The organism is Blastococcus sp. HT6-30, assembly GCF_039729015.1.
In the GTDB taxonomy this organism is placed as follows: Bacteria; Actinomycetota; Actinomycetes; order Mycobacteriales; family Geodermatophilaceae; genus Blastococcus.
On sequence record NZ_CP155792.1, the window covers coordinates 915,342 to 1,369,948 of the forward strand.

Sequence of the window (454,607 nt, forward strand, 5' to 3'; positions counted from 1 at the left end):
CCCGCGGGGCGTCGGTGGACAGGCCGAGCAGCCGCCCGGAGGTGGCCGAGGTGGTGATGACCGTGTCGGCGCCGGACTGCCGCAGGAGGTTGGCGTTCTCCTCCTCCCGGACACTGGTGGTGATCGGCACGCTCGGGTTGAGCTGCCGCACCGTCAGGGTGATGAGCACCGACGCGTCGTCGCGGTTGGCGGCGACGATCACCGACCGGGCCCGCTCCACGGCTGCCCGGCGCAGCACGTCCGTGCGGCCGGCGTCGCCGACGATGCCGGTGAGCCCGGCGGCGTTGGCCTCGTCGATCGCCCGGGGCTCCGGATCGACGACGACGATCTTCTCCAGCGGCGTGCCGTTGGCCTGCAGCGAGCGGATCGCGCTCCGGCCTTTGGTGCCGTAGCCGCACACGATGACGTGCTGGCGCACGCGGGACCTCCAGCGGTGGATGCGGAACTCCTCGCGCGAGCGCGCGGTGAGGGCCTCGAGCGTCGTTCCGATGAGGACGATCAGGAACATGATGCGCAGCGGCGTGATCAGCAGGACGTTGATCAGCCGGGCCTGCTCGGTGACCGGGGTGATGTCGCCGTAGCCGGTGGTGGAGAGGCTGACCGTCGCGTAGTAGGTCGCGTCGAGGAGCGAGATCTCGTCGCCGCGGCTGTCGGCGTAGCCGTCCCGGTCCAGGTAGACCACGAGCACGACGACGAGCAGGACGACCGCGGCGATGAGCACGCGCCGCCACACCTGGCGGACCGGTGACTGCTCGACGTGGGCGATCCGCACCCCGGTGTGCTCGGTCTCCAGACCGTTCCGCTCTTCAGCCACGCCGCGGACGATAGTGAGCGGACACGCCGGTCGCGCGCCGCCGCACCCGAACGGGTGCCGCGGCGCCCGGCCGGTCAGCCCCCGACGGCCTCCCGCTCGCGCGCGGCGAGCTCACGCTTGAGCACCTTGCCGGCCGCCGACACCGGGATCGCATCGATGAACCGGACGTCGCGGAGCCGCTTGTACGGCGTCACCTTGCCGTTGACCGCCGCCATGACCGACTCGACGGTGAGGGCGGCGCCGTCGGCGTCGTCCTTGCGCACGACGTAGGCCACCGGCAGCTCGCCGGCCTCTGGATCGGGCCGCCCCACCACCGCCGCGCCACCGACGCCGGGGACGCCGAACAGGACCTCCTCCAGCTCGCGCGGGAACACGTTGTAGCCCTTGTAGAGCAGCATGTCCTTGGTGCGGTCGACGATCGCCAGGTAACCGTCCTCGTCGAGGATGCCCACGTCGCCGGAGTGGAACCAGCCGTCGACGTCGATGGCGTCGGCGGTGGCGTCGGGGCGGTGCGCGTACCCGCGCATCACCTGAGGTCCCCGGATGCACACCTCGCCGCGCTCACCGGGGGGCAGCGGGTCGCCGCCACCGATCGGCCGGATGCTGATCTCGGTGTCGAAGATCGGCACGCCGACCGTGCCCGGCTTGCGGGTGCCGGACCGGAAGGACGGGTTGCCGGTCGCCATCATCGTGACCTCGGTGAGCCCGTAGCCCTCGCCGATGGTGGCGTTGGGCATCAGCGCGCCCATCTTCTCGATCAGCGTGACCGGGAGCGGTGCGGCGCCGCTGCTGACCCCGCGCACGTGCGAGAGGTCGGCCTCGGCGAACCCGGGCACCTGCAGCAGGGCGACGAAGACCGGCGGGGCGCCGCCGATGGCGGTCACCTGGTGCCTGACCATGTCCTCGACGTACTGCACCGGGTCGAAGCGCATGTGGATGACGGTCATGGTGCCGCCCATGACCATGCCGTTGAGGTAGCCGATCGCGCCCATGGCGTGGAACCACGGCGTCAGGTTGATGATCCGCGCCTCCCCGAGCCGGGTGGGGCACTCGTCGGCACCCAGCACCTGCTCCAGGGTCACGTCACCGTGCTCGTCGAGCACCGGCACCGAGCCCGACGTCCAGCAGGCCGACTGCACCACGTTCGTCACGACCTGGCGGTGCGGCAGCTCCACGCCCTTGCTGACACCGGTCGTCCCGCCGGTGTAGGCCAGGTGTGCCAGGTCGGCGTGGACGTCGATGCCGGCGTCGAGGTGCCGGTCGGTGGGGTCGCCCGCGAGCAGCTCGGCGAGGTCGACGTCGGCGTCCTCCAATCCGTCGATCCGGGCGGCGAAGTCGAGGATGTGCGCCTCACCGGTGACGACGACGGTCTGCACCGGCGTCTGCACCAGCGCGCCCCGCACGAACGGCAGGACCTGGTCCCAGGTGATGAGCACCGTCGCGCCGGCGTCGCTGAGCTGGGCGGCGAGGTCGGCGGCCGGGAGCAGCGGGTTCGTGGGGGAGAAGGTGGCGCCGGACAGCAGGATGCCGTAGTAGATCGGGGGGTACTGGCGGCAGTTCGGGATGTGGACGGCGACGACGTCGCCCCGCCCGATGCCGTGGTCGGCCAGCCAGCCGGCGACGGCGTGCGCGCGGGCGCCCAGCTCGGTGAAGGTCAGCGGCACGTCGTGGTCGAGGAACGCCGTCCGGTCGCCCCAGCGACGCACGGCGGCGCGCAGGATCGATCCCACCGGCACCCGCGGGTAGTCCAGCGAGCGGGGCAGGCCGGGCGGCCAGCCGACCGTCGCGGTTGCCGGGGCGGACTGCACGGTGGTCATGCGTTTCCTCTCGTCGGTGACCTGGCACAGGGTGGCCCAGCTCACAGCCCGTGTCGAGGTCTCTGTGAGGATGTCGCCCATGAGCGACCAGCGCACCGCCCTCGTCCTGGGCGGCGGAGGCATCACCGGCATCGCGTGGGAGATCGGCGTGCTCGCCGGCCTGGCCGAGGCGGGGGTCGACCTCACCGATGCCGATCTGGTCGTCGGCACGTCGGCCGGCTCGGTGGTCGGGGCGCAGATCACCAGCGGGGCGCCGCTGGAGGAGATGTTCGCCCGCCAGCTCGAGCCGCCCACGCAGGAGAAGGTTGCCCGGATGACCCGCGGCAACCTCGCCCGGTACGCCTGGGCGATGCTCGTCAGCCGCGGCCGCGACGTCGAGTTCCGTCGTCGCGTGGGCACGCTGGCCCTGGCGGCGGAGAAGGCGGGGCTGACGCCCACCGAGGAGGAGCGGCTGGAGGTGATCGGCTCCCGGCTGGTCTCCCGCGAATGGCCCGACCGGCCGCTGACCGTGACCGCCGTCGACGCCGCCACCGGCGAGTTCCGCCCCTTCGACCGCGACTCGGGCGTGCCGCTGCTGCAGGCGGTGGCCGCCAGCTGCGCGGTGCCCGGCGTCTTCCCGCCGGTCACCATCGACGGTCGCCGGTACGTCGACGGCGGCATGCGCTCGGCGGCCAATGCGGACCTCGCGCAGGCGTACGACCGGCTGGTCGTCCTCGCGCCGATCCCGCGCGGCGTCGGGCCGATGGCCAGCGTCGACGCCCAGGTGAGCGGAATGCTGGCGCGGGTCGTCGTCGTCGCCCCGGACGAAGGTAGCCGGACGGCGATCGGCCGCAACGTCCTCGACCCCGCGGCCCGGGAACCCGCTGCGCGGGCCGGTCGCGCTCAGGCGGCGGCGGTCGCGCAGCGGGTCACCGAGGCATGGAACGACTGACCGGCCTTCGCGGGAGCGCTCAGCCGCGGCGCCACAGCCACAGGCCGACCCCGGCGAACCAGAAGGCCATCAGGTAGGTGACCGCCCAGCCCACCGGGGGGAGCGCCAGGCCGAGGGCGAACACCGCGCTGATGCCGACCAGCACCCGGGAGACCCGGGCGGTCCAGGCGGCGACCGCGACGGCGACGAGGAAGCCGATGCCCACCCAGGCGGCCATCGGGTGGGCCACGTTCATGAGCAGGAGGGCGAACTCCGCGCCGGTCGGCGTCACCCCGTCGCCGAAGGTCAGGGTGCCGACCGTCACCGCCGCGGCCGGAGCCGCCGTCGCCGCGGTCATCAGGAGCACGTGACCGGCGCCGAGCAGCGGCAGCAGCCGGACGGCGGCGCCGTCCCGCCCGCGGCCCAGGTGCACGGCCAGCAGCCCGGCGACGGCGGTGGCCAGCAGGGCATAGAGGCCCATGAGCACCGCGGCGAGCATCACGTCGGCGCCCGCCAGGGCGGACGCCGCCTCGGCGGGTGTGGCGGCGCCCCCCATCGGGTCACCGAAGGTGACGGCCGCAGCCGCGAACGCGAGCAGCGCGCCGACGCCGGCGAGCGCGGGCAGGGGGCTGCGCCGGCCGGTGGCGTGGGGCGCCGAGACGCCGGAGCTCGTGGTGGTGGTCATGTGTGTGTCCTCCTCGGGCCGGCGCGTCCTTCGCGCCGTGCGCCCTCCACGCAACCGCTGGGCCGGCCGCCGGTCGTCTGCCCTCCGGCCGAGATGCCGACGGTGTCCGCCCGGGCCAGATCTCCCGCACGGCGGATGCGGGATCGCCCGCGGGGTGGATCCGCACCGGTCCCCGCGGTCCTACGCTGCGGCCATGTCCGGACCGGGAGCCCGCTGGCGAGAGCTGCCGCTGTGGGTGCGCGACGGGGCGCTGGCCCTCGTGCTCACCCTCGCCGGCCAGGCCGAGCTGCTGCTCGCCGGCAGTGCGGTCGCGCGGCTGCCCCTGCAGATGGTGGCCTTCGCGGTGATGACCGGCAGCTTGGCGCTCCGCCGGTTGCGGCCGCTGACCGCGGCCGTGGCAGTCGCTGCGGGGCTGGCGTTCCAGACCCTCCTCGGCGACGCCCCGGCCGTCTCCGGCTTCGTCGCCGTCCTGGTGGTGACCTACTCGGTCGCCCAGTACGCGGACCGGCGGCGCGAAGCGCTGCTCGGTCTGCTCGCGGTGCTGGCCGCGATCGAGCTGTACGCGTTCGTCGGCGAGGACGTCATCGTCGCCGACGAGATCGGCAACGCAGCGATCCCGATCGTGGTGTGGGTCCTCGCCCGGCTCGCCCGGGAGCGCCTCGACCGGGCGGTGGCCGCCGAGCACGAGGTCATGGCGGCCCGGGAACGCGCCCGCGAGGTGGACCTCGCGCGGGCGTCGGCGCTGGCTGCGGAACGCCGGCGCATCGCCCGGGAGATGCACGACGTCGTCGGGCACGCGGTGACGTTGATGCTGCTGCACGCCGATGCCGCACAGGCGGGCCTCGGCGGGCGGGAGCCGGCAGCGGAGCGCGCGCTGGACGTCGTGCTCACCTCCGGGCGGGCGGCGCTGGAGGATCTGCGGCGGCTTCTCCGGGTGCTGCGCGACGACGGCGGTGGCGGGGCCGGGGACGGGCAGCCCGGTTCACTGGCCGAGGTCGAGGAGCTGGTGGCGGCGGCGCGGTCGGCCGGTCGGCCCGCCGGGCTCGCGGTGGACGGCTGCCCCCGCCCGCTGCCGGCAGCCGTCGAGGCGACCGCCTACCGAATCGTGCAGGAGTCGGTCACCAACGCGATCCGGCACGCGCCCGGCGCCCGGATCGACGTCCGGGTGCACTACACCGACCAGACCCTGGAGGTGGAGGTCGCCGACGACGGCGGTGTCGCGCCGACCCCGCCGACGGGCGCGGGCTTCGGGCTGGCCGGCATCCGCGAACGGGTCGCACTGTTCGACGGCCGCGTGGAGGCCGGCCCACGGGAGGACGGCCGGGGGTGGCGGACCCGCGCCGTGCTGCCGGTCCCCGCCGCGGAGCACGCGCCGGCATGACCGTCCGCATCCTGCTGGCCGACGACGAGGCGCTGGTCCGGACCGGGCTGCGGATGATCCTTGAGGCCGAGACCGACCTGGAGGTGGTGGGCGAGTCCGCCGACGGGGTCGAGGCGGTGACCCTGTGCCGGCAGCTGCGCCCGGACGTGGCGCTGGTCGACATCCGGATGCCGCGGCTGGACGGCATCCAGGCGGCCCGGCGGATCACCGCGGAGCCGGGGAACGGCACGGCCGTCGTCATGCTGACGACCTTCGACGCCGACGAGCACCTGGTCGAGGCGATCCAGGCCGGTGCCACCGGGTTCCTGCTCAAGTCCATGCCGCGCGAGCAGCTGGTCACCGCCGTCCGGTCGGCGGTGAACGGCGACTCGCTGCTGGCGCCCGCGCTGCTGCGCCGCCTGCTCGACGACTTCGTCGGCCGCGCCGGGACGCCGGCCGCCGCCCCCGGCCTCGTCCTGCTGACGCCGCGCGAGGAGGAGGTGCTCCGGCTGGTCGCGCGCGGCCTGTCCAACGCCGAGATCGCCGCCGCCCTCGTGCTCGGCGAGGGGACGGTGAAGACGCACGTCGCCCGGGTGCTGGCGAAGCTGGGCGTCCGGGACCGGGTGCAGGCGGTGGTGCTCGCCTACGAGTCCGGCCTGGTGCGCCCCGGCGGCGGGTGAGCGGCATCGGCTCCGCCTGGGCACATGACGCGCACGTGTTCCGGCGGCGCGCGAAGGTGGACCGGTCGCTGCTGGGCGAGGAGGCCGAACACCTCGACGCCGTCGCCCGGCTCGCGGTCGCCGGCGCCCTCGGCGCCTGACCGACCCGTCCAGGCGCTCCGGTACCGGAGCGCCGCCCGTTGACAGGAGGAAGACCACGGACCTCACCGAGCTCCGCTACGAGGTGGCCGACGGCGTCGCGACGGTGACGCTGCACCGGCCGGACAGGCTCAACGCGTTCACCCTGACGATGGCCGACGAGCTGGCCCGCGTGGCCGCGGCCGCGGACGCCGACGAGGACGTGCGGGTCGTCGTGGTGACCGGTTCCGGACGGGCCTTCTGCGCCGGCGCCGACCTGGGCGGCGGACCCGGCACGTTCGGTGGCCGGCGCACCCGCGAGCGACCGCCGGGCCCGCTGAGCGAGGACATCGCCGGCTTCCCGCGGGACGCAGGCGGCGTGGCCGCGCTGCCCTTCGCCGAGCTGCGCAAGCCGGTGATCGCCGCGGTGAACGGGCCGGCGGTCGGCATCGGGGCCACCCTCACGCTGCCCATGGACATCCGCATCGCGGCGAAGTCCGCCCGCTTCGGCTTCGTGTTCGGCCGGGTCGGGATCGTGCCCGAGGCGGCGTCGTCCTGGTTCCTGCCCCGGGTGGTCGGCATCAGCCAGGCGATGGAGTGGGTGGCCACCGGGCGGGTGTTCGACGCAGCGGAGGCGCTGCGCGGCCGGCTGGTCTCCCGCGTCGTCCCCGACGACGAGCTGCTCCCGGCGGCCTACGGGCTCGCCCACGAGATCGTCGAGAACACCAGCGCGGTCGCCGTCGGTGCCGCCCGGCAGCTGCTGTGGTCGATGCTCGGCGCGGCCTCGCCGTGGGACGCGCACCGCGCGGAGTCCCGGGCGCTGGTGGAGCTGGGGGACGGGCCCGACCCGGCGGAGGGCGTGGCCGCCTTCCTGGAGAAGCGGCCACCGCGTTTCCCTTCGAGGCTGCCCGACGGCGCTGTCGCCGGGGTGCCGCGCTGGCCCGCCCCGCCGGACGACGTCACCGGCTGACACCGTGGCGTCCGGCGGGGCCGGACGGGGTCAGGGCATGCGCGTGGGGTCGAGGTGGCGCAGCAGCGTCTCCCCGAAGTCCCGCATCGCCGCCACCTGCTCGGGGGAGAGCTGGTCGAACAGCTCCCGACGGACGCCCTCGACGTGGATGGGCGCCGCACCCTCCAGGGCGGCGAACCCCTCGTCGGTGAGCACGGCCAGCTGCCCGCGGCCGTCATCGGGGCACACCTGCCGGCGCACCCAGCCGCGCTCCTCCAGCCGGGACACCGCGTGCGAGAGCCGGCTGCGCGAGGACAGGCACCGGTCGGCGAGCTCACTCATCCGCATCCTCCGCTCCGGTTCCTCGGAGAGGGCGACAAGGATCTCGTAGTAGGCGTGCGAGATGCCGGTGCGGCGGGTGAGCTCCCGGTCGAGCCGGTCCTGCAGCAGCTGCGAGCTGTAGAGCCAGGCGCGCCATGCCTTCTGCTCCTCGGCGTCGAGCCAGCGGGGCTCACCCGTCGGGAGGGACTGCGGCGACACCGGTGCGGTCATGCGGACAGAATACTGGCGGAATAGTCAAACGCTCAACTACGCTACGGACGACGGCACGCCTGACCGCCCAGAACCACCAGGGAGACACCATGACCAGCAGCACCAGCGTCCAGATCCCCGGCTACGTCGCCGGCACGTGGGACATCGACGCCAGCCACTCCACCGTCGGCTTCTCCGTCCGTCACATGATGGTGAGCAAGGTCCGCGGGTACTTCCGCGAGTTCTCCGGCGAGATCGTCACCGCCGAGGACCCGGCGCAGTCCGTCGTCACCGCCACGGTGGACATGGACTCGATCGACACCCGCCAGGAGCAGCGCGACGCCCACATCAAGTCCGCTGACTTCTTCGACGTGGGCAACCACACCACGATGGACTTCCGCTCCACCGCCGTGACGACCGACGGCGCCGACTGGACCGTCGAGGGCGACCTCACCATCAAGGGCATCACCAAGCCCGTCGTCCTGGCGCTCGAGCTCAACGGCTTCGGCCCGGACGCCTACGGCGGCACCCGCGCCGGCTTCAGCGCCAAGACCGAGATCTCCCGCAAGGAGTACGGCGTCGACATCGACATGCCGATGGACGGCGGCGGCGTGGTCGTCGGCGACAAGATCACCGTCGAGCTCGAGATCGAGGCCGTGCTCCGCACCGCCTGATCTGGTCGAAGGTGTGCGCCGATGCGCAGTTCTGAGCCGAACTCTCGCTCGTCAGCGCACACCGTCGGGCGGTGAGCCCACCCAAGAGGACCCCGGACGGTTCACCGTCCGGGGTCCTCTGCGTCGGTCGGGGGCTATGCCGTCGCAGGGTTCAGCACTTGGAACAACACGTGGTCCTGCCAGCGCCCGGCGATCCGGAGGTAGTGCGGTGCCAGCCCGTACCGCTCGAACCCGTTGCGATCGAGCACCCGCTGGGACGCCGCGTTGTGCAGCAGTGTCCCGGCCTCCACCCGGTGCAGCCCCAGGTCGCCGAAGGCCAGGCGGAGCATCTCCCCGACGGCGGCGGTGGCCAGCCCGCGTCCGTTGCTCGCCGAGCGCACCCAGTAGCCGAGGCTGCACGACTGGAAGGCCCCGCGGACGACGTTGTTCAGCGTGATCCGCCCGACCACGTCGCCGGCGTCGTCGAGGACGACGTGTGGCAGCGAGAGGCCCAGCCGGTGCCGGTCCAGCGCCCGGTGGACGTCCTCGCGCTGGCCCTCGTCCGTGAACCAGCCCTCCTCGCGCAGCGGCTCCCACGGCGCGAGGAAGTCCCGGTCCGCGCGCGCGATCCGGGCCAGGGTCGGGGCGTCGTCGACGGTCAGCAGCCGGGTCCGCGAGGTCATGCGCTGACCCTGCCCCACCCCCGGCGCATCGACCGGGAGCCGTCCCCGCTGGGAGACTGGTCGGCATGTCGACGCCGTCCCTGTCCCGGATCCCCGCCTCGCTCCTGGTCGCCGTCGGGCTGGCTGCCGGCTTCGGCATCGCGCAGGGAACCGGCGTCCGGGCGCTCGGCGGCGCGGTGTTCGCCCTCTGCGGAGTCGGCGCGGCCTGGATCGCCGCCCGCCGGCGCGGGCCGGCCGTCACCGCCGGGCTCGCCGCCCTCTACGTCGGGGCGTTCGTGCTGGCCCACGTCCTGGCTCTCGGAGCCGGCTTCCCGGCCTGGTTCGCGGTGAGTCTGGTCACTGTCGCCGCGGCCGGGGCCACCTACGGGGTGGTCGACCGGCAGCGAGAAACGGTGTCCGCGCGCTGAGCACCTAGAGTGGAGGGAAGGTCGCGGCCTCGGAGGTCGTTGTCCTGATGCCCGCGCGCGTCCGCGCGGCGCGCCCCCGAGCTGCCCGAGGTGCCCTTCCGCATGCCCACCCGCAACGACCTGCGCAACGTGGCGATCGTCGCCCACGTCGACCACGGCAAGACCACCCTGGTCGACGCTCTCCTCCGCCAGGCCGGCGCACTCGGCCGCGCCAAGGGCGAGGGTACCGACAACGACTCCACGCAGGACCGCGTGATGGACTCGATGGATCTCGAGCGCGAGCGCGGCATCACCATCCTCGCCAAGAACACCGCCATCCGGCTGGCCGACTCCGACGGCAACCCCGTCGTCGTCAACATCGTCGACACCCCCGGCCACGCCGACTTCGGCGGTGAGGTCGAGCGCGGCCTGTCGATGGTCGACGGCGTCGTCCTGCTCGTCGACGCCTCCGAGGGTCCCCTGCCGCAGACCCGCTTCGTGCTGCGCAAGGCGCTGGCCAAGGGGATGCCGGTCATCCTCGCGGTGAACAAGACCGACCGCGGCGACGCCCGCATCGAAGAGGTCGTCGACGAGTGCTACGAGCTGTTCATGGAGCTCATGGAGGACGCCGGCCTGGACGCCGACGCCCTCGAGTTCCCGATCGTCTACTGCAACGGCCGCACCGGCCAGGCCTCGCTCAACCGCCCGGAGAACGGCACGGTCCCCGACAGCGACGACCTCGCGCCGCTGGTGAAGACGCTGCTGGACACCATCCCGCCGCCGTCCTACGACGCCGAGGAGCCGCTGCGCGCGCAGGTCACCAACCTCGACGCCTCACCGTTCCTCGGCCGGCTGGCGCTGCTGCGCATCCACTCCGGTGAGATGAAGCGGGGTCAGCAGGTGGCCTGGTGCAAGGTCGACGGCACCATCAAGAACGTCAAGATCACCGAGCTGCTGGTCACCGAGGGCCTGACCCGCACCCCGGCCGAGAGCGCCGGCCCGGGCGACCTCGTCGCCATCGCCGGTATCGAGGACATCATGATCGGCGACACCCTCGCCGACCCGAGCGACCCGCGCCCGCTCCCGCCGCTGACCGTCGACGAGCCGTCCATCTCGATCACCATCGGGATCAACACCTCGCCGCTGTCGGGCAAGTCGGGCAAGAAGCTCACCGCGCGCCTGATCAAGAACCGCCTCGACCAGGAGCTGGTCGGCAACGTGTCGGTGCGCATGCTGCCCACCGACCGCCCCGACACCTGGGAGATGCAGGGCCGTGGGGAGCTGGCGCTGGCCATCCTCGTCGAGCAGCTGCGCCGCGAGGAGTTCGAGCTCACCGTGGGTCGGCCGACCGTCGTCACCAAGATGATCGACGGCGCGCTGCACGAGCCGGTCGAGCGGGTCACCATCGACACCCCGGGCGAGTACGTCGGCACCCTCACCCAGGCCCTGGCCACCCGCCGGGCGCGCCTGGAGAACCTCGTGCACCACGACACCGGCTGGGCGCGGATGGAGTACATCGTCCCGTCCCGCGGCCTGATCGGGTTCCGCACCGAGTTCCTCACCGAGACCCGCGGCACCGGCGTCCTCAACCACAACCTCGAGGGGTACGAGCCGTGGCTGGGCGACATGCGTGCCCGCCCGACCGGCTCGCTGGTCGCCGACCGGTCCGGCGTCGCGACGACGTACTCGATGTTCTCGCTGCAGGAGCGCGGCCAGCTCATGGTGCAGCCGGGCACGGACGTCTACGAGGGCATGATCGTCGGTGAGAACTCCCGTCCGGACGACATGGACGTGAACATCACCAAGGAGAAGAAGCTCACCAACATGCGCAAGTCCACCTCCGAGGAGCTGGAGCGGCTCATCCCGCCGCGGATCCTCAACCTGGAGCAGGCGCTGGAGTTCTGCGCCGAGGACGAGTGCGTGGAGGTCACGCCGGGCAGCGTCCGCATCCGCAAGGTGGTGCTGGACCAGACCGAGCGCGGCAAGGCCAAGAACCGCAAGCCCAAGCCCGCCTGATCGCGAGCCGCCCCAGGAAGGCCCCGTCCGGTCCCCCGGTCGGGGCCTTCCTCGTGTCGGGACCGGCCCGGGCGCCGTGGTCGGTAGGTCACGAATCGTGAAGACCGGCCGTAACGGGGCGACCCGCCCGTCCCCGGCTCACCGGTGACCCCACGCGCCGCGTCCTAGGTTCGTGTCGGGGTCCTCTGTCCGGGCCCGCGGCGAGCGAGTGACGAGAGGCGGCCGAACGCTGATGACGACGATCACCCGCACGGTTCCGGCGACCGAGGGTTTCCGGGGTGGGATCGACGTCCGGGTGAGTCTGCGCGCCGATGCCGGATCGGGGGACTCGGCCTTCGACGGCGCCTGGTTCCCGCGCAGCCGCGACCTCGCGGTGGAGCTGCCCGAGCTGATCGCCGCCCTGGAGCGGCGCGGCGTCCGGGTGGAGCGGTTCACCTACGCCCTCGATGCGTGGCAGCCCGCGCCCCGCAAGCTCGAGGTGCAGGGCCGCACCGTCCGGGCCGGTGGCTTCCGCAGCATGGACCCGCAGGTGGTCTGTCTGACCTGGGCCGGCGGCAACCGCCGGGCCGACCTGCTGGTCGTCCCCCCGGAGACCGACGTGCTCACCGGCGCCCGGGCGCTGCGGCTGTGCACCCGCCGGGGCCTGCCGCCGTCGCCGCAGATGGTGCTGGCCGCGGCCCGCTCGACCCCGCTCCCGCAGGTCCCCGACCTGCCGGCCAGCCGGGCGGTCTGACGGAGGACCCCGCCTCGCAGGCTCAGGGCGTGGTCTGCCGGGAGGTCGCCGGCGGGGATGCCGAGGGGGTGGGCGTCGGTGCCCGGGGTGCTCGCCGCCCGCTGGGACGGTCCTCGGTCAGTCGCGCGGGGCGCTGGGGCGGCCGGCGCCCACGGGCTGGCCCTCGGCCGGGGCGGTGACGTCGGCGAGGACCTCGTGCTCGGAGACCTCGGCGACGGCGTCGGCGGACTCCACCGCCTGGTCCTTGCGGTACTGGCGGTAGGAGTGGACGACGGCCAGCACCCAGATCGCGGCGAGCACGGTGTAGACGGTGCCGCTCGTGACGTCGCCGGCGTCGACCCAGTCGCTGCGCAGCAGGGTGCGGACGTTGGTCAGCACGATCATGCCGCCCACCAGGGAGCCGAGCAGCCGCGGCGGGATGTGCCGCACCAGCCAGGCGGCGATCGGGGCGGCGATCAGGCCGCCGGCGAGCAGCCCGGCCACCCACAGCGGGTCGATGCCCTGCGAGCCCAGCGCCACCAGGAAGCCGAGGCTGGCCGCCAGCGCGACCAGGAACTCCGAGGTGTCGATCGAGCCGATGACCTTGCGCGGCTCCATCCGGCCGCTGGCCAGCAGCGCGGGCGTGCCCACCGGGCCCCAGCCGCCGCCGCCGGTGGCGTCGACGAACCCGGCCACCAGGCCGAGGGGGCCCAGGAAGCGCGCACGGACCGGCTTGCCGAGGTGGCGCCGGTCGATGCCGCGGAGGGTGAAGCGCACCAGGATGTACACCCCCAGCGACACCAGGATCAGCGACATCACCGGCGCGGCGATCTCCGTCGAGAGGCCGGACAGGAAGTGGGCGCCGGCGAAGGCCCCGACCGCACCGGGCACCCCGACCTTGGCGACCACCTTCCAGTCGACGTTGCCGAACTTCCAGTGCGAGAACCCGGACGCCAGCGTCGTCCCGATCTCCGCGAGGTGGATGGTCGCCGACGCCGCCGCGGGGTTCGTGCCGATGGCCAGCAGGAGCGTCGTCGAGGTGACGCCGTAGGCCATGCCGAGGCTGCCGTCGACGAGCTGGGCGCCCAGGCCCGCGAGGGCGAGCAGGATCAAGGTCTTCACGGGGGACGGACTCCGGTCTCACGGATGCCGCAGCAGGCGGCCTGACAGGGGGTCGAACGGGCGCCGGGCAATGGCGCAGCGGATCAGAACCCCGGACAGGCGGCGGTGCAGACGCGCAGCAGGTCGACGTGTCGCCGGCTCACGAGGAGGAGCGCCGTCGTCCGTGTCACGGCGATATGTCTACCAGATCGATGCACTTAGGCGTCAATCGGGTTCACTTGGTGGGACGACCGCCCCGGGGCCGGCGCGAGCCCACGATCAGCCGACCACCAGGTCGATGACGACCTAGGCGATCCCCGCGATCGCGGCGGCCGCGGGCAGCGTGACCACCCAGGCGGTGACGATGCTGCCGGCGACACCCCACCGGACCGCCGACAGCCGCCGGGTGGAACGACGCCCATGATCGACGTGGTGGTGATGTGCGTCGTCGGCACCGGGACGGCGAACACCGTCGCCGTCGTCACCATGACGCTGGAGGCGACCGTCTGCGCGGCGAAGCCACCGGCCGGGGTGAGCTGGATGATCCGCCGGCCCATGGTCCGCATGATGCGGAACCCGCCGGCGTAGGTGCCCGCGCTGATCGCGGCGGCGGCGGCGAGCACCACCCAGAACGGAACCTCGAAGTCGTCGATCTCCCCGGCCGTGTAGAGGGCGAGGGTGATGATGCCCATCGTCTCCTGGGCGTCCTGCATGCCGTGGCCGAGCGCCATCGTCGCGGAGCTGACGATCTGCGCCCGCCTGAAGCCGCGGTTGGCACGGGTGACGTGGGCGTTCCGGTAGGCCCACAGCAGCGCCAGCATGACGAGGTAGCCCAGGCCGGAGCCGACCAGCGGCGAGACGACCATCGGGACGATGACCTTCTCGAACACGCCCATCCACTGCACGGAGTGGGCGGCCGCGAGGGCGGCGCCGACGAGCCCGCCGATCAGCGCGTGCGACGACGAGGACGGCAGCCCGAACCACCAGGTGACGAGGTTCCAGGCGATCGCGCCGATCAGCGCGGCGAAGACGATCTCCAGGCCCTCGCCGCCCTCGGGCGGATCGACGATGCCGGCGCCGACGGTCTTGGCGACCTCGGTGGAGAGCAGGGCCCCGATCAGGTTCATCACCGCGGCCAGCGCCAGGGCCGCCCGGGGGGTCAGCGCCTTGGTGGACACCGCGACGGCGATCGCGTTGGCCGCGTCGTGGAAGCCGTTGGTGTAGTCGAACGCCAGGGCCACCAGGATGATGGCGGTCAGGGCCAGGAAGGCCGCGTCCATCAGCGGAGATCCATAGCAGCCTAGGACTCCTCGACGGCGATCGTCTCGACCACGTCGGCCACGTGCGCGAAGGCGTCGGCCGCCTCCTCGAGCTGGTCGGCGACCTCCGTGAGCTTCAGGACCTCCAGCGCGTCGAACTCCCCGCTGTGGAGCCGGGACAGCAGCCGCCGGTAGAGCTAGTCCGCCTCGTTCTCCAGGCGGTTGACCTCGATCCAGTACTCGGAGAGGTCTTTGAGAGTCCTCAGCTGCGGCATCGCCTCGGCGGTCGTCTGGGCGCAGCGCTGCAGCAGCGAGACCTGCTGGTGCATCTCGGCGGGCAGGGTGCCCAGGCCGGTGAGGATGACCAGGTCGGCGGCGGCCTCGACGAAGTCCATGACGTCGTCGAGATCGCTGGCGAGGCGGTCGATGTCCTCGCGGTCGAACGGGGTCACGAAGCTGGTGTCGAGCGCCCGGAAGATGGCGTGGGTGGACTGGTCGCCGGTGTGCTCCAGGTCGCGCAGCCGGATGGCCAGCTCGCCGCGGCGCGCGTGGTCGTGGACGAACTCACCCGGGACCTCGGTCGCCGTCACCAGGTTCTGCGCGGACGCGGTGAACAGCGGGTGGAAGCTCGAGTCCTTGGGCGTCAGGCTGAAGGGCGCGCGGAGGCTCCGTCTCGGATGTCGGCTCGGTCGCCCTGCCCGCGGCGGACGTACGACCGCCGCGGAGCACAGGTGTCCAGCACGTGGACACAGCCTGTCGCGAGGTCAGCGGTGAGCGGCGTCTCCCCGGTCGCCGTCCTCGCTTCCCCCGGCGAGGGACGCCACCAGGTCGGCGCGCGCCCGCGCGACCCTCGACCGGATCGTGCCGACAGGGCAGCCGATGACGTCCGCGGCCTCCGCGTAGGAGAGCCCGAGCAGCTGGGTCAGCACGAAGGCCTCGCGCCGGTCCACCGCCAGGCGGCCGAGCAGGTCGGTGACGGCGGCGCCCTCGGCGACGGCGTCCCCGGGACCGGGTGCGGCCAGCAGCTCCAGGTCGCTCGCCTCCCGCACCAGGGACAGCCGGCGCCGACCGCGGGAGCGCAGCGAGTCGGCGCAGACGCGACGGGCGATGGCCAGCAGCCAGGTGCGCACCGAGGAGCGGCCCTCGAAGCGGTGCAGCGCCCCGAAGGCCCGTAGGTAGGTCTCCTGGGTGAGGTCGTCGGCCGCCTCGCGGTCGCCCAGTGCGGCACACAGCCGCCAGACGTCGGACTGGGTCTCCCGGACGAGGGTGGCCGCGGCCAGCGGGTCGCCGGCGGCGGCGTCCGCGGCGACGCGGGCCAGGTCGTCCATGTCCTCGTCAGGGTGTTCCGCAGGTCACCCGGAGGGCCGGGAACCGGACGGCGTCCGGCGGCGACTAATCAACCATGTCCTGCCACACCTGCCGAGAGGCTCTCTCCGCGCGCCTGGACGGCGAGCCGCTGGGGCTGCCCGCCGACGAGCTCGACGCGCACCTGGCCGCGTGCCCGGGGTGCGCCGGGTGGGCGGCCGCGGCGGAGCAGGTCACCCGCCGGGCGCGGCTGGCGCTCGCCCCGCCGGTGCCCGATCTCACCGTCGCGGTGCTCGGCGCGCTGCCCCGCGAGCTGCCCGGGGCGCGCGTCGCCGCGCGCGCCCGGCTGGCGGACACGGCGCTGCGGCTGGTCCTGGTCGCGGTCGGCGTCGCCCAGGCGGCGCTGGCCCTGCCGGTGCTGGTCTCCGGCGCCGGCGCGATGAGCGCTCCGGTGCACATGGCGCGCGAGAGCGGCGCCTGGAACCTGGCGGTGGGCGCGGCGTTCCTCGCCGTGGCGGCCGGCCCGCGGCTGGCTGCGGGCGCGCTGCCCTTCCTCGGGTCCTTCACGGCGCTGCTGCTGCCGCTGACGGTCGCCGACCTGCAGGCCGGGCACGTGCACGCCGACCGGGCCCTCGCCCACCTCCTCGTCCTGGCCGGTGTCGCCGTCGTCGCGACCGTGGCGTGGCGGAGCCACCGGCGCCGCCCGGCTCCCGCGGTGGCCGACCGGCGGGTGCTGGCGTGAGGCGCTCGGCGCTCCTGCTCGCCCTGCTGCTCGCCGGCTGGCTGGGCGCGGGCATCGGGACGGCCGGCCCGGCCGCCGCGCACGCCGCGCTGGTCTCGACCGAGCCGGGGGAGGGCGTCCGCCTCGACGCCGCACCCGGGAAGGTCACGCTGCGCTTCAGCGAGGGCGTCTCGCTGGGCGCCGGCTACGCGCGGGTGCTCGGCGCCGACCAGCAGCGGGTCGACGCCGGCGCCGCCTCCGCCGACGGCGGCGTCGTCACCGTCCCGCTGCGCGCAGAACTGCCCGACGGCGGGTACCTCGTCACCTACCGGGTGATCTCCGCCGACTCGCACCCCGTGTCCGGCGCCTTCTCCTTCGCCGTCGGCGACGGCGAGCTCCTGACCGCCGGTGGGCAGGACCAGGCCGGGTCCACCGATCCCGTCGTCGGCGCGCTGCTGCCGGTGGCGCGCTGGGTCGGGTACGCCGGGCTTGCGCTCGCTGTCGGCGTCCCGGTGCTCGTGCTCACCTGCTGGCCGGCCGGCCGGCGCGCGGAACGCCTGCGGCGGATGGCCACCGGCGGAGCCGTCGCGGTGGCACTCTCCGGGCTGGGCGCCTTCCTGCTCCAGGGTCCCTACGCCGCGGGTGCGGGGCTCGGGGCGGTCGCCGACCCGGCCCTGCTCGGCGCCACGCTGGGTGCGGGCGTCGGCTGGTCCGCCCTGGCCCGGGTGCTCCTGGTCCTGGCGCTCCTCCCGGTGCTGCGCCGCGTCTGGCGGGACACCGACGCCCTCGGCCCGGGCTGGACGGCCGCGGGCGCCGTCCTCGTCGGCGGCCTCGTGCTCGCGACCGCCGCGGTCGGGCACCCGGTGGCCGGCCCGTGGCCGGTGCTCGCCGTGCTGGTCGCGGCCGTCCACGTGGGGGCGATGGCGGTGTGGCTGGGTGGGGTCGCCGGGCTGCTGGCCGTGACGCTGCGGCCGGGCACGGCGCCGGGCGAGGTGACCGCCGTGCTGCCGCGGTTCTCCCGGCTGGCGTTCGGCTCGGTGGTGGCGCTCGTGGTGTCCGGCATCGTGCAGTCGGTCCGGGAGGTCGGCTCCCCGACCGCGCTGGTCGCGACGACGTACGGGCAGCTGCTCGCGGCGAAGCTGCTGCTGGTCGTGCTCCTGCTCGCCGCGGCCGGGGTGTCCCGCGTCTGGGTGCAGCAGCGCCTGGGCGTGCGCCGGCCCCGGCGACCCCGCACGATCACCGCGCAGGCGTTCGCGGCGACCGACCGGACCGGCCCCGCCCCCGCGGAGGTCGCCGGCGCCGCGCAGCGCGACCGGGTGCAGGCCGAGAACGCCGCCGAGCACCTGCCCTCGCTGCGCCGCTCGGTGCTCCTGGAGGCGGGCGTGGCCGCGGTCGTGCTGGCGCTGTCGGCGGTGCTGGTGGCCACGCCGCCCGCGCGCACGGCGCTGGCCCAGCCGATGGAGACGGTGCTGCCGCTGCAGGGCGGCACCGGCGCGGCGGCGGGCAGCGTGCAGGTGTCGGTGGAGCCCGCGCGCCCCGGCGAGAACGCGCTGCACGTCTACCTCTTCGACGACCTCGGCCGGCTGACCCAGCCGGCCGAGATCAGGGTGACGCTCACCGAGCGCACCCAGGAGATCGGCCCGCTCGACGTCGGCCTCGCGCCGGCCGGCCCCGGCCACTTCGTCGGCGACGCGATGGCGATCCCCGGCGCCGGCACCTGGACCCTCACGGTGACGGTCCGGCTCGACGAGTTCACCGCGCTCAGCGCCGCCACCGACTTCCCGGTGCGCTGACGCCCCACCGCTCCACCGATGAACAGGAGATCCATGTCCTCGCCCCGCCCGCTGCACCGGCTGGCCGTGCTGCTGCTCGCCGCCCTGACCGCCGGCACGGCGGGCGTGGTGCTCGCCGCGTCCGCCTCCGCGCACGTTACCGTCTCCTCCGGCGACGCCGCGCCCGGCGGCTTCGGCAAGCTCACCTTCCGCGTGCCGAACGAGAGCGACGCCGCCAGCACCGTCGCGCTGCGCATCCAGATCCCGGAGCAGTCCGCCATGGGCTCGCTGCGGGCCCAGCCGGTGCCGGGCTGGACCGTGACCGCCACGACCGCCGACCTGGCCGCGCCGATCGAGGTGCACGGGCAGGAGAAGAGCTCCTACGTCTCGGTGGTGGAGTTCCGCGCCGACGGGGGGAGCGGCATCGCGCCGGGCCAGTTCCAGGAGTTCGCGCTTTCCGGCGGGCCCTTCCCGGATGCCGAGCAGCTCAGCTTCCCGGTGATCCAGACCTACAGCGACGGTAACGAGTCGGCGTGGATCGAGCCGACGATCGCCGGGCAGGACGAGCCCGAGCGCCCCGCCCCGGTGCTGTCCCTGGCCGCCGAGCAGGCCGCCGACGGCGCCGGAACGGCCGACCTCGCGACCGCGGCCGGCGCCCACGACGAGGGCGGGCACGCCGACGACCCGGGCGCCCTCGCGCTCTTCTTCTCCATCCTGGCGCTGCTCGTCGCGCTCGCCGGTGTCGTCCTCGGCGTCCGCGCCGACCGACGTACCGTGTCCTCGTGACCTCCGCCGTCCGCCGCCGTCCCCGCCGGGCCGTCCCGGCACTGCTGCTCACCACGGGTCTCCTGCTGGCCGGCTGCGGGGGCGCGGCGGACGGCGACGCCGGGGAGCACGACCACACCGCGGGCGCACCGGCCGCCGTCGAGGCGCCGGAGGACCGCTACGCCGGTCTGGACCTCAACGAGCCCTACCGCCGGCCGTCGTTCACGCTGACCGACACCACCGGTGCACCGTTCGACTTCGGCGCCGCCACCTCCGGCCGGCCGACGCTGCTGTTCTTCGGCTACACGGAGTGCCCCGACGTCTGCCCCACCACGATGGCCGACGTCGCGGTCGCCCTGCGCGGGTTGGACCGGGAGCTCGCCGAGCAGGTGCAGGTCGTCTTCGTGACCACCGACCCGGCCACCGACACCCCCGAGGTGCTGGGCGAGTACCTCGGCCGGTTCGACGCCGACCTGCCGACGCCGTTCGTCGGCCTCACCGGCGACCAGGAGAGCATCGACCAGGCGCAGCTGGCCGCCGGGGTCCCGCAGGCCGAGGACGAGGGGCGGCTGCACTCGACGTTGCTGCTGCTGTACGGGGCCGACGACGAGGCGCACGTCGCCTTCGACGGCGGGAACACCCACCAGGACATCGCCGACGACCTGCAGGTGGTGGCGGGCGCGTGACCCCGGGCCTCGGCCGGCTGCTCGCCGTCCTGGCCGGTGTCCTCGCGCTGCTGGCGCTGGCCGGGCCGGCCTCGGCGCACGTCGGGGGAGAGGTGGCGGGCAGCGACTTCGACGGCCGCGTGACCTCGGTGACCCCGCAGCTGCCCGGTGTGGCCGTGCGCGTGCTGCAGTTCGGGGACGAGCTGGAGCTGGTCAACCGGTCCGGCACCGAGGTGCTCGTGCCCGGCTACTCCGACGAGCCCTACCTGCGCATCGGCCCCGACGGCGTCTGGCGCAACGCGCACAGCCCGGCCACCTACATCAACCTGGACCGGTACGGGCGCACGACGCTGCCCGACTCCGCCGATCCCGGGGCCGCTCCCGAGTGGGAGCAGATCTCCACGCAGCCGGAGTACGTGTGGCACGACCACCGCACGCACTGGATGAGCCAGGAGCTCCTGCCGCCGCAGGTCACCGCCGACCCGACGCGGGAGCACCTGGTGTCGGAGTGGATCGTGCCGCTGCGGCACGGCAGCACGGAGGCGGAGGTCGCCGGGGTGCTGACCTGGAGCCCGCCGCCCTCGCCGTGGGTCGTGTGGCCGCTCGCGGCCGCCGGGCTGCTCGCCGCGGTCGCCGCCGGGCTGCTGGCCCGGACCCCGCTGCTGCTGGGCGGCCTGCTCGCGGTGGGGGCCCTCGCGGCGCTGTGGCACGCCCTGGCCACCCCGGAGCCGTCGGTCACCGCCGGCTCGCACGTCGGCGCCGTCGTCTCGGCGCTCCTGCCGGCCGCGGCGACCCTGCTCTGCGCCGTCCTCGGGGCGCGCGCCGCGCTGCGCGGCCGGGGGGCCATGACCGGCCTGCTGGCCGTGGTCACCGGCTGGCTGCTGCTGGTGCAGGGCCTGCCCGAGGCCGACGTGCTCTGGTCGGCGAACGCTTCCTCGGCCGGGCCGCAGCCCGTCGCCCGCGTCGCGGTGGGGGTGCTGGCGGCCCTCGGCGTCGGGTTCGTGCTCGGGGGCGTCGCCGCGGTGCGTCGGTTCCGCGAGGTCGACGCCACGCCCGGAGGGACCGCCGCCGGCCATCCGGTGCCGGTGGCCTGACGGCGGTCCCCGGAGGTCAGCCGACCTCGGCGACGACGTTCGGGCCGTCGGACCCGAACAGGGTGTTGGCCCGCTGGAGGTCCCCCTCGAAGTCGACCTCGACCGCGGCGTAGGCGGAGATGTCCACCGGGCGGACCCGCAGGCCGCGCTCGGCGATCGCCGTCTCCAGGCCCCGCTCGAAGTAGTCCTCGTGGGAGCACTCGTCGAGGTGCTCGATGAGCGTGGCCTTGTCGGCGGAGGAGATGTAGTTGATCCCCACCGCCTCGCCCAGGCCGCCGCGGACGATCTTGGACAGCTCGCGGATGTAGCCGTCGCCATCGAGGGTGTACTTGACCTCCTCCTCGGCGACCGTGCTGGTGTCCACGCAGACGAAGCTCTGGTCGGCCGCCATGTAGGGCAGCGCGACCTCGAGCACCGCCGGGTCGAAGACGACGTCACCGTTGAGCCAGAGCACGCCGCCCTCACGGGTGGTCCGCAGACCGCGCAACAGGCTCTTGGACGTGTTCGTCACCGCGAAGTCGGGGTTGTACGTGAACAGCAGGTCGGGGGCGGCCTTCATGATCCGCTTGCTGCGGTAGCCGACGACCGCGGTCACCGACACGTCGGCACCCAGGACGGCGCGCAGGCCGTCGAGCTGCCGCTGCATGATGCTGCGGCCGTCGTCGAGCCGGGTCAGCGGCTTGGGGTCCTGCCGGCCCAGCCGGGTGCCCATGCCCGCGGCCAGGATCACGACCTGCACCGACGGCGTCTGCAGCCGTCGGGGCGTCGTGCGGGCCGGCAGGGGGGATACACCCCGACGGACGGGGTTGAGGACGTGGTCACCGGTCCGCACGGACATCATCTCCTTCAGTGGTCGTGCTGGTGTTCTGCCCGGACGCGGTCGCGGTCGGGAGGATCAGGTCGAGGACGCGCTGCGTGGCGGAGCCGTCCTCGAGGTGGCAGAAGGTCTCGCGGAACCGGGCGTAGCGCTCGGTGTGCTCCACGGTGACCGTACCGATGTCGGCGATCGCCGAGATCAGCTCGTCGCTGGTGGCGATCAGCGGACCGGGCGCGACCTCGGCGAGGTCGAAGTAGAAGCCGCGCAGCTGGTCGCGGTACCGGTCCAGGTCGTAGGTGTAGAAGAGCTGCGGCTTGCCCGTGATGGCGAAGTCGAACATCGTCGACGAGTAGTCGGTGACCATCATGTCGGCAGCCAGGTAGAGGCCGGCGATGTCCGGGTGGTTGCACACGTCCCGGACGGCCGACCCGTCGGTGATCTCGAGCCGGCTCATGACCATGTTGTGCAGCCGCAGCAGCAGCACGTGGTCCTCGCCCAGCCGGGAACCGAACTCGTCGAGGTCGATCGGGAACTCGAAGTCCCGCTCCCCGCTGCCCTGGAACACCAGGTCGTCGCGCCAGGTGGGGGTGTAGAGCACGACCGTCTGGTCCTCGCCGATGCCGAGGTCCGACCGCACCCGGGCGCGGACCTCGTCGCGGCGGGGGCTGCTCAGCAGGTCGTTGCGCGGCAGGCCGGTCTCGTGGATCGGTCCGGTGTAGCCGAACGCCTTGCGCAGCCGCTCGGTGGTGACGGCGTTGGGCGAGAGCAGGAGGTCCCAGCGGGCGATGTCCTGGTCCAGGTAGGCCAGCCGCCCCTCCGGCGCCCACAGCACGTCGTTGTGGATGCGCTTGAGCATCGTCCCGTGCCAGGTCTGCAGGTACGTGGTCCCGGGACGCTTCTCCCAGTCCAGCGCGATGTGGTCGTTGGAGACGACCAGGTCGGCGCCCTCGAGCGCGGCGATCGACTCGGGGCTGCCGAAGGTCAGCGTCTCGACCTCGGACGGGAAGCCGGCCTGGGTGTGCGGCGCCGACAGCCAGGTGTGGGTGGCGTCGACGCCCTGCTCGAGCAGCGCCTCGTAGAGCGCCCGGGGGCTGTCGGAGAAGTGCCCGCGGAAGGCGACGTAGACGATGTTCACCGGGCGGCTCCGGTCAGGGCGTCGTCGGCGTGCGGCCGGCCGGCGAGCACGGCGAGCACCAGGTCGGCGAGCTCCTGCCACGACTCGACGACGGTCAGCGCGCCGGCAGCCAGCAGGGCCTCGGCGCGTGCCGCCCGCTCCTCGGGGAGCACGAACAGCAGGTTGCCGACGGTGGGGCAGCCGGCGCCGACGGCCGAACGCACCCCGGCGACGGCGTCCTCCACCGCGAGCCCTTGCTCGGGTGCGATGCCCAGAGCGGCGCAGGCGTGCCGGTAGACGGCGGGATCGGGCTTGCTGGTCGGCACCGGCAGCGAGTCCTCGGCGCTGTAGCGGCGCGCCGGTGGGATGAGCTCGTCCAGCCCGGTGGCGGTGAAGCAGGCCGCCAGCCGGGACAGCGCGCTGGAGCTCACCGCGGCCAGCTGCAGCGGACCGGCCAGCGCGCCGAGCGCGTCCAGCGTCGGCCCGTGCGGCCGCAGCGTGGTGCCCAGGTGCTCGGTGACCGCGCGACGTTCCTCGGCCACCCACGGCTCGACGTCGACGTCGGGAACGCCGGCCTCGGCGGCCAGGGTGAGGGCCGTGGACCGGAAGTTCCTGCCGGTGGCGGCGTGCCGGAGCTCGTCGGCGGTGTACCGGCGGTCGATGCCGACGGAGGCGAGGAACGCGTTGGTGACCTCGGTGGAGGCGTCGAACGCCGGCTCCTCGGAGGGGAAGAGGTTGCCGTCGGCGTCGCAGAGCAGGTACTGCACCGGCTCGATGAGCGTCGGCGGAACGGTCGGCACCAGGTGGGCTCCCTTCGGGGACGGGGTGGCGGACGGGATGGTCACCGCGGCAGCGCCGCGGGGCCGGGCGTGCGGGCGGCCACGGTGGCCCGGACCCCGTCGCGGTCCAGGGCGGTCAGGGCCGCTGCCAGGTCAGCGACGAACGCCGGGTGCGAGCCGAGGTCCCCGAACACCGACGTCTCGCCGAGCAGGGGCCGCGGGTCGCTCCCGCCGGCGCGGGCCAGCGCCTGGAGCTGCTCGGCGAGGGCGTCCTCGACGGGCAGCCGCCGGCCGGCCTCGTCCGTGCCGCGCAGGTAGCGGAACCATCCGGCGACGGCGAGGGTGAGCAGGCCGTGGGGCCGCCCTTCCTCGATCGCCTGGCGCAGCGACGGCAGCAGGTGGTGGGGCATCTTGGTCGAGCCGCGCCGGCACAGCCGGGGCAGGCCGTCGGCGATCGCCGGGTTGGCGAACCGCTGCAGCAGGGTGCGCTTGTACTCGGCGAGGTCGATGCCGTCGGGCGGTGGTAGCAGCGGGGTGACCTCGACGTCCATGAGCCGGGCCACGTAGCCGGCGAGCACCGGATCGGCCATGACCTGGTCGAGGCTGGCGTAGCCGGCCAGCGAGCCCAGGTAGCCCAGGGCGCAGTGGCTGGCGTTGAGCAGCCGGGTCTTCATCAGCTCGTAGCTGCCGACGTCGGCGACGAACCGGACGCCGACGGCGTCCAGCGGGGGCCGGCCGGCGGAGAAGGTGTCCTCGATCACCCACTGGGAGAACGGCTCGGTGATCACCGGCCACCGGTCGTCGACGCCGTAGCGCTGCGCCACCGCCGCCCGCTCCTCGGGGCTGGTGTGCGGCGTGATCCGGTCGACCATGCTGCTGGGGAAGGCCACGCGGTCGGCGATCCACCGCGCGAGCACCTCGTCGCGCAGCTGCGCGAACCCGACCACGGCGGCGCGGGCCGCGTCGCCGTTGCGGTGCATGTTGTCGCAGGAGACCACCGAGAACGGCTGGATACCGGCTCGGCGGCGTCGGTCGAGCGCCTCCACGAGGTACCCGAACACGGTGCGCGGGGAGGAGGGCTCCCGCACGTCGGCCCGGATGTCGGGGTCGTCGGCGTCGAAGAGCCCGGTCCGCGGGTCGAGCCGGTAGCCGCTGTCGGTGATGGTCAGCGACACCATGCGCGTGCGCTCGTCGGTCAGCAGGTCGAGCACGGCCGCAGGATTCTCGGGCGCGAAGTGGTAGCCCACCATGACGCCGACGACGCGGGCGCGCTCGCCGTCGGGGCTGCGCTCGACCACCGTGTAGAGGTGGTCCTGCGGGGCGAGCGCTTCCTTCATGGTCCGGCTGTGCAGCCCGACACCGACGACCCCCCAGCCGTCGCTGATCCGGCGCTCGGCCAGCTCGTCGAAGTAGAGGAGCTGGTGGGCGCGGTGGAACCCGCCGACGCTGAAGTGCACGACCGCCGGGGTCAGGGCCGACCGGTCGTAGGTGGGCACGCTGAGCTGCGCCTCGTGCAGCGGCAGGGTCGCATCGGTCAGCGGGTGGACATCGGCGGCGGCAACCACGTTGCGCGCGGGGGAGACCCCGCCCGGAGGAACCGGGACCGCCGGATGCCCGGCCGGAGCCGTCCCGGCAGGCGCCCGCAGGGGCAGGAGCTCGGCCTGTGACATCGCGTCCCTCCTTCTCTGTCCTGAGCACGGCGCACCGGACCGACGGGTCCCGGGTCTCCGGGGTCAGCAGTACACGGGTGGTGCCGGGTGCCGCAAAACAAGGTCCGGCACCGCTTCGCGGACGCGGAGGCGCCGGGCCGGCGCGGATGTTTCACGCCGGAGGAGCAGGAGTGCCCGTTGCGGGGCCCTTGAAACGCCCCGCACCCACCTGCCGGGCGTGTCCATGATCACCGACGCCCCTCGGCCGCCGCGCACCGGGTCCGGGTTCCACCGCTGTCAGTGACGCATGGGACTCGTGGGTCCAGTGGTGACGCCCGCACGGCGTGTCCCGAGCGACGCGCCGGGCGCCAGGTCACGACCTCGTCACGCAATGTTTCGATGATCCCTCGCCCGCTCGGGCCACCCCCACCACCCAGGCGAGACGGACAGGTGCATGGACGCAGGGATCGGCCAGGAGGCCCGCACGGAGGTGCTGAGCGCGGTGCACCCCTCCGCCGGTCGGTCCGCCGGGCGGCGGGCTCGTCGTCGTCCTACCCCCCGGGCGCGGCGGAGCCCAGCGATGCTGCTCGGCGCCCTGCTGCTCGGCGGTGTCGTCGCGGCGGGGGTGAGCCTGCACGGTGCGCCCGCCGCCTCGGCCGATGCCACGTCCGTGCTCGAGGCCTCGGACGCGCTGCTGACCACCGAGGAGGGTGCGGAGGTCCTGCCGCAGGCGTCGATCTCGGTCGCCGAGGCCGAGGCCCGGTTGGAGCAGGTGGCCGCCTCCCGCGCCGAGCGCCAGGCCGCGGCTGCCGCGGCCGCCGAGGCCGCCGCGGAGGCCGCCCGTCCCAAGGCCGTCCTCCCCGTGGCCGGGGCCCGGCTGACCAGTGGCTACGGCAGCCGGTGGGGCACCTTCCACTACGGCATCGACCTGGCTGCTCCTATGCGCACGCCCGAGTACGCGGCGGTCGACGGCGTGGTGCTCCGGGCCGGCTCGGCCAGCGGCTTCGGTCTGGCCGTGTACATCCTCCACGAGAACGGCGACGTCACCGTCTACGGCCACATGGACAAGATCCTGGTCCGGCCCGGCCAGTACGTGGAGGCGGGGGAGACGATCGCCCTGCTGGGCAACCGCGGCCAGTCGACGGGCCCGCACCTGCACTTCGAGGTGCACAAGGGCGGGATCGACGGCAAGCGGGTCGACCCGCTCTCATGGTTGGCCGCCCGGGGCGTCGACGTCTGAGGTCCGGCGCGCCGCGTGGCGTGATCGCCGCGTGGCCGGCGCCGTCGAGGAGAGCGACCGGCGGCTGCTGCGCGCCCGGGGACGCCAGGGAACGCAGCTACGCCGAGCCGCTCGACGTCCCGACCCTCGCCCGCATCGCCGTCGTCCCACCCGCGGCAGCGGACCGCGCCGCCGGTACGGGCTCGTCGGCTCGCCGACGACGTCGCGGAACACGCGCTGAACCTGCCCAGGTTGCTGAAGTCGACGTCCAGGTCGCCGCCGAGCTGCGCGAGCGAGGTGACCGAGGAGTCGGTCGACCGGGGCTGCGGCATCGACTTCGGCCTGCGCGACCCGTTCGGCGCCACATCCGCGCGGCGCCGACGACGCACGGCTGAGTCCGTCCCGCCACGCCTGAGCGCCGCCGACCCCCTCCGTGGGTCCCGCGACGGGGGGTTGTACAGTTACTCCCGGCTCGGACGCACCGCACCGGGTCGGATCGGGGCTGTGGCGCAGCTGGTAGCGCACCACACTGGCAGTGTGGGGGTCAGGGGTTCGAGTCCCCTCAGCTCCACCCCGATGACCAGGCCGTTCTCCTTCAGGAGAGCGGCCTGAGTCGTCTCTGGTTGCAGTTGTGGTTGCAGTTTCCCCACCCTGACCTGGCAGCAGCAGGGCGCTCATCCGGTCGGCGGCTTCGCGAGCCAGGGCAGGCATGACGTGGCTGTAGACGTCCATCGTCGTGCGCATCTGGCTGTGGCCGAGCAGCTCCATGACCACCCGCGGGTGCACGTTCTCGCTGAGCAGCAAGGTGGCCGCGGTGTGCCGGCCGTCGTGCAGCCGGACGTGTCGGACGCCGGCTTTGTGGAGCAGGCGGGTCCAGTCGTCGTGGTCGGACTTCTTGTCGATCGGCCGGCCGTTGGGCTGAGCGAAGATCAGGTCCTCGTCGTGCCACTCGGAGCCGGCCAGCATCCGCTCGCCGAGCTGAGCGGCCTTGTGCCGGTGCAGCTCGGCGACGAGAGGCATCGGCAGGGCGAGCGTGCGCTGGCTGCGGCGGGTCTTGGGCTCCTCGTAGATCAGCCCGCCGCCGCGGACGCGGTGGATGCTGCGTCGCACGGTCAGCGTGTTGTTGAGCAGGTCGACGTCCTTCCACTGCAGCGCCAGGGCCTCGGACTGCCGTAGGCCGAGGGCGAGGGCGACGGTCCAGCGGGCGGAGTTGCGCACATGAGCCGCGGCTTCGAGGACGGCGTGGGCCTCGCCGAGGTCGAGGGCGGTGGCGACGTCGCTCTGCTTCTGGGCGGGCGGATCGACCAGGCTGGCCACGTTGCGGGGAACGTGCCCGCGCTGGACGGCGACGGTGAGCGCTCGGGACAGGATGCGGTGATGGCGCAGCACGGTGGCGGGGGAGTAGCCGGCATCGAGGAGCGCGGTGTAGAGCTGGTCGAGGTGCTCGGGGCGCAGCCGGTCGAGGCGGTGCCGTCCGAGTCCGGGGACCAGGTGCTTGCGGACGGCGGACTCGTAGCTCTCCAGGGTCCGCTGCCGCACCCGGCGCGGGGCGATGGTGCTGAGCCAGTGCTCCAGCCAGTCGGCGACGGTCGGGGTGGAGACGGCGCTGAGCGTGCCGGCGTCGCGCTTGCGCTCAAGGTCGCGGACCTTCGCGACCACCACGGCCCGGGTCTTGCCGGTGACGTGCCGGCGGTCGGGCTTGCCGGTGAGGGTGAAGCCGACGGAGACGTAGCCGTGCCACCGCCCGTCGGCGTCCTGGTAGATCGTCGACTCACCGTTCGCTGAGCGCCCTGCCATCGGTCACCCCTGGGTCGTGGGCTGGAGTATCAGTCTGGCCGAGCGGTCCGACACCGGCGGAGCGCTTGTGGACTCACGCGGCATCGGGCGACGTCGGGCCCAGTTCGACGAGTCCGCGCTGGTCCGTGGTGGTGCCGGACCGGCGCAGCCCGCGAGGAGCGGTGCGGGGAGCTTCCAGGCCGCGAACGTAACGTTCGAGCTCGCTGCGGGAGAGACGGCAGCTCCGGCCGATGTGGACGGGGTGCAGGTCGCCGGCCTTCATCAATGCGTAGACCGTCGTGCGCCCGAGGCGGAGCACCGTGGCGACCTCCTCGGGTGTGAGCAGCAGCGGGTCGACGGAGACCGGCTCCCGAGGTGGCTGCGCGTCGCTCATCTCGCCCTCCTCATCGCGTGGCCTCGTGCGCCGGCGACGGCCGGCGCCGCACGCCTACCTGGAGAAGGCGCCATTCCCAGCCCGTTGGTGACAGTGCCGGGCCAAGTTCCTGTTTTCCTCCAGTCCCTGCTGTCCGAGCTCCTGATCTCCTGGGTCCGACGTCCGTCGGCTTGCTGAATCTCCTGACCTGCTCCGGCGCGTCTCCGGTTTTCCTCCAGTACGTAAAGCGGTTCGCGCGGCGTCATGCGGTCGCAGCGCAGTCATCGAGGGTCCCGCTCCACGAGGTCCGCACGGTCCGGGCTCGGCGTGCTGGGTGTAGATCGCCGGCGCGAGCCCTGGGCGCATGAGCTCCGACCGCCTGGTGTTGGTCACCACCGATCCGGCCGTGCTGAGCGGCCAGGCGGTGATCGCCGGCACCCGCGTGCCGGTCAGCGTGGTGCTCGACTGCCTGGTCGCCGGAATGAGCCCCGAAGGGATCGTTGCGGAGTATCCGACCCTGACCTCGGAAGGCGTGCAGGCGGCCGCCGCCTACGGGGGCGTTGCTGGCCCGTGAGGAACTGGTGCCGCTAACGCCTGAGTGAAGGTCCATCCCCACGTCCTCGGCAGGTCGCCGCCGCGTGCGGCGCCATGTCACCCCGCGAGCAGACCTCCGCACCGTCGACGCGATCGGCTACGTACGCGCGTCCTCGTCTGTGCGCTCTCCGCGGCCATCTCGACTGCGGAACCGGACAAGATCACGAGCCGACACACCTTATGCATCCAGGACTGCGCAACCCGTTGTGACGAGTAGTCGGCGACGGGGTGACAGAGGTGCGGTCAGGTGTCCAAACGGCATGCTGCGCGGGCATCACCGGCGCGCGCTACCAGTCGCACCGGATCGGTGCGCCCCTCGGCGGGGCGTGCTGCGCGGCCAGGGAACACTGCCGTCCCGCAGGGCCGGAAGTCATGCGGCCAACGAGGGCCAGTGGCGCGCCGGTCGGGGTGACGTCGGGCCGGTCGGGTCGTCGCCGCCCCCGTCACCTATGTCACCCCCGTCGGCCGCCCGCTCCACGACAACTATTCCGAGGTCACCGTCGGCGCCGGTGCACAACAGGAGCAAAAAGGGAGCTCCGCCTCCGGGCGCTCAAGGGAGGTCAGGTGCGCCGCTCAAGCGCGCCCGCCGCCGATAGGACCGCAGGACCGGGTCCAGTGCCCGGCCGAGGGCAGGCAGGTCCCGGTCGTAGACGCGGCCGTTCTCCAGTTGACCGGCGAGCTCGCCGAGCAACCGCGGCCAGTCTCGACGGGTCGGCTCGAGGGGTACACGGATCTCGACCCGCCGCTCGACCACCTGCACTGCCGTCCGACCGGAGTTCGCCGCGCGGCTCTGCTCCCAGGCCCGGTGCCGGCAGGTGGCCGAGCACCACTTCGGGATCGGTCCGCGGCTGCGCGGGGTGATCGGTCCGCCGCACCATCCGCAGGTCGTCGCGGCAGTGCGTCGTTCCGGCCCGTCCGCGGCGCGGGCGGCCCGGTCCGGACGGGTGCGTTCTACCGGGGCCTGCTGCCGGCGCTCGCGGCGTTGTTGCTCGTGCGCCCGCCGTCGGGCCCGGTAGTCAGGGGTGCCGCTGGTTCCCATGTCCTTATTCTGCTGGCGATCCTCCTGTAACCCGTCACCACGAGTTCCCGACCCTGGATGCAGGAGATGTGTCCCTCTTGATCTTGCGGGTCTCCTGTAGCGACGGGGCAGCCAGACGGTCGCTCGCTGGAGTCGGCGCAGAGGCGAGGACTCGGGTCGCGAGAACTCAATTGACGGGCGAGACGGTGTCTGAAGGCAGCCTCTGGGACGCCGGAGTGGACGATTCGTGTGCTTTGCGGCAGCCCATTCGCGCCGGTCACCAACCCCGCCAGGCCGAGTGATCGACGACGTCGCTCGCCTGCCTCGCCATCGTTGAACGGCGCGCGGCTGTCCAGCAGAACACCGCGCTCAGGTCACCGGTGACAGCACCTCCCAGTCCCGCCCCCTGGCTGCAGCAGTCCCGTTGGCGTGAAGACTGCGGTCTAGAGCCGGGCATCCAAATCGCTACTGCGCAGTCGACCTGACGCGGACGCGGCCGGCAGTCGCGCTTGACTTCGTCGACCCACCCCCTGTCGGCGCGGCGGCGCTTGAGGAAGGCGGATCCGGACGGAAGGACCTCACATCTCATTGAGTCCGCTACATATTCACGCCGCCGGCGGCCTATCTCTTCACACGTCCTCGCAGAGACAGCAGCGCAAGCCCGAGCAGGATCGGAGCAAGAACCCGATGGACTGTCTCCACCAGCACCCCGGCCGTGGTTAGAGCAGTATTGGACGGCCGCAAGAGCGATATGCCACTCTCCAAACTGTAGAGCAGGCCGTCCGGGAGACGGTCGGAGAGAGTGGGTTGGTCTGTCGTGATGCGCGTCGCCTCAACGTACTCGATATCGGGATACTGTCCGACGCGAACAAATCTCGTGGTGGTCTCCGAAGGAAAGCCTATGGCGGCGAAAAGAGTGCCAACGGCGACTAGAAGAACGCCAAGCAAGAGAAACGCCCGAAGAGCCCGGAGTGCGTATCCAGAAGTGAACCAGTAAGTGGACAGGATCAGTCTCTCGGAACTTGCTCTTCGCGCAGCTAGTCGGCGCATCTCCATTTCCCCATAGTAGAAGTCCGCAGCTCCAGGCTCGTCCTTCGAGTCTTCGCGACTTTTCCTCAACGCACGATAAGTTTCGCTGACCTGTCTTGCGCTTATCGCGTGAGGTTTGTCGACCCAAGTGGGGAGCATGTCAACAACAACGCTCCATTGCTTGTCCCCAGCCGCCTCTCTAGCAAGACCCTCTTCTACGATCACGTTACGTTTGGCCCGCCAACGCCGCATTGGCGGCGTAGCGAAAGTCGCGCCTCCGCCAAGCCGAATTTGGTCCAGGTTGAGTGCCCCATCGAACAGGCATGCAGAGAGCGAGACGCCTTCAAGGGTGAGATTGGCAGCGTTCACCCGCTGGATCGAAATGATCATAGGTCGACTTTCAGCGGCATCGCTGCCACTAATTATAACGGGGCTGAGTAGGTCGGCATCTTCCAGGCTGACTGCCGACCCGCCTGCGAGACGTAGTTGGCCCCCCGAAGATAAGCGTGCTCCCGTGAAATCGGCCCGGACGGCTGAAAGTGAGATCTGTAAGCGTTCCTCAAACTTCGTGTAGCTGGCGTCGAATAGGTCGACATCCAAGTGTGAGCCTTCGAACGAAATGCCACCGTCCCACCGGGCCCGAGGCATCGATAGCGTTGACGCAAATACTGCATGATCAAAACGCAGTTCGCGATCCGCGTGCGCGTACCGAAAATTAGAGGGGCCTTCAAAGAGTGCGCCAGTGAAGCGAGATTCCCCTCCGAAGTGAGTCTGAGAGAAGGTAGCGTCGGCGTAAAACTCGACGTTAGCGAAGTCTACTCCTCGCTCAAAGTTGGTCATGTGAAATCCGCTAGGCCCGCGAAAGATAGCCTGGTTGAATTGAGCACCGCCCTGGAATTGGGAGTCAGTGAAAGCCACGTCTTCGACGAATAGTGATCGCTTGAAGTCAACATGCCCCGTCGCAGTGCACGAGAAGTGCGCGCTTCCGAGGAAGCGACTCCCCTGAAAGCTCGTCGGCGATCCGTCGATGAGTCGCCACCCGTCCTTGTCATCACCGAGAAACTTGACACCCGCAAAGTTGGCGTGGCTCGAGAAAGTCGCCCCCGTGAAGTAGGCGGACTCCTCGAACCTGGCTCGGACGAAAACTCCGTCATCTTGAAACGCGCAGTTGACGAAGTTTGCATCACCACCGAAGTGAGTCTGCCTCATCCCTACTGGCCCCAAAAACCGAGATCCAGCGAAGGACGCAGTCGATTCGAACCGCGAGGCGGCTACTTGGCGTGGTACGCGAAAATGCTCGACCTTGCCGCTTTTTCGATCAAGAGTCCGTGCGCTCCCAAAGCTTCCGATGTGGGTAAAATCTACGCCCATCTTCCATATCGCGCGCTGGAAGGAAGCAGGGCCAGAAAATCGAGTCCTGCGCAAGCTTGCATGTTGCACGAACTTGCAGTCGTCGGCGTCTAAACTCTCGAAGGAGACTCGATCGAGGTCTACGTGATCCCAGAACGCAGAACGGCTCAAGGTAACCGGACCGGTGAAATGGACGTCCTTCCATGAAAGCACGCCTAAGACATGCATGTCGGCGAGATTGCATGCGCCACTCACGGTGACGCCGGAGAGGCGGAACTCCGGAACAACGGGTTTTGACTTGCGCTGCGGGAGTTGATGGATCAATTCTCGCAGTTCGGGTCCCGTAATGCGCACCTGAGACAGTGAAATCCGACGCTCTAGTTCAACCGCACGCCTCGCCTCGCTGAGGTCAATCTCAAGGCGGATCGCCTCATGGCTCGCACCAACAGCGTCCTCATCTGACATGCTAAGTACCTTTGCTTGGGAGAGAGCTTAATGTTGTGCGCCAAAGGTGCACGCCAAGCGTTGCACTAGTGTCGCAGCATGCCGGCCAACCTAACAGCGAGCCGGCGGGTAACCGCCCCATGGCGAGGCCTCGGTCCCTGGGACTTCGGGATGCCGAGACCAGCCTTCAGCGCTGACTGAAGGTCGCCGACCGGGACGGCAGCATTACGGGGCCAGCCAGCGGTGACCGCTACGGCGGAGGTTCAGATGCCGAGTTGCCGGAGCTGCGCAGGCGCAACAAGCCACTGGAACGGGAGAACGAGATGCTGCGGCTCGCGACGGCCTCCTTCTCTGGGCGTCGCGGACGTCGGCAACTTGCTGGTACAGGAACGCGGGCGACGGAGGAGTGGCCGAGGGGCGGGGCGAACCGGTTGCAGCGCTTGCTTGCCAATCCGTCACAACGAGTCCCTCCACCTCAGATGCAAGACGTGTGATGCCTCGTGATCTTGTGGTTCTGCAGTACCGATGCCAAGCCTGCTGGTGGCTCGATCCACGCGGTCACGGCCGCCGGCTCGGAGGTCGCTGAGCATGTGTCCTTCGGGGCGCTTCAAGGCAAGCTTCGATTGTGTCGCTTCGCGTGGAGCGTTCACATGTCGGGCTGGCCGGACTTGAGCGCGGCAAGCAGATAGAGGCACTGCTCCGGTGCACCGTGCCGCGGATCCCGCCGAGAGTGTCCACGCGCGACCTGCGGCTTTCCGGCGACGGACGCTGCCCACATCGTCCGGCGACGGACACTGCTAGGGCGAACGGTGCCGCCGAAGGACACCTCGCTCCGTCGAGGGACACTCCCGGCGACGTCCCGCACTGCCCGGTTCTCAGCCGCTACATTTCCACCCGAAGCGCAGTCGGCACGCAAAAGTGTCGGACGGGCGTGGCCTAATCAGCCCATGACCGCGGTGAACCTGGGCGATGACCCGGCATGGCTGTCCGCTCTGGTCGACGCGCTTGCGGCGAAGCGGACAGCTCCGCTTGTCTTGCCGCTGCCCCTGCTCCTGACAGACCTGTCTGCCTGGCTCCGGCATTCGCGGGACGATCCCTTCAACCGGGCCCGCACGCAGTTGGCTCAGGAGGTGGCAGCGACCCGGGCAGCCGTCGGCCCTGCGCTTCAAGCCGCCTTGGGTGGGGAGTTGCGGCAGTTCTACGGTGCCCTCGGAAAGCTACTGAGTACGAAGCTGCCGCCACATGAGGTGCGGCTGGAGCTATCGACCGCGGCAGACGGCCTGCTGCGACGTTGCGGCACGGCTGAGGTGCTCACGGCTGCCTGGGGCGGCCTGGTGGACGACATGCGTACTGACGGACTTCTTTCGCCACCGATGGTCGCGGACCGCGTCGAAGAGTTGGCGTCATTGCTCGACGTCTCAGACCTTGAGGCAGAGGGCACCGTCAGGCGCCTGCGCGGCATCCTCTTGGACTACGGCTACGAAGTGCACGGCGCGCGGTGGTTCATCGGTGAACGCGTACCCGATGACGCTGGGTCACTTCCGTTCCATCAGCCTGCCGGGCTGACGGTGCCCGAGCGCCTCGCCCTCTGTGAGCAAGTGCTGCTGCGCGACCCGCCCGCCCAGCAGTGCACGGTCTGGAGCGCCTTCTCTATGGCGGATATGAACGAGGGGATGGTGTGGTCTGCGGGGCCATTGACCTTCTTCAACGCTTGGTGGGCAGTGCCCAATGCCACCAGGGAGGACGGCTTCGACTTCGAGCACCGAGCCGAGCTTGCCGAGGTTAACTTCAGGCTGCCGGAGTACGAGGCGCCCCACCTGCAGCTCTGGCTGGTCCGGCTGGACATGGGCCACCGAAAGCCGCGCGGTGCCCTCGAACAGGGCGCTGCCGAAATCAGGAACTTCGTCGACATCGCAGCGGTGCGCGGCGGTGGACCGCGGTGGCGGCCGTATGGGTGGGACGCGCTGGTCATCGACGGCACTGAACGGGCGAATCGCTACTTCAACCCGGATACCTCTGCGACCAAAGGGCTGGGGGACGAATATCGGCTCGATTTCACGGCTCGTGAGCTAACAAATCGGGGCCCAGCGCTGGCCGCTGCGGTCACGGGCAATGGCCTGCCGGCCACCTTGAGCGAGGCACTCGCCAGTCTGCTCGAAGCAGATACGGCACAGGAGCGGAGCGCCGTCGTGCTGTATGAACGAACGGTCGAGCTCATCGGGGCGTACGGCGGCTATGGCGATACAAGTGACCTGGAAGGGCAATTGCTCAACGGGTGGCCGGATGACCAAGTCCGACAGGAAATTTTCGCGGCAGCAACCGGCGCGCTGCACAGTGAGAAAATCTACCGAGACCGCGACGCCTATATCGAGCTGACCAATCATATTATGCCAAGCATTCGCGGTAGTCATACCGGGTTCAATATGTACTTCGACCGCATCCCGTCGCGCCGGGAGCAGCTACTTGCCGCGGCGACCAGTCCGGCTGACCGCGCCTGGCTGGCCGGGCGGCTTGACTTGCTGACACACGCGACCGCATACCTGCAGCGCCGACGCGGGTACGCCGAGCAGCTGGAACTGCTGCGCGAGCGCCATCGGCGCATCCGTAATGCCGTGGTGCACGGCAATCCGGTGCATGAACGCATACTGGCGTCCGCCCGACCACTCGGCCACTATTTGGCGCATCTGGCCTTTAGTGCTGCCGTCGATAGCTTCGCCGCAGGGACTGAGCTGCGGGACCGTCTGGCGGAGCATGATCGACGTCTGCAGGCGTTGCAGGAGCACCTGGCTCAGGGGAAGGCGCCAGTCGACTTCTGGTCGTCAACGGGCGAGTAGTCAAACTGCATGTCGCGGCGTGGCCGTGGCGGAAGACCGCTATATGGATCTCCGGAAGACCGGGCGCGACTCCGGCTCGTAGGCCGTATGGGATCGGGCCGCGCCACTTACCTTGAGTTTTGGCCTGCTGATGGGCCCGGCTGACGCGCTCGCCGGTGCGTTCGCTCTCGGCTCGGCTCACGGCCCCGAGCATTCTGGCGACAAGCCGGCCGTGGCTGGTAGAGACGTCCCAGGCGCCAGCTTTGACGGTTCCAACGGTCACGCTGTGCCGCTCGATGAGCTCCAGGAAGTCTTCGAGTTCCCTCGGGGAGCGCGCCCCGTTGCCCATGGCCTTCTCCCTACGTAGTGAGGCGGTCACGGTACCCACGGGATCCGCATCCGGGCCCCCCTCCGCTTGAAGACCCCTTCCGCCACATCCTGTATCGGGGCTACCGCCCGCTCCGCAGGCCAAGCGCAACCATGCGGAGGAGGCTCCGGGTGGTGGCAGTTCTGGTTGCAGTCGCGGTGAATTCGTGGCCATTCACCAAGGTCCGCACTCGTCTCGGACCAGCGTGAATCTCCTGCTCAGGGGCCCGCTGTGCACTTCGGCGGACGCCCGCGAACGCGATCAGGTCGGCCTGGCAGTGTGGGGGTCAGGGGTTCGAGTCCCCTCAGCTCCACTGGGGCCGACCGCGTGCGAAACGCACGCGGTCGGCACTACGAATGACCCACGGATAGTACAGCCAGGCTCGAAGGAGCCTGGCCGTACTTCGTATGGGAGCACCCACTCTCACTCCGTCGAGCGTCTCTTCAGCCCTGGCGGCCCGTGCCGACAGCGCCTCTGTGCGCAGGTGCAAGGTGATTGTGGTGAGCGAGGGTGCAACCAGCGCTGTCGCGGCACCCTCGCTCACCTCGCCTACAGGCGCAGGTCGTCGCCGCCGGTCTTGGCAGCAAGCAGCCGGTGCCAGTCGGTGGAGGCCAGCCAGTCCTTGGTCATGAGGTGGCTGGTCCAGCGCAGCAGCTTGATGGGCGTGTCGATCCGACCGACCTGGATGTTGTACCCGTCGTAGCGGTTGGTGTAGTCGTCCAGGCCCTCCTGCCAGCGCTGGTGCTTGCCGTGGCAGCTGTGGCAGATGACGAGCCAGTGGGCGCGGGACGGCAGGTCGTTGGGGCTGTAAAAGCGAAGGCCGTGCTCCTCCTGGGCCCATCTGCGCTCCCGCGCCTCCTCGAAGGCATCCAGTTCGCGCTTGTACCGCGATAGCTCCGCGCTGGGCATCCGCAGGCCGCCGTCCTCGCCGGTGACGACCGTCTCGCAGAGCTCACACGACCATTCGATCGTCGGCTCCACCGGCTGCGGACTATCCGTGCTCGGCACAGCTGGGGACCTGCGGAGCTGGGCGGGCATCGACGGGCCTGCCGACGTGCTGTCGCAGTCGTGGCCGAGCAGCGTGTTGACCGCCCGCAGCATCCCGTCGGAGTCGAGCGGGCCGGCGAGCTTGCCAGCGTTGGCGGCGTCGGTGACCAGCTGCAGGGCGCGCTGGAGGCCGCTGCCGTTGATCTCCTTGATCGCACGGGCGAGCCGCTGCTGGTGGGTGAGCCGGCTGCTACGACGGCTCAGGTCGTGCTGGTCGTGCTGGGACATGGGTGTGGCCTCTCGGTCCGCCTGCTCGCGCCGTCGAGCGTCCCCGCCTACGCCACGGCTGCGAGCCGGGACGAAAGGATGAAGGTCTACGCATGCTGAGTGCTCTCGTGCTCGGCAGCCGCCGGGTTCGTCGCTGCGGGCGGGGCGTCAGCGACCGGCGTCCACGAGACGCCGTCGAGACAGAATGACATCGACGCCGCGTGGATGCAAGGCGCTTGCAGCGCCGTGTGGCCGTGGAGCACCGCGTGCTCGTCGTGGCGCGTTGGCTCTGGTTCCCCCTGACCGCCATGAAGTCCGGGTGCCCGGCGTGCCGGGGCTTCCAGGTGTCGGTGACCAACAGCCTGATGAACCACCCCGAGCTGGCCGGGCAGTTCGACCGGGAGGCCAACGGCGGGATCACGGCCGACCAGGTGGTCGCCGGCACCAGCCGCAAGCTGTGGTCGGACGCCTACCGGCGCCACGGCGCCGACATTGCCGACCTCGCGCGGTCCCCTGGACACGTACGGGCCCATCGGGGGACGACCTGGACGAGGACCGGGCGTCGCATAGCAGGATCATGCGGACTCCCATCCCTTCGTCGAAGGACGCCCGTGCAGCACCCCCTTCCGAGGATCGACTTCGATCGCATCCGTGAGCACGAGGGCAGCCAGCACCGGGCGTGGGAAGAACTCACGTACCTCCTCGTGCCGGACATCGAGCGCCTGCCCCTCCACACCCGGCTGGAGAGGCGCGCTGCACCTGACGGCGGTATCGAGTTCTCCTGTCCGGCGCCGCCCGGCCGGGGTGACGGCACCTGGGCGTGGCAGGCGAAGTACCTGGACGAGCTGGACGACTCCGCTCTCCAGCAGATGCGCCGGAGCTTCTTCGACGCCTTGGACAACACCCCCACTCTCACCCGGTACGCCTTCCTCCTGCCGATCGACCGGAGCGCCGCGGTGGTGCCCAACCGAATCAGCGCCCTGGAGAAGTGGAACCGCGCCGCGAAGCGGTGGCGCGACGAGGCCGCGACCCGTGGCCGCACGATCGAGATCGTCTACCTCGGACACAGCGACGTGCTGGCGGCGCTGCAGCTCGACCGACACGCGGGCGCCGTCCGCTACTTCTTCGACGAGACCCTGTTCACGGTCGACTTCTTCCGCCACCAGGTCGAGCGGGAGATCGCCAACCTTGGTGAGCGGTACGACCCCGAGGTCCACGTCGACGTCGACCTCGGCGACTACCTGGAGGCGGTGGCTCGCACACCGGCGTTCGCCGCCCGAATCGTCGAGGCGGTCGAGGAGGCCGCGACGGCGGCCCGCCGGCTGGTCGACGCAGGGGCTGCCGCTGACGAGCGCGAGAACGGCGTCGACCAGGCAACAGCGACGGCCACCGCGCTCGCGCAGACCCTGCGGGCATGCTCCCCACGGCTGACCGAGCCCGATGGCACCGTCGTCGCCGATCTGGTCGCCGGTCTCGACGAGATGTCCGGTGGACTCGACGCGCTCGACAAGACGACCGAGGCGGAGCTCACCGCTCTCCCGACGCCTCCGGCGCGGCGCCCCGCCGCCCGCCAGGGGCGGGGCGCCCGGTCGACGGCACATGCCGACGACCCGGACGCCGAGACTCGGCGGCGCCTGTACGAGCTCCGGGCACGCCTTGCCCGAGCCCAGGGCGCCGTCGTCCACGCGCGGACTCTGCTGACCTCCGATGCGGCTCGGGCCGCGGCAGAGGTTGCGTTGCTCTTCACCGGTCCCGCCGGCTGCGGTAAGAGCCACCTGGTCGCCGACGGCGCCCGCCGACGGGTGGACCGCGGACGTCCCACCCTGCTGCTGCTGGGTCAGCATCTGGTAGCCGGGAATGTCTGGCCCCAGCTGGTCGGCCAGCTCGACCTCGCCCTCAGCGGACGCGACCTGCTCGCCACGCTCAGCGTCGCCGCACGGGTGCGTGGAGAGGGCCGCGCACTGCTGATCGTCGACGCGATCAACGAGGGCGCCGGCGCGGACCTGTGGCGGGACCAGTTGGCTGGATTCCTCGCCGACTGCGCCGCCTATCCGTGGGTGGCGGTGGTGCTCACCGTCCGCGACACCTACCGCCGTGAAGTCCTTCCGCCTGCGGAGTTGAGGGTCACCGAGGTGATCCACCGCGGATTGGCCGGCCACGAGGAGGAGGCACTGCACCGGTACGCCGCCCACTACGGGCTGCGCCTGCCGGACTTCCCACCCATGCTGCCCGAGCTGACCAACCCGCTGTTCCTCCGCAGCCTGTGCCGGTCGGTCCGCGCCCGCGGGCACGATGCCATCCCGCGGGAAGCTGTCAGTCTCAGCTGGGTCTTCGACGGGTTGCTGACGGCGGCCAACGAGGCGGTGTCCCGGTCGCAGCGACTCGACCGAGACGTCAGCGATCACATCGTGCAGCGCGCGGTCACGGCGCTCGCCGAGGTACTTCTCGTGGCAGACGACGAGCACCTGCCGTATGAGACGGCTCGGAATCTCTGCCAGACCATCCATCCTGAGCCCCGGGCCAGCCGCTCGCTGCTCAACGCGATGGTGGCCGAGGGCCTCCTGCTGCGGGAACGAGTCAGCCACGGAGCTCAGGCTGAGCCGTCCGATCGGATCCGCTTCACCTACCAGCGCATGGCCGACCACGTCCGGGCCGAAGCCCTGCTCGCGCGGCATCCCGACGACGTCGATCTGCGCGCCGCCGTGCTGGACCTCTGCGCGGGCGGGGTCCCGTGGCGCCGTCGAGGGCTGCTGGAAGCGCTCGTGTTGCTCACCGGGGAGCGACGCGATGTCGAACTGGCGGTGTTGCTGGAGCTGGACCCGTCCCGCGACGCGGGTACGGATGACCAGCAGCGCCTGTCCGGTCTCCTTGCCGACGCCTTCTTCGCCACCCTCGTGTGGCGCGACCCGACCACGCTCGACGACGCCGCCCTCGAGCTGCTGCAGGGATACCTCGACGCCCGCGCCATCGACCCCACCCAGTGGCTGACCCTGTTGCTGACGGTCGCCTGCGTGCCCGGCCATCCGCTCAACGTGCACCGACTCGACAGGGCCCTGCGGGGCATGCGCCTCGCCGAGCGGGACCTGCATTGGTCCCGCGACGTCTTGTTCATCGCCGACGAGGAAGGCAACCCCGTCTCCCGCACGATCGACTGGGCGTGGTCGTCCCCCTCGACGGTGGGGGCCGACGTCGTCGAGCTCACCGCCACGCTCTTGTCCTGGCTGCTGACCAGCCCCAACCGGCGCATCAGGGACACCGCCACGAAGGCGCTGCTGCACGTGACCAGTGGTCACCCGACGGTGCTGACCCGGCTGATCCGCGGCCTCGACGGCGTAGACGACCCGTACGTCGTCGAGCGCGTGGTCGCTGTCGCCTGCGGTCATGCCGTGCGCCAGTCCCACGACCGGCTCGACACCGGGGCCCGGGGCGAACTACTGGAGCTCGGGCGCGCCGTCTTCGACATCGTCTTCGGCGCCGCCGTGCCGACCCACCTGCTGCTGCGGCACTACGCCCGGACCGCCGTCGAAGTCATCGACGCGATGCTGCGCGGCCACGGCGAGACCCTCGACCGGGACCTCAAGGCGGCGCGGCCTCCGTACTCCAGTCCGTGGCCGCTCGTCGCTCCGTCACAACGTGCACTGGCCACCGCATACGAGCGCCGGCCGAGCCGGTACCTGACCGCCGTGAGCGAGTTCGGCATGGACTTCGAGGAGAAGGCGATCCGGCACCTGGTGGACGACTTCGTCCTGCCGGGCCAGAGTCGCTTGCGGGCCGCGCGGAGCGCCGGACTGACCCGTCGCCGCAAGCGCACGTTGGAGCAGCTCAACCCCGTGCTGAGGCAGCACGCGGATCTGGCGCGCCGGGTCGAGGCGGCGCTGGGCGAGGCCGACGCGCGGCGGCGGTTTCGCGGCTGGCAGGAGCTCATCCCGCTGGCCCCCGCGGAACTGCGGCCCCAGCTCGAGGAACTGGAGCGCCTGGCGCGGCAGGCGGCCAACGCCCGGGACCAACCGGTGCGGCCCGATGCCAACCTCGTCGGCCGCTGGATCGCTCGTCGTGTGCTGGAGCTGGGCTGGAACCGGCAGGAGTTCGGCACGATCGACCGGAACCTCGCCCAGGTCGGCAGCAGGCGTGCCGCGGAGGTCGAGCGGTACGCCGAGAAGTACGCGTGGATCGCTCTCTTCGAGGTCGCCGGTCACCTCGCCGACCACTGCACGGTGCAGCAGTTCTGGTCTGACGCCCCTGTTGCGTACGACGGCCCCTGGCAGCTCGGGTACGTCGAGGACCTAGACCCCACCACCACCTTGCGGGGGGATCAGCCGCCGGAGGACAGCGCGGCCGGTCGCCTGCGCGCGCAGCAACTCAGCACGGTCCGGCGCGATGCCTGGTGGCTCGCCGGAGACCGCCACGAACTGCACGTGGGGGGAGCGGACGAGGACTGGCTCCGCGACACCACTGACATGCCGGACCCCATGGCGCTGGCAACGGTCACCGACGGCCAGGGCGATGCCTGGACCGTGCTCGAGTTCGCGAACACCTGGCGGGTACCGGTGCGGCCGGGGGCGGCGGGATCCTCGTGGCAGCAGGACCGCAGGCAGCTGCCCGTCCACTTGAAGTCGATGATGGTGCCTGCGGCCCAGATCGACCTCGTGCTGGGCTGGGCGGCGCGGCAGCGATGGGACCACGTCCGGGAACCGGAGGCGGTTCATCCGCACGCGCCCTTCCTGAAGGGCTATCCCGACTTCGAGCGGTGGCCGCGTCTGCTGCAGCAGGTCTTCGACGAGTACGGCACGCCTGGCGGCTGGACGACGCTGGACGTCGGGGGGCCGACGGTCGAGGTCGCGCCAGCCACGGCGTCCTGCGCCAACCGGGCGGACAAGGACTTCTCCAACCGGGACTACGGAGCCGTGCTCCTACCGGCGCCCCAACTGTGCACGGCGCTGCGGGCGGGATGGTGCGCGACGCACGGTGCCGACGCGGATCGACTGCGTCTCGGCGCCTACGAGGCCGAGCACGCGTGGTGCGCCGATGGGCAGGTCGTGGCCTTCGCCTCCGATTCGCCCAGCTTCAGAGGCACGGCGGGCATCTTCGTCCGGCAGGGCGCGCTGCAGGCTGCGCTGGCCGCCATGGACGCCGCGCTGGTGACAACCATCTACGCCGAGAAGATCTTCTGGCGCGGCCACGACCCGAGCCATGATCGCGGGGAGCTGCACGCCGTTCTTGCGCACACGTCGATGGGACCGCGGGTGGTCTCCGTCGCCCGGGTGGCCCAGCTGTGGCGTGACCACGAACGGGTCGAGGAGCCGATCGGGTAGGGCCTGCGCCGCGGTGCGCATGCACGCGAGCGTGGGGGGAGGAGCTGTCGCTCCTCCCCCCACGTTCTACTTCGTGGGCCGCAGCGCGCGGGCGGCTTCCTGCAGCTGCGCCGCCAGCGCCGCCCGCAGGCTGTCCGCAGTGCTGCGGATCCCGGTCAGCGCGCGCTCGGCGGCACCGGTGTGCTTCGTGACCTCGTCGAAACGGGACAGAAGCTGGACCCCATGACCGATCGCGGTCTGGGCCCGACCCAGATCGACCGCCGGATCACCGTCACTCTGTGCCGTCGCCAGGAGGGTGAGCTCTCGGACGACGGCGAGCACCAGCCGGAGCAGCTCAGGGTCGTCGGCGGAGACGACCCAGGCGTTCGGGTCAACCCGGTGGAATCGGCCTGGCCCCGGAACCTGGTCCGGCGTCGGAACGACCGCCAGGGCGGCCTGCGCACGACGGACTCGCATGGCGTCAGCCAGTTCCTCTCGGTGCTGACGCGCGGTGAGCGCCCTGGCCCGCCGCTTCGCCTCGATGGCGATCGTCGGCTGGTTGGAGCCGGACGACAGCACGCGGACGACGACGTCCCCGGTCTTCCGGGTGGTGCCGGCTCCCGGGTGGGCACCGACGTGCTCGACGCAGTCGCCGGTCGCCTTCGCCCACTCGTCGACGATGTCGGCGACGGCGTCCTCGAAGTCCTTCCCCGCGGCACTGGACTTGCTGCGCGCGGCGGCCTGGGCCTGATCGGCCTGTACCAGCGCGCGCACCGCGGCGAGTCCTTCGACCAGTTCCCGCCGGGTGTTCTCGACGGTCGCGGTGAGATCCCGGCGCAACGCCGCGATCGGCGAGCTGGGGTTCTCGGTGCTGACGACGCTGCGCACCTCGGCGGTGTGCGAACGCAGGACGCGTTCGAGCTGGGCCAGCGCCTCGGCCTGCGCCGTTGCGACGGACTGCCGGACGGCCTCGCGGACGTTCCCCGCGCCGCCGGCGAGTACGGCGGTCAGGCCCTGCTCGATCCGGGTGGGGAGCGCGGCCAGCACGTCCGTGGCGGCCTGCCGGGTGGCGGCTTCGGTAGCGTCCACCCGAGCAAGTAGGCCATCGAGCTGCGCGACGGTGGCCGTCGCGCGTGCCCGCACTGCCTCGTCGAAGCCCGCGAGGGCGCGCTCCATCACCGCGGTGGTGTCGCCGGTGCTGCGCTGCAGCCGGCCGGCGATCATCCCGATGACGACGGCGGTGGCGACGTCGTCGGCCAGCGCCGCGGGCCCGTGCTCGGCGAGCACATGGCGGGCGAGCGCGACCGTCTCCGGATGCGTGACCCGCAGATGCTGGATCTCGAGCACGTCGCCGTGGACCGCGACGCCCCCGGAGCGGGACCGCTGAACGGGCATGGCGGTCATCGCGCCTCCTCCGTCAGCAGAACCAGCTGCCCGATCGAGATGGGCAGGCCGTCCGAGATCCGCCGGCAGACCACACAGTCCGACGACGGTGTGACGGCGTCACCGGAGTGCTCGGCCTCGACCAGGGCGACGTGCAGGTCTCCCTGCAGCGCCTGCCAGGCCGCCGGGTACCGGGCCTCCAGAGCGTGCTCGATGCCGGCGAGCGCGTCGGCGAGCTCCAGCTCATCGGCGCCGCCGTGCGCCTGCGCGGCGATGTACCGGGCGCCGAGGGCTCGCCACACGGCGAGCAGTCGGCGCAGGTCGCGGTCGCGATGGGCGGCGTCTCCGGGGAGCCGCCGCGCCGGGACCGAGCGGATGGATTGGTATGACACGGGACCCTCCATGGGTCGCCGCGGCGCGGAGGACGACCCCCCCGCTGTCCCGCGGGGGTGGCTCACGTCCACCGCGGCGTCACCGTGGGGGCGTGGCGGACGGGCGCAAGCCCTGGTCGTGAGCAGGAGCTCGGGGTGCTGACTGAGCACCCACGTCAGGCCGACCACACCCGCGCCCATCGCGACCGGTGCGTCTAGGTGGCTGGTCTGTCGGTGTCGCGTGCTTCACTCCCGCCCACCACCGCTCCGGAACCGGCCGGGGCCGGAGGCTGCAGCAGCCAGCGATGCAGAAGGCGAGGGATGGTGTGGAGACTGAGGCAGCGGGCGGCGACAGTCCTGACGGCCACCCGAACGGCAACCCTCCAGACGGCGACGAGCTTGATCGGCTCCATCTGTACCGGTATGCGACCGCTGACGACCCGCAAATCCGTGAGCAGTACATCGCCATCATGCGGCTGTTCACTGAGACGCTGCTGACCGACCTGTCCGCCGCCGAGGTTGCTGAGCAGCTCACCGCCCGCGGAACGGCCGTCCCCGCCGACGACGTCGAGGACCGCTGCCGGTCCCTGGAGGCGTGGGGCAACTTGGTGCGGTCGGTACGCGACGCCCGCGTCGCCACCGTCGCCGACTACATGCGCTCCCGCTCCCGGTACCAGGTGTCCAAGCTCGGCGGACGGGTGCACCGGCAGGTCGACGAGCTGCTGCGCGCGACCACCGGCGTCCGCGACGTCGCCCGCGAGATGCTCGGCGGGATGGTCGCCAACCTCGACCGGATCATCGCCCTGACCGAAGGGCCGGCCCCGGTGGCCGCTGACGACCTCGCCGCCGAGGTGTCCGCGCTCTTCGTCGCGCAGCGGCTGTTCAACGAGAGCGCCACCGACTTCTACGCCTACCTCAACGGCGTCCTGTCCCGCTACGACCTCGCCGCCGACGAGTACGCCGGGTTCAAGGAGCTGCTGCTGAACTACGTTGGGCTGATCAGCGCCGACGTCGCCCGGCACGCCCCGGCGGTGACCTCCCGGATGGCCCGCCTCGAGCCCCTGCTGCCCACCGTGCTGGCCGCACTGGACACGCAGCCGACGCTGACCAACGCCGACGGCTCCGCCGCCGAGCGCCTGCCCGGCCGCAGCCGTGAGGACTGGGAGGAGTTCGCCGCCTGGTACGACGGGCGCAGCGGCCGCTCCGGCCCGCACCAGCTGCGTGCCGCCGCCGGACAGGCCCTCGCCCAGCTACTGACCAACGCCCGGCGGATGCTGTCCGCGTCCGGCACCGGGGTGTCTCGGCGCACCGACCTGCTCAAGCTCGCCGGCTGGTTCGCCGAGGCCGACGCCGACACCGCGCACCGTCTCTTCGCCGCCACCTACGGCGCCTACCCCGCCCGGCACCTCGTGCTTGGCCCGGAGGAGAGCAGTGGCCGCGACGGCGCGACCACCTCCTGGTGGGACGCCGACCCGGTTGACGTGCCGGTCGCGCTGCGCGAGCGCGGCGACCGCGCCGCCCGCGGCCGCACCTCGCGCGTCCCGGACATCTCCGCCGACCGGGAGGAGATGCTCGCCGAGGCCCGCGCGGAGGCCGAGCGGCTGCAGGCGGCCGCCGCCGAGCTCACCGCCGCGGGTCGCCTGGACGGCCGCCGGCTGCACCCCGCTGCCCGCGACCTGGTCCTCGACCGGCTCGGGGAGGCGCTGGCCGCCGGGCAGGACGCCGCCGAGCCGGTCGAGTGGACCGACACCGACCTCGGGTTCGTCCTGCACGGCGTGCCCAGTCCAGGCCGGTCGACCCGGATCAGCGCCGAGGACGGTGACCTCGTCGTCGACGGCCTCACGCTCACCGTCGTCCCGCTGGCCGACGCGGCGGGCGCCTACGAGCCGGAGTACGGCGCCGGGGAGGACGGCGCGCAAGGCGACGGGTCGGATGGCACCGAGACCGACGGCGTCGCGGCGGGCGGGCGATGACCGCGCCGATGGCGGCCCGGGATGCCGCCGAACGCCGTGACGCCGCACGGGCGCTGCTGCGCGCTCCGTTCCTCACCAGCGAGTCCGAGGCCCTCCCGCTGGTCCGCCGGCACGCGGCCGCGCTGAAGACCACGTTCGCCACCTGGCTGGGCTACACCCTCTACGTCGAGCCGAGCTTCGCGCGGCTGCTCAAGACCCCCCTGTCCGGCGACGCGCCGCTGCGTCCCGCCCGCCGCTCCTCCGGCGGGGAGTTTGCGCCCCGCACCTACGCCTACCTGGCGCTGCTGTCCGCGGCGTTGCTCGCCCCGGAGACCGGCGACCAGATCCTCATCTCGGCACTCATCGAGCAGGTCCGGGCCGACGCCGCCACCGCGAAGGTCACCCTGGACGACACCTGGTCCGAGCAGCGCAACCTCGTCGCCGCGGTCCGCCAGCTCATCGTCTGGGGCGTGCTGGAGGAGACCGACGGCAGCGTCACCGGCTGGACCGACCGGCACGAGGAGGCGCTGCTCGGCGTCCGCCGGCAGATGCTGCCGCACATGCTCGCTCGGCCGCTGGCCCATGACACCGCCGCCGACCTGCTGGCCGCCGATCCCGACGTCGTGGAGCAGCCCCGCCGCAGCCTGCGGCGCAAGCTGGTGGAGAACCCGCTGGTCCGCCGCGAGGACCTCACCGACGCCGAACGCGACGTGCTGTCCCGCGAACGCACCGAGCTCGCCCGCGTCCTCGACGAGACGTTCGGGCTGGTGCTGGAGGTCCGCGCCGAAGGAGCGCTGGCCTACGACCCCGACCGCGAGGTCACCGACTTGGAGTTCCCCGGCGCGGCCACCGTCCGGCAGGCCGCGCTGCTCACCGTCGACGAGCTGCTCACCCGGCACCGCCCGCGGGCCGGGGTCACCGCGACCGTCGACGGGCGGACCGTGCCCGGCCTGGCCTGCCCGTGGGACGAGGTCGGCGAGGTCGTCGCCACGCTGGCCGAACGGCACAACAAGGCCTGGGGAGCCGACCTCGTCGCCGACCCCGACCGGCTCCGGGACGACGTCGTCGACACGCTCACCGCGATCGGCCTCGCCGTCACCACCGGCGATGCCCTCGTGCTGCACCCCGCCGCCGCCCGGCACCGCGCCACCGTCACGCAGAGCCCGCCGAAGACCCGCGCCCAGACCCGCCTTACCAGCGACCAGCCGGACCTGTTCAGCCAGGAGACGTCATGACCGCCACCCTGCCCCTGCCGGCCGACGACCTCGGCGCGATGCCGATCAAGCGGTACGACAGCCGGTGGCGGCTGCACCGCGGCGGCATCGTCAACGTCTGGTTCTACTACGACGAGCAGTTCACCTGCTCCGGCGGGCGGATCATCTGGCGAGGCACGAACGGCGCCGGCAAGAGCCGCGCGCTGGAGATGCTGCTGCCGTTCCTGCTCGACGCCGACCGGCGCAACATCGACGTGACCGGTGCCAAGAAGGTCCGTCTCGAGGACCTGATGAGCCACGGCGCCGGCGAGCAGACCAACCGCGCCGGCTATGTGTGGCTCGAGCTCGAGGGCGAAGCCGACGGCGGCGGCCGGGAGCACCTCACCCTGGGCGCGTTCCTCCGCTTCTCGAAGGCCACCGCCGAGGCAAAGGCGTGGTACTTCGTCACCCCGCTGCGGGTCGGCACCGACCTGCCGCTGCTCGGTGCCGACCGGGACCCGCTGTCCCGCGAGCGGCTCACCGAGCTCGTCGGCGCCGACCGGATCACCGACAAGGCCGAGACCCACCGGGAGCGGGTCCGCGCCCAGGTGTTCGGCCTGACCGGCGAGTCCGCCCAGGAGCGGTACGCCGGGCTGCTGCAGCTGCTGCACGTCCTGCGCAACCCCAACGTGGGCAACCGCATCGAGGCCGGGCAGCTGCCCGAGCTGATCTCCGACGCGCTGCCGCCGCTGTCGGAGGTCGCCCTCGCCGACGCCGGCCAGCAGCTCGACGGCCTGTCGGAGACCCGCGCCACCCAGCAGGCCCTGGAGCAGGACGAACGGCACGTCGCCGCCTTCTTCGACACCTACCGCCGCTACGGCGCCGGTGTCCTGCTCGGCGCCGGACAGGACGCCCGGCAGGCCGCCGAGAGCGCCCGGGCCGCGACCGCGCACGCCCGCCGCGAGGCCGACACCCACACCCGGCTCCGCGCCTTGCACGCGGAGGCCTCCGCCGAGCTGACCGAGCTGACCGACCGCAAGGACGCGCTCGACGGCACCATCACCGGCATCCGCGGCTCCCAGGCCTACCGGGACGCCGCCGCCCTCGACGCCGTCGAACGGCGGGTGGCCGCCCAGCGGGACGGCGCCGCCGGCCTGCTGCGGTCGGCCGGATCGGCCCGGGACCACGAGACTACCCTCGTCGCCACCGCCGACGGCCGCGCCGAGGAAGCCGCCGCGGCCGCCGGGCACGCCGCGACAGCCCTGGAGGAGGCGCAGGCCGGCCTGCACGCCGCCGGCATGGCCGGCGACGTGCTGCCCGCGGTCGCCGCCGTCCGTATTGACGACGCCCCGGCGGTGACCGACCCGGTGCGCACCGACCCGGACGCCGACCCCGTGCCCACCGCCCGCCCGGTCCCGAGGCGCCTCACCGTCACCCCCACCGATCCGCGCGCCGCCGCGGACGCCACCCGGCGTGTCCAGCAGGCCGCCGACCACCGCGCCGCCCAGGCCGGTGACCGGCTCGACACCGCCCGCCGGCTGCGCACCGACCTGGACCACGCCGAACGTGCCGACACCGCCGCCGAGGACGCCGCCCGGGCCGCAGAGGAGTCCGCGGCCGAGGCCGACACCGCCGCCGACGCCCGGGACGCCGCCGCGACCGCCCTTTCCGACGCCTGGCGGCGGTGGACCACCGACGTCCGGACGACCGACCTGCTCGGCGATGTCGCCTGGGACGCCACTCCCGCCGGGCCGCTGCTGGCCGACCTCGCGGCCCTGACCGGCGACGGCCCGGTCGACGTCGCCGAGCTCGACCGCGCCGCCGACGCCGCCGCCGGACCGGCGCAGCAGCGGCTCGCCGACGCCCGCGCCGACCTGCGCCACCGGCAGGAGGAGGCCGACTGGCTGCGCGCCGACCTCGACGCGCAGGCCGACGAGCTGCGCCGGGAACACGACCCCGAGCCGGCCAACCCGCCGTGGCAGACCGCCGCGCCGGCCGGCGCCGTGCCGATGTGGCGGGCGCTGGACTTCGCCGACCCCGCGCTGCCCGACGACCGCAAGGGAGCACTCGAGGGCGCGCTGCACGCCGCCGGGCTGCTCACCGCGACGCTCACCGCGGACGGCGCGGTCACCGCCGCCGACGGGCAGGTCCTGCTCATCACCGCCGGACCGGTCGCCGACCGGCCGCTGAGCACCCAGCTGGTCGCCGACCCGAGCAGCGCGGCCGATCCGGCCACCGTCACCGCCGTACTCGACCGCATCGCCGTCGGTGACGACGGGCACCCGGTGTGGATCGCCGACGACGGCTCCTGGGGCAACGGGCCACTGTGCGGCCGCCACCCCGCGCCGTCCGCGCGGCACATCGGCGCGGTCGCGCGGGCCGCGCACCGCGCCACGCGGCTGGAGGAGATCGCCGCCGCGCTCGGCGAACTCACCCGCGCCGACGCGGCCCGCGCCGCCGAGTGCACCGAGCTCGACGAGCGCAGGGGGGCCCTGGCTGCCCACCTGCGCACCGCACCGCGCAGCGCCGCCCTGACCCGCGCCCGCGCAGACGCCGCCGCCGCGGACGCCCGCGCCACCCGCGACGAGCGGACCGCGGAGGCGGCCCGCGTCCGCGCCCGGCAGCTGCGCACCGCCTGGACCGCCGCCCACGACCAGCACGTCGAGGCCTGCCGCGCGTTCGGGCTGCCCACCGACGTCGAGGCCCTCGCCGAGGTCCGCACCGACGCCGGGACCGCGGCCCGGGCCTGCCACCGGCTCGCCGGCCGGCTCGCCGAGCTCGCCGCCGCCGCCGACCGGCACGGCGCCGCCCTCGCCGCCGCCGCGGCCACCGGCGACCGGCGGCGCCGCGCCGAGACCGACGCCGAGGACGCGTGGAGCACCTGGCGCGCCGCGGACGCCGAGGTCGCGGCGCTGCGCGCCAGCGTCGGCGCCGAGGCGACCACCATCCGCGACCGGCTGGCCGCGGCCGAGACCGAGCTGAAGGATGTCTGTGCGGCACTGCGCGAAGCCGACCAGGCCGCCGACGACCTCGGCCGCCGCGTGGCGACCGCCCAGGCCAACGCCGAGCACGCCGAGCAGTCCGCAGCGGCCGGGCGCGGCGACATGGCCGCCGCCGTCGCCCGCCTCCGCGGCATCGCCGGCTTGCGGGGGCTGGCCACCGCCGCCCTCGCCGACGGCCGGCCGCTGCCCGACCTGCCGGCCGCCGACCCCGCCGGCACGACCCCGGCGGACGTCGACGCCGCGATCCGCGCCCTGGAGGCCGCGGTCGACAGCAGCGGCGCGGCCGTGGACACCACCGCGGTGCTGCGCGCACAGCAGAACCTCGAACGCGACCTGCAGGGCACCTTCGACGTGTTCGCCACCGACACCGGCGGCGTGTGGCTGTTCGACCTCGTCGACGCCACCGGCACGCACACCGTGGCCTCTGGACACGACATGCTGCGCCGCCGGACCGTCGAAGGCCGCAAGGCGCTGACCGAGCGGGAACGGGCCGTGTTCACCGACTTCGTCCTCGGCGGGGTTGCCGCCGAGCTGCAGCAACGCCTCGCGCTGGCCAGCGGGCTCATCGACGCGATGAACGCCAGCCTGGACACCATCCGCACCTCGCACGGCATCGGCGTACGGATCACGTGGAACCTCGCGGTCGAGCCCGACAGCCCGCTGGCCCGCATCCGCGACCTCGTCACCCTCGCCGGCGAGGTGCGTACCCCCGAGCAGGACGCCGAGCTGATCGAGCTGATCACCGCCCGCGTCGAGGAGTACATCGCCCTCGACCCGACCGCCGGGTACGCCACCCACCTCAAGGCCGCACTGGACTACCGCGCCTGGCACGAGGTCGTGCCGCTGATCCTCGGACCCGCAGCGGGACAGCGCCGCACGATCAGCCGCCGCTCCAAGCTGTCCGAGGGCGAGACGCGGTTCGTCTCTTACGTCACCCTGTTCGCCGCCGTCGACGCCTACCTCTCCGGGCTGCCCGACACCTCCCGGGCGCTGCGGCTGATCGTCCTCGACGACGCCTTCGCGAAGGTCGACAACCGCACCATCGGTGTCCTCATGGGGCTGCTGGTCCGGCTCGACATCGACTTCGCGATGACCGGGCACGGGCTGTGGGGGACGTATCCGCAGGTGCCGGCGCTGGACATCTATGAGGTCCGCCGCCGGGAGGGCAGGCCGGCGGTCACGACCCACGTGTACTGGGACGGGCGCGTCCGGCACCTGCGGCCCGCCGGATGACCGCAGCCGACCTGCCGCCGCAGCTGCGCGACTATCTGGCTCATCCCGCCCTCGCCCCGCTGTGGACCGCAGTCCGCCGCCGGCTGGAGGGCAACCGGCTCGCCGTCACCGGCGCCGTGTCGGTCGACCTGGACGACGCCGCCGCCGGCCGGCTATCCGGGCTGCTCGGCGGGCACCCGGTCCGGCCCGGCCGGCCGCGCATCCGGCTCGAGACCCTCGACGCGGCCTTGCGCCGCTCCATCGCCGGCTCCGGCCTGATCTCGGTGCTGACCGCGCTCGGCGGTCCCCTCACCGACCGCGCCGCCACCCGCGACCGGCGGCAGCAGGCGCAGGCGCAGCTGTGGTCGCAGATGGACGCCGGCCTGGCCGCCGCAGGGCTGGCTGAAGCGGGCTGGGTCCCGGCCTACCTCGAGGGCGTCCGCCGCGCCGGGCTGCTGACCCGCGCTGGCGCCGACGCCGCCACCGCGATCGAGCACGCCGTCCGCGCCCTGCAGCAGTTGGCGCCCGGCACGATCCTCACCGGCGCCGAAGAGCCCACCGAGCCGCGCCGGGAGCTGGCCGAACTCGCTGGCGCGGTGACCGGCGACGCGCACGGGCTGGATGACGACCGAATCGCATCCGCGCTCGTGCTCCGCGCGGCCTCGGCGGCCGCCGGTGACCCGGCGCCGTCGTCGGCCGCCGAGCGCCGCGCCGGGTGGGACCGGTTGGGCGTGACCACAGACCAGGTGTCGGGCACCGTCCTGGTCTGGGGCCTACGGCCCCCCGGGCCGCACCGGTGGGCGGCGCTCATGGGAGAGCGGGCCGATCTGGGCCTGGCGACCCACCTGACCCTGCAGGAGCTCCGCGCGATGGCCGGGCAACCGGTCGCCGTCGCCGGGCAGCGGGTCCACGCCTGCGAGAACCCGCAGGTGCTGCAGGCAGCGGCCCGGGCCGGCGTGCTCGGACCACTGGTCTGCTTCGCCGGGAACCCAGCCGCGGCCGGGCTGCAGATGCTGGGGCGACTCCTCGCCGACGGCGTCGAAGTGGCCTACCACGGCGACTTCGACTGGCCGGGGATCCGCATCACCGGCCGGCTGCTGCAGCGTGGCGCGGTGCCGTGGCGCATGGGCGCCGCCGACTACGACGACGCCATCCGCGGACTCGATCCCGGCACCGGGCTGGCGCTGTCCGGGTCGCCGGCCGACACCCCGTGGGACCCGGCGCTCGGCGCGCGGATGCGCCACGTCGGGGTCGCCGCGCACGAGGAGTCCCTGCTCCCAACGCTGCTCCAGGACCTCCTGTGAAGGCCGCACGCGAAGCGGTCCGACGTTCGGGAGTCACCCTGGTTCTGCTCAGCCCCGCTGATCCCGCACCCACAGGAGGGCCACCACGCCGCCGATCCAGAACTGATCACCCAGAGCCAGCAGCTGCTGCCACCCGGACTCGTCGATGTCCTTGGGGCCGCCGGCGTCCTGGATGGCGGCCAGCGCATCGATCGCCTGCGAGGTCAGCAGCCACGACGGCCGCCTGCAGCTGACCTCCAACGACGCGCATGCGCACCGGCTCCCCGGAACGGTCAGCGAGCAGGCGTAGCAGGTACAGCACACAGCGAGCTCAGACGCGAACATCGGCTCGACGGCGGGAAGTCGGTCGGCCACCGCGACGAAGCAGGTCTCGTCGCACACCATGACCACCGCGCCGCCGTCCGTGGGCAGAAAGAACACAGGAGCCTCCAGGGCTCGGCCGGCCACCCGCCGGCGGGGCGGCGCCGGGACAGCGCCGCGGCCGGACACGTGCCGGCGGCCGGCGCTGCTGCATTCGTTGGCGGCGCCGAGGACCGCGGCGTCGACGTTCGGTTCGGTTCGGTCAGGTGGTTGGCCCTCGCTGCTGCGAGCGCAGCGCCGAGGACCGCGGGCATGGGGCCCGGTAGTTGCCTGATCGGCTGCGCTCGGTCCTCGTTGCTGCCATGGCAGCGGTGAGGACGAGCACGGTGACTGCTCCGGCGCGTCTACCGGTGGGCCGTGGTCCTCCCGATTGCGATGGCAGCGTCGAGGACGGAGGGGATGCTCGTGGGTTCCCCCCTCGGTGGCGCTTGATCCTCGTTGACTGCGATCGCGGCTGATGAACGGACGCGGGTGACTGCGCGAGCGTCTACGCGTTGCCGTCGTCCTCCCGTCTGCGTTGGCAGCGTCGAGGACCACGGAAGTGGCGCCTGGGATGCGCGCAATCGTGGGAACGGGTTCGCTGCGATCGCGTCGATCAGGACCCGGTAGGGGTAAGCGACACCGCGATGCATCGAAATGTCCCTCCCCGCGGCTACGGTGTGCGCTGGCACACGAACGACGGGGGCGACACGCGTGGCAGAGGCTGGTGGGGGAGCGGGTTCGGCACTCCCGGCGGCAGCGAAACGGCTCATCGATCTGATTGCCGAGCACCCCGATGGGCTGACCTCGGCTGAGCTCATCGCTGTCGCGCAGACCCGGTTTCCCCGGCTGGACCCTCGCCGGGTCACCGATCTGGTGGCTCGTGCGCTGGCCGCCGGTGCGGTGCACGAGACCGGAGGGCGGCTGCACGGGTTTACCGCGGCCATGCCGACCGCCACAACCTCAGCCCAGGAGACCGCGCCGGCACCGTCCGGTTCCCGGCCATTGCGTGCGGTTGCGCTCGATCTAGAGTCGGTGGTCAAGACGACCGCGACCGAGCCCTACCTCGACAAACGGATCTTCCAGATCGGTGTCGTCCGGTTCGGCACCGACGCAGACTGGGTGGCCGCCGACCCGCGACGCGACTGGTTCCTCGTCCTGCCTGACCCCAGCTGGGAGATCCGCTCGAGCGACCTGGCAGCCCGGCACGCCAACGGCGCGGTGTCTCCAGCGCAGGCGCTGGAGGAGCTGCACGCATACACAGCCGACGCGGACATGGTCGTCACCTACAACGGCACCGAGGCCGACTTTCGCCTGCTGGCGGCCGCCTACGAGCGTGAGGGACTGCCATCGCTGGCTCCGGCGCTGGTGGATGCGTACTACCTGACGCTGGCGCTGTGGCCGACCCAGCGCTCCCACCGGCTCGCTGAGCTCGCCGACGTCCTCGGGGTGGACCGGTCCGGGTTGGGCTGGCACGACGCCGGTGACGACGCCGAACTGCTGGCCCGGCTGATGCGCCACGCCGGCGACAATCTGACCAGCCGCCCGGCCGGCCTGGTCGACCTGATCGCCGCCGTGTGCGCGGACTCCCCGGCCTGGACGCTCGTGCGGCACCTGGCCGCGGCATCAGCTGGCGCCGCACCGGGGGAGGCGCACGGGACTGTCCGCGTACACGGCGTTGGCGACGTCGCCGCCGTCCTCGGCGGGCTTCTGACCGGTCACCAACCCCGCCGGCTGCCGCCGGGTACGCCGGCCACCGCCGCGCCCGGCCGCCGGTCGCTGACCGTGGATGCTGGTCTGCGCGGCGATGAAGGACGGGTGGATCCGGCGAAGCTGGCCCAGACCGAGCACCAGGGGAAGGCGCGCCGCCGCCCGGCACAGGAGGTGATGACCGCCGCGCTGCACACCTGGGCCGACGCCGGGGTACCGGCGCTGGTGGAAGCGCCGACCGGTACCGGGAAGAGCTATGCGGCGCTGGCCGCAGCGCTGGACTGGCTGGCCGGCGGACCGAATCGGACCGCGATCATCACGACGTTCACCAAGCAGCTGCAGGCGCAGCTGGCCGACGACGTCGCCTCACTCGACGCGCACGTGCCCGGGCTGCTCGCGGTCAGCGACGTGGTGAAGGGGCAGAGCAACCGGCTGTCGCTGCGGGCGCTCAGTGCCGCGCTGGCCGACGCGACCACCTTGGATGCCCGCCGCTCCCGACGGCCCGGGAATCGCAATCGGTTCCTGGAACGTCCGGCGTTCCGGGAACTACTGGCGTTCCTCACGCTGCGGTTGATCGCCTCGACCGACGTGCTTGCCTCGTGGGCGGCGCACTCGGTTGACCCGGTGGACTGCCCGGCGTTCTTCACCGGGTACGCCGGCCCGGTCCTGCCGGTGTGGCTTGAGTCGCTGAGCCAGGCCGCCAACGGGGAGTACGACGCCGGCTCCGGCACACCGGTGGCCGCTCACACCGACGCGGTCGCCGAGGCGCTGGCAACCCACCGGCTGCTGTTGGCCAACCACGCGCTGCTGCTGGCGCACATCGACGATCTGCAGGCCATGGGCTCGGACACGCTGCTCATCGTCGACGAGGCCCACCAGCTCGAGGACGCGGCGACCTCAGCACTGACGAAGACGCTGGACTACCGCGCCGTGGAGGATCTGCTCAGCGAGCTGGCCGCGTGGACTGACGGCGCCCGCCGCAGCCCGGAGCGCGATGCCGTGCTTGAGGCGGTAGGCAACCTGGAGATCCTGCTCGACCACGAGCAGCTGCCGCGGGTGGCCGGGCACGCGTTCGACGCGCGCGGCACCGGCGCCGGGGTGGTAGTTGGCTCCCGGACGGTCACGCTGGCCAGCGCGTACGCCGGCACCAGCGGCATCGGGCAGGTGCGCACGCTGACCTCGCTACTGCTGCGCTTGTCCGGTCAGTGCGAGGCGCTGGTCGGGGCGCTGTCGGCGTACCGGTCGGTGCACGGGCCGTCGCTGGACTTCTTCGAGCACGAGCGGATCGGGTCGCTGCTCGCCCGGTGCGCGCAGGTCGAGGGGGTGGGCCGGACCATCGTCGACGACGTCGACGCCATCATCGGCCCGTCGCTGGCCACCGGCGGGCCCGCGGCCTCCGTCCCCGGCATGGCTGGCCTCGCCAGTGGGCCGGCGAGCACTCCGGCCGCCGGCCCGAGCGGGGCATCAGTGGTGACCCGCGGCCCCGCCGCCGATGGCGGAGATCCCGATGCCGACGGCGGTGACCCCAACGACGACAGCGACGACCTGACCGATCCCGACGACCCCGCCCCTGATGCCGACGGCGATGATCCGGATGCCGACGGCACGGACGACGACGACAGCGCGGATGGCGATGATCGCGACGGCGACGATGACACGGCTGCGGTGCCGCTGGGTCCGCTGCCGCCGGGCACCTCCAACCGGGTCGTGTACGCCGAGGAGCTTGAGGCGCTGCGTGCGGGTCTGCGCCGCTACCGGTTCCGGATCGCGACCAGCCCGGTGGAGCTGGGAGCCGACACCGTCTGGCAGCAGTTCCTTGCCACCTTCGCCCGCACCTACTACGTGTCGGCGACGCTGCGGGTGGCCGGCAGCTGGCAGTTCATCCGCGACCGTCTCGGGTTGTCCCCAGCCATTCCGACGATGCACCTGCCGACCCCGTTCGACTACGCCAACCAGGCCGAGCTCGTCTGCTTCGCCGACTTCCCGTCCTGGGCCGAACAGTCCGACGGGGCCATGCGGACTGTGGCACACCAGCTGGCCGGCTACACCCGCGAGATCGTCACCCCGGTGGACCCTGCCCTTGACGTCGAGGGCAACGTGGTGCCGGGCTCCCGCGGCGGCTACGACGGCGGCGCGCTGGTGCTGACCACCGCCCGCTCGACCGCCGGCGGCATCGCCGAGTACCTCGCCTCCGGGCTGCGCGCCCGCGAGGACCAGACGCCGGTCCTGTCGGCACTCGTGCTGGGCAATCCCCGCGCGGTGCGGCAGTTCACCGACGCCGAGCACGGCGGCGGTGTGCTCGTCGGCACCAAGGGACTGTGGCAGGGCGTCGACGTTGCCGACGAGGAGCGGCTGCGGCTGGTGTGGATCAACAAGCTGCCGTTCGCGCCCTTCGCTGCCCCGGTCATCGAGGCCCGCCGCGCCGCGGTCACCGTCCGCGCCGAGGCGGCGCACGCCGACGACCCGGACGCAGTGGCCACTGAGCACTACTACCTGCCGCTGGCCGCGCTGCAGCTGCGCCAGGCCGCCGGCCGGCTCATCCGGTCCGAACGGCACCGCGGCGTCATCGTGATCAGTGACCGGAAGCTGGCCGGGCAGACCGCCCTGCGCCGTGCCTACCGGCAGACGTTCCTCGGGTCGCTGGACGACGGGCTGCTGCGCGACGATCCGGTCACCGGCGAGCGCGGCGGCGGGAACGTCATGCCGATGGCCGAGGGCTGGGCGCGGATCTGGAACTTCTACGCCCGCCACGGGTTGCTGAGCTCCGAGCGAGCCGATCAGTTGAGCACCCCTGATGCTCTCGATGAGCACACGCTGCTGCCGCAGACCCGCCGCATCCGGCAACTGGCGCTCACACCCACGCAGGTCGCCGAGCACACCGCCGCCGGAACCTTGGAAGCCGAGGTCCTCTCCCGGACGGCGACCGTCGGCGGGCTGCTGAACCTGTCCGACGACCCGGCCACTCTCAAGCCCGCGCAGCAGCAGGTCATCGCCGCCGTCGCCGCTGGCCGCAACGTCCTGGGCCTGCTGCCGACTGGGTTCGGCAAGAGCTTCTGCTTCCAGTTGCCGGCCCTGGTGCTGCCTGGGGTGACGCTGGTGGTGTCCCCGCTGGTCGCGCTCATGCACGACCAGGCCCTCGAGCTCAACCGCAGCATCGGCGGTGCGGTCCGCGCGCTGGTCGCGCCGCTGCGGGAGTCCTCCAGTCGGGCCGGGAAGACGGAGGTCGCCGATCAGCTGCTGGGCCGGGCCGACCACGGCATCCGAATGGTGTATGTGTCCCCGGAGCGGCTGTGCCAGCGCCGGTTCCGGGAGCTGGTCCGGGCCGCGGTCGCCGCCGGCGTGGTCACCCGGATAGCAGTCGACGAGGCCCACACGGTCGTCCAGTGGGACGACTTCCGCCCGTCGATGAGCCGGGTCGAGCAGTTCCTTGCGCAGCTGCGTCGTGACCACGGGCTGCCGGTCACCGCGCTGACGGCGACCGCGAACCGAACCGTGCTGGCCGGGCTACGCGAAGGAGTGTTCGGCCTGGACCCCGAGCCGGCCGGGGGGCCGGCCGGGGAAGCCGCCGAGGCCGCGGCCGGCACACTGCTCACGGTGCGGGAGAACCCGATCCGTCCGGAGCTGGCGATCTTCCGCCGGACCATGCGTCAGCAGAGCCCGGCGATCGTGGCGGGGCTGGCTGAGGAGGTCCTCGACGCGATCGACGACCACGCGATCTTCTACTGCCTGACGGTCAAGGAGGTAGTCGCGCTGCACGCGCACCTGCGCGACTACCTCGGCGAAGGTGGGGTGCGGATCCGCCGGTTCCACGGGCGGCTCACCGAGGCTGAGAAGTCCGCGGTGATGACTGAATTCCGGGAGGCGCCGCGCAGGGGTGAGGAGGGATTCGCGCCGCTGATCATCGTTGCCACGTCGGCGTTCGGGCTCGGCGTGAACCGTCCCGATGTCCGCACCGTGTTCTGCGTCAGCGCACCGACGGACCTGGCCGCGCTTTACCAGCAACTCGGGCGCGCTGGCCGAGACGCCGCCGGAACCGCCATCACCGGCGCCGACCCCGGCGACCCGGACGGCACTGGCGAGGACGCCACCGGACCGGCCGAGGACACTGGCGACGTCCAGACGCCCACCCCGGTGGGGGCCGCCGCGTGCAGCGCGGTCGAACCGCGGCGGGCGAACGTCGGGCTGACGCTGCTGACCACGCGAGGGTTGCGGCTGGTGCAGTTCATGACCGGCAGCGACTTGCGGCCCGGCCTGCTGGAGCAGATGGGCCGGGCGGTCTTGTCCGCGGGCACCGTGGTCGATGCCGCCGCGGTGGCCGACGACCTCATCGGCGCCGATCTCACCGCCGGGCACCTGACCGTCGATGAGGCCCGCAAGCCCCGGACCACCGAGGCGTACACCGCCGGGGTGATGCGTGCGCTGGCCGCGCTCGCCGGCCTGGGTGCGGTCAGCGACCTGGGGGACTTTCCGCCGCTGTGCACGATCAAGCCCGGCGAGCTCCTCAACGCCCCCCGTTCCGGCAGCTCCGCCGGGGGGCGGGGCACGGAGGCCGACGACGTCGTCGATGTCGTGGAGGAGCGGGTCGTGATTGCTGTCCTCGCGCTGCCGGTCCGCCCGACGGCCCCGGGCAAGTTGCACAGGCAGCGGCTGGACGTCGCGGCTCTTGACGGGCACCTGGCCGCGACGGTGGCGCAGTACCGGGCTGTCGCCGACGACGCCGCGGGCACCTGGCAGCTGCTGGCCGACCTGCACGATCGCGGGCTGCTCGACGTCTCCGCCGCCCCCAGCCGCCGCCTGATCACGGGCCTGGCGGTGCACGCCACCGGGCTGCCGGGCCAGTTCCTCACCGCGGTGACCGGCAAGGCCGCCCGGGCGGCGACCGAGATAGCGCTGTTGCGGAGCTTCTTCGCCGACACCGCCACCTGCGCCAACCGGAAGTTCGCCGACTACTTCGGCGTCGTCGACCTGCCCAAGGGGTGCTGTACCACCGCGGCCAACCGGTGTTCGGCCTGCTGGGACGACCCCACCTGGCCCGCAGGGGAGACCAAGCCCGGTGTCGCGGTCGCGCTGGAGACCCCGCGGCCGCGGCCGGCCGGCACACGGACCGATGCCACGTTCGCCCGGCAGCGCCTCGACGAGCAGGTGCACCGGCTGGTGTGGGAGGTGTACCACGGCGTGCGCGCGCGCGACGTGTTCCGTGCGCTGCGCGGAGAGGACTCCTACTACGTGCCGACGACCCGCCGCCGAGTCCGGCTGCGGACCGGACTGGTCAACAGCCGGTACTTCGGGGCGAACCCGGCGATCCGGCTCGACGACATCGAAGACGCCCTGGTTCGGCTGCAGGCCGAGAAGCGGGTCGAACCAGACGGGCCGCGATGGCGAGAAGCCGGCCACCTCCGCCGGGAGCGGGCCCGCGCCATCTCCGCCGCAGCCGCAGGGGGGACCGGGGGCAGGGCTGGTTCTGCAGGGACTGCAGGCGGCACCCCTTGACCAACGTCGACGACCGCACGGTGCCCGCCACCGGCGGCGGGGTGTGGCGGCCCTACGCCGATGAGCCGGTGCTCACCCCGACCATGGTGCTCGGCTGGGAGGCGACCCCGCCCGAGGAGCGGGAACGGTTGGCCCGGTATCTGTCGGCGCTGGTCGCGGCCCGCGGCGGGCCGGTGCACGTGAACGTGGCGTTCAACGGCGCGTACTTCGGCTACGACCTGACCGCCGGCGGCTACGTCGGCGGGCCGTTGGACCTGTTCGCCTTTCCGCAGGTCCGCTTTGGAGAGATCACCGATGCGCTGCCGGTCGGGGCGCTGGTCAACATCGACGCCGGTGAGCAGCCGCTGTTTGCCGAGGTCGTCTACAAGGAGGGCGCACATCCGTCGCTGTCGGACGACGGCGCTGTTCCTGCGTGGCTGTCCGGGGCGCCGGCTGGAGCGACCGGGCCTGGCACCGCTGATGTACCGCCTGGCGGGTCGGAACTGCGGGAGCTGTTGGTCGTCGACGTCGACGCGTTCGGCGCGGACTTCTCCGCCTCCCAGGCCCGCCTGGACCGTCTCCGGCACCGCGGCCGGTGGCTCAACGGCGACGGGCATCTGCTGCTCGACGCCCGCTACGCCTCCCGCCGGGACGCCGACCTGGACGAGGCTGCGTTCTACGCCCGCTACCTGTTGACCCGGGGTCGCGACCAGCTGCTATCGGCTGCGGCGCCGATGCCCCTGTCCACGGTGCTGTCCGACGAGGCCGGCGAGCAGGAGCTGGCCGCAGCGCTGGACGGGTTGCTAGAGACCGTCGCCGCCGCCCTGGCCAGCCTGCCTGAGCTGCGGATGTGGCGCGGGTACGCGTTCACCCGGTCGTCGCTGGCCGCGCGCTTGGATGATCCCGGCCCGCTCGGCGGCGGGGATCTGAGCAGTGTGGCCGTGCAGCTGGCGCGCACCGCGATGCCGTTGCGCGCCGGCCGCGCCCGTCGTGTCGTGACCCGGCCCGATCAGGCGCCCGCGGCCGTCGCCGCGACCGAAGGAGAGGCGCCGTCGACGGTGACGTTCACCGCGGTCGGTCCGCGGCTGCGGATGGTCCGCGACGCCGGCGCACAGTTGATTGGTCTGGGCTACGTGGCGGCGGTCTGCCACGCCAACGCGGTGATCAGCGACTACGCCCGCCGCGAGGTCGACGAGAAGACCGGGCTGCTGCCTGGTGGCGTACACCTGCGGCTAGACGACCCGTGGCAGGGCGGCGGGGTGTGGCGGGCCGAGCATCCGGCCAGTCGGCACTCTCACGTCGATCCGCTGGTCCCGCTGGGCCTGGGTTGGCAGTCGACGCTGCCTGAGCCCGCACCGGCCCCGACCCCGCCGACCTCCTCGGGTGAAGGCACGCCGGCCGAGCCGCCCGCGGAGACCGACGTCCCCGCCGAGCCCGTCTCGGTCTTCACACCCCAGTCGGAGCCGGAACCCGATGTGGAGCCGGAGCCAGCGCCAGAACCCACGCCGGCGCCGGAGCTGGCACCCGAACCCACGCCGGCGCTGACCCCGGTTCTGTCCCCGCCCGTCGATGACGAAAACACCCACGCCGACGACCTGGTGGTCACCGACAGCCAGGTGACCTGGACCCAGGCGCTTCGCCTGTCGCACCTGCTCGAGGGCCGGCTTCCGCTGCCCGACCGCATCGGCACCCAGCTGCGCGACGCGGGACTGTCCGGGGTGCGGCTGCGGCTGCTGCTGACCCATGACGGGAACGAACTCGACAGGGACGAGGCCACCCAGGACGTCGCCAGCGAGCTGTTCCCCCGCCCCCAGCTGCAGGGGGTGGAATGGCCGCTGGACTTCTTCGCCGGCATTCGGCTCACCTGCACCTGGCCGCGCGGAAAGCAGGTGATCCGGGCGATGACGACGCTGCTGGAAATGCCGGTCACCGTCGACGGGATGGAGATCGAGCACCAGTACGACCCGCGGATCCTCACCCACGACACCGCCCCCGGGCAGCCGCGGTACGGCGGCAGTGGGCCGGCTGGCACGCTCACCCTGACCCAGCGGGTCCTGCGGGCGGTCCGCATCCGCGGCTTGCTGGATCCCGACGGCCGTGCGGTGCTGGCTCGGTCGCTGCTGCCGGAGGCGGTGTACGGCAGCGCCGGCCCGGCCGGCGCCGGCGAGCTCGACATCGCCCTTGACGAGCTGGTGGCCGCTGGCGCTCTGCACACCGACGTGGGCAGCGTCGGTACCTCCCGGTGGATCCGCTACCCGGCCCAGCCGGGGGATCCGACCGTGCCGCTGATCGTGTACGAGCCCCGCCCCGTTGCTGGCCCGCCGCGCGCGGTCGCCCGCCGCACCAGCAGCCGCCTGGACGCCCGGTTCGTCCGGCACCACCACGTCGCCGGGCACCTGCGCTGGATCGGCGACCTGGGCCGGGAAGCCGGGGAGGAGGCCCGGGCGGCCTACCGGGAGGACCGGCTCCGCTTCGGTCTCGCCGGACCGGCCGAGCTGCCCGAGGGCTACACGTACGTCAAGCCGTTCGTCCGGGGACGCGCGTGATCGCTTCCGCGGCCATGTCAGTGGCGTCGCGCACACTGACCCCCTTCCTGTTCCAGCTGGTTCATCACGACGTTCTCCGGAGGTCGCATGGCTGCCCGCCACCCTGCCCGTGACTGTGCGCACGGCGACGCGTCCACCCCGTACCCGGTATGGGCCGACGCGGGCTGGCCAGCCGGGGAGGACCCGGAGCTCGACGACGCGCTGGCCGAGCTTTCGGCAGCGTTGATGGCCTGCCCGGAGCCGCTGCAGGGCTCTCTGCTCGAGCTCGCCGCCCAGGACGTTCGAAGGGGCCTGTCGGCGACGCCGGTGCAGCATCGTCAGGCGGTGCTACGCCCGCTCGGCCTGCCGCTGTCTCCGCGAACCATCGGGCAGCAGTTGTGCAAGGACGTCCTGGTGCGGCTCAACCGTGTCGACGACCACGCGGCCCGGCACTCGGCGACGGCACTGACCCGGGCGATGCTCAAGGACTTCCACCCCCACATGTATCCCGAGGAGTTCGCCGAGCGGTTGCCCGGGGTGCCCGCGCGCGATCCGGCCGAGGTCTGGTCCCCGGCGCTGGCCCGAGTCGCGGTGTGGTCGCAGGGCCTTGCCTCGGTCCGCGATGCGCGTCTGTGGCGCTGGGCCACCACGCAGCCGTGGTTCGTCCCGGAAGGGGTTGAGGCCACCCATGTCGCAGCGATCGCCGCGGCCGCCGAGCGGGTGATCGCCGCCTCGGCCGAGTTTCGGTTCTTCCTCCCGGCCGCCCCGCTGAAGACGGCGGCCCCGGTGACCGACAGCGCGCCTCCGGCCGACGCCACGCTTCAGCAGCAGCCTGCCCCGCAGACCGACCTCGTCGAGGAGACACCCCGCATGTCGGCGACCCCCGACACCCGCACGTCCGACCCCGTCGGCGACTTCGAGCCCGGTACCGCCGGCTTCAGGAGGGTGCGGCAGGCGGAGCAGGCGCTGCAGCAGGCATTGGGCGAGGCGCTGCCGGCTGCTCGGCGAGTGCTCGCCGACGTCACCGCGGACCAGCCGCCGGTCGCGGCCGACCTCGACGTCCTGGCGACGGCACGTACCGCGTTCGACGAGGCGGTCGCGGTGCTGGCTGCTGCCGGCTCCGCGGCAGCCCCGAGCACCGGGGCAGGCGTGCGGGCAGCGCTCGACGATCTTGTCGCAGACGCCTCCGACGCTCCGGTCCGGGACCGGCTGGTGCAGCTGGGGGCACTGTGCGCCCCGGAAGGCAACGAGGCCCTGTCCACGATGCTGGCCACCGCGCAGGAGCGTGCCGCGGACCTCGTCGCCGTGGCCCGCTGGAGCGCCGCGCAGCGGAACAGCGCGGTCACCCTGGCCACCCTGGGTGACCTCGCCGACCCGGACACTGCACCCGAGCAGGCGATCGCCCTGCAGCAGCAGCTGGTCGCTGCTCACAGCGACCTCGCGCTGCTGGCGGTCACCGCGGGGCAGCTGATCCAGTCGGGTCTGGCGCCCGCCAGTAGCACCGCGCCAGCGGCGCCCGCGACCGACCAGGCCGGCAACGGCATCGAGACCGTCGATACAAGCAGCTTGGAGATCACCCCTACCGAGCCCCCCGCGGTTGGTCATGGCCTGGCTGACGTGCCGGCCACTGTGGAGGACCGGACGGCCACCCCGGCCGCGACCCCCACTCCGGCCGACCCTGCCGCCGACCCGGCTCTGGCCGCATCCGCCCACGTCGGCTCCGCCCCCGCAGCAGGCATGATTCCGGTCGCGCCCGCCGTGGCCGTCAGCGATGAGATCGCCGCCCACGCCCGCCTCGTCGACGGCGTCGCCGACTTGATCCGCTCCCGCCGCTTCGGCCTGGCCGAAGCAGTGGCCTCGGCCGCGGACTGGGCTGAGGGTCCGCGGGCTGCGCTGCGCTTGGCCGCGCTGGCCGACGCTGTCCGCAGCGAGACGGGGCCGGTCGGTGCCGCCCTGCGCGGCGAAGTTGCCGACGTCGACATCGCGGCCATCGCTGAAGACACCCCCAGCGTGCTGCTCACCGTCGCCGCGATGGTGCGCGCCGCGCTGGTCACCGGTGAGCCGTCCACCGGTGCGGTGCTCACCGAGCTGGCCGGCCGGGTCGAGCCGAACCTCGCCGCGATCGCCGAGCAGGTCGGCAGCCGCGCGCTGCAGGGGGCGCTGGTCAGTGCGCCGCCGCTCACCGTGCTGGCCGACGTGACTGAGGTCGAACGGTCGCTACGTGCACTGGCAGAGGGCGCCCGCACGCTCCTGCGTCCGCGGACGCTGCGGTTCAAGCGGGCCACCGACATCGCCAAGCTGTGGATGGCAGCCGACGGCATTCTCGGCCGGCCGCTGACCCTCGCAGCCGCCGACGACCGCGACGCGGTCGATGAGGTCGTCAGCGCAATCCGGCGGCTGTCGGACAGCTCCACCATCACCCGCGAGATCGATGACCTCGACCGCCGGTTCCGGGGAGTGTCGGGCCGGCCGATCGAGGGCGCCGGCCGGCAGGACCTCGTCACCCTGGCGGCCGAGACCGTCCAGGCGTTGGCCGCATGGGCCGACGCGGTGCTGTCGCTGAAGCGGTCGAGCACCGCGCAGACGTGGAGCACCAGCGTGATCGCCGAGATGCGCCAGGCGGTGCTGGCCTGCCGCGCCCAGGTACTGGCCGCCCTGCACACCCAGGCCGGGCACTCCGACCCCCTGCTGGCTGCCGCGGCCGCCGCCGCCGCGCAGTCCCTCACGCTGACCTTCGCCGTGCTCGATGGGGAGCAGAGCCTGCCGGCCGGTGAACCGACGCCCGGCCTCGCTCTGAGCGTCGAGCTGCTCAAGGTGCCCGGAGCGTCGGCGGGCACCGGCATGGCCCAGGTCCGGCTGCCAGTGGGGATCACCACCGTCGACCTGCTCGCTGCGGCTGACCGCAGCTGGGCCGAGGCGGTCACCGTCCAGGTTGCCGCGGAGAACTTCGACGCCGCCCGACTTCTCCTCACCATGGCCGCCGCGCACCAGCTGCCCGGCGGCGGCGACATGGGCGACGACCTGGCCGACCAGGTGACCGCCGCACAGGAGCAGGTCGCCGCTGACCTGACCGACATCCGCGCGCAGCTGGCTGCCGAGCTGCGGCGGGCGCGGACGAACAACGAGGTCTCCGAGGAGCAGGTGGGAGAGCTGACCGGGATGCTCCGGGATGCAGAGGTCACCGGCAGCGGCGACCTGGCGGCTGTCCGGGTCCGGCTGGCGCGTGTCGCCGAACTCCTTCCGCACTACCGGGAAGAGGCCGCCCGTCGACTCTCCGAGCGACTGGCAGCGATGGCCACCGTGAACCCCGCCACCGCGCAGCGCGTCACGGGCCTGATCGGCGACGGCGAGCTGTCGACCGCCGAGGAGCTGATCTACCACCTCGAGATCGGCCAGGAGGTGCCGCAGGTGAGCGAGCGCCCCGACCTGATGCGGTTCTTCCCGAGCGTGCCCGACGCGCTGCCCGACGGGCTCACCAACGAGGTCATCGCCGCCATCCGCAGCCGGGGCGTCGTGCCCGGCTGCGAGGTGCTGGATTACACCCGGCTGGGTAGCGACCTCGCCGACCTCGCCGCCACGGCGCTGGACGGGTGGCGGCGGTGGTCTGCCGCCGCGCCGGCGGACCGGCAGCGGGTCAGCGAGCGCGACGTGCTGCTCTCCGCGCTGCGGGTGGTCGGCATCGAAGGTCGCGGCATCCGGCAACTGGATCTGCCGCGCGGCCGCGACCGCCGATTCGTTGACGTCGCCGAGGTGACGATCAACGGCAAGGCGCTGGTGCCGGCGTTCGGCAGCAAGCTCGACGGCCGACTGCGGGTGCTCCTGGCCTGGGGGCAGCCCTCGGCGGAGCTGCTGCTCAGCCACGCCGACCAGGACAACGCCGACTCCAGCCTGCTCATCGTCCATTTCGGCACGATGAGCGCCCAGACCCGCCGGGAGCTGGCGGAGCGGGCCGTCGCCGGCACCCGCACCGCCCCGGTCGTTGTCCTCGACGACGCCGCGCTGGCCTACCTGGTCGCGCACGGCGATCGGCAGATGGACGCGACGATGAGCGTGCTGCTGCCGTTCAGCAACACCAACCCGTACGTCAGTCAGAAGCGGGGGTTGGTGGCCGAGGAGATGTTCTACGGTCGCGACGCCGAGCGGAAGAGCGTTCTGGACGCCGATGGCACCCAGCTGATCTACGGCGGCCGCGGGCTGGGCAAGTCCGCGCTGCTGCGCAGCGCCGGTGCCATGTTCGAGTCCCAGGGTGCGCCGGGGGAGCGGATCGGCCTGTACCTGAGCCTGGACACCCTCGGCATCGGTGCCGGGTCGGCGATCGGCCCGGACGCGATCTGGCATGGGCTGCAGCGCGACCTGACCAAGCTGACGGTGCTCACTCCGCCTCGGCGGGCCGCGGTGGCCTCCGGGAAGAAGGCGCATGAGGAGGTCCGCGCCGGTGTGCTCGCGTGGATGGACGCCGACGCGCGGCGGCGGCTGCTGATCCTGCTCGATGAGTCCGACCGGTTCTTCGAGGCCGACGCGCCCGCGTTCCTGGAGACCAACCGGCTCAAGGACCTCGGACTGGCCACCGACGGCCGAATCAAGGTCGTGTTCGCCGGGCTGCACTCTGTCCAGCGGTACGCCAAGACCGCCCGCAACGGCCCGTTCAGCCACCTCGCGCAGCGCCCGACCGTCATCGGGCCCTTGCGACCGCAGTCGGCGGCCAATCTGCTCACCCGCCCGCTGCACGCGCTGGGCTACCGGTTCGCCGATGACGACCTGGTCAACCGGGTGCTCGGGTACTGCTCCTACCAGCCGTTCCTACTGCAGATGTTCGCCCGGCGGCTGGTCACCGCGATGCACGCCGAGCGTGGCGAGCCCGGCGGGTTGGAAGTCGCCGAGCCGCCGTACGTGATCACCCGCGACGACGTCGTGGCCGTCGAGCAGGACGCCGAGCTGAAAGCCAGCATCAGCGCCGCGTTCCACGACACGCTGCACCTGGACCCCCGGTACAACGTGATCGCCAACGTGCTCGCCCACCACGCCCACGAGTCCGGCATCGACGCACGGCTGTCCGACGTCGAGCTGCGGGACGAGTGCCTGGCCTGGTGGCCGGTCGGGTTCGAGCCGCTGGACGTGGAGGGATTCCGCGCCTACCTGCAGGAGATGGTCGGTCTGGGCGTGCTCGCCCGAAACACCGACGGCCGCGGTTGGCACCTGCGCAGCCCGAACGTGCTGACGATGATCGGCACCAAGGACGACGTGATCACCCAGCTGGTCGGTGCGGCAACGTCATCGGTGCCCGATGAGTTCATCGCTCTGGAGAGCCGGTTGGAGCTGCCCGACGGCCGCCGGTCGCCGCTGACCGCCGGACAGAGTGACGATGTCCTGGGCGACCACGCCAACCAGGTGCGGGTCGTGCTCGGCTCGGAGGCCACCGGCATCGGAGACGTGGCGACGGCCATCCGGTGCGTGGCTGACGTCGGTGACCGATTCACCGTGCCGGCGATCGCCAGCCGCCGACAGTTCGAGGAGGCGCTCGTCGCCGGCCTGCCCGGGCAGCGGCGGGTCGTGCTCACCGACCTGCACGCCCGCGGTCCGAAGGACGGGGCCTGCCTGGATGCGCTGACCGCGGCCTTGGACCTGCGTCCCGCACAGCGGGGTGTGACCCGCTCGGCGGTCCTGGTCGCCGGGCCCGAGCAGCTGGGTCTGTGGCGGCGGGTGCTCGCCGACGGTGGCAGGACCCCATCGCTGGGAACGGTGACGCTGCGCCGCTATGACGCACAGACACTGCGGGTGTGGACTTTGGATGCGCAGAAGTTCAGCGCGCCCGAGCGGCTCGACAGGTTGCTGGAGGTCACCGGTGGCTGGCCGATGCTCGTCGAGCGGGCCGGCCAGCTCGTATCCGACGGTGCCGACGAGGCCCGGGTGTTGGACATGATCGCAGCAGAGGTTGCCTCGCCGGCCGGCGCGGCCGCGCTCGTGGAGGCGGTTGGAGTGACCGCCGACCCCGACCTGGACAAGGCGTTCGCCAGCGTGTTGAGCCTGGTAGACGCGGCCGGGGTATCCCGGACGGATCTGGTGGTAGCGGTGGAGATGGCCGTCGGTGACGCCGAGACGGTGGTCGCGTGCCTGCAGGCGCTGGGTGTGTTTGACGTCGACGAGGACGGGATGTACCGGCCCGAGCCGCTACTCGTCCGATCTTGGCCTCACCGCGCCTGATGACCGACCGCGCCGGTCGCTGACAGTCCAGCGGCCGGCGCGGGGTCGAAACCTCCCGAGCGTCCTGTGTCATCGCAACCTGAACACCCATACGTGCAGGCGCACCGACCGTTCTGGAGCACTGAGCGGACTCCGCGGGATGACGAGCTGCCGACGCTGACTGGCCTCGGGCAGCAGGCGTTCACCGCACTGTGCACCGGCGTACACGGCCGTCGGTCCGTCTGGAGCAGGAGTTCATTCGCTTCGACCGAGTATCGGCGGCCTTGAGGCCGAAAGCAGCCATACTGCGATGTACTCCGATTCCGTCGGGGACACCGCACGTCACGACCGGCAGTCTCTCCGGCGGCACCCTGGTCACGCGGCTGCGTTCATCTTGAGCAGCTCTTCGGCCGCCTTCGACGTAGGCGCCGCGACCTGCACCTCGAAGTTCTCACCGTCCGTCGAGTGCACCGCGGCCACGACGCCCTTGATGACTCGCTGTCGGAGGGCAGGGTGGGCGGGGCTGGTCAATGCGAGACGGATGGCCGCCACGACATCAGCGCGAACGGCCGATTCGGGGACCCTGACTTCTCCGCTCTCGAGCTGTTCGACCAGCTGGCGCTCCGTGAACTCGAGCTCACGCTCTCGCGGGCCGTGCTCGGCCACGCCCTGCGACCACTGGTCAGCAGTCAGCTTCTCGCTCTCATAGTCCCGCTTGTAGCGAGCGAGAACGCGGCGGACCTCGTCGAGCTCCTGTCGCACCTGCGCGAGCTGCATGACGGCCTCCGGGCGCGCTTCCTGCTCCCCCTGGCGGTACTCCTCGAAGGCCCGCAGCCAGAGGTCGTCCTGACCGAGGACCTCGAGCACCACATCGACAACCAACTGTTCCAGGCTGTCCGCGGGTACGCGAAGCGGGTCAGCGCAGCCAGTCCCGGTCGGGACTTCACCGCCCGGCTGCAGTAGTAGTAGCGGTACCTCCGCCCTCGGGCATTGGCGCTGGTGCCGACCATGCTGGCGTCGCAGGAATGACACCGGAAGAGACCACTCAGCAGGTAGTCGGTCTGCCCGGCCTGCGCGACGCGTGCGGCACCCTCGGCGGCGTTCTGCTCGAGAATCGTCTGCGCGCGGTCGAACAGCTCCGTGTCGAGAAAGGCTGAATGGGCGCCCGGATACCACTCCCCGTTCCACCAGAGTTCGCCGACGTACGTCCGGTTGTGGAGGATGTCGTGAACGGCCTGGCGCGACCACTCATTACCATTACTGGTTCGGTGTCCCTTGCCCGTCAGCTTCTTGGCGATGCTCTTCGGTGAGAGTCCACGAATGGCGTAGTCGTCGAAGACGGCCTGGACCAGCGGCCACGTGCCACCGACGACAACTCCCTCTTCGTCGGTCACCAGGTCCCTCTCGAGCATTCCTGTCGCGTCATCGACTCGAGTTCCGAAAGGCGCTCTCGAGCGAGACAGTGGGAGCCCCTTCTCGATGACCTTGGTGCGCTGGCCTCCGTGGATGCGCTCGAGTAGTAGGCGACGCTCGAACTCGGCCAGCGCGCCGATGACCTGGATGAGCAGGCGACCGCTCACCGTCTCAGACTCGAAGCGTTCGTGCACGCTGTAAAAGGCGACGCCGGCCTCGTCGAACTGCTTCATGATGTCGAGCAAGTCCAAGAGGCTGCGGGCAAGGCGGTCGATGCGCTGGAAGACGACGATGTCAAAGAGTCCGGCCCGCGCATCGCGGAGCAGTTCCTGCAGCTTTCGGCGATTCTGGTCCTTGCCGCTCGCGTACTCCTCGTAGACGCCTACGAGTTCCCAATCCTCACGTTCTACGAATCGCCTGCCCTCGACGTCCTGGGTCTTGAGGCTGTGCGGCTGATTGCTCTCATTCGTGCTCGCGCGCTTGTAGATGACAGCGCGCTTGCGCGGATTCGGCGCGTCGACCAAAGAGGTCCTCTTGGCCCGCCTGCTCATCGCACACCCCGGGAGTGAGCGCGCTGTGCATCTCGGAAGCTGTCCACGAAGCCGGTGAGCACTGCCATGAAAAGTCGCCCCTGGGACGTCTGCGTGTCCACCTTCTCCGCCGCAGTCACGATGCCCACGCCGCAGTTGTCCAGAACGCGCACGACGTCCGCGAAGGCCTCCATGCTGCGTCCCAGGCGCGGCAGGTCGCGCGCCGCGACGAGGTCGATGACGCCGTTCTTCGCGTCGGCCAGGAGGCGGTCCAGCGCCGGGCGCTTCTTGTGCGGAAGCTCGACTTCCTCGTAGACGGCGACGACCGCCCAGTCCGGACGCTGGGCGATGTGCCGTTCCACGTCTTCACGCTGGCGGCGGAGGCCTTCGTCGTCGCGGGCCCTCGTGTAGATGGCGACGCGCCGAGGGGGGCTGGGCGGCGGCGGGTTAGGGCTCATGCCGCACCCCCCAGCTGTTCGGCGAGGAGGGATGCGCAGTCGCGGAGCCAGCGCTCGAGTTCGAGGTCCTCGAGGTGTCGCGAGACCAGAACGGTCCGCGTGGGGAGGCGGCGGTTGCTGCGGCGGTTGGCGGTCACTGTAGGCGGAGAATCCGCGGTGATCTTCGTAATCACGCCGCGGACCGTGCTGGCGCCGACTTGCCTGACATTCGAATCGACTCACCCTTTCGGGTGCACTTCTCCGAGTCGACCCTGCCATTGCCCTGCAGTACTTCGAAAACGTAGGAGCGTCGGCGGTTGTTCCCCAGGAACTGCACGTTGACCACCCCGGAATGGTGAAGTCGGTGCAGTTGACGCACGATCGCCTGGGGCGTCGCCGGCGGGTCGAGTCGCTCGCCCAGATCCCGACCCGTGATCTCGGTCTGGCCGGCCGCCTGGCAGCGTGCCAGCACCGACACTATGCGCCGTCCGAGGGGAGTGACGGCCCGCTGGGTGTTCACGCCGTCCAACCGGGCATGCCCGACGAACCGGTACCGACCGTGGCCGGCGCGCTTCACGGTCGGCACGGAGTCGCCCATCGCGCGGCGTCCGACGTCGGCGCGAGCGCCGGTGAACATGAAGTGCGACGCGAGGACGCCCTTGACCGTGGCCCGACTGGTCGACATGCCGTACTTCCGGATCCCGGCCGTGGCATCCGCGAGGCCGAACTCGCGAGCGCCGGCGGCGGCGCGCTCCTCCATCCACGACCGGAGGGCGCGGTGAAGGGTCATGCCGCGCTCCGACGCCGGCCGCGGGCTGGCCAGGGGGCCGAACTCTCCTGTGATCCGGTAGCAGTCCATGCGCAGCCGGATGAGTTCCGCGCCAGCGACGCGACGGCCTCCGCGGGCCGCGCCCGAGAGCTCGCTGAGGAGAGGGCGCAGCGACTCGCGCCGGGCGCTCCGCCCCTGCGCTGCCAGTTCGGCCAGGAGGTCGGAGGTGTTCACCTCGACTACGCCGCGGGCGTGCATCGCGGCGATGGTGTCGATCACGGCAGCCTTCAGGCTGCCGGGTGTGGCGTACGGGCGGTCTGACCAGGGCGTTTCCGGCAGTCGCCGTGTGACGGTGATCAGAAGGGGTTTGTTTCGCACCGGGTAGTCCCCACTCCACCCCGACGACACAGGCCGTTCCTCCTTCGGGAGGAGCGGCCTGTGTCGTGTTCGGTCGCCATCGTGGTGGCCATCGAGACCAATGTCGCGCCGAGGAGCCTGCAGGTGTCCGAGCGTCGGGTACAGGTCGGGTGTCGACTGGCTGGCCGCTGAGTCGCATAGCGGACATCTCCCAGGCCGGCGCGGCCGGCGTCACGGAGAGCCGATCACCCGGGCGTCCGACGAGTTGCTCCAGCGCGGCGATGTAGCCGCAGCGCTCGCCGAGGATCTCCGGTGTGTCGATGCGAATCGCCGACCGGCATCCTCCCATCGGTCGGCCGCCGCCTGCTGCAGAACCACGGCCCGGACTCCTGACATGAAAACTGCCCGCCCGACTTCGTAGAGCCGGTTTGGCTCACCGGCTCTGGGCTAGGAGGAGCCGCACACGAGTGGGGGGCGGCACGGATGCAGCTGAACAGTTCGGTGCGGCAGATGACGTCGGCCGCGAGCCGGGTCGTGGCGGCGGCGGCCCCTGCCCTGGACCTGGTCGACAGCAGCGTGAGCCTGCTGTGGGAGGGCTACCAGTTCGGCACGCGCCGATTCGCCCGGGCCGGGGCCGATCTGTTCGACACCAGACTCATGCTGACCCGTGCCACGTTCACCTACGGGGAGGAGGCGGCGCGGCACTTCTACACCCCTGACCGGCTGACCCGGAAGGGCGCGCTGCCGCTCCCCACCCTTGCCCTGCTGCAGGACGTCGGCAGCGTGCAGGTGCTGGATGGCGCGGACCATCGGCACCGGAAGGCCATGTTCCTGTCCATGATGACGCCGACCGCGCTGGACGAGCTGGTTGCCCTGTTCGAGCAGCAGTGGGCCGAAGCCGAGCGGCGCTGGGCCGCCCAGGAGCAGGTTGTGCTCCTCGACGCGGTGCACGAGGTGCTGTGCCGCACGGTGTGCGCGTGGAGCGGAGTGCCACTGGCCGAGGAGGAGGTGCCGAAGCGGACCCGGCAGCTCGTGTCGATGTTCGAGGGCGCCGGTGCCTTCGGCCCGCGCAACTGGCGCGGCCAGCTGCGGCGGCACTCGGCCGAGCAGTGGGTGCGCGACCTCGTGGACCAGGTGCGCGGCGGCCGGCTGGACGTCGCCGAGGGACGGCCCTTGCGCGCCATCGCCACGCACCGCGGCCTGGACAGCGAGCTGCTGAGCACCGCGGTCGCCGCGGTCGAGCTGATTAACGTGCTGCGCCCGACGGTCGCCATCGGCAGGTTCATCGTCTTCGCCGCGCTGGCGCTGCACGAGCATCCGGAGCAGCGCGCCCGGCTGACCGACGACGAGGCGGTGCGTACCTTCGCACAGGAGGTGCGTCGCTTCTATGCCTTCTTCCCCGTGGTGGGCGGCCGGGTGGCGGAGGAGTTCACCTGGCGCGACCGCACGTTCCGGCGCGGCGAGTGGCTGCTGCTCGACCTGTACGCCACCAACCACGATCCGCGGATCTGGGGCGATCCCGAGGTCTTCCGCCCGGAGCGGTTCCGGGAGCGGACGCCGGGGCCGTTCGACCTCGTGCCTCAGGGCGGTGGCGACCACGCCACGGCTCACCGCTGCGCGGGCGAGTGGCCCACGATCCGGCTGCTGGAGCGCGCGGTCGGGTTGCTCGCGGCGCTGCCTCACGACGTCCCGCCGCAGGACCTCACGGTGGACCTGACGCAGATGCCGACCTCTCCGCGCAGCGGGATGGTCGTCCAGGTCCGCGCCTAGATCTGTGAGCCTCCGGCTGCAGTGCGTCCAGAACGTCATATCCACCGGTCGATGGTGCTGCCCGTCCCACTAGCTCGAGCTGCCCACCTGGGCCGTCGATCCGGTGAGCTGGGCGGCGTCGTCGGGGTGGCAGTCGAGGCGAGCCCAACGAAGTGGCGAGTGCGGCTGTCGAAGCGCGTGCGCATCGGCCCGGACGTCGTGCAACGCCGCGCTCAGGTTCCTGGGCCACCACCTCGGCCTCGGGTCGGGCTCGCGGCGCAGCTGGAATACAGGTTCGCTCGTTTCACCACCACGGTGGACCCGCCGACGGCGGAGCACGTGTGTGCTGCGTAACCCTCGGCCGGGTCACGCGTTGTTCCGCGCACAGTGCCCCTCACGTCATCTGGAGGAGACGTGCGCCGTCTCGCTGCCTGCTTCGCCGCCGCCGTCGCCGTCCTGGCCGGCGTCGTGGTCGCCCCCGTCGCGCAGGCGACGCCGTCCCCGCTGAGGTACGTCGCGCTCGGCGACTCCTACAGCGCCGCCTCCGGGGTGCTGCCGCCGGACCTCACGGCACCGCCGCAGTGCCTGCGCTCCGTCCGCAACTACCCGCACGTCGTCGCCGGTGCCATCGGCGCGCAGCTCACCGACGTGACCTGCGGAGGCGCGGCCACCGGCGACTTCTTCGCCGAGCAGCACCCGGGCGTGGCCCCCCAGCTCGATGCTCTGGGCCAGGACACCCAGCTGGTCACCATGACCATCGGCGGCAACGACAGCAGCGTCTTCACCAACTCGATCCTCGCCTGCTCCACCGCGGGGCTGACCACCCTCGGCGCGGGGAGCCCGTGCAAGGACCGCTACGGCTCCTCCTTCGAGGACACCATCCGCTCCACGACTTTCCCGGCGCTGGTGGAGACCCTCCGGGCGGTCCGCCAGGAGGCTTCCCGGGCGAAGGTGGCGATCCTCGGCTACCCGTGGATCATGCCGGCGAGCGGCGGCTGCTTCGACCGCATGACGATCGCCGAGGGTGACGTCCCCTACCTGCGCAGCCTGCAGGCCACCCTCAACGACGCGGTGCGGCGCGCGGCGGGGCAGACCGGCGTCACCTACGTCGACATGAGCCAGGCGTCCGAGGGGCACGACGCCTGCCGGCCGATCGGCGTGCGCTGGGTCGAGCCGGTCCTCCAGGGGACCAACGCGGTGATCGTCCACCCGAACGCGCTCGGGGAGGCGCAGATGGCGGCCCGGACGATCGAGGTGCTGCGGCTGGACCGCGGCCGCTGAGCCGAGCGGCGGCCACCGGGTTCCCACCGGATCACTGCCACGCGGCCTCGCCGGGGGTCACGAGGGTCAGAAGCCGAAGAGCAGACCCAGGCCGCCGACGGTGAACAGCACCATGACGACGACGAGCGGCAGCTGGTCCGACGCTCGGGCGTGCCGCTCGGACAGCAGCGCCCGTTCGTGCGCCAGCGTCACGCCGGTCACGTGCCCGGCGACCACCGCGCCCACCTGCACGTAGGCGATGGCGTCCGGTCCCACGGCGGTCAGGTCGACGACGTTGCCGTAGGTGCCGAGCAGGTCCACGCCCGCGAGGCCGAACGGGTTGCTCGCGAGGATCCACGTCGTCTGCCCGTCGAGCACCAGCAGGCTGAAGTAGTGGGCAACGGTGTAGCCGAGCGCGATCGGGATGACCGTGGCGGCGTACCGGCGCGGCTGGACCCCGGCCGGCTGCCCGGCCAGCCGACCCGACAAGCGGGTGCCCAGCAGGTACAGGACGGCGACGAGCGCGATCCCGGCGAGCAGGCCGAGCGTGCCCGACAGCGAGTCGTTCGCCGCGCCGGGTCCGCTCTGCCACCAGGCGGTGCGGGTGAGCCCGTCGAAGGCGGTGGAGCCCAGCAGCACGACCACCACTGCGGCCAGGCCGGGGACGGCGGGGGTCGCCGTCGCATTCGCCAGCGGGTTGCGCAGCACCAGCCGGCCGTCGGCCCGGCGTCCCCAAGGGGACAGGCGGGCGATGAGGGTGGAGTAGACCTCGAAGCCGTCGCCGCGGGCGAACCAGCCCTCGCCGAACCAGAACGCGAGCCCGGACTGCACCACCGCGTAGCCGACCAGGAAGGCCGCGACCGTGCCCGGGTCGGCGCGTCCCGGATACACCAGCTCGAACCAGAGGAAGACCGTCAGTGAGACGGCGGCCGGCCAGAGCCCGAGGGACGGCAGCCGCGGGACGCCGGGGGCGGACGGGGTGAGCGGGCGCAGGACGCGGTGCACCAGCCTCAGCGGGTTGGCTACCCGCCACACCGGCCCGAGCAGCAGGCTGGCCGGCACCAGCCCTACCCAGAAGGTGACGTAGAGCGCCCACGGCGCGAGGTTCCGCTCGGTCGCCTCCGGCCCGGCGAGCGCGGCCGCGACGACCAGCACCAGCAGCGCGAGCGCCACCGCCTGCACGACCTGCCGCAGGGCCGGGGCGTCCACCACCCGCTGCAGGCCGGTCGGCAGCGGGCACCCGGACGACGGGCCGCCCAGTTTCGGTGACCGCCACAAGAGCAGCAGCGCGGCGAAGCTGATCAGGATGGCCGCGCCGGCTCCGTACAGCGCCAGCCCGAGTGGGATCGGCAGGTCGGTGCGCGACCCGACCCCGTGGGCGAGCAGGGTCACGAGACCTGCAGCGTGAGCAGCACCGTCCCGGCATCGTGCAGCTCCAGCTCGAAAACGCCGGGGATGGTGGCGTCGAACGCGAGCTCGGCCGGCTGCCCCGGGGCCAGGTCGGCGGTCACGTCGTAGCCGTGCAGGTGGGCCTCGTCCGGGGCGTCGCTGGTGACCACGACGCTGACCGGCTCGCCGAGTGCGACGGGCACCCGGCCGTTGTCGCCGGTGACCTGGCCGCCGGCAACCCGGACCTCGAGCCGTTGCCCGGTCGCCTCGGCCGGTCCGGTGGTTGACGGGGCGGAGCCGGCGGTGGCCGGGCTCCCGGTGGAGCCGGGGGTTGCCGTGGCCTCCTCCGCCGGCGCCTCGGTGCCGGTGCAGCCGGTCAGTGCGAGGGCCAGCGGCAGGAGGGCGGCGGCGCAGCGGGCGCACATCAGCGCACCCCGGACGTCGTCGCACCGTCGGCGCGGCCGGCGGCCGGGACGACCGCGGCCGGCTCGCGGACGGCGGCGCGGCGGGCGTAGCGGCCCACGCCCCAGGCCGTCGCCGCGATGAGCGCGAGGGTGCAGGCCAGCACGACCAGGTTCGACAGCAGCCACAGCCCGCCGCCGGAGTCCTTGAGCTCGCGCTGCAGTATCTCGATCTCCGGGAGCGCGCTGCGGGTCATGCCGTCCCTCGCCGGGATCTCGTCGGCCGGGATGGCCTCGTCCTGTGGCAGGTAGATGGGAAAGGCGGTGAGCACGCGGCCGTCGTGGACGCGCAGCAGGGTCTTCCAGGTGCCGTGCAGCGGCACCGGCTCGGTCGTCCGGTACTCGCCCTCGCCGATCCCCTCCAACGGGGTCACGACCAGGCCCTGCCCCTGCCAGGCGGTGATCTGCACCCAGGCGGGGTCGTCGGGGAAGTCGGCCGGCTCCAGCTGCACGGTGATGTCCGCCGTCCGGGGCTCGGTCGAGACGTCCTCGATGGCGAAGGTCGCCTCGACGTCGTCGGGCACGGTGGCGACCAGGCCGTTGGCGACGGCGGCCGCCAGCACGACGAGGCAGGCGAGCAGCACGCCGCGGGCCACGGCGGGCCGCGGCAGCCGGCCGGCCAGGCCGGTGGCGAGGAGTGCGCCGAGCACGGCGCCGGCGACGCCGCCGGCGATCGCCATCAGCGTGCCCTCGACCAGGATGTCGCTGCCCCACGACAGCTCCTGGACCAGGTGGGTCCAGCCGGCCTCGGTCGCATGGCCCACGGTGCCGATGGCGAGGCCCGCGACGGCGCCGAAGAGCAGCGGCCGGCGCGCCGGCGGCAGCGTGATCGCCAGCAGCTCCACGAGGACGGCCGACCCGAGGTAGAGCGGGAAGCTCGGCAGGATCTCGTCGAGGACCGGACCGACGACCAGCGCGATGAGGCTGCGGATCACCAGGAAGAACGCGGTGGCCGCCAGTGCCCCGCCGCGGCCCATGAACATGCGGGCGGCGACCAGCGCGATGCCGGCGGCCCCGGCGATCAGGAGCGGCTCGAGCACCAGCCGGAACTGCGGGACGTCGAAGTCGTACTCGCCCTGGAACACCGACATGCCCAGCAGCAGCCCGCCCATGGCCGAGGCCTGCCGGACGAAGCGCGCGGTGCGGGAGACCTCCCGGTCGCCGTCGTCGGCCGACAGCCCGCCGCGCCCCTCCTGCTCGAGGACCAGCAGCCCGATGATGGACAGGCCGGCGCCGCCGATGAGCATCAGGTGCGTGGGGCCCCAGAGGGTCACGTCCTGGCCGAACATCCGGTGCCAGACGTCGTCCAGCGGGAAGCCGAGCAGGGCGTAGAAGCCGGCCGCGGTCAGGAGGATGCCGCCGACCGGGACGTCCCAGCCCCGGACGAAGCGCACGGCGGCCGGGCCCGGCTCCCCGTCCAGGGGCATGGCGCAGGCCAGCACGCCGCCGGAGAAGACGCCGAAGAGGCCGAAGAGGATGAGGTAGTGCGCCGGGTTGGCCAGCGGTCCTTCGTCCCGGCCGATGCCGATGTGCAGCGAGATGTCCCAGAGCATGCCCAGCAGGGCGGTGAGCAGGGACACCGTGGTGAGGATGGTCGGCAGCGCCACCCAGGCCGGCGCGCCGGTGGTGGCGCCCAGCCGGTCGCCGATGCGGGTGAGGGCCCGCGACCGCCCGGTCCGGTGCAGGTGGACCAGGGCGAGCAGGACGGCCGTCAGCCCCAGGCCGATGGCCGTGGCGAGGACGACCTCGTCGAGCGCGGCACCTCCGGTCGGTCGTGTCTCGGCGGCGATCAGCACGGCGTCCCTTCCAGGCATGTGGCTATGTAACACCAGTAACAGTTACATCGACAACTGTCACATGCAACGAGCGGCTTACCGTGTGGGGACGACGGGAAGGAGGGGCAGGTGAGCGCAGTGCAGTCCGAGCCGCCGGGTGACCGGTCCGACCGCGAGCTGACGGTCGACGAGCTGGCCGCCCGGGTGGGGGTCACGGTGCGCAACGTGCGCGCCTACTCCGCCCGCGGCCTGCTCCCGCCGCCGCGCATGGTCGGTCGCACCGGCTACTACGGCCGGGAGCACGTCGCCCGGCTGCTGCTGGTGCGCGAGATGCTCGCCGAGGGCTACTCGCTGGCGATGATCGAGCGCACGCTGGCCAGCGCGCCCCCGGCCGCGAGCTCGGCCACGCTGGCGCTGCACCGCGCGCTGCTGACGCCGTGGCTGCCCCCGGAGCCGGAGATCACCACGGGGGCCGAGCTGACCGCGCGGACCGGCGTGCCCGCGGATCCCGAGCTGGTCGACCAGCTGGTGCAGCTGGGCATCGTGGAGCGGCTCGAGGGTGGGCGGCTCCGGGTACTGGACCCCGCCCTGCTCATGGCCGGGTTGCAGGTGGTGGGACTGGGGGTGCCGGCGACGGCGTTGATCGCCGCGCAGGCGCAGGTCAACGAGCACGTGCGGGCGATCGCGCACACCTACGTGCAGATGTTCGTCGACACCGTCTGGCGGGCCTTCGTGGAGGCGGGGGCGCCGCGCGAGCAGCTGGAGGAGATCCTGGCGACCGTGAGCCGGCTCCAGCCGGTGGCGGCCCAGGCGATGCTGGCGGCGTTCCGCACCGAGATGGCCGCCGAGGTCGCCGGGGCGGTCGAGGGCGCGCTCGGAGAGCTGGGGGACTAAGAACTGGTTTCAGAATGACCGGCGCGCCTCCTCTGGTTGGCGGGCGACACGCAGAGGCTGTTCTGGTGATCGAGGAACTGGTGCCCGATGGAGTGTGGGAACGGGTTTGGCCGCTGCTGCCGGCGCCGAAGCCGCGCCGGCATCGTCATCCGGGGCGTCGGCCGGTCGATGACCGTGCCGCGCTGGCCGGCATCGTGTTCGTGCTCAAGACCGGAATCTCTTGGAACCAGCTGCCCACCGGGCTCGTCGGTTGCTCGGGTGTCACCTGCTGGCGGCGGCTGCGGGACTGGACCGAGGCCGGCGTCTGGCGGGCGCTGCACCAGGCTCTGCTGGCCGAGCTGCGTGCCAGCGACCATCTGGACCTGGACCGGTGCGCCGTGGACGGCTCTCACGTCCGGGCGCTCAAAGGGGGGACCACGTCGGGCCCTCGCCGGTTGACCGCGGTCGTCCTGGCTCCAAGCACCACCTGATCTGCGACGCCGGCGGCATCCCGCTGGCAGTCACCCTCACCGGCGGCAACCGCAACGACATCACCCAGCTCATCCCGCTGCTGGATGCGGTGCCCCCCATCCGGGGCCGCCGCGGGCGGCCGCGTCGCAGGCCTCCCGAGGTCTACGCCGACCGCGGCTACGACCACGACAAGTACCGGCGGATCCTGCGAGACCGGGGCATCACGCCGCGCATCGCCCGCCGCGGCATCGCGCACGGCTCGGGTCTGGGCCGCACCCGCTGGGTCGTCGAGCGCGGCTTCGCCTGGCTGCACGCCTTCAAGCGGCTACGCACCCGCTACGAACGCGCCGCGCCGACATCCATCTCGGCCTCCTGCACCTGGCCTGTGCCCTGATCTGCTACCGACGACTTCCGTTCCTTGTGGGATGTGACCTGTTGGAAGGGTCAGCTGCCAGAAACTTGGACTCGGCTCGTCCAGTGGTGTGGACGAGCCGTAGGGCTACCCGTGCACGCTGGCAGCCCTACGGCCATCCCTGCTCGAGCAGTGGGGTGACGGTGACCTCGTTGAGCACCACGTCCGGCGGGGCGGCGGCGATCCAGCTGATCAGGCGGGCGACCTGATCGGGAGCCAATGCGTCGGCGGGCAGGGTCGGCTCGGCAGAGCCGGTCCGATCTTCCGGTGACCAAACGCCCCAGCTAGTGTCCATGGCGCCGGGGTAAAGCACGCAGGCGCGGATGCGGTGCGGCTTGCCTTCGGCCGCGAGTGCCTGGGTGAGGCCGGTGAGCCCGAACTTGGCGGAGCAGTAGGCCGCGGCATCCGCCCAGCCGCGCCGACCAGCCACCGAGGACACGTTGAGGATGGTTCCGCGGCCGTTCTCACGCATGTCCGGCCAGACCGCCTTGGCCAGCAAGAACGACGCGCGCAGATTCACCGCGAGCACCCTGTCCCAGGCTGCGACGTCGAGCTCGGCCACCGGACCAGGCACGTCTGTCCCGGCCGCGTTGACCAAGACGTCGACGCGGCCCAGTTCGGCGCGCACCTGGCCTACGGCTCGCTCGATCGCATCGGCATCGGCGAGATCCACCACCGCCGCGCTCGCTCGCACTCCACGGGCCCGGACCTGCTCGGCCGTCTGGTCCAGATCGGTGGATCCGCGGGCCAGTACCGCGACGTCGGCGCCGTCTGCAGCCAGGGCCAGAGCCGTTGCCCGTCCCAGGCCGCTGCTGCCACCGGTCACCAGCGCGATCCGCCCGCGCAGCCCTTCTGACCTGCTCACTTCTGCCTCCGGTCTCGCCGTCACGGCCGCCGGGGACCAGCCTGCCCGCTGCGGTCGACTGCTGCTGGGCAAGGTGGCCGAGAACACGACTCCAAAAGGGCCTGACAAGGCGGCTGCGCACGGCGGGGTGGCGCCCGGTATGTGCATCACCGAGCGGTGTTCACCGTAACTGTCTATGTGCCGTCCACCGGCGGCGCTCGGACAGCATCTACCGGCTGAGTTCGCAATGTCGGAGGCGGCCCCGATCTGCCATGGCTAACTCGCCGTTCTGAAATGAGCTCTAAGCGGCCGACGGCCGGCCCGGGGCGTCGCCGTCGGGGATCTCCTCGCGGGCCGTGCCCTGCCGGTCGGCCTCGCCCGCGGCCTCCCGTGCGCTGAGCCGGCGGTCGCGCACCACGGCGCCCGTGACGAGCGCGACGAGGACGGCGGCGGGCACGAAGAAGCCGACGGTCCCGATGATGCTCAGGCCGTCCATGGCGACGGGGTCGTAGCCGGACACGGCTCCATGTGACACCGATCGATGACACGATGTCAACCGGAGCGCCGTCAGTCGGAGCCGCGGCCTCTCCGCCGGTGGCCCGTGAAGGCCACCGGGCCCGGCTGCAGCTCGACCCGCTCGAGGGCCTCCTGGCCGGCTGACCGCGGACGCAAAGAGGGTCCCTCCCGCGATCGGAAGGGACCCTCGGTGCGCGGGTGCAGCTGCTGTCAGGGCGTCTCGGTGACGATCTGCGCGGCGAGGTACTGCGGCGCGCCCACCCGCTCGATCGCGGCGAGCTGCGCCTCGAACCAGTCGGCGTGCTTCTCCTCGTCGAGCACCATCTCCTCGAAGACCGAGGCCGTGCCGTGGTCGCCGAGGTCGTGGCACTCCTTGGCGGAGGCGTTGAACTGGGCGACGGCGGCCTTCTCGCTGTCGAGGGCCAGGACGAGCATCTCCTCGGCGGTCTCGCCCACCCGGATGGCGCCGAGGCGCTGCAGGTTGGGGTGGCCGTCGAAGAGCAGGATCCGCTGGATCAGGGCGTCGGCGTCGCGCATCTCGTCGATGGAGAGGTCGTAGAAGACCTTGCCGAGCTTCGGCAGGCCCCAGGCGTCGAGCATGCGGGCGTTGAGGAAGTACGTGTTGGTGACCGTCAGTTCGAAGGTCAGCGCGTCGTTCAGCAGTTCGACCACGCGGGGGCTAACGGGCTGCACCGGCTACTCCCAGCTCTCGCTCGGCCGGGCGCTCGGTGGTGCGCCCGGCTCGCACCGGGCAATGCTGACACACCAGGTCGCGGACCGAGTCGACGCAGTTGCCGCAGGTTCGTCCCGCTCCGGTGGCCCGTGCCACGTCGGCGACGCACCTCGCGCCGTTGGCGATCGCCTCGAGGACGTCGCGGTCGGTCACCACGTTGCAGTGGCACACGTACATGCAGTGGTCGCCTAACGGGAGACGGTGGGCGGACGGGCCCTGGTGCGCACACCTGGGCAACGCCTGGAGGTTAGCCTCTCCTAACCGGTTCGCGCCAGACCGCCCGGTCAGGAGCCGCCGACACGCCTGGGTTGCCGGCATCGCCGACCCGGCAGCCCGCGCCCGCACGCTCCTGCAGCTGCCGACCGATCCCCGGATCCCCGTCCTGACCAACGCCGGGGACGCGACCTCGGCCAGGGTCGTGGCCGCCACGGAGAGGACCGGCGCGCGATCCGGGGCAGACCACCCGGTGCTGCCACCGGGCACCCGGATGCTGAGCTGAGCAGCCCGTGCCCGCGTCCGAGCGGCCGGTCCCGATGCCGTCCGCCGCCGACGAGTTGCGCGCCGCGCAGGACGGGTACCGCCGGGAGGCCATCGACGAGAGGACGCGCACATGACCGACGACCTGATCACCGCGGACCTGTACGCCTATGAAGCGCTGCTGTCGGACGAGGAGCGCGAGGAGCTCGCCGGCATCCGCGAGTTCCTGCAGACCGAGGTCAAGCCCGGGGTCAACGATCACTGGGAGGCCGCCACCTTCCCGATGGACCTGATCCCGCGCTTCGCCGAGGCGGGGCTGGTCGGCCGCAGCTACGACACCGAGGGCTCACCCCGGGGCTCGCGGCTGTTCACCGGCTTCATCTCGCTGGAGGCCAGCCGCGTCGATCCGTCGATGGCCACCTTCCTCGGCGTGCACAACGGGCTGGCCATGGGGTCGATCGTCCATCTCGGCTCCGAGGAGCAGAAGCGCCGCTGGCTGCCCGGCATGCTGGCCCTGGAGAAGATCGGCTGCTTCGCGCTCACCGAGCCGCACGGCGGGTCCGACGTCGCGCTCGGTCTGGAGACCACCGCACGGCGGGACGGCGACGAGTGGGTGATCGACGGCGCCAAGCGCTGGATCGGCAACGGCACCTTCGCCGACCTCGTCGTCGTCTTCGCCCGGGACGTCGCCGACGACTCGGTGAAGACGTTCGTCGTGGAGAAGGGAACCCCGGGGTTCACCGCACGGAAGATGGAGGGCAAGTACGCGCTGCGCACGGTGCAGAACGCCGACCTGACCTTCGAGGGGTGCCGGGTCCCGGCCGAGAACAAGCTCGAGGGCGGGAACGCGTTCAAGGACGTCAACCGGGTGCTCAAGCTGACCCGCGGCGGGGTCGCCTGGAACGCCGTCGGCTGCCAGATGGGCGCGTTCGAGGCCGCGCTCGCCTACGCCAAGGAGCGGCAGCAGTTCGGCCGCCCGATCGCCGGCTTCCAGCTGATCCAGGACCTGCTGGCGCGCATGGCCGGCAACGTGACCGCGAGCCTGGGCATGGCCGTCCGGGTGGCGCAGCTCCAGGAGGAGGGCGTCTTCCGCGACGACCACGCCGCGCTGGCCAAGAGCTACGTCACCAACCAGGCCCGGGAGACCGTGGGCTGGGCGCGGGAGCTGCTCGGCGGCAACGGCATCCTCCTCGAGCGCGACGTCGTCCGGTTCTTCAACGACGCCGAGGCCCTCTACTCCTACGAGGGCACCCGGGAGATCAACCAGCTCATCGTCGGGCGCGCGCTGACGGGGGTCAGCGCCTTCGTCTGAGTCGGGCGGGAGCTGCGGCCCGGCCGCCCCGGGGTCAGGGGGACGGCCGGACCGCGGTCTGGGCGGCGGAGCGGACGTCGGTCACCGGGCACCCACCAGCCGGGTCGCCGACGCCGCGTCGGCCACCCACGAGTAGCGGCCCACGGTCGCGGCCGCGTGGCTGTCGGTGGAGCCGACCAGGGTCACTCCGGCGGCGGCCAGGGCCAGCACCACGCGCGGTCCGGGGGAGCGCCACTTCTCGTTGACCTCGACCGTCGTCCCGGTGCGGACGGCGGCGGAGGCGATCGCGGCGATGTGCTCGTCGAGCAGTCCGCTCTCGTGCATGCCGATCTTCGGCAGCAGCGAGAACAGGTGGGCCAGCTGGCCCCGGCCGGCCCGGTCCATCGCCCGGACGGTCGCGTCGACCAGGATCGACAGCGCGTCCTCGGCCGACAGCCCGCCGGCCATCTCCTCGAGCGTGCGGCGCGGGCTCCACGGACCGTCCGGCCCGGGGAACTGGTGATCGGCGATGAGGATGCGGTCCACCCCGCCGGTCCCGACCACCAGGTCCCCGGGGACGTCGAGCCGCCCGGAGGCGTCCAGGATCTCCGCCTCGACGCCGGTCAGCACCTCCAGCCCCTCGACGCGGGGCAGCGCGGCCACCTCGGCGAGGAAGCCGGGCACCCATGCCGTCGTCGTCCGGACGTGGTCGACCATGCGGATGCTGGCCAGCCCGGTCTCGCGGGCGGCGATCAGGTTCTCCATCGGCGCGCTGACCGCGTCGTCGGACCAGGTGGAGTGCACGTGGTGGTCGGTGAGCAGCAGGTCCAGCTCACCCAGGACGGCGGTCATCGTGCCGCCTCGTCGGCGACGACGGCGGCAGGCGGCGCGCCGGTCGGGCGCACGCCGGTGGGGAAGGGAACAGGCACCGAAACTCCGGGTGGTCGAGGTGGCGGGGGAGAGGGTGGGTCTCGAGGGAAGGGAACGGCCGGACCCGCGGGTGCCCTGAGGCGGTCCCCGTCCGTCTCACCACTCCGGGTGACATCACCGGACCGGGCAGTTCCCCCGGCGCTCAAGCGCGGGCTCCCGGCTGCCGATCACCGGGTCAGGTGACGGGACGAGGACCTCTCCCGCATCCCCGTCCGCAGCAGAGGAGAGACGTCGTGCCCGACCAGTCGGTGCTCGTGGTGGAGGACACCCAGGAGATCCGGGAACTCGTGACCACGGTGCTGGAGCGGGCCGGGCTGGCCGTGCGGGCCGTCGGCACCGGCGCTGACGCGCTGGCGGAGGTCCGGCGCGACGCCCCGGACCTCATCGTCCTGGACCTCGGTCTGCCCGACGCCGACGGCACCGAGATCTGCCGCCAGATCCGCACCGAGACCGCCTGCTACGTCCTGATGCTCACCGCGCGCGCCGAGGAGGTCGACCTGCTCATCGGGCTGGCCGTCGGCGCCGACGGGTACATGGTCAAGCCCTTCTCGCCGCGCGAGCTGGTGGCGCGGGTGCAGGCGATGCTGCGGTTCCCCCGCACCGCCGCATCAGCCGCGCCGGCCGCCGCCCCGGCCCAGCAGTTGGTGCGCCGGCTGGCCGAGCTGGAGGTGGACGAGGACAGCCGAGAGGTCCGGGTCGACGGCGCCGTCGTCGACCTCACCCGCACCGAGTTCGACCTGCTCGCCGCGCTGGCGTCCCGCCCCGGCCGCGTCCTGCAGCGGGAGACGTTGCTCCGCGAGGTCTGGGAGACCGACTGGGAGGGCAACCTCCGCCTGGTCGAGGCCCACATGTCGAACCTGCGGCGGAAGCTGGTGGCCGCGGGTCTGCACTCGCCGGAGATCCGTACGGTCCGCGGGGTCGGTTACCGCCTGGTGGCGTAGCGGACGGTCCGTACGCTTCCCCGCCCGGGACGGGTCAGCCGCCGGCCAGGGCCTGCAACTGCTCGACCCGGGAGTGCGCCAGGATCCCGCGGCGCGCGTCTGCGGCGATCGCCTGGCAGAGCGCGGCGACCTCCGGGTGCCCGAGCTGGCCGCTGCTGCCGGCGAGGGTCTGCGCCGCCGCGGCCACCGCCGTCGCGTCTCCCGCCCGGGTGTGCCGGCCGATCGCGGACAGCCGGGCGGGCAGGGCGTCGGCGTAGAGCCGCTGCAGCCGGGGCGTGAGCTCGCCGACGACCAGTTCGGTGTCGTCGGCAGCATCGGCCGGAAGGTCCACCTGCGCAGCCGGCCCCGTGGTCCGGCTGCGCAGGAAGTCGAGGAGGGCCCGTGCGGAGACGGGCTTGGTGAGCGTGGTCAGCGCGCCGGCTGCGGAGGCCTGGAGGCGGACATCCGCGCCCGGCTGGGCGGTGAGCACCACGAACCGGGCGCGTGACCCGTTGCGTCGGATCCGGCGGAGCATCTCCGTACCGCTGCGACCGGTCAGGTCCGAGTCGGTGACGACCAGGTCGACGTCGGTGACCAGGGCGTGGCGGACGGCGTCCTCCGGGCCGTCGGCCTGCTGCACCTGCCATCCCCCCAGGCACAGCAGGTCCGACACCTGGTCGCGGGCCGTGGCGTCGCCGTCGACGACGAGGGCGGTCAGCATCGCACGGTCGGGGAGTGGTCCGACGTGGCCGTCCAGCCGTAGGGCGTCTCGGCGGTGACGGTGAAGGTGTACCGGTGGCCGAGCGTCAGGTAGGTGGCGCTCAGGCTGGTCTGCTGCGGGCCGGTGCGGCCCATCACGAACGTCTCGCCGTCCCCGCGGTGCCCGGTGACGAGGTAGCCGCTGACGTCGGGGGACTCGCTGAGGGTCCAGGAGACATGGGCCTCGAACACCAGCAGGCACCAGCTCCCGGCCGTGTCGACCCCCGTGGGCGGCTGGACGGTCCCCGTCGAGATGCCGGCGGCCACGGTGGTGGAGTCCCCGAACACCGCCCAGGCGGGGAGGGCGCCGCCGGCGGCGAGAGCGAGGACGAGGCCGGCGACGGACAGGGCGCGGCGGGCGGTGTTCATGCTCGGCCGTCCTCCGGCTCGTTCCGGGTGGGACGCCAGATGCTCAGGAGGACCCAGCCGGCGAGCAGGGTGGGAGCCCCGTAGAGGAGCACCTGGTTGACCAGTGGCGTGCGCAGCAGCTGGACCGCGGAGCCGAGCTCGGGGATGACGGCGCGGACCTGGTAGGCCGTGTCGCCCTCCAGGACAGCGGTCCAGGGGTCGATCGCCGCGTTGGCATCTCCCTTGGTCCGGACCTGGACGCGGCCGTCCGGTGTGTGCTCGACCGAGACGACGCGGTGGGTCACGAGGCTGCGGTCGCCGATGGGCACGTGGTAGGCGATGACCATGCCCTCGGTCACGTCGGTGACCCGGAGCGGGGTGACGACGGTGATGTCACCCGGCTCGATGTGCGGGGCCATGCTCCCGGTCAGCATGGTCATCGTGCGGTAGCCGAAGGCGTGCGGCCCGACAGCCAGGAACGCGAAGGCCAGGACGGCGATCCCCATGACTCCGCGGACCAGCCACGGGGCCGTGCGGCCCAGGACGTGGTGGCCCCGGTCGGCGCGGCGGCCGGCCGTGGAGCGCTCGTCCCCGGCCGGGAGCAGCGCTGCGGCTGCCCCCGGGCGACGGACGGGGAGGACGGTGGTCATGGCGGTCTCCGGGTGGTCGTCGGGCGGAGGTCAGTGGGTGGTGCTGTTGCGCTGCGTGCCCGAGAAGGTCAGGCTCAGGGCGGCGGACTCGCCCTGGAAGGTGTTGTCGGCCGTCGTCGGCAGCGAGACCGTGTACGCGAGGAAGGTGGTCTCACCGACGGCCGGCGACGCGGCAGCCGCCAGGTAGATGGTGTCCAGGATCGGCCCGGAACCGACGGGCGCCTCGGCGCTCGCGCAGGTGTAGGTATCGCCGGACTCGGCCCAGGCCACATCGCAGGACCGGACCGACAGCTGCAGGCCGTTCGTGGCATCCGAGGTCAGCACGGTCGGCGTCGCGTCGGTGGTGTGAAGCTGGATGCCGGAGAAGGCGACGTCGCCGTCGTTGTGCAGGTTGATCGGGCGGGTGAGGCTGTCGCCGGGCACGAAGCCGGAGACGTCCAGCGGCAGGGTGCTCTGCTGGGTGGCGCTGAGGGAGAGGGTGCCGGTGGCGACGGTGCTGGTCACCGGGGTGGTGCTGTCGGTGAAGGTGCCGAAGGTCCCCAGGCCGGCGACGGCGGCGGCCGCGGCGAGAACGCCGAGCGAGCCGACGACCTTGCGGGTGTTCGAGGTGGCGGTCTTGGCGGTCATGTCCTGCATCTCCCGGTGTCCGTGTCGGTGCCGCCGTGTCCTCCGGCGACACCAAGGACTCTGGAGGTCGTTCCGCACGCCACCCGCCCGCCTTCCGCAAGGAATCCGCAAGGGATCGGCGGGAACCGCGCAGTCGGGAGTGCGACGGCCCCCGGACGCGGCACGCCCCCCGTCCCGGGCGGGAGCGGGGGGCGCGTGCCGGTCGGGGCGGTCACCGGTCGCCGGGGCACGGCAGCGCCATCGTGAAGGTGGTGCCCACCCCCTCGGTGCTCTCCATGCCCAGCGTCCCGCCGTGGGCCGTGGTGATCGCCTTGGTGATCGCGAGGCCGAGGCCGACGCCCGGGACGGCGTTGCGCTGCGCGGTGGACGAGCGGAAGAACCGGGTGAACAGCTGGCCCTGCTCGCCGGCCGGAATGCCCATCCCGGTGTCGGCCACCGACAGGAGGGCGACGGGGACCGCTCGCCGCTCGCCGCTCGCCGCCGGCTGCCCGTCCGGCTGTCGCCACGCGCGCCGCAGCGTCAGCCGCACCTGCCCGCCCGCGGGGGTGAACTTGACCGCGTTGGAGACGAGGTTGTCGCACGCCTGGCCCAGTCGGACCGGGTCGCCCGAGACGACCAGGGCGTCGGCGGGCACGTCGACGGCGACCTCCACGCCCGCGGCGGCGGCCGCGACCCGTGCATTCTCCTCCGCGGCACGGACCACCGCACCGAGGTCGACGTCGTCCGGCTGCAGGGTGAAGCGGCCGCTCTCGACCTGGGCGGTGAAGAGCAGGTCGCCGACCAGCCGCAGCAGCCGCTGGGCGTTGCGCTCGACGGTGGACAGGTACTGCCGCTGCTCGGCGGTGAGCGGCTGGTCCTCGTCGTCCATGACCAGCTCGAGGTAGCCGAGGATCGAACTGAGCGGCGTGCGCAGCTCGTGGCTGATCAGGCTGACGAACTGGTCCTTCATCCGTTCGGTGGCCCGCACCTCGGTCATGTCGGTGCCCACGAAGTTCCAGCCGGCGTGGGTGCCTCGGTCGTCGGAGCGCGGCGTGATGGCGACCGAGACGGTCCGGTGCCGCCCGTCGGCGGCGACGTAGGTCCAGTCGCGGACGTCGCTGCCCTTCTCCCGCGCGACGTGCACCAGGGCGTCGAACCCGGCGGGCGAACCGCCGTCCTCCGCGGCCGCGGCGAGCTCCTCGGGGAGGTGGAAGTCGAGGACCGAGCGCGTCCGGACCACGTCGGCGCGCGGAACGCCGAGCATCCTCTCCGCGCCGGGGTTCCAGACCCGGATGGTGCCGTCGCGATCGGTTCCGATGATGGATTGCTCGGTGACGGCGTCGATGACGCTGGTCATGGTCTGGGCGCGGGCGGCGAGGATGCGCGACGCGGTGTCCAGCTCGTCGGCGCGGCTCTGCACCTGCTCGAGCAGTGCGGCCTGCTCCCGCTGGAGCTGCGCGATGCGGCGCGCCTGCTCCGCCAGGCGGCGGGTGCTCTCGTTCACCGCGAGGCTGCCGACAGCGACCACCAGCGTCCCGAGCAGCAGGGCTCCGGGCAGGTCGTCGGCCGCGGGGACGGCGCCCACGAGGTGGGGGACCGCCAGCACGGCGGCGGCCCCCGCCACGGCGATAGGGACGCCCCGGCGGGTGGGACGGGTGGAGAGGACCCACAGCGGGCCGAGGAGGAGGAGCAGCACCGTCGGTGACGCGGTGCCGGCGTACAGCAGGCCCACGGCGGTGAGGTGCGCGACCGGCACGGCCAGGGAGCCGAGCCAGGCGGGCGAGCGACGGAAGGACCAGGCTGCCGCCGTGGCGGCGAGGGCGACGGCCAGGCCGGCGTGCCCGGCACCGCGCTCGACGACCGGCAGGGAGCCGGCCAGCGGCACGGCCGCCGCGGTGAACAGGAGGGCGCACCGCACCGGCCCGCTGACGGCGGCCTGCCACGTGCCGACGTCGAGCAGGCGGTGGCGGGCCATGGTGGAGCGCGCCCGGTCGAGGACGGCGACGGTCATGCCACCGGCTCCCCGGCGGTCAGCTCCCGGACCCGGTGCACCAGGCCGGCGACGGTGAAGGGCTTGGCCAGGTAGGCGTCGGCTCCCGCGGAGAGGCCGCGGGCGACCTCGTCGGGGGAGGCGCCCGCCGACAGCAGCAGGATCCGGATGGCGGCGGTGGTCGGGTCGGCGCGCAGGGCGGCGCAGATCTCCAGCCCCGTCATGCCGGGCATCGAGACGTCCAGGACCGCCAGGTCGGGCAGCTGCGCCCGGGCCGCGGCGAGAGCCGCGGTCCCGTCGGGCGCCGACGTGACGACCTGGCAGCCGGCCTTGCGCACGGCGAGGGTCACCAGGTCGCGGATGTCGTCCTCGTCGTCGGCCACGACCACCCGGACGGTCCCGGTCGGGCCGGGCCGGGCGGGGAAGCCGCCAGGGATGTGGTGCTGGGCCGGGTCCACGGATGCTCCCGTCGGTCGAGGTCACGCACCTCGGAGTGGTGGGACCGGTGGCGTCGTCCAGGGGAGGAACGGCGCCCCGACGGGGGGCCTGCAGCGCGGACCAGGGTGGCTCATCCGATCGGGTGGGCACCCCGGACAGCACTGCGCCCCGCCGGGTGGACCCGGCGGGGCGCAGTGCGGACGGTTCGGGTCGGCGGACCCGCAGGTGTCAGGAGCCGGACTGGCTCTGCACCGACTGCTTGGACTGCTGGGCCTGGCCCTGGACCGAGTCCTTGGACTGCTGGGCCTGACCCTGCACGTCCTGAGCCGCGGACTGGCCCTCCTGCTTGACGGTCTCGGTCGCGTCCTGAGCGGTGGACTTGACCTCCTCCATCGCGTGCTGCGCCGCCGGCTTGAGCTGCTCGCCCATCTCCTGCGCGGCTTCCTTGGCCGGCTGGAGCAGCGCGTCCTTGTTCTCGCGCAGCGCGGTCTCGGCCTGCTGGGCCAGCTGCTGCTCCCTCTGCGAGGCGGGCAGCAGGCTGGACACCAGCCACCCCACACCGAAGGCGATCAGGCCGGCGGCCAAGGGGTTGCCCTGGGCCTGGCGGGTGATCGTCTCCGGCGCCTGCTGCACCGCACCGACCGCGGAGGAGGCGGCGTGCTGCACGCTGCCTGCCGCGTTCGAGGCCGCGTCCTGCACGGTTCCGGCCGCGTTCGAGGCCGTGTCCTGCACGGTTCCGGCCGCGTTGGACGCCTTGCCGTGCGCCGCCGAGGTGGTGTCGTGGGCGGTACCCATCACCTTGTCCCGGAGGCTGCTGACGCGGCCCTTGGCCGCGGTCACCCGACGGTCCATGACGCGGGACGGGTTGACCTTCTCGTTGAGGGCATCGACGTCGTAGCTGAGCTCGCGCCGGGTGTCCTCGATCTGCCGCCGGATGACGTCCGGGTCACTGCTGGTCATTGTTGCGACTCCTCGCGGTCGGGTGGTCAGTTGGGCTTCATGGCGCCGGGAACCTGCGACAGGGTCTCGACGGTGCGCTCGGGCTTCGGATTCACCTGGTCGAACTTCTTCTTGCCCATCAGACCCGCCACCGCAGCGACGATGCCCCAGAGGACCGCGACGATCAGCGCGGACCAGCTGTGGCCCACCAGGTGGGACAGCGCCCACCACAGTGCGATGGACAGGAAGAGGATCGTCATGTAGGCGGCGAAACCGGCGGCGCCGAAGAGTCCGGCACCCGTCCCCGCCTTCTTCGCCTCGACCTTGAGCTCCACCTTGGCGAGCTCGAGCTCCTGCCGCATCAGGGTGGACATGTCCTTGGCGACCTCGCCGATCAGGGCACCGACGGAGACGCCCTCGACATCGGGGTGTCCCGCGTCGGTCGTTGGGGTGCCCATGCCGCCGCTGTAGTTCTGACCCTCGGAGTAGTCAGCCGCGTAGTTCTGCGGCGTCGGGTCCGCGTAGCCGTGGGGGGTGGCGCCGGCGGGGGTGGCGCCGGCGGGGGTGGCCCCGGCAGGGGTGGCCCCGGAGTAGGGGGTGCTCATGTCAGCCCACCTCACCGGGCCGGCGAGCCGGGTCGTCCCAGCCAGCGGGCGTGGTCGGGGGCACCGTGCCCCCGGCGGGCGGCACCGTGCCGTACGGCGGCGGGGGCAGCGGCGCCCCCGTGCCCGTGCCGGGGGTGACGCCCGTGCCGGTGGTTGCGCTCGAGTACCCCGAGTACGTCGGCGCGGGGTCGACGTAGTTCGTCGGCGTGCTGCGGTAGCCGTTGCCGTCACCGGACCCCGAGCCGGAGCTCGAGTGCGCGGCCTTCGTGCCACTGGTCAGCCGGCCCGCGAGGACACCGGCGGCCGCGGCGCCGAGCAGGAACAGGCCCGGCTTGCGGCGCGCGAAGTTGCGCACCTCGTCGAGCAGCTCGGCCGGCTCACGGTTCTGCAGCATCGAGGCGAAGTCCTCGACCGTGCCCGACGCCTGCTGGAGCAGGTCGCGCACCGGCCCGGGGGCGCCCTCGCTGCTGCCGTCGGCGAGGCCGCGCATCTGCTGGGCGATGGCGTTGAGGCCCTCGGCCGCCTTCTGCTGCTGCGAGACCGTCTGCTCCTTGAGCTGCGCCCGGCCCTGCTCGACGAGGTCCTTCGCCTGGCGCTGGGTCTCGTGCGCCACGTGCTTGGCCTGGTCGGTGGCGGTCGACGCCACCTCGCTACCGGCCTGCGCGGCGGTCTGCCCGACGTTGCGGGCCTCGTTCTTGGCGACGTCCGTGGTGTGCTTGGCCTCGTCCTTGGCGACGTCCTTGGTCGACGAGCTCTCGGTCGTGGTGGTGCTGGCGCCCGTCGTGGCCGGAACCGGTGGCGGGAACGGGGCATCGATGGAGTGAGTCATCGGTCCTCCTCGGCAAACTGCGTGGTCGGTGGTGGCGCTACCCCGCCGCCGTTGCGGCACACATCCGGCTCGGTCGTTGACCGGGCCGGGTGGCCGTCACGACGACGGGTCAGCGCCGCTGGTGTCGGGCGGGAGAGCTGACCGAAGTCGACCCGGCGCGTCCATGCGTCACGGGGCGGGACCGGGAAGGCGAGGAAAAGCAGCGCCGGCGCTGCGCCGTCCCCCGCGCCGCTCGTGAGAGCACCGTTCCGCGCAGCGGGTGGGGTACCCGCCGCCGGGGGCTGATCAAACTCCGGGGATCAGCCCGACCAGCGGAACCGCGGCGGCCGCCGCTCGGCGAAGGCCGCCACGCCCTCGGCCAGCTCGCCGGCGGCGATGGTCTCGAGGTACCGCGCCGCGGCCCGCGCCTCGCCGTCCCCGCCGCCGCCCAGGTCGGCCACGACCTCCTTGGTGGCGCGCTGGGTCAGCGCCGAGCGGGAGGCGAGCACGGCGGCGAACCGGTGCACCTCGGTCTCCAGGTCGTCGGCCTCGACCAGCCGGTCGACCAGACCGGTGCGCAGCGCGGTGGGTGCGTCGATGAGCTCGCCGCTGTAGAGCAGGTACTTCGTCGTCGCGGGGCCGACGAGGTCGACCAGCGCCTTGGTCGATGACGGGGTGTAGACGATGCCGACCTTGGCCGGGGTCACCCCGAAGACCGCGGAGTGGTCGGCGAAGCGCAGGTCGCAGCAGGTGGCCAGCTCGACCCCGCCCCCGATGCAGTGGCCGCGGACGACCGCCACCGTCGGCTTGGGGAAGGTGCGCAGCGCCGCCTGGGCGGCCAGGTTGTGCCGCCGGACCTCGGCCATCGGGTCCCGGGGGTCGTCGCCGCCGAGCAGGTCGGAGATGTCGGCGCCCGCGCAGAAGCTCGGGCCGGCGCCGGTCACCAGCAGCACCCGGACGCCGGGGTCCTCGGCGAGCGGGGCCAGCACGGCGGGCAGCGCCGCCCACATGCCGACCGTCATGGCGTTGCGCTTCTCGGGCCGGTCGATGGTGAGGACGGCGACGGAGCCGTTCCGGGTCACGCGGAGGTTGGTGGCCCCCATGCAGGGTCCCGGCGCGAGCGTGCGAGTGGTGGGGGGCATGGGGGTCCTTCCATCAGCCCAGGTCGTCGGTGGCGAAGGTGTCGCAGCGACTGGGGTCACCGGTCTCGTACCCGGTGCGTCACCAGCGCTGCCGCTGTTCGGAGGAGCCGTGGGTGAACGCGTCCTGGTCCACCGTGCCGCTGCCCAGGTTTCCCTGGTTGGAGTCGTCGCCGATGCGGGCGGCGGCGTCGAGGGCGCGGGCGATGTCGTCGTCGGTGATCTCGGCGATCAGCGGCTGGCCGGACTCGTCGGGAACGGTCTCGGCGTGGCTGGCCCACGCACCCGCGAAGCAGTCGGCCTGCAGCTCCAGGCGCACGGTGCCGCTGGTGGGCCCGGATTCGCCCGGGGTCACCTGCCGGTTGATGCCGAGCAGGTTCTGCACGCGGTGGGCGTACTCGTGGGCGATGACGTAGGCGTCGACGAACAGCCCGCCCTTCGCGTCGGCGCGGGTGCGGCAGTCCTGCTCGAGCCGGCCGTTGTCGGTCGTCTGCCCCGGGCCGAGCCCGGAGAGCCCGCCGACCCCGGCCCCGGCCCCACCGTCCCCATCCCTGAGGACCTGGAGCAGCACCACGACCAGGAGGCCGACCACGCCGAGCCCGCCGCCGCCCACGGCAAGGCCACGGCCACCCCCGAACCCGCCGCGACCGCGGACGTCCCGGACGCTCGACGTGTCGAGGCCGGCACCTTCGCTGTACCGCATCCCGTGCTGCTCCTCCCGCTGACCGGCCGTCCGAACGGTGCCACCGGATTCCGCGTGCCCGCGACTCGGGTCGCCGGGCACAGCGGCCGTGCCGGCCCTAGATTCGGCGCATGCCGTTGGAGGGTGAGTACGAACCGAGTCCGCAGCAGTGGGTCCGCGATCAGGTCGAGCGCTACGAGGCGACCGGCGGCCGCGAGGCGAACACGCTCCGGGACACCGGGTTGCCGGTGGTCATCTTCAGCACCCGCGGTGCGCGCAGCGGCAAGGTTCGCAAGCAGCCGCTGATGCGGGTCGAGCACGACGGCGTCTACGCGATGGTGGGCTCGCAGGGCGGGGCGCCCACCGACCCCGCGTGGGTCGCCAACCTCCGCGCGCACCCGGACCAGGTGACCGTGCAGGACGGCCCTGAACCGTGGGACGGCGTGGCGCGGGAGATCTCCGGCGCGGAGCGGGACGAGTGGTGGGAGCGAGCCGTGGCCGCCTACCCCGCCTACGCGGAGTACCAGGAGAAGACCGACCGGCAGATCCCGGTCTTCCTCGTCGAGCGCCGCTGAGCCGCACCCGGCCGGCGGCGGTCAGGGCCAGGCGGCGGCGAGCCGGGCGACGGCGGCCTGCACCTCCGCGCCCCACGTGGTGAACGGCTCGGCGTCCGGCGCGCGTGCACTGCCCCGCCGGGGGAGGCGCCACGTACCGGCGATGCGGCCGTCGACGACCACGGTGGGCCGGAAGACGCCGTTGCGACCGGGCACGATGCGCTCGGCGAAGACTGGGTCGAGGATCGCGCCGCGGTCGGCGTAGCCGAGCACGTACTCGTCGAAGCCGGGGAGCAGCAGCGGTTCCCGGACCTGCTCGCGGTGCGCGGCGTACCGGTCGGGGGTCGCGGGGTCGAGGAGGTACTCCGCGCCGTCCACCTCGACGCTGTCCAACCGGTCCCGGACCGCGGCCAGGCCGGTGCGGACGTCGCGCACCGTGGTCCCGGCCCAACGGACCAGGTCGTGGACGGTGGCCGGGCCGTGCCCGCAGAAGTACCGCAGCGCCAGCTCGGCCAGTGCCTCGTCCCGCGCCAGTCGGCGGGGCCGGTGCACCCACTCGTCGAGGAGCACGAACAACTGCTCGCCGTCCTGCGTGGGGCCGAGGCACAGGGTGCCGGTCTGCGCCAGGAACCACAGCAGGAGGTACCCCCGCTGGCCCGTCGTCGCGACACCGCCCGACTCGATGGCCGCCAGCAGCGCACCGCGGGAGAGCCGCCCGCCCCCGGACAGCGCGGCGGCGGTCAATTCCCGCGCGCGCTCCGCGTCGGCCCCGGTGAGCCCCAGGGCGGTGCGCCGCCCGGCCAGCCCGGCGACGGCCCGGGGGCCCAGCAGGTCGAGCATCCAGGGCAGGTCCTCGGCCGGGAGCAGGTGCAGCGTGCCGCGCATCGGCCACGAGCGGACGATCGTCCCCTCGTCCAGTGCGCGGAGCACCGCACCCCGGTCCCGCGCCGCGGTGCGCAGGGCCACCGCGGCGATCGCGCCCGGGAGGTCCTGGCCCTGCAGGGCGGTCAGCCGGGAGACGGCCGCCGCGGCGTCGGGTGCCGGTGGCCCCGCGAGCCGCTGAGCGACCAGGCGCATCAGGGCCACGTCGTGCAGCGTCGTCACGGCGGCCACCGTGGCAGACGGGTCCGACGGTCCGGCGCCCTCGGCGCCGTGCCCGGGCCGGCGCCGGTAGCGTCGGGAGGGTGATGGGGATGGGTGGGGCCGGCGGCCCGGACGCGGAGCGGCGCCGGAGGCTGGTGGCGGCGCTCGTCGTCCTCGCGATGGTGCTCGCGGCAGGCGCGACGGTGCTCTCGATCGCCTTCGGCTGACCTGGTGGGCCTTTGGGCCCTGGCGCGGCGGTAGCCGGAACGACACCGTGTGGAGACGCCGCGACCGCTCCCGGTCGGGCCCCGATCCCGGAACGAAGGACCGCCGATGACCCTGGTCGTCCCGCCGAGCGCCTCCGGATCCGCCGCCGACGAGCCCACCGGGCCGGCCGGCGGGATCCGCCCTTCCCAGCACCTCCCCGGGCCGTCGCAGCGCGTACCCGCTGACGACGCGGTGAGGGCAGCGATCGGTCGGCTCAGCGGCGAGTTCTCCGGCCGGGTGGACCGCCGGCTGCTCGTCCGGGTCGTGCGGGACTGCCGGCGGGAGCTCGGGGGCTCCCCGGTCGGTGCCCTGCCGGAGCTGGTCGAGCGGCTGGCGCGCTACCGGCTGGACCAGCGCATCGGCTGAGCGCCCGGAAACCGGGTTGCCCGGCCGGGCAGGATGACGGCGTGGGATACGTCGACGTGAGCGGGGTCCGGTACACGCTCTCGGACGGGCGGGTGCTCCTGGACGACGTCGCCTTCCGCGTCGGCGAGGGTGCCCGGGCCGCGCTGGTGGGCGAGAACGGCGCCGGCAAGACGACCCTGCTGCGGATCATCTCCGGCGACCTCTCGCCCGAGGCCGGGTCGCTCGCCCGCACCGGCGGGCTGGGCGTGATGCGGCAGTTCATCGGATCGGTCCGGGACGACACCACGGTCCAGCGGATGCTGGTCGATCTCTCGCCCCCCGCCGTCCGCGCCGCCTGGGACGCCGTCGACGCCGCGGAGCTCGCGCTCATGGAGACCGACGACGAGCGCTCGCAGATGGCCTACGCCGACGCGCTGGCGCAGTGGGGGGATGCCGGTGGCTACGAGGCGGAGGTCACCTGGGACACGGTGACGGTGGCGGCGCTGGGTGTTCCGTACGAGCGGTGCAAGTACCGGGAGCTGTCCACGCTGTCCGGCGGTGAGCAGAAGCGGCTGGCGCTGGAGGCGCTGCTGCGGGGCCCGGACGAGGTGCTGCTCCTCGACGAGCCGGACAACTACCTCGACGTCCCCGGCAAGCGCTGGCTGGAGCAGCGGCTGCTCGAGACCCGCAAGACCGTGCTGTTCGTCAGCCACGACCGGGAGCTCCTGGCCCGCGTCGCCGACCGGGTGGTGACCGTCGAGGGCGGGACGGCATGGGTGCACGGCGGGGGATTCGCCAGCTACCACGAGGCCCGGACGGCGCGGCACGAGCGGCTGGCCGAGCTGCGCCGGCGCTGGGACGAGGAGCACCAGCGGCTGGTCGACCTCGTGCGCACGCTCCAGCAGCAGGCCGCCAACTCGCCGGACATGGCCAATCGCTACCACGCCATGCAGACCCGGCTGGCCAAGTTCGAGGCCGCGGGCCCGCCACCGGAGCGCCCGCCGGAGCAGAAGGTCGCGATGCGGCTGCGCGGGGGCCGGACCGGGGTGCGCGCGGTCATGGCCGAGCAGCTGGAGCTCACCGGCCTGATGAAGTCGTTCGACCTGGAGGTCTGGTACGGCGACCGGGTGGGCGTCCTCGGGGCCAACGGCGCGGGGAAGTCGCACTTCCTGCGGCTGCTGGCCGGTCAGGCGGTGGCGCACACCGGGGGGTGGCGGCTGGGCGCCCGGGTCGTCCCCGGGTTCTTCGCGCAGACGCACGCCCATCCCGAGTGGCAGGACCGGACGCCGGTCGACCTGCTGTGGCACGGGGAGCCCGGCCGTCCCGGGGTGGACCGCGGGCCGGCGATGGCCACGCTGCGCCGGTACGGGCTCACCGACTCCGCCGACCAGCCCTTCCGCACGCTGTCGGGTGGGCAGCAGGCGCGGTTCCAGATCCTGCTGCTGGAGCTGTCCGGTGCCACGCTGCTGCTGCTCGACGAGCCGACCGACAACTTGGACGTGCTGTCGGCGGAAGCGCTGGAGGAGGCGCTGGCGGCCTTCGACGGAACGGTTGTCGCCGTCACCCACGACCGCTGGTTCGCGCGCTCTTTCGACCGGTTCCTCGTCTTCGGTGCCGACGGCCGGGTGTACGAGTCCGCCGAGCCGGTGTTCGACGAGACCCGGGTCGTCCGCGCCCGCTGACATCTCGGCGTCCGCACGGGCGGAGGGCGCGTGCGGACGGGGAGGACCGGTCGTGCATGATGGGACTGATAATCATTACCGCTCCCGCATGGAGACCATGATGCGCCGCCGCCCCCGCCCCGCTGCCCTGGCCCTGGCTGGGGCCGCCACCCTCGCCCTCGCCGCCTGCGGGAACGCCGACGCGGGTGGGCCGAGCACCAGCGCCGGCGACACCGACGCCTGCCCGGGTGAGGTCGTCGACGTCGTCGTCTCGGTCGGGCAGTGGGGCGACGTGGTCGAGGCCCTGGGTGGTGACTGCGCGTCCGTGACCACCGTCATCAGCTCGACCGCCGTCGACCCCCACGACTTCGAGCCCACCACCGGCGACATCGCCGCCTTCCAGGAGGCCGAGCTGGTCGTCCTCAACGGCGCCGGCTACGACCACTGGGCGGAGGATGCCGCGACCGGCGTCGACCCCGCGCCCGCCGTGCTCGACCTGGCCGACGTCGTGGGTGTGGAGACGGGCGAGCACGCCGACGAGGAGCACGGGCACGGCGAGGTCAACCCGCACATCTGGTACTCCCCGGAGTACGTGCAGCAGGCCGCCGAGGCGCTCACCGCCGAGCTGAGCGAGCTCTCACCGGACGCCGCGGACCACTTCGCCGAGCGCGCGGCCGCCTGGGAGGAGGAGCTGACGCCCTACCTGACCGAGGTCGAGTCGCTCCAGGCCGGCGCCGACGGGCGCACGTTCGCGGCGACCGAGTCGGTGTTCGAGTACATGGCCGAGGCGATCGGGCTGACCGACGTGACCCCGGAGGGCTACCGGGAGTCCGCCAGCAACGAGGCCGAGCCGGCGCCGGGCGACCTCGCCGCCTTCCAGGCCGCGCTCGAGGCCGGAGAGGCCGACGTGCTGGTCTACAACACCCAGACCGAGGGCGGGGTGCCCGAGCAGCTCCGGGCGGCCGCCGAGTCCGCCGGCGTGCCCGTCGTCGAGGTCGCCGAGTCCGCGCCCGACGACGCCGGCTCGTTCGTCGACTGGCAGGTCGCCCAGCTGCGCGCGCTCTCGGCCGCGCTGCAGGGCTGACCGCGACACCGGACGCGCGCGACGGCGGACCGCCGACGATCGCCCGTCGGAGGACCGTGGCCGGCGTCCGGCGGGGCAGCCCCCGGAGGTCAGCCGGAGACGCGGCAGTCGCCGCAGGTGCCGAAGATCTCCAGCGTGTGGCTGACGTCGGCGAAACCGTGCTCGCCGGCCACTCCCTCGGCCCAGCGTTCGACCGTCGGGCCGGCCACCTCGACGGTCCGCCCGCAGGTGCGGCAGACGAGGTGGTGGTGGTGCTGCGGGCTGCAGCGGCGGTACAGCGCCTCACCGGAGTCGGTGCGGATCGAGTCGAGCTCGCCGTCGTCGGCCAGTGACTGCACGGCCCGGTACACCGTCGACAGACCCACCTTGTCGCCGGCCGCGCGGAGGCGGGCGTGCACGTCCTGGGCGCTGTGAAAACCCTCCAGGTCGGCGAACAGCGTGCGGACAGCATCGCGCTGGGGGGTGGGGCGGGTCACGGGGCCCATCGTGACACGGTGCCGGCGGCCGGCCTGGTCGCCCGCCGGGTGGGCTCACCCGAAGGCGCGGCCCTCGCCCTGGCAGGTGAGCGGGCACGGCACAGGGGTCTCTGCTCAGAGGTCGACGGGGGGCTCGCCGGTGCCACCGATGCGGTCCAGCTCCTCGAGCTCGGCCGGCCCCAGCACGCGGGCGCCGGCCTGCAGGTTCTCCTCCAGGTGGGCCACCGAGGAGGTGCCCGGGATGAGCAGCAGGTTGGGGGAGCGGGCGAGCAGCCAGGCCAGCGCGACCTGCATCGGCGTCGTCTCGAGGCGGCGGGCGACGGTCTCCAGCGCGGCCGACTGCAGCGGGGTGAACCCGCCCAGCGGGAAGAACGGCGTGTAGGCGACGCCCTCGCGGGCCAGGGCGTCGATGAGCGGGTCGTCCGCGCGGTGCACGAGGTTGTAGTGGTTCTGCACGCACACGACGGGCGCGATGGCGCGGGCCTCGGCGAACATCTGCGGCGTCACGTTGCTGACCCCGAGGTGGCGGACGAGCCCCTCCTGCTGCATAGCGGCCAGCGCCTCGAACGGCTCGGCGAGCGAGCGCTGCACCGGTTCGGCGAAGCCGGGCATGCGCAGGTTGACGACGTCGAGCGCCTCGACGCCCAGGTGGTCGATGTTCTCCTGGACGGCGCGCCGCAGGTCGTCGGCGTCCAGCGCCTCGGGCCAGCCGCCGTCGGCGTCCCGCCGGGCGCCCACCTTGGTCACGATGACCAGGTCCTCGGGATAGGGGTGCAGCGCCTCGCGGATCAGCTCGTTGACGACGGTCGGCCCGTAGTAGTCGCTGGTGTCGATGTGGTCGACGCCGAGCTCGAGGGCGCGGCGGAGCACGGCGACGGCGGCGTCCCGGTCGGCCGGCGGCCCCATGACGTGCGGGCCGGCCAGTTGCATGGCGCCGTAACCCAGGCGGTGGACCTCGCGGTCACCGAGGCGGTAGGTGCCGGAGTTCTCGGCAGTGGGGATCGTCATGGGCACTGCCCTACCCGCTGACGGGCGGGCATGCGCGGGCGGGCCGGAGACGATGTCGTCCTGCCGGCCCGCCCCGGCGTCACGGCTGGAGCAGCACCTTGACCGCGCCGTCCTTCTTCTGGCGGAAGTTCGCGTAGGCCTCCGGCGCCTGCTCCAGCGGCAGGCGGTGGGTGGCGAACTCGTCGACGCCCAGCGGGTCGCCGTCGAGCAGCAGCGGCAGGATGTCGGGCACCCAGCGCCACACGTTCGCCTGGCCCATGCGCAGCTGGATCTGCTTGTCGAACATCCGCATCAGCGGCAGCGGGTCGGTGGCCCCGCCGTAGACACCGGACAGCGAGATCGTGCCGCCGCGGCGGACGGCCTCGATGGCGGTGTTCAGCGCGGCCAGCCGGTCGATGCCGACCACGGTCATGACCCGCTCCATGATCGCGTCGGGCACCACGGCGGTGGCCTTCTGGGCGATGGTGGCCAGGGGCGAGCCGTGCGCCTCCATGCCGACGGCGTCGATCACCGCGTCGGGGCCCCGGCCGTCGGTGAGGTCGCGCACCCGAGCCACGACCTCGGCCTGGTCGGTCGAGTCGATGACGGTGATGCCGTTGCGTCGGGCCCGGGCGAGCCGCTCGGGTACGACGTCGGAGGCGATGACCTGCCCGGCGCCGAGGTGCTTGGCGACGCGCGTGGCCATGTCACCGATCGGGCCGAGGCCCAGGACCAGGACACTGCCGCCCTCCGGGATGCCGGCGTACTGCACCGCCTGCCAGGCGGTGGGCAGCACGTCGGAGAGGTAGACGAACCGGTCGTCCAGCGGGGCGTCGGGCACCTTGATCGGCAGCGTGTTGCCGAACGGCACCCGCAGGTACTCGGCCTGGCCGCCGGGCACCTGGCCGTAGAGCTTGGTGTAGCCGAACAGCGAGGCACCCATGCCCTGCTCGCGGTTCTGCGTCGTCTCGCACTGGGACTGCAGACCCTGCGAGCACGTCCAGCAGGTGTTGCAGGAGACGTTGAACGGAACGACGACCCGGTCGCCGGGCTTGACGGAGGTGACGTCGCGGCCGACCTCGCGCACGATGCCCATCGGCTCGTGACCCATGACGTCGCCGACGGTCATGAAGGGCGCCAGCACCTCGATGAGGTGGAGGTCGGAGCCGCAGATGCCGCTCGAGGTGATCTCGACGATGACGTCCGTCTGATCCTGGATGGTCGGGTCGGGAACGGTGTCCACCCGGACGTCTCCTCGTCCGTGCCAGGTCACTGCGCGCATGCGGGAACTCCCTCGATCGGGCCGGTGAACAGGTGGTTTTCCCCTTCGTGCGCCGGATCGCGCCGCTCTCAACCATCTACGGCGTGTTACTCACTCTGCGTCCATCCGCGCTTACGCCCAGGCGAATGACACCGCTGGAGCTCGGTGACCCGGTTCACAGAATTGCAGGTCAATACCCCCTTCCTCAGATCACGAACCCATCACGGCATGTTTACATGGGCCCCGCTCCTCTCCCCGGGAGTCGCAGTGCAATGTCCGCCGACGGAAGTCAGGTGCATGAGCTCGCTCCACCACGACCGCCTCCCCGAGGAGGATGCGGCGCCGGCCGAGACGGCCACCCCGTCGCTCGCCCCGGTCCGCTCCACCAGCGGGGACGTCGAGGAGAAGGCCCCGTCCACGGTTCCGCCGCAGCGCGAGGGGAAGGCGCAGGCGTCCGAGGTCCGTCGGGCCACCGATCCGGCCGCCGGCACCCTGGCGGCTCGCGCCGAGGCCTCCCGCACGGGGAAGGCCGCGGGCGCGAGGGCCGTCCGGGTGACCGTGGCGACCGCCAGGGCCACCATCGCCCGGAAGGCCGCAACCGAGGTCGCGGCGGATCCGGCCCCGGTGCGGCGCCGTCCCACCCCGTACAAGCGGTCCGCGGTCGATCTCACCGCCCTGGCTCCGGTCACCGACATCGCCGCGCTGGTCGACGCGCCCCTCGCCGCACCTGCCGCCGTCGTCGTGGTGAAGGACGCCCCGGCCGCCCTGGCCGGGGCCGGCGGGCGCCGCGGGCTCCTGGCCCGACGCCCGCCGTCGGGGCGTCGGCGTTCCCCGCTCTACCTCGCCGCCGTTCTGGTCGGGGCGCTCGGCGTGAGCGGCGCCTCGGTCGGCGAGCCGGCCGCCGTGGAGACCCACCCGGTCAGCCACTCGGTCAGCGTGGCCGAGCAGCTGGGCATCGAGGGGTCCGCCTCGGCCGAGGTCGTCGACGCCGAGGACACCTCGTTGCTCCGCGAGATGGTGGTCAGCCGCAACGCGCGCGACGCCGAGCGGGCCGCTGCCGCGGACGCACAGGCGGAGGCCGACCGGCTCGCCACCGAGGAGGCCGCGCGCGCCGCCGCCGAGGCGGCCCGCCCGAAGGCCGTCCTGCCCGTCCCCGGGGGCCGGCTCACCAGCGGCTTCGGTCCGCGGTGGGGAACGCTGCACGCCGGCATCGACCTCGCCGCCCCCATGCGCACCCCGGAGTACGCGGCGATGGACGGCGTCGTCCTCGAGGCGGGCGCGGCCAGCGGATACGGGCTGGCCGTGTACATCCAGCACGGCAACGGCGACGTCACCGTCTACGGGCACATGGACGAGATCCTGGTCGAGCCGGGTCAGATCGTCCGCGCCGGCGACACGATCGCGCTGCTCGGCAACCGTGGTCAGTCGACCGGCCCGCACCTGCACTTCGAGGTGCACGTCGGCGGGATCGACGGGCAGCGGATCGACCCGCTCCCGTGGCTGCGGGAGCGCGGCGTCGCGATCTGATCGCCGGCACCACCACGACGACGCCCCCCCCGCCGGACCGTTCCGGCGGGGGGCGTCGGGTGTGGTGGAGACTTCCGGTGTCCGTCCGGAGAGCGGTAGGGGAGAGCACGTCCATGGGGCACGGCCACGCGCACGGAGCGGAAACGGCCGCGGGGCCGCAACGCCGCCGGCTCGCCGTCGTCCTCGCGCTCACGGTGGCGGTGCTCGGCGCCGAGGTCGTCGGCGCGGTGCTCTCCGGGTCGCTCGCCCTGCTGGCCGACGCCGGGCACATGGCCACCGACGCCGCCGGGATCGCGCTCGCCCTGGGTGCGGTGACGCTGGCGCAGCGGCCGGCCCGGGGACGGCGGACCTTCGGCTGGCAGCGCGCGGAGATCCTCGCGGCCGTCGCCAACGGCGTCCTGCTGCTCGGTGTGGCGGGCTACGTGCTCGTCGAGGCGGTGCGGCGGATCGGGAACCCGCCCGAGGTGGGGTCGGGCCTGATGCTCGCCATCGCCGTCGTCGGGCTGGTGGTGAACCTGATCGGCCTCGCGGTGCTGCACCGCGGCCGCGGTGAGTCCCTGAACGTGCGGGGGGCCTACCTGGAGGTCCTCGCCGATGCCCTCGGATCGGTCGCCGTCATCGTCGCCGCCGTGGTCATCGCCACCACCGGCTGGACCCCCGCTGACACCGTCGCCTCCCTGGTCATCGGCTGCCTCGTCCTGCCCCGGGCGTGGCACCTGCTCCGCGACGCCCTCGACGTGCTGCTGGAGGCCGCGCCCCGCGGGGTGGACCTGGACCAGGTCCGCGCGCACATCGTCGCCGTCGACGGGGTCCTCGGTGTGCACGACCTGCACGCCTGGACGATCACCTCCGGGCTGCCGGTGCTGTCCGCGCACGTCGTCGTCTCCGACGAGGCGCTGGCGGTCGGCCACGGCGGCCGGGTGCTCGACGCACTCTGCGCCTGCCTCGGAAGCCACTTCGACATGGAGCACTGCACGTTCCAGCTCGAGGCCGAGACCCACGCCGGCCACGAGGCGCCCGTCCACGACTGACGCCGATGTCGATCCGGTGACCGGATCATCGTGAGCCCGTGCACGCGCGGGGGAGGGGGCGGCCGACCCGCCGCCGGTGGGACAGTGGGGCCGCACGACCGGCCGGCTGGAGGAGATCGCGGTGGAGCACGGGCACCACTCGGGCATGTGGGTCCCCGAGGACCCGCCGACGTGGGGGCGGATGTTCCTGCCGCACCTGGAGGGCTGGTCGGTCCTCGCGGTGCTCAGCGTCGTGGGCCTGGTCGTCTACCTCGCCGCGGTCGTGCGGCTGCGCCGCTCCGGGGTGAGCTGGCCGTGGTGGCGCACCGTCGCCTGGACCGGCGGGGTCGCGTCCCTGTTCGCGGTCACCGGCACCTGGCTCAACGGCTACAGCATGGTGATCTTCAGCGTCCACATGGCGCAGCACATGGTGCTGTCGCTGATCACGCCGCTGCTGCTGCTGCTCGCCGCTCCGGTGACCCTGGCGTTGCGCACGCTGCCGCGCGGACGCGGTGCGGCCGGTGCGCCCCGGGCGCTGCTGCTCAACGCGCTGCACAGCCGGTTCGCGCACTTCGTGGCGCACCCGCTGTTCACCGTGCCGCTGTTCATCGCCAGCCTCTACGGCGTCTACTTCACCCCGCTGTTCGACGCGCTGATGTCCAGCCCGGCCGGGCACCAGTTCATGCTCGCCCACTTCGTCGTCACCGGCCTGCTGTTCTTCGGCCCGATCGTGGCCCAGGACCCGTGGCCGCGGACGCTGAGCCACCCCGGTCGGATGCTGGAGCTGTTCCTGCCGGTGCCCTTCCACGCCTTCTTCGGCGTGGCGATCATGTTGGCCGGGTCGCTGGTGGTGGACACCTTCGCCGTGCCGCCGGCCGGGTGGGGCATCGACCCGCTGTCGGACCAGGGCGCGGCCGGCGGCATCGTCTGGGCCTTCGGCGAGCTGCCCACGGTGCTCGTCCTCGCCGTCGTCTTCTTCTCCTGGGCGCGGTCGGACGACCGGCAGGCCCGCACGATCGATCGCACCGCCGACCGCACCGGCGACGCCGAGCGGGCCGCCTACAACGCGCGGCTGCGCGCTCTCGCCGACCGGCAGGGCTGAGGGAAGGACCCCCGCTGCCCCCGCACTCCTCGCAGGCTCGCTGCGGGGCGCGGTCGCTGGAGCGGCCGCGGCAGGACGGTGGCCGCCTGGGACGATGGTGCCGTGCCGGTCTCCTTGGTGTTCACCGCGGACACCCACGTCCCCAAGCGGGCGCGTGATCTACCTCATCCGCTGTGGTCGGCCATCGACGCGGCCGATGTCGTGGTGCACGCCGGCGACTGGGTCGACGTGCCACTGCTCGACCGGTTCGAGGAGCGGTCCCGGCGGCTGGTCGCGGTGTACGGCAACAACGACCACGGACCGCTGCGGGAGCGGCTGCCCGAGGTCGCTCGCACGGAGATCGAGGGCATCCGCTTCGCCGTCGTGCACGAGACCGGGGACGCGAAGGGTCGTGAGGCGCGGTGCGCCGCACGGTTCCCCGATGTCGACGTGCTCGTCTTCGGGCACAGCCACATCCCGTGGGACACGACCGCGCCGTCCGGCCTGCGCCTGCTCAACCCCGGTTCGCCCACGGACCGGCGCAGACAGCCCCACGGCACGTACGCCACCGCCGTCGCGGACGCCGGCCGGCTGCGCGACGTGACCTTCCACCCGGTGCCGCCGCGCCGGTGAGCGCCCCGCCGCTGGACCCCCGCGCGGTCGCGCTGCTCGCCTGCCCGGTCTGCGCCGCCCCGTTCGCGGCCGGGCCGGGGGACACGGGGCTGCGCTGCGCCGAGGGGCACTCCGTCGACCGTGCCCGGCAGGGCCACCTCACGCTGCTGCCGCCCGGGCGACGCCCGGCGACCGGTGACTCGGCCGAGATGGTCGCCGACCGGGTGGCGTTCCTCGCGGCCGGCCACTACGACGCCGTCACGGCCGCGCTCGCCGACGCGGTGACGGCGCCGGGGGTGCCGGTGACCCTGCTCGACCTCGGTGGCGGCACCGGCCACCACCTGGCCCGGCTGCTCGACGGGCTCCCCGGGGCGGTCGGCGTGGTCCTCGACGCCAGCCGCTACGCGGCCCGCCGGGCGGCGCGGGCGCACCCCCGGGCCATCGCGGTGGTCGCCGACACCTGGGCTCGGCTGCCGGTGCGCGACGGTGTGGTCGACCGGGCGCTGGTCGTCTTCGCCCCGCGCAACGGCCCCGAGATCGCCCGGGTGCTCCGTCCGGAGGGCCGGCTGGTCGTCGTGACCCCGGCGCCGGACCACCTCGGTGAGATCATCGCGCCGCTCGGGCTGCTGCGGGTGGACCCCGGAAAGGCCGGACGGCTGGCCGCAACCCTGGAGCCCCACCTGGTGCGCGAGGGCGCCGAGCGCCACCGCCGCACGCTGCGGCTCGACCACGCTGCGGTGGCGACGCTGGTGGGGATGGGCCCCCATGCACGGCACCTCACGGCCGCCGGGCTGGCGGCGTCGCTGGCGCGGTTGCCGGCCGACGTGCAGGTCACGATCTCCGTCGACGTGACCACCTACCGGCGGGTGCCGTGACCGCTCCGGCGCGCCCAGCCCGCCCGATCTGAGGTGCCGCGCGGCACGGTCTAAGCTGCGAGCCGTGACGATTGCACCGGCGCCCATCGTGAGCCGGCCCAGCCCGGCTCACGTGGTCGACAAGGGCTCGCGGCTCTCGAACCTGCTGCGGACCACCGACCACAAGACCATCGGCCTCATGTACCTGGCCACCTCGTTCGCCTTCTTCATCGGTGGCGGCCTGATGGCCCTGCTGATGCGCGGTGAGCTGGCGCGGCCGGGTCTGCAGTTCCTGTCGCCGGAGCAGTACAACCAGCTCGTCACGATGCACGGCACGGTCATGCTGCTGATGTTCGCGACGCCGCTGTTCTTCGCGTTCTCGAACCTGATCATGCCGCTGCAGATCGGTGCTCCCGACGTCGCCTTCCCGCGGCTGAACGCCTTCTCCTACTGGCTGTTCCTCTTCGGCAGCCTGATCGCGGTCTCGGGCTTCCTGACCCCGGGCGGCGCCGCCGACTTCGGCTGGTACGCCTACACCCCGTTGTCGAACGTGGTGCACTCCCCGGGCCCGGGAGCGAACATGTGGTTCGCCGGCCTGGCGGTCAGCGGTCTGGGCACGATCCTCGGTGCCGTCAACTTCATCACCACGATCGTCTGCCTGCGGGCGCCGGGGATGACGCTGTTCCGGATGCCGATCTTCACCTGGAACACGCTGGTGACCAGCATCCTCGTCCTGTTCGCGTTCCCGATCCTCACCGCGGCGATCATGGGCATGCTGGCTGACCGCAACCTCGGCGCCCTCATCTACTCGGACGAGAACGGTGGGCCCATGCTGTGGCAGCACCTGTTCTGGTTCTTCGGGCACCCCGAGGTCTACATCATCGCCCTGCCGTTCTTCGGCATCGTCACCGAGATCATCCCGGTCTTCGCCCGCAAGCCACTGTTCGGCTACAAGGGCATGGTGTTCGCGACGATGGCGATCGGCGCCCTCTCGCTGGCGGTGTGGGCGCACCACATGTATGCCACCGGCGCGGTGCTGCTGCCGTTCTTCGCCTTCCTGACGTACCTGATCGCCGTGCCGACCGGGATCAAGTTCTTCAACTGGATCGGCACCATGTGGCGCGGTCAGATGACGTTCGAGACGCCGATGCTGTTCTCCATCGGCTTCATGATCACATTCCTCCTCGGTGGCCTGACCGGTGTGCTCCTGGCCAGCCCGCCGCTGGACTGGCACGTCAACGACAGTTACTTCGTCGTCGCCCACTTCCACTACGTCGTCTTCGGCACCGTGGTGTTCGCCGCCTACGCCGGCATCTACTTCTGGTTCCCCAAGATGTGCGGCCGGATGATGGACGAGCGGCTGGGCAAGCTGCAGTTCTGGCTGACCTTCATCGGCTTCCACGCGACGTTCCTCGTCCAGCACTGGCTCGGCAACGAGGGCATGCCCCGCCGGTACGTCGACTACCTGCCCACCGACGCCTTCACGCTGCTGCACACCGTGTCGACGATCGGGTCGTTCATCCTGGGCGCCGCCACCATCCCGTTCGTCTACAACGTGGTGAAGTCCTGGAAGTACGGTGAGCTCGCCCTGCGCGACGACCCGTGGGGCCACGGCAACAGCCTCGAGTGGGCCACCTCCTCCCCGCCGCCGCGGCACAACTTCGTGGAGATCCCGCGGATCCGCTCGGAGCGCCCGGCGTTCGAGGCGCACTACCCGCACCTGGTCGAGCGGCTGCACGCCGAGGCGCACGCCGGTAAGCGGCACGAGCCGTACGGCGGTGTCAGCGAGCTGGTCGGCGACACCGGCCGGCGTCAGGGCGAGAACGACCCCGACCCGACCTGACGAACGCCCTCCCCCGGGGGCGAGCGACCTCGAACGCCCCGCAGGCCCTGCCTGCGGGGCGTTCGGCCGTTCCGGGCGTCGCCCAGGCGGCCACCGGGGGGAGCGGCCGGGCGGCGGAGCGGGTGCGGCACGATGACGGAGTGCCGCTCGATGCCCCGCTGCGCCAGCTCCCGGACACCCCTGCACCGCAGGCGGTGCTCACCATCACGGGCGCCGACCGGCCCGGCGTCACCGCCCGGCTGTTCTCCGCCCTGGCCGGCACGGGCGGGGACGTGCCGGCGGTGGAGGTCCTCGACGTGGAGCAGGTCGTGGTGCACGGGCACCTGGTGCTCGGCGTCGTCGTCGGGGCCCTGCCGGGCGACGGCGCGCCCGTCGTCGACCAGGCAGAGTTCCTGGCCTCCCTGCGCCGCACCGCCGACGTCGTCGCCGCAGCGGTCGGGGTGGACGTCACCGTGGAGCCGGCATCCGGGCCGGCCGCGGTCGGCCCGGACGCCGGCCGGCCGCACCACGTGATCGTGCTGGGTCGCCCGGTGCCGCCCCAGGCGGTGGCCGGCGCCGCGCAGGCCGTGGCGGGCATCGGCGGCAACATCGACGCCATCCGGCGGCTGTCGGACTACCCGGTCACCAGCTTCGAGCTCACCGTCTCGGGGGCCGAGGCCACGGCGCTGCGCACCGCGCTCGCCTCGGTGGCGGCCTCCACCGGAGCGGACATCGCCGTCGAGCAGGTGGGCCTCGCGCGGCGCAGCAAGCGGCTGATCGTGCTCGACGTCGACTCCACCCTGGTCCGGGGCGAGGTGATCGACGAGCTCGCCGCCCGCGCCGGACGGGCCGCGGAGGTCGCCCGCATCACGGCGGCGGCGATGAACGGCGAGCTCGACTTCGCCGAGTCGCTGCGCGCCCGCGTCGCCGTGCTGGCCGGGCTGCCCGAGGAGGTCCTCGACGAGGTGCGTCAGCACCTCGTGCTCACGCCGGGCGCGCGGACGCTCATCCGGACGCTGCAGCGCCTCGGCTTCCGCTGCGGGATCGTCAGCGGCGGCTTCACGCAGATCACCGATCCGCTGGCCGAGAGCCTCGGGCTGGACTTCGCCGCGGCCAACACCCTGGAGGTCGTCGACGGCCGGTTGACCGGCGGGCTGGTCGGGGAGATCGTCGACCGGCCGGGCAAGGCCCGGGCGCTGACCCGGTTCGCCGCGCAGTACGGCATCCCGCTGGACCAGACGGTGGCCGTCGGCGACGGCGCGAACGACCTCGACATGCTGAACACCGCCGGCCTGGGCATCGCCTTCAACGCCAAGCCTTTCGTGCGCGAGCAAGCCCACACCGCGCTGAACCAGCCCTACCTGGACGCCGTCCTGCAGGTGCTCGGGTTCACCCGCGACGAGGTCCTGGACGCGGTGTGATGTCGATCAGTGCCCCGGCCTGATCGACAAGGGTCCTGGCCAGCACCGGTCGTGCGCCAGGACCACGGGTGGTGAGCCAGGACGTCGTCCGGCGCGACCCCGGGCCTCACGAACCGTGGACTGCTCCTGCCAGCTCCACGCCGGCGGTGCGGAGCTGGTCCAAGGCCGCCTCGGTGGTCGCCGGCGAGACCCCGGCGGTGAGCGGGAGCAGCACGCGGGTGGTGAACCCGGCGGCGACGGCGTCCAGCGCGGTGGCGCGGACGCAGTGGTCGGTGGCGATGCCGACGACGTCGACCGACCCGACGCCCCGGCCGCGCAGCCAGTCGGCCAGCCCGACCCCGTCCGCCGTCCCCTCGAAGCCCGAGTAGGCGGCGGCGTACTCGCCCTTGTCGAACACCGCCTCGATCGGGCCGCGATCCAGTGCGGGGTGCAGCTCCACGCCGCCGGTGCCCACGACGCAGTGCCCCGGCCAGGTCTCCACGAAGTCCGGCGCCGCGGCGAAGTGGTGCCCGGGGTCGATGTGGTGGTCGCGCGTCGCCACGACGTGGTCGTAGCCCACCGAGCGGACGTGCTCGGTGATCGCGGCCGCGACCGCGGCGCCGCCGGCCACGGCCAGGCTGCCGCCCTCGCAGAAGTCGTTCTGCACGTCGACGACGATCAGTGCGCGGGTCATGGGCCGATCATGCCGGTTCAGGCGGTCAGCGTCTCCAAGGCGGGCTCGCCACGGGACAGCGCCCAGGCCTCGGCGGGCAGGGCCTCCCGCACCCGCGCGTGGTGCTGCCGGGCGCGCTGCAGCATCTGGCCGGGGGAGGCCGGGTCGCACAGCTCCCCCTCGCGGACGAGGGGCAGCACCAGGTCGCGGTCACCCTCCTGCGGTTCGATCCCCCCACTGCTGACGACCTCGGCGGTGGCCGTGCCGTCGGCCGCGTGCCGGCGGACCGCGGACTTGCGGCCGCCCACGGAGTTCTTGCCCTCGGACCGCTTCGCGACCGGGACGCCGTCCCGCTCCACCAGCTTGTAGACCATGCCGGCCGTGGGCGCACCCGAGCCGGTGACCAGCGACGTCCCCACGCCGTAACCGTCCACGGGTGCGGCCATCAGGCCGGCGATGGCGTACTCGTCGAGGTCGCTGGTGACGATCACCCGGGTGCCGGTGGCGCCGAGCTCGTCGAGCAGCTGGCGGGCGCGGGTCGCGAGCGTCGGGAGGTCGCCGGAGTCCAGCCGGATCGCGCCGAGCTCCGGGCCGGCCACCTCGATCGCCGTCCGGATGCCCTGCTCGACGTCGTAGGTGTCCACCAGCAGCGTGGTGCCCACCCCGAGGGTGTCCACCTGGGCGCGGAAGGCCGCGCGCTCGTCGTCGTGCAGCAGCGTGAAGGCGTGCGCGCTCGTGCCGGTCGTGGGGACGCCGTAACGCCGGCCGGCCTCCAGGTTCGAGCTGGCCCCGAAGCCGACCAGGTGGGCGGCGCGGGCGGCGGCGACCGCGGCCTCCTCGTGGGTGCGCCGCGAGCCCATCTCGATGCACGGCCGCTCGCAGGCGGCGGCCACCATGCGGGCGGCGGCCGAGGCGATGGCGGAGTCGTGGTTGAGGATCGACAGGGCCAGGGTCTCCAGCAGGACGCCCTCGCCGAACGACGCACGGACGGTGAGCACGGGGGAGCCGGGGAAGAACAGCTCTCCCTCGGCGTATCCGTCGACGTCCCCGCTGAAGCGGAAGCCGGCCAGCCAGTCCAGCAGCCGGGTGTCGGTCAGCCCCTGGGCCCGGAGCGTCGCCAGCTCCTCGTCGCCGAAGCGGAACCCCGGCAGGGCCTCGAGCAGCCGCCCGGTGCCGGCGACCACCCCGTACCGGCGGCCGTGGGGGAGCCGGCGGGCGAACACCTCGAACACGCAGTCCCGGTCGGCCGTGCCGTCGGCCAGCGCCGCGGCCAGCATCGTCAGCTCGTAGCGGTCGGTGAGCAGCGCGGTAGCCGTCGGCATGGCTCCGGAGCGTAGGTGGAGCCGGCTCACGGGGCCGAATCACGTCCTAAGGTGGACCCGTGGCCGGACCGATCGCCCCGACCCGGGCCCCCGAGACGACCGAGGAAGAACTCGGTGACCTGGACCGGCCGTGGGTGACCATCGTCTGGAACGACCCGGTCAACCTCATGACGTACGTGACGTTCGTGCTGCAGGAGCTGTTCGGCTACGACGAGCCGACGGCGACCGCGCTCATGCTGCAGGTGCACCACGACGGCCGGGCGATCGTCAGCTCGGGCCCCCGGGAGCGGATGGAGCACGACACCAGCCGGCTGCACGCCTACGGGCTGTGGGCCAGCTACCAGCGCGACTCGTGAGCGGGCGCGTGACGAGCGCCGAGGAGGTCGCGTGAAGCCGTTCCGTTCCCGTGGGGGCCGGCTGGTCGCCCGCCTGGACCCGGCGGAGACCGGCATCATCGGGCTGCTGCTCGACCAGCTGGAGCAGCTGCTCGACGCCGACCCGGCCGACAGCACCGGCGACCCGGTGATCGCCCGGCTGTTCCCGGCGGGGCACCGCTCGGACGCCGCGCTGGCCGAGGACTACCGCGGCCTGACCGAGCAGTCGCTGCGCGGTGGCAAGTCCGACGACCTCGCCACCGTGCGCGCCACGCTGCCCGACGGCGGAGGAGAGGTCCGGCTGGACACCGACCAGGCCGGCGCCTGGCTGCGCACCAGCAACGACCTGCGGCTGGCCCTGGGCACGCGGCTGGACATCAGCGAGGAGTCCGAGCCGCCGGAGGAGATCGTCGACGAGGGCGACCACCAGCTGGCGGTCTACTACTGGCTCACCGCGCTGCAGGGGTCGCTCGTCGACGCGCTGGTCGCCGCTCGCGCCGGCCGAAGGTGAGCAGCACCAGCGCCGCCAGGAGCAGGTCCAGGACGAAGAGCACGCGGACCATGCCGTGCAGCTCGACGTCGACGACCATCGCGCCGATCGTGGCGACCAGCACCACCGCCGAGATGGTGGCCAGCAGGAGCAGGAGCAGAGCGCGCAGCACCACGAGGACGACGACGGGAGCGCGGTCGCCGGGCTGGGCCGCGCTGTAGCCGCGGTGCCGGAACAGCCCCCGGACACCCAGGACCAGCGCCGGCAGGGCCACCAGCACCACACCGGTGATGAGGAGCGACGGGAGCCACACGCCAGCGACCGTATCCGGCCCCGCCGGTCTCCCGGCGCACGCCCGGCCGGAGATGCACGGGGGTGACGCGGAGACGGCGGGGCGGGCAGGCCTAGACTGGCCGCGTGCTGCGCATCGACCGCGCGACCTACGACGCCATCGTGGCCCACGCCCGGAAGGACCATCCGGACGAGGCATGCGGCGTCGTCGCCGGGCCCGAGGGGACCGAGCGTCCCGAGCGCTTCGTCCCGATGCTCAACGCGGCGCGGTCGCCGACGTTCTACGAGTTCGACAGCGCCGACCTGCTGGCCCTGTACCGGGACATGGACGACCGGGACGAGTGGCCCGTCGTCGTCTACCACTCGCACACCGCCACCGAGGCCTACCCGTCGCGCACCGACATCGGGTACGCGTCGGGCCCCGCTGCCGACCCCCGCACGCACTACGTGCTGGTGTCCACCCGCCACCACGGCCCCGAGACCGGCCTGGCCGGTGACGAGGTGGAGTTCCGCAGCTACCGCATCGTCGACGGGGAGGTGTCGGAGGAGGAGGTCGAGATCGTCGAGTCCTACCTCTTCGGGCACTCGCCGACGACGGTCGTCTACGACTGAAAAGCACCCCGTTCCCCCCACGCCTCGCAGGCTCGGCGCGGGTCCCTGAACGGGGCCGGAATCCCGCGCGGCCGTCGGGCGTTGCCCGGATCAGACGCACCACTGCTGCCTCGCGCAGCGCCCCCACATCCACGTCCCGAGGAGAATCACGCCATGGCCATCGAGGTCCGGATCCCGACCATCCTGCGCACCCACACCGGCGGCGACAAGACCGTCGAGGGCAGCGGGGACACCCTGGCCGCACTCATCGACGACCTCGACAGCAAGCACTCGGGTCTGAAGAACCGCCTCGTCACCGAGGAGGGCAAGCTGCACCGCTTCGTCAACGTCTACGTCAACGACGAGGACGTGCGCTTCACCGGCGCCCTGGACACCCAGGTCAAGGACGGCGACTCGGTGACGATCCTCCCGGCGGTCGCGGGCGGCTGCTGAGCGGCTGCTGCGCTCCCCGTTCGCCCGCCCCGCATCCCGGAAGAGTTGCCATGGCCCGCTTCGCCTCCCTCGTCGACTCGCTCGGCGGCACCCCGCTGGTGGGGCTGCCGAACCTCTCGCCGACCTCGGACGTGCGCCTGTGGGCCAAGCTCGAGGACCACAACCCCACCGGCTCCATCAAGGACCGCGCCGCGATCAGGATGATCGAGGCCGCCGAGAAGGAGGGGCTGCTGCGGCCCGGCTCGACGATCCTCGAGCCGACCAGCGGCAACACCGGCATCTCGCTGGCCATGGTGGCCCGCCAGCGCGGCTACGAGCTCATCTGCGTGATGCCGGAGAACACCTCGGTGGAGCGCCGCCAGCTGCTGGAGATGTACGGCGCCCGGATCATCTCCTCTCCGGCCGCCGGCGGCTCCAACCAGGCCGTCGCCGTCGCCAAGGAGCTCGCGGCCGAGCACGACGACTGGGTGATGCTCTACCAGTACGGCAACCCGGCGAACGCGCTCGCGCACTACGAGGGCACCGGCCCGGAGATCCTCGCCGATCTGCCGTCGATCACCCACTTCGTCGCGGGCCTGGGCACCACCGGCACGCTGATGGGCGTCTCCCGGTACCTGCGCGAGCACAAGCCCGGTGTGCAGGTGATCGCCGCGGAGCCGCGCTACGGGGAGCTGGTCTACGGGCTGCGCAACATCGACGAGGGTTTCATCCCCGAGCTCTACGACGCCTCGCTGCTGGACTCGCGGTTCTCCGTGGGCCCGGAGGACGCGATCCACCGCACCCGCCAGCTGGTGGAGCGCGAGGGCGTCTTCGCGGGCATCTCCACCGGCGCGATCCTGCACGCGGCCCTCGGCATCGCCGACAAGGAGGTCGCGGCGGGCCGGTCGGCCGACATCGTCTTCATCGTGTGCGACGGCGGCTGGAAGTACCTCTCCACCGGCGCCTACGCGGGCACCCTCGAGGAGGCCACCTCGGCGCTCGAGGGTCAGCTCTGGGCCTAGCAGGAGGGCCCCGTCTCCTCACCGCCCGCACGCTCGCGGCGAGCCTCGGGACGGGGCCGGCCGCGGGTGTCGGAGTCGCGGGCTAGCCTGACCGGCGTCATGGTGACCCAGCCCGGAGCCGACGCACCGATCGGCATCTTCGACTCAGGGGTCGGCGGGCTCACCGTCGCCCGTGCGGTGCTCGACCAGTTGCCCGGCGAGGCGGTCCGCTACATCGGGGACACCGCGAACGGCCCGTACGGCCCGCTGCCCATCGCCGAGGTGCGCCGGCACTCCCTCGCGGTGATGGACGAACTCGTCGAGAGCGGGGTCAAGATGCTCGTCGTCGCCTGCAACTCGGCCAGCGCCGCCTCGCTGCGTGACGCCCGCGAGCGGTACGACGTCCCGGTCGTGGAGGTGATCCTCCCTGCCGCGCGCCGGGCCATCGCCGCCACCCGCAACGGCCGGATCGGCGTCATCGGCACCCAGGCGACCGTCACCAGCGGCGCCTACGACGATGCGTTCGCCGCCGCGCCGCACGTGTCGGTCACCTCGGCGGCGTGCCCGAGCTTCGTCGACTTCGTCGAGCGGGGGGTCACCAGCGGCCGGCAGCTCCTGGGCCTGGCGCAGTCCTACCTCGACCCGCTGCTGGCAGCCGGCGTGGACACCGTCGTCCTGGGCTGCACCCACTACCCGCTGCTCACCGGCGTGCTGTCGGTCGTCCTGGGCGACGGCGTGACCCTGGTATCCAGCGCCGAGGAGACCGCCAAGGACGTCTACCGGGTGCTCACCCGCGCCGATCTGCTCCGCGACCCCGGCGCCGCGCCGCCGCAGCACGTCTTCCTCGCCACCGGCGACCCCGAGCCCTTCGCCCGGCTGGGGCGCCGGTTCCTCGGCCCCGAGGTCGGTGCGGTCCTCGGTGCCGGACGGGTGGGGGCCGCGTGAGGCTCACCGTCGTGGGCTGCTGCGGAAGCGGCCCCGGGCCCGACTCGCCCGCCTCCTGCTACCTGGTCGAGCACGACGGCTTCCGGTTGGTGGTCGACCTCGGCAACGGCTCCTTCGGCGCCCTGCAGGGGCTGATCGACCCGGGCAGCGTCGACGCGGTCTTCCTCTCGCACCTGCACGCCGACCACTGCCTCGACGTCGCCCCGTTCGTGGTGTGGCACCGCTACTCGGGCCGCTCGCCCGGCTCGCTGGTGCCGCTGTACGCACCGGTGGGCGCCGAACGCCGGCTGGCCCTCGCCTACGACTTCGACGGCGACGGGCTCACCGACGTCTTCGACTTCGTCCCGGTCGGCCCCGGAACGCTCACCATCGGCCCGTTCGAGGTGGCGCTGGCCCGCACGGCCCATCCCATCGAGACCTACGCCATCCGGCTCACCGCCGGCGGTCGCTCGCTGGTCTACACCGGCGACACCGGCCCGTGCGACCGGGTGGTCGGGCTGGCGCGAGGGGCCGACGTGCTGCTCGCCGAGGCGGCCCACCCCGACGACCTCCCGGAGCAGCCGCCGGGCCTGCACCTCACCGGTCGGCAGGCCGCGCAGCACGCCGCCGATGCGGAGGTCGGGCGGCTGCTGCTCACGCACATCCCCGCCTGGGTCGACCACATCGGGCAGCTGTTGGCGGCCAGCTCGGTGTTCCCCGAGACCGAGCTGGTGCGTCCGGGAGCGGTCTACGAGCTGTAGCTGATCGGCGCCCGGCGACCGGTCCTCGCACGAGCAGCCGTCCGGCCGTCCACGGCTCCGCGCCGCCCGGCCGGGCGACGAACGGTTGCCGTGACTTGGGCGGCCGGGCAGCGTGAGCGGCGTGGCCGACGAGGAACGCGACGGTGTGCCGCTGAGCAGCCTGGACTCTCCCCTCGGGGACGGGCTGGGGGTGACCAAACGGGCGCTGGTGGACCACCTGGACGCGGTGGCCGACCGGCTGGTCCCGCTGCTCGCGGGCCGGCCGCTGTCGGTGATGCGCGTCCGCCCGGGCCAGGTGCCGTTCATGCAGCGCAACGTGGCCAGGGCCCCCGATTGGGTGCGGACCGTGCCGGTGTGGGCGGAGTCGGCGCACCGGGAGGTGCACCAGGTGCTCTGCGACGACCGCCGCACCCTGCTCTGGCTGGCCAACCAGCGCGCGGTCGAGTTCCACGTACCCTTCCTCCCGGTCGGCTCGCACGAGCCAACCGGCCTCGTGCTCGACCTCGACCCGCCCGACGGCGCCGACTTCTCCGCCGTCGTGGCGGTCGCCCGGCTGGCGCGGCAGGCGCTCGAGGAGGTCGGCCTGGCCGGCGCGGTGAAGACCAGTGGCTCCTCGGGGCTGCACGTCGTCGTGCCGGTGCACGGCTCGCCGGTGGACGACGTCGCCGCGGCCACGCGGGCGCTGGCCCAGCGGGCGGCGCAGCTGGATGTCGACATCGCGACGACGGCCTTCCTCAAGGAGGAGCGCGGAGGTCGGGTCTTCGTCGACTCCACCCGGTCCGGGACGGGCACGGTCGTCGCCGCCTACAGCCCGCGCGTGCGGCCCGGGCTGCCCGTGTCCGCGCCGGTCGACTGGACCGACCTGGACGCGGTGCGTCCGGGCGACGTCACCGTGACGACGGGAGCGGAGCGGCTGGGGGACTGGTCGGCGCTGCTGCCCGCACCCCAGGAGCTGCCGGCCGACCTGGTCGCCGAGGGCCGTTCGATCCCGGTCGCGCGGGTGCAGGCGATGCACGAGGGCCGACGGCGAGCACGTGCCCGCCGGGCCGCCGGGAGTGGCTGACGGGCCGAGGAACCGGGTTCTGGAAGGCGCGGCGGCGGCCGTACGGGCGCCCGACCTCGAGGCCGCCACCACGGTCCTCGACGCGCTGGTGCTCAGCGTCTTCGGCCTCGAGACGGCCTGACGGTCCTCTCCCCAGCCGGAGGCGTCGTCCACAGGTGGCCCGACTGCGGGGCCGGCTGTCGGTACCCGGCCGCACGCTGTGCGGCATGACGATCGATCCGCAGACCCTCGCGTGGCTGGACCAGGAGGACAGCCGGCTGGCGCAGACGGTCCGCGCCCACCGGGTCGCCGTGCAGTACGTGATGCGCGGCGAGGAGTCCGACGAGCCCCCGTTCGGCTACACCGTCGGCCTGTTCGGGGTCGGCCACCCCGAGCTCGTCGTGGTGGGAGTCGGCCACGGGACCGCCTGCGCCGTCCTGGACGACGTGGCCGGTCTGGTCCTCGGGGGCCGGAACCTGGTGCCCGGCGAGGTGATCACCGACGGCGGGGCGGGGCTGCTCACGGTGGAGGAGCTGCCCAACCCCGGAGAGGTGCTGTTCAGCGCCAACCGCTTCTACCAGCGCCCCGACGAGTACTCGGTGCCCGCCTACCAGCTCACCTGGGCGCACCCGGGTGGCAGCTTCCCGTGGGAGCCGGGCTGGCCCTGCCCGCCGGAGTGCCAGCCGCGGCCGGGCAGCTGGCGCGCGTGAGGCTGCTCAGTCCAGGCCGAGGTCCCGGCGCAGCTTGGCGACGTGCCCGGTCGCCTTGACGTTGTAGGAGGCGCGCTCGACACGGCCCTCGGCGTCGATCACGAAGGTCGACCGGATGACCCCGACGACCTCCTTGCCGTAGAGCTTCTTGGTCCCGTAGGCGCCGTAGGCCTGCATGACCTGCTTGTCGGGGTCGGAGACCAGCGTGATCCGCAGGCCCTCCTTCTCCCGGAACCGGGCCAGCTTCTCCACCGGGTCGGGCGAGATGCCGATGATGTCCAGCCCCGCCTCGGCGAGGTCGCCGGCGGCGGCGGTGAAGTCGACCGCCTGGGTGGTGCAGCCAGGCGTCAGCGCGGCCGGGTAGCAGTAGACGATCACGCGCCGGCCGCGGTAGGAGGCCAGCGACACGGGATTGCCGTCGGCATCGGGCAGCGTGAACTCCGGCGCCGGGTCGCCGACGGTCAGGCGGACGGGGGCGGCGTCGGTCTCGGTCATGCCGCGCATCCTGCCGTGTCCCGGCGCCGCCCTCACAAGGGGGCGGGGGCCTCACCCGGCCACGAACGAGAAGCGCACCTGCCGCTGGTGGTTGTCGGTGTTGGTGTCCACCAGGCAGATCCGCTGCCAGGTGCCGAGCATCAGCCGCCCCTCGAGCACGGGCACGCTGGCGTGCGGCGGCACGAAGGCGGGGAGCACGTGGTCGCGGCCGTGCCCGGGGCTGCCGTGCCGGTGTCGCCAGCGGTCATCCCGGGGCAGCAGCTCGTCCAGCTGGGCCAGCAGGTCGTCGTCGCTGCCCGAGCCGGTCTCCAGGATCGCCAGCCCGGCGGTGGCGTGCGGCACGAACACGTGCAGCAGGCCGTCGCCCTCCGACTGCACGAACTCGGCGCAGTCGTCGGTCAGGTCGACGACGACGGGGACGCCCCCGGTCCGGACGGCGCGCAGCTCCGATCTCATGAGGGTGATCCTGCCCGGTGGACCGGTTCGACGTGCGGTGGACCGGCGCCGGCCGTCGTCGGCGCGGGGCCGTCGCCCGACGACGGACGCCGCGGCGGGGTGACGGCGCGCGAGCACTACCCTCGGTGTCCGTGACCCGCCCCGACGGCCGTGCGGCCGACCAGCTCCGTCCGGTGACCATCACCCGCAACTGGCTCGACCACGCCGAGGGCTCGGTGCTCGTGGAGTTCGGCCGCACCCGGGTGCTGTGCGCCGCCAGCGTCGCCGAGGGCGTGCCGCGCTGGCGCAAGGGCTCGGGTCTTGGGTGGGTGACCGCCGAGTACTCGATGCTGCCGCGCGCCACCCACACCCGCAGCGACCGCGAGTCGGTGCGCGGCAAGATCGGCGGCCGCACGCACGAGATAAGCCGGCTGATCGGCCGCTCGCTGCGCGCCGCCGTCGACCTCGGCGCGCTGGGGGAGAACAGCATCGCCATCGACTGCGACGTCCTGCAGGCCGACGGAGGCACGCGGACGGCGGCCATCACCGGGGCCTACGTGGCCCTGGCCGACGCCGTCTCGTGGCTGGGCGAGCGCAAGAAGCTGGCCCGCCCGAAGGCCATCGTGCAGTCGGTCGCCGCGGTGAGCGTGGGCGTGATCGACGGCGAGCCGCGGCTGGACCTGCCCTACGAGGAGGACGTGCGCGCCGGCACCGACATGAACGTGGTGTGCACCGGCGACGGCGGCTTCGTCGAGGTGCAGGGCACGGCCGAGGGCGCGGTGCTCGACCGGCCGACCCTCGACGCGCTGCTGGACCTCGCGGTGGCCGGCTGCGCCGAGCTCACCCGCATCCAGACCGAGGCGCTGGCCCGGTGAGCACCCGGCTGCTGCTGGCCACCCGCAACGCCGGCAAGCTCGCCGAGCTGCAACGGCTGTTGGAGAGCGCGGTGCCCGGGGTGGAGGTCGTGGGTCTGCGCGACGTCGAGGAGTACCCCGAGGCGCCGGAGACCGGTGCGACGTTCGCCGACAACGCGCTGCTCAAGGCGCGCGAGGCGGTGCGGTACACGGGCCTGCCCGCGGTGGCCGACGACTCGGGGCTCGCCGTCGACGCGCTCAACGGGATGCCAGGGGTGCTCTCGGCGCGCTGGGCCGGCCGGCACGGGGACGACGACGCCAACACCGCTCTCCTGCTGGGGCAGCTGGCCGACGTCCCGGACGAGCGGCGGGGGGCGGCGTTCGTGTGCGCGGCGGCGCTGGTCACCCCGGACGGCACGGAGCACGTGCTCGAGCGGGAGTGGCGCGGCACGGTCGTCCGGGAGAAGCGGGGGAGCAACGGCTTCGGGTACGACCCCGTCTTCGTGCCGGTCGGCCTGGCGCAGACCTCCGCCGAGCTCACGCCGGCGGAGAAGGACGCCCGCAGCCACCGGGGACAGGCGTTCGCCGCGCTCGTGCCCGTCCTCGCCGAGGTGCTGGGCGGGCGCTGACGGTCCCGCTCAGTCGCGTCGCCGGCTGAACCGCGGCCGGTCCGGGGAGTCGGCCTCCTCGGCCTCCTCGGGCTCGGCGTGCCGGCCGCGCCGGTGCAGCTGCTCGTCGTCGGCCACCTGCGCCTCGCTGCCGAGCTCCGGGGCGCGGTGCCGGCCGCGGGAGGCCGCGGTGGCGGGGGAGTGGACGGCGGCGGCGCGCACCATGGCGGCGGGCGGCCGGGTCGTGGTGGGGGTGGCGCTCGAGGTCATGGGTGCCTGATCGGCCGCCGGGGCTCCTGGCTCGAGGGCCGGGGGCCGGCGACACCCGGGTGGGTGTACCGGGGAACCGGGTGCAGCCGAGCTGTGACGCGGTGCACGGCCGGCTGCTCGTTAGCCTGCTGGCCATGGAGCTCGTGCGCCTTCTGCTCGTCGTCGCCCACATCATCGGGCTGTCCCTGATCATCGGCCCGTTCCTGTTCCAGGTGAGCCGGAAGTCGCACTTCGACACGAAGCTCATGCAGATCGGCGCGCTCACCCAGCTGGTCACCGGCCTGGCCCTCGTGGGGGTGCGGGAGGCCGACGACCTCGCGGTCGACCACGTGAAGATCGGCGTCAAGCTCGTCGTCACCGTCCTCGCCGTGGTCACGGTGTTCCTGGCCGCACGCAAGCAGAAGGCCGCCGATGCCGGCCGGGCCGCCCCGAAGTCGCCGCTGCCCTTCTTCCACTCCACTGGTGCGCTGGCGGTCCTGAACGTCTTCATCGCCGTCCTCTGGACCTGACCGCACCGCATCCCGGCTGACGGCCCGGGCCGTTGCTGATGCCGGGGCGTGAGCGGCGGGCGACGCGGGCACACCGCAGCGATGCGGGTCTTCGTGGACGGCACCAGGGCGCTGCGCTTCGACGACGGGACGCCCGTCACCGCGGCCTCCGGGGTGGGGCCGCTCGGCGACGGCTGGCTGGTGGTGCAGGACGACGGCACGTTCGCCGCCTGGTGCCGGCCGGACACGGTCACCCGGCTGCGGGTGCTGCCGCCGGTCGACGGGCTCGACGTGTTCCGGGAGTCCGAGGGCACCAAGCACCTCAAGCCGGATCTGGAGGTCGCCTGCCCCGCCGAGGTGGACGGTGAACCCGCGGCGCTGCTGCTCGGGTCCGGCTCCTCGCCGCGTCGCATGCGCGGGGTGGTCGTGCGGCTGGAGGAGGGGGAGCCGGTCGTCCGGTCCGCCGAGTTGACCGCGCTCTACGAGCGGGTGGCCGAGCGGCTGGGCCTGCCGATGGATGCGGTCAACCTCGAGGGCGCGAGCCGCTCCGGGGACGTGATCCGGTGGTTCAACCGCGGCAACCTGCGGGCGGGCGTCCGCTCGGCCGGCGTGGACGTCCCGCTGGAGGCGCTGGTCGCCGCCATCCTGGGCCGGGGGGAGCCGGCCGACGTGCCGGTGGACCGGCCGCAGGAGTACGAGCTCGGCGAGGTCGAAGGAGTGGGCCTGGCGATCACCGACGCGGTCGCGCTCCCCGACGGCCGGGTGCTGCTCAGCGCCGCCGCCGAGGACACCCCGAACGCCGTGGACGATGGGCCGGTGGTGGCCACCGCGCTGGCCCTCGTGGAGGGGGACACCGTGGTGGCGGTGGCGCAGATCCCGGAGGTCGGCGGGCACGTGCACAAGGTCGAGGGGCTCGCCCTGCGGGACGTCGGGGATGGCGTCGTCCGGCTGCTCGCCGTGGTGGACGACGACGACCCGACCGCGCCGTCGGCCGTGCTGGACCTGCGGGTCGAGCTCGACTGATACCGGGCGCGCAGGGGGAGGTGCCGGGCCGAGGGCTCCTACTGCGACCGGTGGAGCCGGGTGCGCGCGGCGTCGACCAGCGCGCGGGCGACCCGGTCGAGCGGGCCGGCCTCCAGCCGCCACTGCTGCCAGTAGAGGTCGACGTCGACGGCACCGGCCGGGTCGAACGACGGAACCCCGGGGCCGTCCCCAGTGGACGGTGCGGAGCGGTCGTCGGCGCACTGGAGCTCCGGCAGCATGCCCCAGCCGAAGCCGAGCGCGACGGCGGTGACGAAGTCCGCCGAGGAGGGGACGTAGTGGATCGGCGGGTCCGCCGCCGGGAGGTGCCGGCGCAGGTAGGCGTGCTGGAGGTCGTCGCGGCGGTCGAACACGACCACGGGCGCCCGCTGCAGGGCGGCGGCGTCGGGGCCGTCCGGGAACCAGCGGTCGATGAAGACGGGCGCGGCGCAGGGCAGGTAGCTCATCCGGCCGAGCGGCGTCACCCGGCAGCCGGCCACCGGCTCCGCGTCGGAGGTGACCGCCCCCATCACCGTGCCCGCCCGCAGCAGCGCGCTGGTGTGCGTCTGGTCGGAGCTGTGCAGGTCGAAGCGGAGCTCGCCGGCCAGCGGCGCCAGCGCCGGCAGGACCCAGGTGGCCAGCGAGTCGGCGTTGACCGCGATCGGCACCACCGGTGTGCGGCCGGGGGAGACCGGGTCCAGCTGCCGGCTGGTGTCGTCGACGAGCAGCCCCACCTGGCGGGCCAGTCGCAGCACCGGCTCGCCGGCGGCGGTGACGGTGGCCGGCCGTCCGCGCTGCACCAGGACCCGACCGGCAGCCACCTCCAGGGCGCGCAGGCGCTGGGAGACCGCGGACGGGGTGACGTGCAGCCGTCGTGCGGCCGCCTCGAGGGAACCCTCGTCGATCACGGCGACCAGTGTCCGGAGCTGCCCCAGGTCGACGTCCATGAAGCAACGCTAATGCACGATGACAAAGATGAGTTGGACTGTCCGGAGGCCCGCTCCTAGCGTGGGTTCCGTGACGACAGGACTGCTGGCCGCAGTGACCGGGCTCGGGATGGGCCTCTCGCTGATCGTGGCCATCGGGGCGCAGAACGCCTTCGTGCTCCGGCAGGGCCTGCGCATGGAGCACGTGACCGTGGTCGTGGCGGTGTGCGCGGTCTCCGACGCGGTCCTCATCCTCCTCGGGGTGGCCGGCAACTCCTGGCTCAGCGCCCGCCTGCCCGACGCCATCACCGCCATCCGCCTGGGCGGCGCCGCCTTCCTGCTCGGCTACGCCGCGCTGGCGGCCCGCCGGGCGCTGCGCCCGTCCTCGTTCGCCGTCGACGCCGGCGGCGGCACCCGCAACGGGCTGCTGGCCACCGTGCTGACGTGCGTGGCCCTGACCTGGCTCAACCCGCACGTGTACCTGGACACCGTGCTCCTGCTCGGCTCGGTGGCCGACAGCCACGATGGCGGCCGGTGGTGGTTCGCCACGGGCGCCGTCGTCGGCAGCCTGCTGTGGTTCAGCGCGCTCGGCTACGGCGCGCGCCTGCTCCGGCCGCTGTTCGCCCGCCCGGCGGCCTGGCGGGTCCTCGACGCCGCCATCGCCGTCGTCATGGCCGGGCTGGGTCTCGGCCTGCTCCTCAGCGCGTTCTGACGTCCGCGCCGGATCGTGCGGGAGGGGGGAGTCGAACCCCCACGCCCGAAGGCACCAGATCCTAAGTCTGGCGTGGCTGCCGTTACACCACTCCCGCGTGGCTCCGGAGTCTAGGAGCACCCCGGTCGGGTGCCCGGCAGGACCGTCACTGAGCTGACCTGCGTCGCGTCTGGCAGGCTGTCGCCGTGCCCCGCGACCCACGACAGATCCAGCTCGAGATCGATGCGGCCCGCGAGTCGCTGGCCGCCACCCTGGACCAGATCGCCTACCGGAGCAGCCCGACCCGCCTGAAGGCGCAGGGCAGGGATGCCGTGCAGCGGTTCCTGCAGACCCCGGCGGGCAAGGCCACGATCGGCGCCGTCGGGCTGCTGGTCACGCTCGTCCTGGTCCAGAAGGTCCGGCACCGCAAGGACTGACGCGGAGCGCCGCGACCGGGCCGGCGGTATCCGGGGTGGCCTGGTCCTACGGGGACCCGGCGCCGGCCACGAGCACCTGCGCTCGGCCCTCGCGTTCCACCCAGCCGAGGTGGACCGGGCCCGTCAGGGCGGGCCCGGCACCCTCGGCTGGTGAGCGAGGCTCAGGCCTGGGCGCGCACCAGCGGCAGCACGACGGTGTCCAGCACCTCGTCGGCGAAGGCATCGTCGACGGGGCGGTGCGTCAGCAGCCAGCGCTGCACCAGCAGGGCGCTGATCGCCTCGGCGGCCACCGAGGTACGGAAGGACGGGGTGATGTCCCCGCGGGCCTCGGCGTTCTTCCAGACCTGGTCGAAGGACTCCCGCCAGACGGCGAGCGGCCCGTTCTCGAACGCGTCCGCCAGCGCCGGGTGGCGCGGCACGGTGGACAGCAGCGAGAGGGTCGCCGCGCCCGTCGGGCCGTTCACGACACCCACCAGGGTGTGCATGATCTCCCGCAGGTCACCCTCGAGGGAACCGGTGTCGGGGCTGGTCGCCACGTCGCGGTTCAGGTCGGAGATCGTGTCGACGACCAGGTCCTGCTTGGTGCGCCAACGCCGGTAGATCGTCGCCTTGCCGACCCCGGCTTCCGCCGCGACCGCGTCCATGGTCAGCGCCCCGTAGCCCACGTCGGCCAGCAACCGGAGGATCGCGGCGCGGATCACGCCGTCCCGGCTGGGGTCGCGGGGCCGGCCGCCGCGGCTGGGGCGGTCGACGTCAGCGGTGGGGAGAGCGGCCATGGGCAAACCTTAGACACTCAAGTTGTGAACCGGCTGGCGGCCTCCTGGCGCTACCCCCGGAAGTGGGTTGGGATACCGCCGCGCGCCTGTCCCGCGCCTCCGTGCCGGTAGGTCACCCTCGTTCCGTGGGAACCATCTGCGGCGGCGTCTGCGGGTGCCGCCAGAACTGGGACGTGCCCGGCCGGGCGAGCCGCGCCCTGCTGGCCACCTCGATCGGGCATGTCCTCCCGCACGTCGCCCGGACGGCCAAGGCCCTCGGTCTCACCGTCCACTCCGCGCCCCAGCTGGTCGACGTCGTCGACGAACGCGGCGGCCGGGGGCTCGAGCGGCTGTTCCAGCGGCTGGCCCGCGAGCTGACCGCGGCCGAGACCGAGGCGGTCCGGGTGGCCACCGACCCGCCGGTCGACGGGACCACGCGCACCGCCCGCCTGCTCACCGCGCCCACCCTCGCCGTCGAGCTGGCCCGGCGCGGGGTCACCGTCGAGGTCGGCGTCCTGGCCGAGGCCGAGTTCTGGTCGGTCTACCAGCCGATCGTGTCGCTGGCCGACCGCTCGGTCGTCGCCCACGAGGCGCTGCTGCGCGGCCTCGTCGACGGCCGCGAGGTGGGCGGCGGTGACCTGTTCTTCGTGGCCGAGTCCGCGGGGTGGCTGGACCGTCTGGACCGCATCGGCCGCGAGTCGGCCATCACCGGTGCGGTGCCGTGGCTGGGCGACCACGACCTGTTCATCAACTCCGACCCGACCTCGATCTACCGCCCGCAGGTGTGCCTGGCCAGCACCGAGCGGGTCGCCCACGAGACGGGGGTGGAGCCGCACCAGCTGGTGTTCGAGGTGGTGGAGTCGCACGCCATCGCCGACCGCGGGCACCTGGTGTCGGTGCTGGAGCACTACCGCTCGCTGGGGTGGCGGGTGGCGCTGGACGACGTCGGCGCCGGCTGGTCGAGCCTGTCGCTGCTGGGCGCCGTGCGCCCGGAGCTGGTGAAGCTGGACAAGCGGCTGGTGCAGGAGCTGCCCGACGACGGCGCCCGCACCGTGCTGAAGGCGGTCACCGACCTGGCCCACCAGCTCGGCGCGGTGGTCGTCGCCGAGGGCGTCGAGACCGAGCAGCTGGCCGAGGAGGTCACCGCGCTCGGCGCCGATCTGGGGCAGGGCTGGCTGTTCGGCCGGCCGGTCCGGCCCGAGCTGCCGGCGGAGGAGCCCGAGGGCCGCTGGCAGCCGGTGGAACGCGTCCGCTGAGCCGCTGCGGTCAGCCCAGTGCCCAGCCGGTGAGCACCGGGCGTCCGTGCTCGTGGCCGAGGACGCCGTAGCGCCCGGCGGGGAGGGCGAACAGCGCACCGGCCTCGGGGGCGAGCCCCAGCCACCGGGCCGTGAGCACGCGCAGCACGTGCCCGTGCGCGACCAGGGCGACGTCGCCCTCGCCGAGCCGTGCGCGGGCGCGGTCGAGGACCCGGTCGACCCGCCGGCCGACGTCGTCCAGCGCCTCGCCGGGCATCGCCGCGGTGGCGGTGCCGTCCCGCCAGATCGACCACTCGCGGCCCAGCTCCTCGCTGATCTCGGCGGTGGTGCGCCCCTCGTAGCCGCCGTAGTCGATCTCCACCAGGTCGGGGTCGACGTCGGTGGCCGGCAGCCCGGCCAGCTCGGCCGTGCGCCGCGCGCGCACCAGCGGGCTGACCCGGACCTCGACGAACTGCCGCCCGGCGAGGACCGCGCGCAGCCCGCGGGCCTGCTCCTCGCCCTCGGGCAGCAGCGGGAGGTCGGTCGTCCCGGTGTGCTGGCCGGTCCGGCTCCACTCCGTCTGCCCGTGCCGCAGCACCACGATCTCGCCCACCGGTCCATCGAACACGCCTGCCCGGGAACACGCTCGGGGGTGGCCGCGCTGGCCACCGGCATGACCACTGCACAGCTCAGCGACACGTTCAGCATCGGCGGCGACCTCCCCGTCCACCGGCTCGGCTACGGAGCCATGCAGCTGCCCGGCCCGGGCGTCTGGGGCGAGCCGGCCGACCGCGCCGCCGCGATCCGCGTGGTGCAGGCCGCCGTCGAGCAGGGCGTCGACTTCATCGACACCGCCGACTCCTACGGCCCCGAGGTCAGCGAGCAGATCATCGCCGAGGCGCTGCATCCCTATCCGGAGCACCTCGTCATCGCGACCAAGGCCGGGCTGACCCGCCAGGGCCCCGGCATCTGGACGCCGGTCGGCCGCCCGGCCTACCTCAAGCAGCAGGTCGAGCTCTCGCTGCGGCACCTGAAGGTCGACCGCATCGACCTGATCCAGCTGCACCGCATCGACGCCGAGGTTCCGCTGGCCGACCAGCTCGGCGCCTTCGCCGAGCTCAAGGAGCAGGGCAAGGTCCGGCACATCGGCGTCTCCGAGGTGTCGGTCGAGGAGCTGGAGGCAGCCCGCGGCATCACCGAGATCGTCAGCGTGCAGAACCTCTACAACCTCACCAACCGGCAGAGCCAGGACGTCCTGGACTACGCCACCGGCGAGGGAATCGCCTTCATCCCGTGGTTCCCGATCGCCACCGGGGACCTCGCCGCGCCGGACAGCCCGGTCGCCGACATCGCCCGCGAGCTGGATGCCACGCCGTCGCAGGTGGCGCTGGCCTGGCTGCTGCGGAAGTCGCCGGTCATCCTCCCGATCCCGGGCACCAAGTCGGTCGACCACCTCACCGAGAACCTCGGCGCCGCGCGGCTGACGCTCTCCGACGAGGACATGACCCGCCTCGACGCGATCGCATAGTCGTCCGCCGGACGACACCGCCGCCAGGTGCCGTCCCGACGGGCGACGAGCCGTTGCGCGAGCGGCAGCGGGGATCCTCCGGGCCGGCGCTGCAGCCCGCCGAACCCCCGGTCGCGACCGCTGCGACCGGGGGTTCACCATGTCGTCGTGGATGCCGAGGACTTCCGTCAGGTCAAGGACGCCGTTCGCCAGCTGATCCGCGAATCGGTCGTGCCCCGCGAGGAGCAGATCGAGGACGAGGACCGCATCCCCGACGACCTGCGCGCGCAGGCCGCGGAGATGGGCCTGTTCGGCTACGCGCTGCCCGAGGAGCACGGCGGCCTCGGCGTCACCATGAGCGAGGACGTCGAGCTCGCCATGGAGTTCGGCTACACGACGCCGGCGTTCCGCTCCCTGTTCGGCACGAACAACGGCATCTCCGGTCAGGTGATCGCCCGGTTCGGCAGCGACGAGCAGAAGAAGAAGTATCTGCCGGGGCTCTCCGCCGGTGAGCTGATCGGGTCCTTCGCCCTCACCGAGGCCGAGGCCGGCTCCGACCCCTCCGCCCTGCGGACGTCCGCCCGCCGCGACGGCGACGACTGGGTCATCAACGGCAGCAAGCGCTACATCACCAACGCGCCGATCGCCGACCTGTTCGTCGTCTTCGCCCGCACCGACCCGGCGGAGCGGGGCGGCCGCGGCATCTCCAGCTTCGTCGTCGAGACCGCCACGCCCGGCGTCACCGTGGGCCCCAAGGACAAGAAGATGGGCCAGGCCGGCGCCTGGACCAGCGAGGTGTTCTTCGACGACGTGCGGGTGCCCGCCGATGCGCTGGTGGGGGAGGAGGGCCGGGGGTACGCCAAGGCCCTCACCGTGCTCTCCCGCGGCCGGCTGCACATCGCCGCGCTCTGCGTCGGCATGGCCCAGCGGGTGCTCGACGAGTCGGTCGCCTACGCGGCCACCGCCAAGCAGGGTGGCGCGCCGATCGGCCGCTTCCAGCTGGTGCAGGCGATGCTCGCCGACATGCACGCCGAGCTGCTCGCCGGCCGCAGCATGGTGCGCGACGTCGCCGCCCGCTACGACTCCGGCGAGGACACCTCCGTCGGCCCGTCGTCGGCCAAGCTCTTCTGCACCGAGATGGTCGGCCGCGCCGTCGACAAGGCGGTGCAGGTGCACGGCGGCATGGGCTACCTGCGGACGACGCCGGTGGAGCGCTTCTACCGCGACGCCCGCCTCTTCCGCCTCTACGAGGGCACCAGCGAGGTGCAGCGGGTGATCGTCGGCGGTGCGCTGCTGCGTGAGGCCGGCATGGCACGTGGCTGAGCGGCCGGAGCTCTCCACCGCGGAGCGCGACGTCCGGCGGGGCGCCGTCGGGGACCTCGGCTCCGCGCTGCGCGAGCTGGTCGACGCCGCGGTGCTCACCGAGGTGCCGATGGCGGAGCTCGCGGACGTGGCGGGCGCCGTGCGGCAGCTCGCCGGGCGGCTGCGCGCCGACGGCCGGGGGCTGCACGACATCCCCTCGGTCGACGACCCCGCCACCGGGGAGCGCTGGTACAGCCCGGTCTACGGGCCGGGCAACCCCGTGGCCCCGCCGATGGAGGCGTCGAGCACCCCGGACGGCCGGGCGACCGGCCGGGTGACCCTCGGCAAGCCGCACGAGGGGCCGCCCGGGCTCGTGCACGGCGGAGTGGTGGCGACGCTCCTCGACCACGTCCTCGCCCGCGCCGTTCGGGCGGCCGGGCGCGGCGGGCTCACGGCCACGCTGACGGTCACCTACCGGCGTCCGGTGCAGCTGGGCGTGTCGCTGGTGGCGACGGCGGAGCTGGCGACCACCGAGGGCCGGCGGACCACCGCCACCGCGCGCCTGGTCGCCGCCGACGACCCGGCGACGACGCTGGCCGAGGCCGAGGGGCTGTTCGTCGCGCTGCGGCCGGAGCGGGCCGCCGACGTCTTCGCGCCCACCGGGCGCGACGTGGAGGCCTGGACCAGCCGCAGCTGACACCGGTCCGGGCCTGCCGGTGCGCCGCTGGCGTGCGACCTCCGCCGTTCCCGGGAGGTCACGTACGGCGCACCCGGGCCTCGTTCGACGGCTGAGTCAGTTGGCCCGCGGGCCCGGCGCGTTGGCCGGGTCGCCGCCCGGGTCGAGCGAGGCCCCGCCGGCCGGGCGGAGCAGCGCGCCGGGTGCCCCCGTCCCGCTCCCGAGGGCGGCGACGAACTGGCGCAGCACGTCGTCGCCGGTGTGGAACGGGCCCCAGTCCAGCAGCTTGCGCGCCCGCCCGGTGTCCAGCGCCGGTGCCTGCGTGCCGATGTCCAGCCAGCCCGGTTCGGTGGGCACCACGTGGGCGGTGAAGGCGGCGTGCAGCGCGGCGCGCAGGGCGAAGGCCGGGGTGGGCACCCGCACAGTCCCCAGCGCGCGGGCCAGCGCGTCGGCGTCCATCAGCGGTTCGGCGGCGATGTTGAACGGGCCGGGCGCGCGCCGGTCGAGCATCCGCTCGATCGCGTCGGCGACGTCGTCGGCGTGGACGAACGCGACCGCCAGCGCGGGCAGGGGGAGCGGCAGCAATCGCGCGACCGCGCCGGGCAGCATACGCGCGGCGCCGAACAGCAGCGGCCCGAGGAAGTAGCGGCCGATCTCGCTGCTCGCCTCCGGTTGCAGCACCAGCGTGGGGCGGACGACGGTCAGCGTGATGTCCCGGTGCCGGCCGAGGACCTCGCGGACCACCCGCTCGGCGTCGGACTTGTCCCGGCTGTACTGCGCGCTCGGGATGCCCGTGGTCGGCCAGTCCTCGGTGACCCGCTGCCCTCGAGCCCCGCCGGCGTAGGCGCCGATCGAGCTCATGTGCACGAACTGGTCGACGCCGGCCGCGGCAGCCGCGCGGGCCACCCGCCGGGTGCCGTCGACGTTCACCTGGCGCAGCTTGTCGGGCTGCCGCCCCGGCTGCAGCGCCCAGGCGAGGTGGACGACGGCGTCGACGCCGTCGAGGAACTCGGCGAGCTCGGCCTCGGAAGCCGCCTCGCCGAGGTCGGCGAGGTGCCAGCGCACGCCGTCGTAGGGGGCGATCGCCGGCGGCCGCCGCCGGGCCAGCCCGCGCACCTCCGCCAGCCCGGCCTTGGGGTTCGTGAGCCGGCGCAGCAGGGCGGTGCCGACGTTTCCGCTGGCACCGGTGACGGCCACCGTGCGACCGGCGAGGTGACCGGGGGAGAGCTTCGCCATTCCCTGCCGCTACCCGGCCGGCCTGCCGCCAACCCGCCGGTCCAGGCCGGGGCGTCCTACCGGCGCCGCGCCACCGTCGTCGCCGCCTCCGGCGCCGCCTCGAGCGACCGGCCGCGGAGCTCGGGCAGCCCCCAGGTGGCGAGGGCCGCCAGCAGGAAGAAGGCGGCGAAGGTGCCGAAGACCAGGCCGGTGCCTCCGGCGGCGATCAGCGGCGGGACGCTCAGCGGCGCCGCGATCGAGGCCAGCCGGCCGAACCCGGCGGCGGCCCCGGCGCCGGTCGCCCGGAGGGCGGTGGGGTAGATCTCCGGCGTGATCGCGTAGAGGGCACCCCACGCGCCGAGGTTGAAGAACGACAGCACCATGCCGGTGACCAGCACCGCGGTGTCGCCGTCGGCCGTGGCGAACAACCCCGCCCCGACGGCCGAGCCGACGAGGAAGGTGGCCAGCGTCGGCCGCCGGCCCCACTTCTCGATGAGGAAGGCCGCCACGGCGTACCCGGGGAGCTGGGCCAGCGTGATGATCAGCGTGTACTGGAACGACTTCACCAGCGAGAAGCCGTCGTTGAACAGCAGCGTCGGCAGCCAGATGAAGGCGCCGTAGTACGAGAAGTTGATGCTGAACCAGACCACCCACAGGGCGGCGGTGCGCAGCCGCGTCGCGGCGGACCACAGGGCACCGGGTCCCGGCGGCGCGCTCGGCGGCTCGGGTGCCGGGGAGGCGACCGGCTCGACGCCGGCGGCCCGCTCGAAGCGGCGCACCGCGGCCTCGGCCTCCTCGGTGCGGCCGCGCAGCTCCAGGAAGCGCACCGACTCCGGCAGCCCCCGCCGGACCACGACCGCGTACAGCGCCGGCACGGCGCCGATGGCCAGCGCCCACCGCCAGCCGTCGTCGCCGCTGGGGACGACGAAGTAGCCGATGAGGGCGGCCAGCGTCCAGCCCACCGCCCAGAACGCCTCGAGCAGCACGACCACCCGGCCGCGGACCCGCGCGGGAGCGAACTCGCTGACCAGGGTGGAGGCGACCGGGAGCTCCGCGCCGAGCCCCAGGCCGATGAGGAACCGGAACACCAGCAGCGCCCCGACCGACCAGGACAGCGCCGCGGCCCCCGTCGCCACCCCGAAGACCAGCAGCGTCAGGGCGAACACCTGCCGCCGGCCGAACCGGTCGGCCAGCAGACCGCCCAGGGTGGCGCCGATCGCCATGCCGACGAAGCCGATGGAGCCGATCCAGGAGACCTCGGTGGTGGAGAGACCCCACTGCGCGATCAGCGCCGTCATCACGAAGGAGATCAGGCCGACGTCCATCGCGTCGAGAGCCCAGCCCATCCCGGAGCCGACGACCAGCCGACCGTGCTCGTTGGTGAAGGGCAGCCGGTCGAGGCGCTGGGCGCGGGTCAGCGGGGACGTCGGCTCGGTCATGCCGTGCAGTCTCGCAATCGCCCGGGATCAGCCGCGGACGTGGGCGGTGACCAGCTCGGCGGTGCGCTCGGCGGCGAGCTCGGGGATCCAGTGGGTCACGTCGTCGAGGACCTCCAGCCGGTACGCGGCGTCGACGAAGCGCCCGGTGTCCTCCGTGGCCGCGCGGCCGAGGAAGGCGTCACGGGTGCTCCAGACGTGGAGCGTGGGCACCCGGACCTTCCCGACCGGGTCCCGCCCGCTCCACGGCAGGGCGCGGTACCAGTTGATGGCCGCGGTGAGGGCACCCGGCTCGCGCATCCGCCGCACGTAGCGGTCGACGGCGTCGTCGGGGAGACCGCCGTGGGAGAGCATCCGGCGCAGCGCCGCGCCGTTGCCGGCGAGCAGGAGCTGCTCGGGCAGGACGGGCAGCTGGAACAGGCCCATGTAGTACGAGCGCAGCGCCTGGTCGCTGGTGACCATGGCGCGGGCCATGGCGCCGGGGTGCGGCACCGAGAGCGCGGTCAGCGTGCGCACCCGGTCGGGGTGCCAGGCGCCCAGCGCCCAGCCGACGATGCAACCCCAGTCGTGCCCCACGACGTGCGCGGACTCCAGGCCGGCGGCGTCGAGCAGGGCGAGGACGTCGTCCGCCGTCTCGCGCAGCCGGTAGTGCGACCGCCCGCGCGGCCGGGCCATGGGGGAGTAGCCGCGCTGGTCGGGCGCGAGGGTGCGCAGGCCGTGCTGGTGCAGGGCTGGCGCGACCCGGTCCCACGCGGTCGAGTCCTGGGGGAAGCCGTGCAGGAGGACGACGGGCTCGCCGTCGGTCGGTCCGGCGTCCCGGACGTCGAAGGTCAGGCCGTCGCGGCGGAAGCTGTCCACCCGACCTCTCTGCCCCGCCCGGTTCCCGCGCACACGGGGAGGCAGCGCTCGCGCCGATCGGGGACCATGGGCCGGTGACCGCGCCCCCTGTCGAATTCATCGTGCTGGTCGACGACGACGGGCGGGAGATCGGCACCCTACCCAAGCCGCAGGTGCACCACGGTGAGACGCCGCTGCACCGGGCGTTCTCCGCCTACCTGTTCGACGACGGGGGCCGGTTGCTGGTCACCCGCCGGGCCGCGGCCAAGGCGACCTTCCCGGGCATGTGGACCAACACCGTGTGCGGGCATCCGGGCCCGGGTGAGGACGACGGCGCGGCCATCGCGCGGCGGGCCGATTTCGAGCTGGGCCTGCAGGTGGCCGACGTGCGCCCGGCGCTGCCCGGCTACCGGTACCGGGCGGAGTTCCGCGGCGTCGTGGAGAACGAGGTCTGCCCGGTGTACGTCGGTCGCTTCACCGGGGAGCCGGCCCCGGAGCCGAGCGAGGTGGGGGAGTGGGAGCTGCTCGACTGGGCCGCGTTCCGCCGTCGCCAGGAGACCGAGGGGGACGCCTGGTCGCCGTGGTGCCGGGAGCAGGCCCGGCTGATCGAGGAGGCCGGGCTGCACCGGGTCTGATCCGTCCCCGATGGCCCCTCGCGGTCGGTCCTTCCGACCTGCGGCCCCGTCGATCTTCGGAGAGGCTGTCGGCGACGGGCACGCGCGGACGACGGAGGGCTGCATGGAGACGTCGCTGAAGGGCCGGGTCGCACTGGTGACCGGTGCGGCGAGCGGCCTGGGGCGGGCGACCGCGCTGGCGCTGGCAGAGGCAGGTGCGCACGTGGTGATCGCCGACATCGACGCCGCCGGCAGCGAGGAGACCCTGTCCCGGGTGAGCGCCGCCGGTGGCTCGGGCGAGGCGCTCGGCCTGGACGTCACCCGGGACGAGAGCCGGCGCGCGGTCGTCGCCGACCTGTTCGACCGGCACGGTGAGGCGTTCGACGTGCTGGTCAACGTCGCCGGCATCGACCGCCCGGGCTACATCACCGACATCGACCTCGCCGACTACCAGCGGGTGCAGGCGGTCAACTGCGAGGGCCCGATCTTCCTCACCAGCGAGTTCATGAAGCGGGTGCAGCACCTGCCCGAGGGGCGCACCGCCGACGTGGTGCACGTCGTCTCGCTGTCGGCCATCACCTCCGGCAGCGGGGCGATCGCCTACAACGGCTCCAAGGCGGGCTTCCTCAATGCCACCAGATGCATCCAGCGGGAGCTGCGCGAGAAGGCGGCCCGCCAGGAGGACGGCAGCGAGCGGCCGTTCCCGTGCCGCGTGCAGAGCGTCATCCCCGCGGCGATGGACACGCCCATGATGGAGCAGTGGGGCATCCCCGGGCACCTGATGATGCCGCCGTCGGCGGTCGCCGAGGCCATCCGCACGCTGCTGCTCCTGCACCCGGCGGCCTTCATCCCCGAGATGCAGATCGTGCCCCGGCTCGAGCCCAACTTCCCCCGCTGATCGATCGTGAGGAACAGCCGCGTGAACGCCCCGGACGACCCCACCCCGGACACCGCGATGGCCTCCGGGACCGACGCCGGCCGGCCCGGCGGTCACCTCGGCCCGGGTGACCTCGCGCCCGACGAGGAGCGGCTGCTCGCCGCGCTGGAGCGCGACGGCCGGGCGGCGGGTCCGGGTTCCCCGGAGGAGACCACCCCGGTCGTGCGGGCGGCCGAGGACGAGGCGCCCCTGCCGGCCGAGGGCGGTACCCCCGACGACGGTCTGACGCCCCGGTTCGTCGCGCCCGAGCCTGACTGAGCGCGCAGCCGGGTCAGCTCGCCCGGGGGCGCAGGCAGACGGCGACGAGCGCGACGTCGTCCTCCGTGCCCTCGGGCAGCAGCCGGTCGATCAGCCGGTCGCTCGTCGTGCTGACCGGCCCCGCTGCCGCGCGGGGTCCACGCCGGGCAGCAGTTCGGGGAGCAGGAACTCGACGGCGGGTCACCCAGGAGCCACCTGGGCGCGCGCGGCGGGGCGGCACCACGCGGCGAGCGCCCCGAAGGTCTCCCGGGCGGCGGAGACGATGCGCTCGACGTCGCCGCCGGTCGCCACGTGCTCGCGGGTGGCCCGGCGGTAGGCCGCCCACATGGCGCCCGTCTCGGGTCCGTAGGGCGAGAACGCGCGGATGCGTACGCCGGACAGGCGGGGCAGGCCGGCCAGGTGCCGGTCGATGAACGTCCCGCCGAGCGTCGAGCCCTCCAGCACGTAGAGCCGGCCCAGCGCCTCGTCGGTGCCGGCCACGGGGGGCAGCGCGGGCGCGGCAGCCGGAACGGGGGCGCCGAGGGCGGCGAGGTCCGCGGCGAACAACCCGGCCCGGCGCCGGCGGGTCCAGTCGACGGTCCCGGCGTCGGCGGGGCGACGGGCGGCCCACCCGTCCAGCCCCGCCTCGGCCGCGGCCCAGAAGCCGTGCATCAGCCCGAGCACCTGGGCGAGCCGGTCGCGGTCGAGCTCCGGATCGAGCAGGTCCAGGGTGTCCTCGAGGGCCTGGTGCTCCTCCGCCGTGCCGGTGCGCAGCCGGCGCAGCACGTCGTCGGCGCCGCTGCGGTGGTCCTCCTGGTGCGCACCCGTCTCTCCCGCAGCCATCCCGACGAGCGTAGGTGACCGGTGGGGACCAGGGGCGGTGGGCCCGGGGAGCCGGGCTCCAGCCGGTAGTGCAGCGTCCGGCGGTGGATGCGCAGCGCCGTCCGGAAGTCCCGTACATCTGGCCCTGGCCCGGACGGGTGGACGTGCCTAGCGTTCTCAGGTGTCGGCGTCGTCCGCACCTGGGAGGCCCCGTGCTGCTCTCCAAGGCCCTGCTCGCCGCCTCCCGCCGGCCGGCCCTGCGGCGGGCGGTCACCGGCACGCCGACCACCCGCGAGGTGGTCGACCGGTTCGTCGCCGGGGAGACGTTGGACGACGCGCTGGCCGCCGTCCGCTCGCTGACGCCCGACGGGATCGCGGTGACCCTCGACCACCTCGGCGAGGACGTCACCGACCGCGCCCAGGCGCGGCGGACCCGCGACGCCTACCTCGCCGCGCTCGAGGCGCTGGCCCCGCTCGGGCTGGGACCGGCCGCCGAGGTCTCGGTGAAGCTGTCGGCGTTCGGCCAGGCGCTGCCCGACGGGCACGACCTCGCCCTCGAGCTGGTCCGCCCGGTGGTCGAGGCGGCTTCGGCCGGCGGCACGACGGTCACCGTCGACATGGAGGAGTCCCGGACCGTCGACTCCACCCTGGCCACGGTCGCCGAGCTGCGGAAGGAGCATCCGGGAACCGGCGCGGTTCTCCAGTCGATGCTCTTCCGCACCGAGGACGACGCCAAGGCCCTCGCGGTGAGCGGCTCCCGGGTGCGGCTGGTGAAGGGCGCCTACGACGAGCCCGGGACCGTCGCCCACCGGAGCCGCAAGGACGTCGACGCGGCCTACGCCCGGTGCCTGGAGATCCTCATGAGCGGGCCGGGGTACCCCATGGCCGGCTCGCACGACCCGGCGATGGTGCAGCGGGCGCACGAGCTCGCGGCGCAGCACTCGCGCGCCGCGGACAGCTGGGAGGTGCAGATGCTCTACGGCATCCGCCCCGACGAGCAGCGCCGGCTGGCCGCCGCAGGAACCCGCGTCCGGGCCTACGTGCCCTACGGCGCCGACTGGTACGGCTACTTCGTGCGCCGCCTGGCCGAGCGCCCGGCCAACGTCGCCTTCTTCCTCCGCTCGCTGCTCACCCGATCCTGAGAACGAGGTACCCATGGACGCCGTCACCCGTGTCCCGGCACCGCGCAACGAGCCGGTGCTCACCTACGCCCCCGGCGCGCCGGAGCGCGCCGAGCTCCACGCCCGGCTGGGCGAGCTCGCCGCCACTCAGCTGGAGCTGACCAGCACGATCGGCGGCCGGCAGCGCATGGCCGGCGGCGACCCGTTCGACGTCGTGCAGCCGCACCGGCACCGCGCCGTCCTCGGCACGTCGGCCAACGCCACGCACGGCGACGCCCAGGACGCCGTCCGGTGCGCCAAGGAGGCCGCCCCGGCCTGGCAGGAGCTTTCCTTCGACGACCGCGCCGCGGTGTTCCTGCGCGCGGCCGACCTGCTGGCCGACCCCTGGCGGCAGACCCTCAACGCGGCCACGATGCTCGGCCAGAGCAAGACCGCGCAGCAGGCGGAGATCGACAGCGCCTGCGAGCTGATCGACTTCTGGCGCTTCAACGTGCACTTCGCGCGGCGGATCCTCGCCGAGCAGCCCGAGTCCTCGCCCGGTGTCTGGAACCGCACCGACCACCGGCCGCTCGAGGGCTTCGTCTACGCGATCACGCCGTTCAACTTCACCGCGATCGCCGGCAACCTGCCCACCGCGCCGGCGCTGATGGGTAACACCGTCGTCTGGAAGCCGGCCCCCACCCAGCAGTTCGCCGCGCACTTCCTCATGCGGCTGCTGGAGGAGGCCGGCCTCCCGCCGGGCGTCATCAACATGGTCACCGGCGACGGGATCGCCGTCTCCGAGGTGGCGCTGGCCGACCGCGACCTCGCGGGCATCCACTTCACCGGCTCGACCCCGGTGTTCCAGCACCTGTGGCGCACCGTGGGCGACAACATCTCCTCCTACCGCGGCTACCCGCGCATCGTGGGCGAGACCGGCGGCAAGGACTTCGTCGTCGCCCACCCCTCGGCCGACGTCGACGTGCTGCGCACGGCGCTGGTCCGCGGCGCCTTCGAGTACCAGGGCCAGAAGTGCTCGGCGGCCTCCCGGGCCTACGTCCCGCGCAGCGTGTGGTCGCGGCTCCGGGACGACCTCGTCGCCACCACCGAGTCGCTGGAGATGGGCGACGTCACCGACTTCTCGAACTTCATGGGCGCGGTCATCGACCGGAGGTCCTTCTCCAAGCTGGCCGGCGTCCTCGACCGGGTGGACGACGATCCTGCCCTGTCGATCGTCGCCGGCGGCACCGCCGACGACAGCGAGGGCTTCTTCGTCCGCCCGACGATCATCGAGGGCACCGACCCGGGCCACGAGGTCTTCACCACCGAGTACTTCGGGCCGGTGCTGGCGGTGCACGTCTACGACGACGCGGACTACGACACGGTGCTCACGCAGATGGAGTCCGCGGCGCCCTACGCGCTCACCGGCGCCGTCATCGCGCAGGACCGCGTGGCGATCGCGCACGCGCAGGAGTTCCTCCGGCACGCGGCGGGCAACTTCTACGTCAACGACAAGCCGACCGGCGCCGTCGTCGGCCAGCAACCCTTCGGCGGCGGGCGGGCCTCGGGCACCAACGACAAGGCCGGCGCCGCGCAGAACCTCATGCGGTGGACCAGCAGCCGGTCGATCAAGGAGACGTTCGCGCCGGCGACCGACCACCGCTACCCGCACATGGGCTGATCCCGGGGGTGGGCGGGCCAGTAGAGGAGGCCGTCGTCGCCGAGCACCGCCCCGTCAGAGGTGCGGTGCGGGGTGAGCCGGCCGTCGGGCATCAGGTGCAGCACGGGGGTTGCCCGGGCCAGGACGGCGACGTCGGCGACCAGCCGCCGGTGGCACCGCCACCACACGCTCTCGCTGCACATCACCGCCACCGTCGCGCCGGCCGCCTCGGTGAGCACCTCGTCCAGCGCGGCGGCGAAGCCGGGCGTGCGCGTGTGGGCGGCGTAGGCGGCGAACTGGGCGACCGTCCACCAGTCGTCCGGCACCGGCGCGCCGGACGGCAGCCGCCGGCGACCGCCCAGCCGTTCCTCCCACCGGTAGCCGACGCCCGCGGCGGGGAGCCACTGCTCGAGCGCCTCCCGCCGCACGTCGGGGTTGGTCCGGCTGCCGGGGAAGCGGCGCACGTCGACGACCACCTCCACGCCGGCCCCGGCCAGGCGGGCGCCCAGCGCGGTGCGGTCCTCGGGCCCGTGGCCCACGGTCAGCAGCGGCACGTCCTCCTCCCTACCCGGGCGCTGCGGGCCATGCCCCGCCCGGCATGCTCGACGGGCACGACGGACGACGGAGGAGCGGCGTGAGCGGGGGAACGGTGGAGGTGCGGGCACCCTTGTGGCGGTCGCGCGGGGTGCAGGCGCTGGTCGGCGTCACGGCGCTCGGGTTCGTCGGCTTCTACCTCACGCTGGCCTCGCTGCCCACGTACGCGGTGGCCGGCGGCGCCTCGCAGAGCTCCGCCGGGGTGGTGACCGCCGTCTTCCTCGTCGTGACGATCGCCGTGCAGTCGGTCGTGCCGGCGCTGGCCGCGCGGTTCGGCACCGGCCCGGTGTTCGCGGCGGGTCTGCTGGCTCTCGGGCTCCCCTCGCCGTTCTACGTGCTCGACGACGGCCTGGTCTGGATCTCGGCGCTGTCCGCCGTGCGCGGCGCGGGGTTCGCGGTGATCACCGTGCTGGGCGCCACCCTCGCGGCGCGGGTCGCGCCGCCGGAGCGACGCGGGGAGTCGATCGGCCTCTACGGCCTGGCCATCGCGCTGCCCAACATGGTCGCGATCCCCGCCGGCGTGGCGCTGGTGCTCGGCGGTCAGATCGGCTGGCTGGGGTGGCTGTCGGCGGCGCCGGTGCTCGGTCTGCTGGTCCTCCCGCTGCTGCTGCGCTCCGTGCAGACCTCCGAGGAGCGCGGTCCGGCAGGTGACGCGCGCGCGGCGTTGCGCGCCGCCCTGGCGCCGTCGGTGGTGCTCCTGGTCGTGACGACGGCCGGCGGCGGCTTCGTGACGTTCCTGCCGATCGAGCGGCCCGACGGCCGGCTGGCCACGGCCGCCCTCCTGCTGTGGGGGCTGGCGGGTGCGCTGGGGCGCTGGCGCGCGGGTCTGCTGGCCGACCGCGTGGGTTCCGGCCTGCTGCTGCCCCTGTCGCTGCTGACCGGCGCGGCGGGTCTGGCGCTCGCGGGGGCCGGGCTGTGGTGGGGCCCGGCCTGGGTGCTGCTGGGCGCGGCGCTGTTCGGTGCGGCCTTCGGCGCGGTGCAGAACCTCACGCTGCTGCGGGCCTTCGCCCGCGCCGGCGACCGGGGGACGACGACGGCCAGCGCCCTGTGGAACGCCTCGTTCGACGGCGGCACGGCGGCCGGGGCGCTGCTGCTCGGGTTCGCGTTCGGCGCCGTCGGCCTGCCGTGGACGCTGGTGCTGTCGGCCGTCGTACTGAGCGCCGCGATGCCCCTCGCCCTGGTCGCATCCCGCCCGGCGGCGGTCCGGGCCTGAGTCGGTCGCCCGGGATCAGCGGAGGTGGGCGGCCGCGGCGTGCAGCGACCGGATGAAGAGGACCTCCTCGCCCGACCGTCGCAGCCAGGTGCGCAACCCCTCCGGGTCGTCCCGGTTCGCATCCCGGAGCTGGCCGAGCTTCAGCTGCCGGGTGCTGGCCTGCGCCCGCTGAGCGGCGGGCAGGGCGCGCCCCTCGGCCCGGGCGATGGCGGTCAGCCCTGCGCCCACGAAGACGAGGTCGCGGATCTCCGACAGCTCGCCGAGCAGCCGGTCCGCGGCAGCGTCGTCGGACGCGGTCAGCGCGGTGAGCAGTTCCTCGGCGAGGCGGCGGCCCTCGGCGGCCGGGTCGGGCGTGGTCACCCCACTACTGTGCCCGCCCGGGTCGGCCGGGGCACAGCGGGGCGGCTCGGGCGTTCCGGCGCTGCAGCACCAGGTACCCGACGGCGAGCGCGGCGGTCGTCGACGGTGACGCTGCCGGCGGTCGACCGGTCCAGGCCCGAGCGCGTGCGCATCGTCGTCGACCTGCCGCGCCGGTGGGGCCGAGGAAGCCGGTGGCTCCCGGGAGCCGTCGGAGGATCATGCGGCGAGGCTGTCGGCGCCAGGGGTCCCGGCAACGTCGGGGAGCCCCTGACCCGACCCTGGACCGCCCCGAGGGGGTCAGGCGCTGCGGGGCAGGGGAGACCCCGGCCGCAGCTCGCGGCGCAGCGCCCGGGCGGCGGCCTGGCCCGCCCGGTTCGCACCGATCGTGCTGGCCGAGGGGCCGTAGCCGACCAGATGCAGCCGGGGCTCGCCCGCGACCTGTGTGCCCTCCATGCGGAAGCCCCCGCCGGGTCGGCGCAGCCGCAGCGGGGCGAGGTGGCCGACCGCCGCGCGGAACCCGGTGGCCCACAGGATCACGTCGGCCGCGATGAACCGGCCCGCGTCCCCGTCAGCGGCGTCCCAGACCACGCCGTCGGCGGTGATCCGGTCGAACACCGGCAGCCGCTCCAGCACGCCGCGCTCCAGCCCGTCGCGCACGTAGGGCGTGGTCACGAGCAGGCCGGTCACGCCGACGACGCTGCCGGGGCGTCGTCCCTCGCGCACCGCCTCCTCCACCATCGCGACCGCGCGGCGGCCGGCGTCGGCGTCGAACGGCCCGTCGCGCCAGACCGGCGGGCGGCGGGTGACCCACGTCGTGGAGGTGACGCGGGAGATCTCGGCGAGCAGCTGGGTGGCGGAGGCGCCGCCGCCCACGACGACGACGTGCTGGGCGCGGAACTCCTCGGCGGACCGGTAGTCGACGGTGTGCAGCTGCCGGCCGCGGAACAGCTCCTGGCCCGGGTAGCGCGGAACGAAGGGGCGGGTCCAGGTGCCGGTGGCGTTGACGACCGCGCGGGCGGTCCAGGACCCGTGGTCGGTGTCGACCGAGAAGCGGCCGTCGGCGGTGCGCCGCACAGCGGTGACCCGCACCGGACGGGCGACGGGCAGCTCGAACCGGCGCTCGTACTCGGCGAAGTAGGCCGGGACCGTCTCGACGGCCGGCGCCGAGTCGTCGGAGCGGGCGAACGGCAGGCCGGGCAGGTCGTGCACCCGGTGGGCGGTGCCCAGGGTCAGCGAGGGCCAGCGGTGCCGCCACGCCCCGCCGGGAGCGGGCTCCCCGTCGAGGACGACGAAGTCGTTGCGCGGTTCGAACCCCTGCCGGGCGAGCGCCCAGGCCGTCGACAGCCCGGCCTGGCCTGCGCCCACCACGACCACGTCGACGTCGCGGGGAGCTGGTGTGCCGGTCACACGCGCACCAACTCCCCACCCGCGCACGGGCTTCCCGCCGATTCCGCGCCCTATACCGACCGGCCGGTATGGTGCACGTCACATACCGACGACGGGGGACAGCGCACCATGCCGAAGCCCAGCTCCCAGGGGACAGCCGGGCAACTCTCCCGACCGGCTGTGCCGTGGTTCGTGGCGGTCGAGCTCGACGAGCCCCGGGGAGCGGCCCGGCCGGAGTTCGGAGCCGGGGAACGGCTGGACGACCCCGGGGTGGCGCTGCTGGACCGCGCCGGCCGGCGCGGGATGCGGACGGCGGTGCTGACGCGTGACCGGCGTCGGGCCGCAGACGGCACGGACTGGCCGGTGGACCGGTGGGTGCACTGCGAGACCGCGGACCCCGCGGCGATCGCGGCGGCGGTGCGGTCCCTGGGCGGAGAGGTCGCGGCGGTCACCAGCGCCGTCGACGGCTTCGCCGGTCCGGCCGCGGCCGCCGCCCGGGCGCTGGGGCTGCGAGGGCCCACGCCGGGGTCGGTGGCGCTGGGTCACGACGCGGCCGCCGTGCGGACCGCGCTCGCGGCTGCCGGAGCGACCGATGTGGCCTGGTGCGAGGTGGCGGCGGGCGCGGTGTCGACCTCGCCCGTCGGCTACCCGTGCGTGGTGCAGCCGGTCGACGCCGGCGCCGGCTGCGACGTCGGCCGGGTCTCCGACGACCAGGAGCTGCGGGCGCTCGCCGGACGGCACCTGGCCCGCACCTCCTACGGGCGCGGGGTGCGGCCCCGGCACCGGCTGCTCGTGGAGGGGCACGTCCCGGGCCGGCGCTACGCCGCCGACGGCTTCGTCGACGGGCGGGGTCCGTTCGTCCTCGCCTGGTCCGAGCTGATCATGGCGCCGCCGCCGCACGTGACCGAGCTGGCCCTGACGGTGACCACGCGGGCGCCGGGTGCGGACGCTGCCGACCACGTCGGAGGGTGGCTGGCCGCCCTCGGGTACGACTTCGGCCCGTTCCACCTCGAGTTCGTCCTGGGCCCGGCCGGTCCGCGGTTCGCCGCGCTGCACACCCGGCTCGCCGCCGCTGGTCCCCGCGGGTGCGTCGACCAGGTGAGCGGGGTGGACACCGCCGACCTGGTGGTGGCCCGGCTGCTCGGCGCACCCGGACCCCCGGCCGCCTCGCCGGTCGGGGCCGGCGCGCTCATGCACCTGGCGGCCGACGCTGCGGGCCGGGTACGGGCGGTGTCGGGCGTCCGGGAGGCCGCGTGCATTCCCGGCTTGCACGCGGCGGAGGTCTTCGCCGACCTGGGCAGCAGCACCGCACCGCCGACGTGCAGCCGCGAGCAGCTGGGGCACGTCGTCACCGTGGGGGAGACGCCCGAGCAGGCACGGCGGCGCGCCGTGGTCGCCCTCGACCGCATCCGCGTCGAGATCGAGGAGCTCCTGCCGGCCTGACCGGTCCGGGGGCCCCTCGGACGCGGTTCGACCGGACCGACGGCGCCCTCTCCCTCGCAGAGGGGGCGCCGTCGTCGTCCGGGTCAGAGTCGGCCGGCGCGGGCGACGGGCAGCAGGCGCAGGGCGAGCAGGGCGCTGACCGCGGATGCCACGGCCAGCGGCAGGGCCGCCGCCGTCGCCCGTGCGGCCACCGCCATGACGTAGGGCGCGGCGAAGCCGAGGTAGGCGCAGGCCAGGAAGAGGGACGTCAGGGCGCCGAGGCGGGCCGGCGGGGCCAGCCTCGCGCTGAGCGTCAGACCCGCCGCCAGGCAGAGCCCGCCACCGGCGCCCAGCAGCGGGGCGGCGGCGAGGAGCCAGGGCAGCGCACCGGTCACGGCGAAGAGCGCGGCGCAGCCGAACCCGAGCGTGCCGAGCACGGTGCCGACGACGGCGGTCCACCGCCCCAGTCGGCGCTGCAGGCCGGCGACGACCGTGCCGGCGCCCAGCGTCACGCCGGCCAGCACGCCGGTGACCGCCACGCCCGCGTAGGGCAGGTCGGCCAGCAGCGGGACGGCGGAGATGATCGTGGACGGGAACGCGTAGACGCACACCGCCACCGGGGCCAGCACGGTCACCACCAGGAACCCGTCGCCCCGGCGGATCAGCGGCGCGGCCGGCGCCCCGTCGGCCCCGGTGCGGCGGCCGTCGCGCAGGTCGACGGTCTCCGGCAGCCGGAGGGCGAAGGCCAGGCCGACCCCCACGAGCACGGTGTGCAGGAGGTAGGGCAGCACCGTCGGCGCCGGCGCGTACTGGCCGAGCAGGCCACTGGTCAGCGGACCCAGCGAGAACCCGGCCGTCATGGCGAAGGCTGCCCGCCGTCCGCCGGCTCCCTCGCCGGACGCCAGCGAGAGCTCGCCCACCCAGGCGCTGCCGACGCTGAAGACGACGCCGCTGACGACCCCCTGGAGGAACCGGGCGGCGAAGAGCAGGGTCAGCGAGTCGCCGGCCGCAGCGAAGGCGAGCGACGCCAGCCCCGACAGCACGATGCCGGGGATCGCGACCCGGCGGCGGCCGAGCCGGTCGGACAGCGGCCCGGCCATCAGGAGGGCGGGGACGAGCCCGGCCGCGTAGCAGCCGAACAGCGCCGTGAGCACCTCGGCCGAGAGGTTCAGGCGCTCCTGGTAGACCAGCAGCAGCGGGGTCGGGACGTTGGTGCCCGCCGCCACGGCGAACAGCGCGAACACGGCGCGCTTCCAGGTCACCGGCCGACCCTACGACCCGCGACCGGCCGCCCCGCGCGCGCCCGCGCCGGAAGCGGACCGCTCGGTGACCGCCTGCCCCTGCTGGTCGAGCTCCCGGCGTGCGGCCGTGAGCACGGCTTTCCGGACGAGGCGCTGGTGACTCGGAAGGGTCTCGAGCTGGTCAGCGATCGAGTCGCTTCGTAGCGTCGAGACGTGCTCGCCTCCGCTGCCCTGCTCGCCGTCGCTTCCGGGCTCGCGCTCGGCCTGGGGCTCATCGTCGCGATCGGCGCGCAGAACGCCTTCGTCCTGCGCCAGGGCCTCCGCCTCGAGCACGTCGCCGCCGTGGTGGTCGTGTGCGCGGCCTCCGACGTCGCGCTCATCGCCGCCGGGGTGCTGGGGGCCGGCGCCGCGCTGGACGAGGCGCCCTGGCTGCTCACGGTGGTGTGCTTCGCCGGGGCCGCCTTCCTGCTGGCCTACGGTGCGCTGGCCGCGCGCAGAGCCCTGCACCCCGAGGCGCTCGCGCCGGACGCCAGCGGGCACGCGCCGGGCTCGAGGTCACCGTCGGCACTTGCCTGGCGCTCACCTGGCTCAACGCGCACGTCCACCTGGACACGGTGCTCCTGCTGGGCTCCATGGCCTCGACGTACGGCGCTCACCGCTGGCACTTCGCCGGAGGTGCGGCCCTGGGCAGCGTCCTCTGGTTCGCCGTTCTCGGTGACGGCGCCCGGCTGTTGCGGCCGGTGTTCGCCCGCCCGGCGGCGTGGCGGTACCTGGACGGCGCCCTCGCCGTCGTCATGACGGTCCTCGCCGTGTCCCTGGCGCTGCGCGGCGTCGGGGGAGGCTGAGAGCGACGGAGCGGCTCCGCCCGGAGGGCGGAGCCGCTGGTCGATCCTGGTGCGCCATCAGGGACTCGAACCCCGAACCCGCTGATTAAGAGTCAGCTGCTCTGCCAATTGAGCTAATGGCGCGCTGCATCCGGCGTGCCGGGCAACGACAGGGAACGATACCAGCGCCCCCGGCCCGCGCCCGTACCGGGGGCGTGCTCTTCGCCACGGCTCCACGCGTGCGGCCGTCGCCTGCTGCGCCGGGTGGAACGAAGGTGGGTGGGGCCCTCGCAGTCGTGACCCACTGCACTCCCCGGTGTCCCGTCGGCGTGGACACTGGTGGGAACGCCTCCGCCCCGATCCGGGCGGGGTGGGAGAGGAGCCGGAACGGGTGCGACGCGCAGCCGCAGTGATCGCCACCGGGGCGCTGGTTCTCCTGGCCGGGTGCAGCGGGGAGGACGCAGGCGGGTCCGGCGACCGCGAGGCCCTCGCCCCTGCCGCCGCGCCGGCGGTGATCGATCTGGCGGTGGCCCACGGGGCGGCCGACGTCTCACCGGTGGTCCCGCTGGAGATCTCGGTCACCGACGGGCAGCTGGCCGGGGTGACCGTCACCGACGGCGCCGGTGCCGCCGTCCCGGGGGCCGTGGCCGACGAGCAGGCGGCCGGCGCGGACGACGGCGCGCAGGTCTGGACGCCGGAGACCGCGCTGGCCTACGGCACGAGCTACACGGTGACGGCCACCGCCACCAACGAGGACGCCGAGGGGACGACGGCGACGTCGACCTTCACCACGGTGGCCCCCGAGACGCTCTCCACCCCGGGCATCGGCCCCCTCGACGGCCAGACCGTCGGCGTCGGCATGCCGATCCGCGTCTACTTCGACGAGCCGGTGGCCGACAAGGCCGCCGTCGAGAGCCACCTGCAGGTGACCAGCACGACGCCCACCGACGGCGTCTGGAACTGGCTGAGCGACAGCGAGGTGCACTTCCGCCCCTCGACGTACTGGCCGGAGAACATCGAGGTAACCCTCGACGCGGACCTCTACGGCGTCGACTTCGGCGACGGCGTGTGGGGGGAGAAGAACAGGTCGGTGTCCTTCTCCGTCGGCGAGCGGCACGTGTCGGTCGCCGACGCCGCCAGCCACACCATGGAGGTCTACGACGGCGACGAGCTGGTGCGCACCTTCCCGATGAGCGCGGGTGGCCCGGAGTTCCCGAGCCGCAACGGTGCGCACGTGGTCACCGAGCTCAACCGCGACCGGATCATGGACTCGAGCACCTACGGCACCCCGGTGGACAGCCCGAACGGCTACCGCACGCCGGTGGAGTTCGCCGTCCGGCTCTCCGACAACGGCGAGTTCGTGCACGCCGCGCCGTGGTCGGTGGCCCAGCAGGGCCGGGAGAACGTCTCGCACGGCTGCATCAACCTCTCGACCGAGCGCGCCGCCTGGTTCTTCGACTTCTCCAAGCCCGGCGACGTCGTCGAGATCGAGAACTCTCTCGGGCCCACGCTGTCGGCCGCCGACGGCGCCATCTACGACTGGGCGATCCCGTGGGAGGACTGGCAGGCGGGCAGCGCCCTGGAGTGAGCTCCCACCGCGGAGCGGGGCGTTTCCCCCGACCTGACCAGGGGCATTCCCGTCCGCGACACCGAGGAGGGGTTCCGTGGACACCTGGCTGATCGCCCTGATCGTCGTCGCGGTGCTGGTGCTGATCGCACTCGCGGCGTTCGCGTACTCCAAGCGCAGCCGCGTGTCCCGCGTGCGCCGGGCGGCGGAGCAGCGGGAGCAGGCGCGGGAGAACATGCAGGAGGCCCAGGTGCGGGCGGCCCGCGCCGACCGTGAGCAGGCGCTCGCCGAGGAGCAGGCGGCCCAGGCCCGACGCGAGCTGGCCGAGGTGCAGGAGCGCTCTGCGCGCGCCGAGCAGGAGGCCCGCCGCCGCGCCGCCGGTGCGGAGGAGGACCGCACGGCCGCCGAGCGGCTGCGGTCCGAGGCCGAACGGCTCGCGCCCGACGTCGTGTCCGACGAGCAGCACCCCCATCCCGAGGGCGGCGCCACCCGCCGCTGAGCCCACCGCTCAGTTCCCGCTGCGCCGGCGGTCCTACCCCCGAGGACGCCGAACCGGAGGGGTGCAAATGACCGATCTGCTGGCCATCGGGACGCGCAAGGGGCTGTGGCTGGCCCGCAGCGAGGACGACCGCCGGACCTGGACCCTCGACGGCCCGCACCTGCTGGCCCAGGAGGTCGCGGCGGTGTCCGTCGACACCCGCCGGGCGGCGCCGCGGCTGCTCGCCGGGGTGCAGTACGGCCACTGGGGGCCGAGCGTCACCTGGTCCGACGACCTGGGCGGGAGCTGGCACGAGACCGACTCCGGTGCGATCCGCTTCCCGGCCGACACCGGGGCGGCCCTCGGCCGGGTGTGGCAGCTGCGACCCGATACCGCGGACCGGCCCGACGTCGTGTGGGCCGGCTGCGAACCGCAGTCGTTGTGGCGCAGCACCGACGGCGGTTGCAGCTTCTCGCTGGTGCGCGGGCTGTGGGACCACCCGCACCGGCCCACCTGGGCGCCCGGCGCCGGCGGGGGAGCGGTGCACACCGTGCTGCCCGACCCCGACACCGACCGGGTCACCGTGGCCATGAGCACCGGGGGTGTCTACGTCAGCGACGACGGCGCGACCGGGTGGCGGCCGCACAACCGCGGGATCAGCGCGGTTTTCCTCCCCGAGCCGCCGGAGTACGGCCAGTGCGTGCACAAGGTCGCCGCCGACGCCGCGGATCCGCGCCGGATGTATGCGCAGAACCACTTCGGCGTCTTCCGCACCGACGACGGCGGTGCCTCGTGGATGTCGATCGCCGCCGGGTTGCCCGCCGACTTCGGGTTCCCGATCGCCGCCTCGCCGACCACGCCGGGCACCGCCTGGGTCGTCCCGCTGGTCGCCGACGTGCAGCGGGTGCCGCCGGACGGCCGGCTGCGCCTGCACCGCACCCGGGATGCCGGCGGCAGCTGGACCGAGGTCGGGGCCGGGCTGCCTGACGGCTCCTGGACGGCGGTGCTGCGGGACGCCTTCTGCACCGACGACCACCGGACCACCGGCCTCTACGTCGGCACGCGGAACGGCTGCGTCTACGCCAGCGTCGACGAGGGCGACACGTTCACCACCGTGGCCGAGCACCTGCCCGACGTGCTCGTCCTGCGCGCCGCCCGGGTGCCGTGAGGCGGCCGGCATGAGCGTCGAGGTGGTTCTGCCGGGCGTCCTGGCCGACCTGGCCGGGGGCGCCCGGCACCTGGACCTGCAGCCCGACGGCGGGACGTTGGCCGCGGTGCTCGAGGCGCTGGACGCCCGTCACCCGGTACTCGGCCGCCGCATCCGGGACGAGGCGGGGGCGGTGCGCCGGTTCGTGAACCTCTACGTCGACGGGGAGGACGTGCGTTGGCAGGACGGGCTGGGGACAGCGGTGCCCGACGGCGCGGTGGTGCACGTCCTGCCGTCGGTGGCCGGCGGCTGAGCCCGGCACAGGAAGCTGTGCCCACGGTTGTGCCGCCGATCCGACAGGCACGGCTCCCGGTGCCCCGGCGGGCGGGTCAGAGGGCGGCGAGGGTGGCGCAGTTCGGGCAGAGCTGGGTCTCCTCGTAGCCCTCCGGAGGCCACGGCAGCTGCTCGTCGATGGAGACGTAGGCGCCGCACAGCGCCTTGCGGCTCTGCCCGCTCACCCGGCCGATGGTCGCGTGGGCCGGGCCGATCTGCCGGGGCGCCAGGCCTTCGGCCCCGAAGGAACCGACCATGACGACCGCGTGTGCCGTGCCGTACGCGTAGACGCTGGTCATGCGACCAGGGTCCGAGCCTGGCGTCCCCGGCGCCACCACCGCCGGCCACGTGTCGGCCGCATCCGTCACACCGGTCCCACCCGTTCCGGAAAGTGCGCGAAAGCGCCGCGCAACGCCGCGGAACGCACCGGGGAGCCGCCGGCCGAACGGTGCGGGCGGGGGCTCTCCGGGCGCGCGCGGAGCTCAGGCGTAGATCTTCTCCACCTCGCCGGCGGGCAGGGCCTCGGCGTCCAGGGTGATCAGGCAGCCGATGAACAGCCGGTTGTCGCGCACCACGAGGCACTGGCTGACCAGCGGGTGGGCGCGCACCATGTCCTCGAGGACGGCGGGGCGACGTTCTTCCCGCCCGAGGTCACGATCAGGTCCTTGATCCGGCCGGTGATCGTCACGTAGCCCTCGTCGTCGATCTGGCCGATGTCGCCGGTGGCGAACCGTGCGCGGCGTCTGTGACGTGGCGGACAAAGATGTAGAAGGAGCGGTCTGTATGTTCGCGGATCACCCGGCGCGGTGCTCGCCGGGTGATCCGCAGACTTCCGGAGGTTTGCTGTGCAGTCCGCGCTCTACGAGGCCGAGCACGAGGCGTTCCGCGCGACGGTGCGCGAGTTCCTGGCCAAGGAGGTGACCCCGCACCACGACGAGTGGGAGAAGGCCGGGGTCGTCGACCGCTCGGTCTGGCTGCGGGCCGGGGAGCAGGGCCTGCTGGGCATGGATGTGCCCGAGGAGTTCGGTGGCGGCGGGGTCAAGGACTTCCGCTACAACGCGGTCCTCTCCGCGGAGGTCAGCCGGGCGGGGGCCAGCGGCCTCGGGTTCACCCTGCAGAACGACGTCGTCGCTCCGTACCTCACCGCACTGACGACCGACGAGCAGAAGCAGCGCTGGCTGCCCGGGGTCGTCAGCGGCGAGATCATCACCGCGATCGCCATGACCGAGCCGGGCGCGGGCTCGGACCTGCAGGGCCTGAGGACGACGGCCCGCCGCGACGGCGACGAGTGGGTGCTCACCGGTTCGAAGACGTTCATCACCAACGGCATCAACGCCGACCTGGTCATCGTGGTGGCCCGCACCGACCCGGAGGCCGGCGCCCGCGGCTTCTCGCTGCTCGTCGTCGAGCGCGGCATGCCGGGCTTCGAGCGCGGCCGAAACCTGGACAAGGTCGGCCTCAAGGCCCAGGACACCGCCGAGCTCCACTTCTCGGACGTGCGGGTGCCGGGGGCCAACCTGCTCGGCACCGAGGGCCACGGCTTCTTCCACCTGATGGAGAACCTGCCCCAGGAGCGGCTCTCGATCGCCGCGGGCGCCGTCGCCTCCGCCCGGATCGTGCTCGACCTGACGGTCCAGTACTGCAAGGACCGCACCGCCTTCGGCAAGCCCATCGGGTCGTTCCAGAACACCCGCTTCGAGCTCGCCGAGATGCACACCGAGGTGACGGTCGCCGAGACCTACCTGGAGAAGGCGATCGGTGAGCACAACGCGGGGCGGTTCACCGTCGAGGACGCCGCCATGGCCAAGTGGTGGACGACGGAGCTGCAGAAGCGCGTCATCGACCGGTGCCTGCAGCTGCACGGCGGCTACGGCTACATGCTCGAGTACCCGGTCGCCAAGGCCTTCATCGACTCACGCATCCAGACCATCTACGGCGGGACGACCGAGATCATGAAGGAGATCGTCGGCCGCTCGCTCGGCGTCTGAGATCCACCCCTCGGCGCGGAGATCGAGGTGACCACCGTCCCGGTGCGCCGGACCCAGGCCGAGCGCCGAGCGAGCACGCGGCATGCGCTCGTGCGGGCGACGGTCGAGTCACTGGTGGAACTGGGGTGCGCCCGGACGACCACCCAGGGGGTGCAGCGCCGGGCCGGGGTGTCCCGGGGCGCGCTGACCCACCAGTTCACGACGAAATCCGACCTGGTGCTCGCCGCGGTCGACCACCTCTACGAAGAGTTCAGCGCCAGCGTCCGGCAGGCGGCCGCCGACCTCCCCGCCGACTCCGCCGCTCGCGTCCGGCTGGGCGTGGAGCTGGTCTGGAACAGGTTCCACGGCGAGCTCTTCGTCGCCGCCATGGAGCTGTGGGGCGCCGCGCGCACCGACGCCGAGCTGCGGGCCGCGCTGCTGCCGCACGAGCGGCGGCTCGGCGTGCAGCTGCGGTCGCTGGCGACGGAGGTGCTCGGCGAGCGGATGGCGCAGCACCCGCAGGCCGAGGCGGTCTACCAGGTGCTGCTCACCTCGATGCGGGGCCAGGCGCTCACCTACGCGCTGCAGCCAGAGGCCCCGCGCACCGACCCGCACGTCGAGCACTGGCAGTCGATCATCGAGGCCTTCACCCGCTCGCCGTCGTCGCCCGACGCGTAGCCGACCGACTCCGTCCCCGGTTCGCGACGTGGCGGCCGGGCGCGGTGGGCCGGATGGCCGCGCTCATCGCGCGAGGCGACCCTTGGGAGGACCCGCGCGTGCCGCGTCGCGGGTGGTTCAGGTCCGCTCGGCCACCGGCAGGATCTCCCCGCTCTCCACCCGGGCGCGGTAACCGTTGATCTCCCGCTTGACCACCCGGGCCAGGATGTAGAGCCCGATGATGTTCGGCAGCGACATCAGGAAGATCATGCTGTCGGAGAAGCCGATCACCGCATCCAGCGTCGACGACGCCCCGATGATCACGAACAGGCAGAAGATCAGCTTCCAGGTCCGGTCGACGATCATCGACTCGCCGAACAGGTAGGTCGCCGCCTTCAGCCCGTAGTAGCTCCAGGCCAGCATGGTCGAGTACGCGAACAGGATGACCGCGACCGCCAGGACGATGGGGAACCAGTCGACCACGGTCCCGAACGCCGCCGACGTCGTCTCCACGCCCGCGTCGCTGGCGTCGTCGGCGTACGTCCCGGTGATGACGATGGCCAGGGCGGTCATCGTGCAGATGACGACGGTGTCGATGAACGGCTCGAGGACGGCGACGTGCCCCTCGGTCGCCGGCTCGTCCGTCTTGACCGCGGAGTGCGCGATGGCCGCCGAGCCCAAACCCGCCTCGTTGCTGAACGCCGCCCGGCGGAAGCCCTGGATGAGCACCCCGACGATGCCGCCGTAGCCGGCCTCGGGGGTGAACGCCTGGGAGACGATCGCCCAGATGGCTCCCGGGATCGCCGACAGGTTGGCGAACAGCACGGTCAGGCAGGCGATGACGTAGAAGACCGCCATGAACGGCACGAGCTTGTCGGTGACCCGGGCGATGCTGCGGATGCCGCCGATGATGACCGCGCCGACGAGCACGGCCAGCACCAGCCCGAACACCGCGCCGGCGGCGCCGAAGCCGAGCGGGCCGTCCTCCCCGCCGGTGACCGACTGGGCCTGGTTGAAGGCCTGGTTGGCCTGGAACATGTTGCCGCCGCCGACGGCCCCGCCGAGGGTGAAGATGCAGAAGAGGACGGCGAGCACCTTGCCGAAGGTGCCCAGCCGCGGGCTTCTCTCCTTGAGCCCCTTGGTCAGGTAGTACATCGGGCCGCCGGAGACCCGGCCGTCCGGGTACACGTTCCGGTACTTCACCCCGAGCGTGCACTCGACGCCCTTGGTGCACATGCCGAGCAGCCCGGCGATGATCATCCACAGGGTGGCGCCGGGCCCGCCGAGGGAGATGGCGACCGCAACGCCGGCGATGTTGCCCAGCCCGACGGTGCCCGACACAGCGGTGGCCAGCGCCTGGAAGTGCGTGACCTCTCCGGCGTCCCGAGGGTCGTCGTAGCGGCCGCGGATCAGCTGGATCGCGTGCTTGAACGCGCGGAACTGGAAGCCGCGCAGGTAGATCGTGAAGAAGAGGCCGGCGATGACCAGCCACACCACGATGAGCGGGAGCGCCACGCCCTCGTCGATGAATTCCAGCGGCACGGCGAAGAAGACGACCGTGGTGATCCACTCGGACACCGGCGCGAAGAAGCTGTCGACCTGCTCGTCGAAGGTGGCGGCCAGGACCGACCCGGACGGCGCGCCCATCACGGCACCACCAGCACGGGCACGGGGGAGAGCTGGATGAGGCTGCTCGGCGTCGAGCCGAACAGCAGGGTGCGCACCCGGCTCTGGCCGACCCGGCCCACGGTGATCCAGGCGGCGTCGTGCTCCCGGGCCAGGCGCACGAGCGTCTCCGCCGGGTGACCGTGCCGCACGACCCCCTCGACCGCGAGGTCTCCGGGCTCGGACAGCCGGGCGACGACCGGGTCGAGCACGCGTTCGTGCGCGGCGGCGGCCTCCCGCGCCTTCTCCACGGAGCGGCGCTCGTTCTCCTCCGCGGTGGTGAAGGAGTAGGGCGACCACGGGACGACGCAGGCCAGCACCAGGCGCAGGTCGTGGCGGCGGGCTGCGTCGGCGGCGGCGTCGGCGGCGCGGCCGCTCGATTCGCTCCCATCGAGACCCACGACGATCGATTCGGGCACGAGCGCTCCTCCGGCCGGCCGACGACGACGTGGCGCGAACCGTAGCCCCGTTCGCCGGCCCCGGCAGGTCGAGACGGTGGCCTTCCGATCGGCCCGCGGAGCTCCGCCGCGTGCGCCGATCGTCACGGGAGGGTGTCGGTCTCGCAGATCAGGTGATGGTCGGGAGGGAGGGGGTACGCGCCGTGGACGCGCCATTCGACGAGAAGGAGAAGCCCGTGCTCGGTGTCATCGCATTGCTACTGGTCGTCTGGTTGGCGCTCGCCGTCATCGGCGCCGTGGTCGAGGGGCTGTTCTGGCTCCTGGTCATCGGCGTCGTCCTCTTCCTGGCCACCGCCGCCTACGGCTGGATGAAGCGCAACACGAGGGTCTGACCAACGGCATCGCCAGCGGCTCGCGCAGACGCGCGCGATGGTTCTCGGGACGCCGACTGCGCGTCATGCCGCGCAGTCGCGCCGACGAGGGAGGACCCGGTATGGAGATCACCGGCATCATCACTGCACTGGTCATCGGTCTCGTCATCGGTGCGCTCGGTCGCCTCGTCGTGCCCGGCAAGCAGAACATCCCCATCTGGCTGACCCTGCTCATCGGCGTCCTGGCGGCGATCGTCGGCACCCTGGTCGCCGGTGCGCTCGGTGTGTCCGACACGGCGGGCATCGACTGGATCGAGCTGGCCCTGCAGGTCGGCTTCGCCGCGCTCGGTGTGGCGGCCGTGGCCGGCAGGTACGGGCGGCGCAGTCGCGTGTGACGTTCCGGCCGGCCGGAAGCCGGCCCGGGGAAACCCTGGTGGCTTCGCGGCCGGGGCCTCCTGCGTCCGCGCGAGCACCGGGCGCGGGCATCGATCACCGGCTCATGCGCGCCGCGGGGGTCCTGGGCGGCGGCTACACGAGGCTCGCGAGGGTGGCGCGCGCCCCGTGTTCCCGGAGGGAGGTGAGCGCGCTGCGGTAGGCCGCGGTGAAGCGTTCGTCGTCCACCAGGTCGCCGAAGATGCTCCGGTCGGCGATGAAGGCCAGCGGGTCCTCGGCCAGCCGACCGGCGTTCGCCCGCACCCGGTCGGCGCGCCGGTCGACCAGGGGGAGCGGGTTCCCGTGGTCGTCCCGCCCCTCCGCGTACCGCGCCCAGCTGGCGACGACCGCCGCGCCCCTGTGCACCTCCCGGCCCGTCGCCAGGCCGGCGCGGACGACGGGCAGCACGTACTTCGGGATCAACGCCGACGTCTGCGCGCACAAGCGCGCGACCGTGTCGGACACCGCCGCGCTGGCGAGGCGTTCGAGGAGGGTCCGCTTGTAGTCCTCGAGGTCCACCCCCGGCACCGCAGGCAGCATCGGCGTGACCTCCCGGTCCATGTAGTCCCGGAGGAACCGGGACCACAGCGGGTCCTGGCACGCGTCGTGCACGAACTCGTGCCCGGCCAGTGAGGCGAAGTACGCCAGTGCCTGGTGGCTGCCGTTGAGCAGGTGCAGCTTCATGGCCTCGTAGGGGCCGACGTCCCCGACCAGCTGCACACCGGCGGCCTCCCACGGCGGGCGGCCGGTCGGGAAACGGTCCTCCACGACCCACTGCGCGAACGGCTCGCACACCACCGGCCATGCGTCGGTGATGCCGAACCGCTGCTGCAGTTCGGCGACGTCATCGGCGGTGGTCAGCGGCGTGATCCGGTCCACCATGCTGTCGGGGAAGGACACCTCGCGCTCGACCCACGCGCCCAGATCCGCGTCGCGCAAGGTGGCGAAGGCGGTGAACGCCCGCCGGGCGACGTCACCGTTCCCCCGGAGGTTGTCGCAGGACAGCACGGTGAACGGCGGGAGCCCGCGCGCCCGACGGCGCGCCAGCGCCTCGGTGACCAAGCCGAAGGTGGTGCGCAGGACGGCGTCCGGGCGCAGGTCGGCCAGCACGTCGGGAGCGGCGCCGTCGAAGACGCCGGTCGCCGGAGCGGTGTTGTATCCGCGCTCGGTGATCGTCAGGGACACGATGCGGGTGTCGGGGTGTGCCATCTTCTCGACGACGGCGGCCGGATCGTCGGGCGCCAGGAGGTACTCGACGATCGAGCCGATCACCCGCGGCTCCAGCGTGCCGTCGCGATGCTTGACGACGAGGGTGTAGAGGCCGTCCTGCGCGGCCAGGGCATCCCGCATCTGCCGGTCGCCGGGGAGGACGCCCACCCCGCAGATGCCCCAGTCCATGCCCAGGCCTGAGTTCATCAGCCGATCCGCGTACATCGCCTGGTGGGCCCGGTGGAAGCCGCCGACGCCGATGTGCACGATGCCCGTGCGGACCTGGCGACGGTCGTAGCCGGGCACCGGCACGGCGCCGGACAACGAGCTCAGGGAGGCGGCAGTCAGAGCGCGGACGGGTTCGGCCTCGGTGGGAGCTGCGTGGCTGGACACGTCTCCACCGTAACGTGAAGGTAGATTCCGGTATCCGCTCCTGCCGGAGGGGAGCGGTTGTCAGGCGGCGGTGCCCCGTGCCTTCCTGTCCGCGGGCAGGAAGACCTTCTCGGGGTCCCGTTCGACGACGTCCCCGAGGGCATCGTCGACCCGTGCCATGACCTCGTCGTCCAGCCGGACCCCGGCCGCCTTGACGTTGTCGTGGACCTGCTGGGGGCGGCTGGCGCCGATGATCGCCGCGGCGACGTTGGGGTTCTGGAGCACCCACGCCAGGGCCAGCTGCGCCATCGTCAACCCGAGGTCGTCGGCGATGGGCCGCAGTTGTTGCACCCGGGTGAGGACCTCGTCGGCGAGGAAGCCCTCCACCTGGAAGCCCACGCCCGAGTGGCTCGCCCGGCTCCCGGCCGGCGGTTGCTCGCCGGGCAGGTACTTCCCGGTCAGCACCCCCTGGGCGAGCGGTGACCAGACGATCTGGGAGAGCCCCTCCTGCTCCGACGTCGGCACGACCTCGGGTTCGATGACCCGCCACAGCATCGAGTACTGCGGCTGGTTGCTGATCAGCTGGACGCCGAGCTGGCGGGCGAGCGCTGCGCCGGCGGCGATCTGCTCGGCGTTCCACTCGGAGACGCCGATGTAGAGCGCCTTGCCGGAGCGGACGAGGTCGGCGAAGGCGGTCATCGTCTCCTCGAGCGGCACCGTCGGGTCGTACCGGTGGGCCTGGTAGAGGTCGACGTAGTCGGTCTGCAGCCGGCGCAGCGAGGCGTGGCAGCTCTCGATCACGTGCTTCCGGGACAGGCCCCCGTCGTTCGGCCCGGGGCCGGTCGGCCAGTAGACCTTGGTCGCGATCTCCAGGCCCTCGCGGCGCTGTCCGGCCAGCGCTCGGCCGAGGACCGACTCCGCGGCCGTGCCCGCGTAGACGTCGGCGGTGTCGAAGGTCGTGATCCCGACGTCGAGGGCGGCGTGCACGCAGGCCACCGCGGCGTCCTCCTCGACCTGGCTGCCGTGCGTCAGCCAGTTGCCGAACGCGATCTGCGAGACGTTGAGGCCCGATCGGCCCAGTCGACGAAACTCCACGTCGTCCGACCGTAGTCGCAGCGGTGCGACCCGGCCTGTGCGGGACGGAGCACCACCCGGTCCACCGGGGGTCGGGCGGGTGCAGGGAGCGGATGCTGTTGCGCAATCCTCCGTTCCCGGCCAGGGTGCGGCCAACGAGGGCCAGAGAAGGGGTGGTCGATGGCCTACGCAACGGACGAAGCGACCGACGGCCTGCACCACTCGGCAGTGGGGGAATCGGCCCCCACATCCGGGTTCGCGGGGCGGCCTCGCCGCCGGCTGTCCATCTGCCTCTACACCCCGTCGGTCGATCCCTCCGGGATGGGCTCGCACATGCTCGACCTGGCTGCGGAGTTCCGGTCGACCGCCGACGTCTCGGTGCTCTGCTGGGGGACGGCGAGCGGACGCCGGGTCCTCGACCGTGCCAGGGCCCTGGGCGTCGCCACCTGCGCTCTTCCGCCTCCACGCGACCCCACGTTCGGGCGGACCATCGTCGACTTCCTCGCCGCTCACCCGGCGGACGTCTTCCACGTCCACGTCGGTAGCGGGCGGGAGAACTTCGACGGCGCCCGGGCGGCGCGGCGAGCCGGCGTGCGGGCCGTCGTGCAGACCCAGCACCAGCCGTGGCTGCTGAGCCCTCGGAAGCGCGCCGCGTTCTTCCGGGCCATCACCCCGGTGGACCGGCTCATCGCCGTCTCCGAGGGTGTTCGGCTCACCCACGAACGCATCGGCGTGCCCGCCGAGCGGCTGGTGACCGTCCCCAACGGCATCGTCCCCCGAGGGCCGGGTCCCGGCCGGGCGGCCGCGCGGGCAGCGCTGGGCCTGCGCCCCGACCACCTGGTGGTCATGAACGTGGGCCGGCTGTTCGTGCAGAAGGGTCAGCGCTACCTGGTCGCCGCGATGCCCGACCTGGCGGCACGGTTCCCCGACCTGGCCGTGGTCATCGTCGGCGGCGGCTACCTCGGCGACGACCTGGCCCGCCAGGCGGCCGATCTCGGCGTCACCGACTTCCTCCACCTGCCCGGCCACCGGACCGACGCGCGCATGCTCCTGGACGCCGCCGACGTGTTCGTCCTGCCATCCCGCCAGGAGGGCATGCCGCTGGCCGCGCTCGAGGCGATGGACGCCGCCCTCCCCGTGGTCGCCACCGACGTCATCGGAACGGCGGAGGTCGTGACCTCTGGGGTCACCGGGACGCTCGTCCCGCCCGAGGACCCGCGCGCCCTCGCCGAGGCGGTGGCCGAGCTGCTCGCCGACCCCGCCCTGCGGCAGCGGTACGCCCGAGCCGGGCAGCGTCGGTACGTGGACCAGTTCACCGCCCGGCGGATGGCGCAGGACACCCTGCGCGTCTACGAGGACGTGCTGACGTCGCCCCGGACGCCGGGTCGGAGTGTCTGCCGTCGCACCGGGGCGTCGGCCGAACTCTCCGTCCGGTCACTCGACGTGCGCAGCGGTGAGGAACCCGCCCTCCTCGTGCGGGAGGAGGAGGCCACCTTCCACGAGGCCGTGACCGAACCATGTGATCGGAACCGCCAACTGCCCCGGCCACTGATGCGCTGACCACACCCCGTCGCCTCGTTGACCGCAACCGTCGAGGCCCACGGCGCTGGGTCGCCTCTCCGGCGCCGTTCGGTGGGTCAGCCGGGCCCGAAGCGCAGCACAGCCTGCAGCGGTGGGCTGGTCAGCCGCCGACCTGCCAGGTCGGCCAGCAGACGAGGGCCGTCCTCGAACGGGACGACGTCGGTGACCAGCGTGGTGCGGATCTGCTCGCCCCGATCCCGCAGGAGGTCGAGGGTGACCGCCGCCAGCGCTGTGCGCGTCCACGCGGTAGCCATGCCTCGTGGCACGCGGCCGATCTGTGCGCAGACCAGCGCCAGGCCGTTGTGGTGGAACTCCTCGCCCAGCCGGACGGCCTCGGCGCCGGCTTGGTAGAAGCCCAGGTCGACCACGACGCCCCGCGGTCGCAGCGCTTTCAGCGCCGTGGCCAGGGCGACGTCGTGCCCACGGCACTGGAGCACGACGTCGGCGCCGGCGTCCCCGGGGCCGTGCCGCCAGCGGCGTTTCGCCTCGAGCCAGGCACGGCCGTCGGCGTCGTCGACGGCGTCGAGGCCCAGTGACTCCGCAACCGCGCGCCGCTCACCGGACGGCTCGGCGACGGCCACCGCCGCCGCGCCGTGCCGGACGGCGAGCAGAGCGCTGAGGAGCCCGATGACGCCGGCACCCGTGACGAGCACGTGGCGGTCGCGGACGCCGGCGTCGAGCGGAGCCTCGGGCCCGGCGAGAGCTGCGGCGGCATGGAGCAGGCCATTGACGCAGATCGGGCCCATCTGCGCGAGGTAGATGGCGAGGACGGGGTCGAGATCGTCGGGCACCGGGATGACCGTCGTCCGGGTGGGATCGGCGCAGCGGCCGGTGCGGTGGCCGTAGGCCATGGCGACACGAGTTCCCACGGCGAGGGCGTCCGTGTGGCTCTCGGTCACCCGGCCGACCTCCATGTAGCCGAGGCTCCGCTTCGGGTAACCGTCCGGGGCGCCCACCCCGAAGGCCCTCAGGTCCGGATCCCAGCCCAGCCGGTGCTGCGGGTCGGTGCCGCGGACGAGGGCGACCTCGGTTCCGGCGCTGATCCCGGACCACTCCGTGGCCACCCACACCTGCCCCGGTCCCGGCTCGGGCTCCGTGTCGTCCAGCAGCACGGGCCGGCCGGGCGCGGCCACGCCGATGGACCGCACGGCCCGCTCAGCCATCCGCGTCGCCGTCCGTCAGCCGCACGGGAACGCCCTCGCGGGCGGACCGGTCTGCGGCACAGGCCAGGGCGTGCGTGCGCAGCGCCTCCTCGTAGGGGACGCGGACCTGCTGTGCACGACCGAGCAGGACGTCGACGAACTCGCGGTCCTCCGTGGCGATCGGGTTCTGCTCGGACCGCAGGACCTCCTCGCCGTCCGCACTCGTCACCCGGAGTTCGTGGTCGGTCAGCCCGCGCTCCGACAGCTCCAGGAGGCGCCCGCCCGCCACCACCTGGAGAGCGACCCGGTGCCGCCAGCCGAGCACCCGGGTGGAGGAGATGCTGCCCACCACGCCGGAGGTGAACCGCAGCAGCGCGGCGGCCGCGGTGGGGACGTCCTCCGGCCCCTCCGGGCGGGTCCGCTCGACGGCCGTGACCGTCTCGACCTCCCCGGCGAGCCGGCGCGCGAGGTCGAAGATGTGGGTGGTCTGCTCCACCACCTGGCCGCCGGAACGTGCCCGTTGCGACCACCACGGAGCCGGCGGCGTCTTGTCCAACCAGTAGCCGGTGACGAGTTGGACGGGTTCCTCGGTGAGCAGGTCCGCGGCGCGCTGGACGAGATCGAGGTGCCGCCAGTGGTAGCCCACCGCGGTCGTGATCCCCGTCCCGGCCAGCCGGCCGGCGATCGCCTCCGCGGTCGGCAGATCCGGCGCGAGCGGCTTCTCGACGAAGAACGGCAGCCGGCGATCGATCGCCGCGAGCTCGAGGGCACCGTGTGCGAACGGCGGAACGCACAGCCAGACCGCGTCGAGATCCTCGGTCTCCAGCAACGCCAACCCGTCCCCGTAGGCGCGGGCCCCGTGCCGGGTGGCGGTCTCCTCAGCCCGCTGAGGGTCGGTGTCGGCGACCGCCACGATCTCCACTTCGTGCAGGCCGGCGAGAGCCCGCAGGTGTTGGCCGGCGATGAAGCCGCTGCCCACGCAGGCCACCCGCAGCCGCCTCGAGCCGGACCCTCGGCCGTCCATCGCGACCTCCTCGCAACCGACCACTCGCCGGGGTCAGGGGGACAGGCCCCACCGACAGTGCATGCACCGCTGAGTCTGTGCCGTGCAAGCTACCGGCTGAAGCCGTCCGTCGCGCGCTGCGCGCCCCGGTGCACGTGGCAGCGGCCCGTGGTGGGCGGGCTCGGCTCATCTACGCGGCTGCGGACCGGACGATCCCATGTCGACGAGCTCACCGTCGTGTCGGCGGCGGCGTCCCCTCTTCCGGGGGCCGGTGGAGTTCGGTGTCCGGCGTCAGCGGGGCGCCGTCGCCAGGTAGACCGTGTTGGTCGCCACGCGGTCCTGGAGGGGGTTGGGAAATGTGACCACCTCCGCGGCCACGTCCACGAAGACGTGCCGGAGTACGGCCAGGTAGTCGTCATCGGGTGGATCGTTGGACCAGAGCGCGAAGACGCCGCCCGGTCGGATGCGTCCGGCCAGGCGCCGGCTGCCGTCGATGCCGTAGAAGCCCGCCCTGCCGTCGGCGAGCAGGTGCCGGGGTGAGTGGTCGATGTCGACGAGCACGGCGTCGAACACCCGGTCCGGCAGCACCGGATCGAATCCGCCTGCATCGGCCATCGCGAAGAAGTCCCCGTGCACGAATCGGCAGCGGTCGTCGCCGGTGAGGACCGGACCCAGCGGGACCAGGCCTCGCTCGTGCCAGCGGATCACCGGCTCGAGCGCATCGACGACCACCAGGTTCCGCACGCGTTCGTCGGCGAGCACGGCCTGGGCGGTGAAGCCGAGCCCCAGTCCACCGACGGCGACGTCCAGCTCCGATCCGTGCAGTCGGTCCAGGGCCAGCCGGGCCAGCTCGATCTCGGCCACGGTGAACAGTGAGGACATGAGGAACTCGTCGCCGAGTTTCACCTCGAAGATGTCGATCCGACCGCCTGGGTCTCGGCGACGGCGGAGGCTCACCTCGCCGATCGGGGTGGGGCGCCAGTCGAGTTCCTCGAACCGCAGGCTCATGGGTGTCAGCGCTGGGTCCGGAGGTGCCCCGCCAGGTCGCCGGCGAAGCCCTCGGCCACGGCGAGCTGGTCGCGCAGTGCGGTCACCCGCGCTACGGCGGCCTCGTGGAACATCCGCAGTCTGTCGAGCAGCTCCGACCGGCCGGCCGTGGCGTGCTCCAGGTCGTGCAGCAGCGCGAGCAGCTCCTGCATCTCCTCCAGCGAGAAGCCCAGCGGCTTCATCCGCTTGACCACCTCCAGCCGGGCGACGGCGGCCTCGCTGTACAGGCGGAATCCGCCCTCGGAGCGGGCCGTCGGGACGACCAGGCCGTTCTCCTCGTAGAAGCGGATCGTCCGCAGGCTCAGGCCGGTGCGCTCGGCGACCTGGCCGATCTGCATCAGGTCGCCCCGGGGAGTTGCCGTCACGCTCCCTTCATAACCCATGCCGTGGCGGTCGTCCGCCCGACGGGTCCGGGGCGCCGGAGCGGGCATCAGTGGGCGTCCGTCAGCTGGCCGCTGTGCCGGTCGAAGCGGTCGGCCGAGTGGCCCTGCAGTCCGATGATCTCGATGTTCTTCCCGCGGGTCTCGTACTTGTGGGTGATGGCGTCGAGAGCCGCGACCGTGGAGGCGTCCCAGACATGGGCGTTCGAGAGGTCGATGACCACGTTCTGCGGGTCCCCGGCGTAGTCGAACTGCGTGTACAGGTCGTTGCTGGACGCGAAGAAGAGCGCGCCGTGGACGTTGTAGAAGCGCGTGTCGCCGTCGGGATCCGTCACGCTGGTGACCTCGACCAGGTGTGCGACGCGGCGGGCGAACAGGACGCATGCGACGAGGACGCCGGTGCCGACGCCGATCGCCAGGTTGTGGGTGAAGAGCGTGCCGGCGACGGTCGTGAGCATCACGACGGTCTCGCTCTTCGGCATGCGGTGGATGGTGCGCAGGCTGTGCCAGTCGAACGTCGCGATCGACACGAAGATCATGACGGCGACCAGGGCGGCCATCGGGATGGTGCTGACGATGTCGCCCAGGGTGACGACGAGGATCAGCAGGAAGACCCCGGACAGGAAGGTGGAGAGGCGGGTGCGGGCGCCCGAGGCCTTCACGTTGATCATGGTCTGGCCGATCATCGCGCAGCCGCCCATGCCGCCGAAGAAGCCGGACGCCATGTTGGCGACGCCCTGACCCCAGGATTCGCGGGTCTTGTCCGAGTGCGTGTCGGTGATGTCGTCGACCAGCTTGGCCGTCATCAGCGACTCCATCAGCCCGACGAAGGCCACGCCCAGGGCGTACGGGGCGATGATGGCCAGCGTCTCGACGGTGAAGGGCACGTCGGGCAGGAGGAAGAACGGCAGGCTGTCGGGCAGCTCGCCCTCGCCCCCGACGTCGGGGATCTCCCAGCCCGCGGTGACTGCCAGCGCCGTCAGCACGACGATCGCGACCAGGGGGGCGGGGACGACCGTGGTCAGTCGGGGGAGCAGGAAGATGATCGCCAGCCCCGCCGCCACCATCGGGTAGACCAGCCACGGGACGTCGGTCAGCTGCGGCAGCTGGGCCGTGAAGATGAGGATGGCCAGGGCGTTGACGAAGCCCACCATGACGCTGCGCGGGATGAACCGCATGAGGCGGGCGAACCCGGACAGGCCCAGCAGGACCTGGAAGATTCCACCCAGGATGACGGCGGCGAACAGGTACTGGACGCCGTACTCGAGCGCCAGCGGCGCGACGACCAGGGCGATCGCGCCGGTGGCCGCGGTGATCATCGCCGGGCGGCCGCCGGTGAAGGCGATGACCACGGCCATCACGAAGGAGGAGAACAGGCCCACGCGCGGGTCGACCCCGGCGAGGATGGAGAAGCTGATCGCCTCGGGGATCAGCGCCAGGGCGACGACGAGGCCGGCCAGCACCTCGGTGCGGGCGACCTTCGGCGACAGCCAGGCGGGGCGCCCCAGGCGCGGCTTGGGCAGGGTGGGCAGTGCTGAGGACATGGATCCGTCTCGTTCGATGCGCCGCGAGGCGCAGGCGGGCAGCACCGGGGAGGATGCCGAGTCAGGTATGGGTGCGCCGGTGCACCCGGGAGAGCGAGAGCCGCTGCGTCGCGCGATGACCGGTCGGGATCGCCGACACCGGGTATCGGTGCGCGCGAGCGGCGTCGCTGCGTCATGGACAGTCTGCCGGGAACTCGCCCGTCACGTCAGGGTTGAGTGGTGAGCCGTTGGTCACGTTCGGATCGCCGAGGTGAGGGTCACCACGACGACGCCCCGGCTGCCGGACCACACGAGGAGGAACGAGCATGGACATCACCGCGACAGCAGAGTGGCGGGCCCTCGACGAGCACCACCGGGCGCTGGCCCCGGCCCACCTGCGGGACCTGTTCGCCGGCGACCGCGACCGGGCAGAGCGGCTGACCGCACGGGCCGGCGACCTGCACGTCGACTACTCCAAGCACCGGATCACCGACGAGACGGTGCGCCTGCTGGTCGCCCTCGCCGAGCGGGCCGGGCTGCGGGAGCGCATCGCGGCGATGTTCCGAGGGGAGCACGTCAACACCACCGAGGACCGGGCCGTGCTGCACGTCGCGCTGCGCGCGCCGGCGGACCATGCCCTGGTGGTCGACGGCCAGCACGTCGTCCGCGACGTCCACGAGGTGCTGCACCGGATGCGGAGCTTCGCCGACGCGGTGCGCTCGGGGGAGTGGCGGGGGCACACCGGACGGCCGATCCGGGCCGTGGTCAACATCGGGATCGGCGGGTCCGACCTGGGACCGGCCATGGCGTACACGGCGCTGCGCGACTACACGGACCGCGACCTGACCGTCCGGTTCGTCTCGAACATCGACCCGACCGACTTCGCCGAGGCGACGCGCGACCTGGACCCGGCCGAGACGTTGTTCGTCGTCAGCAGCAAGACGTTCACGACACTGGAGACGCTGACCAACGCCACCGTCGCCCGCGACTGGCTGCTGCGCGGGCTGGGTGGGGATCAGGCTGCGGTGGCCCGGCACTTCGTCGCGGTGTCGACGAACACCGACGCCGTTCGCGAGTTCGGCATCGACCCGGCGAACATGTTCGAGTTCTGGGACTGGGTGGGCGGGCGGTACTCCCTTCCCTCGGCCATCGGGCTGTCGCTGATGGTGGCCATCGGCCCGCAGGCCTACGACGAGTTGCTCGCCGGCTTCCACGCCGTCGACGAGCACTTCCGCACCGCTCCGCTCGAGGCCAACGTCCCGGTGCTGCTGGGGCTGCTCAACATCTGGTACCGCAACTTCTTCGACGCGCAGACGCACGCCGTGCTGCCCTACAGCCAGTACCTCTCCCGGCTCCCGGCCTACCTGCAGCAGCTGACGATGGAGAGCAACGGCAAGTCGGTCCGTGCGGACGGGCAGCCGGTTCCCACCGAGACCGGGGAGGTGTACTGGGGCGAGCCGGGGACGAACGGGCAGCACGCCTTCCACCAGCTGCTGCACCAGGGAACGACGCTGGTCCCCGCTGACTTCATCGGGTTCGGCGAGCCCGCGCACGACACGGGCGACATGCACGACCTGCTGATGGCGAACATGTTCGCCCAGTCGGCGGTGCTCGCCTTCGGCCGGACCGCCGAGGAGGTCGCTGCCGAGGGCACTCCGGCGTCGCTCGTGCCGCACAAGGTGATGCCCGGCAACCGGCCGAGCACGGTGATCCTGGCTCCGCGTCTCACCCCGGCGACGCTGGGCCAGCTGGTCGCTCTGTACGAGCACATCGTGTTCACCCAGGGCGCGATCTGGCAGATCGACTCCTTCGACCAGTGGGGCGTCGAACTGGGCAAGGTGATGGCGCGGGAGCTCGCCCCGGCGCTCACCAGCCGGGATCCCGTCGCGCTGGACCAGGACGCCGCTACGACGGCCCTGGTGGCCGAATACCGCCGGATGCGGGGTCGGGCCACCTGATGGGCCCGTCGAGGGGGACCGGCGCGCCGGCCTCGACCTCGCCGTCGACCCCCGAGCTGCTGTCGTGGGGCTCGTGGTCCAGGAGGTGGGGGGCTGCGAGCACGAGGGCGGACACGCTCACGAGCACGGGGAGGATGGCCGACGCCGGCAGCGCCGCGGTGTACCCGCCGGTCGCATCGCGCACGAGCGCGAAGACCAGCGGCCCGAAGGCGGTACAGCCCACGCTGACCGCCGCGGCGACCCCGCGGGTCGGCCCCGGATGGGTGGTGCCGAAATGGTGCGGAAAGGCTCCGCCCTCGGAGGAACCCGCCGATCAGCCGACTGGTCGGGCGAACGACCTGTCTGATCACGAGACCTAGGAGCTCACCGTGTCAGTCGGTGTCGTGACCGTCGACGACGACGGTGCGGGTGCTCTCCTCGAGCGGGCCGACCGGCGACCACGACCGACCGGAGGTGCCGGCCGGCTCGGGTGCGGAGAAGGGATCCGACGACCTGCTCCCGCCGGGTGGTCAGGCCCGCGCGTCCGCGGTGATGTCGGCGGGAAGATGGCTGACCGGGATGTCGCACCCCTTCCGCAGGCGCGCCGGCAGGTCGCGGCGCAGCCACTGCGACAGTCCGCTGGGAAGGGTCGAGACGACGACCTCGTCAGCGGGGAAGTGGCGGAGAGCGGCGCGGACCGCCTGCACTGCGTCCGGGTCACCGACCTCCCCGTCGACCGTGGCGCCCAGGTCGCGCAGGCGGTCCAGTGCCCGGTCGAGGCGCTGCCGGGCGAGCGCGTACGCGCGGTCGGTCGCGGATGGTCCCAGGCCCGCGTACGCGCTGGGGCCGTCGACCTCGTCCGCTGCCGGGGTGGCCGGGGCGACGAGGAAGAACTCGTGGGGCCCCGCTGTGATGCGCTCGTGGACGGCCCGGCAGAGCGTCTCTGTGGCGAGGGTCTGGTTGGCGACGATCAAGCAGCGCTGCATGGCCTGTGCTCCCGGTGGTGGATCCGCACGGACGGGGCCAGTGTGATGCGCCTCGGCTCGGCGGTCCACCCGGCGGCGCGACCCGCGTACCAGGACGACGGAGGCCGCCGGGGCGAGTGAGGGGGCTCCACCGGCGGATAGGCAGGATGCTGCCCGACCTCAGGGGAGGGCGCCGCGGTGCGGCCAGGTGGCCGGCAGCACCCAAGGCCGCATGGGTTCCAACGGAATGGTCGACGTCCGGCGAGACCCAACCGCAGTCCGGCGGTCAGGAACCGCCGCCCGTGCCGGTGGCGCCCCCTGTTTCCGGCACCACGTTATCCTCACAAGCGTACGGGTATGGGGGGTCAGCCGCCGCTGCTGATCGGTTCACGCCGGCCCCGAAGTGGTGGTCTGGGGTCGGCAGTGCGTCGGTGAAGCCACGAGGAGACCTCGAGCTGTGTTGTCCGGGATGATCACAGCCACGGGTGTGGTGCTCGTCGCGGTGGTGCTGCGCGAGCTGTTCCACACCCTTTTCCACCCCTCCGGGCAGGGCCGGGTCAGCCGGATTGCGTTCGCCGGGCTCTGGCGGGTCACCCGACGGCTCGGGCGGCGGGGTGTCCCCGGCCGCCTGGCCGGACCGCTCGGCATGGTGGTGGTGATAGCCACGTGGGAACTGGGCGTCGTCCTCGGCGGGGCGCTGGTGTACTGGCCGCACCTGCCGGACTCCTTCTCCTACGCGGAGGGGCTCGAGCCGGCGGAGCGAGTCAACTTCCTCGATGCCCTCTACCTGTCGCTGGTGACCACGGCCACGCTCGGCTACGGCGACATCGTGCCTACCGTGGGCTGGCTGCGGCTGGTCACCCCCCTGCAGGCGATCATCGGGTTCGCGCTGCTGACCGGGGCCGTCTCTTGGATCATGCAGATCTACCCGGCACTCAACCGCCGCCGCACCCTGTCGGTCCGCCTGGCCGCGCTCCAGCGCGCGGACGCCGAGGAGCCGGCTGGAGTGGACGACTCGGCGATGCCGGCGGTACTGCTGGAAGAGTTGTCCGGTCAGGTCGCGCAGGCCCGGGTGGACCTGACCCAGAACGCGGAGACCTACTACTTCCGCGACGAAGGCAGCGCCGCCCTGCCGGCCACCCTTCCGTACGCGGCGCAGCTCGCCGAATCCGGCCGCACGTCCCCCCGCAGAGACGTACGAACTGCCGCGGCGGCCCTCAACAGCTCCCTCGAGGACCTCGGCCAAGTACTCAGTGAGCAGTTCGTCTCCGCCGAGGGCCGCCTCGACGACATCCTCGACGCCTACGCCGCCGACCACGGGCACCGGCAGACGACCAGCTGACAGCCGCCGGGGCCAAGGGCAGCCAGCACAGCCGCCGGCTACTCGCCGTGAGGGTTCTCCGGTGCGGCGAAGGTGCCCGGCGCCTTTCGCCGCACCGTTCCGAACCGGTCGCGCCCGGCACCCCGCTAGCAGTGCTGGTGCTACCGGTGTGTGTCGAACTGCCGCCGCTACGGGTTAGGGCAGGAGAGCGGTAGCGGACTGATGCGGGATGCAGCTGTCCGGCGCGCCGTCAGCCAACCGGGCGGCGGCCGCGTGGCGTTGCGCTGACTGAACCGGCGCGTGGAGGCCCAACTGCCTGGCTTCCGTCCACACGAAGGAGCGGTCGCATGCGGTCGTGGCGCGGCCGCGCCATCTCCGAGTGCAGCAGCTGCGCACCGTCGCCGCACCGACCGGTATGGCCGCGGCACCGCGCTGCTGCACCGCGCCGGCGCCGGCGCCGGAGGGGTCTCCGCCGGTCGCCAGCCGCGCTGACCCTCGCCGTCGATCCGCGGACGGCTCTCCGCGGGGCGGCCGCCCGCCTGACGGCGCCCCGGCCGAGCCTGCCCGGGTCAGCCCGCCGGGGGACAGTCGCGCAGGGCGGAGCCCTCGAACTCCGGAACGGGCCGGGCCTGGGCCTCCTCGACGGTTTCGGCCTCGCCGTTTTCCTCGATGTCCTGGATCAGCCACTCCATCTCGGCGATCTCCCGCTCCTGGGCCCGGATGATCTCGACGGCCAGCTGGCACACGCGGACGTCGTCGATGTCGGCGCGCTCGGAGCGGGTGATGGCCAGCGAGTGGTGCGGGATCATCGCGCTCATCCAGTTGCGGTCGTCCACGGTGGCCTGGCTGCGGTCGAGGGCGATGCCGCCGCCCAGCAGCAGCAGGCTCGCCACCACGATCGCGATGTTGCCCTTGACGTTCTTGTACATGTTGAGCATCCAGGCGAGCATGACCAGCCCCATGGTGCCGCCCATGGTGAGGGCCATGAGCACCCGGCTCTCGCTGAACCGGACGTGGCTCCACTCCCAGGTGCCGGCGAACATGGTGAAGTACATGACCACCATGGACGTGCCGATCATGGCTGCGAAGCGCAGGTACATCTTCGTCTGGTGCGACATGCCGCCGCCCCGACCGTCCCCGTGCTCCTGCCCGTGTCCGTGCTCCTCGTCCCTCTTCTGCGTCGATGCCATGGTCGGGTCTCCGTTCGCTCGTGCTCGGTGCAGGGATCGCATGCGGTGGCCTCGCCTCCGTGCTCACGGGGACGCTGCAATCCGGGTGTAGCGGAGGGCTTCTACGCGCGGCCCCGAGGCCGCGGGGCCGACGCCGTGGACCGCCCGCATGCCCGTACGGTCATCCGGGTAAACCACATCGTCCGACGTCCTTCCACGGGGCGGGTGGCGGTACTGCGGCCTTCCGGCCGGGCGCAGCCGGGCTCGAGGGCGCCCCGGGAGCCGGTGTCCTGTCGTGGTGCGTCGAGGGATCCCCGGTGTGTCCGGGGGGCGTCGTACGGTGGTATGGAGGAGGTGGTCGTGGCGACCCGGCTTTGGACGGCGCTGCTGCTGCTGGCTGCCGTGTTCGCCATGCACGGGGTGCAGTGCGTGGCCTCGGACCCGGACATGGAGCACTGGTCCTCGTCGCTGGCAGCCGTCTCCTCCGTCGGTGGCCACACCGCGGCCGTCCACCTCACGGCCGCGGCCGGGACGCCCGACCGCTCCGACGTCGCGGCTGCGGACGGCGTACGGGACGCGGCCGCTACCGCGTCCACCGGCCTGCCGGCGCCGTGGCACGACGCTCACGTCCTGGCCGTGTGTCTCGCCGTCCTGCTCGCGGGGGTGATCGTCCTGGGCGCCGTGGCGCGCCTCCGTGGCAGGGCGATTCCGCTCGTCCGCGGGTCCCCTCGACGTGGCCGCCGGTTCACCGCGTGGTCGCTGCGGCCCCGGTCACCGGACCTCTCCGTCCTCTGCCTCCTGCGGATCTAGGCCGAACCGCTGCACCCCGGCAGCGCCCGCTGCTCCGGGGTTCCGCACGCATGCCTACATCCCGCAGGAATGGAGACCAGCATGACCCGCACCAGCATTCGCCTCGTCCGCCTCGCCGGTGGGCTGATGTCCGCCGTCGTCGTCCTCGCCGGCTGCTCGGACACCGCCGAGACGCCGGTCGCCGGCAGCAGCACGACCGACGAGAGCTCGGCCGATCAGAGCGCGGAGTTCAACGACGCCGACGTCACCTTCGCCCAGGGGATGATCCCGCACCACGAAGGCGCGCTCACGATGGCCGAGGCCGCCACGGACCGCGCCTCCGATCCCCGGGTCGTGGACCTGGCTGAGCGCATCGCAGCAGGCCAGGATCCGGAGATCGACCTGATGACCGGCTGGCTGCAGGAGTGGGGTCAGCCGCTCGCGGAGGACTCCGGAGACATGGGCGGCATGGATCACGGGTCCGAGGGCATGGGCCACATGGGCATGGAGAACATGCCGGCCGCCGGCCCGGAGTTCGACCGCATGTGGCTCGAAGCCATGATCGAGCACCACGAGGGCGCCGTCGAGATGGCGCGGACGGAGGTCGAGGACGGGCGCAACGCCGAGGCCGTCGACCTGGCCCAGCTGATCAGCGAGACGCAGACACAGGAGATCGAGGAGATGCAGCAGCTGCTCATCGAGCTGGGTGGCTGATCCTCTTCCCGGGGCGCGGTGCCGTGCGGGTGCCGCGCCCCACCTCCTCGACCTGGCGACGCCGGCCGGACGGCGGCTGCCGTGGCGGCGTCCTCACTGCAGCCGGGCCCTGGATCGACACGCAAGGAGCACATCCGTGACATCGCTTCCGAAGACCTTCCCTGCCCCGGGCTCTCGCCGACGACGGAGCGGGCCGGCCGTCCTCCTGACCGCCGCCGTCCTGCTGGTCGGCTGCACGTCCGGGACCCCGGAGACCGGGGCGGCCTCCTCGACCCTCTCCGCCACGTCGGCGCTCGAGATCAGCCACGTGCACGGGACAGGGGTCGATCCCGCCGACGGCACCCTGCTCCTCGCGACGCACGAGGGATTGTTCGAGGTGGCCGCTGGGGGACAGGCCGAGCTGGTCAGTCCCGTCATGGACCTGATGGGGTTCACGGTTGCCGGCCCCGGGCACTTCCTCGCCTCCGGTCACCCGGGCCCACGTGTCGACCTCCCCCAGCCGATGGGGCTGATCGAGTCGACCGACGGTGGCCGGACCTGGAGCGCGGTGTCCCGGCAGGGCCGGTCGGACTTCCACGCCCTCACCACCGGCGCAGCCGGCGTTCTCGGCTATGACGGCGCCCTGCTCCGCAGCAGCAACGGCTACGACTGGGAGAAACTGACCATCCCGGGCGAGCCGCACGGCCTGGCGGCCGCGCCCGACACGGAGCTGGTGCTCGCGACGACCGCGCAAGGGCTGCTCCGCTCCGCTGACGCCGGCAACACCTGGTCGGCCGTTGACGGCGCTCCGCTGCTCCAGGTCGTGGACTGGGCGGATGACGGCACGCGCGTGGCGGGGGTCGACCCCTCGGGTGTGACCTGGACCAGCAGCGACGGCGGCGTCTCCTGGGCGAGCGGCGCAGACCTGGGATCGCCCCCGCAGGCGGTGGCGGTGTCCTCCTCCGCGGACGAGGACCACCGCATCATCGTCGTGACCGCGGCAGCGGTGGTCACGTCCACGGACGGGGGCCGGACCTTCGAGGTGGTCCTGGAGCAGTAAGGGCGTGGCCTGGTAGGGCTGGGAGAAGGGCGGCAGGCCAGCCCCTCGCGCCCGGGGTGCATCCTCCCGGACTGGGGCGCGTGCCTGCCCATCCCGCCGTGACGGGCCTCGGGCGCCGACTGGCAGATACCCCCGGGGGGTAGTATCCTCGGCACGGCGGCGCGCCATCCCGCCGCCCGTACGAGCATCGGCCACCAGCCGGAGAGGAAGCCCCATGAGCACCGCTACCTACACCGTCGTCGGCATGACCTGCGGTCACTGCGTCAACTCGGTCAGCGAGGAGGTGGGTCAGGTACCCGGCGTCACTCATGTGGACGTGGAGCTGGCTACCGGTGGGCTGACCGTCACCAGCGACAACGGGGTCGAGGACGCCGCGGTGCGCGCCGCTGTGGAGGAGGCCGGCTACCGGATCGCCGCACCCGTCCAGCAGCTGCCGCTGGCCGGCGGCGGTCAGCCGTCCGGATGCGGTTGCGGCTGCAGCTGACCGACCCAGAACTGGTCGTCGACGTGCCGTCACGCTGGCCGACCCCGCCGTCCGTCGAGTCGCCGGTGAGGGCTCATCGGACTCGGCGGCGGTTGTACCGACCTGGGGCGTTCAAGCTGACCCCCGGACAGTGGTGCCGGGCCGCGACCCGGGGGCTGGACGCTCCTATGGCGCGTCAAGGGCTGAGGGTGGGGCTTCGAGGCGTCGGTAGAGCTCGCGGGCGATGTAGCGCTTGAGGCAGCGCTTGGCCTCGCGGTCGGTCTTGCCTTCGGCGCGGCGGCGCGGCGGGCGGTCAGCCGCATCTGCAGCGCGGCTCGTTCGGCGCCGGCCTTGGGCTGGGCCAACCGGGTGCGGGCCAGCGCGTCGCGGGCGGCGCGCTCGGCGTCGATCGGATCGGACTTGACCCTGGCCCGCCGGACGGGCCGCTTGGGTCGGTCCAGCTCCACGACCAGCTCGCCGGTGGTGGCGGGCCAGGCCGGCGCCGTAGCCACCGGTGCCTTCCATCGCCCAGGCTCGGAGCCCGGAGTGGGCCTCGGCCAGAACGACCAGTTCGGCGTAGCCGTCGGGGTCGGCGGTGACCGTGGCTCGGGCCAGCACTGCGCCGGTGCGGGCATCGAGCACCGCGGCGGTGTGTGTCTGGCTGTGTGTGTCGACGCCGATGACGACCTCGACCAGTCCGGCCAGCATGGACATGCGTTCTTCTCCTTGACCGGGGGACGCAGTAGGTCCCGGTCCGGTGCGGAGATGGCAGGACTGTGATGAGACACGTCAGCGGCTACTGGCGGTCAAGCTCCTGATCAGGCCAACGTCTCCGGCCGGGCCGGTGCCGGCAGCAGCAGGCGGACAAGTCGGGCGAAAGGCACGAAACCAGTCAGACGACGGGTCACGCTCACCGCTGCCGGCCGTCAGCCCATCACTGAAGAATCGACCCGGCCAGCCTCACAGTCAGCCGAGGGATGAGATGAGGTCGCGGCAGGCCGCCTCGCAGCGGCGGCAGGCCTCGGCGCAGACACGACAGTGCTCGTGCATCTCGGCGTGCTGCGCGCACTCGTCGCCGCAGGCCTTGCACGCGGCGGCGCAGGCCTCGAGGACCGCCCGGGTGAGGTTGGCGTCGTAGCCGGTGTGCCGGGACAGCACGCGCCCCGTGGTGTCGCAGATGTCGGCGCAGTCGGCGTTGGTGCGGATGCACTTGGTCAGCTCGGCGACCATGTCCTCGCTGAGGCAGGCGTCGGCGCACGCGGTGCACGCCTGGGCGCACTCGAAGCAGGCCTCGATGCACTCGAGGAGCTTCTGCTTGTCCACCCCGCCCAGGTCCTTCGGGTAGGTGTCGAGCATCTGGGCTGCCACGGTCATGGGTGCCTCCTCGGTATTCCGGCGTCGGTCGGCCTGGGTGCCGTCCGAGACTCTCGCCGACAGATCGGGGGCTACCCGTAGGCCCGTACGGGTATGAGCGGATCGGAGGTGTTTCTCGATGTCCGAACCTGACCATGCGCACCCGGTCGACCCCGAACGGGTCGCCCACGCCCGCACCCGACTTCCCGGCCGGGAGGAGACTGCTCAGCTCACCAGCGTGCTGAGCCTCATGGCCGACCCGACCCGGGCCCGGGTCCTCTTCGCGCTGGACATGGTCGAGGAGCTCTGCGTCGGCGATCTCGCGTTGGCGCTGGACGCGAACGAGGACGCCGTCGGCTACGCCCTCCGGCTGCTGCGTACGGCGGGCCTCGTGGCCAACCGGAAGCAAGGGCGCGTCGTCTACTACCGCCTGGCCGAAGGATTTCCCGAGCCGCTGCGGGACCACTGCCTCCGCCAGTTGGTCGTCCTCGCGAACGGGGCGCCGGAGGACGACTGACAGGGCTTGGTGGTGTTCGATGCGATCGCTGAAGCGGAGGGTCATCGGCGCGCGCGGGCCCTCGGCCACATCTACAGTCACCCATACCCGGACGGACGTCCGGATGTCTTTCCTGATCCACTCCCGGCTGCTGCCGTCGAGGTCCCACGTGAGGGGAGGAGGGATCCATGGTCGCTCTGCTGTCGCTAGCGGCGCTCCTCGTGGCCGGCGTCGTCGGCATCTACGCCCTGTCGTCTGTGCTGAGGAGCGCGCGCGAGCCCGCAGCCGTGCTGCCGTACGAGTCGGGCCTGCTGCCGCAGCAGCACGCCGTCTCGCGGTACCACACGCGGTGGTACGCGATCACGGTGCTCTTCCTCGCCTTCGACATGGAGATGGTCTTCATGTACCCGTGGGCGATCGTGGTCGCCGACATGGGTGCACAGGCCGTCGTCGAGATGTTCGGGTTCCTCGCGGTCCTGCTCGTCGGTGTCACCTACGTCTGGCGTGAAGGTGCGCTGCGATGGACCTGATCGCCCGACTGCGGATCTGGGCGCTGTCCCGTCCCCGCGTGCTGCTCGTGGACGTCCCGGGCGAGACGACGCTCCGGTGGTCCGTCGAGGCCGAGCTCGACCGGCGCGGCTGGAGGCGCTCCCTGGCACCTGCGGATGCCGACATCCTGCTCGTCCTGGGTGAACCCGGACCGGAGCTCGCAGCGGCCGTCGACGTCCTGTGGAGCCAGGTTCCCGAACCGCGACACCGGATCGACGTGCACCGGGAGGGCGCCCTCGCCGCCGTTCTGGACGCGGCTCCGGGTGCGCTGCTCCGGCGCGCCGCAGGAGGTGCGTACGGAGACGAGCGGCCGTCGCCGACCTCGTTCCTCGGCGAGGATGAGGGCATGGACCACGGCGGTGGTCATGAGGGCATGGACCACGGCGGTGGTCATGAGGGCATGGACCACGGTGGTGGTCATGAGGGCATGGACCACGGTGGTGGTCATGAGGGCATGGACCACGGTGGTGGTCATGAGGGCATGGACCACGGTGGTGGTCATGAGGGCATGGACCACGGTGGTGGTCATGAGGGCATGGACCACGGTGGTGGTCATGAGGGCATGGACCACGGTGGTGGTTCCGAGGGCATGGACCACGGTGGTGGTTCCGAGGGCATGGACCACGGTGGTGGTTCCGAGGGCATGGACCACGGTGGTGGTTCCGAGGGCATGGACCACGGGGGTGGTTCCGAGGGCATGGACCACGGTGGTGAGGTGGCCGGGCTGCCGATGGCCTCGACCGGCCCGGATCGCGACGGACTGGAACTCGACGTCCTGAAGGTGGCGCTCGGACCGGTGCTGCCGGGCTGGCCCACCGGCCTGGTGCTGCGGGCGGACCTACAGGGGGACGTCCTCACTGCCGCCGCCTGCCTCTGGCTCGACGTCGGCCTGCTCCCGCCCCCGCGGCCGCACCCTGACGCCCGGGCGTCGGCGCTGGACCGGCTGGCCCGGTTCCTCGACGTCGCGGGCTGGCCGACAGCCGCCCGAGACGCCCGCCGCGCCCGGGACGGGCTGCTCGCCGGGACCGATCCCGAGCGGGCGCAGCGGCTCGCGCAGGCCGTGGCGCGGCGGGTGCGCCGGTCGCGGACCCTGTCGTGGACGGCCGGTGACATCGGAAAGGTTGGACCAGAGCACGGTGCCGGTGAGGGCGTCCTGGACCGCGTCCGGCGCTGGTGCGACGTGGCGTCGGGGCACCCGGTCGACGAGTGGCCGGCGACGTCGCTGGACGACGTCGCGGCTCTCGTGGAGGGCGCGGAGATCGGAAGCGCTCGCCTGATCGTGGCCAGCCTGGACGTCGTCCCCGTGCCGGCCCAGTCGGCACCGGAGCACGCACATGCCTGAGCAGACCCTGGCGGGCGCGTGGGGAATGGCGCCGGCGGTTCTCGGCGTCGTGGTCGTCGGCCTCTTCCTAGGGCTCGTGGTGGCGGCCGTCGACCGCGCCGTGGTCGCCGGCGCGCCCAGGGGCGCTGTCGAGCCGTTCCGCTCGAGCGCCCGTCTGCTGGTCGAGCAGCGGCGGACCACGCTCGCCCCGGACCGGCTGCTGTGGCGGCTCGGCTGTGCAGCGGTACCGGTCCTGGCGCTGCTGTCGCTGGCCGTCGTCCCGATCGGCGGGCGGACGCTGTGGTCGACCAGCGCCGACCTCGTGTGGTTCAACGCCATGGAGGCGCTGCTGTGGGCCGCGGTCTGGCTGATCGGCTGGGGCCCGAACGCCGTCCACGCCCTGACCGGCGGCTACCGGTTTCTCGCCCAAGGACTGGCCTATGAACTACCGCTGATGTTCGCCCTCATCACGGCCGGCCTGGCAGCCGGGTCACTGCGGACGACGGACATCCTCGCCACCCAGCAGGGCCTGTGGTTCGTGGTGACCATGCCTGTCGCCTTCGTGGTCTTCGTCGCCGGCGCCGCGGCCTTCGCGTTCTGGGGACCGTTCGCCGCGCCCGCAGCACCGGACATCGCCGGCGGGGTGACCTCGGAGGTGTCCGGGGTGGACCGGCTGCTGGTCGAGGCCGGCCGGGCGGTGTTCCTGGGCGCGACCGGTGCCATGGCGGCCGCGTTGTTCCTCGGCGGCGACGCCGGGCCGTGGCTGCCCGGTCCGGTGTGGCACCTGCTCAAAACGCTTGCCGTCATCGCGGCGCTCGTGTGGCTGGGCCGGCGGCTGCCCGTGCTCCGCCCGGACCGGACGGTCGAGGTCGGCTGGGTGGTGCTGGTGCCGCTCACGCTGGTGCAGGCGCTGGTCGTCGCCGTGCTCGTGCTGAACGGGTTCTACGCGTGAGGAGGGCACGATGCTGACCGACCTGTCGGGCTGGGCGACCGCCGCGGTGGTGCTGCTCGGCGTGGTGGCGGTCGCCGCGGGCATCGCGGTGTTCGTGGTGGATTCGATGGCCCGGGCGACGTTCGCGCTGCTCGCCTCGTTCCTTGCCGTCGCCGGCGTCCTGCTGGCCTTCGACCTGGTCTACCTGGCCGTGGTGACGGCGCTGATGATGACGATCGAGATGGCCATCATGGCCGTCTTCATGATCGCGTTCATGATGAACCCGGCCGGGCTCATGCCGATGACGATGGTGCACAACACGAAGGGCTCGGCCATCGTGGGTGCCGGTGCCTTCGTCGTCCTCACCGCCGGGATCTGGACGATCGACTGGCCGACCCGCTCCGGACAGCTGCCCGCGGACAGCACCCGGCAGCTCGGCGAGGCGATCATGGGCAGTCACATGCTGGTCATGCTGATGATCGGCATCGCCTTGTTCGCCACGATCCTGGCCGGCACGGTGCTGGCGACGGCGCGTGGGCGCTACGACCGCCTCGGCGCCGACCTGGCCGCCGCACGCCCGGACGACCCGGTGCCCGGGGGGCTGCCCCGGTGACCGCGGACGTGGTGCTCCAGATCGTGCTGACCGTGGCCGCCGGCCTGGTCGGGGTCGGGCTGTTCGGCGCGCTGTCCCAGCAGTCGATCGTCATGGTCATGATGGGCCTGGAGCTCGTGCTCAACGGAGTGCTGCTGGCCGGCGGCGCGGCCTGGTACTTCCTCGCGCCCGGGCTGCCCGACGCGCAGGTGCTCGTCGTCGTCGCCCTGGTCGTCATGGCCGTGGAGATGGCGATGGGCTTCGCCGTCACCGTCGCCATCTACCGCGCCCGGCAGGTGGACATGGTGGACATGGCCACGGACCTGCGCGGATGACCGCCGCTCTCGCCGCCGTGGTGCTGCTGCCCGCAGTAGGCGGGGCCGGCCTGCTGGTCAGCGGACGGCGGGCCGACCAGGTCGCCGGGCCGCTCGCCGTCGGTGTCACCGGGCTCGCCGTCGTGCTCGCCGCTGTGGTGGCGGCCGGCCGGCCGGGCGTCTCGATGCCGTTCCTGGGCATCGTCGACGGCGGGGACCTGCGCCTGGTCGTCGACGGCCTGTCCGCGGTGCTCTTGGTGCTGGTCGCGGGGATCGCCCTGCTGGTCACCGTCTTCGCCGTCGCGGACCTGCCTGCCGCTGCGGCCCGGGCCCGCTTCTTCGGGTTCGAGCTGCTGTTCGTCGCCGCCATGCTGGCGACCGTCACCGCGGCGACGCTGCCGGCCCTGCTGCTGGGGTGGGAGGTGATGGGCGCGACGTCCTACGCGCTGATCGGCTTCCGGTGGGACGAGCCGGGCAAGCTCGCCGCCGGCACCCGGGCGTTCGTCACCACCCGCGCCGGTGACCTCGGGCTGTACGTGGCGGCGGGGGCCGCGCTGGCCGCCACCGGCAGCCTGGTCCTGGCCGACCTCGGCACCGCGGACGGCGGCTGGGCGGACCTCGCCGCGGCCGGCGTGCTCGTGGCCGCACTCGGCAAGTCGGCGCAGCTGCCCTTCTCGGCCTGGCTCTCGGCCGCCATGAAGGGCCCCAGCCCGGTCAGCGCGCTGCTGCACTCAGCGACCATGGTCGCCGCCGGCGGCTACCTGCTGCTCCGCATGCAACCGCTGCTGGCCGCGACCGGCTGGGCGGCCGCGGCCGCGGCATGGGCGGGGGCGCTGACCGCGCTGCTGCTGGGTGCGGTGGCCGTCGCGCAGACGGACCTCAAGCAGCTGCTGGCCGCCAGTACCGCTGCCCAGATCGGCTTCGTCGTCCTCGCCGCCGGGGTCGGCGCCACCGCCGGCGGCACCGCGCAGCTGGTGGCGCACGCCGCGGTCAAGGCCGGACTGTTCGTCGCCGCGGGGGCGTGGCTGACCGCGCTGGGCACCAAGCAGCTGGCCGGCCTGCGCGGTGCCGCCCGGCGGTACCCGGGGATCGGAGCGGCGGCCACCGTGGCGGCGCTGGCCCTGGCCGGCGTCCCACCCCTCTCGCTGTGGGCGACCAAGGACGAGGTCCTCGCGGGCGTCGAGGGGACGGCGCTGACCGTCGTCGGACTCGCCGCCGCGGTGCTCTCGGCCGTCTACGCCGGGAAGATCCTGGCCGTCGTCCTGGCCCGGCCCACGGGGGAGGAGTTGCTCGACGATGAGCAACCGGGGACCCGCCGGATCCCGCTGCCGACCCGGACGGCAGCCGGCGTCCTCGCGGTGTTCGCCGCGGGGCTCGGTGTCCTCGCCCTGCCGTCCGTGGCGGAGGCCCTGGAGGCGGTGCTGGACGCGGAGGAGGAGCCGTCTCCCGGGCTCGGGGACCTGCTCCTCTCCGGCGGGCTCGCCGGAACGGCGCTGGCGCTCACCGTCCTCGTGAGCCGGGCCCGGCCGGCGCTCGGCCGGGCCGTCGAGCGGAGTGCCCTGTCCTCCTGGGCCGGGCTCGGGCACGTGCTCTCCCCCCGGCCGGCCCTGGCGGTGGCCCGGGTGCTGGCCGCCGTCGACGACCGCGGCATCGACCGGGCCGTCCGTGCCGTCGGCTCCGCTGCCCGGCAGGTGGCCCGACTGGTCGCCCGGGCCGACGACGGCGGCATCGACCGGGCGGTCACCGCTGTCGCCGCCGGGACCCGGCGGGTGGCGGCGGCCTCGGCCCGCACCGACACGAGCCTCGTGGACGGCGCCGTCCGGGCGACCGCACGGGCGTTCGGCCGTGCGGGCAGCGCCGCCCGACGCCCGCAGAGCGGGTTCCTGCACCAGTACTACGCCCAGGCCGTCGCCGGTCTCGGGTTCCTGCTCGTCCTCCTGCTCGTGGTGAGGTGACCGTGCTGCTGACCGTGGTGATCTTCCTGCCGCTCCTGGCAGCGGGCGTGCTGCTGTCGGGGCCCCGGCTGCGTGGCCGTGCCGCGATGGGGGTGTGGGTGGCCGCCTCCGCCGTGGACCTGGTGCTGGTGGCCTGGATGTGGTGGCGCTTCGAGACGGGCGAGGGTGCCTCCGGCGTCGTCGACGGTCTGGCCTACGAGGCGGATGTGCAGTGGATCCCCACCGTCGACGCCGGCTACCACGTCGGCGTGGACGGGTTGTCGCTGCCGCTGCTGGCGCTGACCGGCGTGCTCTTCCTGGCCTGCGCCGTCTACTCCCTGCGGGAGCCGGACCGGCCGCGGACCTACGCCGCGCTGTTCCTGTTCCTGCAGACCGCGTGCCTGGGCGCCTTCGCCTCGCTGGACCTCATCCTGTTCTTCGTCTTCTTCGACCTGACGATCGTCGGGATGTACTTCGTCATCGCCGGCTGGGGGCACGGCAACGCCCGGCGTAGCGCCCTGAAGTTCTTCCTCTACACCTTCGTCGGTTCGCTGGCCTTGCTGGTCGGCTTCATCGGCCTGTTCCTCGGCAGCGAGCAGCGCACCTTCGACATGGTGGCGCTGGCCGCCGACCCGCCGCTGGCGGACTCCCCGGTGGCAGGCGGCCTGGTGCTGCTGGCGATCGGGCTGGGCCTGGCGGTGAAGACGCCGCTGTTCCCCTTCCACACCTGGCTGCCCGACGCGCACACCGACGCCCCCGCCGCCGGTTCGGCGGTCCTCGCCGGCATCCTGCTGAAACTCGGCACGTACGGGTTCGTGCGGATCGCCATGCCGATCCTGCCCGAGACCTGGCAGCGCTGGGCGATGGTCGTCGTCGTGGTCGGCGTCATCAGCGTCCTGTGGGGCGCCTTCGTCGCGCTGGCCCAGACCGACGTCAAGCGGATGATCGCCTACACCTCGGTGAACCACATGGGCTATGTCCTGCTCGGTCTGGGCGCGGCCGGCCTGGTGGCCTCCGCCGACGAGGAGGCGCGGACCGTGGCCACGGTGGGCGCGATGTACCAGATGGTCAGTCACGGCCTCCTCACCGGCGCCCTGTTCCTGCTCAGTGGATGGCTGTGGTCCCGCGGGCACACCTACGCCTTCGACCGGTGGGGCGGACTGGCCCGTCCGGCACCCGTGTTCGCCGCCTGCCTCGCGGTGGCCGCGTTCGGCTCCCTTGGCCTGCCCGGGTTCTCCGGGTTCGTCGCCGAGTTCCAGGTGTTCACCGGGGCCCTCCAGGCCGCGCCGGTGGCCACGGTGATCGCCGTCGTCGGCATCCTGGTCACCGCCGGGTTGTTCCTGCTCGCCCTGCAGCGGCTGCTCACCGGCGACACCGTCGCCCCGGGCGAGACGGGCGTCGATCGAGGGGCGGACGCCGACCAGGCCGGGGAGGGACCGGCTCCGGCGCGGGCGGGCGGCGCCACGGCCGTCGTCGCCGAAGCCCGGACGGCGCCCCGGATCGGCGACCTGCGCGGCCACGAGCTGCTCTCGATCGCCCCGCTGCTCGTGCTCGCGGTGGTCCTCGGGCTGTTCCCCCGCGTCCTGCTCGACGTCCTCGAGCCGGCCGCGGCGGCGGTGGTGGAGCTGGTGGCCCGGTGACGGGCATGTCCGGCGGCACGGAGGCGTGGCCCGCGCTGCTGCCGGAGGCGCTCCTCCTGCTCGGCGCGGTCGGCGGGCTGCTGCTCGGGCTGTGGACACCTCAGCAGGCGCAGTGGCGGGTGCGGCTGCTGGTCACCGCGGCCTGCCTGGCCAGCGCGGCCGCCGCGGCCCCTGCGCTGTCGCGCCCCGCCGAGCGGGTGTTCGAGGGCACGTGGGCCGTGGACACCACCACCGGCGTCGTCCGCATCGTCGTCGCCCTCGGTGTGGCGGTCCTCGTCTGGCTGGCCGCACCGTCGGTGGCCGGCCATCCGCGGGAGACCGAGGCCTACGTGCTGATGCTCCTCGGCGGGCTCGGCACCGTCGCGCTGGCGGCCGGCGGCGACCTGCTCCTGCTGGTCGGTGCCTACCTGCTGGCCAGTGTCCCGCTCTACCCGTTGGCCGGTTTCGCCAAGGACGCCGCCGGCACCGAGGCGACGATGAAGTACTACCTCATGGGTGCCTTCGCCGGCGTGCTCCTGCTGGTCGGCGTCGCCGCGCTGGTGCTGGCATCCGGTACCACCGGCTACCCCGATCTGGCCGCCGCGCTCCCGGAGGCGCCCCCCGCGCTCCTGGCCATCGGAGTCCTCGGTGTGCTCGCCGGGGTGGCGTTCAAGGCCGGCGCCGTCCCCGTCCACTTCTGGGTGCCCGACGTCACGGCCGGGACGACAGCCCCGATGGCCGCCTACATCACCACCATTCCGAAGATCGGCGCCGTCGCGGCCGCCTTCCGCCTGGTCGCCGAGCCGTTCGCCGATCTGCCCGTCGACGTCCCGCTGCTCGTGGCCGTCCTCGCGGCGGCCAGCATGACGCTGGGGAACCTCGCCGCGTTCGCCCAGACCGACGTCCTGCGGCTGCTCGCCTACTCCACGGTGAGCCAGGTCGGCTACCTGTTCATGGTCGTCGCCGTGGCCGGCCGCACCGATCTCGACGTCCCGGCGCTGGCCGTCTACCTGGCCGGCTACGCGGTGACCAACATCGGTGCCTTCGCCGCGATCGCGGCCACCCCGGCGGCCCGCACGATCACCGACTGGGCCACGGCCGTGGGGCCGCACCGCTGGCTGGTGGGGAGCCTCGTGGTGTGCCTGCTCGGGTTGGTCGGGACCCCGCCGACGGCGGTCTTCGTGGGCAAGCTCGCCGTCTTCGCCGCCACCTGGGACGGCGCGCTCCCGTGGCTGGTCGTCCTGGCCGCGGTGAACACCGTCGCCAGCCTCTTCTACTACCTGCGCTGGATCGCACCCGCGTTCTCGGGGCTGGCCCTCGCACCGGTCCCGGCGGAGGGACCGGTGGGCAGCGGTCCCCGCACCGCGGCCGGGACGGCGCAGGCAGTCCGGGCCGCACCGGTGATGATCCTCCACGCTGCAGCGGTCGGATCGGTGGTGCTCGGCCTCGGCGCCGGGGTGTGGCTCGGCCTGGCGTCCGGCGGGGTGTGAGGGGCGGAGCGGGAACCGTGCGATCAGATCATCGAGGAGCCCGAACCGGTGGTGGCCAGCCGAGACCGCAACCAGATCATCACGACGTCCCACGCTCCGGTGACCAGCAGCAGGCCAGGAGGAGGTAGCCAGGGACCAGCGGCAGCACGCATGGCGGGGCGGTGCTGATCAGCCCGGCGAGCGCGAGCAGCAGCGAGCCGTCGATGACGGCGCCCAGGCCTCCCACGGTTCGGCCCTCGGCCAGCAGCTTGTCGAGCGCAGCGCGCAGGTCGTCCTCGGGGAGGCCGAGGAAAGGAGTGCCGGATGAGCGCCGGGCACGACCACGTGGACGCGCACGGTGGGGCGGGCGCCGACCGCCGACGCCTGCCCATCGTGCTCGCCCTCACCGCGACCGTGCTCGTCCTGCAGCTCGTCGGCGCAGTGGTGTCGGGCTCCCTGGCGCTGGTCGCCGACGCCGCGCACGCCGCCACCGACGCCGCCGGCCTGGTCATCGCACTGCTCGCGGCGACCCTGGCGCTGCGCCCGGCCACAGCCCGGCGCACCCTGGGGGTACCGGCGCGCCGAGGTGCTGGGCGCCACCCTGCAGGCCGCGGTGCTGCTCGCCGTCGGCAGTTGGATCTGCATCGAGGCCGTCGGCCGCTTGTTCCAGCCGGCCGAGGTCGCCTCGACCTCCGTGCTCGTCTTCGGCGCGCTCGGCCTGGCGGCCAACGTCGTCGGCATCCTGGTGCTCACCCGCGGCGGTGCCCGCGACGGCAGCGGCAACAGGCGCGCGGCGCTGCTCGAGTTCGTGAACGACGCGCTGGGCTCGGTCGCGGTGCTGGTCGCCGCCGCGTCATCGCGCTCACCGGCTGGCAGCAGGCCGACGCGATCGCCTCGCTGGTGATCGTCGCGCTCATCGTGCCACGCACCTTGAAGCTGCTGCGTGAGACGGTGTCGGTGCTGCTCGAGAGCACCCCACCGGGGCTGGACCTGGATGCCGTCCGCACCCACCTGCTCGCCCAGCCGCACGTTCTGGGCGTCCACGACCTGCACGCCTCCCAGATCACCACCGGGCTGCCGGTGCTGACCGCCCACGTCGTCGTCGAGGACTCCTGCTTCTCCGACGGGCACGCCCCACGGGTGCTGGACCGGCTGCAGGCATGTCTCGCCGAGAACTTCGACATGAGCGTCGAGCACTCCACCTTCCAGCTCGAAGCCGCCGCGCACGCCGATCACGAGCTCGCCGCCCACGGCTGACCGACGTGTGCGGGCCGGTCACCGTCGACCAACCTGTACGGGCTCGACCTCACCGACCGGCTCGACCACGGCCTGCGGCTGCTGCTCGCAGGCCTGCGAGCTCAGCTGTCACCCGTCGACGACGGTCCGGTCCGGTCGACGCTGGTAGCCGGGGTGGCGACCCGGCGGAGCAGCGGCTGCTCCGGCTTCTGCACGAGGCGCGACGCGGTCGCCGGCGGGTGCTTCGGCCAGAGGGTGCAGGGCAGGGGCCAGGCCAGCGCCCAGATGATCAGCCCCGCGGTCAGGCCGTTGATCCAGCCGGTCAGGTGGGCGGTGCGGGCCGGGTCGTCGACTGCGAGGACGGCCAGGCCGAGCAGGCCGCAGGCCACGCCCCACCCAGCGAGCGCTCGGGCCCACAGCCTCCACTCGTAGCGGGCGCGTGCCTGCCCGTACGGCGGCCGGCGGACCGGGGGCGAGCCGCCGGCGAAGCGGTGGGCGAAGCGCTGGTCGGCCCACTGCAGGGTGGTCGACCCGAACGCCACGGAGAAGCCGATGTAGACGGCGGCGAACCCGTGCGCGGCACCGGCCGCGCTGGCCGAGCGCAGGTCCAGGACGGAGGCGACGAGCAGGATGAGGTCGATCACCGGGGCGCCGGCCAGCAGGATCGCGCTGGTGCGGCGCAGGCGGAGAACGTAGCGGGCGACCAGGCCGGCGCCGAGCAGGCACCAGAAGCCGACCTCGCACACCACGATGAGCGCGATCAGGAAGCCGTTCACCCGACGGGCTCCGCTCCGACCGCCGTCCCGGTCGCGCCAGGCTCCGTACCGGCAGGGAGTGGCGCACGGTGCATCAGCCAGGTGCGCGGGCCACCGTCGGGCAGGTCGACGACGTCGGTCACCGTGAAGCCGAGGCGCTGGTAGAAGCGCACGTTGCGAGCCGCGCTGGTCTCCAGGTGCACTGGGATCCGGTCCCGGTCGGCTCGGGACAGCCCTGGTGCCAGGGCAGCCGCGCCCAGGCCGCGCCCCTGCTGGGGTCGGGCCACGCCGACGCCGGCCAGCAGCAGGTGCTCGCCGACGGGCCGGTGCGGGGCGAGCACGGCATCGGCCGCGTCGGTCGCGGCGGCGCGGTCGCCGGCCAGGTCGGCGACCGCCGGCCCGATCTCGCGCCACACCTGATGGGGGACGGCGGTGCCGGGGATCCAGACGGCGACCGTCGTCAGGCCCTCGGCGGTGCAGCCGAGGTCGACGTGCCCGTACGGCAGGGCGACGGCGGTGAGGTACAGCTCCTGCAGTGCGGTCAGCCGCCGGTCGTGGTCGTCGGCGGCGACGGTCCAGCGGGTCCAGGGGTAGTCGGTGAAGGCGTCGGCGAGGATCCCGGCCGCAGCGGGGAGCTCGCCGGCCGTGGCGCGGCGCAGCTGCAGGCTCATCGCTCCGCCGCGTGCGGTTCGGTCGGTGCGAGGTGGCTGCAGGCCGCGGGAGTCCGGACGGCGGGCTCCTGGGGCCGCAGATTCGCGCCCAGGCGGCGGTAGACGGATCGCGTGGGGCGGGGGCGTCGTGGCGGGGGCGCTGCCGTCGGACGCGGGCGGGTGGGTCATGGTCGCCTCCCTGGGGTGGCGCGAAGTGGGTAGAGGGTGGACGGGCCGCGGTGGAGCGGTGCCAGCGCGGGCCCGTGTGCAGCCGGGCCGGCGCCGGGTGGTCACCGGGTGGCGATGGCGGTGAGCACGTCGAGCCGGGCGGCGCGGCGGGCGGGCAGCAGACCGGCGGCCAGGCCGGCGAGCATCGCGGCGGCGACCATGACCAGCAGGTGACCGACGGGGACCCTCATCACGAACGGGTTGTCCGCGGACAATCCGGCCAGGGTGGCCGCGGCCAGGACGAGACCGAGACCGACGCCCACGACCGCGGCGACGGCGGCGATCAGCGCCGCCTCGGCGCGGATCATCCGCGACAGCTGCGCGCGGGTCATGCCGACTGCCCGCAGCAGGCCGATCTCGCGGGTCCGCTCGACGATGGACAGTGCCAGGGCGTTGGTGATGCCCAGCAGCGCGATGAGGACCGCGAAGCCGAGCAGCACGGTGATCAGCCCGAGTACCTGGTCGACGGCTGCGGCGCGGCCGGCCGCGGCCTCCGCCTGGTCGAGGACCTCGGCGTTGGGGAAGTCGGCGACCGCCCTCCGCAGCGCCGTGCGTGCGTCGGCCGGGTCGGTGCCGTCGACGAGGGCGACGTAGACGGTGGCGTCGACGTCCTCGCTGAAGTGGGCGGCGTAGGTGTCCAGTGAGATGACGTAGCTGGTGGACAGCGCCCGGGCCGAGTCGTCGGCCATCAGCCCGACCACCTGCAACCGCTGCTCGCCGTCGCGCGGGAAGGTCAGTGCGAGCGTGTCGCCGACGGCGAGGTCCCGCTCGGCGGCGACGCCGTCGGCCAGCACGATCCCGCCGCGATCGAGGGCGGCCAGGTCACCGGCGGTCATCTCGATGTCGGCGACGTCGGGCAGGGTGGCCGGGTCCACCGCGGTCAGCGCGCTGGTCGTGCCGGCGTCCAGCCAGTGGCCGTAGCGAACGGAGGAGACGACGGCGACCTCGGGCAGGGCGGCGACGCGGGCGGCGACCTCCGGGGAGAGGCCGCCGAGCATCTCATCGCGGCTGCTCTGCACGAGCAGGTCAGCGGTGATCGCCTCACCGGTGGTCGCGCCGATCGCCTTCACCGAGCTGCCGAGCACCGCGACGAAGCCGACCACCGCCAGGCCGAGGGCAAGGGCCATCGCGGTGGCCGCGGTGCGCCGCGGATTCCGCACCGCGGACTCCCGGGCCAGCTGCCCGGGCACGCCGAGGCGGGTCAGCGGCCGGCCGACCGCGCTCGCCAGCCGCGGCGTCAGCACCGGGGCGAGCACGACGAGGCCGGTCAGCAGCAGCACCGCGCCGACGGCGACGCCGGCGATGTCGCGCAGCAGCGCGGCGGTGAGGAGCCCCGCCAGGCCGAGTCCGGCGGCCGTCCAGCCGGTGACCAGCCGGGCGCGGCGGGGCCGGACCGCTGCCGGGTCGGAGGCCCGCATGGCTTCCACCGGGGCGGTGCGGGCTGCGCGGCGGGCCGGGCCGAGCACCGCCAGGAGCGTGATCAGCGTGCCGGCGGCGAGGCCGATGACGACGGTGCGGGCGGTGACGGTCAGCGGCCCGTCGGGCAGCGCCAGCCCGGCGCCGGAGGCCAGCCCCCGCAGGGCGTAGGCGGCGCCGACGCCGGCGGCGGTGCCTCCCGCGGCGCCGGTGACGCCGACGAGCAGGGCCTCGCCGAGCACGGAGGCGAGCACCTGCCGGCCGGTGGCCCCTGCGGCACGGAGCAGCGCCAGCTCCCCGGCGCGCTGGGTGAGCACGATGCCGAAGGTGTTGGCGATCAGGAACGCGCCGACGACGAGACCGGCGGCGGCCAGGGCCAGCAGCACGATGCGCAGGTGGTCGATGCTCTCCTTGGCCGCGTCGGCGCTGGCGGCGGCGGCGTCCTGGGCGTTGCTGACGGCGTAGTCCTCGCCGAGGGCGGCGGCCAGATCCCGGCGCAGATCGGTCACGGCGACGTCCTCGGCGGCGAGCACGTCGACCGAGGTGACGCCGGTACCGAGGCCGAGCAGCCCCTGCCCGGTGGGCAGGTCGAGGAGCACCACGGTGCTGCCGGCCAGCCCGTCGCCGTCGCCCACGCCGGTCAGGCCGACGACGCGCAGCTGTGCGCTGGCGGTCGCTGACACGGTGACGGTGTCGCCGAGGTCGATGCCGTGCTCGGCGGCGGTGGCCGCGTCCAGCACGACCTCTCCGTTCCCGGCCGGAGCGCGGCCAGCGCGCAGCGCGTAGGCGGTGAACGGGGCCTCGGCCCAGGTGCCGAGGATGGTCGGCCCGGCCGGTGCGACGGCCTGCCCGTCGACCTGCAGCTGCCCGGGCCCGGTGGCGACCGCCCGGACCCGCTCGACACCGGGGGTGGCGGCGATCCGGTCGGCGAGGTCGGCCGGAAGCGGGTCGCGCTCGACCTCGACGCCCATCGCGGCATCGAAGGCGGCGGCACCGCGGACGGTGAGGTCGACGCCGGCGGCCGTGGTGCGGAACTGGTCGTCGAGCAGCCGGCTGCTGGTGTCGGTGAGCACGAGGCTGCCGGCCGCGAACGCGACGCCGAGGGCGACGGCCAGCCAGGTCAGCGCGAGACGGGAGCGGTGCGCGAGCGCGTTGGCGAGGGCGAGTCGGAACATCTCGGCTCACGCCCCCACTCGCCGGTCGAGGCCGGCCATGCGGGCGAGCACGGTGTCGGCCGTGGGGTCGGGGAGCTCGTCGACGACGCGTCCGTCGGCGAGGAAGACGACGCGGTCGGCGGACGCGGCGGCGACCGCGTCGTGGGTGACCATGACGATCGTCTGGCCCAGCGCGCGGGTGGCGTTGCGCAGGAATGACAGCAGCGCGGCGCCGGCGCGCGAGTCGAGGTTGCCGGTCGGCTCGTCGGCGAAGACCAGCTCCGGGCGGGCGATCAGCGCCCTGCCGACGGCGACCCGCTGCTGCTGCCCGCCGGACAGCTGCGCGGGGCGGTGGTCGAGCCGATCACCCAGCCCGAGCATCGCCACCAGCTCCGCCTGCCACGCCGGGTCGGGCCGCTTGCCGGCGAGGGTGAGCGGCAGGGCGATGTTCTCCGCGGCGGTCAGGGCCGGGATCAGGTTGAACGCCTGGAAGACGAAGCCCAGCCGCTCGCGGCGCAGCAGGGTGCGGTCGCGCTCGGACAGGGTGGTCAGGTCGGTGTCGCCGAGCAGGACGCGGCCGGAGTCGACGCGGTCCAGTCCGGCGAGGGCGTGCACCAGGGTGGACTTGCCCGACCCGGACGGGCCCATGACGGCGGTGAACTTCCCGGCGGGGATCGTGACCGAGGCGCCGTCCAGGGCTCGGACGGCAGCCTCGCCCCGGCCGTAGGTCTTCACCAGGTCGATGGCACGGGCGGCGATCGACGGCCCGTTCCTCCTCGCCGCCGCGGTGGCGGGGGAGGGGGTCGCGGTCGGCTCTGCGGGGGCGGGCCGCGGATGCGGCGGGAGGAGGGGGCGGGTGGGCACGGCGTCTCCTGGGTGGGGGCGAGGTGGTCGCGGGCGGTCAGCGGGTGCGGCGGCGGCGCGGGGAGCGGGCCTCGGCCGTCCGGGTGAGCCGGTAGAGGCGGGCGTCGCGGAGCAGCTCGGCCCGGCGGGCGCGGAAGAGCTCCTCGTAGAACAGGTGCACGGCGGTGTCCTCTCGTGGGTGTGCGCATCAGGGATGCCGGCGGCGGAACATCGGGTGCTCCCGCCGCCGGGAGGTCAGGGCAGGACGCGGTAGCCGGCCGCCTCGATCGCGGAGGCGATGTCGGCGCGGTCGACCGGTCGGGCGGCGGTGACGGTGGCCATGCCGCTGGCCAGGTCGACGGTCACGGTGTCGACGCCGTCGACGGTGGCGATCTCGGTGGTGACCGCTTCGCGGCAGTGCTCGCAGGTCATCCCGGTGACGGCGAAGGTGGTGACGCCGATGAACGTGCGGGGCGTGCCGGACAGCATGAGAACTCCTCGACGAGCAGCTGGTGGTGCCTTCGGTGATGAGAGTCGGCGCGGAGGTGGGTGCTTCTCGCCGGGGAAATCGCCGGGATCTGCTGGGTCAGCGGCCATGGGCGCCGTGGCCGTGCGCGCCGTGGCCGCTGGTGCCGGCCGTCGGCTCGCCGCCGGGAACGGCGAGCGCGGTGAGCACGAACAGCGCGGCCAGGACGGCGGCGGTGACGGCGAATGCCCGCCCGTAGCCGTCGATGAGGCCGGCGGAGGTGGCGAGGTCGCCGGCGACGGCGGTGAGCGCGGCCACGCCCAGCGCGGCGCCGATCTCGTGGCCGGTCATCATCAGGCCCGAGGCCAGCCCGGCGCGCTCGGCGGGCACGTCGCTCATGGCGGCGACGGCGATGGCGACGAACATCGGGCCGACGCCGGCACCGACGAGCAGGAATCCGGGCAGCACGTCGGCGGCGTAGGTGGTGCCGCCGGCGCCTGCGGCCAGCAGCAGCACCCCGGCGGCCATCACGACCAGCCCACCGAGAATGAGGGTGCGGGCGCCGAGGTGGCCGATGACCGCCGACGCGGCGGCGGCGGCCAGGGTGATGGCGGCGGCCAGCGGCAGGAACTGCAGCCCGGCGACGACCGGGGAAGAACCGACGAGGGCCTGCAGGTACAGCGAGGTCAGGAAGATGGCGCCGACCACCACACCGGTCACGCCGGCCATCACCGCCGAGGCCGAGACGAGCGACCGCATCCGCCACGTGGACGGGGGCACCAACGGGTCGGCGGCGCGCCGCTCGAGCCGGGGGAACGCGATCAGCAGGACCGTGGCGGCGGTCAGCGCCAGCCAGGTGCGCGGCGCGGCCCAGCCGGCCGAGCGGGTGGCCTCGATGCCGAACACCAGGGCCAGCAGCCCGAACACCAGGGTGAGCGCGCCGGGCACGTCCAGGCGGCGCAGCGCGCCGGTCCTCGAGTCGCCGTGGGCCACGGTCCGCAGGGTGCCGAGAACGACGGCGATGCCGATCGGCACGTTGATGAAGAACACCGCCCGCCAGCCCAGCGCGCTGGTCAGCGCCCCGCCGAACAGCACACCGGCGGCGATGCCGAGGCTGCCGACGGTGCCCCACACCGCGAGTGCGGTCTGCCGCTGCTTGCCGGCGTAGTACGTCGTGATGATCGACAGCGCGGCCGGGGTGAGCAGCGCGGCGCCCGCCCCCTGCGCCGCCCGGGCCAAGATGAGCGTGAGCGGTGTCTGTGCCAGGCCGCTGACCAGCGAGGCGGCGGTGAACAAGGCGATGCCGGCGAGGAACGCGCCGCGCCGATCGAGCAGGTCGGCGATGCGGCCGCCGAGCAGCAGCAGGCCGCCCGACAGCAGCACGTAGGCGCTGATGGTCCACTGGTGGTCCGCGGCCGACAGCTGCAGGGACTCGCCGATCGATGGCAGGGCCACGTTCACCACCGACACGTCCAGGACGACCATGAACTGGGCGGCGATCATGAACGCGAACACCGTCCACGGCCGACGCGGCTCGTCCGGGACCGGCGACGGCTGGCCCGACGCGTGGGAACCCGGGAGGGCGTCCGCGTGGACGGGGGCGTGCTGGTATCCGTGGGTGCGGGCCGCCGGTGCGGCGGCGTGGTGGGCCGACATGGCTCCTCCTCGAGGTGGGTCAGCAGGTCTGGCTCCCACGCTCGTCACCGCCACGATCACTCACGCCGGGAAAACCACCAGGTTCGTGATCTCGGGACCTGACCGCTGCGGTCGGTACGGTTCCGGTCGTGCTGGCCGGACGGGATGTCGAGCGGGCGGCGATCGCTGCGCTGCTCGACGCCGCCCGCGCCGGGGCCGGCGGGTCCCTGGTGGTCCGCGGCGTGGCCGGGTCCGGTAAGTCGGCGCTGCTGGCCGACGCGGTCACCGCCGCCTCCGGTATGCGGGTGCTGCGTACCTCGGGGGTGGAGTCGGAGTCCCCGCTGGCGTTCGCCGCGCTGCAGCGGCTGCTGTGGCCGCTGCGGTCCCGGATCGACGCACTGCCGGAGCCGCAGGCCGCGGCGCTGCGCGCGGCGCTGGGCGAGGCGACCGGTGAGGGCGACCGGTTCCTGGCGTTCCTGGGCACCCTGAGCCTGCTCGCCGACGCCGCCGAGGAGGCTCCGGTGCTGGCCGTCGTCGACGACGCGCACTGGCTGGACGACGCCTCCGCCGCGGCGCTGCTGTTCACCGCCCGCCGGCTGCAGGCCGAGCGGGTCGCGCTGCTGTTCGCCGCCCGCGACGGCGAGGCCTACGGCTTCGAGGCGCCCGATCTGCCCACCGCCGCTCTCGGCGGCGTGATCGGAACCGACGCCGACACGTTGCTGACCGCGCGGGGCGGCGGAACGGTCGACCCGGCGGTGCGCGACCGGCTGGTGGCCGCCACGGGCGGCAACCCGCTCGCCCTGGGAGAGCTCGCCGCCGTCCTCACCGGCGACCAGCTGGCCGGGCGGGCCCCGCTGCCGGAGCCGCTGCCGCTGACCGGCGGGGTCGAGCGGGGATTCCTCGACCGGGTCCGGCGCCTGAGCGACCCGGCCCAGTGGCTTCTGCTGCTGGCCGCAGCAGATGACACCGGCCGGCTGACCGTCGTCCGCGACGCCGCAACCGGTCTCGACGCCGCCGACGACGCCCTGGACGAGGTCGAGCGGATCGGTCTCGTGCGCGTCGACGGGGACACCCTCGCGCTGTACCACCCGCTGGTGCGCTCGGCGGTGTACCGGGCGGCCACCAGCGCGCAGCGCCGCGCCGCGCACCGGGCGCTGGCCGGCGTCCTCGGCGGCGACCCCGACCGGCGTGCCTGGCACCTGGCCGCCGCCGCCGACCGGCCCGACGACTCGGTGGTCACCGCGCTGGACGGCGTGGCCGAACGCGCCGCCGCCCGCGGTGGCCACGAGGCCGCCTCCGCCGCCTGGTCCCGGGCCGCCGAGCTCACCGTCGACAGCGACGCCCGCGGTCGGCGGCTGTTCGCCGCCGCCTCCTCGGCCTGGCTGGGCGCACACCCGTCGCGGGCTGCGGCGCTCGCGGAGGCCGCCGCCGCAGCCGACTGCTCCGACCCGCTGCTGCGCGCCCGGCTGTTCACGCTGCGGGGGCAGATCGAGTGGAACACCCGTTCGATCAACGACGGCTACGACCTCATCCTGCAAGCCGCCCAGGTCGCCGCCGGCGTGGACGAGGCGATGCACCACCAGCTGGTGATGCTCGCCGCCGCCTTGTCGGCGTTCGGCGCCCGATCACCGCGTCCGGCACCCCTGGTGGCCGAGCCTGCACTCGACGCGCCGCCGCGAGCGCGGGCCGCCTGGGCTCTGCAGCGCGGGTACGCCGCCGTCGCCGGACAGGACTGGGCGACCGCTGCGCAGTGCTTCCGGTGCGCCTTCACCCTGACCGACCCCGAACCCCCCGACGACCACGTGCTGCAGCCCAACCTCGGTATCGCAGCGATGCTCGTCGGCGACGACGAGCGCGGACTGCGGCTTCACGAGGAGCAGCTGACCGCTGCCCGCCGCGCGGGGGCGCTCAGCATGGTGGAGCACGCCCTCACCCGCGGCTTCTACTTCCAAATCGCGACGGGGGCGTGGGCGAAGGCCGCCGCCGCGGCGGCGGAGGCGCTACCGCTGGCGGCCAGCACCGGTCACGTCGGGCTGGCCGCGTTGCCGACCGCCGAGCTGGCGCTGGTCGCGGCGCTCCGCGGGGACGACGGGGCCGACGGTCGCCTCGCCGAGCTGGCCGCCATCCGAGAATCACATCCGGTCGGGATCACCGACGGCCTCGCCGTCGACCTCGCGCACTGGACGCAGGCGCTTCGGGCCGCGCAGCAGCCCGCCACCGCGGTGCACCACCTGACCCAGATCCGCGGGGCGGCGCTGCGCCGCATGGCCGCCCCCGATCTGTTCGACGCTGCCGTCCGCGGTGGCCTCGAGGAGGTCGCGCGCGCGTGGCTGGCCGAGCTCGATGCCTTCGCCGCCGGCACGGGCCTCCCCGCCGCGGTTGCCGTCGCGGCGCACGGCCGTGCGCTGCTGACCGACGGCTCCGAGGCTGAGGAGCACTTCCAGCGTGCCCTCGCCGCACACGGGGAATCGGCACGAGCGCCCGACCGGGCCCGGACCCACCTGGCCTACGGCGAGTACCTGCGGCGCGCCCGCCGGCGGGTCGACGCGCGCGAGCACCTGCGAGCGGCCCTCACCGTCTTCGAAGAGCTCGGCGCGGTGCCCCTCGCCGAACGCGCCGCCCAGGAGCTGCGTGCCTCCGGGCAGACCGCCCGCCGTCGCGACGTCACCACCGCCACCCAGCTGACCGCACAGGAACGCCAGGTCGCCGCTCTCGTCCGCCGCGGCCTGTCGAACCGGGACGCCGCCGCGCAGCTGTTCGTCTCGCCCCGCACCGTCGACTTCCACCTGCGCAACGTGTTCAGCAAGCTCGGCGTGGCCTCCCGCGCGGAGCTCGCCGCGCTCCCGCTCGAGCTCTGACCCGCTCGGCCGCCGCTCCGGCCCCGGCGGCCGACCTGGCGGTTCTCCCGGCGTGACCCGGCCGGCCCGCTCCTAGCGTCCGAGCCACACCACAGTCCGGACGCCAGGAGCTCCCGATGACCAGCACCGTCGGCAACCACATGCCAGAAGCGACCGCCACCTCGGATTCTCGCCGGCGCGGCGGAGTGCGCACCACGCTCGCCCGCCGCTGGCCCACCGGCATCGGCGTCGCGGCGGTCGCCGCCAGCCTCGCCGCCCTGGCGCCGCTGCCCGACCAGGTGCACGCCTGGATCAGCGCCTGGTGCGTGCTGCTCGCCGCGGTGATCTACCTGGTGTGGGGCACCGCCCGCGGCGACCTGGCCGACTGGCGGCTGCTGACCGCCCAGACCGCCGCGGTGCTCGGCTTCGGCGCGGTGGCGATGGCGGCGGTCGCCGTCGACCCGGCCGCCGCGCGCTACGTGCTGGCCGCCGGCTGGCTGGCCCACGCCGCCTGGGACGTCGCCCACCACCGCCTCGGCCGGGTGGTGCCCCGCTGGTACGCCGAGACCTGCCTGGCCGCCGACCTCCTGATCGCCACCGCCCTGCTCACCGTCGGCCTCGTCTGACCGCCGACACCCCTCCCGTCCCTCCTCACCACGCCTGGGGATCCCATGCCCACGTCACTGCCCTGCCCCGCCGGTCAGCGCGAGCTCCTGGATGTACTCGTCATCGGGGCCGGCCAGGCCGGCCTCGCGCTCGGTCACCACCTCGCCGCCCGCGGAGCGAACTCCCTGCTGGTCGACGCCGCACCCGAGATCGGCCATTCGTGGCGCTCCCGGTGGGACTCGCTGCGGCTGTTCAGCCCCGCCCAGTACGACTCGCTGCCCGGCCTGCCGTTCCCCGCACCCGTCGACAGCCACCCGAGCAAGGACGACGTCGCCGACTACCTCGCCGCCTACGCCGCGCACTTCGCCCTCCCGGTGCGGCTGGCCACCCCCGTGCTGCGGCTGCACCGCGACCCCGACGGGACCTTCGCGGCCACCACCCCGACCGGAACGCTGCGGGCCAGGCAGGTCGTCGTCGCCACCGGCCCCTTCCAGACGCCGCACGTCCCCGCCCTCGGCGATCGGCTGGACCCGGGCGTGCCGCAGCTGCACAGCGCCGAGTACCGGAACCCGACCCAGCTGCCCGGCGGCGGTCGGGTGCTGGTCGTCGGCGCGGCCAACTCCGGCCTGCAGATCGCCGCCGAGTTGGCCGCCGCGCAGCCGGTCACCGTCGCGGTCGGCACCCGGCCGACCGAGCTGCCCCAGCGCATCGCCGGCCGCGACCTGTTCTTCTGGCTGACGCGCTCGGGGTTCTTCACCGTGCCCGCACACACCCGCATCGCCCGCCGGCTGCGCGCCCGCGGCGACATCATCATCGGCACCCGCAGCGGCACTCTCCGCCGCCGCGGCATCGACTTCCGGCCCCGGCTCCTCGACCTCACCGGCCGCACCGCCACCTTCGCCGACGGCAGCACCGTCGACGTCGGCGCGGTTGTCTGGGCGACCGGCTACCGACCCGACTACGCCTGGCTGCACCTGCCCGGCGTCGTCGTCGACGGGCAGGTCCGCCACACCGGTGGGACGACCGCTGTGCCGGGCCTGCACTTCCTCGGCCTGCCCTGGCAGACCTGCCGCGGCTCGGCCCTGCTCGGGTTCGTCGGCGCCGACGCCGAGGCGCTGGCCGCCCGGCTGACCGCGGACGCCGCCGGGCCGCAGCAGCGCACCGCGCCCGGACCCGAAGCGGCAACCCCGGTGGTTCTCCCGGTGTGACGCCGGCGATGCGTTCCTAGCGTCGGCCGCAGCGCACCGACGTCCGTCCTGGCGGCCGCGCTGGCGAGGGCCGCACACCCCGTCGCGCCGGCCGGCTCACACCCGGCCGGACCGCCGGCCCGCCACTGATCGCGCCCTGACCGACCCGCGCACCCGAGGAGCCCTCGATGACCGCCCACCCCCTTCCTGGGCCGCGTCCCGGGCGGACCGGTCTGCTCGCCGGTCTGCTCGCCGCCGCGGCCGGTGAGATCGCCGCCTCCGCCACCGGCCGTGGCCGCTCGCCGTCCTCCGGCCTGGCCCGCGGCTTGGTCGACGCCTCCCCGGCGATGCTCGTCGACGGCGGTGTCGCCCTCGTCGGCCGGGCCGACAAACCGGGCCTGGCCGTGCTCGCGGCTGGTGCGAGCGGCCTCGCCGCGGCCGCCGGCGGCGCCCTGGCCGGCCGCCGTCCGGTGCTCGGCGCCGCCGTGGCCACTGCTCCGCACGCCGTGGGCGGCTACCTCGCGCTGCGCCGCGGCGACGCCTCGGCGCGGGACACCGCCGCCGCCACGGCTGCCGGCATGCTCGCGGCCGCGGCCGCGGTCGCCCCGCTGCGGGTACCGCGGTCGGCGGTGCTGGCCGCCGCCGCGACGGCCACGGGCGCGGTCGTGGCCGCGGACCGGCGCGCGCGCCGTCGCGGCGCTGCCGCGCTGCGTGACCGGGTGGCGTTGCCGACCCCCGTCCGGCCGCTGCCGCCGGTGTCCGCCGCCGACGCGGCACCGCAGACCGGCGTCGCCCCGCTGCTGGCCCAGCCCGGTGAACTGGTCGTCATCGACGTCACCGTCCCCGAGCCGCGCACCGACCTCGGCACCTGGCGACTCGAGGTGGACGGCGAGGTGGAGCGGCCGCTGTCCCTTCCCCTCCGCGAGCTGCTCGCCCTGCCCCTGGAGGAGCGGGATCTACTGATGATCTGCGTGCACAACCCGGTTGGCGGCGACCGGATGGGTTGTGCCCGCTGGACCGGCATCGGCCTGGCCGAGCTGCTCGGGCGGGCCGGCGTCTCCGACGGCGACGGCTGGCTGGTCGCCGAGGCCGTCGACGGCTACACCAACGTGCTTCCCCTGTCCGTCGCTCGCGCCCACGGCTTCCTCGCCGTCGGCATGGCCGGCCGGCCCCTGCCCCGCGAGCACGGCAGCCCGGCCCGGCTGCTCGTCTCCGGCCGGCACGGGCAGGACGGCAACATCAAGTGGCTGCGGCGCCTCACCGTCACCTCAACCCCGCCGCTGTCCTACTGGGGCTCCCGCGGCTGGGCCGACGGCACCTACCCGGTGCACCCGGCCGCCCGGATCGATGCCCCCGGCCAGCACGCCCACATCGAGCCCGGCGAGATCGTCGTCCGCGGCTACGCCTGGGCGCCGCCGGTCGGCGTCGACTGCGTGCAACTGCAGGTCGACGGCGGCCCGTGGACCGACGCCACCCTCGGCGTCGACCTCGGCCCGGATGCCTGGCGGCCCTGGACGGCCCGCTGGGTGGCCACGCCTGGTCCGCACCGGCTGCGCGTCCGGTGCCGCACGACCACCGGCCAGTGGCAGGAGGAGCAGACCGCGACCCCGTTCCCGCGTGGGGTGCACGGCATCCACGCCGTTCCTGTCCACGTCGGCAGCGGGCCGGTGGTTCCGGCGATCCGACGCCTGGTGAGCGATGGCGCCACACGCATGAGCTGGGCCGCGCGCAGCGTCGCAGCCTGGCGACACCGGGCGTCCAGCGGTTCGACGACCACCTGGAGCGCCGGCGGGACGAGCTGATCCCCGACAACGGCCGGCGTGCGACAGCGAGGGGAGCACCGGGCGTCGTCGTGCTTCTCCAGCGCGGGCCGGAGAACGGGAGAGGCCCTGGTCAGCGAACTGACCAGGGCCTCCACCGGGTGGGGTGAGTGACGGGGCTCGAACCCGCGACACCCAGGATCACAACCTGGTGCTCTACCGACTGAGCTACACCCACCGTGCCTCCGCCCGGACGCAGGCGCCCGGAGGGAACGGGACAACGATACCGGAGCCGGTGCGCGACTCCGTCGGGGGAGTCGGGGCGGTCAGGCGGTGGCGGCGTCCCCGGACGCGAGCAGCTCGGCGAACGAGCCGACGACCTGGTCGGCGGCCTTCTTCGCCTGGTCGCCGCTGGGGCCCGGCGCCGGCACGAACAGCGTGCGCCGGTAGTAGGCCAGCTCCCGCACCGACTCGATGATGTCGGCCAGCGCCCGGTGGGCGAGCCCCTTGGGGGGCTGGGCGAAGTACACGCGGGGGAACCAGCGGCGGGCCAGCTCCTTCACCGAGGAGACGTCGACCATCCGGTAGTGCAGGTGGTCGTCGAGCTCGGGCATGTCGCGGGCGAGGAAGCCGCGGTCGGTGCCGATCGAGTTGCCGCACAGCGGGGCCGTGCGCCGGTCGGGCACGAACCGCTTCACGTAGGCGAGGATCTGCTGCTCGGCGTCGGCGACGGTCAGGGTCGCCGCCCGGACGGCCTCGGTGAGACCCGACTTGGCGTGCATCTCCGCGACGAACTGGGTCATGCCGTCGAGGTCGGCCTCGTCGGCGGAGATGATCAGGTCCAGCCCCGGGTCCACGACGTTGAGCTCCGAGTCGGTGATCAGGACCGCGACCTCGATCAGCTTGTCCTTGGTCAGGTCCAGCCCGGTCATCTCGCAGTCGATCCAGACCAGGTGTCCCGCGCTCTCCGCCACGTCGTCCGACAGTACGCACCGCGTGTCCCGGCCGCCCCGATCACCCCGCGTGTCCTCGCATGTCCCACCGTGCCCGGGGGCGCGACCGGAACGGCCCGGGATCGGCGGGGATGACGGCTAGGGTCGCCGGAACGTCCTCTCGTCAGGAAGCTCTTCCGTGTCTTCTGCACCCGCCCCCGCAGCGACCGCCGTGCCGCAGGCGCCGGGAACGCTCCGCGCCGGTCTGGCCCACCCGATCGCCCTGGTGAGGTGGCTCTGGGCGGCGTACATGACCCCCGGCCGCCCGGGCCGCGCCACCGATCAGACCGAGCTTCGCTGGATCTACACCGCGTGGCTGGCGGCCTTCCTGCTCAAGATGCTCGGCTCGTCCTGGGACGTCTCCTGGCACTTCAAGTGGCTGCGCGACGACCTCGCGCCCCCCCACCTGCTCAACACCGTGGGCACCGCGGCCGTCGTCGTCCTGGTGCTGTTCCACAGCTACAGCGGCTACGGGGTCGACCGGCGGGCGCTGCGGCTGATGCAGGTCGGCAGCGCCGCCTTCCTGGTCGCGATCCCGGTCGACCTCGTCAACCACCGGGTCAACGGCCTGGACATCACCAGCTGGAGCCCCAGCCACGCCCTGCTCTACATCGGGACGGCGATCATGCTGGCCGGCGCGCTGCGCGGCTGGTGGCTGCACGCCGCACCCGGCCGCACCCGGGAGCTGGTCTCGCTGGGCCTGTGGCTGTTCTTCCTGGAGAACGTCGTCTTCCCGAACCAGCACCAGGAGTACGGCGTCCTGTCGCTGGAGGCGTACGCCGCGGGGCGGACGACGGCCGAGCCGTCCCTGCTGGACTTCGCCGCCGCGCAGGGCCAGACCCCCACGATGTTCATGCTGCCGGTGCCCTCCTGGGTGCACCCCGCGTGGCTCGTCTGCGCCGGCCTGCTCACGCTGGTGGTGGCCCGCAAGGTGGTCGGGCTGCGCTGGACGGCGTCGGTCATCGCGATCGGCTACCTCGGCTACCGCGGGGTCATGTGGCTCGGCCTCGTCGCGACCGGATTCCCGCCCTCGGTGCTCCCGGCGGTGCTCATCCTGGGCGCGGTGCTGATCGACGTCGCCGTCACCCGGGGCCTTCCCGGCTGGGTGGCCGCGCCGGTCGTCACGGCCGCCGTGTACGCGGCCGCGTTCCCGCTGGACGCGTTGGGCCTGCTGCCGCCGTGGAACTGGTGGTCGGTGCTGCCGGTCGCCGTCGGGTTCACCGTCCTGTGGAGCGCGGTGGACGTGCTGGAGCACAGCTCCCGGCGGACCGGCTGGCGGGCCGCGGACGAGCCGGCCGCCGCGGCGGAGCGCGTCGCCGCCTGACCCTGCTGCGCCGGCTCACGACGCCCGGCCGGCCCGGTCCGTGACGTAGCGTCGGGGGACGGCTGCGCCACGCCTGCAGGCCGGCGCCCCGCACCGGCTCCTGCCCGGCGCAGCCCTGACCGCACACACCGATCGCCCCGGAGGACGACGTGCTGGCCCTGACCCCGGCGCCGCTGCAGACGGCGGGGGAGCGCGCCTTCTTCGGCGAGCTCGCGCGGTGGGACACCGGCGCCTCGGTGCGCGCCGCCGTGGTCGCCTCCGTGCCGCTGGTCGACGGGCCGCTCGGCCGCCGCCAGTCCGACGCGGTCCTGCTGGTGCCCGAGGGCATCGCGGTCATCCGCGTGGTCGAGGTGCTCCGGCAGTCCGGCGTCGTCACGGCGACGCCCGAGGGCGCCTGGACCATCGCCCCCGAGGGTGGTCCCAGCCAGGTGCTGCAGCTGGCCGGCGGCGGGTCCAGCCCGCTGGACGGGTTGATGCGGGCCGGCATGGACACCGCCGTGAAGCTGCGGCGGGCGGGCCTGGAGCCCGGCCGGATCGCACGCCTCACCGTCCTGGTCGGCGAGATCACCGGCCTGGTGCCGGCCGATGGCGACCTCGGCGAGGGCGACCAGGTGGCCACCCTGGACCCGCGCTCGCTGCTGCTGGCCTTCGCCCGCGCCAGCCGCCACGCCGGCGTCGACAACCCCCGCCTGTGGACCACCGCCGACGTGCGGGCCGCGCTCGAGGCGCTGGAGCTGCCCGGCCGGGGCCCGACGGTCGAGGAGCTCAACGGAGAGGCCTTTCCGTACTCGCCGTACGTGCTGCGCCGTCCTCAGCTGCTCACCCCGGCGGCGATGAACGCCTCCTCGGCGGCGGCTCAGCCGGCCGCACGCGTCGAGGGGCCGCCGGCCCCCGCGGGGCCGGCGGCCCTCGCCGACGACCGGCCGGACGCGCCGGCCCCCGGCGGGGACCCGCCGAGCGCGACCGCCGTGGCGCGGGCGGTGGCGGCCTCGGTCGCCTCCGCGCACGCGGCCGCGGTGGCGGCCGCCGCGCCGGCAGCTCCGGCGCCCGACCTCACCCGGCAGCGCGACACCGTCGAGGTGGACGGCCCACCTGCGCCGCCGGGCGGCGACGCCGGCATCGGTGGCCTCTTCGGCGGCGCCGAGCGCGACCGCCACCCCGACGGCGGGGCGGCACCGCCCGGTGGCCCCCGGACGGCCGTGCTCCCGGCGGCGCCCCGGTCGGCCGAGCCGCCGGCCCGGCCACCGCTGTCCCCGGCCTGGGGTGCCACCGCCTCCGGACGGGACGACGACGCTCCGCCCGGCCGGCGCCGCTGGACCGCGGCCCTGGTCGCCGGCGTCGTCGCCCTGGTGGCGCTGGTCGGGGTGGGTGCCTGGCTCCTGCTCGGCGGCGAGGCGGACCAGGACGTCCCCGGTGCCGGCGGGACGCCTGCCCCGGGCACCGCCGCGCCGGGGCCTGCCGAGGGCGACGTCCGGTCCGTCGACGGCACCGAGTTCACCGTCGAGGCGGTGCAGGTGGACGACACGTGCGCCGGTCACGCCTACGGCGAGGTGGCCGACTTCTTCGCCGCCACCGACTGCGTGGGGATGTCCCGAGCGCTGTACTCGACGCAGGTCGACGGCGCGCCGGTCGTCGTCTCGGTGTCCCGGGTGGCCATGTCCGACGCCGCGGCGGCCCGTGAGCTGCGCGCGCTCACCGACCGCGACGGCAGCGGCAACGTCAGCGACCTGCTCCGCGAGGGCGTCACCTACGACGGCGGCCCGGCGGGGCTGCGTTCGGCGGAGTACGCCAGCGCCGTCTCCGGCCCGACCGTCACGGTCGTGGAGAGCGCCTGGGTCGATCCGGCGACCGCCGGCAGCCTGGCCGCGGTGGACGAGATCGCCTCCGACGGGCTGGCCCTGCCGGTCCCGCCCCCGCCCGGGGGCTGAGCCGCACCGGGGCCCTCAGCCGGTGGCGGCCGCCCACGCCATGCCGCGCAGCAGCGCGGCCATGGCCGTCCGGTCGAGCCGGCCGGCGCTGTGCGGGGTCGAGTTGATCAGGCCGAAGACGGCGTGCGCGCGCGCCCGGCAGGCGGCCGCGGCCGCGTCCGGGTGCAGGCGCGCGAGCACCGCCACCCACACCTCGACGTAGCGCCGCTGCAGCCGGCGCACCTGCCCGGCCTCGCTGTCGGGCAGCGAGGTGAGGTCCCGGTCGTGCACGACGATGAGCGCGGGGTTGTCGAGGGCGAACTCGACCTGGAAGTCGATCAGGGCGCGCAGCTGGGCCGCCGGATCGGGGCCCGCGGTGGCTACCCGCGCCCGGCCGCCGTCGGCCAGCCGCTCGCTGATGCGCAGCAGCATCTCGGCCAGCATCGCGTCCTTGCTGGTGAAGTGCCGGTAGATCGCGGGCCCGGTCACCCCGACCGCCGCGCCGACGTCGTCCACGCCCACCGACCGCGAGCCCCGCTCGGCGAACAGCTGCGCCGCCGCCTGCAGGATCTGCTCCCGCCGGGACGGGCGCCCGGCGTCGGCGAGGAGGGCGGTGTCCTGGGCGGCGGAGCCCGGGTCCAGGCGGGTGCCGGCCGGCGTCATGCCAGGGATGCTAGCCCCGCCGTGAACGACGGTTCACCCTCCGACGTGGGGGCTGGACCGCGGGTGTGAACGGCGGTTAACCTCGCCCGCGTGGACGCACCGGTGCTTCCCCGGACCCCGTCGGCCGACCCCGGGGCGGCCGCTCGTCACGCCGCGGCGCATGCCGACCTGGTCGCCGACCTGGCCGGGCAGCTGCGGCGGGTGGCCCTCGGGGGCGGTGAGCGCGCCCGCGAGCGGCACACCGCACGCGGCAAGCTGCTGCCCCGCGAGCGGGTCGACGCCCTGCTCGATCCCGGCAGCCCCTTCCTCGAGCTCTCGGCGCTGGCCGCGCACGGGCTCTACGACGGCGAGGCGCCGGCCGCCGGCATCATCACCGGCATCGGCCGGGTGTCCGGACGGGAGTGCGTCGTCGTCGCCAACGACGCCACCGTCAAGGGCGGCACCTACTACCCGATGACGGTGAAGAAGCACCTGCGTGCGCAGGAGGTGGCGCTCCAGAACCGGCTGCCGTGCATCTACCTGGTCGACTCGGGCGGGGCGTTCCTGCCGATGCAGGACGAGGTGTTCCCCGACCGCGAGCACTTCGGCCGGATCTTCTTCAACCAGGCGAACCTCTCCAAGGCGGGTATCGCCCAGATCGCTGCGGTCATGGGGTCCTGCACCGCCGGTGGCGCCTACGTCCCGGCGATGAGCGACGAGGCGGTCATCGTCCGCGAGCAGGGCACCATCTTCCTCGGCGGCCCACCGCTGGTGAAGGCGGCGACCGGGGAGGTCGTGTCGGCCGAGGACCTCGGTGGAGGAGACCTGCACAGCCGGGTCAGCGGCGTCACCGACCACCTGGCCGACGACGACGCGCACGCCCTCCAGATCGTCCGGCAGATCGTCGGCACGCTCGGGCCGCGGGAACCGCGGCCGTGGGACGTGGCACCGGTCGAGGAGCCGCAGTACCCGCCGGAGTCGCTGTACGAGGTCGTGCCGCCGGATCCGCGCACGCCGTACGACGTCCGCGAGGTCATCGCCCGGCTGGTCGACGGGAGCCGGTTCGCCGAGTTCAAACCGCTCTACGGGCAGACGCTGGTCACCGGATTCGCCCGGCTGCACGGGCATCCGGTCGGGATCGTCGCCAACAACGGCGTGCTCTTCGCCGAGTCGGCGCTCAAGGGCGCCCACTTCATCGAGCTCTGCGACCGCCGACGGATTCCGCTGGTGTTCCTGCAGAACATCACCGGGTTCATGGTCGGCCGCGACTACGAGGCCGGCGGCATCGCCAAGCACGGCGCCAAGATGGTCACCGCCGTGGCCTGCGCGCGGGTGCCGAAGCTGACCGTGGTCATCGGCGGCTCGTTCGGCGCCGGGAACTACTCCATGTGCGGGCGGGCGTACTCGCCCCGGTTCCTCTTCACCTGGCCCAACTCGCGCATCTCGGTGATGGGCGGTGAGCAGGCGGCCTCGGTGCTGGCGCAGGTGCGCCGCGACGGCCTGGAGGCGCGCGGTGAGGAGTGGTCGGCCGAGGACGAGGAGGCGTTCAAGGCGCCGATCCGCGATCAGTACGAGTCGCAGGGGCACCCCTACTACGCCACCGCGCGGCTGTGGGACGACGGCGTCATCGACCCGGCGCAGACCCGCACGGTCCTCGGCCTGGCCCTGTCCGCCTGCGCCAACGCGCCGTTGGAGGACGTCGGCTACGGCGTCTTCCGGATGTGAGTGACATGTTCCAGACAGTGCTCGTGGCCAACCGGGGCGAGATCGCCGTGCGGGTGATCCGCACGCTGCGTGAGATGGGTGTCCGGTCGGTCGCCGTCCACAGCGACGCCGACGCCGGGGCGCTGCACACCCGGCTGGCCGACGTCGCCGTCCGTCTCGGCCCGGCGCCCGCGGCGCAGAGCTACCTGTCGATCGAGCGGGTGCTCGACGCCGCCGCCCGCACCGGTGCGCAGGCGGTCCACCCCGGCTACGGCTTCCTGTCGGAGAACGTGGAGTTCGCCCGCGCGTGCGAGAAGGCGGGGATCGTCTTCATCGGTCCGCCGGTCGCGGCCATCGAGGCGATGGGCGACAAGATCCGCGCCAAGCAGACCGTGGTGGCCGCCGGCGTCCCGGTGGTGCCGGGCCGCAGCGAGCCGGGCATGAGCGATGACGAGGTGGCCGAGGCCGCCGTCGCCGCGGGCTTCCCGGTCCTGCTCAAGCCCAGTGCAGGTGGGGGTGGCAAGGGCATGCGGGTGGTGCGGTCGCAAGGCCAGCTGCCCGACGCGATCGCCGGCGCCCGGCGGGAGGCGCTCAGCTCCTTCGGCGACGACACCCTGCTGGTGGAGCGCTACGTCGGGAACTCGCGGCACATCGAGGTGCAGGTCCTCGGCGACGCGTACGGCAACGTCGTCCACCTCGGCGAGCGGGAGTGCAGCCTGCAGCGGCGGCACCAGAAGGTGATCGAGGAGGCGCCGTCCCCGCTGCTCGACGACGCGATGCGCGCGTCGATGGGCCGCGCTGCCGTGGAGGCGGCGAAGGCGGTGGGCTACACCGGTGCCGGCACGGTGGAGTTCATCGTGGACGCCGACCGGCCACGCGACTTCTTCTTCCTGGAGATGAACACCCGGCTGCAGGTCGAGCACCCGGTGACCGAGCTGATCACCGGCCTGGACCTGGTCGAGCAGCAGGTCCGCATCGCCGCGGGAGAGCGGCTGCCCATCGACCAGAGCGACGTCTCCCTGGACGGGCACGCCATCGAGGCCCGGCTCTACGCCGAGGACCCGGCCCGGGGCTTCCTCCCGCAGGCGGGAAGTGTGCTGGGCCTGGTCGAGCCGGCCGGACCGGGCATCCGCATGGACAGCTCGCTGGCGGTCGGCACGCGCGTCGGCACCGACTACGACCCGATGCTCGCCAAGGTCGTCGCCTGGGCGCCGGACCGGGAGACCGCCCGGGCACGGCTGGTGGGCGCCCTCGGGCAGACCGCCGTGCTGGGGGTCGCCACGAACGCGGCCTTCCTGTGGGCGCTGCTCACCGACGACGACGTCGTCGCCGGGAGGCTCGACACCGGGCTGATCGAGCGCCGCGGCGAGCAGCTGACGGCGGCCGAGGAGCCGGCGCCGCACGTCTACGCCGCGGCGGCCCTCGCCCTGCTGGGGGAGGCAGAGCCGGCCGGTCCGGTCGTCGACCGCTGGGACGTGCCCGACGGCTGGCGGCTCGGGGAGCCCGCGTGGACGGTCCGCCGGCTGCAGCTGCCCGGCGCCGATCCGGTGACCGTGCGGGTACGCGGGCGCGCGGCCTCCGCCGAGGTCGCCGTGGGGGATGCGGTGCCGGCGGCGGCGAAGGCGGTCCGGGACGGCGACCGGCTGACGGTCACCTACGACGGGCTGACGTCGTCCTACGCGCTGGTGCACGACGGCGGGACCGTCTGGCTGGCCGCGGGCGGGCACGTCACCGCGCTGCGCGAGCAGGAGCGGCTGTCCACCGCGGCCGGCGGGGCCGCGGGTGACGGCGTCGTCACCTCCCCGATGCCGGGGACGGTGACGGTGGTGCGGGCCTCGGTCGGCGACGAGGTGGCGGTGGGCACCCCGCTGCTGGTCGTCGAGGCGATGAAGATGGAGCACGTGCTCACCGCCCCGGTCGCGGGGACGGTGGCCGAGCTCGGTGTGACGGCGGGCCAGACGGTCGCGCTGGACGAGCGGGTGGCGCTGGTGACCCCGGCGGCCGCGCCTGAGCAGCAGGAGAACTGATGTTGGACTACCGGCTCAGCGACGAGACCGAGGCCCTCCGGAAGACCGTGCGCGAGTTCGCGCAGGAGGTCATCGCCCCGCAGATCGGCGGGTTCTACGAGCGCGACGAGTTCCCCACCGGGATCGTGCGGCAGATGGGCGAGCTCGGGCTGTTCGGTCTGCCGTTCCCCGAGGAGTACGGCGGCGCGGGCGGCACCTACTTCGACCTCTGCGTGGCGCTGGAGGAGCTGGCCCGCGTCGACAGCTCGATGGCGATCACGGTCGAGGCGGGGGTCTCGCTCGGCGCCATGCCGATCTACCGGTTCGGCACGCCAGCGCAGAAGCAGGAGTGGCTGCCCCGGCTGTGCACCGGGGAGGCGCTGGGTGCGTTCGGCCTGACCGAGCCCGGGGGCGGATCCGACGCCGGGGCGACCCGCACGACCGCGCGCCTGGAGGACGGGCACTGGGTCATCAACGGCTCGAAGGCCTTCATCACCAACTCCGGCACCGACCTGACCTCGCTGGTGACGGTGACCGCGGTGACCGGCACGAAGCCGGACGGCGGCAAGGAGATCTCGGCGATCATCGTGCCGTCGGGGACGCCGGGGTTCACGGTCGGCCAGCGCTACTCGAAGGTCGGCTGGAACGCCTCCGACACCCGCGAGCTGTCCTTCGACGACTGCCGGGTGCCCGAGGAGAACCTGGTGGGGGAGCGGGGCCGCGGCTACGCGCAGTTCCTCTCCATCCTCGACGAGGGCCGGATCGCCATCTCGGCGCTGTCGGTCGGGCTGGCGCAGGGCTGCGTCGACGAGTCGGTGAAGTACGCCGGTGAGCGGGAGGCGTTCGGGCAGCCGATCGGCCGCAACCAGGCCGTGCAGTTCATGATCGCCGACATGGAGGTGCGGGCCTCCACCGCGCGGCTGGCGTACTACCGGGCGGCGGAGAAGATGCTGCGCGGTGAGCCGTTCAAGCGCGAGGCCTCGATCGCCAAGCTGTACAGCTCCGAGGTCGCGATGGACAACGCCCGCTACGCGACCCAGGTGCACGGTGGCTACGGGTTCATGAACGAGTTCCCGGTCGGCCGGTTCTACCGGGACGCCAAGATCCTGGAGATCGGCGAGGGGACCAGCGAGGTGCAGCGGATGCTCATCGCGCGCGACCTCGGCGTCGGCTGACTCCCGGAGGGTTCGCGCCCGGGACGACCCGTGCGGGCGCGTGTGCCGCGACGAGGCGGCGCGTGACCCCGGCGCCGGCACCGGCAAGCCCGAGCGGCTCAGCGGTGACCTGCTGGTGGTCCTCCAGGCCCGGTACCACTACTGAGGTGGGGCCGGCCGAAGCATGTCAGCGCGCGGCAGGCGCCCGCCGGGGCACCGCCACGGTCAGCAGGACGACGGCGTCCTCGTCGGCGTGCAGGCTGTGCCGGCGGTCGGGGACGGGAGTGACCTGCGAGCCGGTCACCGGCACCGTCAGGTCGCCGGCCACCAGGCGCACAGCTCCGCGCACGACCAGCAGGCTCGCCGGGCCGGGGGTCTCGTGCTCGGCCAGCTCTGCGCCGGCGCGCAGGGCGATCACCGTCTGCCGCAGTCCGTCGACCGGGTGCGGCAGCGTGCGCCCCGCCCGGCCCGCGTGCTCGGTGCGGGCCCGGTCGAGCAGCTCATCGGCGAGCACGGACAGATCCGTCGGGGTCTGGGTGTCGGCCATCACCCGAGGCTAGGCAGGGTCGGCCCCGCCGGCCACCACCGTCGGTTCACCGGGTGACGTCGACCAGCACCTTGCCGACGGCGCCGTCCTGCACCGCCTGGTGGGCGGCCGCGGTCTCGGCGAGGGGGAAGACGTGCAGCGGCAGCCCGGCATCGTCGCCGACCCGGATCGCGCCGTCGGCCACCGCGGTGGCGACGTCCTCGATGCCGAGCACCTTGGCCCGCTCCGGCTCGGTGTAGACGAGCACGAACTGCCAGCGGGCGTTGGGCCCCATCTGCGCACGCACCGGCACGGTGATCTCGGCTCCGCCGTCGTCGGCGTACATGGCGACCGCTCCGTGCATGCCGATCACCTGGGCGTCGACGGCGGCGTTGACCGCGGCCGACACCTCCACGATCGCATCGACGCCCTCCGGCGCGACCTTGCGGACCTCGGCGACGACGTCCTGCTCCCGGTAGTGGACGACGTGGTCGGCGCCGGCCGCCGCCGCGAGCTGGGCCTTGCGCGGGCTGCTCACCGTGGCGATCACGGTGGCGTCGGACCAGCGGGCGAGCTGGATCGCCGCGTTGCCGACGGCGCCGGCGCCGCCCTGCACGAGGACGGTGTGCCCGCTGAGGGTGCCGGGCCCGAGCCGGTCGGGCAGGGACTCGGCGACGCTGAGGCAGCGGTGCGCGGTCAGGAACGGGATGCCCAGGGCTGCGCCCAGCTCGAACGACGGGTCCTCGCCCAGCAGCACGACGTGCCGCGCCGGGACCACGGTGAACTCGGCGGCGGTGCCCCAGGCCCGCTGCCAGGCGGCCTCCCAGATCCACACCCGCTGGCCGAGCACCGCCGGGTCGACGCCCTGGCCGACGGCGTCGACGGTGCCGGACCCGTCCTGGTTCGGCACCTGCCCGTCCGGTCCGGGCTGCGCCCTGGTCCGCGACTTCCAGTCGGTGGGGTTCACCCCGGAGAAGGCGACGCGGACGCGCACCTCGCCGGGACCGGGCTCGGGCAGAGGGCGCTCGACGAGCTGCAGGACGTCGGGGTCACCGGGCTGGGTGTAGGAGATCGCTCGCACGGTGGCCCGCTACCCGGCCACCGGCCGACGATGCGTCAGCCGGGAGGTGCGTCGTCGTCGGTGGGCCACTCGGGCACCGGGAGCCCGGCGAGGAGGAGCATCCGCTCGACGGTCTGCTCCACGACCTCATCGGTCGGCGGCACCCCGCCGGGCGAGGCCAGGAGCCGGCGCACCTCGGCCGGCTCCACCTCCGCGCCGACGGCGTCGCGCACCCACCGGGCGAAGCCGGCGGCCTCGGCGTCGGTGTCGACCGGAGCGGAGGCGTCCGGTTCGTCGAAGTACACGCGGGGCTCGTAGCCGAGGAAGAACCTGCCGCCGGAGGCGTCGGCCGCCCGGTAGTCGACGGTCGCGATGTCGCTGTCGTGGACGTCGACCATCAGGAACGGCACCGCGGTCGGCCGTCCCGTGCGCCAGCGACCCTCGCTGTAGACGAGCGTGCCGAAGTAACCCATGGGCCGAGGCTAGCCGTCGGTCCGGACGGTCAGAGCTCGGTGAGCGAGCCCGGCGCGAGGTTGACCACGACCGCCTCCTGGCTGCTGCGCGCCAGGACGACGACCGCCTCCTCGTCGCCCGGGTTCTCCTCGCGGTGCGGCGTCCACGGCGGCACGAACACGTAGTCGCCGGGCTCCGGGGTCAGCCGGACCTCCTCGCCGTCGCGGGCGAAGACGAACACCGGCCGGCCGGAGACGACGTAGATGCCGGTCTCGGAGTCGCCGTGGTGGTGGTTCGCCGACGCGGTGCCCGCCGCGACGTGCGCCTCGCCCATCCAGACCTTCTCCGCCCCGACGCTCTTGCCGGACACCGCTTCCCTGCGGGTCATGCCGCTGCTCTGGCCGGTGTCGGTCGAGAGCTCGGCCGCCCGGACGTGGCGCAGCGGTGCGTGCCAGTGGTCGGTGCCGCCGGCGGTGGGGTCGTGTGCCATGCACGGACGCTAGCGCTGGTACGCCCCGCACGGCAGGGGGACCATCGGGAGGTGGTGCGCAGGGCAGTGGTGGGTGCGGCCGGCGTCGTCCTGCTGTGCACTGTCCTCGTGGGCCTGCTCTGGGCGTTCCAGCGCCACCTGATCTACCTGCCCGACGCCGGGCCGGTCCCCCCGGCGGCGGAGGCCGTCCCGGGTGCACGGGACGTCGTGCTCGAGACCGAGGACGGGCTGCGGCTGGCCGGCTGGTTCGTCCCGGGCCGGACGCCGCACGCTCCCGGGGTGCTGGTCGCCAACGGCAACGGCGGCCACCGGGGCATGCGGGCCCCGCTGGCGCGTGCGCTCGCCGCGGAGGGGCTCGCCGTGCTGCTCTTCGACTACCGCGGCTACGGCGGCAACCCGGGCAGCCCGAGCGAGGCGGGGCTGGCGCTCGACGCCCGTGCGGCACGGACGTACCTGCTCGACCGGGCGCAGGTTCCGCCCGACCGGCTCGTGTACTTCGGCGAGAGCCTCGGCGCGGCCGTCGCGACCGAGCTGGCGAGCGAGCACCCACCGGCGGGCCTGGTGCTGCGCTCACCCTTCGTCGACCTCGCCGCGGTGGGTGGCGAGCACTACCCGTTCCTGCCGGTGCGGTCGCTGCTGCGCGACCGCTACCCGGTGGCCGAGCTGGTCCGCCGGGTGCAGGTGCCCACCACCGTGGTCTACGGCGGTGCCGACTCCATCGTGCCGCCGGCGCAGAGCCGGGCGGTGGCCGACGCCGCCGCCCGGCTGCACCGGGTGGTGGAGGTCCCGGGTGCCGATCACAACGACCTCGTCCTGCTCACCGGGGAGGAGGTGGTCACGGCGGTCGTCGAACTCGCCCGGCCTTCTCTCAGGGGCCCGCCCTGAGCCGGCGAGAGGTGGGGGAGAGGAGGCCCTCTGTCAGCGGGGGGTGATCGAGAGGGTGAGCCGGGCGCGGCCCTCGTCGGAGCGCGCGGTGGCCAGGCGCTCGGCCGAGGGGGTGCCGTACTCGGTGGTCCGCTGGCGGGCCGGGCGGCCGATCGCGGCGGCCATCGCCTCCAGCTCGGCGATGGTCTTCAGCGAGCCGTTCTCGCTGCCGGCCATCCGGCTGATCGTCTCCTCCATCAGCGTGCCGCCGAGGTCGTTGGCCCCGCCGCGCAGCACCGCCTGGGTGCCGGCGTCGCCGAGCTTGACCCACGAGGTCTGGATGTTGGGGATGCGGCCGTGCAGCAGCAGGCGCGCGACCGCGTGGACGGCCCGGTTCTCCCGCACGGTCGGACCGGGTCGGGCGACCCCGGCCAGGTAGATCGGCGAGTTGTGGTGCACGAAGGGCAGCAGCACGAACTCGCTGAAGCCGCTGGTGCGGTCCTGCAGGCGGCTCAGGGTGCGCAGGTGCCCGACCCAGTGGGCGGGGGTGTCGACGTGGCCGTACATCATCGTCGACGTCGTCGGGATGCCGACCTCGTGCGCGGTGCCGATGATCTCCAGCCAGGTCGCCGTCGGCAGCTTGCCCTTGGTGAGCACCCAGCGGACGTCGTCGTCGAGGATCTCCGCCGCGGTGCCGGGGATCGAGTCCAGCCCGGCCGCCTTGGCCTCGGTCAGGAAGTCGCGGAACGACAGCCCGGTGCGGGCCGCGCCGTTGACGATCTCCATGGGGCTGAACGCGTGCAGGTGGATGCCGGGCTGCCGCTTCTTCACCTCGCGGGCCAGGTCGAAGTAGGCGGTGCCGGGCAGGTCGGGGTGGATACCGCCCTGCATGCAGATCTCGGTGGCGCCGGCGGCCCACGCCTCGTCGACCCGGTCGCCGACCTGCTCCATCGACAGCGTGTACGCGTCGGCGTCGGTGCGCCGCTGGGCGAACGCGCAGAACCGGCAGCCGGTGTAGCAGACGTTGGTGAAGTTGATGTTCCGGTTCACGACGTAGGTCACGTCGTCGCCGTTGACGTCCGCGCGGACGGCGTCGGCGAGTGCGCAGAGGTTCTCCAGATCGGCGCCGTCGGCGCCCAGCAGCGCCAGGTACTCGGCGTCGGTCAGCCCGGCCGGGTCGGCCTCGGCGTGCAGCAGCGCCGCCAGCACCTCCGGGTCACCGCCGGACCGCGCCGTGGAGGACCCGTCGCGGGCGCTCTCGGTGCGGTCGCGGAGCTCGGCCCAGTCGCCGTAGACGGCGTCGAAGTCGCTGCGCCGGTCGGTGCTGCGCCCGACGGTGTCGACTTCGACGTGCAGGTCGACCCGCCCGGTCGCCGCGGTGCCCCACTCCTCGTCCGGCTCCTGCCACGGCAGCCCGGCCGGGATCCGCGCCTCGACGGCGAGCCCGTCGGGGCCGGCCAGCGCGGCGACGTGGGGCCGGACCCGGGGGTCCAGCCACGGCTCGGGCGCCAGCACGTAGCCCGGCTGGGCGGCCAGCCGCTCGCGGAGGGTGAAACCCGCGTCCGCGGTCAGCTCGGCCAGCTTGTCGATGTTGGGCCAGGGCCGCTCGGGGTTGACGTGGTCGGGGGTCAGCGGCGAGACGCCGCCCCAGTCGTCGACGCCCGCGCGCAGCAGCAGGCCCAGCTCGGTGGAGTCCGACAGGTTCGGCGGCGCCTGGACGCGGGCCTTCGGGCCGAGCAGCAGCCGGGTGACCGCGACCGCGGCGACGTACTCCTGCAGCTCCAGATCGGCGGAGGTCTGCATCGCGGTGCGCGGCTTGGCCCGGAAGTTCTGCACGATGACCTCCTGCACGTGCCCGTGCCGCAGTGCCGTGGCCCGGATCTGCAGGACGGCGTCCACCCGCTCGGCGTAGTCCTCGCCGATGCCCAGCAGCACACCGGTGGTGAAGGGGACGGCGCAGCGGCCGGCGTCCTCCAGCACCCGCAACCGGACGGCGGGCTCCTTGTCGGGGCTGCCGAAGTGCGGGCCGCCGGGCTGCGACCACAGCCGGGTCGCCGTCGTCTCCAGCATCATCCCCATCGACGCCGACACCGGCTTGAGCCGCTGGATCTCCTCCCACGACAGGACGCCGGGGTTCAGATGCGGCAGCAGCCCGGTCTCCTCCAGCACCCGGATCGCCATCGCCCGCAGATAGCCCAGCGTCGAGTCGAAGCCGTGCGCCTCCAGCCACTGCGCGGCGACCGGCCAGCGGTCCTCCGGGCGGTCGCCGAGGGTGAACAGCGCCTCCTTGCAGCCCATCGCGGCGCCGGCCCGGGCGATGTCGAGCACCTCGTCGGGGGAGAGGTAGGGCGCCTTGCCCTCGGCGCGCAGCTGCCCCGGCGTCGTCACGAACGTGCAGTAGTGGCAGCGGTCGCGGCACAGGTGGGTCAGCGGGATGAACACCTTGCGGCTGTAGGTCACCACCCCCGGCCGCCCGGCGCTGGTCAGGCCGGCGTCACGCACCCGGCCGGCGGCCGTCAGCAGCCGGTCCAGCGGCTCACCCTCGCCCAGGCCGCGGGCGTGCAGCAGGGTCTCGGCTTCGACGGCGTCGAGGACGACGCCGCGTTCGGCGCGCACCAGGGCGCGGCGGACGGCGGACTCGGACGGTGCAGGCAGCGCGCTCATAGGGTCTCCGACGCTAGTCGAAGGACCCCCGTGCCCCCCACCCGCTCGCAGGCTCACGGGCGGAACCCTGCACGGGGGCCGGCCCAGCCAACAGGATGGAGGTCACCCGGCACGTCGGTCTCTGCTTCCCAGGGGGAGCAGAGACCGACGTCCGGAGGGAGCAGGTCGTCACCTGCTCAGACGTCGCGGCGCTGGAAGGACAGCGCGGTCAGCCCCAGGATCACCGCGACCCACACCGCCGCCCACGCGAGGTAGGCCGGCGTCAGCGCCGCATCGCTGAGGAACGGGAAGCCGCCCTCGGGGCCCATCTGCATCAGCGCCGTCGGGTCCTGGAAGGCGTTCATGGCACCGCGCCACAGCCCGTCGGTGGGCAGCAGCACCCGCGAGACGCTGCCCACCCGCTCGACGCCCTCGTTGCCCAGCGCCCCGCCGATGCCGCCGACGACGCCGGCGACCCAGGTGGCCCCGAAGAGCCCGACCGCGATGTGCCCGACGCCATCGGCGAGACGACGCTGGACAGCAGCAGGGCCAGCGTCAGCAGCACGACCGTCTCGGCCGCGAGCAGGGCGAGCCCGGTGGCCGGCGACGGCGGCCAGTAACCGACGACGCCGCGCACGACGAGCAGCTGCACCAGACCGGCGAGCACCACGTAGCCGCAGCCGAAGGCGAGCAGGCCCAGCCACTTGCCGATCAGCACCGACGACCGGCGGACCGGTCGAGCGAGCATCGCCAGCGCCTGGCCCGACTCGACCTCGCCGGCGAGCGTGGGCCCGGCCAGGAACGCCGTGCCGATCGCCGCGATGAGGCTGAAGCCGAACATGATCAGGTTGACCAGCATCGAGGCGACCAGGCGGGCCTCCCCGCTGGTCAGCGTGCCCAGCTCGGTGTCCAGGCCGATCAGCTTCGAGAATCCCCAGCCGCTGAGCGCGAGCAGCACCACGGTCAACACCAGCAGCGCCCGGACGACCTTGCGCCGGGACGCCTCCCGCAGGGTGAGGCCTGCGACGGTCAGCGCCGTCACGGCGTCGGCTCCACGTGCCGGAGGACCGCGAGCAGCCGTTCCTCGAGGCTGATGCGCACCGGCTCGACGGCGTGCACCCGCACGCCGAGGGCGACCAGGTCGGCCACCAGGCCGGGCACGGTCACGCCGTCGTCCTCGGACGCCAGCGCGACGGTGAACCAGTCGCCGCTGCGCGTCAGCGTGCCGGCCGCCCGCAGCCGCTCCTCGACCTGCCGGTCGACGCCGGCCAGCCGCAGCCGGAGCTCGCGCTGCCCGAGCAGCTCGGCCAGGGTGCCCGACGCCGCCACCTGCCCCTTGTCGAGGATCACCACCCGGTCGCACACCTGCTCCACCCCGCCGATCAGGTGCGAGTTGAGCAGCACCGCGACGCCGCGGGACTTCAGCGCGAGGACGAGGTCGCGGACGTCGACCCGGCCCAGCGGGTCCAGCGCGCTGGTCGGCTCGTCGAGGACGACCAGCTGCGGCCGCGCGACCAGGGCGACGGCCAGGCCCAGCCGCTGCTGCATGCCCTTGGAGAAGCTGCCGACGCGGTCCCCGGCCCGTTCGGCGAGGCCGACGAGCGCCAGGCACTCGCGGCGCTCCTCGGCGGGGACGGCGAGGCGGGACAGCTTCACGTGCAGGTCCAGCACCTCGGCCGCGGTCAGCCACGGCTGGTAGCGGAACAGCTCGGGCAGGTACCCGACGGCGCTGCGGGAGCGCGGGTCCGACGACGGCCGCCCGAGCAGCAGCACCTCCCCGGCGTCGGGCCGCACCAGGCCGAGCAGCATCTTGATGACGCTGGTCTTCCCGGCGCCGTTGGGGCCGAGCAGGCCGACGACCTCACCGCGGCCGACGCTGAAGGACACGTCGTCGACGGCGGTCCGGCGTCCGTACCGCTTGCGCAGCCCGGAGCACCAGACCGCCGGGGACGGCGGCAGGTCGTCGAGCCCGCCGGCCGCGGGGGCGTTCGAGGTCACGCCGCGGACGGTAGCGGCGTCAGCGGAGGTCACGGGCGACCGCGAGGAGCTCGTCGGCGCTGAGCGTCCCGGCCACGCCGGTCATCACGCCGTCCTCCACCCAGACCACGCCGGCGAAGAGCCCGTTGCGGGAGGTGAGCACCGTCGCCTCCGACCCGTCGACGTCGGCGGTCGAGCTGGTCACCATCTCCGCCGGAACCGGCAGCGGCAGCGTCGCGGCGTCGGTGGAGAGGTCGCGGACTTGCTGGGCCACCCCGTCGGGGAGGCCGGGCAGCGACAGCAGGTAGTCGCGGACCGTCTCGAACGGCACGCCCGACGAGAGCACCTTCGGCGCGCCCACCCGGGCGACGACGAGGGTCGGCACGCCGGTCGGCTGCGACCACATCGCCGCGACCCCGGGCCCGGCCTCGAACCGGATCCGGCTGCCGTCGATCCCGGCCGGCGGCGGAGGCAGGACCTCGCCCTCGGCGGCCGCGGCCTGCGCCGCCTTGGCGGCCGAGAAGGTGAAGGTGGCGCCCACGACGCCGGCCACCTGGTAGGTCGGCTTCCCGGTCACGCCCTCGGGCAGCTCGGCGACCTCCGGGACGTCGAGACCGGTGCGCTCGCGCGCGGTCGCGGCGTCGGCCACCTGCTCGGGGTCGGGCTCCTCGGTGATCTGCAGGTCGCCGTAGGACGAGAGGTCGGGCACCTGCACCAGATCGGTGGCGGTGACCTCGACCGGGTCGACCCGCTCGGTCTGGAAGATCGGCAGCCAGTCGTTGGCGGCCGCGACCCCCGCGCCGGTCAGCAGGACCACTGCGCCGAGCGCGGCCACGGCGGGACGCCGGACCGCCGTGCCCCAGCGGTTGCGCCCGGCACTGCGCGCCGGACGGAAGGCGGTCACGGTGGACGGGGCGGAGGCGGCCGAGAACCGGGCCCACGCCGCGTCCGCGTCCACGGCGCCGGATCCGCCGAGCGCCGCCCCGACGAGGTGTGCGTCGGCGCGGGCGTCGTCCAGGGCGCGGGAGCAGACGGCGCAGCCGGCCACGTGCGCCCGGTCGGCGTCGGAGACTCCGGCGGGCTCGTCGATCAGCCGGCGGAGGACGCCCTCATTCGGGTGACGCATGACGGTTCAGCTCCTTGCGAAGGGCGAGTTCGGCGCGGCGCACGGTGGTGCCGACGCTGCCGGGGGACAGACCGAGCGCGGTGGCGACCTCGGCGTAGCTCAAGCCGCTGTGGCGCAGCACGAGCGCGGTCGCCTGCGTGCGGGGCAGCCGGGCGAGGGCCGCCCGGACGCGGCTGCGGTCCTCGAGGGTGAGCACCGTGTCGGCCACGTCGGGGGTGACGGATTCGGCGGCGGAGGCCACCGACTCCTCCCGGGAGGCCCGGCGGCGCCCCGAGCGGATCAGGTTCAGCGCGGTGTGGGCCGCGGCGACCGACAGCCAGCCGGCGGCCTCGGCGGCGGGGACCGGCGAGCGGCCGAAGGACAGGAAGACCTCCTGCGCGACGTCCTCCGCCTGGTCGCGGGAGCCGAGCACCCGGGCGGCGACCCCGACCACCCGCTGGTACTCCCGGCGGAAGATGTCCTCGAGGTCGGGCCGCACCGCGTCGCGGGTCGCTGCTGCCGGCACGCCGCCCGTCCCTCCGACCCGGCCCACGCGACCGGGGAATGTCAGGACGGCCGCCGCTGCCGGCCGTCCGTGCCGTACGAGCTCCATGCACGGATAGCACCGCCGGGCCCGCGGATGTGACGACCGGCGTCGGACCCCGGCCGCGACCGGACCCACGACGGACCGGTCACTCCGCCCATCGGGGGGAGGTCGTCCGCGGCGGGGTCAGCGTCGCCTCGGTGACGACCAGTCGCGGCTCCCCGCTGGACAGGGCCGTGCCCAGTGCCTCCGCCAGCGGTTGACCGAGCCCGGTCGCCCGCGTCGCCGGAATGCCGAAGGACTCGGCGAGCGCGGCGAAGTCCGGGCGGAGGAGGTCGACGCCGCGGTGTTCGTCGCCGGCGTGGTCCTGGTCGTAGCGCAGCATGCCGTAACCGCCGTCGTCGACGACGAGGACCGTGACGGGGAGGTTCTCCTGGGCGATGGTCGCCAGCTCACCCACCGCGAACATGAAGCCGCCGTCGCCGCAGACGGCGAGCACCGGCCGGTCGCCGAGCACCCCGGGGCCGACCGAGGCCGGCAGGGCGTACCCGAGCGTTCCCCACCCGACGGGGTACTGGAGCGTCCGCGGCCGCTGGACCGTGCCGTAGCCGCCGAACCAGTAGCCGGGGATCGCCATGTCGGCGACGACGACCGTGCCGTCCGGCATGGCGGTGTGCATCGACTCGAGCAGCTCCAGCCCGGCCGCGGCACGGGGATCCCCGGACAGCCGGTTCCAGCAGTGGTCGCGGACCTCGCTCACCCGTCCGGCCACCGCGGGCCGGGGCCCGGTCGGGAGGGCGAGCAACGACTGCAGCGCCTGCTTGGCATCGCCGAGCACCGCGACGTCGAACGGGTAGTTCTTGGTGAGGTCCTCGGCGGCGCAGTTGATCGTCGCCATGGCCCGGGGCAACGGCATGGACCAGTTGCGGGTCATCATCCCGTCGAAGTCGCTGCCGATGCCGATCAGCAGGTCGGCGCCCGCCACCAGGTCGGCGATCTCGGGCTCGTGCGGGGGGAGCCCCACCAGGTACGGGGAGTCCGGCGGGAGGATGCCGCGGGCGGTGTAGGTGGTGATGACGGGGGCCTGCAACCGCTCGGCGAGCGCCGCCACCTGCTCGGCCGCGTCGGCCTGCACGGCGCCACCGCCGACCCACAGGACGACCGACGGCGACTTCTCGACCAACTCGTGCAGGGCCCGGATGGACGCGGCCTCCGGGGCGACCCGGGTGATCGGGTGCCGGGGAACGGCCGGAGCGGGCTGGCTCAGGACGTCGGTGGGGATGTCGATGTAGACCGGGCCGCGCGGGCTGGTCATCGCCGTCCGGATCGCATCGGCGACGGCCGCACTCGCCTCCTCGGCGGTCCGGGGCCGGAACACCGCCTTCGCCAGGGGTTCGAAGATCCCCGCCTGGTTCCGCGATTCGTGCAGGATGCCGCGGCTCACCCCCGGGCGGGCCAGCTTCGTCGACACCTCGCTGGCCACGAGGACCAGCGGCGTGCCCGAGGCGGCGGCCTCGCCGAAGGCGCCGGCGGCGTTCGCGGCGCCGGGGCCGGTGGTGGTCAGTGCGACCCCCAGACCTGCGGTGGCGCGGGCGAGGCCGTCGGCGGCGTAGACCGCTGTCTGCTCGTGGCGGACTCCGACGATCCGGGGCAGGCCGGGGCCGGTCTCCCGCCAGAACGACAGGTTGTGCACCCCGGGGAGCCCGAAGGCGGTCTGCACACCGGCGGCCGCGAACGCTTCGAGGATCCGCCTCGCGACGGGCTGCGGCGAACTCATCGGTGAGCCTCTCTGTCGGACGGTTTGGGATCGGGTCGGGGCGCGTAGGTGGACAGTCTCGCCGTGGGAACGGACTTCCGCGCTGCAGGGCTCCGCTCGCGGGCTCCGTCGATCGCGGTCGCTCAGCCCCGCCCGGCCGCGGTTCCCGTCTCGTCGACGAAGCGGCCGCGCACTCGCAGCAGGGGCGGCGCGGCGGGGTTCAGCACGGGCACGGCCTCGACCCGCAGGAGGGCGAGCACGTGGTCGCCGGCCTCGACCAGCCGCTCCAGGCGGCAGTCCAGGGCGGCCGGGGCATCGCGCAGGACGATGGCGCCGCTGCCCCCCGCCCTCGTCCAGGGCACCGTCTCCAGCAGGTGCCGCGCGCTGGGCCGCCCGGCGGAGGCGAACCGGGACGCGACGATGGCGTGCGGCGCGGCCAGCACGGTCAGCGCGCAGCTGCCCACCGCCTCGAGCACCTCGGCGGGGTACCCGTCGGCGGTCAGGCCGACGGCGACCAGCGGCGGTGCGGCCGACACGCTCATGACCGAGCTGACCGTCGTCCCGACGTCGTCGATGTCGTCCCGCACGGTCAGCAGGCACACCCCGGCGGCGTACTGGGCCAGGGCGGCGGTGTACTCGGGGGCGTCGAGCGGCATGGCGGCCAGTCGACCACACGACCAGGATGAACCGGTGAGCGCAGCCGAGCGCACGTACGACGTGGTGGTCCTGGGAGCGGGGTCGACCGGGGAGAACGTCGCCGACGTCGTCGTGCGGGGCGGGCTGTCGGCGCTCCTCGTCGAGCCCGAGCTGGTCGGCTGCGAGTGCTCCTACTGGGCGTGCATGCCGAGCAAGACGCTGCTGCGGGGCACCGAGGTGCTCGCGGAGGCGCGGGCCGCGCGAGGCGACCAGCGCCGAGGAGGCCCCGGGCCGGCTCCGGTGCTCGGAGGCGGCTACGTCGGCTGCGAGATGGCCACCGCCTGGCAGGCCCTCGGCTCGCAGGTGACCGTGCTGCAGCGCGGCGACCGGCTGCTGCCGCGCCTGGAGCCGGGGGAGTAGCTCTCCGTCGACGCCGCGCTGCGGGTGGAGGGGATCCCCTGGCTCTACGGCGTCGGCGTCGGCGACGTCAACGGCCGGGCGCAGCTCACCCACATGGGCAGGTACCAGGCCCGCCAGGCCGGGGCCGCGATCGTCGCGCGGGCCCGCGGCGAGCAGGTCGACACCGCACCGTGGTCGCCGTTCGTGGACATCGCGGACGACGTCGCGACGCCGTCGGTGGTCTTCACCGATCCACAGATCGCCGGCGTCGGTCGGACCGCGCCGAGGCGCAGGAGGCGGGCCTGCCGCACCGCGTCGTCGAGTACCCGATCGGCAGCGTGTCCGGCGCCGCGGTGTTCGCCGACGGCTACACCGGGACGGCGATCGCGGTCGTCGACACCGAGCGCGAGGTGCTGCTCGGGGTCACCCTCGTCGGCCCGGCGGTCGCCGAGCTGCTGCACGCGGCGACGATCGCCGTCGTCGGCGAGGTGCCGATCGCGCGGCTGTGGCACGCCGTCCCCGCCTATCCCACGATCAGCGAGATCTGGCTGCGGCTGCTGGAGACCTACCGCGGCTGACCGGGAACCCCGGCGAACCGGTGCCGGTGGGCGTGCCCCTGGCCCTGCCGCGACGCTGAGAGGCCCGCTCTGTGCACGAACGGTCGTCATCCGGTGCGGACGACGACCGTTCGTGCACGAGCGGCGGGGGGCGACTACTCGTCGGGGTCGGCGAGCTCGTCGAAGAGCGTGCGGGCGGTGAGCCGGCCGGTGTCGGTGCCGTCGTGCCCCTCGGGGGTCGACGGCCTCCGCTGCCGAGGGAGCGCGGGCGGGGGCTCGGGCAGCAGCTCGCCGGCGACGTCCTCGGCCGGGACCTCGGTCACCTCGCCGATCAGCACCTCGGTCGGGCTGGGCAGCGGCGCCGGGCGGCCGAACGCGTAGCCCTGGGCCATGGCGCAGCCGTGGTCGAGCAGCCAGGCGGCCTGGTCGAGGTCCTCGATGCCCTCGGCGATCACCTGCAGGCCCATGCCGCGGCCCAGCTGCAGCAGGCCGTGCACGAGTGCGGCGGTCGAAGGCTGGGTGACCACGTCGGCCACGAACGAGCGGTCGATCTTCACCGTGTGGATGGGCAGCCGGTGCAGCGCGGTGATGGCCGAGTAGCCGGTGCCGAAGTCGTCCAGGGCGAGCGTGACCCCCTGGTCGGTGACGACGGCGACCGAGTGCAGCGTGGCCTCCGCGGCGAACAGGGCCGTGGACTCGGTGATCTCCAGCTCGAGCCGGTGCGGCGGGAGGCCGGACTCCTCCAGCGCGGCCGCGACGAGCTCGCTGAAGCCGTCCTCGGCGAGGTGGCGGGCGGAGATGTTGACGTGCACCCGCAGGTCGTCGGACCAGGTGGCGGCGTCCAGGCAGGCCCGCCGGAGCACCCACGCCCCGAGCTTCGAGGTGAGCCGGTTGTTCTCCGCGGCGTCGAGGAACGCGCCGGGCGGCAGCAGGCCCCGGGTGGGGTGCTGCCAGCGGATCAGCGCCTCGTAGCCGAGCAGCGTCTCGTCGGCGAGGCGCACGATCGGCTGGTAGAACAGCCGCAGCTCGTCGTGGTCGAGGGCGTGCCGCAGGTCGGTCTCCAGCTGCAGCGCGTCGACGTCGTTGCGGTTGAGCGCTCCCTCGTGCACCTCGATGCGGGCGCGCTGGCCGTCGGCCTTGGCCTTCGTCAGCGCGCTCTGCGCCTGGCGGAGCAGGTCGTCGGGGGGCATGTCGGCGCCGAGGGTGAGCCCGACGCTGGCCGACAGCGTGACCTCCCGGCCGTTCACCACGAACGCCTCGTCGAGCACGCTCAGCAGGCGGTCGGCCAGCGCCCGCAGGCCGTCGAGGTCCTCGACGTCCTCGGCGACGACCAGGAACTCATCGGCGCCCAGGCGCACGGCGGTGTCCTCGACCCGGGTGCTCCAGCGCAGCCGGTCGGCGAACTGGCTGAGCAGCAGGTCGCCGGCCTCGTGGCCGAGGGCGTCGTTGACGGCCTGGAACCGGTCGATGTTGAGGTGCACCAGGCCGACCTGCAGGCCCCGGCGGCGGGAGAGCGCGACGGCGTGGCGCAGCCGGTCGGTGAGCGCGCGGCGGTTGGGGAGCCCGGTCAGCGGGTCCATGAACGCGCGGCGGACGGCGTCCTCCTCCGCGCGGCGCCGGTCGGTGACGTCGACCAGCGAGAGGACGACGAACTGCGGCGTCCCGTTGTTCTGCCGCACCACCTCGTGCGACTGGACCACCCACAGCTCGGTGCCGTCGGAGCGGCGCAGCCGGCGCTCGCCATCGAGGAGCAGGTTGGGGTCCAGGTCGGGTTCCCCGGGAGCCGGCTGCAGCCCGAGGTCGCCCACCGGCGGGTCGTCGGGGTGGGCCAGCAGGTCGACGTGCCGGCCGGACAGGCTCTCGGCGGTGCGGCCGGTGAGGGCACACATCCGCGGGTTGGCGACCAGTACGTGCCCGTCGAGGTCGACGAGGGCCTTGGCGATCGGCGCGGAGAGGAACAGGGCCTGGAACAGCTGGCCCCGGTCGGCGAGCAGCGTGTCGATCGCCCGCAAGCGCTGCCCGGCGGCGCCGCCAGGCGCGCCCGGGGGCCGGGGCGTCTCGGATGCGGGAGGGCTCACCGGGACAGCGTCACGCATGGCAGGCAAGAAGTGACGGAACCGCGTCACGGAGAGTCGTGGTCGGCCCGTCACGGAGCGTCGCATCCGGACACATCCGCCCCACCGGCCGCACCCGCTACGGGTGATCTGCCACAGGCGCCGGGAATCCGGACCGCCCCCACGGCGCTGATGCGACAGACATCGACGAGAAGGAGCAGTCGTGGAGAAGCGGATCGGGTTCCTGTCCTTCGGGCACTGGCAGCCCATTCCCGGGTCGCAGGTGCGCACCGGGCGGGACGCCCTCGTGCAGACCGTGGAGCTCGCGATGGCCGCCGAGGAGCTCGGGCTCGATGGCGCCTACGTGCGGGTGCACCACTTCGCGCGGCAGCTCGCCTCGCCGTTCCCGTTGCTGGCGGCGATGGCGGCGCGCACCAGCCGGATCGAGCTGGGCACCGGCGTCATCGACATGCGCTACGAGAACCCGCTGTACATGGCCGAGGAGGCCGCGGCGACCGACCTGCTGGCCGACGGCCGGCTGCAGCTCGGCGTCAGCCGGGGATCACCGGAGACCGCGCTGCGCGGCTCGGAGGCGTTCGGCTACGTGCCGGGCGAGGGCAGCAGCGACGCCGACCTGGCGCGGCAGAAGACCGCGCTGTTCCTGGCCGCGATCTCCGGGCAGCCGATGGTCGACGCCGACCCGCGGATGACCGGCGGCGCGACGGGGAAGCTCGCGATCCAGCCGCAGTCGCCGGGGCTGGCCGACCGGATCTGGTGGGGCTCGGGCACCCGCGCGACCGCCGAGTGGACGGCGCAGCAGGGGCTGAACCTGATGAGCTCGACGCTGCTGGTGGAGGACACCGGCGTTCCCTTCGACGAGCTGCAGGCCGAGCAGATCACCCGCTACCGCGCCGCCTGGGCCGCGGCCGGGTGGGAGCGCGAGCCGCGCGTCTCGGTGAGCCGCAGCGTGCTGCCGATCGTCAGCGACCTGGATCGGCAGTACTTCGGCGGTGGCCGGGACGGCGAGGACCAGGTCGGCATCCTCGAGGGCGTGCGGGCCCGCTTCGGCAAGAGCTACACCGGCGAGCCGGACGTGCTCGCCGAGGAGCTGGCCAAGGACGCCGCCGTCCGGGAGGCCGACAGCCTGCTGCTGACCGTGCCGAACATGCTGGGCGTCGAGTACAACGCCTCCCTGCTGCAGACGATCGTCGAGCACGTGGCGCCGGCGATCGGCTGGGTCCACCCCCAGCGGCGGTAGCCGGGCCCGCGCCGGCGCGCCCCCGCTCTGCGGGTGTTCCTCGTTCTTCGGCGGTCCTGCAGGGCCCTCGATGCGCGAGGAGCGCCCGCAGAGCGCAGTCGCCGGTGCCTGGCTGCTGCGGCGGGGCTGCTCAGGCGCGCAGGTCGAAGCCCAGGTCGAGCACGGGGGCGCTGTGGGTGAGCGCCCCGACCGCCAGGTAGTCGACGCCGGTCGCCGCGACCTCGGTGGCCCGTTCCAGCGAGAGCCCGCCGCTGGCCTCCAGCCGCACGGAGGTCCCGCGCACCAGCGCCACCGCCGCCTGCGTGTCGGCGAGGCCGAAGTTGTCCAGCAGCACCAGCTGCACCCCCGCGGCGATCGCCTCGCGCACCTGGTCGAGGGTGTCGCACTCGACCTCCAGCGGGACGGCGGGGGAGTGGGCGCGCACCGCCTCGACGGCCGCGGTGATACCGCCAGCCGCGGCGACGTGGTTGTCCTTGACCAGCGCTGCGTCTCCGAGCGCCATGCGGTGGTTCACCCCGCCTCCGCAGCGGACGGCGTACTTCTCCAGCGCCCGCAGGCCCGGGGTGGTCTTGCGGGTGTCGCGGATCGCCGCGCCCGTGCCCGACACCGCGTCCACCCAGCGCCGGGTGAGCGTGGCGATGCCGGAGAGCCGGCCGACCAGGTTCAGGGCCGTCCGCTCGGCCGTGAGCAGCGCGCGGGTGGGTCCGGTGACGCCGAGAACCGGAGAGTTCGTGCGCGCCGCCATCCCGTCGGCCGCGTGCAGCACCACCTCGACGTCGGTGCCGCCGACGATGTCGAACACCGCGGCCGCCACCGGGATGCCGGCCAGCACGCCGGCCGACCGCGGCACGACCTCACCGGTGGTGCGCGCATGGTCGGGCACCGTGGCCAAGGTGGTGACGTCGGGGCCCAGCGCCAGGTCCTCCTCCAGCGCCCCCCGGATCACCCGCTCCACGGCTCCGGGGTCGAGGCCGCCGTCGCGCAGGACGTCGGCGAGCTCCGCGCGCAGCGGGAACCACTCGGTCATGCCACTCCCTGGGTCCGGTCGGTGCCGGGCACGCCGAGCGGCACGGCGCGGGTGTGCACGCGGCCGGCGCCGCCGAGGCGGTGCGCGAGCCGCACCTGCCACTCGGGCCGGGTGGCAGGTGCGTCCGCGCGCCGGTGGCAGCCGCGGCTCTCCGGGCGCGCGAGCGCGGCGGTGGCCAGCAGGGTCGCGACGGTGTGCACGGCCGTGGCCTCGACGGCGGCGAGGTCCAGCGAGCGGTCGGCAGGAAGGCGAGGGGCGCCGGCCAAGGTGCCGATCAGCTCGGTCAGCCCAGCCGCCGTACGCAGGACGCCGGCGTGCCGGCTGGTGGCCGCCCCGATCGCCGGCCGCGCCGAGGGATCGACGGCTCCCGCGGCGAAGGGCCCGCCGGCGGCCGGCTCGGGAGGCGCGCCCGGCGGCAGCCCGGCGTCCAGGAGGGCGGCGCAGCGGCGGGCGGCGACCAGCCCCTCGGTGATCGAGTTGGACGCCAGCCGGTTGGCCCCGTGGACGCCGGTGCAGGCGACCTCCCCGACGGCGTGGAGCCCGGGGACGCCCGTGCGGCCGTCCAGGTCGGCCAGCACCCCGCCGCAGGTGTAGTGCGCGCCGGGCGTCACGGGCACCGGCGCGGTGGTCATGTCGAACCCGGCATTCCGGCAGCTGCGCACGATGCCGGGGAAGCGGTGCTCCAGGAAGTCCGCACCGAGCCCGGTGGCGTCCAGGAAGACGCACTCCTCGCCGGTGGCCGCCAGGTGCGCGGCGATCGTGGCCGAGACGACGTCGCGCGGCGCGAGGTCGGCCAGCGGGTGCGCTCGGGGCATCAGGCGCCGTCCGGCGCCGTCGACGAGGACGGCGCCCTCGCCCCGCACCGCCTCGCTGATCAGCACCTGCTGGCCCGCTGCGCCCGGCCCCTGCCAGAGCACGGTCGGGTGGAACTGGACCAGCTCCACGTCGGCGACCTCCGCCCCCGCGCGCAGGGCGAGGGCGAGCCCGTCGCCGGTCGCGCCGGCCGGGCTGGTGGCCGCGGCGTAGGCCTGCCCGTACCCGCCGGTGGCCAGGACGACGGCGTGCGCACGCAGGTCGCCGGCGTCGGTCAGGGCGCCGTCGGCGGCGACGCGGGCGACCCGCAGCCCGACCACCGCGCCGTCGTCGCTGCGGAGGGCGTCCAGCGCGAGGGTGTGCTCGTGCACCTCGACCCCGGCGTCGCCCAGCGCCTGGACCAGGGTGCGGGTGACCTCCGCGCCGCTGGCGTCCCCGCCGGCGTGCACGATCCGGTTCCGGCTGTGCCCGCCCTCGCGAGTGAGCGCCGGGCGGCCCCGGGGGTCGAGGTCGAGCCGGGCGCCGAGGTCCTGCAGCAGCCGGACGGTGTCCGGCGCCTCGGCGACGAGCGCGGCCACGGCGTCGGGATCGCAGAGCCCGGCGCCGGCGGCGAGGGTGTCCTGCAGGTGCAGCGCGGCGTCGTCGTCGGCACCGAGGACGGCGGCCAGGCCACCCTGCGCCCAGCGGGTGCTGCCGTCGCCCAACGCTCCCTTGGTGACGACGGCGACCCGGCGCCCCGCACCGGCCAGCGCCAGCGCCGTCATCAGCCCGGCGGCGCCGCTGCCGACCACGACCACGTCCGTGCTGCGGCTCCACCCGGCCGCGGGCAGCGGCAGCGCCGGGACGACGGCGGGGGCGACCGGCGCGGAGCGGCGGGGCCCCACGGTCACTCGCCGACCAGCGACGGCGTGCCGAGGGCGATCATCGCCTCGACGGCCGAGCGGGCGCGGGCAGCGACGTCTGGATCGACGGTGACCTCGTCGCGGCCCTCGCGGAGCGCGCGCAGCAGCTTCTCCGGCGTCGACATCTTCATGTAGGGGCACTCGGCGCGAGGGTTGACCGCCTCGAACGCGGCGGCCGGGTTGGCCTGGCGGAGCTGGTGCAGCATGCCGATCTCGGTGGCGACCAGCACCCGCGTGGCCGTCGTCCGCCTCGCCTGGTCCAGCATCGCGCCGGTGGAGAGGACGTGCACGCGGTCCTCGGGCAGGTCGCCCTGGCCGACCATCCACAGCGCGCTGGTCGCGCAGCCGCACTCGGGGTGCACGAGCACCTCGGCGTCGGGGGCGTCCTCGATGCTCTGCCGCAGGTCGGTGGGGGAGATGCCGGCGTGCACGTGGCACTCGCCCATCCAGACGCGCATGTTCGTCCGGCCGGTGACCCGCTGGACGTGCGCGCCGAGGAACTGGTCGGGGAGGAAGAGGACCTCGCGGTCGGCCGGGATCGACTCGACCACCTCGACGGCGTTGGACGAGGTGCAGCAGATGTCGGTTTCGGCCTTCACCTCGGCGGTGGTGTTGACGTAGGAGACGACGGCGGCGCCGGGGTGCTCGGCCTTCCACGCGCGCAGCTGGTCGGCGGTGATGGTGTCGGCCAGCGAGCAGCCGGCGGCGGCGTCCGGCACCAGGACGGTCTTCTCCGGGGCGAGGATCTTCGCCGTCTCGGCCATGAAGTGGACGCCGGCGAAGACGATGGTGCTCGCCGTACTGCCCGCGGCGATGCGGGACAGGGCGAGGGAGTCTCCCACGTGGTCGGCGACGTCCTGGATCTGCGCGGCCTGGTAGTTGTGCGCCAGGACGACGGCGTCGCGCTCGGCGGCCAGGAGCCGCACCTCGTCGCGCCAGTCCTGCCACTGCTCGAGCGTCCACTGGGCGGCGGTGCGGGCGGGGAGGGTCGCGGTCACCAGGGCCTCCGGAGGAGTGGGTTTCATACTCAGAGGCGGAAACCTCTGCCGCGAAACCTAGCATGAGGTCCGTGACATCCGTGTGGTCCTCGCCGGAGCGGCCGGCCTACCCGCACCAGGCGCTGGCCGTGGTGCTGCAGGTCCGCGGGGGCCGGCTGCACGGGATGCTCTGGCAGCGGGCCAAGGATCCGTTCGCGCGGGCCTGGGCGCTGCCCGGCGGGCCGCTGCTGCCGGAGGAGACCCTCGGCGCCTCGGTCGGCCGGCAGCTCGCGTCGAAGGTGGAGGTCGCCCAGTTGGCGCACCTCGAGCAGCTGGAGACGCGCAGCGACCCCCACCGCGACCCGCGCAGCCGCACGGTGGCCACCGCCTACCTCGGGCTGATCCCCGCCGACCTGGACCCCGTGCTGCCCGACGACACGGCGTGGCACCCGGTGGACGCGCTGCCCCGGACCGCCTTCGACCACGGCTCGATCGTGGAGTCGGCTCTGGAGCGGCTGCGGGCCAAGCTGTCGTACACCAACATCGCCTTCGCCCTGGCGCCGCCGGCGTTCTCCATCGCCGAGCTGCGCGAGATCTACGTGGCCGCCCTCGGCTACGAGGTCACGGCGACGAACCTGCAGCGCGTGCTCCTGCGTCGCGGCGTCCTGGAGGCGACGGGGGAGACGGCGGCCTCCGGGCGGGCAGGTGGCCGGCCGGCGGCGCTCTACCGGTTCGTGACACCGCGCATGGAGGTCACCGACCCGTTCGCCGTCCTCCGGCCACCGGGCGGGCGCTGACGGCGCGCCTCGGCCGCGGCGGCAGCCTCGGGGCGGTCAGCGTGCACCCGTGGAGGCCGTGGTGCTCGGCCCCCCCCGCCACCGGTGGTCGACGACGCTGATCGCACGGGGTCGAGCCGCCGGGCAGGCGCCGTGCGAGCGCGCCCGGCAGGGATCGAACCTGCGACCAAGTGCTTAGAAGCTGTAGGGGCCCCAGCGCTGTGCGGCAAGGCATCTTTGCAGGTCGTTGACCGGCAGCTTTCAGCGTGCCGGGCACAATTATCCGGCCACTGGATCCGGACAACCGAGGTTTCCTCGCGGCCCAGAATGACCACGCTGAAGGCGGCGGGTCAAGAGGCGCTCTCGGAGGCCAAGCCAGCCACGCTCCTACCCCCGGTGGGGGTCCCTCCCCGGGTGCTCCACGACGAAGGTGGTCCCGTCGGGGCACTGGGCCTGGAGGAACCAGCCTTGGGCGCCGCCGCAGCTATAGTCGGTGCGGGCCGGTGGGCTGGCTGGCCCTGGACGGCGACCTCCTCAACCGATCCCCGCGGTCCCGTCGGCCAGGTCCCGAAGCTGCTCGGCCGAACGGCGCGGTTCCCTGGCGCCTCGCCGCTCGGGGCGGTCGCGCGGGTCAGTAGAGGTAGCGGTCGATGCCGGAGCCGTGCGCCCAGATGTGGTTCATGCGGTCGGCGGTGCGGGCGTGGGCGGCTTCCTCGGCGTCAGTGAGCACGCAGTCGGTGCCGAGCGGGGTGGTCCGCAGCCGGGTGATGAGCAGTCGGGTGTCGTCGGTGGGGGCGAGGTCGAGCAGGCCGGCCAGCCGTGCAAGGAGCGAGACCAGCTCGGTGCGGTCTGTCCGGCGGTAGCCGCTGCCGAGCTGCTCGGCGAAGGTGCTGACCAGGTCGGCGATCTCGGGGTTCAGCGCCGAATTCCCGAGTGCCGCGGCGGTTGCAGAGAGGACGTTGATGTCGGCGGTGGGGAGGGTGAGCGCGGTGAGCGGCGCGTGCTCGTGGCGGCCCTCCGGGGCGAGCAGCCGGCCGCGCCAGGGTTCTCGGGACTGGGTGGGCGCGAGTGCGCTGAGCAGGCGCTGCACGGCGGCGAGGGCGACCCGGCCGGCGAACGGCGGCGGCAGCCGCAGCGGCTCCGTGCCGGCGCTCGGGTCCTGCCGGTCGTCGTCCTCCCACGTGCCCAGACACAGCAGGATCTCCTCCAGGGCGCGCAGCGGCGCCAGCGGCTCGCCGTCGAGGTCGACGACGAGCACGGTGCGCTGCCCTGGCGGGGTTTCCTCGCTCGGTCCGGGGTGACCGGTCGGCTGCTCAGTCACGGACGGACCACCGCTCGGTGGCCGACCGGCCGGTCATGCCGGTGACCCGGCCGATGTCGGCCCACGAGGCTCCGGCGGCGAGTGCGGCGCGCACCGCCTCGTCCAGCGCCCGGGCTGCGGCGGCCTGCCGGGCGGCGGTCGCCTCGACGTCCTCGAGGGCTTGCCATCCGGCGATGTGCCGGAGCCAGTCCTGCCGCACCCGGTTCTCGTCGGCGGCTTCCAGATCGGCCCACGGGCCGGTGACGGCCAGCCGCTGCGCCGCAGGGTCGGCCAGCTCCGGTGGTACGCGGGTCCAGGGGGTGCCGCGCCAGCCGCAGGTGCAGCCGGCGACCCAGCCGACGACCGCGGCATCGGGGAGCCAGTCCTCGGCCTGCTCGGTCACCTCCAGGCCAACCTCGCCGCTGGTGGGGGGGTGCACGATCCCGTCGCCGCGTAGAAGCGTGCCGTCGGACCAGATGCCCTCGGCGGTGGAGCCGTCGCGGTAGGTCAGCCGTACCCGGTCGCCGTCGCACGGTTCGTCGCCGGGCCGGCGGGCGATCAGTACCCCGCGGGCGCTGCTGGAGCCGGCGCCTTGCGCGCCGTCGGCGAACAAGGGCACCACCCAGCCTTCGTGCTCCTGGTCGTCCACGACCGGTCCTATCCATCCCATCGCTCCTCCTCTCGGTGATGTGAGCGTCGCCGTTCCGGCGCCTGCAGTGGCCTGTCCTGTTCGGTTCTGTGGACGGCCGTCGTTGTCCACAGCCGGGGGGCCACCAGGCCGCACCGTGCGCCCGCAGTCCGATGCGGCCCCGTGTCCGGTCCAGCCGCTCTCCGCCAGGCGCGGGGCTATCGGCGCGGGGCCTGGTCGGCTTGTGCGTCGATCCAGCAGCGCAAATCGGCGCGGCGGTAGAGGACGCGCCGGCCGAGTCGGAAGCTGTTCGGGCCGGTGCCGAGGTGTCGCCAGTAGCGGAGGGTGGCGACTGGGGCGCGGAGCACGTCCGCGGCCTCGGTGATGGTGAGCAGTTCGGGCTCGTGGTCGTCGGTGGGGTCGGGCATGGCTGGCTCCCGGAGGCGGTCGGTGGTGGGCGGTGGTCTCACCACAGAAGGCGCCATTTCGGGCCCGGTGGTGACACCTCACAGCCAGCCTTGACCGGATGTCTCCGGTTGTTCTCCTGTAGCGGCCGTTCCTGGCACGTCACCTGCCAGCGATGGAGCCCCTGCATCTGCCGGCGCCGGGGGGCCGCCGGGACAGCCGGTGGACGGCCCCCGGTCCTGCGGCTGGGTTATGTCCCGTCCCGATCAGGGGGTCTCCCGGGACCACCTCCAGTTTCGGCCGGTGCCCGGTTGTCCGCCGCGGCGCTGTCCCTGGCCGAGCTGCTCCGCCCCGCGCTTGTGAGGCACGTTCTCCGGTAGGCCGACGACAGTCGGGGGACCCGTGTTCGCACAGGGACTGGAGGACCACTGGAGGTTCGCGGCTGACCTGGGGTTCCTCCAGTTGTCCTCCTGTTGTCCTCCAGTCAGCCGGTGCAGGCGCGGGCATCGGGGGGCTCGGGTGCAATTGGTCCCGGTGGACGACGGCTCCTGTCCACGACATCCGGACCGACGCCCTCGGGCGGGCGCTGGCCTGGCCACGGTCGACACATGGCGCACGACACCGCACCTCGAGCATGGCGAGACGGCGGAGCCCGTGATCGGTCCGCCAGCGGCTGGTGCCGCGTGTCGGGTGACCAGGGGTCCCTGACCGGTGAGCGCGTCAAATGCAACGTCGCGCCGCGGTCGCTGGGGGAGGGCAGGAGCGCCCTTCGGGCCACGCTGCGCGTGGCGCCGGCTGCGCCGTCGTCAAGGTCCGCCTGCGGCGGGCTGTGCTTGCTGGTCCCCCGACCCGTCCGGCAGCTCAGCGTAGGGGCCTCTCGCGCCGTCTCCTCCCGACCGGACCAAGATCCTTCCGCCCTTCGGGCGCTGCGCTGCGGAAGCAGTCTTGGTCCGGTCGTCCCCCGCCGTCGCTCCCGGCCCCTGAGCAGAGCTCTGTGCCGGACGGGCCGGGGGAATGGGTGGCAGGACACCTACTCCGTAGTCCCTCCCGTACCGGTGTCGGCTCCAGTTCCGGGAGGGTCCAGATGACCAGCACCAGCAGCACAACCAGCAGCGCGGCAAGCGGCACGAGCAGCAGTCGCACCGGCAGGGGAAGCCGGAGTCGGCGACCGCAGCTGAGTCCGGCGCAGCGGGAGGCAGCCGACGCCGCGCGGGCGGCGAAGATCGCCGCCCTGCACGACCAGATCGGCGAGCGCGTCGAGCAGCTGGCCGCCGATCCGCAGTGGCGGGCGATGCTCGATGCCGCCGCCAAGTTCCACACCTACAGCCTGGGCAACCAGCTGCTAATCGAGCTGCAGGCCGCGCGGCTCGGCTTCAGCCCCACCCGCGTGGCCGGGTTCACCACCTGGAAGGCTCTGGGCCGCAGCGTGGTCAAGGGATCCACCGGACTCGCCGTCCTGGCCCCCTGCACCTACACGCCCAAGGACACCCGAGCCGACACCGGGACCGGGCAGGACACCCGTGGGGCCGCCGCCACGACGGCGGCGGGGACGGCGGGGGAGCCGGCCGGTGGGGACGCCGACCTGTCGGCCCGGGGGCGGGTGCTGCGCGGGTTCCGGGTCGCGCACGTCTTCGACGTCTCCCAGACCGAGGGCGACCCGCTGCCCGACATCGCGCCCGAGCTGCTGACCGGTGACGCCCCCGCCGCCCTGTGGGTAGCGCTGGCCGCGCAGGTCGCCGCGCACGGCTACACGCTGAGCCGCGAGGACTGCGGGCAGGCCAACGGCCTCACTGACCCGGCCACCCGCACCGTCCGGGTCCGCCCGGACGTCGCCGACGCGCAGGCGGTCAAGACCCTCGCCCACGAACTGGCGCATATCGAGTGCGGGCACACCGCCGATGGCTATGACTACCGGGGCTGCCGCGGGCGGGCGGAGGCCGAGGCCGAGTCGGTCGCCTACATCGTCACCGCCTGGGCCGGGCTGGACGCCGGCGCCTACACCGTCCCCTACGTCGCCGCCTGGGCGGCCGGGGACGTCGACGTCGTCCGCGCCGCCGCGGCCACGGTGACCGCTGCCGCCCGCCGCATCCTCGACCACCTCGATGGCGCCGAGGGCGCCGAGGACACGCCGGGGGATGGGGAAACCGCCCCGCCTGACGGACCGGTCGCGCAGCCCGGGGGCGCCCGCGTCCTCGCCACTGCCTGACCGGGGAGAGCGCGACATGCCCGCCACCAGCACCCCCGCCGACAGCACCCCCACCGAGAGCACCGCCACCCCGCAGAGCATCGAAGGAGAACCAGCCATGACCACCGCCACGACAGTTGCCGCTCTGACCACCGGCCGGGAGGACACGCCCGACGAGCCGTCCGCGACCGAAAACGCCCGACGTGCCGGGATCGAGCAGCGCGAGACCGAGCACGTCGACCTGGCCGGCGCCGGCAGCGCAGGCGGCGGGACAGCCGACGACGGCGGGCAGGCACACCGGCTGGTGTGGCTGGACCCCCGGGAGCTGGCCGTGCACCCCCGCAACATCCGCGACGACCTCGGCGACCTGTCCGGGCTGGCCGACTCCATCGCCGCCCAGGGCGTGCTGGAGGCCCTCACCGTGATCCCGCACGCCGCCGCCGACGGGACGCCGGGCCATCAGCTTGTGGCTGGGCACCGCCGGGCTGCCGCCGCGGTCCTCGCCGGCCTCACCACGGTGCCGTGCGTGCTGCGCCCCGACCTTGCCCTCGACCGTGACGCCACCGACGGCGACCGGGCCGCCCAGGCCGGGCACGTGGGCGCGATGATGGCCGAGAACCTGCACCGCCGGGGCCTGTCCGCGGTGGAGGAAGCCCGCGGCGTGCAGGCAATGCTCGACCTCGGCGTGCCGCTGACCAGGGTCGCCAAGTCCACCGGGTTGGGCCGGCTGGACGGCGACACCGCCGCCGCGGTCGCCGCTGCCGGACTGACCCTGGACCAGGCCGCCGCCGTCGCCGTCTACGCCGGCGACCCCGACACCACCGCCGCCCTGATCGCGTCAGCGGGGGAGGGACCCGGGCAGTTCGCCCACGCACTGACCCGCGCCAAGCAGGCGAAGCAGGAAGCGGAGCAGGCAGCCGCCCTACTGGCCGAGCTGACCGCCGCCGGGCGCACCGTCCTGGACGAGGACACCGGCCGCGCCGCCACCCGGGTGGCCAACCTCGAGCACGACGGCTCGCCGCTGACCGCCGACGGCCACGCCGGCTGCCCCGGCTCCGCGGTCTACGTCTGCACCACCGGCTGGCAGGGACCGCAGCCGGTCGAGGTGTGCACCGACCCGGCCGGCAACGGCCACCGCGCCCGCTGGACGGCCACCGCCCTGCCCACCAACGCAGCAGCCGAGGAACCCAGCGAGGCCGAACGGGAGGCCGCCTCGGCCGAGCGGCGGACCACCATCGAGAACAACAAGGCGATGGCGGCGGCGGACGAGACCCGCCGGGAGTGGATCAAGGGCCTGCTGCAGCGCAAGACCCCACCCAAGGGCCCGCTGCGGTTCGCCGTCGAAACCATGGCCGCCGACCCCCGGGCACTGTCCCGGTGGCTGTCCGGGCGACCCAACCGGGCCCAGGACTCCGCCGCCGCCGACCTCGGCATCGACGCCCCCGGCCAGTGGTGGGCCACCCCGGACAAGCCCGCGCTCACGCTGACCAGCGGCGAACACGTGCCCGACGCCCGGCTCCCCGTGGCGCTGCTGGCCCACATCGCCGGCGCCATCGAGTCCGGCCTGCACCGCCAGTCCTGGCGCAACCCCGGCGCCGGTGACGCCCGCTGGCTGCGGTTCCTGGCCTCCTGCGGCTACACACTCGCCGACATCGAACAACAGATCATCGACGCCGCCGACCAACCCACCGCCGACCCCGCACCCGGCGCCAGCTGACCGTCGTCCGGCTGCCCCCGCACGCCCCGCGGGGGCGGCCACGCCGAGGCGGGGGCCGGTTTCATGTGGCCAGCCGGCGGCGGGGGGCGCGCGAGGCCCCGCCGCTGGCGCGTCGAGACCAACCGTCAGCAAGCTGCCGGCGGGCCTGCCGGCCCGACGCGCTCACCCACCCCGCGACCGCTGCCCGACACCCGCGCCGACGGCCGCGCCTGTCAGACCCCATCGGCACACTCACCCCCGACCCCCGCTGGCCGGGAGAGGGAGAACCCAGTGATCTTCGAACTCAGAGCCGCCGACCTCGACCCGGTCGGCGTGGAGAACGCCCTGCTGCGCGCCGCCCTCGGCGACTACTCCGACGAGGCCGCGATCCTCCTGCTGATCACCTCCGGCCACTGGCTGCCGCAGCTGCAGCACGCCGGGCTGATCACCATCGAAGGGGTTTCAGGCTGTCGCGGCGTACAACGATGACCTGCCCCCTGGATGGGCTTACATCACCATGTTCGTCACCGGCGGCGCTCGGGCAGAGGCACCGGAAAGGCACTCATGATCGCGACCACGAGGAACTGCAATCAATCGCCGGCTGCTGATGCTGCGTGCTGTCGTTCGCGTTAGTCCGCAGGCACGGGAGGAGCTGTACCAACCTCTATTGGCACACCCGTCTCCCGGGATAGGCGCGTTTCTAGCTCCTCGACCGTGCCGTCCAATTCGTCGGCAGCAACTTCCACGCGAATGCTGGAACCGTCGGCGCGCGGGATCGCCGCCCGCACCGCGGACTCGGTAGCAAGCAGCCGGCGTGCCGTTTCGCGGAGGATCTTCGGCGAGTACGTCGTGCTAACCACTTCGATGACCACTCCAGGGTGATCCTGGACTACCTCGTCAAGGACGCCAGCTGGCGCCTCGCCATGCCAGTAGAGCCTCAGCTTCTCGGTATCCTTGAGGAGCTCGATCGCGGAGAACTGGCGTCGATCGCCGAGTGCGTTCGTTATGGCGTGGGCCGCACTCGACAAGTCATCTGAGGTAGCCGTCCCTGGCTCACCAAATGCGGCTACTTTGATTTCTTCAGACGGAGTAGCCGGAGGTTGGGCAGAATTCTGTTGGGTGGCGCAGGCTGCTGATGACATCACTCCTGCGAGGATGAGCGCTACGGTGAATCGCGCTGTGCGTGTCCGCATGTGTTGACAGTACTCCCTTGGAGACGGGGGGAGGGGTGAGCCCGGCTACTCTGGGCCAGCTCACCCCTCCCTGTCTTGGATCCCTGTCTTGGGAACAGCCTACTGTTCGATAACGCTCCAACCGAGTTGGTTGGTGATGGAGATGACGGACGTGGCGTAGACGGTGGGGCTGCACTTCCGTCCATTCTCGGCCGTGCTGCCCGGAACTCCAAGGCATTCAGCAGGGGAGTTCATGGGGATCGCCGAGATAATTCCCACGGCGTATCGCTTGTAACTTCCCGAGTAGGTATCGTAGGTCACCTCGTAGCCGGGCCCGCCACTGTCGCCGTTGCCCGCCGCCGGGGTGCCGCTTTTTTGCTGAGTCATGAATCCTGTGATGTTGGACAGCTTGCCGTTGTCGAGCTTGTAGAGCACACCCGTTTCGGTCACGACATTTCCGCAGACGAGTCCCGAGTAAGATCCGCTGTAGCAGAGCTCTTGGTTCTTGTAGGCGTTACGGCCGCCGTTGATCTTCGTGTAGTTTGTTGTGTCATAGGCCCCGATCCACATGTACGGCTGGGAGAAGCCGCTATCGATGATGGCGCCGTCATGATCCCAATCGAATGCAACGGTCTTGCCCCAGAGGTACGTGTTGGCGCCCGAGACGACCCAGTCATTACCCAATTCGCTCGTCCCGCAGTGAGCTGCAAACATCATGCCTTGCTTGGCGGGGTCTAATTGGCTCCTGACTGCGAAGCCGGAGGTGCATCCGGATGCGCGACCGTCACCGAGTGGATGATAGATGCGGGCTCCGCCAAGGTGGTAGCTGTAGTCGTACTGGCGAGTGCTTGCAGCCACAGGGGCTTGCGTGTCGACGGTAGTCGGGAAGCCCGTCGCGGCCTGTAGTGCAGCTTGGCTCGGGCGATTCGCGAGCGGGACCGTCGGATCAAGTGACACAGCCAAGCCGGAGCCGTCGTACCGTGCGTGCGCGGATTCGACATTGGGATTCGACGCGAGCAGCCGACGAGCAGCTTCTCGCAGCAGTCCCGGCTTGAACCGGGTCTCACGGAATTCCGTGGAGACATCCGGCTTGGTGCTGATCATGCCGAGCACCGCGGCTGATGGCTTGCCGTGCCAGTAGACGATGACCTTGTCTCGCTGCAACGTGACTTCTACTGCGGCGAACTGGGGATCGTCGACGAACCTGCCTGAGAGTTCGCTGGCGAGCGCTCCCATGTTCTCCGGGACGGGTGGCAAGGTCAGTGCGGACTTGTCGATGGCACTACCTTGCGGGTCGACTCTCTCCATCTCCGCCGTTCCAGGCGCGGGGAGCGGCAGAGGTGAGGCGAGTGCTGGTCCTCCCAGGGATATCGCGAGTCCGAGGCTTGTCAGCGACGCAAGGAGGAGTCGTGTACCTGGCCGGCGCGAGCGCGTCCGGCGATGGTAGGGGGCGCAGGTAGATGAACGGTGACTCATCACTCTCCTCTGGGCTGGACGCCTTTGCGTGGCGTGATGGCACCCTTACAGTCCGTATCGACGAGCGCAAGACCCTTGGCGCCGAGACCGGAGTCGGGGTGCGGCGCTGAGACGAGGCCGCGTGCGGCCGCCGAGCTCCACGTGCAACGGACGTGACATGCGACCGTCGTCGCCGCGGAAGAAGGCCAAGACCGGTCCCGCTGGGGACGCGTCGCTAGATGACCGATTCCATGGGTTTGTCGTCTGATGCGATCAGTGATCCTGGGGTTGTGCGCCGATGTGATGGTTGCCAAATGACGGCGGTCGGCGCCAGGACGCGTTGCAGGACGCGGACCCACACACCGGTCGGGGGCCGTCGGGATGTGCCCGCCGGGATGTTCGAGGTCGAGCTGGCCTTCGAGGGTGTCGTTGATCGACTCGATCACCAGCCGCAGCGGCTTGAACAGGCGCGCTCCGGGCGGAGGAGTCTCCCCGGCGCGGGCCCGGCCGCAGCAGCGTGATGCCATGGTCGCCCAGCGTGGTCTCGAACAGCGCCGAGACCGTCCGCCGTGGACCGTGCTGGGCGACCTCGGCGCGGCTGCAACCCTCACCAGCGGCCGCCTGCCCGGACCCGGCGAAGCCATCGTCGCCGAATCGGCCGCTGGACTGCTGGGCCTCGACGGACCCGCCGGCTACGTCGCCTGGGGCGCACAGGAGGCCGCGGTGGTCGGCACATTCACCGCACGCGAGCCATTCGGTCAGCTGGACAACGGCGTGCTCATCGGCTCCCCCGCAGGGGCACTGGCACCGGCCTCGACCATGTACGTCGTCATCGGGAACCCCGATGACGTCGGCACCACTCAGGCACAGGTCCTCCAATTGGTCGACGCCCCCTCACCCACGGACCTGCAGGTCCAGCCCCCCGCGGAGCTGGCGGAACTGCAGAGCCAGGTCAGAGAGGACGTCGGAGCATTCGGGCGATCGCTGCTACTGCTCGTACTGGCCGCCGGAGCCGCGCTGACCGGGATCGTCGTCCTCTCCGACGTTCTCCTCCGGCGCACCGACCTCGGCCGACGACGCGCCCTGGGAGCCACCCGCTCGACGCTCATCGCGCTGGTCACCCTGCGCACCACCATCGCCAGCACTGCTGGTTCCATCCTTGGCGCGGTGCTTGGAGTGTTGCTCGCCATCTGGACCGGGAGCCTCGCGCTTTGGTCATTGGTTGTAGGGGCCTTAGTGCTGGCCGTACTGACCGCCACCCACAGCAGCTCTCGCCCCGGCCGCCGTAGCCGCCATGCGTGACCCGGTGCGCGTCCTCCGTACGCCGTAGCCCCTTGGACACCGGGCTAGCCCGTCGGCTCGCTCTTGCGCAACGCCATTTGCGTGAGGACCGACCTCTCGGTCTGATGACGCGTTCGCTATCGCTTCGCTTTACCTCTTCAGACATGAAGCGCTTGCCCCATCTCTAAGGTCGCAGTTTGACGGGTTAGGCCGACCAAGTCCCCGAGACCATCAATGGGCTGCCACAAAGAACCCATGAGCCGACCGCCGCGCTGACCCTGTTCTCGCAACATCCAACGCTTACCGATAGCACCCAACCCCCTCACCAAATAACGTGAATAACGGCACGCATGCTACCTTCGGAGGTAGGTCGGGCCCCGCTTCGCGGGGCCCATCGGCGTTTCTAGGGGTGACTTGTTGGTCATTGTCGGGTGGCGTTGAGAATGCATGGCGGGATGAAGGTCTACGCCGGTGCGCCGGCGGCTGCCCGGCAGTATGTGGAGGCCGACCGGGGCCGGGCGGATGACTACTACCTGACCGAGGGCGCCGGTGTGGCCCGCCGGTTCGGCGTCGCCGAGGGGCGGGTGACCGAGCTGGCGCCGCTGACCGGTGACGCCTACGAGACGTGGGTGGCCGGCCGTGAACCGGGCACCGGGGAGCCGCGGGGTCAGCTGCGTGGCGACGGGCATGCGGTGCGGTTCGTCGAGGTGGTGGTCAACGGCCCGAAGACGTGGTCGCTGGCGGCCGCGCTGCATCCGGACATCGCGACGGCGTATGACGCGGCGCAGGCCCGGGCGGCCGAGCAGATCATCGGTTGGCTCGGGCGGCACGCCACCACCCGGGTTGGTCCGCGCGGCGGGCAGGTGCAGGTGCCGGTCGAGGTGGCCGAGGCGGTGACGGTGGCGCACTACACGTCGCGGGCCGGGGATCCGCACCGCCATCTGCACCTGCAGATCAACGCCCGGGTGTTCGCGGCCGGGAAATGGCGCGGCCTGCACACCGTCGGCGTCCGCGATTCCCTCGCCGCGATCAACGGTATTGGGCACGCCGCGGTTGCCTGCGACCCGCAATTCCGCGCCGCGCTCGCCGCGCACGGGTATGCATTGGATGCCGGTGGGGAGATTCGGCAGCTTGTGGATTTCGTGGGCGCCTTCAGTGCGCGAACGGCGCAGATCGCCCGGAACATCGACACCTACGAACGGGAATGGGCCGCGGCGCATCCCGGCGAATCCCCCGGCCCGGCGTTGCGCCGCTCCTGGGACGCGAGAGCGTGGGCAGCGGGCCGCCCGGACAAGGTGCTGCCCCAGCCGGGGGAGGACCTCACCGCACGGTGGCGGGACGAGCTGGCCGCGCTGGGCTACCGCGATCGGAATGCTCCTGTCGGCCTGACCCCCACCCCGGTCGGCGGCCTGGACCGGGAGCAGGTGGCCGACCGGGTGTTGGACCGGCTGGGCGCCGCCCGCTCGGCGTGGAACGCCGCCGACGTGCGCGGGGAGGTAGAGCAGCTGCTCGCCGCCGCCGGCATCGTCACCGATCCGGCGGTGCGCATCGAGCTCGCCGAAGACGTCACCGCCCGTGCGATGGGCCGGTGTGTGCCCCTGCTGGACCGCCACAGCCCTGCCGAGGGGGTGCCCGAGCACATTCGGGCCTGGACCTCAGGACCGGTGCTCGCCGTCGAGGCGGATCTGTCCGCGCACCTCGCCTCCCGCGCCACCGATCGCCCGGCCGGCGTCCCTGGCCCCGGCCTGACACAGCCGGTCGACCTCGCAGCCGGTGGCACGCGGCTGGATGCCGGGCAGGCCGCGGCGGTCGCCGCGCTCGCCGGCCCGCGGCGACTGGTGGTGATCGAGGGCGCGGCCGGCGCCGGCAAGACCACTACCCTGGCCGCCACCAGGACCCAGCTCGCCGAGCAGGGTCGCCGGCTGGTGGTGGTGACCCCGACGTTGAAGGCGGCCAAGGTCGTCGCCGCGGAGGTCGGTGCGGTCGCCGGGTCGGCGGCCCGGCTGGCCTTCGAGTACGGCTGGCGCTGGAACGGCGACGGCGCGTGGACCCGCCTCGCCCTCGGCCACCCCGACCCGGTCACCGGCCGTACCTATGCCGGACCGGCCGACGGGGCGCGGCTGCGGGCCGGTGACCTGCTCGTCGTGGACGAGGCGGGCATGCTGGACCAGGACACCGCCAGGGCCCTCCTGACGATCGCGGACGAGTGCGGGGTGCGCGTCGCCCTGCTCGGTGACCGGCATCAGCTGCCGGCGGTCGGTCGCGGTGGCGTCCTGGACCTCGCCGCGGCCCAGGTCGACCCGGCCGAGCACCTGACACTGGTCGGGGTGCACCGCTTCATCCGCACCGACGCCACCGGCCGCACGACACCGGATACCGACTACGCCGAGCTGACCCTGGCGATGCGCGCCGGTGAGAACCCCGGGATGGTGTTCGACGCGCTGTTTGCCCGCGGGCAGATCCGGCTGCACCCCGACGCGCAGGCGCTGCGGGAGGCGCTCGCCGCCGGCGCGGCCATCTCCAACGCCGTTGACGAGCCGGTGGCGCTGGTGGTCGACACACGTGAGCAGGCCGCCGCCCTCAATGCCGTCATCCGGGACCGACTGGTCACCGAGGGCCGAGTCGACGACCGGCGCGTGGTCGTCACCGGGGCCGGGGAGCGGATCGGCATCGGCGACCGGATCGCCACCCGCCGCAACGACCGCGACCTGCAGGTCGCCAACCGCGACGTGTGGACGGTCACCGGCGTCGACCGGAACGGCGGGCTGCGCGTCACCCCCGACGGCACACCACATGTCACCCCCGCCGGGGGCGAGGAGGCCTCCGTCATCCCCACCGTCACCCCGGCCGGGACAGGGTCGCGGGTGCTGCCCGTCGACTACGTCACCGCGCACGTCGAGCTCGCCTATGCGACCACCGCGCACGGCGCCCAGGGGGACACCGTCACCGCCGCGCACCTGGCGATCGGGGAGCACACCGGCGCGGCGTCGGCCTACGTCGGGATGACCCGCGGTCGCCAGACCAACACCGCCCACCTGGTGGCCGCGGACGTCGAGTCGGCGCGGGAGCAGTGGCTCACGGTCTTCGTCCGAGACCGCGCCGACCTCGGTCCCGCCCACGCCGCCCGGGCCGCGGCCGCCGAGGCCGCGCGCTACGCCCGGTCGCGGCCGCTGGCCGAGGCCCTCGCTGAGCTGCACGCCGCGTGGACCGACCAGCAGCGCTGCCTGGACCTGCTCGCCCGCCAACAGTGGCAGCACCGGATCCTCGCCCAGGCCGTCGCACGGCAGGCCGACGACACCCGACGGCTCACCGCCCTGGAGACGAACTGCCGGCAGGCCGCGGTCGACGCCGCCGCTGCCCGCCAGGCCGCCGAGACCAGCCGCGCCCTAATCACCGCTGACACCGCCAGCATCCGGCAGGCGCTGCTGGACCGCTGGGACGCCGAGCGGGAGGCAGCCCGGCAGGCCGCCCGGGTGGTCCTCGGCGGCCCGGGTCGGCTCGGGCTCCGTCGGTCCGCTGTGGCGCGCGCCGACGAACAGCTCACCGGCTGGTACACCACGTGGGCACCGCACCTGCCGGGCCTCCCCGCCGACAACGCCCGGCTGACCCGGGCCGCCGCCGGCCCCGACGACCGTCCCGCGATGCGGGCGGCGCTGGACGCCTCCGCCCGCCGCACCGCCGAAGCCGCCCACCCCGAGAACCGCGAGCTGACCGCGGCCGCCGACACCGCACTGCGGGCCCACCAGGCCGCAGAGCGAGAGCTGGCCCGGGCCCGCCGCGACCACGACGCCGACTACGGCTCACCGGGCAAGCGCGACTACGCGCGGCAGTTGGCCGACGCCGAGCGTGCTCTCGCCGCCGCCCGCCAGCAGGTCACCGATGTCCGGGCGCGCATCGCCACCCTGCAAGCCGACCCGGCGATCCTCGCCCAGCCGCCCGAGCTTCTCAGGCAGGAGAGCAACACCTGGCGCGCCCGCCGCGACGCCGCCCAACGGGCAACCCGGACCACCCCTCGACCGACGGTCGCGTCCGACCAGGCCGTCCGTCGCCCGTACCCGGAGGACCTTCGCGACCTCACCTCACACCGCGCGCCCGACCGGGGCATCGGGCGCTGAACGGCTTTCTCCCTGCGCACCGCCTCACCCTCAGGGCATCCAAGGGGCTCTCTCGCCGGGTTGGCCGAGGAGCCCGACGGGCCCCGTGCCGTGCCGGAGGAAAACAGAAGGAAAACCGGAGGTTCTCCACAGACTCTTCCACGGCGTGTCAGCAAACGGTCCGAAACGGCGCCTTCTGTCGATGTACGGCCAGGCACACCGACCCGCTCTGGAGCCGCCATGCCCGACCAGCCCGCCGAAAACCAGCCCGCGCTGCTCACCATCACCGAAGCCGCCGAACTGCTCCGCGCCCCCGTCGCCACCCTCCGCTACTGGAGGCATCACAACACCGGCCCCCGCAGCTTCCGCCTCGGCCGCCGCGTCCTCTACCGCCGACACGACCTGCGTGCCTGGATCGACGCGAGAGCAGGGCAGACCCGTGGGCGCTGAAGAGTCCCGTTCACAGGAACAGCGCGGAGGTCACGTGGGAGACCTCGGTGCGGCTGGCCGGAGAGAACGGGACGTGCAGGCCGCGTCCTCCCCGGCCCGGCGGGCGCTGCGGGCCCGCATGGCAGCCCACCACCTGCACGCCGGGATTCCGGACGCCGCGGCGCACACAGCTCCTGCCCGCGCTGCCTTCCTGGCTCGGTTCGAGCGCGAGGTGGACCCGGACGGGACTCTGGATCCCGCAGAGCGGGCGCGTCGGGCCGAGCACGCGCGCAAGGCCTACTTCCTCCGGCTGGCTCTGGCCTCGGCCCATTCGCGCGGGAGCCGCCGGGCCGGCGGCGGACGAGCGCCCCACTGATCGCGAAGTGCGGGGGAGTGCCCTTTCGTCAGCCGAGCACCTCGAAAGGGGGTCCCAGCGACCGAGCGCACCGCGGGATCGTCGCTCAGAGACGATCGCCGAGGCCGAGACGTCGGTGGGACTCTCGAGCGCGCTCGTCGGCCATCGAGGCCCCGTACCGGCGCAACATCTGCGGGGACTTCCAGCCCATCAGCCGCATCAGATCGGTCTCGCTGCCGTTGGCCACGAGCCACTCATGGGCTGCGGTGTGCCGGAATTGGTGTGCATGCAGCCCGGGAATGCCCACGGCGAGGCCGCGCCGACGCAGCATCCGCCCGACCCCGTCGGAGGACAACGCCCCGCGGTTCTTCTCCGCCAGCCACAGCTCGGGACGGTCGGCCTGCCGCTCCTTGGCGCGGGCCCGTAGATAGCGGCCAAGCGCGAGCCCCGTCTGCTGCCCGAAGGGCAGGGCCCGCGGACGTCGCCCTTTGCCGATCACATGGGCGACGTCGTCGGTGAAGTCGAGGTCAGCCACGGCCAGCCCGGCCACCTCTGAGAGCCGTCCGCCGGTGTCCAGCAGCAGCCGGATAATGGCCGCGTCGCGGCGGTCGACGAACGAGGCGCTCTTGGCCGAGGCCAGCAGCGCGCGCAGCTGCGACTCGGTGAGCACGGGTACCGGCTTCTCCGGAACGATCGGCGGCCGCATCCGCTCCATCGGCGAGCGGTCGATCTCCTCCTCGTCCAGCAGCCACCGCATCAGCTGCTGCAGGGCGCGGTAGACGACGTTGGCCGTCGACGCGGACCGGGTGTCGATCAGGTGGGCCATGTAGGCCTCGATGTGCCGCCGGGTCAGCTGCTGCGGGCCGGGCAGCTCGCCGTCCTGCTCGAGGAACTGCACCAGCCCTTGGGCCGCGCGGCGATAGATCGTCTGGGTGTTCACCGCCCGGTTGGTGCCCTTGAGGTGGCGCACGAAGTCGCGGATCAGCGACTCCCAGGTCTCCCGCATGCGCCGAAGTTATCCGGACGCTGAGCGCTGTGCCAGACCTGCGGGACAGGATTCTCCATTGAACTAGCTGGTCAGAGGCGAGCTGCGCGCCCGGCAGGGATCGAACCTGCGACCAAGTGCTTAGAAGGCACCTGCTCTATCCGCTGAGCTACGGGCGCTCGTGCCGCCGATCATCGCATCGCCCGGCAATGGGTGGTGCGGGTGCGGGACGCGTCGTCCACAGGGTCCGTCCGCGTCCACAGTTGGCTCCACGGCCTCCTGCCGGCGAAGGACGGCGGTCAGGGTCGACGGCACACCGGCACCGCGCCGGTCGCGCCCACCCGGCGCCGCCTCCGGAGGAGCACCGTGAACGACACCATCGTCACCGTCGTCGGCAACGTCGTCGACGCACCCCGTCGCAGCAACACGCAGAACGGGGCGGTGACCAACTTCCGCCTCGCCTCCACCGCTCGCCGCTACGACGCCGGCACCGAGCAGTACGTCGACTCCGGCACCTTCTGGATCGACGTCGAGTGCTGGAACGGCCTCAGCGGCAACGTGGCCGGATCCGTCAGCAAGGGGGACCCGGTGATCGTCCACGGCGCCCTGACGACGCACACCTGGGAGTCGGACAGCGGCCCCCGCAGCAAGCCGCGCATCAAGGCCTTCGCCGTGGGCCCCAACCTGGCGCGCGGATCGGCGGTCTTCAGGCGCGCCCAGCCACCCCGCATCGCCGGGTCGGCCGGAACCGGACCCGCCTCGGCAGAGGGTCAGGTCGACGAGCAGTTCCCCGGGCCCGGCTTCGACCGGTCCACGGGCGAGCTGTACGAGACCGCGACCAGCGTCGTCGACCAGGAGTCCGAGGAGGCCGAGGGCGCGCTCGTCGGCCGCTAGGACCGGCGGGCGAGGGGGCGGGCCGGCACGCCGCCGGCCCGCCCCGTCGCTCCGGGTCGGTCAGTGGCCGCAGCCGTCCTCGAGCTCGCCCTCCCAGGCCTCGCGGCCCTCCATGACGGCGAAGACGGCGATGACGAACCCGGCGACCGGATCCAGCCAGGTCCAGCCGACCAGGGAGTAGAGGCCCAGCCCGACCAGGGTGGAGACGCTGAGGAGCACGCAGATCCGGGTCTCGGCCGCGTCGGCCAGGATCAGCGGGTCGCCGCCGAGCTGCTCGCCGACCCGGCGCTTGGCCCGGGCCAGGAGCGGCATGACGACGACGGAGGTGGCCAGCAGGACCAGCGCGACGGTGGAGGTGTCGGGCGTCTCGCCGCTCACGAGGCTCCGGATGCCCTCGACCGTCACGTAGCCGGCCAGCACGAAGAAGGTGAGCGCGACCGCCCGGAGCGCGCGCCGCTCCTTGGCCTCGTCGGCGTGGCCGTGGCGCAGGCGGGCGGCCAGGCGCAGGCCGACGAGGACGGCGGACGCCGATTCGATGCCGGAGTCGACGCCGAAGCCCACCATCGACACCAAACCGGCGAGCAGTCCCACGGTCACGGCGACGGCGCCCTCGACGACGTTGTAGGCGACCGTGAACCAGGCGAGCCGGAGACCTCGGCGGGTCAGCCGCTCCGTCTCGGCCGCCGTCAGGGTGTCGGCGGCGTTCACGAGCGGAGGCCGGTCTCGAAGAGCTTCGGCGTCGTCACGAGGCGATGCTAGGGCTGGACCAGAGATCCAGCGGTCCGTGGGCGTGCGGACCGGGAATCGGGGATGCCGAGCCAGGCGTTGCACCAATCGATTCATGGCAGGACGGGCCCGAACGGCCGGCCGCGGAACGTCTGCGCCCCCCGCAGAGCGGACGTCCGCCGTTCCCGCCCCCGGTAGGCTCGCCAGGCGGGATTACCCGCGAGACGACGGAAGGCTCCGAAGCCCAGTGGCTCAGTACATCTACACGATGGTCCGTGCGCGCAAGGCGCACGGCGACAAGGTGATCCTCGACGACGTCACCCTGTCGTTCCTGCCCGGCGCCAAGATCGGCGTCGTCGGACCCAACGGTGCCGGCAAGTCCACCGTGCTCCAGATCATGGCCGGCATGCAGCAGCCCTCCAACGGCGACGCGACGCTCGCCCCCGACGCCTCGGTCGGGATCCTGCTGCAGGAACCGCCGCTCAACGAGAACCTGGACGTCCGCGGCAACGTGGAGGAGGCGGTGAAGCCCCTCCGGGACGCGCTCACCCGCTTCGAGGAGGTCAGCGCGGCGATGGGCGAGCCCGACGCCGACTTCGACGCGCTGATGGCCGAGCAGGGCGATCTCATGGAGGTCATCGAGAACGCCGACGGCTGGGAGCTCGACGCCCGTATCGAGCAGGCGATGGACGCGCTCCGCTGCCCGCCGGGCGACGCCGACGTCACCGTGCTCTCCGGTGGTGAGCGCCGCCGGGTCGCGCTGTGCAAGTTGCTGCTCGAGGCGCCCGACCTGCTGCTCCTCGACGAGCCCACCAACCACCTGGACGCCGAGAGCGTGGCGTGGCTGGAGCAGCACCTCGAGAAGTACGCCGGCACCGTCGTCGCCGTCACCCACGACCGGTACTTCCTGGACAATGTGGCGCAGTGGATCCTCGAGCTCGACCGCGGTCGTGCCTACCCCTACGAGGGCAACTACTCCACCTACCTGGAGACGAAGGCCGCCCGACTGCAGGTCGAGGGCGCCAAGGACGCCAAGCGCGCCAAGCGGCTGAAGGACGAGCTCGAGTGGGTGCGCTCCGGCGCCAAGGCCCGCCAGGCCAAGAGCAAGGCCCGTCTGGCCCGGTACGAGGAGATGGCCGCGGAGGCGGACAAGTTCCGCAAGCTGGACTTCGAGGAGATCCAGATCCCGCCGGGCCCACGACTGGGCAGCGTCGTCGTCGAGACGAACAAGCTGACCAAGGGGTTCGGCGACCGGGTGCTGATCGACGACCTGTCGTTCACGCTTCCGCGCAACGGCATCGTCGGCGTCGTCGGCCCGAACGGCGTCGGCAAGACCACGCTGTTCAAGATGCTGGTCGGTGAGGAGAAGCCCGACGACGGCGAGATCAAGGTCGGCGAGACGGTCAAGCTCTCCTACGTCGAGCAGAACCGCAGCGGCATCGACCCGAAGAAGACGCTGTGGGAGGTCGTGTCCGACGGCCTGGACCACATCAAGGTCGGCAACGTCGAGATGCCCTCGCGCGCCTACATCGCCGCCTTCGGGTTCAAGGGCCCGGACCAGCAGAAGCCGGCCGGCGTGCTCTCCGGTGGTGAGCGCAACCGCCTCAACCTGGCCTTGACCCTCAAGCAGGGCGGCAACCTGCTGCTGCTCGACGAGCCGACGAACGACCTGGACACCGAGACGCTGACCAGCCTCGAGAGCGCCCTGCTGGAGTTCCCCGGTTGCGCCGTCGTCGTCAGCCACGACCGGTGGTTCCTCGACCGGGTTGCGACGCACATCCTGGCGTACGAGGGCGACTCGAGGTGGTTCTGGTTCGAGGGCAACTTCGCCGACTACGAGAAGAACAAGGTCGAGCGGCTCGGTGCGGATGCGGGCCGTCCGCACCGCGCGACCTACCGGAAGCTCAGCCGCGACTGACGCAGGACCTCGGTAGTCACGACCGACGGCCGGCCGGAGCACCCGCTCTGCGCCGGCCGTCGGCGTCTGGACCCGGGCGCGGGGATGGCGCCACCTCGGTCGAGCGATCCCTGATCGCCCCGGCGCGGGGCCCCGGCTCGCCGCACTCGCGTCCTGCACCCGCGCGACCGCGACAGTTCCCGCATGCGCATGGACGTGATGGCTCTGGCCCGCACGGACCGCGAGGACCTGCGTGACCTGCTGGCCGACCTCACCCCCGAGCAGTGGCGCGCCCCGTCGCTCTGCGCGGGCTGGTGCCAGGGCTCCGCACGGCCCTGTTCGCGCCGACGCTCCTCGGGGTGCTGCGCGTACGAGGGGTCCGGCTGGTGGCCACCGACATCGACTGGACGTTCGGGCGCGGCCCGGAGGTCCGGGGGGACGGCGGAGGCAATCGCGATGACCGTGGCCGGACGCCGGGGCGTCGTCGCGGAGCTGCCCGGGCCCGGGCAGGCGCGCCTCGCCCGGCGACTCGACGGCTGAGGTCGCGGTCGTCCGGTCCCGCGCGGCACCGCTCCGGGGACATGCGGCAGGGTGACGGGTGTGAGGCACACCGTGCACGTCCCCATGCGCTGGTCGGACATGGACGCCTACCAGCACATCAACAACGTCGCGTTCCTCGGCTACTTCGAGATGGCGCGGGTCAACCTGTTCTTCGAGCAGCCCACGCACGACGAGCGCACCGGGATGCGCCGCGGCCTGGTCGTCGCCTCCCACGAAATCGTCTACAAGCGCTCGGTGGTCTACGACGCCGACCCGCTGGAGGTCCAGCTCTGGGTCTCCGGCATCCGCGCCGCCGCCTTCACCTGCCACTACGAGCTCTTCGACCACGGGAAGCTCGCCGTCACCGGCAGCACGCTGCTGGTGCCCTTCGACTTCGCGCTCGAGCGGCCACGCCGGCTCACCGCGGAGGAGAAGGAGTTCCTCGCCCGCTGGGCCGACGAGCCGGGCTAGGCCTGAGGCGTAGTCCTGCCGGATCATCGACCCCGAGCGCACGGGAGACAACGTGCCCGACCTCCTTCTGGACGTCGCCGCAACCTCCGACCCGGTCGCGGCGGTCCTCGCCGCCTCCGACCGGGGCGGGCTGATCGGCCTCCGGACCTCGGGCACCACCAGCCGGCCCCGCGTGGTCGTCCGGACCGCCGCATCCTGGGTCGACTCCTTCCTCCGCGTCTCGGAGCTGGCCGGGATCGACGCCTCCGCCCGTGTCTGCGTACCCGGCCCGTTGTCGGCGACCATGAACCTGTTCGCTGCGGTGCACGCGCGGTACGCCGGGCTACCGCTGGTCAGCAGCCCGGCAGACGCCACGCACATCCACCTCACGCCGGCCACGCTGCTGGGTCTGCTGCGGGAGGGCGTCGATCTCCGCGCGCGCACGGTGGTGGTCGCGGGGGACCGGCTGCGCCCCGCCCTGGCGGCGCAGGCACGGGCCGCCGGCGCCCGGGTCGCCCACTACTACGGAGCCGCCGAACTGTCCTTCGTCGCCTGGGGCACCGACGAGGAGGACCTGCGACCGTTCCCGGACGTGGAGGTCGAGATCCGGGACGGGCGGGTGTGGGCGCGGTCGCCCTTCCTCTCGCGGGGCTATGCAGGAGACGAGAAGGGGCCGTTCACCCTGGCCGGGGACGGCTTCGCCACCGTCGGGGACCGTGGCCGGCTCGCCGACGGCGTGCTGACCGTGACGGGGCGCGGGAGCGAGGCCGTCGTCACCGGGGGGGTGACCGTCCACGTCGACGACGTGGAGGAGACCCTGCGCCGGGGAACCGGGACGGAGGTGGTCGTCGTCGGCGTTCCGCACCCTCGGTTCGGCGCGCTCGTGGCGGCGGTCCTCGCCGACCCGGCCGCCTTGGCCGCGGCCCGCCGGACGGCGCGGACCGGGCTTCCGTCGGGCCAGCGGCCGCGCCGGTGGTTCGTCCTGCCGCAACTGCCCGTGACCGACGCCGGCAAGGTCGACCGGGCCGCGGTCGCCGATCTGGTGGCCTCCGGCCGTCTCGCGCCGGTGGGAACCACGTCCGAGGACGGCTCCGCATGACGGCCGCGGTCGCCGACGCCCCGGTCATCGTGGCGGCGCGCCGGACCCCGATCGGGACGGCGGGACGGTCCCTAGCCGCGTGCACGGCGGCCGATCTCGCCGCCGCCGTGCTCACGGACCTCGCGGCCGACGCGCGGACCGGCACCGGCCCACGCGCGTCGCTGCGCGAGGTGGTGCTGGGCAACTGCATGGGTCCGGGCGGGGACGTCGCCCGCGTGGCCGCCCTCCAGGCCGGCCTGCCGATCGCCGTCCCCGGCCTCACCGTCGACCGGCAGTGCGCCAGCGGCCTCGCGGCCGTCGTCCTCGGCGCCACCATGCTGCGTGGCGAGGTGGGGACCGTCCTGGCCGGGGGCGTGGAGTCCGCGTCCACGGCGCCGTGGCGGTCCTGGCCGCCGCGGGGCGACGTGCCCGCGACCCGCTACGAGCGGGCGCCCTTCGCCCCCTCCGGCCTGGGCGATCCGGACATGGGGCCGGCCGCCGACCTGATCGCCCGGGAGCACGGGATCACGCGCGCCCAGCAGGACGAGTACGCCGCCCGCTCCCATGCCCGTGCGATGGCGACCCAGCGAGCCGAGGGCTTCGCGGCCGAGATCGTGCCCGTGGGCGGTGTCTCCTGCGACCAGCGTCCGCGCGACGGTCTCACCGTCGAGCGGCTCGGGCGGCTGCGGCCGGCCTTCGACCCGGCAGGCACGGTGACCGCCGGAAACTCCTGCGGCATCAACGACGGCGCGGCGGTGGTCACCCTGGTCGATGCCGCGACCCACCGTCGGCAGGGAGGGCGGGGGCTCCGGGTGATCGCGACGGCGACCGCGGGCGTCGACCCCCGCCGCCCGGGGCTCGGCATCGTCCCCGCGGCGGAGCAGGCCCTCGACCGGGCCGGCATCTCCCTCGGGGACGTCGACGTCGTCGAGCTCAACGAGGCGTTCGCCGGCCAGATCCTCGCCTGCTGCGCCGCGTTGGGGCTGGAGCCCGAGCGGGTGTGCCCCCAGGGGGGCGCGCTGGCCCTCGGCCATCCCTGGGGGGCCTCGGGTGCGGTCCTCGCCGTCCGGCTGTTCTCCCAGCTGGCCCGCGGCGACGCGGGGCGTTACGGCCTCGCCGCCATCGCCGCGGGCGGTGGCCAGGGAGTGGCGATGGTCGTGGAGGCGTGCGGCTGACCGCGGTCACGTCCGGCGCGGCACCGGCCGCCCGGCGCCGGTCGGCGCTCCCCGGCGAGCGGCCTCGGCCTCGTCGAGCAGCCGCACCTCGGTGCCCTCGGCGATCGCCGCGCCGGTGAACACCGCCGCGTTGACCCCGCCCCGGTAGGCCATCGCCTTGACCAGCCGCGTGCCGGTCAGCCGTTCCAGATGCGTGCACGGCGGGCAGCGCTTCATCCCGAACAGCAACGCGTCGCCCACGGCGAACCACCGGCCGACGAGCTCGGGCAGGCTGATCCCGCGGGTGAGCAGGTTGCGTCTCGTGTCGCCCGGCGTCAGGGGCGCGCCGGTCTCCGCGGCGAGCGCGGCGACGTCGTCCACGTCGATGAGCGTCAGTTGCTTCTCCAGGTCGGGGTACCGCGCCCACGTGCCGCCGCCCAGGGCGTAGCGGTCGCCCTCGAGCCCTGCGCCGGCGACCAGCCGGCCGGCCGGAACCCGTTCCATCGGCTCGGCTGCCGCCGGTGTCCGCCAGATCTCCAGCACGGTCCCGCTCACGGCGCCGATGCTCCCGCACGGCGGCGGCGCGGGGACACCGGGGCGTCGGCCCCGCGGGCGTCGAGCGCCTCACCGAGCGTGGCGGCCAGCCGGAGAACCTGCACCAGCAGCGGCACCAGCATGCCCACGCGCATCCCGGTCGCGCCGCGCGCCGCCTGCGCCTCCCGGATGCGTTGGGCGCGCTCGGCGATCAGGGGCACGAACCGCAGCGTCATCGCGATCACCAGGCCGACCCGCGCCGGACGCACGCCGACCACCGCCAACGGGCGGACCAGCCACTCCACAACGGCGACCAGCGCGGTGACCCGCGTCGTCGCGGTCACCACCGCGGCGGCCAGCACCAGTGTCAGCAACCGGCTGACCGCGACCGTCCCGGTGCGCCAGTCGGTGACCACGAGGTGGAACACGAGCAGCACCGCCAGCCACGGCCATACCGGACGGACCTGGGCGACCAGGGCGCGCAGCGGCAGCCGGGCCGCGGCCAGCCCGAGCACCGCCACGGCAGCCAGCGCGCCGAGGACCACGTCCAGCCGCTCCACGAGGAACAGGCCGGCGCCCAGTCCGGCCAGCAGGGCGAGCTTCAGCCCGGCGGGCGCCCGGTGCACGGGGCTGGCGACGGGCACGTACAGCGCCAGCGTCACGATGTCGGCCGCTCGGACGCGGTCGGGGTCACGACAACCGGTCCACGTACCAGCGCAGCGTCTCGGTGGGGACGCCGTCGGCGGCCACCCGACCGTCTTCGAACACGAGCACCCGGTCGAACCCGGCCAGCAGGTCCAGGTGGTGGGTGACGACCACGACGTCCTGCTCCAGCTCGGCGATGACGCGGGCGACGCGCCGGGTGTTGGCCAGGTCCAGCAACGTCGTGGGTTCGTCGAAAACTACCCGCTGCGGCTGCATCACCAGGACTCCGGCGATCGCGAGCAGCTGCTTCTGCCCGCCCGAGAGCAGGTGCGCCGGGTGGTCGTGGTGCCCGGCCAGTCCGTACCGCGTGAGCACGTCCTCGACCCGCCGCGCCCGCTCATCGGCGGGAACCCCCAGGTTGGTCAGGCCGAACTCGACATCCTCGGCAACGGTGGGGTGCACGATCTGTGCGTCGGGGTCCTGGAACACGAAGCCCACCCGCCGGCGGACCTCCCGCAGTTGTGTCCGGGTGTCCAGCCCGTCGACGAGGACGCTGCCCGCCGACGGGAGCACCAGGCCGTTGAGGAGTCGGGCGAAGGTGCTCTTGCCCGACCCGTTGGCGCCCACCACACCCACCCGGGACTCGCCCAGGGTGAGTGTGACGTCGTCCAGGACCGGCCGGTCACCGTAGGCGTGCGAGACGTTCCGCAGTTCGAGCGCCGTCCGCGGCAGGGCGCCGGCCGCGGCGACCTCGGCCGCGCGCCGTCTCCACCGCACGGTCAGCCGGCCGCCGGCCGTCGGGCGGGCAGCTCGATGACCGGGTACGCCCGGCGCACCGCCACCGCCACTACGGAGGCGGCGCCCGCCTTCACCAGGTCTCCGGGGATGAAGGCGAGCGAGCCCGTCGCCGCGGCCGTCAGCGAGACGTCGCCGAACAGGGCGGTGAACGGGATGCCGATCGCGTAGATGACCACGATGCCGCCGACCAGGTTGGCCACCATCGCCCACGCCAAGTTGAACCTGCGCCACGTCAGCTGGGTCAGGAGGCCGATGACGAATGCGGCGATCGGCCAGCTGTAGAGGTATCCGGCGGACGGGCCGACGAAGACGGCCAGCCCACCGCGGCCGCCCGACAGCAGTGGCGCCCCGACCGCGACGACGGCCAGGAAGGTCAGCAGCGCCAGCCCGCCTCGGCGCGCACCGAGCACCGAGCCGGCCAGCATGACGCCGAGGGTCTGCGCGGTGATCGGCACCGGGATGCCCGGCACGGGCACCGGCGGCAGCAGGCCCAGCACCGCGACGATGGCCGCGAACAGGGCGACGTAGGCGAGATCCCTGGACTTCACGCGGCGCAAGATACCGGAGCCTTTGCGCCCGTCCGGGCGGCGGTCACGCCTGGAGCCACACCGCTGTGTCGTCGGGCACGGTCCCGCCGTCCACCGGCCCGCTGGCGAGCAGCACCTGCCCCTCCGGCAGCGGCACGTCCGCGCCGGACAGGTTCACCAGGCAGACCAGCCCACCGGGACGGCGGAACGCAACACAACGGTCGGGTGCCTGTACCCACTGCACGTCTTCCCCGGTGAACGCAGAGGAGGACGCGCGCAGCTCCAGCGCCTTCCGGTACAGCGACAGCATCGAACCGTCGTCGTCACGCTGCGCCGCAGCGGTCAGCCGGCCCCAGCCTCCCGGCATGGGCAGCCAGGTGTCGGGACGCGTGGAGAACCCGTAGGAGGGCCCGGTGCCCGACCAGGGCACCGGGATCCGGCAGGCGTCGCGGCCTCGCTCGGCGCCGCCGGAGCGGAACCACATCGGGTCCTGCAGCACCGCGTCGGGCAGGTCGACGTCGGGCATGCCGAGCTCGTCGCCGTTGTAGAGGTACGCCGCACCCGGCAGCGCCAGCTGCAGCAGCGCCGCCGCCCGGGCCCGCCGGGTGCCGAGGTCGCCACCGCCGTAGCGGGTCACGTGCCGGGGGCGGTCGTGGTTGGACAGCACCCAGCAGGCCGGCGCGGGCGTGCCGTCGACCGCGGCGAGCGAGTGGGTGATCGCGTCCCGCAGCCCGTCGGGGGTCCACTCGGCGGTGAGCAGCTTGAAGTTGAACGCCAGCTGCAGCTCGTCCTCGCGCAGGTACTGGGCCAGCCGCTCGTCGTCGGACACCCAGACCTCGCCGACCGCCATCGTGCCGGGGTACTCGTCGAGCACCGCCCGGATGCGGCGGTGCACCACGTGCACGCCGTCCTGGTCGAACCGGTGGTCGCCGGGGCCGTGGTCGTCGAGCAGCCCCGTGTCGTCCATCGGCACCATGTCGGGCAGGCCGTCGGGCTTGGCCATGCCGTGGGCGACGTCGATGCGAAAGCCGTCCACCCCGCGGTCGAGCCAGAACCGCATCGTCTCCTCGAGGTCGGCCACGACCTCCGGGTTGGCGAAGTTCAGGTCCGGCTGCTCCGGGGCGAAGATGTGCAGATACCACTGCCCGTCGGGCACGCGGGTCCACGCCGGCCCGCCGAACACCGAGGGCCAGTTGTTCGGCGGCTCCCTGCCGTCCACCCCGCGGCCGTCGCGGAACAGGTAGCGGGCCCGTTCCGGCGAGCCCGGACCGGCCGCCATGGCCGCCTGGAACCACTCGTGGTCGTGGGAGCTGTGGTTGGGCACCAGGTCGACGGTCACCCGGATGCCCAGCGCGTGCGCCTCGGCGAGCAGCGCGTCGAACTCGGCCAGGTCGCCGAACACCGGCTCGACGTCGCGGGGGTCGGCGACGTCGTAGCCGTGGTCGGCCATCGGTGAGGGGTAGAACGGCGTGATCCACAGCGCGTCGACACCGAGGTCGGCGAGGTAGGGCAGCCGCGACCGGATGCCGGCCAGGTCGCCCACACCGTCACCGTTCCCGTCGGCGAAGCTGCGGATGTAGATCTGGTAGAAGACCGCGTCCCGCCACCAGTCGGTGTCGGTCGTGGACAGGGTGCGGTTCGGCTCCGGGCTCACCGGGCTCCTCAGGGGTGTTCGTGGACGTTCGGGTGCAGCGGCTGTGGGGGTGTTGCTCGCGCACGGGGAGTCCGGCAGGACCTCCTGAGCCCGAGCAGGACTCCCGGAGCGGGCCACGGGGATCGTGCGAGGTGGGGAGTGCCCGGCGGGTCAGCGGTTCTGCATGCTGCGCGCGGCCATCTCCAGGTATGCCCAGAGCGTCGCGTCCTGGTCGGGGGGCAGTTCCAGCGAGTCGACGGCGTCGCGCATGTGGGTCAGCCAGGCGTCGCGCTCGGCGGGGCCGATGGCGAAGGGCGCGTGCCGCATGCGCAGCCGCGGGTGCCCGCGCTGCTCGGAGTAGGTCGTCGGCCCACCCCAGTACTGCTCCAGGAAACCGCGCAGGCGGGTCTCCGCACCCTCCCAGTCGTCCTGGGGGTACATCGGCACGAGCACCGGGTCGGTGCGGACACCGGCGTAGAAGCGGCTGACCAGTCGCCGGAAGGTCTCCGCGCCGCCGATCTCGTCGTAGAAGGTCCGTGCCGACGGCAGGGACCGCCTCGACTCGCTCATGCCCCTGATGCTCCCTCAGCCTTGGTCCGGACGTCCGCCGGGTCGCGGGTCCGCCGATAGGCCATCAGCGCCGGGGCGACCGCGATCATTCCGATCACGCCGGAGAGCGCCACCACGACGCTCGGGCTGAACGCCTCCGCGGCGAGGCCCGCGCCGAGCGCGCCGAGCCCCTGCACGCCGGCCAGCCCGCTGGCCGCCACGCCGAACGCGCGCCCGCGGTAGGCGCTGGGTACCGCCTGGACGAAGGCGACGTTGAGCGGGATCGACCACGCCGCGCCGAGCCCGGAGACGAACAGCATCCCGACCAGCACCCAGAACGGCACCGCGCCGGGCCCGGCCGCCGCCGCGACCAGGCCACCGACCAGCACGGGTGCGAGGGAGACCACGACGAGCGGGGCGACGAGTCGCTCACGCCGCGCCGGCGGGACCAGGCGCGCGATGACCAGCCCGCCGATGGTGACCCCGAGCGGGTTGGCCGCGAGAAGGATGCCGACCGCCGTCGTTCCCTGACCGAGGGAGTCCACCAGCGGGGCGGCGATCCCTTCGGAGGCGTACACGAAGCCCGTCGTCACCCACAGGACGCCGACGATGGCCAGCAGCCGGGGGCTGCGGCGGATGAGGCGCAGGCCCGCCGCGGTGTCCCGCCACAGCGATCCGGGCGCACCGCCGCCCTCGGCGACGGGGGCCGGGCGCGGCTCGAGCCGCGCCCAGAGCCAGACGGCGGAGACGAGGAAGGTCGCGGCGTCCACCAGCAGCGCGGCCGAGGGGCTGAGCGCGGCGGCCAGCGCGCCGCCGGCGAGGAACCCGGCGACCTGGGCGAGCTGCAGGGTGATGCCGGTGAGGGACGTGGCGACGGCGTACCTGTCCCCGTCGAGCACGTCAGCCATCAGGGCCGACCGGGCCGACTCGAACGGGGGGGCGCACAGGCCGACGACGAAGAGGAGGCCCAGCAGCACGGGGAGCGGCGTCCCGGGGATCGCCATGAGCGCGACGAGGACCGCGCGGGCGGCGTCGGTGGCGATCAGCACCCGATGGCGGGGGAGCCGGTCGGCCAGCGTGGACAGCAGCGGCCCGCCGAGCAGCCAGGGCAGGTGGCTGATGGCGAAGGTCAGCGCGGCGAGCAGCGGCGACGACGTCCGGGCGTACACCAGCACGGTCAGGGCGACGCGCGCCAGCTCGTCCCCGGCTGCGGAGAGCACGAAGGTGCCGAACAGCGGCCGGAACTCACCGACGGCGAAGACCTCGCGGAAGGTCGCCTGGCGCACCGCGGCCCCAGGGGCGGGGTCCTGTGGCGCGGGGGCGCTCAGCGGGACCCCGCCCCGGCGGCGGAGACGCTGCCCAGGAGGGGGACGGGCGTGCGGATGCCCTCGGCGACGAAGCGCTCCTTGAGCCGCATCCGCAGTTCCCGGCCGACCCGCCACTGGTCGGCGTTCGTGGTGCGCACGGTGAGCCGGAGGAAGACCCCCTCCGCGGTGATCTGCTCGACGCCGAGGGACTCCGGCTCGGCCAGGAGGATGCCGGCCCACTCGGCTTGCGCGTACATCGCGTCGGCCACCTCCTGCATGACCGCGCGGCAGCGCTCCAGGTCGGTGTCGTGCGCGACGGGCATGTCGATCACCACCTGGGCGAAACCTTGGCTCTTGTTGCCGACCCGCAGCACCTCGCCGTTGCGGACGTACCAGACGACGCCGTTGACGTCCCGCAGCCGGGTGATCCGCAGCCCGACCGCCTCCACGGTGCCGACGGCCTCGCCCAGGTCGACGACGTCACCCACCCCGTACTGGTCCTCCAGGATGATGCCGATCCCGGCGATGAAGTCCTTGACCAGGTTCTGGGCGCCGAAGCCGAGGGCGACGCCGACCACGCCCGCGCTGGCCAGGATCGGCGCCAGGTTGACCCCCAGTTCGCCCAGCACCAGGACGACGGCGATGCCGAGGACGACCATCGAGGCGAAGCTGCGCAGGACCGAGCCGATCGCCTCGGCCCGCTGGGTGCGTCGCGCGGCGATCTGCTCGACGACCTCCTCCGCGGCCGGCGTGCGGCTGCGGAGGGGCCGCAGGATGGTGGGCATCGCCCCGGTCGCCGTGCGGTCGGTCAGCCGTCCGATCGCCCGGTGGGCCAGCGCCCGCGCGAGCAGCGCCAGCACGACGACCAGCAGGATCCGGCCCGGGGTGGCGATGAGCGTCCGGGCGTTCTCGGCCAGCCAGTCCATGCCGGACCAGTCGTAGACCTTCTGGCAGAGCCAGTAGTCGGCGCAGTCGGCGACGCCCGCTCCGTCGTCCGCGGCGATCGCCGTGGGAGATCCGGTCATTACCGGAAGTGTCTCAGGTGGGAAGGACGGCGTCGGTGCAGGCGACGGCGCGTGTCCGGCTGGTAACGGACGGCACGCTCAGCCGGCAAGTCCGGTGTGCGCTGCGAGGAAGGCGAGCTGGTCGGCGGCCAGGCCCACGGTGCGGCTGACGGCCCGGGCGCCATGGCCCACCGACGTCTCACGTCGCAGGAGCACCGGGGCCGCCGAGCTGGTGGCGTGCTGGAGAGCGGCGGCGAGCTTGCGGCCGTGCAGCGGATCGACCCGGGTGTCGGACTCGAAGGTCGTGACGAGCACCGCCGGGTACGCCGTCCCCTCCCGCACGGCGTGGTAGGGCGAGTAGCCGAGCAGCCAGCCGAGCTGCACCGGGTCGTCGGCCGTGCCGTACTCGTCGTTCCAGGTGCGGCCGAGCCCGAACCGTTCGTACCGCACCATGTCCAGCAGCGGCGCGCTGCAGACGACGGCGGCGGCGAGGCCGGGGCGCTGGGTGAGGGTGGTGCCCACCAGCAGGCCGCCGTTGGACCCGCCCATGACCGCCAGCTGCGCGTGCGTCGTCCAGCCCTCGGCCACCAGGTGCTCGGCGGCGGCGGCGAAGTCGTCGAACACGTTCTGCTTGCGTTCGCGCATGCCGGCCCGATGCCACTCCTCGCCGTGCTCGGAGCCGCCGCGCAGGTTCGCCACCACCCAGACGCCGCCGGCGGCGACCCAGGCCAGGGCCTGCGCCGAGTACGCGGGGGTGAGCGAGACGTTGAAACCGCCGTAGCCGTAGAGAACGGTCGGACGCGGGCAGTCGGGCGCCCCTGTCCCGGAGAGCACGAAGAGGTGCACCGGTGTGCCGTCCTTCGACGTCGCGTGCGTCTCGACGACGGTCAGCGGCGGCACCTCGCCGGCGACGGGCGCCTGCTCCCACCCGGTCAGCCCGTCGGGATCCGCGGAGTTCCAGCGCAGCACCGACGGCGGGGTGGAGTAGTCGGTGTAGCCCACCCACGCGGTGGCGCCACCGGTGTGCGGGGCGCTGACGCCGGAGATGCTCCCGGCGCCGGGCGGACGGACGTCGCCCAGCCGGCCGGCGCCGTCCCCGGCCCAGACCGAGAGCCGGTCGGTGGCGTCGACGGCGTGGACGGCCAGCACCCGCAGATCGCCGTCCGGCCCGTCCACCAGCGCGACGTCGGAGAGCACCGCGTCCTCCTGCTGGGGCACGACGTCGGCCCAGGCCTGGTGCGCCCAGGTGGCCTGGTCCGCCGGGTCGGCGACGGCCAGCCGCCAGCGCGGGGTGCCGCGGTCGCTCAGCAGCCACAGCCGCCCGTCCCGGGCCACCCACGCGGCGGTCTGGGCGTCGACGCCCACCTGGAACTCGCGCAGCGCGCCGTCCCCGGCGAGGTCGGCCAGCCAGACGTCGTCGCGCGGAGCGGTGCCTGCCGAGGCGGAGACGACCAGCCAGCGGCCGTCGGCACTGGTGCGGACCCCGTAGTAGTTCGTCGGGTCCAGGCCCTCACCGTGCACCAGGACGTCGCCTGCGGGGTCGGCGCCGACCCGGTGGCGCCAGACCCGGCGGTGGAACTGCTCCTCGCCGGCGGGCACCTGGTCCGGTGCGAGACGGCGGACGTAGAACAGCTCCACGCCCCCGGGCAGCCAGCCGACGGGGGAGTAGCGGCAGCGGTCGACCGGGCCGTCGAGAACCTCCCCCGTGGCGACGTCGAGGACGAAGAGCTGCGACTCCTCGTCGCCGCCGGTGGAGATCTGGTAGGCCAGCCGGTCGCCCTCCCAGGACGGCGACCACGCGTCGAGCGTCGTCGTCCCCTCGGGGTCCAGCGCCATCGGGTCGACGAGCACCCGGACGCTGCCGTCGGCCTCGCGCACCCGCAGCACGGCGTGCTCCTGGCCGGGATCGCGGCGGGTGGAGAACGCCCGCTCGCCGCGCCACACCGGGAGCCCGACGGCGCCCGAGCGCACCAGCTCGCCGAGCTTCCCGGCGAACCGCTCGCGCAACGGCAGGGCGGACAGCACCTCGGCGGCGAGCTCGTCCTGGGCCTGCGACCACTCCCGGGTGCGGGGGTCGGCGGCGTCCTCCAGCCAGCGGTACGGATCGGCGATCCGGTGGCCGTGCAGCTCGTCGACGAGGTCCAGCCGCGGGGCGTCCGGGTAGCGCATTCCCGGCACGCTAGTCGCCGCTCGGGACGGCGAGCCGCGACCGGACGCATCTCGAGTGCGCCAACCCGCCGTTCCCGGGTCAGAATGGGGCTGCCCGCGGGTCGTGCAGCACCCGGCGGTCCGGGGCGTCCGGAGGTGATCCGTGCCGCGTTCCGCGCCCGGGTCGACGTCGGCGGGTCACCCAGGCTCGCGGCGCGACCCCGTCCCGCCGCTCGTCCCCGTGCCCTCGCCCACGACCACGAGCGCCACCCTGCTGCTCAACGCGACGTACGAGCCGTTGTGCGTGGTGTCCAGCCGGCGGGCGATCGTGCTGGTCCTCGCCGAGAAGGCGGAGTCCGTCGACGTCACCGCCGACGTGGTGCACGCCGAGACCCTCAGCCTCCCGGTGCCCGTGGTCGTGCGGCTCACCCGGTACGTCCGGGTGCCCTACCCGGCGTCGGTGCCGCTGTCCCGGCGTGCGGTGTTCACCCGCGACGGGCAGACGTGCGTCTACTGCGGCGGTTCGGCCACGAGCATCGACCACGTCGTCCCGCGCAGCCGCGGCGGCACGCACACCTGGGACAACGTCGTCGCCGCCTGCCGCCGGTGCAACCACACCAAGGCCGACCGGTCGCTGGCCGAGCTGGGGTGGAAGCTCCCGCATCCGCCGCGCGCCCCCAGCGGCGCGGCGTGGCGGCTGCTCGGCCACCGCACCGTCGACCCGCGCTGGCGGGAGTGGCTCGGCGTCCCGGAGCCGGTCAGCGCCTGAACGGCGACTGGCCGGCCGGTAATCCGATCGGCGTCCCGGAGCCGTCCGGGCCGACCGGAACCCCTGCGCCGGTCCTCCGGGACTAGCGTCGCCGTCCGTGACCGCACTGCACGACCTCACCGCCCTCGAGCAGGCCGCCGCCGTCCGCGCGAAGGAGGTCAGCCCCACCGAGCTGGTGCAGCATGCGCTCGACCGGATCGACGCGCTGGACGCCGGGCTCGGTGCGTTCGTCACCGTGACCCCCGAGCGGGCGCTGGCCGCCGCGGCCGCGGCCGAGGCCCGGGTGCGCGAGGGCGGGGAGCTGCCGCCGCTGCTCGGCGTCCCCACGGCGATCAAGGACCTGAACAACACCGCCGGCGTCCGGACGACCTTCGGCTCCACCACGCTCGCCGACTTCGTCCCGGCCGTCGACGACGCCGTCGTCACCCGGCTGGCCGACGCCGGGACGATCAGCGTGGGCAAGACGAACACCCCGGAGTTCGGCTTCCCCTGCTACACCCAGAACGACCTGGTGGGGCCCGCTCGCTGCCCGTGGGACCCCACCCGCCTGGCCGGCGGGTCCAGCGGCGGCGCCGCGGTCGCCGTGGCCGCCGGCTTCCTGCCCTTCGCCCAGGGCAGCGACGGCGGCGGGTCGGTCCGCATCCCGGCGAGCATCAACGGACTGTTCGGCATCAAGCCCACCCGCGGGCGGATCAGCAACGCCCCCTACGGCAGCGAGGTGACCGGCCTGGGCACCAACGGGCCGCTGGCGCGCACCGTCCGGGACGCCGCCGCGATGCTCGACGCGATGGCCGGCCCCGAGATCGGCGACCCGTTCTGGGCGCCGCCCCTGCCGGCGGGGGAGACCTTCCTGGGCCAGGCCGACCGGGAACCCGGCCGGCTGCGGATCGGGCGGTACAGCGAGTCGCCCATGCCCGGGGTGGAGCTCGACCCGGAGGTCGCCGAGGCGTTCGACGACGCCGGCCGGCTGCTGGAGGAGCTCGGGCACGTCGTCGAGGACGTGCCCGCCGGTCTGCTCGACCCCGCCGTGCTGCCGTCCTTCGAGCGGGTGTGGGCGCTGAGCGCGACCACCCTGCCGGTGCCGCCCGACCGGGTCGACCGCCTGCAGCCGCTCACCCGCTGGATGCGCGACCGCGGGCTGGCGCTGTCGGCCCGGGACGCGATGGAGGCGATGTACGCCCTGCGGGTGTTCTCGCGGCAGTTCGTGCGCGCCACCGCCGGGTTCGACGTGCTGCTCGCGCCGGTGCTGACCATGACGCCGCGGCCCATCGGCTGGTTCCAGGCCGACGGCGAGGGCGCCCCGGACTTCGAGCGGCAGAAGCGCTACGCGGCGTTCACCGCTCTCTTCAACGTCACCGGGCAGCCCGCGGTGAGCGTGCCGCTGCACTGGACGGCCGACGACCTGCCCGTCGGCACCATGCTCGTCGGCCGCCCGGCCGACGAGGCGACCCTGATCTGCCTGGCTGCGCAGCTGGAGGCGGCCCGGCCGTGGGCGCACCGGCGCCCCGCCGTCTGGACCGACACCCGATGAACTCCGGGCGTGCCCGGTAAGTTGTCCGGCGTGACCGTCGCCGAGACCCTCCTCGTCTACGCCGGCATCCCGCTGGCCGTCATCCTCGTGCTGGCGCTGCTGACGCTCAGGCCGGGCGCCGGCCGGCGTCCCCGCTACAAGCCCGGCCAGTCGTGGGACTACGCCCCCGTCTGGTACGAGCCGCACCCCGCGCACACCGGCGGTCACGGCCCGGCCTCGACGCACGGGCCCGCCGCGGTTCCCGGCAGCGACACCTCGGCCCTGGGGTCCTCCGTGTATCCGGAGCAGCCGGGGGAGCGTGCCCTGGAGTCCGGGAACGGCGTCGGCCCCGCCGTCGGCACCGGCTCCACCGGATCGCACGGCGGTGCCACGGCCGCCCGGCTGCCGCACCCCGCCGGCCCGCTGGGCGGCGCCCGAGGGACCTGGTGACCCGGTGACCACCTGCTCCGTTCCGACGACCATTCCCGGAGGCCGGCGATGACCCGCACGCTCGAAGCCGATTCCCGCGCCACGGACGTGGCGGGCACGGCGCCCCCGCGTACCGAGGAGGGCCGGCCGGACGAGATCTTCACCTACCGCGAGCTGGCGCGCCTGGACGAGGCGCTGACCATGGCCTCCCGCGAGACCGGGCTGCGCTTCACCCTCTACGTGGGTGAGCTGCGCACGCCGACCCGTGCGCACGCCGAGGAGCTGCACGCCCGCTCCGGCGCCAACCCGTCCGACGCGGTCCTGATCGCCGTCTCACCCGGGCAGCGGGTGGTGGAGGTCGTCACCGGTGCGGGCGCCGCCCGCCGGCTGCCCGACCGCGCCTGTGCGCTCGCCGTCCTCTCCATGACCAGCGCCTTCGGCGCCGGGGACCTGGTGGGCGGCATCGTCAACGGCCTGCGCCAGCTCTCCGACCAGGCCGGGCACCCGGCGGCCCTGCGCCCGTAGGACCTTCTTCCTCGCCCGCTCGGGCCGGTGCCCGACGAGCCCGGAGACGACGAGGCCCCGCCCACCAGCTGGTGGGCGGGGCCTCGTCGTCCGCGGCTCAGCGTCCGGCGTCGGCGTCCCGCTCGCGGGCTCGCAGCGCACGGGCGACGCCGTCGCGGCCCTCGAACACCAGCCGGCGCAGGGCGGGCGGCTGGTCCGGGTCGGACAGCCACGCGTCCGCCGCCGCGATGGTGCGCGGCTCGACCACCGGCGGGAACAGGTACTGGACGGTGTTCTTGGCGATCTCGCCGGGCCGGCGGTCCCAGACCGGGCGGACCTCGGCGAAGTAGCGGTCGACGTACCCCGCGGTGAGCTCCCGCTGGGCCGGGTGCCAGAAGCCCTGGAGCATCGCTTCGTGCACGGCGTTGGGCAGCGACTCGTCGGTGAAGGCCCGTTGCCAGGTCTCCTCCTTCGACTCCGCCGTCGGCCGCAGCGCCCGCGCCGTCGCGGCCCGCCGGATGCCGGTGGCGGTGGCGTCCCGCTCCGCCTCGGCGTCGATCTCCGCGTCGCCGGCCGCGCCGATGGCGACCAGGCCGTGCAGGAAGGCCCACCGGGCGTCGGCGTCGACCTGGAGACCGGCGACCGTGCGGGAGCCGTCGAGCAGACCGCGCAGCGCGGCGGCGTGCTCCTCGGTGCGGGCGGCGCTCGCCAGCGTGCGCGACCAGAGCAGCTGCTGGTCGCTGCCCGCCGGGGCCGCCTCGAGGGCGGCGAGCGCCGCGTCGGCCAGCTGCGCCCAGCCGGTCGGTGCCCAGGCCGGGTCGGCGTAGGAGGAGAGCGCGCTCTGCACCCGGGCCAGCAGCGACTGGATGACGCTGCTCTCGGTCTCCGCGCCCACCCCGGCGAGCACCAGCTGCACCCACTCGCGGGCGGGCAGCTCGGCGTCGCGGGTCATGTCCCAGGCCGCCGACCAGCACAGCGCGCGGGCCAGCGGGTCCGGGATGGCGCCGATCCGGGCGCGCAGCGTCGCCAGCGACCGCTCGTCGAGCCGCAGCTTGGCGTAGGTGAGGTCGTCGTCGTTGACCAGCACCAGGTCCGCCACCGGGTGCCCGGCCAGCTCGGGCACCTCGGTGCGGGCGCCGGCCACGTCGAGCTCCACCCGGTGGGTGCGGATCAGCCCCTCGGGGCCCTCGCTGTAGAGGCCCACCGCCAGCCGGTGGTTGCGCAGCACCGGGTGCTCGGCGACCGCGGTCTGCTCGATGGCGAAGCCGGCGTACCGGCCGTCGTCGGTGAGCTGGAAGACCGGGCGCAGGGTGTTGACCTGGCTGGTGCGCAGCCACTGGTCGGCCCACTCCGACAGGTCGCGCCCGGAGCTCTCCGACAGCGGGCCCAGCAGGTCGGCCAGCGTCGTGTTGCCGTACTCGTGCCGGCGGAAGTACCGCTGCACTCCGGCGAGGAACTCGTCGCGGCCGACGTAGGCGACCAGCTGCTTGAGGACCGAGGCGCCCTTGGCGTAGGTGATGCCGTCGAAGTTGACCTCCACTGCGGCGACGTCGGGGATGTCGGCCGCGATCGGGTGCGTCGAGGGCAGCTGGTCCTGCGCGTAGGCCCAGGCCTTCTCGGTGTTGGCGAACGTGGTCCAGGCGGTCGTGTACTCGGTGGCCTCGGCCTGCGCCAGCGTGCTGATGTAGGTGGCGAAGGACTCGTTCAGCCACAGGTCGTCCCACCAGCGCATGGTGACCAGGTCGCCGAACCACATGTGCGCCAGCTCGTGCAGCACCGTCTCCGCGCGGCGCTCGTAGCGGGCCCGGCTCACCTTCGACCGGAAGACGTAGTCCTCGAGGAAGGTGACCGCGCCGGCGTTCTCCATCGCCCCGGCGTTGAACTCGGGCACGAACAGCTGGTCGTACTTGTCGAACGGGTACGGGTAGTCGAACACCCGGTGGTAGAAGTCGAAGCCCTGCTTGGTGATCCGGAACATCTCGTCGGCGTCGAGGTACCGGGCCAGGGAGGCGCGGCAGTACAGGCCGAGCGGGATGCCGTCGTGCAGGTCGGTGACCTTGGCGTAGGGGCCGGCGATCAGCGCGACGAGGTAGGTGGAGATGCGCTTGGTGGGCGCGAAGTGGGCCAGCTGCGACCCGCCCTCGCCCGCCTCGATGGTGCGGTCGCCGGTGTTGGAGATGACGTGCCAGTCGAACGGCGCCGTCACGTGCAGCGTGAAGGAGGCCTTGAGGTCGGGCTGGTCGAAGCAGGTGAACATGCGCTTGGCGTCGGCCGGCTCGAACTGCGTGTAGAGGTAGACCTGCCCGTCCTCGGGGTCGAGGAAGCGGTGCAGCCCCTCGCCGCTGTTGGAGTAGCGGCAGTCCGCCGTCACCACGAGGCTGTTCTGCTCCGCGAGGCCGGGCAGGGGGAGCCCGCCGTCCTCGGTGTAGCCGCGCACGTCCAGCTCGGTGCCGTTGAGCGTCGCCGAGTGCACGGTCTCGGCGACCAGGTCGATGAACGTGTCCGCGCCCGGCTGGCGGCAGGTGAACTCCACGGTCGTGGTCGAGCGGAAGGTGCGCTCTCCGGGATGACCGGCCCCGTCGGTGACGTCGAGCGAGATGTCGTAGCTCTGGACGGCGAGCAGCTCGGCGCGGACGGCGGCATCGGTGCGGGTCAGGTTGGGTACGGCCACCCGGGCAGCTTGTCATGCGGGGCCGACGGTCCGCCCGCGGTCCACCCGTGAGCTCCGAGGGGAACAACCCGGAGGACGCCGGACTTGCCAGCCACCAGTAGCGGCCCCGGGCACCTCCGGCCCGGGCCACGGAGCGAGGAGCACGAATGACCGACGCAGTGCAGAGCGCCCCCACCAAGGCCCGCGTGGACTTCTGGTTCGACCCGCTGTGCCCCTGGGCCTGGCTCACCAGCCGCTGGGTGCTCGAGGCGGCGAAGGTCCGCGACATCGACCTCCACTGGCACGTGATGTCGCTGGCGGTGCTCAACCGGGGGCGCGACCTGCCCGAGGACTACGCCGAGATGATGAAGCAGGCCATCGGCCCCGTGCGGGTGGCGGTCGCGGCCGCGCAGCGGCACGGCGACGAGGTGCTCGGCGACCTCTACACCGCCATGGGCACCCTCCGGCACCACGAGGGCCGGGAGCTGGAGGAGATCATCGCGCCGGCGCTCGAGCGGGTGGGCCTGCCGGCGGAGCTCGCCGAGGCCGCCGGCTCCACCGAGTACGACGAGGCCCTGGAGAAGAGCCACCACGCGGGCATGGACCCGGTCGGCGACGACGTCGGAACCCCGGTCATGCACATCGACGGGGTCGCCTTCTTCGGCCCGGTGATCAGCAAGGTGCCGACCGGCGAGGACGCCGGCAAGGCCTTCGACGGCGCCGTCCTGCTGGCCAACCTCCCCGACTTCTGGGAGCTCAAGCGCACCCGGACCTCCGGCCCTGACATGGAGTCCGTCCCGGCCGACGCGCTGGAGCTCACCCGCCGCTGACGGAGGACCCCGTCGACGGCGGGCCCGGCACCGGGGCCACGGGGTGCGGCATCCTGACGGGATGCCGCACCCCACGCGCCAGCGCATCTTCATCTCCGGTGCCAGCTCCGGCCTCGGCGAGGGCATGGCCCGCCGGTTCGCCGCGATGGGCCGAGACCTCGCCCTGTGCGCTCGCCGGATCGAGCGGCTCGAGGCGCTGCGGGCCGAGCTGCTGGCCGCCCGTCCCGGCATCCGGGTCGAGGTCGCCGCCATGGACGTCGACGACGCCGGCTCGGTGGCCACCGTGCTGCCCGAGCTCGCCGACCGCCTCGGCGGGCTGGACCGGGTGATCGTCAACGCCGGCATCGGCAAGGGTGCCTCGGTGGGCGCCGGCGAGGCCGCGCGCAACCGCGCGGTCCTGGTGACCAACGTGCTGGGGTCGCACGCCCAGTGCGAGGCGGCCATGGAGATCTTCCGGCGCCAGGGCATGGGTCACCTGGTCCTGGTCTCGTCCGTGGCCTCGGTCCGGGGCATGCCCGGCAGCCGCACCGCCTACGGAGCCAGCAAGGCGGCGCTCAACTCCCTCGCCGAGGGCATCCGTTCCGACGTCTACGGCTCGCAGATCGTCGTCTCCACGGTGCTGCCGGGCTACATCGCCACCGACATCAACGTCGGGCGTCGGGGTCCGCTCACCGTCGGCCTGGACAAGGGGGTCGACGCGCTCACCGCGGTCATCGAGCGCGAGCCGGTCCGCGGCTACGTGCCCGAGTTCCCGTGGCGACCGGTCGCCCGCCTGCTCCGGGTGCTCCCGCTGTCGGTCGTCCGCCGGGTCACCGGCTCATGACGGGACCGACCCCGCTCACCAGCTGATCCGCATCGGCCGGCCGCGGGCGTCGCGCGCGTCCTCGCCCACGCTCTGCGCCGTGCCGGCGGCGATCCGAGCCGCGGACCACGCCGCTGCGCACGCGTCCAGCGCGTCGACCATCGGCACGCGGACCGGCGCGCCCGCCAGCGCGTCCTCCACGTCCATCACCCCGCGCAGCGCCGTCAGCCGCTGCACCGTGCCACGGGCGGTGGTCTTCGGGTCGGTCACCCGCGGATCGGTCGCCCGGAACGCCAGCTCCGGGTGCACCTCCACCACCCGGTCGGACGGCGGACGCGGACGCCGTCGTCGGACAGCCCGATCGGCATGTCGATCGCCACCACGTCGACGTCGGGCACGGCGAGCACGGCGGCGACGTGCTCCAGCACCAGCAGCGTCACGGACCGGCCGTCCAGGAGTGCCCCGACCCACCGCCCGCGCCAGCCGTCGACTCCCAGCACCGCCACGGCGGGAGCCTGTCAGACTCCCGGGCATGCGCGTCTTCATCGGCACCGACCACGCGGGCCTGGACTTCAAGGAGCACCTCAAGCGGGCGCTGGCCGAGGCCGGCCACGAGCCGGTCGACTGCGGCGCGTTCGAGTACGACGCCCAGGACGACTACCCGCCGTTCTGCTTCGAGGTGGGAGAGCGGACCGTGGCCGAGCCCGGGTCGCTGGGCGTGGTCATCGGCGGCTCGGGCAACGGCGAGCAGATGGCCGCCAACAAGGTGCCCGGGGTGCGCGCCGCGCTGGTGTGGAACACCGAGACCGCGCGGCTCGCTCGTGAGCACAACGACGCCAACGTCGTCTCCATCGGCGCCCGGCAGCACAGCGACGAGGAGGCCACCGCGCTGGTGCTGGAGTTCCTGGCGACGCCGTTCAGCGGCGACGAGCGGCACGTCCGGCGGATCGGGCTCGTCACCGACTACGAGCGGGACCGGCACCGCCCGGCGGGGGGCCTGCCCACCCGGACGCAGCACCCCTGACGGAGGCGCGGGGGGGCGGTGGACCGCTCCGGCTGACCGGTTCGGGGAGGGCGGCGCTGCATGACTATGCAATGTCGTGCATACTTGTCCCCGTGTCCAAGGTGCTCACCTCCCTGCCCGTCGGCGAACGCGTCGGAATCGCCTTCTCCGGCGGTCTCGACACCTCCGTAGCGGTCGCGTGGATGCGCGACAAGGGGGCGGTGCCCTGCACCTACACCGCCGACATCGGCCAGTACGACGAGCCGGACATCGCCTCGGTCCCCGGCCGGGCGACCGCCTACGGCGCGGAGCTCGCGCGGCTGGTCGACTGCCGGGCCGCCCTGGTCGAGGAGGGTCTGGCCGCGCTCACCTGCGGCGCCTTCCACATCCGCTCCGGTGGCCGCAGCTACTTCAACACCACGCCGCTGGGCCGCGCCGTCACCGGCACCCTGCTGGTGCGTGCGATGCTCGAGGACGACGTCCAGATCTGGGGCGACGGCTCGACGTTCAAGGGCAACGACATCGAGCGCTTCTACCGGTACGGCCTGCTGGCCAACCCCTCGTTGCGCATCTACAAGCCGTGGCTGGACGCCGACTTCGTCACCGAGCTCGGCGGCCGCACGGAGATGTCGGAGTGGCTGGTCGCCCACGGTCTGCCCTACCGCGATAGCGCGGAGAAGGCCTACTCCACCGACGCCAACATCTGGGGCGCCACGCACGAGGCCAAGACCCTGGAGCACCTGGACGCGGGGCTCGAGACCGTGCAGCCGATCATGGGGGTCCGGTTCTGGGATCCGTCGGTCGAGATCGCCCCCGAGGACGTCACGATCGGCTTCGCGCAGGGCCGGCCGGTGAGCATCAACGGCAAGGAGTTCGGCTCGGCCGTCGAGCTGGTGCTGGAGGCCAACGCCATCGGCGGCCGGCACGGCCTGGGCATGTCCGACCAGATCGAAAACCGCATCATCGAGGCCAAGAGCCGCGGCATCTACGAGGCCCCGGGTATGGCCCTGCTGCACGTCGCCTACGAGCGGCTGGTCAACGCCATCCACAACGAGGACACCCTGGCCAACTACCACAGCCAGGGCCGCCGGCTGGGCCGGCTCATGTACGAGGGGCGCTGGCTGGACCCGCAGGCGCTCATGCTCCGGGAGTCCCTGCAGCGGTGGGTCGGCATGGCCGTGACCGGTGAGGTGACCCTGCGGCTGCGACGCGGCGAGGACTACTCGATCCTCGACACCGCCGGCCCGGCGTTCAGCTACCACCCGGACAAGCTCTCCATGGAGCGCACCGAGGACTCCGCCTTCGGGCCGGTGGACCGCATCGGGCAGCTGACCATGCGCAACCTGGACATCGCCGACTCCCGCGCCAAGCTGGAGCAGTACGCCGGCCTGGGCATGGTGGGCGGCGGGGCGACGCCGGCCGCGATCGGTGCCGCGCAGGCCGCCGCCACCGGTCTGATCGGCGCCATGGACGTCGGCGGCGCCGAGGTGATCGCCTCGCGCGGCGAGGTGTCGGCCGACGAGGAGCTGCTCGACCGGGCCGCGATGGAGTCCGGCACCGACTGAACGGGGTCAGAACTCGTCGGGGCACCAGGGCGCGATCGGCCAGCCGAACGCCGTCGAGGCGAGGGTGACCGCGCCGGGGCTCACCTCGGTGACCCGGCCGGCGCCCTGCAGCGCGGCCAGCGAGGTGCCGCCGAGGTAGGCCGCGGAGAGTTCCTCGATGCCGAGCACGATGTCCGGGTCGCGGTCGGTCCGGCCGCAGTAGCCGCCGGCGGGGTGGCCGGACAGCCGCCAGCGGCCGTCGTTCCACGGGCAGAACGCATCACGGACCTCCAGCACCAGGTCGATGGGTGCCGGATAGCGGCGGGCGGCCAGCGCCCGGCCGACGTCGACCACCCGCACCCAGAGCGCGTCGACCGGGTGGGCGTGCAGCGCGCGCGGATCGGTCAGCAGGTGGCGCACCGGGTCGTCGGAGGAGGCGTGCGGCGCGGCCACGGTGCGCACCAGGTCGTGGGACAGCAGGAAGCGCCACAGCGCGGCGTAGGCGGTGGGGCCGGTGGCCCGCACCTCCTCGACGGTGAGCGTGCTCTCCGGCTCGCCGGCCGCGGTGAACGTGCCGGTGATCCGGTAGGTCGCGTAGCCGTCCACCTCGCCGTCGGCCCCCACGTGCAGCGCGTACTGCCGCTCGTTCGCGCCGTGCCGCTCCTCCGGGACGTCGAGCAGCCGGCGGCCCCACCAGCGGTCGTCGCGGACGAGGTTCCCCGGCACCCAGCGCCGGACCGCCTCGTAGACCCGTGCCGCGGCGGGCCGGAACTCCTCGGCGTCGACCAGCCGCACGCGCCCGTCCCCGGTGTCGACGTCGTCGCGCACCCGCAGCCGTCCGGCCTCCCCGGTCCAGCCACCGCGCCAGGACGCGGGGGCGTAGCCGAACCGGCCGTAGATGGAGCCCTCCGCGGCCCACAGCGCCGCCACCGGCTCGCGCTCCTGCTCGTGCAACTCGGTCAGCTGCCGCCGCATGATCGCCGTCAGCACCCCGCGGCGGCGGTGGGTGGGGGAGACGCTGACCCAGGTGACTCCGGCGGTCGGCACGACGGCGCCGGGCACGCTCATCCGGAAGCTGTAGAGCCCGGAGGTGGCGACGATCCGGCCGTCGTCGTACAGGGCGAGAGAGCGGTCCAGCTCGGCCACCGGCGGCACGGTCTCCGTGTAGGGCCCGGTCAGCGGATCGCCGAACACGGTGTGCATGGCGCGGGTGAAGGCCGGCCACTCGTCGGCGGTGATCGGGCGGAGCTGGGCGGAGAGGTCGTCGGCCACGGGGCGTGTCTACCGAACGGGTGCGACGGGACGCCAGCGAGTTGCGGGCCGGTGCTCCACGCACCGGGGGCCGCAGATCGGGGTCGGCTGCTGGGATGCCGCCACGCCGGAGGAGCGGCGTCCGGTGTCGGGACCACCCTCGAGCGGGATCCGGCTAGGGTCGGTGCCGCTGGGCCTGCCGTCGTCGTCGTGCCCCTGCGCCACCGGCGTGCCCGGCGGACGGAGGAAGCCCGTGCGCGCTCGCGCGCTGCCCCTGGCAGTGGTCGCCGCCCTGTTCACCGCGGCCTGCACCGGTTCGCCGGAGGACGGTGCCGGAACCGAGGAGCAGGTGGCCCAGGTCGCCACCACCGCTCCGGGTGAGCGCCTGACCCTCGTCGCGGACGACGACCCGGTCGCCATGGCGGCCAGCGCCAGCCGGACCTTCTTCGAGGAGGCGGGGGTGGTCGTGCTCGCCGCCGAGGGCGACCGGGCCGGCACGCTGCTCGGCGCGTCCGCCGCCGTCGCGCTCGGCGTGCCGCTGCTGCTGGGCGCCGACGGCTCCGGCGTCGACGAGCCGGTCCGTGGAGAGCTCGAGCGGTTGGGAACCACCACGGTGCTCGCCGTGGGCGAGGCGGCCCCGGCGCCGGCCTCCTCCTCGTCGTCGGCGTCGCCCGCCGAGGAGGACCCCGAGGTCATCGGCGTCCCGGCCGACCCGGCCGCCCTCGCGGCCGCGCTGGACCGGGAGTTCGCCGAGGCCGACCCGGTCGCCGACGACGGCGCCGTCGCCGCCGTCGCGGCGCTCGACCCCGCCGACCCTGCTGCGCTGCGCCCGGAGGGCGCCCCCGGCGGCTCTGCGGAGGAGGACGACGAGGGCGGCACCGACGGCTCGCTGCCCGAGATCGAGGGCGCCGAGCCGATCGCCGGCACCCTCGTGCTGACCACCGGCACCCCCGACGCGCTGGCCGCGACGGCGACCGCCCGCGCCGCCGGCGCCCGGGTGCTGGTCACCGGCGGACCGACCGACCCGCGCGCGTCCGGGGAGCTGATCGGAGCCCTAGCCGAGGACGACGCCGAGCACGTGGTCGCCCTGGGCGCCGGCTTCGCCCAGGAGCAGGGCCTGGACTGGAAGCTGGCGACCGCGGCGACCGGGACCGAGCTGCCCGGCGGCGGTCAGCTCCTCTTCCCGGGCCGGATGATGGTGGCGCTCTACGGACACCAGGGGACCGCCGCGCTCGGGATCCTCGGGGAGCAGCCGGTGGATGCCGCGATCCAGCGGACCCGCGACCACGCCGCGCCGTACGAGCCGCTGGTGGACGTCCCCGTCGTCCCCGCCTTCGAGATCATCGTGACGGTGGCCTCGGAGTTCGCCGGGCCCGACGGCAACTACTCGACCGAGAGCGCCGTCGAGGACGTGCGCCCGTGGGTCGAGGCCGCGGGGGGCGCCGGCCTCTACGTGGTGCTGGACCTGCAGCCCGGCCGGACGGACTTCGTGACCCAGGCCGAGCTCTACCGGCCGCTGCTGGAGCTGCCCTACGTGGGCCTGGCGCTCGACCCGGAGTGGCGGCTCGGGCCGAACGAGGTGCACCTGACGCAGATCGGTTCGGTCGGCATCGAGGAGGTCAACCGGGTGGTGAACTGGCTGGCCGACCTCACCCGGGAGAACCGGCTGCCGCAGAAGCTCCTCGTCCTGCACCAGTTCCGGATCGACATGCTGCCCGGGTTGGACCAGCTGGACATGAGCCGGGACGAGCTGGCGATCATGATCCACGCCGACGGGCAGGGGCCTCAGGGCTCCAAGCAGGCCACCTGGCGGGCGCTGCACGACAACGCACCCGAGGGCCTGTTCTGGGGCTGGAAGAACTTCTACGACGAGGACAGCCCGATGCTGAACCCCCAGCAGACGATCGAGCAGGTCGAACCGGACCCGGACCTGGTCACCTACCAGTAGCCGGGTCCCGGCACCGGGTGGGCGGCACGGCCGCCGGGTCCGACCGGGAGGTGGGAGCTTCCCCGATCCGTCGGTGCCCTGTGGTGTGCTGGCGCGTGTCGTCGACCGGAGGAGTGGTTCCCCGTGACCAGCGTTGCGCTCGGCTCCACTGATCAGCTCGACCCGCGGCTGCTCGAGCACCGCCGCGAGCTCACCGGGTACTGCTACCGGATGCTCGGCTCGGTGTTCGACGCCGAGGACGCGGTGCAGGAGACGATGGTCCGCGCCTGGCGGGGGCTCGCCGACTTCGAGGGCCGGTCGGCGGTCCGCTCCTGGCTGTACCGGATCGCCACCAACGTCTGCCTCGACCAGCTCTCGGGCCGGCAGCGCCGGGCGCTGCCGATGGATCTGGCGGGCTCGCCGTCCCCGCCGGTGGCGGCCTCGCTGGCCGGGCGCCGCCCCACCACGGCGTGGGTGGAGCCGGTCCTCGACCGGCAGGTGCTCCCCGAGGACGGCGACCCGGCCGAGCAGGCGGTGGCCCGCGAGTCGGTGCGCCTGGCGTTCGTCGCCGCGCTGCAGCACCTGCCGCCGAAGCAGCGGGCGGTGCTGATCCTGCGCGAGGTGCTGCGCTGGAGGGCCGACGAGGTCGCCGAGCTGCTCGACACCACGGTCGCCTCGGTGAACAGCGCGCTGCAGCGGGCCCGGGCGACGCTCGCCGACGTCGGGGGACGCCCGGCGCCGCGCACGCTGGACGACGAGGGCCGCGCGCTGCTGGCCCGCTACCTCGACGCGTTCGAGCGCTACGACATCGACGCCTTCGTGCAGCTGCTGCACGAGGACGCCACCCAGCACATGCCGCCGTTCGAGATGTGGCTGCGCGGGCGCGACGACATCGCCACCTGGATGACCGGACCCGGCGCCGGGTGCAAGGGGTCGCGGCTGATCCAGACCTCGGCCAACGGCACGCCGGCGGTCGCCCAGTACCGCCCGGCCGAAGGCGGTGGCCACGCGCCGTGGGGCCTGCACGTGCTGGAGATCCAGGACGGTCGGATCGCGCACATCTCCAGCTTCCTCAACCTCGACTGCGAGTTGTTCGCCGCGCTCGGGCTGCCCTCGGAGCTGTAGCCGCCGGCCCGCCGCGGATGTCCGGCCGGTCGGCGCGCGCTCGACCGGGAGCGGTCACCGCGTCAGCCCGGCGAGATGACGGCGCCGGTGCCGACCCGGCTCGGTCACCGTTGCGGGCGGGGCCCGCGGCTACCGTCGGACCTCATGGCGGATCCGACGACGGGGGACACGCGCCGCGAGCGGTGGGAGCGCGGCACGGAGTGGCCGCTGACCACGGCGGCGGTGCTCTTCCTGGCCGCCTACGCGTGGCCGATCCTCGAGCCGGACCTGGCCACGCCGTGGCGGTGGCTGTGCAACGTCCTGACCTGGGTCACCTGGGTGGCGTTCGCAGTGGACTTCGTCGTGCGGCTGACGCTGGCCCAGCGGCGGTGGCAGTTCGTGCGAACCCACCTGCTCGACCTCGCCGTCGTCGTCCTGCCGCTGTTCCGCCCGCTGCGCCTGCTGCGGCTGGTCACCCTCCTGTCGGTGCTCAACCGGCACGCGGGCCGGTCGCTGCGCGGGCGAGTGGTCATCTACGTCTCCGGCGCCACCGCGCTGGTCATGCTCGTCTCGTCCCTGGCCATCCTCGACGCCGAGCGGGGCGCCGAGGACGCCAACATCGAGACCTATGGCGGGGCCCTGTGGTGGTCGTTCGCCACGGTCACCACGGTCGGCTACGGCGACCAGTACCCGGTGACCACCACCGGACGGGTGATCGCGGCCGGGCTGATGCTCGCCGGGATCGCGCTGCTCGGCATCATCACCGCCACCTTCGCGTCCTGGCTGGTGCAGCGGGTCGAGGAGATCGAGGACGAGTCGGCCGCAGCGACCCGTCAGGACGTGCAGGCGCTGGTCGCCGAGATCGCCGCGCTGCGGGCGGAGGTCGCGCGGGGAACCGGGCACGCCGGCGACGGACCTCCCGGTACCGGGTCGACCGCCGAGGAGGCGGCCAGGCGGTAGCGGTCACTCCCGGTCGTGGCCGGCCGTCTCACGCCGTCGACCCGGACCGGCTCCCCGCGGGAACGCCGCCGGTCACGCTCCCGCCGGCAGCACGGCGGGGTCCGAGCAGCACCCGCCCCAGCACGCGCGGGCGCATCTGCGACGGCGGCCGGGTGAGTATCCCGATGACCCGGACGAACGCCGCAGCCACCTCGGGGTCGCGGTGGGCGACCGGGAGCAGGCGCTCCAGGTAGGCGGTGGTGAGGCGCCAGGGCACCGGTCGAGGGCCCTCGACCTCCGGGTGCGCGAGGTCGCATCCCGTGGCGAGGTCCCACGCGTCCTGCACGGCCCACCGCGCCGCCGACAGCGTCCGCAGGCCGACGCGGTCGAGGCCGTGCGCGTCCAGGACGCGGCCGAGTTCCAGGGCCTCGATGATCGCCACGGTCATGCCCTGCCCAAGCGGGGATCGAAGGAGCACACCGCGTCGCCGGCGAGGAGGTAGCCCTCGGGCAGGCGGCGCAGCCGGTCGTACCGGTGCCGGGAGAACGAGGGGAAGGCGGCTCGCGCGGCGTCCCCGATCGGCTCGGCGCCGGCGACGACGTCGTGCAGGTCGCGGCTCCAGAGGTCGGCCGCGTAGTCGGTGAAGCCGTCCAGGTCCGCCGGGGGCGTTCCCCAGCATCCCGATCAGGGTGACCAGCCACCGCCCGTCCTCGACGGCGAGCGCGACCCCGCCTCTGCGGCCGCCCGGGGGGACGTCCACCAGCACGTTCCGGCTCCCGCCCAGGTCGGCGGGGTCGCGGCGGAACAGCCGCGTGGTGTAGTGGATGTCGACCTTCAGCCGCTCCTCGGCGGGCGGTGCGAAGCCGAGGTCGGCCAGCCAGCGCGGCGACCGGGAGCTGCGGCCCGTGGTGTCGACCACCAGGTCGGCGTCCAGCGTCCGCTCCTCGGTGGGGTCGGCCTCGACCGCAGCCGCACCCCCGTCACACGGCTCCGGTCGCCGGTCGTCCGCAGGTCCCGGGCGGCCCAGCCGTCGAGCACCTCCACCCGGTCCAGCGCCCGGACCCGGTCGCGGACGACGCCCTCAATGAGCGGCCGGGTCGCTCCCGCGATGCGGAGGTCCGAGCCGGTCAGGTCCAGGCGGCCGCCGCCCATGTGGAAGCGCCACTCCGGCGCCGGGATGACGTGGGCGCTGCCCGCGGCGAGGTCCTCGACGATGCCGGGCAGCAGCTGTTCCAGCCGGGTCAGCCCGCCGGGCACCAGCAGGTGGATGTGCTGACCCTGCGGCACTCCCCGACGGTCCACCCGGCCGTCGGGCAGGACGTCGCGGTCGACCAGCGTGGCGCGGTCGAAGCGGCGGGCCAGCGGTACGGCGTGCACGAGCCCGGCCATGCCGGCACCGAGCACGACGGCGTGTTCTCCGAGGTGGGTCACGGCTTCCTCCTGGCGGCAGCGACGGTGGCGTCAGCCCACGCTACGAACGGCGGCGTCCGGTCGGCATCGGGCAGATGGTGCAACTCGGCGAGGAGCGCGACTGCACCATCCTGTCCACGCCGGCTACACCAGGTCGTGCTCGTAGGCGTACGCGGTCGCTGCGGACCGGTTGGGCAGCGCCAGCTTCGTGAAGACGTTGTGCAGGTGCCGCGCCACGGTCTTGTCGCTGATGACCGGCTGCTCGGCGATCTCGCGGTTGGTGCGGCCCGCAGCGACCAGGCGGGTCACGTCCAGCTCGCGCGGTGTCAGCCCGGCCGCAGCGTCCGGCCCAGCGGACCCCGGACGCGCGAGGTCCGGCGCGGCCCCGACGGCCGTGAAGACGCGCACCGCCGCGGCCACCTCCATGGCGGCCGTGTCGTCGTCACCGAGCGCCCGCAGGGCCCGGCCGATCAGGACTCGGGTCCGGGCCGCCTCATAGGGAGCGGGCAGCGCCGCCCAGCTCCTCAGGGCGTCCGACAGCTCCTCGAGCGCCGGCCCGCACCTGCCCTGGGCGAGCGACACCGTTCCCCGGGCGCGCGCGGCGGTGGCCCGGAGGACGCCCGTGCCGACGTCGTCGGCGATGCCGTCCAGCTCGACGCTCGCGGTCCGCGCCGCCTCGACGTCACCCGCGGCCAGCATGATCTGGACGGCGGCGGCCAGCAGCTCCGCCCGCGGCCGGGGCGCGCGACCTCGTCCACGACGCCGTGATCGCCGGGGGCGGACCGGCCCGCCGGGGGCGGACCGGCCGACGGCGCAGCGGATCGCGGCCACCGCCGTCTACGTGCGTCCCTGGGCCAGCCGCAGCAGCGCCAGTCCCGGGTGCGGGTCGTGGCCCAGGGCGACCGCCTGCTGGAAGGTGGCCTCGGCGGCGGCGTGCTCACCGCGCATGCGGTGCAGCTCGGCTCGCTGGTAGTAGGCCATCCCGGCGGCCCCCGGAAGGGGACGAGACCGCCCTGCGCCTCGCACCAGCCGCTCAGCGCGGCCGTCCACTGCTGGGCTCGCCGCAGGTCGAGGACCTGCTGGCAGGCGAGGAGCACGGCGCAGTACACGATGCCGGCGGCGATCGGCGAGACGCGCCCGGCCCGGACCGCCACCATCGCGTCGTCGAGCTCGGCCAGGCCGCGGGCCGTCTGGCCGTTCCGGATCAGCGCCTGGCCCTGCCCGAGGCAGCCGAGCGCCGCCAGGTCGGCGTCGCCGAAGCGCCGGCCGATCGAGGTGGCCGCGGCGAACGCACGGAGAGCTGTGGCCGGATTCCCGCCGTCCAGCTCCTGCAGCCCGGCCGGGAGCAGCAGGTACCCACGTTCGGCGCAGTCCTGCGGCGCGCCCTCCTCCAGGACCCGGTGCGCGCGGGCGAGCAGCAGCACCAGGCCGAGCCAGAAGGCGCACCGAGCAGCGGGCAGCACGTCGCCGCGGTCGGCTGCGTGCTGCATGGTTCCTGGCTACACCTCGGCCGGTGGTCCGGACAGGGTTCACCGCGTGGCGCGCGGTCAGGTGCCTGGAGCCGGCGGATGACCGGGGGGCGAGGCAATCAGGACGGGGCGGCGTCTCCGCTCGGTGCCGGTGGCCGGAACTGCGCCTGTGCACCGTCCGCCTGGGGAGCGCCCAGCGGTCGCCGGACGTACCCGACGGCGAGCGCCGAGCCGGCCACCAGCAGCGCGGCCAGGATGAGCAGCGCGGCGCGGAACCCCTCGGCGAAGGTCGCGGGCTCGGTGTAGTCGTCCCCGCCGAGTCCGGCCGCGACGGGGACGACCGCCACCGCCAGCAGCCCGGCCGCCCTCGCCACGGCGTTGTTGACCCCTGACGCCACGCCGGCGTAGCGGTCCTCGGCGGAGTCGAGCACGGTCGCCGTCAGCGGGGCGACCAGCAGCGTGAGGCCGACGCCGAACAGCGCGACGGAGGGGAGCACGTCGCCCAGGTAGGAGGCGTCCGGCCCGATCCGGAGCATCAGCAGGACGCCGCCCGCGGCGACCAGCGGCCCGGCGGTGAGCAGCGCCCGCGGCCCGATCCGCTGGGCCAGCGCCCCGACGCGGGCGGAGAAGACGAGCATCAGCCCGGTGACCGGGAGCAGCGCGGTGCCGGCCAGCAGCGGGCTGTACCCGGACACCACCTGCAGCTGCAGGACGAGCAGCACGAACAGCCCACCGAGGGCCGCGTAGACGAACAGGGTCACGGCGTTGGCAGCGGCGAACTGCCGGTCGGCGAAGAGCGCCGGGGGGACCAGCGGGTGCTCCGACCGGCGCTCCACCCCGACGAAGGCAGCGAGGGCGAGGGCCCCGACCGCGCCGAGGAGCCAGGTGCCCGTGCCCGCACCACCGTCCCCCGCTGCGGTCAGGGCGTAGGTCAGGGCGCCGAGACCGGCGGCGACCAGCGCCGTTCCGGCCCAGTCCAGCCGGGGAGCGGCCGCCGGGTCGCGGGACTCGGGTACGTGCCGGGCCGCGACGGCGACCACCAGCGCGGCCAGCGGCAAGTTGATCAGGAAGACTGCCCGCCAGCTCCACTCCACCAGCCAGCCACCGACGAACGGCCCGATCGCGGCGGCGACGCCGGAGAGCCCGGACCACGCCCCGACCGCGGCGGCCCGGTCCGGTCCGGAGAACGACGCGGAGATGATGGCCAGGCTCCCCGGGGTGAGCAGGGCCCCGCCGACGCCCTGGAGGGCGCGGGCGGCCACGAGGGTGCCGATGTCCGGCGCCAGGCCGCACAGTGCCGAGGCGGCGGCGAACCAGCACACCCCCACGATGAAGACCCGGCGGCGTCCGAACCGGTCGCTGAGCGAACCGCCGAGCAGGATCAGCGCGGCGAGCGTCAGGGTGTAGGCGTTCACCGTCCACTGCAGACCGGCGAAGTCGGCGCCGAGGTCGGTACCGATCCGCTCCAGGGCCACGTTGACGACCGTCGCGTCCAGCATGGCCACGCCCGAGCCGAGGACGGTGGCGAGCAGCACCCAGCGCCCGTGGGCCGTGCCCATGCGCAGCCCCGGGCCGGTCACGGAGGGGTCGGCCACGAGCGCACCTCCTCCACCGGCTGCCGGCAGCAGCGCGGGTTGCCTGCCGCACTCCAACGCCCGGTGTGAACAGGGATTCCCCGGCCGGCGGTCCCGGGCGGCGTTGCAGGGACGCGCAGAATGGCGGGCATGGCGCCCGAGGCAGAGCTCGTCATCGCGGCCGGCGAGGTACCGGGGTACCTGGGGCCGACCGCGGCCCTCGTCGTCGCGGCTGCGGTGATCGGCTACCTGTCGGCCCGCGCCCGGGTGGTGCCGATCGTGGGGTTCCTGGTGGCCGGCGTCCTGATCGGCCCGGCGCAGCTCGGCATCGTCGAGAACGGCGAGGCGGTGGAGGCCGCCGCCGACATCGGCGTCATCCTGCTGCTGTTCACCATCGGGATCGAGTTCTCCCTGGAGCGGCTGGCCCGGGTCTGGACCTGGATCGCCGTCGCCGGTGGCCTGCAGCTGCTGCTGGCGACCGGTGCCGGTCTCGGGCTGACCCTGGCCGCCGGTGGGAGCTGGCGCGACGGGCTGTTCACCGGGTTCCTGCTGGCCCTCTCCTCCACGGCCATCGTGCTGAAGCTGCTCGGGGAGCGGCGGGAGACCTCCGCGGTCCGGGGCCGGCTGGCGCTGGCCGTGCTCATCGCCCAGGACCTGGCCGTGGTGGCCATGGTGCTCGTCGTCCCCCTGCTCGGACCCACCGCGGACGGCGAGGGCTCCGGTGGCGGCTCGCTGCTGTGGGCGCTGCTCACCGCGGTCGCGGTCATCGTCGTCGTCCTGGTGGTCGCCCGCCGGGTGATGCCCGCGCTGCTCGACGTCGTGGCGCGGGCCTGCTCCCCGGAGGTCTTCCTCCTGGCGATCGTGGCGATCTGCTTCGGCACCGCCTACCTGACCGCGCTCGCCGGCGTCAGCGTCTCCCTCGGCGCCTTCCTGGCCGGCCTGGTGGTGAGCGAGAGCCGGGCCAGCAGCCAGGCGTTCGCCGAAGTCCTGCCGCTGCAGATCGTGTTCAGCGCGGTCTTCTTCGTCTCGGTCGGCATGCTCCTGGACGTACGGTTCATGCTCGCCAACCTGCCGCTGGTGCTCGGTGCCGCGGCCGTGGTGCTGGTCGTGAAGACGCTGACGACAGCGCTGGCCGCGACCGTCGCCGGGATACCGGTCCGCACCGCGGTGGCCACGGGGCTGCTGCTGGCCCAGGTCGGCGAGTTCTCGTTCGTGCTGCTGACCGTGGGCACTGCGGCGGGGCTGGCGCCGCTGGGGCTCGGGGACGAGGGCTCGCAGGTGGTCGTGGCGACGACGGTGCTGCTCATGCTGCTCACCCCGCAGCTGGCCGCGGCCGGCGCCCGGATCGACCGGTCCCGGCGGGCCTCCCAGGCTGACAACGCCGCGCAGGACGGTGGTCGGGCCCGCGACCACGTCGCGATCATCGGCTGGGGCCCCACCGCCCTCGACCTCGCGGCGACCCTGCGCAGCCGGGGAGTGGACGTCGTGATGACCACGCTCAACCCCGACGGGGCGATGCAGGCAGAGGCTGCCGGGCACTCGGTCGTGCGCGGCGATCCCACGAAGGGGGAGATCCTGCGGACGGCGGGGGTGCCCGAGGCCCGGCTCGCCGTGGTCGCCGAGGACGACCCCGAGCAGGCGGTACGGGTCGTCGCGGCCGCCCGCGCGGTCACGCAGGCCCCGATCCTCGCGCGGCCGCTGGGTGCGGTCGACGTCGCCGAGCTGGCCGACGCCGGCGCCGACCACATCCTCGACCGGGACCGCCTCTCCGGCCAGGCGCTGCTGCGCTCGGTCCTCACCGAGCTGGGGCACCCGGTCGTGCCCCCGAGCCGGGGCCGGACCGTCGTCGACACCGGCCGGGTGGTCCGGTACGCGTGGCCCCAGGTGAGCGGCTGCGGGCACGGCGCGGCGTCCCGGCCGGTGCTGCCCCGGGCGTCCGGCTGCGTCGGCTGCCTGCATGAGGGCACCGAGTGGGTGCACCTGCGCACCTGCCTGAGCTGCGGCTACGTCGGCTGCTGCGACTCCTCGCCGCGCCGGCACGCCCGCGCGCACGCCGCCGCCGGCGACCACCCGCTGATCGCCTCGGCCGAGCCGGGGGAGAGCTGGGGCTACTGCTTCGTCGACGAGGTGACCGTGCCCGCGCCGGCCGGCGCGGCGCCGGAGGCGGAGTCCTCGCCCGCGTCGCAGTGACCGGCCGCCGAGGCGCGGGGCCGTACCTCGGCGTGCTGGTCGTCCGAGACGCGGGCCGGCGCGAGAAAGCACACGGCCGACCGCGGTGGGGCGATAGCGTCCCGAGATGAGCCCGACACGGCCGAGTGCGTCGAGGATCAGCCAGGCCCCTCGTCAAGATGCGATGTACGTCGATCGCACGGGGGACCGCGCCGAGGACCGGCAGCAGTGGCGGTCGACGCGGTGAGGGGTGCTGCGGGGCGGAGCGAGGCCAAGCCGGCACGCGACCACTTCGACCGGTGGACCCTGGCCATCGCTCTGGCGGCGCTGCTCGTCTCGCTCGGCGGCGTCGCCGTGGCGCTGAGCGTGAAGACGGCGGAGGACGAGCGACTGCGGATGGAACTCGCCCGGCAGGTCGTCTTCGTCGTGGTGGAGGGCGAGCCGCAGATCGGCGCGCCCGGCAGCAAACCGCCGGTCGGCGAGGCCGGCTACGTCGTCGCCAACTTCGGCCCCTTCCCCGTCGAGGAGGTGGTGATCGAGACCGGGCCCGAATCGGTGCTGGCGCCGGTTCCCGGGCTCACGGAAACGCTCGACCCCGTCGTCGAAGCCGTCCGCATCGGAACGCTCGGCCCCTGCCAGTCGGCGAGCATCTCGGGCCGGGAGTACCGCCGGGTCCTGTTCACCGACGTGGAAGGCGTGCGCTGGAGCCGCGGTCCGGCTGAGCCACCTACCGAGCAGTTGCCGGACGAGAACGTTCCGCGCAACTACCCCGACATCCGGACGCCGGCGCAGTGGGAGCTCGGCGCGCTGGACCACTGCGGATGAGAGGACACCCAGGCTGCGGGATTCTTGATTGCTCCGCCGGCCCGAATGCGCGATCACCACCGGCTCGAGGATGTCGCGGTGGAACGACTGTGACCGCGGCGGATCAGACGGAGCGCTGACATCGGAGCCCGCTCGTCGCTAGAGGGACGGGTCACCCTCCGGCACCTCGGTCGCGATCACCTCTTCCACCTCCGCGTCTTCGCCGGACAGCCCCTCGGCCTCCTCGTGCTTGTCATGGAACGCCAGCCACTGCATCCCGAGAGCCTCGCGCTGCCCCTCGTCGACAGCCTCCTTGAAGGGCGGAAAGAAGTCCGTCTCCTCCTCGGCCATGTGGTCGGCGTTGACCTGCCGCGCGTTTCGCACCGCCTCCCACCAACCATCGCTGCCGACCTCGTGCTCCCCGACGGCGGCCGCGGCGTGCCGGATCTCGTTGTGGTCGTGGACGCCCTCCGCGGTCTCCTGCTCGCCGTCCGCCTCCTGGGCGAGCAGCGGGTAGAACAGCTGCTCCTCGGCCACGGCGTGCACCTCGAGCTTGGCGTGCAGCGCCTCCCAGGCGGCGGCGAGCTCCTCGGCGGGCAGGTCATCGAGCGCGGTGAAATCCCGCCGGAAGACCTCGTGCTCGGCCAGGACCAGGGCGGTGATTTCGAAGTCGGACATGCCCGACCCTTTACCCGTCCGACTGCGCGTTAGCCCGGCTCTTCAAGTCTTTGCCGCCGGTGCCCCTCGGGATGCGAGCGGTTGGGCCCCTGATGTGCAGTTCCGGCGAACGGGTACGACAGGTCGGCCGAGGTCGCTCGGGTGGGCGCCGGCTGTATCGGCGGACTGCGGCCCTGGAGCTCGTCCCTCGGCCATGCCAGGAAGAGCAGTCAATGCCAGTGGCTGGCGACGAACAGAGGTCGGCATTCCTGACGCGCGGAAGCGGCGCCGACGTCCTCCTGAGCCGGACAGGTGGGCGGCACGAGAGCTGGCCACAGCGTGGAGCGGGTGACCGGGATCGAACCGGCACGGCCAGCTTGGAAGGCTGGATGACTCCAGCGGTAAACCCCCTGGTGAGAGCCGCTTCAGGTGGACGGCCGTGCCTTCCGCGTGCCTTAAGCCGATCCGATGACCGAACTGCTCCACATCGTCGCCGGCCCCACGGCGCCCCGCTCCGACCACGCGGCCGAGGGGGAGCGGCCCTTGAAGCCATGACCTACGGGCTTCGCACTGGCCGCGGATACTTCTGACGCCTCCTCGATTTTGTACGGATGGGGGCTTCGCCGGCGAACAGCAGACCGCCACCGCCCGGCCCGTCGCGAGCCGACAACGGAGACGGTCGGTCGCGGGCCAGGTGCAGATGAGCGCGCACCGGCCCAACCCTCGCCGTAAAGCGCGCCGTGACTGAGCCGCGCTCAAGGGCGTGGCATCGCCAGACAGTCACTGCGGCCCCTGACGTCCGTCCGGGGAGCGGCTACTCCCGCACGACCCACAGCTCGGTCGGTCCCTGAGTGGTGTCCTGAATCTGTATGGGCTCGAACCGTTCGTAGACGCCGAACCAGCGGGGGCCGTCGTAGACGAGTACCGCCGACTCCAGCAACTCCGCCGGCACGTCGTCGACTTCGCCGTGCCGTGGACCGCCCCAGTGGAAGGCCAGCGACATGCCCGGGACGGCAGCGGTGTCAGTCGACCGCGGCGGTGCGTTCCGTCTGGCACCTCCCTGGGTCAGCACAGCAGTCGCTCCGCGTCGGCCCACGACTCGACGACCGCGGCCACCCCGGCCTCGCGCAGGGCCTCGGTGCGTTCCCGCCGGTCGGCACCCGGCACGAACTGCAGGATGCCGATTGTCGGGTAGCCGGCGGCCACCGCCGAGAGGGCGCCGTTCACCGAGTCCTCGACGGCGACCGCCTCGGCCGGGCTCACCCCGAGCGTGGCCCCGGCGTGCAGGTAGACCGCCGGGTCGGGCTTGCTGGTCGGTTTGGCCAGCGAGTCCTCGGCGCTGAACCTGCGATCGGCGTCGAAGAGCGCGGCGAGGCCGGTCACCTCGAGACAGGCGGCCAGGCGGGACGAGGCGCTCGAGGTGACCGCCGCGAGGGCGAACCGATCGGACAGGCGCTCCAGCGGCCCCTGCACCGCGGGGTCGGGGCGCAGGACTGTGCGGAGGTGGGCGGTGACGACGTCCTTCTCCTCGGTCACCCAGCCGTCCAGATCGGCGCGGGTGAGCTGCCGGCCGTAGCCGGTGGCGAGCTGTGCGGCGGCGGCCCGGAAGTTCTTGCCGTTGGTCATCCGCTGCAGCTCCTCCGGGGCGAAGGCCCGCTCCGCCCCCAGGCCAGCGAGGAACCGGTTGGTGACGTCGGCGGACGCCGCGTACGCCGGCTCCTCGGAGGGGAACAGCGTGCCGTCGGCGTCGCAGAGCAGAGTGGTCGCCGCGGTCAGATCCAGAGGGAGGAATCGCTGGACGGTCATGCGTCCGCACCAGAGGCGAGGAACTCCTCGATGACCTCGCGCGGACCGTGCCGGTCGAGCGCGGACAGCGCCCGCTGGACGCAGCCGGCGAACTGGGGATTCTGGCCGATGGAGTCGAAGATCGACTGCTCCGAGAGCAGCGGCGCTGCGTCCCCGCCCGCCTCCTGCGCGATGGGTACCAGGTCGGGGCGGGGACCCTGGACCGGCACTTCCTCCCCGGCGTAGTCGGCACCGCGCAGAAACCTGAGCCAGCCGGCCACCGCAAGGCACAGCAGGTGGTGCGGGCGGCCGTCGTCGATCGCCGCACGCACCGAGGGCAGGATGTAGTTGGGGATCTTGCTCGAGCCACGCCGACCGAGGCGCGCGAGCTGATCGGCCATGCGGGGGTTGGACAGCCGGTCGAGCAGTGCGGCCTGGTACTCGGCGAGGTCGACGCCCGGCGGCTCCGGAAGGGACGGCGCGATCTCGTCGGCCATCAGCCGGGTGAGGTAGCTGCGGAAGACCGGATCCGCCATGACGTCGGCCGTCGTGCGGTGCCCGGCGAGGTAGCCCAGGTAGGCGATCGCGCAGTGGCCGGCGTTGAGCAGACGGGTCTTCACCGTCTCGTAGGGAGACACATCGTCGACGAACTGGACACCGACCTCCTCCAGCGGTGGGCGCCCGTTGCAGAAGAAGTCCTCCACCACCCACTGCCGGAACGGCTCGGCGACCACGGGCCACCGGTCGTCGACACCGGTCGCGGCGACGATCACGTCCCGGTCCTCGGGCGAGGTGCTGGGCGTGATCCGATCGACCATGCTGCTGGGGAAGGCGACGTGCTGCTCGATCCACGCGGCCAGGTCGTCGTCCCGCAACCTCGCGAACGTCACCACCGCGGTGCGGGCCGCCGTCCCGTTGGACGGCATGTTGTCGCAGGAGAGGACGGTGAAGGGCGGCAGGCCGGCCTTCCGCCGACGGTCCAGCGCCTCGACCAGGTAGCCGAACACCGTCTCCGGGGAGCCAGGGTCCTCGAGATCCCGGACGACGTGCGGGTCCTCGGCGTCGAACTCACCGGTGTGCGCATCGATGCGGTACCCGGTGCTGGTGATGGTGAGCGTGACCACGCGGGTGCGCTCGTCGGTCAGCGCCGCCAGCACCGCCTCGGGGTCGTCGGGGGCGTAGAGGTAGGCGGTCAGCACACCGACAACGGTGGCGCAGTCGCCGTCGGCCGCCCGCTCGATCACCGTGTAGAGCCGGTCCTGGCCTTCGAGGACCTCGCCGATGGCACGGCTGTGCAGGCCGACGCCGAGCACGCCCCATTCGGTCGATCCTCGACGGGCCAGCTCGTCAAGGTAGACCGCCTGGTGGGCGCGGTGGAAGCTGCCGACGCCGATGTGCACGATGCCGGCCCGCAGCGCGGCGCGGTCGTAGGTCGGGACGGAGACCTCCGGCGGGAGGTCGCGGAGGGTGCGATGGGAGAGGGGGACGGTGGGAGCCGCCACCCGGGGCAGAGCAGACATCATGAGGAGCTCTCGACAGAGGGGCGGGACGGGGTGGCTGTTCACCCATCGCCGCGCTGTGGTCATGCCCAGCGGTTGCCGTCCCAACCCAGGAGCGTCGCAGGTGTGGTCCATCCCTCGGCCGGTGGGCAGGAATTCAGGACTTTGACCCCACGGCGACGTCCCACCACCTCGGCGGCACCGTGCCCGCCCTGCCCTCCCTTCGCCCAGCCAGCAACGCGCTGCCGCGCGTCCGGACCGACGTGCCAGCCCAGCGTCGCGTCCATCGTCGTGGTGTCGAAGAGGAGCCGAGCCAGTTCGGCGACCGCGTCACGCGGATCGGGGACGGTCGGTCAGCGGAGAAGGCGGTGGTGGTCATGTGGTGCCGGACCCATCTGATGGGCCGAAGGCGAAAGTGATGGGCCGAAGGCGAAAGGCTTCTCGACGACAGAGCTGTGCACCCTCGAGGGATTGAGGGCAGCTCGTCGGGTCGCTGCTGTATGAGCCGGCGAGCCTGACCCGTGGACCTCGGATGCCGACGGCTGCGAGTACGCCCGAGGCTACGCACCCCGGGGCCGAGCTACCGGGCCGGCTGCAGCTCTGACCTGCTCCAGCGAATCGCTGCGCCGAGGAACCTGGTGGTCCCCCAGGTTGGGCCAGCGCCCCTCGCTCCGCACGTTCGCTGGGGACAGCACGATCGGTAGGCACGTTCAAGTGCTGGCTGGCTTGCACTACGCCACCCCCATCCGGGGCGGGGTCACCGCCGCCAACTTCACCGCGGACAGGACCACCGGAACGCTAACTTCCGGGCTAGGCGACACCGTCGCAACACCTTCGGTCAGTCGGGCCGCCAGGTTCAGCGAACGGTGCATCGATTCCGCACTGCGGACTCGCTGCACCGCCATCCGTGCCTTACCCGTGCCTTAAGCACCGGCCAATCCCGGTGGCCAGCGGTCAACAGGGGTTCGCACCGCTAAGGCACGGAAGGAGCGGGGCTGCCCGGCTGAGCTGCGCAGACGGGCATCCGCCCTCGTCAGGATGTGGAGCGGGTGACCGGGATCGAACCGGCATGGCCAGCTTGGAAGGCTGGGGCTCTACCATTGAGCTACACCCGCGAGACAGCTGCCCGCCGATCGTGACCGGTGGGCCGGAGTCCGCACCGAGGGTAGCGCTTCCCAGGAACGCCGCTCTCGCCGCGTCGCCCGCGGCACCCCGGTCTCCTCCTTCCGGCTGATCGACTCCGCCGTCTCGGCTCGTACGGTGACCGGGTGAACGCGCTGCCGCGCTCGCTCTGGCGCGAGCCGAGGCCGCCGGACGCCCCCGCCCGCGGCTGGCGGGACTGGCTGCTGGCCGCCCCGAGTGGCTGATCCGCCGTCGTCCGGCCGGCCGGCTCGTCCCGCCACCGGGCCTGCGGACGGCGCCGGTCGAGCAGTTCGGGTGACCGGCGGCGTCAGCCGTCTCCACGGTCCTGAGCGGGATCGACGTCCCCGATCAGGAGGCGCTGCCGCGCGACCTCCGCCCGCACCGCGGCCAGGTCGCCGGCCGAGCGCAGCGCATGCGTCAGCGCCCCCGCGCTGTCCGCCCGGGCCGCGCGCGCGAGGCTGTCGAGCAGTTCCTGCAGCGCGCCGTCCCGCTCGCCGTGGTGCACCAGCCGGGCGACGTCGTTCACCGTGCTGCGCACGTCCTGCACCAGCAGCGGTAGCTCACGCACGGCGTAGCCGACCAGGACGGCCAGGTCGAACGGCAGGCGCACCAGCGCCGCGGCCGCCGGCAGCACGCCGAACCTCGGCGGCGGTGGGGGAGTGGCCGGGCCGAGGCCGTCGTCGTCGATTTCCACTGCGAGGCCTCCGTCCGTGGGGCGCGCTCCGACCGTCCGGGGGCTGGGCTCGCGCCTCTCCGGCAGGCTAACGGCGGGCGAAGCCTTTCGCGGATCGGACGGGGACCGGGCACCCGGTTCAGGACAGCGGGGCGAGCGCTTCGACGGCTGGCAGGAAGACCTCCTGGCGGTGGACGTCGTTCCGCGCCGGGCTGGTCGTCAACTGAACCAGCAGCAGGCCGTCCGGGCCGTCGGCGAGCGCCAGGTCGACGCTCTGCCCGAGGTCGTCCAGCCGGTAGAGCCGCCACGTGAACGACTCGGCCGACAGCTCGCCGACCGGCTGGGGTGGCTCCGTGAGCCCCATCTGCACGCCGACCGTCTGGAGCAGCTGCTCGGCGGTGGCGCCGGGCACGACCCGCTGGACCAGCGACGCCAGGACCGACTCCTGCCACACGCCGGGGATCACCTCCGTCCAGTCCTCCGGCCGCAGCCCGGTGAGACCGAGCTCCTCGCTCTCGAACGACGTCATCTCCACCTCGATGTCGTCCGCGGTGAAGGCGGGTGAGTCGATGTCGTCGACGCAGTCGGTCGCCGGCTGGCTGCCGGGATCGTCCAGGAAGTCCGCGGCGATCCGCACCGCGCAATCGTGACTGGGCAGGGCTCCGTGCCCGGTGAACGGGAACCGGACGAAGTAGCTGTTGGGCAGCTGCTCGGCGATCTCCTCGCCCCAGCGCGGCGGCGTGATCGGGTCCAGGCCGCCGGCCAGGATCAGCGCGGGGATCTCGCTGGTCACCGGGTCGTTCGCCCCGTCGCCGGGCTCCCCGGCGTCCCAGGAATCGCAGACGTCGAAGACGCCGGGTCCCAGGGTCGGCGCGCCCTCGAAGAAGCCCTCGACCAGCGGGTGCTCGGCGGCGGCCGCGGCCACCTCCTCCCTGGTGCCGAAGGCGACCTCCTCCTGGCACTGCACGGCCAGCTGCTGGCCGATGCTGACCAGCTCCAGCTGCTGGGAGAGCGCCCCGAGCAGCAGACCGATCGTGCCGAACTCGCCGTCGTCCGCGGCGGTGATGATCTCCGGCAGGTGCGCCAGCAGCTCGGTCGAGTAGAGGGTCTGGAACAGGAAGCCGACGAGCGAGTCCCCGTCGAGTTCGTCCTCGATGCGCTGCCCGTTCGTCGGATCGATCACGGTGACCGGCGCCGGTGAGGCGTTCAGCTCCTCGACCAGGCTGGTGAACGTCTGCTCGAGGTCGGAGTACTCGGCGGCGCACCCGGCGTCGTCGGCGCAGGCGGCGAACAGGGCCTCCATGGCCCGGACGGCGTTGCCCGGTGTCTCCTCGTAGAGATCGGCATCGACGGGGTAGGCGGCATCCAGCACCACCGACCGGATGCCGTCGGGGTGGTCGCGCATCGCGGCTTGCGCCAGCCGGGTGCCGTAGGAGATCCCGTAGAGGTTCCACTCGTCGTAGCCGAATGCGACGCGCAGGTCTTCGAGGTCGGCGGCCGATGCCGCGCTGTTGTAGTCGGCGAAGTCGATGCCCTCGTCCACCAGGCGCTGCCGGCACTCATCCAGCGACCGCACCGCCTGCGCCTCCAGCTCCTCCGGAGGCAGGTCCGAGCCCAGGGACTCCCGGACCCATGAGCTGTACTCGTCGCAGGCCAGCGACGGCTCGGTCAGCCCGGTGCCCCGCTGGTCGACGAGCACCAGGTCCCGGTTCTCCGTGAGCGGCTCGTAGAGCAGGCCGAACGCCTGCGGCACGAGTTCCAACGTGCTCTGGCCCGGTCCTCCCGACAGGTAGACGACGGGGTCCTCCGCCGAGCTGTCGGCGGCGCTGCGGACGATCGCGAACGCTAGTTGGATCTCGCCGGCGTCCGGGTCGTCGCGGTCGGCCGGGACGGGCAGCGTGCCGCACTCGATCTCCACGCCCGCCGGTACGTCGAACTCGCAGGCGCCCATGTCCACGCTGCCGGCAGTGGCCGGGGGGGAGGTGTCGCCGTCCGTGGCGTCGTCCTCGCCGGTGCTCGTGCACGCGCCCACGAAAAGCATTGGCACCAGGAAGAACGCTGCTCGACGACCGTTCATGGCCTCGCTCCGTGTCCGTCGGAGAACCGGGCCGCGTGGGTACCACGGTTTCCCGACCTCGCTGCAGGCTGCCGGCGTACTCCGCCGCTGCTCAGGCCATGATCCAACTACAGATGGTGGTGACCGCACATCCGGCGGGCTGTGGCGCCCGGGGTCGCCAGCCCTGGGATCGGTCGCCTGTCGGTGATCGCCGCTACGGTGCCGGACGTGACCGAGACCACGTGGCTCGACGCCACCGCGCAGGCCGACCTCGTCCGCAGCGGGGAGGCCACTCCCGCCGAGCTGGTCGACGCCGCGATCGAGCGGATCGAGCGGGTGAACCCGCAGCTGGACGCCGTCATCCGCGACCGGTTCGATGCCGCCCGCGCGGAGGCACGCGGCGACCTGCCCGACGGCCCGTTCCGCGGTGTTCCGATCCTGCTCAAGGACCTCGGCTGCCACGTCGCGGGGGAGCAGACCAACTACGGCACCTCCTTCCTTCGCGACGCCGGGTATCGCTGGCCGGTCGACAGCCACCTCGCCTCGCGCTTCCGGGCGGCGGGCTTCGTCGTCCTCGGCCGCACCAACGTGCCCGAGTTCGGCACGACGATCACCACGGAACCGGTCGCCCACCCTCCGGCCCGGAACCCGTACGACACCGGCCGGTCGACCGGGGGCTCCAGCGGTGGGTCGGCGGCCGCCGTCGCCGCTGGCCTCGTACCGCTCGCCCACGCCAACGACGGCGGCGGCTCGATCCGCATCCCCGCTGCCGAGTGCGGCCTGGTCGGGCTGAAGCCGACGCGGGCGCGGGTCAGCCAGGGCCCCGAGGTGGGGGAGAGCTGGGCGGGCGCCACCATCGACGGCGTCGTCACCCGCACGGTCCGCGACACCGCCGCCGTCCTCGACGTTCTCAGCGGGCCCATGCCGGGCGATCCGTACGTCGCTCCGCCGCTGCCGCGGCGTCTCGCCCAGGAGGTGGGCCCGCCGGTGGGCCGGCTGCGCGTCGGCCTGCTGGACGCCCAGACGGGAGAGCAGTACCTCGACGACCCGGCGTGCCGGGTGGCGGTGGAGCGCGCCGGCCGGCTGCTGGCGGAGCTGGGCTGCGACGTGGAGCCGGGGACGCCGGGCGCGATGTTCGACCCGCAGTTCCCGCGCTTCTTCACGACCACCATCGCGGCGGACGTCGCCCTCACCCTCTCCGCGCTCGAGCGCTCTGTCCTCGGCCGGCCGGTGGACGACGGAGAGCTCGAGCCGCGCAACGTCTTCTACCGCGCCGTGGGCCGCAAGCTCTCTGCCGAGGACTACCTCGCTGCGCGCAAGTGGCTCGGTTCGTGGAGCCGCCGGATGTCGGAGTGGTGGGCCCCGGCGGAGTTGGGCGGCCAGGGCTTCGACCTGCTGGTGACGCCGACGATCGCCGCCCCGCCGCCGGAGCTCGGCTGGATGACCGCCGCCGGGCACCGGGAGGAGGGCCGGCGGATCAACAGCCTCATGCCCTACACGGCCCAGTTCAACGTCACCGGCCAGCCGGCGATCAGCCTGCCGCTGCACTGGACCGACGAGGGGCTGCCGGTCGGCGCCCAGCTCGTCGCCGCCTTCGGCCGCGAGGACGTGCTGGTGCGCGTGGCCGCGGCCCTGGAGGAGGCCGCGCCGTGGGCCGACCGCCGTCCCGCGGTCTCCGCCTGACGGCCGGTCTCGTCCGGGCGGCGCAGGAGTGGGGGAGAGCCCGGGGCCCGCTGTCCGGGGAACCCCGTCCGCCTAGACTCGGGCGGCCACGGGGTGTGGCGCAGCTTGGTAGCGCACCTGCTTTGGGAGCAGGGGGCCGCAGGTTCAAATCCTGTCACCCCGACCGGACGAGCGCGATGCCCGCATCCCGCCACCGCGCGTGTGCCTCCGACGTCTCTAGACTCGGGGGTCGACCCGGCGCCACGACACCGTGGGCGCCTGCACACCCACTGTCTCACCGAGGAGCACTGCCGCTGTGAAGAGCACCATCGAGGAACTGGGCCCCACGCGGGTCCGGATGGCGATCGAGGTGCCCTGGGGGGACCTGGACCACGCATTCGGTGAGGTCTACAAGGAGCTGGGCAAGCAGGTCCGCGTTCCCGGGTTCCGCCCCGGCAAGGTGCCCAACCGCGTCCTCGACCAGCGCATCGGGCGCCCCGTCGTCCTCGAGCAGGTCGTGCAGCACGCCGTTCCGGAGATCTACTCCGAGGTCATCCGGGAGAACCAGGTCCGCGTCCTGGGCCAGCCCGACATCGAGGTCACCCGCCTCGACGACAACGACACCCTCGCCTTCACCGCCGAGGTCGACGTCGCCCCGCAGCTCGAGCTCCCCAGCCTGGACGACCTCGCCGTGACCGTCGACGACGTCGAGGTCACCGACGAGGAGATCGACCAGCAGGTCTCGGTCATGCGCGAGCGCTTCTCGATGCTGACCGGCGTCGAGCGCGCCGCCCAGGACGGCGACTTCGTCTCCATCGACCTCGAGGCCAAGCTGAACGGTGAGGTCCTCGAGGACGGGTCGACCACCGGCATGTCCTACGAGGTCGGCTCCGGCAGCCTCATGGAGGGCCTCGACGACGCCGTCCGCGGGCTGTCCGCCGACGAGTCGAAGACCTTCGAGACCGCACTGCTCGCCGGCCCCAACGCCGGCGAGACGGCCGAGGTCACGGTCACCGTCCGCTCGGTGAAGGAGAAGGAGCTGCCCGAGCTGGACGACGAGTTCGCCTCCACCGCCAGCGAGTTCGACACCCTGGACGAGCTGCGCGAGGACGTCCGCACCCGGCTGGCCCGCTCGAAGGTGATCCAGCAGGGCGCGCAGGCGCGCGACAAGCTGGTCGAGCACCTGATCGAGACCATCGAGGTGCCGATCCCGGAGAACCTCGTCGACCGCGAGATCGAGTGGCGCAACCAGGCCTTCGAGCGGGAGCTCGCGCAGGCCGGCATGGACTGGGACGCGTTCCTCAAGATGTCGGGCGTCGAGAGCCGCGAGGAGTACGAGGCCGACCAGCGGAAGAACGTCGAGGAGGCCGTCAAGACGCAGTTCATCCTCGACGCCATCGCCGACGCCCGAGAGGTCACCGTCGCCAACGACGACCTCTCGGCGCAGATCATGGCCCAGGCGCAGCGCAACCGGATGAGCCCGGAGCAGTTCGCGCAGCAGCTGCAGCAGGGCGGCAACATCGCCGAGTTCGTCGCCGACGTTCGCCGCACCAAGACACTGGCCCAGCTGCTGGAGCAGACGACGATCACTGACGCGTCGGGCAATCGCGTCGACCTCGAGGCCCTGCGCCCGAAGACGGTGCAGGCGCCGGCCGAGGACGAGGCGACCGGGGACGAGGGCACCGGGGACGCCCCGGCCGAGGGCGAGGACATCGGCGTCCAGGCCGTCGCGAGCGAGGCCGCCGAGGGCGCCACGGAGAACACCGAGGACGTCACCAAGGCCTGAACGAGGACCTCGTCCTCCTCGCCCTTCGCAGGCTCAGGGCGAGCCTCTGGACGAGGCCGTACGCGACGACGCCGCCTTCCCGACCGGGGAGGGCGGCGTCGTCGCGTTCCGGCGCTGCGCCGACGGCGAACACCGCCCGCACGAGGACTGTCCCGTCGCAGGTCCGCGTTAGGGTCGACAGGACTCAGGCGATCGCCGGGGGGTACCGCCTCCCGGAGGGCCGTTCCGGTCCCCGCACCACTTCGAGACCTATGCCACGACGCGTCCTACGGAGGTCACCGCACCCGTGAGCACCACCGACCCGATCCTGGCGAGCGCACCCATCATGCGTGGCGCCGGCGGAATGATGAACCTCGGCGACTCCGTCTACGAGCGCCTGCTGCGCGAGCGCATCATCTTCCTGGGCACCCAGGTCGACGACGTCATCGCCAACCAGCTGGCCGCCCAGATGCTGCTGCTGTCCGCCGAGGACCCCAAGCAGGACATCCACCTCTACATCAACTCGCCCGGTGGCTCAGTCAGCGCCGGCATGGCCATCTACGACACGATGCAGTTCATCGACTGCGACGTCGCCACCTACGGGATGGGCCTGGCCGCCTCGATGGGCCAGTTCCTGCTGACGGCGGGCACCAAGGGCAAGCGCTACGCCCTGCCGCACGCGCGGATCATGATGCACCAGCCCTCGGCCGGCGTCGGTGGCACGGCGGCGGACATCGCCATCCAGGCCGACCTGTTCCGCCGCACGAAGAGGGAGCTCAACGAGCTGCAGTCCTTCCACACCGGGCAGAGCGTCGAGCGGATCAACGAGGACTCCGACCGCGACCGCTGGTTCACCGCCCAGGAGGCCCTCGAGTACGGCTTCGTCGATCACGTGGTGAGCAAGGCCGCCATGACCGACAGCGCCAACCCGGTCTCCGACAACTGAGCGCCCGAGGACACAGACAGATGAGCTTCGAGATGCCCTCCAGCCGCTACATCCTGCCCTCCTTCGTGGAGCGCACGAGCTACGGCATGAAGGAGTCCAACCCCTACAACAAGCTCTTCGAGGAACGGATCATCTTCCTCGGGGTGCAGATCGACGACGCGTCGGCCAACGACGTGATGGCCCAGCTGATCACGCTGGAGTCCGCCGATCCCGACCGCGACATCACGATCTACATCAACTCGCCCGGCGGCTCGTTCACGTCGCTCATGGCCATCTACGACACGATGATGTTCGTCCGGCCCGACATCCAGACCGTGGTCATGGGTCAGGCCGCCTCGGCCGCCGCCGTCCTGCTCGCGGCCGGGACGCCGGGCAAGCGCCTGGCGCTGCCGTACTCGCGCGTGCTGATCCACCAGCCCTCCGGCGAGGCCGGCGGCCAGGTCACCGACCTGGAGATCCACGCCGCCGAGATCGAGCGGGTGCGGGTGCAGATGGAGGAGATCCTGGCCCGGCACACCGGCCGGTCCCAGGAGCAGATCCGCACCGACATCGACCGCGACAAGATCCTGACGGCCGCCCAGGCCAAGGAGTACGGGATCGTCGACCAGGTGATCCAGAGCCGCAAGCTCAACGCCCTCCAGTCCTGACCGGCCGGTACGGGCCGGGGGCGCGCGTGACGCGTGTTCGGCCCGTACCGTCGGAGGTCTGAGGGCACGACGGGACAGAAGTGGGACGGCCGGCGATCCGGGTGAGTCATTGCCCGACCTCGCCGGAGGTGGCAGGTACGTTCGGCGAACGCCCGATCCCCGGCCGGAAGCGCCGGGAGGAGAGCCTCGCGGGGCAGCCTGTCAGCGAGGTCGAGCAGGGGCAGCAGACAAGCAAGCAGGGTCCAACCCGCGGGTACCTGACACCAGGACCGGCGACTGTCGAGGTGGAGGTCAGCAGGTGGCACGTATCGGTGAGAGCGGTGATCTGCTCAAGTGCTCGTTCTGCGGCAAGAGCCAGAAGCAGGTCAAGAAGCTCATCGCTGGCCCCGGGGTCTACATCTGCGACGAGTGCATCGACCTCTGCAACGAGATCATCGAGGAAGAGCTCTCCGAGTCGTCGGACCTGAAGTTCGACGAGCTGCCCAAGCCCAAGGAGATCCACGACTTCCTCGACCAGTACGTCATCGGCCAGGACAAGGCCAAGCGGACGCTCTCGGTCGCGGTCTACAACCACTACAAGCGGATCCAGGCCGGCGGTGACCGCGCCTCCCGCGAGGACGCCGTCGAGCTGGCGAAGTCCAACATCCTGCTGATCGGCCCGACCGGGTGCGGCAAGACCCACCTCGCGCAGACCCTGGCCCGGATGCTGAACGTCCCGTTCGCCATCGCCGACGCCACCGCGCTCACCGAGGCCGGCTACGTGGGTGAGGACGTCGAGAACATCCTCCTCAAGCTCATCCAGGCCGCCGACTACGACGTGAAGCGGGCCGAGACCGGCATCATCTACATCGACGAGGTCGACAAGATCGCTCGCAAGAGCGAGAACCCGTCGATCACCCGCGACGTCTCCGGCGAGGGCGTGCAGCAGGCGCTGCTGAAGATCCTCGAGGGGACGACGGCGTCGGTGCCCCCGCAGGGTGGCCGCAAGCACCCGCACCAGGAGTTCATCCAGATCGACACGACGAACGTGCTGTTCATCGTGGGTGGCGCCTTCGCCGGCCTGGAGCAGGTCATCGAGGCCCGCGCCGGCAAGCAGGGCATCGGCTTCGCCGGCGAGATCCGCGGCAAGCAGGAGATCGAGGACGCCAACGCCTTCGCCGAGGTCATGCCCGAGGACCTGCTGAAGTTCGGCATGATCCCCGAGTTCATCGGCCGGCTCCCGGTCATCACCAGCGTGCGCAAGCTGGACCGTCAGGCGCTGATCAACATCCTGACCCAGCCGAAGAACGCCCTGGTGCGCCAGTACCGGAAGCTCTTCGAGCTCGACGGCGTAGAGCTGGAGTTCACCGACGACGCGCTCGAGGCGGTCGCCGACCAGGCGATCCTCCGTGGCACCGGCGCCCGCGGGCTCCGCGCGATCATGGAGGAGGTGCTCCAGTCGGTCATGTACGACATCCCCAGCCGCGAGGACGTCGCCTCCGTGGTGATCACCAAGGAGGTCGTGCTGGAGCACGTCAACCCAACCATCGTGCCGCGCAAGCCCACCCGCGCCCCCCGCGAGAAGTCGGCGTAAGCACAGCGTCCTCGGCGAGCCCGTCCCCGTGAGGGGGCGGGCTCGCTGCGTTGCAGGGCGCGCCAGGGTCGGGCGTTGCCCCGTCATCGGGCATTCCACGCTGCCGGATGTCCGGTCACGGGACGACGCCCAGGCGACGGCGGTAGGTCTCCGCGATCTGCGCGCGGCAGCCTTCCGGGTCGGAGGTGGCCCGCCGGTAGCTGAACCGCAGCGTCTGCCACCCGAGGACGGCCAGCGCGGCGTCCCGGCGGAGATCCCGCTCGCGCGCCTGCTCGGAGCCGTGGAACGCCGCGCCGTCCAGCTCGACGGCCAGCCGCACCTCCGGCCAGGCGGCGTCGACGAACACGGGCCCGTCCGGCAGCGCGATCCGGTACTGGCGCCGGCACTCCGGCACACCGGGGACGGTGAGGATGTGCCGCAGGCCGAAACTCTCCAGCTCGCTGTGGCTGCCGCCCTCGACCAGGCGCAGCAGTTCCGCGAGCTCCGCCCGCCCGGGCAGGTTGCGCCGGTCGTTCAACTCGATGACCACGGCCGGCGTTCGCACGCGCCGTCCCGGCACCGCCTGCAGCACGACTCCGCGCACCACGCCCGCACGCCCCCGCCTGGCGCCAGGCCGGTGCGCATCCCCCCAGGAGTCCACCAGCGCCATGGCCACCGGGGTGGTGACGGGGCCTCGCGCGGTGGTGAGACCGAACGGCCTCCGGCTCCGGTGCACCCGGAGCCGGCGTGACGTGCGCACGCGGCAGCTGGGCGGCACGGTGACCTTCAGCCGGGTCACCTCGTGCATCAGCCCGTGCGCGGCCAGCGCACTGCCGTGGCTCAGTGGCCCACCGCAGTACGACGTGGCCGCGTGCGCCCGCACCGTCCAGTCGTCCACCAGCTCCGGCACGGTGACCCAGCCGGGATGCAGCCGCACGAGCCGCCCGGTGGCCAGCCAGCGGCCGACGGTCCGGGGGGCCACCTGCTCGGAGAGCCACGCCGTCGATGCGACCCGTGTCGGGCCCAGCAGCTGGAAGACATCGTGCACCGGCACAGAGTGCGGGGAAACGGCTCGTGTCCGGCGCCGCGCGGGGCAACCTGTGGATGGCCGAGCTGGCGTTGCCCCGCAGCCAGTCTTTCCGAGCCCCGGAATGTCGGGTACTGGGACGACGCCCGACGGCAACGCGTTCAGGGCCCGCCGACAGCCCGCTGGGGGAGGGGGAGCTGGCCGCCGAACTGACCAAGGCCATCGGCGAGGAGTTCGGTCTCGACGTCCCCGTCGTGGTGCGGACCGCCGACGAGCTGGCCGCCGTCCTGGCCGCCGACCCGTTGGGCCACGTCGCCACCGACCCGGCCCGCTACTCGGTCACCTTCTTCGCCGAGCCGTTGCAGCCCGAGCGCGTGGCGGCGCTCCCGCCCGGCGACGGCGGGGACTACGTGGTGCGCGGACGCGAGCTCTACCTCTGGTTGCCCGACGGCATGCAGCACAGCCCGATGGGCGGGTGGACGTGGGACCGGCTGCTCGGCGCCGCGGGGACGAACCGCAACTGGAACACCGTCCGGAAGCTGGTCGAGCTGACCCGCTGACCGGGGGAGCGTGCAGCGAGGGCGCGCCCCCGGCCGGGGAGCGCGCCCTCGGCGCACATCGCTCAGGCCGGGCTCAGGCGTCGACGGCCTCGGCGAGGACGACATCGACGGTCAGCGGGCCCTCGCCGGCCACGATCGACAGCTCGGCGATCCGGCCGGCGTCGACCAGGTCCGGCCGGGCCGCCTCCAGCGCCGCGACCTGCTCCGCCGGCGCGGTGACGGTGGCCGTCTCGACGTCGGCCCGCATCGACTGCTTGGCGTCGGACTTCGCCTTGCGCACCCCGGCCAGCGCGGCGGCGGCGATCGAGACGACCGCCGGGTCACCGCCGGTGGGCAGCTCCGCCGCCGTCGGCCACAGCGCCCGGTGCACCGAGCCGGTCTGCCACCAGGACCAGACCTCCTCGGTGACGAAGGGCAGCACCGGCGCGAACAGCCGCAGCTGCACCGACAGGGCGAGGGCCAGCGCGGCCTGGGCCGACGCCGCGGCCGGGCCGTCGCCGTAGGCCCGCGACTTCACCAGCTCGACGTAGTCGTCGCAGAACGACCAGAAGAACGTCTCGGTGACCTCGAGGGCGCGGGTGTAGTTGTAGGACTCCATCGCCGCCGTCGCCTCGTCGACCATCCTGGCCAGGGAGGCCAGCAGCGCGCGGTCGATCGGCTCGGTGACCTGGTCGACGGTGTGCGCGGCGGAGGCGCCGGAGCCGAGGGCGAACTTGCCGACGTTGAGGATCTTCATGGCCAGCCGCCGGCCGACCTTCATCTGCGCCTCGTCGAAGGGCGAGTCCGCGCCCGGCCGGGCGCCGGCCGCGCGCCAGCGCACCGCGTCGGTGCCGTACCGCTCGAGGACGTCGATCGGCGTGGTCGCGTTCCCCTTGGACTTGGACATCTTCTTGCGGTCCGGGTCGACCACGAAGCCGGAGATCGTGGCGTGCGTCCAGGGCACGGTGCCGTGCTCGAAATGCGCCCGGACGACCGTGGAGAACAGCCAGGTGCGGATGATGTCGTGCGCCTGCGGCCGCTGGTCCATCGGGAAGACCTTGGCGAACAGCTCCGGGTCGGTGTCCCAGCCCGAGGCCACCTGCGGCGACAGCGACGACGTCGCCCAGGTGTCCATGACGTCGGGGTCGGCCATGAACCCGCCGGGCTTGCCCCGCTGGTCCTCGGTGAAGCCCTCGGGCACGTCGGACGACGGGTCGACCGGCAGCGCCGACTCGGGCGCCAGGATCGGCTCGTCGTGGATCGGCTCGCCGGCCTCGTCCAGCCGGTACCAGACCGGGAACGGGACGCCGAAGAACCGCTGGCGGCTGATCAGCCAGTCACCGTTGAGGCCCTCGACCCAGTTGTCGTAGCGGTGCCGCATGTGCTCGGGCACCCACTGGATCTCGCGGCCCCGCGCGAGGAGGGCATCGCGCAGGTCGGCGTCCCGGCCGCCGTTGCGGATGTACCACTGGCGCGTGGTGACGATCTCCAGCGGGCGCTCGCCCTTCTCGAAGAACTTCACCGGGTGGGTGATCGGCTTGGGCTCGGCCTCGAGGTCGCCGGACTCCCGCAGCATCTCCACGATCCGCTGCTGGGCGCTGAACACGGTCTTGCCGGCCAGCTCGGCGTAGGGCTCCGCGGGGACGTCGGCCGGCGGGTCGGCCAGGATCCGGCCGTCCCAGCCGACGATCGCCCGGGTCGGCAGCTGCAGCTCACGCCACCAGGTGACGTCGTTGAGGTCACCGAAGGTGCAGATCATCGCGATGCCCGAGCCCTTGTCCGGCTCGGCGAGGCGGTGGGCGACCACCGGCACCTCGACGTCGAACAGCGGCGTGCGCACCGTCTTCCCGAACAGCGGCTGGTAGCGCGCGTCGTCGGGGTGGGCGACCAGTGCGACGCAGGCCGGCAGCAGCTCCGGGCGCGTGGTCTCGATGAAGACCGCGCCCTCCGGGCCGGCGAACCCGATCCGGTGGTAGGCGCCGGGGCGCTCGCGGTCCTCGAGCTCGGCCTGGGCGACGGCGGTGCGGAAGGTGACGTCCCAGAGGGTCGGCGCCTCCTGCGCGTAGGCCTCACCGCGGGCGAGGTTGTGCAGGAACATCCGCTGCGCGGTGGCCCGCGAGGTCTCCGAGATCGTCCGGTAGACGTTGGTCCAGTCCACCGACAGGCCCATGCGCCGCCACAGCTTCTCGAACTCCGCCTCGTCGGACTCCGTCAGCTGCATGCACAGCTCCACGAAGTTGCGCCGGGAGATCGGGAGCTGGTTCTTCTCCGGCTTGGCCGGCGGCTCGAACGAGGGGTCGTAGGGCAGCGCGGGGTCGCAGCGCACGCCGTAGTAGTTCTGCACCCGGCGCTCGGTCGGCAGCCCGTTGTCGTCCCACCCCATCGGGTAGAAGACGTGCTTGCCGCGCATCCGCTGGTAGCGGGCGACGATGTCGGTGTGGGTGTAGCTGAACACGTGGCCCACGTGCAGCGAGCCGCTGGCGGTCGGCGGAGGGGTGTCGATCGACCAGATCTGCTCGCGCGGCGCCTGCAGCGCGGCCTCGCGGTCGAAGCCGTAGGTGTCCTCGGAGGCCCATCGGGCGACCCATTTGTCCTCGAGGCCGTCGATCGACGGCTTCTCCGGTACGCCGACGGCGGCTCCCGGCGTCGCGCTGTCCGGGGTGCGGGAGTCGGTGACCATGTACCTCATCCTAGGAAGTGCGCGGCTGGCATCCTGAGCAGGATGAGCAACGGCAGCACCGGTGACATGGCCCGGGTCGAGAACGAGCTGCTGGCCCGCTGGCCGGAGAGCCGCCTGGAGCCCTCGCTCACCCGCATCAGCGCGCTGGTCGACCTGCTCGGGTCGCCGCAGCGGGCCATGCCGGTCATCCAGGTGGCGGGCACGAACGGCAAGACGACGACGGCGCGGATGATCGACGAGCTGCTGCGCGGTTTCGGCCTGCGCGTCGGCCGGTTCACCAGCCCGCACCTGCAGTCCATCCGGGAGCGGATCGTGCTCGACGGCGAGCCGGTCAGCGCCGAGCGCTTCGTCGAGACCTACGACGACATCGCGCCCTACGTGCAGATGGTCGACGCCGCCGGCGAGATCCCGATGAGCTTCTTCGAGGTCATGGTCGGCATGGCCTACGCGCTGTTCGCCGACGCGCCGGTCGACGTCGCGGTGATCGAGGTCGGGATGGGCGGCACCTGGGACGCGACCAACGTGGCCGACGCGCGGGTCGCCGTCGTGACGCCGGTGGCGCTGGACCACGCCGAGTACCTCGGCCCCGACGTCGGCACGATCGCCGGCGAGAAGGCCGGGATCATCAAGGGTGACGCGATCGCCGTGCTCGCCCACCAGGAACCGGCCGCGCTGGACGCGCTGGTCCGCCGGGCCGTGGAGGCCGACGCCGTCGTCGCCCGCGAGGGCACCGAGTTCGGCGTGCTGGAGCGGACGGTCGCCGTCGGCGGTCAGCAGGTCCGTCTGCAGGGCCTGGGCGGCGAGTACCAGGAGGTCTTCCTCCCGCTGTTCGGTGCTCACCAGGCGCAGAACGCCGTGACGGCACTGGCCGCGGTCGAGGCGTTCCTCGGCGCGGGCTCCGCCACCGGGCCGATCGAGCAGGACACCGTCCGCGCCGCGTTCGCCGCCGTCCGCTCGCCGGGCCGGCTCGAGCGGGTGCGCACCAGCCCGGCGGTGCTCGTGGACGCCGCGCACAACCCGGCCGGCATGAGCGCGACCGTGGCGGCGCTGCGCGAGTCCTTCGACTTCACCCGCCTGGTCGGGGTGGTCGGCGTCGTCCACGGCAAGGACGTCGGAGGGATGCTCGCCGAGCTGGAGCAGGTCTGCGCGGAGCTCGTCGTCACCCAGAACGGCTCGCCGCGGGCGATGCCCGCCGACGAGCTGGGTGCGCTCGCCGTCGACGTCTTCGGCGCCGACCGGGTGAGCGTCTCGCCCCGGCTGGACGAGGCGATCACGGAGGCGATCGCGCTGGCCGAGGCGGGTCCGGACGACGCCCTCGGCGGCTCGGGCGTGTTCGTAACCGGCAGCGTGATCACCGCGGGCGAGGCCCGCACCCTGCTGTCGCGGGGTTCGCGGTGACCGCTCCTGACCCGGCGCGTGCGGCGCGGGCACTGGGCGGGGCCGCGGCCGGGATCCTGGTGATGGAGGGCATCGCGGTCCTGTTCGTGCCCCGCGGCATCGCCCAGACCGAGGCGGGGCTGGGCGGCGGCCGGCTGGCGGTCCTGCTCGTCCTCTCCCTGGTCCTGATCCTTGCCAGCGGGATCCAGCGCCGGGAGCGGGGCCTGCTCATCGGCACCGTGCTGCAGGTGCCCCTGCTGCTCACCGGGCTGTTCACCAGCGCCATGTGGTTCGTGGGGGGCGCCTTCCTGCTCATCTGGGCCTATCTGCTGCAGGTCCGCAAGCAGCTGCTGGGGAGCCCCTTCGGACCCGTGGCGGCGCCGGACCGGGCCGACGGCGACGGCGACCCGGCGGCCACCCCGTAGGCTCCCGGCCCGTGACCGAACGCACTCTCGTCCTCGTCAAGCCCGACGGCGTCTCCCGCGGCCTGGTCGGCGAGGTGATCACCCGGCTCGAGCGCAAGGGCCTGCGCCTGGTGGCCGCCGAGCTGCGCACCCTGACCGCCGAGGTCGCCGAGACCCACTACGCCGAGCACCGCGAGCGGCCGTTCTTCGCCGACCTCGTGCAGTTCATCACCAGCGGCCCGCTGATGGCCCTGGTCGTCGAGGGGCCCCGCGCCATCGAGGCGTTCCGCGCCCTGGCCGGCGCCACCGACCCGGTGAAGGCCGGCCCCGGCACCGTCCGCGGCGACTTCGCCCTCGAGGTGCAGAACAACATCGTGCACGGCTCCGACTCGCCGGAGTCGGCCGCGCGCGAGGTGGAGCTCTTCTTCCCCCACCTCGGCTAGCGGTTCGCTGCTCGTGGGGGCCCCCTCGCGGGGGCCCGCCACGAGGGGGCGAGTGGCGTCAGAGGTCGGCGTCGGCGTCGACCGGCTCGTCCGGGGCGGTCCACGCCAGGTGCCAGTAGGCGAGCAGCCCGGCGGTGAGCCACAGCAGGAACCCGAAGCAGAGCGCCGGCGGGACGTGGCCGCTCAGCGCGACGATCGTGACCGCGCCGGTCCAGGCGGCGAAGTGCAGCGCCGTCGCCGGCCAGGCCACCGTCACGAAGGAGTGGTCACGCAACCGCTGCTGGTGCTCGTCGAGCGACCGGCTGCTGCGGTCGAAGACGCCGCGGATCCCCGCGTTGAGCACCGAGTGCAGCGGGATGAACCCGAGCATCCCCGCCGTCCAGGCGCCGAAGAACCACGTCGTCCAGCCCTCTCTCGTCGTGGCGCTGGCCAGCGTGGCCATGACGAGCAGGACGATGAGCGCCACCTGCGCGAGGACCGCGCGACGGCGCACGCGTCGGGTGCGCGCCCAGGCCCACCGCCGGTCGTCCAAGGTGCGGGCCAGGTAGGTCTGGTCGGGAGAGATGCTCATGACGTCCTCCTGAGGAGCTCCTCGCTGAGCGAAGGCAGCGGGTCGAGCGAGAACACCGCTTCGACGGGCAGGTCGAAGAATCGGGCGATCCGCAGGGCCAGGGCCAGCGACGGGCTGTACTCACCGCGCTCCACGTAGCCGATCGTCTGGGGGTGGACCCCGACGGCCTCCGCGAGCTCTTTCCGGCTGACGCCGCGGTCGGCGCGGAGCACGGCGATGCGGTCGTGCACCCTGTCCGCCTCGGACTTCGGCTGTCGTCCCACACGACGAACCATAGCATTAATACTGCAATGTCGCCCAGTCCGTCGACGTCCCGGCTCACCTGGTGTGGTGCTGGCTCACCGGCGGAGCTGAGCCACGATCCGGATCGATCAGGACACCTGATCACCATGGGGTGGTCGCGGGGGCGGCTACCCTGGACCGGTCATGACTGGTGAGACTCTGTACCCCCGCCTCGAACCGCTGCTGGCCCAGATCCAGAAGCCGATCCAGTACGTCGGGGGTGAGCTCAACGCCCAGGTGAAGCCGTGGGAGTCCGCGGACGTGCACTGGGCGCTCATGTACCCCGACGCCTACGAGGTGGGCCTGCCCAACCAGGGCCTGATGATCCTGTACGAGGTGCTCAACGAGCGCCCCGACGCCCTGGCCGAGCGCACCTACGCCGTCTGGCCCGACCTCGCCGCGCTCATGCGCGAGCACGGCGTCGGCCAGTTCACCGTCGACGGCCACCGGGCCGTGCGCGACTTCGACCTGCTCGGCGTCAGCTTCGCCACGGAGCTGGGCTACACCAACCTGCTCGAGGCCCTCGATCTCGCCGGTGTGCCGCTGCACGCCGTCGACCGGGACGAGACCCATCCGGTCGTCGTCGCCGGCGGGCACGCCGCGTTCAACCCCGAGCCGGTCAGCGACTTCGTCGACTGCGCCGTGCTCGGCGACGGCGAGCAGGTCGTCGGCGACATCACCGACGTCGTCAAGGCGTGGAAGGCCCAGGGCCGACCCGGTGGGCGCGTGGAGCTGCTGGCCCGCCTCGCCCGCGTCGACGGCGTCTACGTGCCCCGGTTCTACGCCGTCTCCTACGGTGCCGACGGCGCGATCGCCGCGGTCACCCGCACCCGCGACGACGTTCCGGCGAAGGTCGGCAAGCGCACCGTCATGGACCTCGACGAGTGGCCCTACCCGAAGCAGCCGCTGGTCCCGCTCGCCGAGAGCGTGCACGAGCGGATGAGCGTGGAGATCTTCCGCGGCTGCACCCGGGGCTGCCGTTTCTGCCAGGCCGGCATGATCACCCGCCCGGTGCGCGAGCGGACCATCACCGGCATCGGCTCGATGGTCGACGCCGGCCTCAAGGCGACCGGCTACGAGGAGGTCGGGCTGCTCTCGCTGTCCAGCGCCGACCACTCCGAGATCGGCCAGCTGGCCAAGGAGCTCGCCGACCGCTACGAGGGCACCAACACCGGCCTGAGCCTGCCGTCGACCCGCGTCGACGCCTTCAACGTCACGCTGGCCAACGAGCTGTCCCGCAACGGGCGGCGCAGCGGCCTGACCTTCGCCCCGGAGGGCGGCAGCGAGCGGATCCGCCGGGTGATCAACAAGACGGTGTCCAAGGAGGACCTCGTCCGTACGGTGACCACGGCGTACGCCAACGGCTGGACGCAGGTGAAGCTCTACTTCATGTGCGGTCTGCCGACGGAGACCGACGAGGACGTCCTGGAGATCGCCGAGCTCGCGGTCGAGGTCATCCGGGCCGGCCGCGAGGCCAGCGGCCGCAAGGACATCCGCTGCACCGTCTCCATCGGTGGTTTCGTGCCCAAGCCGCACACCCCGTTCCAGTGGGCGGGTCAGGCCAGCGCCGAGACGATCGACCACCGCCTCCGGGTGCTGCGCCAGGCGATCAACGCCGACCGCCGCATCGGCCGCTCCATCGGGCTGCGCTACCACGACGGCAAGCCGGGCGTCATCGAGGGGCTGCTGTCCCGCGGTGACCGCCGCGTCGGCCGGGTCATCGAGCGCGTGTGGCGCGAGGGCGGGAGGTTCGACGGCTGGAGCGAGCACTTCTCCTACGAGCGGTGGACGCAGGCGGCCGCCGAAGAGCTGGCCGCGTTCGGGGTGGACCTGGACTGGTTCACCACCCGCGAGCGCACCGAGCACGAGATCCTGCCCTGGGACCACCTGGACTCCGGGCTGGACAAGGAGTGGCTCTGGGAGGACTGGCAGGAGGCCCTCTCCGAGGAGGAGGTCGCCGACTGCCGGTGGACGCCCTGCTACGACTGCGGGGTGTGCCCGACCATGGGCACCGAGATCCAGATCGGCCCCACCGGCCGCAGCCTGCTCCCGCTCACCGTCGTCTGATGGCCCGCCAGCCCGAGGGCCCGCCCCCGCCGCCCACCGTGCAGAAGCTGCGCATCCGCTACGCCAAGCGGGGCCGGTTGCGCTTCGCGTCCCACCGCGACCTCGCGCGGGCCCTGGAGCGGGCGCTGCGCCGGGCGCAGGTGCCCATGGCGTTCTCGGCCGGGTTCAGCCCGCACCCGAAGATCTCCTACATCGGTGCCGCGCCCACCGGGGCGGCCAGCGAGGCGGAGTACCTGGAGATCGGGGTCGCGATCCGCTGCGACCCCGAGGCGGTGCGGGTCGCGCTGGACACCGCCCTGCCGCCCGACGTCGCCGTCCTCGAGGTCGTGGAGGCGCACGAGGGGACCGGCTCCCTGGCCGACCGCATCGACACCTCCGTCTGGCGCGTCGAGCTGCCCGGCGTGGCCCTCGCCGAGCTGCAGCCGGCCGTGGAGAAGTTCCTCGCCAGCGACGTCGTGACCGTCGCCAAGCGCACCAAGAACGGGCTCAAGGACATCGACGCCCGCCCCGCCGTGGCCGGCGCATCGGCTGCCGAAGAGGCAGGTTGTGCCATACTGCACATGGTCGTCCGGCAGGTGACGCCCGCTGTACGACCCGACGACGTGTTGGCCGCCCTGGCTGCCGTCGCCGACCTGCGCCCGCCGTTGCCCCCACGGGCCGTGCGTGAGGCGCAGGGCCGGCTCGACGACACCGGGACCGTGGCCGATCCGCTCGGACCCGACCGCGCGGCGCGCGCTCCCGTACCGGGAGAGCACGCAGCGGTCTGACCGACGGAGCCCCCCGGGGCCCGCGCGCCGTCGCAGCGACACGGCTGCCAGACGTGACGCACCCGCTCCAGGTCACCCCGACCCGGACGACGCAGACCACCGCACCACACGCTCCACCGCACCCGGCGTCACCGGGGGCGGGCACCACAGCAGTCCGGCTCCCCGCCGCGGCAACCGTCGCGCGGGAGCCGTCCACAGACTTCGCAGGGCGAGCCAGTCCGCCGTACCCAGCGCGGCGGCCCGCCCCGCCCCAACCCCGTGCTCCTGCGCGGCCGCCAGCACATGGCGCCCGGGAGCGCATGAGGAGGCGAGAGCCCTCGTGGCTGACACCGACCACCCGACCACCGAGCACGACGAGACCCAGGGGACCGAGGTCCCGCCGGGCACACCGCAGCCCGCCGAGGCGGAGGCGACCGGCATGCCGGCGACCCCCGACGCGGGAGCGCCCGCAGAGGGCGCCGAGCAGCCGGCCGAGGGCGCCGAGGAGCCGGCCGAGGGCGCCGACGACGCCGAGCCGGCCGCCGAGGCCCAGGCCGGACCCCCCGCGCCGGAGCCCGACCCCGAGGGGCACGAGGCCGACGAGCCCGCGCACTCCCCGTTCGGGGCGCAGTTCAGCTCCCCGGAGCCGACCGCCGTCGTCGCCCGCCCCCGCCGCCGGGCCACCCGGCCGGCCGGCGCGGCCGACCCCGGCTCGGTCGAGGCCGTTCCCCCCGCGCCCGCGGCACCGGTCCCCGCCTTCGTCAGCTTCATGGCGCCGCCGGTGGACGCGCCCCCGGCGCCGCGCCGGCGCAGCCGCCGCCCGGCGGAGTCGCCGGACCCCCAGGTGGTCGAGGACCGGAGCGCGGACAGCGACCGGAACGACAGCGCCGAGGAGGCGCCCCGCTCCCGCCGCGGCCGCTCCCGCCGCCGTCCGGCGGAGGAGCAGCCCGAGCCCGTCGAGATCGAGGCCGTCGAGGACGAGCAGCCCGAGGACGCCGACGAGCGCGACGACCCCGGCGAGGACCGCGACGACAGCGGCTCGTCGGCCAGCCGCCGACGCCGTCGCGGCCGCCGGGGGCGTGGTCGCGGCCGCAGCGGTGAGGACTCCGGCGACGCCGACGACGAGGACGCTCCCGAACCGTCGGGCGCCGACAGCGACGACGAGGACACCGACACTCCCGGGGAGCCGGTCGACAGCGACGACGAGGAGAACGAGGACGAGGGCTCGACCGGGTCGGGTACCCGGCGTCGCCGGCGTCGCCGTCGCCGCAGCGGTGGATCCGGGAGCGAGGACGCCTCTGACGACACCGACGACGACGACCGCCCCGAGCGGGCCGGCCGCAACGGCCGCAGCACCAGCGACGACGACGTCCGAGGCATCGCCGGCTCGACCCGGCTGGAGGCCAAGCGCCAGCGCCGCCGGGACGGCCGCGACACCGGCCGGCGCCGCACGCCGATCCTCACCGAGTCCGAGTTCCTCGCCCGCCGCGAGGCCGTCGACCGGAAGATGGTCATCCGCCAGCGGGGCGAGCGGACGCAGATCGCCGTCCTCGAGGACGACGTCCTCGTCGAGCACTACGTCACCCAGGCCTCGGCCACGTCGTTCGCCGGCAACGTCTACCTCGGCCGGGTGCAGAACGTGCTGCCCAGCATGGAGGCGGCGTTCGTCGACATCGGCAAGGGGCGCAATGCCGTCGTCTACGCCGGCGAGGTCAACTGGGACGCCGCCGGCCTCTCGGGCAAGCAGCGCTCCATCGAGCAGGCGTTCAAGTCCGGCGACAAGATCCTGGTGCAGGTCACCAAGGACCCGATCGGCCACAAGGGCGCCCGGCTGACCCAGCAGATCAACCTGCCCGGTCGCTTCCTGGTCTACGTGCCCGGTGGCTCGATGACCGGCATCAGCCGCAAGCTCCCCGACACCGAGCGGCAGCGGCTCAAGGACATCCTCAAGCGGATCGTCCCCGAGGACGCCGGCGTGATCATCCGGACCGCCGCGGAGGGCGCCTCGGAGGAGGAGCTCACCCGCGACGTCAACCGGCTCAAGGCGCAGTGGGACGTCATCAAGCAGAAGTCGGAGTCGACGTCGAACGCGCCGACGCTGCTCTACGGCGAGCCCGACCTGGCCATCCGGGTCATCCGGGACGTCTTCAACGAGGACTTCAAGGAGCTCGTGGTCCAGGGCGACGACGCGTGGGACACCGTCGAGGCCTACGTCGCGCACGTCTCCCCGGAGCTGAGCGAGCGGCTGACCCGCTACACCGGCCAGGGTGACGTCTTCCACGACCTGCGGATCGACGAGCAGCTGACCAAGGCGCTGGACCGCAAGGTGTGGCTGCCGTCGGGCGGCTCGCTGGTGATCGACCGGACCGAGGCCATGACCGTGGTCGACGTGAACACCGGGAAGTTCACCGGCTCGGGCGGCAACCTCGAGCAGACGGTCACGCGCAACAACATGGAGGCGGCCGAGGAGATCGTCCGCCAGCTCCGGCTGCGCGACATCGGCGGCATCATCGTCATCGACTTCATCGACATGGTGCTCGAGAGCAACCGCGACCTGGTGCTGCGCCGGCTCACCGAGTGCCTGGGCCGTGACCGCACCAAGCACCAGGTCGCCGAGGTGACCTCGCTGGGCCTGGTGCAGATGACCCGCAAGCGGGTCGGTCAGGGCCTGCTGGAGGTCTTCTCCGAGTCCTGCGAGCACTGCCGGGGCCGCGGCATCCTGGTGCACCTGGACCCGGTGGACGAGAAGCGCCGGGGCGGGGGCGGCTCGGGCGGCAACGCTCCCTCGGGGGGCAAGGACGCCGCCAAGGAGGCCGGGGCCGCGAAGGACGCCGGCAACGGGCGCAACCGCGGCAACGGCGGCGGCAGCAAGGACATCCCCGCCAAGGACGTCGCCGCCAAGGACGTCCCCGCCGAGGATGCACCGGCCGAGGAGGTGCCCCAGCCGGCCGTGGCCGACGCGCCCGCCGGAGACGGTCAGCCCGCCGAGGGTTCGCGCAGCGGGGGACGCCGCAGCCGTGGCCGCCGGAACCGCGGGCAGTCCGGGGAGGAGCGCGCGGCCGAGGACGCCGCCGTGCTCGCCGGCGCCCGCGCCGGCGACGAGGGCGATCCCGCGGGGGAGCCCGTGGCCGACGGCTCGGCCGAGACGGTGGAGGACGTCGCCGCCGTCCCAGCCGCTCCGGAGGCGGCTGCCGGGTCCGGGGATGCCGAGCCGCAGGACGTCGAGCCCACGCCCGCGCAGCGGGTCGACCCGCCGGTGCGGACGGTCGAGCCGCTGCCCGGGACCGCGCCGGTCCCCATGCCGACGGCGGAGATCGAGGCCGACGACGTGCTGCCGGCCGGTGAGGTCGCCGCGGTGGAGGCGCCGGAGCAGGACGTGACGCCGATCACCTCGCCCACGGCCGGCGTCGTCCCCGGTGTGGTGGCGCACGCCGCCGGTGCCGAGGCCGACGGTCAGCAGCCCGCGGAGCAGTCGGCCGGGAACGGGGAGCCGCCCGCGGCGACCACCCGGCCGCGTCGCCGCCGGGCCGCCAGCCGGCCGGCGGGTCCGCCCGCCTGATGGCCCCGTCCGGAGGCTCACCCCGAGCGTGCGAGGGGTGAGTGGGACGGGGTCCTTCAACTCGGGTACGCTGGACGGGTTGCTGCGCCACCGCGCAGGTGCCTCCGGGCGCCGCCGGGAGGGCGTGGGCAGCTCGTCCAAGCACCCGGCGCCCGCTCCGGTCGTGCGCGCCGGACACAGAGCTTGACGTGAAGAAGCGAACGAGGAGTCAGTGGTGTACGCAGTGGTGAAGGCCGGTGGCAGCCAGCACAAGGTGGCCGTGGGCGACACGTTCACGATCAACCGCCTGCAGGGTGCGGCGGGCGACACCGTCGCCCTCCCGGCCATCCTGCTGGTCGACGGCGACACCGTCACCAGCGACGCAGCGGCCCTGGCGAAGGTGACCGTGACCGGTGAGATCGTCGAGCACGGCAAGGGTCCGAAGATCCACATCCACAAGTTCAAGAACAAGACCGGCTACCACAAGCGGCAGGGGCACCGTCAGCCCCTGACCAGCGTCGTGGTCCGCGACATCTCGAAGGGCTGACGCCGACATGGCACACAAGAAGGGCGCTTCGTCCTCCCGCAACGGCCGCGACTCGAACGCGCAGCGCCTCGGCGTCAAGCGCTTCGGTGGCCAGGTCGTGAAGGCCGGCGAGATCATCGTCCGCCAGCGCGGGACCCACTTCCACCCGGGCCTCGGCGTCGGCCGCGGCGGCGACGACACGCTGTTCGCGCTCGCACCGGGCTCGGTCACCTTCGGTACGCGGCGGGGACGCAAGACGATCTCCATCACCGCCGTCGAGGCGTAACCACTCGTAGCAGTTCCGCTCACGAGCGCACGGGCCATCGGCCCGTGCGCTCGTGGCGCTTCAGCAGGTAGGAGTCGACGCGGATCCGTCCGCTCGGAGAACATGGCCGCATTCGTCGATCGCGTCACCATCCACGTCGCCGCCGGTAACGGCGGGCACGGCGTGTCCTCGGTGCACCGCGAGAAGTTCAAGCCGCTGGGTGGCCCCGACGGGGGCAACGGCGGGGACGGCGGCGACGTCGTCCTCGAGGTCGACCCCAGCGTGCACACGCTGCTCGACTTCCACCACCGCCCGCACCAGAAGGCGGCCAACGGACGCCCGGGCGCCGGCAGCAACCGACACGGGGCCAGGGGCGAGGACAAGATCCTCCGCGTGCCCCCCGGCACCGTGGTCAGCACCCCTGACGGCCGGGTGATCGCCGACCTCGTCGGCGCAGGCACCCGCGTGGTGCTCGCCCACGGTGGCAAGGGCGGGCTCGGCAACGCCGCCCTGGCCAACGCCCGCCGGAAGGCCCCCGGGTTCGCCCTCCTCGGCGAGCCGGGCGAGGCGTTCGACGCCGTCATCGAGCTCAAGAGCGTCGCCGACGTCGGCCTGGTCGGTTTCCCGTCGGCCGGCAAGTCCTCGCTCATCGCCGCGATGTCAGCGGCCCGGCCGAAGATCGCCGACTACCCGTTCACCACGCTGGTCCCCAACCTCGGCGTGATCCGCTCGGGCGACACGGTCTACACGATGGCCGACGTCCCCGGGCTGATCCCCGGCGCGTCCACCGGCAAGGGCCTCGGTCTGCAGTTCCTCCGCCACGTCGAACGGTGCGCCGTGCTGGTGCACGTCGTCGACATGGCGACGATGGAGCCCGGCCGCGACCCCGAGAGCGACATCGAGGCCCTCGAGCACGAGCTCGCCGAGTACGGCGGCGACGAGCTCGACCTGGTCGGGCGCCTGCGGATCGCCGTGCTCAACAAGATCGACGTGCCCGACGGCCGGGAGCTGGTCGACCTGGTGCGCGCCTCGCTGGAGGAGCGCGGGCTGCGGGTGTTCGCGGTGAGCGCCGCGACGGGGGAGGGGCTGGCCGCCTTCGGGTACGCGCTGGCCGCCGCCGTCGAGGAGCACCGCGCGTCACTGCCGGCGCCGGAGCCGGTCCGGGTGACGCTGACCCCGCGCGCGGTCGACGACACCGGCTTCACCGTCGCGCCGGATCCGGACGGCGACGGCTACGTCGTCCGGGGCGTCAAGCCCGAGCGCTGGGTGCGCCAGACGGACTTCTCCAACGACGAGGCCGTGGGCTTCCTCGCCGACCGGCTCAACCGCCTCGGCGTGGAGGAGGAGCTGGCGAAGGCCGGGGCCCGCGAGGGCGACGCCGTCACGATCGGCGACGTCACCTTCGACTGGGCTCCGACGCTGCCCGCCGGCACGCTCACCGCCGAGGAGTCCGCCGGGCTCGGCGGACGCGGCACCGACAACCGGCTGGAGAGCAACGAGCGGGTGGGCGCCTCCGAGCGGCTGGCCGCCAAGCGGGCCCGCCGGGTGCCGTTCGAGGTCACCGACGGCGGCTGGACCGACGAGGACCTCGAGGACCTGTCGGTCCCGGGCGACGACGAGCCGGACGACGACGTTCCCGGGGACGACCAGGACCCGGAGGACGAGGCCCTCGCCGGCGAGCGCACGGACGGCCCGCGGTGACGGCCGGGGCGGCTGCCCGTCCCGAGATCGCCGGGGCCGGGCGGGTCGTGGTCAAGGTCGGCTCCTCGTCGCTGACCACCCTCCCCGGCGGCCTGGACGCCGACCGGCTCACCGCGCTGGTCGACGTGCTCGCCGCCGTCCGCGCGTCGGGGCGGGAGGTCGTGCTCGTCTCCTCGGGGGCGATCGCCGCCGGCCTGGCGCCGCTCGGGCTCGACGGGCGCCCACGCGACCTGGCGACCGCCCAGGCGGCGGCCAGCGTCGGCCAGCTCCGCCTGGTGCAGACCTACGCCGACGCCTTCGCCCGGCACGGCATCACCGTCGGCCAGGTGCTGCTCACCGCCGACGACCTCACGCGCCGCAGCCACTACCGCAACGCCCACCGGACGGTCGAGCGGCTGCTGACGCTGGGCGTGCTGCCGATCGTGAACGAGAACGACACGGTCGCCACCGAGGAGATCCGGTTCGGCGACAACGACCGGCTGGCGGCGCTGGTCGCCCACGTCGCGCAGGCGTCGGGCCTGGTGCTGCTCTCCGACGTCGACGGCGTCTACGACGGCGACCCGCGCACCGGGCCGGCCCAGCTGGTGGACACCGTGCGCGACCCCGCCGACCTCGCGGCGGTCACCCTCGGCTCGGCCAGCCGCAACGGCGTCGGCACCGGGGGCATGGCCACCAAGGTCGAGGCCGCGTTCATCGCCGCGCACGCCGGGGTGCCCGTCGTCGTCACCTCCACGCCGCAGGCCGCCGAGGCGCTGGCCGGCGGCCGCGTGGGCACGCTCTTCGCGCCGATGGGCAAGCGGCCCAGCGCCCGCCAGTTCTGGCTGCGCTACGCCAGCCGCCCGCGCGGCCGGCTGATCCTCGACGACGGCGCGGTCACGGCGGTCCGGGAGCGGCACGCCTCGCTGCTGGCCGCCGGCATCACCGGGACCGCGGGGGAGTTCCTCGCCGACGACCCCGTCGAGCTGGTCGGCCCGGACGGCGTCGTCGTCGCCCGTGGGCTGGTGGCCTACGACGCCCGCGAGATGCCGGCCCTCCTCGGGCGCAAGACCGGCGACCTCCCGCCCGAGCACCGCCGCGAGGTGGTGCACCGCGACGAGATGGTGCTGGTCGGACGCCTGCGCTGAGCTCTGTCACCCGGCTGAGAGACTGGCCGGGTGACGATCCGCCCCATCCGCGAGCTCGGTGATCCCGTGCTGCGCACCCCCTCCGACCCGGTCCGGGCCTTCGACGGCTGGCTGGCCGCGCTGATCCGCGACCTCGAGGACACCGTCGACCACCCCGGCCGGGCAGGGGTCGCCGCACCGCAGATCGGCGTCGGCGTCCGTGCCTTCTCCTACAACATCGACGGCGTCATCGGGCACATGGTGAACCCGGTGATCGTGGAGCGGTCCGATGAGCTCCAGGACGGCGACGAGGGCTGCCTGTCCGTGCCGGGCATCTGGGCGCCCACCGTCCGCGCGATGCGCTGCGTCGCCGAGGGCTTCGACGTCCACGGCCAGCCCCTCCGGCTGGAGGGGGAGGGGCTGATGGCCCGCTGCCTGCAGCACGAGGTCGACCACCTCGACGGCAAGGTGTTCCTCGACCGGCTCACCGGCGACGCCCGGAAGTCGGCCCTGCGGGCGCTGCGCGACCGCTGAACCCGCGGCCGGGCTCCATCCTCCACCGGGGGCTCCGCGTACCCTCGCGGACGTGTCCGACGTCTCCGGCCTGCCGCTGATCGGTGCCGCCGCGCTGCGCGCGAAGGCCGCCTCGCGGGTGCTGCGCACCCTGCCGACCGACACCAAGGACGCCGCGCTGGCCGCGCTGGCCGACGCGCTGGTGGAACGGACCGAGGAGATCCTGGCCGCGAACGTCGGCGACGTCGCCGCCGCGCGGGCCGATGGCACCCCGGAGGCGATCCTCGACCGGCTGCGCCTGGACGCCGCCCGGGTGGCCGGCGTGGCCGATGCGCTCCGCCAGCTGGTCGCGCTGCCCGACCCGGTGGGTGACGTCGTCCGCGGCTCGCGGTTGCCCAACGGCCTGGAGCTGAAGCAGGTACGCGTGCCCCTCGGCGTCGTCGGCATCGTCTACGAGGCCCGGCCCAACGTCACCGTCGACGCGGCGGGGCTCTGCCTCAAGAGCGGCAACGCGGCGCTGCTGCGCGGCTCCGCGTCGGCCTACCGGACCAACACCGCGCTGATCGCCGTCCTCACCGAGGCCGGGGAGAAGGCCGGGCTGCCCGCCGGGTTCGTCGAGCTGCTCCCGGCCGACCGCGCGTCGGTGGGGGAGCTGCTGAGCGCCCGCGGGCACGTCGACGTGGTGATCCCGCGCGGCGGCGCCTCGCTCATCCAGCGGGTCGTGCGCGAGTCCCGCGTCCCGGTCATCGAGACCGGCGAGGGCAACTGTCACGTCTACGTCGACGCCTCCGCGGACGCAGCCGTAGCCGAGGCGGTCGTGCTCAACTCCAAGACCCACCGGGTGAGCGTCTGCAACTCCGCCGAGACGCTGCTGGTCCACCGCGACGTCCCGTTCCTGCCGCGGCTGCTGGCGGCGCTGGCCCGCGCCGGCGTCACCCTGCACGGGGACCAGGAGACGGTCAGCGCCGCCGCGCGGTCCGGTGTCGAGGCCGTCGTGCCGGCCACGGACGAGGACTGGGCGACCGAGTACCTGTCGATGGACATGGCCGTCCGGATCGTCGACGACCTGCCGCAGGCCCTCGAGCACATCGCGCGGTGGAGCACCGGCCACACCGAGGCGATCGTGGCCGACTCGGCCCGCGCCATCGCCGACTTCACCGCCGGGGTGGACGCCGCCGCGGTGCTGGTCAACGCCTCCACCCGGTTCACCGACGGCGGCGAGTTCGGCTTCGGCGCCGAGATCGGCATCTCCACCCAGAAGCTGCACGCCCGGGGCCCGCTCGGCCTGCCGGAGCTGACCTCCACCACCTACGTCGTCACGGGGTCCGGCCACACGCGCTGACCCGTTCCCCTCCGAGGAGCCGCATGTCCCGCCCGCCGTCGCAGACGCCTAATTTTTCGTCGGTCGCGGACGTCAGCAAGCGGCTGTCGACCGCGGGCTACCTGCCCGACACGCAGATCGCGACGACGGTCTTCCTCGCCGACCGGCTGGGCAAGCCGCTGCTGGTCGAGGGCCCCGCGGGCACCGGCAAGACCGAGCTGGCCAAGGCGCTGGCGGCGGCCACCGGGTCGGAGCTCATCCGGCTGCAGTGCTACGAGGGCCTGGACGAGGCCCGCGCGCTCTACGAGTGGAACTACAAGAAGCAGCTGCTGCGCATCCAGGCCTCGCAGGCCGGTGACGGGGCGGACTGGAACACCGTCCACGACGACATCTTCGGCGAGGAGTTCCTCCTCTCCCGGCCGCTGCTGACCGCCATCCGCCGGACCGAGCCCACCGTGCTGCTCGTCGACGAGACCGACAAGGCCGACGTCGAGGTCGAGGGGCTGCTCCTGGAGGTGCTGAGCGACTTCCAGGTGACCATTCCCGAGCTCGGCACGATCACCGCGACCCGCCGGCCGATCGTCGTCCTCACCTCCAACGCCACCCGTGAGCTGTCCGAAGCGCTGAAGCGGCGCTGCCTGTACCTGGCGCTGGACTACCCGACCGCCGAACGGGAGCGGGAGATCGTGCTCTCGCGCGTGCCCGATCTCGCCCCCGGGCTGGCCGACCAGCTGGTGCGCACGGTACGGGCGCTGCGCGGGCTGGAGTTGAAGAAGTCGCCGTCGATCTCCGAGACCCTCGACTGGGCCCAGACGCTGCTCGAGCTGGGCCTGGACACCCTCGACGAGCCGGCGATGGCCTCGACGCTCGGGGTGGTGCTCAAGCACGCCAGCGACCAGACCCGGGCCGCGGCCGAGCTGCGGCTGAACTGATGGACGCTGCTCCGCAGGGGACCCGGACGCGGTCCGGCGGGCTCGCCGGGCACCTGGACGGCTTCGTCCGGGCGGTCCGCGAGGCCGGCATCCCGGTGGGCATCAGCCAGGCGGTCGACGCCGCGGAGATCCTCACCGTCGTCGATCTGCTCGACCGCGAGCAGCTGCGCCACGGCCTGGCGGCCGTGCTGCTCCAGCGGGCCGCCCAGCGCGATGCCTACGACGTCCTGTTCGACCTGTGGTGGCCGCTCGGCGATCGTCCGGTGCCCGCCCCCGGGGACGGCGACGGCCCGGGGGAGCCCGGGCAGTCCACGCTCGACGTCCCCGACAACGCCGCCCTCGCCGCGCAGCTGCGGGCCGAGCTGCTCGAGCTCCTGCAGGACGGCGATCCCGAGGCGCTGCGCCGGTTCGCCCGCGACGCCGTCGACCAGCTGGGGCAGGGGCAGCCGACCCCGTCGGGGCAGTCGTACTTCAGCTATCGGGTCATGCGGGCGCTCTCGCCGGACACGCTCGTGGCGCAGCTGCTCGCCGGGCTGCTCGGCGACGCCGGCCGCGGCGGGCTGGCCGAGCAGGTGGCCCGGCAGACCGTCCGCGACCGGCTGGCGGCCTTCCGCGCCGCGGTCGAGGCCGACGTGCGACGGCGGACGGCGGTGGAGAAGGGCCGCGACCGGGTCGCCAAGAACGCGGTGCGCCCGCTGGCCGACCAGGTCGACTTCCTCCGCGCCCAGGCCGCCGACCTCGCCGAGCTGCGCCGGGCGGTCGCACCGCTGGCCCGCCGGCTCGCCGTCCGCCTCTCCGCCCGCCGGCGGCTGGGCCGCCAGGGCCGGCTGGACTTCCGCAAGACCGTGCGGGCCTCGCTCGGCACCGGGGGCGTCCCGGTGGTCACCCACCACCGGCCGCGCAAGGTGCACAAGCCCGAGCTCGTCGTGCTCTGCGACGTGAGCGGCTCGGTGGCCGGGTTCAGCCACTTCACCCTCATGCTCACCCAGGCGCTGCGGGAGCACTTCACGGGCGTGCGGGCCTTCGCGTTCGTGGACTCCACCGACGAGGTCACCCGGTTCTTCCGGCCCGGGGTGGACGTCGCCGACGCCATCGGGCGCATCGGCCGGGAGGCCCAGGTGGTCGGCTTCGACGGGCACAGCGACTACGGCACCGCGTTCGAGGTGTTCGCCGACCGCTGGGCTTCGGCGGTGGGCCCGAAGACGTCCCTGCTCGTGCTCGGCGACGGGCGGACCAACTACCGGCCGCCGGGCATCCCCGTGCTCGCCGGACTGGTCTCCACGGCCCGGTCCGCGCACTGGCTCAACCCGGAGCCGCAGCGGCTGTGGGGGAGCGGCGACTCCGCGGCGGACCTTTACGGGGAGGTCATCGACATGGTCGAGTGCCGCAACGCCGCCCAGTTGGCAGACTTCGTCACGACGCTCTGATCGGGACTGCGGGCACCCGCGATCCGCGGGCCGGACGTGACCGGAGCCGGCCCGGGGCGTCGGTCACCGCGGTGCCGGCCCGTCGGCACCGTCCGGCCGCGGGCGGCGCGGTCGGCCCGCGACCGGCTGCACGGGGGAGCCGGTGGCAGTGGTCGCACCGCCCGGCCCGGCGGCCCGGACGGGTGGTCCGCGGGCCGGGGCCGGTCCTCCCCGGGGCCGGTCCGGCTGCCCTGCGGATACGCTCGGCCGGTGGCGGGACGACGAGTCGGCGTGATGGGTGGGACCTTCGACCCGATCCACCACGGTCACCTGGTCGCCGCCAGCGAGGTCGCGGGGCTGTTCGGGCTCGACGAGGTCGTGTTCGTGCCGACCGGCGAGCCGTGGCAGAAGAGCGACCAGGCGGTCAGCCCGGCGGAGGACCGGTACCTGATGACGGTCATCGCGACGGCGTCGAACCCGCGGTTCTCCGTGAGCCGGGTGGACATCGACCGGGGTGGCCCCACCTACACCTTCGACACCCTCACCGACCTGCAGGCCCAGCGGCCCGGGGCGGAGCTGTTCTTCATCACCGGCGCCGACGCACTGGCCCAGATCATGACCTGGCGCGACGGCGCGCGGTGCTTCGAGCTGGCGCACTTCATCGGCGTGACCCGCCCGGGGTACACGCTGGCCGACTCGCACCTGCCCGAGGGCGGGGTGAGCCTGGTCGAGATCCCGGCGCTGGCCATCAGCTCGAGCGACTGCCGGGCGCGGGTGGGCCGGGGGATGCCGGTCTGGTACCTCGTGCCCGACGGCGTCGTGCAGTACATCGAGAAGCGCGGTCTCTACCGGGACGCGCGACGTCCCGCCACGGGGGAGGGCGGCGACGGCCGGCCCACCGGCGACCGCCCGACCTACGACCGCCCACCTCCCGCCGGGACGGGGAACACCTCACCCCTCGACGGCGCTCCTACCGACTCCACGACTTCCCACCTCCAGGAGGTGCCCCGATGACCGCCTCGCCCGAGGCCCGGGAGACCGCTCTGCTGGCCGCCCAGGCGGCTGCGGACAAGCTGGCCGTCGACGTGTCCATCGTCGACGTCAGCGAGCGGCTCGCCATCACCGACGCGTTCGTCCTCGCGTCCGCTCCCAACGAGCGCCAGGTCCAGGCCATCGTCGACGAGGTCGAGGAGCGCCTCCGCGAGCACGGCGTGAAGCCGGTGCGCCGCGAGGGCGTCGCAGAGGCCCGCTGGGTCCTGCTCGACTTCGTCGACGTCGTGGTGCACGTCCAGCACGCCGAGGAACGGGCCTACTACGCCCTCGAGCGGCTCTGGAAGGACTGCCCGACCATCCCCTTCACCGACGCGGCCGTGCCCGTCCCCGGGGGTTCTCCCGGGGCGGGCGCGCCGTCCGTCGCGGAGACGGCCGGTCAGTGACCCCACCGGCCCTGCCCGAGCTGCCGGTGACCCGACTGGTCGTCTGGCGGCACGGGCGGACCGCGTGGAACGCGGCGGGACGCTTCCAGGGGCAACTGGACCCGCCGCTGGACGACGTCGGGCGCGCCCAGGCCCACCACGCCGCACCGCACCTCGTGGCGTCGGCCGGCCTGGCGGGGCGGTCCACCGCGGTGGTGTCCAGCGACCTCGTGCGCGCCGCCGACACCGCGCGGGAGCTGACCTCCCTGCTGGGGGTGCCGCTGCAGCTGGACCCCCGGCTGCGCGAGCACGGCATGGGCAGCTGGGAGGGCCTCACCCGCGACGAGGTGGCCGACCGCTTCCCCGAGCAGTACGCCGACTGGCTGGCCGGTGGGCCGGTGCGCGGACGCGGCGGCGAGGAGACCGCGGCGGTCGCCGAGCGGGTGCTCGCCGCGCTGCTCGACGTGCCCCCGGTCGAGGTGGCGGTCGTGGTGACCCACGGCGGGACGAGCGGTCGGTTGATCGAGCGGCTGCTGGAGTTGGGCCCCCAGCACCGGCGCGTGTTCGGCCCGCTGGGCAACTGCGCCTGGAGCGAGCTGGCCCACCAGAGCGGCCGGTGGCGGCTGGTGCGGCACAACTCCTCGGCCGGTCCGCTGCCCGAGGGGCTCGCCGTTCCGCCGGCGGAGCGGCTGCGGACCGATCGCCCGGCGGGTGCCCCGACCGACGCCGGCGCCGGGCCGGCGCAGGACGCCGACGCCGTCGGCTGAGGCCGGCCCGCGAGGGGCTCCGGTCCGGCCGCGTTCCGCACAGGCCGCTAGCCTCGCCGGGTGCGCGTCGCCGTCCTCACCGATTCGACGGCCTACCTGCCCCGCGAGCTCGCCGCCGAGTACGGCGTCCACGTGGTGCCGTTGTACGTGGTGCTGGCCGGCCGGTCCGGGCGCGAGGGCGAGGACATCAGCTCCGAGGACGTGGCCAAGGCGTTGTCGTCGCGGGGGCAGCGGGTCTCCACCTCCCGCCCCACACCGGGCGACTTCGTCGCCGCCTACCGGGGGGCTCTCGAGGCCGGCGCCGACCGGCTGGTGTCGGTGCACCTGTCCGCGGAGCTCTCCGGCACCTGGGACGCCGCCCGGGTCGCCGCGTCGCAGGTGGGCGAGCACATCGTCTCGGTCGTCGACTCCCGCTCCGCGGCGATGGGCACGGGTTTCGCCGTCCTCGAGGCGGCCCGGGCGGCCGCCGGGGGAGCGGACCGCGACGAGGTGGACCGGATCGCCCGGGAGGCCGCGGCGCGCACCCGCACGCTGTTCGTCGTGGACACCCTGGAGCACCTGCGGCGGGGCGGGCGGATCGGCTCCGCGGCCGCCGTGCTGGGCTCGGCGCTCGCGGTCAAGCCGGTGCTGCACGTCGTGGACGGGCGCGTGGTGCCGCTGGAGAAGGTGCGCACCTCGGCCCGTGCGCTGGGCCGGCTGGTGCAGCACGTCGTCGACCACGCCGGGGAGCGCGAGGTCTCCCTCGCCGTGCACCACCTCGCCGCCGCGGACCGGGCGGACCGGCTGGTGACCGAGCTGCGCGAGCGGGTGCCACGCCTGCGGGAGCTGTACGTGAGCGAGCTGGGCGCGGCGATCGGGGCGCACGTCGGCCCGGGGGCGCTCGGTGTCGTGATCTCCGCCGGCCCCGACGCGCCCGAGGAGCCGGCGGCCGTTCCGGAGGGGGACGACGACCGGACGGGCTGAACCACAGCGGGGGTCACGCATCCGCACAGCGTGGGTGAGCGGCGGCGGATCGGTCCGTCCGGCGTCCACAGGTCGGGCCAGGATCCACAGCTCGGGCCGGTCGTCGCCGCGAGGAAGAAGGCGTTCCTAGCGTCGCCGGCGTGCGCCTTCCTCTTCGCCGCGACGACGCCGCCGACGTCATCCGCGCCCGTCTGCGGGCCGTCCTGGCCGAGCCTCGCGCGTCCTCGGGCGGGTGGCTGCCCGGGGACGAGGACGAGGACGAGCCCGCGCGCTCGTGGCCGGGTGACGACCGGGTCACCGTGCCGGTGGACGCCGGGGAGGGCCCCGAGCGGCCGGGAGGGGTGGGCCGGCACCGGGCACCCGGCACGACGGTGCGGTGGGATCCCGGCCGCCCGGGCACGCGTGCGGTCTGGGTGGCCGCGCTGGCGGGGGTGCTGCTCCTGGTCGGCTGGACGTGGTGGGAGCGGCCCCGGGTCGAGCCCGCGGCGGCCGCGACGGAGGTGCCGGGCACATCGCCCGGCGAGCCGGCGTCCTCTCCGACGGCACCCGGGCCGACTGCCGAGACGTCCGAGACGGCGTCGGCGGTGGTGGTCTCCGTGGTGGGGCGGGTGGCGCGTCCCGGGCTGGTGACGCTGGCCGCCGGGGCGCGGGTCGCCGACGCGGTCGCCGCGGCCGGGGGGCTGCTGCCCGACGCGGACCCCGCCTCGGTGAACCTGGCCGCCCCGGTGTCCGACGGGCAGCAGATCGCCGTGGAGGTGCCCGGGGCGGTATCGGGCGGTGCACCGGCCGGCGGCGCTCCCGGCGGGGGGTCCGCCGGCGGCCGGATCGACCTGAACACCGCCGGGGTGGCCGAACTCGACGCGCTGCCCGGCATCGGCCCCGTCCTCGCGCAGCGGATCGTCGACCACCGCAGCACCATCGGCGGCTTCCGCAGCGTCGAGGAGCTCGACGACGTCCCGGGCATCGGCCCGGTCATCGCCGCCGAGCTCGCCGAGCTGGTGGGCGTGTGAGCGGACCGCATCCGCCGCCCGACCGGTGGCGGTGGCTGGACCTGCGGCTGTGGCCGCTCGCCGCGGCGATCTGGGCGGTGGGCCTGGCCGCCCCGTTCCTCGCACCTCCGGTCCTCTTCGTCCTGGCGGTCACCGCCCTGGGCTCGGCGGCGGTGCTCGCGCGTGCCCGGAGCGCCGGAGCCGCCGTCGTGCTGGTCGTCCTCGCCGGGGTCGCGGCCTCCTCCGTCGTCGCGGCGGCGCGGGGAGCCGTCCGTGACGCCTCGCCGCTGCGGGCCGCGGCCACGACCGGAGGAGCGGCCGAGGTGACGTTGACCGTGCGCAGCGACCCACGGGCACTGGCCGGTCCGGGCGCCCCGCGGGTGGTCCTCGACGCCGACGTCATCGCGTTCGCCGACGACGCCGGGCTCCACCGGCTGGACGACGCCGTCCTCGTCTTCGCGCCGGCCGAGGGCTGGACCGGGCTGCTCCCCGGCCAGGAGGTCAGGGTGCGGGCCGGCCTCGCGCTGCCGGAGGCCGGCCGGGATCTGGTCGCGGTGCTGTCGGCGCGCGGCCCACCGGATCGCCTCGCGTCCGCCGGAGCGGGCCAGCGGGCGGCCGGCGCGCTGCGCGACTCGCTCGTCGCCGCCTCGACCCGGCTGCTCGGCGAGCGCGCCGGTGGGTTGCTGCCGGGCCTGGTGGTCGGCGACACCCGCGCCATGGACCCGTTCCTGGAGGAGGAGTTCCGGCGTGCCGGGCTGGCCCACCTGACCGCCGTCTCCGGAGCCAACGTGGCGATCGTGGTCGCCGGCGTCCTCCGGCCGTTGCGGCGCCGCGCCGTCGACCGGCGGGTGCAGGCCCTCATCGCCTTGCTCGCGTTGGTCGCCTTCGTGGTGCTGGCCCGGCCGAGCGCCAGCGTGCTGCGGGCCGCCGCGATGGGCGCGATCACGCTCGTCGCGCTCGCCTCCGGACGGCCACGGGCGGCGCTGCCGGCCCTCGGGGCAGCGGTGACGGTGCTCATCCTGGTCGAGCCCCGGCTGGCGCGCGATCCCGGATTCGCGCTGTCGGTGGTCGCGACCGCGGCGATCGTGCTGCTGGCACCGGGATGGGCACGACGCCTGCGCGGGCACGGCTGGCCGGCACTGGTGGCCGATGCCGTCGCTGTGAGCGTGGCCGCCGGCCTCGCCACGGCTCCGCTCCTCGCCGGCCTGACCGGGACGGTGAGCCTGGTGTCCGTGCCGGCCAACCTGCTGGCCGCCCCCGCCGTGGCGCCGGCCACCGTCCTCGGGCTGCTGGCGGCGCCCGCGGTCCTGGCCGCGCCCTGGCTCGGTGACCTCCTCGTCGGCCTCGCCGGGTGGCCGGTGCGCTGGATCGTCGGAGTCGCCGAGCGCGCGGCGGGGGCACCCGACGCGGTCGCCGGGTGGCCGGCCGGGACGCTCGGGGCCGCGCTGCTCACCGGCCTCCTGCTGGGCGCTGTCTGGGCGCTGTGGCGGTTTCCCCGGCTGCGCCCGCTGGGGCTGGCCGCGCTGGTCGGGCTGGTGGTCGTGGGCTGGCCGGTGCGCCAGCAGCTGGACGGCTGGCCGCCGGCCGGAGCGGTGCTCGTCGCCTGCGACGTGGGGCAGGGCGACGGGCTGGTGCTGCCCGTGGGGAACGGGCGGGGGGTCCTCCTCGACGCCGGCCCGGACGTCGCCCTCATCGACCGGTGCCTCGACCGGCTGGGCATCGACCACCTTCCTCTCGTGCTGCTCTCGCACCTGGACGCCGACCACGTCGGCGGCCTGGCCGGCGCCCTGGGGGGTCGCACCGTGGGGGTGGTGGCCACCGGCACCCTGTCGCCGGCCGACGACCGCGCACCGGTGGTCGACGCGCTGCTCCGCCGTGCCGGCGGGGAGCGGACGGTGCTGGTGCCGGGGGACCGGCGCTCCGTGGCCGGCGTCGACCTGGAGGTGCTCGCTCCGGACCCCCGGCGCGCGACCGCCGCGGCCGACCCCAACGGGCTGTCGCTGGTCGTCCGCGCCACGGTGCGGGGCCTGAGGCTGCTGCTCACCGGCGACATCGGCGCCGACGAGGAGGCCGCGCTGCTGCGCGCGGGCGTCGACCTGCGCGCCGACGTGCTCAAGGTGCCGCACCACGGCAGCGGGGACGCCGACGCCGCCTTCCTGGCCGCCACGGGAGCGCGGACGGCCCTGATCTCGGTGGCCGCGGACAACACGTACGGGCATCCGGCGCCCCGGCTGCTCGGCTGGCTGGCCGAGGCCGGCATGCGGGCGTACCGCACCGACCGGGCCGGCGACCTGGCGGTCGTGGGCCGGGCGGGGGACTGGGGCGTCGCGGCGCGGGGGAAGCAGGCCGGCGTCTCCGCCGGCGCGGCCGACGCACCCGCCGTGGCGGTGCCCGCGGGGCCCCGGACGGTCACCCGGAACGGTCGGCGGCGCGTGGCACCATGCAGCAGTGCCTGCCGCTGCCGTCGAGCCCACGTCTCGCCTGCGCGTGGTGATCGGCGAGGAGGAGCTGCTCCGGTCCCGGGCCGTCGGCGCGGTGCGCACCGCCGTCCTCGGCCGCCACCCCGACGCGGAGGTCCACGAGCTCGCCGCCCTGGGGCTGCCCCTGGGGCAGCTGGCCGACGTGCTGGCGCCGTCGCTGTTCGGTGAGCACCGGCTGGTGGTGGTCACCGGGGTGCAGGAGTCGGCCGGCGCGCTGGCGGACGCGCTCACCGCCTACGCCAAGGACCCGGACCCCGACCTCACGCTGGTGATCGTCCACTCCGGGGGGAAGCGCAACGAGGCGCTGGTCAAGTCGTTCAAGGCCGCGGGCGCGGCCGTCGACGAGTGCCCGAAGGTCAGCTCCGTCGGTGACCGCATCGCCTTCGTGCGCAACGAGGTGCGCCGGCTCGGCGGCCGCATCGCCCCCGAGGCGGTCACCGCGCTGGTCGACGCCATCGGCGCCGACCTGCGGTCCCTGTCGGCCGCCGCCAGCCAGCTCGTCTCCGACTTCGGAGGCAGCATCGACGCCGACGACGTCGCCCGCTTCCACCGCGGGCAGGCGGAGGTCACCGGCTTCACCGTCGCGGAGCGGGTGCTCACCGGCGACCGGGCCGGCTCGATCGAGATGCTGCGCTGGGCGCTGGAGCGCGGGGTCGCCCACGTGCTGATCGCCGACGCGATCGCCGACGGCGTCCGCACCGCCGCCCGGGTGGCCTCGCTGAGCTCCACCAACCCGGGTGACCTCGCGCGCACGCTGAAGATGCCGCCGTGGAAGGTGAAGAAGGCGCAGGCCCAGGCGCGGGGCTGGAGCATCGAGGGCCTGCAGCTGGCGCTCGGCGTGGCCGCCGACCTCAACGCCGACGTCAAGGGGGTCGCGGCGAGCGCGGACTACGCGCTGGAGCGGGCCATCCGGCGGATCGTCACGATTCGCACCGAGACGGGCCGCGGCCGGGTGCGCCCCGGCCGCTGACCCGGTGGTTCAGCGAGGCGTCAGCCGGGTCTGCGGGTCCCGGCACCAGGCTTCCACGGCCGGCCATCGGCCGTATCCGGCCTCGGGGTCGAGGTGGCCCGCGCCGGGCAGCAGATCGGCGTCGACGCCCAGCGCGCGGTAGACCGGAACGGCGCCGCCGTCGGGCCAGTAGGGGTCGTCATCGGCGGCGGCCTGCCGCACGGTCCTGGCCGCGCGGGCCAGGACGGCGGCGTCGGGGGACAGAGCGGCGAACTCCGCCACCTCCGGATGGCCCGCCAGCACCTCCGGCGCGGGCGGGGCGACGAGCAGCACCCGGTCGACGTGCTCCTCCGGCGTCAGCAGGGACGACGCGTGCTGCCACAGCGGCACGGCGAGGGAGTGGGCCACGACGACGCGCTCCCCGGAGCCCAGCTGGGCCAACTCGGCGCGCAGCAGCTCCGTCCAGGTGGAGAGCACCGGCCGGTCGGGCTCCGGGAACTGCGGGTACAGCACGTGTTCGCCCGCGGCGCGCAGCGACTCGACCAGTTGCCACTGCCAGTGGCGCCGGGGCCGGCGGTTCTGCCAGCCGTGCAGGACCAGGAAGCGGCGCGCGGTCACGAGGGCTCCTCCAGCGGACGGCGTCAGGACATGCGACGAGCCCCCGTCCCGGTGGGGACAGGGGCTCGTTCGTCGACCGCGCCGGAGCGCGGCGTCACCGGCTCAGAGGCCGGCGACCTGCTTGGCCAGACCCGACTTGCGGTTGGCGGCCTGGTTCTTGTGGATGACGCCCTTGCTGGCGGCCTTGTCCAGCTGCTTGGCAGCGGCCTGGTAGGCGGCGCTCGCGGCAGCGGCGTCCCCGGCCTCGGCGGCGCTGCGGACGCGCCGGACGGCGGTCTTCAGGGCGGACTTGACCGCGACGTTGCGCTGGCGCGCCTTCTCGTTGGTCTTGATCCGCTTCAACTGGGACTTGATGTTCGCCACGCGTGAGCCTCGGTGTCTCGACAGGAGGGAGTACTTCTGACAGTGCGTCCGGGCATGCGCCACAGGACCGGCCTGCAAAGATACCAGCGTCCCGGTGCCGCACCCAACCGGCCGTCGGGGGACGCCGCCCACACCTCGGACGCACCCGGCGACGCGCCCGTCTTCGGCCCGGAGCCCGGACGTGGGACGATGGCGGCACTGTGACGACTCCCTCTGCCACCGATCCGGCCCGCATCCGGAACTTCTGCATCATCGCCCACATCGACCACGGCAAGTCGACGCTGGCCGACCGGATGCTGGAAGTCACCGGAATCGTCGAGGGCCGGAACATGCGCGCCCAGTACCTCGACCGCATGGACATCGAGCGCGAGCGCGGCATCACCATCAAGGCACAGAACGTCCGCCTGCCGTGGACGCCGCGGACCGGCGAGGACACCAGCACCGAGTACGTGCTCCACATGATCGACACCCCGGGCCACGTCGACTTCACCTACGAGGTGTCCCGGTCACTGGCCGCCTGCGAGGGGGCCGTGCTGCTGGTGGACGCCGCTCAGGGGATCGAGGCCCAGACGCTGGCGAACCTGTACCTGGCGCTGGAGAACGACCTCACGATCATCCCCGTCCTCAACAAGATCGACCTGCCGGCCGCCCAGCCGGAGAAGTACGCCGCGGAGATCGCGCACATCATCGGCTGCGACCCCGACGAGGTCCTGCGGGTCAGCGGCAAGACCGGCGAGGGCGTGCCCGAGCTGCTCGACCGGATCGTCAGCGACATCCCCGCTCCGACCGGTGCCGCCGAAGGGCCGGCCCGGGCGATGATCTTCGACTCGGTCTACGACATCTACCGCGGCGTCATCACCTACGTGCGCGTGATCGACGGCCGCATCTCAGCCCGCGAGAAGATCAAGATGATGTCCACCGGCGCCACGCACGAGCTGCTGGAGATCGGCGTCATCTCGCCCGAGCCCAAGCCGGTCGACTCCCTCGGTGTCGGCGAGGTCGGCTACTTCATCACCGGCGTGAAGGACGTCCGCCAGTCCCGCGTCGGCGACACCGTCACGCTGTCGAGCAAGCCCGCGACCGAATCCATCGGCGGGTACCGCGACCCGCGCCCGATGGTCTACTCCGGCCTCTACCCGATCGACGGCAGCGAGTACCCGCTGCTGCGCGAGGCGCTGGACAAGCTGCTGCTCAACGACGCCGCGCTGGTCTACGAGCCGGAGACCTCGGCGGCGCTGGGCTTCGGCTTCCGCGTCGGCTTCCTGGGGCTGCTGCACCTGGAGATCGTCCGCGAGCGGCTGGAGCGCGAGGCCGGCATCAGCCTGATCTCCACGGCGCCCAACGTCGTCTACCGGGTGATCATGGAGGACGGCACCGAGCACACGGTGACCAACCCCAGCGACTGGCCCGAGGGCAAGATCGACCGCGTCTACGAGCCGATCGTCAACGCCACGATCATCGCGCCCAGCGACTACACCGGCGCGATCATGGAGCTCTGCCAGGGCCGCCGCGGCCAGCTCGGCGGGATGGACTACCTCAGCGAGTCCCGGGTCGAGCTGCGCTACACGCTGCCGCTCGGCGAGATCATCTTCGACTTCTTCGACGCCCTGAAGTCGCGCACCCGCGGCTATGCCTCCCTGGACTACCAGGAGGCCGGCGAGCAGGAGTCGGCACTGGTCAAGGTGGACATCCTGCTGCAGGGCGAGGCCGTCGACGCGTTCAGCGCGATCGTGCACAAGGACAAGGCCTACAGCTACGGCGTGATGATGGCCGGCAAGCTGCGCGAGCTCATCCCGCGGCAGCAGTTCGAGGTGCCGATCCAGGCGGCCGTCGGTTCCCGGGTCATCGCCCGCGAGACGGTCCGCGCCATCCGCAAGGACGTCCTGGCCAAGTGCTACGGCGGTGACATCACCCGCAAGCGGAAGCTGCTGGAGAAGCAGAAGGAGGGCAAGAAGCGGATGAAGATGGTCGGCCGCGTCGAGGTCCCCCAGGAGGCGTTCGTCGCCGCCCTCTCCACCAACGAGTCCACCGCGTCGGCCAAGCCGAAGTGACCGGGCGGGTCGACGCCGTCTGCGTGTCCGGCGCGGACCTCCTGCCACTGCCCGACCGGAGGCCGAGCCGCAGCGGCATCGACAAACGGCCGGTGACCGGCCGGGTCGCCGTCGGCCCGCTGGGGCTGGACGGCGACGTGCAGGTCAACGGCAGGTACCACGGGGGCGACGGGCAGCAGGTCTACGCCTACGCCCAGGAGGACGCCGACTTCTGGATCGCCGAGCTGGGGCGCGAGCTGCCGCCCGGCCGGTTCGGCGAGAACCTGCGGACGACGGGGCTCGACCTCACCGGTGCGGTCATCGGCGAGCGGTGGCGGGTCGGGACGGCGCTGCTCGAGGTGACCGCCCCGCGCATCCCGTGCGCCAACTTCGCCCGGTTCTGGGGCGAGCCGCAGCTGGTCAAGCGGTTCACCGCGCATGGCGCCCCAGGCGCCTACCTGCGGGTGCTCGGGACCGGTGGGATCGGCGCCGGCGACGCCGTCGAGGTGGTCGAGCGCCCCGACCACGGCGTGACGATCGGCCTGACCTTCCGCGCCTGGACCACGCAGAAGCACCTGCTGCCCGAGACGGCGGCCGCGCTGGACGCCCTGCCCGAGCGCAACCGCGCCAAGGTCGCCGCGAAGATCGCCGCGCGCTGACGGCGGCCGGCCCAACCAGGTCGGCCGGGCGGTGTCCCCGGCCGACCGCGCGGCGCACCCGCGCTAGTGTCCGCCGCGACGGCCGGGGAGTTCTGCCGCGTCGGGGAGGTCGCCATGCTGCTGCACCGATCGGGCGTGCCGCTGCTCGCGCTGGCGCTGTTCGCCGGGCCGGTGCTGGCCGGCTGCGGTTCGGACCAGCCGGAGGAGTCAGCGGCCGAGCTGCTCGACCGTGCGAAGCAGACCCTCGACGAGGCCCAGAGCGCGCACTTCGCCCTCGACAGCGAAGGGGCCCCGAGCACCGGGACGGTGCTGGTCGGCGGGGAGGGCGACATCGCCCGCCCGGCGTCGTTCCAGGGCACGCTCCAGGTGCTCGCGCTGGGCTCCACGCTCGACCTCGAGGTGGTCTCCGTCGACGGCACCGTCTACGCGCAGCTGCCCTTCTCCAGCGGCTTCAGCGTGATCGACCCCGCCCAGTTCGGCCTCGGCGATCCCGGCGCGCTGCTCGACCCCGAGACCGGCATCTCGCAGCTGCTCGCCGAGGCGACCTCGGCGGAGCTGGGGGAGGAGCGCCGGGTCGACGGCGAGGTCGTGCGCGAGGTGACCGCCGAGCTGCCCGGTGACCTGGTGGAGCAGGCGCTCGCCAGCGAGGATCCGTCCCAGCCGGTGCAGGCCCGCTTCTCCATCGCCGCCGACAGCGGTGAGCTGCGCCGGGCGGAGCTGACCGGCCCGTTCTTCGCCGCCGGCGAGGACGCCACCTACATCCTCGAGCTCAGCGACTTCGGAGCCGATGTCGAGATCACCGCGCCGGCCACCGGCTGAGGCCCCGGCCGCCGCCCTCCAGCTGGTGCCCGGGCGGGCGGTGATCGCCCTCGCCACCTTCGCCGTCCTGGTCACGGCGGCGGACACCTACGTCGTCGTCCTGGCGCTGCCCGACATCCTCACCGGCGTCGGCGTCAGCCTGGACGAGCTGCAGAAGGCGACCCCGATCGTCGGCGGGTTGCTCCTGGGCTACACCGCCACGCTTCCGCTGCTCGGCCGGCTGGCCGACCTCCGCGGGCGGACCCCGGTGCTCGTCGGCTGCCTCCTGCTGTTCGCGCTCGGGTCCCTGCTGACCGCGACCGCCGTCTCCCTCGGCCCGGCCGTGGCGGGCCGGGGGCTGCAGGGCATCGGCGCGGGTGGACTCGTCCCGGCCACCCTGGCACTGGTCGCCGACCGCTGGCCGCCGGAGCGCCGGTCGGTCCCGCTGGGGGTGGTGGGGGCGGTGCAGGAGGCGGGCGCCGTCCTGGGGCCGCTGGCGGGTGCCGCGGTGCTCGCCGTCGCCGACTGGCGGGCGATCTTCTGGCTCAACCTGCTGCTGGGGCTGGGCCTCGCCGTCGGTGCGGCGCTCACCGGGCGGATGCGCCGGCCGGACCCCGTCGGGGTGGCGCTGGCCGTGGTGGCCGCCGGTGCGCCGGCCCTGCTGCTGGCCGAACCCCCGGCGCTGGCCGAGGACGTCACCCTCGGACTGCTGTACGTTCCCCTGGCCGACGGCTGGTCGTGGACCACGCCGCTGCTGCTGGCCGGCATCCTCACCACCGCGGCCCTGGTGGCCCGCAGCCTCGCCCGGCCGGCGGGTGCGGTGCTGCCGCTGCGCGGCCTGGGCCCGCTCGCCCGGGAGGTCGACGTCGTCGGCTCGGCGCTGGCCGTGGTCGCGCTGGGCACGCTGGTCTGGGCGTTCGCCGCCGCCGACCCCTCGCGCGGGCAGGTCGTCGCGCAGGGGGAGGTGCTGCTGCCGCTGGCCGCCGTCGCCGGGGTGCTGTTCGTCCTGCACGAGCGGCGCGCGTCCGACCCGGTCCTGCCCCTGGCGGCGCTGCGCCCGGTCGGCGCGTGGGGCGCCCTGCTCGTCAACGTCTTCGTGGGGGCCGCGCTGGTGGCGGCGCTGGTCGACGTCCCGCTGTTCGCCCGGGCCACCAGCACCCCCGGTGACCAGCTCGGTGCGGCGCTGGTGCTGCTGCGCCTGCTGATCGCCGTGCCGGTCGGCGCCGTCGCCGGGGGCTGGCTCTGCCGGGTGGTGGCACCGCGCGTCGTCGCCGGTACCGGGATGGCGCTGACCGCGATCGCGTTCGTCGCCATGACCGGGTGGGACGAGCGCTCGCTGGACGGCGGCTGGTCGACTGTGGTCCTGCTCGCCGCCGGCCTCGGCTTCGGCCTCGCGATCGCGCCGGTGAACGCCGTGCTGCTGGCGGTGACGCCGGGCGCGGTGCACGGGAGCGCCGGTGCGCTCGCCGTCGTCGCCCGGACGGTGGGCATGCTGGCCGGGCTGTCCCTGCTCACCGCCGTGGCACTGCGCCGGTTCAGCGCCGAGGTGGCGGCGATCGGCACGCCGATGGAGCTGTGCCACCAGCCCTGCCGACTGCGCCGCCTACGACTCCGCGACCGACGCCGCGCTGCTGACCCAGCTGTACACGGTCTTCGCCGGTGCCGCGATCGCCGCGGGGCTGGCCGCGGTCCTGGCGGTCGTCCTGCTCCGCGAGCAGGTGAGGAGCACCGGACCGGCCTGAGCCGCGGCGTCCGACGTCCAGCTGGACGCGGTGGGAGACTGTCACCGAGCCGCCCCAACGGCTCCCGGACGAGTGGTGCCGTACCCGGTGTGCGACAAGACGGCGCCAGAGAGGCTCGTCATGGCGTGGCTGGTGCTCATCGTCTCCGGAGTGCTGGAGGCGGTGTGGGCGGTCTCCCTGGACCGTTCGGACGGGTTCACCCGCCCGGTGCCGACGGCGGTCTTCTTCGTCGCCCTGGCGGGGAGCATGGGTGGCCTCGCCCTCGCCATGCGGGAGTTGCCGCTGGGCACCGCCTACGCGGTGTGGGTCGGCATCGGCGCCGTGCTCACCGTGACCTGGGCCATGGTCACCGGGGCTGAGCCGGTCTCGCTGGTCCGGCTGCTGCTGCTCGCCGGGATCGTCGGCTGCGTCGTCGGCCTCAAGGTCGTGAGCTGAGCCGCGCGCCGGCCGAGTGGGCAGTTGCTGCCGGTCCTGATGGCAGGTCGGCGCGGGTCGGCGACCGCAACTGCCCACTCGGGCGGATGGCCGGCGTCAGAGGGTGAAGACGATCTTTCCGTTGGTGCGGCCCTCGAGCATCCGCTGGAAGCCCTCGCGCGCCTGAGCCAGCGGGAGCTCGACGTCGATCTGCGGGCGGACGCCGGCGACCCGGCACATCTGGATGAGCGCCTCCAGTTCGGACTTCGTGCCCATCGTCGACCCGATGACCGACAGCTGGGTGAAGAACACCCGGTTGAGCTCGGCGCCCGGGTTGAAGCCGGTGGTCGCGCCGGAGGTGACCAGCACGCCGCCGGGCTTGAGCGACTTGATGCTGTGGCTCCAGGTCGCCTCGCCGACGGTCTCCATGACGCCGTCCACCCGCTCGGGCAGCCGGGCGCCGCTCTCGAAGGCCTGCTCGGCGCCGAGCGCCAGCGCGGCCGCCCGCTTCTCCTCGCTGCGCCCGGTCACCCACATCCGGTAGCCGGCGGCGCGGCCGAGCACGACGAGCGCGGTCGCGACGCCACCGCTGGCGCCCTGCACGAGAACCGTCTGGCCGGGGCGCAGGCCCGACTTCACGAACAGCATCCGGTAGGCGGTCAGCCAGGCGGTGGGCAGGCAGGCGGCCTCCGCGAAGGACAGCTCCGCCGGCTTGGGCAGCAGGTTGCGGCGGGGGACGGCGACCTTCTCGGCCATCGACCCCTGGTGCACCTCGGAGAGCAGCGACCGCTTGGGGTCCAGCGTCTCGTCGCCCATCCAGTCCGGCGTGGAGACGACCCCGTGGACGACCACCTCGTTGCCGTCCTCGTCGATGCCGGCGGCGTCGGTGCCGAGGATCATCGGCATCCGCTCGGCGGGCAGGCCGATGCCCTGCAGGCTGAACAGGTCGTGGTGGTTGAGCGAGACCGCCTTCACCTGGATCGTCGTCCAGCCCTCAGGCGCCTCCGGTTCGGGCCGTTCACCCACCTCGAGGACGGAGAGCGGGTCCTTCGGAGCGGGGGTCGACACGAAAGCAGCCAGCATGGTCCGGACGCTATGACACGGCCGGTCCGCGGGCGACACGACCCGTCCTGAGCGGGCTCGGCCGCACACGATCCGCTGCTGGGCCAGGTCGCTCCCGGCGGTGTCCGCGTCGGCCAGCGGGTGCACGGCCACGCCGAACGGCGTCTGCTGCGCTGGGTCGAAGAACTGGAAGGCGCTGTGCATGCCCCAGCTGTCAGCGGACGGAGGCTCCGGTCCGCTCCTCGCTCGTTCCTCGCTGCGATGCTCCCGGAGCTGTCAGCGGACGACGGCTCTGGTCCGCTTCCGCGCTCCGGTCCGCTCCTCGCTCGTTCCTCGCTGCGATGCTCCCGGAGCTGTCAGCGGACGACGACGACGAACTCCCCGCGCGGGACGAACTCACCGATGACCGGCGCCCCGGGGATGTCCCCGCCCACCAGCAGCCCGCCGGAGGTCTGCGCGTCGGCGAGCAGGAGCGCCTCGTCCTCCGGGACCGCCGACAGGTCGGCGTGCGGGCGCACCCAGTCGAGGTTGCGCCGGGTGCCACCCGAGACGAACCCGTCAGCGAGCGCCTCGCGGGCGCCGGTCAGGTACGGGACGGCGGCGGCGTCGACCACCGCGGTGACCCCGCTGGCCCGGGCCATCTTGTAGAGATGGCCCAGCAGCCCGAAGCCGGTGACGTCGGTGCCGGCGCGGATCCCGGCGGCGACGGCGGCCTGCCCGGCGTCCCGGTTCAGCGCGGTCATGGAGGCGACCGCTTCCTCCGACACCTCGCCGGTGGCCTTCATCCGGCTGTTGAGCACCCCGACGCCGAGCGGCTTGGTGAGGGTCAGCGGCGTACCGGCGACCGCGCCGGAGTTCGTGATGATCCGGTCGACGTCGACCACGCCGGTGACGGCCATCCCGTACTTGGGCTCGGGGTCGTCGATGGAGTGCCCGCCACCGACGTGGCAGCCGGCCTCCTGGGCGACCTCCAGCCCGCCGCGCAGCACCTCGGCGGCGAGCTCGGCGGGCAGCACGTCGCGCGGCCAGCCGAGGAGGTTGACCGCCACGACCGGGGTACCGCCCATGGCGTAGACGTCGGAGAGCGCATTGGCCGCAGCGATCCGCCCGAAGGTGCGGGCGTCGTCGACGACGGGCGTGAAGAAGTCGGTCGTGAGAACCAGCCCCTGGCCGCCGGCGATCCGCACGACCGCCGCGTCGTCGCCGTCGTCGAGGCCGATCACCAGCTCGGCGTTCGGCGATGACGGGCCGGTGGCCGTCAGGCCGGCGACGACGGACTCCAGCTCACCGGGCGGGATCTTGCAGGCGCACCCCCCGCCGTGGGCGTACTGCGTCAGCCGGATGGTCGGGGCGGTGGTCGTCACGGCCTCGAACGTAGTCCGGCCGGCGCTCAGCCGCGGCCGCCGGGCAGCACCACCAGCCGCGGTGGCCGGGCTTCCTCCGGCGTGCGGCGAGCGCGGCCGGCCGGGTGCCGCGATCGCATACCGGACGACGCCTCGGCTGCCGGGGGTGCGCCCACGCCCGCGAGGTCGCGCGCCGCTGCCACCTCGCCGGTGGCCTCGGCGCTCTCGATGCGGTCCTCCCGGAACCAGCGGGGGGCCTGCCGTTCCCGGCACCACGCGACGAGGAACCAGTGCTCGCCGCTGCGCGCGAGGAGCTGCGGCTCGACCTCCCGTCGCGTGGAACGCCCGCGGCCGTCGCGGTACCGCACGGCCAGCACCTGCCGGCCGGCCACGGCGCGTTCGAGCAGCGCCCGGACCCCGGCTCCGCGACCGGCCTCGGCGCTCACCCACAGGCTGGTGGCGAGCAGCTGCGCCCGCCGTCGCGGATCCGGTTCGAGCACCGCGAGCACCTTCTCCAGGGCGCCGCGCCCGGCGTCGGCGTAGGGGCCCTCGGGGGAGGCGGCGAGGGCGACGGCGACCGCTGCCGCCTCCTCCGGCGTGAGGGTGACCGGCGGCAGCGTGGCGGGGGAGCGGGACCCGGTGCGCTTCACGGGAGGCATGGTCGCACCACCCACCGACAGCTCCGGGACGACGGCGGGGACGTAGTCTTCCCGGCGGAGGCGTCAGGGTGTCTGGTGGCCCCCGCGGCCTCTAAAGCCGACGTGGCCGAGCATCTCGGTCAGGCGGGTTCGATTCCCGTCCGCCTCCGCCACCTTCCCCGCACATACGCTGCGGGGCGATGAGCCAGGATCCGCAGGGCACCGACCCCCGCCGGCAGGTGCCGCGCACCGACAGCCTGCTCGCCGATGCGCGGCTGGCCGCGGCCGGCGAGCGGCTGGGTCGCGGCCTGGTGAAGCGCGCCGTCCAGCAGGTGCAGCAGCAGGTCCGCGCCGGCGAGGTCGCCCCCGACGCCGCCGTCGACGCCGTCCTGGCCGAGCTGCCCGCGACGGCGTCCAGCCTGCGCCCGGTGCTCAACGCGACCGGCGTCGTCGTGCACACCAATCTCGGTCGAGCGCCGTTGTCGCAGGCGGCCGTCGCCGCGGTCGTCGCCGCCAGCGGCACCACCGACGTCGAGCTCGACCTGGCCACCGGCCGTCGCGGCCCGCGCGGGGAGGCGGCGATCGCGGCCCTGCTCGACGCCGTGCCCGCCGCCGAGGCCGCGATCGTGGTGAACAACTGCGCGGCCGCGCTGGCGCTGGTCGCCACCGCGCTGGGGCAGGGGCGGGAGCTGGTGCTGGCCCGCGGCGAGTTGGTGGAGATCGGCGACGGCTTCCGCATCCCCGAGCTGCTGCAGACGACCGGTGCCCGGCTGCGCGAGGTCGGCACCACCAACCGCGTGACGCTCGCCGACTACCGCGGCGCCCTGGGGCCCGCCACCGGCGCCGTGCTCAAGGTCCACCCGTCGAACTTCGTCGTCCGCGGCTTCACTCGGTCCGTGGACGTGGGCGAGCTGGCCGGGGCCCTGGTCGGCACGGGCGTCCCGCTGGTCGCCGACGTGGGGTCCGGGCTGCTGCGTCCCTCCGCCCTGCTGCCCGACGAGCCCGACCTGCAGACCACCCTGGCCGCTGGCGCCGACCTCGTCCTCGCCAGCGGGGACAAGCTGCTGGGCGGTCCGCAGGCCGGCCTGGTCCTCGGTCGGGCCGAGCTCGTGCAGAGGCTGCGGCGGCACCCGCTGTACCGCGCGCTCCGCGTGGACAAGACCACGCTGGCCGCGCTGGAGGCCACGCTCCGCGGTCCGCTGCCGCCGGTGCAGGAGATGCTGACCGCCGGCCACGAGGGGTTGCGCCGTCGGGCGCGGGCCCTAGCCGCCCGGCTGTCGGCCGCCGGGGTGCCGGCCGAACCGTTGGACGCCGACTCGCGCGTCGGCGGGGGAGGGGCGCCGGAGCACCCGCTGCCCGGTGCGGCCGTCGCCCTGCCGGAGCCGTTCGCCGAGCCGCTGCGCCTGGGCGCCACCCCGGTGGTCGGCTACGTCGAGGACGGCCGGACCCTGCTGAACCTGCGCAGCGTCCCGCCGGAGGCCGACGACGACCTCGCCGCCGCCGTGCTGGAGGTTGCCCGACGGTGGACGTGATCGCCACTGCCGGGCACGTGGACCACGGCAAGTCCGCGCTCGTCCGGGCCCTGACCGGCATGGAACCCGACCGCTGGGCGGAGGAGCGCCGCCGCGGCCTGACCATCGACCTCGGCTTCGCCTGGACGACCCTGCCCTCGGGACGCCGGCTGGCGGTGGTCGACGTCCCCGGGCACGAGCGGTTCGTCGGCAACATGCTCGCCGGCGTCGGCTCGGTGCCCGCCGCCCTCGTGGTGGTCGCGGCCGACGACGGCTGGTCGGCGCAGACCGCCGAGCACGTCGCGGTCCTGGACGCCCTCGGGGTGCGGCACGCGCTGGTCGCCGTCACCAAGGCCGACCTCGCCGACCCCACGCCGGTGCTCGCCGACGTCATCGAGCGGCTGGCCGGGACGTCGATGGGCGCGGTGCCCGGGGTGGCGGTCAGCGCGGTGACCGGCACCGGGCTGCCCGAGCTGACCGGCGCGCTGGAGACGTTGCTGGCCGGGCTGCCCGTGCCGGACCCCGCGGCGCCGGTGCGGCTCTGGATCGATCGCGCCTTCACCATCACCGGCGCCGGGACGGTGGTGACCGGCACGCTCGCCGGCGGTTCCGCGGCGCCGGGCGACCGGTTCCTCCTGGGCGACCGCGAGGTGACGGTGCGCGGTGTCCAGTCCCTCGGCGAGCCGGTGGAGCGGGCCGACGCCACCGCCCGCGTGGCGCTGAACCTGCGCGGGATCGCGGTCGAGGACCTGTCCCGCGGCGACGCGCTGCTCACGCCGGGGGCGTTCCGCCTCACCGACGTCGTCGACGCCACCCTCACCGCCGAGCCCGGCGAGCGGCTGCCCACCGAGCCGGTGGTGCACGTCGGCTCGGCGACGGTGGGCGCCCGGCTGCGCCCGCTGGACGGCGCGGCGGTGCGGCTGCGCCTGGACCGCCCGCTGCCCCTCCGCGTCGGGGACCGGCTGCTGCTGCGCGACCCCGGCGCCCGGCGGGTGCTCGGCGCCGACGTGCGCGACGTCGACCCGCCGGAGCTGCGCCGCCGCGGTGCCGCCCGGCAGCGAGCCGCCGAGCTGTCCGCCCAGCCGGAGGGTGCGGGAGGGGCCGCGGCGGACCTGGCCCGCCGCCGGATCGTCCGTGCCGCCGACTTCGCCGCGATGGGCTGGCCGGTGCCGCCCGGCGCGACCCGTCACGGACCGTGGCTGCTCGCCGCGGGGCTGGCGGAGGAGCTGGCGGCCCGGGTGCCCGACGTCGTCGGCCGCTACCGGCGGCTGCGCCCGCTGGAGCCGGGGCCGCCGGCCGAGGTGGTGCGCCGCGCCCTCGACCTGCCCGACGCCGACCTGGTGCCCGCGCTCGTCCGGGCGCCGCTGGTGCTGCGGGCCGGACGCGTGGTCGACGGCGCTGCGGACCTGCCGCCGGAGGTGCAGCGGGCGGTCGACGGGATCCGCGCCCGGCTGGCGGCCGACCCGTTCGCCGCCCCCGAGGCGCCCGACCTGGTGGCCGCGGGGCTCGGCGTGCGGGAGCTGGCCGCCGCCGTCCGCAGCGGGCAGCTGGTGCGGGTGGGCGAGGGCGTCTACCTGGCTCCCGGGATCGCCGGGACCGCCCGGGCACGGCTGGCGGACCTTCCGGAGCCGTTCACCCTCAGCCAGGCCCGCCAGGCCTGGGGGACCAGCCGCCGGGTGGCCGTTCCGCTCATGGAGTGGCTGGACGGCCAGGGCGTCACCGTGCGGCAGCCGGACAACACCCGCCGGCTGCGCTAGTGGCCTGCTCGGGCCTCCGCGCTCCGAGGGTGGCTCCCGTGGTTCCGCACCTGGCGTGCGGAGGCAAGGCGCGGGCGTTCGCGATCGAGACCGCCGGCACCTTCGACCTCGACGCCGAGCTGGACCTGTGGTTCAGCGGGCTGGGCAAGGTCCGCCTGGAGTTCAAGGGCAACGCGGACATCCGCTACCTCGGCCAGATGATCGCCACCTACGTTCTCTGAGCCCAGTCGGTCTCTGCTTCCTCTCGCAAGCAGAGACCGACTGCCAGGAGTGGTCCTCCGTCAGCCCGCGGAGGGCACCCAGCGGGCCGGGCGCTTCTCGCGGAACGCCGCGATGCCCTCCTGGCCCTCCTCGCCGGCGAAGAACCGCGCCGAGAGGTCGAGCAGCCGGTCGAAGGCGAGGGCCGGCTGCCGGGCGCGCAGCAGCCGCTTGGTCTCGGCCAGTGCGGTGGGCGCCCCGGCGGCCAGCGCGGTCAGCTGGCCGGCGAGCACCGCGTCCAGCTCGTCGTCGGCCGCCACGACGTCGACCAGGCCACCGGCGGTCGCGGTGGCGGCGTCGAAGACCTCGCCGGTGAGCATCAGCCGGTGGGCGACGTGGGTCGTCATCCGGGGCAGCACCACCGCCGAGATCACCGCCGGCACCAGCCCCAGCCGCACCTCGGAGAACGCGAAGGTGGCAGACGACGCCGCGACGACGACGTCGCAGGCGGCCAGCAGCCCCACGCCCCCGGCGCGCGCCGGCCCCCGGACGACGGCGACGACTGGCTTGGGCGCCGACCACAGCTGCTCGAGCAGCTGCGGGAACTCCCGCACCCCCTGGTCCTCCGACGAGCCGCCGGACGCCTCGGCGAGGTCCATCCCGGAGCAGAACACCCGCCCGGTGTGGTCCAGGACGACCACGCGCACCGCGTCGTCGGCGAGGGCCTCGTCGAGCGCCGTCCGCAGCTGGGCGCGCATCGCCCGGGACAGCGCGTTGCGGTTGGCGGGGGAGTCGAGGGTCAGCGTGGCGAGGCCACCGGACACGGACACCTGGAGCACTCGGTCGGAGGTCACGTCCGGCATCCTGCCGCGCTCGGGCCCGCGCGCGGCACACTGGGAGCAGATGAACACCGTCCTGCCGCTGCTGACCGACGCGGGCCCGGCCCCCGGGTCGCCCGGTCCCGACCAGCTCCCCGACAGCGCCCGCGCCGGCCTGGCCACCACGCCGTTCGGGCTCTACGTGCACGTGCCGTTCTGCGCCACCCGCTGCGGCTACTGCGACTTCAACACCTACACCTCCGAGGAGCTCGGCCCGGGCGCCAACCGGAGCGAGTACGCCGGCACCGCGATCACGGAACTGCAGCGGGCCGCCCGCACGCTGGGACCGGACCTGCCGACGGTCTCCACGGTCTTCGTCGGCGGCGGCACCCCCACGCTGCTGCCGGCCGACGACCTCGCCGCCGTCCTCGCCGCGGTCCGCGAGCTGTTCCCGGTGGCCGACGACGTCGAGGTGACCACCGAGGCCAACCCCGAGACCGTCTCACCCGGCTCCCTGGCCCGGCTCCGCGAGGCCGGCTACACGCGGGTGAGCCTGGGCATGCAGTCCGCGGCTCCGCACGTGCTGGCCGCGCTCGACCGGCGGCACACGCCGGGTCGCGCCGTCGAGGCCGCGCACGAGGCCCGGGCCGCCGGGTTCGAACACGTCAACCTGGATCTGATCTACGGCACGCCGGGGGAGACCGACGCCGACTGGGCCGCTTCGCTCGACGCCGTCCTCGCCTCGCCGGTGGACCACGTCAGCGCCTACGCGCTGATCGTCGAGGAGGGCACGAAGCTGGCCCGCCGGGTACGGCGCGGCGAGCTCCCGATGCCCGACGACGACGTCCTCGCCGACCGCTACGAGCAGGCCGACCTGACCCTGGGCAGCGCGGGCTTCCGGTGGTACGAGGTGTCCAACTGGGCCACCTCCGACGCGGCGCGCTGCCGGCACAACGAGCTGTACTGGGCCAACGCCAACTGGTGGGGGATCGGCCCGGGCGCGCACAGCCACGTCGGCGGGCTCCGCTGGTGGAACGTCAAGCACCCGGCTGCCTACGCCGACCGGCTGGCCCGCGGCGAGAGCCCGACCCAGGACGCCGAGCTGCTCGACGACGTCGACCGCGCCCTGGAGGCGGTCATGCTCGGCCTCCGGCTGCGCGACGGGCTGCCGCTCACCGCGCTGACCGAGACCGGCCGGGTCCGCGCCGCCGAGGCCGTCGCGGAGGGCCTGTTGGAGGCGCCCGCGCACGCCGCCGGGCGCGCCGTCCTCACCGACCGGGGCCGGCTGCTGGCCGATGCGGTGGTGCGCGACCTGACCGATTAGGGGACCCCTGCCCCCACCGCCCGCAGGCTTGCGACGGGTTGCTGCAGGGGCCCGGGCGAGGCCACGCGCCGACCGGTTCATCCGAAAGAGCGAGGTTCGGGCCGCCGCCCTGGGCTATGGTCCCCGTTCCGGCAACGGCGCCGGGTGTGGTCGAGGGGGTGGTCGGTGGTGCCCGTGGCAGGAGTGCGCCCGGCCCCGTCACCTGACGCCCCGGTCGCCACCCCGGCCCCGCCGTTCGCGCTGTCCGGCGGTATGCGGCTCGCCCTGGCGATGAACCGCCGCGCCCGCGGACTGCGTGGGCTCGACGTCCTCCGTCGCAGCCAGGACCGGGCCCCGCCGCAGCTCTGCTGACTCCGTTCCGCAAGTCGCCCCCGCCCGTCCTGACGCGCCACCGACCGGTGACCGCGTTCTTCCCCGTTGGCAGAAGGAGATCCACATGTCCGCCAGCACCGATGCCATGACCGCCTCTTCGGCGGACCGCTTCCGCAGCCTGCTGGAGGCCCAGCGCACCGACTGCGTCCAGCAGCGGGAGGAGGCGCTCGCCGAGTGCGCCACCTCGGTGCCCGACCCGGTCGCCCAGCGCCGCAGCGCCGACCTGCAGCTGATGATCGAGGAGATCGACGCCGCTCTCGCGCGGATCGAGGGCGGCACGTACGGCCGGTGCACCGGCTGCGGTGCCGCGATCCCCGAGGAGCGGCTGGAGCTGCGCCCGTTCGCCCGCACCTGCGTGGCCTGCACCGCCGCCGCCTGATCCGCCGGTCGCCGGTCGCCGGCCGGACCTGACATCCGTCAGATCCGGCCGGCGACGTCCGGCACTACTGACCGGGCTCCGTGCGCGGCACGCTCCGGGGCGTGGAGCTCGCACCTGCCTCGCCCGCGGGCTGTCCGTCCGCTACGGCGGCACGGTGGCCGTCCACACCCCGGTGCCGCAGACGGAGGTGTTCGCCGTCGGCGTGCTGCTCGCCCTGCCGAGCCTGCTGCTCGTGGCGCGTCGGCGACCGCGCTACGCCGTCGCCGGCTGACGTGGCTACCGTCTTCCGGATGGACATGTCGAGCCGCTGGCAGCAGCTCGGGTGGGCGCTGCCGTGGTTGCTGTTCCAGCTCTTCCCCGTGCTCGACCTGGTCTCCACGCCGCGGCCGGCCGGCGTGCGGGTCGCCGCCGCGCTGATGCTGATCGGCTTCACCGCCGCCTACCTGAGGGTGTTCGCCCGCGCGTTCGCGCCCGGGTGCTCCCCGGCGTACCGCGAGCTGGCGGTCGTCGCGGTGCTGGGTGCGGGGCTCGGGTTCTGGCTGGGCGCGCCGTGGGCCGGGCTGATGATCTACCTCTCGGCCGCCGTGGCCGTCACCCTGCCGGACCGGTGGGTGTGGCCGGCCGTGCTGGGCGCGACGGCGGTGTGCGCCATGGTGGCCCTGCTCGGCGACGCGCTCGGCGACGTCTTCTTCCTGCCGGTGCTGTGCCTGCTCACCGCCTTCGCGCTGCGCGGCACCGGGTGGTCCGCGAGGCGACGACGAACGTGCTGCGGCACAGCGACGCTCGCACGGTCGTGGTCGACCTGACGACCACGGATGACGTCGTCGAGCTGACGATCACCGACGACGGGCGGGGCAGCACCGCCCCGGCCGGCGACGGGCTCAGCGGGCTCGCCGAGCGGGTGGTGAGCGCCGGCGGGCGGCTGGCGCACGGCCCCGCCGACGGCCGCGGGTTCCGCCTCAGCGCCGTCCTCCCGTCGTCGGCACCGGCTCCCGCCGGGCGCGCTCCCGAGCGGGCGGGGGCGCCGTGATCCGGGTGCTGCTGGCCGAGGACCAGACGATGGTCCGCGGGGCGCTGCGCGCGCTGCTGTAGCTGGAGGAGGACATCGAGGTCGTCGCCGAGGAGGCGGACGTGCTGCGTGCCGCGGCCGGGGGCGGGACGGTGGCCGACATCGCCGGCTGGCTGCTCCTCTCGGAGGGGACCGTGCGCAACTACCTGTCGTCGGCCATCGGCAAGACCGGGGCGCGGACCCGGGTGGAGGCGGCCCGGGTGGCCGAGGAGAAGGGCTGGCTCGGAGCACCCCGTACGCAGGCTGACGGTCAGCTGGGTCGCGGGCCGGGCACCGGCGGCTGCGCGGGGATCGAGGCGGTCGCCGGCCCCGTCTGCGTCTGCACCGGGGTGAGGGCGTCGAGGTCGAGCACCCGCACGTGGATGACGTTGCGCTGCTGCAACGCGGCCCGCAGCGCCCGGTGCAGGCCGTCCTCCAGGTACAGCTCCCCGTGCCACTGCACCGCGTGCGGGAAGAGGTCGCCGTAGAAGGTCGAGTCGTCGGCCAGCAGCGCGTCGAGGGCCAGCTCGCGCTTCGTCGTGGTCAGGGTGTCCAGCCGTACCTGCCGGGGCGGGATCATCGCCCAGTCGCGGGTGGACAACCCGTGGTCGGGATACGGGCGGCCGTTCCGCACGCCTTTGAAGATCAGGGGACCGACCTCCGTTCTCCGCCCCGTCCGGGGGCACCGACCGACACCACCCTAGACGCCGTCCGGAGCCGCCGTCGGCTGCTCCTGACGGCCCCGTCCAGGAGCTCGTCGCGAGCCTCCGAGCGGGGAGGAGGACGGGGTCCTTCGCGTATGCTGGGTTGGCACTCTGTTCGTGCGAGTGCCAGGCCGGGGCCGTCCCCGGCCGGCCCGCCGCCCGCGGGTCCCGCATGCGGGGGCGCTGCAGCACGGCGCGTCGACCGGTACGGGGAGGTGTCACCGTGGCGCACGACGAACGCCGCCTGGAGGTGCTCCGGGCCATCGTCCAGGACTTCGTCTCCACCAACGACCCGGTGGGCAGCAAAGCCCTGGCCGACCGCCACGACCTGGGCGTGTCCCCGGCCACCATCCGCAACGACATGGCGGTGCTGGAGGAGCAGGGGTACATCACCCAGCCGCACACCAGCGCCGGCCGGGTGCCCACCGACAAGGGCTACCGGCTGTTCGTCGACCGGCTGTCGGCGGTCAAGCCGCTGTCGGCGGCCGAGCGTCGGGCGATCGAGCGGTTCCTCGACGGGGCCGTCGACCTGCACGACGTGCTCGGCCGCACGGTGCGACTGCTGGCGCAGCTCACCCGCCAGGTCGCCGTCGTGCAGTACCCGACGCTCTCGCGCAGCGCCGTCCGGCACCTGGAGGTGGTCCACGTCGGGGCCGGCCGGCTGCTCCTGGTGCTGATCACCGACACCGGCCGGGTCGAGCAGCGGGTCGTCGACTGCCCGGCCGACGTCGACGCCGGCGCCGTGCCGGAGCTGCGCACCCTGCTGAACTCCGCGTTCGTCGGGGTGAAGCTCGGCGAGGCGGGTGGCAAGGTGCCCGGGCTGCTGGATACTGCGCCCGCCCACCTGCGGAGCCTGGTCGCCGCGGTCAGCGCGACGCTGGTGGAGACCCTCGTCGAGCCCAGCGAGGACCGGCTGGTCATCGGCGGGACGGCGAACCTCGCCCGGGGGAGCGCGATGGACTTCCCCGGCACGATGCAGCCGCTGCTCGAGGCGCTCGAGGAGCAGGTCGTCGTCCTGCGCCTGATGAGCGAGGTCGACGCAGGCACCGTGCTGGTGCGCATCGGTGAGGAGAACGCCCACGAGGCGCTGACCGGCGCCTCGCTGGTCACCGTCGGGTACGGCTCCGCGGACCGGGCGCTCGGCGGCCTCGGCGTGGTGGGGCCGACCCGCATGGACTACCCAGGGAACATGGCCGCGGTCCGTGCCGTGGCCCGCTACGTCGGCCACCTGCTGGCCGAGAGCTGAGGACGAGACTTTCCATGGCAACCGACTACTACGGCGTGCTGGGCCTGGCCCAGGGGGCCACCGATCAGGACATCAAGCGCGCCTACCGGCGGCTGGCCCGTGACCTGCACCCGGACGTCAACCCCGACCCCGAGGCCAAGGAGCGCTTCCAGGAGGTCACCCGCGCCTACGAGGCGCTGACCGATCCGGAGAAGCGCCGCATCGTCGACCTGGGCGGCGACCCGTTCGACAGCGGTGGCGGGGCGGGCGCCGGCTTCGGCGGCGCCGGGTTCGGCGGCCTGGGCGACATCATGGACGCCTTCTTCGGCGGCGCGGCCACCCGCGGGCCGCGCAGCCGCACGCGCGCCGGCCGGGACGCGCTCATCCCGGTCGAGTTGGAGCTGGACGAGACCGTCTTCGGCGTCACCAAGGACATCACCGTCGACACCGCGGTCCTCTGCGACACCTGCGCCGGCGCCGGCACCGCCCCGGGCACCCACGTGGCCACCTGCGCGACGTGCTCCGGCCGTGGCGAGGTGCAGAGCGTGCAGCGCGGCTTCCTCGGCCAGGTCGTCTCCAGCCGCCCCTGCCCGACCTGCTCGGGCACCGGCCAGGTCATCCCCGAGCCCTGCCCGAAGTGCGCCGGTGACGGCCGCGTCCGCGCCCGCCGCACCCTGTCGGTGAAGGTGCCTGCCGGGGTCGAGGACGGCATGCGCATCAGGCTGACCGGGCAGGGCGAGGTCGGCCCCGGCGGCGGCCCGGCCGGTGACCTGTACGTGGAGGTGCACGAGCGGCCGCACGACGTGTTCACCCGCGACGGCGAGGACCTGCACTGCCGGGTGACCCTGCCGATGACGTCGGCGGCCCTGGGCACGACGCTCAACCTCAAGACGCTGGACGGCGAGGAGGAGCTCGACATCCGCCCCGGCACCCAGTCCGGCAGCGTGCTGACCCTGCGTGCGCACGGCGCCCCGCGGCTGCGGGCCACCGGGCGGGGAGACCTGCTGGTGCACGTCGAGGTGCAGACGCCGACCAGGCTCGACGGCGAGCAGGAGAAGCTGCTGCGCGAGCTCGCGGCCCTGCGCGGCGAGGACCAGCCGGAGTCGCACCGCGAGGCCCAGGGCGGCCTGTTCTCCCGGGTCCGCGACGCCTTCAACGGGCGCTGAGCGTGAGCTCCCCGGGCCCGGAGCTGGACGGCGCGCCCCTCTTCCTGGTCGACGACCTGCCGGAGACCGACGAGGTGCTGGTCGACGGGCCCGAGGGGCGGCACGCCGTCGAGGTGCTGCGGCTGCAGCCGGGGGAGCGGGTGCACGTCGGCGATGGCCGGGGCGCCGTGGCGGAGGGCGACGTCGTCGCCGCCGGGTCGCAGGGGCTGCGGGTGGCGGTGCGGACCCGCGTCGAGGTGCCCGAGCCGGATCCCGAGTTCGTCCTGGTGCAGGCGCTGCCGAAGGGCGACCGGGGCCCGCTGGCGGTCGACCTCGCCACCGAGCTCGGCGTCGACCGGATCGTGCCGTGGCAGGCGTCGCGCTGCGTGACCCGCTGGCGCGACGACCGGGTGGCCAAGGGCGTCGCCAAGTGGCGCGCCGCAGCCCGGGCCGCGAGCAAGCAGTCGCGCCGGCCGCGGCTGCCCGAGGTGACCGAGCCGATGACCACCCGCGAGGTCTGCGGGCTGCTCGACGACGCCGACCTCGCCGTCGTCCTGCACGAGCAGGCCCGCCGTCCCTTGGCGGAGCTGCCCCTGCCCGAGGCGGGCACGGTCGTGATCGTGGTGGGCCCGGAGGGCGGGCTCTCCGACGGCGAGGTGGTCGCCTTCCGCGCCGCCGGTGCTGAACCGGTGCGGCTGGGTCCCGAGGTGCTGCGCACGTCCACGGCCGGTGCCGCGGCGCTGGCCGCCCTCTCCGCGCGAACGCGCTGGGCGTAGGCAGGTCCGATCCGCCGTGCCGCGGGGCCCGGAGGATCGCAGTGCCACCCCACCTCACCGCAGGGCGGCTCGGGCGCGGTCGCTGACCAGGTCCACCAGGAAGGTCAGCAGCACGATCGCGGCGAGCACGGTGGTGACGCCCGCCCAGTCGAACGCCGACGTCCGGGCCGACAGCAGGACACCGATGCCGCCGGCGCCGAGGAGGCCGACCAGCACCGTGTCGCGGATCGCCACCTCCCAGCGGTAGAGCGAGAGGGCCAGCACCGGGCCGGCGAGCGCAGGGGCGGTGCCGTACAGCCACCGGCCGGCTGGGGAGGCGCCGGCGGCCCGCAACGCCTCGGCCGGGCGCCGGTCCGCCTCCTCGGCCGCCTCGCCGACGAGCCGGCCGAGCACGCCGAGCGTGTACACGCCCAGCGCCAGGGCGCCGGGCAGGACGCCGGGCAGCAGGACGAACAGCAGGACCAGCGCCCACACCGGCGGCGGCACCGCGCGCAGCAGGAGCAGGGCCAGCCGGGTGAGCACCCCGGCGGTGCGGCGGACCGGCCCGGACGGACCCGGGGGACGCGCCGCGAGCGCCGCCAGCGCGACGGCGCCGGTGGCGGCGAACGCGATGGCCAGCACCGACATCCGCAGCGCGTCCAGGGCGGTGGCCCAGACGTCGCCGAGGAGCTCGCTGTCGACGGCGGGCGGCCACGCGGCCGCGGCGACGTAGGACACCTGTTCGCGGGTGCGGGCGGAGACCAGCGCGGCGGGGGAGAGCGCCAGGTACCAGACCGCCCAGCCGACCGCGGCGGCGACGGCGAGGACCGCGCCGGTGAGCAGCGGGTCGCGCCGGTGCCCGGGGACGGGCGGGGGTGCCGTGACCCGGCGGCGCACCGCCCGGCCGCCGACGTCGGCCAGCAGGCACAGCAGCGCCAGCGCGTAGACCGTCGTCCAGACCTGCTCCCAGCGCAGCGACGTGAACGACAGCGCCAGCTGGTAGCCCAGGCCGCCGGCGCCGATCAGGCCCAGGACGACGGCGGAGCGGACCGCGCACTCCAGCCGGTAGAACGCGTACGACAGCAGCCCGCCGGCGGCCGGGGGCAGCAGGCCGTAGAGCGCCGCCGTGCCGCGCCCGGCTCCTGCGGCGAGCAGCGCGTCGTAGCTGCCGCGGGGCACCTCGTCGAGCAGGTCGGCGAAGACCTTGGCGGTGATCGCCCCGTACGGGACCGCGATGGCCAGCACGCCCACCCACGGGTCCAGCCCGAGCACGTTCACCAGCAGCAGACCCCACACCGCCTCGTGCACCCCCCGGGGCAGCGCGAGGGCGCCGCGGGTCAGCAGCCAGCCGGTGCGCCGCCCGCCCCAGGCAGTGCGGGAGACCGGCACCGCAGCCAGGGCGCCGAGCAGCACGGCCAGCCCGGCGCCGAGGACGGCGTAGGCGACCGTCACCAGGGTGGAGCCGGCGACGACGGCGAGGAACTCCCCGCTCACCTCCGGGCGCAGTGCGGCGGCGAGGAACCGGCCGGCCTGGGCGGCGCCGGCGGGGTTGAGCACCGGCCCGGAGAACAGGCCGCTGCCGGCCAGTGCCCAGCCGACCAGGGCGGTCCCCGCCAGCGCCCACGCCCACCGCCGCCGGTCCCGGCGCAGCGGGGCAGCCGGGGGCGCTGCCCGGTCGAGGACGGCCGTCACCGGGTGACGCCGTAGAACTGCTCGAGGTCGGCCACCGTCAGGGCGTGGGCGGGGGCGTCGAGGACGACGCGGCCGGCGGCCAGCCCGACGATCCGGTCGCAGTGCCGCAGGGCCAGCGCCGGGTCGTGCAGGCAGGCCAGCAGCGCGCCGCCCCGACCGGTCGCCAGGTCGCCCAGCAGTCCGAGGGCGAGGTCGGCCAGGGCCGGGTCCAGGGCGGACGCCGGCTCGTCGGCGAGCACGAGGTCCGGCTGCTGCACGAGGAGGCGGGCGACGGCGACCCGCTGCCGCTGGCCGCCGGACAGCCGGTCGGTGCGCTCGTACATCCGGTCGGCGAGGCCCACCAGGTCCAGCGCGTCGCGCACCGTTTCGGGGTCCTGCGGGCAGAGCAGCGACCACGCCGCCCGGGCGGCCGGCCAGGCGCCCAGCCGCCCGGCGTTGACGTTGTGCACGACCCGCAGCGCGCCGGTCAGCTCCAGGTGCTGGTGCACCGTGCCGGTGCGGGCCCGTAGCCGACGCAGTTCCCGCCCGCGCAGCGCCGCGGGGTCCCGGCCGAGCACCCGCACCTGCCCCGCCGTCGGCGCCACCGCGCCGTTGAGCACGTTGAGCAGCGTCGACTTGCCCGCTCCCGAGGCGCCCACGACGGCGACCCGCTCGCCCGCGGCCACCACGAGGTCCACCCCGGCCAGGGCGGGCGTGCCGCCGAAGCGGACCTCGATGCCGGTGAGCCGCGCGACGTCGCTCAGTTGATCAGCCCGAGGTCGCGGCCGATCTCCTCGATCTGCTGGTAGTTCGCGGCCTCGGTGGGGATGAACGACCCCGCGCCGAACAGGTCGAGCACCTCCGCGTCGGCGGGGTGGTCGGCAGACAACCCGGTGAAGTACCCGGTGAGCCGGCCGGGCAGGTCGGCGCCGAGTCGCTCGACGGCCGAGGGGCCCAGCAGCCAGTGGTAGTCGTGGTAGGCCGGTGTGCGGGCGTAGGCGACCACTGCCGGGTCCACCTCCCCGGCCTGGCTGCGGCTGGCCCACACCTGCTCGTTGAGCACGCCCGCCTGGTAGCTGCCCGCCGCGACCAGCGCGAGGGTCGCGTCGTGGGAGCCGGAGAAGCCGGGCCCGCCCGGGAAGCCCTCCGGATCGACGCCCGCCTCGCGCAGGAAGTACGCGGGCATCAGCCGCCCGGAGGTCGACGTCTCGCTGCCGTAGGTGAAGCGCAGGTCGCCGAGCGGGGCGAGGTCGTCGGACGGCGTCAGGCCGGTGGCGGCGTTGACGACGAACACCGAGTGGAAGTTCTCGTCGATGTCCCGCTGGGCGATCGGGACGGCGCCCCGGGCCTGCCGGCGGGCCTGCACGCCGGTGAGGCCGCCGAACCAGACCAGGTCCAGGTCCCCGGTGCGGAACAGCGAGACGGCGGCGGCGTAGTCGGTGACGGGCACGTACCCGACGTCCAGGTCGAGGGCCGCGGCGAGCGAGTCCGCGACCGTGCCGTGCAGCCGCTGCAGGACCTCGGGGTCCTGGTCGGGGATCGCGCCGATGCGCAGCGGGCGGGGGCCGGCGTCCGGATCGGTGGAGCCGCACCCGGCGAGGGCGGCGGCGAGGGCCAGCCCGGTGCCGGCGATCAGGGCCCGGCGGGAGAACCGGGGGAGGAGGGGATCGGTGGCGGGATCGAGGCCACCCGACCGGGCGGCGGCTGCGCCGCGCACTACGTGCGCCCAGCGCGGACGGGACGGGGCACGGGGACCTCCGGCGGGCGAGGAGAAGGGGCGCCCCATCCTGCACCCCGTGTGGCGGGACCGGCGCGCCGTGGCGCCGACGCGCGGCCCGGGGGCCCGTGTCGGTCACGTTATCGGCACGTTTCGCACGCCCCTGCCGGGAGGCGGGAGACGGGTGCTTACTGTGACGGCCGTAAACCGGTCGACCGGCCTCGGTCGGCCCACGATGCCCGGGTGGCACGGGCAGGGCCCGCCCGCCCCGGGGAACCCGCGCGGCCGCCTCGTGGGGCACGCGCGGTCGTCGTGCTCGACAAGGGAGAGACATGCGCACCAAGCTCCACACCGTCGCCGCGGCCGGCGCCGCGGCCCTCCTCCTCGCCTCCTGCGGCTCCGGTGAGTCGGACGGCGGGGACTCCGCCGCCTCCGGCACGCTCACCGGCGAGGGCAGCGGCGAGTCCTGCACCATCGAGGGCGAGGTGCCCCTCGGCGCCGTGCTCAGCCTCACCGGCGCAGCCGCCAGCTACGGGGAGTCGCAGCAGCGCGGCCTGCAGCTGGCCGCCGCCGAGCTGGCCGAGCAGGGCGGCGTCACCTACGACCTCACGATCGAGGACGACCAGACCGACCCGCGCCAGGCCATCACCCTGTTCGACCAGTTCGTCTCCGACGGCGTGAGCCTGATCATCGGGCCCACGCTGTCCAACGCCGCGGTCCAGGCCGACCCGATCGCCCAGGAGGCCGGCGTCCCGGTGCTGGGCATCTCCAACACCGCCGCGGGTGTCACCGAGATCGGCGACTACATCTTCCGCGACTCGCTCACCGAGCAGGCGGTGATCCCGCAGACGGTCGCCCAGGCCACCGAGCAGTTCGGGCTTCAGGACGTCGTGGTCATGTACAGCAACGACGACGCCTTCACCGAGTCCGGCTACGAGGCGTTCGCCGCTGCGCTGGAGGAGGAGGGCGTGAACGTCAGCGAGACGATCACCTTCTCCAAGTCCGACACCGACTTCCGCGCTCTGCTGACCCAGGCCCAGGAGAGCAACCCCGACGCGCTGGTCGTCTCGGCGCTGATCGAGGCCGCGGTGCCGCTGGTCACCCAGGCCCGCGAGCTGGGCATCGACGTGCCGATCATCGGCGGCAACGGGTTCAACAACCCGACGCTGATGGCCGACGCCGGGGAGGCGGCCGAGGGCGTCGTCGTCGGCGCCGCCTGGAACTCCGCGTCCGACAACCCGGAGAACCAGGCGTTCCTCGAGGCGTACGAGGCCGAGTACGGCGCCCAGCCCGACCAGTTCGCCGCCCAGGCCTACACCGGGCTCAAGCTGGTCGACCACGCCGTGCGTGCCAACTGCTCCGCCGAGCGCGACAGCATCCAGCAGGCGCTGGGGCAGATCGAGGACGTGCCCACGGTCCTCGGCGAGTTCTCCATCGACGAGAACCGGGACGCCGACCACCCGGCTGTCGTCCAGGTCGTCGAGAACGGCCAGTTCGCCGTCCTGGAGTGACCCGCTCCACGGCGCCGGTCGGCTGACCGGCCGGCGCCGCGCTGCGACCCCCGCCGGGGGCCCGGTCCTCCGACCGGGCCCCCGGCCGCGTGTCGGCTACCGTGCCCGGGCACCCACGACGAGAACAGGCAACGCTGTGCAGCAGCTCCTCAACGGCATCTTCATCGGCTCGATCTACGCGTTGTTCGCCATCGGGTTCACGCTGGTCTTCGGCATCCTCGACCGGCTGAACCTCGCGCACCCCGCGGTCTTCGCCGCATCCGCCTTCGTCGGCATCGAGCTGGTCGAGCGGGGTGGCCTGTCCCTCTGGGCCGCGCTGCCGATCGTGTTCGTCTTCGGCGCCGTCCTGGGCCTGGTCATCGAGCGCGTGGCGTTCCGGCCGCTCAAGGGGCGCGCCGACGCCCACTTCGCCGGGCTGATCTCCTCGATCGCGCTCGCCGGCATGCTGATCGCGCTGCTGCAGTGGCGCTACGGCCCCGACACCCGCCGCTTCCCGCCGGGCTCGTTCCCCGACACCCGGTTCGAGGTCTTCGGCGCGCAGGTGACGCTCGTGCAGGTGGTGATCCTCGGGATCTCCCTGGCGCTGATGGTGGGCCTGACCTACATGGTCACCCGCACCCGGCTGGGCCGGGGGATGCGGGCGGTTGCGGAGAACCCGACGGCGGCGCGCGTGCTCGGGGTGAACGTCGACCGGGTGACCGCGGTGACCTTCGCGATCTCCTCCGCGCTCGGCGCGGTCGCCGGCGTGCTGTTCGCCATCAACGTGAACACCGCCCAGCTCGGCATGGGCGCGGCGATCGAGCTCAAGGGTCTGGCGGTCATCATCGTCGGCGGCATGGGCTCGCTGCCCGGCGCGCTCATCGGCGGGCTGCTGCTCGGCCTGGCCGAGGTGTTCGCCGTCCAGCACATCGGCTCGTCGTGGGTGAACGTCATCGCCTTCGGCCTGCTGTTCGTGATCCTGCTGCTGCGCCCGCAGGGGCTGCTCGGCGCGCGGAAGGTCCGGGAGGTCTGATGCTGGGCCAGTACGCCACCACGCTGACGTTCATCGCCCTCGGGGCGATCTTCGCCTACTCCTTCTACGCCGTCCTGATCGCCGGACAGCTCAGCCTCGGGCAGGCCGGCTTCGCCTCCCTGGCGGCGTTCTCGGGGGCCTACCTGGCCCCCAGCGGAGCCGACGTCGGTGACGTCCCCGCGCTGCTGATCGCCGTGGCGATCGGCATGTCGGTCGGGGCCCTCGGCGCCGTGGTCCTCGGCCTGCCGACCATGCACCTGCGCGGTGTCTTCCTGGCCATCGCGACCCTGGGCTTCGCCGAGGCGGTGCGCGTGGTGCTGCTCAACCAGGAGTGGACCGGCGGCGCGCAGGGGCTCGGGGTGCCCCGGATCCTGACCGTCGGCATGGCCTGGACCGCGCTCGCGCTGGTGGCCTACTGGTTCTGGCGGATGGGGCGCTCGAGGTACGGCCGCGCCCTGGAGGCGATCCGGGAGGACGAGCTCGCCGCCCGGTCCATGGGCATCGACGTGGGACGCCACCGGCTCGCCGCGTTCGTCACCGCGGGAGCGGTCGCCGGCCTGTACGGCGTCCTCTACGCCTACTACGTCCGGCTCATCGCCCCGAACGACTTCGACTTCACCGCCGCCGTCGAGGGGCTGGTCACCGCGGTGGTCGGTGGCTCGACCATGTTCCTCGGCCCGCTGCTGGGCAGCGGCTTCCAGACGCTCGTCCCGGAGGTCCAGCGGGCGGTCGGGGTGGAGGCCGGCTGGATCCGGCCGTTCCTCGCCGGCCTGCTCCTGCTGGTCGTCATCCTCTTCCTGCCCGGTGGCCTGGCCAGCCTGCTCCCGCGCCGGACCCGCATGCCCTCCGGCGGCGCCGACGAGGACGCCACCGGCCTGGCCGGCCGCCGCCACCCGGCCGCCGGCGAGCCGGTCGTCACCCTCGCCGGCCTCGGCAAGGAGTACGGCGGGGTGCACGCCGTCCGCGGCGTGGACCTGGAGATCCGGGCCGGCGAGGTCGTCGGCCTGATCGGCCCCAACGGAGCCGGCAAGACGACGCTCGTGAACATGATCAGCGGTCTGGTGCCGCCCAGCTCGGGCAGCGCCACGGTGCTCGGGACGGCGGTCGGCAGCACGCCGGTGCACCGGATCGCGGCGGCGGGCGTGAGCCGTACGTTCCAGCACTCCAAGCTGTTCAACCGGCTGTCGGCGCTGGAGAACGTGCTCGTCGGCGCCCACCTGGTCAGCCGGCCGACCTTCCTGCGACGGCTGCTCTGGCTGCCGTCGGCGCGCCGCGACGAGCGGGCCGCGATGCGGCAGGCGGCCCGCTGCCTGGCGCGTGTCGGGCTGACCGACCTCGCCGCCTCCCGGGCGGAGGCGCTGTCCTACGGCGACCAGCGCAGGCTCGAGATCGCCCGCGCGCTGGCCTCCGACCCGTCCCTGCTGATCCTGGACGAGCCGGCCGCGGGGATGAACCACGTCGAGGCCGGACGGCTGTCGGAGCTGATCAGGTCGCTGGCGCGGGACGGGCTGACCATCCTGTTCATCGAGCACAACGTCGGCATGGTGCTGCAGACCTGCACCCGGGTGGTCGTCCTGAACTTCGGCGAGGTCATCGCCAGCGGTGCGCCGGACCAGGTCGCCGCCGACCCGGCCGTCATCGAGGCCTACCTGGGCTCGGCCGAGGACGACGAGGACGGCGGCCCGGTCGCGGGTGCGGCCCGTGCGGGCGCGACCGCCGCCGGGACCGGCGACGCACCGCCGGACGCGGTCGCGAACCTGCGGCCCGGTGCCGCCGGCACCCTGGACACACCGGACACCACCCCGAGGGATGCGACATGAGCGACCCCATCCTCACCGTGGACGGCCTGCGGGTGACCTACGGGCGGGTCGAGGCGGTCCGGGACGTCTCCTTCCGGGCCGAGCAGGGCTCGCTCGTGACGCTGGTCGGCGCGAACGGGGCCGGCAAGTCCTCGGTCATCAACGCCGTCTCCGGCATGCTGCGGCCGGCCGGCGGGCGGATCACCTTCGAGGGTCAGGACATCACCCGCACCCCGGCGCACAAGCTGGTGGGCCGGGGGTTGGTGCAGGTGCCCGAGGGGCGGCAGATCCTTGCCACGCTGACCATCGAGGAGAACCTCCAGATGGGCACGTGGCACTCCGGGAAGGGCGGCGCGAGCTCCGTCGACGCGATGTACGACCGGTTCCCGGTCCTGGCCGAGCGACGGGCGCTGCCGGCCGGTGCGCTGTCCGGTGGCGAGCAGCAGATGCTGGCCATCGCGCGCGCCCTGGTCGCCGGGCCGAAGGTGATGCTGATGGACGAGCCGTCGATGGGGCTGGCGCCCAAGATCGTCGACGAGGTGTTCCGCGTCATCGAGGAGATCCGCGCGTCGGGCACCACGGTAGTGCTGGTGGAGCAGAACGCCCGCCGGGCGCTGCGCGCCGCCGACCACGGGTACGTGCTGCAGAGCGGGGAGGTCGTGCACTCGGGCCCGGCCGGCGAGCTGCTCGCCGACGAGCGCATCGTGCAGGCGTACCTGGGCGTCGAGAGCGGCCGCTGACGGCCGCCGTGCTGGAACGGCTCCCGTGCAGGGTCCCGCTGCGAGCGCAGCGAGTGGTGGGGGGCACGGGGGTCCTCTTAGGGTCGGGGCGTGACCGACTGCCTGTTCTGCCGCATGGTCGCCGGTGAGATCCCCGCCGACGTCGTCCACCGGACCGACCGGGTGCTCGCCTTCCGCGACATCAACCCGCAGGCCGCGACCCACGTGCTGGTCATCCCCACCGACCACCACCCGACCGCCGGGGCGCTGGCCGAGGCCGATCCCACGCTGATGGGCGAGGTCGTCGCCGCTGCGCACGCGGTGGCCCGGCAGGAGGGGTTGGTCACCGGGGACGGTGCCGAGCCCGGCTACCGGCTGGTGGCCAACACCGGCCCGGCGGCGGGGCAGACCGTCCACCACGTCCACCTCCACGTGCTCGGGGGCCGCGACCTCGGCTGGCCGCCCGGCTGAGGCTTCGTCCGGGACGCCCGTGCCTGCGGGTGGAGGGGTGTGCTGAGAGGGTGTGGGCATGGCCGAGACTCCTGCCCCCCTCCGCATCGAGCGCGACGGTGACGTCGCCGTCGTCGTCCTGGACAACCCGCCGCTGAACCTTTTCGACGCTGCGACGTTCGACGCGATGGAGAGCGTGGCCGCCGAGCTGGTGGCCCTGACGGACCCGGCCCGGCCCGACCGGGCCCGCGCCGTGCTCGTCGAAGCGCGCGGCAAGGTGGTGTCCGGTGGGGTCGACGTCACCTACTTCCGCGACATCGCCGAAGGCCCCGAGCCGGCCCGGCGCGGCGGCGAGCTGTGGGCCCGCCTGCTCCGGGTGGCCAACACCTTCGAGGACCTCCCGGTCCCGACGGTCTTCGCCGCGCACGGCCTGTGCCTGACCGCGGCCTTCGAGCTGGCCCTGTCCTGCGACATCCTCCTGGCCGCGGAGAAGGCGTCCTTCGGCCTGGTCGAGATCGTCGTGGGCCTCACGCCGTCGATGGGCGGGCCGCAGCGACTGGCCGAGCGCGCCGGCCCGGCCCGCGCCAAGGAGCTCGTCTACACCGGCGAGCGCTACCCGGCCGCGGTCCTCGAGCGCTGGAACGTGGTGAACCGGGTGCTGCCCGACGAGGGCTTCGCCGACGCCGCCCGCGCCTACGCGCAGCGGGTCGCCGCCGGACCCACCGTGGCGCACGCGGCCACCAAGCGGCTGGCCGGCGTCGCCGTCCGCGAGGGCGCCCGCGCGGCGGACGCCCTGGTGCCGGAGATCTCCGGGCCGCTGTTCGCCACCGAGGACCTCCGCGGGGCCGTGGCGTCCTTCCTGACCGACGGGCCGGGGAAGGCGAGCTACACCGGCCGCTGACCTGGACGGGTGGACCGCGATTCGGGGAGTCGCGCGCGGGTAGAGTCGATCGGGTCCTAGTGCGCTCGCCGCACACCGCCGTCGCAGGAAGGCAGGGTCGAGGGTTCTTGCCCGACACCTCCCCGAACGTCCCCGTGCCCGGTGCGCCCACGTCCCGTGAGGCGTCGGCCCAGGCCGCTGCCGCGGACGGCGCATCCGCCGGAAGTCCCGCACCCGTCCCCGCCGCCGTCCGGGCCACCATCACCGTGCCCGACAACATCCCCATGGTCTCCTTGCTCGGGTCGGCCGACGAGCTGCTCCGGCTCGTGGAGGCCGGGGTCGACGCCGACGTGCACGTGCGCGGCAACGAGATCGCCGTCACCGGGCAGCCGGCCGACAACGCCTTCGCCGTCCGGGTCTTCGACGAGCTGATCGCGCTGATCGGCACCGGCCAGCAGCTGCGCCCCGACTCGGTGCGCCGGGTCATCGCGATGCTCAAGGCCGGCGGCTCCGAGCGCCCGGCCGACGTGCTCAGCCTGGACATCATCAGCCGCCGCGGGCGCACCATCCGCCCGAAGACGCTGAACCAGAAGGGCTACGTCGACGCGATCGACAAGCACACCGTCGTCTTCGGCATCGGCCCCGCCGGTACCGGCAAGACCTACCTGGCCATGGCCAAGGCGGTCCAGGCGCTCACCACCAAGCAGGTCAACCGGATCATCCTCACCCGGCCGGCCGTCGAGGCGGGGGAGCGGCTGGGCTACCTGCCCGGCACGCTGTCGGAGAAGATCGACCCGTACCTGCGGCCGCTGTACGACGCGCTGCACGACATGGTCGACCCCGAGTCGATCCCGCGGCTGATGCAGTCGGGCACGATCGAGGTCGCGCCGCTGGCCTACATGCGGGGTAGGACCCTGAACGACGCGTTCGTCATCCTCGACGAGGCGCAGAACACCACGGCCGAGCAGATGAAGATGTTCCTCACCCGCCTCGGTTTCGGCTCCAAGATCGTGGTCACCGGCGACGTCACCCAGGTCGACCTCCCCGGAGGCGCGCAGAGCGGCCTGAAGATCGTCCGGGAGATCCTCGGCGGGATCGAGGACGTGCACTTCGCCAACCTGACCAGCACCGACGTCGTCCGCCACCGCCTGGTCGGAGACATCGTCGACGCCTACGAGCGCTGGGACGCCACCCGGCAGCCCGCCGGAACGTCCCGGCCGGCCGCGGGTGCGCCGGTCCGGCCCACCCGCCCGCGCCGACAGGGGAGCTGACCACCGTGCCCGTCGAGGTCTCCAACGAGTCCGAGATCGCCGTCGACGAGGCGGAGCTGGCCGGCATCTGCCGGTTCGTCCTCGGTGAGATGAGGATCAACCCGATGGCCGAGCTGTCGGTGCTGTGCGTCGACGTCGACTACATGAGCAGCCTGCACGAGCGGTGGATGGGCGAGAAGGGCCCCACCGACGTGCTCGCCTTCCCCATGGACGAGTTCGACACCGGCCGCCCCGACGACCCGGAGCCCGGTCCGGCGCTGCTCGGGGACGTCGTGCTCTGCCCCGCCGTCGCCGTGCGCCAGGCCCGCGCCGCGGGGCACACCATGGACGACGAGCTCGTTCTGCTGGCCACCCACGGCGTGCTGCACCTGCTCGGCTACGACCACATGGAGCCCGACGAGGAGAAGGAGATGTTCGGTCTCCAGTCGAAGCTCATCGATGCCTGGCGCACCGCGCCCCGCGAGCCGGTGACCGGCGCTCCGGCAGGTCAGGAGACCGGTCCCCGATGACCACCAGCGCGATCACGATGCTCGTGGTCGCCCTCTGTCTGGTCCCGCTGGCCGGCATCTTCGGGGCCATGGACGCCGCCCTGCAGCGCGTGTCCAAGGCCCGGGTCGAGGAGTTGCGCCGCGACGGCGTGAAGCGGGCGGACGCCCTGGAGGAGGTGGTCAGCGAGCGGGCGAGGCACGTCTCGCTGCTCCTGCTGCTGCGGATCGTCTGCGAGATGGTCGCCGCGGTGCTGCTCACCGTGCTGCTCTACGACCTGTGGGGCGGCGGCTGGCGCACCTTCCTCACCGCCGCCGGGGTGATGACCGTCGTCAGCTACGTGCTGGTGGGGGTCGGCCCGCGCACGCTCGGCCGCCAGCACGCCTACGGCACGGCGCTGGCCACCGCAGGCCTGGTCCGGCTGCTCGGCCGGGTCCTCGGCCCGGTCGCCACCTTGCTGATCCTCGTCGGCAACGCGATCACCCCCGGCCGCGGCTTCCGCGACGGCCCCTTCTCCTCGGAGGTGGAGCTGCGCGAACTGGTCGACATGGCCGAGGAGCGCGGTGTCGTCGAGTCCGGCGAGCGGAACATGATCCACTCGGTCTTCGAGCTGGGCGACACCATCGCCCGCGAGGTCATGGTGCCGCGGACCGACGTCGTCTGGATCGAGCGCACCAAGACCGTGCCGCAGGCGCTGGCCCTCGCGCTGCGCAGCGGCTTCAGCCGCATTCCGGTCATCGGCGAGAACGTCGACGACGTCGTGGGCGTCGTCTACCTCAAGGACCTCGTCCGCCGGTCGCAGCACGGCTCCGACCAGCGCGGCCCGCGCGTCGAGGAGCTGATGCGCACCCCGACGTTCGTGCCGGAGTCCAAGCCGGTCGACGAGCTGCTCCGGGACATGCAGGCGCAGCGCATCCACATCGCCATCGTGGTCGACGAGTACGGCGGCTTCGCCGGGCTGGTGACCATCGAGGACATCCTCGAGGAGATCGTCGGCGAGATCGCCGACGAGCACGACCGCTTCCAGCGGCCGGAGGTCGAGCAGCTCGACGACGGCTCGATGCGGATCACCGCCCGGCTCCCGGTGCAGGACCTGGCCCAGCTGTTCGACGTCGACCTGCAGGAGACCGACGACGTCGAGACCGTGGGCGGCCTGCTGGCCCGCGAGCTCGGCCGGGTGCCGATCGAGGGGGCCGCGGCCGAGGTCGGGGGCCTGCGGCTGGTGGCCGAGAGCACCGGGGGCCGGCGCAACCGGATCGACACGCTGCTGGTCTGCCGGCTGCCCGAGCCGTCGGAGGACGGCGACGAGGACACCGACGGGCAGCGCCCGTCGGGGGCCACCCGCGCCGAGCTGCCGGCCGGCGTGGAAGGCTGAGAAAGGGCCCTCCTGCCCCCCACCGCTCGCAGGCTCGCGGCGGGCCCCTGCAGGAGGGCCGAACCACCGGACAAGGATGGGTCTGTGGCTGATCTGCACCCCGAGGACGCGAAGCTCGTCACCCTGGCCCGCTCCGCGCGCGGCCGCACCGGTGCGCCGGAGGGGGCCGCCGTGCGCGACACCGACGGCCGCACCTACGTCGCGGCGTCGGTCGCCCTGCCCTCGCTGCGGTTGTCGGCGCTGCAGGCCGCCGTGGCCGCCGCCGTCTCCAGCGGCGTCGAGGGCCTGGAGGCCGCGGTGCTCGTCTCCGCCGCCGACGCGGTCGAGCAGGAAGGGCTGGCCGCCGTCCGCGACCTCACGCCGGATGCGCCGGTGCACCTCGCCGGCCCCGACGGAGTCGTGCGCACCTGCGCCTAGCTAGCGCGTCAGCGGGACGCCCAGCGCGTCGGCGAACGCCTCGGGATCCCGGACCCACAGGGCGACGGCGGCCTCGCCCTCGTCGGTCAGGTACCGGACGGCGATGCGGCCGCGCCCCGGCCACCACCCGCCGCGCTGCTCCGGGGCCGGCCAGTCGGCCGGCGGCCGTCCGGTGCGCACGGCCTGCACCAGCACCGAGGGGATCACCGCCGACGGATCGGTGCGGGTGCCGGCGACGTCGAACGAGAGACCGTGGTCGGAGACCGTCACGCGGCGGGTGTTCACCGCGTACACGAGGAGCCCCGCGGCCAGCGCGAGCGGGAGCTCGCCCCGGGCGGCGGGCCAGCCGCCGCGCCAGGCGAAGAGCGCGACCCAGACGGCGACGACGACCGCGGCGAGCGCGAGTGCCAGCAGGCCCGCGGGGCGGTACTGCCAGTAGCGCAGCGGGGCGGGGACGACCGTCGCCGAGCGCCTGGGGCCCCAGCCCACCACGAAGCGATGCCCCCGAGCCTGCTCGACGTGCAGTCGCCGCTCGCGGTCCGCCGCCGCCCGGGGTGGCCGGGACCGGTTCCGCTCTCGACCTGGCACGACGGCGATCATCCCAGCCCGGCGGTGGCGGTCGCCCCTCGCGTTCGCTCGCGACCGGGGCGCAGGTGACGGAGTCCCGGCAGTGGCTGGCGGGATGGTTGCGGACGCGGTCGCTCCTGCCGCTGTCCGCGCGAGCGGAACCGGCGGATGGTGGAGGGGTGACGACGCTGCTGTTCCTCCTCCTGCTCCTGCTCGTGCTGGTCGCGCTCGGGCGCCCGGCACCCGGGCGCGCCCGCGCGCCGGCCGCCTCCTGGTCCGAGATCGGGCACCGGCTGACCGGCGACGCCCTGACCGGCGTCCGCGTGCTCGCCCGGCTCGGCGCCGCGCGCCGCGACCGGATCGGCCGCCCCTGGTCCTGACCGCCGCCCGACGAGGACGCCGGTCGGTCGCGCGCCGGGACTCCGGCGCGCGGGGATGTCGGCCACCGGTGGGAGACTGGCTGCCGTGACCGACCCTGACCAGCCGTACCGCAGTGGTTTCGTCGCCCTGGTCGGGCGTCCCAACGCCGGCAAGACGACGCTGACCAACGCGATGGTCGGCGAGAAGGTCGGCATCGTCAGCAACCGCCCGCAGACCACCCGGCACGCCATCCGGGGCGTCGTGCACCGGCCGTGCGGGCAGATCGTGCTGGTCGACACCCCCGGGCTGCACAAGCCCAAGAGCCTGCTGGGCAAGCGCCTGAACGACGTCGTCCGCGACACGCTCTCCGACGTCGACGTGATCGTCTTCTGCATCCCGGCCGACCAGCCCGTGGGCACCGGCGACAAGTTCATCGCCCGCCAGCTCGCCGAGGTGAAGGCGCCGGTGGTCGTGGTCGTCACGAAGACCGACGCCGCGGGCAGGAAGCAGGTCGCCGAGCAGCTCATCGCCGCCAGCCAGCTGGTGGAGGCTGCCGAGGTCGTGCCGGTCAGCGCCGTCGGGGGCGACCAGGTCGAGCTGCTCGAGGACCTGCTGATCAAGCTCCTGCCCGAGGGCCCGGCGCTGTACCCGCAGGCGCAGACCACCGACGAGGACGTCGAGCGGCAGATCGCCGAGCTGATCCGGGAGGCGGCGCTGGAGAAGGTCCGCCAGGAGGTGCCGCACTCCCTCGCCGTCACGGTGGAGGAGATGAGCCGGCGGCCCGACCCCAAGCGCGCCGGGGGCGAGCTGGTGGAGGTGCACGCGCTGCTGCACTGCGAGCGGCCGAGCCAGAAGCCGATGCTCCTGGGCAAGGGCGGAAACATCATCAAGGCGATCGGCACCGAGGCCCGGGCCGGCATGGAGACGCTGCTGGACGCCCGGGTGCACCTCGAGCTGCACGTCACCGTGCTCGGCGAGTGGCAGGACGACCCGAAGAAGCTCAACCGGCTGGGCTACTGAGGTGAGCGCGCACACCCCGAAGGCGCTGTACCGGGACGAGGGCATCGTCCTGCGCACGCAGAAGCTCGGCGAGGCCGACCGGATCATCACGGTGCTCACCCGCCGGCACGGCAAGGTGCGGGCGGTGGCCAAGGGCGTGCGCCGCACCAAGAGCAAGTTCGGCGCCCGGCTCGAGCCGTTCACCCACGTCGACCTGCAGCTCTACACCGGCCGGAGCCTCGACATCGTCAGCCAGGCGGAGTCGATCCGCTCGTACGGCCAGGAGATCGTCGCGGACTACCCGGCGTACACCGCCGGCACCGCCGTCCTGGAGACCGCCGACCGGCTGACCGCCGAGGAGAAGGAGCCCTCGCTGCGGCTGTTCCTCCTCGTGGTCGGCGCGCTGCGGGCACTGGGGGAGCAGGCCCATCCCGCGCCGCTGGTGCTCGACGCGTTCCTGCTGCGGGCCATGTCCGTGGCCGGCTGGGAGCCGGCGCTGGCCGACTGCGCGCGCTGCGGCGAGGCCGGTCCGCACCGGCACTTCTCCGTCCCCGCCGGCGGCACCGTCTGCTCGGCCTGCCGGCCCACCGGCTCGGCCATGCCGAGTCCCGTCACCGTCGAGCTGCTCGATGCGCTGCTGACCGGTGACTGGGGCCGGGCCGAGGCCAGCCTCGGCATCAACCGGCGCGAGGGCAGCGGCCTGGTGGCCGCGCTCCTGCAGTGGCACCTGGAGCGCGGGCTGCGCTCGCTGCCGCTGGTCGACCGATCCGACTCGTCGGCACCGCGCCGGGAAGTGAGCCTGCTCAGTGAGGCGTGAGGTCAAGGCCCCCAATCCGCACCCGTCCGGCGTGCGCCCGCCGCAGCTGCCGAAGGACAAGGTGCCGCAGCACGTCGCCCTGGTGATGGACGGCAACGGCCGCTGGGCCTCTTCTCGCGGGCTGCCCCGCACCGCCGGGCACGAGGCGGGGGAGTCCTCGCTATTCGACTGCGTCGAGGGCGCCATCGAGCTGGGCGTGAAGGCGATCAGCGCCTACGCCTTCTCCACCGAGAACTGGCGGCGCAGCCCCGACGAGGTGCGCTTCCTCATGGGTTTCAACCGCGACGTGATCCGCCGCCGCCGGGACGAGATGCACGAGCTCGGGGTCCGGGTGCGCTGGGCCGGCCGCCGCCCCCGGCTGTGGCGCTCGGTGATCAAGGAGCTCGAGGTCGCCGAGGAGCTCACGAAGGACAACGACGTCCTCACCCTCACCATGTGCGTGAACTACGGCGGCCGGGCCGAGATCGCCGACGCGGCTGCGGCCATCGCCCGCGAGGTCGCGGCCGGCCGGCTCGACCCGGACAAGATCGACGAGAAGACGGTCGCCCGGTTCCTGGACGAGCCGGACATGCCCGACGTCGACCTCTTCGTGCGCAGCTCGGGGGAGAACCGGACCAGCAACTTCCTGCTCTGGCAGTCCGCCTACGCGGAGTTCGTCTTCCTCGACACCCTCTGGCCGGACTTCGACCGCCGGCACCTGTGGGCGGCGTGCGAGGAGTTCGCCTCCCGGCAGCGCCGGTTCGGCACCGCCTGAACGAACGTTCCCCCGGTCGCCGCGGTCGGCCGGGTGACCGGAGGACGCCGTCCGGCCGCGCAGGGTAACGACCTCAGGGGGACGGTCGGGAACGGGGGCGCGGGGCGTGGGCGAGCGGCTCGGAGGTGAGTAGGTTCCGGACAGCCGGCCGCCCTCGCCCGGTGACGCGTGGAGGAGGTCGACGACCGCCATGAGCCAGCCGCCCACGGGTGCCCACCCCGCCGGTCCGCACGAACCGGCCCGGAGCCCGGGGGTGCCTCCGGTCGCGGGGCAGCCGGTCCCGGAGGAGGCGCCCTCCGACGAGGCGTCGGCCTCCGACGAGCCGTTGCGCTACGACCAGCCATCCGGCGGTTCCCGCACGCTGATGCCGTGGCTGGTGGGTGCCGGGGTGCTGCTTCTCGCCGGTCTGGGCTTCCTGCTCGTCCTCCTGCTGACCAGCGACGACGGCGAGACGAGCAGCGCCCCGCATCCGACCGGTGACCATCCGGCCCAGGTCCTGGTCGACCACGTCACGGCCTGGTCCACCGTCGAGCGCTGAGGGCGGCGAGCCGTTCTGCTGCTGCTCCACGGCGCGGTCGGCCGCTTCCTCGGATCGGCAGCGCGTCGCCGGTCAGTCGGTGGTGCGCTCCGGGGACGCCTCGGGCCGGCCGGCCGCCGCGGCCCGGCAGGCGGCGCAGGTGCCGAGCACCTCCAACGTGTGGCTGATGTCGGCGAACCCGTGCTCGGCCGCGACGCGGTCGGCCCAGGTCTCCACGGCCGGGCCGGCCACCTCGACGGTGCGCCCGCACCCGCGGCACACCAGGTGATGGTGGTGCTGGGGGCTGCACCGGCGGTACAGCGCCTCGCCGGTGTCGGTGCGGATGGAGTCCAGCTCACCGTCGTCGGCCAGCGACTGGACGGCGCGGTAGACCGTCGACAGCCCGACCGGGTCGCCGGCGTCCCGGAGCCGGGCGTGCACCTCCTGGGCGCTGTGGAAGCCGTCGAGGTCTGCGAAGACGGCTCGGACGGCGGTGCGCTGCCGGGTGGTGCGGACCATGCGTCCATGGTGACAGGCGGTCGTGGGAGCGTCTGCGCAGGCCGGACGAGGGGAGCACGGGTGTTCGCGGTGACACGGCTGCGGGTGACGGCGGCGGATGCCACCCGGCTGGCGGGCGAGGTGGACCGGTTGCTGGCCGCGCTCGCCGCCCGGCCGGGCTTCCGGGACGGCGTACTGGGCCGGTCGGCCGACGACCCGGAGCTCTGGGCGCTGGTGACCCGGTGGGACGGCGTCGGCTCCTACCGCCGCGCCCTGTCGGCCGCGGAGGTCAAGATCACCGGTGCGCCGGTCTGGGTGCACGCCGTCGACGAGCCGGGTGCCTACCTCACCGACTGACGCCGAGCACCTGCGGTCGGGCGGTGGTCAGCCCCACCCGCACCACCCGGTCGCCCGCCGGCGCGAGCGGCTGGACGACCGGGTCTTCCTCGAGCGGTACGCCGGGATCCGGGCCGAGCTCGCCGTGCGCCTCGTCCGGACCCGCGCCCACCGACGCGGGAGTCCCGGTCGTGGTCACCGACTGAGGGCGCCGCCGGGCCGGCAACTACCGTGGACGGGTCAACCGCCGACCGCCAGCCGGATGGAGCCTCTCGCCGTGAGCGACAGCACCGCCAAGCACGACCCCGCCCGCCTCGACAAGGTCGTGAACCTCTGCAAGCGACGGGGCTTCGTGTTCCCGTCCGGGGAGATCTACGGCGGTACCCGCTCCGCGTGGGACTACGGCCCACTGGGCGTCGAGCTCAAGGAGAACATCAAGCGCCAGTGGTGGCGCACCGTCGTCCAGAGCCGGGACGACATCGTCGGCCTGGACTCCTCGGTCATCCTGCCCCGCCAGACCTGGGTGGCCTCCGGTCACGTCGGCGTCTTCACCGACCCGCTGACCGAGTGCCAGAGCTGCCACAAGCGCTTCCGGGCCGACCACCTGGAGGAGGGCTACGAGGAGAAGAAGGGCCGGCCGCCGGAGAACGGGCTGGCCGACATCGCCTGCCCGAACTGCGGGACGAAGGGCGCGTGGACCGAGCCCCGCGACTTCAACATGATGCTCAAGACCTACCTCGGCCCGGTCGAGGACGAGTCCGGCCTGCACTACCTCCGCCCGGAGACCGCGCAGGGGATCTTCGTGAACTTCGCCAACGTCATGGGCGCGGCGCGCAAGAAGCCGCCGTTCGGCATCGGCCAGATCGGCAAGTCGTTCCGCAACGAGATCACGCCGGGCAACTTCATCTTCCGCACCCGCGAGTTCGAGCAGATGGAGATGGAGTTCTTCGTCGAGCCGGGCAGTGACGAGGAGTGGCACCAGTACTGGATCGACGAGCGCACCCGCTGGTACACCGACCTGGGCATCGATCCGGCGAACCTGCGGCACTACGAGCACGCCAAGGAGAAGCTGTCGCACTACTCGAAGCGCACCGTCGACATCGAGTACCGCTTCGGGTTCCAGGGCTCGGAATGGGGTGAGCTCGAGGGCATCGCCAACCGCACCGACTTCGACCTCTCCACGCACACCCAGCACTCGGGCACCGACCTGTCCTACTTCGACCAGGCCACCAACACCCGCTGGACGCCCTACGTCATCGAGCCCGCGGCGGGTCTCACCCGCTCGCTGATGGCCTTCCTCGTCGAGGCCTACACCGAGGACGAGGCGCCCAACGCCAAGGGCGGGGTCGACGTCCGCACGGTGCTGAAGCTCGACCCGCGGCTGGCGCCGGTGAAGGCCGCCGTCCTGCCGCTGTCGCGCAACGCCGACCTCTCGCCCAAGGCAAAGGACCTGGCCGCGGCGCTGCGGCGGAACTGGAACGTCGACTTCGACGACGCCGGCGCCATCGGCCGCCGGTACCGCCGGCAGGACGAGATCGGCACGCCGTTCTGCCTGACCGTCGACTTCGACACCCTCACCGACGACGCGGTGACCGTGCGCGAGCGCGACTCGATGAGCCAGGAGCGCGTGGGCCTGGGCCAGGTCGAGTCCTACCTCGCCGCCCGCCTCCCCGGCTGCTGACCGCGGTCGATGCACTCATCGACTGAGCTCGCCAAGGAGTACAGCGTCGGCAGGCGCTGTCAGGGGCTTACCGCAACACCGCACATGTGCCACGGTCCGAGCACATCCATCGAGTACCGGGAGCCACAGATGATGACCGTCATCACCACGACCGTCCTGCGCCCAGGTGGGGAGCAGCAGTGGGACGAAGCCGTCCGCGAGCGCTTCGAGTCTGCGCACGGGCGACCCGGATGGGTCTCGGGACAGCTTCTCACTCCTGAGGACGAGCAGCAGACACGTGTGATCGTGGGTACGTGGCGAAGCCGCGAGGACTGGGAAGCCTGGCACCACGATCCCGCCTTCCAGGAGGCGCGGGACACACTCGAGGGGCTGGAGGCGCAGCCGAGCCGAAGCCAATGGTTCGAGGTCGTGTCGGCTGCGCACTCTCCAGAGCACTGACCCGGGTGGTGGCCGGGGATCCCGGCCTTGCCCGGGGATGGGGTCGGTGACCAGGCTGATCGGTGGAGGCTGACAGACCGGGTTCTCGGGTCGCGGGCAAGGAGAGGCTTCCTTGCGGACCACGGGCGAGGGGAAGGGCACCGCCTACTCTTGGTGCCGTGACCGCCACGCTCGAGCCGACGACGACGGCCCTGCCGCCGCTGCGGCTCGGCGCGCTGACCGTCGACCCCGCCGTCGTGCTCGCGCCGATGGCCGGCATCACCAACCCGGCCTTCCGCACGCTCTGCCGCGAGTTCGGTGCCGGTCTCTACGTCTGCGAGATGATCACCACGCGGGCGCTGGTCGAGCGGAACGAGAAGACGCTCCGGATGATCCGGGCGACCGCGGACGAGAAGGACGCCTTCTCCGTGCAGCTGTACGGCGTCGACCCCGCGACCGTCGGGCGTGCGGTGGAGATGCTCGTCGACGAGGGCGTCGCCGGCACCCGCCCGGCGCACATCGACCTCAACTTCGGCTGCCCGGTGCCCAAGGTGACCCGGAAGGGCGGCGGCTCGGCCCTGCCCTGGCGCCGCGTCCTGCTGCGGGACATCGTGCGGGCGGCGGTGCGCGCGGCGGGGGACGTGCCGGTCACGATCAAGACCCGCATCGGCATCGACGCCGACCACGTCACCTACCTCGACGCCGGCCGGATCGCCCAGGACGAGGGCGCTGCGGCGATCACGCTGCACGGCCGCACCGCCGACCAGCTCTACAGCGGCACCGCCGACTGGGCGCCGATCGCGCGGCTGGTGGAGACCGTCGAGATCCCGGTGCTCGGCAACGGGGACGTCTGGGAGGCCGACGACGCGCTGCGCATGGTCGCCGAGACCGGATGCGCCGGCGTCGTCATCGGGCGGGGGTGCCTGGGCCGGCCGTGGCTGTTCGGCGACCTGGCCGCCGCGTTCGCCGGCGAGAGCCGCCGCGCCCTGCCCACCGTCCGCGAGGTCGCCGCGATCATGCACCGGCACGCCACGCTGCTGGCCGAGGAGCACGGCGAGCGGCACGGCTGCAGCGACTTCCGCAAGCACGTGGCCTGGTACCTGAAGGGCTTCTCGGTGGGGTCGGACACCCGGCGGGCGCTGGCGATGGTGAGCGGCCTCGACGAGCTCGCCGAGCTGCTCGCCGGCATCCCGGACCAGCCGTACCCGACCGCCGTGCTGGGGGCGCCGCGCGGGCGCACCAGCACGCCACGCCCGGTCGCGCTCCCCGAGGGGTGGCTGGCCGACCGCGACGACCCGCGGCCTCCGGCCGGGGCAGAACTGGAGACGAGCGGCGGATGACGCAGGGCCCCTTCCTCTACGACGACGGCCCCGCGCCGCTGCACACGGGCACGCCCCGCAGGCGGCAGGGCTGGCTGATCGCCGGCATCCTCGGCGTCGTCCTGATGGCCGGCGGCATGGTCGCCGGTCTCTACGTGATCCGGGGATCCCCGGCCGACCAGGCCACCGAGGTCACCCAGGTGTTCCTCGCTGCGCTCGACGCCGGTGACACCGAGACCTCCTACCAGCTCCTCTGCGGGGACGAGCGCAGCCGGCTCGACGTGACCGGGATGGAGGCCGAGTACCTCCGGCCGGGCTCCGCCGAGGTCGCCGACGTGCGAGACGACCCGGTGGAGGGCGCGAGGATCCAGCGGGTGACCGTCCGCTGGGAGGACGGCGCCTCCGCGGAGCTCGCCGTGGTCAACGAGGACGGCCCCCGCATCTGCGGGATCGACTGACCGCCCGGACACCTCATGGCCGGGATCACCCGGCCCGGGGCTCGCGCCGACCGCCGAGGTGCGCCACGATCGACGGACGCCGTCGGATGGACGTTTAGGACGTCTGCTCGACACGGCAGTGTTCCCTCGGGGGATCGTCCCCCCGGGGGAGGCGGACGGACGTGGAGGTGCGGGATGGCTGACGAGAAGTGGGTCTTCGACTTCAGCGAGGGCGGTAAGGACCAGAAGGACCTGCTCGGCGGCAAGGGGGCCAACCTCGCCGAGATGACCAACCTCGGCCTGCCCGTGCCACCCGGCTTCACCATCACCACCGATGCGTGCCGGTACTACCTGCAGCACGGCGGCACCCCGCCGGGGCTCGACGAGCAGGTCAGCGAGCACCTCGCGGCCCTCGAGAAGTCGATGGGCAAGACCCTCGGCGACCCGGCCGACCCGTTGTTGGTCTCGGTACGCTCCGGGGCGGCCGCGTCCATGCCCGGGATGATGGAGACGGTCCTCAACGTCGGGCTCAACGACGAGTCGGTCCACGGCCTGGCCGCGCAGTCGGGCAGCGAGCGGTTCGCCTGGGACTCCTACCGGCGGCTGATCCAGATGTTCGGCAAGACCGTCCTCGACATCGACGGCGAGCTGTTCGACGAGGCCCTCGACGAGGTCAAGCGCGAGCAGGGCACGGAGTCCGACCTGGACCTGGACGCCGGCCACCTGCAGGACGTCGTCGGCCGGTACAAGGCGATCGTGCGCCAGCACACCGGCCAGGACTTCCCGCAGGACCCCCGCGAGCAGATGGACCTGGCGGTCAACGCCGTCTTCGGCTCGTGGAACTCCGACCGGGCAGTGATCTACCGCCGTCGCGAGCGCATCCCGGGCGACGCCGGCACCGCCGTCAACGTGTGCGCCATGGTGTTCGGCAACCTCGGCATGGACTCCGGGACCGGCGTCGCCTTCACCCGCGATCCGGGCAGCGGCGCCCAGGGCGTGTACGGCGACTACCTGCAGAACGCCCAGGGCGAGGACGTCGTCGCCGGCATCCGCAACACCGTGCCCCTGGTCGACCTGCAGCAGATCGACCGGACCGCCTACGACGAGCTCATGGGGATCATGTCGCGGCTGGAGTCGCACTACCGCGACCTGTGCGACATCGAGTTCACCATCGAGCGCAACAAGCTCTGGATGCTGCAGACCCGGGTCGGCAAGCGCACCGCCGGCGCGGCCTTCGTCATCGCCACGCAGCTGGTCGACGAGGGGCTGATCGACATGGACGAGGCGGTCCGCCGGGTCACCGGTGACCAGCTCGCCCAGCTGATGTTCCCCCGCTTCGTCACCGGCGGGAACGCCCGGCAGCTCACCCAGGGCATGAACGCCTCGCCCGGGGCCGCCGTCGGCAAGGCGGTGTTCTCCTCCGAGGCGGCCGCGCAGTGGGCCGGCCGCGGGGAGAAGGTGGTGCTCGTCCGCCGGGAGACCAACCCCGACGACCTCTCCGGGATGATCGCCGCCGAGGGTGTGCTGACCAGCCGCGGGGGCAAGACCTCGCACGCCGCCGTCGTCGCCCGGGGGATGGGCAAGACGTGCGTCTGCGGCGCCGAGGAGCTGCAGGTCGACACCAGGGCCAAGCGGTTCACCGCTCCCGACGGGACCGTGGTCGCCGAGGGCGACGTCATCTCCATCGACGGGTCCACCGGCACGGTGTGGCTCGGCGAGGTGCCGGTCGAGCCGTCGTCGGTCGTCCGCTACTTCGAAGGGGAGATCGACCCGGGGTCCGACGACGCCGACGACCTGGTGAGGTCCGTGCACCGGATCCTCACCCACGCCGACGAGGTGCGCCGCCTCGACGTGCGCACCAACGCCGACACCCCCGAGGACGCCGCCCGCGCCCGCCGCTTCGGCGCGCGCGGCATCGGCCTGTGCCGCACCGAGCACATGTTCCTCGGCGACCGGCGGCAGCTGGTGGAGAAGCTGATCCTGGCCGACGGCGACGACGAGCGGCAGGCCGCGCTCGACGCGCTGGAGCCGCTGCAGAAGCAGGACTTCCTCGAGATCTTCGAGGCGATGGACGGGCTGCCGGTGACCGTCCGGCTGCTCGATCCGCCGCTGCACGAGTTCCTGCCCGACCTCACCGAGCTGTCGGTGCGGGTGGCGCTGGCCGAGGAGCGGGGGGAGCCCGACGAGGGCAACCTCCGGCTGCTGGCCGCCGTTCGCGGCATGCACGAGTCCAACCCGATGCTGGGCCTGCGCGGGGTGCGGCTGGGCCTCGTCGTCCCCGGGCTGTTCGCCATGCAGGTGCGGGCCATCGCCGAGGCGGCCTGCGAGCGCAAGCGGGCCGGTGGCGACCCCCACCCGGAGATCATGATCCCGCTGGTCGGTGCCGTGCAGGAGCTGGAGGCGATCCGCGAGGAGTCCGAGCGGGTGCTGGCCGAGGTGTGCGAAGAGTGGGGCATCGACGTCAGGCCGCTGATCGGCACGATGATCGAGGTGCCCCGCGCGGCCCTGACCGCGGGCGAGATCGCCCAGTCGGCGGAGTTCTTCTCCTTCGGCACCAACGACCTCACCCAGATGACGTGGGGCTTCTCCCGCGACGACGTCGAGGCGGCGTTCTTCCACCAGTACCTGGACAAGGGCATCTTCGGGATCTCGCCGTTCGAGTCGCTGGACATCGACGGGGTCGGGCGGCTGGTGCAGATCGGCGCCGAGGCCGGCCGGGCCGCCCGGCCGGACCTCAAGCTGGGCATCTGCGGGGAGCACGGCGGCGACCCCGACTCGGTGCACTTCTTCCACGAGGTCGGCCTGGACTACGTCTCGTGCTCGCCGTTCCGGGTGCCGGTGGCCCGGCTCGAGGCCGGTCGCGCCGCGCTGGACGGCGCCCGCGCCGGCTCCTGAAGGAGGGCCTCGGTGCCCCGGCGCCTCGCAGGCTCGGCGCGGGCCCCTGCACCGAGGCCGTGTCGGCCGGGCGTGGTACCCATGACGGGTGGGCGTGCGGAGTCTGGTGACGCGGGTGGCCGGGGCCGGCGTGCTGGCCGCCGTGCTCCTGGTGGCCTCCACGGCGCTGGCCATCTGGTGGACGGCGCGGCAGGACTCCCGCCCGCAGTCCGACGCGATCGTGGTGCTGGGGTCGGCGCAGTACAACGGCGTGCCCTCGTCGATCTTCGAGGCGCGGCTGGAGCACGCGCGGGCGCTGTACGAGGCCGGCGTCGCCCCGGTGATCGTGACCGTGGGCGGCAAGGCCGCGGGTGATGCGTTCACCGAGGCCGAGGCCGGGCGCGACTACCTGGCCCGGGCCGGGGTGCCCGCCGAGGCGCTGCTGGCGGTGCCCGAGGGCGTGGACACCCTGCAGAGCATGCGGGTGGCCGGCACGGCCTTCGCCGAGCGCGGCTGGGAGCGGGCGGTGGTGGTCACCGACCCCTGGCACGCGATGCGCGCCCAGCGGATGGCCGAGGACGCGGGGATGGAGGCCGAGAGCTCACCGACCCGGCAGGGCCCGGCCGTGCATACCCGGGCCACCCAGTTCCGCTACATCCTGCGGGAGACTGCTGCGTACCTGCTCTACCGCGTCACCGGCGAGAGCGTCGCCGGCGCACCCGGCATCGGCTGAGGGAGGGACGACGGTGCTCGAACTGGGCGAGGCCGGCACGCGCGGCATGCCGAAGGGCGTCCTGCCCGTGCTGCACGGCGACGAGCTGCACGGACGCCAGGTGGCGGCCTGATGGCCGGCCGGGGTCGCATCCGGGCGGCGGACATCGCGCTGGTCCGCGAGCGGAGCAAGATCGACGAGATCGTCGGCGAGCACCTGCAGCTGAAGCGCGCGGGCGGCGGCAGCCTCAAGGGGCTCTGCCCCTTCCACGACGAGAAGTCGCCGTCGTTCCAGGTGACGCCGTCGCGGAACCTGTTCCACTGTTTCGGTTGCGGAGTGGGCGGCGACGTCATCTCCTTCGTCCAGCAGATCGACCACCTGTCGTTCACCGAGGCCGTCGAGCTCTTGGCCGGCCGCGCCAACATCGACCTGAAGTACGAGGACGACGGCGGGCGGCCGACCGCCGGCCCCGACCGGGCGTCGGTCGGTCAGCGGGCCCGGCTGGTCGCGGCGAACACCGCGGCGGCCGCGTTCTACGCCGAGCAGCTCGGCACGCCGGAGGCGGCGCCGGCCCGGCAGTTCCTCGCCGACCGGGCCTTCGACCGGCAGGCGGCCCTGGACTTCGGCTGCGGCTACGCCCCCGGCGGGTGGGACGCGCTCACCCGGCACCTGCGGGCCAAGGGCTTCACCCAGGCCGAGCTGGTCACCGGCGGGCTGGCGAAGGAGTCGTCGCGGGGCACCCTGATCGACCGGTTCCACCGGCGGCTGGTGTGGCCGATCCGCGACATCACCGGGGACGTCATCGGCTTCGGCGCCCGCAAGCTCATGGACGACGACCCGGGGCCGAAGTACCTCAACACCCCGGAGACCCCGCTCTACAAGAAGAGCAGCGTGCTCTACGGCATCGACCGCGCCAAGCGCGACATCGCCCGCCGGCACCAGGCCGTCGTCGTCGAGGGCTACACCGACGTCATGGCCTGCCACCTGGCCGGCGTGACGACGGCGGTGGCCTCGTGCGGCACCGCGTTCGGCGCCGAGCACATCGGCGTGCTGCGCCGGCTGCTCATGGACCAGGACGAGTTCCGCGGTGAGGTCGTCTACACCTTCGACGGCGACGCCGCGGGCCAGGCGGCCGCGATGAAGACCTTCGCCGAGGACCAGCGGTTCGTCGGGCAGACGTTCGTCGCCGTCGAGCAGGAGGGGCGCGACCCCTGCGAGCTGCGGCAGGAGCACGGCGACGCCGCCGTCCGCGACCTCGTCGCCCGCCGCACCCCGCTGATCGCCTTCGTCCTCAGGACCACGCTCGCCGGCTACGACCTGGATACCGTGGAGGGCCGGGTCGCCGCCCTGGAGAAGACGGTGCCGCTCGTCGCACAGATCAAGGACCACGCGTTGCGGCCTGCCTACGCCCGCGAGCTCGCCGGGATGATCGGGAACACCGACGAGGCAGAGGTGCAGGAGCGGGTGCGCCGGCTGACCGGCAACGGGGGAGGGGCGCCCTCGCGCGGCCGTCCCCGCGCCCCGAAGCGCACGCCGGACGACGCCGCAGTGGCCGTGGAGCGGGAGGCGGTGAAGGCCGCGCTGCAGGTGCCCGAGTACGCCGGGCCCGCCTTCGACGCCGTCGCGTCGGCCGCCTACACCGATCCCGACTACGCCGCCGTCGCGGCGGCGGTGGCCGGAGCCGGTGGTGCCGCGGGCGCGACCGTGACCGGCCCGGCCTGGTTGGACCAGGTGGCCGAGCACTGCGACCGGGAGAGCGCCCGCGCGCTGCTGACGGCGCTGGCGGTGGAGCCGATGCGCTCGGTGACCGGTGAGTCCGACCCCGCGTACGTCAACGCGATCCTCGCCCGCCTCCAGGAGATGGCCACCGTGCGCCAGGTGGCCGCGCTCAAGGGGCGCCTGCAGCGGATGAACCCCGTGGAGCAGGCGGAGGAGTACACGAAGATCTTCGGGCAGCTCGTGGCGCTGGAGCAGCAGGCCCGGTCGCTGCGGGAGCGGGCGATGGGCGGGCTCGCGTCGTGAGCCTGCTCGATGGGCTGCGGCGCCGGTTCGCCCGGCCACCGGAGGCGGTGCGCGCCGCGGTGGCGGTCGACCCCGACGAGCGGGTCCTGGCCTGGGGGGCGCTCGCTCGCGGCGGGGGCTGGCTGGTCGCCACGTCCCGGGGGCTGCGGACGGTGGACACGGCCGGCGGAGCGGACGTGCTCCCGTGGCACGAGGTGGGCCACGCCCGGTGGGCGGCGACGAATGACGGCGGCGGCTCCTTCACCGTCACCCCGCTCACCGAGGTGGAGCCCGGGGTGCAGGCCCGGCTGCCGGGTGTCCGCTACGTGCTGCTCGACGCCGGTGACCTGCCCGCGGTCGTGCGCCGGCGGGTTGACCAGACGATCGTGACCAGCCGGCGCACCCCGCTGCCCGGCCGGGGCGGTGTGGTCCTGGTGGCCCGCCGGGTGCCCGGTCAGGCGGAGCGGGAGTGGACCGTCGTGTTCGACGACGACGCCGACCGGGACGACCCGGTGGCCCGGGAGACGGCCCGGCAGAAGCTGGCCGAGGCGCTCGCCGCCGAGCAGCCGGACTGACCGGCCTCAGGGCTGAGGTTCGCCGCCCAGCTGGGCCTTGAGGGTGGACACCGCGTCGTCGGCCTTGGCCTGCGCCATACCTGCGATGCTCTGCAGGCGGGGGTCGTCCTTGGCCTTGTCCCAGGCCCGCCGGATCTGCTCGTAGCGCTCGCGGCCGGCACGTGAGCCGAGCACGTAGCCAGCACCGAATCCGGCGACGAACGACAGCTTGGCCACGGGGAACCTCCAGGTGTTCGGGCGATGGACGACGACACGCTACCTGTGGCGCGCATCCCGCTGCGGTCCGCAAGCCCCGTGCGGCGGCTGATCGAGCGTGCGGTACTCTCGTCGAGCCAGCGGATCGCACCGCTGATCCCCCGTAGCTCAATTGGCAGAGCATGCGACTGTTAATCGCAGGGTTACTGGTTCAAGTCCAGTCGGGGGAGCCCCAGCTGCAGGTCAAGCGGTCTACACGCTCGACCGCGCGGATTGATCATCCAACGAACGACCACGATTCTTTCGCCGGGCTCCCCTCGGCCGGGGATGTCCGCTTCGAGACAGGACGCAGCGGTTCCGCTGTCAGGATTCGCCTGGAGCGCGCTCGCCGGACAACCCTGGATTCGCCGGGTCCTGCCGGCGCATCCCTGCTCCACCCGAAGCTGCTGACATCCCGGCGGTCCTGGAAAACTGCAGGGCGGCCCGGCCCGGTGGCGGTGGAACTGCGCCAGGGAACTCAGACTCGAGCGCCAGCACGGCGGCTGCGGAGACCTGCGCTGCCCAGCTCAAGCGGGGACTCGGTGCACCTCGGGTCGAACGTCCAGCTGCTGACCGCGTCGCATCCGCTGGACGCCGCGCGAACGTCGGCCGGGCCCGCAGGAGCCCGCGCCGATCATCGCCGGGGACAACGCGTGGCTCGGGGGAGGGGTGATCGTGCTGCCGGGGGTGAGCATCGGCGCGGAGATTGTGGTCGGCGCGGGATCGGTGGTCGTCCACGACCTCCCCTCGGGCGTCCTGGCTGCGGGCAACCCGCGTGGGTCCTCCGGCAGCTGAGCTGAGGGGTGGCGGCCGCCCGGCCGGGTACGGGCCGACGGTGACGGAACCAACAGGACAGCTGCAGCAGGTCGCGCGGGAGACGTTCGGTTGGCCGGAGCTGCGGCCGGACCAGCTGGCGGCCATGGAGGCGGTGATGGCCGGCCACGACGTCCTGGCCGTGCTGCCGACCGGGGCCGGCAAGTCGGCGATCTACCAGGTCCCGGCGCTGCTGCTCGAAGGCCCGACGCTGGTCGTCTCGCCGTTGCTGGCGCTGCAGCGCGACCAGGTCGACAGCCTGGAGGACTCGCGGGCGCCGGAGGCGGTCGCGGTCAACTCCGGGCAGCGGGCGGGAGACAGGCGGCATGCCTGGGAGGCGGTCCGTGAGCGCGACGCCGAGTACCTGTTCCTGTCGCCCGAGCAGCTGGCCAAGGATGAGGTCGTCGATGAGTTGGCCGAGCTCGGGGTCAGCCTCTTCGTCATCGACGAGGCGCATTGTGTGTCGGCGTGGGGGCATGACTTCCGGCCGGACTACCTGCGGCTGGGGCCGGTGATCGAACGGCTCGGTCACCCTCCGGTCCTCGCGCTCACGGCCACCGCGGGGATGCCCGTGCGCCAGGACATCCTCGGCCGGCTCGGGCTGCGGGATCCCGTGGAGGTGATCGCCAGCTTCGACCGACCAAACCTCCACCTGGCGGTGGAGCGCTTCAGCGACGACCGGCGCAAGCGCTCGGCGGTGGTCGCACGGGTGGCTGCGCTCGTGGCCGACCCGGCCACCAGGCGGGGCCTGGTGTACGTGACCAGCCGCAAGGACGCGGGGTACTACGCCGACGAGCTGGCGCAGATCGGGATCCGGGTCGCCGCCTACCACGCCGGCATGAAGGCCGCCGACCGGCGGCGGGTGCACGAAGACTTCCTCGGCGACGCCGTCGACGTCGTGGTGGCGACCTCGGCGTTCGGCATGGGCATCGACAAGCCCGACGTCCGCTTCGTCGTCCATGCCTCGGCCGTGGACTCCCTCGACACCTACTACCAGCAGATCGGCCGCGCCGGGCGTGACGGCGAGGCGGCCGAGATAGCCCTGTTCTACCGGCCCGAGGATCTCCACCTGCAGACCTTCCTCACCGCCAGCCGCGCGCCCGAGGACGCCCTCGGGGAAGTGGCCGAGGCGCTCGACGAGTACGACGAGCCGGTGCGCGCCACGGACCTGGCCCAGGACACGGAGGCATCAGCGGCCAAGCGCACCCGCGCGGTGAACCTGCTGGAGGAGGCCGGTGCCGTGGGGACCACCGACGACGGGCGCCTGGAGTACCTGGATTCCGACCTCGAACCCGAGGCGGCGGTCCAGGACGCCGTGGAGGTCGCCGAGAATCACCAGCGGCTGACCCGCTCCCGGATCGAGATGATGCGCGGCTACGCCGAGACCACCGGATGTCGGCGGCAATTCCTGCTCGGCTACTTCGGCGAACAGCTCCCACACCCCTGCGGCAACTGCGACACCTGCGAGGCCGGCACCGCCCGCGACCAACCCGGCGAGGACACCCCGTTCCCCATCAACTCCGCCGTCCACCACCGCGAGTGGGGACACGGGGTGGTCATGTCGGTCGAGGAGGACCGGATCACCGTGCTGTTCGACCAGGTGGGCTACAAGACCCTCGCCCTGGCCGCCGTCGAATCACAGCGACTCCTGGAGGCCGACCAGCCATCCGGCTGATCGCGACCCGCACCCATCGGCCGACCGGGAGCGCCCGAAGACGCTCCGCGGCAGCCGCTCAGTGGTGCGCGGTGGCCCGCTCCAGGACCCAGCCGACGCCGCCGCACCCGGTCGGAAGCGGCGGGTGTCGAGATCGGGCCGCTTCGCGCGATGACTGTGGTCAGAGTCCGCTGAGGGCCCTGGCGATCGCAGTTCGAAGGTGGTCGAGTCCTTCCCCGGTGATGGCTGAGACCGGCACTGCAGCGGGATACGCGCTGCGCAGTGCGGCCACCCACTCCGGCGGGGCGACGTCCACCTTGTTGAGCGCGAGCAGTTCGGTGTGGTCGCGGGCGCCGATCTCGTAGAGCACCCCTCGGACGGTGGTCACCTGCGCCATCGCGTCGGCGGCGGAGGCGTCGACGACGTGCAGGAGCAGGTCGGCGTCGACGACCTCCTGCAGCGTGCTGCGGAAGGCGTCGACGAGCTGGTGAGGCAGATGCCGGACGAAGCCCACGGTGTCGGTGAGCGTGTACTCGCGGCCGTCTGCCGTCCGGGTGCGGCGCACCGTCGGGTCCAGCGTCGCGAAGAGCGCGTCCTGCACCAGCACGTCGGCGCCGGTGAGCCGGTTGAGCAGCGCGGACTTCCCGGCATTGGTGTACCCGGTCAGCGCCACCGAGGGCACTTGGTTGCGCCGCCGGCGGGAGCGGGTCCGCTCTCTGCGGAGGCCGGTCTCCTTGACCTGCCGTCGCAGGAGCGATATCCGCCGGCGCAGGTGCCGACGCTCGGTCTCGAGCCGCTGCTCACCCGGGCCGCGGACGCCGATGCCGGCGCCGCCGGCGACCCGGCCACCACCGACCCGGGACAGCTCTGTGCCCTGCCCACGCAGGCGGGGCAACTGGTAGGCCAACTGGGCGAGCTCCACCTGGGCCTTGCCTTCACTGCTGCGGGCGTGCTGGGCGAAGATGTCGAGGATCAGCGCGGTGCGGTCGACGACACGAGCCTGCAGCCGGTCCTCCAGGTTCCGCACCTGGGCCGGGCTCAACTCGCCGTCGACGATGACGAGTTCGGCGGAGCGTTCCTGCACCATGCCGGCGAGGTCGCTGACCTTCCCCGATCCGAGGTAGGTCGCCGGGTCCGGCCGCTCGCGGGTCTGGACCATCCGTCCGACCACGGCCACGCCATCGGTCTCCGCCAGTCGCTCGAGCTCATCCAGCCGCGCATCGCTCTCGGCGGACCCGAGGCCGACCAGGAGAGCACGCGGCTCTCCCGCGTCGGGTCCGCGGGACCCGTCTCCGTCGGTGCGCCCGGTGGCACTGTCGGAGGGCACCAGCCAATGACCCGGCATCGAGACTGCTCCTCTGGGCGTCGAGCTGCTCTGCATGCAATAACCGTGACGGTGACCAGCTGTGCTCGGCCGGCAAGTGCCCACCGTCGCTGTCAGACTCGCCGCAACCGACCAACTCCGCCACCGGACGAGGACGTGACGCTTCGGTGCGTTCAGGACGGCGAGCCCCGATCGTCCGCTCTACCCGCATGGCCCCCGGGTGCTTGTCGGAGTGCCACCGGACGAGGTCTTCATCGACCCTCCTCCATGTTCCGCCTGGATCTGCACCGCGGAGGTACGCGACGGCGACCTCACCGCAGCGCTCTGCCTGACGCGGTGCGATGAGGTGGTCGTGAAGCCGGCGCGGGGTGAGCAGGGCAAGGGCATCACCGTGGAAGGGCGGGAGCCCGCCGAGCTCGTGGGCCCGAAAGCTGCCCCTGTCGGCCAGCAGCGTCCCTGCGGCCCCGGCGGGCCAGTTGTGGCAGTCGGTGGAGCCCCGTTCCCATGGGGAGGCAGCCCCACATGCCACGCCCGTGCGGGTCGGGGCCGCGGTCCCGTTGCTGCTCCACGGTCGCTCGCCTCCTTCCGCCGCGCCGTGGTCGCCGCGCAAGGGCTACGGCCCGGCGACGGCGACCACGGACGGGGTCTGGCGCGCCGGATCAGACGAGGCCCTCGTTGTGGGGCTCGATGCTGGCGGACGGGTCCACCCCGCCGTCGGCGTCCGGGTGCACCGTGCCCTGGCCCGGCTCCGAGCCGGAACCCGCGGCGGTGTTGCGGGACGAGCGATCCGGATCGCTCACGTCCGTCGTGGTCGGCGCCTGACCGATGCGCTTGGCGGCTTCTCCGGTCCCGGTCTCCTCGAGCTCGCTCATGATCTCCCTTCCCGGTCCGGACCTTCCGGACCTGGCGACGCCCTACCCGTTCTGCCGGGAGGCAGTCCCCGAACGAAACCGACGCCTGGGAGCGGGCACCGCGCAAGAGCACCCGGACGGCGACACGGCGTTCGCGGTCAACAGCGCCGTGCGGGAGGCCCGTGGTCGTAGGCCGTGCGATGTTCCAGGCCCCGCCGTGCGAGGAAGCGCCGTGTCCCTGCCGTCCGTTCCCGCGTCACCCGAGGCGCTCCAGGACCTTCCGATCCCCGCCCGCCCCCGGCTGAATCCACGGGACGTCGTCGTGCCCGAGGGCTACAGCGTCGAGGTCGTCCTCGCCGGGCTGTCCATGCCTGCCGGCATGGGGATCGACGACGATGGGCGAGCACGTCGTAGCCGAGCGCTCCCAGGCGCCGGCCGAGGGGGATGAGGTACCTGCTGGACAGACCCAGACCGTGCACGAGGATCAGCGGTAGCCGGCCGGGCTCCGCCTCCTGCCGCCAGGTGCGGGCGTGCAGCGAGACGCCGAGTGAGGGCACCTCCGTCCAGACGCTCGTGGGCGCGGTGCCCGACGGAACCCGGTCCGCGGCCGCCGCCACCGCGTCGGAGGCGTCCGCGGGCTCGCCCTCGGGCCGGCCGGAGGATGCTCCCGCGCTCGTGTCGGTCACCGTGTTCCTCGGTTGCGGTCTCGGCAGCGTGGTAGCGGCAGCCGACCTACCCATCAGGTGGTCGTCCACACGGCCCGGACGCTGATCGGTCCGAGCGGCTCCCAGCGAACGGGCCCGCCCGACGAGGTGGCAGACAGCGCCGGGGTGGAGGTACGGCATGTTGTACGCACCGGCACAGCGGCCGGGGAGCATTGTGATCCAGGCGCCGGCCCGCCCCGCGCCCTGGCCGGCGCGGGACCGCAGGTACCGGCCGAGGAACGAGCATCGGAGGAGGCACGGTGGTTGCTGGCCGTCGCAGGGGGTTGCGACGTCCTGGCCCGGTGGGGAAGGAGCCCGTCCACCTTCCCGAGCCGGACGAGCGTCAGGCCTACCGCGTCCTCGACTTCGCCCTCCGGGCAGGCGAGGTTCTCCTCTCCGGCGGCGCGGCAGCCTCGGACGTGATGGCGATGACGATCGCCATCGCGAAGGCCTGCGGCCTGCCGCACGTGGTGTCCGAGGTGACGTTCACGTCGATCACGTTGTCGTACGTGCGGGCCCCCGACGTGGCCCCCGTGACCAGCGTTCGCCTCGTGGAGCAACGGACACCGGACTACACGCGCGTCACCGAGATCCACAACCTGGTCGACGACCTCGTCAACCGGCGGGTCGCTCCGACCGAGGCGATGGAGCGGCTGGACGCCATCCGGAGGCGCCGGCACCCGTACCGGCGATGGGTCGTGACAGGCTTCCGCGCAGTGCTGGCCACGGCGATCGCCGTCCTGATGGGGGGTGGCGTCCTCGTTGCGGTGATCGCCTTCTGCACCACCGTGGTGGTGGACCGTGCGACCGGCGCGCTGACGGCACGCGACCTGCCGGACTTCTACGCCAACACCGTGGGTGCGGCCATCGCCACGGCGGTGGCGGTGCTCGTCCTGGTGGCGGGCCTCGGCGTGCGCCCCTCGCTCATCGTGGCCAGTGGCATCGTCCTCCTCCTGCCCGGGATCACGCTCGTCGGTGCGGTGCAGGACGCCATCAACGGCTTCCTGCTCACCGCCAGCGCCCGAGCGTTCGAGGTGTTCGTCCTGACCGCTGGGATCGTCACAGGTGTGGCGGCGATCCTCTCGCTCGCGGCTCGACTGGGCGTTGCGCTCGTCGTCAACCAGGCGCCGACCAGCGGATGGGGCGACGTCCCCGTCCAGCTCCTCGCCGCCACCCTGGCCGCCGCGGCGGCGGCCGGCGCCAACTACGCCCCTCGGCGGACCCTGCCGGCCGCCGGCGCTGCCGGCGCCCTGGGATGGGGCGCGTTCCGGGGTCTGGGTGAACTCGGCATCGACCCCGCCCTCGCGACGGGCGCGGCCGCGGTCATGGTAGGAGCCGGGTCCTACGTGTTCTCCCACCGGCAGAAGGCGTCGCCGCTGATCTACGTCGCTGCGGGGATCATCCCCCTGCTGCCTGGCCTGACCATCTACCGCGGGATGCTGCTGCTCGCCGAGGGGAACACCGCCATGGGGCTGGTGCTGCTGAGTCAGGCGACGACGATCGGCCTGGCACTGGCCGCCGGCGTGATCCTCGGGGAGTTCGTCGCCCGGCCCTCGTCCGCACGCGCAGTCGACCGGAGGGCTCGGGCCGGTCGCCGCACCCGCAGCCCTCGCTGACCCGTGCCGGGCAGCAGTGGAGGACGGTCGGTCGGCGCGCAACACGCCTGCTGACCCCACATGCTTGGCCACCTCCCCGGGCCGATGACCGCCACGACTGAGTGTGGCCCCCTCCGCACGCGACCATGGGAGGGTGCGTCCCGGTGTGCGGTCGCCCCGCTCCCGCAGGTCCACCTGCCGTCGCAGTGCCGTCCAGGGAGTCATCGCCATGCCGACCGACCCCTTCGCCGCCTTCCGGGTGGCGGTCGAGGCTCGCGACGTCGAGGCTGCAGTGCAGTTGTTCGCGGCGGACTGCACCTTCCTCTCCCCGATCGTCCGCGAGCCCTACCGCGGCACCGGGCCGCTGCGCGCGATCCTCTCCGGCGTCATGTCGGTGGTCGAGGACTTCCGGTACACCGCGTCCTGCGGGCAGCACCCGCGCGCAGAACCCCGGCTCCGGTGACCTGTTCACCGAACTCGGCCCGATCGCGCTGCCGGAGTAGCCGACCTCGGGCGTGACCGGCCCCGCTCGCGGAGCGCCGTGTTGCGACCCGGTGTCGAACGGCGACCGCCAGGGTCCTGGAGGACCGTGGGGGTAGCCAGCACCCGTCCCGGCCGGGGTGTGGACGCCGCCCCGGCTCCAGAGGAGAGGAGGCGCCATGGTGAGCAGGGCAGGGCGGCTGCGGGCCGGCCCCGCACGGCGCGGCGGCCGAGCCGTCGCAGCGGTGGTCGCGGCCGGGGTCGGGGTGGGCAGCCTCGCCGCATGCGGCGGGGACCCGACCGGCCCCGTGGACGACCCGGCGGCCACCGGGGACGCCCAGCGGATCGGCGACACCCTGGACGCCCTCGAGGAGCGCATCGGCGAGCTCGAGGACCGGCGGTCCGGTGCCGCGGAGCCGACTGCCTCCGCGGCACCCACCACCGGTGAGGAGCCGGCCGGGCAGACGGCGCAGCCGGACGACGCCCCGGCGTCCCCGTCGGGCGCTCCGGTCGAGGACCCCGCCGGGCTCTTCGAGAACCCTGAGTCCCTGATCGGCGAGGACCTGACGGTGACCGCCCCCGTCTCCGCCCTCGTCGGGGTGGCCGACGTGGGGGCCGTGTTCCGGATCGGCGACGGGACGGGAACCACCGTCGCCGTCGTCATGGTGACCCCGCCGCCGGAGCTGCAGACCGGCGACGTGGTCCAGGTGTCCGGCACGGTCGGCCGCGTCGCGGAGAGCAGTTTCGAGGCGGACTTCGGCATCGCCGCCGACGTGCTGACCGATGACCCGCAGGCCTTCTTCGGCGACCTGGCCGGCGACGTCGCCATCGCGGCCGACCGGGTCACGCTCGTGCAGCAGCAGGCCGGCTGACCGCCGGCTGGGTGCCCGGGTGGTCCCGCACGGTGGTCACCGGGCGCCCGCGCCCGTCGGCTGCTCCGCCGACGGGGCCTGCATCACCGGATGCGACGGCGGGGGAGGAGGGGCCGGCGCGGGATGTTCCTTCAGGTAGTCGGCGGCCCGGTAGCTGACGGCCACGAGGGGCACCGCGAGCAGTGCGCCGGCGAGCCCCCACAGCATCCAGCCCGCGGTGACCGCGACGAGGATGACCACCGGGTGCAGCCGGAGCGCCCGCCCGACGATGATCGGTTGCAGGATGTTGCCCTCGACCTGCTGCACCACCAGGACCGCGACCGCGACGATGACCGCGTCGGTCGGGCCGTTGGTCACGAGGGTCACCAGCACGGCGACGACGCCGCTGACCGTGGCGCCGAACAGCGGGACGAAGGCACCGATGAAGGTCAGCAGGGTGAGCGACAGCCACAGCGGCACACCCAGGATGAAGAGCACGGCACCGATGCCCAGCGCGTCGATGAGCGCCACGACGATCACCCCCTGCACGTAGCGGGACAGCGTCGACCACGCCGCCTGCCCGGCCCCGTCGACCTGCCACCTCCGCCGGCCGGGCACGAGGCCCACGAGCCAGTCCCACATCGCGGCGCCGTCCTTGAGCAGGAAGAAGACGAGGAAGGCGACCAGGATGACCGCGGTCAGCACGTAGACCGCCATGCTGGCTGCGGCCGTCGGCTCGGGGGTGAGCCGGTAGATGCGGTCGACGACGGCGTTGCGGATCTCGGTGACCTGCTGGGGGTCGAGGCCCAGCGGCCCCTCGATCAGCCAGACCCGGATCCGGTCGATCCCGGCGGCGAGGGGACGGGTGAGATTCCGGAGCCTTTCCGCGGCCCGGAACCCGATGAGGAACCCCACGCCGGTCAGGACGCCGATGAGCAGGAGCACCGACAGCAGGGCGGACAGGGCGGGGGGCGACCCGCGGCGGCACAGCCACCGGCTGATCGGGCTCATCAGCGCGGTCAGGAGCAGGGAGACCGCGATGGCCACGGTCAGCAGCGGCAGGCGCAGCAGGAACCAGAAGACCAGCCAGCCCATGGCCGCCAGGGCGAGCAGGGCCGCGCTGGTGACGAGCGTGCGCACCGCCCAGCGGGGCGCGGCGGACCCCACCGGGGACGGCGACGCGGATCGGGGTGTGGCGCCGTCCGTCCTGCGCGGGAGTGCCGCGACGGCGGTCGTGCCGGCGGGCGGCCCGTCGCCGGGGTCGACGACTCCGTCGCCGGTGCGCCTGGACCACAGTTTCACGTCGTTCGCCAATCCGTCCGCACCGTTCGTCCTCCGATCATGGCTGCCGCCTCTCGCCGGCGACACCGGAAGCCCCCGTGGGCCCGCAGCGGGCCCGGTTGCGGCGGAGGGCCCGGTCGCCCGGGGTCCGCTGTGCGCCGGCTGCCCGCGGGGTGTCAGTCGTTCTGGCCCTGCTGCTGCGTCACCTCGACGCGGTGGGCGCTGATGGCTGCCGAGCTCTCCTCCTGTTCGAACCAGGCGTCCGCGTCCGCGAAGAGCTCCTCGGCCGCGATGCCGAAGTCCTCCTCGAAGGTGTCCCGCTGCACCTGGACGACGGTGCCGGAGACCCGGACGACGTCGTCGGCGTCGAGTTCCATCGGCTGAGTGGCCATGACCACGGCGATCAGCTCGCCCGACCCGCCGGCGAGTCGGAAGGAGCTGCCGACGTCCGTCGTGGGAACCAGCTCCGAGATCTCCCCGCTGACCGTCACGTCCTGCCCGACGTAGGACCGGGTGTCCTCGAAGAAGCCGGCGGTGTCGTCCGTGGTGGCCGCGACGCCGTCGTCGCCCATGCCCTCCTCCAGAGCGCCGACCCGCTCGGCCAGATCCGCGAGCTGGTCCTCGAACGCCTGGAGGTCCTGAGCGGTGACGCCGCCGGCCTCCGCCCCGGCCGACTCGTCGCTGCAGGCGGCGAGCCCGCCGATTCCGACGGCCGCGGCGATCAGGGCGCTCGCCGCGCGACCCGTGCGGCGCGGCCCGGTGGAGGTGGTGCGTCCGGCGACGATGCTCATGTCGGCTCCTCTGCGTCGGGACCACGCCGCCGCGTGGCCGTGGATCGGGGACGACGCACCAGGTGCCCGGTGGAGCACCGAGGATGCCGCCTGCAATCGCAGTGACACCGATCCGCCACATGGCCACGTCCCGGCTGCGGAGGTTCCGGTCGTGGTGGACGGGGCTTGCACAACGGTGTCAGGACGGCGACATGGGGGTGGGCGCGGTCGCAGCGGGCACACCGATCGCGCGGTGCACGGACCGCCCCGCTCCGAGACGCCGGCGCCCCCGCGCCGACGGGCACCGGGGTCGACCAGGTCGAGCAGTTTGCGGTCGGCGGGGTGCAGGCCGCGGTGCCACCGGTCGTCCCCGGCGGGGCTCGGGCGATCGGATCGTGCATGACAGTTCCGCGTCGGTGCCCGGACACCGGTGTCGGGCCGCGGTCCGCGGGACACCGTTCCGTGGTGGCTGACGACGCGTTGACTCCGGAGCAACCGACCGGCGGCGCCCGCCCGGTGAGCCGTGGTGCCGCCGCGCTCGCCGGCGTGGGGTCGGTCGCCGCTGCGCTCGGTCTGGCCGAGCTGGTCGCCGGGCTGATCACGCGCGCGCCCTCGTTGGTCATCGCGGTGGGTGACACCCTCGTCGACAACGTGCCCGGCTGGCTGGAGCGGTGGGCCATCGCCACCCTCGGCACCGCCGACAAGCCGGTGCTCATCGGCGGCGTGCCGGTCGTCTCGGTGCTGCTGGGCGCCGCGCTCGGCGTGCTGGCCCGCCGCCGGTTCCCCCTCGCCGCGGGGGGCATCGCCCTCGTCGCCACGCTCGGGGTCGTCGCCGCGCTGGCCGACGACCGCAACCCCGTCTTCTCGAGCGTGCTCGTCGGGGCCCTGGGCGCCGTCGCCGGCATCGCCGTACTGCACGTGCTCGTCGTCGCACTCCCGCGGCGAGGAACCGGACCTGGTTCCACCGCCGCCGCCCCGACCGCCCTGGGCCCGGTCGACCGCCGGCGCTTCCTCGCGGTCACCGGTGGCGCCATGGTGCTCGGGGTGCTCGCCGGCGTCGGCGGCTACCTCCTGTCGGGACGCGAACGGCTCAACGAACTGCGCACCGCCATCCGGCTGCCGGTGCCCGTGAAGCAGGCCGGCCCCGTACCGGCCGGCGCGGACCTGGAGATCCCCGGGCTGACCCCGCTGTTCGTCCCGAACGAGGACTTCTACCGGATAGACACCGCCCTGCGGGTGCCCGTCGTCGATCCCGACGGCTGGCAGCTGGAGGTCCGGGGGATGGTGGACGAGCCGTTCACCCTCACCTACGCCGAGCTCATGGAGCTGCCGCAGATCGAGGCCGACATCACCATCGCCTGCGTGTCCAACGAGGTCGGGGGGGACCTCGTCGGCAACGCCCGATGGCAGGGCGTGCCGCTGCGTCGCCTCCTCGAGCGGGCCGGGCTCCGGGAGGGGGCCACCCAGCTGATCGGGCGGTCCGTCGACGGCTTCACCGCCGGGTTCCCGACCGTGACCGCACTGGACCTCGAGGAGGCGATGGTCGCGGTCGCCATGAACGGCGAGCCGCTGCCGGCCGAGCACGGCTTCCCGGCGCGGCTGGTCGTCCCCGGCCTCTACGGGTACGTCTCGGCGACGAAGTGGCTCTCGGCCATCGAGCTCACCGACTGGGACGTCGACGGCTACTGGATCCCGCGGGGATGGGCCAAGGACGGGCCGATCAAGACCCAGTCGCGCATCGACGTGCCCGGTCCGCGCGCGACGGTCGCCGCCGGACGGACGCCGGTCGCCGGCGTCGCCTGGGCCCCCAGCCGTGGCATCGAGCGGGTCGAGGTGCGCATCGACGACGGGCCGTGGCAGGAGGCCCAGCTGTCCGAGGCCTACGACGTGGACGTGTGGCGCCAGTGGGTCCTGCCGTGGGACGCGACGCCGGGGCGGCACCGGATCGCTGCCCGCGCGACGGACGGGCTCGGTGAGGCGCAGACCGACCGGCGCACCCCGGTGGCACCCGACGGCGCCTCGGGCTACCCGGTCATCGAGGTCGTCGTCTCCTGAGCGGCAGCCGGCTGCTTGTCGTACTGCCCGCGCCGTCGCACCGGCACCGCTGGGGGTCGGGCGGGCGGGCCCGCGCTCGCCGGTGACCCGCCGCACCCACCGACCGGCGCGCCTTGCGGTCCGTTACTCCGGTCAGGGCACGTCCGCGGTGGCCGGGGCCGGTGCGGCGACTGAGCGGGGGTACCCCGCCGTGCCGCGGACCCCGGGCAGCAGATACCGGGCGCACACCAGCACCCATGCGGTGCCCAGGACCAGGCCGGCGAGCACGTCGGTGGGGTAGTGCGCCGCCACGTAGATGCGGGCCAGGCCGACGGCCGGCGCCACGAGTACCGGCACGGCGAGCACCGCCCACCGCCACCTGCCACGGGCCAGGGTGACCACCAGGGCGGCGAGCGCCCCGTAGAGGGCCGCCGCCGCCGCCACGTGCCCGGAGGGCCAGCTCGCGTTCGTGGCCAGGCCGGCGGTCAGGTCTGCCACCGACGGCCGGGCCCGGTCGACCGTCCGGGAGACGACGAAGTACAGGCCGAGCTCGCCGAGGACCGTCACCAGCACGAAGAGGACCGGCCGCCGGCTGCCGGTGACCGCCAACGCGACAACGACGAGGGTGAGTGACACCGCGACGAACGCCGGCGTGCCCGAGAGCGTGCCGACGGCGGTGGCGACGTCGGTCAGCGTGGCGCTGCGGGCCCCGGTGAGGGCCTCGACGACCGCCCGGTCGAAGCGGCCGATGACGCTGTCGCCCAGGACGGCGGAGACCAGCAGGCCGAGGACGACCAGCGTGGCCGCCAGTGCCGCCGCGGCGGTCAGGAGCCGGGCCACCGTGCGGCGGCCGTCGGGCAGCGCGGTCTGGCCCGAGGTCGCCAGGTGGGGCCGGGCGTGCGGTTCGACGTGCAGCGGGTCCAGAAGTTCGGTGGGGCGGTGGTGGTCGTGCTGCCAGCCGCGGAACGCTGCCGTGGTGACGGCCAGCAGCCCGGCGGCGAGGGCCCAGCCGGCCAGCACGTCGGTGACGAAGTGGACGCCGAGGGCGAGCCGGGTGAAGCCGACGGCGAGGGCCACGAGCAGCGCCGCCACGACGACCCAGGGCCGCAGGCCCCGGCGTACCGCCGGGAGCGCCAGCAGGGCCAGCATCCCGTAGGTGGCCAGCGAGACGGTGGCGTGCCCGCTGGGGAAGCTCGCGTTCGAGGGCAGGTCGGAGACCGGCGCGGCCACGACGGGCCGGGCGCGGTCGACCAGCGCCTTGGTCACCGGTACGAGGACCGCCAGCCCGACGCCGGTGGTCGCCGCGAACGCGGCCAGCCGGCGCTGCCCCCGGATGAGCAGGAAGACCGTGGTGAGGGTGAAAACCAGGATCGCCGCGCCGTTGCCGCCCAGATCGGTCACCGCCTGCAGCACGGTGACCAGCACGGGGGAGTCGTCCACCACCGAGTTCAGCCCTGCGGCGACGTCCTCGTCCAGGGCGGCCAGGGGCGACCACTCCTCCTGCACCAGCAGGAGCAGCAGCAGGAAGGGCACCGCCCCGGCCACCAGGGCGACCAGCCCCAGCAGCGCGCGCACCCCGACGCGGCTCCCCCCGGTGGTGCTACCGGTGCGTGAGGTATCGGTGTGCTCAGCGACCCGGCTCATGCCGACCGGGGTTACCCCTCGCCGGACGGGTGCAACGGCTCGCCACCCGACGATCGCGTTACGGCCGCCGGCCGGCGGTCACCGTCCGGCACGCAGGGCGCCGGATGCCGAAGAAGTATCGTGCCCCGTGCCCTGGGCGGCACTGAACCCGCCGGGTCCGACGCCTCCACGCACGAGCCCGGCCGGCCCGCGGCGACGGATCGCCCGCGTGGGGGACGACGTACGCCGCGGCGCCCGGGCGGGCGCGCTCGTGCGAGGGTGAGCCCTGGGTGCGGCACTTGACGGAGGAGTTCCTGGCATGACCTGGCCCCGGCCGGTCCCCGTGATCGGCGATCGCACCTCCGCAGCCCAGCGCGCGGCCGACCCGTCCGGCTGGGCGTTCGATCCGAACACCGTGGCGGCGCTGCACGCGGTCGTCGACGCCCGCCGCGACGTCCGCCGCTACCGCCCCGACCCGGTGCCGCCGGACCTGCTGCGCACGGTGCTCGGCGCCGGGCACCGCGCCCCGTCGGTGGGGCACTCGCAGCCGTGGCGGTTCGTCGTCGTCACCGAGCAGGCGACCCGCGACCGCGCCGCTGCGCTGGCCGACCGGGAGCGGTTGCGGCAGGCCGAGCTGCTCACGCCCGACCGGCGCGCCCGGCTGCTCGACCTCCAGCTCGAGGGGATCCGCGAGGCGCCGGTCGGCGTCGTCGTCGCCTGCGACCGCCGGGCGCACGCCACCGGGGTGCTCGGCCGAGCCACGTTCCCCGACGCCGACCTGTGGAGCTGCGCCTGCGCGATCCAGAACATCTGGCTCGCCGCTCGCGCTTCCGGGCTCGGCCTGGGCTGGGTGACCCTCTTCCAGCCGACCGACCTCGCCCAGCTGCTGGACCTGCCCGAGGGGGTGGAGACCCTCGGCTGGCTGTGTCTCGGCTGGCCCGACGAGCGGCCCCCGGAGCCGGGGCTGGTGCGGCACGGCTGGTCGACCCGCCTGTCGCTGGACGACGTCGTCCTGGCCGAGCGCTGGCCGGCCGACGGCAGTCCGGAGGCCCCCGTCTCGCACCTGGCCGGGCCGGAGCCGGAGGCCGTGGTCGCCGCCCGCGACTCCGGCGACGACCTGCTCGCCGTGCCCGGCTCGCTCGGGGTGCTCGACCGCGCCGTCGACCGGGTCCTCGCCCTGCCCGGCGCGGAGCCGGCCACCGGGACGCTGGTCGTCGTCGCCGGCGACCACCCCGTGGCCACGGCGCACGCCGTCTCCGCCTACCCGGCGTCGGTCACCGCCGACGTGCTCGCCGCCACCGCCACCGGCGAGTCGCTCGGCGCGGCCACCGCGGCCCAGGCCGGGCTGGCGGTGCGGGCCCACTCCGCCGTGTCGCCGGATCCGCAGGGCGATCTCGTCACCGCCGACGCCCTCACCCCGGCCGCGGTCGAGGCGCTGGTCGCCGAGGGCCGCGAGCTGGGCCGGGAGCTGGCCCGGCACGGGCTGGTCTGCCTGGGGGAGGTGGGCATCGGCAACACCACGGTCGCCGCGGCCCTGACCTGCGCGCTGCTGGGCCTCGACCCCGAGCGGGCCGTCGGGCTCGGTGCCGGCGCCGATGCGGCGATGCTGGCCCGCAAGCGCGCCGTCGTCACCACGGCCCTGGCGCGGGCGCGCGCCGAGCACGGCGCAGCGCTCGGGGAGCCGCGGACCGCGCTCGCGGCCCTCGGCGGGCCGGAGCTCGCGGTGCTCGCGGGGGTCACGCTCGGCGCGGCCGCGGAGGGCGTGCCCGTGGTGCTCGACGGACTGGTCACCTCCGTCTCCGCCGTCGTCGCCGTGCGGCTGGAGCCGGCCGCCCGCACCGCACTGGTCGCCGGGCAGCGCAGCCGTGAGCGGGCGCACGCCGAGGTGCTGACCGAGCTCGGCCTCGAACCACTGCTGGACCTCCGGCTGCGCTCCGGCGAGGGCGTCGGGGCGGCGCTGGGCGCGCAGCTGCTGCTCACCGCGCTGGGGGCCCGGCGCACCGCGGGACGGGTGTCGTGATCGGTCGCCCACCCCGCCGGACGCTGGTGCTCGGCGGCGCCCGCTCGGGCAAGTCCGGGTACGCCGAGCAGCTGCTGGCCCGGGCGCGGCGCGTGGAGTACGTCGCCTGCGGGCTGCCCGCCGACGGCGGCGACCTGGAGTGGGCAGACCGGGTGGCGCTGCACCGCGACCGCCGCCCGGCGACCTGGCGCACGGTCGAGACCGTCGACCTGGTGGGTGTGCTCGGACAGCCCGGCCCCCCGGTGCTGGTCGACTGCCTGTCCACCTGGCTGGCCCGGGTGATGGACGACTGCGCGGTGTGGGACGGCGGTTCCGGCGCCGACGAGCGGCTCGGCGCAGCCGTCGACGACGTCGTGCGGGCGTGGGCCGGCACCCGCCGCCGGGTGGTCGCGGTGAGCAACGAGGTGGGCTCCGGCGTGGTGCCGGCGACCGCGTCGGGCCGCCGGTTCCGCGACGAGCTGGGCATCCTCAATGCTCGCGTCGCCGCCGCTTCCCAGCGGGTGTGGCTGCTCACCGCCGGGCTGCCCCAGCGGCTGCGATGAGCGCACCGGAGCGCACCGCCGGCGCTGGGCCGCTCACCGCGCTGGGCCTGTTCAGCGTGCTGCCCGTGCCGGCAGGCGCCCGCAACCCCGGACCGGGCGTGCTGCGCTGGCTGCCGGTGGTCGGGCTCGTGCTCGGGGCGCTCGCCTGCCTCCCCGGGCTGGCGGTGTGGCGCGGGGCAGGGGAGGGGTCGCCGCTGCTCGCGGCGGCGCTGGTGGTGACCGCGCTGGCCCTGCTCACCCGGGGGCTGCACCTGGACGCGACCGCCGACCTGGCCGACGGGCTCGGCAGCGGGCGCCCGGCGGAGCAGGCGCTGGCGATCATGCGCCGCCCCGAGGTCGGCGCCTTCGCCGTCGCGGCGGTCGCCTGCACGCTGCTGGTCCAGGTCGCGGCGACGGCCACGGTGCTGGGGCAGGCGACACCGGCCGAGGGCGTCCTGGCCGTCGTGCTCGCGACCGTCACGGGCCGGACGGCGGTGCTGCATGCGGCCGCCCGGCCGGCCGCCCCGGGCTCTTCGCTCGGCGTCCTGGTCACCGGTTCCGGGAGCCCGGTGGCGCGCTGGGCGGCCACGGCGGTGCTGCTGGCCGCAGCGGTCGCGGCCCGGCTCACCGTCGGTGGCACGACCGCGGAGGCGATGTGGTCGGCCGCCGCGGTCGTCGTCGCGCTGCTGGGGGCCGCCCTGCTGGCCCGGCACGCCGCCCGGCGTCTCGGCGGGGTGAACGGCGACGTCTTCGGTGCGGTGGTCGAGACGGCGAGCACCGCCACCCTCGTCGTGCTGGCCGCCGGGGTCACCTGGACCTGAGCCCGTGGTCGGGCCCGAGCGCTCAAGCCTCCGGGAAGAGGGAGCGCACCCCGAGCCGGGTCGGCCGGACGAAGGGCCGCCAGGTGCCGGGCGGTTGGGCCAGCCGGTCGGCGACGATCCAGAGCACCGCCGGGTCCACGCCCATGCCGAGGTGGCTGGCGTGCACGGCCACGTTCTCGCTGTGCGGCCCCTCCTCCTGGAGGCAGGCGCGCCAGTCGACGACCCCGTCCCAGCGGGAGTAGACCGAGGTGCTCGGCACCGGCAGCGCCGGAGCCGGACGGACCTCCCCCACCGCCCGCAGTCGGCGGAACTGCCCGACCATGCCGCCGGGCCCGGCCCCGCGGCGCGGCCGCATCGGGACACCGGCGAACGGGGAGCCGAGCGAGACCACCTGCCGGACCAGCCGCGGGCTGCGCTGGGTCAGCCGCCGGGCGAAGATCCCGCCCAGGCTCTGGCCGACGATGCTGACCGGTCCGCCGTGCTCGTCGGCGAGCCGCTGCACCAGGGCGCGGACGCCGTCGACGACTCCCGGCCGGGGCCCGTGGTTGCGGCCGAGGTCCCAGCCCACCGTGGGGTAGCCGAGGCGGCCGAGCCAGGCGCGCAGCGTGCGGGTGGAGACGTCCGAAGCCAGCCAGCCGGGCAGGACGACGACGGGGTGCGGCTCGCCGCGGGGCGCCAGCCGGAGCAGCGGCAGCCCGGCGGCCAGCGCACCGGCGCTGACCAGGGCACGCGCCGGTTCGGTGAGGGCGAGCAGGGTGTCGGTGCGCTCGCCGCGGGCCGGCTCGGATCGGGAACTCACCTGCCCCGGATGCCCGGACAACCGGTGGATCAGTCGCCGGGGGGCAGCACGCGGGGGACGAACACCTCGTCGATGGGCCGGGGGCCGACGTACTGGCGGCAGGTGCAGGGCACCCAGTTGTGCCCCGACCAGCGGCCGCGCTTGTCGTAGGTGTCCCGCCGCAGCTCGGCGTAGCAGGTGTTCGTCTCGGTGTCGTGCTGGCTGAGCGTGTGCCCGCACCCGCACAGCGGCGTCACCGGTGGGGGAGGAGCCGTCCGCCGGCCCCGGCCCAGTCGCCCGGCGACGAAACCGGCGCCGAGCAGCGCCGCGCCCACCAGCAGGCTGATCGGATCCATGGTGCGTGCTCCTCCCGCGAGGCCTCCGACGGTAGCGCGGTGGGCGTTCCCCGGTCGTCCGTCGGCGGTGCCGCTACTGCCGAGCGCGTCCACCGGTATGACCCACGCCACGTCCGACGTGCTCAGGGTGATTGGACGGCGAGCGGCTGGGGAACGTGTATCCCGTGGATACGTACGCCGTCGGGTTCGCCCGTCCTGATCGCTGGTCGGGCGGCACGCGGACCGAGCAGACCTACCCCTGGCACGCCGTGGAGGCCCACCGACCGCCGGCCGAGCTCGACGGCGAGGTGGAGCTGGCCGTGTGCGGTGCCATCGTCCAGGTGTGGGGCACGCAGAAGTGGGAGCGGGTCGGCCTCGGCCGCACCGGCTGCCCCGAGTGCGCGCGCCTCACCGCCCTCGACAACCGGCTGACCAGCGCCCGCTGACCCGGCCGGCCAGGCCCCGGATCCCGGTACAGGGATCCGGGCCCACGCATGTCCGGTGGGGGCGTGCGACGGGCCTCCACGGCCGCAGGGCCCGGGGGAGTCAGCGCTTGTCGGGCTTCCGTCCGCTGATCGCGGAGAGACCGGTGATCGCGCGGCCGACGATCAGCGCCTGCACCGAGTCGGTGCCCTCGAAGGTGAAGATCGCCTCCATGTCGGCGTGGTGACGGGCGATGTGGTGGTCGAGCAGGATGCCGTCACCGCCGAGGATGTCCCGGGCGTCGGCGACGATCGCCCGCGCCTTGGCCGCGTGGTTCATCTTCGCCAGCGACGCCATGGCGGCGGTCATCCGGCCGTCGTCGGCGAGCTTCGACAGCCGCCAGCACATCAGCTGCATGGAGGTGATCTCGGCGAGCATCCGGGCCAGCTTGTCCTGCACCAGCTGGAACCCGGCGATGGGCTGGCCGAACTGCTCTCGCTCGAGCGCATGCGCCAGCGCGAGCTCGTAGGACGCCGTCGCCAGGCCCAGGGCCCGCCACGCCACCGTGTACCGGGTCCGGTCGAGCATCTGCGAGACGTCCTTGAACGAGTGGCAGTTGGCCAGCTTGTTCGCCGCGGGCACCCGCACGTCGGTCAGCGTGATCTCGGCCTGCCACACCGCCCGCAGCGCCGTCTTGCCGGTCATGACCGTGGCCTCGTAGCCGGGCGTGCCCTTCTCGACGACGTAGCCACCGACGGCGCCGTCCTCGCCGCGGGCCCAGATGATCACGTAGTCGGCGATGGTGCCGTTGCCGATCCACTTCTTCTGACCGTTCAGGACGAAGCCGTCGCCGTCGCGGCGGGCCGAGGTCTCCAGGCCGACGGCGTCCGAGCCGTGCTTGGGCTCGGTGAGGCCGAACGCGCCGATCTTCTCCAGACGCGCCATCTCCGGCAGGAAGCGTGCGCGCTGCTCGTCGTCGCCCAGGACGGCGATCGACTGCATCGCCAGGAAGCTGTGCACCCCGTTGAACGTGCCGATGCTGCCGTCGGCGCGGGCGAGCTCGGCGGCGACCAGCCCGGCGGCGACGTTGCTCATCCCGGGGCAGCCGTGGCCCTCGATGGTGCCGCCGACGATCCCCAGCCCGGCGAGCTTCTGCGCCATCTCGAACGGGAAGTCGGCGCGTTCCCAGTAGTCGTTGATGTACGGGGTGACCTCTGCGTCGCAGAAGGCGCGGACCCGGTCCCGGATCTCGATCTCGGCGGGCTCGAGGAGGTCCTCGATGGAGTAGAAGTCAGGGGTGTCGACGGCCACGAGCCGAACGTACGTCGAACAGCAGCATGCTGCCCGTCGTGCACGTCGTCATCGCGCCCGACTCGTCCGGGGGCAGCATGACGGCCGCGGACGCCGCCGCGGCGCACGCGCTGGCGGAGGTGGAGCTCGACGCCGAGCGGTGCCGCGCCGAGGCGCCGAGTTCGCTGCCGGAGCCGGCCGCCCGGGTGCTCGGTGCGGTGCTGCCGCCGGCCACGCGGCCGCGGTAGTTTGCGTCGTCCTGCCCACCGCCCCAGGAGTTCCGTTGCCGTTCCTCCTCCACCGCTTCACCCGGTTCCTCCGGCTGCGCCTGAGCGGTTGGCGGCTGCCGCTCGCGGTCGCGGTGTTCGTCTTCCTCTCCAGCTGGCTGGCGATGGCGTTGGTGGAGCCGGCCGGCAGCACGATCACCGCGCCGGGCACCTACTGGTGGTACTTCCTGGTCACCGGCGCGACCGTGGGCTACGGCGACGTCTTCCCCAGCTCGATCGGCGGCCGGGTCATCGGTGCCTACGTGATCGTGGGCGGCATCGTCACCCTGACCCTGCTGTTCACCCAGCTGTCCGAGGCCCTGCAGTCGCTGCGGGGCCGGCGCCTGAGAGGTGTGGTCCCCCTGGACATGTCCGATCACGTGGTGCTGCTGGGCTACTGGCCCGGGCGCACCGAGCGGATCGTCGCCGAGCTGACCGCCGAGGGGCGGACCCAGGTGGCGCTGTGCGCCTGGAACGACGTCATGGAGAACCCGATGCCGGACCAGCCGGCGGTGCACTTCGTCCGCGGCGACCTCACCCACGAGGACGTTCTGCAGCGGGCGTGCGTGCCGGAGGCCCGGACGGTGGTGATCGACGCCCGGGACGACAACGAGACGCTCGCCGTCGCGGTCGCCGTCGAGCACGCCCACCCGGGGGTCCACCTGGTGGCAGCGCTGCGCGACCTCGAGCGGCGGGACACGCTGCGCTACGTCAGTGCGGGCGTGCAGGTGGTCCAGTGGCACATGCCCTCCCTGCTCACCGAGGAGGCGAACGACCCCGGCATCACGCAGGTCTACAGCGAGCTCATGACCCACGGCGGTCGCAACACCTACTCGCTGACGGTGCCCCCGGGCTTCCCGCACGCCACGTTCGGCGAGTGCCAGCGCCACTTCGGCTCTGCCTTCGGTGCGACGGTGCTGGCGGTGCGCGGCCCCGACGGGCTCGCGGTCAGCCCGCCGTGGGACACCCGCGTCGCGGCGGGGACGACGCTCTACTACGTCGCTGCCGGGCGCATCCCCGCCCGGCAGCTGTTCGCCGGGCACCGCTCCTAGGACGGGTGGCCCTCGACGTCGGCCTCGTCACCCTGCGGTGCCTCGCGCGGCCCGCTCTGCGCTTCCAGGGACGCCTCCATCTCGGGCGTCTCCTGCTCCAGGGCGATGTCGCGCGGCTGCGGCGTCTCGGAAGGACTCGTCATGCATCCACCCTGCCGCAGTGCCGCGCGCCCCGCTCCTCGGTCGTCACTCGCTGCCGGTGGGCAGCCACGCCGGTCGGTAGAGCACCGCGCCGGAGACCGCCGGAACGTCCAGCACCACGGTGCCGGTGAACTGCTGGGACGGCCCGAGCGGCCCGCCCGGGAGGGGCGCCGCCCCGGTGTCGCACGCGCCGGCCGGGCCGACTCCGGTGACCACGGTGCCGCCGTCCCCGACGAGGCGGAAGTCGCCGGCCACGACGCCGCGCTCGCTCCCCAGGCTGGAGAGATCGGCGCCGGTGGTCACCGTGACCCGGACCGCCACGAGCGAGCCGTTGCCCGCGACGACGGACGGGTCGGTGCAGGACACGCCCGTCTGCACGTCGGCCACGGTGACGGAGAGGACCAGGTCGCTGGTCGCGAGGTTCCGCACCTCGAGGGCCTCCCCGGGCACATGCACCGCGGTCGCCGGCTTCGCGGCCGGGGGCTTTGCGGCCGGCGTTTGCTCCGTCGGTAGCTGCTGCGTCGACGTCGACGTCGACGTCGGGGCGGCCGGTTGCCGAGGCGTGGTCGGGGCCGCCGGCTTCCTGGTCGGGGACGCGGGGGTGACCGAGGCCGGCACCGGGGCGACCGGCGGTGGGGTGGGGACGAGGGAGGCGGGCACCTGGTCGACCGGCTCGGTGCGGTCCCCGGCGGACCGGGTCGGGGTCGCCGGGGAAGAGGCGGCCTGCACACCCCGGCTCGCCGGCGACGAACCGGCGTTGGCGGACGCCGCAGGGGCGCCGGGGAGGAACCACTCGGCCCCGGGGGCAACGCGCCGATGGTGGGGATCACCAGCGGGCCCATGCCGCTGCCCTCGGGCAGGGTCCACACCTGCGAGTCCGCCCGGTCGTCCGCTGCCACCTGCAGGCCATCGGCGCCGGCCGTGGGGACGCCCGTCGCGCTCAGCGTCACCAGGGCGGCGGACCCCAGCCCGCCCGTCATGACGGCCAGCGCCCGCAAGCGGCGCAGGGCCGCCATCTCGGCGTTCCGGCGCGCCTCGGGCGACGGTGACGGCCTCGCCGACCGCTTCGGCGGCACGCGCCGGCGCACGGCCGGGGCCGGGGGCCGGACGGCGGAAGGATCGCGCGGGAAGGGCGACGGCCGCGGTGCCGCGCCGGCCCTCGCGTCGGGGGCCGCGAGGTGCGTCCCGGGAGCGGGAGCAGCCCCGACGGCGGACTGGGGCGGGGCGGTCATCGTCATCACCGCCAGGGTCGACGAGCCGGGGGAACGGCGGCGCAGCAGCGGCTGGAACGGTATCCGGCCGGACGGGGTCCGGAGGTCGGTCCCGGACAGGAGCCGCCCTTTCCACCCACTCTTGGACCGCCCGTCCCCCCACACCTGGGGGGCGCCGGGTCAGGCCCCGAGCAGACCCCGCACGTAGCCGATCTGGCCGAGGTGCTCGAGGTCGTCGGAGAGCACGCTGACCAGCCGCACCCCGAGGGTGACCGGCGGATCCCAGGAGGTGTCCACCACACGGTCCAGGTCGGCGTCGGAGAGCCCGCGCAGGAAGTCCACCGACCGGGCGTGCACATCGTCGGCGTACCCGGTCAGCAGGTCGACCGACGGGATGCGGACGGCGGCCACTTGCTCGGCATCGAACCCGTAGCCGGTCGCGCCGGCCTCGAACGGGAGGCCGAAGCTTCCGGCCCACCCCTGGGCCGTCCAGGCCTGCTCGTGCCCGGCGACGTCCGAGAGGTGATCGTCCTGCACCCGGAGGAGGTGCCAGGCCAGCCAGCCGATCGGGTTGGTCGCCGGGCCGGGCCGGCGGTGCAGGTGCTCGGGGCCCAGGCCGTCGAGGCTGCGGTGCACACCGCCGTGCACCCGGTCGTAGGCGTGAACCAGGAGCTCGGCGGTGCGCACGTCGTCGCCCTACTGGCCGCGCAGCTCACGGCGGAGGATCTTGCCCGTGACCGTCTTGGGCAGCTCGTCGAGGACGACCACGTTGCGCGGGTACTTGTAGGCGGCCATCCGCTGCTTGCAGTGCGCGATGAGCTCCTCGGCGGTCGCGGTGGCACCGGGCCGGAGGCTGACGAACGCCTTGACCGTCTCGCCGCGCTTCTCGTCGGGGACGCCGACGACCGCGGACTCCCGGACGGCGGGGTGCTCGGCCAGCACGTCCTCGACCTCGCGCGGCCACACCTTGTAGCCCGACGCGTTGATCATGTCCTTCTTGCGGTCGACGATGAACACCCAGCCGTCGGGGTTCATGAAGCCGACGTCGCCGCTCTTGAGCGCGCCGCCGGGCAGGTTCGCCGCCGTCTCCTCGGGCTTGCCCCAGTAGCCGGCGACGACCTGCGGCCCCTCGGCCACGATCTCCCCGATCTCGCCGAGCGGGAGGTCGCGGCCCTCGTCGTCCTGGATGCGCACGATGGTGTTCGGCGCCGGGACGCCCACCGAGAGCGCGCCCGAGATCGGGTCGACCGGTGAGGCCGCGCCGAACGGGGTGACCGTCATCGGCGACGTCGTCTCGGTGAGGCCGTAGGCGTTGTGCACGTGCTTGCCGGTCGCGGCCAGGAAGTTCTGCTCGGCCGTCGGGGAGATGGCCGCGCCGCCGGAGTAGACCGAGGTGAACGACGCGAAGTGGTCCTTGCTGAACCCCGGTGCGTTGAGCAGCGCGCTGAACGCGGTGATGGCACCGATGGTGAACGCCGGCCGGTGCTCGACGAAGGCGTCGAGCACCACCTGGGGCTCGAAGCGGTAGGCCAGCACGAGCGGCGCCGGCGCCAGCAGACTGACCGCGATGTGCCCGATCAGCCCGGTGATGTGGAACAGCGGGGCGATCCCGAAGATGGCGCCGTCCCGTCCGGCGTGCACCCAGTCGCGGTAGACCTGCGCGGTGAACACCACGTTCCGGTGGGTGTTCATCGCGCCCTTGGGCACCCCGGTGGTCCCCGACGTGTAGGTCAGGAACGCGACGTCGTCGGCCCGCAGGCCGACCGGCGGCGGGACCTCGCCGCGGTGCGCCGCGACCAGCTCGAGGAGGTCGGTCGTGCCCTCGTGCCGCTGTCGGCTGGTGCCGGCGAACAGCCGCTCGTCGTCACGGGTCTGGAACTCCAGCTCGCTGGTGGTCAGCACCAGGCGCACGTCGGTGTCGGGCACCACCTCGCGGGCCACCTGGTCGTAGAGCGACTCGAGGGAGAGCAGCACCACGGCCCCGGAGTCCTTGAGCAGGTAGGACAGCTCCCGCTGCCGGCTCATCGGGTTGATCGAGACCATGGTGCCGCCGGCCTTCCAGGCGGCGACCATCGCGATGACGAACTGCGGCACGTTCTGCAGGTAGACCGCGAGCCGGTCACCGGGGCCGAACCCGTGCGCGAGCAGCCCGGCGGCCAGACCGTCGCTGAGCTCGTCCAGCTCCTGCCGGGTGATCGTGCCGTCGAAGTACCGCAGCGCCACCGCCGCGGGGTCGCGCGCGACCCCGACCCGGAACATGTCCAGGGCGCTCTCGAACTCGATGGCGTAGTCGGCCGGCTGGTCGCCGTAGAGGGCCAGCCAGGGACGCTCGTCGTAGGCGCTCATGCCGACCGCTACTTGATGACGACGGGGTTGACCGGCGTGCCCGCCGCCTTGGCCACCGTGAGCGGCGCGGCGACGTAGAGGAGGGCGTACTGCCCGTCCTCGGCGCAGTCCGCCACGCCGTTGTTCGGGTCGGAGATGACCTCGTTGGTGATCGTGAGCACCTTGCCGGAGCGGACCAGCTCGACCGCCGCGACCACCTGCTCCGGACGGAGGCGGTTGAGCTCGATCACCTCGTCGTCGGGCCCCCACTGGCCACAGTTGGTGGGCGTGTCCTCGGGGGAGCTCACCGAGGTAGCGCGCGGTCGGGGGTGTCCGTCACAGAGGCCTCCAGAGCCGGAAGAGGCCCGTCCGTCGACGGGCGGGGCGGCGCTCTGGACTATCCGCCCGCGTGGTGCCGACCACAACCACTGTGCAACATTCGGTGCAACCGAGCCCGTACTCCGCCCGAGCAGCCCAGGGGGACCCATGACGAGCACCGTGCCCGGCAACCCGGAGTCGGTGTTCACGTACGGCGCGCCGCAGCTGAAGTTCGGCAGCGGCGCCTCCGACGAGGTCGGCTACGACCTCAGCCGCTACGGCGTGCGCCGGGTCCTGGTGGTCACCGACGCCGGTGTCGCGGCCACCGGCCATCCCCAGCGGGTGGCCGAGCAGATGGCGCAGTTCGGCATCGAGGCGCGCGTCTACGACGGCGCGCACGTCGAGCCCACCGACGTCAGCCTGGTCGCGGCCATCGAGGAGGCGCGCGCCTCCGGCCCCTGGGACGCGTTCGTCGCCGTTGGTGGCGGGTCGAGCATCGACACTGCCAAGGCGATCAACCTGCTCACCACCAACCCCGGCGAACTGATGGACTACGTCAACGTCCCTGTCGGCAAGGGGCAGGCGCCGTCGGAGCCGCTGAAGCCGCTGGTCGCCGTCCCGACGACGACGGGCACCGGCTCGGAGAGCACCACGATCTGCGTGATGGACGTGCTGTCGCTGAAGGTGAAGACGGGGATCAGCCATGCCCGGCTGCGACCGACCCTGGCGGTCATCGACCCCGATCTGACGCGCAGCCAGCCCGCCGGCGTCACCGCAGCCTCGGGGATGGACATCCTGTGCCACGCGCTGGAGAGCTACACCGCCCGCTGGTACACCACCTACGAGCACAAGTCGCCCGAGGAACGGGTGCCGTACTGCGGCTCCAACCCGATCTCGGACATGTGGTCGGAGAAGGCGCTGACCCTGCTGGCCGGGTCCTTCCGCACCGCCGTCCGCAACGGCGATGACGTGCAGGCGCGTTCGGACATGGCGATCGCGGCCACCTTCGCCGGCATGGGGTTCGGCAACGCCGGCGTGCACATCCCGCACGCCAACGCCTACCCGATCGCCGGGCAGGTGAAGGACTTCCACCCGAAGGACTACCCGGCCGGGGAGGCGATGGTCCCGCACGGGATGTCGGTCGCCCTGACCGCGCCGGAGGCCTTCCGGTTTACCTTCGAGGCGTCCCCGGAGCGGCACGTGCGGGCGGCCGAGCTGCTCGCTCCGGGCGCCGAGCGCCCCTCGGACCTGTCGGAGTTCCTGCCCACCGTTCTCGCCGACCTGATGCGGGACATCGACATCCCCAACGGGGTCGGCGCCGTCGGCTTCGGCGAAGGCGACATCCCCGATCTCGTCGACGGCGCGATGAAGCAGCAGCGGCTGCTCGCCACCTGCCCGCGCGCGGTCACCGAGGACGACCTCGCGGGCATCTTCCGGCGGTCGATGTCCCTCTGGTGAGCAAGGTCAGCGGGGGGCGACGACGGTCTTGGTGACCTGCCCGGTTGCGACCAGCTGACCGTCGACGGTGGCCTCGGCCCGCATGAACGCCACGGCCCGGCCGTGACGCAGCACGGTGCCGACGACGTCGACGGCGGCCCCGGCGCGCACCGGGCGGAGCAGCGAGGCGGCGACGTCGTGGGTCACCGCGTGCTCGCCGTCGCCCAGGCTGGGCAGCAGGGCCAGGAACGAGGCGACGTCGAGCAGTGCGTAGACGATGCCGCCGTGCAGCATCTCCGCCTGGTTCTGCGCGGCCGGGCCGACGGGGAACCGGATGCCGGCCGAGGGATCGGACTCGTCGCGCAGCTGCACCCCGAGGTACCGGTGCAACGGGATGTCGAGCACCGCCTGGATGCGGGGATCGCGGGCGCTGGGGACGGTCACGGCGGAACTCCTCGGGTGGGCCGGGCAGGGTAGCGGCGGCGGCCGGTGGTCGCCGCCGTGGCGTGTGGAGACGTCCGATCGTCCACAGTGCCCCGTGCACGCCCTCCGGCGGGTGCCCGCGCCGCCCTACGCTGCCGCCGGTCGGGGAAGCGGAGGGGCGGTGGGGCAGGCGTGTACGGAGATCCCGCCGCACTCGATGCGCTCGCCGACGAGCTCTGCGGGCGAGCCCGGCAGGTCCGCACCGCCGCCGACGAGCACCGGCGGGAGGGACACCGGGCCCGCTGGTTGTCGGAGGCGGCTGCGGCCTACCGTCGACAGCTGGCCGACGACTGCGCCGCGGTCGACGCCTCGGCCGACGGGCTGGACGCCGCCGCCGAGCTGCTGCGCCGGCACGCCGACGAGCTCCGCGACCGGCTCGTGGCCATCGCCCGCGCCGAGCGCGAGGTGCGCGCATGGCTGGCCGAGCGGGCAACCCGCGGGGGCGAGCTGGTCGAGGACGTGGGCAGCGTGCTCGGGGAGCTGCCGGAGGCCGGTGCGGACGCGTGGCGGCAGGCCGCGGGCCGCCTGAGCCGGCTGGGCCTGTGGTGACCGGGCCCGGGGGGGAGGTGCGCATCACGGTGCGCTCCGGAACGGCGCCGCCGGTGCCGTCCGCTCCGGCCCGGCGCCTGCTCCTGACCGCCGCGGAGTGGGCCGTGCTCGTGGCGGAGTGGCCCGGTGCCCTTCCGCCCGGGCTCTCGGTCGAGGTGCCCGGGAGCCGGCAGCGGAACGATGCCGTCGCCGCGCTGGTGGCACGCGGGGTGCTGCGTGCACCGGTCGGCGGTCCGGTCGAGCCGGTTCCCGCCGTCGCCGCCGATCTTGCGGTGCTGCGCCGGCCGTTGCTGACGGTGCGGCTGGAGACCGGCGGCCGGGGCGGGAGGCGGCACGGCTGGTTCGCTCTCGGGGCGGACGTGGTCGTGGTCGTGCTGACCCTGCCGGACGGGGGGATCGAGCTGTCCCTGGCCCCCGCCGCCGGTCTCGGTGCCGAGCTGGCACGGGTTGTGCCGGAGGCCGCCGCCGTGACGGGGCCGACCGCCCGCGGTGGCGCCCCGCCGACCGGGGCCCTGCCGCTGGGCCTGCTGGACGCCGCACCGGCGGGGAGGGGTGGGCCGCCGCCGACCGCGGCGGAGGCGGCGCTGGCCGGGGAGCTGCTGCGGCGCACGGCCGGATCGCTCGACTGCCTGGTGCTGGGGCGCGCCGGTGGACCGGTCGGGGCCGGGCAGGTCTCGTGGCTGGCCACCGACGGCGGCTGGGTCGGCCTCCGTCCCCACCCCGGCGGCTCGCCGCGGCGGGTCGTCGACGTGGTGTCGGTGCGGCCGGCCGATCTCGGTACCTGGGTCGCGCCGACGGTGGCGGCGCTCCTGGAAGGCCGGGCGTGACCGCACCGGGGATCTCGGTCCGCGGCGGCGCCGGCGGGATCGAGGCCGACCTGGCCGACCTGGTCACCCTCGCCCGCGGCAGCACCGGTCTGGCCGAGGAGCTCGCGAGCGCCAGCGCCCGCTGCCGCCCGGTGCTGGCCGACCCCGACCTGCTGGCCTCCGCCCTGCTCGACCCGGCAGGCGTGGCCCGGTTCGAGGCCGCGCTGCTGGAGGCGCTGGACGGCCCGGACGGGCTCACCGTGCTCGCCGCGCGGTTCGCCGCCCGGGCGGTGGTCCTGCAGGGCGCGGCCGCCGCCTACGAGGCCGCGGACCGCGCACTGGCCGAGCTGGCCGACGCCCTGGAGTGGGCCGCCGGGTTCCTCTGGCCGGTTGCGGCAGGGGCACTGGTCCTCGGCGGCGCCGGCCGGGTCGCAACCAACCCCTTCGGGGTCGCGGCCGACATCGCCGCCGTGCTCGACGACCCCGAGCGCTGGTTGACCGAGCACCCCGGGCTGGTCGATGACGTCATGGGCGCCCTGCCCGGTCTCGGCAGCAGCATGAGCCTGCTGACCGTCGGGCTGACCGGGCCGTGGCTCGGCGGGGCAGACGTCCGGGTGGCGGCTCGGCGGCTCGGCCGGCTGTGGCCGGACGGGAGCCCGGTGGTCACGCCGTTGCCCGGCGACGACTCGGGACCCGCGGTCGTCGCACCGCGGGGCGTGGACGACCTGCTCGGGGCGCTCGAGGTCCGCGCGCTGCGCTCCGGCCCCGAGCACGACACGATCGCCGTCCGGGTGGTCACCTCCGCCAACGGCAGCACCGCCTACGTCGTCGACATCCCCGGCACCGCCGACTGGAAGGCGCCGCTCGGGCCGGTCAACCCGCAGACCCACGACCTGGGCACCAACGTTCGGGTGCTCGGCGGCGACGCCACCACCCGTCAGCAGGCGATCGCCGAGGCGCTCCGGCGAGCGGGGGCAGGCCCCGCCGACCCGGTGATGCTCGTCGGGCACAGCCAGGGCGGCATGGTCGCCGTCCAGGCGGCCGCCGACGCCGGCACGCCGGACTTCGACTTCGACGTGCGCAGCGTGGTCACCACCGGCTCACCCATCGCGCGGGCGGAGGTGCCGTCGTCGGTGCAGGTGCTGGCGCTGGAGAACGCGCACGACGTCGTTCCGCAGCTGGACAGCCGGGACAACGACGACAGCCCGAACGTCACCACGGTCACCTTCGACGGCCAGTACGGCAGCATCGCGGACAACCACGGCATCGGGACGGCGTACCGGCCGGCCGCCCGCGCCATCGACGCCAGCGACGACCCGTCGCTGGTCGCCTTCCGGGCCGGCGCCGCGCCCTTCCTGGTCGGGCCCGGGGACGAGGCGACGGTGGTCGCGCACGTCTACGAGATCGGCAGGAGATGACCCGGCGCCCCGACCCGACCGACGGCCTGCCGCCTCACGGGCGGCGCGGCCGTGCTGGTGCTGGCGGGCTGCGGGCCCTCCGGGGATCCGGCGGTGCCCATCGAGACGATCGGCATCGGGATCGGGCAGCAGCTCGTCGCCCGTGACGACGTGGTCGAGCCGGCCAGGGGGGTGCGGTCGCGGTCGACCTGCTCGACGGGGCCCAGCGCGCGCCGCTGGGGGGAAGGGGGACCCCGGCCGCAGTAGTGCTCCGCCGGCGCCTTGGGCCCCTCGTCCTGGACGGTTCGGCAACTGCGCAGCCTGTGTGCACCAGGGCGTCGGGGCGCGGTCGGCGCGTCGACGGCTCGTCCTCGTCGCCGTGGCGCCGGGCACGATTCGGGCATCGATGGCGGTGGATCGTCCCGACGAGGCGGAGATCACGGTTCCTGCTGTGTTTGAGGTCGAGGCGGAGCCTCATCCGGCGAGGCAGGGGGCTGCGCCGACGCGTCCGCCGTCGTGCCACCTCCAGGGCGTGCGGGCGGAAGCGGTGCCACCAAGAGGCGTGAAAGCGCAGGTCACGACCGGTGGGGCGGGTGGGGCTCGAACCCACGACCCAGGGATTATGAGTCCCATGCTCTGACCGGCTGAGCTACCGCCCCGGCGCTGACAGCCTGCCAGATCGAGGCGACGCACCGCTCGGACCCGCCCGTGTCAGGAGGTGCGTCTCGTTACCGGGCTGTGACATCTGGCCGATCCGCTTGTACTGTCTGCCGCGGTCCACCTGACCTCGCTCCCGAACCCGGGGGCTCGGGCGGACCCCGCCGAACCGTGCGGCCGGATGGCCGGATGGACCGGGGACCCATGTTCTCTGGGGTGAATCCCGCCTGCGCCTCCACGGGCAGGTGGGTAGGGCCACGTTCCGGCCCGAACCCGTCAGCTGACCTGGTAGGCGGACCGAGGAACGGAGACCGTCGCCTTGGCGACCTCGCACGACCAGCACCACCCCACCGTGCCGACCCGCGGGGGCCTCCGCCGCATCGGTCGGGCCGCCACCGCACTGACCGCTCTGCTGGCCCTCTCCCTGCTGGGGACGACGGCTGCGACGGCCGCACCCGGCGACGCGAAGAGCGAGCACGACCGCGTCGCCCAGGAGGTCGCCTCCATCGAGCAGCGGGTCAAGGACGCCGAGGCCCGGCTGGAGCAGATGACGCTCCGCGCCGAGGAGGCCAGCGGCGCCGTGCTGCAGGCGGAGGCCGAGCTGGCGACCGCCCAGCAGCACGCCGACGCCATCGCGGCCGAGCTCGCCGCCGTCCGCGCGGCCGTGGCGCGCACCCAGGGGGACGTCGCGGCACTCGGCCGGGAGGCCTACATGGGCCAGGACGAGACGTTCAGCGAGATGGAGATGGTGCTGCACGCCGAGGGCCCCGGAGAGCTGCTCCAGCAGGCCGCCACCCTCGAGCTCCTCGGCGAGGACCGGGCCGAGGTGCTCGAGGAGCTCCGGGTGGCCGAGGCGCGGGAGGCCCGGCTGGACGAGGAGGCGCGCGCCGCCGTCGCCCAGCGGGATGCGGCCGCGCGCACCGCCCAGGAGGCCCAGGTGGCCGTCGATGCCCTCCTCGCCGAGGCGCAGGCCGAGTTCGACGCGCTCAGCGCGGAGAAGGCGGCGCTGGACGAGCAGCTGCGCGAGGCGGAGATCCGGATGCTGAGCATGCAGGGCACCGCCGATCCGGCGGGCACCTGGAACCAGCTGCAGGCCGCCGAGCAGGCCGTCGGCGCGGTCACCGCGACCGGCGGTGGCACCGGTCTCACCCAGGGCCGGGTCACGTCCTGCTACGGCGCCCGCTGGGGCACCATGCACCTCGGCGTGGACATCGCGGCGTCGATCGGCACCCCGATCTTCACGCCGGAGCCGGGCGTCGTCCTGCAGGCGGGGCCGGCCAGCGGGTTCGGTCTCGCGGTCGCCATCCAGCACCACGACGGCGTGATCACCGTCTACGGCCACATCAACCAGTTCTTCGTGACTCCGGGCCAGGTCGTGGAGGGCGGTCAGCAGATCGCCGAGGTCGGCAACCGCGGCCAGTCCACCGGGCCGCACCTGCACTTCGAGGTGCACCGCGGGGGCCTCTACGCCGACCGGACCAACCCGGTGCCGTGGCTGGCCCAGCGCGGCATCTCCCTCGGCGGCAGCTGCGGCTGATCCGGCTCGTCCGCATCGGCCGCACGGCGTCGTCGTCCAGGATGGTGCCGTGCGGACGACGGCGGGGGAGGGCACCTGGCTGCGCGCCGGGCTGCTCGTCGCGCTGCTGCTCGCGGGGGTGGTCGTGGCCCTCGTCGTCGACCTCCCCGGCCGGACCACGGTGCGCGGCTGGATCGAGCACGGGGACGCGCGCACCTGGGTGCTGCTGATCGCCGGCCAGGCGGCGGTGCTGCTGGCGCCGGTGCCGCGTTCGCTGGTCGCCGCGCTGGCCGGAGCCGTCCTCGGCTTTGGCCTCGGGGTGGCCGTGGTGCTCACCGGCTCGCTGCTGGCGGCCCTGGTCGCCTTCGCACTCGCGCGCGGGCTGGGCCGGCCGGCCGCCGAGCGGCTGGCGGGCCCGCGGGTGAGGAGCGCCGACCGGCTGTTCACCGACCGGGGCTTCGTCGCCGTGCTGGCGGGCCGGCTGATCCCGATGATGCCGTTCGTCGTGGTCAACTACGCCGCCGGCCTCAGCGGCGTCCGGCCGCGGACCTACGTGGCCGCCACCGCGGTCGGGCTGGTGCCCGGCACGGTGGTCCAGGTGGGCGTCGGCGCCTCGGCGGGTGCCGTTGCCGCGTGGGTGGGCACGCCGTCGGCCCTGCCGGTCGTCGCTGTCGTGGTCGTGCTGGTCCTCGGCGTCGCCGCCGCCTGGCACCGGTGGCGGCGACGCCGGGCGGAGCCAGGAGCGGATCTAGCCGCGCCCGAACAACCGGCCCAGCAGCCCCCCGGCGCCGCCCACGGTGCGCGCCGCGAGCTGCAGGATCGGCCCGCCGGGGATGCCCGGCACCTTCTGGACGATGGGCGCGAGCTGCAGCAGCCCGCCGACGTCGTGCACCTTGAGCGCGCGGCGGGCCACAGCCGGAACCGGGTTGACCCGGCCGGAGGCGGCATCGAGAAGCAGGTCGGCCGCGGCCTCGACGGCCGGCCCGTCGACGACGCCGGCCGGCAGGCGGCGCACCTGCCAGCCGCCTCCGTGCGCGGTGAACCCCCAGCCCCCGTCCGGCGTGACGAGGCTGACGCGCCCGAAGATGCCGGTCGAGGCGGCCAGCGCGCCGGTGACGTCGGTCAGCGCCGCCAGGCCGGACTGCAGGACGGCCGCCGACGGCGGCTCGGCCCCGCACGAGACGAGATCCAGTCCGTGGACGGCGAGCTCGTAGGCCTGGCCGAGCACGACGCTCAGCAGCGGTAGCCGGCCCACGACGGAGACCGCCGGTGCGGCGTCGAGCTCCACGGGCTCGTCGGCCAGGTAGCGCGCGGTCGCTTCGCGGTTGCGGCGCAGCGCGGCCAGCACCTCCTCGCGGGAGGCGTCGCGGTGCGCGGCCGTGACCCGGGCGTTCACCGCGTCGGGGTCCGGTGGCGTTCCCGGCCCACCGGCCCGCGCAGAGGTGATGAGGTCGTGCAGCGCGGCGTGGTCCTCCCAGCAGCCCAGGTGCACGCAGATCTCGTGCGCCCGCCAACCGGGCAGGCGCGACGGGCGGTCGAGGTCGATCGACGCGGCCTGCGCCAGGAAGGCGTCCCACGCGCCGAGCACCATGCCGGCGACCTCGTCACGATCGGCCTCGGCCATCCCCTGGTGTCCGCCCACGTCAGGCCCTTACCCGGGGCTCCGCCGTGCCAGGCATGGGAACGGCGGCGCCGTCCCGCTCGGGAACGGGCCCAGCCGCCACCACCCCGGCCTGCTCGGTCCTGGGTCCTGCAGCGGACGCACGCCTCGTGGCTCGACGACCACAACTAGTAATCACCGCCAGACGGTGCTCGCGCCTGCAACCCCGGCGCCACATGACTCTCCGTGAACGGATCTCGGAGTCCTAGCCCGGTGGCGTCTCCGCTCCTCGCGCCGGACCGTCGGCCGAGGGTGGGAGCCTGTGAATAGCCTGGAGTGGCTGGACGTCGCCCGGTGGGCGTGGTAGTGGCGGGCTGACCAGCGACAAGGCGCCGACGCCGGAATCACCGACCACTTTCGCCCCATCAGTCGCACCCGGGCTGGCGCGATGGGGTCACCATCGTGCAAACTTGTTCCGGGAGCCCTGCTCCGCCACTGCCGATAACGGCGCGTCACCGAATCGATGGGTCCGTAGGGGAAGACGAGACCGATCGAGTCGATGGAGGTGCCCCGTGCAGCGACGGTCAACCCAGGGTGTCGTCTTCGTGCACGCGTGCCCGAAGGCGCTCTGCCAGCACGTCGAGTGGGCGCTGGAACGCGTCGTCGGCGCGCCGGTCTCCCTGTCGTGGGCTGAGCAGCCCGCAGCGCACGGTTCCTACCGTGCTGAAGTGGCGTGGACAGGTTCGCCCGGTACCGGGGCCAAGCTCGTCGCTGCGCTGCGCGCGTGGCCGATGCTGCGCTTCGAGGTCACCGAGGAGGCCAGCCACGGCAACGATGGCGAGCGCATGTCCTACGTCCCCGGGCACGGGGTCTTCCGGGCTCCGACCAGCGCCAACGGCGACCTCATCGTCACCGAGCAGCAGCTGCGCCACCTGGCCGCCACCGCGACGTCGATCGAGGCGTTCCGCCACGGTGTCGACCAGCTGCTGGGCGCGGCCTGGGACGCCGATCTCGAGGTCTACCGGCACGCCGGCGACGGCAGCCCGGTGACCTGGCTCCACCAGGTCGTCTGAGAGGGACCCCCGCCGCTCGCACGGGCGCGGCGGGGTCGTCGGGTAACAACTCCGCTACGACACTCCCGGCCTGACCGGGACGGCGTCGTAGCCTGGGGCCGGTCGTCCGGGCGCCGTCGGGGAAGCGGCGCCCGGACGACCCACCACGTCTCCGCGGCTCGAACGCGGAGGCAGGGCCGCTGACGCGGGCACCCCGGCGCCCCGCGGCGGAGATCAGAGCGGGATGTTCCCGTGGGCCCCGCGACCGAGCGGCGCGGCCGCGAGCGCCTCGATCAGCCGCCTGCGCGTCTGCGCCGGCTCCACCACCTCGTCGACGACCCCGATCTGCAGCGCCCGGTTCACCCCGCCGGCGATGCGCTCGTGCTCCTCGGCGAGCTGAGCGTGCAGCTCCTCGCGCTCGCCCGGCGGGACCGCGGCCAGCTTCTTGCGGTGCAGGATGCCGACGGCCGCCTTCGCGCCCATGACGGCGACCTCGGCGCCCGGCCAGGCGAAGACCGCGGTGGCGCCCAGCGACCGGGAGTTCATCGCGATGTAGGCCCCGCCGTAGGACTTCCGGGTCACCAGCGTCACCCGCGGGACGACGGCCTCGGCGAAGGCGTGCAGCAGCTTCGCCCCGCGGCGCACGACGCCGTCCCACTCCTGGCCCACGCCGGGCAGGTAGCCGGGGACGTCGACCAGCACCACCAGCGGGACGCCGAAGGCGTCACACATCCGGACGAACCGGGCCGCCTTCTCGGCCGACGCGGAGTCCAGGCAGCCGCCCAGGCGCAGCGGGTTGTTGGCGATCACGCCGACCGTGCGCCCGGCCAGCCGGCCGAGGGCGGTGACGACGTTGGGCGCGAACCGTGGGTGCAGTTCCAGGCCCGGCCCGTCCAGGACCGACGACACCAGGGGCTTCACGTCGTAGGCCCGGTTGGTCTGCTCGGGCAGCAGCGCCCCGAGGTCGGCGGCCGCTTCGCCCCCGGCGGACCCGAAGGTGCCCTGGGCGGCGAGCAGGTCGACGGCGAGGCGGGCGGTCTCCAGCGCGGCCGGCTCGGAGTCGGTGACGACGTGCACGACCCCGCTGCGCCGGCCGTGGGTGTCCGGGCCGCCGAGGCTCTCCATGTCCACGTTCTCGCCGGTGACCGAACGCACCACCTCGGGGCCCGTGACGAACACCCGGCCGGCGGGCCCCATGATCACCAGGTCGGTGAGGGCCGGTCCGTACGCCGCGCCACCGGCGGCGGGGCCGAGCACCACCGAGATCTGCGGGATGCGCCCGGAGGCCCGCACCATGGCCGCGAACACCTCGCCGACGGCGTGCAGCGCGGTCACCCCCTCGGCCAGCCGGGCCCCGCCGGAGTGCCAGATGCCGATCACGGGAACCCGCTCGCGCAGCGCAGCGTCGATCGCGTCGACGATGTGCCGGCAGCCGTCGACCCCCATCGCGCCCCCCATCACGGTGGCGTCGGTGCAGAAGGCGATGGCCGGGCTGCCGGACACCGTGCCGCGGGCCGCCAGCGCCCCGGAGGTGTCCCGGGCGCCGAGCTGCTGCATCGACCCGTCGTCGAAGAAGCGTCGCAGCCGGTCCTCGGGGTCGCGCGGGTCGGGGCTGGTCACGGCGGGCGCCGCCTGGACTGTCGTCACGGGTACCTCCGGGTCGTGTGGCCCCGTCCGGAGGCTCTCCCCGAGCCTGCGAGGGGTGAGCGGGACGGGGTCCGTCTTCAGGCGGTGGTGAAGGCCAGCGCGATGTTGTGCCCGCCGAAGCCGAAGGAGTCGTTGACCGCTGCGGTGAGTTCGGCCCGGCGTGGCTCGTGCCGGACGATGTCGAGGGCCTGGACGGCGGCGTCGTCGTCGGGGTCGTCGAGGTTCGCCGTCGCGGGGACGACCTGTTCGCGCAACGCGAGGATGGTGAACACCGACTCCAGCGCCCCGGCGGCGCCGAGCAGGTGCCCGGTCTGGCTCTTGGTGGCGCTGACCAGCACGTGCTCGCCCAGGGAGGAGCGGATGGCCGAGGCCTCGGCGGTGTCGCCGACCGGGGTGGACGTGGCGTGGGCGTTGACGTGCCCGACGTCGGTGGGGGAGATGCCGGCGTCGCGCAGCGCGGCGGTGATCGCGCGGGCGGCACCCTCACCCTCCGGGTGCGGGGCCACCAGGTCGTAGCCGTCGGCGGTGCCGCCGGCGCCGGCCAGCTTCGCGTGCACCCGGGCCCCCCGGGCGGCGGCGGAGTCTGCCCGCTCGAGCACCAGGGCAGCCGCGCCCTCGCCGAGCACGAAGCCGTCCCGGGCCTTGTCGAACGGGCGGGACGCGCGCTCGGGCTCGTCGTTGCGGGTGGACATCGCGCGCATGGCGGCGAACCCGGCCATCGGCAGCGGGTGGACGCAGGCCTCCGCGCCGCCGACCAGGACGATGTCGGCCCGGTCGAAGCGCAGCAGGTCCAGGCCCCAGCGGATGGCCTCGGCGCCGGAGGCGCAGGCGCTGACCGGCGCGTGCACGCCGCCCTTGGCGCCGATGGCCAGGCCGACGGCGGCGGCCGGACCGTTGGGCATGAGCATCGGGATGGTGAAGGGGGAGACCCGCTTGGGCCCCTTCGCCTCCAGGACGTCGTCCTGCCCGAGCAGCGTCAGCGCGCCACCGATCCCGGTGCCGAAGACCACCGCGATCCGCTCGGGGGCGACGCCGGCGTCGGCGGCACCGGACTCGGCCCAGGCCTGCTCGGCGGCGATGACCGCCACCTGCTGGCTGCGGTCGAGCCGGCGGGCGCGGACCCGGTCGATCTGCTCGGCGGGGTCGGTCGCCAGCCGGGCGACGAGCTGGGCGGGGAACTCCTGCACCCACTCGTCGGTGATCCGGCTGACGCCCGAGCGCCCGGCGAGCAGGGCGTCCCAGGTGCTGGCCACGTCGCCGCCGAGCGGCGTGGTGGCACCCAGGCCGGTGACGACTACGTCGGTGGTGGACGGGCTCATGGGATCTCCTCGTGCGGACGACGGCCGGGTGGGCCGGATCGGGGGCGCGGGTCCCATGCGGCGATCGGCCGGCGGGACCCGCGGGGCTCAGCCCTGGTTCTTCTCGATGAAGCTGATCGCGTCGCCGACGGTCTTGATGTTGGCGAGCTGGTCGTCGGGGATGGCGACGCCGAACTTGTCCTCGACGGCGGTGGCGATCTCGACCATCGACAGCGAGTCGACGTCGAGGTCCTCGGTGAAGGACTTCTCCGGGGTGGCGTCGGCGGGCGACACCCCGGCGACCTCCTCCAGGATCTCGGCCAGACCGGACTGGATCTCCTGGGTGCTCACGCGGGTCCTCTCTCTCGGATGGGGCGGGCATGGCCCGCCGACGTCCGGGACACGGTGTCCCGGCGAACTGGGGTGGTGGCGCTCACGGGAGGACGACGACCTGCCCGGCGAAGGTCAGACCCGCTCCGTACCCGAGCAGCAGGGCGACGTCGCCGGTCCTGGCCTCGCCGCTCTCGAGCAGGGCCGACAGCGCGAGCGGCACCGAGGCCGACGACGTGTTGCCCGCGCGCACGATGTCGCGGGCGATGACGGTCCGCTCGGGCAGCTTCAGCCGCTTGGCCATCAGCTCGATGATCCGCAGGTTCGCCTGGTGCGGCGCGAACACGTCGATGTCGTCGGGGCCGACGCCGGCGCGGCGCATCGCCTCGACGAGCGTGTCGGTCAGCTTGGTGGTGGCCCAGCGGTACACGGCCTGGCCGGCCATGCTCATCGCCACCTCGCCCTTGGGAATGGCGATGGCCTCGGCCTGGTCGCCGTCGCTGCCCCACACGACCGGGCCGATGGCGGGTTCGTCCGAGGCGCCCACGACGGCCGCGCCGGCGCCGTCGGCGAAGATGACCGCCGTCGCCCGGTCGTCGAGGTCGGTGTAGTCGGTGAGCCGTTCGCCGCCGATGACCAGCGCGTTGCGTGCCGAGCCGCTGCGGATCGCATCGGCCGCCGCGCTGAGCGCGTAGCACCATCCGGCGCAGCCGGCGTTGACGTCGAAGGCGCCGGGTCGGGGCGCGCCCAGCCGGTGGGCGACCTCCGGGGCGAGCCCGGGGATGGGCCGCGGCAGGCTGGCCGAGGCCACCAGCACCAGGTCCAGGTCGGCGGCGTCCAGCCCGCTGGCCGCCAGCGCCTTGCCGCCGGCCGCGACGCTCATCTCCAGCAGTGTCTCGTCGGGCTCGGCCCAGCGCCGCTCGGCGATGCCCACCCGGCTCTGGACCCACTCGTCGTTGGTGTCCATCCGCTGGGCGAGGTCGTCGTTGGTGACCCGCCGGCGGGGGCGGTAGCTGCCGAGCCCGAGGATGCGGGCGCCGGGGGCGCCGGCAGGTAGCTGGATCGGGATCACGCGGTCACCTCCGGGTAGAGCCGGGCGATCGGGTCGCCGGCGTCGACGAGGTCGCCCTCGTGGACCAGCCACTCGGCCAGCACGCCGTCGTAGGCGGCCGACACGTTGACCTCTTCCCTGCGGCCGCGGATGCAACCCAGGGGAGTGCCGGCGGGCAGGTGCGTGCCCTCGGCGACCTCCGCGGGGCTGACCGTGCCGCGGGCGGGGGCCACGACCATCCGCCAGTCGGGCAGGTGCTCGGCCTCCGCGCGGCCGCGCTCGGCGGCGATGAGCTCGCGGGCGCGGTCGAGGTCGTCCGGGGAGGTCACGGCGAGCACCTCGATGCCCGCGCCCTTCCACTCCCGCTTGGCCAGCCCGGCGAGCGCACCGGCCGGGGGGAGCTCGATGACGGCGGTGACGCCGAGCTGGCGCATGGTGGCCAGGCACGAGTCGAAGCGCACCGGGCTGGTGACCTGGCTGACGAGCCGGGACAGCACCTGGGCGCCGGAGTCGACGGCCGCGCCGTCGGCGTTGGACAGCAGCAGCCTGCTGGGGTCGGCCGGCCGCAGCCCGCCGACCAGGCCCTCGAGCTCCTCGCGGGCCGGGGCCATGTACTCGGTGTGGAAGGCGCCGGCGACCGGCAGCGGCATCACCCGGGCCTTGGCCGGGGCCCCGGCCTTGAGCGCGGCGAGCCCGTCGAGCGGCCCGGCGGCCACGATCTGGCCGGCGCCGTTCATGTTGGCGGGGGTGAGGCCGTGTGCCGAGATGGCGGCGAGCACCTCGTCGGGGTCGCCGCCGAGCACGGCCGACATCCCGGTGGGCGTCCGGGCGCAGGCCGCGGCCATGGCCCGGCCGCGGACGGCGGTCAGCGCGATGGCCGCCTCCACGGACAGGACGCCGGCGAGCGCGGCTGCGGTGAGCTCGCCGACGCTGTGCCCGGTGATGACGACGTCCCGGCCGGTGTGGGGGGTGTGGGACACGGGGCCCGGGAGCCCGCCGAGCTCGCGGGCGACGACGAGGCTCATCGCGACCACGAGCGGCTGCGTGACGGCGGTGTCCTTGATCGCCTCCGCGTCCCCGGTGGTGCCGAGCGCCAGCAGGTCCGCGCCGGAGATCGCGCCGGCCCAGCGGAAGAACGGCTCCGCGCCCGGCAGGTCGAGCCAGTCGGTCAGCATTCCTGGCTTCTGGGCACCCTGACCAGGGGCGAGGACGGCGAGCACCCCATCACCGTGCCAGTGATCATCCGTTCCCGCGCGGCGCGGGCGAACGAAAGCGCACCGTTGATCTTTGTGGGATTCCTCCAACACATGCTTGGTCCACAGCCGATGCGGGGCTCGATCGTGGTGGGAACCGCACGCCTGGTGACCTCGGAGGCCGGCTCAGTGCCAGAGCGACCGGTCGCGGTCCAGCTCGGCGAGGGCGAGGGCGATCTGCAGCGTCCAGCTGCCACGCGGGTCGGTGGCGGAGAGCCCGGTGAGCTCCGCGGCCCGCTTGAGCCGGTACCGCACCGTGTTGGGGTGCACGAAGATCGACCGGGCGCTCGCCTCCAGGTTGCCCCCGCTGCTCAGCACCGCCCGCACCGTCTCGAGCACCCCGCCGCCGGCCGAGCGCAGCGGCGCGGCCACCTGCTCCTGGAGGGCCACCCGGGCCAGCGGATCGCCGTCGAGCGCCCGCTCGGCCAGCAGCGCGTCGGCCGGCACCGGGCGCGGCGCCTCCGGCCAGGCGCGGGCCGCCCGGAGCCCGGCGAGCGCGGCCGCCGCGGAGACGGCCGCCCGTCCCAGCCCATCGACCACCGGGCCGGTCACCACCGGCCCGTCGCCGAACTCGTCGCTGATCCGCTCGGCCGCGCCCTCGAGGTCCTCGGTGCTGCCCAGCACGACCACCAGCTGCTCGGCGTGCACGCCGACCAGCACGTCGCAGCGCAGGCCGCGGGCGGTGCGGCGGACCGCGCCGTGCGGGTCGTCCACCTCCGTGGGGGCGGCGCCCACGATGACCAGGGCGGGGGTGCCGGCGGCCCAGCCCAGCGCCGCGGCTCGGCCGGAGAGCTCCTCGGACCGCTCGCCCCGCACCAGGGCGTCGACGGCCAGGGCCTCCAGGCGTGCGTCCCAGGCGCCCCGGTTCTCCGCGAAGCTGGCGTAGACGTGGGCGGTGGCGAAGGCGACCTCCCGGCTGAACTGCAGCACGGCCAGCCGCAGGGTGTCCTCGTCCCCGGGCTCGGCCACGGAGGTGACGCGCTCCTCCATCACCTCGACGGTGACCTTGATCAGGTCGACGGTCTGCTTCAGCGCCACGGCCCGCACCAGCTCCCGGGGCGCAGCGCCGAACACCTCTCCGGTGAGCCGTGGCGGACGCCCGGGGCTGCGGCACCACTCGACCAGGGAGGCGATCCCGGCCTGCGCCACGAGGGTGACCCACGAGCGCTGGTCGGCCGGCATGGCGCGGAACCAGGGCAGGTCGTCGTCCATCCGGGCGACGGCCTGGGTGGCCAACGACCCGGATGCTCGCTCCAGCCGCCGGAGCGTGGCGTCGCTCGGCGGGCGGTTGGTCACCCGGCTCACGCGGTCAGCGTGTCACGCCGGGCCGGGTCGGGGAGAGTGGAGCCGTGAACGTTCCCCCGGTCGGCGCCCTGCCCGGCGGCCGCGTCCCCCACCGCCGGCGATGACCGGGCCCGACTCCCGGGTGCTGCTCGCCCCCGACGACGGCTCCCTCGGCCCGCTGCTGCGGATCGCCGACGACCGGCTGGCCCCGGGGGTGGGCTACGGCGTGCACGAGCACCGGGCGGTCGACGTCGTCGCCGTCGTCCTGGCCGGGACGCTGACCCACCGCTGGGGGGTCGGGGTCGCCGTCGGCGCCGGTGACGTGGCGGTGCTGCGCGCCGGCACCGGCCTGGCGCACGACGAGGTGGCCGGCGACCGCGGCGCCCGGGTGCTGCAGTGCTACCTGCGCAGCGCGACCCCGGGACTTCCGGCCGCGCACGAGGTGCACCGGGCGGCCGGTGGATGGCTCGGCCTGGGCCGGGACGACGCCCGGCTGTGGGTGGGCCGGACGGTCCCGGGGGAGGAGGTGACCCCACCGGCGGGCGTCCTCCTGGTCGCCGGGGCCGCGGGCGTGCGCGTGCACGAGGCGGGCCCGGTCCGCGCGGGGGAGGCCGTGACCCTCGTGGTGTGGCAGGTGGACGCGGGACGCCCCGACTGGGCAGAGTCGTGAGCATGGAATCGGCCTCCGCGCAGGGTCCCGCCGCGAGCGTGCGAGCGGAGGGGAACGAGGGGGACCTTCCGCTCCTCGCCGCCGCCTACTCCGACGCCGACCGCACCATCGAGCTGCGCCGGCGGCTGCACCGGCACCCGGAGATCGGGCTGCACCTGCCGCGCACGCAGGCCGCGGTGCTCGAGGCGTTCGCGGAGCTGCCGCTGGAGGTCACCACCGGGACGACGACCAGCTCCGTCGTCGCGGTGCTGCGCGGCGCGCGCCCGGGGCCGACCTACCTGCTGCGCGCCGACATGGACGCGCTGCCCGTGCACGAGGACAGCGGGCTGCCCTTCGCCTCGCAGGTTCCCGGCGCGATGCACGCCTGCGGGCACGACACCCACGTCGCCATGCTCGTCGGGGCCGCGCGGCTGCTCGCGGCCCGCCGGGAGGAGCTGGCCGGGCAGGTGGTCCTCATGGTCCAGCCGGGCGAGGAGGGCTTCCACGGCGCCCGGTACATGCTCGACGAGGGCCTGCTCGACGTCGTCCCGGAGGCGCCGGTGAGCGGCGCGTTCGCGCTGCACATCTCCTCCACGCTGCCCAGCGGGAGCGTCAACGTCCGGCCGGGGCCGATGATGGCCGCCGCCGACCAGTGGCGGATGACCTTGCGGGGCCGCGGTGGGCACGCCTCGGAGCCGCACGCGGCCGCCGATCCGATCCCGGTGGCGGCGGAGATCGTGCTGGCACTGCAGGCCATGGTGACCCGGCGGGTCGACGTCTTCGACCCCGCCGTCGTCACCGTCGCGCACATCGAGGCCGGGTCCACGAACAACGTCATCCCCGACACCGCCTACCTGGAGGGGACGATCCGGACGCTCTCCGCGGAGCGCCGGGCCGACGTCGTCGCCTCGGTCCATCGGGTGGCCACCCACGTCGCCGCCGCGCACGAGCTGGAGCTGCACTGGGAGCACTTCGAGGGCTACCCGGTCACGATGAACGACCCCGGCATGGCCGCTCAGGTGCTGAAGACCGCTGCCGAGCTGCTCGGCCGGCAGGCGAGCGTGCTCATGCCCGCGCCGCTCATGGGGGCCGAGGACTTCTCCTACGTGCTCCAGCGGGTGCCCGGCGTCATGGCGTGGCTCGGTGCCCGCCCGCACGGCGTGGACCCGGCGACGGCCCCGCCCAACCACTCCAACCTGGCGGTCTTCGACGAGGAGCCGCTGCCCGCCGGGGTGGCCCTCTACGCGCAGATGGCCCTCCAGGCGTTGTCCGGCTGAACGCGGAACGGCCCGCCTCCCCGGAGGGAAACGGGCCGTCCACGGTGGCCCCCCTGCAGGGTCCCGCCGCGAGCTCGCGAGCGGCGGGGGGCAGGGGGTCCTTCGTCAGGTCGCCGGGCTGGGGTCCGACCGCTCGTCGGGGGGCGCGGCCTGCACGTCGCGCACCTGGTACTTCTCCACGGCCTCGCGGACCTTCGCGCGATCCACCTGACCCTCGTCGGCCAGCGACGCCAGCGCCCGAACCACGATCGACTCGGCGTCGACGTGGAAGTGCCGGCGCAGCGCGGGCCGGGTGTCGGAGAGGCCGAACCCGTCGGTGCCCAGCGTCGACATCCCACCGGGCACGTACGGCGCGATCAGGTCCGGCACGGCGCGCATCCAGTCCGAGACCGCCACCACGGGGCCGGTGGTCTGCTGCAGCCGCGCGGTGACGTACGGGGTCCGCGGCTCCTCCTCCGGGTGCAGCAGGTTCCACTCGTCGCACTCGTCGGCCTGGCGGCGCAGCTCCGTCCAGGAGGTCACCGACCACACGTCGGCGGTGACGCCCCAGTCCTGGGCCAGCAGCTCCTGCGCCCGCAGCGCCCACGGCACCGCCACGCCGGAGGCGAGCAGCTGCGTGCGGGGACCGTCGCCGCCCGCACCCTCGGCGTAGCGGTACATCCCGGCCAGGAGCCCCTGCACGTCGAGCCCGTCGGGCTCGGCCGGCTGGTTGAACGGCTCGTTGTAGACGGTCAGGTAGTACATGACGTCGGGGGAGCGGGAGCCACCCAGCGGGGCGCCCGGGTCCTCCCCGTACATGCGCACCAGCGCGTCGCGGGTGATGTGGGCGACCTCGTAGGAGAACGCCGGGTCGTAGGACACCACCGCGGGGTTGGTGTGCGCCATGAGCAGCGAGTGGCCGTCCTCGTGCTGCAGCCCCTCGCCGTTGAGCGTGGTGCGCCCGGCGGTGGCGCCCAGCAGGAAGCCCCGGCTCATCTGATCCGCGGCGGCCCAGATGGAGTCGGCGGTCCGCTGGAACCCGAACATCGAGTAGAAGATGTAGATCGGGATCATCGGCTCGCCGTGGGTCGAGTACGACGTCGCGACGGCCGTGAAGGACGCCGTCGAGCCGGCCTCGTTGATGCCCTCGTGCAGGATCTGGCCCTGCTCGGACTCCTTGTAGGTGAGCATCAGCTCGCGGTCGACCGAGGTGTACCGCTGGCCCGCCGGGTTGTAGATCTTCTGCGTCGGGAAGAGGCTGTCCATCCCGAACGTGCGGGCCTCGTCCGGGATGATCGGCACGAAGCGCGGCCCGAGCTCGGCGTCCTTGAGCAGCTCCTTGAGCAGGCGGACGAACGCCATCGTCGTCGCCACCTCCTGCTTGCCCGAACCGCGCCGCAGGACGTCGAGCGCCTTGTCCTCGGGCGCCTTGAGCGTCTTGAACTCCGACCGCCGGCGCGGCACGGCGCCGCCCAGCGCCCGGCGCCGCTCGAGCATGTACTGCATCTCGTCGGAGTCCGGGTCGGGCTTGTAGTAGGGCGGCAGGGTCTTGTCCAGCGCCGAGTCGGGGATGTCCAGGTAGAGCCGGTCGCGGAAGGCGGCGAGGTCCTCGGCGGTCAGCTTCTTCATCTGGTGCGTCGAGTTGCGGCCCTCGAAGTGGCTGCCCAGCGTCCAGCCCTTGATGGTCTTGGCGAGGATGACCGTGGGCTGGCCCTTGTGCTCCATCGCGGCCTTGTAGGCGGCGTAGACCTTGCGGTAGTCGTGGCCCCCGCGGGCGAGGTCCCAGACCTCCTTGTCGCTCATCCCCTCGACGAGCTTGCGGGTCCGCGGGTCGCGGCCGAAGAAGTGCTCGCGGACGAAGGCGCCGTCCTCGGCCTTGTACGTCTGGTAGTCGCCGTCGGGCGTGGAGTTCATCAGGTTGACCAGGGCGCCGTCGCGGTCGGCGGCCAGCAGCCTGTCCCAGCCGCGGCCCCAGATCACCTTGATGACGTTCCAGCCGGCGCCGCGGAAGAACGACTCCAGCTCCTGGATCACCTTGCCGTTGCCGCGGACCGGGCCGTCCAGCCGCTGCAGGTTGCAGTTGATGACGAAGGTGAGGTTGTCCAGCTCCTCGCGGGCGGCCAGGCCGATGACGCCGAGCGACTCGGGCTCGTCCATCTCGCCGTCGCCGAGGAAGGCCCACACGTGCTGGTCGGAGGTGTCCTTGATCCCGCGGGCGTGCAGGTAGCGGTTGAACCGCGCCTGGTAGATGGCGTTCATCGGGCCCAGGCCCATGGAGACGCTGGGGAACTCCCAGAAGTCGGGCATCAGCCGGGGGTGCGGGTAGGACGACAGCCCGCCGCCGGGGTGGCTGACCTCCTGGCGGAAGCCGTCGAGCTGCTGCTCGGTGAGCCGGCCCTCGAGGAACGCGCGGGCGTAGATGCCGGGGGAGGCGTGGCCCTGGAACCAGATCTGGTCGCCGCCGCCGGGGTGGTCCTTGCCGCGGAAGAAGTGGTTGAAGCCGACCTCGTACAGCGACGCCGACGACGCGTAGGAGGAGATGTGCCCGCCGACGCCGATCCCGGGTCGCTGCGCCCGGTGCACCATGATCGCGGCGTTCCACCGGATGTAGGCGCGGATCCGGCGCTCGGCGTCCTCGTCACCGGGGAACCAGGGCTCGCGCTCCGGCGGGATCGTGTTGATGTAATCGGTGCTGCGCAGGGCCGGGACGCCGACCTGCTGCTCGCGGCTGCGCTCGAGCATGCGGAGCATCAGGTACCTGGCCCGGTTGCGGCCGGCGTGGTCGACGACGGCGTCGAGGGACTCCAGCCACTCCTGGGTCTCCTCGGGGTCGGTGTCGACCAGCTGACTGGGGAGCCCGTCGGTGATGACCGCGCGGGCCTGTCCTACCCGGGCGGGGTCGCCGTCCGGCTGCTGTGGTGCGCTCATGGGTCCATCGTCTCCCGCCGACCTCGCCGCCGTCACCTCCCGGTGCCATCTACCGGGCAAGTCGTGTCGCAGAGCCGGTGGGGACCGCGGGCGTCGCGCCGGTGAACGCAGGCTTGCGTCGTGCCCGTCATGCCCTACGCTTCCGCCAGCGGCGCCTCGTACGGACGGCGCTGCTCCGGGGGGCGACCCTCGGAAGGTGACCGCGTCGGTGACAGGGTGAGGGGTGACATGACCAGGGTGCGGGTGGTTCTCCCGCTGGTCGTGTCGGTTCCGGTCCCGTGCCCGTGCTCCGCGCGCCCGGCACCTGCCGCCCTCCCGGTCCTCCTGTGACACTTCCGCGCGCGGTCACCGGCCCGGCAGGGCACCATCCACCCCACAGCAGGTCAGCAGACCGACCCATGGAGGAGCAGCAGGGATGAGCGTCGACAGCGCCGGCATGGCGGCTCGGCTGGGCATCAAGCCGGGCATGGTCGTGCAGGAGCTCGGCTGGAGCGAGGACGCCGACGAGGACCTGCGCGACTCCATCATCGAGGTCTCGGGCAGCGAGATGGTGGACGAGGACACCGACGAGGTGGCCGACGTGGTCGTCCTCTGGTGGCGCGAGGACGACGGTGATCTGTTCGACGCCCTGACCGACGCGCTCACCTCGCTGGCCGACGAGGGCGTCGTCTGGCTGCTGGTGCCGAAGTCGGGCCGGCCCGGGCACGTGGAGCCGGGTGACGTCACCGAGGTGGCGCCGACGGCCGGCCTGTCGCAGACCAGCAGCATCTCCGCGGCCAAGGACTGGTCGGGCATCCGCCTGGTCACCCCGAAGGCCGCGCGCAGCCGCCGCTGAGCGGAGGGCGTCTCTACCCCACCGCTCGGCGGCACGACCGTGCAGAGGGGTCGTTCCAGCACTCGAAGGGCCTCGCACCCCAGCGCCCGCACGCTGGGGACGAGCCTCTGGACGGGGCCGACAGCGGTCACTGAACGTCTGTGCGGCACGATCGGGGGCATGAGCCTCTCCGTCGGTGACCGCGCCCCCGAGTTCAGCCTTCCCGACCAGGACAAGCAGGTCGTCTCCCTCGCCGACCTGCGCGGCACCCCCGTGCTGCTGGTCTTCTACCCCTTCGCCTTCTCCGGCATCTGCACCGGTGAGCTCTGCCAGCTGCGCGACGAGCTGACCTCCTACACCGACGCCGGGGTGAAGGTGCTGGCCATCAGCACCGACCCCGTCTTCAGCCTCAAGGCGTTCAAGGCGCAGGAGAACCTCGAGTTCCCGCTGCTCTCGGACTTCTGGCCGCACGGCACGGTCGCCCAGGCCTACGGCGTGTTCAACGAGAAGGCCGGCATGGCCGTGCGCGGCACCTTCCTGGTCGACGCCGAGGGTGTCATCGCCTTCACCGAGGTGAACGCGCCCGGCGACGCCCGTCAGCAGTCCGGCTGGAAGGACGCCGTCGCGAAGCTGGCCTCCTGAGGCCGGGCGTCCGGGGCCATACCCTGGACGCGCCGGGCGCGTAGCTCAGCGGTAGAGCTCTCGCCTTACAAGCGAGCGGTCGCAGGTTCGAACCCTGTCGCGCCCACTGTCGTGCCTCATCCCGCGGCATCCGCCGTCGGCTCGTGGTGGTGTCGCGAGCTCCGGACACCACCACGAGCCGACGACCGGCGGCGTGCGGCCCGCCTGGCGGGACGAGGCGTCAGGCGGCGACGGCGTCCTCGGCCGCGGCGGTGCGGGGGGCGGCCGGCTTCGGGAAGGCCGGGCGCAGGAACGCCGGCGCCCGGAACGGCTTCCACTCGCCCTCGGGCTGGGCCAGCCGGTCGGCGATCGCCCAGAGGGCGGCCGGGTGGTGGCCGATGCCCAGGTGGCTCGCGGTGACGGCGATGTTCTCGCAGCGCTCGCCGGGGAGGTTCAAGCAGGTCTGCCAGTGCACGATGCCGTCGTAGTGGGAGTAGATCGAGGTCGCGGGCACCGGCAGGGGGCAGCCCTCGGATTCGAGCGGGAACTGACGCTGCTCCACGTGCAGGTGGGCGTAGCGGTCGAACGCCTTGCTGGCCCGGCTCTGCGTGTGCCGCTCGATGCGGAACGGGCTGCCGAGGGTGATCACCTGGCGCACCTGGTCGGGGCACTGCCGGGCGAGGTCCCGGGCGAAGATGCCGCCCAGGCTCCACCCGATGACCGTCACCTTGCGGCGGTAGCGGCCGTGCAGGTAGTCGAGCCTGTCGCGCAGGCCGTTGACGCAGATGGCGGTCGGGCCGATGTTGCGGCCCAGCCCCCAGCCGTGCACTCGGTAGCCGAGGCGCCGCAGCGTCGCCCGCAGTACCCGGGTGGAGGTGTCGTCGGCGAGGAAGCCGGGGAGGACCAGCACGGGGTGCCCGTCGCCCTTGGGCAACCGCTGCGTGAGCGGGCGGGCTGCCAGGTAGAGGCCGTAGTCCGCGATCGCCCTGGTGGGCTCGCTCAGGTAGAGCGGGAGTGCGGGACCGTCACCCTGCTGTCGTGCCACGTCGTCCTCCAGGCTGCCGTCCATTCGTGCAGGGGCTCTACCAAGATGCGGCCTGGCTCACACCTGGCGGTCGCATACGCGCGGGCACATGTTGCCGAATTGTGTCCCGCGTCATAGCGCGCGTTCGCGTTCCGCGCATCCGCACGACCGGGCCGCACTGCGCCCGCTCGCAACTCGTGCCACGGTACGGACGACCGCACGGGGGAGGAGGGCACTGATGAGCGAGGACGACATGCCGGGCCGCAGCCGCACCGTGGACCTGGACGGCCCGGTGCACTACCTGGACTTCGGCGGCGCGTCCGACGGGCCGGCGGTCGTGCTGGTGCACGGTCTCGGCGGATCGCACCTGAACTGGGACCTGGTGGCCCCGGCCCTGCGGGAGCACGCGCGGGTGTTCGCCCTCGACCTCCCCGGCTTCGGCCGCAGCGAGCCCGGCGGCCGCAAGGCCAGCGTCCCGGCCAACGTCGCGGTGCTGCACCGTTTCCTCACCGAGGTGGTCGGCGAGCCCGCCGTCCTGGTGGGGAACTCCATGGGCGGCATGATCTCGGTCCTGGCGACGGGGGAGCACCCCGAGGCGGTGCGCGGTCTGGTGCTGCTCGACCCCGCAGTGCCCGGCCCGCGCCGCGCGCTGGATCCGCTGGTGGCGATGACGTTCGCGCTGTACGCGATCCCGTTCGTGGGGGAGCGCTTCCTGTGGTGGCGGCGCCAGCGGACGTCGGCCCTGGTCCGCGTGCACGACATGCTGGAACTGGTGGGCGTGGACCCCGAGCGGGTGCCCTCCGACGTCATCGACCGGTCGGTCACCCTGATCGAGGAGCGCCGCGACGTCCAGGGCATGGACCGGGCGTTCCTCGCCGCCGCCCGCTCGGTGCTGCGGGTGCTCGCCGACCCCCGCCGCTACCGGGCCGCGATGGCGTCCATCGACGTTCCCGTGCTGCTGGTGCACGGCGACCGCGACCGGCTGGTGCCGGTGCAGGCCGCCCGGGACATCGCCCGGCAGCACCCCGCCTGGCGCTACGCGGAGTGGTCCGACGTCGGGCACGTGCCGCAGCTGCAGGAGCCGGAGCGGACCGTCGCCGAGATGCTCGACTGGATGCGGGACACGGCGCTGACCAGCTCGCCGGCCTGACCACGCGGGGGACACCGCCGCCGCGGTCGGCTCAGGGGTGCGCGTCGAGCGTGTCGCGCAGCGCCTCGAGGCCGGTGTAGCGGGGGCGCCACCCCAGCTCCTCCCGGGCCCGGGTGGTGTCCATGATCACCGGTCGGCCGGCCGCCTCGATCCACTCGGCCGCCGGCGGGAGGAACGGCAGCCGGGACACCGCCCGCGCCGTCACCTGCGCGGGCGCGGCGGGCAGCGGAACCGGGATCGCGCCGAACTCACGGGCGACGTCGGCCGCGGTCAGCACGCCCTCGCCGGCGATGTTGTAGGCGCCGGGAGGCCCGGCGCCCAGGACGCAGAGCAGCAGTGCCTGGCCGACGTCGTCCTCGTGGACGAACTGCAGCGGGTGCTTCGGCACCAGCAGCGGCACCGGAACCGGCAACCGCCGCGGCCGGCCGAACAGCAGGCGGCCCAGCGGTGCGAGCGGGCCGGGCAGCACGTCCTTGGCACCGACGGCATGCGGGCCGAGCACCACCGACGGGCGCAGCAGGTAGAGCGCCAGGTGGGGTGCGGCCGACGCCTCCTCCTGCAGCAGGTGCTCGAGCTCGGCCTTCTCCTGCGCGTAGAACAGCCGCGACGCCGGGCGCACCGGCCAGTCCTCGGAGATCCGCTCGGGGTTGTCGCGGTGGAAGCCGTACGCCGCCACGGAGGAGGAGTGGACGAACCGGCGGGCGCCGACGGCGGCCGCTGCGCGGAAGACGTTCAGCGTGCCGTCGACGTTGACGGCGCGCGTCGTGCCCCGGGAGGCGTTCCCGGTGATCAGGAAGGCCAGGTGGACGACGACGTCGGCGCCGCGGAACGCCTGCCGGAGCGCCTCGGGGTCGCGGACGTCGCCCTGCCGGTACTCCATCTTCGTCCAGCCGCGCTCGGCCGGGTCGAACGGCCGGCGGGCGATGCCGATGACCCGCTCGACGCGGTCGTCATCCTCCAGCAGCGGGAGCAGGCCGGCGCCGAAGGTGCCGGTGGGGCCGGTGACCGCGACGGTCAGCCCGCGCTCCCCGCCCGCCGCCTCCCTGGCCGGGCCGCGTCTCTTCGTCGGGCTCATCGGGCGCTGGCCCGGGCGCGGGACTTCGCGCCGGTCGGCTGGGGGACGTCGGGGGTGGCCTGGTCGGCCCGGGCGTGCTCGAGCAGCTCCTCGATGCCGCGCCGGATCCCGCCCGAGAGGACGTCGACGTCGGGAAAGGCGTCGAAGTCGGCGTTGATGCCGAAGGTCATCGTGTCGAGGTAGCTGAAGATGCCGATGGAGCACCGGATGCCACCGGCGATCGGCACGTAGGCGTGCGCCGAGGTCATCCGCTTGCCCAGCACGTAGAGCGGCACCCGCGGACCCGGGACGTTGGTGGTGACCGCCTGGCACCACATCTGCCCGGCCTGCATGCCCGCCCGGACGCCCATGGAGAGCAGGCCCGGGGCCACGAAGTCGCCCATCGCGATGATCGACGGGACGTCGACGGCCTGCATGGCCCGCTTGTGCTCGTCCATCTGGCGGCGGACGGTCCGCAGCCGGGAGACCGGGTCGGGGTCGCCGACGGGCAGGTCGACGAAGACGCACGACACCTGGTTGTCCAGCGCGCCGCGCTTGCTCTGCGCGCGCACCGAGACCGGCACCATCGACCGGACCACCAGGTCCTCCGAGGAGAGCTCCCCGCGGCCCTGCAGCAGGTCGCGGAAGCCCTTGGTGATGGCGGTGAGGACGACGTCGTTCACGGTTCCGCCGAGCGCCGTGCGGACGGCCTTGAACTCCTGGAACCTCCCGGCGGTCCAGGCCCACCGGCGGTGCGGGCCGATGTGGCCGTTGAGCGAGCGGGCCGTCGGGGTCACCGCCTGCCGGGCCAGGGACGGCACCGTCTTCGCCAGCGTGCGCCCGACTCCGGTGAGGCCGCGGGCACCCCGGACCGCGCTGCCCACGCTCGGCAGGCTGGTGAGGGTGCGCAACGGCTGGGTCATCGCCTCGGTGACGGCGCCGGCGACGAGGGCCATCGACGAGGGGTCGTGGCGCGGGGTCCAGTCGCGCGGATCGCCGTGGGCGGCGTCGGGATCGAGGTCGAACATCAGCTGCATGAGGTCGGTGCCGGCGACGCCGTCGACCATGCAGTGGTGGACCTTCGAGATGATCGCCCAGCGGCCCTCCGCCAGGCCCTCGACCAGCCACAGCTCCCACAGCGGCTTGGCCATGTCCAGGCGCTGGCCCAGCACCCGGCCGGCCAGGTTGCGCAGCTGCTCGTCGCCGCCCGGCGAGGGCACCGCGGTGTGCCGCACGTGGTAGAGGATCTGGAAGTGCGGGTCGTCGACCCACATCGGCCGGCCCAGCTGCAGCGGCACCTCACGGACCCGCTGGCGGTAGCGCGGCACGAGCGGGAGCTTGCTCAGCAGCAGCCGCACCACGTCGCCGTAGCCGGGCGCCGGGCCGTCGAAGACGGCCAGCGACCCCACGTGCATCGGGGTGTTCTCGCTCTCCGCGAAGTAGAACCCGCTGTCGAGGGCGCTCAAGCGGTCCACGTCTTCACTCCTCGCCGCCCGGCCCCGCTGTTCGGACCAGGGCCGTCGCACGTCCCGGATGGCCGCCGAAGTTATGTGTGTCTTCTGGGTAGACGCAACCTGACTGTGTGGCGACGGCCACAGCCTGGGTGCCCGGATTCGGCGCGGTCAACCGGCTTCGCGGACGCCGTCCTCGACGCGGTCGAGCAGGTCGAGCAACGCCTGGTCGACCACCGCCCTGCGGGTGAGGTTCACGCTGTGCCCGGCGCCGGGGACGACGACCAGCTCGGCTCCCGGCCCGATCGTCTCGGCGATCCGCCGGCCGTGCGCGGCCGGGGTGAGCCGGTCGTGGGTGGCGGCCACCACGGTCACCGGTATCCGCCGCAGCACCGGCAGGGCGGCGGTCTCGTCGTGGTCGAGGAAGGTCGCGTAGAAGGCCATGGTCACCGGCAGCGGCGTCGCCTCCAGCAGCTCCTGGACCATCCGGACCGAGCGCCGGTCGGCGTCGTCCCGGCCGAAGAGCAACCGCCGGATCGCCCGCCGGCCCACGAACCGCCCCCGCCACGGCAGCTGCTCCAACCGGGGGGCGAGCCGCTGGAGCAGCCACAGGTACAGCGGCAGCAGGCCGAGCCGACGTCCCACCTTCACGAGGAACCCGACCGGACCGGTGCCGACCAGCCCCCCGGCGGAGGTGGCGAGCAGGAACGCGCCGACGACCCGGCCGCCGAACAGCTCCGGCCGCTGGCGGGCCAGCGCGAGGATGCTCATCCCGCCCATCGAGTGCCCGGCCAGCACCACCGGCCCGGTCGGGGCGACGGCGTCGAGCACCTGGCCGAGGTCGCGGCCGGTGCGGTCGATCGTGGCCTTGGTGAGGGGCGTCCAGCCGGACCGGCCGTGCCCGCGCTGGTCCCAGAGCACCAGCCGGGTGCGGTCGCGCAGCGCCTCGCGCTGCAGCTGCCACTCCGCCAGCCGGGCGGTGAAGCCGTGGCAGAGGACGACGGTGAGCGGTGCGTCCATCGCCCCGCCCCCGGCCGGCCCGTCCACCTCCACGTGCAGGTCGACGCCGTCGTCGGTGGTCACCGTCCGGGAGCCCGGCGGCGGGGGGCCGTCGAGCGGGGGCAGGATCAGCAGCGGCGGGTCGCTGGGCACGGCGCCATCCCAGGCCCCGTGGGCCGGGCACGCAACCGGGGCGGAGCGCCGGGGCCACGGTTCGTGCACGAACCGTGGCCCCGGGCCCCGCGGCACGACGACGTGTGCACGAAACGGTGCCCCGGTCCTCGGTTCGGCGCCCGCCGCCGCGGTCAGTGCGAGGTGCGCCGGCCCGGCGCGGCGTCCCGCACCAGCCGGCGGGCCACGTCCACCTCGCGCGCGACCGGGGCCAGCACGCCCTCGGCGTGCAGCTCGGCGTCGTCCGGTGCCCGGGGTGCCCGGACGTCGTCCTCGAGCGAGCGGATGGCCCGGCGCAGCACCGCCACCTGGGCGAGGTCCGGGGCCGGCTCGCCGCCGCGGGTGGCGATGACCGCCTCGGTGACCGCGTCGGAGGTGCGCTCCAGCTGCACGATGACCGGCCACCAGGCGGCTGCCCGCGTGCTGATCGGTGGTGGCTCGGCGAGCCGCCGCTGCAGCTGGGTCTGCAGCTCGGTGAGCGCGCGGTAGTTGCGCCGGCGGGCACGCCGGCGCTCGGCCGGGCTGCCGGTGAAGGCGGCGTCGACGAAGGCGTCCAGGGCGAGGGCGGCGTCCCGCAGGGCCTCGTCCAGGGGGGCCCGCCAGGTCTGCGGCCACAGCAGGTAGCCGAAGACCAGCACGATGGCGCAGCCGATCAGCGTGTCCAGCAGCCGCGCGCCGACCAGCCCCGGGCCGCCGGGGAGGGCGAGGTCCAGCAACAGGATGATCAGCGGCGTCTGGAAGACGGAGAACAGCCCGAAGTTCGCGTTGCGGGCCCACGGCAGGACGGCCGCGGAGCAGGCGAGCGCGACGAGCACCCAGCCGTTGCGGGGGAGGACCGCCAGGAGCGCCGACCCGAGCAGGACGCCCAGCAGCGTGCCGGCGCCGCGCTGCACGGCGCGGGTGAACACCGACCCGAAGTCGGGCTTGAGGATGATCGCGACGGTGAGCAGCACCCAGTAGGGACGCTCGATCGGCACGTACTGGCGGGCGATCTCGGCGACGGTCATGCACAGCGACAGGCGGACGGCGAAGGCGCGGGTGTCTGCGCTGGCCACGGTCCGGTCGGCCAGGTCCCGCGCCCGGGCCCGGAGGCTGGACTCCGGCCGGGTCGCCGCAGCGCTGGCCCGCTCCTCGGGATCGCCGACGACGTTCCACACCAGCCGGACGCCGTGCCGCACCGCCCGCACGGCGGGGTGCCCCTCCTCGAGCGGGGCGGGCCGCTGGTCGGTCAGTTCACCGCTCCCGGTGATCGCCGCCGCCAGTGCGTGCACCGCGGTCACGTCCTGCGGGTCGGCCGGCACGCCCGCCCGCGCGGCGGCGACCGCCCCCTCCACCAGCGGTGCCGCGGCGTTCAGGACGCCGGCCAGCTCGGACAGCTGGCGGGTGCGGCCGGCGGAGCGGCTGCGGCTGCGGATGACGCGGTCGTAGGCGGTGTTGAGCGCGGTGGTGAGGCTCCGGCGGGCGTCGGGCGCGGTGTCGCTGCCGATCGCCGCGAGCAGCTCGCCGATCCGCGTGAAGACCGTGGCGACGGCGGCCCGGTCGGGGTCGAGCTGCTCGGTGCGGGCCTGGACGAGGGTCATCAGCGTCGCCCAGGCCGCGCCGCAGAAGAAGAAGCCGACCTCGGCCACCGCCGGCAGCGGGGTGACCAGACCGGAGGCCAGCGCCGTGTAGATCAGCAGCTGGAGCGAGCCCAGCGAGAGCGCGGCGTTGACCGCGCTGATGAGCGCGGCGACCGCCGACAGCAGGGCGATGACCACCACCGGCTCCCACCCGCCGCCGGTGGCGTACTGGCCGGCCAGCAGGCCCAGGGTGCCGAACAGCGTCGCCGCGCCGATCCGCCGGAGCCGGTCCCGCAGCGGCCCCGGTTGCGGCGCCAGGCTCGCGGCGAGCGCCCCCATGGTGCCGAAGACGCCGGCGCCCAGGGCCGCGGCGGAGTCCAGCCCGCCGCCGACCGTGAGGGACGCGGCCAGCGGAGCGGGGACGGCGACGGCGAACCTGGCGACGTCGCGCCACGGGACCGGCGGGGGCGTGGTGCGGACCAGCTCCTCCAGCCATGCCGGTGGCCGCAGCGCCCGTTCCCGACGCCGCCCGTCCGCCACTCCTGGAGCTTGTCACTGCGCAGCACCGGGCGCGCACCCCCGCCTACGCTGACCAGCCGTGACCGTGCTGCTCGGCGAGGTCCTCGCCGCCCTCGACGCCCGCTACGACCCCGCACTCGCCGAGGGCTGGGACGCGGTCGGCCTGGTGTGCGGCGATCCCGCGGACGAGGTCCGGTCGGTGCTGTTCGCCGTCGACCCCACCGCCGCCGTCGTCGACGAGGTGGTCGCCACCGGCGCGCAGTTGCTGGTCATCCACCACCCGCTGTTCCTGACCGCGGTGCACGGCGTGCCGGCCGACGACGCCAAGGGCCGGCTGGTGCACCGGCTGATCCGGGCCGGCGCGGGGTTGTTCGTCGCGCACACCAACGCCGACCGGGCGCCCTGTGGGGTCAACGCCGCGCTGGCCGCCGTCCTGGGGCTCGCCGACCCCGTTCCGCTGGAGCCGGCCGGTGACGATCCGCGCGCCGGCCTCGGCCGCGTGGGCGCGCTGCCCGGACCGATGACCCTGCGGGAGTTCGCCGGGCACGCGGCGGCGGTGCTGCCGGCCACGGCCGGGGGCGTCCGGGCGGCGGGCGATCCCGACCGGGTCGTCCGCCGGGTGGCGGTGTGCGGCGGCAGCGGGGGGTCGCTGCTCCCGGCCGCCGCGGCCGCCGGGGCGGACGTGCTCCTCACCAGCGACCTGAAGCACCACCCGGTGTCCGACGCCCTGGAGGTGCCGGGTCCGGCGCTGGTCGACGTGGCGCACTACGCCTCGGAGTGGCCCTGGCTGCCGGTGGCCGCCGACGTGCTGCGCCGCGATCTCGGCGACCGGGTGGAGGTCGGGGTGTCCACCCGGCGGACCGATCCGTGGAGCTGCCGGGCCGACGCGGCCGGCTGAGCCCGCCGGCTCAACCGTGACCGGCGGCGCGCAGTGCCCGGACGCAGGAACGCTCGAGGGCGCGCTGGCGGCGTATGCGGGTGAGCAGGCCCGGCACCGGCTCCAGCTCCCGGGTCACGGCCGGCTGCGTCACGGTGAGCCGGTCGTCGGCGTACCGGCCGGCGGTCGTGTGCACGGTCCACCGCTCGACGTCGGGCACGGACAGCTCCTGACCGACGAGCACCGCCGGTCCCCTCACGCCCGCCGGACCGCCCCGCACCTCCAGCGGAGCGGTGCCCCAGTCGGCCACCCGCACGGTGCGCACGTGCAGGGTTCCGTCGTCGACCCCCAGCACCACATCGCCCGGGCCCTCGCGCCGCCCGCCCGCGACGACGTCGACGGGTTCCAGCACCAGTACCAGCCGGGGCAGGTACCACCAGTGCTCGCGGCGCAGCATCGGTGAGTCGGCGAGCGCGCGGGCCGGCGGGTGCTTGCGCAGCTCCTGGTCGAGCAGCTCGTCGGTGAACAGGTCGCCCGCGCCGTCCTCGACGAGCGTGAGCGGCCCGGTGGCCACCAGGGGCGCCCAGCGGGACCCGGTCAGCCGCGGATCGGAGAGGACCAGCGCCGCCGCGCCGCCCGAGGCCGCGGCGCGGGCGGTTCCCACGTGCCCCCACGGGAGGGCGACCGCCGGCCGGCCGCCGAGGACCAGGGGGACGACGCCGATGGCGCCGGGCGCCTCACCGGGCGTGCGCCATAACAGTTCGGCCACACCGGCGGAGTGGATCGCTGCGGGCAGACTTGTGGCGTCCATCACCTGGTTGTCTACTCCCTCCGACGGCGGCGACGGTGCCGCCCATGGACCTGGGGGTCGCCGTGCCCGCGTTCGTCGTGGCCGCAGTGGTCGGGGTGCTGTTCTTCCTCGGCTACCGGTACTACTCCAGCTACCTGGCCCGGAAGGTGTACGCTCTCGACCCGGCCTTCGTCACGCCGGCGCACCAGTTCAACGACGGCAACGACTTCGTGCCGACGAACAAGCACGTCCTCTTCGGCCACCACTTCACCTCGGTGGCCGGGGCCGCGCCGATCGTCGGCCCGGCGATCGCGGTCTTCTGGGGCTGGGGACCGGCGCTGACCTGGATCGTCCTCGGCACGATCTTCGCCGCCGGGGTGCACGACCTGGGCGCGCTGGCGGTGTCGGTCCGGCACAAGGCGAAGAGCATCGGCACGCTGGCCGGCGAGGTCATCAACGGCCGGGCCCGCAAGCTCTTCCTGGCCATCATCTTCTTCCTGCTGACCCTGGTGAACGCGGTGTTCGCGGTGGTCATCGGAAACCTGTTCGTCGCCAACCCGGGCGCGGTCATCCCGATCGTGGGCGAGATCCCGCTGGCCATCGCCATCGGCGTCTACATCTACCGCACCCGCTCGTCGGCCCTGCTGCCCTCGATCGTGGGCGTGGTGGTGCTCTACGCGCTGATCCTGGTCGGCAACGCCTTTCCGATCTCGCTCGACGGGCTGGCCGAGGCGCTCGGCGTCGAGCAGACCCGCAACGTCTGGGTCGTCCTGCTCTTCGCCTACACCTGGATCGCCTCGCGCATCCCGGTGTGGGTCCTGCTGCAACCGCGCGACTACATCAACAGCCACCAGCTGTTCATCGCGCTCGGGGTCATCGCCCTGGGCGTCATCGTCGGCATGAACACCATCCAGGCGCCGGTGGTCAACGACGTCCCTGAGGGGTCACCGAGCTTCTTCCCGTTCCTGTTCATCACCATCGCCTGCGGGGCGATCTCCGGCTTCCACTCGCTGGTCTCCTCCGGGACCACCTCCAAGCAGCTGGACAAGGAGTCCGACGCCCGCTACGTCGGGTACATGGGCGCCGTCGGGGAGGGCTCCCTGGCCACCGGCGCCGTCCTCGCCGCCACGGCGGGGGTCGCGGCGTCCCAGGCCGACTGGCAGGCGCTCTACCCCGACTTCGCCACGGCGTCGAGCGGCGCCACCGGCAACTTCGTCCGGGGGGTGGCCGAGTTCGCCAACAACATCGCCATCCCGCTGGACCTCGCGACCATCTTCGCCGCGGTGGTCGTCATCAGCTTCGCCGCCACCACGATGGACACCGGCGTGCGGCTGCAGCGCTACGTCGTCCAGGAGATCGGCGAGCTGGTCAAGGTGCGAGCGCTCTCCCGGAACCTCACGGTGGCGACCACCATCGCCGTCGTGATCCCGCTGGCCATGGCGCTCCTGCCCGGCGGCGGGGAAGCGGGGTACACGTTCGGCGTCCTGTGGCAGCTGTTCGGGACCACCAACCAGCTCACCGCAGGGCTCGCGCTGTCGGTCATCGCGGTGTGGATCACCCGGCGGGGCCGGAACCCGATCGCCGCCCTCGTGCCGCTGGTGTTCCTGCTGGCCATGACCACGTGGGCGCTGCTGGTCAACCTGCGCAACTTCGTCCGGGACGACCAGTGGGTCCTGGCGCCGCTGGACGCGGTCATCTTCGTCCTGGCGGTCTGGCTGATCGTCGAGGCCGCCCTGGCCCTCCGCGCGGCGCACCGGGAGCGGCCGTCGCTCGTGGACGCCGACGGCACCGGTGCCGGGCGGGAGTCCGTCGTGGCCCGGGCGAACCCGGACGAGCCGACGTCGGACCGCCCGATCGGAGGCCCCGACCGGGACGGCGACCGGTGAGCCGGCGGGTCGTCCTCGTCCGCGGCCCGCGCGCGGCCGCCGGGTCCGGCGGCTGCTGCAGCGGGGACGTCCGGCCCTTCGACGAGGGCGGCTCGCACGCCCACGCGCCGTCGGAGGACACCGTGGCGGCGGTGTACCGGGCGCTCCGCGCGGCGGTGCCGGCCGACGTCGCGGTCGAGGTGGTCTCGCCGTCGAACTGGCTCTGGCTGCTGCCGGCCCTGGTCACCGACGGCCGGCGCCGGGGGCTGCGCGGTGCGGCCTTGCGGCGGTCGGTCCGCGCCGGGATGGCCGTGGAGTCCCTGATCGCCGACGGGGCGGTGCTCGCCTCGGGCCGGCTGCCCGCCCCGGCGGCGGCGGTGGCCGCGGTGGAGGTGGAGCTGGGCGTGCGGGGAGCCGCCGGCTCACCGGCGGGGCGGGCGGGGGAGCCGCAGGTAGGTTGAGCGGCGTGAAGGCCGACCATTTCGAGCAGCAGAAGCTCCTGGAGCTGGCGGCGGAGGACGTCGCCCTCACCCAGCTCGCGCACCGCAGGCGGACGCTTCCGGAGGCCGTCGCCGTGGAGTCCGCCGCCCAGGCGGAACGGGCGCTGGCCGATGACGCGGTCCGGGCCGAGACCGCAGCGCGGGACCTGCAGCGCGAGGTGAAGCGGCTCGAGGCGGACGTGGAGACCGTCCGGGCCCGCGCGGCCAAGGACCAGAAGCTGCTCGACTCGGGCAGCGTCGCGGCGAAGCAGATGACCGATCTGCAACACGAGCTGCAGTCACTGGCGCGCCGTCAGTCGGACCTGGAGGACCAGGAGCTCGAGCTGATGGAGAGCCTGGAGACCGCTGAGGCCGCCCTCCGGGAGGCGCGGGCGGGTGTGGAGGAGGCGCGCGCCGCGCTCGAGCGGGCCGAGCAGCTGCGCGAGGACGCGCTGGCCGACATCGCCGACAGCACGGCGCGGCACGAGGCCGCACGGGCGGCCGTCGCCGGGGGCATCTCGGCGCCGCTGCTGGGCCTCTACGACCGGATCCGCGCGCAGACCGGCACCACCGGTGCGGCGATGCTCAAGGCCCGGCAGTGCCAGGGGTGCCGGATCGAGCTGAACGGCCGGGACCTCGCCGCGGTGCGCAACGCCGACCCGCACGAGGTCGTCCGGTGCGAGAACTGCGGCCGGATCCTGGTGCGCACCGCCGAGTCCGGACTGTGAGGACGACGGGCGAGGGAGCATCGCCACTGGCTGGAGGCACCTCCCGCCTGCGGGGGACGGCGAGCGAGGATCGGATCGAGTCCGGAGTCGGGCGGGGAGCACGGTGAGCCGTCGGTTCATCGTCGAGGCCGACGGCGGGTCGCGGGGCAACCCCGGGCCGGCCGGCTACGGCGCGCTGGTGCGGGATGCGCAGACCGGGCGGGTGCTGGCCGAGCGCGCCGCGTCGGTCGGGCGGGCCACCAACAACGTCGCCGAGTACGGCGGGCTGGTCGCCGGGCTGCAGGCGGCGCTCGACATCGACGCCTCCGCCCAGGTCGAGGTGCGGATGGACTCCAAGCTCGTCGTCGAGCAGATGTCGGGCCGCTGGAAGATCAAGCACCCCGACATGCAGCAGCTCGCGCTGCAGGCCCAGCAGATCGCCCGGAAGCTGGGCAGCGTCCGGTACACGTGGGTGCCGCGGGCGCAGAACGGTGCGGCCGACGCGCTGGCCAACAGCGCGATGGACGGCCGGCCGGTGCACCGCGACGCCGCCGCCGAACCCTCGGCCGCCGAGGACGACGTCCAGCCGGTGCCCGAGCCCGCTCCCGTCGTCACCACCGTCACGCACCTGCTGCGCCACGGGCAGACCGAGCACACGCCCGAGCGCCGGTTCAGCGGGCGCAACGAGCTGCCGCTGTCCCGCACCGGCCGGGCCGAGGCCGAGGCGGCGGGGGAGCGTGCCGCGCACCTGGGCATCGAGGTCGTCGTCGCCTCGCCGCTGGCCCGCACGCGGGAGACCGCCGAGATCGTGGCCGCCCGGCTCGGACTGCCCGTCGAGTTCGACGACGACCTCCGGGAGCTGGATTTCGGCGACCTGGAGGGGCTCACCCTCGACGAGGCCCGCGCCCGGCACCCGCTGGCCGTGCGCCGCTTCATGTCCGACGTGACGGTGGCCGCGCCGGGGGGTGAGTCGATCACCGACGTGAGCGTCCGGCTGGCCGGTGCCCGCCGGCGCATCCTCACCCGGCACGCAGGGAGGACCGTGCTGGTGGTCAGCCACGTCACGCCGATCAAGCTGTTGCTCGCGGCCGGGCTCGGGGTCGGCGACGACGTCGTCCACCGGGTGTTCCTCGAGGCGGCGTCGCTGTGCACGGTCGCCTGGACGTCCGAGGGCGGGGCCTCGGTGCGGCTGGTGAACGACACCGCGCACCTGCGCTGAGCGGTCCGGCCGTCCTCGGCCGACGGTCGGCGCCGTCACGTGACCGCGGGCCGGCACCCTTGTCGGCGGGTCAGACCCGGGCGAACAGGTAGATCGAGACGGCCACGCCGAAGGTCACGATGAGCACCCGCAGGGGAGCCACCGGGATGCGGCTGGCGATCCGGGCGCCGAGGAAGCCGCCGACGAGGCTGGCCGGCGCGGCGACGGCGACGACGGCCCAGGCGACCGGCCCGAAGACGCCAAACACCACCAGCGTCACCGTGGCGGTGACCGCCGCGAGCGCGGACTTCAGCGCGTTGGCCAGCTTCAGCCGGTGCAGCCCGATGCCCAGCACGCCGACGAGGATCACGCCGAGCGCGCCGCCGAAGTAGCCGCCGTAAGCGGTGGCGAGGAACAGCGCCGGATACAGCCAGGCGGGGTCGCGGCCGGGCTCGCCGGCGGCCTGACCGGCCAGGCGTCGGGTGACCAGGGGCTGGACGGCGAGCAGCAGGCTGGCCATCAGGACCAGCACGGGAACCACGACGTCGAAGGCCTCCGAGGGCGTGGTCAGCAGCAGGACGCTGCCCACCAGCCCGCCGGCGACGGCGACCGCCGAGAAGCGGACCAGCCGGCGGCGCTGCCCGGCGTACTCGCGCCGGAAGCCGGCGACGCCGCCGAGGTAGCCGGGCCACTGGGCCAGGGAGTTGGTGACGTTGGCCGCCACCGTGCCGAGCCCCAGCGCCACCAGGGTGGGGAAGAGGATCAGGGAACCGCCGCCGGCGATGGAGTTGACGACGCCAGCGACGAAGGCGACACCGGCGGCGATGAGCAGGTCGACGGCGGACACGACGGGGAACCCTACGGTGGGCCCGTGCGGAAGCCGCCGAGCGTGACGTGGCTGGGAGCGCTGCTGGGTGGATCCTGGGTGCTCCACCTGGTGCGGCCGCGCACCTACCAGTGGCTGGTGCCCCCGGAGCTCGGCGACGCCCGCGCATGGGTACTCGCCTCCGGCGTCGCCGAGATCGGCACCGCGGCGCTGCTCGCCGCGCCGGCCACCCGGCGCGCGGGCGGCTGGGCCGCCGCCGGCCTGCTGCTGGCCTTCGTGCCGGCCCACCTGCACACGTTCCGGATCGTTCCGCGGGCGGCAGTTCCGCTCGCGGTCTCGGGGGTGCGGCTGCCCCTGCAGGTGCCCATGGTGCGGGCTGCGCTGCGGGTCGCCCGCGGCCGGGCATGACCGAGGGCGGCTGCCGTGCCGCGAGGGTGACCGCCGCGCCGGGGCCGGGCACACTGCGAGCATGCCGAGCGCCCCGATGCCCGACGACTGGCAGCGCGCCCTGGTCGTCGCCGCCCACCCCGACGACATCGAGTACGGCCTCGCCGCCGCCGTCGCCGTGTGGACGGCGGCCGGCAAGGAGGTGCACTACCTGCTGGCCACCCGCGGCGAGGCCGGGATCGCCGGGATGCCGCCGGCCGAGGCGGGCCGGCTGCGGGAGGCCGAGGAGCGGGCGTCGGCCGCGGTCGTCGGCGTCACCGAGGTCGAGTTCCTCGATCAGCGTGACGGCGTGCTGGTGGCCGGCCCGGAGCTGCGCCGGGAGCTCGCCGGGGGCATCCGGCGGCACCGCCCGGAACTGGTGGTGACCCTGCACGGCGGGGACGCCTGGACGCCGCCCGGCGTCAGCCCTGTCGCCTTGAACTCCCCGGACCACCGGGCGCTCACCCGGTCGGTGCTCGACGCGGTCGCCGATGCGGCCAACGAGTGGATCTTCCCGGACCTCGCCGAGGAGCCGTGGGCCGGCGTGCAGTACGTCGCGGTGCAGCACATGGGCGGCGAGCCACCGCACGCGATGGACGTCAGCGGGGGAGCGGAGGCCGCCGTCGCCTCGCTCACCGAGCACCGCCGGTACCTCGAGGCGCTGTCCGACGAGCCGGTCGAGGAGCAGGCCCGGCAGCAGATCGACATGGCGACCCTCACCGAGGACGGCGGCCGCCGGGTGGGCTTCACGCTCTACTGGGGATGACCACCGCCGGCACCGGCGGCGAGTCGGCCGGGGGCGTCCGCGACCGGTGATGCCCGTGGGCGTGTTCCTCGCCCCGGACGCGGCACTAGACTGGCCGGCACGACGGACGAGTCGGCTGGGCGGTCGCGTCGGCGGGGGAGACCCCGTCGCCGAGGAACGTCCGGGCTCCACAGGGCAGGGTGGTCGTTAACGGCGACCCGGGGTGACCCGCGGGACAGTGCCACAGAGAACAGACCGCCAGCGGCTCGCCGCTGGTAAGGGTGAAACGGCGGTGTAAGAGACCACCGCACACCGGGTGACCGGTGTGGCTCGGTAAACCCCACCCGGAGCTAGGTCAAGAAGGTTCGGCGGTCCGCCGCCGTTCCGCGCAGGCGTTCGAGGGCGGCCCGTCCGAGCCTGCGGGTAGACCGCTGGAGCCTGCCGGCAACGGCAGGCCTAGATGGATGACCGCCCATCGGGAGGCCGCAAGGCGCCCGTGGACAGAACCCGGCGTACAGGCCGACTCGTCCGTCGCCCCGCCCCCCGCGTCGTCGGCGTCGGCTCAGCGCTGGTCGCGGCGCAGGGGATGGTCGTCGGGGACCTCCACCACGACGATCCGGACGCCGTCCGGATCCTCGATCCACATCTCGATCAGCCCCCATGGCTCGAGCCGGGGCGGCTGCGTGACCGTCACGCCGGCCGACGTGAGACGGCGGTGTTCGGCGGCGACGTCGCGGACCTGCAGCCACAGCGCGAGCCCCTTCGGGCTGTCCGACGACCGACCGGAGACCTCCAGCAGCCCGTTGCCCAGGAAGAAGACGACCCCCGGATGTTCCGAGGGTCCGAACTCGCGATGGACCGCCAGGCCCAGGACGTCGCGGTAGAACGACTGCGACCGCTGCGGATCGGACGGTCGCAGCAGGACGCGGCTGCTCAGGATGTCCATGGCGCCATCCTGCCCCGCACCGACCAGCTGGGACGCCACCGCGGGCCTCAGGCGGCGATCGGGTGGTGGTGGCAGCGCCCGCCGGTGGTGGTCCGGGCCCCGCACGGCGCACCGGCCTTGGTCCGGCCGCCGCTCTCTCCGCAGCGAGCCGGCGACCGCGGCTGCGTGGGTACCGGCCCGGCCAGGACCGGGCGGGCGAAGGGCAGCACGACGGCGTCGTGCCCCGGCGCCCGGGCGGCCGGGGGAATGCCCGGGGCGGCGGCAGTGATCGCGTTCTCGCGTTGGCCGGCACGACGGCGCAGGGCCGCCGCGGCGGTCAGGCCGGCGGTGAAGGCAGCGATCGCGGTGGCGGCGTGGCTGGTGCGCATGCCTGTCTCATCGGCAGTCCGGGAGGCCGGCGGAACGTCCGCCGACCGGTTCGCCGCCGGCGTCGAGCGCTGGCCGGGTGCCGGTCACCCGGGGTTGGACCACCGGCTGCCGGGCGTCGTCTGCCCCGGCCAGGGTCGGGACCGCCTGAGCCTGCACCGACGAGGGCTGCGGCGCGTTCCGGCCGCAGTTGTTCCGCTCTGCGCGCACGTCCGGTCACCCTGCGTCCGACGGCACGGTGGGTCCCGGGAAAAGCCGGGCACGGACTCCTGCCGCCCCTCCCGCTCTGCCTACCGTGCCCCTGTCCGCCGATCGGCGGAACCGGATGGCGTACCGCCGAACCTGCCCCCGCCACCCGGCCACATCGAGACGACGGGCAGGCGCGGGGGACCCACTCTCGCAGGACCGGGCCGTCAGGCCCTGGGGTGAAGCCGTGGTCCACGGCCGGGCAGCTCTCGCCCGAACCCGACAGCTAACCCCGCAGGCGGCGAGAGGCTCACATCCCCATGCGCAATCGCTCCCAGGGGCGGCACCGTGCCGCCCGCACGTCGGCCGTGGCCGTCGTGGCACGCCCCGCGGCAGTGCTCGCGGCAGCATCGGCCCTCTCCTTCACCGGCCTGGCTTCCGCCGCGGCCCACACCGGTGAGCACACGGTGCAGCCCGGTGACACGCTGAGCTCCCTGGCGGCCGCCCACGGCACCTCGTGGCAGACCGTCTACGACGTCAACCGCGCCACCATCGGCGCGAACCCGAACGTCCTGCGCGTCGGGCAGGCGCTGTCCATCGGCGGCTCCGCACCGGTGGAGGCCGCGCCGAGCACGGCTGCGAGCTCGTACACCGTGCAGGCAGGCGACACGCTGGGCAGGATCGCCGCCCGCCACGGCATCACCTGGCAGCAGCTGCACGCCCTCAACCTGCAGGTGATCGGTCCGAACGCGAACGTCCTGCGGGTCGGTCAGCGTCTCGCCCTCAGCGGCGGGGGCGGCCCGGCCGCCGTCGTGAACGCGCCGGTGCCGCGGGCCAGCCGGGCGGAGCGGCCGGCTGCGGCTCCTGCCGCGTACGACGTGTGGGCCCCCCACGTGCGACCCGCCGTCCAGGAGGTCGCCGAGCGGTTCGGCATCCCGACGGTCCTCACCCGGCCCGGCCACAGCCCGACGCAGGACCGTGCCGCGGACTTCATGGTCTACGACGACCGGGCCGCCGGTGACGCGATCGCCCAGTACGTCATCGACAACGCCGCGCGGTTCGGCGTCGACTACGTGATCTGGCAGCAGCGGATCGCCGCCTCGTGGACCGGTTGGGCGTGGCAGGGCATGGCGGACCGGGGATCGCCCACCGCCAACCACATGGACCATCCGCACGTGGCCTTCCGGACCGCCGGCTGACCACCGGCGAGCGTCTCCTGCCGCCCTCGGCAGGAGACGCTCGCCGTGCCGGTGGCCGCCGGGTCGGGCGCGGGCGCCCGGCCCCGCATGCCGGTCCGTCAGACGGCGACGGCGGTGACGAACGTGCAGATGCCCTCGCCCGAGTCGGCCCGGTGCCGCAGGCCGATGGCCGCCAGCAGCGCCGTCTCCACGCGGTGGGCCAGGCGCCGGGGGCCCTCGTACCAGGTGCTGCCGCCGGTGGTCACGGTGACGTCGGTGAAGCCGGCCAGCCGGACGTGCTCGACGAGCATCCAGTCGGGGAGGATCGAGATGTGGCCTGGCTGGTGGTAGTGCTTCGGCCCGAAGATGAACGGCGCCCCCCGGAGGAACATCTTCAGCCGGGAGTGCGGATGGGTGACGTTCGGCGTGCTGACGAGCAGCCGGTCGCCGGGCCGGAGCAGCGACCGGATCGAGCGGAGCACCTTCCGCGGGTTCTCGACGTGCTCGAGCGTCTCGACGCACACCACCATGTCGAAGGGGCCGCGGGTCTCCTCCGTCCACACCGGGTCGTCGAGGTCCAGCCGGTGGATCCAGTCGTGCGGCGGGTCGAGGTCGGTGGGCACGACGTCGAACCCGGCCTCGCGCATCCGGCACGCCAGTGCTCCGCAGCCGGCACCGACCTCGAGGATCCGGCCGCCCTCGGGCAGTGCCTGTTGCACCAGTTCGACCGCATACTCGTGCACGCCCGGAGCGGCGTGGACGCCGTGCCCCTGGTAGGACCAGATGGCCGCGGTGCGGTGGCTGGAGGAGTGCTCGTCCACGGTCACGTCCGGAGTCTGACCTACCCGCGGCCGTTACGCGCGGTCGTGCGCCGCGGAGCCGGGCCCTGAGCTCCGCAGCCGGACCGCCCGGTACAGCACTCCGGCGGCCAGCGTGCCCGTTCCGGCCAGCACCGACGGCCACGGCAGGGTCGCCGCCAGCGCCAGGCACCCGACGACACCGGCCACCTGCACCGCCCGCGGCCAGCGCCGGTGGCCGGCCGCCTGGGTGAAGGCGGCGACGTTGGCGACGACGTAGTACAGCAGCACGCCGAACGACGAGAACCCGATCACCGCGCGCAGGTCGACGGTGAGCACCAGCGCGCACACCACCGCGCCCAGCGCCAGCTCCGCGCGGTGCGGCACGCGGTGGCGTGGGTGCACCGTGGCCAGCGCGCGCGGGAGGTCGCCGGTCCGCGCCATCGCCAGCGACGTCCGGCCCACCCCGGCGACCAGCCCGAGCAGAGCCCCGAGCGCGGCGGCGGAGGCCGCGATCCGGACGACCGGTGCGGCCCACGCCCAGCTCCCGGCGGCGACGGCGTCGGCGAGCGGGGTGGCCGTTCCGGCGATCCCGGCCGGCCCGAGGACGAGCAGCAGCGTTCCCGCGACGACGGCGTAGACGGCGACCGCGATGCCCAGCGCCAGCGGGATGGCGCGGGGGATGGTGCGGGCGGGGTCGCGGACCTCCTCGCCCATGGTGGCGATGCGGGCGTAGCCGGCGAAGGCGAAGAAGAGCAGCCCGGCCGACTGCAGAAGGCCGTACCAGCCGTCCGGTCCGGCGGTCCAGCCGGTGAGCCGGGCCGGGTCGGCGGTGCCGTGAGCGAGCGCGGCGAGGACCGCCACGGCGAGCCCGGCCAGCACGACGACGACCAGCACGCGGGTGAGCCCGGCGGTCCGGGTGACCCCGTGGTAGTTGACCGCCACGAGCGCCACGACGGCGGCGACCGCTCCGGGCCGCTCCCAGGCCTGCGGAACGGCGTACGCGGCGAAGGTCAGCGCCATGGCCGCGCAGCTGGCGGTCTTGCCCACCACGAACGCCCAGCCGGCCAGGAAGCCCCACCAGGGCCCGAGGCGCTCCCGCCCATAGAGGTAGCTGCCGCCCGACTCCGGGTACTGCGCGGCCAACTGCGCCGAGGAGGTCGCGTTGCAGTAGGCCACCGCGGCCGCCAGCGCGAGACCGATCAGCAGCCCGGCCCCGGCCGCCCGGGCAGCAGGCGCGAAGGCCGCGAAGACCCCGGCGCCCATCATCGAGCCCAGCCCGATGACGACGGCGTCCGTGGTGCCCAGCCGGCGGGCCAACTGCGGCCCGGTGTTCACCAGGGCCCGTGATCGAGGTGGCGCACGGGGCCACCCTAAGCGGTCGGTCGGTCCGGGGATCCGACGTCGCGCGCCGTTGCCCGGCGTGACGTCCGGGCCGTGTCATCGTGGCCGCCATGCGAGCTGTGCACCGGTGAGCGCCGTCGCCGTCGCCCTGGTGGCGGCCGTCGCCGGAATCCCGGTCGGCCACCTGGTGAACCGGGCCGCCGGCCGCTTCCCGTGGCCGGCGGAGGTCCGGGTGCGGGAACTGGTCGGCCCCGGACCCGTCGCGGTCCGGCCCCCGGTGCTCGAGCTCGTCGGCGCGGTCCTGTTCGGCCTGGTGGGCCTGCGCTTCGGCGCGGTGGCCGAGCTGCCGGCCTTCCTCTTCCTGGCCGGTGCCGGTCTGCTGCTCGCCGTCGTCGATCTGCAGCACCGGCTGCTGCCCAACCGCGTCGTCGTCCCCTCCGTCGTCGTCGGCGTCGCGCTCCTGGTCATCCCGGCGGCGGTGGAGGGGAACTCGCCCGCGTTGCTGCGCGCGGTCATGGGCTCGGGGGTGCTCTTCGCGGCCTTCCTGGTCCTCGCCCTGATCGCGCCGAGCGGTCTGGGCATGGGTGACGTCAAGCTCGCCGCGCTGCTCGGCCTCTACCTGGGCTGGCTGGGCTGGACCGCGGTCGTGCTCGGGGGAGCCCTGGGGTTCGTGGTGCAGGCCCTGGTGGTGCTGCCCCTGCTGGCCGTGCGACGGATCGGACTGCGCAGCGAGCTGCCGTTCGGCCCGGCGATGCTGGCCGGCGCCGCCCTCATCGTGCTGTGGAGCACAGTTACCGCCTGACGCTCAAGACCCCCCATCGGTCCGGCCGACGTCCTTCGGTGACGGACGGGCGAGAATTCCCGTCACTCTCGGTGGCCGTTCCGTGGGCCGCACCCTCGATGGGGGGAGGTCTGTCGTCCGATCCGGCGACAGCCGCTCAAGCCCCGGCCGGGAGGGACCGATGGGTGCCCTGTTGCCACGAAGCCGGGTCACCCGACCCGGACCCGCTGGCCTCGTCACCCAGGGAGTCCCCGTGATCAACCCCTACGTCACCTTCATGACCCTCGTCGCCGTCGCGCAGAACCGCCTGGAGCGCGAGGAGAAGGGCGCCACCGCCGTCGAGTACGGCCTCATGGTCGGCCTGATCGCCGCCGTGATCATCGCGACCGTCGTCACGCTGGGCGGTCAGCTGGACGCGCTGTTCGTGAAGATCACCTCCAAGCTCGGCGCCGCCTGATCGAACTCGGTTCCCTCCCTGCCCCCACGGCGCAGCGGCCGACAACCCGGCCGCTGCACCGTGGGGCAGGAGACCCCCCCGTAGGAGAGGCGGTGAGCACGGATGACCAGGCGACTGCGCGACGAACGAGGCGCCTCGGCGGTGGAGTTCGGGCTCATCGTGCCGCTGCTCATCGTGCTGGTCCTCGGCATCGCCGAGTTCGGGCACGCCTTCCAGGTCCAGGGCACCCTCTCCGCCGCCGCCCGCGAGGGCGCACGTTCCATGGCCCTGCAGAACGACCAGGCCCTGGCCCGGGCCGCCGTGCTGGACGCCACCTCGACCCTGAACCCCGCCATCGCCCCGCACCAGATCGCGATCACGCCGGCTTCCTGCCCGGTGACCGGTGGCAGCAGCACGAACGTCGAGCTGACCATCACCTACCCGATGCCCTTCCTCACCGGCTTCTTCGGTGCCGGCGTCAATCTGACCGGACGGGGGGTCATGCGGTGCAACGGCTGACCCTCCGCCGCCGGCTGCGGCGGCACGAGCACGGCGCCTCGGCCGTCCTGCTGGCCCTTCTGCTCGTGCCGATGCTGGGCTTCGCCGCGATCGCCGTGGACGTCGGCGCCCTCTACGCCGAGCGCGCCCGGCTCCAGGTGGCGGCCGACGCCGCAGCGCTGGCCGTGGCCTCCGACTGTGCCCGCGGCAACTGCGGGGACATGCTCGGCACCGCGCAGGGCATGGTGGTCGCCAACGTGGGGGAGGCGACGGCGGCGCAGCCGGTCCTCTCCAGCAACCCGACGAGCGTCACCGTCACCGGCAGCACCCCCAAGGAGCACTGGTTCGCGCCGGTGATCGGCCACGACGCCAGTTCGGTGTCGGCCACGGCCACGGTGGCCTGGGGCGCGCCCGAGCGGGGAACCGCGGTGCTCCCGCTGACCTTCTCGTGGTGCGAGTTCCTCCAGCAGACCGGCGGCGGTGAACCCTCCGGCGAGATCGTCCGGACCATCCACTTCACCAAGAGCTCCGACACGGTGGAGTGCACCGGGCCGTCGAACCTGATCGTCCCCGGGGGGTTCGCCTACCTCGACACGCCGCCGGAGGAGTGCGAGGCGGCCAGCGCCCGCAACGAGCGGTCGTACTCGTCGACCGGCAACACCCCGCCGTCGACGTGCACGCCGGCCTACCTGAACTCCTGGGTCGGGCACACCGTGCTGCTCCCGCTGTTCGACTCCTCTGGCGACACGGGCACCAACGCCTGGTACCACGTGTTCGCCTACGCCGCCTTCCACATCACCGGGTTCCACTTCGGCGGCCAGTTCACCACCGGCGACAAGCCCTGCACCGGCAACGCCCGGTGCGTGAGCGGCTACTTCACCGAGCTGGTCGACCTGAACGACGCCTTCTCCTACAGCCCGGACGCCCCGCAGCTCGGGGCCTCGATCCTCCGACTCATCCGATAGGGGCCACTGTGCGACGTCGTCTGATCGCCGCCTTCGCGGCGCTGCTGCTCACCGGAGTCGGCGCCGTGGTGCTGCTGGCCTATGTCCGGGGCGCCGACGCCCGAGCGCTCGCCGGAACGGAGACCGTCCGGGTCCTCGTCGTCCGGACGCCGGTGCCGGTCGGCACCCCCGCCGAAGAGCTCGAGACGATGGTCGCGAGCGAGCTGCTGCCGGCAAAGGCCGTCGCCGACGGCGCGGTCGAGGACCTCGGTGCCCTCGCCGGGCGGGTGACCACCGTCGATCTGCAGCCGGGTGAGCAGTTGCTGGCTGCTCGGTTCGCCGCGCCCACCGATCTGCGGGTCCCGGGCACCGTGCCCGTTCCGGAGGGCGCCGCCGAGGTCAGCGTGCTGCTCGAGCCGCAGCGCGCGGTGGGTGGCCGGCTGACCGCGGGCGACACCGTCGGCGTCTTCGTCTCCCTGACACAGGACGCCGGAACAACGCACGCGGTCCTGCACCGGGTCCTGGTCACCCAGGTGCAGGGCGCTCCGGCGCCCGTCGACCCGGCCGCGGAAGGCGTGGAGACCGCCTCGGCCGGCGGCGCGGCGCCCACGGGCAGCGTGATGGTCACGCTCGCGCTTCCCGCGGCCGAGGCCGAGGCGGTCGTCTTCGGCGCCGAGCACGGCGCCCTCTGGCTTGCCCTCGAACCCGAGGGGACCGACACCTCGGGAACCGAGGTCATCACCGGTACCACCATCTACGGAAAGGCGTTCGCATGAGCCGCGTCGTCCTTGCGGGGGCCGACGAGGACCTGCAGCAGCGTGTGTCCGCAGCCGTGGACGGCGACGTGTTCGCACTGCCCCCGGGGCGGCTGCCGGCCGACCCGGCCCGGCTGTTCGAGCTCCTCGCCGACGGGGAGCTGCCCGAGGTGCTGCTGCTGGGCCCCCTGGCGCCGGCGGAGGAGGTGCTGCACCTCGCCGGCCGGCTGGACGTGCAGTGCCCGGGCATCAGCGTCGTCCTCGTCGCCGACCCGGCGCCGGAGACGTGGCAGGCGGCCATGCGCGCCGGCATCCGTGATCTGCTGCCCCTGCACGCGGGGGCCCCTGAGATCCGGTCGGCGGTCGAGCGGGCCGGCGCCGCAGCCGCGGGTCGCCGCCGGGTGCTGCGACCGCTCGAGGAGACCGCCCGGTACACCGGCCGGGTCATCACCATCGCCTCGCCGAAGGGCGGGGTGGGCAAGACCACCGTGGCGACCAACCTCGCCATCGGTCTGACCTCCTCCGCGCCGCAGTCCACGGTGCTGGTCGACCTGGACGTGCAGTTCGGCGACGTGGCCAGCGCGCTGGCACTGCAGCCGGAGTACACGCTGCCCGACGTCGTCCACGGTCCGGCCAGCGAGGACACGATGGTGCTCAAGACCTTCCTGACCCAGCACCCGAGCGGGATGTACGCGGTCTGCGGATCGGAGTCGCCGGCGGCGGGTGACACCGTGACCGGCGAGGACGTCAGCCGGTTGCTGGCCGCTCTGGCCAGGGAGTTCCGGTACGTGGTGGTGGACACCGCGCCCGGCCTGTCGGAGCAGACACTGGCCGCGCTCGACCGGGCCACCGACGTGGTGATGCTCAGCAGCATGGACGTCCCGGGAGTGCGGGGGCTGCGCAAGGAGCTCGACGTGCTGCGTGAGCTGTGCATGATCCCGGCCGGCCGGCACGTGGTGATGAACTTCGCCGACCCGAAGGGAGGCCTGTCCGTCCGGGACGTCGAGACGGCGATCGGCACCGGCATCGACGTCGTCCTGCCCCGGTCGGCCACGGTGCCCGTCTCCACGAACACCGGCGTGCCCGTGCTGGAAACCGGGGGCCGCGACCCGATGGTGAAGGAGCTGCGCCGGCTGGTGTCCCGGTTCGCCGCCACCCCGATCGTGCGGCCGAGCCGCTACCGGGCCAAGCACCGGGCGGCGTCGTGAACCTTCTGAATCGGCTGGAGGCCGCCCGCGGCCGCACCACCCCGGAGCCGTCCCGCCCCGTCGACGACGCGTCTCCGCTCCCTGCCGAACCGGCGACGCCGGTGCTCACCCCCCGGCCGGTCACGCCGGTTCCGCGTCCGGCTGCCGCCGTGCCCGCGGCGCCTCCGGTGGATGCGTTGTCGCGGTTGAAGGATCGGGTGGCGAAGGCGTTGTTCGAGCGGATGGGTGCTCGGATGAGTGATCCGTCGCTGGCTGAGGACCAGTTGCGCACGCTGGTGTTGCGGGAGCTGGACGAGGTGGTCGAGGCGGAGAAGATTCCGCTGTCGGCCGAGGAGCGGTCGCGGTTGACCTCGGAGCTGGCCGATGACGTGCTGGGGTTCGGGCCGTTGCAGCGGTTGCTGGACGACCCGTCGGTGACCGAGATCATGTGCAACGGGCCGGATGCGATCTATGTGGAGCAGTCCGGTCGGCTGGTGCGCACGCCGGCGCGGTTCGCCGGTGAGGAGCATCTGCGGCGGGTGATCGACCGGATCGTGTCCCGGGTGGGCCGGCGGATCGACGAGTCGTCGCCGTTGGTGGACGCGCGGCTGGCCGACGGGTCCCGGGTGAACGCGATCATCCCGCCGCTGGCGTTCAGTGGGTCGACGTTGACGATCCGCAAGTTCGCCAAGGACCCGTTCGGGGTGGACGACCTGATCGGGTTTGGCACGCTCTCGCCGGAGATGGCCGAGCTGCTGCAGGCGTGTGTGGATGCGCGGCTGAACATCATCGTCTCCGGTGGTACCGGCACGGGGAAGACGACGCTGCTCAACGTGCTGTCCTCCTTCATCCCGGAGGGGGAGCGGATCGTCACCATCGAGGACGCGGTGGAGCTGCAGCTGCAGCAGGAGCACGTGGTGCGGCTGGAGTCCCGCCCGCCGAACATCGAGGGCAAGGGTGCGATCACCATCCGCGACCTGGTCCGCAACAGCCTGCGTATGCGCCCCGATCGGATCGTGGTGGGGGAGTGCCGTGGTGGTGAGTCGCTGGACATGCTGCAGGCGATGAACACCGGCCACGACGGGTCGCTGTCCACGGTGCACGCCAACTCCCCCCGCGATGCGATCGCCCGGCTGGAGACCCTGGTGCTGATGGCCGGCATGGATCTGCCGCTGCGGGCGATCCGGGAGCAGATCGCCTCCGCCGTCGACGTGGTGGTGCAGCTCACCCGGCTGCGGGACGGCACCCGGCGGGTCACCCACGTCACCGAGGTCCAGGGCATGGAAGGGGAGACCGTCACCCTGCAGGACGCGTTCCTGTTCGACTACTCCGCCGGGGTCGACCCCGCCACCGGCCGCTTCCTGGGCAGCCCCGTGCCCACCGGCGTCCGTCCCCGCTTCACCGACCGCTTCACCGACATGGGCATCACGCTCTCCCCCCGCGTCTTCGGGGCGGCGGAGCCGGTGCCCGCCGGCCGACGGAGCTGGGGCTGATGTCGCCGGCCCTGCTGCTCGCCGGGCTGGCCGCGGTCGCCGGCGGCGTCTTCCTCGTCGCCGTCGCCGTGCTGCCGGCGGGGCCGCCGCGCATCCCGTTGACCCGGGTGGACCCGACGGCCGCACCGCCTCCCTCGGCGCTGTCCGGCGTGGGGGCGGCCGCTGGCTCTGCGGTCGGAAAGGTGCTCCAGCGGCGCGGCTGGGCGGCCGGCGGGGCAGTGGCGCTCGAGCGGGCCGGCGTCGCCATGGCGCTGCCGGACTTCGTCCTGGCGGTCGGGCTGGTGGCCACCGTGGCCACGGTGCTGGCAGCCCTGGTCGGCGGCCCGGTGCTGGGGCTGCTGGTGCCGCTCGCAGTCTTCCTGGGCGCGCGGATGCTGCTGCGCGTGCGGGCCGGCCGGCGCCAGGCCGCGTTCGCCGACCAGCTGGACGACTCGCTGCAGCTGATGGCGAGCAGCCTGCGGGCCGGTCACAGCATCCTGCGGGCGATGGACTCCGTCGCCACCGAGGCCGCGTGCCCGACGTCGGAGGAGTTCGCCCGGATCATCAACGAGACCCGGGTCGGCCGGGACCTCACCGACGCCCTCGACGAGGTCGCCGACCGGATGGGCAGCGAGGACTTCACCTGGGTCGCCCAGGCCATCGCCATCCAGCGCGAGGTCGGCGGCAACCTCGCCGAGGTCCTCGACGCCGTCGGCCACACCATCCGCGAACGCAACGCCATCCGCCGCCAGGTCAAGGCGCTCTCCGCCGAGGGCAAGCTCTCGGCCATGGTGCTGATGGCCTTGCCCTTCGGCATCATCGCCTTCATCTCGGCCACGAACCCGAGCTATCTCTCGGCGTTCACCGAGAGCCTGGTCGGCTACGCGATGCTGGGCGTCGCGGGCGTGATGATGCTGGTCGGCGGCCTGTGGCTCAAGAAGACCGTGGCGATCCGGTTCTGATGGGGACCCCGTGCTGACCGCTTCCATGCCCGGCCCCGTCCTAGCCGCCGTCGCCGCGGTCGCCCTCGGGTTGCCGATCCTGGGCTGGGCTTGCATTCCTCGCACCCGGACTGTGGCGGACCAGGCGCAGGCGAACCTGGCCCGCGGCCTCGACCTCCCCGGCGCTGCCGGCGCCCGCAGCCGCCGGGCCGGGTCCGGGCCGGCCGGACGCCTCGTCGGTTACCTGACCCCGCGGGGGACGGTCGACCGGCTCAACCGGCTCGCCGGCACCGCCGGACGGCCGGCCGCCTGGCCGGTGGCCAAGCTCGTCGCGGCCAAGCTGGTCCTGGCGATGGTCGCGGGTGCCCTGAGCCTGCTGGTCTTCAGCGCGGGGGCGAGCCTCCTCACCGGGCTGATGGCTGGAACGGTCACCCTGGTTGCGTACTTCGTGCCGGAGCTGCTGCTCTACAGCCGCGGCCAGGAGCGGCAGCAGGCGATCGGCCTGGAGCTGGCCGACACCCTCGACCAGATGACCATCGCGGTGGAGGCCGGGCTCGGCTTCGAGTCGGCCATGGCGCGGGCCGCCAAGAACGGCAAGGGCGCGCTG

General features: G+C 73.7%; 427 protein-coding genes, 11 tRNA genes, 1 other RNA gene, 6 pseudogenes and 3 riboswitches (2 of these 448 cut by a window edge). Of the genes and pseudogenes, 253 read left to right on the forward strand and 192 right to left on the reverse strand.

What is annotated here, in order from left to right:
• Together ABC795_RS04400 and ABC795_RS04405 are read right to left on the reverse strand one after the other, a co-directional pair.
• On the reverse strand, window positions 1-814 hold the 5' portion of the coding sequence (locus ABC795_RS04400) for a potassium channel family protein (protein ID WP_347059692.1). It extends 245 nt beyond the left edge of the window; 814 of the gene's 1,059 nt are visible here — the first part of the coding sequence; its start codon is at window positions 812-814; its stop codon lies off the left edge, out of view.
• A 74-nt stretch (window positions 815-888) separates the two neighbouring features.
• Window positions 889-2,631 (reverse strand): AMP-binding protein, encoded by a 1,743-nt coding sequence (locus ABC795_RS04405; protein ID WP_347059693.1) that lies wholly within the window; start codon window positions 2,629-2,631, stop codon window positions 889-891.
• Between the two features lie 79 nt (window positions 2,632-2,710).
• On the opposite strand from ABC795_RS04405, the gene ABC795_RS04410 reads away from it, so the two are divergent.
• On the forward strand, window positions 2,711-3,562 hold the full coding sequence (locus ABC795_RS04410) for a patatin-like phospholipase family protein (RefSeq protein WP_347059694.1): 852 nt from the start codon (window positions 2,711-2,713) through the stop codon (window positions 3,560-3,562).
• A gap of 19 nt (window positions 3,563-3,581) precedes the next feature.
• On the opposite strand, the gene ABC795_RS04415 is transcribed toward ABC795_RS04410, so the two are convergent.
• Window positions 3,582-4,226, reverse strand: coding sequence for a hypothetical protein (locus ABC795_RS04415; protein ID WP_347059695.1), 645 nt, complete (start codon window positions 4,224-4,226; stop codon window positions 3,582-3,584).
• A 193-nt stretch (window positions 4,227-4,419) separates the two neighbouring features.
• Here ABC795_RS04415 and ABC795_RS04420 point away from each other — a divergent pair, with 193 nt between their 5' ends.
• The 3 genes from ABC795_RS04420 to ABC795_RS04430 all read left to right on the forward strand — a co-directional run bounded on the left by ABC795_RS04420 (window position 4,420) and on the right by ABC795_RS04430 (window position 7,353).
• Window positions 4,420-5,607 carry a histidine kinase gene (locus ABC795_RS04420; RefSeq protein ID WP_347059696.1) on the forward strand — a complete coding sequence of 396 codons (1,188 nt, stop codon included), beginning with the start codon at window positions 4,420-4,422 and terminating at the stop codon, window positions 5,605-5,607.
• Window positions 5,604-6,266, forward strand: a complete 663-nt coding sequence (locus ABC795_RS04425) for a response regulator transcription factor (protein ID WP_347059697.1) — start codon at window positions 5,604-5,606, stop codon at window positions 6,264-6,266. Before ABC795_RS04420 ends, ABC795_RS04425 begins: the two co-directional genes overlap by 4 nt.
• Before the next feature lie 136 nt (window positions 6,267-6,402).
• Window positions 6,403-7,353, forward strand: a complete 951-nt coding sequence (locus ABC795_RS04430) for an enoyl-CoA hydratase-related protein (RefSeq protein WP_347060685.1) — start codon at window positions 6,403-6,405, stop codon at window positions 7,351-7,353.
• A 30-nt stretch (window positions 7,354-7,383) separates the two neighbouring features.
• Here the strand turns inward: ABC795_RS04430 and ABC795_RS04435 are convergent, their stop codons facing one another.
• Window positions 7,384-7,884, reverse strand: coding sequence for a MarR family transcriptional regulator (locus ABC795_RS04435; RefSeq protein WP_347059698.1), 501 nt, complete (start codon window positions 7,882-7,884; stop codon window positions 7,384-7,386).
• An 89-nt stretch (window positions 7,885-7,973) separates the two neighbouring features.
• Between ABC795_RS04435 and ABC795_RS04440 the strand changes: the two genes are divergently transcribed.
• Window positions 7,974-8,537 carry a YceI family protein gene (locus ABC795_RS04440; RefSeq protein WP_347059699.1) on the forward strand — a complete coding sequence of 188 codons (564 nt, stop codon included), beginning with the start codon at window positions 7,974-7,976 and terminating at the stop codon, window positions 8,535-8,537.
• A 134-nt stretch (window positions 8,538-8,671) separates the two neighbouring features.
• On the opposite strand, the gene ABC795_RS04445 is transcribed toward ABC795_RS04440, so the two are convergent.
• A complete protein-coding gene (locus ABC795_RS04445) occupies window positions 8,672-9,199 on the reverse strand; it encodes a GNAT family N-acetyltransferase (protein ID WP_347059700.1) in 528 nt (175 codons plus the stop codon).
• 65 nt (window positions 9,200-9,264) lie between these two features.
• Between ABC795_RS04445 and ABC795_RS04450 the strand changes: the two genes are divergently transcribed.
• The 3 genes from ABC795_RS04450 to ABC795_RS04460 all read left to right on the forward strand — a co-directional run bounded on the left by ABC795_RS04450 (window position 9,265) and on the right by ABC795_RS04460 (window position 12,334).
• Window positions 9,265-9,606 carry a hypothetical protein gene (locus tag ABC795_RS04450; protein WP_347059701.1) on the forward strand — a complete coding sequence of 114 codons (342 nt, stop codon included), beginning with the start codon at window positions 9,265-9,267 and terminating at the stop codon, window positions 9,604-9,606.
• A gap of 102 nt (window positions 9,607-9,708) precedes the next feature.
• Window positions 9,709-11,601: a translational GTPase TypA gene (gene typA, locus ABC795_RS04455; RefSeq protein WP_347059702.1), complete on the forward strand. Its 1,893-nt coding sequence runs from the start codon at window positions 9,709-9,711 to the stop codon at window positions 11,599-11,601.
• A 232-nt stretch (window positions 11,602-11,833) separates the two neighbouring features.
• Window positions 11,834-12,334 (forward strand): DUF5994 family protein, encoded by a 501-nt coding sequence (locus ABC795_RS04460; protein ID WP_347059703.1) that lies wholly within the window; start codon window positions 11,834-11,836, stop codon window positions 12,332-12,334.
• Window positions 12,335-12,451: 117 nt separating this feature from the next.
• Here the strand turns inward: ABC795_RS04460 and ABC795_RS04465 are convergent, their stop codons facing one another.
• From ABC795_RS04465 to ABC795_RS04480, 4 genes are all read right to left on the reverse strand, one after another.
• Window positions 12,452-13,435, reverse strand: coding sequence for a sulfite exporter TauE/SafE family protein (locus tag ABC795_RS04465; protein WP_347059704.1), 984 nt, complete (start codon window positions 13,433-13,435; stop codon window positions 12,452-12,454).
• Between the two features lie 197 nt (window positions 13,436-13,632).
• Window positions 13,633-14,694, reverse strand: a complete 1,062-nt coding sequence (locus tag ABC795_RS04470) for an inorganic phosphate transporter (RefSeq protein WP_347059705.1) — start codon at window positions 14,692-14,694, stop codon at window positions 13,633-13,635.
• Window positions 14,695-14,870: 176 nt separating this feature from the next.
• Window positions 14,871-15,263, reverse strand: a complete 393-nt coding sequence (locus ABC795_RS04475) for a DUF47 family protein (RefSeq protein ID WP_347059706.1) — start codon at window positions 15,261-15,263, stop codon at window positions 14,871-14,873.
• 174 nt (window positions 15,264-15,437) lie between these two features.
• Window positions 15,438-16,001 carry a sigma-70 family RNA polymerase sigma factor gene (locus tag ABC795_RS04480; RefSeq protein WP_347059707.1) on the reverse strand — a complete coding sequence of 188 codons (564 nt, stop codon included), beginning with the start codon at window positions 15,999-16,001 and terminating at the stop codon, window positions 15,438-15,440.
• Between the two features lie 74 nt (window positions 16,002-16,075).
• Between ABC795_RS04480 and ABC795_RS04485 the strand changes: the two genes are divergently transcribed.
• Genes ABC795_RS04485 through ABC795_RS04505 form a run of 5 tightly spaced genes read left to right on the forward strand, consistent with a single transcriptional unit; the run spans window position 16,076 to window position 20,995 of the window.
• Window positions 16,076-16,720, forward strand: coding sequence for a zf-HC2 domain-containing protein (locus tag ABC795_RS04485; protein ID WP_347059708.1), 645 nt, complete (start codon window positions 16,076-16,078; stop codon window positions 16,718-16,720).
• Window positions 16,717-18,492 carry a copper resistance protein CopC gene (locus ABC795_RS04490; protein ID WP_347059709.1) on the forward strand — a complete coding sequence of 592 codons (1,776 nt, stop codon included), beginning with the start codon at window positions 16,717-16,719 and terminating at the stop codon, window positions 18,490-18,492. Before ABC795_RS04485 ends, ABC795_RS04490 begins: the two co-directional genes overlap by 4 nt.
• Before the next feature lie 33 nt (window positions 18,493-18,525).
• On the forward strand, window positions 18,526-19,257 hold the full coding sequence (locus ABC795_RS04495) for a YcnI family protein (protein WP_347059710.1): 732 nt from the start codon (window positions 18,526-18,528) through the stop codon (window positions 19,255-19,257).
• Window positions 19,254-19,922, forward strand: coding sequence for an SCO family protein (locus tag ABC795_RS04500; protein ID WP_347059711.1), 669 nt, complete (start codon window positions 19,254-19,256; stop codon window positions 19,920-19,922). The genes ABC795_RS04495 and ABC795_RS04500 overlap by 4 nt, the downstream gene beginning before the upstream one ends.
• Entirely contained in the window at window positions 19,919-20,995 is a 1,077-nt protein-coding gene (locus tag ABC795_RS04505; RefSeq protein WP_347059712.1) for a hypothetical protein, read from the forward strand. The genes ABC795_RS04500 and ABC795_RS04505 overlap by 4 nt, the downstream gene beginning before the upstream one ends.
• Before the next feature lie 16 nt (window positions 20,996-21,011).
• Here ABC795_RS04505 and ABC795_RS04510 read toward each other — a convergent pair whose 3' ends face one another.
• The 4 genes from ABC795_RS04510 to ABC795_RS04525 all read right to left on the reverse strand — a co-directional run bounded on the left by ABC795_RS04510 (window position 21,012) and on the right by ABC795_RS04525 (window position 25,375).
• Window positions 21,012-21,734 (reverse strand): phosphocholine cytidylyltransferase family protein, encoded by a 723-nt coding sequence (locus ABC795_RS04510; protein WP_347059713.1) that lies wholly within the window; start codon window positions 21,732-21,734, stop codon window positions 21,012-21,014.
• A gap of 79 nt (window positions 21,735-21,813) precedes the next feature.
• Window positions 21,814-22,947 carry a CDP-glycerol glycerophosphotransferase family protein gene (locus tag ABC795_RS04515; protein WP_347059714.1) on the reverse strand — a complete coding sequence of 378 codons (1,134 nt, stop codon included), beginning with the start codon at window positions 22,945-22,947 and terminating at the stop codon, window positions 21,814-21,816.
• Window positions 22,944-23,771: an HAD family phosphatase gene (locus tag ABC795_RS04520; protein WP_347059715.1), complete on the reverse strand. Its 828-nt coding sequence runs from the start codon at window positions 23,769-23,771 to the stop codon at window positions 22,944-22,946. Before ABC795_RS04520 ends, ABC795_RS04515 begins: the two co-directional genes overlap by 4 nt.
• A complete protein-coding gene (locus ABC795_RS04525; RefSeq protein ID WP_347059716.1) occupies window positions 23,768-25,375 on the reverse strand; it encodes a mannitol dehydrogenase family protein in 1,608 nt (535 codons plus the stop codon). Before ABC795_RS04525 ends, ABC795_RS04520 begins: the two co-directional genes overlap by 4 nt.
• Window positions 25,376-25,934: 559 nt before the next feature.
• On the opposite strand from ABC795_RS04525, the gene ABC795_RS04530 reads away from it, so the two are divergent.
• The 4 genes from ABC795_RS04530 (at window position 25,935) to ABC795_RS04545 (ending at window position 28,358) form a co-directional block, all read left to right on the forward strand.
• Entirely contained in the window at window positions 25,935-26,594 is a 660-nt protein-coding gene (locus ABC795_RS04530; protein ID WP_347059717.1) for a M23 family metallopeptidase, read from the forward strand.
• 477 nt (window positions 26,595-27,071) lie between these two features.
• Window positions 27,072-27,144, forward strand: a tRNA-Ala gene (locus ABC795_RS04535).
• A gap of 179 nt (window positions 27,145-27,323) precedes the next feature.
• Window positions 27,324-27,749 carry a hypothetical protein gene (locus ABC795_RS04540; protein ID WP_347059718.1) on the forward strand — a complete coding sequence of 142 codons (426 nt, stop codon included), beginning with the start codon at window positions 27,324-27,326 and terminating at the stop codon, window positions 27,747-27,749.
• A 42-nt stretch (window positions 27,750-27,791) separates the two neighbouring features.
• The gene (locus ABC795_RS04545; RefSeq protein ID WP_347059719.1) at window positions 27,792-28,358 is read left to right on the forward strand and encodes a hypothetical protein; all 567 of its coding nucleotides are present in this window, start codon (window positions 27,792-27,794) and stop codon (window positions 28,356-28,358) included.
• An 85-nt stretch (window positions 28,359-28,443) separates the two neighbouring features.
• Here ABC795_RS04545 and ABC795_RS04550 read toward each other — a convergent pair whose 3' ends face one another.
• Entirely contained in the window at window positions 28,444-28,743 is a 300-nt protein-coding gene (locus ABC795_RS04550) for a helix-turn-helix domain-containing protein (RefSeq protein WP_347059720.1), read from the reverse strand.
• Window positions 28,744-29,086: 343 nt separating this feature from the next.
• Between ABC795_RS04550 and ABC795_RS04555 the strand changes: the two genes are divergently transcribed.
• Window positions 29,087-29,296, forward strand: a complete 210-nt coding sequence (locus ABC795_RS04555; RefSeq protein ID WP_347059721.1) for a DUF433 domain-containing protein — start codon at window positions 29,087-29,089, stop codon at window positions 29,294-29,296.
• A 1,659-nt stretch (window positions 29,297-30,955) separates the two neighbouring features.
• Here the strand turns inward: ABC795_RS04555 and ABC795_RS04560 are convergent.
• A complete protein-coding gene (locus ABC795_RS04560; protein WP_347059722.1) occupies window positions 30,956-33,178 on the reverse strand; it encodes a pentapeptide repeat-containing protein in 2,223 nt (740 codons plus the stop codon).
• Between the two features lie 926 nt (window positions 33,179-34,104).
• Between ABC795_RS04560 and ABC795_RS04565 the strand changes: the two genes are divergently transcribed.
• The gene (locus tag ABC795_RS04565) at window positions 34,105-35,991 is read left to right on the forward strand and encodes a hypothetical protein (protein WP_347059723.1); all 1,887 of its coding nucleotides are present in this window, start codon (window positions 34,105-34,107) and stop codon (window positions 35,989-35,991) included.
• An 895-nt stretch (window positions 35,992-36,886) separates the two neighbouring features.
• On the opposite strand, the gene ABC795_RS04570 is transcribed toward ABC795_RS04565, so the two are convergent.
• Entirely contained in the window at window positions 36,887-37,612 is a 726-nt protein-coding gene (locus tag ABC795_RS04570; RefSeq protein ID WP_347059724.1) for a hypothetical protein, read from the reverse strand.
• 245 nt (window positions 37,613-37,857) lie between these two features.
• Here ABC795_RS04570 and ABC795_RS04575 point away from each other — a divergent pair, with 245 nt between their 5' ends.
• Window positions 37,858-42,903: a hypothetical protein gene (locus ABC795_RS04575; protein WP_347059725.1), complete on the forward strand. Its 5,046-nt coding sequence runs from the start codon at window positions 37,858-37,860 to the stop codon at window positions 42,901-42,903.
• A gap of 66 nt (window positions 42,904-42,969) precedes the next feature.
• Here the strand turns inward: ABC795_RS04575 and ABC795_RS04580 are convergent, their stop codons facing one another.
• Window positions 42,970-44,286 carry a hypothetical protein gene (locus ABC795_RS04580; RefSeq protein WP_347059726.1) on the reverse strand — a complete coding sequence of 439 codons (1,317 nt, stop codon included), beginning with the start codon at window positions 44,284-44,286 and terminating at the stop codon, window positions 42,970-42,972.
• Window positions 44,283-44,657, reverse strand: a complete 375-nt coding sequence (locus ABC795_RS04585) for a hypothetical protein (RefSeq protein WP_347059727.1) — start codon at window positions 44,655-44,657, stop codon at window positions 44,283-44,285. The genes ABC795_RS04580 and ABC795_RS04585 overlap by 4 nt, the downstream gene beginning before the upstream one ends.
• A gap of 284 nt (window positions 44,658-44,941) precedes the next feature.
• On the opposite strand from ABC795_RS04585, the gene ABC795_RS04590 reads away from it, so the two are divergent.
• From ABC795_RS04590 to ABC795_RS04605, 4 genes are read left to right on the forward strand one after another with little or no spacing between them, the layout of a single operon-like run.
• The gene (locus tag ABC795_RS04590; RefSeq protein WP_347059728.1) at window positions 44,942-46,609 is read left to right on the forward strand and encodes a TIGR02677 family protein; all 1,668 of its coding nucleotides are present in this window, start codon (window positions 44,942-44,944) and stop codon (window positions 46,607-46,609) included.
• Window positions 46,606-47,823 (forward strand): TIGR02678 family protein, encoded by a 1,218-nt coding sequence (locus ABC795_RS04595; protein ID WP_347059729.1) that lies wholly within the window; start codon window positions 46,606-46,608, stop codon window positions 47,821-47,823. Before ABC795_RS04590 ends, ABC795_RS04595 begins: the two co-directional genes overlap by 4 nt.
• Window positions 47,820-52,016, forward strand: a complete 4,197-nt coding sequence (locus tag ABC795_RS04600; RefSeq protein ID WP_347059730.1) for a TIGR02680 family protein — start codon at window positions 47,820-47,822, stop codon at window positions 52,014-52,016. Before ABC795_RS04595 ends, ABC795_RS04600 begins: the two co-directional genes overlap by 4 nt.
• Window positions 52,013-53,299, forward strand: a complete 1,287-nt coding sequence (locus ABC795_RS04605; RefSeq protein WP_347059731.1) for a TIGR02679 family protein — start codon at window positions 52,013-52,015, stop codon at window positions 53,297-53,299. The genes ABC795_RS04600 and ABC795_RS04605 overlap by 4 nt, the downstream gene beginning before the upstream one ends.
• A 48-nt stretch (window positions 53,300-53,347) precedes the next feature.
• Here ABC795_RS04605 and ABC795_RS04610 read toward each other — a convergent pair whose 3' ends face one another.
• Window positions 53,348-53,719 carry a hypothetical protein gene (locus tag ABC795_RS04610; RefSeq protein ID WP_347059732.1) on the reverse strand — a complete coding sequence of 124 codons (372 nt, stop codon included), beginning with the start codon at window positions 53,717-53,719 and terminating at the stop codon, window positions 53,348-53,350.
• A 633-nt stretch (window positions 53,720-54,352) separates the two neighbouring features.
• Between ABC795_RS04610 and ABC795_RS04615 the strand changes: the two genes are divergently transcribed.
• From ABC795_RS04615 to ABC795_RS04625, 3 genes are all read left to right on the forward strand, one after another.
• Window positions 54,353-60,838 (forward strand): DEAD/DEAH box helicase, encoded by a 6,486-nt coding sequence (locus ABC795_RS04615; protein WP_347059733.1) that lies wholly within the window; start codon window positions 54,353-54,355, stop codon window positions 60,836-60,838.
• Window positions 60,835-63,363, forward strand: coding sequence for a hypothetical protein (locus ABC795_RS04620; protein WP_347059734.1), 2,529 nt, complete (start codon window positions 60,835-60,837; stop codon window positions 63,361-63,363). Before ABC795_RS04615 ends, ABC795_RS04620 begins: the two co-directional genes overlap by 4 nt.
• Window positions 63,364-63,450: 87 nt before the next feature.
• Window positions 63,451-69,543: a hypothetical protein gene (locus ABC795_RS04625; RefSeq protein WP_347059735.1), complete on the forward strand. Its 6,093-nt coding sequence runs from the start codon at window positions 63,451-63,453 to the stop codon at window positions 69,541-69,543.
• Between the two features lie 354 nt (window positions 69,544-69,897).
• On the opposite strand, the gene ABC795_RS04630 is transcribed toward ABC795_RS04625, so the two are convergent.
• Genes ABC795_RS04630 through ABC795_RS04645 form a run of 4 tightly spaced genes read right to left on the reverse strand, consistent with a single transcriptional unit; the run spans window position 69,898 to window position 72,950 of the window.
• Window positions 69,898-70,299: a hypothetical protein gene (locus ABC795_RS04630; RefSeq protein ID WP_347059736.1), complete on the reverse strand. Its 402-nt coding sequence runs from the start codon at window positions 70,297-70,299 to the stop codon at window positions 69,898-69,900.
• Window positions 70,212-71,486, reverse strand: a complete 1,275-nt coding sequence (locus ABC795_RS04635; protein ID WP_347059737.1) for a recombinase family protein — start codon at window positions 71,484-71,486, stop codon at window positions 70,212-70,214. The genes ABC795_RS04630 and ABC795_RS04635 overlap by 88 nt, the downstream gene beginning before the upstream one ends.
• Window positions 71,483-72,181: a recombinase family protein gene (locus tag ABC795_RS04640; protein WP_347059738.1), complete on the reverse strand. Its 699-nt coding sequence runs from the start codon at window positions 72,179-72,181 to the stop codon at window positions 71,483-71,485. The genes ABC795_RS04635 and ABC795_RS04640 overlap by 4 nt, the downstream gene beginning before the upstream one ends.
• Window positions 72,093-72,950 (reverse strand): hypothetical protein, encoded by an 858-nt coding sequence (locus tag ABC795_RS04645; RefSeq protein ID WP_347059739.1) that lies wholly within the window; start codon window positions 72,948-72,950, stop codon window positions 72,093-72,095. The genes ABC795_RS04640 and ABC795_RS04645 overlap by 89 nt, the downstream gene beginning before the upstream one ends.
• 561 nt (window positions 72,951-73,511) lie before the next feature.
• Between ABC795_RS04645 and ABC795_RS04650 the strand changes: the two genes are divergently transcribed.
• Complete coding sequence (locus ABC795_RS04650; RefSeq protein ID WP_347059740.1) at window positions 73,512-74,798, forward strand: cytochrome P450; 1,287 nt, start codon at window positions 73,512-73,514, stop codon at window positions 74,796-74,798.
• Between the two features lie 393 nt (window positions 74,799-75,191).
• On the forward strand, window positions 75,192-76,058 hold the full coding sequence (locus ABC795_RS04655) for an SGNH/GDSL hydrolase family protein (RefSeq protein ID WP_347059741.1): 867 nt from the start codon (window positions 75,192-75,194) through the stop codon (window positions 76,056-76,058).
• 66 nt (window positions 76,059-76,124) lie between these two features.
• Here ABC795_RS04655 and ABC795_RS04660 read toward each other — a convergent pair whose 3' ends face one another.
• From ABC795_RS04660 to ABC795_RS04670, 3 genes are read right to left on the reverse strand one after another with little or no spacing between them, the layout of a single operon-like run.
• On the reverse strand, window positions 76,125-77,429 hold the full coding sequence (locus ABC795_RS04660) for a hypothetical protein (protein WP_347059742.1): 1,305 nt from the start codon (window positions 77,427-77,429) through the stop codon (window positions 76,125-76,127).
• The gene (locus ABC795_RS04665; protein WP_347059743.1) at window positions 77,426-77,851 is read right to left on the reverse strand and encodes a hypothetical protein; all 426 of its coding nucleotides are present in this window, start codon (window positions 77,849-77,851) and stop codon (window positions 77,426-77,428) included. The genes ABC795_RS04660 and ABC795_RS04665 overlap by 4 nt, the downstream gene beginning before the upstream one ends.
• Window positions 77,851-79,701, reverse strand: a complete 1,851-nt coding sequence (locus ABC795_RS04670) for a hypothetical protein (RefSeq protein ID WP_347059744.1) — start codon at window positions 79,699-79,701, stop codon at window positions 77,851-77,853. The genes ABC795_RS04665 and ABC795_RS04670 overlap by 1 nt, the downstream gene beginning before the upstream one ends.
• Before the next feature lie 90 nt (window positions 79,702-79,791).
• On the opposite strand from ABC795_RS04670, the gene ABC795_RS04675 reads away from it, so the two are divergent.
• Together ABC795_RS04675 and ABC795_RS04680 are read left to right on the forward strand one after the other, a co-directional pair.
• Window positions 79,792-80,556, forward strand: coding sequence for a MerR family transcriptional regulator (locus ABC795_RS04675; RefSeq protein WP_347059745.1), 765 nt, complete (start codon window positions 79,792-79,794; stop codon window positions 80,554-80,556).
• A 65-nt stretch (window positions 80,557-80,621) separates the two neighbouring features.
• Window positions 80,622-81,417: pseudogene (locus ABC795_RS04680) on the forward strand (IS5 family transposase); the annotation flags it as partial.
• 110 nt (window positions 81,418-81,527) lie between these two features.
• On the opposite strand, the gene ABC795_RS04685 reads toward ABC795_RS04680, so the two are convergent.
• From ABC795_RS04685 to bfr, 3 genes are all read right to left on the reverse strand, one after another.
• Window positions 81,528-82,244, reverse strand: coding sequence for an SDR family oxidoreductase (locus ABC795_RS04685; protein ID WP_347059746.1), 717 nt, complete (start codon window positions 82,242-82,244; stop codon window positions 81,528-81,530).
• A 319-nt stretch (window positions 82,245-82,563) separates the two neighbouring features.
• Entirely contained in the window at window positions 82,564-82,797 is a 234-nt protein-coding gene (locus ABC795_RS04690) for a hypothetical protein (protein WP_347059747.1), read from the reverse strand.
• A 191-nt stretch (window positions 82,798-82,988) separates the two neighbouring features.
• Window positions 82,989-83,450, reverse strand: coding sequence for a bacterioferritin (bfr, locus tag ABC795_RS04695; protein WP_347059748.1), 462 nt, complete (start codon window positions 83,448-83,450; stop codon window positions 82,989-82,991).
• A 671-nt stretch (window positions 83,451-84,121) separates the two neighbouring features.
• Between bfr and ABC795_RS04700 the strand changes: the two genes are divergently transcribed.
• On the forward strand, window positions 84,122-85,300 hold the full coding sequence (locus ABC795_RS04700) for an acyl-CoA dehydrogenase family protein (RefSeq protein ID WP_347059749.1): 1,179 nt from the start codon (window positions 84,122-84,124) through the stop codon (window positions 85,298-85,300).
• Window positions 85,301-85,381: 81 nt separating this feature from the next.
• Here the strand turns inward: ABC795_RS04700 and ABC795_RS04705 are convergent, their stop codons facing one another.
• Window positions 85,382-86,131 carry a histidinol-phosphatase gene (locus ABC795_RS04705; protein WP_347059750.1) on the reverse strand — a complete coding sequence of 250 codons (750 nt, stop codon included), beginning with the start codon at window positions 86,129-86,131 and terminating at the stop codon, window positions 85,382-85,384.
• Between the two features lie 311 nt (window positions 86,132-86,442).
• Here ABC795_RS04705 and ABC795_RS04710 point away from each other — a divergent pair, with 311 nt between their 5' ends.
• Entirely contained in the window at window positions 86,443-87,150 is a 708-nt protein-coding gene (locus tag ABC795_RS04710; protein ID WP_347059751.1) for a response regulator transcription factor, read from the forward strand.
• A 34-nt stretch (window positions 87,151-87,184) separates the two neighbouring features.
• Here the strand turns inward: ABC795_RS04710 and ABC795_RS04715 are convergent, their stop codons facing one another.
• The 11 genes from ABC795_RS04715 to ABC795_RS04765 form a co-directional block, all read right to left on the reverse strand.
• Window positions 87,185-87,850 carry a response regulator gene (locus ABC795_RS04715; protein WP_347059752.1) on the reverse strand — a complete coding sequence of 222 codons (666 nt, stop codon included), beginning with the start codon at window positions 87,848-87,850 and terminating at the stop codon, window positions 87,185-87,187.
• Window positions 87,844-88,257, reverse strand: coding sequence for a fibronectin type III domain-containing protein (locus ABC795_RS04720; protein ID WP_347059753.1), 414 nt, complete (start codon window positions 88,255-88,257; stop codon window positions 87,844-87,846). Before ABC795_RS04720 ends, ABC795_RS04715 begins: the two co-directional genes overlap by 7 nt.
• Complete coding sequence (locus ABC795_RS04725) at window positions 88,254-88,886, reverse strand: signal peptidase I (RefSeq protein WP_347059754.1); 633 nt, start codon at window positions 88,884-88,886, stop codon at window positions 88,254-88,256. Before ABC795_RS04725 ends, ABC795_RS04720 begins: the two co-directional genes overlap by 4 nt.
• Window positions 88,887-88,916: 30 nt before the next feature.
• Window positions 88,917-89,513: a TasA family protein gene (locus tag ABC795_RS04730; protein WP_347059755.1), complete on the reverse strand. Its 597-nt coding sequence runs from the start codon at window positions 89,511-89,513 to the stop codon at window positions 88,917-88,919.
• A 211-nt stretch (window positions 89,514-89,724) separates the two neighbouring features.
• Window positions 89,725-91,503, reverse strand: coding sequence for an ATP-binding protein (locus ABC795_RS04735; RefSeq protein ID WP_347059756.1), 1,779 nt, complete (start codon window positions 91,501-91,503; stop codon window positions 89,725-89,727).
• Window positions 91,500-91,940 (reverse strand): response regulator, encoded by a 441-nt coding sequence (locus ABC795_RS04740; protein WP_347059757.1) that lies wholly within the window; start codon window positions 91,938-91,940, stop codon window positions 91,500-91,502. Before ABC795_RS04740 ends, ABC795_RS04735 begins: the two co-directional genes overlap by 4 nt.
• Window positions 91,941-92,148: 208 nt before the next feature.
• Complete coding sequence (locus ABC795_RS04745; RefSeq protein WP_347059758.1) at window positions 92,149-92,880, reverse strand: DUF3618 domain-containing protein; 732 nt, start codon at window positions 92,878-92,880, stop codon at window positions 92,149-92,151.
• Window positions 92,881-92,906: 26 nt separating this feature from the next.
• On the reverse strand, window positions 92,907-93,464 hold the full coding sequence (locus tag ABC795_RS04750) for a phage holin family protein (RefSeq protein WP_347059759.1): 558 nt from the start codon (window positions 93,462-93,464) through the stop codon (window positions 92,907-92,909).
• A gap of 1 nt (window position 93,465) precedes the next feature.
• Entirely contained in the window at window positions 93,466-94,293 is an 828-nt protein-coding gene (locus ABC795_RS04755; protein ID WP_347059760.1) for a hypothetical protein, read from the reverse strand.
• A 299-nt stretch (window positions 94,294-94,592) separates the two neighbouring features.
• Complete coding sequence (locus ABC795_RS04760; protein ID WP_347059761.1) at window positions 94,593-95,414, reverse strand: enoyl-CoA hydratase/isomerase family protein; 822 nt, start codon at window positions 95,412-95,414, stop codon at window positions 94,593-94,595.
• A 79-nt stretch (window positions 95,415-95,493) separates the two neighbouring features.
• Entirely contained in the window at window positions 95,494-96,114 is a 621-nt protein-coding gene (locus ABC795_RS04765) for a neutral zinc metallopeptidase (RefSeq protein ID WP_347059762.1), read from the reverse strand.
• A 110-nt stretch (window positions 96,115-96,224) separates the two neighbouring features.
• Between ABC795_RS04765 and ABC795_RS04770 the strand changes: the two genes are divergently transcribed.
• Window positions 96,225-96,668 (forward strand): nitroreductase family deazaflavin-dependent oxidoreductase, encoded by a 444-nt coding sequence (locus tag ABC795_RS04770; protein WP_347059763.1) that lies wholly within the window; start codon window positions 96,225-96,227, stop codon window positions 96,666-96,668.
• Window positions 96,669-96,689: 21 nt separating this feature from the next.
• Here ABC795_RS04770 and ABC795_RS04775 read toward each other — a convergent pair whose 3' ends face one another.
• On the reverse strand, window positions 96,690-97,751 hold the full coding sequence (locus tag ABC795_RS04775) for a winged helix DNA-binding domain-containing protein (RefSeq protein ID WP_347059764.1): 1,062 nt from the start codon (window positions 97,749-97,751) through the stop codon (window positions 96,690-96,692).
• Between the two features lie 80 nt (window positions 97,752-97,831).
• Between ABC795_RS04775 and ABC795_RS04780 the strand changes: the two genes are divergently transcribed.
• The 4 genes from ABC795_RS04780 to ABC795_RS04795 all read left to right on the forward strand — a co-directional run bounded on the left by ABC795_RS04780 (window position 97,832) and on the right by ABC795_RS04795 (window position 101,087).
• A complete protein-coding gene (locus tag ABC795_RS04780) occupies window positions 97,832-97,957 on the forward strand; it encodes a hypothetical protein (protein ID WP_347059765.1) in 126 nt (41 codons plus the stop codon).
• A 106-nt stretch (window positions 97,958-98,063) separates the two neighbouring features.
• On the forward strand, window positions 98,064-98,363 hold the full coding sequence (locus ABC795_RS04785) for a hypothetical protein (protein WP_347059766.1): 300 nt from the start codon (window positions 98,064-98,066) through the stop codon (window positions 98,361-98,363).
• Window positions 98,364-98,404: 41 nt separating this feature from the next.
• A complete protein-coding gene (locus tag ABC795_RS04790; RefSeq protein WP_347059768.1) occupies window positions 98,405-100,024 on the forward strand; it encodes an ATP-binding cassette domain-containing protein in 1,620 nt (539 codons plus the stop codon).
• 88 nt (window positions 100,025-100,112) lie between these two features.
• On the forward strand, window positions 100,113-101,087 hold the full coding sequence (locus ABC795_RS04795) for a zinc ABC transporter substrate-binding protein (RefSeq protein ID WP_347059769.1): 975 nt from the start codon (window positions 100,113-100,115) through the stop codon (window positions 101,085-101,087).
• 89 nt (window positions 101,088-101,176) lie between these two features.
• On the opposite strand, the gene ABC795_RS04800 is transcribed toward ABC795_RS04795, so the two are convergent.
• From ABC795_RS04800 to ABC795_RS04810, 3 genes are all read right to left on the reverse strand, one after another.
• Window positions 101,177-101,572, reverse strand: coding sequence for a Fur family transcriptional regulator (locus ABC795_RS04800; protein ID WP_347059770.1), 396 nt, complete (start codon window positions 101,570-101,572; stop codon window positions 101,177-101,179).
• A 105-nt stretch (window positions 101,573-101,677) separates the two neighbouring features.
• A complete protein-coding gene (locus ABC795_RS04805) occupies window positions 101,678-102,571 on the reverse strand; it encodes an oxidoreductase (protein WP_347059771.1) in 894 nt (297 codons plus the stop codon).
• A gap of 79 nt (window positions 102,572-102,650) precedes the next feature.
• On the reverse strand, window positions 102,651-103,832 hold the full coding sequence (locus ABC795_RS04810; protein ID WP_347059772.1) for an alcohol dehydrogenase catalytic domain-containing protein: 1,182 nt from the start codon (window positions 103,830-103,832) through the stop codon (window positions 102,651-102,653).
• A gap of 276 nt (window positions 103,833-104,108) precedes the next feature.
• On the opposite strand from ABC795_RS04810, the gene ABC795_RS04815 reads away from it, so the two are divergent.
• From ABC795_RS04815 to serB, 7 genes are all read left to right on the forward strand, one after another.
• Entirely contained in the window at window positions 104,109-105,338 is a 1,230-nt protein-coding gene (locus ABC795_RS04815; RefSeq protein ID WP_347059773.1) for a peptidoglycan DD-metalloendopeptidase family protein, read from the forward strand.
• A gap of 113 nt (window positions 105,339-105,451) precedes the next feature.
• On the forward strand, window positions 105,452-106,369 hold the full coding sequence (locus ABC795_RS04820) for a cation diffusion facilitator family transporter (RefSeq protein ID WP_347059774.1): 918 nt from the start codon (window positions 105,452-105,454) through the stop codon (window positions 106,367-106,369).
• 76 nt (window positions 106,370-106,445) lie between these two features.
• The gene (locus tag ABC795_RS04825; protein WP_347059775.1) at window positions 106,446-107,450 is read left to right on the forward strand and encodes a cytochrome c oxidase assembly protein; all 1,005 of its coding nucleotides are present in this window, start codon (window positions 106,446-106,448) and stop codon (window positions 107,448-107,450) included.
• Between the two features lie 102 nt (window positions 107,451-107,552).
• Window positions 107,553-108,062, forward strand: a complete 510-nt coding sequence (locus tag ABC795_RS04830; protein WP_347059776.1) for a YfcE family phosphodiesterase — start codon at window positions 107,553-107,555, stop codon at window positions 108,060-108,062.
• Window positions 108,059-108,916 (forward strand): putative RNA methyltransferase, encoded by an 858-nt coding sequence (locus tag ABC795_RS04835; protein ID WP_347059777.1) that lies wholly within the window; start codon window positions 108,059-108,061, stop codon window positions 108,914-108,916. The genes ABC795_RS04830 and ABC795_RS04835 overlap by 4 nt, the downstream gene beginning before the upstream one ends.
• Window positions 108,917-108,980: 64 nt before the next feature.
• The gene (gene ctaD, locus ABC795_RS04840) at window positions 108,981-110,738 is read left to right on the forward strand and encodes a cytochrome c oxidase subunit I (RefSeq protein ID WP_347059778.1); all 1,758 of its coding nucleotides are present in this window, start codon (window positions 108,981-108,983) and stop codon (window positions 110,736-110,738) included.
• A gap of 140 nt (window positions 110,739-110,878) precedes the next feature.
• Window positions 110,879-112,138, forward strand: a complete 1,260-nt coding sequence (serB, locus tag ABC795_RS04845) for a phosphoserine phosphatase SerB (protein WP_347059779.1) — start codon at window positions 110,879-110,881, stop codon at window positions 112,136-112,138.
• 106 nt (window positions 112,139-112,244) lie between these two features.
• On the opposite strand, the gene ABC795_RS04850 is transcribed toward serB, so the two are convergent.
• Window positions 112,245-112,811, reverse strand: a complete 567-nt coding sequence (locus ABC795_RS04850) for an isochorismatase family protein (RefSeq protein ID WP_347059780.1) — start codon at window positions 112,809-112,811, stop codon at window positions 112,245-112,247.
• 17 nt (window positions 112,812-112,828) lie between these two features.
• The gene (locus ABC795_RS04855; RefSeq protein WP_347059781.1) at window positions 112,829-114,112 is read right to left on the reverse strand and encodes a nicotinate phosphoribosyltransferase; all 1,284 of its coding nucleotides are present in this window, start codon (window positions 114,110-114,112) and stop codon (window positions 112,829-112,831) included.
• 59 nt (window positions 114,113-114,171) lie between these two features.
• Between ABC795_RS04855 and clpS the strand changes: the two genes are divergently transcribed.
• Together clpS and ABC795_RS04865 are read left to right on the forward strand one after the other, a co-directional pair.
• Window positions 114,172-114,468, forward strand: a complete 297-nt coding sequence (clpS, locus tag ABC795_RS04860; protein ID WP_347059782.1) for an ATP-dependent Clp protease adapter ClpS — start codon at window positions 114,172-114,174, stop codon at window positions 114,466-114,468.
• Between the two features lie 31 nt (window positions 114,469-114,499).
• Window positions 114,500-114,997, forward strand: coding sequence for a DUF2017 family protein (locus tag ABC795_RS04865; protein WP_347059783.1), 498 nt, complete (start codon window positions 114,500-114,502; stop codon window positions 114,995-114,997).
• Here ABC795_RS04865 and ABC795_RS04870 read toward each other — a convergent pair.
• Complete coding sequence (locus ABC795_RS04870) at window positions 114,936-115,289, reverse strand: hypothetical protein (protein WP_347059784.1); 354 nt, start codon at window positions 115,287-115,289, stop codon at window positions 114,936-114,938. The two genes, ABC795_RS04865 and ABC795_RS04870, sit on opposite strands and share 62 nt — an antisense overlap.
• A gap of 104 nt (window positions 115,290-115,393) precedes the next feature.
• Between ABC795_RS04870 and ABC795_RS04875 the strand changes: the two genes are divergently transcribed.
• The 8 genes from ABC795_RS04875 (at window position 115,394) to ABC795_RS04910 (ending at window position 120,728) form a co-directional block, all read left to right on the forward strand.
• Window positions 115,394-115,879 carry a M67 family metallopeptidase gene (locus tag ABC795_RS04875; protein ID WP_347059785.1) on the forward strand — a complete coding sequence of 162 codons (486 nt, stop codon included), beginning with the start codon at window positions 115,394-115,396 and terminating at the stop codon, window positions 115,877-115,879.
• A 153-nt stretch (window positions 115,880-116,032) separates the two neighbouring features.
• Entirely contained in the window at window positions 116,033-116,311 is a 279-nt protein-coding gene (locus ABC795_RS04880; RefSeq protein WP_347059786.1) for a MoaD/ThiS family protein, read from the forward strand.
• Window positions 116,312-116,361: 50 nt separating this feature from the next.
• Window positions 116,362-117,312, forward strand: coding sequence for a cysteine synthase (locus tag ABC795_RS04885; RefSeq protein ID WP_347059787.1), 951 nt, complete (start codon window positions 116,362-116,364; stop codon window positions 117,310-117,312).
• Window positions 117,313-117,411: 99 nt separating this feature from the next.
• Entirely contained in the window at window positions 117,412-118,236 is an 825-nt protein-coding gene (murI, locus tag ABC795_RS04890; RefSeq protein WP_347059788.1) for a glutamate racemase, read from the forward strand.
• Window positions 118,233-118,976: an MBL fold metallo-hydrolase gene (locus ABC795_RS04895; protein WP_347059789.1), complete on the forward strand. Its 744-nt coding sequence runs from the start codon at window positions 118,233-118,235 to the stop codon at window positions 118,974-118,976. Before murI ends, ABC795_RS04895 begins: the two co-directional genes overlap by 4 nt.
• A gap of 121 nt (window positions 118,977-119,097) precedes the next feature.
• Window positions 119,098-120,039 (forward strand): ATP-dependent DNA ligase, encoded by a 942-nt coding sequence (locus tag ABC795_RS04900; RefSeq protein WP_347059790.1) that lies wholly within the window; start codon window positions 119,098-119,100, stop codon window positions 120,037-120,039.
• On the forward strand, window positions 120,032-120,160 hold the full coding sequence (locus ABC795_RS04905) for a hypothetical protein (RefSeq protein ID WP_347059791.1): 129 nt from the start codon (window positions 120,032-120,034) through the stop codon (window positions 120,158-120,160). Before ABC795_RS04900 ends, ABC795_RS04905 begins: the two co-directional genes overlap by 8 nt.
• An 85-nt stretch (window positions 120,161-120,245) precedes the next feature.
• Window positions 120,246-120,728, forward strand: coding sequence for a DUF4262 domain-containing protein (locus ABC795_RS04910; RefSeq protein ID WP_347059792.1), 483 nt, complete (start codon window positions 120,246-120,248; stop codon window positions 120,726-120,728).
• A gap of 6 nt (window positions 120,729-120,734) precedes the next feature.
• Here ABC795_RS04910 and bcp read toward each other — a convergent pair whose 3' ends face one another.
• Both bcp and ABC795_RS04920 read right to left on the reverse strand, forming a co-directional pair.
• The gene (bcp, locus tag ABC795_RS04915; protein WP_347059793.1) at window positions 120,735-121,223 is read right to left on the reverse strand and encodes a thioredoxin-dependent thiol peroxidase; all 489 of its coding nucleotides are present in this window, start codon (window positions 121,221-121,223) and stop codon (window positions 120,735-120,737) included.
• A gap of 51 nt (window positions 121,224-121,274) precedes the next feature.
• Window positions 121,275-121,679: a YjbQ family protein gene (locus tag ABC795_RS04920; protein WP_347059794.1), complete on the reverse strand. Its 405-nt coding sequence runs from the start codon at window positions 121,677-121,679 to the stop codon at window positions 121,275-121,277.
• A gap of 131 nt (window positions 121,680-121,810) precedes the next feature.
• Here ABC795_RS04920 and rph point away from each other — a divergent pair, with 131 nt between their 5' ends.
• Both rph and rdgB read left to right on the forward strand, forming a co-directional pair.
• Window positions 121,811-122,533 carry a ribonuclease PH gene (gene rph, locus ABC795_RS04925; RefSeq protein WP_347059795.1) on the forward strand — a complete coding sequence of 241 codons (723 nt, stop codon included), beginning with the start codon at window positions 121,811-121,813 and terminating at the stop codon, window positions 122,531-122,533.
• The gene (gene rdgB, locus ABC795_RS04930; RefSeq protein WP_347059796.1) at window positions 122,530-123,141 is read left to right on the forward strand and encodes an RdgB/HAM1 family non-canonical purine NTP pyrophosphatase; all 612 of its coding nucleotides are present in this window, start codon (window positions 122,530-122,532) and stop codon (window positions 123,139-123,141) included. The genes rph and rdgB overlap by 4 nt, the downstream gene beginning before the upstream one ends.
• Before the next feature lie 9 nt (window positions 123,142-123,150).
• Here rdgB and ABC795_RS04935 read toward each other — a convergent pair whose 3' ends face one another.
• The gene (locus ABC795_RS04935; protein ID WP_347059797.1) at window positions 123,151-123,390 is read right to left on the reverse strand and encodes a hypothetical protein; all 240 of its coding nucleotides are present in this window, start codon (window positions 123,388-123,390) and stop codon (window positions 123,151-123,153) included.
• 134 nt (window positions 123,391-123,524) lie between these two features.
• Here ABC795_RS04935 and ABC795_RS04940 point away from each other — a divergent pair, with 134 nt between their 5' ends.
• Both ABC795_RS04940 and ABC795_RS04945 read left to right on the forward strand, forming a co-directional pair.
• Window positions 123,525-123,899, forward strand: a complete 375-nt coding sequence (locus ABC795_RS04940) for a hypothetical protein (protein WP_347059798.1) — start codon at window positions 123,525-123,527, stop codon at window positions 123,897-123,899.
• Window positions 123,900-123,980: 81 nt separating this feature from the next.
• Entirely contained in the window at window positions 123,981-124,901 is a 921-nt protein-coding gene (locus tag ABC795_RS04945; protein ID WP_347059799.1) for a hypothetical protein, read from the forward strand.
• A 38-nt stretch (window positions 124,902-124,939) separates the two neighbouring features.
• Here the strand turns inward: ABC795_RS04945 and ABC795_RS04950 are convergent, their stop codons facing one another.
• Window positions 124,940-125,845: a LysR family transcriptional regulator ArgP gene (locus ABC795_RS04950; RefSeq protein WP_347059800.1), complete on the reverse strand. Its 906-nt coding sequence runs from the start codon at window positions 125,843-125,845 to the stop codon at window positions 124,940-124,942.
• A gap of 70 nt (window positions 125,846-125,915) precedes the next feature.
• Between ABC795_RS04950 and ABC795_RS04955 the strand changes: the two genes are divergently transcribed.
• Window positions 125,916-126,536, forward strand: coding sequence for a LysE family transporter (locus tag ABC795_RS04955; RefSeq protein ID WP_347059801.1), 621 nt, complete (start codon window positions 125,916-125,918; stop codon window positions 126,534-126,536).
• 16 nt (window positions 126,537-126,552) lie between these two features.
• Here ABC795_RS04955 and ABC795_RS04960 read toward each other — a convergent pair.
• Window positions 126,553-126,633, reverse strand: a tRNA-Leu gene (locus tag ABC795_RS04960).
• 88 nt (window positions 126,634-126,721) lie between these two features.
• Between ABC795_RS04960 and ABC795_RS04965 the strand changes: the two genes are divergently transcribed.
• Window positions 126,722-126,952, forward strand: a complete 231-nt coding sequence (locus ABC795_RS04965; protein ID WP_347059802.1) for a DUF3618 domain-containing protein — start codon at window positions 126,722-126,724, stop codon at window positions 126,950-126,952.
• Window positions 126,953-127,113: 161 nt separating this feature from the next.
• Here the strand turns inward: ABC795_RS04965 and ABC795_RS04970 are convergent, their stop codons facing one another.
• Window positions 127,114-127,728: a TetR/AcrR family transcriptional regulator gene (locus ABC795_RS04970; protein ID WP_347059803.1), complete on the reverse strand. Its 615-nt coding sequence runs from the start codon at window positions 127,726-127,728 to the stop codon at window positions 127,114-127,116.
• A gap of 125 nt (window positions 127,729-127,853) precedes the next feature.
• On the opposite strand from ABC795_RS04970, the gene ABC795_RS04975 reads away from it, so the two are divergent.
• A complete protein-coding gene (locus ABC795_RS04975) occupies window positions 127,854-128,963 on the forward strand; it encodes an EAL domain-containing protein (RefSeq protein ID WP_347059804.1) in 1,110 nt (369 codons plus the stop codon).
• Window positions 128,964-128,973: 10 nt separating this feature from the next.
• On the opposite strand, the gene ABC795_RS04980 is transcribed toward ABC795_RS04975, so the two are convergent.
• A complete protein-coding gene (locus tag ABC795_RS04980) occupies window positions 128,974-129,555 on the reverse strand; it encodes a histidine phosphatase family protein (RefSeq protein ID WP_347059805.1) in 582 nt (193 codons plus the stop codon).
• A 60-nt stretch (window positions 129,556-129,615) separates the two neighbouring features.
• Here ABC795_RS04980 and ABC795_RS04985 point away from each other — a divergent pair, with 60 nt between their 5' ends.
• The 3 genes from ABC795_RS04985 to ABC795_RS04995 all read left to right on the forward strand — a co-directional run bounded on the left by ABC795_RS04985 (window position 129,616) and on the right by ABC795_RS04995 (window position 132,448).
• The gene (locus ABC795_RS04985) at window positions 129,616-130,470 is read left to right on the forward strand and encodes an aldo/keto reductase (RefSeq protein ID WP_347059806.1); all 855 of its coding nucleotides are present in this window, start codon (window positions 129,616-129,618) and stop codon (window positions 130,468-130,470) included.
• A 147-nt stretch (window positions 130,471-130,617) separates the two neighbouring features.
• Window positions 130,618-131,772, forward strand: coding sequence for an acyl-CoA dehydrogenase family protein (locus tag ABC795_RS04990; protein WP_347059807.1), 1,155 nt, complete (start codon window positions 130,618-130,620; stop codon window positions 131,770-131,772).
• Window positions 131,765-132,448 (forward strand): PaaI family thioesterase, encoded by a 684-nt coding sequence (locus ABC795_RS04995; RefSeq protein ID WP_347059808.1) that lies wholly within the window; start codon window positions 131,765-131,767, stop codon window positions 132,446-132,448. The genes ABC795_RS04990 and ABC795_RS04995 overlap by 8 nt, the downstream gene beginning before the upstream one ends.
• Before the next feature lie 96 nt (window positions 132,449-132,544).
• On the opposite strand, the gene ABC795_RS05000 is transcribed toward ABC795_RS04995, so the two are convergent.
• From ABC795_RS05000 to ABC795_RS05010, 3 genes are read right to left on the reverse strand one after another with little or no spacing between them, the layout of a single operon-like run.
• On the reverse strand, window positions 132,545-133,663 hold the full coding sequence (locus ABC795_RS05000) for an NAD-dependent epimerase/dehydratase family protein (RefSeq protein WP_347059809.1): 1,119 nt from the start codon (window positions 133,661-133,663) through the stop codon (window positions 132,545-132,547).
• A 56-nt stretch (window positions 133,664-133,719) separates the two neighbouring features.
• A complete protein-coding gene (locus ABC795_RS05005; protein WP_347059810.1) occupies window positions 133,720-135,081 on the reverse strand; it encodes an MFS transporter in 1,362 nt (453 codons plus the stop codon).
• A gap of 27 nt (window positions 135,082-135,108) precedes the next feature.
• Window positions 135,109-135,936: an alpha/beta fold hydrolase gene (locus tag ABC795_RS05010; protein WP_347059811.1), complete on the reverse strand. Its 828-nt coding sequence runs from the start codon at window positions 135,934-135,936 to the stop codon at window positions 135,109-135,111.
• A gap of 74 nt (window positions 135,937-136,010) precedes the next feature.
• Here ABC795_RS05010 and idi point away from each other — a divergent pair, with 74 nt between their 5' ends.
• The 3 genes from idi to ABC795_RS05025 all read left to right on the forward strand — a co-directional run bounded on the left by idi (window position 136,011) and on the right by ABC795_RS05025 (window position 137,724).
• Complete coding sequence (gene idi, locus ABC795_RS05015; RefSeq protein WP_347059812.1) at window positions 136,011-136,550, forward strand: isopentenyl-diphosphate Delta-isomerase; 540 nt, start codon at window positions 136,011-136,013, stop codon at window positions 136,548-136,550.
• 103 nt (window positions 136,551-136,653) lie between these two features.
• Complete coding sequence (locus ABC795_RS05020; RefSeq protein WP_347059814.1) at window positions 136,654-137,427, forward strand: SDR family oxidoreductase; 774 nt, start codon at window positions 136,654-136,656, stop codon at window positions 137,425-137,427.
• 21 nt (window positions 137,428-137,448) lie between these two features.
• Window positions 137,449-137,724, forward strand: a complete 276-nt coding sequence (locus ABC795_RS05025; protein ID WP_347059815.1) for a hypothetical protein — start codon at window positions 137,449-137,451, stop codon at window positions 137,722-137,724.
• A gap of 13 nt (window positions 137,725-137,737) precedes the next feature.
• Here the strand turns inward: ABC795_RS05025 and ABC795_RS05030 are convergent, their stop codons facing one another.
• Together ABC795_RS05030 and ABC795_RS05035 are read right to left on the reverse strand one after the other, a co-directional pair.
• On the reverse strand, window positions 137,738-137,908 hold the full coding sequence (locus ABC795_RS05030; protein ID WP_347059816.1) for a hypothetical protein: 171 nt from the start codon (window positions 137,906-137,908) through the stop codon (window positions 137,738-137,740).
• Window positions 137,905-138,546, reverse strand: coding sequence for a biliverdin-producing heme oxygenase (locus ABC795_RS05035; RefSeq protein ID WP_347059817.1), 642 nt, complete (start codon window positions 138,544-138,546; stop codon window positions 137,905-137,907). The genes ABC795_RS05030 and ABC795_RS05035 overlap by 4 nt, the downstream gene beginning before the upstream one ends.
• A gap of 191 nt (window positions 138,547-138,737) precedes the next feature.
• Here ABC795_RS05035 and ABC795_RS05040 point away from each other — a divergent pair, with 191 nt between their 5' ends.
• On the forward strand, window positions 138,738-139,667 hold the full coding sequence (locus ABC795_RS05040; protein ID WP_347059818.1) for a proline dehydrogenase family protein: 930 nt from the start codon (window positions 138,738-138,740) through the stop codon (window positions 139,665-139,667).
• Window positions 139,668-139,680: 13 nt separating this feature from the next.
• A complete protein-coding gene (gene pruA / locus ABC795_RS05045; RefSeq protein WP_347059819.1) occupies window positions 139,681-141,306 on the forward strand; it encodes an L-glutamate gamma-semialdehyde dehydrogenase in 1,626 nt (541 codons plus the stop codon).
• Here the strand turns inward: pruA and ABC795_RS05050 are convergent.
• A complete protein-coding gene (locus ABC795_RS05050; protein WP_347059820.1) occupies window positions 141,288-141,839 on the reverse strand; it encodes a DUF488 domain-containing protein in 552 nt (183 codons plus the stop codon). The two genes, pruA and ABC795_RS05050, sit on opposite strands and share 19 nt — an antisense overlap.
• Before the next feature lie 80 nt (window positions 141,840-141,919).
• On the opposite strand from ABC795_RS05050, the gene ABC795_RS05055 reads away from it, so the two are divergent.
• The gene (locus tag ABC795_RS05055) at window positions 141,920-143,092 is read left to right on the forward strand and encodes an MFS transporter (protein ID WP_347059821.1); all 1,173 of its coding nucleotides are present in this window, start codon (window positions 141,920-141,922) and stop codon (window positions 143,090-143,092) included.
• A gap of 15 nt (window positions 143,093-143,107) precedes the next feature.
• On the opposite strand, the gene ABC795_RS05060 is transcribed toward ABC795_RS05055, so the two are convergent.
• Together ABC795_RS05060 and ABC795_RS05065 are read right to left on the reverse strand one after the other, a co-directional pair.
• Window positions 143,108-143,452 (reverse strand): hypothetical protein, encoded by a 345-nt coding sequence (locus tag ABC795_RS05060; RefSeq protein ID WP_347059822.1) that lies wholly within the window; start codon window positions 143,450-143,452, stop codon window positions 143,108-143,110.
• A gap of 297 nt (window positions 143,453-143,749) precedes the next feature.
• The gene (locus ABC795_RS05065) at window positions 143,750-144,859 is read right to left on the reverse strand and encodes an FAD-dependent oxidoreductase (protein WP_347059823.1); all 1,110 of its coding nucleotides are present in this window, start codon (window positions 144,857-144,859) and stop codon (window positions 143,750-143,752) included.
• A 108-nt stretch (window positions 144,860-144,967) separates the two neighbouring features.
• Between ABC795_RS05065 and ABC795_RS05070 the strand changes: the two genes are divergently transcribed.
• A complete protein-coding gene (locus ABC795_RS05070) occupies window positions 144,968-146,281 on the forward strand; it encodes an ATP-grasp domain-containing protein (protein ID WP_347059824.1) in 1,314 nt (437 codons plus the stop codon).
• A gap of 83 nt (window positions 146,282-146,364) precedes the next feature.
• On the opposite strand, the gene ABC795_RS05075 is transcribed toward ABC795_RS05070, so the two are convergent.
• Window positions 146,365-147,522, reverse strand: coding sequence for an MFS transporter (locus ABC795_RS05075; RefSeq protein WP_347059825.1), 1,158 nt, complete (start codon window positions 147,520-147,522; stop codon window positions 146,365-146,367).
• A gap of 192 nt (window positions 147,523-147,714) precedes the next feature.
• Between ABC795_RS05075 and ABC795_RS05080 the strand changes: the two are divergent.
• Window positions 147,715-147,978, forward strand: a pseudogene (locus ABC795_RS05080) (LysE family transporter); the annotation flags it as partial.
• Window positions 147,945-148,346 carry a LysE family transporter gene (locus ABC795_RS05085; RefSeq protein ID WP_347060686.1) on the forward strand — a complete coding sequence of 134 codons (402 nt, stop codon included), beginning with the start codon at window positions 147,945-147,947 and terminating at the stop codon, window positions 148,344-148,346. The pseudogene ABC795_RS05080 and the gene ABC795_RS05085, both read left to right, overlap by 34 nt.
• A 47-nt stretch (window positions 148,347-148,393) precedes the next feature.
• Here ABC795_RS05085 and ABC795_RS05090 read toward each other — a convergent pair.
• Window positions 148,394-148,469 (reverse strand) — tRNA-Lys (locus ABC795_RS05090).
• A gap of 247 nt (window positions 148,470-148,716) precedes the next feature.
• Between ABC795_RS05090 and ABC795_RS05095 the strand changes: the two genes are divergently transcribed.
• The 4 genes from ABC795_RS05095 (at window position 148,717) to ABC795_RS05110 (ending at window position 151,830) form a co-directional block, all read left to right on the forward strand.
• Window positions 148,717-149,913, forward strand: coding sequence for an Ig-like domain-containing protein (locus tag ABC795_RS05095; RefSeq protein WP_347059826.1), 1,197 nt, complete (start codon window positions 148,717-148,719; stop codon window positions 149,911-149,913).
• A 76-nt stretch (window positions 149,914-149,989) separates the two neighbouring features.
• Entirely contained in the window at window positions 149,990-150,391 is a 402-nt protein-coding gene (locus ABC795_RS05100; RefSeq protein WP_347059827.1) for a hypothetical protein, read from the forward strand.
• 67 nt (window positions 150,392-150,458) lie between these two features.
• Window positions 150,459-151,538, forward strand: coding sequence for a sialidase family protein (locus ABC795_RS05105; protein ID WP_347059828.1), 1,080 nt, complete (start codon window positions 150,459-150,461; stop codon window positions 151,536-151,538).
• A 10-nt stretch (window positions 151,539-151,548) separates the two neighbouring features.
• Window positions 151,549-151,830, forward strand: a complete 282-nt coding sequence (locus tag ABC795_RS05110; protein WP_347059829.1) for a MoaD/ThiS family protein — start codon at window positions 151,549-151,551, stop codon at window positions 151,828-151,830.
• A 76-nt stretch (window positions 151,831-151,906) separates the two neighbouring features.
• Here ABC795_RS05110 and ABC795_RS05115 read toward each other — a convergent pair whose 3' ends face one another.
• Window positions 151,907-152,149 carry a hypothetical protein gene (locus tag ABC795_RS05115; RefSeq protein WP_269191029.1) on the reverse strand — a complete coding sequence of 81 codons (243 nt, stop codon included), beginning with the start codon at window positions 152,147-152,149 and terminating at the stop codon, window positions 151,907-151,909.
• Between the two features lie 183 nt (window positions 152,150-152,332).
• The gene (locus ABC795_RS05120; RefSeq protein ID WP_347059830.1) at window positions 152,333-152,461 is read right to left on the reverse strand and encodes a hypothetical protein; all 129 of its coding nucleotides are present in this window, start codon (window positions 152,459-152,461) and stop codon (window positions 152,333-152,335) included.
• Between the two features lie 234 nt (window positions 152,462-152,695).
• On the opposite strand from ABC795_RS05120, the gene ABC795_RS05125 reads away from it, so the two are divergent.
• Window positions 152,696-153,838: an acyl-CoA dehydrogenase family protein gene (locus ABC795_RS05125; protein WP_347059831.1), complete on the forward strand. Its 1,143-nt coding sequence runs from the start codon at window positions 152,696-152,698 to the stop codon at window positions 153,836-153,838.
• 27 nt (window positions 153,839-153,865) lie between these two features.
• Window positions 153,866-154,495 (forward strand): TetR/AcrR family transcriptional regulator, encoded by a 630-nt coding sequence (locus ABC795_RS05130; RefSeq protein WP_347059832.1) that lies wholly within the window; start codon window positions 153,866-153,868, stop codon window positions 154,493-154,495.
• Window positions 154,496-154,612: 117 nt separating this feature from the next.
• Here ABC795_RS05130 and ABC795_RS05135 read toward each other — a convergent pair whose 3' ends face one another.
• Together ABC795_RS05135 and ABC795_RS05140 are read right to left on the reverse strand one after the other, a co-directional pair.
• The gene (locus ABC795_RS05135; protein WP_347059833.1) at window positions 154,613-156,121 is read right to left on the reverse strand and encodes an alanine/glycine:cation symporter family protein; all 1,509 of its coding nucleotides are present in this window, start codon (window positions 156,119-156,121) and stop codon (window positions 154,613-154,615) included.
• The gene (locus ABC795_RS05140) at window positions 156,121-156,558 is read right to left on the reverse strand and encodes a universal stress protein (protein WP_347059834.1); all 438 of its coding nucleotides are present in this window, start codon (window positions 156,556-156,558) and stop codon (window positions 156,121-156,123) included. Before ABC795_RS05140 ends, ABC795_RS05135 begins: the two co-directional genes overlap by 1 nt.
• 182 nt (window positions 156,559-156,740) lie before the next feature.
• Here ABC795_RS05140 and ABC795_RS05145 point away from each other — a divergent pair, with 182 nt between their 5' ends.
• On the forward strand, window positions 156,741-156,929 hold the full coding sequence (locus ABC795_RS05145) for a hypothetical protein (protein ID WP_347059835.1): 189 nt from the start codon (window positions 156,741-156,743) through the stop codon (window positions 156,927-156,929).
• 101 nt (window positions 156,930-157,030) lie between these two features.
• On the forward strand, window positions 157,031-157,303 hold the full coding sequence (locus ABC795_RS05150; protein WP_347059836.1) for a GlsB/YeaQ/YmgE family stress response membrane protein: 273 nt from the start codon (window positions 157,031-157,033) through the stop codon (window positions 157,301-157,303).
• Between the two features lie 133 nt (window positions 157,304-157,436).
• Here the strand turns inward: ABC795_RS05150 and ABC795_RS05155 are convergent, their stop codons facing one another.
• Window positions 157,437-158,942 carry a mannitol dehydrogenase family protein gene (locus ABC795_RS05155; RefSeq protein ID WP_347059837.1) on the reverse strand — a complete coding sequence of 502 codons (1,506 nt, stop codon included), beginning with the start codon at window positions 158,940-158,942 and terminating at the stop codon, window positions 157,437-157,439.
• A gap of 60 nt (window positions 158,943-159,002) precedes the next feature.
• Window positions 159,003-160,016 (reverse strand): aldo/keto reductase family protein, encoded by a 1,014-nt coding sequence (locus ABC795_RS05160; RefSeq protein WP_347059838.1) that lies wholly within the window; start codon window positions 160,014-160,016, stop codon window positions 159,003-159,005.
• 159 nt (window positions 160,017-160,175) lie between these two features.
• On the opposite strand from ABC795_RS05160, the gene ABC795_RS05165 reads away from it, so the two are divergent.
• The gene (locus tag ABC795_RS05165; RefSeq protein ID WP_347059839.1) at window positions 160,176-161,555 is read left to right on the forward strand and encodes a glycosyltransferase family 4 protein; all 1,380 of its coding nucleotides are present in this window, start codon (window positions 160,176-160,178) and stop codon (window positions 161,553-161,555) included.
• A gap of 77 nt (window positions 161,556-161,632) precedes the next feature.
• Here ABC795_RS05165 and ABC795_RS05170 read toward each other — a convergent pair whose 3' ends face one another.
• The 5 genes from ABC795_RS05170 to ABC795_RS05190 all read right to left on the reverse strand — a co-directional run bounded on the left by ABC795_RS05170 (window position 161,633) and on the right by ABC795_RS05190 (window position 166,692).
• Window positions 161,633-162,739 (reverse strand): zinc-binding alcohol dehydrogenase, encoded by a 1,107-nt coding sequence (locus ABC795_RS05170; RefSeq protein WP_347059840.1) that lies wholly within the window; start codon window positions 162,737-162,739, stop codon window positions 161,633-161,635.
• A complete protein-coding gene (locus ABC795_RS05175; protein WP_347059841.1) occupies window positions 162,732-163,742 on the reverse strand; it encodes a Gfo/Idh/MocA family oxidoreductase in 1,011 nt (336 codons plus the stop codon). Before ABC795_RS05175 ends, ABC795_RS05170 begins: the two co-directional genes overlap by 8 nt.
• A gap of 270 nt (window positions 163,743-164,012) precedes the next feature.
• The gene (locus ABC795_RS05180) at window positions 164,013-164,729 is read right to left on the reverse strand and encodes a spermidine synthase (RefSeq protein WP_347059842.1); all 717 of its coding nucleotides are present in this window, start codon (window positions 164,727-164,729) and stop codon (window positions 164,013-164,015) included.
• 5 nt (window positions 164,730-164,734) lie between these two features.
• Window positions 164,735-165,133: a MerR family transcriptional regulator gene (locus tag ABC795_RS05185; protein WP_347059843.1), complete on the reverse strand. Its 399-nt coding sequence runs from the start codon at window positions 165,131-165,133 to the stop codon at window positions 164,735-164,737.
• Window positions 165,134-165,198: 65 nt separating this feature from the next.
• A complete protein-coding gene (locus ABC795_RS05190) occupies window positions 165,199-166,692 on the reverse strand; it encodes a SulP family inorganic anion transporter (protein ID WP_347059846.1) in 1,494 nt (497 codons plus the stop codon).
• A gap of 305 nt (window positions 166,693-166,997) precedes the next feature.
• On the opposite strand from ABC795_RS05190, the gene pgi reads away from it, so the two are divergent.
• The gene (gene pgi, locus ABC795_RS05195) at window positions 166,998-168,629 is read left to right on the forward strand and encodes a glucose-6-phosphate isomerase (RefSeq protein ID WP_347059847.1); all 1,632 of its coding nucleotides are present in this window, start codon (window positions 166,998-167,000) and stop codon (window positions 168,627-168,629) included.
• 509 nt (window positions 168,630-169,138) lie between these two features.
• Here pgi and ABC795_RS05200 read toward each other — a convergent pair.
• Window positions 169,139-169,594, reverse strand: a complete 456-nt coding sequence (locus ABC795_RS05200; protein WP_347059848.1) for a hypothetical protein — start codon at window positions 169,592-169,594, stop codon at window positions 169,139-169,141.
• A 448-nt stretch (window positions 169,595-170,042) separates the two neighbouring features.
• Here ABC795_RS05200 and ABC795_RS05205 point away from each other — a divergent pair, with 448 nt between their 5' ends.
• Window positions 170,043-170,915 (forward strand): potassium channel family protein, encoded by an 873-nt coding sequence (locus tag ABC795_RS05205; protein ID WP_347059849.1) that lies wholly within the window; start codon window positions 170,043-170,045, stop codon window positions 170,913-170,915.
• A gap of 548 nt (window positions 170,916-171,463) precedes the next feature.
• On the opposite strand, the gene ABC795_RS05210 is transcribed toward ABC795_RS05205, so the two are convergent.
• Window positions 171,464-172,084 (reverse strand): DUF305 domain-containing protein, encoded by a 621-nt coding sequence (locus ABC795_RS05210; RefSeq protein ID WP_347059850.1) that lies wholly within the window; start codon window positions 172,082-172,084, stop codon window positions 171,464-171,466.
• Between the two features lie 339 nt (window positions 172,085-172,423).
• Between ABC795_RS05210 and ABC795_RS05215 the strand changes: the two genes are divergently transcribed.
• The 4 genes from ABC795_RS05215 (at window position 172,424) to ABC795_RS05230 (ending at window position 175,089) form a co-directional block, all read left to right on the forward strand.
• Window positions 172,424-172,873, forward strand: a complete 450-nt coding sequence (locus ABC795_RS05215) for a DUF6153 family protein (protein ID WP_347059851.1) — start codon at window positions 172,424-172,426, stop codon at window positions 172,871-172,873.
• 81 nt (window positions 172,874-172,954) lie between these two features.
• Window positions 172,955-173,566 carry a DUF305 domain-containing protein gene (locus ABC795_RS05220; RefSeq protein WP_347059852.1) on the forward strand — a complete coding sequence of 204 codons (612 nt, stop codon included), beginning with the start codon at window positions 172,955-172,957 and terminating at the stop codon, window positions 173,564-173,566.
• A 136-nt stretch (window positions 173,567-173,702) separates the two neighbouring features.
• Window positions 173,703-174,605: a F510_1955 family glycosylhydrolase gene (locus ABC795_RS05225; RefSeq protein WP_347059853.1), complete on the forward strand. Its 903-nt coding sequence runs from the start codon at window positions 173,703-173,705 to the stop codon at window positions 174,603-174,605.
• Between the two features lie 214 nt (window positions 174,606-174,819).
• A complete protein-coding gene (locus ABC795_RS05230) occupies window positions 174,820-175,089 on the forward strand; it encodes a heavy-metal-associated domain-containing protein (protein WP_347059854.1) in 270 nt (89 codons plus the stop codon).
• Between the two features lie 165 nt (window positions 175,090-175,254).
• On the opposite strand, the gene ABC795_RS05235 is transcribed toward ABC795_RS05230, so the two are convergent.
• Both ABC795_RS05235 and ABC795_RS05240 read right to left on the reverse strand, forming a co-directional pair.
• On the reverse strand, window positions 175,255-175,782 hold the full coding sequence (locus tag ABC795_RS05235) for a transposase (RefSeq protein ID WP_347059855.1): 528 nt from the start codon (window positions 175,780-175,782) through the stop codon (window positions 175,255-175,257).
• Window positions 175,783-176,034: 252 nt separating this feature from the next.
• Window positions 176,035-176,442 carry a four-helix bundle copper-binding protein gene (locus tag ABC795_RS05240; RefSeq protein ID WP_347059856.1) on the reverse strand — a complete coding sequence of 136 codons (408 nt, stop codon included), beginning with the start codon at window positions 176,440-176,442 and terminating at the stop codon, window positions 176,035-176,037.
• 118 nt (window positions 176,443-176,560) lie between these two features.
• Between ABC795_RS05240 and ABC795_RS05245 the strand changes: the two genes are divergently transcribed.
• From ABC795_RS05245 to ABC795_RS05285, 9 genes are all read left to right on the forward strand, one after another.
• Window positions 176,561-176,938 (forward strand): metalloregulator ArsR/SmtB family transcription factor, encoded by a 378-nt coding sequence (locus tag ABC795_RS05245; protein WP_347059857.1) that lies wholly within the window; start codon window positions 176,561-176,563, stop codon window positions 176,936-176,938.
• Window positions 176,939-177,105: 167 nt separating this feature from the next.
• Complete coding sequence (locus tag ABC795_RS05250) at window positions 177,106-177,447, forward strand: NADH-quinone oxidoreductase subunit A (protein ID WP_347059858.1); 342 nt, start codon at window positions 177,106-177,108, stop codon at window positions 177,445-177,447.
• The gene (locus ABC795_RS05255; RefSeq protein ID WP_347059859.1) at window positions 177,438-178,808 is read left to right on the forward strand and encodes a hypothetical protein; all 1,371 of its coding nucleotides are present in this window, start codon (window positions 177,438-177,440) and stop codon (window positions 178,806-178,808) included. Before ABC795_RS05250 ends, ABC795_RS05255 begins: the two co-directional genes overlap by 10 nt.
• Window positions 178,801-179,739: an NADH-quinone oxidoreductase subunit H gene (locus ABC795_RS05260; RefSeq protein ID WP_347059860.1), complete on the forward strand. Its 939-nt coding sequence runs from the start codon at window positions 178,801-178,803 to the stop codon at window positions 179,737-179,739. Before ABC795_RS05255 ends, ABC795_RS05260 begins: the two co-directional genes overlap by 8 nt.
• A gap of 10 nt (window positions 179,740-179,749) precedes the next feature.
• The gene (locus ABC795_RS05265; RefSeq protein ID WP_347059862.1) at window positions 179,750-180,331 is read left to right on the forward strand and encodes an NADH-quinone oxidoreductase subunit J; all 582 of its coding nucleotides are present in this window, start codon (window positions 179,750-179,752) and stop codon (window positions 180,329-180,331) included.
• Window positions 180,328-180,645: an NADH-quinone oxidoreductase subunit K gene (locus ABC795_RS05270; protein WP_347059863.1), complete on the forward strand. Its 318-nt coding sequence runs from the start codon at window positions 180,328-180,330 to the stop codon at window positions 180,643-180,645. Before ABC795_RS05265 ends, ABC795_RS05270 begins: the two co-directional genes overlap by 4 nt.
• Window positions 180,642-182,579, forward strand: a complete 1,938-nt coding sequence (locus ABC795_RS05275) for a proton-conducting transporter membrane subunit (RefSeq protein WP_347059865.1) — start codon at window positions 180,642-180,644, stop codon at window positions 182,577-182,579. Before ABC795_RS05270 ends, ABC795_RS05275 begins: the two co-directional genes overlap by 4 nt.
• Complete coding sequence (locus ABC795_RS05280; protein WP_347059866.1) at window positions 182,576-184,198, forward strand: NADH-quinone oxidoreductase subunit M; 1,623 nt, start codon at window positions 182,576-182,578, stop codon at window positions 184,196-184,198. The genes ABC795_RS05275 and ABC795_RS05280 overlap by 4 nt, the downstream gene beginning before the upstream one ends.
• A gap of 5 nt (window positions 184,199-184,203) precedes the next feature.
• The gene (locus ABC795_RS05285) at window positions 184,204-185,667 is read left to right on the forward strand and encodes a proton-conducting transporter membrane subunit (protein WP_347059867.1); all 1,464 of its coding nucleotides are present in this window, start codon (window positions 184,204-184,206) and stop codon (window positions 185,665-185,667) included.
• A 79-nt stretch (window positions 185,668-185,746) separates the two neighbouring features.
• Here ABC795_RS05285 and ABC795_RS05290 read toward each other — a convergent pair whose 3' ends face one another.
• The gene (locus ABC795_RS05290) at window positions 185,747-185,893 is read right to left on the reverse strand and encodes a hypothetical protein (RefSeq protein WP_347059868.1); all 147 of its coding nucleotides are present in this window, start codon (window positions 185,891-185,893) and stop codon (window positions 185,747-185,749) included.
• A 77-nt stretch (window positions 185,894-185,970) separates the two neighbouring features.
• Here ABC795_RS05290 and ABC795_RS05295 point away from each other — a divergent pair.
• The 3 genes and pseudogenes from ABC795_RS05295 to ABC795_RS05305 form a co-directional block, all read left to right on the forward strand.
• A pseudogene (locus tag ABC795_RS05295) lies at window positions 185,971-186,192 on the forward strand (cation transporter); the annotation flags it as partial.
• A 40-nt stretch (window positions 186,193-186,232) separates the two neighbouring features.
• Complete coding sequence (locus tag ABC795_RS05300) at window positions 186,233-186,550, forward strand: cation transporter (protein WP_347060687.1); 318 nt, start codon at window positions 186,233-186,235, stop codon at window positions 186,548-186,550.
• A gap of 14 nt (window positions 186,551-186,564) precedes the next feature.
• Entirely contained in the window at window positions 186,565-186,903 is a 339-nt protein-coding gene (locus ABC795_RS05305) for a hypothetical protein (RefSeq protein ID WP_347060751.1), read from the forward strand.
• A 101-nt stretch (window positions 186,904-187,004) separates the two neighbouring features.
• On the opposite strand, the gene ABC795_RS05310 is transcribed toward ABC795_RS05305, so the two are convergent.
• From ABC795_RS05310 to ABC795_RS05340, 7 genes are all read right to left on the reverse strand, one after another.
• Window positions 187,005-187,658, reverse strand: a complete 654-nt coding sequence (locus tag ABC795_RS05310) for a hypothetical protein (RefSeq protein WP_347059869.1) — start codon at window positions 187,656-187,658, stop codon at window positions 187,005-187,007.
• Window positions 187,655-188,308 (reverse strand): GNAT family N-acetyltransferase, encoded by a 654-nt coding sequence (locus ABC795_RS05315; protein WP_347059870.1) that lies wholly within the window; start codon window positions 188,306-188,308, stop codon window positions 187,655-187,657. The genes ABC795_RS05310 and ABC795_RS05315 overlap by 4 nt, the downstream gene beginning before the upstream one ends.
• Before the next feature lie 269 nt (window positions 188,309-188,577).
• Window positions 188,578-191,106, reverse strand: coding sequence for an FtsX-like permease family protein (locus tag ABC795_RS05320; protein ID WP_347059871.1), 2,529 nt, complete (start codon window positions 191,104-191,106; stop codon window positions 188,578-188,580).
• A 6-nt stretch (window positions 191,107-191,112) separates the two neighbouring features.
• Window positions 191,113-191,949 (reverse strand): ABC transporter ATP-binding protein, encoded by an 837-nt coding sequence (locus ABC795_RS05325; protein WP_347059872.1) that lies wholly within the window; start codon window positions 191,947-191,949, stop codon window positions 191,113-191,115.
• A gap of 37 nt (window positions 191,950-191,986) precedes the next feature.
• Window positions 191,987-192,109 carry a hypothetical protein gene (locus tag ABC795_RS05330; protein WP_347059873.1) on the reverse strand — a complete coding sequence of 41 codons (123 nt, stop codon included), beginning with the start codon at window positions 192,107-192,109 and terminating at the stop codon, window positions 191,987-191,989.
• Window positions 192,110-192,183: 74 nt separating this feature from the next.
• The gene (locus tag ABC795_RS05335) at window positions 192,184-192,417 is read right to left on the reverse strand and encodes a heavy-metal-associated domain-containing protein (protein ID WP_347059874.1); all 234 of its coding nucleotides are present in this window, start codon (window positions 192,415-192,417) and stop codon (window positions 192,184-192,186) included.
• 97 nt (window positions 192,418-192,514) lie between these two features.
• Window positions 192,515-194,050: an MFS transporter gene (locus ABC795_RS05340; protein ID WP_347059875.1), complete on the reverse strand. Its 1,536-nt coding sequence runs from the start codon at window positions 194,048-194,050 to the stop codon at window positions 192,515-192,517.
• A gap of 128 nt (window positions 194,051-194,178) precedes the next feature.
• Between ABC795_RS05340 and ABC795_RS05345 the strand changes: the two genes are divergently transcribed.
• From ABC795_RS05345 to ABC795_RS05360, 4 genes are all read left to right on the forward strand, one after another.
• Window positions 194,179-196,887, forward strand: a complete 2,709-nt coding sequence (locus ABC795_RS05345; RefSeq protein ID WP_347059876.1) for an AAA family ATPase — start codon at window positions 194,179-194,181, stop codon at window positions 196,885-196,887.
• Between the two features lie 116 nt (window positions 196,888-197,003).
• A complete protein-coding gene (locus ABC795_RS05350; RefSeq protein WP_347059877.1) occupies window positions 197,004-197,492 on the forward strand; it encodes a hypothetical protein in 489 nt (162 codons plus the stop codon).
• A 45-nt stretch (window positions 197,493-197,537) separates the two neighbouring features.
• Window positions 197,538-198,680 (forward strand): FAD-dependent oxidoreductase, encoded by a 1,143-nt coding sequence (locus ABC795_RS05355; protein ID WP_347059878.1) that lies wholly within the window; start codon window positions 197,538-197,540, stop codon window positions 198,678-198,680.
• Between the two features lie 167 nt (window positions 198,681-198,847).
• Entirely contained in the window at window positions 198,848-200,461 is a 1,614-nt protein-coding gene (locus tag ABC795_RS05360) for a molybdopterin-dependent oxidoreductase (RefSeq protein ID WP_347059879.1), read from the forward strand.
• 120 nt (window positions 200,462-200,581) lie between these two features.
• Here ABC795_RS05360 and ABC795_RS05365 read toward each other — a convergent pair.
• Together ABC795_RS05365 and orn are read right to left on the reverse strand one after the other, a co-directional pair.
• Window positions 200,582-200,657 (reverse strand) — tRNA-His (locus ABC795_RS05365).
• 88 nt (window positions 200,658-200,745) lie between these two features.
• Window positions 200,746-201,393 (reverse strand): oligoribonuclease, encoded by a 648-nt coding sequence (gene orn / locus ABC795_RS05370; RefSeq protein WP_347059880.1) that lies wholly within the window; start codon window positions 201,391-201,393, stop codon window positions 200,746-200,748.
• Window positions 201,394-201,550: 157 nt separating this feature from the next.
• On the opposite strand from orn, the gene ABC795_RS05375 reads away from it, so the two are divergent.
• Window positions 201,551-202,735, forward strand: a complete 1,185-nt coding sequence (locus tag ABC795_RS05375; protein ID WP_347059881.1) for a hypothetical protein — start codon at window positions 201,551-201,553, stop codon at window positions 202,733-202,735.
• Between the two features lie 149 nt (window positions 202,736-202,884).
• A complete protein-coding gene (locus tag ABC795_RS05380) occupies window positions 202,885-204,663 on the forward strand; it encodes a hypothetical protein (RefSeq protein ID WP_347059882.1) in 1,779 nt (592 codons plus the stop codon).
• Window positions 204,664-204,678: 15 nt separating this feature from the next.
• On the opposite strand, the gene ABC795_RS05385 is transcribed toward ABC795_RS05380, so the two are convergent.
• The gene (locus ABC795_RS05385) at window positions 204,679-205,305 is read right to left on the reverse strand and encodes a TetR/AcrR family transcriptional regulator (protein WP_347059884.1); all 627 of its coding nucleotides are present in this window, start codon (window positions 205,303-205,305) and stop codon (window positions 204,679-204,681) included.
• Between the two features lie 90 nt (window positions 205,306-205,395).
• Here ABC795_RS05385 and ABC795_RS05390 point away from each other — a divergent pair, with 90 nt between their 5' ends.
• The 3 genes from ABC795_RS05390 to ABC795_RS05400 are packed head-to-tail and all read left to right on the forward strand — an operon-like array spanning window position 205,396 to window position 210,169.
• A complete protein-coding gene (locus tag ABC795_RS05390; RefSeq protein WP_347059885.1) occupies window positions 205,396-207,009 on the forward strand; it encodes a carboxyl transferase domain-containing protein in 1,614 nt (537 codons plus the stop codon).
• Window positions 207,010-207,014: 5 nt separating this feature from the next.
• The gene (locus ABC795_RS05395) at window positions 207,015-209,015 is read left to right on the forward strand and encodes a biotin carboxylase N-terminal domain-containing protein (protein WP_347059886.1); all 2,001 of its coding nucleotides are present in this window, start codon (window positions 207,015-207,017) and stop codon (window positions 209,013-209,015) included.
• Window positions 209,015-210,169 carry an acyl-CoA dehydrogenase family protein gene (locus ABC795_RS05400; protein ID WP_347059887.1) on the forward strand — a complete coding sequence of 385 codons (1,155 nt, stop codon included), beginning with the start codon at window positions 209,015-209,017 and terminating at the stop codon, window positions 210,167-210,169. The genes ABC795_RS05395 and ABC795_RS05400 overlap by 1 nt, the downstream gene beginning before the upstream one ends.
• A gap of 166 nt (window positions 210,170-210,335) precedes the next feature.
• Here the strand turns inward: ABC795_RS05400 and ABC795_RS05405 are convergent, their stop codons facing one another.
• From ABC795_RS05405 to ABC795_RS05420, 4 genes are read right to left on the reverse strand one after another with little or no spacing between them, the layout of a single operon-like run.
• Window positions 210,336-210,695: a LuxR family transcriptional regulator gene (locus ABC795_RS05405; RefSeq protein WP_347059888.1), complete on the reverse strand. Its 360-nt coding sequence runs from the start codon at window positions 210,693-210,695 to the stop codon at window positions 210,336-210,338.
• A gap of 46 nt (window positions 210,696-210,741) precedes the next feature.
• A complete protein-coding gene (locus ABC795_RS05410; protein WP_347059889.1) occupies window positions 210,742-211,755 on the reverse strand; it encodes an NADPH:quinone reductase in 1,014 nt (337 codons plus the stop codon).
• 35 nt (window positions 211,756-211,790) lie between these two features.
• Window positions 211,791-212,207 carry a hypothetical protein gene (locus tag ABC795_RS05415; RefSeq protein WP_347059890.1) on the reverse strand — a complete coding sequence of 139 codons (417 nt, stop codon included), beginning with the start codon at window positions 212,205-212,207 and terminating at the stop codon, window positions 211,791-211,793.
• 29 nt (window positions 212,208-212,236) lie between these two features.
• Window positions 212,237-212,677 carry a cupin domain-containing protein gene (locus tag ABC795_RS05420; RefSeq protein WP_347059891.1) on the reverse strand — a complete coding sequence of 147 codons (441 nt, stop codon included), beginning with the start codon at window positions 212,675-212,677 and terminating at the stop codon, window positions 212,237-212,239.
• A gap of 51 nt (window positions 212,678-212,728) precedes the next feature.
• Between ABC795_RS05420 and ABC795_RS05425 the strand changes: the two genes are divergently transcribed.
• Complete coding sequence (locus ABC795_RS05425; RefSeq protein WP_347059892.1) at window positions 212,729-213,562, forward strand: alpha/beta hydrolase; 834 nt, start codon at window positions 212,729-212,731, stop codon at window positions 213,560-213,562.
• 33 nt (window positions 213,563-213,595) lie between these two features.
• On the opposite strand, the gene ABC795_RS05430 is transcribed toward ABC795_RS05425, so the two are convergent.
• The 8 genes from ABC795_RS05430 to ABC795_RS05465 form a co-directional block, all read right to left on the reverse strand.
• Complete coding sequence (locus ABC795_RS05430; protein ID WP_347059893.1) at window positions 213,596-216,205, reverse strand: bifunctional FO biosynthesis protein CofGH; 2,610 nt, start codon at window positions 216,203-216,205, stop codon at window positions 213,596-213,598.
• Between the two features lie 176 nt (window positions 216,206-216,381).
• On the reverse strand, window positions 216,382-216,585 hold the full coding sequence (locus ABC795_RS05435) for a hypothetical protein (protein ID WP_347059894.1): 204 nt from the start codon (window positions 216,583-216,585) through the stop codon (window positions 216,382-216,384).
• On the reverse strand, window positions 216,546-217,226 hold the full coding sequence (locus tag ABC795_RS05440; protein ID WP_347059895.1) for an ABC transporter permease subunit: 681 nt from the start codon (window positions 217,224-217,226) through the stop codon (window positions 216,546-216,548). Before ABC795_RS05440 ends, ABC795_RS05435 begins: the two co-directional genes overlap by 40 nt.
• Window positions 217,223-218,182: an ABC transporter ATP-binding protein gene (locus ABC795_RS05445; RefSeq protein WP_347059896.1), complete on the reverse strand. Its 960-nt coding sequence runs from the start codon at window positions 218,180-218,182 to the stop codon at window positions 217,223-217,225. The genes ABC795_RS05440 and ABC795_RS05445 overlap by 4 nt, the downstream gene beginning before the upstream one ends.
• A 19-nt stretch (window positions 218,183-218,201) precedes the next feature.
• Complete coding sequence (locus ABC795_RS05450) at window positions 218,202-219,287, reverse strand: hypothetical protein (protein ID WP_347059897.1); 1,086 nt, start codon at window positions 219,285-219,287, stop codon at window positions 218,202-218,204.
• Window positions 219,271-219,792 carry a sigma-70 family RNA polymerase sigma factor gene (locus ABC795_RS05455; protein ID WP_347059898.1) on the reverse strand — a complete coding sequence of 174 codons (522 nt, stop codon included), beginning with the start codon at window positions 219,790-219,792 and terminating at the stop codon, window positions 219,271-219,273. Before ABC795_RS05455 ends, ABC795_RS05450 begins: the two co-directional genes overlap by 17 nt.
• 166 nt (window positions 219,793-219,958) lie before the next feature.
• The gene (locus tag ABC795_RS05460; RefSeq protein WP_347059899.1) at window positions 219,959-221,587 is read right to left on the reverse strand and encodes a thiamine pyrophosphate-binding protein; all 1,629 of its coding nucleotides are present in this window, start codon (window positions 221,585-221,587) and stop codon (window positions 219,959-219,961) included.
• A 122-nt stretch (window positions 221,588-221,709) separates the two neighbouring features.
• The gene (locus ABC795_RS05465; protein ID WP_347059900.1) at window positions 221,710-222,222 is read right to left on the reverse strand and encodes a flavin reductase family protein; all 513 of its coding nucleotides are present in this window, start codon (window positions 222,220-222,222) and stop codon (window positions 221,710-221,712) included.
• A gap of 34 nt (window positions 222,223-222,256) precedes the next feature.
• Between ABC795_RS05465 and ABC795_RS05470 the strand changes: the two genes are divergently transcribed.
• Window positions 222,257-222,622, forward strand: coding sequence for an FAD-dependent oxidoreductase (locus tag ABC795_RS05470; protein ID WP_347059902.1), 366 nt, complete (start codon window positions 222,257-222,259; stop codon window positions 222,620-222,622).
• 44 nt (window positions 222,623-222,666) lie between these two features.
• Here the strand turns inward: ABC795_RS05470 and ABC795_RS05475 are convergent, their stop codons facing one another.
• Window positions 222,667-222,849, reverse strand: coding sequence for a hypothetical protein (locus ABC795_RS05475; protein WP_347059904.1), 183 nt, complete (start codon window positions 222,847-222,849; stop codon window positions 222,667-222,669).
• A 90-nt stretch (window positions 222,850-222,939) separates the two neighbouring features.
• On the opposite strand from ABC795_RS05475, the gene ABC795_RS05480 reads away from it, so the two are divergent.
• Window positions 222,940-223,179 carry a hypothetical protein gene (locus ABC795_RS05480; protein ID WP_347059905.1) on the forward strand — a complete coding sequence of 80 codons (240 nt, stop codon included), beginning with the start codon at window positions 222,940-222,942 and terminating at the stop codon, window positions 223,177-223,179.
• Window positions 223,180-223,313: 134 nt separating this feature from the next.
• Here ABC795_RS05480 and ABC795_RS05485 read toward each other — a convergent pair whose 3' ends face one another.
• Window positions 223,314-225,236 (reverse strand): EAL domain-containing protein, encoded by a 1,923-nt coding sequence (locus tag ABC795_RS05485; protein WP_347059906.1) that lies wholly within the window; start codon window positions 225,234-225,236, stop codon window positions 223,314-223,316.
• 199 nt (window positions 225,237-225,435) lie between these two features.
• On the opposite strand from ABC795_RS05485, the gene ABC795_RS05490 reads away from it, so the two are divergent.
• A complete protein-coding gene (locus tag ABC795_RS05490; RefSeq protein ID WP_347059908.1) occupies window positions 225,436-226,470 on the forward strand; it encodes an LLM class flavin-dependent oxidoreductase in 1,035 nt (344 codons plus the stop codon).
• A gap of 130 nt (window positions 226,471-226,600) precedes the next feature.
• On the opposite strand, the gene nadC is transcribed toward ABC795_RS05490, so the two are convergent.
• Genes nadC through nadA form a run of 3 tightly spaced genes read right to left on the reverse strand, consistent with a single transcriptional unit; the run spans window position 226,601 to window position 230,210 of the window.
• Window positions 226,601-227,497 (reverse strand): carboxylating nicotinate-nucleotide diphosphorylase, encoded by an 897-nt coding sequence (gene nadC, locus ABC795_RS05495; RefSeq protein ID WP_347059909.1) that lies wholly within the window; start codon window positions 227,495-227,497, stop codon window positions 226,601-226,603.
• On the reverse strand, window positions 227,494-229,200 hold the full coding sequence (locus ABC795_RS05500) for an L-aspartate oxidase (RefSeq protein ID WP_347059911.1): 1,707 nt from the start codon (window positions 229,198-229,200) through the stop codon (window positions 227,494-227,496). The genes nadC and ABC795_RS05500 overlap by 4 nt, the downstream gene beginning before the upstream one ends.
• Window positions 229,197-230,210 (reverse strand): quinolinate synthase NadA, encoded by a 1,014-nt coding sequence (nadA, locus tag ABC795_RS05505; RefSeq protein ID WP_347059912.1) that lies wholly within the window; start codon window positions 230,208-230,210, stop codon window positions 229,197-229,199. Before nadA ends, ABC795_RS05500 begins: the two co-directional genes overlap by 4 nt.
• Before the next feature lie 71 nt (window positions 230,211-230,281).
• On the opposite strand from nadA, the gene ABC795_RS05510 reads away from it, so the two are divergent.
• Entirely contained in the window at window positions 230,282-230,986 is a 705-nt protein-coding gene (locus ABC795_RS05510; RefSeq protein ID WP_347059914.1) for an NUDIX domain-containing protein, read from the forward strand.
• A 610-nt stretch (window positions 230,987-231,596) separates the two neighbouring features.
• Here ABC795_RS05510 and ABC795_RS05515 read toward each other — a convergent pair.
• The 3 genes from ABC795_RS05515 to ABC795_RS05525 form a co-directional block, all read right to left on the reverse strand.
• Window positions 231,597-232,286 carry a LuxR family transcriptional regulator gene (locus ABC795_RS05515; RefSeq protein ID WP_347059915.1) on the reverse strand — a complete coding sequence of 230 codons (690 nt, stop codon included), beginning with the start codon at window positions 232,284-232,286 and terminating at the stop codon, window positions 231,597-231,599.
• The gene (locus ABC795_RS05520) at window positions 232,279-232,914 is read right to left on the reverse strand and encodes a hypothetical protein (RefSeq protein WP_347059916.1); all 636 of its coding nucleotides are present in this window, start codon (window positions 232,912-232,914) and stop codon (window positions 232,279-232,281) included. Before ABC795_RS05520 ends, ABC795_RS05515 begins: the two co-directional genes overlap by 8 nt.
• 197 nt (window positions 232,915-233,111) lie before the next feature.
• A complete protein-coding gene (locus tag ABC795_RS05525) occupies window positions 233,112-233,321 on the reverse strand; it encodes a helix-turn-helix domain-containing protein (RefSeq protein ID WP_347059917.1) in 210 nt (69 codons plus the stop codon).
• Between the two features lie 1,061 nt (window positions 233,322-234,382).
• Here ABC795_RS05525 and ABC795_RS05530 point away from each other — a divergent pair.
• The 4 genes from ABC795_RS05530 to ABC795_RS05545 all read left to right on the forward strand — a co-directional run bounded on the left by ABC795_RS05530 (window position 234,383) and on the right by ABC795_RS05545 (window position 238,216).
• On the forward strand, window positions 234,383-235,504 hold the full coding sequence (locus ABC795_RS05530) for an ArdC-like ssDNA-binding domain-containing protein (RefSeq protein ID WP_347059918.1): 1,122 nt from the start codon (window positions 234,383-234,385) through the stop codon (window positions 235,502-235,504).
• Between the two features lie 16 nt (window positions 235,505-235,520).
• Window positions 235,521-237,200 carry a ParB N-terminal domain-containing protein gene (locus tag ABC795_RS05535; RefSeq protein ID WP_347059919.1) on the forward strand — a complete coding sequence of 560 codons (1,680 nt, stop codon included), beginning with the start codon at window positions 235,521-235,523 and terminating at the stop codon, window positions 237,198-237,200.
• A gap of 270 nt (window positions 237,201-237,470) precedes the next feature.
• On the forward strand, window positions 237,471-237,668 hold the full coding sequence (locus ABC795_RS05540; RefSeq protein ID WP_347059921.1) for a hypothetical protein: 198 nt from the start codon (window positions 237,471-237,473) through the stop codon (window positions 237,666-237,668).
• Window positions 237,669-238,057: 389 nt separating this feature from the next.
• On the forward strand, window positions 238,058-238,216 hold the full coding sequence (locus ABC795_RS05545; protein ID WP_347059923.1) for a hypothetical protein: 159 nt from the start codon (window positions 238,058-238,060) through the stop codon (window positions 238,214-238,216).
• Between the two features lie 255 nt (window positions 238,217-238,471).
• On the opposite strand, the gene ABC795_RS05550 is transcribed toward ABC795_RS05545, so the two are convergent.
• Entirely contained in the window at window positions 238,472-239,659 is a 1,188-nt protein-coding gene (locus ABC795_RS05550) for a hypothetical protein (RefSeq protein WP_347059924.1), read from the reverse strand.
• A gap of 570 nt (window positions 239,660-240,229) precedes the next feature.
• On the opposite strand from ABC795_RS05550, the gene ABC795_RS05555 reads away from it, so the two are divergent.
• The 3 genes from ABC795_RS05555 (at window position 240,230) to ABC795_RS05565 (ending at window position 245,631) form a co-directional block, all read left to right on the forward strand.
• On the forward strand, window positions 240,230-241,108 hold the full coding sequence (locus ABC795_RS05555) for an ABC transporter permease (protein ID WP_347059925.1): 879 nt from the start codon (window positions 240,230-240,232) through the stop codon (window positions 241,106-241,108).
• Between the two features lie 434 nt (window positions 241,109-241,542).
• Complete coding sequence (gene mobF, locus ABC795_RS05560; protein WP_347059927.1) at window positions 241,543-245,202, forward strand: MobF family relaxase; 3,660 nt, start codon at window positions 241,543-241,545, stop codon at window positions 245,200-245,202.
• 219 nt (window positions 245,203-245,421) lie between these two features.
• Window positions 245,422-245,631 carry a helix-turn-helix domain-containing protein gene (locus ABC795_RS05565; RefSeq protein WP_347059929.1) on the forward strand — a complete coding sequence of 70 codons (210 nt, stop codon included), beginning with the start codon at window positions 245,422-245,424 and terminating at the stop codon, window positions 245,629-245,631.
• 440 nt (window positions 245,632-246,071) lie between these two features.
• Here ABC795_RS05565 and ABC795_RS05570 read toward each other — a convergent pair whose 3' ends face one another.
• Together ABC795_RS05570 and ABC795_RS05575 are read right to left on the reverse strand one after the other, a co-directional pair.
• Complete coding sequence (locus ABC795_RS05570) at window positions 246,072-246,971, reverse strand: tyrosine-type recombinase/integrase (RefSeq protein WP_347059930.1); 900 nt, start codon at window positions 246,969-246,971, stop codon at window positions 246,072-246,074.
• Between the two features lie 85 nt (window positions 246,972-247,056).
• Window positions 247,057-247,129 (reverse strand) — tRNA-Arg (locus tag ABC795_RS05575).
• Between the two features lie 187 nt (window positions 247,130-247,316).
• On the opposite strand from ABC795_RS05575, the gene ABC795_RS05580 reads away from it, so the two are divergent.
• Window positions 247,317-247,844 carry a single-stranded DNA-binding protein gene (locus ABC795_RS05580; RefSeq protein ID WP_347059932.1) on the forward strand — a complete coding sequence of 176 codons (528 nt, stop codon included), beginning with the start codon at window positions 247,317-247,319 and terminating at the stop codon, window positions 247,842-247,844.
• A gap of 60 nt (window positions 247,845-247,904) precedes the next feature.
• On the opposite strand, the gene ABC795_RS05585 is transcribed toward ABC795_RS05580, so the two are convergent.
• Window positions 247,905-248,552, reverse strand: a complete 648-nt coding sequence (locus tag ABC795_RS05585; RefSeq protein WP_347059934.1) for a cation transporter — start codon at window positions 248,550-248,552, stop codon at window positions 247,905-247,907.
• Window positions 248,553-248,817: 265 nt separating this feature from the next.
• Between ABC795_RS05585 and ettA the strand changes: the two genes are divergently transcribed.
• The 4 genes from ettA (at window position 248,818) to ABC795_RS05605 (ending at window position 253,710) form a co-directional block, all read left to right on the forward strand.
• A complete protein-coding gene (gene ettA, locus ABC795_RS05590) occupies window positions 248,818-250,488 on the forward strand; it encodes an energy-dependent translational throttle protein EttA (protein ID WP_347059936.1) in 1,671 nt (556 codons plus the stop codon).
• Window positions 250,489-251,067: 579 nt separating this feature from the next.
• Window positions 251,068-251,478, forward strand: a complete 411-nt coding sequence (locus ABC795_RS05595; protein WP_347059937.1) for a thioesterase family protein — start codon at window positions 251,068-251,070, stop codon at window positions 251,476-251,478.
• A 52-nt stretch (window positions 251,479-251,530) separates the two neighbouring features.
• Window positions 251,531-252,556, forward strand: a complete 1,026-nt coding sequence (locus ABC795_RS05600) for an AMP-binding protein (protein ID WP_347059938.1) — start codon at window positions 251,531-251,533, stop codon at window positions 252,554-252,556.
• A complete protein-coding gene (locus ABC795_RS05605; RefSeq protein WP_347059939.1) occupies window positions 252,553-253,710 on the forward strand; it encodes a thiolase family protein in 1,158 nt (385 codons plus the stop codon). The genes ABC795_RS05600 and ABC795_RS05605 overlap by 4 nt, the downstream gene beginning before the upstream one ends.
• Before the next feature lie 6 nt (window positions 253,711-253,716).
• On the opposite strand, the gene ABC795_RS05610 is transcribed toward ABC795_RS05605, so the two are convergent.
• The 9 genes from ABC795_RS05610 to ABC795_RS05650 form a co-directional block, all read right to left on the reverse strand.
• Window positions 253,717-254,244 carry an MOSC domain-containing protein gene (locus ABC795_RS05610; protein WP_347059940.1) on the reverse strand — a complete coding sequence of 176 codons (528 nt, stop codon included), beginning with the start codon at window positions 254,242-254,244 and terminating at the stop codon, window positions 253,717-253,719.
• On the reverse strand, window positions 254,241-254,885 hold the full coding sequence (locus ABC795_RS05615; RefSeq protein ID WP_347059941.1) for an energy-coupling factor transporter transmembrane component T: 645 nt from the start codon (window positions 254,883-254,885) through the stop codon (window positions 254,241-254,243). Before ABC795_RS05615 ends, ABC795_RS05610 begins: the two co-directional genes overlap by 4 nt.
• A gap of 28 nt (window positions 254,886-254,913) precedes the next feature.
• On the reverse strand, window positions 254,914-255,645 hold the full coding sequence (locus tag ABC795_RS05620) for an ABC transporter ATP-binding protein (RefSeq protein ID WP_347059942.1): 732 nt from the start codon (window positions 255,643-255,645) through the stop codon (window positions 254,914-254,916).
• 2 nt (window positions 255,646-255,647) lie between these two features.
• Complete coding sequence (locus tag ABC795_RS05625; protein WP_347059943.1) at window positions 255,648-256,214, reverse strand: biotin transporter BioY; 567 nt, start codon at window positions 256,212-256,214, stop codon at window positions 255,648-255,650.
• Between the two features lie 43 nt (window positions 256,215-256,257).
• On the reverse strand, window positions 256,258-257,847 hold the full coding sequence (locus ABC795_RS05630) for an alpha-amylase family glycosyl hydrolase (RefSeq protein ID WP_347059944.1): 1,590 nt from the start codon (window positions 257,845-257,847) through the stop codon (window positions 256,258-256,260).
• Between the two features lie 150 nt (window positions 257,848-257,997).
• Entirely contained in the window at window positions 257,998-258,396 is a 399-nt protein-coding gene (locus ABC795_RS05635) for a globin (protein WP_347059945.1), read from the reverse strand.
• Window positions 258,393-259,661, reverse strand: coding sequence for an MFS transporter (locus tag ABC795_RS05640; RefSeq protein WP_347059946.1), 1,269 nt, complete (start codon window positions 259,659-259,661; stop codon window positions 258,393-258,395). Before ABC795_RS05640 ends, ABC795_RS05635 begins: the two co-directional genes overlap by 4 nt.
• A gap of 38 nt (window positions 259,662-259,699) precedes the next feature.
• Window positions 259,700-260,707: a mechanosensitive ion channel family protein gene (locus ABC795_RS05645; protein WP_347059947.1), complete on the reverse strand. Its 1,008-nt coding sequence runs from the start codon at window positions 260,705-260,707 to the stop codon at window positions 259,700-259,702.
• 78 nt (window positions 260,708-260,785) lie between these two features.
• Window positions 260,786-262,855: a prolyl oligopeptidase family serine peptidase gene (locus ABC795_RS05650; RefSeq protein WP_347059948.1), complete on the reverse strand. Its 2,070-nt coding sequence runs from the start codon at window positions 262,853-262,855 to the stop codon at window positions 260,786-260,788.
• Between the two features lie 220 nt (window positions 262,856-263,075).
• Here ABC795_RS05650 and ABC795_RS05655 point away from each other — a divergent pair, with 220 nt between their 5' ends.
• The 4 genes from ABC795_RS05655 to ABC795_RS05670 all read left to right on the forward strand — a co-directional run bounded on the left by ABC795_RS05655 (window position 263,076) and on the right by ABC795_RS05670 (window position 266,067).
• Window positions 263,076-263,603 carry an HNH endonuclease gene (locus tag ABC795_RS05655; RefSeq protein WP_347059949.1) on the forward strand — a complete coding sequence of 176 codons (528 nt, stop codon included), beginning with the start codon at window positions 263,076-263,078 and terminating at the stop codon, window positions 263,601-263,603.
• 97 nt (window positions 263,604-263,700) lie between these two features.
• The gene (locus tag ABC795_RS05660) at window positions 263,701-265,134 is read left to right on the forward strand and encodes an amidase (RefSeq protein WP_347059950.1); all 1,434 of its coding nucleotides are present in this window, start codon (window positions 263,701-263,703) and stop codon (window positions 265,132-265,134) included.
• A 30-nt stretch (window positions 265,135-265,164) separates the two neighbouring features.
• On the forward strand, window positions 265,165-265,563 hold the full coding sequence (locus ABC795_RS05665; protein WP_347059951.1) for a hypothetical protein: 399 nt from the start codon (window positions 265,165-265,167) through the stop codon (window positions 265,561-265,563).
• 48 nt (window positions 265,564-265,611) lie between these two features.
• Window positions 265,612-266,067: a DUF5130 family protein gene (locus ABC795_RS05670; protein WP_347059952.1), complete on the forward strand. Its 456-nt coding sequence runs from the start codon at window positions 265,612-265,614 to the stop codon at window positions 266,065-266,067.
• 97 nt (window positions 266,068-266,164) lie between these two features.
• Here the strand turns inward: ABC795_RS05670 and pepN are convergent, their stop codons facing one another.
• Window positions 266,165-268,717, reverse strand: coding sequence for an aminopeptidase N (gene pepN, locus ABC795_RS05675; protein WP_347059953.1), 2,553 nt, complete (start codon window positions 268,715-268,717; stop codon window positions 266,165-266,167).
• A 146-nt stretch (window positions 268,718-268,863) separates the two neighbouring features.
• On the opposite strand from pepN, the gene ABC795_RS05680 reads away from it, so the two are divergent.
• Both ABC795_RS05680 and ABC795_RS05685 read left to right on the forward strand, forming a co-directional pair.
• Window positions 268,864-269,526: a DsbA family protein gene (locus tag ABC795_RS05680; RefSeq protein ID WP_347059954.1), complete on the forward strand. Its 663-nt coding sequence runs from the start codon at window positions 268,864-268,866 to the stop codon at window positions 269,524-269,526.
• 61 nt (window positions 269,527-269,587) lie between these two features.
• Window positions 269,588-270,349, forward strand: a complete 762-nt coding sequence (locus tag ABC795_RS05685) for an SDR family oxidoreductase (RefSeq protein ID WP_347059955.1) — start codon at window positions 269,588-269,590, stop codon at window positions 270,347-270,349.
• Between the two features lie 15 nt (window positions 270,350-270,364).
• Here ABC795_RS05685 and ABC795_RS05690 read toward each other — a convergent pair whose 3' ends face one another.
• Together ABC795_RS05690 and ABC795_RS05695 are read right to left on the reverse strand one after the other, a co-directional pair.
• Window positions 270,365-270,598 (reverse strand): DUF429 domain-containing protein, encoded by a 234-nt coding sequence (locus tag ABC795_RS05690; protein WP_347059956.1) that lies wholly within the window; start codon window positions 270,596-270,598, stop codon window positions 270,365-270,367.
• Complete coding sequence (locus ABC795_RS05695; protein WP_347059957.1) at window positions 270,595-270,834, reverse strand: DUF429 domain-containing protein; 240 nt, start codon at window positions 270,832-270,834, stop codon at window positions 270,595-270,597. The genes ABC795_RS05690 and ABC795_RS05695 overlap by 4 nt, the downstream gene beginning before the upstream one ends.
• A gap of 26 nt (window positions 270,835-270,860) precedes the next feature.
• Here ABC795_RS05695 and ABC795_RS05700 point away from each other — a divergent pair, with 26 nt between their 5' ends.
• Both ABC795_RS05700 and argG read left to right on the forward strand, forming a co-directional pair.
• Window positions 270,861-271,352: a ribose-5-phosphate isomerase gene (locus ABC795_RS05700; RefSeq protein WP_347059958.1), complete on the forward strand. Its 492-nt coding sequence runs from the start codon at window positions 270,861-270,863 to the stop codon at window positions 271,350-271,352.
• 92 nt (window positions 271,353-271,444) lie between these two features.
• Complete coding sequence (gene argG, locus ABC795_RS05705; protein ID WP_347059959.1) at window positions 271,445-272,896, forward strand: argininosuccinate synthase; 1,452 nt, start codon at window positions 271,445-271,447, stop codon at window positions 272,894-272,896.
• A 6-nt stretch (window positions 272,897-272,902) separates the two neighbouring features.
• Here argG and ABC795_RS05710 read toward each other — a convergent pair whose 3' ends face one another.
• Window positions 272,903-274,147 carry a GNAT family N-acetyltransferase gene (locus ABC795_RS05710; RefSeq protein WP_347059960.1) on the reverse strand — a complete coding sequence of 415 codons (1,245 nt, stop codon included), beginning with the start codon at window positions 274,145-274,147 and terminating at the stop codon, window positions 272,903-272,905.
• Between the two features lie 232 nt (window positions 274,148-274,379).
• On the opposite strand from ABC795_RS05710, the gene ABC795_RS05715 reads away from it, so the two are divergent.
• From ABC795_RS05715 to ABC795_RS05725, 3 genes are all read left to right on the forward strand, one after another.
• Window positions 274,380-276,074, forward strand: coding sequence for a hypothetical protein (locus tag ABC795_RS05715; protein WP_347059961.1), 1,695 nt, complete (start codon window positions 274,380-274,382; stop codon window positions 276,072-276,074).
• 123 nt (window positions 276,075-276,197) lie between these two features.
• On the forward strand, window positions 276,198-277,178 hold the full coding sequence (locus ABC795_RS05720) for a sigma-70 family RNA polymerase sigma factor (RefSeq protein WP_347059962.1): 981 nt from the start codon (window positions 276,198-276,200) through the stop codon (window positions 277,176-277,178).
• A gap of 144 nt (window positions 277,179-277,322) precedes the next feature.
• Window positions 277,323-278,117, forward strand: a complete 795-nt coding sequence (locus tag ABC795_RS05725) for an ion channel (RefSeq protein WP_347059963.1) — start codon at window positions 277,323-277,325, stop codon at window positions 278,115-278,117.
• A gap of 28 nt (window positions 278,118-278,145) precedes the next feature.
• On the opposite strand, the gene ABC795_RS05730 is transcribed toward ABC795_RS05725, so the two are convergent.
• The 5 genes from ABC795_RS05730 to ABC795_RS05750 form a co-directional block, all read right to left on the reverse strand.
• A complete protein-coding gene (locus tag ABC795_RS05730; RefSeq protein WP_347059964.1) occupies window positions 278,146-278,544 on the reverse strand; it encodes a hypothetical protein in 399 nt (132 codons plus the stop codon).
• Between the two features lie 386 nt (window positions 278,545-278,930).
• A complete protein-coding gene (locus tag ABC795_RS05735; RefSeq protein WP_347059965.1) occupies window positions 278,931-279,527 on the reverse strand; it encodes a hypothetical protein in 597 nt (198 codons plus the stop codon).
• 123 nt (window positions 279,528-279,650) lie between these two features.
• Window positions 279,651-280,337, reverse strand: a complete 687-nt coding sequence (locus ABC795_RS05740; protein ID WP_347059966.1) for a helix-turn-helix transcriptional regulator — start codon at window positions 280,335-280,337, stop codon at window positions 279,651-279,653.
• Window positions 280,338-280,343: 6 nt separating this feature from the next.
• Complete coding sequence (locus tag ABC795_RS05745; protein WP_347059967.1) at window positions 280,344-280,487, reverse strand: tetratricopeptide repeat protein; 144 nt, start codon at window positions 280,485-280,487, stop codon at window positions 280,344-280,346.
• A 607-nt stretch (window positions 280,488-281,094) separates the two neighbouring features.
• Complete coding sequence (locus tag ABC795_RS05750) at window positions 281,095-282,570, reverse strand: MFS transporter (protein WP_347059968.1); 1,476 nt, start codon at window positions 282,568-282,570, stop codon at window positions 281,095-281,097.
• Window positions 282,571-282,699: 129 nt separating this feature from the next.
• On the opposite strand from ABC795_RS05750, the gene ABC795_RS05755 reads away from it, so the two are divergent.
• Window positions 282,700-284,739: a cation:proton antiporter gene (locus tag ABC795_RS05755; RefSeq protein WP_347059969.1), complete on the forward strand. Its 2,040-nt coding sequence runs from the start codon at window positions 282,700-282,702 to the stop codon at window positions 284,737-284,739.
• Window positions 284,740-284,946: 207 nt separating this feature from the next.
• A complete protein-coding gene (locus ABC795_RS05760) occupies window positions 284,947-285,543 on the forward strand; it encodes a hypothetical protein (protein ID WP_347059970.1) in 597 nt (198 codons plus the stop codon).
• A gap of 138 nt (window positions 285,544-285,681) precedes the next feature.
• Here ABC795_RS05760 and ABC795_RS05765 read toward each other — a convergent pair whose 3' ends face one another.
• The 7 genes from ABC795_RS05765 to ABC795_RS05795 form a co-directional block, all read right to left on the reverse strand.
• A complete protein-coding gene (locus ABC795_RS05765; RefSeq protein ID WP_347059971.1) occupies window positions 285,682-286,200 on the reverse strand; it encodes a hemerythrin domain-containing protein in 519 nt (172 codons plus the stop codon).
• Between the two features lie 793 nt (window positions 286,201-286,993).
• The gene (locus ABC795_RS05770; protein ID WP_347059972.1) at window positions 286,994-287,182 is read right to left on the reverse strand and encodes a hypothetical protein; all 189 of its coding nucleotides are present in this window, start codon (window positions 287,180-287,182) and stop codon (window positions 286,994-286,996) included.
• 62 nt (window positions 287,183-287,244) lie between these two features.
• The gene (locus tag ABC795_RS05775) at window positions 287,245-287,985 is read right to left on the reverse strand and encodes an HAD family phosphatase (RefSeq protein ID WP_347059973.1); all 741 of its coding nucleotides are present in this window, start codon (window positions 287,983-287,985) and stop codon (window positions 287,245-287,247) included.
• Entirely contained in the window at window positions 287,982-289,466 is a 1,485-nt protein-coding gene (locus ABC795_RS05780) for a mannitol dehydrogenase family protein (protein WP_347059974.1), read from the reverse strand. Before ABC795_RS05780 ends, ABC795_RS05775 begins: the two co-directional genes overlap by 4 nt.
• A gap of 1,038 nt (window positions 289,467-290,504) precedes the next feature.
• Window positions 290,505-290,578, reverse strand: a tRNA-Gly gene (locus ABC795_RS05785).
• A 335-nt stretch (window positions 290,579-290,913) separates the two neighbouring features.
• A complete protein-coding gene (locus ABC795_RS05790) occupies window positions 290,914-291,300 on the reverse strand; it encodes a hypothetical protein (RefSeq protein WP_347059975.1) in 387 nt (128 codons plus the stop codon).
• 118 nt (window positions 291,301-291,418) lie between these two features.
• The gene (locus ABC795_RS05795; protein ID WP_347059976.1) at window positions 291,419-293,356 is read right to left on the reverse strand and encodes an alpha/beta fold hydrolase; all 1,938 of its coding nucleotides are present in this window, start codon (window positions 293,354-293,356) and stop codon (window positions 291,419-291,421) included.
• Between the two features lie 207 nt (window positions 293,357-293,563).
• Here ABC795_RS05795 and ABC795_RS05800 point away from each other — a divergent pair, with 207 nt between their 5' ends.
• From ABC795_RS05800 to clpX, 6 genes are all read left to right on the forward strand, one after another.
• Window positions 293,564-295,018, forward strand: coding sequence for an amidase (locus tag ABC795_RS05800; RefSeq protein WP_347059977.1), 1,455 nt, complete (start codon window positions 293,564-293,566; stop codon window positions 295,016-295,018).
• An 89-nt stretch (window positions 295,019-295,107) separates the two neighbouring features.
• Window positions 295,108-295,181 (forward strand) — tRNA-Pro (locus ABC795_RS05805).
• A gap of 132 nt (window positions 295,182-295,313) precedes the next feature.
• Complete coding sequence (tig, locus tag ABC795_RS05810; protein WP_347059978.1) at window positions 295,314-296,783, forward strand: trigger factor; 1,470 nt, start codon at window positions 295,314-295,316, stop codon at window positions 296,781-296,783.
• A gap of 325 nt (window positions 296,784-297,108) precedes the next feature.
• Window positions 297,109-297,708: an ATP-dependent Clp protease proteolytic subunit gene (locus ABC795_RS05815; protein WP_347060688.1), complete on the forward strand. Its 600-nt coding sequence runs from the start codon at window positions 297,109-297,111 to the stop codon at window positions 297,706-297,708.
• A gap of 20 nt (window positions 297,709-297,728) precedes the next feature.
• Window positions 297,729-298,355: an ATP-dependent Clp protease proteolytic subunit gene (locus ABC795_RS05820; RefSeq protein WP_347059979.1), complete on the forward strand. Its 627-nt coding sequence runs from the start codon at window positions 297,729-297,731 to the stop codon at window positions 298,353-298,355.
• A 298-nt stretch (window positions 298,356-298,653) separates the two neighbouring features.
• Window positions 298,654-299,928 carry an ATP-dependent Clp protease ATP-binding subunit ClpX gene (gene clpX / locus ABC795_RS05825; RefSeq protein WP_347059980.1) on the forward strand — a complete coding sequence of 425 codons (1,275 nt, stop codon included), beginning with the start codon at window positions 298,654-298,656 and terminating at the stop codon, window positions 299,926-299,928.
• Between the two features lie 115 nt (window positions 299,929-300,043).
• Here clpX and ABC795_RS05830 read toward each other — a convergent pair whose 3' ends face one another.
• Window positions 300,044-300,955: a DUF559 domain-containing protein gene (locus tag ABC795_RS05830; protein WP_347059981.1), complete on the reverse strand. Its 912-nt coding sequence runs from the start codon at window positions 300,953-300,955 to the stop codon at window positions 300,044-300,046.
• 26 nt (window positions 300,956-300,981) lie between these two features.
• Between ABC795_RS05830 and ABC795_RS05835 the strand changes: the two genes are divergently transcribed.
• Complete coding sequence (locus tag ABC795_RS05835) at window positions 300,982-301,494, forward strand: DUF1697 domain-containing protein (RefSeq protein WP_347059982.1); 513 nt, start codon at window positions 300,982-300,984, stop codon at window positions 301,492-301,494.
• Window positions 301,495-301,567: 73 nt separating this feature from the next.
• Here ABC795_RS05835 and valS read toward each other — a convergent pair whose 3' ends face one another.
• Window positions 301,568-304,153 (reverse strand): valine--tRNA ligase, encoded by a 2,586-nt coding sequence (gene valS / locus ABC795_RS05840; RefSeq protein WP_347059983.1) that lies wholly within the window; start codon window positions 304,151-304,153, stop codon window positions 301,568-301,570.
• Between the two features lie 42 nt (window positions 304,154-304,195).
• Here valS and ABC795_RS05845 point away from each other — a divergent pair, with 42 nt between their 5' ends.
• From ABC795_RS05845 to ndk, 3 genes are read left to right on the forward strand one after another with little or no spacing between them, the layout of a single operon-like run.
• The gene (locus ABC795_RS05845) at window positions 304,196-305,551 is read left to right on the forward strand and encodes a folylpolyglutamate synthase/dihydrofolate synthase family protein (RefSeq protein WP_347059984.1); all 1,356 of its coding nucleotides are present in this window, start codon (window positions 304,196-304,198) and stop codon (window positions 305,549-305,551) included.
• Window positions 305,548-305,955, forward strand: a complete 408-nt coding sequence (locus tag ABC795_RS05850; protein WP_347059985.1) for a DUF4233 domain-containing protein — start codon at window positions 305,548-305,550, stop codon at window positions 305,953-305,955. Before ABC795_RS05845 ends, ABC795_RS05850 begins: the two co-directional genes overlap by 4 nt.
• Window positions 305,956-305,966: 11 nt before the next feature.
• Window positions 305,967-306,377 (forward strand): nucleoside-diphosphate kinase, encoded by a 411-nt coding sequence (gene ndk, locus ABC795_RS05855; RefSeq protein WP_347059986.1) that lies wholly within the window; start codon window positions 305,967-305,969, stop codon window positions 306,375-306,377.
• Between the two features lie 58 nt (window positions 306,378-306,435).
• Here the strand turns inward: ndk and ABC795_RS05860 are convergent, their stop codons facing one another.
• Both ABC795_RS05860 and ABC795_RS05865 read right to left on the reverse strand, forming a co-directional pair.
• Window positions 306,436-306,948, reverse strand: coding sequence for a hypothetical protein (locus ABC795_RS05860; protein WP_347059987.1), 513 nt, complete (start codon window positions 306,946-306,948; stop codon window positions 306,436-306,438).
• Window positions 306,945-307,211 carry a helix-turn-helix transcriptional regulator gene (locus ABC795_RS05865; RefSeq protein WP_347059988.1) on the reverse strand — a complete coding sequence of 89 codons (267 nt, stop codon included), beginning with the start codon at window positions 307,209-307,211 and terminating at the stop codon, window positions 306,945-306,947. Before ABC795_RS05865 ends, ABC795_RS05860 begins: the two co-directional genes overlap by 4 nt.
• A gap of 163 nt (window positions 307,212-307,374) precedes the next feature.
• On the opposite strand from ABC795_RS05865, the gene ABC795_RS05870 reads away from it, so the two are divergent.
• The 18 genes from ABC795_RS05870 (at window position 307,375) to holA (ending at window position 328,932) form a co-directional block, all read left to right on the forward strand.
• Window positions 307,375-309,297, forward strand: a complete 1,923-nt coding sequence (locus tag ABC795_RS05870; protein WP_347059989.1) for a TIGR03960 family B12-binding radical SAM protein — start codon at window positions 307,375-307,377, stop codon at window positions 309,295-309,297.
• Entirely contained in the window at window positions 309,297-310,064 is a 768-nt protein-coding gene (locus ABC795_RS05875) for a TIGR03936 family radical SAM-associated protein (RefSeq protein WP_347059990.1), read from the forward strand. The genes ABC795_RS05870 and ABC795_RS05875 overlap by 1 nt, the downstream gene beginning before the upstream one ends.
• Before the next feature lie 319 nt (window positions 310,065-310,383).
• Complete coding sequence (locus ABC795_RS05880; RefSeq protein WP_347059991.1) at window positions 310,384-313,602, forward strand: Rne/Rng family ribonuclease; 3,219 nt, start codon at window positions 310,384-310,386, stop codon at window positions 313,600-313,602.
• 214 nt (window positions 313,603-313,816) lie between these two features.
• Window positions 313,817-314,128, forward strand: coding sequence for a 50S ribosomal protein L21 (gene rplU, locus ABC795_RS05885; RefSeq protein ID WP_026855855.1), 312 nt, complete (start codon window positions 313,817-313,819; stop codon window positions 314,126-314,128).
• 7 nt (window positions 314,129-314,135) lie between these two features.
• Window positions 314,136-314,393 carry a 50S ribosomal protein L27 gene (gene rpmA / locus ABC795_RS05890; RefSeq protein ID WP_347059992.1) on the forward strand — a complete coding sequence of 86 codons (258 nt, stop codon included), beginning with the start codon at window positions 314,136-314,138 and terminating at the stop codon, window positions 314,391-314,393.
• Window positions 314,394-314,495: 102 nt separating this feature from the next.
• The gene (obgE, locus tag ABC795_RS05895) at window positions 314,496-316,073 is read left to right on the forward strand and encodes a GTPase ObgE (protein ID WP_347059993.1); all 1,578 of its coding nucleotides are present in this window, start codon (window positions 314,496-314,498) and stop codon (window positions 316,071-316,073) included.
• Window positions 316,070-317,197, forward strand: a complete 1,128-nt coding sequence (gene proB / locus ABC795_RS05900) for a glutamate 5-kinase (protein ID WP_347059994.1) — start codon at window positions 316,070-316,072, stop codon at window positions 317,195-317,197. The genes obgE and proB overlap by 4 nt, the downstream gene beginning before the upstream one ends.
• A 30-nt stretch (window positions 317,198-317,227) precedes the next feature.
• Window positions 317,228-317,710, forward strand: coding sequence for a peptide deformylase (locus ABC795_RS05905; protein WP_347059995.1), 483 nt, complete (start codon window positions 317,228-317,230; stop codon window positions 317,708-317,710).
• A gap of 52 nt (window positions 317,711-317,762) precedes the next feature.
• Window positions 317,763-319,031: a glutamate-5-semialdehyde dehydrogenase gene (locus tag ABC795_RS05910; protein ID WP_347059996.1), complete on the forward strand. Its 1,269-nt coding sequence runs from the start codon at window positions 317,763-317,765 to the stop codon at window positions 319,029-319,031.
• Window positions 319,032-319,054: 23 nt separating this feature from the next.
• Window positions 319,055-319,942 carry a MoxR family ATPase gene (locus ABC795_RS05915; protein WP_347059997.1) on the forward strand — a complete coding sequence of 296 codons (888 nt, stop codon included), beginning with the start codon at window positions 319,055-319,057 and terminating at the stop codon, window positions 319,940-319,942.
• Window positions 319,942-321,369 (forward strand): VWA domain-containing protein, encoded by a 1,428-nt coding sequence (locus ABC795_RS05920; RefSeq protein ID WP_347059998.1) that lies wholly within the window; start codon window positions 319,942-319,944, stop codon window positions 321,367-321,369. Before ABC795_RS05915 ends, ABC795_RS05920 begins: the two co-directional genes overlap by 1 nt.
• Before the next feature lie 249 nt (window positions 321,370-321,618).
• A complete protein-coding gene (gene nadD / locus ABC795_RS05925) occupies window positions 321,619-322,362 on the forward strand; it encodes a nicotinate-nucleotide adenylyltransferase (RefSeq protein WP_347059999.1) in 744 nt (247 codons plus the stop codon).
• Window positions 322,359-322,784, forward strand: a complete 426-nt coding sequence (gene rsfS / locus ABC795_RS05930) for a ribosome silencing factor (protein ID WP_347060000.1) — start codon at window positions 322,359-322,361, stop codon at window positions 322,782-322,784. Before nadD ends, rsfS begins: the two co-directional genes overlap by 4 nt.
• Window positions 322,781-323,530, forward strand: a complete 750-nt coding sequence (locus ABC795_RS05935) for a histidine phosphatase family protein (RefSeq protein WP_347060001.1) — start codon at window positions 322,781-322,783, stop codon at window positions 323,528-323,530. The genes rsfS and ABC795_RS05935 overlap by 4 nt, the downstream gene beginning before the upstream one ends.
• A 60-nt stretch (window positions 323,531-323,590) precedes the next feature.
• The gene (locus tag ABC795_RS05940) at window positions 323,591-324,493 is read left to right on the forward strand and encodes a DegV family protein (RefSeq protein WP_347060002.1); all 903 of its coding nucleotides are present in this window, start codon (window positions 323,591-323,593) and stop codon (window positions 324,491-324,493) included.
• A 140-nt stretch (window positions 324,494-324,633) separates the two neighbouring features.
• Window positions 324,634-325,503: a helix-hairpin-helix domain-containing protein gene (locus ABC795_RS05945; protein ID WP_347060003.1), complete on the forward strand. Its 870-nt coding sequence runs from the start codon at window positions 324,634-324,636 to the stop codon at window positions 325,501-325,503.
• Window positions 325,500-328,130 (forward strand): ComEC/Rec2 family competence protein, encoded by a 2,631-nt coding sequence (locus ABC795_RS05950; RefSeq protein WP_347060004.1) that lies wholly within the window; start codon window positions 325,500-325,502, stop codon window positions 328,128-328,130. Before ABC795_RS05945 ends, ABC795_RS05950 begins: the two co-directional genes overlap by 4 nt.
• Window positions 328,018-328,932, forward strand: a complete 915-nt coding sequence (gene holA / locus ABC795_RS05955; protein ID WP_347060005.1) for a DNA polymerase III subunit delta — start codon at window positions 328,018-328,020, stop codon at window positions 328,930-328,932. Before ABC795_RS05950 ends, holA begins: the two co-directional genes overlap by 113 nt.
• Window positions 328,933-328,941: 9 nt before the next feature.
• Here holA and ABC795_RS05960 read toward each other — a convergent pair whose 3' ends face one another.
• Together ABC795_RS05960 and rpsT are read right to left on the reverse strand one after the other, a co-directional pair.
• Window positions 328,942-329,529, reverse strand: coding sequence for an alpha/beta hydrolase (locus tag ABC795_RS05960; protein ID WP_347060006.1), 588 nt, complete (start codon window positions 329,527-329,529; stop codon window positions 328,942-328,944).
• 102 nt (window positions 329,530-329,631) lie between these two features.
• Window positions 329,632-329,892: a 30S ribosomal protein S20 gene (gene rpsT, locus ABC795_RS05965; RefSeq protein WP_347060007.1), complete on the reverse strand. Its 261-nt coding sequence runs from the start codon at window positions 329,890-329,892 to the stop codon at window positions 329,632-329,634.
• A 200-nt stretch (window positions 329,893-330,092) separates the two neighbouring features.
• On the opposite strand from rpsT, the gene lepA reads away from it, so the two are divergent.
• From lepA to ABC795_RS05990, 5 genes and pseudogenes are all read left to right on the forward strand, one after another.
• Complete coding sequence (gene lepA / locus ABC795_RS05970; protein WP_347060008.1) at window positions 330,093-331,943, forward strand: translation elongation factor 4; 1,851 nt, start codon at window positions 330,093-330,095, stop codon at window positions 331,941-331,943.
• Between the two features lie 23 nt (window positions 331,944-331,966).
• The gene (locus tag ABC795_RS05975) at window positions 331,967-332,581 is read left to right on the forward strand and encodes an MOSC domain-containing protein (RefSeq protein WP_347060009.1); all 615 of its coding nucleotides are present in this window, start codon (window positions 331,967-331,969) and stop codon (window positions 332,579-332,581) included.
• A 114-nt stretch (window positions 332,582-332,695) separates the two neighbouring features.
• Window positions 332,696-333,400 carry an LppX_LprAFG lipoprotein gene (locus tag ABC795_RS05980; RefSeq protein ID WP_347060010.1) on the forward strand — a complete coding sequence of 235 codons (705 nt, stop codon included), beginning with the start codon at window positions 332,696-332,698 and terminating at the stop codon, window positions 333,398-333,400.
• Window positions 333,369-334,238, forward strand: a pseudogene (locus ABC795_RS05985) (MFS transporter); the annotation flags it as partial. The gene ABC795_RS05980 and the pseudogene ABC795_RS05985, both read left to right, overlap by 32 nt.
• A gap of 926 nt (window positions 334,239-335,164) precedes the next feature.
• Window positions 335,165-335,230: riboswitch (guanidine-III (ykkC-III) riboswitch) on the forward strand.
• Between the two features lie 11 nt (window positions 335,231-335,241).
• Window positions 335,242-335,556: a multidrug efflux SMR transporter gene (locus ABC795_RS05990; protein ID WP_347060011.1), complete on the forward strand. Its 315-nt coding sequence runs from the start codon at window positions 335,242-335,244 to the stop codon at window positions 335,554-335,556.
• Between the two features lie 96 nt (window positions 335,557-335,652).
• Here the strand turns inward: ABC795_RS05990 and ABC795_RS05995 are convergent, their stop codons facing one another.
• From ABC795_RS05995 to ABC795_RS06005, 3 genes are all read right to left on the reverse strand, one after another.
• Window positions 335,653-336,801 carry a zinc-binding dehydrogenase gene (locus ABC795_RS05995; protein WP_347060012.1) on the reverse strand — a complete coding sequence of 383 codons (1,149 nt, stop codon included), beginning with the start codon at window positions 336,799-336,801 and terminating at the stop codon, window positions 335,653-335,655.
• A gap of 152 nt (window positions 336,802-336,953) precedes the next feature.
• Window positions 336,954-337,961, reverse strand: coding sequence for a selenide, water dikinase SelD (gene selD, locus ABC795_RS06000; protein WP_347060013.1), 1,008 nt, complete (start codon window positions 337,959-337,961; stop codon window positions 336,954-336,956).
• A 26-nt stretch (window positions 337,962-337,987) separates the two neighbouring features.
• Entirely contained in the window at window positions 337,988-338,590 is a 603-nt protein-coding gene (locus tag ABC795_RS06005) for a WYL domain-containing protein (RefSeq protein WP_347060014.1), read from the reverse strand.
• A 65-nt stretch (window positions 338,591-338,655) separates the two neighbouring features.
• On the opposite strand from ABC795_RS06005, the gene ABC795_RS06010 reads away from it, so the two are divergent.
• The 4 genes from ABC795_RS06010 (at window position 338,656) to ABC795_RS06025 (ending at window position 342,067) form a co-directional block, all read left to right on the forward strand.
• Window positions 338,656-338,751 (forward strand) — tRNA-OTHER (locus tag ABC795_RS06010).
• Window positions 338,752-338,778: 27 nt separating this feature from the next.
• Window positions 338,779-340,110: an L-seryl-tRNA(Sec) selenium transferase gene (selA, locus tag ABC795_RS06015; RefSeq protein ID WP_347060015.1), complete on the forward strand. Its 1,332-nt coding sequence runs from the start codon at window positions 338,779-338,781 to the stop codon at window positions 340,108-340,110.
• A complete protein-coding gene (selB, locus tag ABC795_RS06020) occupies window positions 340,101-341,846 on the forward strand; it encodes a selenocysteine-specific translation elongation factor (protein ID WP_347060016.1) in 1,746 nt (581 codons plus the stop codon). Before selA ends, selB begins: the two co-directional genes overlap by 10 nt.
• A gap of 38 nt (window positions 341,847-341,884) precedes the next feature.
• A complete protein-coding gene (locus tag ABC795_RS06025) occupies window positions 341,885-342,067 on the forward strand; it encodes a PH domain-containing protein (RefSeq protein ID WP_347060017.1) in 183 nt (60 codons plus the stop codon).
• A gap of 60 nt (window positions 342,068-342,127) precedes the next feature.
• Here the strand turns inward: ABC795_RS06025 and ABC795_RS06030 are convergent, their stop codons facing one another.
• Complete coding sequence (locus ABC795_RS06030) at window positions 342,128-342,898, reverse strand: enoyl-CoA hydratase-related protein (RefSeq protein ID WP_347060018.1); 771 nt, start codon at window positions 342,896-342,898, stop codon at window positions 342,128-342,130.
• A gap of 49 nt (window positions 342,899-342,947) precedes the next feature.
• On the opposite strand from ABC795_RS06030, the gene hemW reads away from it, so the two are divergent.
• The 6 genes and pseudogenes from hemW to ABC795_RS06060 form a co-directional block, all read left to right on the forward strand.
• Window positions 342,948-344,186 carry a radical SAM family heme chaperone HemW gene (gene hemW / locus ABC795_RS06035; RefSeq protein WP_347060019.1) on the forward strand — a complete coding sequence of 413 codons (1,239 nt, stop codon included), beginning with the start codon at window positions 342,948-342,950 and terminating at the stop codon, window positions 344,184-344,186.
• Between the two features lie 174 nt (window positions 344,187-344,360).
• Complete coding sequence (locus ABC795_RS06040; protein ID WP_347060020.1) at window positions 344,361-344,537, forward strand: hypothetical protein; 177 nt, start codon at window positions 344,361-344,363, stop codon at window positions 344,535-344,537.
• 85 nt (window positions 344,538-344,622) lie between these two features.
• Window positions 344,623-344,937 (forward strand): TraR/DksA C4-type zinc finger protein, encoded by a 315-nt coding sequence (locus ABC795_RS06045; protein WP_347060021.1) that lies wholly within the window; start codon window positions 344,623-344,625, stop codon window positions 344,935-344,937.
• Between the two features lie 290 nt (window positions 344,938-345,227).
• Window positions 345,228-345,743 carry a hypothetical protein gene (locus ABC795_RS06050; protein ID WP_347060022.1) on the forward strand — a complete coding sequence of 172 codons (516 nt, stop codon included), beginning with the start codon at window positions 345,228-345,230 and terminating at the stop codon, window positions 345,741-345,743.
• Window positions 345,731-345,967 carry a hypothetical protein gene (locus ABC795_RS06055; RefSeq protein ID WP_347060023.1) on the forward strand — a complete coding sequence of 79 codons (237 nt, stop codon included), beginning with the start codon at window positions 345,731-345,733 and terminating at the stop codon, window positions 345,965-345,967. Before ABC795_RS06050 ends, ABC795_RS06055 begins: the two co-directional genes overlap by 13 nt.
• Window positions 345,968-346,047: 80 nt before the next feature.
• Window positions 346,048-346,230: pseudogene (locus tag ABC795_RS06060) on the forward strand (LuxR C-terminal-related transcriptional regulator); the annotation flags it as partial.
• Window positions 346,231-346,343: 113 nt separating this feature from the next.
• Here the strand turns inward: ABC795_RS06060 and ABC795_RS06065 are convergent.
• Window positions 346,344-346,634 (reverse strand): annotated as a pseudogene (locus ABC795_RS06065) (type II toxin-antitoxin system VapB family antitoxin); the annotation flags it as partial.
• Between the two features lie 278 nt (window positions 346,635-346,912).
• Here ABC795_RS06065 and hrcA point away from each other — a divergent pair.
• From hrcA to ABC795_RS06080, 3 genes are read left to right on the forward strand one after another with little or no spacing between them, the layout of a single operon-like run.
• Window positions 346,913-347,935 (forward strand): heat-inducible transcriptional repressor HrcA, encoded by a 1,023-nt coding sequence (hrcA, locus tag ABC795_RS06070; protein WP_347060024.1) that lies wholly within the window; start codon window positions 346,913-346,915, stop codon window positions 347,933-347,935.
• Window positions 347,936-347,949: 14 nt separating this feature from the next.
• A complete protein-coding gene (dnaJ, locus tag ABC795_RS06075; protein WP_347060025.1) occupies window positions 347,950-349,080 on the forward strand; it encodes a molecular chaperone DnaJ in 1,131 nt (376 codons plus the stop codon).
• A 2-nt stretch (window positions 349,081-349,082) separates the two neighbouring features.
• The gene (locus ABC795_RS06080; protein WP_347060026.1) at window positions 349,083-349,835 is read left to right on the forward strand and encodes a 16S rRNA (uracil(1498)-N(3))-methyltransferase; all 753 of its coding nucleotides are present in this window, start codon (window positions 349,083-349,085) and stop codon (window positions 349,833-349,835) included.
• Window positions 349,836-349,889: 54 nt separating this feature from the next.
• Here the strand turns inward: ABC795_RS06080 and ABC795_RS06085 are convergent, their stop codons facing one another.
• From ABC795_RS06085 to ABC795_RS06095, 3 genes are all read right to left on the reverse strand, one after another.
• On the reverse strand, window positions 349,890-351,506 hold the full coding sequence (locus ABC795_RS06085; RefSeq protein WP_347060027.1) for an ABC transporter permease subunit: 1,617 nt from the start codon (window positions 351,504-351,506) through the stop codon (window positions 349,890-349,892).
• Window positions 351,503-352,183, reverse strand: a complete 681-nt coding sequence (locus ABC795_RS06090; RefSeq protein WP_347060028.1) for an ATP-binding cassette domain-containing protein — start codon at window positions 352,181-352,183, stop codon at window positions 351,503-351,505. Before ABC795_RS06090 ends, ABC795_RS06085 begins: the two co-directional genes overlap by 4 nt.
• Window positions 352,184-352,245: 62 nt before the next feature.
• Window positions 352,246-353,202: a putative selenate ABC transporter substrate-binding protein gene (locus tag ABC795_RS06095; protein WP_347060029.1), complete on the reverse strand. Its 957-nt coding sequence runs from the start codon at window positions 353,200-353,202 to the stop codon at window positions 352,246-352,248.
• A gap of 332 nt (window positions 353,203-353,534) precedes the next feature.
• Between ABC795_RS06095 and ABC795_RS06100 the strand changes: the two genes are divergently transcribed.
• The 10 genes from ABC795_RS06100 to ABC795_RS06145 all read left to right on the forward strand — a co-directional run bounded on the left by ABC795_RS06100 (window position 353,535) and on the right by ABC795_RS06145 (window position 363,122).
• Window positions 353,535-354,713, forward strand: coding sequence for an ABC transporter substrate-binding protein (locus ABC795_RS06100; protein WP_347060030.1), 1,179 nt, complete (start codon window positions 353,535-353,537; stop codon window positions 354,711-354,713).
• A gap of 136 nt (window positions 354,714-354,849) precedes the next feature.
• Window positions 354,850-355,725: a branched-chain amino acid ABC transporter permease gene (locus ABC795_RS06105; protein WP_347060031.1), complete on the forward strand. Its 876-nt coding sequence runs from the start codon at window positions 354,850-354,852 to the stop codon at window positions 355,723-355,725.
• Window positions 355,725-357,545 carry a branched-chain amino acid ABC transporter ATP-binding protein/permease gene (locus tag ABC795_RS06110; RefSeq protein WP_347060032.1) on the forward strand — a complete coding sequence of 607 codons (1,821 nt, stop codon included), beginning with the start codon at window positions 355,725-355,727 and terminating at the stop codon, window positions 357,543-357,545. Before ABC795_RS06105 ends, ABC795_RS06110 begins: the two co-directional genes overlap by 1 nt.
• The gene (locus tag ABC795_RS06115; RefSeq protein ID WP_347060033.1) at window positions 357,542-358,264 is read left to right on the forward strand and encodes an ABC transporter ATP-binding protein; all 723 of its coding nucleotides are present in this window, start codon (window positions 357,542-357,544) and stop codon (window positions 358,262-358,264) included. The genes ABC795_RS06110 and ABC795_RS06115 overlap by 4 nt, the downstream gene beginning before the upstream one ends.
• 90 nt (window positions 358,265-358,354) lie before the next feature.
• Complete coding sequence (locus ABC795_RS06120) at window positions 358,355-358,714, forward strand: histidine triad nucleotide-binding protein (protein WP_347060034.1); 360 nt, start codon at window positions 358,355-358,357, stop codon at window positions 358,712-358,714.
• A gap of 58 nt (window positions 358,715-358,772) precedes the next feature.
• Entirely contained in the window at window positions 358,773-359,594 is an 822-nt protein-coding gene (locus ABC795_RS06125) for an enoyl-CoA hydratase/isomerase family protein (RefSeq protein WP_347060035.1), read from the forward strand.
• A 263-nt stretch (window positions 359,595-359,857) separates the two neighbouring features.
• The gene (locus tag ABC795_RS06130; RefSeq protein WP_347060689.1) at window positions 359,858-360,844 is read left to right on the forward strand and encodes a PhoH family protein; all 987 of its coding nucleotides are present in this window, start codon (window positions 359,858-359,860) and stop codon (window positions 360,842-360,844) included.
• 5 nt (window positions 360,845-360,849) lie between these two features.
• Window positions 360,850-361,353 (forward strand): rRNA maturation RNase YbeY, encoded by a 504-nt coding sequence (gene ybeY, locus ABC795_RS06135; protein WP_347060036.1) that lies wholly within the window; start codon window positions 360,850-360,852, stop codon window positions 361,351-361,353.
• The gene (locus ABC795_RS06140; protein WP_347060037.1) at window positions 361,350-362,705 is read left to right on the forward strand and encodes a hemolysin family protein; all 1,356 of its coding nucleotides are present in this window, start codon (window positions 361,350-361,352) and stop codon (window positions 362,703-362,705) included. Before ybeY ends, ABC795_RS06140 begins: the two co-directional genes overlap by 4 nt.
• An 84-nt stretch (window positions 362,706-362,789) precedes the next feature.
• Window positions 362,790-363,122 (forward strand): cytidine deaminase, encoded by a 333-nt coding sequence (locus ABC795_RS06145; protein WP_347060038.1) that lies wholly within the window; start codon window positions 362,790-362,792, stop codon window positions 363,120-363,122.
• Here ABC795_RS06145 and ABC795_RS06150 read toward each other — a convergent pair whose 3' ends face one another.
• Window positions 363,123-363,710 (reverse strand): hypothetical protein, encoded by a 588-nt coding sequence (locus tag ABC795_RS06150; RefSeq protein WP_347060039.1) that lies wholly within the window; start codon window positions 363,708-363,710, stop codon window positions 363,123-363,125.
• Between the two features lie 158 nt (window positions 363,711-363,868).
• Between ABC795_RS06150 and ABC795_RS06155 the strand changes: the two genes are divergently transcribed.
• From ABC795_RS06155 to ABC795_RS06175, 5 genes are all read left to right on the forward strand, one after another.
• Window positions 363,869-364,069: a hypothetical protein gene (locus ABC795_RS06155; protein ID WP_347060040.1), complete on the forward strand. Its 201-nt coding sequence runs from the start codon at window positions 363,869-363,871 to the stop codon at window positions 364,067-364,069.
• A gap of 85 nt (window positions 364,070-364,154) precedes the next feature.
• Window positions 364,155-365,069 carry a GTPase Era gene (era, locus tag ABC795_RS06160; RefSeq protein ID WP_347060041.1) on the forward strand — a complete coding sequence of 305 codons (915 nt, stop codon included), beginning with the start codon at window positions 364,155-364,157 and terminating at the stop codon, window positions 365,067-365,069.
• Between the two features lies 1 nt (window position 365,070).
• Window positions 365,071-365,865: a DNA repair protein RecO gene (gene recO, locus ABC795_RS06165; protein ID WP_347060042.1), complete on the forward strand. Its 795-nt coding sequence runs from the start codon at window positions 365,071-365,073 to the stop codon at window positions 365,863-365,865.
• A complete protein-coding gene (locus ABC795_RS06170; protein ID WP_347060043.1) occupies window positions 365,855-366,619 on the forward strand; it encodes an isoprenyl transferase in 765 nt (254 codons plus the stop codon). Before recO ends, ABC795_RS06170 begins: the two co-directional genes overlap by 11 nt.
• Window positions 366,620-366,872: 253 nt before the next feature.
• Window positions 366,873-367,157, forward strand: a complete 285-nt coding sequence (locus ABC795_RS06175; RefSeq protein WP_347060044.1) for a hypothetical protein — start codon at window positions 366,873-366,875, stop codon at window positions 367,155-367,157.
• A gap of 72 nt (window positions 367,158-367,229) precedes the next feature.
• Here the strand turns inward: ABC795_RS06175 and ABC795_RS06180 are convergent, their stop codons facing one another.
• On the reverse strand, window positions 367,230-367,655 hold the full coding sequence (locus ABC795_RS06180; protein WP_347060045.1) for a transcriptional repressor: 426 nt from the start codon (window positions 367,653-367,655) through the stop codon (window positions 367,230-367,232).
• Window positions 367,656-367,715: 60 nt separating this feature from the next.
• Between ABC795_RS06180 and ABC795_RS06185 the strand changes: the two genes are divergently transcribed.
• Window positions 367,716-367,991 carry an antibiotic biosynthesis monooxygenase gene (locus ABC795_RS06185; protein WP_347060046.1) on the forward strand — a complete coding sequence of 92 codons (276 nt, stop codon included), beginning with the start codon at window positions 367,716-367,718 and terminating at the stop codon, window positions 367,989-367,991.
• Here ABC795_RS06185 and ABC795_RS06190 read toward each other — a convergent pair.
• Window positions 367,981-368,169 carry a hypothetical protein gene (locus ABC795_RS06190; protein ID WP_347060047.1) on the reverse strand — a complete coding sequence of 63 codons (189 nt, stop codon included), beginning with the start codon at window positions 368,167-368,169 and terminating at the stop codon, window positions 367,981-367,983. The genes ABC795_RS06185 and ABC795_RS06190 overlap by 11 nt on opposite strands.
• Window positions 368,170-368,232: 63 nt before the next feature.
• Here ABC795_RS06190 and ABC795_RS06195 point away from each other — a divergent pair, with 63 nt between their 5' ends.
• The 8 genes from ABC795_RS06195 to ABC795_RS06230 all read left to right on the forward strand — a co-directional run bounded on the left by ABC795_RS06195 (window position 368,233) and on the right by ABC795_RS06230 (window position 377,986).
• Entirely contained in the window at window positions 368,233-369,651 is a 1,419-nt protein-coding gene (locus tag ABC795_RS06195; RefSeq protein WP_347060048.1) for a glycine--tRNA ligase, read from the forward strand.
• Between the two features lie 129 nt (window positions 369,652-369,780).
• Window positions 369,781-370,089, forward strand: coding sequence for an antibiotic biosynthesis monooxygenase (locus ABC795_RS06200; RefSeq protein WP_347060049.1), 309 nt, complete (start codon window positions 369,781-369,783; stop codon window positions 370,087-370,089).
• A 158-nt stretch (window positions 370,090-370,247) separates the two neighbouring features.
• Window positions 370,248-371,408 (forward strand): tRNA dihydrouridine synthase DusB, encoded by a 1,161-nt coding sequence (gene dusB, locus ABC795_RS06205; RefSeq protein WP_347060050.1) that lies wholly within the window; start codon window positions 370,248-370,250, stop codon window positions 371,406-371,408.
• Entirely contained in the window at window positions 371,405-371,845 is a 441-nt protein-coding gene (locus tag ABC795_RS06210) for a hypothetical protein (RefSeq protein WP_347060051.1), read from the forward strand. The genes dusB and ABC795_RS06210 overlap by 4 nt, the downstream gene beginning before the upstream one ends.
• Window positions 371,846-372,019: 174 nt before the next feature.
• Window positions 372,020-374,719 (forward strand): pyruvate, phosphate dikinase, encoded by a 2,700-nt coding sequence (ppdK, locus tag ABC795_RS06215; protein WP_347060052.1) that lies wholly within the window; start codon window positions 372,020-372,022, stop codon window positions 374,717-374,719.
• Between the two features lie 88 nt (window positions 374,720-374,807).
• Window positions 374,808-375,431: a YdcF family protein gene (locus ABC795_RS06220; RefSeq protein WP_347060053.1), complete on the forward strand. Its 624-nt coding sequence runs from the start codon at window positions 374,808-374,810 to the stop codon at window positions 375,429-375,431.
• A 111-nt stretch (window positions 375,432-375,542) separates the two neighbouring features.
• A complete protein-coding gene (dnaG, locus tag ABC795_RS06225) occupies window positions 375,543-377,432 on the forward strand; it encodes a DNA primase (RefSeq protein ID WP_347060054.1) in 1,890 nt (629 codons plus the stop codon).
• On the forward strand, window positions 377,429-377,986 hold the full coding sequence (locus ABC795_RS06230) for a hypothetical protein (protein ID WP_347060055.1): 558 nt from the start codon (window positions 377,429-377,431) through the stop codon (window positions 377,984-377,986). Before dnaG ends, ABC795_RS06230 begins: the two co-directional genes overlap by 4 nt.
• A gap of 6 nt (window positions 377,987-377,992) precedes the next feature.
• On the opposite strand, the gene ABC795_RS06235 is transcribed toward ABC795_RS06230, so the two are convergent.
• Window positions 377,993-378,202: a hypothetical protein gene (locus ABC795_RS06235; protein ID WP_347060056.1), complete on the reverse strand. Its 210-nt coding sequence runs from the start codon at window positions 378,200-378,202 to the stop codon at window positions 377,993-377,995.
• A gap of 136 nt (window positions 378,203-378,338) precedes the next feature.
• Between ABC795_RS06235 and ABC795_RS06240 the strand changes: the two genes are divergently transcribed.
• From ABC795_RS06240 to ABC795_RS06250, 3 genes are all read left to right on the forward strand, one after another.
• Window positions 378,339-378,411 (forward strand) — tRNA-Asn (locus ABC795_RS06240).
• A gap of 478 nt (window positions 378,412-378,889) precedes the next feature.
• Window positions 378,890-379,015: a hypothetical protein gene (locus tag ABC795_RS06245; protein ID WP_347060057.1), complete on the forward strand. Its 126-nt coding sequence runs from the start codon at window positions 378,890-378,892 to the stop codon at window positions 379,013-379,015.
• A 40-nt stretch (window positions 379,016-379,055) separates the two neighbouring features.
• Entirely contained in the window at window positions 379,056-380,708 is a 1,653-nt protein-coding gene (locus ABC795_RS06250; RefSeq protein ID WP_347060058.1) for an ATP-dependent DNA helicase RecQ, read from the forward strand.
• A gap of 160 nt (window positions 380,709-380,868) precedes the next feature.
• Here ABC795_RS06250 and hflX read toward each other — a convergent pair whose 3' ends face one another.
• The gene (gene hflX / locus ABC795_RS06255; RefSeq protein ID WP_347060059.1) at window positions 380,869-382,068 is read right to left on the reverse strand and encodes a GTPase HflX; all 1,200 of its coding nucleotides are present in this window, start codon (window positions 382,066-382,068) and stop codon (window positions 380,869-380,871) included.
• Window positions 382,069-382,670: 602 nt separating this feature from the next.
• Window positions 382,671-382,883: a hypothetical protein gene (locus ABC795_RS06260; RefSeq protein WP_347060060.1), complete on the reverse strand. Its 213-nt coding sequence runs from the start codon at window positions 382,881-382,883 to the stop codon at window positions 382,671-382,673.
• 985 nt (window positions 382,884-383,868) lie between these two features.
• On the opposite strand from ABC795_RS06260, the gene ABC795_RS06265 reads away from it, so the two are divergent.
• From ABC795_RS06265 to ABC795_RS06275, 3 genes are all read left to right on the forward strand, one after another.
• On the forward strand, window positions 383,869-385,182 hold the full coding sequence (locus tag ABC795_RS06265; protein ID WP_347060061.1) for a threonine/serine exporter family protein: 1,314 nt from the start codon (window positions 383,869-383,871) through the stop codon (window positions 385,180-385,182).
• A 208-nt stretch (window positions 385,183-385,390) separates the two neighbouring features.
• Window positions 385,391-385,624, forward strand: a complete 234-nt coding sequence (locus ABC795_RS06270; protein WP_347060062.1) for a nuclear transport factor 2 family protein — start codon at window positions 385,391-385,393, stop codon at window positions 385,622-385,624.
• A gap of 196 nt (window positions 385,625-385,820) precedes the next feature.
• On the forward strand, window positions 385,821-386,513 hold the full coding sequence (locus ABC795_RS06275; RefSeq protein WP_347060063.1) for a hypothetical protein: 693 nt from the start codon (window positions 385,821-385,823) through the stop codon (window positions 386,511-386,513).
• A gap of 36 nt (window positions 386,514-386,549) precedes the next feature.
• Here ABC795_RS06275 and ABC795_RS06280 read toward each other — a convergent pair whose 3' ends face one another.
• Entirely contained in the window at window positions 386,550-387,659 is a 1,110-nt protein-coding gene (locus tag ABC795_RS06280; protein ID WP_347060064.1) for an AI-2E family transporter, read from the reverse strand.
• A gap of 290 nt (window positions 387,660-387,949) precedes the next feature.
• On the reverse strand, window positions 387,950-388,564 hold the full coding sequence (locus tag ABC795_RS06285) for a hypothetical protein (protein ID WP_347060066.1): 615 nt from the start codon (window positions 388,562-388,564) through the stop codon (window positions 387,950-387,952).
• A gap of 495 nt (window positions 388,565-389,059) precedes the next feature.
• On the opposite strand from ABC795_RS06285, the gene ABC795_RS06290 reads away from it, so the two are divergent.
• Window positions 389,060-390,598, forward strand: coding sequence for a molybdopterin-dependent oxidoreductase (locus ABC795_RS06290; protein WP_347060067.1), 1,539 nt, complete (start codon window positions 389,060-389,062; stop codon window positions 390,596-390,598).
• Between the two features lie 132 nt (window positions 390,599-390,730).
• Here the strand turns inward: ABC795_RS06290 and ABC795_RS06295 are convergent, their stop codons facing one another.
• Window positions 390,731-392,221, reverse strand: coding sequence for a phosphatase PAP2 family protein (locus ABC795_RS06295; protein ID WP_347060068.1), 1,491 nt, complete (start codon window positions 392,219-392,221; stop codon window positions 390,731-390,733).
• Between the two features lie 298 nt (window positions 392,222-392,519).
• Here ABC795_RS06295 and bluB point away from each other — a divergent pair, with 298 nt between their 5' ends.
• The 3 genes from bluB to ABC795_RS06310 are packed head-to-tail and all read left to right on the forward strand — an operon-like array spanning window position 392,520 to window position 395,562.
• Complete coding sequence (bluB, locus tag ABC795_RS06300) at window positions 392,520-394,220, forward strand: 5,6-dimethylbenzimidazole synthase (RefSeq protein ID WP_347060069.1); 1,701 nt, start codon at window positions 392,520-392,522, stop codon at window positions 394,218-394,220.
• Window positions 394,217-394,762, forward strand: coding sequence for a bifunctional adenosylcobinamide kinase/adenosylcobinamide-phosphate guanylyltransferase (locus ABC795_RS06305; protein ID WP_347060070.1), 546 nt, complete (start codon window positions 394,217-394,219; stop codon window positions 394,760-394,762). The genes bluB and ABC795_RS06305 overlap by 4 nt, the downstream gene beginning before the upstream one ends.
• Window positions 394,759-395,562 (forward strand): adenosylcobinamide-GDP ribazoletransferase, encoded by an 804-nt coding sequence (locus ABC795_RS06310; protein ID WP_347060071.1) that lies wholly within the window; start codon window positions 394,759-394,761, stop codon window positions 395,560-395,562. The genes ABC795_RS06305 and ABC795_RS06310 overlap by 4 nt, the downstream gene beginning before the upstream one ends.
• A 22-nt stretch (window positions 395,563-395,584) precedes the next feature.
• Here ABC795_RS06310 and ABC795_RS06315 read toward each other — a convergent pair whose 3' ends face one another.
• Complete coding sequence (locus ABC795_RS06315) at window positions 395,585-396,361, reverse strand: alpha/beta hydrolase (RefSeq protein WP_347060072.1); 777 nt, start codon at window positions 396,359-396,361, stop codon at window positions 395,585-395,587.
• 29 nt (window positions 396,362-396,390) lie between these two features.
• Entirely contained in the window at window positions 396,391-396,696 is a 306-nt protein-coding gene (locus tag ABC795_RS06320) for a hypothetical protein (RefSeq protein ID WP_347060074.1), read from the reverse strand.
• 164 nt (window positions 396,697-396,860) lie between these two features.
• Between ABC795_RS06320 and ABC795_RS06325 the strand changes: the two genes are divergently transcribed.
• Window positions 396,861-397,121: a hypothetical protein gene (locus ABC795_RS06325; protein WP_347060075.1), complete on the forward strand. Its 261-nt coding sequence runs from the start codon at window positions 396,861-396,863 to the stop codon at window positions 397,119-397,121.
• A 100-nt stretch (window positions 397,122-397,221) separates the two neighbouring features.
• Here ABC795_RS06325 and ABC795_RS06330 read toward each other — a convergent pair whose 3' ends face one another.
• Window positions 397,222-398,409, reverse strand: a complete 1,188-nt coding sequence (locus ABC795_RS06330) for an acyl-CoA dehydrogenase family protein (RefSeq protein WP_347060076.1) — start codon at window positions 398,407-398,409, stop codon at window positions 397,222-397,224.
• 26 nt (window positions 398,410-398,435) lie between these two features.
• On the opposite strand from ABC795_RS06330, the gene ABC795_RS06335 reads away from it, so the two are divergent.
• On the forward strand, window positions 398,436-398,636 hold the full coding sequence (locus tag ABC795_RS06335) for a hypothetical protein (RefSeq protein ID WP_347060077.1): 201 nt from the start codon (window positions 398,436-398,438) through the stop codon (window positions 398,634-398,636).
• Between the two features lie 35 nt (window positions 398,637-398,671).
• Window positions 398,672-399,706: an NAD-binding protein gene (locus tag ABC795_RS06340; RefSeq protein ID WP_347060078.1), complete on the forward strand. Its 1,035-nt coding sequence runs from the start codon at window positions 398,672-398,674 to the stop codon at window positions 399,704-399,706.
• Here ABC795_RS06340 and ABC795_RS06345 read toward each other — a convergent pair.
• The 5 genes from ABC795_RS06345 to ABC795_RS06365 all read right to left on the reverse strand — a co-directional run bounded on the left by ABC795_RS06345 (window position 399,703) and on the right by ABC795_RS06365 (window position 403,691).
• Window positions 399,703-399,849, reverse strand: coding sequence for a hypothetical protein (locus ABC795_RS06345; protein ID WP_347060079.1), 147 nt, complete (start codon window positions 399,847-399,849; stop codon window positions 399,703-399,705). The two genes, ABC795_RS06340 and ABC795_RS06345, sit on opposite strands and share 4 nt — an antisense overlap.
• Before the next feature lie 43 nt (window positions 399,850-399,892).
• The gene (locus ABC795_RS06350; RefSeq protein ID WP_347060080.1) at window positions 399,893-400,297 is read right to left on the reverse strand and encodes a hypothetical protein; all 405 of its coding nucleotides are present in this window, start codon (window positions 400,295-400,297) and stop codon (window positions 399,893-399,895) included.
• 941 nt (window positions 400,298-401,238) lie between these two features.
• Window positions 401,239-401,745: a DinB family protein gene (locus ABC795_RS06355; protein WP_347060081.1), complete on the reverse strand. Its 507-nt coding sequence runs from the start codon at window positions 401,743-401,745 to the stop codon at window positions 401,239-401,241.
• Window positions 401,746-401,754: 9 nt separating this feature from the next.
• Window positions 401,755-403,404 (reverse strand): AMP-binding protein, encoded by a 1,650-nt coding sequence (locus ABC795_RS06360; protein WP_347060082.1) that lies wholly within the window; start codon window positions 403,402-403,404, stop codon window positions 401,755-401,757.
• Window positions 403,405-403,412: 8 nt separating this feature from the next.
• Window positions 403,413-403,691: a hypothetical protein gene (locus ABC795_RS06365; RefSeq protein ID WP_347060083.1), complete on the reverse strand. Its 279-nt coding sequence runs from the start codon at window positions 403,689-403,691 to the stop codon at window positions 403,413-403,415.
• A 178-nt stretch (window positions 403,692-403,869) separates the two neighbouring features.
• On the opposite strand from ABC795_RS06365, the gene ABC795_RS06370 reads away from it, so the two are divergent.
• Window positions 403,870-405,159, forward strand: a complete 1,290-nt coding sequence (locus ABC795_RS06370) for a hydroxyacid-oxoacid transhydrogenase (protein WP_347060084.1) — start codon at window positions 403,870-403,872, stop codon at window positions 405,157-405,159.
• A 6-nt stretch (window positions 405,160-405,165) separates the two neighbouring features.
• On the opposite strand, the gene ABC795_RS06375 is transcribed toward ABC795_RS06370, so the two are convergent.
• On the reverse strand, window positions 405,166-405,582 hold the full coding sequence (locus ABC795_RS06375) for a PaaI family thioesterase (protein WP_347060085.1): 417 nt from the start codon (window positions 405,580-405,582) through the stop codon (window positions 405,166-405,168).
• 171 nt (window positions 405,583-405,753) lie between these two features.
• Between ABC795_RS06375 and ABC795_RS06380 the strand changes: the two genes are divergently transcribed.
• Genes ABC795_RS06380 through ABC795_RS06390 form a run of 3 tightly spaced genes read left to right on the forward strand, consistent with a single transcriptional unit; the run spans window position 405,754 to window position 408,394 of the window.
• The gene (locus ABC795_RS06380; RefSeq protein ID WP_347060086.1) at window positions 405,754-406,170 is read left to right on the forward strand and encodes a hypothetical protein; all 417 of its coding nucleotides are present in this window, start codon (window positions 405,754-405,756) and stop codon (window positions 406,168-406,170) included.
• 29 nt (window positions 406,171-406,199) lie between these two features.
• Window positions 406,200-406,997 (forward strand): hypothetical protein, encoded by a 798-nt coding sequence (locus ABC795_RS06385; RefSeq protein WP_347060087.1) that lies wholly within the window; start codon window positions 406,200-406,202, stop codon window positions 406,995-406,997.
• A complete protein-coding gene (locus tag ABC795_RS06390; RefSeq protein WP_347060088.1) occupies window positions 406,994-408,394 on the forward strand; it encodes an alpha/beta hydrolase in 1,401 nt (466 codons plus the stop codon). The genes ABC795_RS06385 and ABC795_RS06390 overlap by 4 nt, the downstream gene beginning before the upstream one ends.
• Before the next feature lie 564 nt (window positions 408,395-408,958).
• Here ABC795_RS06390 and ABC795_RS06395 read toward each other — a convergent pair.
• Window positions 408,959-409,032 (reverse strand) — tRNA-Ile (locus tag ABC795_RS06395).
• Window positions 409,033-409,182: 150 nt separating this feature from the next.
• A riboswitch (cyclic di-AMP (ydaO/yuaA leader) is annotated at window positions 409,183-409,339 on the forward strand.
• A gap of 10 nt (window positions 409,340-409,349) precedes the next feature.
• On the opposite strand from ABC795_RS06395, the gene ABC795_RS06400 reads away from it, so the two are divergent.
• Window positions 409,350-410,567, forward strand: a complete 1,218-nt coding sequence (locus ABC795_RS06400; RefSeq protein WP_347060089.1) for a peptidoglycan DD-metalloendopeptidase family protein — start codon at window positions 409,350-409,352, stop codon at window positions 410,565-410,567.
• Window positions 410,568-411,294: 727 nt separating this feature from the next.
• On the opposite strand, the gene ABC795_RS06405 is transcribed toward ABC795_RS06400, so the two are convergent.
• Window positions 411,295-412,188 (reverse strand): maleylpyruvate isomerase N-terminal domain-containing protein, encoded by an 894-nt coding sequence (locus tag ABC795_RS06405; RefSeq protein WP_347060090.1) that lies wholly within the window; start codon window positions 412,186-412,188, stop codon window positions 411,295-411,297.
• Between the two features lie 530 nt (window positions 412,189-412,718).
• Here ABC795_RS06405 and ABC795_RS06410 point away from each other — a divergent pair.
• The gene (locus tag ABC795_RS06410) at window positions 412,719-413,219 is read left to right on the forward strand and encodes a DUF3145 domain-containing protein (RefSeq protein ID WP_347060091.1); all 501 of its coding nucleotides are present in this window, start codon (window positions 412,719-412,721) and stop codon (window positions 413,217-413,219) included.
• 213 nt (window positions 413,220-413,432) lie between these two features.
• Here ABC795_RS06410 and ABC795_RS06415 read toward each other — a convergent pair whose 3' ends face one another.
• The 6 genes from ABC795_RS06415 to ABC795_RS06440 form a co-directional block, all read right to left on the reverse strand.
• Window positions 413,433-414,845, reverse strand: a complete 1,413-nt coding sequence (locus ABC795_RS06415; RefSeq protein WP_347060092.1) for a carboxyl transferase domain-containing protein — start codon at window positions 414,843-414,845, stop codon at window positions 413,433-413,435.
• Between the two features lie 77 nt (window positions 414,846-414,922).
• Window positions 414,923-416,164: a beta-ketoacyl-[acyl-carrier-protein] synthase family protein gene (locus ABC795_RS06420; RefSeq protein WP_347060093.1), complete on the reverse strand. Its 1,242-nt coding sequence runs from the start codon at window positions 416,162-416,164 to the stop codon at window positions 414,923-414,925.
• Between the two features lie 87 nt (window positions 416,165-416,251).
• Window positions 416,252-416,494 (reverse strand): acyl carrier protein, encoded by a 243-nt coding sequence (locus ABC795_RS06425; protein ID WP_347060094.1) that lies wholly within the window; start codon window positions 416,492-416,494, stop codon window positions 416,252-416,254.
• 82 nt (window positions 416,495-416,576) lie between these two features.
• A complete protein-coding gene (locus ABC795_RS06430) occupies window positions 416,577-417,545 on the reverse strand; it encodes a beta-ketoacyl-ACP synthase III (protein WP_347060095.1) in 969 nt (322 codons plus the stop codon).
• Window positions 417,542-418,744 carry an acyltransferase domain-containing protein gene (locus tag ABC795_RS06435; RefSeq protein WP_347060096.1) on the reverse strand — a complete coding sequence of 401 codons (1,203 nt, stop codon included), beginning with the start codon at window positions 418,742-418,744 and terminating at the stop codon, window positions 417,542-417,544. The genes ABC795_RS06430 and ABC795_RS06435 overlap by 4 nt, the downstream gene beginning before the upstream one ends.
• A 159-nt stretch (window positions 418,745-418,903) precedes the next feature.
• Entirely contained in the window at window positions 418,904-420,082 is a 1,179-nt protein-coding gene (locus tag ABC795_RS06440; protein WP_347060097.1) for a helix-turn-helix domain-containing protein, read from the reverse strand.
• 100 nt (window positions 420,083-420,182) lie between these two features.
• Between ABC795_RS06440 and ABC795_RS06445 the strand changes: the two genes are divergently transcribed.
• Complete coding sequence (locus tag ABC795_RS06445; RefSeq protein WP_347060098.1) at window positions 420,183-420,731, forward strand: pirin family protein; 549 nt, start codon at window positions 420,183-420,185, stop codon at window positions 420,729-420,731.
• Window positions 420,732-420,733: 2 nt separating this feature from the next.
• Window positions 420,734-421,987 (forward strand): M20 family metallopeptidase, encoded by a 1,254-nt coding sequence (locus tag ABC795_RS06450; RefSeq protein ID WP_347060099.1) that lies wholly within the window; start codon window positions 420,734-420,736, stop codon window positions 421,985-421,987.
• Between the two features lie 105 nt (window positions 421,988-422,092).
• Here the strand turns inward: ABC795_RS06450 and aceE are convergent, their stop codons facing one another.
• Window positions 422,093-424,894, reverse strand: coding sequence for a pyruvate dehydrogenase (acetyl-transferring), homodimeric type (aceE, locus tag ABC795_RS06455; RefSeq protein WP_347060101.1), 2,802 nt, complete (start codon window positions 424,892-424,894; stop codon window positions 422,093-422,095).
• A gap of 415 nt (window positions 424,895-425,309) precedes the next feature.
• Between aceE and ABC795_RS06460 the strand changes: the two genes are divergently transcribed.
• From ABC795_RS06460 to ABC795_RS06470, 3 genes are all read left to right on the forward strand, one after another.
• Complete coding sequence (locus tag ABC795_RS06460) at window positions 425,310-425,729, forward strand: DUF3052 domain-containing protein (protein WP_347060102.1); 420 nt, start codon at window positions 425,310-425,312, stop codon at window positions 425,727-425,729.
• Between the two features lie 159 nt (window positions 425,730-425,888).
• Window positions 425,889-426,350 (forward strand): peroxiredoxin, encoded by a 462-nt coding sequence (locus tag ABC795_RS06465; RefSeq protein WP_347060104.1) that lies wholly within the window; start codon window positions 425,889-425,891, stop codon window positions 426,348-426,350.
• A gap of 34 nt (window positions 426,351-426,384) precedes the next feature.
• Window positions 426,385-426,456, forward strand: a tRNA-Val gene (locus ABC795_RS06470).
• A gap of 114 nt (window positions 426,457-426,570) precedes the next feature.
• On the opposite strand, the gene ABC795_RS06475 is transcribed toward ABC795_RS06470, so the two are convergent.
• On the reverse strand, window positions 426,571-427,374 hold the full coding sequence (locus ABC795_RS06475) for an alpha/beta hydrolase (protein ID WP_347060105.1): 804 nt from the start codon (window positions 427,372-427,374) through the stop codon (window positions 426,571-426,573).
• 217 nt (window positions 427,375-427,591) lie between these two features.
• Here ABC795_RS06475 and ABC795_RS06480 point away from each other — a divergent pair, with 217 nt between their 5' ends.
• A complete protein-coding gene (locus ABC795_RS06480) occupies window positions 427,592-428,503 on the forward strand; it encodes an alpha/beta hydrolase (RefSeq protein ID WP_347060106.1) in 912 nt (303 codons plus the stop codon).
• A gap of 31 nt (window positions 428,504-428,534) precedes the next feature.
• On the opposite strand, the gene ABC795_RS06485 is transcribed toward ABC795_RS06480, so the two are convergent.
• From ABC795_RS06485 to ABC795_RS06500, 4 genes are all read right to left on the reverse strand, one after another.
• On the reverse strand, window positions 428,535-429,578 hold the full coding sequence (locus ABC795_RS06485) for an NAD-dependent epimerase/dehydratase family protein (RefSeq protein WP_347060107.1): 1,044 nt from the start codon (window positions 429,576-429,578) through the stop codon (window positions 428,535-428,537).
• The gene (locus ABC795_RS06490) at window positions 429,575-431,032 is read right to left on the reverse strand and encodes a wax ester/triacylglycerol synthase family O-acyltransferase (protein WP_347060109.1); all 1,458 of its coding nucleotides are present in this window, start codon (window positions 431,030-431,032) and stop codon (window positions 429,575-429,577) included. The genes ABC795_RS06485 and ABC795_RS06490 overlap by 4 nt, the downstream gene beginning before the upstream one ends.
• A 147-nt stretch (window positions 431,033-431,179) precedes the next feature.
• Window positions 431,180-432,160: an alpha/beta hydrolase gene (locus ABC795_RS06495; protein WP_347060110.1), complete on the reverse strand. Its 981-nt coding sequence runs from the start codon at window positions 432,158-432,160 to the stop codon at window positions 431,180-431,182.
• A 152-nt stretch (window positions 432,161-432,312) separates the two neighbouring features.
• Window positions 432,313-434,277, reverse strand: a complete 1,965-nt coding sequence (locus ABC795_RS06500; RefSeq protein ID WP_347060111.1) for an FUSC family protein — start codon at window positions 434,275-434,277, stop codon at window positions 432,313-432,315.
• Window positions 434,278-434,335: 58 nt separating this feature from the next.
• Between ABC795_RS06500 and ABC795_RS06505 the strand changes: the two genes are divergently transcribed.
• Complete coding sequence (locus tag ABC795_RS06505; protein ID WP_347060112.1) at window positions 434,336-435,154, forward strand: Nif3-like dinuclear metal center hexameric protein; 819 nt, start codon at window positions 434,336-434,338, stop codon at window positions 435,152-435,154.
• A gap of 10 nt (window positions 435,155-435,164) precedes the next feature.
• Here the strand turns inward: ABC795_RS06505 and ABC795_RS06510 are convergent, their stop codons facing one another.
• On the reverse strand, window positions 435,165-435,944 hold the full coding sequence (locus ABC795_RS06510) for a hypothetical protein (RefSeq protein ID WP_347060113.1): 780 nt from the start codon (window positions 435,942-435,944) through the stop codon (window positions 435,165-435,167).
• A 44-nt stretch (window positions 435,945-435,988) separates the two neighbouring features.
• Between ABC795_RS06510 and ABC795_RS06515 the strand changes: the two genes are divergently transcribed.
• From ABC795_RS06515 to ABC795_RS06530, 4 genes are all read left to right on the forward strand, one after another.
• Window positions 435,989-437,809: a carbon starvation protein A gene (locus ABC795_RS06515; protein ID WP_347060114.1), complete on the forward strand. Its 1,821-nt coding sequence runs from the start codon at window positions 435,989-435,991 to the stop codon at window positions 437,807-437,809.
• On the forward strand, window positions 437,806-438,249 hold the full coding sequence (locus ABC795_RS06520) for a hypothetical protein (RefSeq protein WP_347060115.1): 444 nt from the start codon (window positions 437,806-437,808) through the stop codon (window positions 438,247-438,249). The genes ABC795_RS06515 and ABC795_RS06520 overlap by 4 nt, the downstream gene beginning before the upstream one ends.
• Before the next feature lie 5 nt (window positions 438,250-438,254).
• Window positions 438,255-438,995 carry a C4-type zinc ribbon domain-containing protein gene (locus ABC795_RS06525; RefSeq protein WP_347060116.1) on the forward strand — a complete coding sequence of 247 codons (741 nt, stop codon included), beginning with the start codon at window positions 438,255-438,257 and terminating at the stop codon, window positions 438,993-438,995.
• A gap of 103 nt (window positions 438,996-439,098) precedes the next feature.
• Entirely contained in the window at window positions 439,099-440,193 is a 1,095-nt protein-coding gene (locus ABC795_RS06530; protein WP_347060117.1) for a bifunctional RNase H/acid phosphatase, read from the forward strand.
• A gap of 70 nt (window positions 440,194-440,263) precedes the next feature.
• Here ABC795_RS06530 and ABC795_RS06535 read toward each other — a convergent pair whose 3' ends face one another.
• A complete protein-coding gene (locus ABC795_RS06535; RefSeq protein ID WP_347060118.1) occupies window positions 440,264-441,019 on the reverse strand; it encodes a sulfite exporter TauE/SafE family protein in 756 nt (251 codons plus the stop codon).
• Window positions 441,020-441,043: 24 nt separating this feature from the next.
• On the opposite strand from ABC795_RS06535, the gene ABC795_RS06540 reads away from it, so the two are divergent.
• From ABC795_RS06540 to rnpB, 3 genes are all read left to right on the forward strand, one after another.
• Window positions 441,044-441,406 carry a hypothetical protein gene (locus ABC795_RS06540; RefSeq protein WP_347060119.1) on the forward strand — a complete coding sequence of 121 codons (363 nt, stop codon included), beginning with the start codon at window positions 441,044-441,046 and terminating at the stop codon, window positions 441,404-441,406.
• Window positions 441,407-441,467: 61 nt separating this feature from the next.
• Entirely contained in the window at window positions 441,468-442,190 is a 723-nt protein-coding gene (locus ABC795_RS06545) for a PIG-L family deacetylase (protein WP_347060120.1), read from the forward strand.
• 107 nt (window positions 442,191-442,297) lie between these two features.
• Window positions 442,298-442,700, forward strand: an RNA gene (rnpB, locus tag ABC795_RS06550) — RNase P RNA component class A.
• Between the two features lie 31 nt (window positions 442,701-442,731).
• Here the strand turns inward: rnpB and ABC795_RS06555 are convergent.
• Both ABC795_RS06555 and ABC795_RS06560 read right to left on the reverse strand, forming a co-directional pair.
• Window positions 442,732-443,115 (reverse strand): VOC family protein, encoded by a 384-nt coding sequence (locus tag ABC795_RS06555; RefSeq protein ID WP_347060122.1) that lies wholly within the window; start codon window positions 443,113-443,115, stop codon window positions 442,732-442,734.
• Between the two features lie 47 nt (window positions 443,116-443,162).
• A complete protein-coding gene (locus ABC795_RS06560) occupies window positions 443,163-443,483 on the reverse strand; it encodes a hypothetical protein (protein WP_347060124.1) in 321 nt (106 codons plus the stop codon).
• Window positions 443,484-443,863: 380 nt separating this feature from the next.
• Window positions 443,864-443,963: riboswitch (cyclic di-AMP (ydaO/yuaA leader) on the forward strand.
• 24 nt (window positions 443,964-443,987) lie between these two features.
• Between ABC795_RS06560 and ABC795_RS06565 the strand changes: the two genes are divergently transcribed.
• On the forward strand, window positions 443,988-444,866 hold the full coding sequence (locus ABC795_RS06565) for a LysM domain-containing protein (RefSeq protein ID WP_347060125.1): 879 nt from the start codon (window positions 443,988-443,990) through the stop codon (window positions 444,864-444,866).
• 98 nt (window positions 444,867-444,964) lie between these two features.
• On the opposite strand, the gene ABC795_RS06570 is transcribed toward ABC795_RS06565, so the two are convergent.
• Together ABC795_RS06570 and ABC795_RS06575 are read right to left on the reverse strand one after the other, a co-directional pair.
• Window positions 444,965-445,672: a methyltransferase domain-containing protein gene (locus ABC795_RS06570; RefSeq protein WP_347060126.1), complete on the reverse strand. Its 708-nt coding sequence runs from the start codon at window positions 445,670-445,672 to the stop codon at window positions 444,965-444,967.
• Window positions 445,673-445,699: 27 nt separating this feature from the next.
• The gene (locus ABC795_RS06575; protein WP_347060128.1) at window positions 445,700-446,980 is read right to left on the reverse strand and encodes an APC family permease; all 1,281 of its coding nucleotides are present in this window, start codon (window positions 446,978-446,980) and stop codon (window positions 445,700-445,702) included.
• 133 nt (window positions 446,981-447,113) lie between these two features.
• On the opposite strand from ABC795_RS06575, the gene ABC795_RS06580 reads away from it, so the two are divergent.
• The 9 genes from ABC795_RS06580 to ABC795_RS06620 form a co-directional block, all read left to right on the forward strand.
• Complete coding sequence (locus ABC795_RS06580; protein ID WP_347060129.1) at window positions 447,114-447,788, forward strand: A24 family peptidase; 675 nt, start codon at window positions 447,114-447,116, stop codon at window positions 447,786-447,788.
• Window positions 447,789-448,020: 232 nt separating this feature from the next.
• A complete protein-coding gene (locus ABC795_RS06585) occupies window positions 448,021-448,224 on the forward strand; it encodes a Flp family type IVb pilin (RefSeq protein ID WP_347060131.1) in 204 nt (67 codons plus the stop codon).
• A 102-nt stretch (window positions 448,225-448,326) separates the two neighbouring features.
• The gene (locus ABC795_RS06590) at window positions 448,327-448,722 is read left to right on the forward strand and encodes a TadE/TadG family type IV pilus assembly protein (protein ID WP_347060133.1); all 396 of its coding nucleotides are present in this window, start codon (window positions 448,327-448,329) and stop codon (window positions 448,720-448,722) included.
• A complete protein-coding gene (locus tag ABC795_RS06595) occupies window positions 448,710-449,666 on the forward strand; it encodes a pilus assembly protein TadG-related protein (protein ID WP_347060135.1) in 957 nt (318 codons plus the stop codon). Before ABC795_RS06590 ends, ABC795_RS06595 begins: the two co-directional genes overlap by 13 nt.
• 8 nt (window positions 449,667-449,674) lie before the next feature.
• On the forward strand, window positions 449,675-450,421 hold the full coding sequence (locus ABC795_RS06600) for an RcpC/CpaB family pilus assembly protein (RefSeq protein WP_347060136.1): 747 nt from the start codon (window positions 449,675-449,677) through the stop codon (window positions 450,419-450,421).
• A complete protein-coding gene (locus tag ABC795_RS06605) occupies window positions 450,418-451,608 on the forward strand; it encodes an AAA family ATPase (RefSeq protein ID WP_347060137.1) in 1,191 nt (396 codons plus the stop codon). Before ABC795_RS06600 ends, ABC795_RS06605 begins: the two co-directional genes overlap by 4 nt.
• A gap of 233 nt (window positions 451,609-451,841) precedes the next feature.
• Complete coding sequence (locus ABC795_RS06610) at window positions 451,842-453,080, forward strand: CpaF family protein (RefSeq protein ID WP_347060138.1); 1,239 nt, start codon at window positions 451,842-451,844, stop codon at window positions 453,078-453,080.
• Window positions 453,080-454,021, forward strand: a complete 942-nt coding sequence (locus ABC795_RS06615; RefSeq protein WP_347060140.1) for a type II secretion system F family protein — start codon at window positions 453,080-453,082, stop codon at window positions 454,019-454,021. The genes ABC795_RS06610 and ABC795_RS06615 overlap by 1 nt, the downstream gene beginning before the upstream one ends.
• Window positions 454,022-454,031: 10 nt before the next feature.
• A protein-coding gene (locus tag ABC795_RS06620; protein WP_347060141.1) for a type II secretion system F family protein crosses the window boundary here: on the forward strand, window positions 454,032-454,607 show its 5' portion. It continues 333 nt past the right edge of the window; only the first 576 of its 909 coding nucleotides appear in the window; the start codon lies at window positions 454,032-454,034; its stop codon lies off the right edge, out of view.

Bases quoted from the DNA above. Each gene is read 5' to 3' on its own strand.
- hemW (WP_347060019.1), top strand. From the start codon at position 342,948: ATGAACACCGTCCTGCCGCTGCTGACCGACGCGGGCCCGGCCCCCGGG.
- ABC795_RS04405 (WP_347059693.1), bottom strand. From the start codon at position 2,631: ATGACCACCGTGCAGTCCGCCCCGGCAACCGCGACGGTCGGCTGGCCG.
- ABC795_RS05650 (WP_347059948.1), bottom strand. From the start codon at position 262,855: ATGCGCTACCCGGACGCCCCGCGGCTGGACCTCGTCGACGAGCTGCAC.
- ABC795_RS04565 (WP_347059723.1), top strand. From the start codon at position 34,105: ATGACCGCGGTGAACCTGGGCGATGACCCGGCATGGCTGTCCGCTCTG.
- ABC795_RS05915 (WP_347059997.1), top strand. From the start codon at position 319,055: ATGTCCCGCCCGCCGTCGCAGACGCCTAATTTTTCGTCGGTCGCGGAC.
- ABC795_RS05775 (WP_347059973.1), bottom strand. From the start codon at position 287,985: ATGACCGTCCAGCGATTCCTCCCTCTGGATCTGACCGCGGCGACCACT.
- ABC795_RS06275 (WP_347060063.1), top strand. From the start codon at position 385,821: ATGGTGAGCAGGGCAGGGCGGCTGCGGGCCGGCCCCGCACGGCGCGGC.
- ABC795_RS06480 (WP_347060106.1), top strand. From the start codon at position 427,592: ATGAGCGAGGACGACATGCCGGGCCGCAGCCGCACCGTGGACCTGGAC.
- ABC795_RS05165 (WP_347059839.1), top strand. From the start codon at position 160,176: ATGGCCTACGCAACGGACGAAGCGACCGACGGCCTGCACCACTCGGCA.
- ABC795_RS05875 (WP_347059990.1), top strand. From the start codon at position 309,297: ATGGCCCGCCAGCCCGAGGGCCCGCCCCCGCCGCCCACCGTGCAGAAG.
- ABC795_RS04580 (WP_347059726.1), bottom strand. From the start codon at position 44,286: ATGACCGCCATGCCCGTTCAGCGGTCCCGCTCCGGGGGCGTCGCGGTC.
- ABC795_RS04410 (WP_347059694.1), top strand. From the start codon at position 2,711: ATGAGCGACCAGCGCACCGCCCTCGTCCTGGGCGGCGGAGGCATCACC.
- ABC795_RS05275 (WP_347059865.1), top strand. From the start codon at position 180,642: ATGACCGCCGCTCTCGCCGCCGTGGTGCTGCTGCCCGCAGTAGGCGGG.
- ABC795_RS06370 (WP_347060084.1), top strand. From the start codon at position 403,870: ATGACGAGCACCGTGCCCGGCAACCCGGAGTCGGTGTTCACGTACGGC.
- ABC795_RS04600 (WP_347059730.1), top strand. From the start codon at position 47,820: ATGACCGCCACCCTGCCCCTGCCGGCCGACGACCTCGGCGCGATGCCG.
- ABC795_RS05000 (WP_347059809.1), bottom strand. From the start codon at position 133,663: ATGGCGAAGCTCTCCCCCGGTCACCTCGCCGGTCGCACGGTGGCCGTC.
- ABC795_RS06485 (WP_347060107.1), bottom strand. From the start codon at position 429,578: ATGAGCCCGACGAAGAGACGCGGCCCGGCCAGGGAGGCGGCGGGCGGG.
- ABC795_RS05235 (WP_347059855.1), bottom strand. From the start codon at position 175,782: ATGTCCATGCTGGCCGGACTGGTCGAGGTCGTCATCGGCGTCGACACA.
- ABC795_RS05020 (WP_347059814.1), top strand. From the start codon at position 136,654: ATGGAGACGTCGCTGAAGGGCCGGGTCGCACTGGTGACCGGTGCGGCG.
- dnaG (WP_347060054.1), top strand. From the start codon at position 375,543: ATGGCCGGCCGGGGTCGCATCCGGGCGGCGGACATCGCGCTGGTCCGC.
- ABC795_RS05175 (WP_347059841.1), bottom strand. From the start codon at position 163,742: ATGGACGGCCGAGGGTCCGGCTCGAGGCGGCTGCGGGTGGCCTGCGTG.
- ABC795_RS05240 (WP_347059856.1), bottom strand. From the start codon at position 176,442: ATGACCGTGGCAGCCCAGATGCTCGACACCTACCCGAAGGACCTGGGC.
- ABC795_RS06295 (WP_347060068.1), bottom strand. From the start codon at position 392,221: ATGAGCCGGGTCGCTGAGCACACCGATACCTCACGCACCGGTAGCACC.
- ABC795_RS05680 (WP_347059954.1), top strand. From the start codon at position 268,864: ATGACCGACGCAGTGCAGAGCGCCCCCACCAAGGCCCGCGTGGACTTC.
- ABC795_RS05870 (WP_347059989.1), top strand. From the start codon at position 307,375: ATGACTGGTGAGACTCTGTACCCCCGCCTCGAACCGCTGCTGGCCCAG.
- ABC795_RS05105 (WP_347059828.1), top strand. From the start codon at position 150,459: ATGACCGATCTGCTGGCCATCGGGACGCGCAAGGGGCTGTGGCTGGCC.
- ABC795_RS05980 (WP_347060010.1), top strand. From the start codon at position 332,696: ATGCTGCTGCACCGATCGGGCGTGCCGCTGCTCGCGCTGGCGCTGTTC.
- ABC795_RS05150 (WP_347059836.1), top strand. From the start codon at position 157,031: ATGGAGATCACCGGCATCATCACTGCACTGGTCATCGGTCTCGTCATC.
- ABC795_RS04910 (WP_347059792.1), top strand. From the start codon at position 120,246: ATGACGATCGATCCGCAGACCCTCGCGTGGCTGGACCAGGAGGACAGC.
- ABC795_RS04530 (WP_347059717.1), top strand. From the start codon at position 25,935: ATGCTGCTCGGCGCCCTGCTGCTCGGCGGTGTCGTCGCGGCGGGGGTG.
- ABC795_RS04760 (WP_347059761.1), bottom strand. From the start codon at position 95,414: ATGCCCCCCACCACTCGCACGCTCGCGCCGGGACCCTGCATGGGGGCC.
- ABC795_RS05315 (WP_347059870.1), bottom strand. From the start codon at position 188,308: ATGAGCCTGCAGCTGCGCCGCGCCACGGCCGGCGAGCTCCCCGCTGCG.
- ABC795_RS05770 (WP_347059972.1), bottom strand. From the start codon at position 287,182: ATGTCGCTGGCCTTCCACTGGGGCGGTCCACGGCACGGCGAAGTCGAC.
- ABC795_RS05670 (WP_347059952.1), top strand. From the start codon at position 265,612: ATGACCCGCACGCTCGAAGCCGATTCCCGCGCCACGGACGTGGCGGGC.
- ABC795_RS04805 (WP_347059771.1), bottom strand. From the start codon at position 102,571: ATGACGATCCCCACTGCCGAGAACTCCGGCACCTACCGCCTCGGTGAC.
- ABC795_RS04770 (WP_347059763.1), top strand. From the start codon at position 96,225: ATGCCGTTGGAGGGTGAGTACGAACCGAGTCCGCAGCAGTGGGTCCGC.
- ABC795_RS06100 (WP_347060030.1), top strand. From the start codon at position 353,535: ATGCGCACCAAGCTCCACACCGTCGCCGCGGCCGGCGCCGCGGCCCTC.
- ABC795_RS06195 (WP_347060048.1), top strand. From the start codon at position 368,233: ATGGAGCCTCTCGCCGTGAGCGACAGCACCGCCAAGCACGACCCCGCC.
- ABC795_RS06610 (WP_347060138.1), top strand. From the start codon at position 451,842: ATGAGTGATCCGTCGCTGGCTGAGGACCAGTTGCGCACGCTGGTGTTG.
- ABC795_RS05990 (WP_347060011.1), top strand. From the start codon at position 335,242: ATGGCGTGGCTGGTGCTCATCGTCTCCGGAGTGCTGGAGGCGGTGTGG.
- ABC795_RS04850 (WP_347059780.1), bottom strand. From the start codon at position 112,811: ATGACCCGCGCACTGATCGTCGTCGACGTGCAGAACGACTTCTGCGAG.
- ABC795_RS04945 (WP_347059799.1), top strand. From the start codon at position 123,981: ATGCGGGTCTTCGTGGACGGCACCAGGGCGCTGCGCTTCGACGACGGG.
- obgE (WP_347059993.1), top strand. From the start codon at position 314,496: ATGGCCGCATTCGTCGATCGCGTCACCATCCACGTCGCCGCCGGTAAC.
- ABC795_RS06110 (WP_347060032.1), top strand. From the start codon at position 355,725: ATGCTGGGCCAGTACGCCACCACGCTGACGTTCATCGCCCTCGGGGCG.
- ABC795_RS06510 (WP_347060113.1), bottom strand. From the start codon at position 435,944: ATGGACGCCACAAGTCTGCCCGCAGCGATCCACTCCGCCGGTGTGGCC.
- ABC795_RS05635 (WP_347059945.1), bottom strand. From the start codon at position 258,396: ATGAGCGAGTCGAGGCGGTCCCTGCCGTCGGCACGGACCTTCTACGAC.
- ABC795_RS04480 (WP_347059707.1), bottom strand. From the start codon at position 16,001: ATGGACGACCTGGCCCGCGTCGCCGCGGACGCCGCCGCCGGCGACCCG.
- ABC795_RS05230 (WP_347059854.1), top strand. From the start codon at position 174,820: ATGAGCACCGCTACCTACACCGTCGTCGGCATGACCTGCGGTCACTGC.
- ABC795_RS05245 (WP_347059857.1), top strand. From the start codon at position 176,561: ATGTCCGAACCTGACCATGCGCACCCGGTCGACCCCGAACGGGTCGCC.
- ABC795_RS05795 (WP_347059976.1), bottom strand. From the start codon at position 293,356: ATGAACGGTCGTCGAGCAGCGTTCTTCCTGGTGCCAATGCTTTTCGTG.
- ABC795_RS04880 (WP_347059786.1), top strand. From the start codon at position 116,033: ATGGCCATCGAGGTCCGGATCCCGACCATCCTGCGCACCCACACCGGC.
- ABC795_RS05335 (WP_347059874.1), bottom strand. From the start codon at position 192,417: ATGCTGTCCGGCACGCCCCGCACGTTCATCGGCGTCACCACCTTCGCC.
- ABC795_RS04595 (WP_347059729.1), top strand. From the start codon at position 46,606: ATGACCGCGCCGATGGCGGCCCGGGATGCCGCCGAACGCCGTGACGCC.
- ABC795_RS04715 (WP_347059752.1), bottom strand. From the start codon at position 87,850: ATGCTGACCGCCCTCGTCGTCGACGGCGACGCCACGGCCCGCGACCAG.
- ABC795_RS05920 (WP_347059998.1), top strand. From the start codon at position 319,942: ATGGACGCTGCTCCGCAGGGGACCCGGACGCGGTCCGGCGGGCTCGCC.
- ABC795_RS05525 (WP_347059917.1), bottom strand. From the start codon at position 233,321: ATGCCCGACCCCACCGACGACCACGAGCCCGAACTGCTCACCATCACC.
- ABC795_RS05265 (WP_347059862.1), top strand. From the start codon at position 179,750: ATGCTGACCGACCTGTCGGGCTGGGCGACCGCCGCGGTGGTGCTGCTC.
- ABC795_RS06285 (WP_347060066.1), bottom strand. From the start codon at position 388,564: ATGAGCATCGTCGCCGGACGCACCACCTCCACCGGGCCGCGCCGCACG.
- ABC795_RS05110 (WP_347059829.1), top strand. From the start codon at position 151,549: ATGAGCGTCGAGGTGGTTCTGCCGGGCGTCCTGGCCGACCTGGCCGGG.
- ABC795_RS04940 (WP_347059798.1), top strand. From the start codon at position 123,525: ATGGAGCTCGTGCGCCTTCTGCTCGTCGTCGCCCACATCATCGGGCTG.
- bcp (WP_347059793.1), bottom strand. From the start codon at position 121,223: ATGACCGAGACCGACGCCGCCCCCGTCCGCCTGACCGTCGGCGACCCG.
- pgi (WP_347059847.1), top strand. From the start codon at position 166,998: ATGGACATCACCGCGACAGCAGAGTGGCGGGCCCTCGACGAGCACCAC.
- ABC795_RS04650 (WP_347059740.1), top strand. From the start codon at position 73,512: ATGCAGCTGAACAGTTCGGTGCGGCAGATGACGTCGGCCGCGAGCCGG.
- ABC795_RS05135 (WP_347059833.1), bottom strand. From the start codon at position 156,121: ATGGGCGCGCCGTCCGGGTCGGTCCTGGCCGCCACCTTCGACGAGCAG.
- ABC795_RS04885 (WP_347059787.1), top strand. From the start codon at position 116,362: ATGGCCCGCTTCGCCTCCCTCGTCGACTCGCTCGGCGGCACCCCGCTG.
- ABC795_RS05995 (WP_347060012.1), bottom strand. From the start codon at position 336,801: ATGCACAGCGCCTTCCAGTTCTTCGACCCAGCGCAGCAGACGCCGTTC.
- ABC795_RS04605 (WP_347059731.1), top strand. From the start codon at position 52,013: ATGACCGCAGCCGACCTGCCGCCGCAGCTGCGCGACTATCTGGCTCAT.
- ABC795_RS04460 (WP_347059703.1), top strand. From the start codon at position 11,834: ATGACGACGATCACCCGCACGGTTCCGGCGACCGAGGGTTTCCGGGGT.
- ABC795_RS06460 (WP_347060102.1), top strand. From the start codon at position 425,310: ATGAGCGTCGACAGCGCCGGCATGGCGGCTCGGCTGGGCATCAAGCCG.
- ABC795_RS05460 (WP_347059899.1), bottom strand. From the start codon at position 221,587: ATGAGTTCGCCGCAGCCCGTCGCGAGGCGGATCCTCGAAGCGTTCGCG.
- ABC795_RS05385 (WP_347059884.1), bottom strand. From the start codon at position 205,305: ATGACGCCGGCCGGCACCCGCCTGGACCCGGGCTCCGCCGCCCAGGAC.
- nadC (WP_347059909.1), bottom strand. From the start codon at position 227,497: ATGACCGAGTGGTTCCCGCTGCGCGCGGAGCTCGCCGACGTCCTGCGC.
- ABC795_RS04815 (WP_347059773.1), top strand. From the start codon at position 104,109: ATGAGCTCGCTCCACCACGACCGCCTCCCCGAGGAGGATGCGGCGCCG.
- ABC795_RS05570 (WP_347059930.1), bottom strand. From the start codon at position 246,971: ATGCGGGAGACCTGGGAGTCGCTGATCCGCGACTTCGTGCGCCACCTC.
- bluB (WP_347060069.1), top strand. From the start codon at position 392,520: ATGACCTGGCCCCGGCCGGTCCCCGTGATCGGCGATCGCACCTCCGCA.
- ABC795_RS05605 (WP_347059939.1), top strand. From the start codon at position 252,553: ATGACGGCCGCGGTCGCCGACGCCCCGGTCATCGTGGCGGCGCGCCGG.
- ABC795_RS06420 (WP_347060093.1), bottom strand. From the start codon at position 416,164: ATGAGCCCGTCCACCACCGACGTAGTCGTCACCGGCCTGGGTGCCACC.
- valS (WP_347059983.1), bottom strand. From the start codon at position 304,153: ATGGTCACCGACTCCCGCACCCCGGACAGCGCGACGCCGGGAGCCGCC.
- ABC795_RS04420 (WP_347059696.1), top strand. From the start codon at position 4,420: ATGTCCGGACCGGGAGCCCGCTGGCGAGAGCTGCCGCTGTGGGTGCGC.
- ABC795_RS04970 (WP_347059803.1), bottom strand. From the start codon at position 127,728: ATGGCCGCTCTCCCCACCGCTGACGTCGACCGCCCCAGCCGCGGCGGC.
- ABC795_RS05465 (WP_347059900.1), bottom strand. From the start codon at position 222,222: ATGCCGCTCGACGCCCCCGAGTACACCGCCGCCCTGGCCCAGTACGCC.
- ABC795_RS05180 (WP_347059842.1), bottom strand. From the start codon at position 164,729: ATGAGCCTGCGGTTCGAGGAACTCGACTGGCGCCCCACCCCGATCGGC.
- ABC795_RS05360 (WP_347059879.1), top strand. From the start codon at position 198,848: ATGACCGCCCACCCCCTTCCTGGGCCGCGTCCCGGGCGGACCGGTCTG.
- ABC795_RS04730 (WP_347059755.1), bottom strand. From the start codon at position 89,513: ATGACCGCCAAGACCGCCACCTCGAACACCCGCAAGGTCGTCGGCTCG.
- selA (WP_347060015.1), top strand. From the start codon at position 338,779: ATGAGCCAGGATCCGCAGGGCACCGACCCCCGCCGGCAGGTGCCGCGC.
- ABC795_RS04795 (WP_347059769.1), top strand. From the start codon at position 100,113: ATGGAGACCATGATGCGCCGCCGCCCCCGCCCCGCTGCCCTGGCCCTG.
- ABC795_RS05820 (WP_347059979.1), top strand. From the start codon at position 297,729: ATGAGCTTCGAGATGCCCTCCAGCCGCTACATCCTGCCCTCCTTCGTG.
- ABC795_RS04935 (WP_347059797.1), bottom strand. From the start codon at position 123,390: ATGACCTCGAGCGCCACCCCCACCACGACCCGGCCGCCCGCCGCCATG.
- ABC795_RS05450 (WP_347059897.1), bottom strand. From the start codon at position 219,287: ATGCGTCACCCGAATGAGGGCGTCCTCCGCCGGCTGATCGACGAGCCC.
- ABC795_RS04665 (WP_347059743.1), bottom strand. From the start codon at position 77,851: ATGTGCGCCCGCTGCGCCGCCGCCCTCCTGCCGCTGGCCCTCGCACTG.
- mobF (WP_347059927.1), top strand. From the start codon at position 241,543: ATGAAGGTCTACGCCGGTGCGCCGGCGGCTGCCCGGCAGTATGTGGAG.
- ABC795_RS04495 (WP_347059710.1), top strand. From the start codon at position 18,526: ATGTCCTCGCCCCGCCCGCTGCACCGGCTGGCCGTGCTGCTGCTCGCC.
- ABC795_RS04425 (WP_347059697.1), top strand. From the start codon at position 5,604: ATGACCGTCCGCATCCTGCTGGCCGACGACGAGGCGCTGGTCCGGACC.
- ABC795_RS04470 (WP_347059705.1), bottom strand. From the start codon at position 14,694: ATGGACGCGGCCTTCCTGGCCCTGACCGCCATCATCCTGGTGGCCCTG.
- ABC795_RS04705 (WP_347059750.1), bottom strand. From the start codon at position 86,131: ATGACCGCCGTCCTGGGTGAGCTGGACCTGCTGCTCACCGACCACCAC.
- ABC795_RS05815 (WP_347060688.1), top strand. From the start codon at position 297,109: ATGCGTGGCGCCGGCGGAATGATGAACCTCGGCGACTCCGTCTACGAG.
- ABC795_RS04555 (WP_347059721.1), top strand. From the start codon at position 29,087: ATGAGCTCCGACCGCCTGGTGTTGGTCACCACCGATCCGGCCGTGCTG.
- ABC795_RS05405 (WP_347059888.1), bottom strand. From the start codon at position 210,695: ATGGCCGACACCCAGACCCCGACGGATCTGTCCGTGCTCGCCGATGAG.
- ABC795_RS04630 (WP_347059736.1), bottom strand. From the start codon at position 70,299: ATGCAGCTCGCGCAGGTGCGACAGGAGCTCGACGAGGTCCGCCGCGTT.
- ABC795_RS06180 (WP_347060045.1), bottom strand. From the start codon at position 367,655: ATGGTCCGCACCACCCGGCAGCGCACCGCCGTCCGAGCCGTCTTCGCA.
- ABC795_RS06450 (WP_347060099.1), top strand. From the start codon at position 420,734: ATGGAATCGGCCTCCGCGCAGGGTCCCGCCGCGAGCGTGCGAGCGGAG.
- ABC795_RS04820 (WP_347059774.1), top strand. From the start codon at position 105,452: ATGGGGCACGGCCACGCGCACGGAGCGGAAACGGCCGCGGGGCCGCAA.
- ABC795_RS06210 (WP_347060051.1), top strand. From the start codon at position 371,405: ATGACGCAGGGCCCCTTCCTCTACGACGACGGCCCCGCGCCGCTGCAC.
- ABC795_RS05645 (WP_347059947.1), bottom strand. From the start codon at position 260,707: ATGACCGGATCTCCCACGGCGATCGCCGCGGACGACGGAGCGGGCGTC.
- ABC795_RS05565 (WP_347059929.1), top strand. From the start codon at position 245,422: ATGCCCGACCAGCCCGCCGAAAACCAGCCCGCGCTGCTCACCATCACC.
- ABC795_RS05120 (WP_347059830.1), bottom strand. From the start codon at position 152,461: ATGGTGCGCGCCCACCCGCTGGTCAGCCAGTGCCTCGTGGTGCGCGAC.
- ABC795_RS06515 (WP_347060114.1), top strand. From the start codon at position 435,989: ATGGACCTGGGGGTCGCCGTGCCCGCGTTCGTCGTGGCCGCAGTGGTC.
- ABC795_RS05205 (WP_347059849.1), top strand. From the start codon at position 170,043: ATGATCACAGCCACGGGTGTGGTGCTCGTCGCGGTGGTGCTGCGCGAG.
- ABC795_RS06320 (WP_347060074.1), bottom strand. From the start codon at position 396,696: ATGGATCCGATCAGCCTGCTGGTGGGCGCGGCGCTGCTCGGCGCCGGT.
- ABC795_RS05200 (WP_347059848.1), bottom strand. From the start codon at position 169,594: ATGCAGCGCTGCTTGATCGTCGCCAACCAGACCCTCGCCACAGAGACG.
- ABC795_RS04735 (WP_347059756.1), bottom strand. From the start codon at position 91,503: ATGACCGTCGCCGTCCTCGACCGGGCGCGCTCCACCATGGCCCGCCAC.
- ABC795_RS05725 (WP_347059963.1), top strand. From the start codon at position 277,323: ATGGCGGATCCGACGACGGGGGACACGCGCCGCGAGCGGTGGGAGCGC.
- ABC795_RS04810 (WP_347059772.1), bottom strand. From the start codon at position 103,832: ATGCGCGCAGTGACCTGGCACGGACGAGGAGACGTCCGGGTGGACACC.
- ABC795_RS05535 (WP_347059919.1), top strand. From the start codon at position 235,521: ATGCCCGCCACCAGCACCCCCGCCGACAGCACCCCCACCGAGAGCACC.
- ABC795_RS04950 (WP_347059800.1), bottom strand. From the start codon at position 125,845: ATGGACGTCGACCTGGGGCAGCTCCGGACACTGGTCGCCGTGATCGAC.
- ABC795_RS05115 (WP_269191029.1), bottom strand. From the start codon at position 152,149: ATGACCAGCGTCTACGCGTACGGCACGGCACACGCGGTCGTCATGGTC.
- ABC795_RS05250 (WP_347059858.1), top strand. From the start codon at position 177,106: ATGGTCGCTCTGCTGTCGCTAGCGGCGCTCCTCGTGGCCGGCGTCGTC.
- ABC795_RS06445 (WP_347060098.1), top strand. From the start codon at position 420,183: ATGACCGGGCCCGACTCCCGGGTGCTGCTCGCCCCCGACGACGGCTCC.
- ABC795_RS04725 (WP_347059754.1), bottom strand. From the start codon at position 88,886: ATGACCACCGTCCTCCCCGTCCGTCGCCCGGGGGCAGCCGCAGCGCTG.
- ABC795_RS04670 (WP_347059744.1), bottom strand. From the start codon at position 79,701: ATGCCTGGAAGGGACGCCGTGCTGATCGCCGCCGAGACACGACCGACC.
- ABC795_RS05430 (WP_347059893.1), bottom strand. From the start codon at position 216,205: ATGAGCGCGCTGCCTGCACCGTCCGAGTCCGCCGTCCGCCGCGCCCTG.
- ABC795_RS06345 (WP_347060079.1), bottom strand. From the start codon at position 399,849: ATGACGAGTCCTTCCGAGACGCCGCAGCCGCGCGACATCGCCCTGGAG.
- ABC795_RS05400 (WP_347059887.1), top strand. From the start codon at position 209,015: ATGTTGGACTACCGGCTCAGCGACGAGACCGAGGCCCTCCGGAAGACC.
- ABC795_RS06260 (WP_347060060.1), bottom strand. From the start codon at position 382,883: ATGAGCGAGCTCGAGGAGACCGGGACCGGAGAAGCCGCCAAGCGCATC.
- ABC795_RS05700 (WP_347059958.1), top strand. From the start codon at position 270,861: ATGCGCGTCTTCATCGGCACCGACCACGCGGGCCTGGACTTCAAGGAG.
- ABC795_RS04560 (WP_347059722.1), bottom strand. From the start codon at position 33,178: ATGTCAGATGAGGACGCTGTTGGTGCGAGCCATGAGGCGATCCGCCTT.
- ABC795_RS05350 (WP_347059877.1), top strand. From the start codon at position 197,004: ATGACCAGCACCGTCGGCAACCACATGCCAGAAGCGACCGCCACCTCG.
- ABC795_RS05550 (WP_347059924.1), bottom strand. From the start codon at position 239,659: ATGGAGAGAGTCGACCCGCAAGGTAGTGCCATCGACAAGTCCGCACTG.
- ABC795_RS05070 (WP_347059824.1), top strand. From the start codon at position 144,968: ATGCCGAAGCCCAGCTCCCAGGGGACAGCCGGGCAACTCTCCCGACCG.
- ABC795_RS05755 (WP_347059969.1), top strand. From the start codon at position 282,700: ATGGCGCCCGAGGCAGAGCTCGTCATCGCGGCCGGCGAGGTACCGGGG.
- ABC795_RS06335 (WP_347060077.1), top strand. From the start codon at position 398,436: ATGCTGCCCGTCGTGCACGTCGTCATCGCGCCCGACTCGTCCGGGGGC.
- ABC795_RS06555 (WP_347060122.1), bottom strand. From the start codon at position 443,115: ATGGACATCCTGAGCAGCCGCGTCCTGCTGCGACCGTCCGATCCGCAG.
- murI (WP_347059788.1), top strand. From the start codon at position 117,412: ATGGTGACCCAGCCCGGAGCCGACGCACCGATCGGCATCTTCGACTCA.
- ABC795_RS06270 (WP_347060062.1), top strand. From the start codon at position 385,391: ATGCCGACCGACCCCTTCGCCGCCTTCCGGGTGGCGGTCGAGGCTCGC.
- dnaJ (WP_347060025.1), top strand. From the start codon at position 347,950: ATGGCAACCGACTACTACGGCGTGCTGGGCCTGGCCCAGGGGGCCACC.
- ABC795_RS06590 (WP_347060133.1), top strand. From the start codon at position 448,327: ATGACCAGGCGACTGCGCGACGAACGAGGCGCCTCGGCGGTGGAGTTC.
- ABC795_RS04485 (WP_347059708.1), top strand. From the start codon at position 16,076: ATGTCCTGCCACACCTGCCGAGAGGCTCTCTCCGCGCGCCTGGACGGC.
- ABC795_RS06565 (WP_347060125.1), top strand. From the start codon at position 443,988: ATGCGCAATCGCTCCCAGGGGCGGCACCGTGCCGCCCGCACGTCGGCC.
- ABC795_RS04765 (WP_347059762.1), bottom strand. From the start codon at position 96,114: ATGCGGTACAGCGAAGGTGCCGGCCTCGACACGTCGAGCGTCCGGGAC.
- rpmA (WP_347059992.1), top strand. From the start codon at position 314,136: ATGGCACACAAGAAGGGCGCTTCGTCCTCCCGCAACGGCCGCGACTCG.
- ABC795_RS06615 (WP_347060140.1), top strand. From the start codon at position 453,080: ATGTCGCCGGCCCTGCTGCTCGCCGGGCTGGCCGCGGTCGCCGGCGGC.
- aceE (WP_347060101.1), bottom strand. From the start codon at position 424,894: ATGAGCGCACCACAGCAGCCGGACGGCGACCCCGCCCGGGTAGGACAG.
- ABC795_RS06545 (WP_347060120.1), top strand. From the start codon at position 441,468: ATGCCGAGCGCCCCGATGCCCGACGACTGGCAGCGCGCCCTGGTCGTC.
- pruA (WP_347059819.1), top strand. From the start codon at position 139,681: ATGGACGCCGTCACCCGTGTCCCGGCACCGCGCAACGAGCCGGTGCTC.
- ABC795_RS04625 (WP_347059735.1), top strand. From the start codon at position 63,451: ATGGCTGCCCGCCACCCTGCCCGTGACTGTGCGCACGGCGACGCGTCC.
- ABC795_RS04590 (WP_347059728.1), top strand. From the start codon at position 44,942: ATGCAGAAGGCGAGGGATGGTGTGGAGACTGAGGCAGCGGGCGGCGAC.
- ABC795_RS05220 (WP_347059852.1), top strand. From the start codon at position 172,955: ATGACCCGCACCAGCATTCGCCTCGTCCGCCTCGCCGGTGGGCTGATG.
- rsfS (WP_347060000.1), top strand. From the start codon at position 322,359: ATGACCGCCTCGCCCGAGGCCCGGGAGACCGCTCTGCTGGCCGCCCAG.
- ABC795_RS06310 (WP_347060071.1), top strand. From the start codon at position 394,759: ATGAGCGCACCGGAGCGCACCGCCGGCGCTGGGCCGCTCACCGCGCTG.
- ABC795_RS04445 (WP_347059700.1), bottom strand. From the start codon at position 9,199: ATGACCTCGCGGACCCGGCTGCTGACCGTCGACGACGCCCCGACCCTG.
- ABC795_RS04745 (WP_347059758.1), bottom strand. From the start codon at position 92,880: ATGACCAGCAGTGACCCGGACGTCATCCGGCGGCAGATCGAGGACACC.
- ABC795_RS05260 (WP_347059860.1), top strand. From the start codon at position 178,801: ATGCCTGAGCAGACCCTGGCGGGCGCGTGGGGAATGGCGCCGGCGGTT.
- ABC795_RS04570 (WP_347059724.1), bottom strand. From the start codon at position 37,612: ATGTCCCAGCACGACCAGCACGACCTGAGCCGTCGTAGCAGCCGGCTC.
- ABC795_RS05415 (WP_347059890.1), bottom strand. From the start codon at position 212,207: ATGGGTTACTTCGGCACGCTCGTCTACAGCGAGGGTCGCTGGCGCACG.
- ABC795_RS05190 (WP_347059846.1), bottom strand. From the start codon at position 166,692: ATGTCCTCAGCACTGCCCACCCTGCCCAAGCCGCGCCTGGGGCGCCCC.
- ABC795_RS04545 (WP_347059719.1), top strand. From the start codon at position 27,792: ATGAGCCGCGGCTTCGAGGACGGCGTGGGCCTCGCCGAGGTCGAGGGC.
- ABC795_RS06115 (WP_347060033.1), top strand. From the start codon at position 357,542: ATGAGCGACCCCATCCTCACCGTGGACGGCCTGCGGGTGACCTACGGG.
- ABC795_RS04800 (WP_347059770.1), bottom strand. From the start codon at position 101,572: ATGGGCCCCGTGACCCGCCCCACCCCCCAGCGCGATGCTGTCCGCACG.
- ABC795_RS04920 (WP_347059794.1), bottom strand. From the start codon at position 121,679: ATGAGATCGGAGCTGCGCGCCGTCCGGACCGGGGGCGTCCCCGTCGTC.
- ABC795_RS05765 (WP_347059971.1), bottom strand. From the start codon at position 286,200: ATGTCCGACTTCGAAATCACCGCCCTGGTCCTGGCCGAGCACGAGGTC.
- ABC795_RS06605 (WP_347060137.1), top strand. From the start codon at position 450,418: ATGAGCCGCGTCGTCCTTGCGGGGGCCGACGAGGACCTGCAGCAGCGT.
- ABC795_RS05035 (WP_347059817.1), bottom strand. From the start codon at position 138,546: ATGGCTGCGGGAGAGACGGGTGCGCACCAGGAGGACCACCGCAGCGGC.
- ABC795_RS05420 (WP_347059891.1), bottom strand. From the start codon at position 212,677: ATGGCACACGACCCCACCGCCGGCGGCACCGACCACTGGCACGCACCG.
- ABC795_RS06360 (WP_347060082.1), bottom strand. From the start codon at position 403,404: ATGAGCGCCTACGACGAGCGTCCCTGGCTGGCCCTCTACGGCGACCAG.
- ABC795_RS04750 (WP_347059759.1), bottom strand. From the start codon at position 93,464: ATGAGCACCCCCTACTCCGGGGCCACCCCTGCCGGGGCCACCCCCGCC.
- ABC795_RS06050 (WP_347060022.1), top strand. From the start codon at position 345,228: ATGGACATGTCGAGCCGCTGGCAGCAGCTCGGGTGGGCGCTGCCGTGG.
- ABC795_RS04415 (WP_347059695.1), bottom strand. From the start codon at position 4,226: ATGACCACCACCACGAGCTCCGGCGTCTCGGCGCCCCACGCCACCGGC.
- ABC795_RS05170 (WP_347059840.1), bottom strand. From the start codon at position 162,739: ATGGCTGAGCGGGCCGTGCGGTCCATCGGCGTGGCCGCGCCCGGCCGG.
- ABC795_RS05355 (WP_347059878.1), top strand. From the start codon at position 197,538: ATGCCCACGTCACTGCCCTGCCCCGCCGGTCAGCGCGAGCTCCTGGAT.
- ABC795_RS05530 (WP_347059918.1), top strand. From the start codon at position 234,383: ATGACCAGCACCAGCAGCACAACCAGCAGCGCGGCAAGCGGCACGAGC.
- ABC795_RS06200 (WP_347060049.1), top strand. From the start codon at position 369,781: ATGATGACCGTCATCACCACGACCGTCCTGCGCCCAGGTGGGGAGCAG.
- ABC795_RS04785 (WP_347059766.1), top strand. From the start codon at position 98,064: ATGACCCTGGTCGTCCCGCCGAGCGCCTCCGGATCCGCCGCCGACGAG.
- ABC795_RS04635 (WP_347059737.1), bottom strand. From the start codon at position 71,486: ATGAGCAGGCGGGCCAAGAGGACCTCTTTGGTCGACGCGCCGAATCCG.
- ABC795_RS05320 (WP_347059871.1), bottom strand. From the start codon at position 191,106: ATGTTCCGACTCGCCCTCGCCAACGCGCTCGCGCACCGCTCCCGTCTC.
- ABC795_RS04450 (WP_347059701.1), top strand. From the start codon at position 9,265: ATGTCGACGCCGTCCCTGTCCCGGATCCCCGCCTCGCTCCTGGTCGCC.
- ABC795_RS04755 (WP_347059760.1), bottom strand. From the start codon at position 94,293: ATGACTCACTCCATCGATGCCCCGTTCCCGCCACCGGTTCCGGCCACG.
- ABC795_RS06140 (WP_347060037.1), top strand. From the start codon at position 361,350: ATGACCACCAGCGCGATCACGATGCTCGTGGTCGCCCTCTGTCTGGTC.
- ABC795_RS05255 (WP_347059859.1), top strand. From the start codon at position 177,438: ATGGACCTGATCGCCCGACTGCGGATCTGGGCGCTGTCCCGTCCCCGC.
- ABC795_RS04435 (WP_347059698.1), bottom strand. From the start codon at position 7,884: ATGACCGCACCGGTGTCGCCGCAGTCCCTCCCGACGGGTGAGCCCCGC.
- ABC795_RS04720 (WP_347059753.1), bottom strand. From the start codon at position 88,257: ATGAACACCGCCCGCCGCGCCCTGTCCGTCGCCGGCCTCGTCCTCGCT.
- ABC795_RS06560 (WP_347060124.1), bottom strand. From the start codon at position 443,483: ATGCGCACCAGCCACGCCGCCACCGCGATCGCTGCCTTCACCGCCGGC.
- ABC795_RS05395 (WP_347059886.1), top strand. From the start codon at position 207,015: ATGTTCCAGACAGTGCTCGTGGCCAACCGGGGCGAGATCGCCGTGCGG.
- ABC795_RS05210 (WP_347059850.1), bottom strand. From the start codon at position 172,084: ATGGCATCGACGCAGAAGAGGGACGAGGAGCACGGACACGGGCAGGAG.
- ABC795_RS06465 (WP_347060104.1), top strand. From the start codon at position 425,889: ATGAGCCTCTCCGTCGGTGACCGCGCCCCCGAGTTCAGCCTTCCCGAC.
- ABC795_RS05005 (WP_347059810.1), bottom strand. From the start codon at position 135,081: ATGACCGAGCCGACGTCCCCGCTGACCCGCGCCCAGCGCCTCGACCGG.
- ABC795_RS04700 (WP_347059749.1), top strand. From the start codon at position 84,122: ATGACCGACGACCTGATCACCGCGGACCTGTACGCCTATGAAGCGCTG.
- ABC795_RS05340 (WP_347059875.1), bottom strand. From the start codon at position 194,050: ATGTCGGCCCACCACGCCGCCGCACCGGCGGCCCGCACCCACGGATAC.
- ABC795_RS05730 (WP_347059964.1), bottom strand. From the start codon at position 278,544: ATGACCGTGGCGATCATCGAGGCCCTGGAACTCGGCCGCGTCCTGGAC.
- ABC795_RS06130 (WP_347060689.1), top strand. From the start codon at position 359,858: ATGGTCTCCTTGCTCGGGTCGGCCGACGAGCTGCTCCGGCTCGTGGAG.
- ABC795_RS04550 (WP_347059720.1), bottom strand. From the start codon at position 28,743: ATGAGCGACGCGCAGCCACCTCGGGAGCCGGTCTCCGTCGACCCGCTG.
- hflX (WP_347060059.1), bottom strand. From the start codon at position 382,068: ATGCAGAGCAGCTCGACGCCCAGAGGAGCAGTCTCGATGCCGGGTCAT.
- ABC795_RS04525 (WP_347059716.1), bottom strand. From the start codon at position 25,375: ATGTCACAGGCCGAGCTCCTGCCCCTGCGGGCGCCTGCCGGGACGGCT.
- ABC795_RS04640 (WP_347059738.1), bottom strand. From the start codon at position 72,181: ATGGCAGGGTCGACTCGGAGAAGTGCACCCGAAAGGGTGAGTCGATTC.
- typA (WP_347059702.1), top strand. From the start codon at position 9,709: ATGCCCACCCGCAACGACCTGCGCAACGTGGCGATCGTCGCCCACGTC.
- ABC795_RS05745 (WP_347059967.1), bottom strand. From the start codon at position 280,487: ATGGCCTACTACCAGCGAGCCGAGCTGCACCGCATGCGCGGTGAGCAC.
- ABC795_RS04855 (WP_347059781.1), bottom strand. From the start codon at position 114,112: ATGCCGACGGCTACCGCGCTGCTCACCGACCGCTACGAGCTGACGATG.
- ABC795_RS04985 (WP_347059806.1), top strand. From the start codon at position 129,616: ATGACCACTGCACAGCTCAGCGACACGTTCAGCATCGGCGGCGACCTC.
- ABC795_RS05860 (WP_347059987.1), bottom strand. From the start codon at position 306,948: ATGAGCATCTCTCCCGACCAGACCTACCTGGCCCGCACCTTGGACGAC.
- ABC795_RS06125 (WP_347060035.1), top strand. From the start codon at position 358,773: ATGGCCGAGACTCCTGCCCCCCTCCGCATCGAGCGCGACGGTGACGTC.
- ABC795_RS04440 (WP_347059699.1), top strand. From the start codon at position 7,974: ATGACCAGCAGCACCAGCGTCCAGATCCCCGGCTACGTCGCCGGCACG.
- ABC795_RS06045 (WP_347060021.1), top strand. From the start codon at position 344,623: ATGTCCGCCAGCACCGATGCCATGACCGCCTCTTCGGCGGACCGCTTC.
- ABC795_RS05685 (WP_347059955.1), top strand. From the start codon at position 269,588: ATGCCGCACCCCACGCGCCAGCGCATCTTCATCTCCGGTGCCAGCTCC.
- ABC795_RS05285 (WP_347059867.1), top strand. From the start codon at position 184,204: ATGTCCGGCGGCACGGAGGCGTGGCCCGCGCTGCTGCCGGAGGCGCTC.
- ppdK (WP_347060052.1), top strand. From the start codon at position 372,020: ATGGCTGACGAGAAGTGGGTCTTCGACTTCAGCGAGGGCGGTAAGGAC.
- ABC795_RS05845 (WP_347059984.1), top strand. From the start codon at position 304,196: ATGAGCAACGGCAGCACCGGTGACATGGCCCGGGTCGAGAACGAGCTG.